The sequence below is a fragment of the Chryseobacterium sp. SG20098 genome (genome assembly GCF_031844745.1).
GTDB classification, from domain to species: Bacteria; Bacteroidota; Bacteroidia; order Flavobacteriales; family Weeksellaceae; genus Chryseobacterium; species Chryseobacterium cucumeris.
This window is the reverse complement of record NZ_CP134622.1, coordinates 4,015,343-4,476,715: the sequence shown is the minus strand read 5'-3', so window position 1 is coordinate 4,476,715 and position 461,373 is coordinate 4,015,343. Positions and strand designations below refer to the sequence as shown.

Annotated in this window: 412 protein-coding genes, 24 tRNA genes, 3 rRNA genes and 1 pseudogene (2 of these 440 only partly in view); 184 read left to right on the top strand and 256 right to left on the bottom strand. The window is 36.1% G+C overall.

Annotated elements, in window-relative coordinates; all coding sequences use genetic code 11:
• The 4 genes in view from RHP76_RS20640 to RHP76_RS20625 are tightly spaced (at most 44 nt apart) and all read left to right on the top strand, a layout consistent with a single transcriptional unit that may run on beyond the window.
• Window positions 1–79, top strand: partial view of an FEKKY domain-containing protein gene (locus RHP76_RS20640; RefSeq protein ID WP_288442628.1) — the final stretch only. The gene continues 533 nt to the left of window position 1, outside the view; only the last 79 of its 612 coding nucleotides appear in the window; the start codon falls outside the window, past its left edge; the stop codon is at window positions 77–79.
• 44 nt (window positions 80–123) lie between these two features.
• Window positions 124–858, top strand: a complete 735-nt coding sequence (locus RHP76_RS20635) for a protein phosphatase 2C domain-containing protein (RefSeq protein WP_120233570.1) — start codon at window positions 124–126, stop codon at window positions 856–858.
• 18 nt (window positions 859–876) lie between these two features.
• A complete protein-coding gene (locus RHP76_RS20630) occupies window positions 877–1,332 on the top strand; it encodes a hypothetical protein (protein ID WP_311228929.1) in 456 nt (151 codons plus the stop codon).
• Window positions 1,333–1,344: 12 nt separating this feature from the next.
• Window positions 1,345–2,055, top strand: coding sequence for a hypothetical protein (locus RHP76_RS20625; protein ID WP_311228928.1), 711 nt, complete (start codon window positions 1,345–1,347; stop codon window positions 2,053–2,055).
• A 78-nt stretch (window positions 2,056–2,133) separates the two neighbouring features.
• Here RHP76_RS20625 and polA read toward each other — a convergent pair whose 3' ends face one another.
• From polA to tssO, 22 genes are all read right to left on the bottom strand, one after another.
• Window positions 2,134–4,968 (bottom strand): DNA polymerase I, encoded by a 2,835-nt coding sequence (gene polA, locus RHP76_RS20620; protein WP_120233568.1) that lies wholly within the window; start codon window positions 4,966–4,968, stop codon window positions 2,134–2,136.
• 164 nt (window positions 4,969–5,132) lie between these two features.
• On the bottom strand, window positions 5,133–5,546 hold the full coding sequence (tssD, locus tag RHP76_RS20615) for a type VI secretion system tube protein TssD (protein ID WP_062675327.1): 414 nt from the start codon (window positions 5,544–5,546) through the stop codon (window positions 5,133–5,135).
• Between the two features lie 355 nt (window positions 5,547–5,901).
• A complete protein-coding gene (locus RHP76_RS20610; protein WP_062675328.1) occupies window positions 5,902–7,212 on the bottom strand; it encodes a hypothetical protein in 1,311 nt (436 codons plus the stop codon).
• Window positions 7,213–7,286: 74 nt separating this feature from the next.
• Entirely contained in the window at window positions 7,287–7,823 is a 537-nt protein-coding gene (locus RHP76_RS20605; RefSeq protein ID WP_062675329.1) for a hypothetical protein, read from the bottom strand.
• 15 nt (window positions 7,824–7,838) lie between these two features.
• Window positions 7,839–8,891, bottom strand: a complete 1,053-nt coding sequence (locus RHP76_RS20600) for a LysM peptidoglycan-binding domain-containing protein (RefSeq protein WP_062675330.1) — start codon at window positions 8,889–8,891, stop codon at window positions 7,839–7,841.
• Between the two features lie 4 nt (window positions 8,892–8,895).
• Window positions 8,896–11,064, bottom strand: coding sequence for a type VI secretion system Vgr family protein (locus RHP76_RS20595; RefSeq protein WP_311228927.1), 2,169 nt, complete (start codon window positions 11,062–11,064; stop codon window positions 8,896–8,898).
• Between the two features lie 206 nt (window positions 11,065–11,270).
• Entirely contained in the window at window positions 11,271–11,684 is a 414-nt protein-coding gene (tssD, locus tag RHP76_RS20590; RefSeq protein WP_062675331.1) for a type VI secretion system tube protein TssD, read from the bottom strand.
• Window positions 11,685–12,031: 347 nt separating this feature from the next.
• Window positions 12,032–12,895 carry a lytic transglycosylase domain-containing protein gene (locus tag RHP76_RS20585; RefSeq protein ID WP_062675332.1) on the bottom strand — a complete coding sequence of 288 codons (864 nt, stop codon included), beginning with the start codon at window positions 12,893–12,895 and terminating at the stop codon, window positions 12,032–12,034.
• 63 nt (window positions 12,896–12,958) lie between these two features.
• The gene (locus RHP76_RS20580; protein ID WP_311228926.1) at window positions 12,959–15,454 is read right to left on the bottom strand and encodes an ATP-dependent Clp protease ATP-binding subunit; all 2,496 of its coding nucleotides are present in this window, start codon (window positions 15,452–15,454) and stop codon (window positions 12,959–12,961) included.
• A gap of 271 nt (window positions 15,455–15,725) precedes the next feature.
• Entirely contained in the window at window positions 15,726–16,331 is a 606-nt protein-coding gene (locus tag RHP76_RS20575) for a hypothetical protein (RefSeq protein WP_311228925.1), read from the bottom strand.
• Between the two features lie 96 nt (window positions 16,332–16,427).
• Entirely contained in the window at window positions 16,428–17,063 is a 636-nt protein-coding gene (locus tag RHP76_RS20570; protein WP_311228924.1) for a PepSY domain-containing protein, read from the bottom strand.
• Between the two features lie 87 nt (window positions 17,064–17,150).
• Window positions 17,151–17,366 carry a hypothetical protein gene (locus RHP76_RS20565; protein WP_311228923.1) on the bottom strand — a complete coding sequence of 72 codons (216 nt, stop codon included), beginning with the start codon at window positions 17,364–17,366 and terminating at the stop codon, window positions 17,151–17,153.
• Between the two features lie 22 nt (window positions 17,367–17,388).
• Window positions 17,389–17,682 carry a hypothetical protein gene (locus tag RHP76_RS20560; RefSeq protein WP_311228922.1) on the bottom strand — a complete coding sequence of 98 codons (294 nt, stop codon included), beginning with the start codon at window positions 17,680–17,682 and terminating at the stop codon, window positions 17,389–17,391.
• A 266-nt stretch (window positions 17,683–17,948) separates the two neighbouring features.
• Window positions 17,949–18,650 (bottom strand): DKNYY domain-containing protein, encoded by a 702-nt coding sequence (locus RHP76_RS20555; protein WP_120233560.1) that lies wholly within the window; start codon window positions 18,648–18,650, stop codon window positions 17,949–17,951.
• Complete coding sequence (locus tag RHP76_RS20550; RefSeq protein ID WP_062675337.1) at window positions 18,629–19,561, bottom strand: hypothetical protein; 933 nt, start codon at window positions 19,559–19,561, stop codon at window positions 18,629–18,631. The genes RHP76_RS20555 and RHP76_RS20550 overlap by 22 nt, the downstream gene beginning before the upstream one ends.
• On the bottom strand, window positions 19,548–19,718 hold the full coding sequence (locus RHP76_RS20545) for a hypothetical protein (RefSeq protein ID WP_157885782.1): 171 nt from the start codon (window positions 19,716–19,718) through the stop codon (window positions 19,548–19,550). Before RHP76_RS20545 ends, RHP76_RS20550 begins: the two co-directional genes overlap by 14 nt.
• A gap of 12 nt (window positions 19,719–19,730) precedes the next feature.
• Entirely contained in the window at window positions 19,731–21,656 is a 1,926-nt protein-coding gene (locus RHP76_RS20540; RefSeq protein WP_311228921.1) for a type VI secretion system Vgr family protein, read from the bottom strand.
• Window positions 21,657–21,835: 179 nt separating this feature from the next.
• Window positions 21,836–22,243 carry a type VI secretion system tube protein TssD gene (gene tssD, locus RHP76_RS20535; RefSeq protein ID WP_062675339.1) on the bottom strand — a complete coding sequence of 136 codons (408 nt, stop codon included), beginning with the start codon at window positions 22,241–22,243 and terminating at the stop codon, window positions 21,836–21,838.
• Window positions 22,244–22,610: 367 nt separating this feature from the next.
• A complete protein-coding gene (tssR, locus tag RHP76_RS20530; protein ID WP_062675340.1) occupies window positions 22,611–25,016 on the bottom strand; it encodes a type VI secretion system protein TssR domain-containing protein in 2,406 nt (801 codons plus the stop codon).
• Window positions 25,017–25,063: 47 nt separating this feature from the next.
• Entirely contained in the window at window positions 25,064–25,975 is a 912-nt protein-coding gene (locus RHP76_RS20525) for a PKD domain-containing protein (RefSeq protein WP_062675341.1), read from the bottom strand.
• A gap of 48 nt (window positions 25,976–26,023) precedes the next feature.
• A complete protein-coding gene (locus RHP76_RS20520; RefSeq protein ID WP_034697149.1) occupies window positions 26,024–26,548 on the bottom strand; it encodes a type VI secretion system transmembrane protein TssO in 525 nt (174 codons plus the stop codon).
• 11 nt (window positions 26,549–26,559) lie between these two features.
• Window positions 26,560–27,093: a type VI secretion system TssO gene (gene tssO / locus RHP76_RS20515; RefSeq protein WP_311228920.1), complete on the bottom strand. Its 534-nt coding sequence runs from the start codon at window positions 27,091–27,093 to the stop codon at window positions 26,560–26,562.
• Between the two features lie 179 nt (window positions 27,094–27,272).
• Here tssO and RHP76_RS20510 point away from each other — a divergent pair, with 179 nt between their 5' ends.
• The 5 genes from RHP76_RS20510 (at window position 27,273) to RHP76_RS20490 (ending at window position 32,031) form a co-directional block, all read left to right on the top strand.
• A complete protein-coding gene (locus RHP76_RS20510; RefSeq protein WP_120233558.1) occupies window positions 27,273–27,944 on the top strand; it encodes a response regulator transcription factor in 672 nt (223 codons plus the stop codon).
• 317 nt (window positions 27,945–28,261) lie between these two features.
• A complete protein-coding gene (locus RHP76_RS20505; RefSeq protein WP_002984212.1) occupies window positions 28,262–28,552 on the top strand; it encodes an HU family DNA-binding protein in 291 nt (96 codons plus the stop codon).
• 368 nt (window positions 28,553–28,920) lie between these two features.
• Window positions 28,921–30,480, top strand: coding sequence for an Rne/Rng family ribonuclease (locus RHP76_RS20500; RefSeq protein WP_062675344.1), 1,560 nt, complete (start codon window positions 28,921–28,923; stop codon window positions 30,478–30,480).
• Between the two features lie 219 nt (window positions 30,481–30,699).
• Entirely contained in the window at window positions 30,700–31,167 is a 468-nt protein-coding gene (locus RHP76_RS20495) for an OsmC family protein (RefSeq protein ID WP_082798822.1), read from the top strand.
• 213 nt (window positions 31,168–31,380) lie between these two features.
• Complete coding sequence (locus tag RHP76_RS20490) at window positions 31,381–32,031, top strand: response regulator transcription factor (protein WP_228436889.1); 651 nt, start codon at window positions 31,381–31,383, stop codon at window positions 32,029–32,031.
• 260 nt (window positions 32,032–32,291) lie between these two features.
• Here RHP76_RS20490 and RHP76_RS20485 read toward each other — a convergent pair whose 3' ends face one another.
• The 6 genes from RHP76_RS20485 to RHP76_RS20460 all read right to left on the bottom strand — a co-directional run bounded on the left by RHP76_RS20485 (window position 32,292) and on the right by RHP76_RS20460 (window position 37,703).
• Complete coding sequence (locus RHP76_RS20485; protein WP_123278827.1) at window positions 32,292–33,803, bottom strand: carboxypeptidase-like regulatory domain-containing protein; 1,512 nt, start codon at window positions 33,801–33,803, stop codon at window positions 32,292–32,294.
• 11 nt (window positions 33,804–33,814) lie between these two features.
• Window positions 33,815–35,179, bottom strand: coding sequence for a CsgG/HfaB family protein (locus RHP76_RS20480; protein ID WP_311228919.1), 1,365 nt, complete (start codon window positions 35,177–35,179; stop codon window positions 33,815–33,817).
• A gap of 24 nt (window positions 35,180–35,203) precedes the next feature.
• A complete protein-coding gene (locus RHP76_RS20475) occupies window positions 35,204–35,614 on the bottom strand; it encodes a curli production assembly/transport component CsgF (protein ID WP_062675648.1) in 411 nt (136 codons plus the stop codon).
• A gap of 11 nt (window positions 35,615–35,625) precedes the next feature.
• Window positions 35,626–36,360 carry a curli-like amyloid fiber formation chaperone CsgH gene (locus tag RHP76_RS20470; RefSeq protein WP_228432378.1) on the bottom strand — a complete coding sequence of 245 codons (735 nt, stop codon included), beginning with the start codon at window positions 36,358–36,360 and terminating at the stop codon, window positions 35,626–35,628.
• A 7-nt stretch (window positions 36,361–36,367) separates the two neighbouring features.
• Window positions 36,368–36,766, bottom strand: a complete 399-nt coding sequence (locus tag RHP76_RS20465; protein WP_062675348.1) for a hypothetical protein — start codon at window positions 36,764–36,766, stop codon at window positions 36,368–36,370.
• Window positions 36,767–36,884: 118 nt separating this feature from the next.
• The gene (locus RHP76_RS20460; protein WP_311228918.1) at window positions 36,885–37,703 is read right to left on the bottom strand and encodes an RIP homotypic interaction motif-containing protein; all 819 of its coding nucleotides are present in this window, start codon (window positions 37,701–37,703) and stop codon (window positions 36,885–36,887) included.
• 480 nt (window positions 37,704–38,183) lie between these two features.
• Here RHP76_RS20460 and RHP76_RS20455 point away from each other — a divergent pair, with 480 nt between their 5' ends.
• Genes RHP76_RS20455 through murC form a run of 4 tightly spaced genes read left to right on the top strand, consistent with a single transcriptional unit; the run spans window position 38,184 to window position 41,444 of the window.
• Complete coding sequence (locus RHP76_RS20455; RefSeq protein WP_034697165.1) at window positions 38,184–38,813, top strand: NUDIX hydrolase; 630 nt, start codon at window positions 38,184–38,186, stop codon at window positions 38,811–38,813.
• Window positions 38,814–38,840: 27 nt separating this feature from the next.
• Window positions 38,841–39,647 (top strand): lysophospholipid acyltransferase family protein, encoded by an 807-nt coding sequence (locus RHP76_RS20450; protein WP_062675350.1) that lies wholly within the window; start codon window positions 38,841–38,843, stop codon window positions 39,645–39,647.
• A gap of 15 nt (window positions 39,648–39,662) precedes the next feature.
• The gene (locus tag RHP76_RS20445) at window positions 39,663–40,100 is read left to right on the top strand and encodes a hypothetical protein (protein WP_311228917.1); all 438 of its coding nucleotides are present in this window, start codon (window positions 39,663–39,665) and stop codon (window positions 40,098–40,100) included.
• Between the two features lie 6 nt (window positions 40,101–40,106).
• Entirely contained in the window at window positions 40,107–41,444 is a 1,338-nt protein-coding gene (murC, locus tag RHP76_RS20440) for a UDP-N-acetylmuramate--L-alanine ligase (protein ID WP_123278830.1), read from the top strand.
• A gap of 48 nt (window positions 41,445–41,492) precedes the next feature.
• Here murC and RHP76_RS20435 read toward each other — a convergent pair whose 3' ends face one another.
• The 4 genes from RHP76_RS20435 to RHP76_RS20420 all read right to left on the bottom strand — a co-directional run bounded on the left by RHP76_RS20435 (window position 41,493) and on the right by RHP76_RS20420 (window position 45,083).
• Window positions 41,493–42,104 carry a hypothetical protein gene (locus tag RHP76_RS20435; protein ID WP_311228916.1) on the bottom strand — a complete coding sequence of 204 codons (612 nt, stop codon included), beginning with the start codon at window positions 42,102–42,104 and terminating at the stop codon, window positions 41,493–41,495.
• Window positions 42,105–42,197: 93 nt separating this feature from the next.
• Window positions 42,198–43,256 (bottom strand): NAD(P)H-dependent flavin oxidoreductase, encoded by a 1,059-nt coding sequence (locus RHP76_RS20430; RefSeq protein ID WP_311228915.1) that lies wholly within the window; start codon window positions 43,254–43,256, stop codon window positions 42,198–42,200.
• Between the two features lie 145 nt (window positions 43,257–43,401).
• Window positions 43,402–44,106, bottom strand: a complete 705-nt coding sequence (locus tag RHP76_RS20425) for a DNA alkylation repair protein (protein ID WP_311228914.1) — start codon at window positions 44,104–44,106, stop codon at window positions 43,402–43,404.
• Between the two features lie 101 nt (window positions 44,107–44,207).
• The gene (locus RHP76_RS20420) at window positions 44,208–45,083 is read right to left on the bottom strand and encodes an aldo/keto reductase (RefSeq protein ID WP_216445200.1); all 876 of its coding nucleotides are present in this window, start codon (window positions 45,081–45,083) and stop codon (window positions 44,208–44,210) included.
• Window positions 45,084–45,375: 292 nt separating this feature from the next.
• Between RHP76_RS20420 and RHP76_RS20415 the strand changes: the two genes are divergently transcribed.
• The gene (locus tag RHP76_RS20415; RefSeq protein WP_311228913.1) at window positions 45,376–45,810 is read left to right on the top strand and encodes a GNAT family N-acetyltransferase; all 435 of its coding nucleotides are present in this window, start codon (window positions 45,376–45,378) and stop codon (window positions 45,808–45,810) included.
• The gene (locus RHP76_RS20410) at window positions 45,811–46,278 is read left to right on the top strand and encodes a GNAT family N-acetyltransferase (protein WP_311228912.1); all 468 of its coding nucleotides are present in this window, start codon (window positions 45,811–45,813) and stop codon (window positions 46,276–46,278) included. It begins immediately after the preceding gene.
• Here the strand turns inward: RHP76_RS20410 and RHP76_RS20405 are convergent.
• Together RHP76_RS20405 and RHP76_RS20400 are read right to left on the bottom strand one after the other, a co-directional pair.
• Window positions 46,255–47,151 carry a LysR family transcriptional regulator gene (locus RHP76_RS20405; protein ID WP_062675359.1) on the bottom strand — a complete coding sequence of 299 codons (897 nt, stop codon included), beginning with the start codon at window positions 47,149–47,151 and terminating at the stop codon, window positions 46,255–46,257. The two genes, RHP76_RS20410 and RHP76_RS20405, sit on opposite strands and share 24 nt — an antisense overlap.
• Before the next feature lie 40 nt (window positions 47,152–47,191).
• Complete coding sequence (locus RHP76_RS20400) at window positions 47,192–47,938, bottom strand: metallophosphoesterase family protein (RefSeq protein WP_311228911.1); 747 nt, start codon at window positions 47,936–47,938, stop codon at window positions 47,192–47,194.
• Window positions 47,939–48,386: 448 nt separating this feature from the next.
• On the opposite strand from RHP76_RS20400, the gene RHP76_RS20395 reads away from it, so the two are divergent.
• From RHP76_RS20395 to RHP76_RS20370, 6 genes are all read left to right on the top strand, one after another.
• Window positions 48,387–49,004: an NAD(P)H-dependent oxidoreductase gene (locus tag RHP76_RS20395; protein ID WP_311228910.1), complete on the top strand. Its 618-nt coding sequence runs from the start codon at window positions 48,387–48,389 to the stop codon at window positions 49,002–49,004.
• Window positions 49,001–49,885 carry an NAD-dependent epimerase/dehydratase family protein gene (locus RHP76_RS20390; RefSeq protein ID WP_311228909.1) on the top strand — a complete coding sequence of 295 codons (885 nt, stop codon included), beginning with the start codon at window positions 49,001–49,003 and terminating at the stop codon, window positions 49,883–49,885. Before RHP76_RS20395 ends, RHP76_RS20390 begins: the two co-directional genes overlap by 4 nt.
• Before the next feature lies 1 nt (window position 49,886).
• The gene (locus tag RHP76_RS20385; protein WP_120233545.1) at window positions 49,887–50,174 is read left to right on the top strand and encodes a putative quinol monooxygenase; all 288 of its coding nucleotides are present in this window, start codon (window positions 49,887–49,889) and stop codon (window positions 50,172–50,174) included.
• A gap of 2 nt (window positions 50,175–50,176) precedes the next feature.
• On the top strand, window positions 50,177–50,929 hold the full coding sequence (locus RHP76_RS20380) for a type 1 glutamine amidotransferase domain-containing protein (RefSeq protein ID WP_311228908.1): 753 nt from the start codon (window positions 50,177–50,179) through the stop codon (window positions 50,927–50,929).
• A 227-nt stretch (window positions 50,930–51,156) separates the two neighbouring features.
• The gene (locus RHP76_RS20375; RefSeq protein WP_311228907.1) at window positions 51,157–52,140 is read left to right on the top strand and encodes an aldo/keto reductase; all 984 of its coding nucleotides are present in this window, start codon (window positions 51,157–51,159) and stop codon (window positions 52,138–52,140) included.
• A 220-nt stretch (window positions 52,141–52,360) separates the two neighbouring features.
• Window positions 52,361–53,329: a cyclase family protein gene (locus RHP76_RS20370; RefSeq protein WP_123278839.1), complete on the top strand. Its 969-nt coding sequence runs from the start codon at window positions 52,361–52,363 to the stop codon at window positions 53,327–53,329.
• Between the two features lie 238 nt (window positions 53,330–53,567).
• Here RHP76_RS20370 and RHP76_RS20365 read toward each other — a convergent pair whose 3' ends face one another.
• The 3 genes from RHP76_RS20365 to RHP76_RS20355 form a co-directional block, all read right to left on the bottom strand.
• Window positions 53,568–54,011, bottom strand: coding sequence for a carboxymuconolactone decarboxylase family protein (locus RHP76_RS20365; RefSeq protein ID WP_120233542.1), 444 nt, complete (start codon window positions 54,009–54,011; stop codon window positions 53,568–53,570).
• A gap of 4 nt (window positions 54,012–54,015) precedes the next feature.
• Window positions 54,016–54,450 carry a DoxX family protein gene (locus RHP76_RS20360; RefSeq protein ID WP_311228906.1) on the bottom strand — a complete coding sequence of 145 codons (435 nt, stop codon included), beginning with the start codon at window positions 54,448–54,450 and terminating at the stop codon, window positions 54,016–54,018.
• A 63-nt stretch (window positions 54,451–54,513) separates the two neighbouring features.
• Window positions 54,514–55,086, bottom strand: coding sequence for a Crp/Fnr family transcriptional regulator (locus RHP76_RS20355; protein WP_311228905.1), 573 nt, complete (start codon window positions 55,084–55,086; stop codon window positions 54,514–54,516).
• 65 nt (window positions 55,087–55,151) lie between these two features.
• Here RHP76_RS20355 and RHP76_RS20350 point away from each other — a divergent pair, with 65 nt between their 5' ends.
• The 4 genes from RHP76_RS20350 (at window position 55,152) to RHP76_RS20335 (ending at window position 58,976) form a co-directional block, all read left to right on the top strand.
• Window positions 55,152–55,517 (top strand): DUF1304 domain-containing protein, encoded by a 366-nt coding sequence (locus RHP76_RS20350; protein WP_311228904.1) that lies wholly within the window; start codon window positions 55,152–55,154, stop codon window positions 55,515–55,517.
• 523 nt (window positions 55,518–56,040) lie between these two features.
• Window positions 56,041–57,291, top strand: coding sequence for a quaternary amine ABC transporter ATP-binding protein (locus RHP76_RS20345; RefSeq protein WP_062675368.1), 1,251 nt, complete (start codon window positions 56,041–56,043; stop codon window positions 57,289–57,291).
• Between the two features lies 1 nt (window position 57,292).
• A complete protein-coding gene (locus RHP76_RS20340) occupies window positions 57,293–58,120 on the top strand; it encodes an ABC transporter permease (RefSeq protein ID WP_110367868.1) in 828 nt (275 codons plus the stop codon).
• Between the two features lies 1 nt (window position 58,121).
• On the top strand, window positions 58,122–58,976 hold the full coding sequence (locus RHP76_RS20335; protein ID WP_311228903.1) for a glycine betaine ABC transporter substrate-binding protein: 855 nt from the start codon (window positions 58,122–58,124) through the stop codon (window positions 58,974–58,976).
• Between the two features lie 67 nt (window positions 58,977–59,043).
• On the opposite strand, the gene RHP76_RS20330 is transcribed toward RHP76_RS20335, so the two are convergent.
• Entirely contained in the window at window positions 59,044–59,433 is a 390-nt protein-coding gene (locus tag RHP76_RS20330; protein WP_311230271.1) for a winged helix-turn-helix transcriptional regulator, read from the bottom strand.
• 92 nt (window positions 59,434–59,525) lie between these two features.
• Here RHP76_RS20330 and RHP76_RS20325 point away from each other — a divergent pair, with 92 nt between their 5' ends.
• Both RHP76_RS20325 and RHP76_RS20320 read left to right on the top strand, forming a co-directional pair.
• Entirely contained in the window at window positions 59,526–60,515 is a 990-nt protein-coding gene (locus tag RHP76_RS20325) for a quinone oxidoreductase family protein (RefSeq protein ID WP_311228902.1), read from the top strand.
• Window positions 60,516–60,518: 3 nt separating this feature from the next.
• A complete protein-coding gene (locus RHP76_RS20320; protein WP_311228901.1) occupies window positions 60,519–60,989 on the top strand; it encodes a cupin domain-containing protein in 471 nt (156 codons plus the stop codon).
• A gap of 174 nt (window positions 60,990–61,163) precedes the next feature.
• Here the strand turns inward: RHP76_RS20320 and RHP76_RS20315 are convergent, their stop codons facing one another.
• Window positions 61,164–61,571: a thioredoxin fold domain-containing protein gene (locus tag RHP76_RS20315; protein ID WP_228432386.1), complete on the bottom strand. Its 408-nt coding sequence runs from the start codon at window positions 61,569–61,571 to the stop codon at window positions 61,164–61,166.
• A gap of 50 nt (window positions 61,572–61,621) precedes the next feature.
• A complete protein-coding gene (locus RHP76_RS20310; RefSeq protein WP_311228900.1) occupies window positions 61,622–63,691 on the bottom strand; it encodes a TonB-dependent receptor plug domain-containing protein in 2,070 nt (689 codons plus the stop codon).
• Between the two features lie 123 nt (window positions 63,692–63,814).
• Between RHP76_RS20310 and RHP76_RS20305 the strand changes: the two genes are divergently transcribed.
• The 9 genes from RHP76_RS20305 to RHP76_RS20265 all read left to right on the top strand — a co-directional run bounded on the left by RHP76_RS20305 (window position 63,815) and on the right by RHP76_RS20265 (window position 73,870).
• Window positions 63,815–64,966, top strand: a complete 1,152-nt coding sequence (locus tag RHP76_RS20305) for a homogentisate 1,2-dioxygenase (RefSeq protein ID WP_062675375.1) — start codon at window positions 63,815–63,817, stop codon at window positions 64,964–64,966.
• Window positions 64,967–65,137: 171 nt separating this feature from the next.
• Window positions 65,138–66,649, top strand: a complete 1,512-nt coding sequence (locus tag RHP76_RS20300) for a succinyl-CoA:acetate CoA-transferase ScpC (RefSeq protein WP_047424366.1) — start codon at window positions 65,138–65,140, stop codon at window positions 66,647–66,649.
• 219 nt (window positions 66,650–66,868) lie between these two features.
• Window positions 66,869–68,143, top strand: a complete 1,275-nt coding sequence (locus RHP76_RS20295; RefSeq protein ID WP_311228899.1) for an acetyl-CoA hydrolase/transferase family protein — start codon at window positions 66,869–66,871, stop codon at window positions 68,141–68,143.
• Window positions 68,144–68,280: 137 nt separating this feature from the next.
• On the top strand, window positions 68,281–69,072 hold the full coding sequence (locus tag RHP76_RS20290) for a hypothetical protein (RefSeq protein WP_120233534.1): 792 nt from the start codon (window positions 68,281–68,283) through the stop codon (window positions 69,070–69,072).
• Between the two features lie 238 nt (window positions 69,073–69,310).
• A complete protein-coding gene (gene hppD / locus RHP76_RS20285) occupies window positions 69,311–70,441 on the top strand; it encodes a 4-hydroxyphenylpyruvate dioxygenase (RefSeq protein ID WP_311228898.1) in 1,131 nt (376 codons plus the stop codon).
• A 71-nt stretch (window positions 70,442–70,512) separates the two neighbouring features.
• On the top strand, window positions 70,513–70,974 hold the full coding sequence (locus RHP76_RS20280) for a hypothetical protein (RefSeq protein ID WP_114820841.1): 462 nt from the start codon (window positions 70,513–70,515) through the stop codon (window positions 70,972–70,974).
• 52 nt (window positions 70,975–71,026) lie between these two features.
• A complete protein-coding gene (gene fahA, locus RHP76_RS20275; protein WP_120233533.1) occupies window positions 71,027–72,274 on the top strand; it encodes a fumarylacetoacetase in 1,248 nt (415 codons plus the stop codon).
• A gap of 162 nt (window positions 72,275–72,436) precedes the next feature.
• Window positions 72,437–73,258: a flavin reductase family protein gene (locus RHP76_RS20270; protein ID WP_034697429.1), complete on the top strand. Its 822-nt coding sequence runs from the start codon at window positions 72,437–72,439 to the stop codon at window positions 73,256–73,258.
• A 12-nt stretch (window positions 73,259–73,270) separates the two neighbouring features.
• Window positions 73,271–73,870 carry a hypothetical protein gene (locus RHP76_RS20265; RefSeq protein ID WP_120233531.1) on the top strand — a complete coding sequence of 200 codons (600 nt, stop codon included), beginning with the start codon at window positions 73,271–73,273 and terminating at the stop codon, window positions 73,868–73,870.
• 53 nt (window positions 73,871–73,923) lie between these two features.
• Here the strand turns inward: RHP76_RS20265 and RHP76_RS20260 are convergent, their stop codons facing one another.
• Window positions 73,924–74,433, bottom strand: coding sequence for an Ivy family c-type lysozyme inhibitor (locus RHP76_RS20260; protein WP_120233530.1), 510 nt, complete (start codon window positions 74,431–74,433; stop codon window positions 73,924–73,926).
• 48 nt (window positions 74,434–74,481) lie between these two features.
• Window positions 74,482–75,324, bottom strand: coding sequence for an alpha/beta hydrolase family protein (locus RHP76_RS20255; protein WP_311228897.1), 843 nt, complete (start codon window positions 75,322–75,324; stop codon window positions 74,482–74,484).
• Between the two features lie 61 nt (window positions 75,325–75,385).
• On the opposite strand from RHP76_RS20255, the gene RHP76_RS20250 reads away from it, so the two are divergent.
• The 5 genes from RHP76_RS20250 to RHP76_RS20230 all read left to right on the top strand — a co-directional run bounded on the left by RHP76_RS20250 (window position 75,386) and on the right by RHP76_RS20230 (window position 80,892).
• Window positions 75,386–76,642 carry a T9SS type A sorting domain-containing protein gene (locus RHP76_RS20250; RefSeq protein WP_311228896.1) on the top strand — a complete coding sequence of 419 codons (1,257 nt, stop codon included), beginning with the start codon at window positions 75,386–75,388 and terminating at the stop codon, window positions 76,640–76,642.
• A gap of 15 nt (window positions 76,643–76,657) precedes the next feature.
• On the top strand, window positions 76,658–77,431 hold the full coding sequence (locus RHP76_RS20245) for a HipA family kinase (protein WP_311228895.1): 774 nt from the start codon (window positions 76,658–76,660) through the stop codon (window positions 77,429–77,431).
• Entirely contained in the window at window positions 77,418–77,801 is a 384-nt protein-coding gene (locus RHP76_RS20240; RefSeq protein ID WP_062675386.1) for a DUF3037 domain-containing protein, read from the top strand. Before RHP76_RS20245 ends, RHP76_RS20240 begins: the two co-directional genes overlap by 14 nt.
• A gap of 21 nt (window positions 77,802–77,822) precedes the next feature.
• A complete protein-coding gene (locus tag RHP76_RS20235; RefSeq protein WP_311228894.1) occupies window positions 77,823–78,857 on the top strand; it encodes an alpha/beta hydrolase fold domain-containing protein in 1,035 nt (344 codons plus the stop codon).
• 193 nt (window positions 78,858–79,050) lie between these two features.
• Window positions 79,051–80,892 (top strand): carbon starvation CstA family protein, encoded by a 1,842-nt coding sequence (locus RHP76_RS20230; RefSeq protein WP_311228893.1) that lies wholly within the window; start codon window positions 79,051–79,053, stop codon window positions 80,890–80,892.
• A 219-nt stretch (window positions 80,893–81,111) separates the two neighbouring features.
• On the opposite strand, the gene RHP76_RS20225 is transcribed toward RHP76_RS20230, so the two are convergent.
• Both RHP76_RS20225 and RHP76_RS20220 read right to left on the bottom strand, forming a co-directional pair.
• Window positions 81,112–83,892: a TonB-dependent receptor plug domain-containing protein gene (locus RHP76_RS20225; RefSeq protein WP_311228892.1), complete on the bottom strand. Its 2,781-nt coding sequence runs from the start codon at window positions 83,890–83,892 to the stop codon at window positions 81,112–81,114.
• A 418-nt stretch (window positions 83,893–84,310) separates the two neighbouring features.
• Entirely contained in the window at window positions 84,311–86,641 is a 2,331-nt protein-coding gene (locus RHP76_RS20220) for an ATP-dependent helicase (RefSeq protein ID WP_120233524.1), read from the bottom strand.
• Between the two features lie 295 nt (window positions 86,642–86,936).
• On the opposite strand from RHP76_RS20220, the gene RHP76_RS20215 reads away from it, so the two are divergent.
• From RHP76_RS20215 to secG, 3 genes are all read left to right on the top strand, one after another.
• Window positions 86,937–88,250 (top strand): M16 family metallopeptidase, encoded by a 1,314-nt coding sequence (locus RHP76_RS20215; RefSeq protein WP_288442666.1) that lies wholly within the window; start codon window positions 86,937–86,939, stop codon window positions 88,248–88,250.
• A gap of 51 nt (window positions 88,251–88,301) precedes the next feature.
• Complete coding sequence (locus RHP76_RS20210; RefSeq protein WP_062675390.1) at window positions 88,302–90,347, top strand: M16 family metallopeptidase; 2,046 nt, start codon at window positions 88,302–88,304, stop codon at window positions 90,345–90,347.
• Between the two features lie 133 nt (window positions 90,348–90,480).
• Window positions 90,481–90,822 (top strand): preprotein translocase subunit SecG, encoded by a 342-nt coding sequence (gene secG, locus RHP76_RS20205; protein WP_062675391.1) that lies wholly within the window; start codon window positions 90,481–90,483, stop codon window positions 90,820–90,822.
• Window positions 90,823–90,873: 51 nt separating this feature from the next.
• Here secG and RHP76_RS20200 read toward each other — a convergent pair whose 3' ends face one another.
• On the bottom strand, window positions 90,874–91,713 hold the full coding sequence (locus RHP76_RS20200; RefSeq protein ID WP_311230270.1) for a glycosyltransferase family 2 protein: 840 nt from the start codon (window positions 91,711–91,713) through the stop codon (window positions 90,874–90,876).
• Window positions 91,709–92,320, bottom strand: a complete 612-nt coding sequence (gene recR / locus RHP76_RS20195; protein ID WP_034697032.1) for a recombination mediator RecR — start codon at window positions 92,318–92,320, stop codon at window positions 91,709–91,711. Before recR ends, RHP76_RS20200 begins: the two co-directional genes overlap by 5 nt.
• Before the next feature lie 237 nt (window positions 92,321–92,557).
• Here recR and RHP76_RS20190 point away from each other — a divergent pair, with 237 nt between their 5' ends.
• The 4 genes from RHP76_RS20190 (at window position 92,558) to RHP76_RS20175 (ending at window position 95,994) form a co-directional block, all read left to right on the top strand.
• A complete protein-coding gene (locus RHP76_RS20190; RefSeq protein ID WP_062675394.1) occupies window positions 92,558–93,163 on the top strand; it encodes an LURP-one-related/scramblase family protein in 606 nt (201 codons plus the stop codon).
• 23 nt (window positions 93,164–93,186) lie between these two features.
• Entirely contained in the window at window positions 93,187–93,678 is a 492-nt protein-coding gene (locus RHP76_RS20185) for a hypothetical protein (protein WP_277694153.1), read from the top strand.
• An 80-nt stretch (window positions 93,679–93,758) separates the two neighbouring features.
• Window positions 93,759–95,201 carry an aminoacyl-histidine dipeptidase gene (locus RHP76_RS20180; protein ID WP_311228891.1) on the top strand — a complete coding sequence of 481 codons (1,443 nt, stop codon included), beginning with the start codon at window positions 93,759–93,761 and terminating at the stop codon, window positions 95,199–95,201.
• A gap of 211 nt (window positions 95,202–95,412) precedes the next feature.
• Complete coding sequence (locus RHP76_RS20175) at window positions 95,413–95,994, top strand: LOG family protein (protein WP_062675656.1); 582 nt, start codon at window positions 95,413–95,415, stop codon at window positions 95,992–95,994.
• 58 nt (window positions 95,995–96,052) lie between these two features.
• On the opposite strand, the gene RHP76_RS20170 is transcribed toward RHP76_RS20175, so the two are convergent.
• Together RHP76_RS20170 and RHP76_RS20165 are read right to left on the bottom strand one after the other, a co-directional pair.
• Window positions 96,053–96,382 carry a 2Fe-2S iron-sulfur cluster-binding family protein gene (locus RHP76_RS20170; protein ID WP_311228890.1) on the bottom strand — a complete coding sequence of 110 codons (330 nt, stop codon included), beginning with the start codon at window positions 96,380–96,382 and terminating at the stop codon, window positions 96,053–96,055.
• 12 nt (window positions 96,383–96,394) lie between these two features.
• Window positions 96,395–97,450 (bottom strand): NAD(P)/FAD-dependent oxidoreductase, encoded by a 1,056-nt coding sequence (locus RHP76_RS20165; protein WP_062675398.1) that lies wholly within the window; start codon window positions 97,448–97,450, stop codon window positions 96,395–96,397.
• A 153-nt stretch (window positions 97,451–97,603) separates the two neighbouring features.
• Here RHP76_RS20165 and RHP76_RS20160 point away from each other — a divergent pair, with 153 nt between their 5' ends.
• Window positions 97,604–98,374, top strand: coding sequence for a DUF3108 domain-containing protein (locus RHP76_RS20160; protein ID WP_062675399.1), 771 nt, complete (start codon window positions 97,604–97,606; stop codon window positions 98,372–98,374).
• A gap of 279 nt (window positions 98,375–98,653) precedes the next feature.
• On the opposite strand, the gene pheS is transcribed toward RHP76_RS20160, so the two are convergent.
• The gene (pheS, locus tag RHP76_RS20155) at window positions 98,654–99,664 is read right to left on the bottom strand and encodes a phenylalanine--tRNA ligase subunit alpha (protein ID WP_062675400.1); all 1,011 of its coding nucleotides are present in this window, start codon (window positions 99,662–99,664) and stop codon (window positions 98,654–98,656) included.
• A 126-nt stretch (window positions 99,665–99,790) separates the two neighbouring features.
• The gene (locus tag RHP76_RS20150) at window positions 99,791–100,450 is read right to left on the bottom strand and encodes a YceI family protein (RefSeq protein WP_062675401.1); all 660 of its coding nucleotides are present in this window, start codon (window positions 100,448–100,450) and stop codon (window positions 99,791–99,793) included.
• 75 nt (window positions 100,451–100,525) lie between these two features.
• Here RHP76_RS20150 and RHP76_RS20145 point away from each other — a divergent pair, with 75 nt between their 5' ends.
• Window positions 100,526–101,461, top strand: coding sequence for a sulfate/molybdate ABC transporter ATP-binding protein (locus RHP76_RS20145; protein ID WP_120233511.1), 936 nt, complete (start codon window positions 100,526–100,528; stop codon window positions 101,459–101,461).
• A 301-nt stretch (window positions 101,462–101,762) separates the two neighbouring features.
• On the opposite strand, the gene RHP76_RS20140 is transcribed toward RHP76_RS20145, so the two are convergent.
• Window positions 101,763–102,107, bottom strand: coding sequence for a zinc ribbon domain-containing protein YjdM (locus RHP76_RS20140; protein WP_311228889.1), 345 nt, complete (start codon window positions 102,105–102,107; stop codon window positions 101,763–101,765).
• Between the two features lie 586 nt (window positions 102,108–102,693).
• On the opposite strand from RHP76_RS20140, the gene RHP76_RS20135 reads away from it, so the two are divergent.
• The 14 genes from RHP76_RS20135 (at window position 102,694) to RHP76_RS20070 (ending at window position 116,602) form a co-directional block, all read left to right on the top strand.
• Window positions 102,694–103,899, top strand: coding sequence for an RsmB/NOP family class I SAM-dependent RNA methyltransferase (locus tag RHP76_RS20135; RefSeq protein ID WP_062675404.1), 1,206 nt, complete (start codon window positions 102,694–102,696; stop codon window positions 103,897–103,899).
• A gap of 187 nt (window positions 103,900–104,086) precedes the next feature.
• Window positions 104,087–105,754 (top strand): GLPGLI family protein, encoded by a 1,668-nt coding sequence (locus tag RHP76_RS20130; protein WP_311228888.1) that lies wholly within the window; start codon window positions 104,087–104,089, stop codon window positions 105,752–105,754.
• A 320-nt stretch (window positions 105,755–106,074) separates the two neighbouring features.
• On the top strand, window positions 106,075–107,742 hold the full coding sequence (gene asnB / locus RHP76_RS20125; protein ID WP_288442671.1) for an asparagine synthase B: 1,668 nt from the start codon (window positions 106,075–106,077) through the stop codon (window positions 107,740–107,742).
• Between the two features lie 294 nt (window positions 107,743–108,036).
• A complete protein-coding gene (locus RHP76_RS20120; RefSeq protein WP_065119676.1) occupies window positions 108,037–108,879 on the top strand; it encodes a hypothetical protein in 843 nt (280 codons plus the stop codon).
• A gap of 137 nt (window positions 108,880–109,016) precedes the next feature.
• Window positions 109,017–110,420, top strand: a complete 1,404-nt coding sequence (locus tag RHP76_RS20115) for an MFS transporter (protein ID WP_062675408.1) — start codon at window positions 109,017–109,019, stop codon at window positions 110,418–110,420.
• Between the two features lie 101 nt (window positions 110,421–110,521).
• A complete protein-coding gene (locus tag RHP76_RS20110; RefSeq protein ID WP_123278866.1) occupies window positions 110,522–111,397 on the top strand; it encodes a pirin family protein in 876 nt (291 codons plus the stop codon).
• 154 nt (window positions 111,398–111,551) lie between these two features.
• Window positions 111,552–111,863 (top strand): GNAT family N-acetyltransferase, encoded by a 312-nt coding sequence (locus RHP76_RS20105; protein WP_062675410.1) that lies wholly within the window; start codon window positions 111,552–111,554, stop codon window positions 111,861–111,863.
• Between the two features lie 58 nt (window positions 111,864–111,921).
• Entirely contained in the window at window positions 111,922–112,821 is a 900-nt protein-coding gene (locus RHP76_RS20100; protein WP_120233507.1) for a pirin family protein, read from the top strand.
• 21 nt (window positions 112,822–112,842) lie between these two features.
• The gene (locus RHP76_RS20095) at window positions 112,843–113,373 is read left to right on the top strand and encodes an NADPH-dependent FMN reductase (RefSeq protein ID WP_120233506.1); all 531 of its coding nucleotides are present in this window, start codon (window positions 112,843–112,845) and stop codon (window positions 113,371–113,373) included.
• A complete protein-coding gene (locus tag RHP76_RS20090; protein ID WP_062675413.1) occupies window positions 113,374–113,952 on the top strand; it encodes a TMEM175 family protein in 579 nt (192 codons plus the stop codon). It begins immediately after the preceding gene.
• Window position 113,953: 1 nt separating this feature from the next.
• Window positions 113,954–114,172 carry a (4Fe-4S)-binding protein gene (locus tag RHP76_RS20085; protein WP_120233505.1) on the top strand — a complete coding sequence of 73 codons (219 nt, stop codon included), beginning with the start codon at window positions 113,954–113,956 and terminating at the stop codon, window positions 114,170–114,172.
• Window positions 114,172–114,567 (top strand): OsmC family protein, encoded by a 396-nt coding sequence (locus RHP76_RS20080; RefSeq protein WP_062675415.1) that lies wholly within the window; start codon window positions 114,172–114,174, stop codon window positions 114,565–114,567. The genes RHP76_RS20085 and RHP76_RS20080 overlap by 1 nt, the downstream gene beginning before the upstream one ends.
• Before the next feature lies 1 nt (window position 114,568).
• Window positions 114,569–114,856, top strand: a complete 288-nt coding sequence (locus RHP76_RS20075) for a GNAT family N-acetyltransferase (RefSeq protein WP_171006298.1) — start codon at window positions 114,569–114,571, stop codon at window positions 114,854–114,856.
• Window positions 114,857–115,042: 186 nt separating this feature from the next.
• Complete coding sequence (locus RHP76_RS20070) at window positions 115,043–116,602, top strand: sodium:solute symporter (protein ID WP_062675416.1); 1,560 nt, start codon at window positions 115,043–115,045, stop codon at window positions 116,600–116,602.
• Between the two features lie 73 nt (window positions 116,603–116,675).
• Here RHP76_RS20070 and RHP76_RS20065 read toward each other — a convergent pair whose 3' ends face one another.
• The gene (locus tag RHP76_RS20065) at window positions 116,676–118,913 is read right to left on the bottom strand and encodes a reprolysin-like metallopeptidase (protein WP_311228887.1); all 2,238 of its coding nucleotides are present in this window, start codon (window positions 118,911–118,913) and stop codon (window positions 116,676–116,678) included.
• A 338-nt stretch (window positions 118,914–119,251) separates the two neighbouring features.
• Here RHP76_RS20065 and RHP76_RS20060 point away from each other — a divergent pair, with 338 nt between their 5' ends.
• From RHP76_RS20060 to RHP76_RS20050, 3 genes are all read left to right on the top strand, one after another.
• On the top strand, window positions 119,252–119,770 hold the full coding sequence (locus RHP76_RS20060; protein WP_062675419.1) for a hypothetical protein: 519 nt from the start codon (window positions 119,252–119,254) through the stop codon (window positions 119,768–119,770).
• A gap of 108 nt (window positions 119,771–119,878) precedes the next feature.
• Window positions 119,879–120,730 (top strand): transketolase, encoded by an 852-nt coding sequence (locus tag RHP76_RS20055; RefSeq protein ID WP_062675420.1) that lies wholly within the window; start codon window positions 119,879–119,881, stop codon window positions 120,728–120,730.
• Window positions 120,731–120,760: 30 nt separating this feature from the next.
• Window positions 120,761–121,705, top strand: coding sequence for a transketolase family protein (locus RHP76_RS20050; RefSeq protein WP_120233503.1), 945 nt, complete (start codon window positions 120,761–120,763; stop codon window positions 121,703–121,705).
• Window positions 121,706–121,895: 190 nt separating this feature from the next.
• Here RHP76_RS20050 and RHP76_RS20045 read toward each other — a convergent pair whose 3' ends face one another.
• Together RHP76_RS20045 and RHP76_RS20040 are read right to left on the bottom strand one after the other, a co-directional pair.
• The gene (locus RHP76_RS20045) at window positions 121,896–122,414 is read right to left on the bottom strand and encodes a hypothetical protein (protein WP_228432388.1); all 519 of its coding nucleotides are present in this window, start codon (window positions 122,412–122,414) and stop codon (window positions 121,896–121,898) included.
• Complete coding sequence (locus tag RHP76_RS20040; RefSeq protein WP_062675422.1) at window positions 122,392–122,871, bottom strand: hypothetical protein; 480 nt, start codon at window positions 122,869–122,871, stop codon at window positions 122,392–122,394. The genes RHP76_RS20045 and RHP76_RS20040 overlap by 23 nt, the downstream gene beginning before the upstream one ends.
• A gap of 223 nt (window positions 122,872–123,094) precedes the next feature.
• On the opposite strand from RHP76_RS20040, the gene RHP76_RS20035 reads away from it, so the two are divergent.
• Window positions 123,095–124,297 (top strand): IS256 family transposase, encoded by a 1,203-nt coding sequence (locus tag RHP76_RS20035; protein ID WP_311228317.1) that lies wholly within the window; start codon window positions 123,095–123,097, stop codon window positions 124,295–124,297.
• A gap of 104 nt (window positions 124,298–124,401) precedes the next feature.
• Here the strand turns inward: RHP76_RS20035 and RHP76_RS20030 are convergent, their stop codons facing one another.
• The 3 genes from RHP76_RS20030 to RHP76_RS20020 form a co-directional block, all read right to left on the bottom strand.
• Window positions 124,402–124,935, bottom strand: coding sequence for a DUF4303 domain-containing protein (locus RHP76_RS20030; protein ID WP_311228886.1), 534 nt, complete (start codon window positions 124,933–124,935; stop codon window positions 124,402–124,404).
• Window positions 124,936–125,075: 140 nt separating this feature from the next.
• Complete coding sequence (locus RHP76_RS20025; RefSeq protein ID WP_311228885.1) at window positions 125,076–126,029, bottom strand: DUF3829 domain-containing protein; 954 nt, start codon at window positions 126,027–126,029, stop codon at window positions 125,076–125,078.
• A gap of 47 nt (window positions 126,030–126,076) precedes the next feature.
• Window positions 126,077–126,397, bottom strand: coding sequence for a magnetosome magnetite crystal formation protein family (locus RHP76_RS20020; protein WP_062675425.1), 321 nt, complete (start codon window positions 126,395–126,397; stop codon window positions 126,077–126,079).
• Between the two features lie 238 nt (window positions 126,398–126,635).
• On the opposite strand from RHP76_RS20020, the gene RHP76_RS20015 reads away from it, so the two are divergent.
• The 6 genes from RHP76_RS20015 to gwsS (RHP76_RS19990) all read left to right on the top strand — a co-directional run bounded on the left by RHP76_RS20015 (window position 126,636) and on the right by gwsS (RHP76_RS19990) (window position 132,393).
• Window positions 126,636–128,486 (top strand): helix-turn-helix transcriptional regulator, encoded by a 1,851-nt coding sequence (locus RHP76_RS20015; RefSeq protein ID WP_216445232.1) that lies wholly within the window; start codon window positions 126,636–126,638, stop codon window positions 128,484–128,486.
• A 616-nt stretch (window positions 128,487–129,102) separates the two neighbouring features.
• Window positions 129,103–129,285 (top strand): TIGR04139 family peptide modification target, encoded by a 183-nt coding sequence (locus RHP76_RS20010; protein ID WP_062675427.1) that lies wholly within the window; start codon window positions 129,103–129,105, stop codon window positions 129,283–129,285.
• Between the two features lie 96 nt (window positions 129,286–129,381).
• Window positions 129,382–130,248 carry a hypothetical protein gene (locus RHP76_RS20005; RefSeq protein WP_311228884.1) on the top strand — a complete coding sequence of 289 codons (867 nt, stop codon included), beginning with the start codon at window positions 129,382–129,384 and terminating at the stop codon, window positions 130,246–130,248.
• Window positions 130,245–131,150, top strand: coding sequence for a grasp-with-spasm system ATP-grasp peptide maturase (gwsG, locus tag RHP76_RS20000; protein WP_280213951.1), 906 nt, complete (start codon window positions 130,245–130,247; stop codon window positions 131,148–131,150). The genes RHP76_RS20005 and gwsG (RHP76_RS20000) overlap by 4 nt, the downstream gene beginning before the upstream one ends.
• A complete protein-coding gene (locus RHP76_RS19995) occupies window positions 131,147–131,326 on the top strand; it encodes a hypothetical protein (RefSeq protein ID WP_062675430.1) in 180 nt (59 codons plus the stop codon). The genes gwsG (RHP76_RS20000) and RHP76_RS19995 overlap by 4 nt, the downstream gene beginning before the upstream one ends.
• A complete protein-coding gene (gwsS, locus tag RHP76_RS19990; protein ID WP_311228883.1) occupies window positions 131,323–132,393 on the top strand; it encodes a grasp-with-spasm system SPASM domain peptide maturase in 1,071 nt (356 codons plus the stop codon). Before RHP76_RS19995 ends, gwsS (RHP76_RS19990) begins: the two co-directional genes overlap by 4 nt.
• Window positions 132,394–132,477: 84 nt before the next feature.
• On the opposite strand, the gene RHP76_RS19985 is transcribed toward gwsS (RHP76_RS19990), so the two are convergent.
• The 3 genes from RHP76_RS19985 to RHP76_RS19975 all read right to left on the bottom strand — a co-directional run bounded on the left by RHP76_RS19985 (window position 132,478) and on the right by RHP76_RS19975 (window position 138,320).
• Window positions 132,478–132,855: a hypothetical protein gene (locus RHP76_RS19985; protein WP_062675432.1), complete on the bottom strand. Its 378-nt coding sequence runs from the start codon at window positions 132,853–132,855 to the stop codon at window positions 132,478–132,480.
• A 69-nt stretch (window positions 132,856–132,924) separates the two neighbouring features.
• Window positions 132,925–133,395 (bottom strand): Lrp/AsnC family transcriptional regulator, encoded by a 471-nt coding sequence (locus RHP76_RS19980; protein ID WP_002984446.1) that lies wholly within the window; start codon window positions 133,393–133,395, stop codon window positions 132,925–132,927.
• A 134-nt stretch (window positions 133,396–133,529) separates the two neighbouring features.
• Window positions 133,530–138,320, bottom strand: coding sequence for a translocation/assembly module TamB domain-containing protein (locus RHP76_RS19975; RefSeq protein ID WP_311228882.1), 4,791 nt, complete (start codon window positions 138,318–138,320; stop codon window positions 133,530–133,532).
• Between the two features lie 4 nt (window positions 138,321–138,324).
• Between RHP76_RS19975 and tsaD the strand changes: the two genes are divergently transcribed.
• The 3 genes from tsaD to RHP76_RS19960 are packed head-to-tail and all read left to right on the top strand — an operon-like array spanning window position 138,325 to window position 140,425.
• Window positions 138,325–139,341 (top strand): tRNA (adenosine(37)-N6)-threonylcarbamoyltransferase complex transferase subunit TsaD, encoded by a 1,017-nt coding sequence (tsaD, locus tag RHP76_RS19970; RefSeq protein WP_062675434.1) that lies wholly within the window; start codon window positions 138,325–138,327, stop codon window positions 139,339–139,341.
• Window positions 139,338–139,733, top strand: coding sequence for a hypothetical protein (locus RHP76_RS19965; RefSeq protein ID WP_062675435.1), 396 nt, complete (start codon window positions 139,338–139,340; stop codon window positions 139,731–139,733). The genes tsaD and RHP76_RS19965 overlap by 4 nt, the downstream gene beginning before the upstream one ends.
• A complete protein-coding gene (locus RHP76_RS19960) occupies window positions 139,730–140,425 on the top strand; it encodes an RsmE family RNA methyltransferase (protein WP_311228881.1) in 696 nt (231 codons plus the stop codon). Before RHP76_RS19965 ends, RHP76_RS19960 begins: the two co-directional genes overlap by 4 nt.
• Before the next feature lie 48 nt (window positions 140,426–140,473).
• On the opposite strand, the gene RHP76_RS19955 is transcribed toward RHP76_RS19960, so the two are convergent.
• Window positions 140,474–141,154 (bottom strand): TrmH family RNA methyltransferase, encoded by a 681-nt coding sequence (locus tag RHP76_RS19955; protein WP_114820739.1) that lies wholly within the window; start codon window positions 141,152–141,154, stop codon window positions 140,474–140,476.
• A gap of 160 nt (window positions 141,155–141,314) precedes the next feature.
• On the opposite strand from RHP76_RS19955, the gene RHP76_RS19950 reads away from it, so the two are divergent.
• From RHP76_RS19950 to RHP76_RS19935, 4 genes are all read left to right on the top strand, one after another.
• Window positions 141,315–142,331, top strand: a complete 1,017-nt coding sequence (locus tag RHP76_RS19950) for an asparaginase (protein ID WP_062675438.1) — start codon at window positions 141,315–141,317, stop codon at window positions 142,329–142,331.
• Between the two features lie 55 nt (window positions 142,332–142,386).
• A tRNA-Ser gene (locus RHP76_RS19945) sits at window positions 142,387–142,473 on the top strand.
• A gap of 177 nt (window positions 142,474–142,650) precedes the next feature.
• The gene (locus RHP76_RS19940; RefSeq protein WP_047428034.1) at window positions 142,651–143,067 is read left to right on the top strand and encodes a hypothetical protein; all 417 of its coding nucleotides are present in this window, start codon (window positions 142,651–142,653) and stop codon (window positions 143,065–143,067) included.
• A gap of 416 nt (window positions 143,068–143,483) precedes the next feature.
• The gene (locus tag RHP76_RS19935) at window positions 143,484–144,287 is read left to right on the top strand and encodes a DUF2490 domain-containing protein (RefSeq protein ID WP_311228880.1); all 804 of its coding nucleotides are present in this window, start codon (window positions 143,484–143,486) and stop codon (window positions 144,285–144,287) included.
• Between the two features lie 111 nt (window positions 144,288–144,398).
• Here the strand turns inward: RHP76_RS19935 and RHP76_RS19930 are convergent, their stop codons facing one another.
• The 3 genes from RHP76_RS19930 to map form a co-directional block, all read right to left on the bottom strand.
• A complete protein-coding gene (locus RHP76_RS19930) occupies window positions 144,399–145,094 on the bottom strand; it encodes a hypothetical protein (protein ID WP_062675450.1) in 696 nt (231 codons plus the stop codon).
• An 859-nt stretch (window positions 145,095–145,953) separates the two neighbouring features.
• Window positions 145,954–147,486, bottom strand: a complete 1,533-nt coding sequence (locus tag RHP76_RS19925; RefSeq protein ID WP_311228879.1) for a M20/M25/M40 family metallo-hydrolase — start codon at window positions 147,484–147,486, stop codon at window positions 145,954–145,956.
• Between the two features lie 386 nt (window positions 147,487–147,872).
• The gene (gene map, locus RHP76_RS19920; RefSeq protein ID WP_311228878.1) at window positions 147,873–148,637 is read right to left on the bottom strand and encodes a type I methionyl aminopeptidase; all 765 of its coding nucleotides are present in this window, start codon (window positions 148,635–148,637) and stop codon (window positions 147,873–147,875) included.
• 211 nt (window positions 148,638–148,848) lie between these two features.
• On the opposite strand from map, the gene RHP76_RS19915 reads away from it, so the two are divergent.
• Complete coding sequence (locus RHP76_RS19915) at window positions 148,849–149,253, top strand: helix-turn-helix domain-containing protein (RefSeq protein ID WP_311228877.1); 405 nt, start codon at window positions 148,849–148,851, stop codon at window positions 149,251–149,253.
• A gap of 89 nt (window positions 149,254–149,342) precedes the next feature.
• Here RHP76_RS19915 and RHP76_RS19910 read toward each other — a convergent pair whose 3' ends face one another.
• From RHP76_RS19910 to RHP76_RS19870, 9 genes are all read right to left on the bottom strand, one after another.
• Window positions 149,343–149,900, bottom strand: a complete 558-nt coding sequence (locus RHP76_RS19910) for a hypothetical protein (RefSeq protein ID WP_311228876.1) — start codon at window positions 149,898–149,900, stop codon at window positions 149,343–149,345.
• A 2-nt stretch (window positions 149,901–149,902) separates the two neighbouring features.
• A complete protein-coding gene (locus tag RHP76_RS19905; protein WP_311228875.1) occupies window positions 149,903–153,541 on the bottom strand; it encodes a DUF6443 domain-containing protein in 3,639 nt (1,212 codons plus the stop codon).
• 5 nt (window positions 153,542–153,546) lie between these two features.
• The gene (locus RHP76_RS19900; RefSeq protein ID WP_311228874.1) at window positions 153,547–156,633 is read right to left on the bottom strand and encodes an RHS repeat domain-containing protein; all 3,087 of its coding nucleotides are present in this window, start codon (window positions 156,631–156,633) and stop codon (window positions 153,547–153,549) included.
• A gap of 9 nt (window positions 156,634–156,642) precedes the next feature.
• Complete coding sequence (locus tag RHP76_RS19895) at window positions 156,643–157,872, bottom strand: T9SS type A sorting domain-containing protein (protein WP_311228873.1); 1,230 nt, start codon at window positions 157,870–157,872, stop codon at window positions 156,643–156,645.
• Window positions 157,873–158,031: 159 nt separating this feature from the next.
• Window positions 158,032–158,274, bottom strand: coding sequence for a hypothetical protein (locus RHP76_RS19890; protein WP_311228872.1), 243 nt, complete (start codon window positions 158,272–158,274; stop codon window positions 158,032–158,034).
• A 275-nt stretch (window positions 158,275–158,549) separates the two neighbouring features.
• On the bottom strand, window positions 158,550–160,007 hold the full coding sequence (locus RHP76_RS19885) for a TolC family protein (RefSeq protein WP_202843429.1): 1,458 nt from the start codon (window positions 160,005–160,007) through the stop codon (window positions 158,550–158,552).
• A complete protein-coding gene (locus tag RHP76_RS19880; protein ID WP_311228871.1) occupies window positions 159,979–163,170 on the bottom strand; it encodes an efflux RND transporter permease subunit in 3,192 nt (1,063 codons plus the stop codon). Before RHP76_RS19880 ends, RHP76_RS19885 begins: the two co-directional genes overlap by 29 nt.
• Before the next feature lie 21 nt (window positions 163,171–163,191).
• A complete protein-coding gene (locus tag RHP76_RS19875; RefSeq protein ID WP_047428612.1) occupies window positions 163,192–164,274 on the bottom strand; it encodes an efflux RND transporter periplasmic adaptor subunit in 1,083 nt (360 codons plus the stop codon).
• Window positions 164,275–164,421: 147 nt separating this feature from the next.
• Entirely contained in the window at window positions 164,422–164,808 is a 387-nt protein-coding gene (locus RHP76_RS19870; RefSeq protein WP_216445319.1) for a hypothetical protein, read from the bottom strand.
• 636 nt (window positions 164,809–165,444) lie between these two features.
• On the opposite strand from RHP76_RS19870, the gene RHP76_RS19865 reads away from it, so the two are divergent.
• Together RHP76_RS19865 and RHP76_RS19860 are read left to right on the top strand one after the other, a co-directional pair.
• The gene (locus tag RHP76_RS19865) at window positions 165,445–165,837 is read left to right on the top strand and encodes a multicopper oxidase domain-containing protein (RefSeq protein ID WP_311228870.1); all 393 of its coding nucleotides are present in this window, start codon (window positions 165,445–165,447) and stop codon (window positions 165,835–165,837) included.
• Between the two features lie 38 nt (window positions 165,838–165,875).
• The gene (locus tag RHP76_RS19860; protein WP_062675466.1) at window positions 165,876–166,310 is read left to right on the top strand and encodes an META domain-containing protein; all 435 of its coding nucleotides are present in this window, start codon (window positions 165,876–165,878) and stop codon (window positions 166,308–166,310) included.
• Between the two features lie 69 nt (window positions 166,311–166,379).
• Here RHP76_RS19860 and RHP76_RS19855 read toward each other — a convergent pair whose 3' ends face one another.
• The 9 genes from RHP76_RS19855 to RHP76_RS19815 form a co-directional block, all read right to left on the bottom strand.
• Window positions 166,380–166,640, bottom strand: a complete 261-nt coding sequence (locus RHP76_RS19855) for an SWEET family sugar transporter (RefSeq protein WP_123278893.1) — start codon at window positions 166,638–166,640, stop codon at window positions 166,380–166,382.
• Between the two features lie 34 nt (window positions 166,641–166,674).
• The gene (locus RHP76_RS19850) at window positions 166,675–167,709 is read right to left on the bottom strand and encodes an NAD(P)/FAD-dependent oxidoreductase (RefSeq protein WP_311228869.1); all 1,035 of its coding nucleotides are present in this window, start codon (window positions 167,707–167,709) and stop codon (window positions 166,675–166,677) included.
• A gap of 54 nt (window positions 167,710–167,763) precedes the next feature.
• Window positions 167,764–168,702 (bottom strand): type IX secretion system ring subunit PorN/GldN, encoded by a 939-nt coding sequence (gene gldN, locus RHP76_RS19845; protein ID WP_062675469.1) that lies wholly within the window; start codon window positions 168,700–168,702, stop codon window positions 167,764–167,766.
• 20 nt (window positions 168,703–168,722) lie between these two features.
• The gene (locus tag RHP76_RS19840; protein ID WP_062675470.1) at window positions 168,723–170,315 is read right to left on the bottom strand and encodes a type IX secretion system motor protein PorM/GldM; all 1,593 of its coding nucleotides are present in this window, start codon (window positions 170,313–170,315) and stop codon (window positions 168,723–168,725) included.
• Between the two features lie 52 nt (window positions 170,316–170,367).
• On the bottom strand, window positions 170,368–171,060 hold the full coding sequence (gene gldL / locus RHP76_RS19835; RefSeq protein WP_062675471.1) for a type IX secretion system motor protein PorL/GldL: 693 nt from the start codon (window positions 171,058–171,060) through the stop codon (window positions 170,368–170,370).
• Between the two features lie 53 nt (window positions 171,061–171,113).
• Entirely contained in the window at window positions 171,114–172,538 is a 1,425-nt protein-coding gene (gene gldK, locus RHP76_RS19830) for a T9SS ring complex lipoprotein PorK/GldK (protein WP_311228868.1), read from the bottom strand.
• A 108-nt stretch (window positions 172,539–172,646) separates the two neighbouring features.
• Window positions 172,647–174,500, bottom strand: a complete 1,854-nt coding sequence (gene glmS, locus RHP76_RS19825; protein WP_311228867.1) for a glutamine--fructose-6-phosphate transaminase (isomerizing) — start codon at window positions 174,498–174,500, stop codon at window positions 172,647–172,649.
• Between the two features lie 35 nt (window positions 174,501–174,535).
• Complete coding sequence (locus RHP76_RS19820) at window positions 174,536–176,188, bottom strand: DUF4270 family protein (protein WP_311228866.1); 1,653 nt, start codon at window positions 176,186–176,188, stop codon at window positions 174,536–174,538.
• A 13-nt stretch (window positions 176,189–176,201) separates the two neighbouring features.
• Entirely contained in the window at window positions 176,202–176,972 is a 771-nt protein-coding gene (locus RHP76_RS19815) for a glycogen/starch synthase (RefSeq protein ID WP_311228865.1), read from the bottom strand.
• A 171-nt stretch (window positions 176,973–177,143) separates the two neighbouring features.
• On the opposite strand from RHP76_RS19815, the gene panC reads away from it, so the two are divergent.
• Complete coding sequence (panC, locus tag RHP76_RS19810; RefSeq protein WP_062675475.1) at window positions 177,144–177,992, top strand: pantoate--beta-alanine ligase; 849 nt, start codon at window positions 177,144–177,146, stop codon at window positions 177,990–177,992.
• A 188-nt stretch (window positions 177,993–178,180) separates the two neighbouring features.
• Here panC and RHP76_RS19805 read toward each other — a convergent pair.
• The 3 genes from RHP76_RS19805 to RHP76_RS19795 all read right to left on the bottom strand — a co-directional run bounded on the left by RHP76_RS19805 (window position 178,181) and on the right by RHP76_RS19795 (window position 178,499).
• Window positions 178,181–178,253: transfer RNA gene (locus RHP76_RS19805), tRNA-Lys, on the bottom strand.
• A gap of 55 nt (window positions 178,254–178,308) precedes the next feature.
• Window positions 178,309–178,391: transfer RNA gene (locus RHP76_RS19800), tRNA-Leu, on the bottom strand.
• A 35-nt stretch (window positions 178,392–178,426) separates the two neighbouring features.
• A tRNA-Lys gene (locus tag RHP76_RS19795) sits at window positions 178,427–178,499 on the bottom strand.
• A gap of 115 nt (window positions 178,500–178,614) precedes the next feature.
• Here RHP76_RS19795 and RHP76_RS19790 point away from each other — a divergent pair.
• Entirely contained in the window at window positions 178,615–179,124 is a 510-nt protein-coding gene (locus RHP76_RS19790) for a shikimate kinase (protein ID WP_311228864.1), read from the top strand.
• Window positions 179,125–179,148: 24 nt separating this feature from the next.
• Here RHP76_RS19790 and RHP76_RS19785 read toward each other — a convergent pair whose 3' ends face one another.
• Window positions 179,149–179,586 (bottom strand): Hsp15 family ribosome-associated heat shock protein, encoded by a 438-nt coding sequence (locus RHP76_RS19785; protein ID WP_062675476.1) that lies wholly within the window; start codon window positions 179,584–179,586, stop codon window positions 179,149–179,151.
• A 55-nt stretch (window positions 179,587–179,641) separates the two neighbouring features.
• On the opposite strand from RHP76_RS19785, the gene RHP76_RS19780 reads away from it, so the two are divergent.
• Window positions 179,642–180,412, top strand: a complete 771-nt coding sequence (locus tag RHP76_RS19780) for a hypothetical protein (protein ID WP_311228863.1) — start codon at window positions 179,642–179,644, stop codon at window positions 180,410–180,412.
• A 67-nt stretch (window positions 180,413–180,479) separates the two neighbouring features.
• Here the strand turns inward: RHP76_RS19780 and RHP76_RS19775 are convergent, their stop codons facing one another.
• The 5 genes from RHP76_RS19775 to RHP76_RS19755 form a co-directional block, all read right to left on the bottom strand.
• Window positions 180,480–181,997 (bottom strand): FMN-binding glutamate synthase family protein, encoded by a 1,518-nt coding sequence (locus tag RHP76_RS19775; protein ID WP_288443852.1) that lies wholly within the window; start codon window positions 181,995–181,997, stop codon window positions 180,480–180,482.
• 54 nt (window positions 181,998–182,051) lie between these two features.
• A complete protein-coding gene (gene mtaB / locus RHP76_RS19770; protein ID WP_120233447.1) occupies window positions 182,052–183,398 on the bottom strand; it encodes a tRNA (N(6)-L-threonylcarbamoyladenosine(37)-C(2))-methylthiotransferase MtaB in 1,347 nt (448 codons plus the stop codon).
• Window positions 183,399–183,464: 66 nt separating this feature from the next.
• Window positions 183,465–184,055, bottom strand: a complete 591-nt coding sequence (locus RHP76_RS19765) for a DUF1572 family protein (RefSeq protein WP_311228862.1) — start codon at window positions 184,053–184,055, stop codon at window positions 183,465–183,467.
• An 84-nt stretch (window positions 184,056–184,139) separates the two neighbouring features.
• Window positions 184,140–186,242, bottom strand: a complete 2,103-nt coding sequence (locus RHP76_RS19760) for an FIDD domain-containing protein (protein ID WP_120233463.1) — start codon at window positions 186,240–186,242, stop codon at window positions 184,140–184,142.
• 191 nt (window positions 186,243–186,433) lie between these two features.
• Window positions 186,434–187,231, bottom strand: coding sequence for a hypothetical protein (locus RHP76_RS19755; protein ID WP_062675481.1), 798 nt, complete (start codon window positions 187,229–187,231; stop codon window positions 186,434–186,436).
• Window positions 187,232–187,435: 204 nt separating this feature from the next.
• On the opposite strand from RHP76_RS19755, the gene glgP reads away from it, so the two are divergent.
• On the top strand, window positions 187,436–189,100 hold the full coding sequence (gene glgP / locus RHP76_RS19750; RefSeq protein ID WP_311228861.1) for an alpha-glucan family phosphorylase: 1,665 nt from the start codon (window positions 187,436–187,438) through the stop codon (window positions 189,098–189,100).
• A gap of 2 nt (window positions 189,101–189,102) precedes the next feature.
• Here the strand turns inward: glgP and RHP76_RS19745 are convergent, their stop codons facing one another.
• From RHP76_RS19745 to RHP76_RS19725, 5 genes are all read right to left on the bottom strand, one after another.
• Window positions 189,103–190,200 (bottom strand): formylglycine-generating enzyme family protein, encoded by a 1,098-nt coding sequence (locus RHP76_RS19745; RefSeq protein WP_288443848.1) that lies wholly within the window; start codon window positions 190,198–190,200, stop codon window positions 189,103–189,105.
• A gap of 42 nt (window positions 190,201–190,242) precedes the next feature.
• Window positions 190,243–191,853 carry a sulfatase gene (locus RHP76_RS19740; protein ID WP_277694045.1) on the bottom strand — a complete coding sequence of 537 codons (1,611 nt, stop codon included), beginning with the start codon at window positions 191,851–191,853 and terminating at the stop codon, window positions 190,243–190,245.
• A gap of 16 nt (window positions 191,854–191,869) precedes the next feature.
• Window positions 191,870–193,465, bottom strand: coding sequence for a sulfatase (locus tag RHP76_RS19735; RefSeq protein ID WP_184935583.1), 1,596 nt, complete (start codon window positions 193,463–193,465; stop codon window positions 191,870–191,872).
• 440 nt (window positions 193,466–193,905) lie between these two features.
• Window positions 193,906–194,094 (bottom strand): DUF6496 domain-containing protein, encoded by a 189-nt coding sequence (locus RHP76_RS19730; RefSeq protein ID WP_062675486.1) that lies wholly within the window; start codon window positions 194,092–194,094, stop codon window positions 193,906–193,908.
• Window positions 194,095–194,108: 14 nt separating this feature from the next.
• Window positions 194,109–194,582 carry a hypothetical protein gene (locus RHP76_RS19725; protein WP_062675487.1) on the bottom strand — a complete coding sequence of 158 codons (474 nt, stop codon included), beginning with the start codon at window positions 194,580–194,582 and terminating at the stop codon, window positions 194,109–194,111.
• A gap of 221 nt (window positions 194,583–194,803) precedes the next feature.
• On the opposite strand from RHP76_RS19725, the gene RHP76_RS19720 reads away from it, so the two are divergent.
• Entirely contained in the window at window positions 194,804–196,933 is a 2,130-nt protein-coding gene (locus RHP76_RS19720; protein WP_311228860.1) for a S9 family peptidase, read from the top strand.
• Window positions 196,934–196,989: 56 nt separating this feature from the next.
• Here RHP76_RS19720 and RHP76_RS19715 read toward each other — a convergent pair whose 3' ends face one another.
• The 3 genes from RHP76_RS19715 to RHP76_RS19705 all read right to left on the bottom strand — a co-directional run bounded on the left by RHP76_RS19715 (window position 196,990) and on the right by RHP76_RS19705 (window position 199,645).
• Window positions 196,990–197,817: a GLPGLI family protein gene (locus RHP76_RS19715; protein ID WP_120233442.1), complete on the bottom strand. Its 828-nt coding sequence runs from the start codon at window positions 197,815–197,817 to the stop codon at window positions 196,990–196,992.
• A 6-nt stretch (window positions 197,818–197,823) separates the two neighbouring features.
• The gene (locus RHP76_RS19710; RefSeq protein WP_311228859.1) at window positions 197,824–199,383 is read right to left on the bottom strand and encodes a vitamin K epoxide reductase family protein; all 1,560 of its coding nucleotides are present in this window, start codon (window positions 199,381–199,383) and stop codon (window positions 197,824–197,826) included.
• A gap of 73 nt (window positions 199,384–199,456) precedes the next feature.
• Window positions 199,457–199,645 carry a hypothetical protein gene (locus RHP76_RS19705; protein ID WP_120233440.1) on the bottom strand — a complete coding sequence of 63 codons (189 nt, stop codon included), beginning with the start codon at window positions 199,643–199,645 and terminating at the stop codon, window positions 199,457–199,459.
• 262 nt (window positions 199,646–199,907) lie between these two features.
• Here RHP76_RS19705 and RHP76_RS19700 point away from each other — a divergent pair, with 262 nt between their 5' ends.
• From RHP76_RS19700 to recG, 6 genes are all read left to right on the top strand, one after another.
• Window positions 199,908–201,563: a peptide MFS transporter gene (locus RHP76_RS19700; protein ID WP_123278995.1), complete on the top strand. Its 1,656-nt coding sequence runs from the start codon at window positions 199,908–199,910 to the stop codon at window positions 201,561–201,563.
• Between the two features lie 134 nt (window positions 201,564–201,697).
• Entirely contained in the window at window positions 201,698–203,452 is a 1,755-nt protein-coding gene (locus RHP76_RS19695) for a peptide MFS transporter (RefSeq protein ID WP_110009540.1), read from the top strand.
• A gap of 126 nt (window positions 203,453–203,578) precedes the next feature.
• Entirely contained in the window at window positions 203,579–204,502 is a 924-nt protein-coding gene (locus tag RHP76_RS19690; RefSeq protein ID WP_311228858.1) for a PDDEXK nuclease domain-containing protein, read from the top strand.
• 23 nt (window positions 204,503–204,525) lie between these two features.
• The gene (locus tag RHP76_RS19685; protein ID WP_062675494.1) at window positions 204,526–206,037 is read left to right on the top strand and encodes a peptide MFS transporter; all 1,512 of its coding nucleotides are present in this window, start codon (window positions 204,526–204,528) and stop codon (window positions 206,035–206,037) included.
• Between the two features lie 41 nt (window positions 206,038–206,078).
• Entirely contained in the window at window positions 206,079–206,612 is a 534-nt protein-coding gene (locus RHP76_RS19680; protein ID WP_120233436.1) for a thioredoxin family protein, read from the top strand.
• Window positions 206,613–206,777: 165 nt separating this feature from the next.
• On the top strand, window positions 206,778–208,865 hold the full coding sequence (gene recG, locus RHP76_RS19675; RefSeq protein ID WP_311228857.1) for an ATP-dependent DNA helicase RecG: 2,088 nt from the start codon (window positions 206,778–206,780) through the stop codon (window positions 208,863–208,865).
• A 613-nt stretch (window positions 208,866–209,478) separates the two neighbouring features.
• On the opposite strand, the gene RHP76_RS19670 is transcribed toward recG, so the two are convergent.
• The 4 genes from RHP76_RS19670 to dapA form a co-directional block, all read right to left on the bottom strand.
• Window positions 209,479–209,925, bottom strand: coding sequence for a response regulator (locus tag RHP76_RS19670; RefSeq protein ID WP_062675497.1), 447 nt, complete (start codon window positions 209,923–209,925; stop codon window positions 209,479–209,481).
• Window positions 209,918–210,499 carry a helix-turn-helix domain-containing protein gene (locus RHP76_RS19665; RefSeq protein WP_062675498.1) on the bottom strand — a complete coding sequence of 194 codons (582 nt, stop codon included), beginning with the start codon at window positions 210,497–210,499 and terminating at the stop codon, window positions 209,918–209,920. Before RHP76_RS19665 ends, RHP76_RS19670 begins: the two co-directional genes overlap by 8 nt.
• Window positions 210,500–210,793: 294 nt before the next feature.
• Window positions 210,794–211,297: a GNAT family N-acetyltransferase gene (locus RHP76_RS19660; RefSeq protein ID WP_062675499.1), complete on the bottom strand. Its 504-nt coding sequence runs from the start codon at window positions 211,295–211,297 to the stop codon at window positions 210,794–210,796.
• 118 nt (window positions 211,298–211,415) lie between these two features.
• The gene (gene dapA / locus RHP76_RS19655; RefSeq protein WP_120233434.1) at window positions 211,416–212,288 is read right to left on the bottom strand and encodes a 4-hydroxy-tetrahydrodipicolinate synthase; all 873 of its coding nucleotides are present in this window, start codon (window positions 212,286–212,288) and stop codon (window positions 211,416–211,418) included.
• A gap of 107 nt (window positions 212,289–212,395) precedes the next feature.
• Here dapA and RHP76_RS19650 point away from each other — a divergent pair, with 107 nt between their 5' ends.
• The 4 genes from RHP76_RS19650 to recO are packed head-to-tail and all read left to right on the top strand — an operon-like array spanning window position 212,396 to window position 217,044.
• On the top strand, window positions 212,396–213,151 hold the full coding sequence (locus tag RHP76_RS19650; RefSeq protein WP_062675501.1) for a 5'-nucleotidase C-terminal domain-containing protein: 756 nt from the start codon (window positions 212,396–212,398) through the stop codon (window positions 213,149–213,151).
• A gap of 2 nt (window positions 213,152–213,153) precedes the next feature.
• A complete protein-coding gene (locus tag RHP76_RS19645) occupies window positions 213,154–214,104 on the top strand; it encodes a bifunctional metallophosphatase/5'-nucleotidase (RefSeq protein WP_311228856.1) in 951 nt (316 codons plus the stop codon).
• Between the two features lies 1 nt (window position 214,105).
• Window positions 214,106–216,358, top strand: coding sequence for a type IX secretion system anionic LPS delivery protein PorZ (locus tag RHP76_RS19640; protein ID WP_120233433.1), 2,253 nt, complete (start codon window positions 214,106–214,108; stop codon window positions 216,356–216,358).
• Window positions 216,358–217,044: a DNA repair protein RecO gene (gene recO, locus RHP76_RS19635; protein ID WP_120233432.1), complete on the top strand. Its 687-nt coding sequence runs from the start codon at window positions 216,358–216,360 to the stop codon at window positions 217,042–217,044. Before RHP76_RS19640 ends, recO begins: the two co-directional genes overlap by 1 nt.
• 6 nt (window positions 217,045–217,050) lie before the next feature.
• On the opposite strand, the gene RHP76_RS19630 is transcribed toward recO, so the two are convergent.
• The 17 genes from RHP76_RS19630 to mqo form a co-directional block, all read right to left on the bottom strand.
• Window positions 217,051–219,723 (bottom strand): MGH1-like glycoside hydrolase domain-containing protein, encoded by a 2,673-nt coding sequence (locus RHP76_RS19630; RefSeq protein WP_311228855.1) that lies wholly within the window; start codon window positions 219,721–219,723, stop codon window positions 217,051–217,053.
• Between the two features lie 106 nt (window positions 219,724–219,829).
• Complete coding sequence (locus RHP76_RS19625; RefSeq protein WP_062675505.1) at window positions 219,830–220,639, bottom strand: glucose 1-dehydrogenase; 810 nt, start codon at window positions 220,637–220,639, stop codon at window positions 219,830–219,832.
• Between the two features lie 73 nt (window positions 220,640–220,712).
• Entirely contained in the window at window positions 220,713–221,054 is a 342-nt protein-coding gene (locus tag RHP76_RS19620; protein WP_311228854.1) for a GNAT family N-acetyltransferase, read from the bottom strand.
• Window positions 221,032–221,175: a hypothetical protein gene (locus RHP76_RS19615; RefSeq protein WP_311228853.1), complete on the bottom strand. Its 144-nt coding sequence runs from the start codon at window positions 221,173–221,175 to the stop codon at window positions 221,032–221,034. Before RHP76_RS19615 ends, RHP76_RS19620 begins: the two co-directional genes overlap by 23 nt.
• A gap of 4 nt (window positions 221,176–221,179) precedes the next feature.
• Window positions 221,180–221,737 carry a DUF1684 domain-containing protein gene (locus RHP76_RS19610; RefSeq protein WP_311228852.1) on the bottom strand — a complete coding sequence of 186 codons (558 nt, stop codon included), beginning with the start codon at window positions 221,735–221,737 and terminating at the stop codon, window positions 221,180–221,182.
• Between the two features lie 574 nt (window positions 221,738–222,311).
• On the bottom strand, window positions 222,312–223,373 hold the full coding sequence (gene gwsS / locus RHP76_RS19605) for a grasp-with-spasm system SPASM domain peptide maturase (protein ID WP_277115573.1): 1,062 nt from the start codon (window positions 223,371–223,373) through the stop codon (window positions 222,312–222,314).
• 175 nt (window positions 223,374–223,548) lie between these two features.
• Window positions 223,549–224,451: a grasp-with-spasm system ATP-grasp peptide maturase gene (gene gwsG, locus RHP76_RS19600; protein ID WP_311228851.1), complete on the bottom strand. Its 903-nt coding sequence runs from the start codon at window positions 224,449–224,451 to the stop codon at window positions 223,549–223,551.
• Window positions 224,448–225,359 (bottom strand): hypothetical protein, encoded by a 912-nt coding sequence (locus tag RHP76_RS19595; RefSeq protein WP_311228850.1) that lies wholly within the window; start codon window positions 225,357–225,359, stop codon window positions 224,448–224,450. The genes gwsG (RHP76_RS19600) and RHP76_RS19595 overlap by 4 nt, the downstream gene beginning before the upstream one ends.
• Before the next feature lie 89 nt (window positions 225,360–225,448).
• Window positions 225,449–225,637: a grasp-with-spasm system A modified peptide gene (locus RHP76_RS19590; protein ID WP_277115577.1), complete on the bottom strand. Its 189-nt coding sequence runs from the start codon at window positions 225,635–225,637 to the stop codon at window positions 225,449–225,451.
• A 562-nt stretch (window positions 225,638–226,199) separates the two neighbouring features.
• Window positions 226,200–227,000 (bottom strand): GLPGLI family protein, encoded by an 801-nt coding sequence (locus tag RHP76_RS19585; protein ID WP_311228849.1) that lies wholly within the window; start codon window positions 226,998–227,000, stop codon window positions 226,200–226,202.
• A 181-nt stretch (window positions 227,001–227,181) separates the two neighbouring features.
• Window positions 227,182–227,352 carry a hypothetical protein gene (locus RHP76_RS19580; RefSeq protein WP_311228848.1) on the bottom strand — a complete coding sequence of 57 codons (171 nt, stop codon included), beginning with the start codon at window positions 227,350–227,352 and terminating at the stop codon, window positions 227,182–227,184.
• Window positions 227,353–227,810: 458 nt separating this feature from the next.
• Entirely contained in the window at window positions 227,811–228,005 is a 195-nt protein-coding gene (locus RHP76_RS19575; protein ID WP_311228847.1) for a hypothetical protein, read from the bottom strand.
• A gap of 145 nt (window positions 228,006–228,150) precedes the next feature.
• Window positions 228,151–228,729, bottom strand: a complete 579-nt coding sequence (locus tag RHP76_RS19570; protein WP_311228846.1) for a hypothetical protein — start codon at window positions 228,727–228,729, stop codon at window positions 228,151–228,153.
• A gap of 176 nt (window positions 228,730–228,905) precedes the next feature.
• Window positions 228,906–229,439, bottom strand: a complete 534-nt coding sequence (locus tag RHP76_RS19565; RefSeq protein WP_311228845.1) for a hypothetical protein — start codon at window positions 229,437–229,439, stop codon at window positions 228,906–228,908.
• A gap of 382 nt (window positions 229,440–229,821) precedes the next feature.
• The gene (locus tag RHP76_RS19560) at window positions 229,822–230,100 is read right to left on the bottom strand and encodes an aminoglycoside 6-adenylyltransferase (RefSeq protein WP_409193502.1); all 279 of its coding nucleotides are present in this window, start codon (window positions 230,098–230,100) and stop codon (window positions 229,822–229,824) included.
• A 1-nt stretch (window position 230,101) separates the two neighbouring features.
• Complete coding sequence (locus RHP76_RS19555) at window positions 230,102–230,503, bottom strand: hypothetical protein (RefSeq protein WP_114820683.1); 402 nt, start codon at window positions 230,501–230,503, stop codon at window positions 230,102–230,104.
• Window positions 230,504–230,570: 67 nt separating this feature from the next.
• Window positions 230,571–232,076: a malate dehydrogenase (quinone) gene (gene mqo / locus RHP76_RS19550; RefSeq protein WP_311228844.1), complete on the bottom strand. Its 1,506-nt coding sequence runs from the start codon at window positions 232,074–232,076 to the stop codon at window positions 230,571–230,573.
• Between the two features lie 501 nt (window positions 232,077–232,577).
• Here mqo and RHP76_RS19545 point away from each other — a divergent pair.
• From RHP76_RS19545 to RHP76_RS19535, 3 genes are read left to right on the top strand one after another with little or no spacing between them, the layout of a single operon-like run.
• Window positions 232,578–233,681 carry a phage tail-like protein gene (locus tag RHP76_RS19545; protein ID WP_311228843.1) on the top strand — a complete coding sequence of 368 codons (1,104 nt, stop codon included), beginning with the start codon at window positions 232,578–232,580 and terminating at the stop codon, window positions 233,679–233,681.
• 15 nt (window positions 233,682–233,696) lie between these two features.
• On the top strand, window positions 233,697–234,518 hold the full coding sequence (locus RHP76_RS19540) for a phage tail-like protein (protein WP_062675512.1): 822 nt from the start codon (window positions 233,697–233,699) through the stop codon (window positions 234,516–234,518).
• A 38-nt stretch (window positions 234,519–234,556) separates the two neighbouring features.
• Window positions 234,557–235,300: a phage tail-like protein gene (locus RHP76_RS19535; protein ID WP_147367636.1), complete on the top strand. Its 744-nt coding sequence runs from the start codon at window positions 234,557–234,559 to the stop codon at window positions 235,298–235,300.
• 76 nt (window positions 235,301–235,376) lie between these two features.
• Here the strand turns inward: RHP76_RS19535 and RHP76_RS19530 are convergent, their stop codons facing one another.
• Complete coding sequence (locus tag RHP76_RS19530) at window positions 235,377–236,417, bottom strand: NAD(P)H-dependent glycerol-3-phosphate dehydrogenase (RefSeq protein WP_311228842.1); 1,041 nt, start codon at window positions 236,415–236,417, stop codon at window positions 235,377–235,379.
• A 224-nt stretch (window positions 236,418–236,641) separates the two neighbouring features.
• Here RHP76_RS19530 and RHP76_RS19525 point away from each other — a divergent pair, with 224 nt between their 5' ends.
• Complete coding sequence (locus RHP76_RS19525; RefSeq protein WP_082798828.1) at window positions 236,642–237,673, top strand: M23 family metallopeptidase; 1,032 nt, start codon at window positions 236,642–236,644, stop codon at window positions 237,671–237,673.
• Between the two features lie 313 nt (window positions 237,674–237,986).
• Here RHP76_RS19525 and RHP76_RS19520 read toward each other — a convergent pair whose 3' ends face one another.
• The 5 genes from RHP76_RS19520 to RHP76_RS19500 form a co-directional block, all read right to left on the bottom strand.
• The gene (locus tag RHP76_RS19520) at window positions 237,987–239,159 is read right to left on the bottom strand and encodes a MoaF-related domain-containing protein (protein WP_311228841.1); all 1,173 of its coding nucleotides are present in this window, start codon (window positions 239,157–239,159) and stop codon (window positions 237,987–237,989) included.
• A gap of 17 nt (window positions 239,160–239,176) precedes the next feature.
• Window positions 239,177–239,830, bottom strand: coding sequence for an NAD(P)-dependent oxidoreductase (locus RHP76_RS19515; protein ID WP_120233422.1), 654 nt, complete (start codon window positions 239,828–239,830; stop codon window positions 239,177–239,179).
• Between the two features lie 61 nt (window positions 239,831–239,891).
• Window positions 239,892–240,302, bottom strand: coding sequence for an Rrf2 family transcriptional regulator (locus RHP76_RS19510; protein ID WP_076596660.1), 411 nt, complete (start codon window positions 240,300–240,302; stop codon window positions 239,892–239,894).
• Between the two features lie 65 nt (window positions 240,303–240,367).
• Complete coding sequence (locus RHP76_RS19505) at window positions 240,368–241,318, bottom strand: hypothetical protein (protein WP_311228840.1); 951 nt, start codon at window positions 241,316–241,318, stop codon at window positions 240,368–240,370.
• Window positions 241,319–241,452: 134 nt separating this feature from the next.
• The gene (locus RHP76_RS19500) at window positions 241,453–241,887 is read right to left on the bottom strand and encodes a BamJ family beta-barrel-assembly machinery protein (protein WP_052198510.1); all 435 of its coding nucleotides are present in this window, start codon (window positions 241,885–241,887) and stop codon (window positions 241,453–241,455) included.
• Window positions 241,888–242,183: 296 nt separating this feature from the next.
• Here RHP76_RS19500 and RHP76_RS19495 point away from each other — a divergent pair, with 296 nt between their 5' ends.
• A complete protein-coding gene (locus tag RHP76_RS19495; protein WP_311228839.1) occupies window positions 242,184–243,191 on the top strand; it encodes a catalase family protein in 1,008 nt (335 codons plus the stop codon).
• A 99-nt stretch (window positions 243,192–243,290) separates the two neighbouring features.
• On the opposite strand, the gene RHP76_RS19490 is transcribed toward RHP76_RS19495, so the two are convergent.
• From RHP76_RS19490 to RHP76_RS19450, 9 genes are all read right to left on the bottom strand, one after another.
• Entirely contained in the window at window positions 243,291–243,704 is a 414-nt protein-coding gene (locus RHP76_RS19490; protein ID WP_062675521.1) for a nuclear transport factor 2 family protein, read from the bottom strand.
• A 3-nt stretch (window positions 243,705–243,707) separates the two neighbouring features.
• Window positions 243,708–244,235 (bottom strand): TetR/AcrR family transcriptional regulator, encoded by a 528-nt coding sequence (locus RHP76_RS19485; RefSeq protein ID WP_288443799.1) that lies wholly within the window; start codon window positions 244,233–244,235, stop codon window positions 243,708–243,710.
• Window positions 244,236–244,415: 180 nt separating this feature from the next.
• Complete coding sequence (locus RHP76_RS19480; protein ID WP_062675523.1) at window positions 244,416–245,459, bottom strand: TerC/Alx family metal homeostasis membrane protein; 1,044 nt, start codon at window positions 245,457–245,459, stop codon at window positions 244,416–244,418.
• 85 nt (window positions 245,460–245,544) lie between these two features.
• Entirely contained in the window at window positions 245,545–246,153 is a 609-nt protein-coding gene (locus RHP76_RS19475; protein ID WP_047428248.1) for a TerD family protein, read from the bottom strand.
• 69 nt (window positions 246,154–246,222) lie between these two features.
• Window positions 246,223–247,170, bottom strand: a complete 948-nt coding sequence (locus tag RHP76_RS19470) for a hypothetical protein (RefSeq protein WP_311228838.1) — start codon at window positions 247,168–247,170, stop codon at window positions 246,223–246,225.
• A 16-nt stretch (window positions 247,171–247,186) separates the two neighbouring features.
• Entirely contained in the window at window positions 247,187–248,362 is a 1,176-nt protein-coding gene (locus RHP76_RS19465; protein WP_171006279.1) for a toxic anion resistance protein, read from the bottom strand.
• A 2-nt stretch (window positions 248,363–248,364) separates the two neighbouring features.
• Window positions 248,365–248,922: a TerD family protein gene (locus RHP76_RS19460; RefSeq protein WP_062675525.1), complete on the bottom strand. Its 558-nt coding sequence runs from the start codon at window positions 248,920–248,922 to the stop codon at window positions 248,365–248,367.
• A complete protein-coding gene (locus RHP76_RS19455) occupies window positions 248,912–249,736 on the bottom strand; it encodes a phosphoribosyltransferase family protein (RefSeq protein WP_311228837.1) in 825 nt (274 codons plus the stop codon). The genes RHP76_RS19460 and RHP76_RS19455 overlap by 11 nt, the downstream gene beginning before the upstream one ends.
• A gap of 8 nt (window positions 249,737–249,744) precedes the next feature.
• Window positions 249,745–250,413: an HAD family hydrolase gene (locus tag RHP76_RS19450; protein ID WP_311228836.1), complete on the bottom strand. Its 669-nt coding sequence runs from the start codon at window positions 250,411–250,413 to the stop codon at window positions 249,745–249,747.
• Window positions 250,414–251,028: 615 nt separating this feature from the next.
• Between RHP76_RS19450 and fusA the strand changes: the two genes are divergently transcribed.
• Window positions 251,029–253,089, top strand: coding sequence for an elongation factor G (gene fusA / locus RHP76_RS19445; protein WP_311228835.1), 2,061 nt, complete (start codon window positions 251,029–251,031; stop codon window positions 253,087–253,089).
• Window positions 253,090–253,638: 549 nt separating this feature from the next.
• On the opposite strand, the gene RHP76_RS19440 is transcribed toward fusA, so the two are convergent.
• Window positions 253,639–255,177 carry a SulP family inorganic anion transporter gene (locus RHP76_RS19440; protein ID WP_311228834.1) on the bottom strand — a complete coding sequence of 513 codons (1,539 nt, stop codon included), beginning with the start codon at window positions 255,175–255,177 and terminating at the stop codon, window positions 253,639–253,641.
• A gap of 618 nt (window positions 255,178–255,795) precedes the next feature.
• Here RHP76_RS19440 and RHP76_RS19435 point away from each other — a divergent pair.
• Both RHP76_RS19435 and RHP76_RS19430 read left to right on the top strand, forming a co-directional pair.
• The gene (locus tag RHP76_RS19435; RefSeq protein WP_062675529.1) at window positions 255,796–256,224 is read left to right on the top strand and encodes a hypothetical protein; all 429 of its coding nucleotides are present in this window, start codon (window positions 255,796–255,798) and stop codon (window positions 256,222–256,224) included.
• Window positions 256,225–256,234: 10 nt separating this feature from the next.
• The gene (locus RHP76_RS19430; RefSeq protein ID WP_123278997.1) at window positions 256,235–256,573 is read left to right on the top strand and encodes a helix-turn-helix domain-containing protein; all 339 of its coding nucleotides are present in this window, start codon (window positions 256,235–256,237) and stop codon (window positions 256,571–256,573) included.
• A 1,308-nt stretch (window positions 256,574–257,881) separates the two neighbouring features.
• On the opposite strand, the gene RHP76_RS19425 is transcribed toward RHP76_RS19430, so the two are convergent.
• The 3 genes from RHP76_RS19425 to RHP76_RS19415 all read right to left on the bottom strand — a co-directional run bounded on the left by RHP76_RS19425 (window position 257,882) and on the right by RHP76_RS19415 (window position 260,748).
• A complete protein-coding gene (locus RHP76_RS19425) occupies window positions 257,882–258,103 on the bottom strand; it encodes a hypothetical protein (RefSeq protein ID WP_062675530.1) in 222 nt (73 codons plus the stop codon).
• A gap of 334 nt (window positions 258,104–258,437) precedes the next feature.
• Window positions 258,438–258,980, bottom strand: coding sequence for a DUF6584 family protein (locus RHP76_RS19420; protein WP_311228833.1), 543 nt, complete (start codon window positions 258,978–258,980; stop codon window positions 258,438–258,440).
• A 250-nt stretch (window positions 258,981–259,230) separates the two neighbouring features.
• On the bottom strand, window positions 259,231–260,748 hold the full coding sequence (locus tag RHP76_RS19415; protein WP_311228832.1) for a TROVE domain-containing protein: 1,518 nt from the start codon (window positions 260,746–260,748) through the stop codon (window positions 259,231–259,233).
• Window positions 260,749–261,144: 396 nt separating this feature from the next.
• On the opposite strand from RHP76_RS19415, the gene RHP76_RS19410 reads away from it, so the two are divergent.
• Window positions 261,145–261,597: a VOC family protein gene (locus tag RHP76_RS19410; protein WP_120233412.1), complete on the top strand. Its 453-nt coding sequence runs from the start codon at window positions 261,145–261,147 to the stop codon at window positions 261,595–261,597.
• 83 nt (window positions 261,598–261,680) lie between these two features.
• On the opposite strand, the gene RHP76_RS19405 is transcribed toward RHP76_RS19410, so the two are convergent.
• Genes RHP76_RS19405 through RHP76_RS19395 form a run of 3 tightly spaced genes read right to left on the bottom strand, consistent with a single transcriptional unit; the run spans window position 261,681 to window position 266,046 of the window.
• Entirely contained in the window at window positions 261,681–263,024 is a 1,344-nt protein-coding gene (locus RHP76_RS19405) for an SWIM zinc finger family protein (protein WP_311228831.1), read from the bottom strand.
• A 3-nt stretch (window positions 263,025–263,027) separates the two neighbouring features.
• Window positions 263,028–265,724, bottom strand: coding sequence for a DUF6493 family protein (locus RHP76_RS19400; protein ID WP_311228830.1), 2,697 nt, complete (start codon window positions 265,722–265,724; stop codon window positions 263,028–263,030).
• Window positions 265,725–265,758: 34 nt separating this feature from the next.
• The gene (locus tag RHP76_RS19395; RefSeq protein ID WP_131797541.1) at window positions 265,759–266,046 is read right to left on the bottom strand and encodes a hypothetical protein; all 288 of its coding nucleotides are present in this window, start codon (window positions 266,044–266,046) and stop codon (window positions 265,759–265,761) included.
• An 803-nt stretch (window positions 266,047–266,849) separates the two neighbouring features.
• Between RHP76_RS19395 and RHP76_RS19390 the strand changes: the two genes are divergently transcribed.
• Genes RHP76_RS19390 through RHP76_RS19375 form a run of 4 tightly spaced genes read left to right on the top strand, consistent with a single transcriptional unit; the run spans window position 266,850 to window position 268,963 of the window.
• Complete coding sequence (locus RHP76_RS19390) at window positions 266,850–267,275, top strand: MarR family winged helix-turn-helix transcriptional regulator (RefSeq protein WP_288443773.1); 426 nt, start codon at window positions 266,850–266,852, stop codon at window positions 267,273–267,275.
• Window positions 267,276–267,282: 7 nt separating this feature from the next.
• Window positions 267,283–267,621 (top strand): GIY-YIG nuclease family protein, encoded by a 339-nt coding sequence (locus RHP76_RS19385; RefSeq protein ID WP_311228829.1) that lies wholly within the window; start codon window positions 267,283–267,285, stop codon window positions 267,619–267,621.
• 4 nt (window positions 267,622–267,625) lie between these two features.
• Complete coding sequence (locus RHP76_RS19380) at window positions 267,626–268,063, top strand: DUF1330 domain-containing protein (protein WP_311228828.1); 438 nt, start codon at window positions 267,626–267,628, stop codon at window positions 268,061–268,063.
• Window positions 268,064–268,963 carry an alpha/beta fold hydrolase gene (locus RHP76_RS19375; protein WP_311228827.1) on the top strand — a complete coding sequence of 300 codons (900 nt, stop codon included), beginning with the start codon at window positions 268,064–268,066 and terminating at the stop codon, window positions 268,961–268,963. It begins immediately after the preceding gene.
• Between the two features lie 13 nt (window positions 268,964–268,976).
• On the opposite strand, the gene RHP76_RS19370 is transcribed toward RHP76_RS19375, so the two are convergent.
• The 30 genes from RHP76_RS19370 to RHP76_RS19225 all read right to left on the bottom strand — a co-directional run bounded on the left by RHP76_RS19370 (window position 268,977) and on the right by RHP76_RS19225 (window position 286,643).
• Window positions 268,977–270,011: a hypothetical protein gene (locus RHP76_RS19370; protein ID WP_311228826.1), complete on the bottom strand. Its 1,035-nt coding sequence runs from the start codon at window positions 270,009–270,011 to the stop codon at window positions 268,977–268,979.
• 43 nt (window positions 270,012–270,054) lie between these two features.
• The gene (locus RHP76_RS19365; RefSeq protein ID WP_120233405.1) at window positions 270,055–270,609 is read right to left on the bottom strand and encodes a 3'-5' exonuclease; all 555 of its coding nucleotides are present in this window, start codon (window positions 270,607–270,609) and stop codon (window positions 270,055–270,057) included.
• Window positions 270,610–270,726: 117 nt separating this feature from the next.
• Window positions 270,727–271,269, bottom strand: a complete 543-nt coding sequence (locus tag RHP76_RS19360) for a 3'-5' exonuclease (RefSeq protein WP_120233404.1) — start codon at window positions 271,267–271,269, stop codon at window positions 270,727–270,729.
• Window positions 271,270–271,350: 81 nt separating this feature from the next.
• Window positions 271,351–271,914: a metallophosphoesterase family protein gene (locus RHP76_RS19355; RefSeq protein WP_062675543.1), complete on the bottom strand. Its 564-nt coding sequence runs from the start codon at window positions 271,912–271,914 to the stop codon at window positions 271,351–271,353.
• A 194-nt stretch (window positions 271,915–272,108) separates the two neighbouring features.
• Window positions 272,109–273,125: an RNA ligase, Rnl2 family gene (locus RHP76_RS19350; RefSeq protein ID WP_311228825.1), complete on the bottom strand. Its 1,017-nt coding sequence runs from the start codon at window positions 273,123–273,125 to the stop codon at window positions 272,109–272,111.
• A gap of 5 nt (window positions 273,126–273,130) precedes the next feature.
• Window positions 273,131–273,694, bottom strand: a complete 564-nt coding sequence (locus RHP76_RS19345; RefSeq protein ID WP_123278938.1) for a DinB family protein — start codon at window positions 273,692–273,694, stop codon at window positions 273,131–273,133.
• Window positions 273,694–274,065 carry a cyclic-phosphate processing receiver domain-containing protein gene (locus RHP76_RS19340; protein WP_120233401.1) on the bottom strand — a complete coding sequence of 124 codons (372 nt, stop codon included), beginning with the start codon at window positions 274,063–274,065 and terminating at the stop codon, window positions 273,694–273,696. The genes RHP76_RS19345 and RHP76_RS19340 overlap by 1 nt, the downstream gene beginning before the upstream one ends.
• A gap of 36 nt (window positions 274,066–274,101) precedes the next feature.
• The gene (locus RHP76_RS19335) at window positions 274,102–274,587 is read right to left on the bottom strand and encodes a ribonuclease H-like YkuK family protein (protein ID WP_062675669.1); all 486 of its coding nucleotides are present in this window, start codon (window positions 274,585–274,587) and stop codon (window positions 274,102–274,104) included.
• Between the two features lie 108 nt (window positions 274,588–274,695).
• A tRNA-Trp gene (locus tag RHP76_RS19330) sits at window positions 274,696–274,766 on the bottom strand.
• Between the two features lie 7 nt (window positions 274,767–274,773).
• A tRNA-Gln gene (locus tag RHP76_RS19325) sits at window positions 274,774–274,845 on the bottom strand.
• Between the two features lie 85 nt (window positions 274,846–274,930).
• Window positions 274,931–275,003, bottom strand: a tRNA-Leu gene (locus RHP76_RS19320).
• 526 nt (window positions 275,004–275,529) lie between these two features.
• Window positions 275,530–275,601, bottom strand: a tRNA-Glu gene (locus RHP76_RS19315).
• A gap of 77 nt (window positions 275,602–275,678) precedes the next feature.
• Window positions 275,679–275,765 (bottom strand) — tRNA-Tyr (locus tag RHP76_RS19310).
• 206 nt (window positions 275,766–275,971) lie between these two features.
• Window positions 275,972–276,053, bottom strand: a tRNA-Cys gene (locus tag RHP76_RS19305).
• Between the two features lie 217 nt (window positions 276,054–276,270).
• Window positions 276,271–276,344: transfer RNA gene (locus RHP76_RS19300), tRNA-Ile, on the bottom strand.
• 5 nt (window positions 276,345–276,349) lie between these two features.
• A tRNA-Glu gene (locus RHP76_RS19295) sits at window positions 276,350–276,421 on the bottom strand.
• A 6-nt stretch (window positions 276,422–276,427) separates the two neighbouring features.
• Window positions 276,428–276,499: transfer RNA gene (locus RHP76_RS19290), tRNA-Pro, on the bottom strand.
• Window positions 276,500–276,563: 64 nt separating this feature from the next.
• Window positions 276,564–276,640: transfer RNA gene (locus RHP76_RS19285), tRNA-Arg, on the bottom strand.
• Window positions 276,641–276,647: 7 nt separating this feature from the next.
• Window positions 276,648–276,721, bottom strand: a tRNA-Lys gene (locus RHP76_RS19280).
• A 68-nt stretch (window positions 276,722–276,789) separates the two neighbouring features.
• Window positions 276,790–276,863: transfer RNA gene (locus RHP76_RS19275), tRNA-Arg, on the bottom strand.
• Between the two features lie 8 nt (window positions 276,864–276,871).
• Window positions 276,872–276,939, bottom strand: a tRNA-His gene (locus RHP76_RS19270).
• Between the two features lie 575 nt (window positions 276,940–277,514).
• Window positions 277,515–277,643, bottom strand: coding sequence for a penicillin-binding protein (locus RHP76_RS19265; protein WP_120233400.1), 129 nt, complete (start codon window positions 277,641–277,643; stop codon window positions 277,515–277,517).
• Window positions 277,644–277,803: 160 nt separating this feature from the next.
• A complete protein-coding gene (locus RHP76_RS19260) occupies window positions 277,804–278,832 on the bottom strand; it encodes a soluble NSF attachment family protein (RefSeq protein WP_311228824.1) in 1,029 nt (342 codons plus the stop codon).
• Window positions 278,819–280,516: a bpX3 domain-containing protein gene (locus tag RHP76_RS19255; protein ID WP_311228823.1), complete on the bottom strand. Its 1,698-nt coding sequence runs from the start codon at window positions 280,514–280,516 to the stop codon at window positions 278,819–278,821. Before RHP76_RS19255 ends, RHP76_RS19260 begins: the two co-directional genes overlap by 14 nt.
• Window positions 280,506–282,884 carry a hypothetical protein gene (locus tag RHP76_RS19250; RefSeq protein ID WP_311228822.1) on the bottom strand — a complete coding sequence of 793 codons (2,379 nt, stop codon included), beginning with the start codon at window positions 282,882–282,884 and terminating at the stop codon, window positions 280,506–280,508. Before RHP76_RS19250 ends, RHP76_RS19255 begins: the two co-directional genes overlap by 11 nt.
• Window positions 282,875–283,615 (bottom strand): hypothetical protein, encoded by a 741-nt coding sequence (locus tag RHP76_RS19245; protein ID WP_277694004.1) that lies wholly within the window; start codon window positions 283,613–283,615, stop codon window positions 282,875–282,877. Before RHP76_RS19245 ends, RHP76_RS19250 begins: the two co-directional genes overlap by 10 nt.
• The gene (locus RHP76_RS19240; RefSeq protein WP_120233396.1) at window positions 283,588–284,721 is read right to left on the bottom strand and encodes an AAA family ATPase; all 1,134 of its coding nucleotides are present in this window, start codon (window positions 284,719–284,721) and stop codon (window positions 283,588–283,590) included. The genes RHP76_RS19245 and RHP76_RS19240 overlap by 28 nt, the downstream gene beginning before the upstream one ends.
• Before the next feature lie 12 nt (window positions 284,722–284,733).
• Window positions 284,734–285,312, bottom strand: coding sequence for a DUF4919 domain-containing protein (locus RHP76_RS19235; protein ID WP_120233395.1), 579 nt, complete (start codon window positions 285,310–285,312; stop codon window positions 284,734–284,736).
• The gene (locus RHP76_RS19230; protein WP_311228821.1) at window positions 285,299–285,955 is read right to left on the bottom strand and encodes a conflict system bpX4 domain-containing protein; all 657 of its coding nucleotides are present in this window, start codon (window positions 285,953–285,955) and stop codon (window positions 285,299–285,301) included. Before RHP76_RS19230 ends, RHP76_RS19235 begins: the two co-directional genes overlap by 14 nt.
• A 295-nt stretch (window positions 285,956–286,250) precedes the next feature.
• Window positions 286,251–286,643 carry a VOC family protein gene (locus RHP76_RS19225; protein ID WP_311228820.1) on the bottom strand — a complete coding sequence of 131 codons (393 nt, stop codon included), beginning with the start codon at window positions 286,641–286,643 and terminating at the stop codon, window positions 286,251–286,253.
• Between the two features lie 262 nt (window positions 286,644–286,905).
• Between RHP76_RS19225 and deoD the strand changes: the two genes are divergently transcribed.
• Window positions 286,906–287,616: a purine-nucleoside phosphorylase gene (gene deoD, locus RHP76_RS19220; RefSeq protein WP_034693505.1), complete on the top strand. Its 711-nt coding sequence runs from the start codon at window positions 286,906–286,908 to the stop codon at window positions 287,614–287,616.
• A gap of 52 nt (window positions 287,617–287,668) precedes the next feature.
• Here deoD and RHP76_RS19215 read toward each other — a convergent pair whose 3' ends face one another.
• The 10 genes from RHP76_RS19215 to RHP76_RS19170 all read right to left on the bottom strand — a co-directional run bounded on the left by RHP76_RS19215 (window position 287,669) and on the right by RHP76_RS19170 (window position 294,354).
• Entirely contained in the window at window positions 287,669–288,454 is a 786-nt protein-coding gene (locus RHP76_RS19215) for a TatD family hydrolase (RefSeq protein ID WP_277694001.1), read from the bottom strand.
• A 115-nt stretch (window positions 288,455–288,569) separates the two neighbouring features.
• Complete coding sequence (locus RHP76_RS19210; protein WP_311228819.1) at window positions 288,570–290,501, bottom strand: hypothetical protein; 1,932 nt, start codon at window positions 290,499–290,501, stop codon at window positions 288,570–288,572.
• Window positions 290,488–290,997 carry a hypothetical protein gene (locus RHP76_RS19205; protein WP_311228818.1) on the bottom strand — a complete coding sequence of 170 codons (510 nt, stop codon included), beginning with the start codon at window positions 290,995–290,997 and terminating at the stop codon, window positions 290,488–290,490. The genes RHP76_RS19210 and RHP76_RS19205 overlap by 14 nt, the downstream gene beginning before the upstream one ends.
• Before the next feature lie 23 nt (window positions 290,998–291,020).
• Window positions 291,021–291,092: transfer RNA gene (locus RHP76_RS19200), tRNA-Pro, on the bottom strand.
• Window positions 291,093–291,102: 10 nt separating this feature from the next.
• A tRNA-OTHER gene (locus tag RHP76_RS19195) sits at window positions 291,103–291,175 on the bottom strand.
• 13 nt (window positions 291,176–291,188) lie between these two features.
• Window positions 291,189–291,264 (bottom strand) — tRNA-Ala (locus tag RHP76_RS19190).
• A 2-nt stretch (window positions 291,265–291,266) separates the two neighbouring features.
• A tRNA-Gly gene (locus RHP76_RS19185) sits at window positions 291,267–291,338 on the bottom strand.
• Window positions 291,339–291,426: 88 nt separating this feature from the next.
• Window positions 291,427–292,791, bottom strand: coding sequence for an SDR family NAD(P)-dependent oxidoreductase (locus RHP76_RS19180; protein WP_311228817.1), 1,365 nt, complete (start codon window positions 292,789–292,791; stop codon window positions 291,427–291,429).
• Between the two features lie 195 nt (window positions 292,792–292,986).
• A complete protein-coding gene (locus tag RHP76_RS19175) occupies window positions 292,987–293,637 on the bottom strand; it encodes a tRNase toxin domain-containing protein (RefSeq protein WP_120233390.1) in 651 nt (216 codons plus the stop codon).
• A gap of 3 nt (window positions 293,638–293,640) precedes the next feature.
• Window positions 293,641–294,354 (bottom strand): DUF434 domain-containing protein, encoded by a 714-nt coding sequence (locus tag RHP76_RS19170; RefSeq protein ID WP_311228816.1) that lies wholly within the window; start codon window positions 294,352–294,354, stop codon window positions 293,641–293,643.
• 268 nt (window positions 294,355–294,622) lie between these two features.
• Here RHP76_RS19170 and RHP76_RS19165 point away from each other — a divergent pair, with 268 nt between their 5' ends.
• Window positions 294,623–295,462 (top strand): DUF4822 domain-containing protein, encoded by an 840-nt coding sequence (locus tag RHP76_RS19165; RefSeq protein WP_311228815.1) that lies wholly within the window; start codon window positions 294,623–294,625, stop codon window positions 295,460–295,462.
• A gap of 52 nt (window positions 295,463–295,514) precedes the next feature.
• Here the strand turns inward: RHP76_RS19165 and RHP76_RS19160 are convergent, their stop codons facing one another.
• The 7 genes from RHP76_RS19160 to mce form a co-directional block, all read right to left on the bottom strand.
• Window positions 295,515–296,363, bottom strand: coding sequence for a GLPGLI family protein (locus tag RHP76_RS19160; RefSeq protein ID WP_311228814.1), 849 nt, complete (start codon window positions 296,361–296,363; stop codon window positions 295,515–295,517).
• Window positions 296,364–296,375: 12 nt separating this feature from the next.
• Entirely contained in the window at window positions 296,376–297,425 is a 1,050-nt protein-coding gene (locus RHP76_RS19155) for an MBL fold metallo-hydrolase (protein ID WP_311228813.1), read from the bottom strand.
• A 160-nt stretch (window positions 297,426–297,585) separates the two neighbouring features.
• Window positions 297,586–298,281 (bottom strand): hypothetical protein, encoded by a 696-nt coding sequence (locus RHP76_RS19150; protein ID WP_311228812.1) that lies wholly within the window; start codon window positions 298,279–298,281, stop codon window positions 297,586–297,588.
• A 161-nt stretch (window positions 298,282–298,442) separates the two neighbouring features.
• A complete protein-coding gene (locus RHP76_RS19145; protein WP_311228811.1) occupies window positions 298,443–300,194 on the bottom strand; it encodes an alkaline phosphatase D family protein in 1,752 nt (583 codons plus the stop codon).
• A gap of 134 nt (window positions 300,195–300,328) precedes the next feature.
• Window positions 300,329–301,348 (bottom strand): helix-turn-helix domain-containing protein, encoded by a 1,020-nt coding sequence (locus RHP76_RS19140; protein ID WP_311228810.1) that lies wholly within the window; start codon window positions 301,346–301,348, stop codon window positions 300,329–300,331.
• A 174-nt stretch (window positions 301,349–301,522) separates the two neighbouring features.
• A tRNA-Ile gene (locus RHP76_RS19135) sits at window positions 301,523–301,596 on the bottom strand.
• A 62-nt stretch (window positions 301,597–301,658) separates the two neighbouring features.
• Window positions 301,659–302,057: a methylmalonyl-CoA epimerase gene (gene mce, locus RHP76_RS19130; protein ID WP_311228809.1), complete on the bottom strand. Its 399-nt coding sequence runs from the start codon at window positions 302,055–302,057 to the stop codon at window positions 301,659–301,661.
• A gap of 93 nt (window positions 302,058–302,150) precedes the next feature.
• On the opposite strand from mce, the gene rbfA reads away from it, so the two are divergent.
• The 9 genes from rbfA (at window position 302,151) to RHP76_RS19085 (ending at window position 310,499) form a co-directional block, all read left to right on the top strand.
• Window positions 302,151–302,510 (top strand): 30S ribosome-binding factor RbfA, encoded by a 360-nt coding sequence (gene rbfA, locus RHP76_RS19125; protein ID WP_034693455.1) that lies wholly within the window; start codon window positions 302,151–302,153, stop codon window positions 302,508–302,510.
• Window positions 302,511–302,513: 3 nt separating this feature from the next.
• Entirely contained in the window at window positions 302,514–303,719 is a 1,206-nt protein-coding gene (locus tag RHP76_RS19120) for an ABC transporter permease (RefSeq protein ID WP_034693452.1), read from the top strand.
• A gap of 79 nt (window positions 303,720–303,798) precedes the next feature.
• Window positions 303,799–305,586, top strand: a complete 1,788-nt coding sequence (locus RHP76_RS19115; RefSeq protein ID WP_311228808.1) for an endonuclease — start codon at window positions 303,799–303,801, stop codon at window positions 305,584–305,586.
• Between the two features lie 61 nt (window positions 305,587–305,647).
• Window positions 305,648–306,385: a shikimate dehydrogenase family protein gene (locus tag RHP76_RS19110; RefSeq protein WP_062675579.1), complete on the top strand. Its 738-nt coding sequence runs from the start codon at window positions 305,648–305,650 to the stop codon at window positions 306,383–306,385.
• A gap of 74 nt (window positions 306,386–306,459) precedes the next feature.
• A complete protein-coding gene (locus RHP76_RS19105; protein ID WP_311228807.1) occupies window positions 306,460–308,259 on the top strand; it encodes a DUF349 domain-containing protein in 1,800 nt (599 codons plus the stop codon).
• Between the two features lie 63 nt (window positions 308,260–308,322).
• Window positions 308,323–309,348 (top strand): bifunctional diaminohydroxyphosphoribosylaminopyrimidine deaminase/5-amino-6-(5-phosphoribosylamino)uracil reductase RibD, encoded by a 1,026-nt coding sequence (gene ribD / locus RHP76_RS19100; protein WP_311228806.1) that lies wholly within the window; start codon window positions 308,323–308,325, stop codon window positions 309,346–309,348.
• A 63-nt stretch (window positions 309,349–309,411) separates the two neighbouring features.
• On the top strand, window positions 309,412–309,576 hold the full coding sequence (locus RHP76_RS19095; RefSeq protein WP_167348784.1) for a bacteriocin-like protein: 165 nt from the start codon (window positions 309,412–309,414) through the stop codon (window positions 309,574–309,576).
• 29 nt (window positions 309,577–309,605) lie between these two features.
• Window positions 309,606–309,779 (top strand): bacteriocin-like protein, encoded by a 174-nt coding sequence (locus RHP76_RS19090; RefSeq protein WP_157885786.1) that lies wholly within the window; start codon window positions 309,606–309,608, stop codon window positions 309,777–309,779.
• A gap of 114 nt (window positions 309,780–309,893) precedes the next feature.
• On the top strand, window positions 309,894–310,499 hold the full coding sequence (locus RHP76_RS19085) for an IMPACT family protein (RefSeq protein WP_062675582.1): 606 nt from the start codon (window positions 309,894–309,896) through the stop codon (window positions 310,497–310,499).
• Here RHP76_RS19085 and RHP76_RS19080 read toward each other — a convergent pair.
• On the bottom strand, window positions 310,496–311,206 hold the full coding sequence (locus tag RHP76_RS19080; protein WP_174525207.1) for a zinc metallopeptidase: 711 nt from the start codon (window positions 311,204–311,206) through the stop codon (window positions 310,496–310,498). The genes RHP76_RS19085 and RHP76_RS19080 overlap by 4 nt on opposite strands.
• 104 nt (window positions 311,207–311,310) lie before the next feature.
• Here RHP76_RS19080 and RHP76_RS19075 point away from each other — a divergent pair, with 104 nt between their 5' ends.
• The 22 genes from RHP76_RS19075 to RHP76_RS18970 all read left to right on the top strand — a co-directional run bounded on the left by RHP76_RS19075 (window position 311,311) and on the right by RHP76_RS18970 (window position 335,342).
• Window positions 311,311–312,438, top strand: coding sequence for a GNAT family N-acetyltransferase (locus tag RHP76_RS19075; protein ID WP_062675583.1), 1,128 nt, complete (start codon window positions 311,311–311,313; stop codon window positions 312,436–312,438).
• A gap of 51 nt (window positions 312,439–312,489) precedes the next feature.
• Complete coding sequence (locus RHP76_RS19070) at window positions 312,490–312,666, top strand: hypothetical protein (RefSeq protein ID WP_167348785.1); 177 nt, start codon at window positions 312,490–312,492, stop codon at window positions 312,664–312,666.
• Window positions 312,667–312,939: 273 nt separating this feature from the next.
• On the top strand, window positions 312,940–313,311 hold the full coding sequence (locus RHP76_RS19065) for an NADH-quinone oxidoreductase subunit A (protein WP_034693436.1): 372 nt from the start codon (window positions 312,940–312,942) through the stop codon (window positions 313,309–313,311).
• Window positions 313,312–313,405: 94 nt separating this feature from the next.
• Window positions 313,406–313,966 (top strand): NADH-quinone oxidoreductase subunit B, encoded by a 561-nt coding sequence (locus tag RHP76_RS19060; protein ID WP_002983540.1) that lies wholly within the window; start codon window positions 313,406–313,408, stop codon window positions 313,964–313,966.
• A gap of 6 nt (window positions 313,967–313,972) precedes the next feature.
• Complete coding sequence (locus tag RHP76_RS19055) at window positions 313,973–314,467, top strand: NADH-quinone oxidoreductase subunit C (protein ID WP_311228805.1); 495 nt, start codon at window positions 313,973–313,975, stop codon at window positions 314,465–314,467.
• A gap of 75 nt (window positions 314,468–314,542) precedes the next feature.
• Complete coding sequence (gene nuoD / locus RHP76_RS19050; protein ID WP_002983543.1) at window positions 314,543–315,766, top strand: NADH dehydrogenase (quinone) subunit D; 1,224 nt, start codon at window positions 314,543–314,545, stop codon at window positions 315,764–315,766.
• Between the two features lie 104 nt (window positions 315,767–315,870).
• The gene (gene nuoE / locus RHP76_RS19045) at window positions 315,871–316,380 is read left to right on the top strand and encodes an NADH-quinone oxidoreductase subunit NuoE family protein (RefSeq protein WP_062675585.1); all 510 of its coding nucleotides are present in this window, start codon (window positions 315,871–315,873) and stop codon (window positions 316,378–316,380) included.
• 107 nt (window positions 316,381–316,487) lie between these two features.
• Window positions 316,488–317,846 carry an NADH-quinone oxidoreductase subunit NuoF gene (nuoF, locus tag RHP76_RS19040; RefSeq protein ID WP_089697000.1) on the top strand — a complete coding sequence of 453 codons (1,359 nt, stop codon included), beginning with the start codon at window positions 316,488–316,490 and terminating at the stop codon, window positions 317,844–317,846.
• A gap of 7 nt (window positions 317,847–317,853) precedes the next feature.
• Complete coding sequence (locus RHP76_RS19035; RefSeq protein WP_117753116.1) at window positions 317,854–318,765, top strand: hypothetical protein; 912 nt, start codon at window positions 317,854–317,856, stop codon at window positions 318,763–318,765.
• Between the two features lie 41 nt (window positions 318,766–318,806).
• Window positions 318,807–319,805 (top strand): NADH-quinone oxidoreductase subunit G, encoded by a 999-nt coding sequence (locus RHP76_RS19030; protein WP_062675587.1) that lies wholly within the window; start codon window positions 318,807–318,809, stop codon window positions 319,803–319,805.
• 89 nt (window positions 319,806–319,894) lie between these two features.
• On the top strand, window positions 319,895–320,959 hold the full coding sequence (nuoH, locus tag RHP76_RS19025) for an NADH-quinone oxidoreductase subunit NuoH (RefSeq protein ID WP_311228804.1): 1,065 nt from the start codon (window positions 319,895–319,897) through the stop codon (window positions 320,957–320,959).
• Window positions 320,960–321,081: 122 nt separating this feature from the next.
• The gene (locus tag RHP76_RS19020; RefSeq protein WP_040996950.1) at window positions 321,082–321,639 is read left to right on the top strand and encodes a NuoI/complex I 23 kDa subunit family protein; all 558 of its coding nucleotides are present in this window, start codon (window positions 321,082–321,084) and stop codon (window positions 321,637–321,639) included.
• Window positions 321,639–322,136, top strand: a complete 498-nt coding sequence (locus RHP76_RS19015; protein WP_311228803.1) for an NADH-quinone oxidoreductase subunit J family protein — start codon at window positions 321,639–321,641, stop codon at window positions 322,134–322,136. Before RHP76_RS19020 ends, RHP76_RS19015 begins: the two co-directional genes overlap by 1 nt.
• 4 nt (window positions 322,137–322,140) lie before the next feature.
• Complete coding sequence (gene nuoK, locus RHP76_RS19010) at window positions 322,141–322,470, top strand: NADH-quinone oxidoreductase subunit NuoK (protein ID WP_002983557.1); 330 nt, start codon at window positions 322,141–322,143, stop codon at window positions 322,468–322,470.
• 2 nt (window positions 322,471–322,472) lie between these two features.
• Window positions 322,473–324,386, top strand: coding sequence for an NADH-quinone oxidoreductase subunit L (nuoL, locus tag RHP76_RS19005; RefSeq protein WP_120233372.1), 1,914 nt, complete (start codon window positions 322,473–322,475; stop codon window positions 324,384–324,386).
• A 2-nt stretch (window positions 324,387–324,388) separates the two neighbouring features.
• Window positions 324,389–325,882, top strand: coding sequence for a complex I subunit 4 family protein (locus tag RHP76_RS19000; RefSeq protein ID WP_062675590.1), 1,494 nt, complete (start codon window positions 324,389–324,391; stop codon window positions 325,880–325,882).
• A 16-nt stretch (window positions 325,883–325,898) separates the two neighbouring features.
• Window positions 325,899–327,278: an NADH-quinone oxidoreductase subunit N gene (locus RHP76_RS18995; RefSeq protein WP_120233371.1), complete on the top strand. Its 1,380-nt coding sequence runs from the start codon at window positions 325,899–325,901 to the stop codon at window positions 327,276–327,278.
• A 154-nt stretch (window positions 327,279–327,432) separates the two neighbouring features.
• Window positions 327,433–328,461, top strand: a complete 1,029-nt coding sequence (locus RHP76_RS18990) for a LysM peptidoglycan-binding domain-containing protein (RefSeq protein WP_288443681.1) — start codon at window positions 327,433–327,435, stop codon at window positions 328,459–328,461.
• The gene (locus RHP76_RS18985; protein WP_311228802.1) at window positions 328,458–329,309 is read left to right on the top strand and encodes a DUF4280 domain-containing protein; all 852 of its coding nucleotides are present in this window, start codon (window positions 328,458–328,460) and stop codon (window positions 329,307–329,309) included. Before RHP76_RS18990 ends, RHP76_RS18985 begins: the two co-directional genes overlap by 4 nt.
• Window positions 329,310–329,738: 429 nt before the next feature.
• Complete coding sequence (locus RHP76_RS18980; RefSeq protein ID WP_183037460.1) at window positions 329,739–331,574, top strand: hypothetical protein; 1,836 nt, start codon at window positions 329,739–329,741, stop codon at window positions 331,572–331,574.
• Window positions 331,575–331,661: 87 nt separating this feature from the next.
• Window positions 331,662–332,720 (top strand): SH3 domain-containing protein, encoded by a 1,059-nt coding sequence (locus tag RHP76_RS18975; RefSeq protein WP_183037459.1) that lies wholly within the window; start codon window positions 331,662–331,664, stop codon window positions 332,718–332,720.
• A 309-nt stretch (window positions 332,721–333,029) separates the two neighbouring features.
• Window positions 333,030–335,342 (top strand): GAF domain-containing protein, encoded by a 2,313-nt coding sequence (locus RHP76_RS18970; protein ID WP_062675592.1) that lies wholly within the window; start codon window positions 333,030–333,032, stop codon window positions 335,340–335,342.
• Between the two features lie 13 nt (window positions 335,343–335,355).
• Here the strand turns inward: RHP76_RS18970 and RHP76_RS18965 are convergent, their stop codons facing one another.
• Together RHP76_RS18965 and RHP76_RS18960 are read right to left on the bottom strand one after the other, a co-directional pair.
• A complete protein-coding gene (locus RHP76_RS18965; protein WP_311228801.1) occupies window positions 335,356–336,279 on the bottom strand; it encodes a bestrophin family protein in 924 nt (307 codons plus the stop codon).
• 17 nt (window positions 336,280–336,296) lie between these two features.
• On the bottom strand, window positions 336,297–337,472 hold the full coding sequence (locus tag RHP76_RS18960) for a Pycsar system effector family protein (protein WP_288443675.1): 1,176 nt from the start codon (window positions 337,470–337,472) through the stop codon (window positions 336,297–336,299).
• 26 nt (window positions 337,473–337,498) lie between these two features.
• Between RHP76_RS18960 and RHP76_RS18955 the strand changes: the two genes are divergently transcribed.
• Window positions 337,499–341,215 carry a metallophosphoesterase gene (locus RHP76_RS18955; protein WP_311228800.1) on the top strand — a complete coding sequence of 1,239 codons (3,717 nt, stop codon included), beginning with the start codon at window positions 337,499–337,501 and terminating at the stop codon, window positions 341,213–341,215.
• Window positions 341,216–341,529: 314 nt separating this feature from the next.
• Complete coding sequence (locus tag RHP76_RS18950) at window positions 341,530–342,252, top strand: hypothetical protein (protein WP_120233364.1); 723 nt, start codon at window positions 341,530–341,532, stop codon at window positions 342,250–342,252.
• Window positions 342,253–342,337: 85 nt separating this feature from the next.
• On the opposite strand, the gene RHP76_RS18945 is transcribed toward RHP76_RS18950, so the two are convergent.
• The 6 genes from RHP76_RS18945 to ruvX form a co-directional block, all read right to left on the bottom strand.
• Window positions 342,338–343,150, bottom strand: a complete 813-nt coding sequence (locus RHP76_RS18945) for a hypothetical protein (protein WP_311228799.1) — start codon at window positions 343,148–343,150, stop codon at window positions 342,338–342,340.
• Between the two features lie 38 nt (window positions 343,151–343,188).
• Window positions 343,189–344,064, bottom strand: coding sequence for an SdiA-regulated domain-containing protein (locus RHP76_RS18940; protein WP_311228798.1), 876 nt, complete (start codon window positions 344,062–344,064; stop codon window positions 343,189–343,191).
• Between the two features lie 57 nt (window positions 344,065–344,121).
• Window positions 344,122–344,889, bottom strand: coding sequence for a nucleoside triphosphate pyrophosphohydrolase (gene mazG / locus RHP76_RS18935; RefSeq protein WP_311228797.1), 768 nt, complete (start codon window positions 344,887–344,889; stop codon window positions 344,122–344,124).
• A 237-nt stretch (window positions 344,890–345,126) separates the two neighbouring features.
• Window positions 345,127–345,684 (bottom strand): DUF5606 family protein, encoded by a 558-nt coding sequence (locus RHP76_RS18930; protein WP_288443666.1) that lies wholly within the window; start codon window positions 345,682–345,684, stop codon window positions 345,127–345,129.
• Between the two features lie 74 nt (window positions 345,685–345,758).
• Entirely contained in the window at window positions 345,759–346,331 is a 573-nt protein-coding gene (gene def, locus RHP76_RS18925; protein ID WP_034693378.1) for a peptide deformylase, read from the bottom strand.
• Window positions 346,328–346,744 carry a Holliday junction resolvase RuvX gene (gene ruvX / locus RHP76_RS18920; protein WP_062675601.1) on the bottom strand — a complete coding sequence of 139 codons (417 nt, stop codon included), beginning with the start codon at window positions 346,742–346,744 and terminating at the stop codon, window positions 346,328–346,330. Before ruvX ends, def begins: the two co-directional genes overlap by 4 nt.
• Before the next feature lie 115 nt (window positions 346,745–346,859).
• Here ruvX and RHP76_RS18915 point away from each other — a divergent pair, with 115 nt between their 5' ends.
• Together RHP76_RS18915 and RHP76_RS18910 are read left to right on the top strand one after the other, a co-directional pair.
• Window positions 346,860–347,336, top strand: a complete 477-nt coding sequence (locus RHP76_RS18915) for a SixA phosphatase family protein (protein ID WP_062675602.1) — start codon at window positions 346,860–346,862, stop codon at window positions 347,334–347,336.
• The gene (locus RHP76_RS18910; protein WP_311228796.1) at window positions 347,317–348,210 is read left to right on the top strand and encodes an archaemetzincin; all 894 of its coding nucleotides are present in this window, start codon (window positions 347,317–347,319) and stop codon (window positions 348,208–348,210) included. Before RHP76_RS18915 ends, RHP76_RS18910 begins: the two co-directional genes overlap by 20 nt.
• Before the next feature lie 323 nt (window positions 348,211–348,533).
• Here the strand turns inward: RHP76_RS18910 and RHP76_RS18905 are convergent, their stop codons facing one another.
• Window positions 348,534–350,078: a serine hydrolase gene (locus tag RHP76_RS18905; protein WP_288443662.1), complete on the bottom strand. Its 1,545-nt coding sequence runs from the start codon at window positions 350,076–350,078 to the stop codon at window positions 348,534–348,536.
• An 89-nt stretch (window positions 350,079–350,167) separates the two neighbouring features.
• Here RHP76_RS18905 and RHP76_RS18900 point away from each other — a divergent pair, with 89 nt between their 5' ends.
• The 6 genes from RHP76_RS18900 to RHP76_RS18875 all read left to right on the top strand — a co-directional run bounded on the left by RHP76_RS18900 (window position 350,168) and on the right by RHP76_RS18875 (window position 353,649).
• Complete coding sequence (locus tag RHP76_RS18900; RefSeq protein ID WP_123278980.1) at window positions 350,168–350,635, top strand: hypothetical protein; 468 nt, start codon at window positions 350,168–350,170, stop codon at window positions 350,633–350,635.
• A gap of 56 nt (window positions 350,636–350,691) precedes the next feature.
• Window positions 350,692–351,141, top strand: a complete 450-nt coding sequence (locus RHP76_RS18895; protein WP_311228795.1) for a hypothetical protein — start codon at window positions 350,692–350,694, stop codon at window positions 351,139–351,141.
• Window positions 351,141–351,638 (top strand): metallophosphoesterase family protein, encoded by a 498-nt coding sequence (locus RHP76_RS18890; protein ID WP_311228794.1) that lies wholly within the window; start codon window positions 351,141–351,143, stop codon window positions 351,636–351,638. The genes RHP76_RS18895 and RHP76_RS18890 overlap by 1 nt, the downstream gene beginning before the upstream one ends.
• 125 nt (window positions 351,639–351,763) lie before the next feature.
• Entirely contained in the window at window positions 351,764–352,258 is a 495-nt protein-coding gene (locus RHP76_RS18885; protein WP_120233355.1) for a DUF8465 domain-containing protein, read from the top strand.
• Between the two features lie 18 nt (window positions 352,259–352,276).
• Complete coding sequence (locus RHP76_RS18880) at window positions 352,277–352,993, top strand: DUF3822 family protein (protein ID WP_120233354.1); 717 nt, start codon at window positions 352,277–352,279, stop codon at window positions 352,991–352,993.
• 83 nt (window positions 352,994–353,076) lie between these two features.
• On the top strand, window positions 353,077–353,649 hold the full coding sequence (locus tag RHP76_RS18875; protein WP_062675611.1) for an RsmD family RNA methyltransferase: 573 nt from the start codon (window positions 353,077–353,079) through the stop codon (window positions 353,647–353,649).
• On the opposite strand, the gene RHP76_RS18870 is transcribed toward RHP76_RS18875, so the two are convergent.
• Window positions 353,646–353,993, bottom strand: coding sequence for a winged helix-turn-helix transcriptional regulator (locus RHP76_RS18870; protein WP_034693356.1), 348 nt, complete (start codon window positions 353,991–353,993; stop codon window positions 353,646–353,648). The two genes, RHP76_RS18875 and RHP76_RS18870, sit on opposite strands and share 4 nt — an antisense overlap.
• 84 nt (window positions 353,994–354,077) lie before the next feature.
• Between RHP76_RS18870 and RHP76_RS18865 the strand changes: the two genes are divergently transcribed.
• Entirely contained in the window at window positions 354,078–354,677 is a 600-nt protein-coding gene (locus RHP76_RS18865; protein ID WP_120233353.1) for a nitroreductase family protein, read from the top strand.
• Between the two features lie 77 nt (window positions 354,678–354,754).
• Here RHP76_RS18865 and murI read toward each other — a convergent pair whose 3' ends face one another.
• The 5 genes from murI to RHP76_RS18840 form a co-directional block, all read right to left on the bottom strand.
• Window positions 354,755–355,585: a glutamate racemase gene (gene murI, locus RHP76_RS18860; RefSeq protein WP_062675613.1), complete on the bottom strand. Its 831-nt coding sequence runs from the start codon at window positions 355,583–355,585 to the stop codon at window positions 354,755–354,757.
• Window positions 355,586–355,645: 60 nt separating this feature from the next.
• Window positions 355,646–356,770 (bottom strand): radical SAM family heme chaperone HemW, encoded by a 1,125-nt coding sequence (gene hemW / locus RHP76_RS18855; protein ID WP_082798833.1) that lies wholly within the window; start codon window positions 356,768–356,770, stop codon window positions 355,646–355,648.
• A 51-nt stretch (window positions 356,771–356,821) separates the two neighbouring features.
• The gene (locus tag RHP76_RS18850) at window positions 356,822–357,772 is read right to left on the bottom strand and encodes a PorP/SprF family type IX secretion system membrane protein (RefSeq protein ID WP_047428474.1); all 951 of its coding nucleotides are present in this window, start codon (window positions 357,770–357,772) and stop codon (window positions 356,822–356,824) included.
• A gap of 51 nt (window positions 357,773–357,823) precedes the next feature.
• Window positions 357,824–358,897: an RluA family pseudouridine synthase gene (locus RHP76_RS18845; protein ID WP_174525208.1), complete on the bottom strand. Its 1,074-nt coding sequence runs from the start codon at window positions 358,895–358,897 to the stop codon at window positions 357,824–357,826.
• Window positions 358,898–358,970: 73 nt separating this feature from the next.
• A complete protein-coding gene (locus RHP76_RS18840; protein WP_311228793.1) occupies window positions 358,971–360,065 on the bottom strand; it encodes a PASTA domain-containing protein in 1,095 nt (364 codons plus the stop codon).
• 156 nt (window positions 360,066–360,221) lie between these two features.
• Between RHP76_RS18840 and RHP76_RS18835 the strand changes: the two genes are divergently transcribed.
• From RHP76_RS18835 to RHP76_RS18825, 3 genes are all read left to right on the top strand, one after another.
• Window positions 360,222–361,205 carry a D-alanine--D-alanine ligase gene (locus RHP76_RS18835; RefSeq protein ID WP_062675673.1) on the top strand — a complete coding sequence of 328 codons (984 nt, stop codon included), beginning with the start codon at window positions 360,222–360,224 and terminating at the stop codon, window positions 361,203–361,205.
• Between the two features lie 81 nt (window positions 361,206–361,286).
• Window positions 361,287–361,751, top strand: a complete 465-nt coding sequence (coaD, locus tag RHP76_RS18830; protein WP_034693345.1) for a pantetheine-phosphate adenylyltransferase — start codon at window positions 361,287–361,289, stop codon at window positions 361,749–361,751.
• A gap of 109 nt (window positions 361,752–361,860) precedes the next feature.
• Window positions 361,861–362,493, top strand: a complete 633-nt coding sequence (locus RHP76_RS18825) for a trimeric intracellular cation channel family protein (protein WP_062675615.1) — start codon at window positions 361,861–361,863, stop codon at window positions 362,491–362,493.
• A 62-nt stretch (window positions 362,494–362,555) separates the two neighbouring features.
• Here the strand turns inward: RHP76_RS18825 and RHP76_RS18820 are convergent, their stop codons facing one another.
• Both RHP76_RS18820 and RHP76_RS18815 read right to left on the bottom strand, forming a co-directional pair.
• On the bottom strand, window positions 362,556–363,125 hold the full coding sequence (locus RHP76_RS18820; protein WP_034693340.1) for a membrane protein: 570 nt from the start codon (window positions 363,123–363,125) through the stop codon (window positions 362,556–362,558).
• 147 nt (window positions 363,126–363,272) lie between these two features.
• On the bottom strand, window positions 363,273–363,770 hold the full coding sequence (locus tag RHP76_RS18815) for a dihydrofolate reductase (RefSeq protein ID WP_216445399.1): 498 nt from the start codon (window positions 363,768–363,770) through the stop codon (window positions 363,273–363,275).
• Between the two features lie 73 nt (window positions 363,771–363,843).
• Here RHP76_RS18815 and RHP76_RS18810 point away from each other — a divergent pair, with 73 nt between their 5' ends.
• The 5 genes from RHP76_RS18810 (at window position 363,844) to RHP76_RS18790 (ending at window position 368,279) form a co-directional block, all read left to right on the top strand.
• Window positions 363,844–364,449: a LemA family protein gene (locus tag RHP76_RS18810; RefSeq protein WP_034693337.1), complete on the top strand. Its 606-nt coding sequence runs from the start codon at window positions 363,844–363,846 to the stop codon at window positions 364,447–364,449.
• Window positions 364,450–364,451: 2 nt separating this feature from the next.
• Window positions 364,452–364,880 carry a TPM domain-containing protein gene (locus tag RHP76_RS18805; protein ID WP_227942397.1) on the top strand — a complete coding sequence of 143 codons (429 nt, stop codon included), beginning with the start codon at window positions 364,452–364,454 and terminating at the stop codon, window positions 364,878–364,880.
• The gene (locus RHP76_RS18800) at window positions 364,861–365,670 is read left to right on the top strand and encodes a TPM domain-containing protein (RefSeq protein ID WP_311228792.1); all 810 of its coding nucleotides are present in this window, start codon (window positions 364,861–364,863) and stop codon (window positions 365,668–365,670) included. Before RHP76_RS18805 ends, RHP76_RS18800 begins: the two co-directional genes overlap by 20 nt.
• 194 nt (window positions 365,671–365,864) lie before the next feature.
• The gene (locus RHP76_RS18795) at window positions 365,865–366,386 is read left to right on the top strand and encodes an NAD(P)H-dependent oxidoreductase (RefSeq protein WP_110011719.1); all 522 of its coding nucleotides are present in this window, start codon (window positions 365,865–365,867) and stop codon (window positions 366,384–366,386) included.
• Window positions 366,387–366,389: 3 nt separating this feature from the next.
• Window positions 366,390–368,279, top strand: coding sequence for a monovalent cation:proton antiporter-2 (CPA2) family protein (locus tag RHP76_RS18790; protein ID WP_120233348.1), 1,890 nt, complete (start codon window positions 366,390–366,392; stop codon window positions 368,277–368,279).
• 1 nt (window position 368,280) lies between these two features.
• Here RHP76_RS18790 and RHP76_RS18785 read toward each other — a convergent pair whose 3' ends face one another.
• On the bottom strand, window positions 368,281–369,108 hold the full coding sequence (locus RHP76_RS18785; RefSeq protein WP_062675621.1) for a GIN domain-containing protein: 828 nt from the start codon (window positions 369,106–369,108) through the stop codon (window positions 368,281–368,283).
• A 185-nt stretch (window positions 369,109–369,293) separates the two neighbouring features.
• On the opposite strand from RHP76_RS18785, the gene RHP76_RS18780 reads away from it, so the two are divergent.
• On the top strand, window positions 369,294–371,435 hold the full coding sequence (locus RHP76_RS18780; RefSeq protein ID WP_311228791.1) for a M3 family metallopeptidase: 2,142 nt from the start codon (window positions 369,294–369,296) through the stop codon (window positions 371,433–371,435).
• Between the two features lie 240 nt (window positions 371,436–371,675).
• A complete protein-coding gene (locus RHP76_RS18775; RefSeq protein WP_114820948.1) occupies window positions 371,676–372,053 on the top strand; it encodes a YchJ family protein in 378 nt (125 codons plus the stop codon).
• 209 nt (window positions 372,054–372,262) lie between these two features.
• On the opposite strand, the gene RHP76_RS18770 is transcribed toward RHP76_RS18775, so the two are convergent.
• Both RHP76_RS18770 and RHP76_RS18765 read right to left on the bottom strand, forming a co-directional pair.
• The gene (locus RHP76_RS18770) at window positions 372,263–372,763 is read right to left on the bottom strand and encodes an FKBP-type peptidyl-prolyl cis-trans isomerase (protein WP_062675624.1); all 501 of its coding nucleotides are present in this window, start codon (window positions 372,761–372,763) and stop codon (window positions 372,263–372,265) included.
• A gap of 171 nt (window positions 372,764–372,934) precedes the next feature.
• A complete protein-coding gene (locus tag RHP76_RS18765; protein ID WP_120233347.1) occupies window positions 372,935–373,180 on the bottom strand; it encodes a VF530 family protein in 246 nt (81 codons plus the stop codon).
• 120 nt (window positions 373,181–373,300) lie between these two features.
• Between RHP76_RS18765 and RHP76_RS18760 the strand changes: the two genes are divergently transcribed.
• The 3 genes from RHP76_RS18760 to RHP76_RS18750 all read left to right on the top strand — a co-directional run bounded on the left by RHP76_RS18760 (window position 373,301) and on the right by RHP76_RS18750 (window position 377,842).
• On the top strand, window positions 373,301–373,453 hold the full coding sequence (locus RHP76_RS18760) for a hypothetical protein (RefSeq protein ID WP_002983641.1): 153 nt from the start codon (window positions 373,301–373,303) through the stop codon (window positions 373,451–373,453).
• Window positions 373,454–373,597: 144 nt separating this feature from the next.
• Window positions 373,598–374,803 carry a metallophosphoesterase family protein gene (locus RHP76_RS18755; RefSeq protein ID WP_311228790.1) on the top strand — a complete coding sequence of 402 codons (1,206 nt, stop codon included), beginning with the start codon at window positions 373,598–373,600 and terminating at the stop codon, window positions 374,801–374,803.
• Between the two features lie 3 nt (window positions 374,804–374,806).
• A complete protein-coding gene (locus RHP76_RS18750) occupies window positions 374,807–377,842 on the top strand; it encodes an AAA family ATPase (RefSeq protein ID WP_311228789.1) in 3,036 nt (1,011 codons plus the stop codon).
• Between the two features lie 75 nt (window positions 377,843–377,917).
• On the opposite strand, the gene RHP76_RS18745 is transcribed toward RHP76_RS18750, so the two are convergent.
• Window positions 377,918–378,943, bottom strand: a complete 1,026-nt coding sequence (locus tag RHP76_RS18745) for an LLM class flavin-dependent oxidoreductase (RefSeq protein WP_311228788.1) — start codon at window positions 378,941–378,943, stop codon at window positions 377,918–377,920.
• A 292-nt stretch (window positions 378,944–379,235) separates the two neighbouring features.
• Between RHP76_RS18745 and RHP76_RS18740 the strand changes: the two genes are divergently transcribed.
• Window positions 379,236–379,610 carry a hypothetical protein gene (locus tag RHP76_RS18740; RefSeq protein WP_120233343.1) on the top strand — a complete coding sequence of 125 codons (375 nt, stop codon included), beginning with the start codon at window positions 379,236–379,238 and terminating at the stop codon, window positions 379,608–379,610.
• A 140-nt stretch (window positions 379,611–379,750) separates the two neighbouring features.
• Here the strand turns inward: RHP76_RS18740 and RHP76_RS18735 are convergent, their stop codons facing one another.
• Complete coding sequence (locus RHP76_RS18735) at window positions 379,751–381,889, bottom strand: S9 family peptidase (protein ID WP_288443636.1); 2,139 nt, start codon at window positions 381,887–381,889, stop codon at window positions 379,751–379,753.
• A gap of 430 nt (window positions 381,890–382,319) precedes the next feature.
• Here RHP76_RS18735 and RHP76_RS18730 point away from each other — a divergent pair, with 430 nt between their 5' ends.
• The 3 genes from RHP76_RS18730 to RHP76_RS18720 all read left to right on the top strand — a co-directional run bounded on the left by RHP76_RS18730 (window position 382,320) and on the right by RHP76_RS18720 (window position 384,950).
• Complete coding sequence (locus RHP76_RS18730) at window positions 382,320–382,832, top strand: YceI family protein (protein WP_311228787.1); 513 nt, start codon at window positions 382,320–382,322, stop codon at window positions 382,830–382,832.
• An 81-nt stretch (window positions 382,833–382,913) separates the two neighbouring features.
• Window positions 382,914–383,741, top strand: a complete 828-nt coding sequence (ygiD, locus tag RHP76_RS18725) for a 4,5-DOPA-extradiol-dioxygenase (protein ID WP_311228786.1) — start codon at window positions 382,914–382,916, stop codon at window positions 383,739–383,741.
• Between the two features lie 45 nt (window positions 383,742–383,786).
• Window positions 383,787–384,950, top strand: coding sequence for a carboxypeptidase-like regulatory domain-containing protein (locus RHP76_RS18720; RefSeq protein ID WP_311228785.1), 1,164 nt, complete (start codon window positions 383,787–383,789; stop codon window positions 384,948–384,950).
• 84 nt (window positions 384,951–385,034) lie between these two features.
• Here RHP76_RS18720 and RHP76_RS18715 read toward each other — a convergent pair whose 3' ends face one another.
• From RHP76_RS18715 to hutH, 4 genes are all read right to left on the bottom strand, one after another.
• Window positions 385,035–386,516, bottom strand: coding sequence for a S8 family peptidase (locus RHP76_RS18715; protein WP_311228784.1), 1,482 nt, complete (start codon window positions 386,514–386,516; stop codon window positions 385,035–385,037).
• A gap of 91 nt (window positions 386,517–386,607) precedes the next feature.
• Window positions 386,608–387,054: a GNAT family N-acetyltransferase gene (locus RHP76_RS18710; RefSeq protein ID WP_311228783.1), complete on the bottom strand. Its 447-nt coding sequence runs from the start codon at window positions 387,052–387,054 to the stop codon at window positions 386,608–386,610.
• Between the two features lie 125 nt (window positions 387,055–387,179).
• Window positions 387,180–387,629, bottom strand: coding sequence for a DUF2059 domain-containing protein (locus RHP76_RS18705; protein ID WP_277693954.1), 450 nt, complete (start codon window positions 387,627–387,629; stop codon window positions 387,180–387,182).
• 3 nt (window positions 387,630–387,632) lie between these two features.
• Entirely contained in the window at window positions 387,633–389,126 is a 1,494-nt protein-coding gene (hutH, locus tag RHP76_RS18700) for a histidine ammonia-lyase (protein ID WP_277693953.1), read from the bottom strand.
• A gap of 130 nt (window positions 389,127–389,256) precedes the next feature.
• On the opposite strand from hutH, the gene RHP76_RS18695 reads away from it, so the two are divergent.
• Both RHP76_RS18695 and uvrC read left to right on the top strand, forming a co-directional pair.
• Window positions 389,257–390,018 carry a hypothetical protein gene (locus RHP76_RS18695; protein WP_117753117.1) on the top strand — a complete coding sequence of 254 codons (762 nt, stop codon included), beginning with the start codon at window positions 389,257–389,259 and terminating at the stop codon, window positions 390,016–390,018.
• Window positions 390,019–390,104: 86 nt separating this feature from the next.
• A complete protein-coding gene (gene uvrC / locus RHP76_RS18690) occupies window positions 390,105–391,898 on the top strand; it encodes an excinuclease ABC subunit UvrC (RefSeq protein WP_120233337.1) in 1,794 nt (597 codons plus the stop codon).
• Between the two features lie 380 nt (window positions 391,899–392,278).
• On the opposite strand, the gene RHP76_RS18685 is transcribed toward uvrC, so the two are convergent.
• From RHP76_RS18685 to RHP76_RS18670, 4 genes are all read right to left on the bottom strand, one after another.
• Window positions 392,279–395,143, bottom strand: coding sequence for a T9SS type A sorting domain-containing protein (locus RHP76_RS18685; protein ID WP_311228782.1), 2,865 nt, complete (start codon window positions 395,141–395,143; stop codon window positions 392,279–392,281).
• Between the two features lie 77 nt (window positions 395,144–395,220).
• Window positions 395,221–395,970: a hypothetical protein gene (locus RHP76_RS18680; RefSeq protein WP_311228781.1), complete on the bottom strand. Its 750-nt coding sequence runs from the start codon at window positions 395,968–395,970 to the stop codon at window positions 395,221–395,223.
• Between the two features lie 10 nt (window positions 395,971–395,980).
• Window positions 395,981–397,063 (bottom strand): putative type IX sorting system protein PorV2, encoded by a 1,083-nt coding sequence (locus RHP76_RS18675; RefSeq protein WP_034693290.1) that lies wholly within the window; start codon window positions 397,061–397,063, stop codon window positions 395,981–395,983.
• 13 nt (window positions 397,064–397,076) lie between these two features.
• Window positions 397,077–397,955, bottom strand: coding sequence for a DMT family transporter (locus RHP76_RS18670; protein WP_062675639.1), 879 nt, complete (start codon window positions 397,953–397,955; stop codon window positions 397,077–397,079).
• A 383-nt stretch (window positions 397,956–398,338) separates the two neighbouring features.
• Here RHP76_RS18670 and RHP76_RS18665 point away from each other — a divergent pair, with 383 nt between their 5' ends.
• Window positions 398,339–399,967 carry an acyl-CoA carboxylase subunit beta gene (locus RHP76_RS18665; RefSeq protein WP_280214057.1) on the top strand — a complete coding sequence of 543 codons (1,629 nt, stop codon included), beginning with the start codon at window positions 398,339–398,341 and terminating at the stop codon, window positions 399,965–399,967.
• A 1,843-nt stretch (window positions 399,968–401,810) separates the two neighbouring features.
• On the opposite strand, the gene rrf is transcribed toward RHP76_RS18665, so the two are convergent.
• From rrf to RHP76_RS18560, 21 genes are all read right to left on the bottom strand, one after another.
• Window positions 401,811–401,918, bottom strand: a 5S ribosomal RNA gene (gene rrf, locus RHP76_RS18660).
• Between the two features lie 160 nt (window positions 401,919–402,078).
• A 23S ribosomal RNA gene (locus tag RHP76_RS18655) occupies window positions 402,079–404,833 on the bottom strand.
• A 153-nt stretch (window positions 404,834–404,986) separates the two neighbouring features.
• Window positions 404,987–405,060, bottom strand: a tRNA-Ala gene (locus RHP76_RS18650).
• Window positions 405,061–405,146: 86 nt separating this feature from the next.
• Window positions 405,147–405,220 (bottom strand) — tRNA-Ile (locus RHP76_RS18645).
• A 220-nt stretch (window positions 405,221–405,440) separates the two neighbouring features.
• Window positions 405,441–406,957 (bottom strand): 16S ribosomal RNA (locus RHP76_RS18640).
• The 16S, 23S and 5S rRNA genes sit together here with 2 tRNA genes alongside, the layout of an rRNA operon.
• A gap of 1,175 nt (window positions 406,958–408,132) precedes the next feature.
• Window positions 408,133–408,732, bottom strand: a complete 600-nt coding sequence (locus RHP76_RS18635) for a porin family protein (protein WP_311228780.1) — start codon at window positions 408,730–408,732, stop codon at window positions 408,133–408,135.
• A 244-nt stretch (window positions 408,733–408,976) separates the two neighbouring features.
• Window positions 408,977–409,630 (bottom strand): hypothetical protein, encoded by a 654-nt coding sequence (locus RHP76_RS18630; RefSeq protein ID WP_311228779.1) that lies wholly within the window; start codon window positions 409,628–409,630, stop codon window positions 408,977–408,979.
• 45 nt (window positions 409,631–409,675) lie between these two features.
• Window positions 409,676–410,263: a hypothetical protein gene (locus RHP76_RS18625; protein ID WP_311228778.1), complete on the bottom strand. Its 588-nt coding sequence runs from the start codon at window positions 410,261–410,263 to the stop codon at window positions 409,676–409,678.
• 75 nt (window positions 410,264–410,338) lie between these two features.
• Entirely contained in the window at window positions 410,339–411,031 is a 693-nt protein-coding gene (locus tag RHP76_RS18620) for a hypothetical protein (RefSeq protein ID WP_311228777.1), read from the bottom strand.
• Complete coding sequence (locus RHP76_RS18615) at window positions 411,031–411,888, bottom strand: hypothetical protein (protein WP_311228776.1); 858 nt, start codon at window positions 411,886–411,888, stop codon at window positions 411,031–411,033. Before RHP76_RS18615 ends, RHP76_RS18620 begins: the two co-directional genes overlap by 1 nt.
• A 123-nt stretch (window positions 411,889–412,011) precedes the next feature.
• Window positions 412,012–412,764, bottom strand: coding sequence for a hypothetical protein (locus RHP76_RS18610; RefSeq protein WP_311228775.1), 753 nt, complete (start codon window positions 412,762–412,764; stop codon window positions 412,012–412,014).
• A 253-nt stretch (window positions 412,765–413,017) separates the two neighbouring features.
• Window positions 413,018–417,322, bottom strand: coding sequence for an RHS repeat domain-containing protein (locus tag RHP76_RS18605; RefSeq protein WP_311228774.1), 4,305 nt, complete (start codon window positions 417,320–417,322; stop codon window positions 413,018–413,020).
• Between the two features lie 53 nt (window positions 417,323–417,375).
• Window positions 417,376–419,439 (bottom strand): FG-GAP repeat domain-containing protein, encoded by a 2,064-nt coding sequence (locus RHP76_RS18600; protein ID WP_311228773.1) that lies wholly within the window; start codon window positions 419,437–419,439, stop codon window positions 417,376–417,378.
• Window positions 419,440–419,616: 177 nt separating this feature from the next.
• Window positions 419,617–420,090, bottom strand: a complete 474-nt coding sequence (locus RHP76_RS18595; RefSeq protein ID WP_311228772.1) for a T9SS type A sorting domain-containing protein — start codon at window positions 420,088–420,090, stop codon at window positions 419,617–419,619.
• A 1,845-nt stretch (window positions 420,091–421,935) separates the two neighbouring features.
• On the bottom strand, window positions 421,936–422,634 hold the full coding sequence (locus tag RHP76_RS18590; protein WP_311228771.1) for a hypothetical protein: 699 nt from the start codon (window positions 422,632–422,634) through the stop codon (window positions 421,936–421,938).
• Window positions 422,635–422,782: 148 nt separating this feature from the next.
• Window positions 422,783–424,294, bottom strand: a complete 1,512-nt coding sequence (locus tag RHP76_RS18585) for a DUF6965 family protein (RefSeq protein ID WP_311228770.1) — start codon at window positions 424,292–424,294, stop codon at window positions 422,783–422,785.
• Between the two features lie 623 nt (window positions 424,295–424,917).
• A complete protein-coding gene (locus tag RHP76_RS18580) occupies window positions 424,918–426,462 on the bottom strand; it encodes a DNA primase family protein (RefSeq protein WP_311228769.1) in 1,545 nt (514 codons plus the stop codon).
• Between the two features lie 31 nt (window positions 426,463–426,493).
• Complete coding sequence (locus RHP76_RS18575) at window positions 426,494–426,778, bottom strand: helix-turn-helix domain-containing protein (RefSeq protein ID WP_311228768.1); 285 nt, start codon at window positions 426,776–426,778, stop codon at window positions 426,494–426,496.
• Between the two features lie 228 nt (window positions 426,779–427,006).
• On the bottom strand, window positions 427,007–428,290 hold the full coding sequence (locus tag RHP76_RS18570; RefSeq protein WP_311228767.1) for a hypothetical protein: 1,284 nt from the start codon (window positions 428,288–428,290) through the stop codon (window positions 427,007–427,009).
• 823 nt (window positions 428,291–429,113) lie between these two features.
• Window positions 429,114–429,680, bottom strand: coding sequence for a hypothetical protein (locus tag RHP76_RS18565; RefSeq protein ID WP_311228766.1), 567 nt, complete (start codon window positions 429,678–429,680; stop codon window positions 429,114–429,116).
• Window positions 429,681–429,980: 300 nt separating this feature from the next.
• Window positions 429,981–430,700 carry an AAA family ATPase gene (locus tag RHP76_RS18560; RefSeq protein WP_311228765.1) on the bottom strand — a complete coding sequence of 240 codons (720 nt, stop codon included), beginning with the start codon at window positions 430,698–430,700 and terminating at the stop codon, window positions 429,981–429,983.
• A 220-nt stretch (window positions 430,701–430,920) separates the two neighbouring features.
• Here RHP76_RS18560 and RHP76_RS18555 point away from each other — a divergent pair, with 220 nt between their 5' ends.
• Window positions 430,921–431,154, top strand: coding sequence for a hypothetical protein (locus RHP76_RS18555; RefSeq protein WP_311228764.1), 234 nt, complete (start codon window positions 430,921–430,923; stop codon window positions 431,152–431,154).
• Between the two features lie 170 nt (window positions 431,155–431,324).
• On the top strand, window positions 431,325–431,597 hold the full coding sequence (locus RHP76_RS18550; RefSeq protein WP_311228763.1) for a hypothetical protein: 273 nt from the start codon (window positions 431,325–431,327) through the stop codon (window positions 431,595–431,597).
• Between the two features lie 378 nt (window positions 431,598–431,975).
• Here RHP76_RS18550 and RHP76_RS18545 read toward each other — a convergent pair whose 3' ends face one another.
• The 3 genes from RHP76_RS18545 to RHP76_RS18535 all read right to left on the bottom strand — a co-directional run bounded on the left by RHP76_RS18545 (window position 431,976) and on the right by RHP76_RS18535 (window position 434,354).
• The gene (locus RHP76_RS18545; RefSeq protein ID WP_311228762.1) at window positions 431,976–432,362 is read right to left on the bottom strand and encodes a transposase; all 387 of its coding nucleotides are present in this window, start codon (window positions 432,360–432,362) and stop codon (window positions 431,976–431,978) included.
• 64 nt (window positions 432,363–432,426) lie between these two features.
• Window positions 432,427–432,849 carry a DUF4372 domain-containing protein gene (locus RHP76_RS18540; protein ID WP_311228761.1) on the bottom strand — a complete coding sequence of 141 codons (423 nt, stop codon included), beginning with the start codon at window positions 432,847–432,849 and terminating at the stop codon, window positions 432,427–432,429.
• A gap of 95 nt (window positions 432,850–432,944) precedes the next feature.
• A complete protein-coding gene (locus RHP76_RS18535) occupies window positions 432,945–434,354 on the bottom strand; it encodes a phage tail-like protein (protein ID WP_311228760.1) in 1,410 nt (469 codons plus the stop codon).
• Window positions 434,355–435,004: 650 nt separating this feature from the next.
• Here RHP76_RS18535 and RHP76_RS23470 point away from each other — a divergent pair.
• Window positions 435,005–435,376, top strand: coding sequence for a DoxX family protein (locus tag RHP76_RS23470; protein ID WP_409193501.1), 372 nt, complete (start codon window positions 435,005–435,007; stop codon window positions 435,374–435,376).
• Window positions 435,377–435,429: 53 nt separating this feature from the next.
• Here the strand turns inward: RHP76_RS23470 and RHP76_RS18530 are convergent, their stop codons facing one another.
• From RHP76_RS18530 to RHP76_RS18490, 10 genes and pseudogenes are all read right to left on the bottom strand, one after another.
• Window positions 435,430–435,789, bottom strand: a complete 360-nt coding sequence (locus tag RHP76_RS18530; RefSeq protein ID WP_311228759.1) for a winged helix-turn-helix transcriptional regulator — start codon at window positions 435,787–435,789, stop codon at window positions 435,430–435,432.
• 243 nt (window positions 435,790–436,032) lie between these two features.
• A pseudogene (locus RHP76_RS23465) lies at window positions 436,033–436,288 on the bottom strand (transposase).
• A 581-nt stretch (window positions 436,289–436,869) separates the two neighbouring features.
• Window positions 436,870–438,165, bottom strand: coding sequence for a phage integrase SAM-like domain-containing protein (locus RHP76_RS18525; RefSeq protein ID WP_311228758.1), 1,296 nt, complete (start codon window positions 438,163–438,165; stop codon window positions 436,870–436,872).
• Between the two features lie 620 nt (window positions 438,166–438,785).
• The gene (locus tag RHP76_RS18520) at window positions 438,786–439,112 is read right to left on the bottom strand and encodes a VanZ family protein (protein WP_311230269.1); all 327 of its coding nucleotides are present in this window, start codon (window positions 439,110–439,112) and stop codon (window positions 438,786–438,788) included.
• Window positions 439,113–439,137: 25 nt separating this feature from the next.
• A complete protein-coding gene (gcvH, locus tag RHP76_RS18515) occupies window positions 439,138–439,515 on the bottom strand; it encodes a glycine cleavage system protein GcvH (RefSeq protein ID WP_047098621.1) in 378 nt (125 codons plus the stop codon).
• 105 nt (window positions 439,516–439,620) lie between these two features.
• Window positions 439,621–446,652, bottom strand: coding sequence for a T9SS outer membrane translocon Sov/SprA (gene sprA / locus RHP76_RS18510; RefSeq protein WP_311230268.1), 7,032 nt, complete (start codon window positions 446,650–446,652; stop codon window positions 439,621–439,623).
• Window positions 446,653–446,709: 57 nt separating this feature from the next.
• On the bottom strand, window positions 446,710–447,294 hold the full coding sequence (ruvA, locus tag RHP76_RS18505) for a Holliday junction branch migration protein RuvA (RefSeq protein ID WP_120233586.1): 585 nt from the start codon (window positions 447,292–447,294) through the stop codon (window positions 446,710–446,712).
• Window positions 447,295–447,520: 226 nt separating this feature from the next.
• Window positions 447,521–449,809: an NADP-dependent malic enzyme gene (locus tag RHP76_RS18500; RefSeq protein WP_062672487.1), complete on the bottom strand. Its 2,289-nt coding sequence runs from the start codon at window positions 449,807–449,809 to the stop codon at window positions 447,521–447,523.
• Between the two features lie 16 nt (window positions 449,810–449,825).
• Window positions 449,826–450,677, bottom strand: coding sequence for an ATPase (locus RHP76_RS18495; RefSeq protein WP_062672485.1), 852 nt, complete (start codon window positions 450,675–450,677; stop codon window positions 449,826–449,828).
• A gap of 85 nt (window positions 450,678–450,762) precedes the next feature.
• The gene (locus RHP76_RS18490; protein WP_062672483.1) at window positions 450,763–451,026 is read right to left on the bottom strand and encodes a hypothetical protein; all 264 of its coding nucleotides are present in this window, start codon (window positions 451,024–451,026) and stop codon (window positions 450,763–450,765) included.
• A 365-nt stretch (window positions 451,027–451,391) separates the two neighbouring features.
• Here RHP76_RS18490 and RHP76_RS18485 point away from each other — a divergent pair, with 365 nt between their 5' ends.
• From RHP76_RS18485 to RHP76_RS18470, 4 genes are all read left to right on the top strand, one after another.
• Entirely contained in the window at window positions 451,392–451,850 is a 459-nt protein-coding gene (locus RHP76_RS18485; RefSeq protein ID WP_062672481.1) for a GtrA family protein, read from the top strand.
• 3 nt (window positions 451,851–451,853) lie between these two features.
• The gene (locus RHP76_RS18480; RefSeq protein ID WP_082798740.1) at window positions 451,854–452,591 is read left to right on the top strand and encodes a lysophospholipid acyltransferase family protein; all 738 of its coding nucleotides are present in this window, start codon (window positions 451,854–451,856) and stop codon (window positions 452,589–452,591) included.
• A 30-nt stretch (window positions 452,592–452,621) separates the two neighbouring features.
• Window positions 452,622–454,067: an MFS transporter gene (locus RHP76_RS18475; RefSeq protein WP_311228757.1), complete on the top strand. Its 1,446-nt coding sequence runs from the start codon at window positions 452,622–452,624 to the stop codon at window positions 454,065–454,067.
• Window positions 454,068–454,158: 91 nt separating this feature from the next.
• Window positions 454,159–455,118 (top strand): DUF3810 domain-containing protein, encoded by a 960-nt coding sequence (locus tag RHP76_RS18470; RefSeq protein WP_311228756.1) that lies wholly within the window; start codon window positions 454,159–454,161, stop codon window positions 455,116–455,118.
• A gap of 443 nt (window positions 455,119–455,561) precedes the next feature.
• Here the strand turns inward: RHP76_RS18470 and RHP76_RS18465 are convergent, their stop codons facing one another.
• Window positions 455,562–457,859 (bottom strand): CocE/NonD family hydrolase, encoded by a 2,298-nt coding sequence (locus RHP76_RS18465; protein ID WP_311228755.1) that lies wholly within the window; start codon window positions 457,857–457,859, stop codon window positions 455,562–455,564.
• Window positions 457,860–457,938: 79 nt separating this feature from the next.
• On the bottom strand, window positions 457,939–459,666 hold the full coding sequence (locus tag RHP76_RS18460) for a helix-turn-helix domain-containing protein (protein ID WP_311228754.1): 1,728 nt from the start codon (window positions 459,664–459,666) through the stop codon (window positions 457,939–457,941).
• 527 nt (window positions 459,667–460,193) lie between these two features.
• Here RHP76_RS18460 and RHP76_RS18455 point away from each other — a divergent pair.
• Window positions 460,194–461,373: the 5' portion of a vitamin K epoxide reductase family protein gene (locus RHP76_RS18455; RefSeq protein ID WP_280214229.1), read on the top strand. The gene runs 335 nt beyond the window's last position; the window shows 1,180 of its 1,515 coding nt (coding positions 1–1,180); the start codon lies at window positions 460,194–460,196; its stop codon lies beyond the right edge, outside the window.

Below are 461,373 nucleotides of genomic sequence, written 5' to 3'. Positions count from 1 at the left end.
AGTGAATCCCTATCTTGAAAAAAGAAATGGAAAAGGTTGGGAAGATAAGATGCAAAAGGAGATCGATGGTTTGAAGTAAGTTTACGATTATCCATCAAAAAAATAGAAGTATTTTTGCAGCTGATGAATTTATATTCTGCCCTACAAATCGGAGATTATCATGTTAACCATTGTGAAGATGATCTCCTCATCAAAAAAATCTGTTCTGATAAGATTTTGTGTGCTGTGATGGATGGATGCTCTACAGCTATGGACAGTCATTTTGCGTCAACACTTACTGGAAAGATTTTACGTAAAATCATTATTGAAAACGGTTACAAGGCATTATATGAAAAAGCCAGCCAGCAAAGTCCGGAAGAAGAGCTCAAAGAAATCATAAAAGGTTTATTCAACGAACTTAAATTTGTAAAAAATCATCTGATGCTGGACGAAAAAGAGTTGTTATCTACTCTTATAATCATGGTTTATGACATCACAAAGGACGAAGGATTCATCCTAACCATTGGTGACGGAGTTGTCTGTATCAATGGAAATATCACAGAATTTGACCGTAATAATAAACCGGATTATTTAGCTTATCATCTTTATGAAGACTTTGAAGAATGGTATTCTCATCAGTCTCAGAAATTATTTTTTGATTGTCTAGATGATGTTTCCATTGCTACTGATGGTATTTTGAGCTTTTCAAAAATTAAAAAAACGAATTCTGAACAAATGATCAATTTTGCTGAATATTTAATGATAGACCGTCAGAATATCGACACTGAAGAAATGCTTAACAGGAAACTAAAGCGGTTGGAACATCAGTACGGAGTAAAACCCACAGATGATTTAGCTATTGTAAGAATGATAAAATAATTCAGACATTTGAACATCATGAAAGAATTCAAACTTAATCAGTTCTACTCTTTTCTGAAGAGATGGTTCATTAGTACCACCTTTATTTCAGTGGTTACATTCTTACAATTTTACTGGTCAATGGGAACCTTTTCAGAACGTGTTTCAAGCGGCTGTATAGAATGTTCATTTTTTGAAGATGCGGTGTATATATCCCTTATAGCCGGTGGGTTCTTATCAATTGTCTTTTCTCTGCTTTTCTTTGTTAAAAAGATTTTCTTCAAGGCTTCAGTCGAGTTCCTATTCCTGATCTTTGTCTGGTTATTTTGGAACTACACCCTATTTGTAGACAGGGAATCTTCCTGGAGTACTTACGATTTCAATTCGGAAATCCAATATACAATTTCACTTTCCTTTCTACCTGTTATCGTACTGGGATGTTTGTGTGTTGTAATTTTACATTATCAGGAAATAAAAGCTAGATTTGTATCTTAAAAACAAAAACCATTGAAAAAAATCATTTCTACTTTACTTTTTGCTTCTTTAATTGCTTATTCATGTAACAAAACCAAAACCCAGGCTCCGAAAAATTCTTCGGGCATTATAAAAAAGGATACGGCACCAGTTGAGAAGGAACAGTCGACAGCAGGAAAACAAGTCTCAGATTTTGTATCCAGTCAATATGAAATTCAATACGAAACCGAAGGTGATCTCAACCATGACGGACTTCCTGATAAAGCTTTGGTTCTTAGAAAAAAAGACGACACTTTAGCACAGAGAACTATGATAGTCCTTCTAAAGAATCCTGACAAAACATACCGGTTATTTAAAAGTTCTGAAACCGTTTTTCCCGATGAATACAATGAATCTGGTTATAAAATGCACGATCCTGAAGACATCAGTATTGAAAAAGGAACATTGAATATCAATCTCTATGATATCGGACCTTATGGTAATCAGTTCAGTAAATTCAAATATGTGAATGACAACCTGATTCTTACCTATATTGAAACGTATAATATGGGTGCAGGTTCCCACTCTGCCCTCTATTATGAGCCTATGAAAGGTAAAGTAATACTGGAAACGGTAAATACCATGGAAGAAGAAATGCCATCAGAAACTAAAAAAGTACAGGTAAAAAAAGAAAGATTTTTATTTGAAAATGTTTCTCCTGATGATGTTGTCACCAATGTTTACAATTCTGTAGAACAGGAGTAAGCTGTCCAGTTCTAACAAAATAAAACTTCCGCCTAAAAGACGGAAGTTTTTTATTTAAAGTATGATTTACAGTATTGATTAATGTGCTTCTAACCAGTTATCTCCTACTCCAATTTCTACCAATAGCGGAACCTGTGTTTTTAAGGCACTTTCCATTTCAGTTTTGATTAGTTTTGAGGCTGTATCAATCTCATCTACCGGAGATTCGAACACCAATTCGTCATGTACCTGAAGCAGCATCTTTGTTTTAAGCTGTTGCTCTTCAAGTTCTCTGTCTATTTTAATCATGGCAAGTTTTACAACATCGGCTGCACTTCCCTGAACTGGTGCGTTTACAGCATTTCTTTCTGCATGACCTCTTACCACAAAATTATTAGAATTAATATCTTTCAAATGACGTTTTCTTCCTAAAATAGTTTCAACATATCCTACCTGGCGTGCTTTGTTCACCTGCTCAGCCATGTACTCCTTCAGTTTCGGATAGGTTTCGAAGTAAGCTTCGATCATCTGTTTGGCTTCTGTACGGGATAATCCGGTTTGTTCTGCCAAAGCAAAAGCTCCTTGTCCATAGATAATTCCAAAGTTTACGGTTTTAGCCTGACTTCTCTGGGTTTTGGATACCTCAGCCAAAGGAATTTTAAAGAGTTTTGCGGCGGTAGAAGCGTGGATATCTTCTCCATCCTGAAAAGCTTTGATCATATTATCCTCTCCGGAAATCTCAGCAATCAAACGAAGTTCAATCTGAGAGTAATCGGCAGAAATAATCTTCTTCCCTTCTCCGGAAACAAATGCTCCACGGATCTGCTGGCCCCTTACCGTTCGGATCGGAATATTCTGCAGGTTAGGGTTTACACTCGCCAAACGGCCTGTAGCAGCTGTAGTCTGTGAGAAGTTGGTATGTACTCTGTTATCTTTTTTCTCAATCTGTGAAGGCAATGCATCCACATAAGTTGATTTTAATTTCTGATAGGTTCTGTATTCCAGGATATGCTTGATGATTTCATGTTTTGAACTTAATTTTTGAAGAACATCTTCTGAGGTTGCATATTGTCCTGTCTTTGTTTTTTTGGCTTTGGGATCCAGCTGTAATTTTTCAAAAAGAATTTCTCCCAACTGTTTAGGGGAATTCATATTGAATTCTTCTTCTGAAAGTTCAAAAATCTTTGTTTCCAGCTGTTTCAGATCATTTTCAAGGTCAACACTTTCCTGTGCCAACCATTTTTCATCCAAAGAAATCCCTGAAAGTTCCATTTTTGCAAGTACTTCCATCAGAGGCATTTCAATATTAAAGAAAAGCTCTTCTAGGTTTTCTTTTTTCAGCTGTGGTGCGAAAAGTTCATACAGTTGGAAAGTGATGTCTGCATCTTCCGCCGCGTAGTCTGTCTGCGTTCTCAGATCAGCATCTCTGAAATTCCCCTGTTTTTTCCCTTTTTTTCCGATGATGGTTTCAATGGATACCGGTTTATAGTTCAGATATACTTCTGAAAGGTAATCCATCCCGTGTCTTCCATCCGGATTCAGCAGGTAGTGGGCAATCATGGTATCGAACATAGCCCCTTTAACGGTGATGTCGTATTGTTTTAAAACTTTATAATCGTATTTTAGATTGTGAGCAATTTTAAGCAGGTCTTCTTTTTCGAAAAACGGTCTGAAAATCTCTAGGGTCTGCAACACTTCTTCTCTGTTTTCAGAGAGAGGAATGTAGTAGGCAAGTCCTTTTTTATAAGAGAAGCTCATTCCTACCAGTTCTGCTTCCAGTTCGTTTAATGATGTCGTTTCCGTATCGAAACATACTACTTTCTGCTGCAGCAGGTTGTCTACCAGTTTTTTCTGAGCTTTCGGATTATTGATAAACTGATAAAGGTGATCATTATTCTCAATCGTTGACTTTGTAGAAGTAGCCTGTTCCAATTCTTCAAAATTGGCAAAAAGGTCAAGCTGCATCACCTGCCCTTTTACTTCGGTTCCGGCCGGAGTCTGCTTTACTTCTACTTCACTTACAACCACTGTTTCTACAGCTGCAGGAGCAAAAGCCCTGTATAAGTTTTCGTATAACCTTCTGAATTCTATTTCATCAAAGACTTCTTTTACTTTTTCAAAATCAGGAGTTTCAAGGTCATATTGTTCCTGATGAAATTCTACAGGAGCGTCACAAATAATGGTTGCCAGTTTTTTAGACATAATACCACGTTCTGCGGAAGCTTCTACTTTTTCTTTCAGTTTTCCTTTCAGTTTATCCGTATTGGCTAATAAATTTTCAATGCTGCCGAATTCTTTCAGGAATTTCATAGCCGTTTTTTCTCCTACCCCTTCCAATCCAGGGATATTATCTACTGCATCTCCCATCATAGCAAGGAAATCTATCACCTGCTTAGGATCATCAATCTCATATTTTGCCTTTACTTCTTCAACTCCGAGAATTTCGATATCGCCACCTTTTAAACCTGGCTTATAAATTTTAATTTTATCGGTAACCAGCTGTGCAAAATCTTTATCCGGCGTCACCATGAAAGTGGTATATCCTTCTTTTTCTGCTTTGCATGCGATAGTTCCAATGACATCATCGGCTTCATATCCTTCCACCCCAAGAATCGGGATGTGCATTGCTTCCAGAATTTTGTGAATATATGGAATCGCAATTTTGATTGCTTCGGGAGTTTCGCTTCTGTTGGCTTTATATTCTGAGAAATCATCAGTTCTTACACTGGCCTGTCCAACATCAAAAACTACTGCCAGGTGTGTTGGTTTTTCTCTTCTGATCAATTCGATCAAAGAATTGGTAAAACCGAAGATGGCAGAAGTATCCAGACCTTTGCTGGTAAGTCTCGGATTCCTGATTAATGCGTAATATCCTCTGAAAATCATCGCATAAGCATCGATGAGAAACAGCCTTTTATCTTGTGTTGCGTCCATATTTTGAATAATGAACAAATATAAGAAAATAGGAGTAAAAACTGGCAGCCCGTTGAAGGGTTTCGGGAATGGAAATTCGGGTTCGAGGGTTCGAGATGGGGTTAAAAAAACAAAACAGCATACCCGAAGGCATACTGTTTCTTTTTTTATTTAAGTTTATGGGATTATTTACCTGAAGAAGGCCATAGTCCTGCGTACTGAGAAGTACCGTAGTCAATGGTTTCAGCACTTACTACGAAGCTGATCAGCATACTGTTGCTGTCTACTGCATCGAAATCTACTTCGTGCTGGATTACGTATCCGTTCTCCCATTTCAAAGTGATCAGTGTTCCTTCTTCGTGAGATTTGTTGAAAGTGATCTCTCCTACTGTCGGCTTGTATTTACCGTTTAGTAAGCTTTCAAGGATGTCTGACTTTTCAGTAGCTTCTACTGTCACCTTAATTAATGCATTGGAAGGATCTGATGCTACACGTCCTGATACGTCTGTAGATCTTGATACACTGTAGTTCATTTTTAACAGTTTCTGCCCTTCACCGTTGTTGAATTTTAAGATTCCTCTTGAATTTCTTTCTGCCATGATTGTAAATTTTAATCGTTAGTAATAAATTGTAATTCAATAATTATATAACAAAGATAGCCTCCTTGGGTTTGATAAAAAAGCAATTGAAGGGAAATCTGAAAAAGTGTCGTAATTGTACGATTTGATGTAGTAGTTCTACGATTTCGTGTCGTAATTCTACGATATTAGATTTAAAACAAAGCACAATACACTGTAAATAAATATTTTAAAAAGGATTAAAAATCTTTAACAAATATCAACTTATTACACTATTAAGAGAAATAATATACATAAAATTCACTTATATACATAAAAAAAGACCTTATACAGGTCTGGTTATTTTATCTTTTAAAAATCAAAAATTGGATTGAGTCTAGGCATCATTTGCTATTACATGTATTCCGTTTCCGGCATCTTCCGCCATTGCATTGGCTAATATTCTTCTTGAGTCTTCAGAAAAATACGTAGCGATAAATGGGAAAAAGAAACCGATGAATCCACCACCTTTTACGCCAAGTTTACCAATATTTTTGATATTCTGCATTTTTATGCTGGGAAGTTCTTTGGCTAAATTCGGTAAGTTTCGGGGACGTACTCTTCCTAAGCCGTCTTTTGCTGTGGCAACCAGAGATTCTGAATATTTGCCGTTACGGATATTTTCTACAATAGCCTTTCCTTCAGATGTTTTCCATACTTCACGGGAATCTACACCTTCTAAAGCTGTCAAATCTTTAGATAAAGCTGTCCCTTGTTTTATTTCAATCAGGTTTTTTTGCCAATCCTGGACATACCATTTTCCGTTAAAGAAAATAGGGGTTTTACCGTCTCTGCTTGCCAATCCTCCTTTTTCATTAAGTTCCAGAATATCCGGGCTGGCAAGATCTGAAGGAGTTATGCCCGTCACATTTTTTGGAAAATCCTTTAGGTATCCGGGAACTCTGCTATTTTCATCTGCTTCTTTATTCATATCCTGATAATGGCTATTATCTTCCAATGAGTTGCTTCTGATGATTTCTCTTTCCCAGTAACTTCCTTCGTTCATTACTGCCATGGTTCCACCCATCCACAATAGCGTCTTACCGATTCCCATTTCTACTCCTGCAATAACGATCCCAGCTCCTCCGAAGAAAGAAGCAGCGGCATTGAGAACAATTTCCTTTCCATTATTACTCTCGATCTGCTGTGCGTATTTCTTGGCCACAGAATAGCTGAATATGGGGCTTAATAGTCCTCCGGTATCACAAACCAGTATAGAGTTCTGGGTGATGGCCATAAATTGATCAAATTTTACTTTTTCATGTTCAATTTTCCAGTTTCCTTTTCCTAAAGATTCAGTACATAAGTGGTTTATTTTTGTTGCATGATATGCTGCTGCTGCTCCACATGCCAGAACACCAACTCCCACGGCTAATGCAGCCCAGCCAATAGGTCCGGATAACACAAGCAGTGCACCAACAATAAGGCCTGCTCCAAAGCAAAGAAATCCCCACATGGCATTTTTAGGACTTTTACAGGGAAATTCTTTATTGATATTTCGATCTTCTTTTGTTAATAAGGGCCGGGTTTTATCAGATCCATAGAAAACAGTAATGGGTTCTCTTGTAGGAATTAATTGTCTTGGTTCTGAATCGGTTTGAAATGTACACACTGTGTAAACATCTTTGGGTATATAGGAAGCACTCATAATGTTACATTTTATTGATTAACACATCCTGTAAATAGTGAATTTGTCTTTTAAATTTTCAGAGTTTATATGTCTTAATTATATTGTGAATACCAATAAACATTCTGAAGACTTTTCTTTTCTGTTTTTGAAAAATGGAGTTCTTTCTGAGCTGATATCAGAAATTTTTTAAGTTCGTTTCCTTTCTCTTCTTCGTATTTGTTTTTGTATTCAACATCATTTAAGTAAATGTCTGTCTTATTTTTCAAGCGGAATCTGAAGTATATTTTTGAGCTTTGCAATGACGGTGCTTTGGTTTCATAATCATAAGCATAAAATCCTTCAATATCTGTCTTGGAATATTTTTCAGGAGTCTGGTTTCCTTTCTGTATATAAAAATAGTTTTCATCAAACCAGATTTTCAACTTCACAGAAATTGCTTTCAGGATCAGATAACAGCTTCCAAAATAAAAAAGGAAAAAAAACATAACGAAAGAAAGTCTGAATACTCCTTTGAAGAGAACATAATACAATGCTCCATAGAAAACCAGGCATGGGATAATAACCAGAAGTGTTCTGGCAATATGATAAGGCAAAACGTTATTGAATGTAAACACTTTATTTTCGGCCATACTTAAAAATTACTTTTAATATTCAATTTGTTTTAGATCAAACTGGGTAACAAACTGATAATTATTTTTTACTTCTTCTTTCATTAATGCTGATGCATTGATGATAGTTCCTGTTTTTTTATCGACCATTCTTCTGATTCTATAATCATAATTATATTCACTGAAACCATATTCAATAATAGGTTTGTAGAATTTGTTGTATTGTTCTTCCAGCACAGCATTATCTATTTTATCTTTTAAAAGTGTCCCCACAGTTCTGAATTCTATAAAGTAGTCATCTTCTTTTATAATGGTATGCTGCAATTCCAGTTCAATAGGAACATTGACAAATATCTGTGAAATAAACTTTAAAACATCATTTTGCTTTCTCTTTTTACGGGCATCAAAATCATTAAACAAGACATGATAAAGAAGAGACTTGTCATAGGTTTTTCTCAGATTGGCTTCGTTCTCAAATTCCAGTCCGCCACCTTTGATGATATCTTCAGCAGCTTTGGAGTTAATTTTCTCCACCTGTCTGTAAAATTCTGAAGCTTTTAATTTGGGCTTAAAAAGTTCCCATTTTTCTTTTATCTGGGGAAAATTTTCTACTCCTTTTATGGTATGGTCATCATTTAAATTGAAAATTACATCTTCTTTATCAAATTCCAGTTCTTTGACAGCTTCTATAGCAAGAGCCATATTTTCGGGATTTATTTTATATAAATATTCCTTAAGCTTCACTTTAGCTTTAGTATTGGCTGCATCTTTTTCAACAACATACTCTTTTTTGGTATTGCAATGAAATGTGATTCTATCTTCAACCTTTGTAGTATTGAACTGTTCGCATCTGTATCTTGCTTTTTGGGGAAATTTCCTGTCTTCTATTGCCTTATTGATTTCTTCACCTGTTTTCTTTTCTAAAAAAAGATATTGCAGATGAATAGGCAGTTTTTCTCCAATAATAAAATTTGTGGTTCCACAATAGAGGTTATGAAAATTGATCAATTCTTTAACGGATGTCCCTTGTTTCTCTGCAAGAGATTCCAGGGTATCTCCTTTTTTAATCTCGTATTTTATAAAATCCATTCTGTTAATTGATATCTACCTGTGATCCTGTTATTTTTGTCAAGCCTTTAAAATTAGCTGTTGCACCGCCTCCGTTGATGTCGATTTCATCACTTTTAATAGAAACCTTCGTTCCGGTAATGATAATCTCACTGTTACCTACTTTAATGGTAATTTTCTGGGCTCCGGTTAAATCAATCACTCCGGCATTATCCATTGTAAATACACTCTGGTCTTTACCTACTGAGACTTTATGGGTATTGCCTACGTCTGAAATATGATCGCAGCCTACTTCCAGTTTTTTATTGTTTCCAATCTTATCTGTTTTATCATTACCAACAGTTTTAGTGCTGTTGTTATTGGCATTATGTATAACATTTCCAGATCCGTCAAAAAACATATTTGCACCACCCTGATCTTTAAGATTCATCGATCCGGCTCCGTTATCATACTTTAATTCTGCACCACTTCTACCGCTAAAGCTCATTATATTATTTCCAGCTCCGCCACCGGCTCCTATACTACCATGAAACATTCCTCCCATTACGAAAGGACGGTCAGGATGCTGATGTACAAAATTGACAATTACCTGGTCTCCAACTTCAGGAACTGACATAAAGCCTCTATTTTTATTGACTTTATCACTGCTTCCTGCATCCGGAGACATTACACGGATAAATTCTGTACTGTCCGGCCCGTTTTGCCAGTCAAACTGTACCTGAACTCTTCCCTGATTCATAGGATCTGTATTGGAAATTACTTTTGCAAACTGAGCCTCAGCTCTCGGAGTTTCGAATTCAGGCCGTGGTATAAAACCTGTGTCTGCGGCAATTGCTTCAAATTTACCGTCGTAGTAACCTCTTGCATCTACTTCATGGGTTACTTCGATAATCATCAGCTTGGTAAAATAGGAAGTTTCATTTGTTGAAGATTTCCGCATTTCAATATCTGCTGTACATCCCGGATATAAAAACGGAACAGTAGTTGTCCCCGATGTAATAAATACTTCCGAGGCTTTACTTCCTGCTGTTCCTTTCTGTGAGGCATCAATGTCCATAAAAGAGGTTGCTTTTATTGGCGCTACTCTCAAAGAAGGTGTGGTGAAGATCTTTTCAGATATTTCGTAGGCTCTTCTTGCAATATCTGAAGTATGGCTGATTTTCGAACTTCCAGTGGTCAGTTTTTCATTTTTACTGCTGTTATAGCCATAAAATGTAGGGTTGACATGCTGTGCCTTCATTTTGACAGCAATATCACTTACGCTGCTTCCATAGGTAAGTTTAACAGGTTTTTCCTGAGGTGGAAGTTTTCCAAAATGTAATACTTCACCATCATAATAAAACTGCTCACCATAAGCCTCAGCTATTCTCGCCAGATAATTATAATGAGTTTCTTCGTATTGTGAACTGTAGGCTACATTTCCGTGCTGAGCATCTATTCTGAAGTCGAATTTATTTTGTCCCAGCCCTTCACGGATCACCTGGTCGGCAATACTATTCAGGCTGACAGGCTGTCCACCTCCAAAACTCTGAATATGGGGAGCCGCATCCAAAAGTACTGTCGGGCTAAAACCTTTAAGAACGATATTTCCAAGGCTTCCCTTTTCCTGGCTGAAACCTACTTCTGTAATGACTCCTACAAAATTACGTTCAGCGCCTTTTTCTACATCTTTATATTTAAATACAACAGTAATTCTTTTTCCTAAAAAGCTTTGGGCCTCTTCAAGATTGTGATTTTCTGCATTGCCAAGGGCATCATGAGCCAACATCAGGTTGAATTCATGATGTTTTGCAGCACTCTGGGTAAGTTTGAAATGCTTAAAATGTTTGATAATTTGTCCTTCAATAACCACATCCAGCTTTACCACACGATTGATTCCTGCAATAAAACTTTGAGCAATAGCTTCAGCATTGTGTATTTTTGAAGTTGGCTGTTTCGCCCACACTTTATTATCAACAATAGAAGGATTGTTCGGTACAAAAGTCTGGTTCATAAACATATCAGCACCTTGAGCAACATTTAAACTTTGCTGTCCTGCTTTTGCTACCTTTTTTACTTTTTCATCTGCCTTATTCAATTTTCCTTCTGCTTTTTTGGTAACATTCTCCTGCACTGTATTTTTCAACTGTTGTTTGCCCGCGTTTATCTCGTTTTTCTGGTTTGCTACTTTAATTTTTTTATCATCCTGAAACATAGCGTTTTGTATTTAAGTTAAATCGTAAATAAACTGCTGATACTTACAGCATAGAAAGTGTGAGATTGATAAATCATTTGTGCATCTATCATTTTCCTTTTGAAAAATGATTTTCGAAATTCTTTTAAACGGAAAAACAGAACAGTATACCCGAATGAGCGTACTGTTCTGTACCAATTTTATTTTTACTAAGATGATGAATAGGCTTATTTACCTGCTGAAGGCCATAATCCTGCGTACTGAGAAGTACCGTAGTCAATGGTTTCAGCGCTGATTACGAAGCTGATGAGCATACTGTTGCTGTCTATTGCGTCGAAATCTACTTCGTGCTGGATTACGTATCCGTTTTCCCATTTCAAAGTAATCAGTGTTCCCTCTTCGTGAGATTTGTTGAAAGTGATTTCCCCTACTGTTGGCTTGTATTTACCGTTTAACAAGCTTTCAAGGATGTCTGATTTTTCAGTAGCTTCTACTGTTACTTTGATCAATGCATTAGAAGGATCTGATGCTACACGTCCTGAAACGTCTGTAGATCTGGAAACACTGTAATTCATTTTTAACAGCTTCTGTCCTTCTCCGTTGTTGAATTTTAAGATTCCTCTTGAATTTCTTTCGGCCATGATTAGTAAATTTAATCGTTAGTAATATTTTGTGATTTGGTGATTGTGTTAGCAAATATAGAGGCTCTTTTTCGCTAAAAAAAACTTTTGAATATAAATCTGAAAATTTGTAGTAGTTCTACGATTTCTTGTAGTAATTCTACGACAATTGATTTAAGAACACCAACCAAAATCCTATCAATAAAAGGTTTTAATTGATTGAAAATTAACAACAAAAACAATAATTTTCCACATCAGTGAGAAATATTAAGATTTTCTTAATAAAATATTAGGATGTTTTTAACAGATTATCCAATAAAAAAGCAACCGTTTTATGGGTTGCTTTTTTATTGTTATCGGATATTATTTTACTGTTGAGTTTTTCCACCTTCTTTTATGGAACGAACCAATATTTTGTTTTTTCTCAGCAGAAAATCAGGCATCAGATCCACAGGAAGATAAAATGGACTTTCTCCTTTTTTCTGGAGTTCTTCTACGATTCCCGGATTCCAGGCAAGGATTTTGTCTACTTCTACGTTCAATTCTGCAGCAACAACGTTCAGATTGAATCCGGCATTGATCTCTGTTTCTGAAAGCGCTGCAGCAGTTTCTTTACGATCTCCCTCAAAGAAAATCTTGTTGAGCCTTGCAGAATTATAATTATTCAATACACTCTGAAGTTCTCCTGTTGCATAGCATGCATTAAGATATTTCTTCACATGATTAATGGTTTCTCCCGGAAGGTATTTATAAAACACATGATATTGAGTAGAGCCAGCAGCTTCCATTGCTTTGGCAATATTTCCTTCACCACAGTTATAGGCTGCAACCACGGTCACCCAATTATTGTACTTCTTATAAAGATTACTTAAGGAAATGGTAGCGGTTTTAGTACTTTTATAAATGTCAGTACGTCCTTGCTCTGTAAGCCCGTATTGGTTGGCATGTGCAGTCATAAACTGCCAGATTCCTACTGCTCCGGCACCTGAGGTAATATTTCTGTCAAAATGGGATTCAATCAGGGCCAGATTTCTCAAATGCTTGGGAAGGCCTTTCTGAAGGAGTAATTGTTCAATAAATTCTACAAGATCCTTATTGGCATTAATGATACCTTTATACTTTTTCACACTGCTTTCAGAGGTATCGGAAGCGGCAAGAAACTGTCCGTTGATCATGATAACGGATCCTAATAATAGAAAACCTGTAAAGATATTTCTGACAATTGTTTTCATTTTAATTTTATTTATAAGCTAAAAGGCAAAAGTGGGTAACAAATTGGCCTTTTTACTTTATACTTAATCTACTTTCCAGCTTAATTTTTCTTCGTCTTTATTCCAATCTACATGAATAGTCTGGCCGGATTTCACTTCTTCTCTCACAATCATTTTAGAGATTGGTCTTGCAAGCTGAGCACGGATGACCCCTGAGATCTGTCTTGCACCATACTTACTGCTAAACCCTCCTAATGCAAGGTTTTTCACAGCTTCATCGGTAATTTTCAAAGCAATTCCAAATCTTGTTAATGAAGTATGAAGTGATTTCAGCTGAATATTAAATATTCTTTCTGCAATAGATTCTGTGATCGGTGCAAAAGGAATAATTTCTGTAATTCTTGCCAGGAACTCAGGTCTGAATCGTCCGGAGTTTGACATAATCTGCATGAGTGAAGATGATTCCGGAATTTTTCCTTCTTCAAACTGTTTTACAATTTCTTCACTTCCGATATTGGAGGTAAACAGGATCAATGCATTGCTGAAATCTCCTTCTTTACCTAATTTATCATGAACTTTCCCTTCGTCCATAATCTGAAGGAATACATCAAAAACAGAATGGTGGGCTTTTTCAATCTCATCAAATAACACAACGGTATATGGCTGTTGTCTGATTTTATTAACAAGCATTCCTCCTTCTTCATATCCTACATATCCCGGAGGCGCTCCGTATAGCAACGCTGCGGAATGTTCTTCTTTAAATTCCGACATATCAAAGCGTACCATTGCCTTTTCATCGTTGAAAAGTAATTCTGCCATTGATTTTGCCAGCTCTGTCTTACCGGTTCCGGTAGGTCCAAGAAGGAAGAACGATCCGATAGGCTGTCCCGGTTTGTTCAATCCGCTTCGGTTTTCAACAATAGCATCGGAAAGTATTTTTAGTGCATGATCCTGCCCTACAACCCTGTTCAATAGAAGGGATTCCATATTCAGGAGTTTTTCTTTTTCCTGAGCCTGGATTTTCCCGATTGGAATATTGGTTTTAGCGGCCATTACAGCTGCCAGCTCCAATCTGTCTACTTTTTCTCTTTTCTTAGCTGCATGCTGTAAAAGTTCTGCGTAAGTATCTTCAATGATTTTCTGAATCTGATCTACCGGCATAGAGTTGTCGATGGAAGGCTGCTCGCTGAGTGATCCCCAGAGAATCGGGCTTATTTTATCTCTCAGCAGGTTATACGTCCAGATCAGTTCATCAGCTTTATCTTTACTGTCTGTATATTCTTCCGTTAAAATAGCATCGTAGCTTTCTTTCCAGCTGTCCAGTTCTTTTTCTGATAATTCATCAAGCATTTTGATGGCTGCCATTGTTCTGTCTAATAAGTCAATAGCGGCATCCGGTAATTTTTTACCTTTTGCATATCTTTTTGCCAGACGTACACATTCCGGAAGGGCTGTTTTTTCCACTTCAATACCGTGGTGCTTTTTGTATCCTTCAAGGAGTACATCGATCATTTTGACGCATGTTTTCTCATCCGGTTCATTTACCGTTAACACCTCAAAACGACGGTTGAAAGCCTGTTCCGGCTCTATAATTTTTCTGTATTCTTCCTGCGTAGTAGCTCCGATTACGGTAATTTCGCCTCTGGCAAGCTCAGGTTTCAAGAGATTGGCAACGTTTCCGATGCTTCCTTTCGGATCTAAAAGGGTGTGGATTTCATCAATGAAGAGAATGGCTTTTTCAATTTTCTTACATTCATTGATGACTTTTTTCAGGCGGTCTTCAATTTCCCCTTTATAAGAAGTTCCGGCTAATAATGCTCCGGTGTCCAGTTCTAAAAGGGTACCGTTTTTAAGCATTTCAGGAACATTTCCTTTAATAATTTCTGTAGCAAAGCCTTCTACCAAAGCTGTTTTTCCTACTCCTGGCTCCCCGATGATGATCACATTCGGTTTGCTTCTTCGGCAAAGGATTTCCACCAGCATTCTGAGTTCTTTGTCTCTGCCGATGATATTTTCTATTTCTCCTTTTCTTGCCTGCGCCGTTCTGTCTACACAATAGCTTTTAATGGAAGGAAAGGAAGAGTCTGAATAGTCTGAACCATTTGAAAATAATGATGAGAAGTTCCCATCTTCTGAAACGGTAAACGGAGTATCTTTTCTGTATAGATTAAAGATCTCATGTTCTCTCAACGGAAGTGACTTTAACTGCTGAAGAGAGAATACAACCTGTGGTTTTACAATGGCTGTCAGGATACAGATAGGAGTAATCTCATCCAATCCTAATTTTAAACGGATATCATCAGCTTCTTCAATAAGGGTATCCACTGCATCATCCTGTCCTACTTCATCGGGAAGATGGCTGGTTTTCGGATATTCTTCGATACGGACATCTGCCCATTCATAGAAATAGCCCGGATCTTTATCTATGCTTTTCAGGAATTCATTAAGTCCGATATCTTTATGCATTAAAGCCTGCAGGATGTGCGGGCCACCATAAGTTCCATTATAATTTTCCTTCGCTATCGACTGAGCAATGTGAAATAGTTGCTTTACTGTTTCGTTGGTTACTAGTACTCCCATTTATAATTTTCTTATATTAATATATTGGCGTTCTGTTGTGCTTACGATTTGATGATTTTAAAGTATATTTTTCATCTCTTTTTTCAAAGAATTAAAACTTATTCTTTTTGTGCAGCTAAAATTAGCTATTTTATTCTAAACGATATAAAGATAGTTAATTCTTCAATTAGAGAAGTAACAACGGTGCTTTTTGTTTTTAATCGTAGTTCTGATGGTGACATATTACTTTTCTGGATCTCTTTCCGGCCAAAATAGAAAAAAGATTAACCTATTAACGGCTCACAAACGGAACCACTTTTTTCTCAAGTTCTGTACCTGATTGACCATCTAAAACAACTTTTTGAATATCTCCATCCGGGATAAGGTATTCTATTACCCAAACTTTTTTACCATCAAGAACTTCCTTTCTAACCCGGGTATAAAACCCAGAATCATGATATCCTTTCGGAAGCGCGATTTTATTCTTTTCACAATACTTCACTACCTTTTCAGGAGTAAAACTATATCCTTCATCTGTATATTCTTCCTTAGTAAGCTTACCTGATTTATCAAAATGATATAATATTCCGACGGGTGAGCCCGTGTTAAATGCCAATGATTTATTTTTTATGTACCCATTTTTATAATAGAATTTATCTGATTTATAAAAAGAATTCTCATAGTAAATACTTAATTTATATCCACCTTCAGAAGTAGAAAAGATTTCATTTCGTCCTTCTGGAGTTTCAATACATCTGTCATCATCTTTTTTCTTAGAATTCTGTATAGTAATCTTTTCAAATTCATTAGTAATTTTTGGAATCATTGTCTTTTGTAATTCCTGCGATTGAAATTGAGTAAAGAAAACTAACCCAGCTAATATTATTATTTTATTCATAATATTCTTTTTGCACATTGATTTTTTTTCAATAATACAGTGTATATGTTAATGACATTCAAATGTAATTCCCACTGTTAGTTCATAACTAAAAAATCAATTGTTTATAAATTCTGACTCTCTTCTTGAAATTACTTTACCGGAAATACCATCCAAAATTATATTTTCAACACGATTCGACTTCTTTAACCATTCTATTTCCCAAATAGGTTTTTCATTTTCTATTCTTCTTGAAATTATAGTATGAAAACCTATACTTTGTAATACCGGACCTTTTGTAATGGGAATAGCTTCTTTTTCACAGAATTTTAAAATATCTTCAAATGTATATTTGTAAGGCTTATCATAATCAATCTCTTTAATCAGCTTTCCATTTTCATCAAAACCATACCAAATTCCTTTTTGAAAAGGAGCTCCCCAAGGAACATTAAACATGATACCTTTATCTTTTATATTTCCACTGATGTAATAAGATTTAGATATCATAAAATAGGAATCTTTATATGATTCGGTATAATATTTACCAGAGTTTGCCATACTCATTTCAATATAGTTTCCATTGGGCAGAAACTCTCTTACAACATCAGTTTCTTTTTTTGTTGATTTACTAAATTTATCTATATCAAACTTTTCAAATCTGTTACTAATTTTAGGGATCATTGTCTTTTGTAATTCCTGAGATTGAAATTGAGTAAAAAGACCCAACCCAACTAATATTATTATTTTATTCACAATATTTTTTATAGGTTATTGTTTTTTTACATTGGGAAAAATAAAAGTATAACAGTAAAAAAAACTTTTAATTTCATAATTTAAAAGCTACTTAACTTCATCAAAAAAAAGCTGGTTATACTTTTCTATCGTTTTATCATCTGAAATATTATTAGCTTTATAAAAATCGTTTTTTGGCATCAATGTTTTCATAAATCCATGATGCTTAACCACATCTGATTCTCTTCCGATATAAATAACGTTTATGCTATTATTTTCTTCATTCAAATAAATATGATTAATATGATCATTTGCATTTCTCATTACATTTTCAAATTTCAATATATTAACTATCTTTATAAGAAACATAAAGTTCATAGGTAGCACCTGCTTCCGTTTCTGCATTTATGTCATATTCTTTTCCTAAAAACAATAATGTATTTTCAGTTTTTGCTCCTCTATCATCTATCTTTATGATATTAATTTTAGTATTCTTCAATATATCTTCTTTTCCAAATACTTTAAATGTTTGTTCATTCATTTTTGTACAAGCTACAGTAGTTATTAATAATAATTGTAAGAAAACCTTAACGATGGTTGTTGAAAATCCCTTGATGTGTTGATTTAATAAGTTTTCCATTTTTATAGCAATTCATATTGTTAGCTTTTAAATACCTTACCATACCAGCTGTTCTTTTTTCATCAAGACTTATTACTAAACTAAATGCTCTAGTAATCTGTTCATAAAAGTATTAGTAAAATTCCAACTTGCTTGTTTCTAAGCCCTTATCCTAAGTAATTTCTTTGTGTGATTTTTTTTAAAATATCTAACCCTGAAGGATAGAATTAACAAACAGCTTACATGTATTAATATTTTAAGATTTCATTATTATATAATAACTCTTCTTACCTATCAGAAAAATATTCTTTTTGGAGAGAGTCTTTTATTTTTTCATGAATAGGCAAATTTTTTACATCATCAATAGATAATTTGACTTCATTATGGAAGATACTTTCACCATCGAGTCCCAAATAAATACTTTTACCATTAATTGAATTCATATATTTTTCGGTTTTAAATGAATTTATTTGGACACCCTCCAATTTCTGACAATTTATCCCTCCATAGCTATAAATATTCTTTTTATCTCTAATATAATTACCACTTAATAATTTGACTTCTGGAGACACTAAATCTAATATTATATATGGAGAATTATTATTTCTCGAAGTAGAGTTATAATAAATATTATTTACATCCTTGTATAAAATATTCTTTTCCACTTCCTGATAACTTGCTGTTTTTATAATAGCATCAGTACTCCATAAAGAATTTGTTTTTAAAGAAAAGATAGAATCCTGTAAAATTAATCCTTTATTTTTTGTCATTATCTTTTCATTAGTTCCCGCATATTGTATAGTATAATCTGATGAAATATTCACTTTACCATTATACATATATAGATTTAATTTTAGTTTTCTAATATTATTACTGTTATTAATTTCCTTTAATTGTGTATCATAATAATTGATCTGTTTTTGTCCATCACATGAAAGCATAATTAATAAAAACAAAATACTATATCCTATTTTTTTTGTATTTTCCATATTCCAAATTTTGTTGATGCTGTTTTATCTCTGGTTAAACTTGCTGCTCCAGACCAATTATTAACATTCATCTCTAACAACTTATCATCTATCAAAGAAAAATTTTGATAATCTCCTCTATCTCTTAATTGATCATATATTTTAAATTTCATATCACATGGATTTGAAGCATTTACAACAAGCAGCAATACATGATAACCATTTAAAATTGTAAAATAAAATACGTGATAACCAATTTTACTACCAATTGCATTTTTCAAATAATTTGATATTACATTTTGTTTTCCAGTATTATATTCCTTTGGTTGGTAATTACCTCCACCCTTAAAAGTACTTTGTTCAAAAATTTGAAAATTCTTAACAAAACCATAATCTTTAATTTGATCTATTCTTGTATAAGCATTATAAACATTTGCTTTATTATTTGAAGTTTCAGTTATAAAGTTTTTATTGTCCAATAATAACTTCCCTAATTGTTTGTCAGCAGCGATTATACATGCTGTATGTCGAGAAATAGAAATCTTATTTTCCTCAACTAATCTTTCCACATCTTTTTCAGAAAATACGTCTTTATAATCAACACATTTTATTTTAATCGTATTTAACGTCTTTCCTTCCACTTTTACCGTAATAAGAGTTTCACCAAGCTTTTTGCCCGTCACTTTTGTCTTTATTACCCATTCATTTTCAACACTCCAATAAGAAGTAGATAATGATATATTTGAATTATTAAGTTCAAATTTCAGATCACGCTTCTTATCATCATTTTTCCCACCTACCTTAAATCTAATTTCTCTTGTTTCATTCAAGCTAATGTTATACTCTACTATTCTTGTACATTCAAAATTTACAGAGGTAGGAAATATTTCTCTCGTGACTTTAAACCAAGTATTATAACTAACCCCTGCCATCTGCTTTTATTTTTTTTGCGCTATTGAACTCCAGATTATCTTCGATTGCATCGAATATCATTTTTTTACTGGTACTCATGTGAATTCTCCCAGCTAAAACAGCGTCCTTATTTTGAGTAATAATTTTAATATTCGAAGCTTTTCTTATAATTGCCATAGACGTTAATTTTTAATGATTAGTCCCTTTTTCACCACTATTCATATGTACAGTCTTAGCACTTTGTATAAGAATATCATCTTCTGAACTTATAGCAGTCATTTTTTTTGCAAAAATATCAGACGTTGAAGACTGTCTTGTATAATCATTATCCACCATTTCTGTCCGGTTATCAGACATTTCCATTCTATTGCCCGTAGCAGTTTCTATAATATCATTACCAGCAGATATTGTGATATTATTTCCAACGTTTGTACTTTGGTTATTTCCCACCGTTGTCGTCATATTCTCTCCTACATTGATGTTCATATTCTTACAGTTCAGGGTCATGGTTTCAGGTGCCGTGATATTAATATTACTTCCGGTTGTATCCAGATGGATTTCATTTCCGCTTTTATCTGTAATAATAATGCTTTCGTCTTCTGTAAAAACGATTCTGTGGCCGCTTCGCGTTTGTATAGATTTTACACGATTGTCTGCACCTCCACCAAGGCCTATTCCGCCATGGAACATTCCTCCCATCACAAATGGTCTGTCAGGATGACTGTGCACGAAATTAACCATCACCTGATCGCCTACCTCGGGAATAGCTACATAACCACGATTTTGAGTGATCTGATCGGTTCCTCCTGCATCAGGGCTCATTACTCTTACAAAGTGAGTGTTATCATTCATCTGCCAGTCGAATCTTACCTGAACTCTTCCCTGCCCTTCCGGATCGGTATTGGAAATTACCGTTGCAATTTGTGGCTGTGCAGCCGGTACCGTAAATTCCGGTTTGGGCAGAAAACCCGTGTCTGCGGCAATGGATTCGAAAGTTCCCGTATAATGTCCGATCGTATCAATTTCATGAACGGCTTCTGTCACCATAACCTTCGTAAAATAAGATGTTTCACTGCTGTCCGGTTTTCTCATATGAATATCAGCAATACATCCGGGATGCAAAAAAGGAACGGTTGTAGATCCGGAAACCGAAAATACATTAACCGCTTCACTTCCTGACGCGCTTCTTTGAGAATGCTCCACATCCAGATGCGTTGTTGCTTTGATAGGCGCAACCTGCAGTGCCGGAGTTTTATAGATTTTATCGTTATGAGTATATGCTGTGCGGGCCAAATCACCTAAATGATCAACCGGAGTTTCCCCTGAGGTCAGTTTTTCATGTTTACTGCTGTTATAGCCATAATACTGAGGTTTTGTATGAGCTGCTTTGAGCTCTACCCTGATATTATCAGCATTGCTTCCGTATAATAATTTTATAGGTTTATTCTGCGGAGGAAGTTTTCCAAAATGCAATACTTCACCATCATAATAAAATTGTTCTCCATAAGCTTCTGCCATTCTCGACAGATAATTATAATGGGTTTCGTTATACTGGCTGCTGTAAATGATCTGGGAATAATCATTGGTATCGACTCTTATATCAAACCGTTCTTTATCTATTCCCTGTTGTATTACTTCTTTGGCTATGATTCCCATATTAACAGGCTGGCTGCCGCCAAAGCTCTGGATATGCGGAGCACCGTCCAGCAGGATCGTTGGGCTGTATCCGGAAAGTACAATATTTCCCAGACTCATTTTTTCCTGACTGAATCCTACTTTGGTAATAACCCCGACAAAATTCCTTTCCGGACTCTCCTCAATATCTTTGTAGGAAATAACAGCCGTAAGACGTTTTCCCAGAAATTTGTTGGCTTCTTCAAGGGTATGGCTCTGCCTGTCTCCCAAAGCATCGTGAGCAAGAATAAGATTGAATTCGTGGTGGTGACCTGCTTTTTGTTTAAGAGTGAAATGTTTATAGTACTTAATAATTTTACCTTCTACAACCAGTGATAATTTAACCAGCCGGTTGATCCCTGCGTGATGATTCGCGGATATCCCGTCTGCATTCTGAGATGGGCGGAAAGAAGATCCTTTGGTCTTTGATTCGGTTTTCATATGCTTTGTGTTTGTGTTTGTGTTTGGTATTAAAGATAACAAAATTTATGTAACAGACACTATATAAATATGTTATAAAATAAAATTCTCAGGTATAGTTTTTTTATTCAGGCAAAAAAAGACCGTCTTAAATAGGGACAGTCTTTCTTCTTATGAATGTTGATAATGTGTGTCAGTATTTAGCTGGATGGCCATAGCCCAGCATATTGAGAAGTACCATAATCTATTGTTTCAGCACTGATTACGAAGCTGATCAGCATACTGTTGCTGTCGATAGCATCGAAATCTACCTGATGCTGGATTACATATCCATTCTGCCATTTCAGTGTAATCAATGTTCCTTCTTCGTGAGATTTGTTAAAAGTAATCTCTCCTACAGTCGGCTTATATTTACCGTTCAGCAAGCTTTCAAGGATATCTGATTTTTCAGTAGCTTCTACTGTAACCTTGATTAATGCGTTGGAAGGATCTGATGCTACACGTCCTGAAACATCTGTAGATCTGGAAACGCTGTAATTCATTTTTAACAGCTTCTGCCCTTCTCCATTATTGAATTTTAAGATTCCTCTTGAATTTCTTTCTGCCATGATTAGTAAATTTAATCGTTAGTAATATTTTGTGATGTGGTGATTGTGTTAGCAAATATAGAGGCTCTTTTCCGCTAAAAAAAACTTTTCCCTATAAATCTGAGATTTTGTAGTAGTTCTACGATTTAATGTCGTAATTCTACGACAATGGATTTACACACCACACGATAACATCCATTAATACAGTGTTTTAAATTATCTCTCCATTTTTAGATAAAAAGTATTTTTACACTTAAAAGAGAAATAAACAGAGTTTAGGGTTTAAAAATTTAAAGTTTAAAATTAATTAATATATACTCTCGCACTTTACAGGATAAAAAAAAGCAGAAGTATATACTCCTGCTTTTAATATCATAAAATGAATTTTTTAATGTTTTGTGTATTCCGGTTGTTCTGTTGGAATTCTTGATGGAGTAAAGTACTCATTAAGCCAGTAGAAAGTCTGTCCGTTCTGCTGAATTTTTACAGCCGGATTGTTTCTGTTGGCAAGCATTCTGTCCGCTAAGTTTTTATAATGCTGGAAATAATTCTTTACCGTTTCACTAGGAACAACTTTTGATTTTTTCCAACCTTTCAGCTTATATTTAGCCATCAGTTCTTCTTCAGAAAGATCAAATCCTGTACTCATTCCGATAGCGTAAGACATTGGCAGCTCATAAAGTGCTCCTTTATCTAAGAATTTTATTGTAGGATTATATTTCTTCAACAGCTTTACATATTCTTTCACCGCTCTTGCCTGATTAAAGTCTGCACGGTCCGCCTGAGTGTTTCTGTAAACTTCAGTGTAGAATGCTTTTAAGTTATCATATTCGGATTCAGAAATAAGGATTCCCTTTTCTATTGCCGGAGTATAATCTTTCAGATCTTTTGGAATATATCCTTTCACAAGGAATGGACTTCCGTAGTTGATCAGCTGTGCAGCAATTCCGGCAGAAACAGGATTGGTAAGCCCTGGATACAGATATTTATATTTCAGATCTACATCTGTTCTTCCTGCGCCTACCGATGAATGAAAATATTCATTCAGAGATTTATCAACAGTCTGATTGTCTAAAGTAACCTGCGCAATAAGGCTGTCAACAGATTTTTTCAGGAATCCCGGAGTGGTAATATCTCCTTTTTTAGGGAAAATAACGAATCCCTGAGACATACTCTGCTTAGGATAAGCTAAAGAGAAAAATCCTTCATCACCTTCCACAAGGTTGAAATTATTTTTGGTAAGCACATCATATTGGTTGATGATCTTCTGCTTTTTAAGTTCAGCAATATTTTTAGCTGTATTGGTTACCACATTTTCTGCCATCAATACAAAATCATTATAAGTATCAGATGATCTTGCACTGGTCTGGAACATGATTAACCTTGCCTGAGCCTGCGTCAATGAGCTGATTACACTGTACATATTTCCGCTCTGGTTAGCAGAAGTACCTACAGTCACTACAATATTGGTTTCATCAGGAACATTTGAAAGAAGATTTCCAGCTGCAGTAAGAGCTTCTCCTACCGGCTGATAACCATTGTTGCTTGCGCAGTTCATTTCATTTGTTTTCTGATCGATAAACGAAGAAATCTTGCTGTAATCTGTACTTAAATTGGATACAGAAATATTCTCCCCACAAGGATTATTTTTATATAAAACCACTCCATATTTAACATTACTAAAATAAGATGGTTTTTCAAATCTAAGCTGCAGGTCCTGTAATAATGATTTTACAATAGGTGCATAAGGTGCATTGGCTGCACTTACATCTAGCGCGAAAACAATATTGATATTTTTATCTCTTTCCGTGATTTCTCTGTAACGATCAAAATAGATGGGTTCTCCCAATACATTGGATACAAAGTTTTTGCTGTAATCTAAAATATTGGTGAAATATTTTGTCTTTGAATCAGGAGTTGGTGTTTCTTCTAAAGGGAGATTTACCGGGAAGATATTTTCAAGAGGAGTTCTCTTGTTTACATCAGTAAGAAGAACTGCGGTTTTGTTGTCAGCATCAGAAGCTGATCCACCTGGATGCCCTTCATGAATTCCCAGTGTTGTATCATTAATTCCTGTTGTATTTTTTAGTTTGATTGCAGAACGTTCTCCCCAGCTGGAAATTACATTTGAGCTTACCCATCCGTAAAGTCCTTTGTTGATACTGTCCATATCAACAGATGGTTTTTTACCTACCAGGAAACGTTTGTTATTTTCAGCCATCTTGTATACGTAAACAATTTGTCCGTTAGGAATTTTCACGTTGGCTGTTTCAATAAGGCTTGGTGAGTTGAACACCATAATAGAGTCGTTTTTGTAGTATCTTTCAGCATTTCTGATGACTTCGCTGTTATTAGGGACTACTGCGACTCTTACAGGATAACCTGTTTTTTCGCTTTTTAAGGCATTATTCCAAAGAAGGAGGTCAGATTCCTGAATCCAGCCGTATGTTTTGACTGATTTTGGGGAAACTTTTTTCATTAAAGCATCCGGAACATATTCCGCTACTTTTACCATTCCGTCTCTATGTTTTAAAACCATTAAAGGTTCAAGGAATTTCACTTCTTTGTAAGACTTCTCATCATCTTTATCCAAATAAGCTGTATTTCTGGATCTGTCTGAAATAACAATCCATGGCACTGACTTTTTTGGATATCCGTTAACGACAGGTGAAGCATCCACCTGCCCATATTGTGAAGGCTCCGGGGTTTTCTTTGACGGCAGTTTTACCTGGCAACTCGTCAATAATACTGATAACCCTATATAATATGCTGCTAGAGGAAATTTATTTTTCATCCTATTTAATCTTTTTATGATTGGCACATCCGTAAGACCGGACGAAATTATTTGCTTTGATTAATATCTACTTTAGTTACACAGTTCTGCGTATCATCCAGGTTTACTTTTACCGTCTGGATTACCGTATTTTTATCAAACTGAAGGCCTGCACAATACATGTAGAAGTTATTCACTTTGCTGTCATTTACTTTTACCACTGTATTTTCATTGTTACACAGATAAGTTTTCAGCAGGTAATTGTAATGCATATTGAAACTGTTTCCGTTGGCAATCTGCTGCAGGTGATATTTAAAATCATTGTCTACTTTGGCATAAGAGTCTTCTACTGAAACTTCATCTTCTGCAAGAGCATCATAAGCCGGAAGAATTTTGATACGGTGATAGATAGGATCCTGGCTTTGTTCTGTGTAAAGAGTCACCAGATACTCTCCAGGTTTTTTATAGGAATAGATGGTAAATTTATCCTTCGCATCTGTATTTCCAGACTCACCGAATTTCCATGCAAACTGTTTTGCATCAGAAACAGCGCGGAAAGTCACATTTTCATTTTGCATCGCCTGACTCACGGCTTCGATAGTCGTTTTTGTCGTTGCAGTATCTTTAGGTTTCTGAACGCTTCTTGCGCCTACCATTACAGGGAAAGATTTCGTGTACTTGTTGTCAACGATCAAGCTTACCTGATAGTACCCTGGTTTATTATAGAAGTGAATACCACTGTTTTTATCTGAAGTTGTTCCATCTCCGAAATTCCATCTTTTGGTTTTCGCAAACTGGGTTTTATCTTCGAATAAAAGTGTGTCTCCTACCGCCAATGAAGACGGATAAACCACCCCAACAATATCATCGGCTGAGTGTATTACCTTTTTCTGCAGCCACAGAGCAACCAATGCGGCGATCAGCAAAGTTGCAATAACACCGATAATAATGTTTTTCTTGTTCTTTTGAAAATAATTCATAGTTAGTAATTGTGATGTGTTTTATTTAAAGTTCCTAGTATTTATTGCTTACTGCATTCTTGCTTTCAGATCTTGCTCGCGCTGATAGAGCTTATTCTGCTTATCTTTAAATCCGATTCTGCATTCATCTACCTGTTTCTGGAAAATTTTAATGTCTTCAGAGGTGGTTGAAATGACTTTTTTGTCATCAAAATACATTTTATAAAATTTTGCGATCTGTGGATAAGCATCTTTGCGGATATCCACAACGTCAGTACTATTGAAATAGCTGTTAAGGTCGTTAACACCCAGCTGGATATTGTTTTCGATGAAAGGCTGTGGCCCGTCGTCCGTAAGTTTGGTAATCATGGTATACGTACTGTCCATGATAGGAAGAACAACTTTCTGGTGTTGTTCAAATTCGGCTTTCTGCTCAAGATTCTGAATTCCTCTTACATCTTCATCAGAAAAAGGAGATACAAATCCTTTTAAAAAGATCACTCCCAAAAATAACATTGCAGTTACCAGCATCAGTATTAAATAAAAAAACTGATAATGCCTTTCTTTCTTCGATAATGTGATTTGTCCTTGCATATCTTTTCTTTTTATCTTCTTCTACTTCCTGTGAAATTTCTCGTAGGGTCTTTCCGAAGTTCATTATTGGTCACTTTAATCTTACCCATGCATTCATCAAGATCCCGTAAAACGGTTTTTTTCTGATACTCTACTTCAATGATCTTGGCTTTTAAAGTCATCATCGGTACAATTTGCTTCATCAATAAAGCATAATGTTTAAAGCTCTGCACACTGTCTTTCCCCATAATGTTTTTAGCATCTCTCACATTATCCATAATACTGGTTCTGAGAAACACTTCATTCTCCACCTTATTAATGCTAAGCTGGTTCATTTTGTCGTAAATATCATCAATGTGATCCTTAAGCACGTCACTTCGAAGCATCAGTTCTTTATAAGCTTCAGCTTCACGGCTAATCCCTTCGCGCTGTATATCATAACTCTTAAAGAAGAGAAATAAGCACGTAAAAGATACAACCGACAAAACAACAAATGACAGAATAAACTTCCAAATGCCCGTTCTGACGTCAGATTTGTTTAATTTTTTTTCCCTGTTAGAAGACATAATTTGCGATTTGTTTGGCCTGTGAAAATATAAAAAAAAAATTTTATGCACAATACGTAATTTCCCCAACCCTGTTTCGTGAAAACCCTGATTAAATTAATATTAATTTTCACTTTGATAAGTTTTTCATAAATTAGACCTCTGAATTTTAAATATCATTCGCCAAATCGATATTAAGAATGAGTAAAATATTATCTAATACCGTACGTTTTTCCATTGCAGACAGTGATTTTTATTTTAAAAAAATAATGATCAAAACTCTTATGGAAAATCCTTTCTATATGCTTCTGAATGATTGTAACAATGGGCATGAACTGGTAAACAGAATCTACAGAAGACAGGAAGATGTGTTCATTATTGAACTCTTCATGCCGGTATTAAGTGGAATTGAAGCTATTAAGTATATCAGAAAAAACAATACTGAAACCCCTATTATTACGTATTCCGGCACTTATCAGGAAGATATGGCGGAAATCCTTTCGAAGATTCCCAATATCTATTACTGTCAGAAAAAAAGCACCATTATAAAGGATATTATTAAAGGAAGTATTGCGTCTGACGACTTCGACTATCAAGCTTATTCCAAAGAATGGGAACAGCAACCTCTTGCTGTACAGGAATACATGGACAGGCAGAAAAAAGGACAGGAAGAGCTGTCACCGGCGGAAATACAACTTATGAGATTCTGTTATGAAGGATTCAGTAATAAAGAAATTGCAGAAAAACTTAATCTGAGTACCAGGACTATAGACACTTATATCAACAGGCTAACAGAAAAGCTGGGCTTAAAGACCAAACTTCATCTGATACGCTTCTGTGTAGAAAACGGATATTATAATTCCAGTTTATAAAAAATTTTGATTTCACTAAAAAAATCAATTCCTCGTGATGTATGAGGACAGAGAAGAGGATTTCAAAATATTATAATCAATATTAAAAAGTACTGTAAAGCCTGCTATAACCAGCATTTATTAAATTTTGTTCACCAAATTTCTGTACCTTTATCCGGCTGTATTATTTTATTGTTAAATAATCTTCACCACACCTTAATATAGTGTATACACAAAAAGTCCAACTCTTTGAATAAAAATATTTTGCCACTAATTTGCTAGTATTCAATTTTTTTAACTAAATTTGCACACCTAAAATTTAAAATTAAAATAAGGAAATGACAAAGGCAGAATTGGTAAACACCATCTCAAATAAGTTGGGAACAGAAAAGAATGAAACACAGAAAGTTGTAGAAGCTTTTATGCAGGAGATCAGAACTTCTATGTATAATGGGGATAACGTTTATCTAAGAGGTTTTGGATCTTTTATCATTAAAACAAGAGCTGCTAAAACAGGAAGAAATATTTCTAAAAACACTGCAATTGAGATTCCTGCTCATAACATTCCTGCTTTCAAACCTTCAAAATCTTTTGTTGAGAAAGTAAAAACTAAAGTTGCAGTAAAATAAGAACATTAACTGAATATTAACTAGTTACTAAAAAATTAAAATTATGCCAAGCGGAAAGAAAAGAAAAAGACACAAGGTTGCGACTCACAAAAGAAAGAAAAGAAGAAGAGCAAACAGACATAAGAAAAAATAATCTCTTTTTCTCGAGATTTACAATATAATAATATAGTTGGTGGATTTAAATTTTTAAAGTTCACTAACTATATTTTTGTTTGCAACTATAAGATTCCGCGGAAAACGGAGGGTTTCAAATATTATTTTAATAAACATATAATGGTTTTCATTCAAAATCCTTATATTTAATAGATGAATTAATCGATAAAAAACATCCACTTCCTATAATCTTAACAATTTTATCTTATTAAAAAATGAAGAAAGAACTAATAGTTTCGCATGAAGATGATCTTACAAAGATTGCGCTGCTGGAAGACGGAAGACTATGTGAACTTCATGAGCAAGAAGACAAAAGCGATTTTATAGTTGGAGATCTGTTTATAGGAAAAGTAAAAAAACTGGCACCCAATCTGAATGCAGCATTCGTCAATATCGGATATGACAAAGATGCATTTCTGCATTATCAGGATCTGGGACCTCAGTATCTTACGTACAGAAAGTTTTTAAAAGATACTATTTCTAAAAAACAAAGCACTTCGAGCTTAAAAAATTTCGAGATACAACCCGAAATAGACAAAAACGGAACGGTAGACAAAGTAATTGCCAAGGACGATCTTGTTCTGTTACAAATTACCAAAGAACCTATTTCTACCAAAGGTCCAAGAATTTCTACCCAGATTTCATTAACAGGGCGTTTCCTGGTTTTAATTCCTTTTGACAATAAAGTTTCTATTTCCAAAAAGATCAGAAGTTCTGAGGAAAAAGAAAGACTGAGAACCCTTATCGACAGCATTAAACCTGAAGGATTCGGAGTAATCATCAGAACGGTAGCAGAAGGAAAAAAAGTAGCAGACCTGCATAATGACATGAACCAGCTGGTTCAGAAGTGGGAAAGCACTTTCAAAAACATCCAGAGAAATAAAGTTCCGTCTAAAGTTTTAAGCGAAGAAGACAAAGCTTCAGCTATTCTAAGAGACAATTTTAATCAGGATTTCGTGAATATCATCTGCGACGATGAGCAAATGGTCAACGAAATGAAAAATTACATTGAAGTAATTGCCCCTGAAAAGAAAAACATTGTCCAGTTTTATGATTCTCATATTCCACTTCTGGAATATTACAATGTTGAAAAACAGCTTAAACAGAGCTTCGGAAAACACGTCAACATTCCGAGTTCCAAAGGAGCTTATCTTGTTATTGAACACACAGAAGCACTTCACGTAGTAGACGTCAACTCCGGAAACAATATTACTACCGGAACTGCTGTCAACAAAGAGCATGCACTGAAAGTGAACAAAATGGCTGCTACAGAAATCGCAAGACAACTTCGCCTCCGCGATATGGGAGGTATCATCGTTATCGATTTCATAGATATGCCGAATTCTGATCACAGAAGAGATCTTTACGAGCATCTTAAAGAGGAAATGAAGCGCGACAAAGCACGCCACAAAATCCTTCCTCCAAGTAAATTTGGTCTGATCCAGATTACCAGACAGAGAAACCGTCCGGAAAAACAGATCGACACCAAAGAAGAAAACCCGAACAAAGACGGAGAAATTGTAGCTCCTATTGTTATCGTGGAAAGAATGGGTGAAACCTTAAGAAATATCCTGCAGAAAGAAAAAGGAAAAATCTACCTGCACGTACACCCATTTGTGGAAGCCTACCTTACAAAAGGCATTAAAAGTATCCAGATGAAATGGTTTATCAAATACAAAAAGTGGGTAACCATTGTTCCAAGGGATTCTTTTAAATATTTAGAATACAAAATCTACAATGCCAAAAAAGAAGAATTGATAGAATTCTCTAATTAAAAAATTTAAAACCTTCAGTTGTACTGGAGGTTTTTTCGTTTTTATAATGTATTGCAAATATAGAACATGATTAATAATTTAAGTTTTGCCTCAAGACAATGGACGATTAGATTATTACACTAGGCGGGCTAAAGCCCACCCTATTGATATCCAGATATATAATAGTTGTTTAACAACAATATCTTTTATCTTTTATCTTTTATCTTTTATCTTTTATCTATGAAAAACCATCATTACAAAATTACCGTCCAATGGACAGGAAATAAAGGAACAGGAACCAGCGGCTATAGAGACTACGAAAGAAATCACACCATTTCAGCAGAAAACAAAGTTGTGATTGAAGGTTCATCAGATCCTGCATTCCGTGGTGACAGAACAAAACATAATCCGGAAGACATGCTGTTATCTTCACTTTCCTCCTGTCATATGCTATGGTATCTTCATTTTTGTTCTGAAGCCGGCATTATCGTTACAAATTATACTGATGAAGCGACAGGTACCATGGTAGAAACAGCCAGTGGAAGCGGTCATTTTACAGAAGTAACTCTACACCCAACAGTAACAGTTGCTGAAGAATCTATGATTAAAAAAGCAGAACAACTTCATCATAAGGCCAGCGAATTCTGCTTCATTGCCAACTCCGTTAACTTTCCGGTAAAGCATATCCCTACCACGTTAGTTAAATAGTACCACATTTCAAAATAACGTTTAAAAACAACGATGAATAATAGATTTCAACAATAATAACTCCAAAAAACTCCACAAAAAGAGAATCATTTAGCGAAAAATCAATAAAAATAATATTTTACCATCAATAAAAACATAATAATTTGAAATTATTTGTCAATTTTGTTTAAAATATGAAGTTTTTTTCCTATTTTTATATAAACAAAATAAACCATGATGAAACCAAAATTGACTATTTTTGATGAACCGATGCTCTATACAGAAGGATTATCAAGACTACTTACTCAAAGCAAAATTTTCAGTACAATTGATATTTGCAATTCTCTAGAAAACCTCTCAAAACATTTAAAAGAAGAACCTCCGGAAATGCTTGTGATGAGTTCCAACATGCTTATGCTTTCAGAAATATGCAAGCTTGTGGAGACTATTATTGCAAAGCATAAAAATACCAAGATTACTATCATTGGAAGTTCATATGATGTGATTGACATCCGAAAACTCTTCAATAAAGGTATTAAAGCTTATCTGGATAAAAATTGTTCCTATGACGAATTTCTTAAATCCATCAATGTTTTACTTCTTAATGAGATCTATATCTGTGATCAGGCAAAGGAAAGAATGATCAATTTTATTAGTAATGAACAGGGAAAACCCAACCCTCACATCAAAGAACCTCTCACCCGCCGCGAAATGGAAATTCTCAAACTGATCTGTGACGGATGCAGCAGTAAAGATATATCAGAAAAATTATTTATCAGTATCAATACGGTAGAAACACACAGAAAAAGAATTCTTTTGAAACTCAATGCGAAAAACTCAGTCGGAATTGTAAAATATGCGATCGAGAATCATATCATCGACTGAAAGACTTCCATGAATCACTCAAAAATTCCAGGCTTTAGAAAGTCTGGAATTTTTTTTACTTCTGATTTTAATTAGTTCTTCAGTGAAATTTTTATTGTTACCTATACTCAAAGTCTGTAGAATAAAAAGTGAGGCAGAGAAACTAGAGACAAAACATGAAAAACTTATTTAATTAATTCTAAAAAATTGATCTCTAATGGTACAGATATGATCTCATACCTCACTTTAAAACTAAAACCTTGGACATTAAATATTGTATCTTATTCATAATCCGGCATTTCTCCATTACTAAACAGTGTTGCCCTTGTCATATCGGTCAGCGTACTACTAAGGTCAATGACCATTATATTCCTTTGAGAAATATTGTCGTTGGAGGTATTCATGAATATAATCTGAGCATTATTTGGTGAGAACCTAGGATCGAGGTCATTCGTTCCCAGTACTTTTTCGCTTTCTGCAGAAATATCACTCACAGCATCTGTAACAAGGTTATAGATAAAGATATGTGAATCCAGCTGACGGTAATTTCCACTTCCATCCAAATATCCGGACATATCACGGGTAAAGAGAAGAAGCTGTCCGTCTACAGAGAAGTTTAAGCCTCCGCTGGCACCTGCAGTACCTGACAATACCGTTTTAAGAACAGCACCATTTATATCTATTACATAAATTTTAGTATTGTATCCGTTATAATCATTGGTTTTCAATGCTATTTTACTACCATCATAGCTCCAGTCACATTCGGAGATCAGGCTTCCATCCGGAGTTGTATAGACTAAGCTCAAGCCACTTCCATCTTTATTAATTCTGTACAACTTATTAAAATTGGAGTAAATAAGCTCCTTACCGTTGGTACTCCATGCAAAGTCCATTTCATAGTTATTAAAGCCTGCAACAGCAACCGTTGTTACTTTAAAAGGATTGGAGCCATCCGGATTGGCAGTGTAAAGATGGGTACTTCCTCCTTCCGTACGAAGGAATGCAATGAGACCTGCATTATTGTTTTTACGCGGTCGCCAACTGTTGTAGGAAGAACTGGTAAACTGGAAGTTATTTCCCTGATCATCACTGGAAATAATCACAAAGTTTCCATTTTGTTTCTGAACGTAATGATACCTGTTGGCCGGAACTGTATTGGTAGTAAATTTACTGATAGAGCTTAAAACTGGCTGGTGAATGCCGTCCGAAACAGACACCTGCCAGAAGTAACTTACACCAAACTTCAGATTTGAAAGCGTATAGTGGTTTGCTGTCAAATCATTAACCTGAATCACATTAGTGTCAAGATTATTTTTAATGGTCAGACTGTATCTTAATACATCTGCTGTATCGGGATCTGTTGCGCTCCAGGTTAATTCGACGCTCAAAGGTTGATTTACTGCGTTATCTATCGGACTTAGCAACTGTGGTGTAGCGGGAGGAGAATTCAATGAAGTATCATCATCCATCTCAAAAACTACCGTTACCACCTGATTTTGATTTTGTATATTGACTGACTGAAAGCTTGTGATATATCCTGAAAGTTCTGCTTTTACAGAATAATTCCCTATCGGCATGGCAGCGATTTCAAATGAACCGTCTGTACCACTGAAAACCGTTTGTGTCGTAGGATTTGTAAATATCTTCACATTAGAAAGCGGCACATTGCTACCCCTTTTCACGACTTTTCCTTTTAACATTCCTGTTTGCGCCTGTTCTACAAGGTCTTCATTGCATGAAAACAGACAAAAAGCAAAGATGAATATGCTGAATATTTTAATTATAGTTTTCATAGTTCGTGTTTTTATTTGTTTCCGAAGTAAAAGTTGATTCCTATTCCAAAGCGCAAAGCCTGATCTTTTCTTTTCCCATTAACAAGGTCTTCCCAGTCGTCTTTGAAGCCAAGATCATATTGGGCTGAGGCTCTCAGCGAAAAATTCTTGCTGATCATATATTCCAGCCCGCCACCAAACTGTGCTTTATATTGAGGTTTATATTTTGAATACAACGCTCCTGCTCCACCATACACAAATGGACTGAATCTGTATTTCGGAAAAAGGATGTATTCCAGATTCACTTCAGGACCATAGTAGTTTCTTTTCACAATATTTGAATTTTCAAGCGTAAAGTAGCTTGCGTTCAGTTCCATATTCAGATAAGGAGTAAGGAAATATTTAAGCCCAATTTTTCCACCAACATTCATTTTAGGACCTACATAGTCATCTTTAACTTTCTGTCCTTCAACGTTGGCAAATATGGATACTTTCTGTCTGTAATCCTGCGGATATCTGCCTCCAACAACTCTGTCATTATTTTGCTCCTGCTCTCTGTTATATTCATTAATTAAGCTTTGATATCCTCCATTCTCATCTATTGCCTTCCCCCATATTTTATCTCTGATTCCTTCAACAATCAGGGCTTTTACTGCTTTTTCTATTGCTTCTGTTACAGCGAGCTGAACAGGTTCGTTTTGAGTCAGACCTACCTCAGCTTCCAGTAATCTTTCAGTATCAATATATCTGAAAAAACTTCCGTTAACACTGGTTGAAAGAATGGTTTTAGAAGTATAAACCGTTTTAAGAATTTCTCCGTTAAGTGTAGAGACAGCGCGGAGATAGATGGTAATTCTGTCCTGGCGGTACTGTGTGGAAGCTCCGATTCCGAAATACCTTGCTCCAAGTCCTCCGGTCAGAATATTGCTGTCGTATGAGATAACGCCGCCTTCAAGAAGAATTCCGGCGTATAAAAGAGGTGGAAGTGATTGATTGTTTTTGTCTGCATCCTTGATGTATTCCTGTCTGGTGGAACGGATGATCTGTCTTTCATTGAGAAGATTAGCGATGTTTTCCCTTTCAATAGGGACAAACCATCGGCTGTCTTCTAATGCTTTGATAAGAATGGTTGTAGTTCCCTGAGGGACTGCCGTACTCCAGTTGTTTCCATTTTCGGAAGGTTTATACTGGCCGGTCTGGTCTCTGAATTTGTAGACTCCTATTACAATTTTCTCTTTGGGAAGCGGAAGATTTTTTAATTCTGCGGTGGAAGATGTAACCTCTCCCATTGTTGGTTTTTCGGGATCCGAAGGTAAACCAAATATTGAACTACAGGCCTGCAGAATGCATAGCAGGAAGGTGCAGAAAAAGATTTTGGTATAAGTGTAGGTTGTCATGGTAAGTTTATTTTTAGTGATTACCTATTTTGGAATTACGATCTCGGACTGATCGCCATTGCTGGTATCCAAAATATTGATTAAAAGTCCCTGATTAGTATTGGTAATTTGTAGATAAAGGGAACCGAAAAGATAATTTCCGGGTTTTATGTTTCCATCACCAAACTGTTCTTCAAACAGTTTTCGTGAAAGCTCACTGAGGATCTGCCTGTTAAGACTCTCAGTAAAACTATCAAGAGAGTTCACCCGATCCAGCAAATTGCTGAAATCATTTTTTTCATCAAATGGGTTTTGGGCATTAGCAGAGCTTAAAAGCCACTGGTAATTAAATGTATCTCCTCCAAAGGCTGGATTTACCGGCTTATAGACGAGCTGCTGAGCTTTTCCGTAGAAAATACCCGCAATACATGTCAAAATAATGATAAATGTTTTCATGGCGGACATTTTTAATAGATGAATTCATTTTTAATAAGATTTTTCTTAGCATTAAATTCTTTGATATATTTTAAGCTATAGCTTAATTGTTCTTTTAAATAATCCTCTGCCGGATTGGTCATAAAACTGTAAATAATTTTATCTTCCATCTGAATATTAATCTGACCACTTGTTCCACGGAGAGGAAGTTCTGTAATAGTTATTACGCTACTGCTTTTATCAGGAAGCTGACTGTACTGCATGTAAAACATATCATAAAAGTCTTTTCCTACTTTGGTTTTTGTCTCATCAATAGTAAGTCCTCTGAGTTCGTAAGCAGCATCTTCTTCTATCTTAGCTGTTTTTTTTTTGAAAAGATCGCTGTTCAGTTCAACACTGTCTTTGGCAATCAGCTTCTGGGTTTCTTCATCCCTGATATAAAGGAAAGCTTTGAGAGCATCTTTTGATTCAAGATTCACACTGATTTCCGATAATACCTTTACTTCATTGGGATTGACGGAAAATTTACCGTTCTGCTGGTTGTTTGAAAGATTTCCACTATTGCCTTTTTTAATGGAAATCAAAAGGTAATTCAGTTCTTTATATACAGCAGTGTTATTGATTACGACTGCTTTCAATCTGACCTGGTTTTCAAGGACACTACTCTCTATCCTTGCGTTTACTTTCTTATCTTCCTGCCCATAAACCCATACAGACAGAAAGGTAAAAAATGTACCCAAGCTAAGGGAATATAAAAGTTTCATCATTTGTGTTTTAATAGTTTCTCATGAAAACTGTCTTATTATCTCCCTTTACATTAATCTGAATTCCATCCGAAATACTGTTGCTTCCTGTAACATCAATAATATTATTGTTTCCCTGTGCAGTAATGGCAGCTTTTGTTTCTTTATCTGTAAATGAATTGATAAAATATAGTGTATTGAAATCTCCCAGCTGTCTTACTATAATATTCGTTCGGGTATTTAGGGAAAGTTCGGCATTGTTATAGTCTCCTATCTGGATGATATCGGATCCATAAGAACTCTGATCTGTCTGTTGTCTGGCTATAAGATTAAAGATTGTATTGCTGTTGACCTTATCCCAGTCTATTTCCTGTGCATGTATTGGCAACATTATGAAAAGAGCCAAAACACTCCATTTTAAGTTAAACATAGCCTTAGTATTAAAATTACATGATAACAAAACGGAGAAAACCGAAGGGTTAAAAAAGGAGAAACACTGCAGTTTCTCCTTTACAATTTCTAAGATTTACAGTATGTTGTTATAGGGCTTAATTTGACTGATTTACAATCATTGAGTTTCCATTACCCATCTGAGTTCCTACATGAACATGGCCAAGACCGCTCTGAGCTACCCAGGTAAAGTTACCATTACCCATCTGAAGATCAAGAGCTGTGTTGGAATCTCCTATCTGGAACTGATAAAGCTGGTTAGCATTACCTATCTGTACTCCTGCAGAAGTGTTGTTATCTCCTACCTGTACTGAGGCCGCAATATTACCATTTCCTGCTTGAATATGAGTGGCACTGTTGTCATCACCATCCTGATACTGAACAAGAACATTATTAGCTCCTATCTGAAGTCCGCTGGCATCATTTCTTCTTCCCAGCTGAACCTGATAAGCGTCATTCCCAATACCCACCTGAATAGCAGAAGCATCATTTCTTCTTCCGTCCTGATATTGGAAAACATAGTTTCCTAATCCAATCTGTACTGAAGAAGCATCATTTCTTCTTCCGATCTGAGTTTGTTCTGTAGAGTTAAGTACTCCTAATTGCCAAGTTGAAGCAGAGTTTCTGTTACCCATCTGTAACACTTCATTTGAGTTTCCAATACCCATCTGATCTACATCTACAGAGTTTCTGTTTCCGATACTTTTTGCATTATTGACATTTAAAATTCCTACCTGGTCAATATCTGCAGTATTACGATTCCCTGTCTGTGTAAGAGAATTGATGTTCAAAAGACCTGTCTGGTCTACTGTAGCAACATTTAAGTTTCCTGTTTGAGTAGTCACATCAATATTGAATTGTGCGAATCCGAAACTCATTGCGAATAGTGTAAGTACACCTGTAAGTAAATTTTTCATCTTAGTAAAAATTAATTGGTTAATAGTAAGGCAAAGGTAGCTTCCCCGTCAAAATGAAAAACCACCATCAAAGTGTAAATTTTGAAAATCACTGTTTCCAGTTGGACAAGTCATTATTTACCGTTACGGAAAAACACCATCACAACATATTGATTTACAGTAAAATCCATCAATAGTGAATATTAATATTTATGCAAGGATGATTTCTTCTAAGCAAGCCCGATTTTTTATCTATTCAAAACATCACAATTCAGGGTTTTACGCTATTTCTTACCCAATCCTTTCAAATTTATTTTATCCACCGAAAATCAATTTTATATTAGAAATTCAAGACTGAAAGTGAAATAGATTGCATTTTATCATTCATGATATCTTATTAGGTTTAATAAGTAAATATTTCTGGCTACGATGCGGTCTTTCTCATAGGTTAATTAATGTTAAGGCACTTATTTCTTCAAGATATATTGCTAAATTTGAGCTATGGAAAATTTTGGAAAAGATTTATTAAGAAAAATAAAAAGCGTGGAACTTCCCGGTGAACACGCCCATGGAGTATTCTCGCCTCCCTACCGTCCCGTTTTTACTTATGATGAAGTATTGTCAAAGAATCCCAAATTTGCGGCAGTCAATATTGTTTTATATCTGAAAGACAACGAATGGTATTTTCCATTGATTCAAAGAACGATTAATGAGCACGACAGACACAGCGGGCAGATATCACTGCCTGGAGGAAAGCGTGAAGAAATGGACAGAGATTTTGCAGAAACCGCAGTTCGTGAAACCTCTGAAGAAATCGGAATAGATAAACATTATGTAAGGATCATCAGAGAAATGTCTCCTATCTATATCCCGCCAAGCAATTTTTATGTGTATCCCTATATCTCTTATACCAAAAAGAATCCTGCTTTTGTTCTTCAACAGACTGAAGCTGTGGAAACCATAGAATTTCCCATCACTTCCTTTTTAAACCTGTCGGATACCCCGGAGATTATGGCTCTGCCAAGCGCAGGCGGACATGATGTTCCTGTCATTAATTTCAACGGATATATCATTTGGGGTGCTACAGCCATGATATTAAGTGAATTCAGTCAGTTGCTGAAAAAAATGTAACTTTGCACTACCGTGTTTAATTTAGAGATGGCGAAGAAAAATATTTTCACCGATGCATTCGGAACTCCTTATTTTTTGAAAAGGTTTATTATTTTTATTTTAGGAATTGTTTCTTACAGAAGATTCAATGGCTTTAATAAGTTAAAAATAACCGGTACAGAACACCTTGTGGATCTTCCGGACTCTAACGTACTGTTTGTATCCAACCATCAGACCTATTTTGCAGATGTGGCGGCAATGTATCATGCCTTCTGTGCTGTGAACAACGGATATTTAAATACAATAAAAAACCCGATCTATCTGTTGAATCCGAAGATCGATTTTTACTATGTGGCAGCAGAAGAAACCATGAATAAAGGTATTCTTCCCAAAATTTTCAAAATTGCCGGAGCTGTAACGGTAAAAAGAACATGGAGATCTGAAGGGAAAAATGTCAACAGAATGGTAGACATGAGCGAGGTAGATAATATTATGAAAGCATTGGACAATGGCTGGGTAGCTACTTTCCCTCAAGGAACTACATCGGCTTTTGCACAGGGACGAAGAGGAACTGCCAAACTGGTAAAAAATCAGCGTCCTATTGTAATTCCAATCAAAATAAACGGATTCAGAAGAGCTTTTGATAAAAAAGGACTCCGCGTAAAGGTAACCGGTGTAAAACCTACGATGGAATTTAAAGCTCCTTTGGATATTGATTATGATAATGAAAAAGCACCGGAAATTTTATTGAAAATTATGACTGCTATTGAGCAGACAGAAGATTTCAATCTATTACACAGTTATGATGAAGAACTTAAAGCTAAAAAATTAGAACAAAAGGACTCAAATAATTAAAGTAAATTAAAAATTATGAACAAAATACTTGGAATCCTATTCGCAATCATAGTATTAGTTTCATGCAACAGCCAAAAGGTATATTCGGATTTTGACATCAGCTATTCGAAAAGCGGAGGTGTTGCTCCTATTTATGAAAATCTTCTTATCAAAGGAAATAATGTACACTACTCTTTTGAAGGACAGGGAAAGAAATACAAACAGGATTTTAAAATTTCTGATGAAGATTTAAAGAAACTGGATCAGGTTCTTTCTCAGAATAATTTCAGGAGAATACAGGAAGACCGTAAAAAATTGTACGACAATATTTCAACGTCCATCAACGTCAAGAAAGGTCCCAATGAAGGCAGTAAAACGGATGCCAGTATGATCATTCCGAATTACAAGACCAACTGGAACAATATTCTTGATGCTTTTCAGCAGATCATTAATACTAATGTTAAAAAACAGTAAATACAATTGAAAACCCACTTCATTGCCATTGGCGGAAGCGCCATGCATAATCTCGCCATCGCATTAAAAGACAAAGGATATCAGGTGACAGGTTCTGATGACGCTATTTTTGAGCCTTCAAAGTCCCGATTGGAAAAGAAAGGAATTCTGCCTCAGGAAATGGGCTGGTTCCCGGAAAAGATCACTTCGGATATTGATGCAGTCATTCTTGGGATGCATGCACACCAGGATAATCCTGAGCTGGCAAGAGCAAAAGAACTGGGCTTGAAAATATATTCTTATCCTGAATTCCTCTACGAACAGTCTAAAAATAAGACAAGAGTTGTCATTGCAGGATCACATGGTAAAACAACCATTACTTCAATGATTCTCCATGTTCTGAATTTCCATCAGAAAGATGTGGATTTCATGGTAGGCGCCCAGCTTGAAGGTTTCGACTGTATGGTAAAACTGACTCAGGATAATGATTTCATGGTGTTGGAAGGTGACGAATATCTTTCATCTCCTATTGATCTTCGTTCGAAATTTTTATTGTATCAACCCAATATCGCTTTAATGAGTGGTATTGCATGGGATCATATCAATGTATTCAAAACATTTGATGATTATATCGAGCAGTTCAGAAAGTTTGTGGCAAGCATTACAGCAGGCGGCGTTCTGGTGTACAACGAAGAAGATCCGGAAGTCGTAAAAGTAGTGGAAAATGCAGAAAACTATTTCAGAAAGATCCCTTACAAAACTCCTGAATACGAAATCAATAATGGTAAAGTATATTTAAAAACGGAAATGGGAGATGTTCCTCTTTCTGTTTTTGGAGCACACAACCTGCTGAACCTTGAAGGAGCAAGACATATCTGTCAGCAGTTGGGAATTATGGATGAAGATTTCTATGAGGCAATCATGAGTTTCAAAGGCGCATCCAAGCGTCTTGAAAAAGTGGAAAGAGAAGATAAAGGAATTCTTTACAAAGATTTTGCTCATGCACCAAGTAAGGTGAAAGCAGCTGTAAAAGCCTTCGCAGAGCAATTTAAAAAGGATAAGAAATATGGATTCCTGGAGCTTCATACCTACTCAAGCTTAAATCCTGCTTTCCTTGAACAGTATGACCATGCTATGGATGGTTTGGAGGAAGCCATTGTTTTCTATTCTGAAGACGCATTGAAGATCAAGAGAATGGAAGCTATTTCTCCTGAGTTTATCAAAGAAAAATTCAGGAATGAAAATCTAAGGGTTTTCACCAATGCTGAAGATCTTCATACCTACTGGAATACATTAGATAAAACGGATGGTGTTTATCTGATGATGAGTTCCGGAAATTTTGGCGGATTAGATTTAACAAAATAAATAAAAAGCTTCAGAGTATATCTGAAGCTTTTTTATGGTAGTTTATTTTTAATTGATCAACTTTTTATTATTGGTCAGTTCGATACTTTTTATAGAACCTACCGGTGCTATTTTTATCGTTTTATTTCCTTTGGCCAGATAAATATAATACATGCTGTTGGATCCTATGAGATGTACCTGGTCAAAGCTTTCATCACCATAGTTTAACTTATAGTCATATTTAAGTTTATTCTCCTTTATCTTCCTGGTGAGCCCAAGACCCTCTCCCCATCCTATCCCTACAAAAAAAGACAGTAACATCATGGCAAGAAATCTCACAAACATATTGGTAAAATGATTCTCAATAGCTTCTTTAGTCATAGTTTTATGTTCTTTAAGAGAAGCCATTTTTAAAGCCCATTTTTTATCTCTATTGGCCTGTTTTGACAAAAAAGAGGGAAAAGCAAATGAAAATACAACTATAATAATGAGGGCAATCAGTATTACCGGGTGAGCCGTTAGAGTAGCTATCGGGCTTATCAAAATATCCATTATCGTTGAATATTTCAGAATATTAATCCCTATCTGATAATAGAATACACTCTCTTTTAATATTCCCATTATGACGAGGAAAAGATATCCGAACGGAAGAGATCTCTGAATTCCTTCTGAGTATTTCATGGATGTTTTTATTGGTTTAGTTTTATATTAGTTCAGATCAATACTATTGATGTACGAAAATATAAAATTATCATCAAATTAAAACATACAGATTTATTTTTCACATTCTTTGATCAGATTTCTCAAAACTTCCTCTGTAGATTCTTCACTGTACCGATGAATGGACTGCCCTACCCATATTCCTACAAATTCAGGATTTTGTAGAGCTTTAGCTGCTTTTCTCAGGGCATTCGTAAGTTTGTTCTGATAAGGATAAGGTAAAATATATTCTGAGTTTTCAACTGTTTCTATAAACTGATTTTTCACTCCTCTGGCATACCTTCCGGAGAAACTTTTCGTTAAAACAATTTCGTCTTCTGTTACTTTTTTCAATCGTTCTTTTTCAAAAGGCAAAAGAGCACTTTCCTGAGAAGTTAATAGAAGATTTCCAACCTGAAAACCTTGCGCACCTAAGTCTTTCACAGCCTTTAATGTTCTTGCTCCGTAAATTCCTCCTGCATAGATTAAAGGAACATTTACCTGATCAAAGATCTGCGATAGTAAAGATAAACCTCCGATCTGCGGAATATTTTCTGCTTCAAAACTTCCTCTGTGTCCTCCAGCTTCAATTCCCTGCACACAAATAATATCAATACCGGAATTTTCAAGCAACAATGCTTCCTTTACAGAAGTACAGGTTCCTATAAGGATAATACCTTTTTCCTTTAATCTCCGAATACTCTGATCATCAAGATTTCCAAACGTAAAGCTTACAATTTTACAGTTTTCTTCAATAATCGCATCCACCTGTTCACGATAACCGTTGACACTGATTTCTTCAAGATCCGGAAGGTGCACTTCGATACTATTGTCTTTGGCCAGCTGCTCAATAAATTGCTTGGTTTTACTATACTTTTCTCTTAAAGCATCTGTCACTTCAGGAATGTGATGAACAAATATATTGGCAGCAAACGGTTTATCAGTCAGTTTTCTTGTTTCCCTGATTAATTCCACAGACTGGTCTGCAGAAAGGTCAGCCAGCGCCAAAGATCCGAGACAGCCTGCTTTTGTAGCTGCTAATGCCATCTGTACCGTGCTCACTCCAAACATTGGAGCCTGAATTACAGGATATTCTATACCTAGTTTTTTACTGATTGTATCCGGCCAAAACATAAGAATTATTTTTATTAAAATGTACGAAGAACAAAGCAATAGTTTTTGTTCCAAGATATGATATTGCTCACTATTTATTCAAGGTTCAATGTTTAGAGTTTAAGGTTGTTGATCAACTTCTATTCTATATTAAATGAATAAAGATTTACTTTTTCTTCCTGAGTTCTTTGTAGAACAATTTTAATTCCGGATCCAGTTTTTCTGTTGCGTAAGAAAATGTAACGGCAGACATTGTTTTTACATAAGCAGTGAGAAAACCGTGTAATTTCTTTTTGTCTTTTTTTCCGGCTTCCCGAATCCAGCTTCCTACAGCTTTATTCACAAACTCGTTTGGATCGTGAACAAGAATTTCCGCTATGGCAAAAGTGTCTGCTACCTCATTTTTCCGAATAAATGCATGAGTGCTTACGATGGCTGTTCTTCTTTCCCATGGACTGTCGGAATCAGCAAGTTTGTATAAAATGTCTCTCGGTTTATCAATAAGATATTCTCCAATAATACTTCTGGCAGCTCTGTCTACAAAATCCCAGTTATTCAAACGGTCATGGCGGTTGAGATAGAGATCAAAAAGGGCTTTCTTATGGTCTTCAGACGTTTTTTTACTTCTCGCCTGAAAATCCATGATGCTTACCGCTCCCATTCTTACCTCATAAAAATCACTGTCAAGAAGCTTATTGATTTCCTCCAGAGACATCTCCGAAAATTCTTTAGCCGTAGAAAAAACATCTCCGAATTTCGTCCCGAAACTCTTGGTAATACCATCATTTCCTTTGAAAAACTTCTCAGCTTTATTAAGCTCTTTTTCATTCTTAAATAATGCGAGTGTTTCTATGAATTCTTTTGCAGTCATGGTTATATTGATTTAAAAATCCCGCAGATCTCACAATAGCTCAGATTCGTAGATCTGTAAATTTGTGAAAGCTGCGGGATGTATTTTTTATAAATTCCAGATTAAATATCCGCTACGGAATTTAACATTTTTTGCTCCCATTCAGGATCTTTAGGATCAAAAAATAATCTTTTCCCAGTATCTAAAGAACGGACAACATTCATTTCATCTTCTGTCAGTTCAAAATCAAATACATTAAAGTTTTCTTCAATTCTTGAAGGGGTTACAGATTTTGGAATCACGACAAATCCTTCCTGTAAGTGCCATCTCAAAATTACCTGAGCTACTGTTTTTCCATATTTTTCTGCAATAGCTTTCAGATCAGGATTGCTTAAAAGATTTGCATTACCGTTTCCTAACGGGCTCCAAGGTTGAGTTACGATATTATTTTCTCTGTCATACACCTGCAGTTCTTTCTGCTGAAATACAGGATGCAGTTCAATCTGATTGATAACCGGTAAAACAGTTGAGTTAGCTTTCAATTCCTCCAGTTTTTCTACTGTAAAATTGCATACTCCAATCGCTTTGATTTTTCCTTCGTGGTATAATTCTTCCAAAGCTTTCCATGTAGCCAGAAAATCTCCGTATGGCCAGTGGATAAGATACATATCAAGATAATCCATCTGTAATCTGTCCAATGTTCTCTGAAAAGCACTTTTCGCCTTTTCGTATCCATGATCCTGAACCCATACTTTGGAGGTGATAAACAGTTCTTCCCTGTTTACACCACTATTTTTCACAGCAGCACCTACCGCGGTTTCATTCTGATAAATAGCAGCAGTATCAATCATTCTATATCCCGTCTGAATAGCTTTAATTACCGCATTTTCACACTCCTTCAGATCTTCCATCTGCCATACTCCGAATCCTAAAGCCGGGATATCCACTCCGTTATTTAATGTTACCACAGGTTGTCCTGTATAGGTTTTCTTTTGCATAAATCTTTATTTTAGTTATTAATATAAAGTGATAAACAAATTTGCAATAAAAAATTGAAAATATAGCCTACCAATTTTACTGTTCCTGTTAAAAAATTGTTATTCATAAGGTTCTTAAGATGATGTTTAAACTACCCCGTCTTTTTGCTTTGCAAAAATCCACCCCTTCAAAGAAGGGGAATGAGTGGTCGATAAAACGGCTATGTCTACTTCTAATTTCCAGCCTCAAAATCCACCCTTCTGCTAGCATCTCACCTCCATTTTCCCTATTTTTGTCTAAAATTTAGAAATCATGTCACAACATATCAGATTGGCTACAGCAGAGGATTATCCGGCAATTATGGAAATATGGGAATCAGCAGTAAAAGCAACTCACTATTTTCTTACTGAAGAGGATTTCAATTATTTCAAGGAAGCCATTCCAAGAGACTACCTTCCTCATCTGGAAGTGTATTTAATTACTGAAGATAATGAATCTAAAGGGTTTGCTTCTGTAGCAGACGGTAATCTGGAAATGCTTTTCATCCATAATGACACGCGTGGAAAAGGGTACGGTAAAAAACTTTATCAGTTTATGAAAGAGAAAACCGGACTGACGAAAGTAGATGTCAACGAACAAAATCCCCAAGCCATTGGGTTTTATGAAAAAATGGGATTCAAAAAGGCCGGAAGATCTGAGAAAGATGGTTCAGGAAAGGATTATCCACTTATTCATATGAGTCTGTAAATGGAAAATTTCACTTTCAATCTATTGCATTCTGATTCGGAGATTCCTTATCATCTCCTGTTGTTGGCTGATGAAACCCAGGAAGCAATTAATCAATACATTTTCAATTCTGATATCTATCTTCTGCATGACGGTACTGAAAGCATTGCGGTAATGGCATTGTGCAGAAAAAGCAATACTGAACTGGAAATTAAAAATGTTGCCGTCATTGAAAGCTACCGAAGCAAAGGCATCGGAAGTATTCTGATGAATAAAGCAAAAGAAATTGCGAAAGAAAATCATTATAAAACACTGACTGTTGGAACATCGGATACCGGTGTCCAACAGATCAGATTTTATGAGAAAAACGGTTTTATTAAAAGTGGAATCCTGAAAAATTTTTTTATTGAAAACTATCCGGCTCCTATTTATGAAAACGGTTTACAGATGAAAGATATGGTTTTATTAAGCCATCACCTTGCGGAATAAGCCTTTGATATGCTCTATTTCGGTTTGATAATTGGTTTTCTTACGACAACCGAAATACAGGGTATTTTCAAACTTTTTCTTTCCTTCCCAGATCAGCTGAATATTACCGCTTGCAATATCATTTCTGCATAGAAAGTCAGGAACAACGGCTAACCCAGTTCCTCCTTTGAGGCAACGGATGATTGAGTTCATGTTGGGAACGATATAATTAGGACGAAAATTCGGTTTATGACCAAAATTCAATATCCAGTACTGGAAAAGATGTTCCATATCACCAGTGGTTCCGTACCATTTTTCGTTTTTCAGCCACTCCTCTATCTGTTCTGCATCTTTTGTTTTCAATACTTTATTGAAAGCTGTTTTATCCACATCCTTCCCTCCAACCAGAATGATCTGCTCGGAAGAGAATGCTTCATGTTCGATATTGGGTGAAGATCCTTTTTTGGGAGTGATGATCAGATCGAGGATTCCCTTATCCAGTTGGTCCAGCATTTCTGGGTATTCTCCGAAACTGATAATCAGATTAAAAGGCAATGAAGAAACATATTGCTCCAAAGTGGTCTGAAAAGTCTCAAAGCACATCCCGACACTGATGGTTGGAGTATGCTTCTCTGTAGATTTTTGGAAATTTTTCTCTACATCTTCGAGTTTGGTAATAGGTTCGGCAACTGCATTAAACAATACTTTTCCTCTTTCTGTCGGAATCATTTTTCGACCCGTTCTGTCGAATAGTTTGTATCCAACATAAGCTTCCAATGAGCTTAAGTGAAGGCTCACTCCCGGCTGTGATATAAACAGAGCATCGGCAGCACCTGTCAATGTCCCGGTTTTATAGATCGCCTTAAAAGTACGATACCATTCTAAATTAACCATGACTTAATTATTAATATTATAATACAAAATTACAAAATAATTATAATATTGATACGTTTTCATTTTCCAGGAATGACGCATAATAATCGGGAATCCCGCTTTCCCTTATCTGGCGGGCAGTTTCATCAATCGGGTAAGACAGCTGAATAATTTCAGGAGTAATTTTTTCTTCATCTAATGTAAGAATAAGGTAAGAAGCCAGTCTGTTTTCTTCTTTAGAACGCCCCACGGAACCACAATTGACAGCCCAGGTATTATTTTCAAACTGTTTTTTAAATGATAAATGGGTGTGCCCCATCACAACAAGATCAACGTCCGCATTCTTCAACATAGATGTAAAAACCTCATCACTCTCAGATTCGTATAAATAGGTATCATTACTTTCAAGACTGGAATGCACTAACTGTATATTCCAGTGTTTTTTACCTTTTTTATAATTTAGTTTTAAATGAAAAGGGAGTTCGGAAAGAAATTTTTTGTTGGATTCTGTAATATGCTTTTTTGAATGATCTATCGCAACGAATCTGGCAGTGGTTTCTTCTTCTGAATGCTTAGACAAAGGAACTACAGGAATATCAAAGGCAATTCTTTCATCATGATTTCCCATCAGGCAGGGAATGTTCAGACTTCTTATTTTTTCTATCACTTCATTGCCCCAGGGTGCAAAATCAACCAGATCTCCCAAGCAGAATCTCTGACTGATTCCTCTTTGCTCTATATCCTTCAACACGACTTCCAATGCAGGAAGATTTCCATGCACATCACTAAAAACAGCTATCTGTATCATTGTCCTTCAATTTGTTAGACAAATTTACCTGTCAGAAAATAATTCCGGTTCAGAGATGATATGATATTTTACCATGAAATGGAAAATTGTCAATCGTCAATTTTTGCTTCGCAAAGTCAATAGTGAATGATTAACTGCTGATTAGAAATACCTATATATAAACAAATCAGCTGCACTCAATCCCGAACCTGTAAAAAATTCACAAGTGAAGCGGATTGATTCTTCGCCAGTCACGATCAACAAACCTCACATCTCGTACCCGGACCACGTACCCCAAAACGTGTAAAAAATTCACAAGCGAAGCGTATTGACCATTGACCATTCACATATATAACCTTAAATCTCTCAAACTATAATTTAAATAATACTTTCCTATAATTTATATTATTTTTATTATACAATCATCTGATCTAACTTTGCAGAGTAAAATTCAAACAATCATAAAAAAATGAAAAAAGTACTAATCATCAACGGAGGACAGAATTTCGGACATTCCGGGGGAAAATATAATCAGACTATCGCAGACAATACATTAGCCGTTCTTAAAGAATTTGATAATGTAGAAGTAAAGATAACCAATGTAAGTGAAAATTACGACAAAAATGAAGAAGTGGAGAAATTTGTCTGGGCAGACTACATTATTTATCACACTCCAATCTGGTGGTTCCAATTGCCTAACGGATTGAAAAAATATATTGACGAAGTGTTCACAGCAGGTCACGCTAAAGGAATTTATATGAGCGACGGAAGAAATGCTGAAAATCCGGAAATCAACTATGGTACAGGAGGAATGCTAGGAGGAAGAAAATATATGTTGACTACCAGCTGGAACGCTCCCGCAACTGCTTTCACTCTTCCCGGAGAATTTTTCAGTGAAAAAAATGTGGATGAAGGACCATTATTTGGTTTCCACAGAATGAATGCCTTTGTTTCACTGGAAAAAATGGAAAGCTTCCACTTCCACGATGTGGAGAAAAACGCCAATATAGAACGCGATATGAAGCTTTACAGAGAACATGTGAGAAATGTTTTTGAAAAAGAATTAAGATCTGAACTGGTATCATGAAAAAAATACTGATCACAGGTGTTACCGGCTATATAGGCGGAACTATCGCAAAAAAACTCCTCGACAGGAATTATGAAGTGACAGGACTGGTTCGTAATGAAACCCACGTACAGGAACTGGAATCATTAGGAATCAAAACCATTGTGGGAAATATTCATGATGAAGATCTTATCAGAACAGCAGTTTCCGATGCAGATGCAGTTATTCATAATGCAGATTCAGCAGATGATGCGTATGCAGCAGATAACTTTATCAAAGCTCTGGAAGGAAGTCAGAAAACCTTTATATTCACTTCAGGCTCTGCCATTTTTGGAGGAAAGGAGAATGGTAAAAAAAGTGACTTTATCTTCACAGAAGATTTCCCTTTGCAGCCAAGACTGGAAATGGCATCAAGAGTATTGATCAACAATTACGTCCTGCAATCTGCCAGCAAAGACATACGAAGTATTGTTATTGTTCCTACCATGGTTTACGGAGAAGGCCTTGGAATAAAAAAAGACAGCATTCAGATTCCGGCTCTTATCAACTTTTCTAAAGAGAAAGGGCATGGTGTTTATTTTGGTGAAGGTGAAAATATCTGGTCCAATTTACATATTGAAGATCTCGCAGATCTGTATGTACTCGCATTGGAAAAAGCAAAAGGAGGCTCTATCTATTATGCAGAAAACGGTTCATCTTCTCTGAAAAACATTGCAGAAAATATCAGTAAAAAATATAACTTACAATCAGCTAAATCATTAAGCATACAGGATGCAGTTGACAAATTTGGTCCTGCAGGAGGTTATTTCGGTTTTGCATCCAACAGCAGATGCAGTTCAGATAAAGCCAAAGCAGAACTGGATTGGAAACCTATCTATAACTCTATTGAAAATTTTATTTAATATGAAAATTCATCTTACAGCCATTATAAAATCCAAAGCAGAACATCAGGCAGAAGTACTGGAAGTTCTTCAGAATATGGTAAAAGAAACAAGAAAAGAAGAAGCATGTGAACTTTACAACCTTCATCAGGGAATTGAAAACAAAAATGAATTTGTTTTCTACGAAATCTGGAAAAGCAAGGAAGGGTTGGCACAACACAACCAACAGCCTTACATTCAGGCCTTCGGAGCTTTGGTCGAGGAGAAACTTCAGGAAAAACCACAGATTTATATCACCAATCTTATTTAACAATGAAAAAATTAGCGTTTTTAATGCTTGCGATCTTTACGATAGGATTCATACAGGCACAAACCAAAAAATCAAAGAATATGAAAAAGAAAATTTTATTCGTCGTTACCAGCCATGATAAAAAAGGCAGTACCGGTGAAGATACAGGATATTATCTGGGTGAAGTTTCTCACCCTTGGGAAGTTCTTCACAAAGCAGGATATGAAATCGACTTTGTAAGCCCGAAAGGCGGAACACCTCCGGTAGACGGCTTCGATTTAAAAGATCCTGTCAACAAAGAATTCTGGGAGAACAAGGAATATAAAAATAAGATTGACCATTCCATGACACCATCGCAGGTAAATCCAACAGAATATTCAACCATCTTTTATGCAGGTGGACACGGAGCAATGTGGGATTTTGCAGACAATAAGGAGCTGGCAGATATTGCTTCCAAAATTTATGAAAATGGAGGAATTGTTGCCGGAGTATGTCATGGTCCCGCAGGTTTGGTGAATATCAAGCTTAATAATGGGAAATATCTTGTAGATGGTAAGAAAATCAATGCTTTTACCAATGAAGAGGAATCTGAAGTAAAATTAACGAACGTTGTTCCATTCTTACTGGAAGATAAACTGAAAGAAAGAGGAGCAAAATTTGAAAAATCAGGGCTTTGGCAAAATCATGTGGTAACAGATCAGAGAGTAATCACAGGACAGAATCCACAGTCTGCAAAAAGCGTTGGAGAAGCTATCGTAAAAGAATTAAATAAGTAACAGACAATTTTTAACCACAAAAGTCACAACAGTTTTCAGTCACTTAAGTAAAAAAAGATGCTATTCAGAATACAGAGAAGAACACTTAAGTTCTTTTTAAATCCGAAAAGTTCTTAAAAGGGTCACTACTGAAACGGCGAGAATTCCCCTCCTCCGGAGGGGTGGCGAAAATTCAAAGAATTTTTGACGGGGTGGTATAACACAACAACAATTTTTAAACAAACAAAATGGAATACAGAAAATTAGGAAACACCGATTTAGAATTATCAGCAATCACACACGGAGCTTTTGCCATCGGTGGAAACATGTGGGGCGGTAATGAAAAACAGGATTCCATCAATTCTATTCACGCTTCATTGGATCATGGAGTAACTTCTATTGATACCGCACCATTCTACGGTTTCGGACTGAGTGAAGAAATGATCGGTGAAGCTATCAAAGGAAAAGACCGTTCAAAAATTCAGCTTTTAACAAAATTTGGATTGGTATGGGACGGAAGTAATAATGGCAAAGGAGAATTTTTCTTTGATGCAGAAGATGAAGGAAAGACTCTTCCCGTTTATAAATTGGCTTCTAAAGAAAACATCATCAAAGAAGTTGAAGAGAGCTTAAAAAGATTAGGAACAGATTATATCGATCTTTTACAGCTTCACTGGCCGGATAGCACAACACCAATTTCCGAAACTATGGAAGCTATGGAATTATTGATCCAGCAAGGAAAAATCCGTACTGCAGGAGTAAGCAACTACAGTGTAGCTCAAATGGAAGAAGCCAAGAGAACTTTGCTACTTGCCAGCAACCAGGTTTCTTACAGCATGCTGAACCGTGCTATTGAAAACGATCTTGTCCCTTATTCTTTAGAAAATAATACAGGAATTATTGTGTACAGCCCAATGGAAAGAGGTCTTTTAACAGGTAAATATTTCAAAGAAAACCAATTAAAAGAAAACGACCACAGAAACGGATATTTTTCACAGTTTGATCTGAATAAAGTGAAAATTTTCTTAGAAAAAATAGAACCTATTGCACAGGAAAAAGGAGCAACGCTTTCTCAACTGGTATTAAGATGGACAACGCTTCAGCCAGCAATCACAGTCGTATTGGCAGGAGCAAGAAATGCCCAGCAGGCCATCGAAAACGCAAAAGCAATATCTATTGACCTTTCACAGGAAGAATTGAACTTTATCAATTCTGCTTTGAGCGAAATATAATATAAAGCTGGAAGAAGGAGGCTGGAAGATGGAAGTTATTGATGTCGGATAACCAATAGATTGGTTTACGATTGAACTTCAACTGTCATTCCGACGAAGGAGGAATCTCTTTGTTACATGCAGAAAAGTGCATAGAAACCACCTAATTATCAATACACTAATAGAACTTCCCTCTCCCAGCTTTCTGCTTCCCTCTTTTAACCCCCAAATCTTTTTAAAAATGAAAAATAATCTGATCAAAATGTTCGGGTTAGCCACGCTATTGACTATCAACAACATTAATTTAAAGGCACAGACACTTGTCAACCCGGAGGATAAATCATGGTATCCGTCGGCTTATGGTGAGAAAGATGAAATAGGAGCAGCCAATCTATTAACGCCGGAAGTTGTAAAACAGGCACTAGGATTAGTAAAACAGGGCAAAACATTAGCGCTTGCGGTTCCTATTGATAAAAACCTTCCTGCTTTCAGACACAGAAGTTTCAATTTATACAATATTCAGCCCGGAGAACAGGGCGGAAAAAGCATAGGTCCTAATAAATTCACCTTCAATGACGAACTGGTCAACGGATGGACCGGAGTGGGAACACAGCTGAACGGTATCGGACACATTGGTATTGACAATACTTACTATAACGGAAACAAGGCAACAGATTTCGTAACCGTCGAAGGCGTAAAAAGATTGGGTGTTGAAAAAGTACCCCCTTTCGTTACCCGAGGTGTAGTGCTTGATATGACTGCTCATTATGGAAAATCAATCGTACCCGGAGGAACAGAATTTACAGTAGAAGATATTAAATCTGTTTTGAAGAAACAGGGACTTATTCTACGAAAAGGTGATATCGTTCTTTTTAATACCGGATGGCTTGAATTGATCGGTAAAAATAATCAGCAATTCCTGGAAACAGAACCCGGAATCGGTATGGATGCCGCAAAATGGCTTGCCGATCAGGGAATCGTAGCTTTTGGTGGCGACACCTGGGCTTCTGAAGTCTATCCTAACCCAAAAAGTAAGGAAGAATTTCCCATCAACCAGTTTATGCTGGCTAAAAAAGGAATTTATAACCTGGAACTGATAGACAGCCGTCCTTTGGTAAAACAAAAAGTCTGGGAATTTTTATTCGTGCTGGGACAGCCTTTGTATGTAGGTTCTACTCAGGTGAATGTAAATCCTGTAGCTATTTATTAATTTAATTATTAGAAATATAATCCGAGAAACGGAGAGACAATGTAATTCCGGTTTAAAAAATAAAATGAACCAAAAAATTTATTTTTAGAATTAATACCCGAACCCTGTTACACTGTCACTTTGCATCTTGCATCAAAACGGCCTTTCAAAAATTTGAAAGGCCGTTTTTTTTAATAAAATAAATATCCATAGATAATACAGTCTTCATCAACTTTTATCCTCCATCTTCCTGACTTCCCTATTTTGCAATCGGAAGATGAGTACTTACTGCAATTCTGTTCCAGGCATTGATGGTAATAATCGCCATAATAATCTGAGCGATCTGGTTTTCATCAAAGAAAGACTTTGCTTTCTGATACGTTTCTTCAGTTAAACCTTTATCGCTGATCAGTGTAATTTCTTCCGTCATAGCCAACAGCACCTGCTCTTCTTCAGTGAAAAATTCTTTTGCTTCTGTCCATCCGTTCAGAATAAAAATTCTTTGAGGATTTTCTCCGTATTTGATGGCATCTTTGGTATGCATATCAAGACAGAAAGCACATTTATTGATCTGTGAAGCTCTGATCTTAATCAGTTCCTTCTGAATGTGTGTTAAAGAAATCGTTTGTAAATACCCTTCCAATCCCAGCATAGCTTTATAGGCTGCTGAATCTACTGTTGCAATATTTAATCTTGCGCTCATAATATTATATTTTTTTGGTTAATTGATCTATACTTAAAGAATAATGCTGCTGTACCGCCAGTAAAAGCGCAGCTGCACTTCCCACCCATACGGAATAGTTCAGTGGAGCTTTTGGTCCCGATGCGATGGTCATGGATATCGCAAAAATTAACAGCAGGATACTGCTTCCGTAGGCCGCAATTCTTGTTTTAAATCCAAAAATCAGCATCAAAGGAAAAAGAATTTCTAAAAAGGTTGCGGCATACGCTGAAACCGTACTTAAAGCTTCCGTAAGAAAAAAGGTAAGCTGTCTTGTATATTCTTTAAAACGCTCCATGTTTCCCCATGAAGAATTTTCTTTACTCCACCATCCGAACCTGTCTGCCACCGCAGAAAGCATCGTAACGGCGAGAGCCAGTCTTAAAAAAAGTTGCGGAAATTGATATTTTTGATCTGTCATTGCATTTGCTTTTAATCACATGACAAATTTCCGTCTTCTGATCCGTAAAAAACTTAAACTGGTTTAAGATCGTAATTTTGCTCTGATTTCACTCAGATATTCCGGAGTAAGATTCAAAAATGAGGCAATCAGATATTGAGGAATCCTTTGAATAAACCACGGATACAATGTACTGAAATGCATATAAAGTTCTTCTCTGGACATCTCATACAAATAACGGATTCTGCGTTCCGCAGCAGCATATGCCCGCTGATAGATCATGCGAAAATACCTTTCCATAACAGGATGCTTTTGTAATAATTCTTCCTGTCGCTCCAGATCAATCACCAAAACGGAAGAAGGTTCTACCGCCTGTATAGAAAAGTTAGTTTGTATATGCCTTTCGTAAGCAAATGTATCTGTAATCCACCAGTTTTCAATGGCAAATTCCGTCGTCTGCTCTACTCCTTTTTCATTGATAAAAAACTTTCTCAGACATCCTTTCACTACAAAATACATGGTCCGGCATACTTCACCTTCCAGCACCAGATTTTGCTTCTTTTTAACATCCATTACCTCAAAAAATGATACAATAGAAGTATATTCTTCGTCAGTTACCGTAATAAATTTGTTTAAATGTGATTTGAATGAATCCATTGTAAGATTTAATACTCAAACTTAACTTTATTTTTTTAGTTTTACAATGAGAAAAATATTGAATCATGGAAATCGTTGCTAAAATTCTGATCGCTGTCGTTGCACTGGAACACCTTTATATTCTTTGGATGGAAATGTTCGCATGGGAAACCAAAGGAAAGGAAGTTTTTAAAGCAGCTCTCCCTCCGGAAATGTTTAAACCAACGAAAGGTTTGGCTGCGAATCAGGGACTTTATAATGGATTTCTTGCTGCCGGACTGATCTGGTCATTCCTGATTAAAGATCCGCAATGGCAGACCAATGTGGGATTATTCTTTTTAGGATGTGTAGCTGTGGCCGGAATCTATGGAGCCCTTTCTGCCACTAAAAAAATATTTTTCGTTCAGGCTTTACCAGCTATCCTTGCCATTATTGCTGTTTTATTGAAATAATCTTACAGCTTAACTTTTAAAATAATTACCTTATTTATCTTTTAACTTTAATGATAAGAGAAAATTCGTCATGAATCACCTCTTTTAAATAGTATTGAAAATCAAAAACTTACATACGTAAAAATCCATTTAATATAAAATTCGTAAATTTGCACCGTCATAAAAAATTGATATACAGTTTTTTGATGCTGGCAAGCATTTTGATGAAATGTAGCCATTCAAGTTGTTCAGTACACATATCTGTAATTACCTCATCAGTAATTTAATTGTAGAATCTATGTAAAAGATCAGTTTTTTTTACATAATACACTCTTTTTCTAGAGTATAATCTATTGAAATATTTAAAATAAACATAAGGCCAGCAGGTCTTTATGCTGTTATTTTTTTGTTTAAAGCTTTTATCACTAAAGGCTTAGCAAATTATTTTATCCTATCATCAACAGCAGAACAACAAAAGCTAAATGTATATAATGAATTGGTGTACAATTTTTTATATCAAATTATTAATTGAAAAATTCTGAATATGGAAAAAAATGAAAACACTAGAAAAGTAAAACTTAAAGTGGAAGACCTGACCATCATCTTTGGTAAAAACAAAGAAAAAGCACAGGAACTTCTGGATAAAGGTTTTTCCAAAAAGGAAATTCTTGAAAAAACAGGCTGCACCATAGGAATCAACAAAGCCAGTTTTGAAATTTATGAAGGAGAATTCTTTGTGATCATGGGACTTTCGGGAAGTGGAAAATCAACTTTACTGCGTTGCCTTAACAGACTGAATGAACCCACTTCAGGAAAAGTATTCATCAATGACGATGATATTACCAGTAAAAACAACAAGGAACTTTTACAAGTAAGAAGAACGGAAATGAGTATGGTATTTCAGAAATTTGGATTACTTCCCCATCATACAATTCTCGACAATGCTGGTTTCGGATTAGAAATCAGAGGAGAAGATAAAGCTTCACGCGATAAAAAAGCACAGAAAGCATTGGACATCGTCGGATTAACCGGCTTTGAAAACCAATATCCTTCCCAGCTTTCCGGAGGAATGCAGCAGAGAGTAGGATTGGCAAGAGCACTGGCAAACGACCCTGAAGTTCTGCTTATGGATGAAGCCTTTTCCGCACTGGACCCATTGATAAAATCTGAAATGCAGGATCAGCTGCTTGAACTGCAGAATACGTTGCAAAAAACCATAGTCTTTATTACCCATGATCTGGACGAAGCCATTAAAATCGGAGACCGCATCGTCATCATGAAAGATGGTGTCATAGAACAGATAGGAACTGCTGAAGACATTTTAACCAATCCGGCAAGCGACTATGTGAAAGCATTCGTAGAGAAAGTAGACCGTAAAACCATTATTACCGCAAGATCTTTAATGTTTGACAAAGCGACAGTGGTACGTTTCAGAAAAGACGGCCCTGAGGGAGCTTTAAGAAAAATGAGAGCCACGGGATTAGAAAACTTGCCGGTGGTAGATTTTCAAAATAAATTTCTGGGTTTTGTAACCCTTAATGATGTAGTCCGCATTGCCAGAAAGAAAGAACCTACGGTAGAATCTATTATCAACAGCAATGTTCCTTCAGTTTATCCTGAAGTGACTGTTGAAGAGATGTTACCACTGATCTCTGAAAATAAATCGTCCATTGCTGTTATTGATGAAGACAATAAATTTTTAGGTCTTGTCACTCAGTTATCACTGGTCATAGAAGCGACCAAATTTAACGAAGAAGAGATTATCGAATTAAAAGAAATCGCAAACAACCAATAAGATGAATAAAACTATAGATATAGGTCAATATGTAGAAACTGCAATCAATTGGCTCACAGAAAACGGAAAACCTGTATTTGATGTCATAAAGCATCTGGGAAATTCCTCTATTATGGGGATTGAATGGGTTTTAACAAACACTCCTTTTTATGTAATCATTCTCTTTTTTACCCTGCTGGCACTATGGAAAGCCGGAAAAGGCATTGCTGTAGTAACGGCTGCCGGATTAAGTTTAATATTTTTAATGGGATTATGGAAAGAAACCATGGAAACGCTGGCACTTATTTTTGTTTCCACCATTACAGCCCTTATTCTTTCTATTCCGCTTGGAATTTTAGCAGCGAAAAGCAAAATAGCTGACAAAATCATTCGTCCTTTACTGGATTTGATGCAGACCATGCCCGCATTTGTCTATCTGATCCCGGCTGTACTGTTTTTCAGTATCGGTAAAGTACCGGGTGCTTTTGCAACGATTATTTTCGCCATGCCGCCAGCAGTTCGATTAACGACACTGGGAATTGAAGCCGTTCCGAAAGATATTGTGGAGGCTGCCAGAGCTTTTGGTGCCACCAACCGTCAGATTCTGTTCAAAGTAGAGCTTCCTTTAGCGATGAAAACGATTTTAACAGGGATTAATCAAACCATATTGTTATCATTATCCATGGTCGTTATTGCAGGAATGATTGCTGCAGGCGGTTTAGGGGAGAAAGTACTGGAAGGAATTAATAATCTGGATATCGGATTAGGATTTGAAAGTGGTTTATCCGTAGTGATATTGGCCATTATCCTCGACCGTATTACTCAGGGATTTGTAAAGAAAAAGCAATAAGATGAAACAATTTAAATATCTGTTTTTGCCCGTTTTAATGTTACTATTTACAGCATTAAGTTCGTGTGAAAACATAAAAAATTCTAAATATATTACCATAGGAATGGTAGACGGCTGGGCGGAAGATGTTGCGATGACACACGTTGCTAAAGCTATTCTTGACCAGCAAGGTTATCATGTGATTATTCAAAAAGCCTCTACAGATATGATTCTGGCTTCGATGAATAATGAAGATACAGACCTTTTCATGGGAGTCTGGCTTCCTTACACTCATGCGAAAAAGCTTGCTAAATTTCCTGGGCTGACTCATCTTGGAACCAATTATGACAACGGTCGTATAGGATTAGTTGTACCTGAATACGTTCCTGTTAACTCCATTGAAGAGCTCAATCACAATAAAAACCAGTTCAATCAAAGAATCATTGGAATTGAAAAAGGAGCCGGATTAACCACCGGAACGGATAAAGCAATTATTGACTATAAACTGGATTATCATCAGATTAACTCTTCTACCATTGCCATGATCACCGAATTACAGAACGCTATCAAACGTAAAGAATGGATTGTGGTAACCGGATGGCAGCCCCACTGGATGTTTGGAAAAATGAAGCTTAAATTTCTTGATGATCCTCAAAAGATATATGGTGAAGCAGAACAGATTAAAACTTACTCCAGAAAAAGCTTTGCAAAAGATCATCCTGAGCTGGCCAAATTCTTTTCAAAACTCCATTTTGATGATGAAAACATGTCCGATCTTTTAATGAAAATGGAACAGAGTAAAAACAAAGAAGCCACCGCCAAAGAATGGGTGAAAGATCACGCTGAGCTTGTACAGTCGTGGTTAAATAAAAATTAACAAAAAGATACTTCTTGATAGTATGAAAAATCCTCAACCTTAATCCGGTCTGAGGATTTTTTTTGATCTATTGTTCCGAAGAATTCATTGATTCTTTGATCTTTTCCCGATGAATGATCCCCCAATTCACCAATGTTTCTGTCACCGGAAATACAGATTTTCCATATTCGGTCACCGCATAAGTTACCGTAATCGGCTTTGTATCCTGAATGGTTCTTATGATCAGGAGATTCGTTTCAAGTTCTTTTAATTCTTTACTCAACATTTTCGCAGAGATACCTTCTATACTGCGTTCCAGCTTTTTAAAATGGATCATCTGATCTGGTCTGTTGGTAAGATAACGCAGGATCATCAGTTTCCATTTTCCTCCTAAAACGTCCAGACTGTCCCGCATCGCGAACAATTCCTCTGTGCAGCTGGCTTCTCTTTCAATTCCGTTTTCAATGATTTTTGCCATAATAGTTTCATGAAGGTAACTAGTTACCATTGGTTAACTAGTAGCAAATATAAACTATTCCCGTTTTACATTTGTCTATCAAATTTTAAAGTATGAAAGCAGTTATTTTAAATAAAAACGGAAAGCTGGAAGACGGATTTGCAGAACAGCCAAAACCCAAAAGCAATGAAGTTTTAATTCAGATTAAAGCAAGTGGTTTCAACCCCATCGATTATCAGATGCTGGAAAATGAATTGGAACGGAAACTGATCAGTTCCCCTATATTAGGAAGAGAACTATCCGGAATTGTAGTGGATAAAGGTTCTGATGTTACAGAATTCAATACTGGAGATGAAGTCTATTGTGGCAGCGGCTCCATGGGAAGCAACGGCACTTATGCTGAATATATTGTCGTTCCTGAAGCCATTGTTTCCTTTAAACCAAAAAATATTTCATTTGAACAGGCGGCTGCCATTCCTTCGGCAGGGCTTACTTCTTTACAGATTTTTAACCGTTTGAAATTAAACCCCGAAAATACAGTTTTAGTAACAGGAGCAACAGGAGGAGTCGGTTCATTTCTGATTAAAATTTTATTAGCACATAATATCCAACAGATCACAGCCACGGTTGGCAGCGAGGAAAACAGACAGATTCTTCTCAATCTGGGATTGAAAAATCATCAGATCATCAACTATAAAGAAGAAAATCTAATCGGTAATATTCTAAAAGCCAATAATGATCAACCTTTCGAATATGGAATTGATCTGGTGGGAAACTATATGTCTGAAATCACCGCAGAAGTTTTAAAAATCAACGGAACGTATGTGGATGTGACAGCCTTGGTCACTAGAGATGCTCACGAATCCCTTTTCAACAAAGGAACTATGATTATGAATATCTCCAATTATATGTATGGAATGGTAAAAAAATACGAGTATTATAAAAACAGTTTGCTTACCATCAAAACACTTATTGAAAACGGAACGATTCTCCCTCCACAATATAGAACCGTTGGAAATCTTTCTTTGGATACCGTTCTACAGGCACATTCTATTCTAAAAAATAATCAGACTCAAGGTCATAAACTTATTATGAAACATTAATCTATGAACACAATACCAAGACGAATCGTAACAGGAATAAAAGATGGAAAATCCGTTATTATAGAAGATCAACAAGTAGAAAACGCTGTGGAACACTTCCCTGGGCTTATCATTTCAGATGTATGGAATACCCAGACAACGCCGGCCAGCCTGGATTTTGAAACCCAAATTCCCAATACCGGATTTCCACAAACTCCTAAAAATGGTACTTACTTCCGATATGTAGTAGTTCCTCCTGATAAAGATTTAGGTATAGAATGGAAAAAGAACGAACCTCATCCGATGATGCATCAAACGCCAACACTGGATTATATCATTATTCTTTCCGGCGAACTTTACCTCATCATGGAGGAAGGAGAAACGCTTTTGAAACCTGGCGACATCGTTATCCAGAGAGGAACAAATCATGCATGGAGCAACCGTTCTGATGAACCTTGCATTCAGCTGGCGGTTTTGATTGATGCAGCGATCTAAATTAAAACGACTGTATAAGATTTTACACGATTGTCATTCTTACGAAGGAAGAATCTCATGTAAAGCTTAGATTCTTCATTTCACTGCGTTACATTCAGAATGAGAGTGTCCTAATAATAAGATAGCAGGATTAATGTGGAATTGTGTATAATTGTCTATATTTAATCTTACACCTCACAAAGCAGAAATCTCCAACAGCTTCTGCTTCATTTTTTCAGGCGTCATCTGTCCTTCCTGATAATACACCAGATTCTGATGCTTATCCAGGAATATCCACAAAGGATAAACAGGTTGGTTTTTATTCTTAGACAAAGCCAGCGCCAACTCATGAATTCCGGAATTTCCATTCTGCAGATATTCAAACTCCTGATTCTGGAAATGAATTTTCTCCTTTGTCTTCTCTGACTCAAAGTTGATAAAATAAAAGTGATCATTGATCATACTCACCAGCTCCTTATCTTTATTCATACGGAAAGACTCAATCTTACACACCGCACACCAATCTGTATAAAGATGGATCACAACCGGTTTAGGATTTTCTTTCTGCTGAACCTCAAGATCAGAAAAAGTGCCTGTCTTCATCTGAGACAGATAAAAACAGGGCACTAACATTAAAAATAAAGCTATTTTTTTCACTTTAAAGTATATTTTACACCTAAGAAACCTCTGATTCCCTGCATCGGGGCATAACCGTATGCCGTATCAAAAGTATAATGATTAGGGTTGTTTATAGGATCATCAACATATTTATCAAACGGGTCAAATGGTCTCATCAAAGGATCTTTAGGTCTGAAATTGAATAAATTTTTCATCCCGCAATACACTTCAAATCCGGATTTGAAACTCTTGGACACCTGAATATTGGCCAGAGAATAAAAGGGTGAATATTCAGGGCGGAAATCATTTACTAAGACAGGTAATCGCATTGGACCGTAGAACTGTCCTGTAAAATCGATGGTCAGGTTATTCGCAAATTTATACGTCAGGTTATAAGTTCCACTCCATTTTGGTGCATGCAGCTGCTGTGTTTTTTGATTTTCATTATCAAATTTCTGATAGACATCCAGATAAGTAACACCAAGATTGACACTCAAAGGAAACTGAAAACTAAAATCCACACTCAGGGAAGCACCTCTTGAAATTCCGTATCCGTGGAGATTGTCATAAATAATTTTATCCGGATCAGAATCAAAATCTCCTACAATTTTATTACTGAAATAAGTGTAAAATGCAGATGCATCAAGATTCACCATTCTGTTTCCTACGGGAATTTTCCAGATATAATTCAGGTTTCCATTAATAGATCTTTCCGGTTTCAGGTCAGATTTTACCACAACTTCCCTTGAACCTGTCAAAGCTGCGTGATCTTCTGTAAATAAATTAACCACTCTAAAACCTGTTCCAAAATTGAAACGTAAAGTATGATATGGATTGGGATTAAATTTCCATGCAAACCTCGGTGAGTGAACGGAGTGATGTACTTTATCATAATCATATCTGTATCCAATCAGCAAAGTATTTTTATCGTTGATTTCCCACTGATCCTGAATGAAAGCTCCCCAGATAGGAGATTTCATCGGTGCATTGGTGATGCCATCTGCATCGAGTGTTCCCGGAGTATTATCATCGTAAAAAGTTCTTTTGAAGGTAAGTCCGGCCGTGATATCATGTTTCCCGAAGCTCCTGTCCCAATACGTTTGCACAAAGGCTACCTTTTGTGTTGCATTGAATGGGTTTGATCCATAAAACGAATTCTGATCATGATAATTATAAGAAAACTGTGTCACGATATGCTCTTTCATCGGCCATTCGTACAATCCGAAAACCTCTGCTCTGTTGGTATAGATACTTTCTCCATATACTTCGTCACTGCCGCGGAAAGATTTATTCCATTGCATTTCTCCCCCAAAGCGGTCTTCATACAGATACCTCAAAGCAAAACTTGCCTGTCTGTTTTCTTTTCTCTTAAAATTCCACTTGTTAAATACGGAAATTCTACTTTGTAAAGTGGTATCCGTGAAATTATCTTTATTCTGATCTATTCTTTCCTGAAAACTGAAATAATTTAAACTTAATAATGAAGCAGCATTCTTCCCTACGTTGAATTTAGTAGAAAGATCCAGATTATTTTCAAACCAGCTCGATGTCATCAGGTCAATACTTAATTTAGGAGCGGTCAGTGCATTTTTGGTGATAATATTGATAACCCCTCCCATGGCTTCAGAACCGTAGATGGAAGATGCAGGGCCTTTTACTACTTCAATTCGGTCAACCAAACTATTAGGAATTCCACTTAATCCATAGACGGTAGAAAGTGAACTGACAATGGGCATTCCGTCAATCAGAATCATGGTATAAGGCCCTTCCAGTCCGTTGATGTGAATATCTCCCGTATTGCACACAGAACAGTTCAGCTGAGGTTTTACTCCATTAACCATGGCAATGGCCTCAAAAATACTGGGAGTAGGATTTTTCTGGAAAAATTTCTGACTGTAGATCTCTACGGCAACAGGACTTTTGGACCTGCTCATCGGTTTTATGGTACCGGTAACCACTACATCTTCAATGGTACTGGTCTTAAATTCCCTCTTCATAACCCTGGCAGAATCCTGACTTTTAGTCTGCTGCAAGCTCAAACTGTCCGTCTCCTGCGCAAAGCAATAGGTAGATAAAAAAGTAATAGAAAATAATATTCGCTTCATGAAATTAAAATTGTTAGACAAATCTAACAATTATTTTTCAAATACAAAACTTAATCCAGAAAATATAGGTTGAGCCAATTCATGAAAAATGATTAAATTTGAGAAACTACATATGAAAGTAAAATGAGATATCATCAATTGGGAAATATCCCACAAAAAAGGCATACGATCTTTAAGTCTCCGGAAGATAAATTTTACTATGAACAGCTTTTCGGTACAGAAGGCTTCCATGGTATTTCTTCTCTGTTATATCATATCCACCGCCCTACACAAATCAAATCTATCGGTGAGCCGAAAGATGTTACTCCAAAAATCGCTGTGGAAAAAAATGTGGCTCCAAGAATGTTTAAAGGAATGAACGTCACTCCTGAAGATGATTTTATGGACAGCCGAAAGATCCTTTTGATGAACAATGACCTGAAAATGGGACTGGCCAAGCCAAGAAAATCGATGGATTATTTCTACAAAAATGCAGAATGTGATGAGCTTTTGTATGTTCATAACGGAGCCGGAATCTTAAAAACATTTGTGGGAGATCTTGAATTCGAAACCGGAGATTATCTTATTATTCCGAGAGGAACCATTTATCAGGTAGAACTGAAATCTGATGATACAGTCTTTTTTGTACTGGAAAGCCACTCTCCTATTTATACTCCGAAAAGATACAGAAATGAATTCGGACAGCTTTTGGAACATTCGCCATTCTGCGAAAGAGATATCATTGCTCCTACTTACAGAGAACCCATAGACGAAAAAGGAGAATTCCTTATTAAAGTAAAAAAAGAAAACCAGATTACCGACTTCATCTACGCTACTCACCCGTTCGATGTCGTGGGCTGGGATGGCTATTTTTATCCTTATAAATTCAATATTAAAAACTTCGAACCGATTACCGGAAGAATTCACCAACCGCCACCGGTTCACCAGAATTTTGAAGGACACAATTTCGTAGTGTGCTCATTTTGTGCAAGAATGTATGATTATCATCCACAGGCTATTCCTGCTCCGTACAACCACTCTAATATTGATTCTGATGAGGTATTATTCTATACAGAAGGTGATTTCATGAGCCGTAACCACATTGATTTAATGGACTTTACCCTTCATCCTGGCGGAATTGTACACGGACCTCACCCTGGTGCTATGGAAAGAAGTATCGGCAAAAAATTCACGGAAGAATATGCCGTAATGGTAGACCCTTTCCGTCCGTTAAAAATTACAGAGGAAGCTTTAAAAGTAGAAGATCCTTCTTATAAAACTTCATGGTTAGAATAAATCATTAAAAATTATCAAAAAGTATTACTGAATACATACAAAAGACGCTTTAAATCCTTTATTTAAAGCGTCTTTTTTTGTAAATTTGTGAGGTATGGTTAACATATTGACCATCATTATTTTTCATATCGCATCCTAAGTAATGGTGGTTTAAAACAAAATCAATATTACATGTTAGAAAGAATCAGATTAGAAAGTTTACACCAAAAGGTAACCACAGCCGAAAACGCTGTAAAAATCATTAAAGACGGTATGACCATCGGGTCCAGCGGCTTTACAAAGGCAGGTGACAGCAAAGCCATTTTACCGGCATTGGCTGAAAGAGGAAAAACAGAAGACCTTAAGGTCACTTTGATGACCGGAGCTTCACTGGGGCACGGTACCGATGGAAAACTGGCCGAAGCCAATGTTCTGAAAAAAAGAATGCCATTCCAGGTAGACCCTATCTTAAGAAACAAAATTAACAACGGGGAAATTCTCTTCATCGACCAGCATTTAAGTGAAAGTGCCGAGCTTCTTCACACCAAAAATCTCCAAAGCATTGATGTAGCTATTATCGAAGCTGCTTATATTGAAAGAGACGGAAGCATCGTTCCTACTACTTCTGTAGGAAATTCTGTGACTTTTGCGGCTTTGGCTAAAAAGGTTATTATTGAAATCAATACGGAAGTTCCTGAAGAAGTTTATGGAATCCATGATATCTACCAGGCCGAAGATTATCCTTACAGAAATGTTATTCCGATTGTTGCGCCATGGAACAAAATCGGGAGAAAAAGCATTCCTGTAGATCCTGAAAAAATTGAGGCTATCGTATTTACCAACCGTAAAGACAGTCCGGCTGATATTGCAGAACCGGACGAAAAAACTACAGCTATTGCCAAACATCTTCTTGCCTTTTTTGAAAATGAGGTCCTTCTAGGACGCCTTACAGACCGCTTACTTCCTCTGCAGGCAGGTATCGGTAAAGTAGCCAACGCTGTTCTGACAGGGTTCAAAGACAGTAATTTTTATGATCTGACGATGTTTTCCGAAGTGCTTCAGGACAGTACATTTGATCTGATCGATTCCGGTAAGCTAAGTTTTGCTTCGGCATCATCCATTACCGTTTCTCAGGAATGCTATGAAAGAGTATTAGGAAACCTTTCAAAATATAAAGACAAATTCGTTCTAAGACCTCAGAATATTTCAAATACTCCGGGATTGATCAGAAGGTTAGGAGTAATAGCTATCAATACAGCTATTGAATTCGATATTTATGGAAATGTAAACTCTACTCATATCGGAGGAACCAAAATCATGAACGGAATCGGAGGTTCCGGAGACTTCGCGAGAAATGCTTATTTAAGTATTTTCGTAACTCAGGCTGCTTCAAAAGGCAACAATATTTCTCACGTCCTTCCAATGGTTTCTCATACCGACCATACAGAACATGATGTAGATATTCTGGTAACAGATGTTGGTTTGGCTGACTTAAGAGGACTAGCGCCAAGAGAAAGAGCTCAGAAAATCATCGATAATTGTGTTCACCCGGATTATAAAGAAGAACTACAGTCTTACTTCGACAGAGCTTGTGAAAGAGGAGGTCATACCCCTCATTTATTGGAAGAATCTTTCAGCTGGCATTTACGATTTGCAGAAACCGGAAGTATGAAACAGAAAACTGCAGTAGAAACTGCTAATTAAGATTTTCACCAAAATAACAGATAAAACAAAAGGACTGAATGCCAACACATTCAGTCCTTTCTATTTTAAATCAAAGGTGGTTTATTGGTATGATAAAAGTCTGTTCAATATCCTCAAAATATTTATATGAATATAAAATTATAAAGATTATCTTTGAAAGAAGAGCGGTATTTTTTTGAATTATAAAATTATCTTAACACCCTTTTAAAAAGACAAAATATGAATAATTACATCAGTGCAGAAGAAGCAATATATACAATAAAAAGTGGAAACCGTGTCTTTTTTCACGGTAGTGCCTGTACTCCCAATTATCTTATTGATGAACTGGCAAGACAGTCTAATCGTTTGCAAAATGTGGAGATGGTTTCCATTACCCAGCAGGGAAATGTGGAAATCGCAAAACCACAATACAAAGACAGCTTTTTCATTAACTCTTTATTTGTTTCCACACCTGTGCGTGATGCTGTGAATTCTGACCGCGGAGACTTTGTTCCTGTTTTCTTAAGTGAAATTCCTATTTTATTCAGAAAAAATATCCTGCCTCTTGATGTAGTTATTGTTACGGTTTCTCCACCCGACAAACACGGTTTTTGTACGTTGGGAACTTCAGTGGATATTGCGAGAGCCGCTGTAGATACGGCAAAAATCATTGTGGCCATCGTTAATCCAAGAATGCCGAGAACCCATGGAGACGGGATGATCCACATCAGCAGAATCCACAAGCTGGTTTGGCATGAAGAGGAACTCCCAACAGTAGATTATGGTTCCAAAGTAGGTCCTGAAGAAATGCTCGTAGGAAAAAATGTAGCAGAGCTTATTGAAGACAGATCGACCCTTCAGATGGGAATTGGAACCATTCCTGATGCGGTTCTGAAATGCCTTACCAATCACAAGGATCTGGGAATCCACACAGAAATGCTTAGCGACGGTGTTATTGACCTGATTCAAAATGATGTAATCAACAATAAATACAAGGGTTACAACGATAATAAAACCATCACAAGTTTCTGTTTCGGAACCCGGAAACTCTATGATTATGTGGATGATAACACTGTTTTTGCTTTCAGGGATGTAAGCGAGGTTAATTTTCCTATCAATATCATGAGAAACAAAAAGATGGTAGCCATCAATTCTGCCATTGAAATAGACCTTACAGGCCAGGTGTGTGCCGATTCTATCGGAACACTCCAGTACAGCGGAATTGGAGGTCAAATGGATTTTATGCGCGGTGCAGCTTTAAGTGATGAGGGAAAACCTATCATAGCCATTACCGCAAGAACAAAAAAAGGAATTTCCAGAATCGTTCCCTTTCTTAAGCAAGGCGCTGGTGTAGTTACTACAAGAGGGCATATTCACTATGTTGTAACTGAATACGGAACAGCTTATCTGTACGGAAAAAACCTTCGCCAGAGAGCACAGGAACTTATCAGCATTGCCCATCCGGATGACAGAGAAATGCTGGAAAGAGCTGCTTTTGAAAGATTTAAACACTGATAATCAAACCATAAAGTTTTCAAAACTATTTTTGCTATAAAAATTAAAACAAATTTTGAATTTAACATCATAGAATCATATGAAAATATTAATTTTTTGGCAGTATATTTGATAAAATTCATTCAAAAACAAGGAAATTGAAAACTATATATAATTCGATACGAGACGAAGTGGTAAAACATTCCAAGGTGAGGAATTCTGTTTTGGGGAATGTGAATGAATGGAAAAGAAGCCATTATATTATTCTTTCCGAAATTATTAAAGACGAGCTTTCTGAAGCTGAAGAACTGAAAGGAGGAAAAAAATTTGAAATCGGAAATACCATTTCTCATGTTACTCTTCAGCGTTTTTTTGAAAATGATTATCAGGATAAAACCCATAGTGACCTCAGATTTCTTAAAACACTTGATAAAATCTGCATCTTCTTAGGATACAAAGATCTTAATGATTACATCCTTACGATAAGATATAAGAAAGTTGACGACAAAGAAATTGATGACCAGTCGTATCTAACCCAAATGGTTTATGATTATTGTGCATCGGCTTTTGAGTTTTATAAGCTATTCCCCGTTCACAATACCGAACTTTTAAAAGGTCTGGTATTTGAAGATTCTCCTTTTTTAGAAAGGGCTTCACAATTCAGTAAAGAACTGTGTGACAAGGATTTCCATCTGGTAACAAAAAATAACAGATCCAACTACGAGGTATTTGATATCCATGTGGTTACTGATGAACCTGACAAAAAAATTCTGGAATCACAGGAATTCTGGAATCTTCTGTTTAAAGTAGGAGAAACCGGAGAAGAACATTTTGTCAATCAACTGAGTACACAAATTTATTTTATCAAAAAAATAAATAATACCTGGAAAATCTGGGACAATTATAATCCTGATGCAGGAATGCTCAACAGAAAAATTGAAACAACCTAAAATAAGAAAGCCGTAGAGAGTATCTACGGCTTTCATGTTTCGAAATATTTTTTTTTCACTTGTCTTTTGTATAACAAATGTAGGCAGATGATTTTAGACTTATGAAACTTAAATATACTTAAGTAAACTCTTCTTTAACGTTATGTTAAATATATTCAATGAATCCTTGGGAATATTTTCGCCATATCTAAGAATTTTGTAATTTGCATACCAATAAAATAAAAGTAAAAGAGAAAATATGTCAACACTTACATTTGCCGAGAAAATAGCTCAAGCAGAAAATTTCTTACCGATTAACGGTACAGATTATATTGAGTTTTATGTAGGAAATGCAAAACAGGCTGCCCATTATTACAAAACCGCTTTCGGTTTTCAGTCTGTAGCTTATGCGGGTCCTGAAACAGGAGTAAGAGACCGTGCATCTTATGTGCTTCAACAGGGAAAAATCAGATTGGTATTAACAACAGGACTTAAATCTGACTCTCCTATCAGCGAGCACGTAAAAAAACATGGTGACGGAGTAAAAATTTTGGCACTTTGGGTAGATGACGCTTATGCAGCTTTCGAAGAAACAACTAAAAGAGGTGGAAAACCTTATTTAGAGCCTGTAACGTTAACTGATGAGCATGGTGAGGTAAGAATGTCCGGTATCTATACATACGGAGAAACCGTTCACATGTTTGTAGAAAGAAAAAATTATAACGGAGCTTTCATGCCTGGTTATGAAAAGTGGGAAAGTGATTATAAGCCTGAAGAAGCAGGTTTATTATACGTAGACCACTGTGTGGGAAATGTTGACTGGAACAGAATGATCCCAACTGTAGAATGGTATGAAAAAGTAATGGGATTTGTAAACATCCTTTCTTTTGATGACAAGCAGATCAACACAGAATATTCTGCATTGATGTCTAAAGTAATGTCAAACGGAAACGGATATGCTAAATTCCCGATCAACGAGCCTGCAGAAGGTAAAAAGAAATCTCAGGTAGAAGAATATATTGATTTCTATGAAGGTGAAGGAGTTCAGCACATCGCTGTGGCAACAAAGGATATTATCCACACCGTAACTGAATTGAAGAAACGTGGTGTAGAGTTCCTTTCTGCTCCACCGGAAGCTTATTACGACATGGTTCCTGAAAGAGTTGGTCATATTGATGAAGATCTTAAAAAACTTCAGGAGTTAGGTATACTTATTGATCATGATGAAGAAGGATACTTATTACAGATCTTTACGAAGCCTGTAGAAGACCGTCCTACTCTATTCTTCGAAATTATTGAAAGACACGGCGCACAGAGTTTTGGTGCCGGAAACTTCAAGGCATTGTTCGAAGCATTAGAAAGAGAGCAGGAAAGAAGAGGTAATCTTTAATTTTACATTAGAAAATATAAGTTTTGTCAGAATACAGTATTCTGGCAAAACTTTTTTATAAAACACAGTATATGAGAAAACTTTTAATCGGGATTTTTCTTCTGGGAACCTTAGGGCTTAAAGCCCAATATGGAACTTTGAATGAAATCCTTAACCGACTTGAACAAAGAAAAGGCATCAATCAGCATCTTGAAAATGTAAATATTGACAACAAAAAGTTTGTTTTTATTAAAGATGAAGCCGACCATACGGAGAGGGACTTTATTATTATCAAAGGGAATAATGCCACCTATGTAGAAGTTTTCGATGATAAAGCAACTGGAGAAAGCAGTTCCAATGTTTTCACCGGTGATATCATCAGGAAAAAAAATATTATTTCTTTAAGAGCAGACATGCTTGAAAACAAAAAAATCCCAATGCCTGTCACGAAGACTTTATTGCTGACACAACAGGACAATATTCTGTACCTTATTGATGTCAATACCAGAGACAGATGGATTGATGAAGCCTCTTACTCAAAAAAGACCAAATAAATGTTCCGGGGAATTCTCCGGATGATATTGAATCTAACTAAAATCTAAACTTATGAAATCATTTGTAGACTATTCCTCAAATTCGGATTTTTCTATACACAATATTCCTTTCGGAGTCGCAGTTTTTAACAAAGAATATATCGGATGCTGTACAAGAATCGGAGATCAGGTCATTGACCTTGCTACATTGTACGATCTTGGGTATTTTGAAGATATTGAAGGATTAGACGACAATGTTTTTGAAGCGTATACCATCAACGAATTTATCGAGCTGGGTAAACCTGTTACCAACGCTGTTCGTACTAAAATCCAAACCTTATTACAGGAAGGATCAATTTTATCAAAAGATCAGAAAACTATTGAAGAAGCTTTCTATGACCTGGATAAAGTAAAAATGATGATGCCTGTGCACATCCCGAACTACACGGACTTCTACAGCAGCATCGAACATGCTACCAACGTAGGAAAAATGTTCCGTGACCCTGCCAATGCTTTATTACCCAACTGGAAACATTTACCGGTAGGTTACCACGGAAGAGCATCTTCTATCGTAGTATCCGGAACGGAAATCAACCGTCCTAAAGGTCAGATGAAGCCTGCAGATGCAGACAAACCAGTTTTCGGACCATGTAAACAACTGGATTTCGAACTGGAAATGGCCTTTATCATCAATAAAAATACAGAGATGGGAGAAAGTATCTCTACCAAAGATGCAGAAGATGCCATCTTCGGAATGGTTGTTTTCAATGACTGGTCTGCAAGAGATATTCAATCCTGGGAATATGTTCCGCTAGGGCCATTCCTTGCGAAAAACTTCGGTTCATCCATTTCTCCATGGGTGGTTACACTTGAAGCTTTGGAACCATTCAGAACTGCTTCTCCAGTGCAGGATCCTGAGGTTTTAGACTATTTAAAATTTGAAGGTGATAAAAATTACGATATCAACCTTGAAGTATATATCCAGCCTGAAAACGGAGATCAGAATCTGATCTGTGAAAGCAACTACAAACACATGTACTGGAATATGACCCAGCAACTGGCACACCATACCGTAAACGGATGTAATGTGGAAGTAGGTGATCTATATGCCAGCGGTACTATTTCCGGAAGTGATCCAAAGTCTTTCGGTTCTATGCTTGAGCTGACATGGAGAGGACAAAATCCTTTATCATTAAGCAACGGAGAAGAAAGAAAATTCATTGAAGACAATGATACGGTTACCATGAAGGCCTGGGCTGAAAAAGACGGTGTGAGAGTAGGTTTCGGGGAAGTTTCCGGTAAAATCATTCCAGCACTTTAATTTTTATCTAAATTTTAGCTCTGCACAATACTACTATTAAACCTTATAGGTTTTGAAAACCTATAAGGTTTGGTGGATGACATCGCTAGAAATATACTGCTTAACAGTTAGTATTCGAAATGTCATGCTGAGCGGAGTCGAAGCATCTTTTAAAGTAAAAACATGAAAACAGTAATCCCCTCCGAGATAACCTCCGTACAACTACAGACCATTATGCAGACGGCCGTTTCACCACGACCGATTGCACTGGCATCTACTGTAGATAAAGACGGTAATAATAACTTATCTCCTTTCAGTTTTTTTAATATGTTCAGTACGGTTCCTCCGATTTTGATTTTTTCACCATCGAGAAGGGTTCGTGATAATACCACCAAACATACGCTGGAAAATGTTATTGAAGTACCTGAAGTAGTCATCGGAACAGTCAATTTTCCGATTGTACAGCAGATCTCTTTAGCTTCTACAGAATACGAAACCGGAGTGAATGAATTTATCAAATCCGGCCTTACCATGAAAGATGCAGACCTTGTTCAACCTAAGCTTATTGAAGAATGCCCTGTTAACTTTGAATGTAAGGTTTTAGAGGTAAAATCATTGGGTGATCAGGGCGGAGCAGGAAATCTGGTAATCTGTGAAGTTCAGAAAATCCATATCAGAGAAGAATATTTGAATGAAGCAGGAAATCTGGATCAGAAAAAACTGGATATGGTAGCCCGTTTAGGCAGCAACTGGTATTCCAGAAGCAATGAAAACAGTCTTTTTGAAGTACCCAAACCTTTGGTAACAAAAGGAATCGGTTTCGATCTGCTGCCAGATTCTATTAAATACAGTAAAGTCTTTACAGGAAATGACCTTGGAATGCTTGCCAATACGGAAGTATTACCAGCCGGAGACTTTCATGCCGATGAAAACATCCATCTAGATGCCCAGAAATTACTTCTGGAAAGTAAAATTGAAGAAGCCTGGAAGATTTTAATTAAGTAGTCTGAATTATAGATGAAAAAATATATATTCTTCCTTTTTCTCTTAATCACCTTACAGTCATGTTATTATCCTGTAAGAAAAGATTACGGGATTTACAGCAAATCATTGGTATTTTCGAAGGACAAAAAGTGGCTGATTAACAACATCAAAACGGATGTAGATTCGCACCACCGGGAAATGATGAACAAGGAAGCATTTCAACTATTCCAGGATTTAAGCAATGGCAAAGCCTTTGACTTAAAAACGGCAAAAGCAGAAAATATCATTCAGAATAGTATTCCTTTTGATCCGGAAACTGAAGATCTTGAGGTATTGAAAAGAGATTCTGATTTCAATTTCCTGGTAAACATCTACACCATGAAAGTGCGAAACGGTCTAGACAATTCAATGGGAACGCAATATGAATATAAAAAAAATGAAACTTTTGCAACGATGGATGTCTATGATATCAGCACTATGAAGAAAATATATTCTCTCAAAGCATATTCAGAAGTTTCGGTGGAAAAAGATCAAAAGGTGACTATCTTTGATCCTTCAACAGAAATGATGACTATGAAAAACTTTCGAAGTCTTTTAAAGGCAGTAAAAAAGAACGCTGTTAAAACGAACTAAAGATATCTATCGATCATCAATAAAAAAGGAGTGAAAGTTTCACTCCTTTTCTGTTATTTGGATTTAAGCGATTCTGAAACAGTAATTTTTCCTTTTTCAGCAAATTCTGTTGCTTTACCGTTTTTATCAATAGAAATATTCAGGTTGTCATTTTTAGCATCATAGTAAATGCTTGTGGCATATCCCGGACAGTCGTGTTGTTTGCATCCAGTCAGTTTGTAGATTCCATTTTCTGATGCAATAGGACTTTCCACGTTGAAATTCTTTACCATTTCATCATACTGAGCACCGGTAAGTTTTTTCAGTCTTTCTGAAATACCTTTATCTTCAAAGAATTTAATATCATGAGGATATTTACCCACGTTTTTGGTAATAACATTATCCGGAGCAGGAGCAGAAGGAGCTGCAGTTGCCGCTGAATCTGCTTTTGGAGTTGTTACGGAATCCTTAGGCATTACGGTTGCCAAAGTATCACTGCTTACAGAAGATTCGGTTTTTGTTTCTTTTTTACATGAAACAACACATAGTGAAAGCGCAAATGCGCCTGCAATAATTTTTTTCATAAATATATTTTATGGTGGTTACTATATAATAACGTAGTTTTAAATGTTTTATTTCAATTTTTCTTTGATAAAATCAATGCATTTTTCAGTTACAATATGGAGATCTTTTGGTAAATCATTTCCTTCCCATGGTTCTTTTCCCCCGAAAGTATGGTTGGCATTTTCAATCAGAAAAAGCTCAGAATTAGGGTGAAGAATATGAAGATGTTCTGCCTGCTTCACCTCTACCGCTTCATCTTCTGTTCCATGAATAATCAGCATATGAGCTTTAGCCATTTCTGTAGCTCGTTCTACATCAAAACGGTGAATATCCTTTTCATAGTCTTCATAAAACTGATAATAATGAGGCATTTCCTGTTGTGTACGCCCATTTAAAGCATAGTAAACACCATTATTTTTCCAGTTCTCCAAGGCTTCTCCTTTTGGAAAACGATTTAAAGTATCCACACTAGCCAACGTAATCAACCCTTTAATCCTTTCATCTTCAAAAGTTTTAACAATAGAAATTCCTCCTCCTCTGCTGTGCCCGATCAGCACAATCTTTTCATCATCCACATGGGGATCTTTACTAAAGTGATCAATCACTACGCCAAGATCTGAAAGTTCTTTAGAATAATTATTATTTCCAAAAGCTTCAAGATCGCCGAAGTTGAGCGGATCATCGGTTGTTGTCCCGTTATGCGAAAATTTAAACTTGACAAAGAAAAAGCCTGCTTCCACAAACTTTTCAGCCATCAGGTTCCAGGCTCCCCAATCTTTATACCCTTTATATCCGTGAACAAATATGATCAGGGGAAGTTTTTTTTGACTGTCTTTATAAAAAGCATCAGCAAGAAAACCTTTTGTTTCTTTATTTTCTAAGTATATATTCTTTTCTATAATCAAATTCATAAAACAAATGGGTTTTACTTAATATTATTTATATTTATAGGATGAATTCAAACTGAAATTTATGAAAAAAACTCTACTTTTTTTATCTTTAATTACATTTTCTTTCATCCTGAGCCAGACGACCAAAAGGGTATTCTTTATTGGAAACAGTTATACTTATGTTAACAATTTACCTGGTCTTATTCAAAGCATTGCTGCATCTAATGGTGATGTATTCGAACATCACAGCCAGACTCCGGGAGGTGCTACCCTGCAGGATCATGCCAACAATCCGAATGTCACTTCAGATATTAATCAGGGAAACTGGGATTACGTGGTATTACAGGAACAGAGCCAGCTTCCTTCGTTTCCCGATTCACAGGTACAAAATCAGGTGTATCCTTATGCTCTTCAGCTTTCCAATTTAATTAAAACAGCCAATCCTTGTGGAAATGTTATTTTCTATATGACCTGGGGCCGTAAAAATGGTGATGCAACCAACTGTCCAGGACTTCCCACAGTCTGCACATATCAGGGAATGGACACTCAAATTTATAACCGTTACATGGAAATGGCGATGAACAATGAAGGTATTGTCTCTCCTGTAGGTAAAGTCTGGAGAACGATCAGAGAACAAAACCCAGCAATTGAATTGTATGATCAGGATGAATCGCACCCGAGCTACATTGGTTCTATGGCAGCTGCGTATACATTTTATACGATTATATTCAAGAAAGATCCTACCCAGATTCCTTTTAATGGAAATCTTACTCCGGCACAGGCTCAACTGATCAAAGATATTGTGAAAACAGAAGTGTATAACCAGCCTGATAAATGGTATGTAACCAACAATGATATTCACAGCAGATTCACTTATCAGCTTACCGGAGCAGGCACCGTTCAGTTTACGAATGCAACCCAGAATGCAGCTAATTATTCATGGGATTTTGGCGATGGAACGACTTCTACGCTGGAAAATCCGACACACACCTATACTGTGGGAGGAAGTTATCATGTAAAACTTACTACAGATGCCTGCGGAGCAACTACGACCAAAACAAAACTGGTTGTTGTAAGCACATTACATACAGCAGAAACAACTATAGAAAATGGAATTCAAATCTATCCAAATCCTGTTCAAAACCTTATTTACATTGTTTCTAAAAAGAAATTTGAAGTAATTTCCCTTACAGAAGCTTCAGGAAAAATCATTCCTCATCATTTGAATAAAACAGAGACTGGCTACAGTATTTCACTTCAACATTTGACCAGCGGAGTTTATTTCCTGCAATATAAAACAGGAGAAAAGGAATTCACTAAAAAAATTATTAAAAAATAAGCTTATTTTTGCTGCATGCAGAATTTAAGAACTGTAACCGTGATGCGTTACATTCTGCCCCTTAGAGAAGGAGGATCTCTTCCGGCTCTGGCAGAAGCTGATGATGATTTCAAATATGTTTTAAAATTCCGTGGCGCAGGCCATGGGGTAAAAATGCTGATTTCCGAACTGTTGGGCGGGAAAATTACCGAAGCTTTGGGACTTAAAATTCCTGAACTGGTTTTCGTTAATCTTGATGCTGATTTCGGAAGAACGGAAGCCGATGAGGAAATACAGGATCTTCTGAAGTTTTCTGAAGGTCTGAATCTTGGGTTACATTATCTTTCCGGTTCTATTACATATGATCCGGGAGTAAGTGTGGATCCACTTCTGGCTTCAAAAATAGTATGGCTGGATGCATTTATTACCAACATCGACCGTACTTTTAAAAATACCAATATGCTGATGTGGCACAAAGAACTTTGGATCATCGATAATGGTGCTTCGTTCTACTTTCACCACTCATGGCAGAATTTTGATGCAGCGGCCAAAACGCCTTTCAAATATGTGAAAGATCATGTGCTTCTTCCTAAGGCCAAAATGCTTGGTGAAGCGGATAAATTTGCCCATGAAGTTTTGAATGATACTCTTTTCAGAAATATTGTCAATATGATTCCTGAAGACTGGTTACACTGGAATGATGCTGACGAAACGCCAGAAGAAATCCGTGAGATCTATTTTCAGTTTATGAAAACCAGATTAGAATATTCTCAAATCTTTGTAAACGAAGCGAAAAATGCAAGAGGATAAAATATATGAATATGCGGTAATACGCCTGGTACCTAAAGTTGAAAGAGAAGAATTTTTCAATATCGGACTGGTGATGTTTTCCAAGAAGGAAAAATTCATCAGAGTGGAATTCTATTTGTGTCCGGACAAATTTAAACTGATGCACAGCAAACTGGATTACGATGATATCATCCACAATCTTGAAAGCTTTCAAAAAATTGCTAACGGTGAGAAAGATGGCGGTCCTATTGCTTTTCTTGATATTCCGGAACGTTTCCGATGGCTGACAGCGGTAAGAAGTTCTGTAGTCCAGACCTCAAGACCTCATCCGGGAAAATCAAAGGATCTGAATGTTACTTTTGGTAAGCTTTTTGAGGAGTTAGTAAAGTAACACTTTTCTTAAAAATTTATTATGAATTTATCTACAAACAACATATCAATCTACAGGTTTTTCACAAACCTGTTTTTTGTTTTAATTATAGGATTTTCTAATTTATTTTTTTCACAAGAATTACCGTTAAGACCAAACAAAGCTTCTGCTATAAAAAGTACATTACTTCCTGAAATTGCATCAGTTTCCGAATATATCGTCTACAAAACAAACAAAAAGGGGAAACCTCTCGCTCTTGATCTCTATACTCCCAAGAATGCCACCACTGAAAAGCTTCCGGTATTGATCTACGTTCATGGAGGCGGATGGGTAGAAGGTGACAAAGTGGTAAATGCAGATAATTATCTTGAAACGACTGTAAAAAAACTGATAGACAAACAATATGCGGTGATCAGTATTAATTATACGCTTTTAAGTGACAGCATTCATTTTCCTTTGCCTCTGGAAGACACCAAAGATGCCATAAGGTGGGTAAGAAAAAATGCAGAGAAATATCATTTCGACCCCAATAATATCGGGTTATTCGGGGCTTCTGCCGGAGCTCATCTTTCTCTGATGGCAGCCTATACACCAGACAATACTTATCTGGGTAATCCGGAACTTTCCTCTTATTCGGCTAAGGTGAATTATGTGATTGATCACTATGGCCCTGCAGACCTCAACAAACTTTTCCACACCAAATTAGGCACAATCCCGGTAGCACTCATTGGATTAATGTCCAAAAAAATTGTCGGTTTACAGGAAAATCTTGTCAAAGGAATTTCCGGGTTTGATATCAGAAAAAATCAGGACAGTGCTATTGACTATCTTAAAACGATTTCCCCTGCCTATTTTGTTTCCGGAGGAGTTCCAACTTTGATTGTTCAGGGGAATAATGATAAAATTGTCCCTTTAAGCCAGTCTAAAAAGCTTCACAGAAAATTAAACAGAGCTAAAATACAGAACTCATTGATCGTCGTTGATGGCGGAGTCCATGGCTTTGGCACCACTGATAAAGCTTATCTGGATCAAATTACGGATCAGATGGTGGAATTCATTCTTTCACAGAAGAAGTAATATACATACTCTCATCAAAATACAATTCAAATAACTATAAATCAAAACATTAACACATACAAATATAATAAATTTGCTAGATTGATATACATATTGATATTTTTCATTGAGAATTAATTACCTTGGCTATTGTTTAAATTATTAACAACAAAAGCACCAATAATTTAATTTTTCATCAACAAAAATAAAGAATATGGAATCTTTAAACAATATCAACGCACTTACGCTCATCTTTGTATCTGTTCTTCTTTTTGCGATAGCTTACCGCTTTTATGGTATTTTCATTGCCAATAAAGTTCTCAGGCTCAATGACGGAAATACGACACCTGCTGTAGAATTTGCCGACGGTAAAGATTACGTGGCTACCAATAAAAATGTACTTTTCGGGCATCATTTTGCGGCTATTGCAGCTGCTGGTCCTTTGGTAGGACCTGTTCTTGCTGCGCAGTTCGGATATCTTCCGGGAGCTTTATGGATATTGATAGGATGCGTACTGGGAGGTGGTGTTCATGATATGATTGTGCTCTTTGCTTCAGTGAGACATAAAGGGCAAAGTCTAGCCACGATTGCTTCCAAAGAAATCGGGAAAGCAACGGGTACGGTGGCGGGTTTTGCAATCCTCTTCATTTTGATTCTTACGCTGGCAGGTTTATCTTTGGCTTGTATCAACGCGATGCACGAAGCTTCATGGTCTCTTTTTACAGTAATCATTACGATGCCTATTGCTATCATTATGGGATTGATTATGCGTTATAAAAAGAACAGTGTCCTGTTTGCAAGTATTCTGGGAGGAATTCTTCTGATTGCAGGGATTATTGGTGGACACACTCTGATGCAGAATCCTACAATGAATGGTTTATTTTCCTGGGATATTAAAACGATTTCTATAGCGATTCCTCTCTATGGTTTTATTGCTTCTGTATTGCCGGTATGGCTTCTTTTGGTTCCAAGAGATTATCTTTCAACTTATTTAAAAATCGGAACCATTATCATGCTGGCTATAGGAGTAATCGTTATCCATCCTACGATACAGATGCCTGCTATCACAGCTTTTGTTAATGGAGGTGGGCCTATTATTGGCGGGCCGGTCCTTCCTTTTATTTTCATTGTAATTGCGTGTGGAGCGATTTCCGGATTCCATGCGGTGATTGCTACGGGAACCACTCCAAAAATGTTGAATAAAGAAAGAGAAATCCTTTTTGTAGGATATGGTGCCATGCTGGTAGAAGGTTTTGTCGCATTAATGGCACTTATTGCTGCATGTACGCTGATGCCTGGTGATTATTTTGCGATCAATACTCCCAAAGAGGCTTATGATTCATTTCTGGCAGCGCATCCTTCTTTGCACGGAGTAGATATTGATTATTACTCACAGAAAATAGGTATTGATCTGTACGGCAGAACCGGAGGTGCTGTATCTCTGGCCGTGGGGATGGCCCATATCTTTAATAAAATCCCGTATATGGATCAGCTGACGGCTTATTGGTATAATTTTGCCATTATGTTTGAAGCGGTATTTATTCTTACTGCTATTGATGCAGGAACAAGAGTCGGACGTTTCTTTTTACAGGAAATGCTGGGATCTGTTGTACCAAAATTCAATGATAAAAACTGGATTCCGGGAATTATTATCAGCAGTCTTCTTTTCACCTTTGCCTGGGGATATCTGGTGTACACCGGAAATGTGAACAGTATCTGGCCGTTATTCGGAATCAGTAATCAGCTATTGGCTGCCTGCGGGCTTATTGTCTGTACAACGATGCTGATCAGAATGAACAGAGGAAAATATGCTTTATGCTCGGCTATTCCAGGGGTGTTTATGGCTGGAATTACCTTCTGGGCAGGTTATATTCAGGTAACTGCCATTTATATTCCTAAAGGACAATATTTACTGGCAGCCTTAGCAATAACAGCCATGGTTCTGATGCTTATTGTATTTGCAGGAGCTTTCAGAAAGTGGTATCAGCTTCTTCAAGTCAAAACAACTGAAATTGACCATTATGGTGAACCAGTGAAAGAACTGGTAGAAAGATAAGATTCAAATTTTTTAAAGAAAAACCATTAAGGAGGATTGAAGAAATAAAGTATAGTTAAGATGAATCTTTCTGATTCTTAAGCTTAAAGCGAATCTTATCTTAATACTCGTACACTCTTATTACATCTTAATGGTTCAAAAATAAAAGTTTAATTCATATTACATAAAGAAAAAACAGTTCAGGATTTCTGAACTGTTTTTTTTATGCATTTGTTTTATTTAAAAATTGAAATTCAATCTTGCAAAAACATACCTTCCATTCTGCCCAAACTGTGAAGTAGATCTTGAATAGATGAATTGGTCATTATTGGTAGAAGCAGTAAGGTTTTTCGTCGGATAGATATCAAACAAATTGTTTACTCCCAAAGTCAATCCTACATTTTTGGTAAACTGATAAGCAGCAGATAAATCCGTAATGATCTTATCTCCGATCTGCTGGTGTTCATTAAAATCAATAATTCCGTCTCCGTTTACATCAATAATATCGGCTCCTGTTACTTTTCCGAAATAGGTATTTCTCAGATATAAACTTGCATTCTTCCATGAAAGCGTATGAGAAAGACTGGCTTTCACTCTCGGTACTGCTTCTTCCAGATACACTCTTGATTTCTCAGAGAAATATACCTTCTCCAATTGTGGAGACTGCAGAAGTCCTGCAGAATGGATATCACCAACCTGTTTTGTTTTATTAAGGTTAATGGCAAAATTGTTATCCAACTTAAATCCAGAGAATCTGGCATTATGTGAAATTACAACGTCAACTCCTTTTGTTTCCGTATCAATGGCATTCGTAAAGAACTGCGCTGCATTGATTCCTAACTGATCATAAGCTTCCTGTGCTTTCTGAGGAACATTCGCTTTTAAGAACTGGTCTGTAAGAATAATACGGTTGTCAATTCTCGTGAAATATCCGTCTGCTGTAAAGGTAAGACTCGCTGAAGGAATTCTGTACGTAAATCCTACACTTGCTGATTTGGATGTTTCCTGCTTCAGTTTTGGCATATCCAAAAGCCCTGCAAGCTGAGAATCATTACTGAATGTTCCTACTTCCAAAAGCTGATTATTCGTAAATAATGTAGAGGTTACATTATAATAAATCTGGTGGATTGATGGCGCTCTGAATCCTGTAGATCCTGCAAATCTCACATTGAAATTAGGCGCCACTTTGATTCTTGAAGCTAGTTTGTAATTGAATGTAGACCCGAAATCCGAATAGTTTTCATATCTGGCTGCTGCATCCACTAACAACCAGTTGGTAAAGTTGAATTCCACATCTGCATAGGCTGCTACCGACTGTCTGTTTTTATCCACTGCATTTCCAGGTTTAAACCCGTTGAATACCTGTGATCCTCCCGGCAAGGGTTGTCCGAAAAAGTCTGTGGCTCTCTGACTTGGATCTCCGTTCCAGATATTTCCAAACTGGTCATATGTCTGATAGGAAGCTACTTCTCCCTGAGTAATTTTAAAATTCTCATAACGGTGTTCTCCTCCGAAGGCAACGTTAATCCCTTCCCATACATCATATTTTTTAGAGAAATCTAAATTGATGGTATTTTGAGAAAATCTTAGTCCTCCTGCATTAAACTCTCTTGGTGAAGCAAAACGCAAAGAAGTATTTCCTGTATTCTGAATATTATAGGTAAATGAATTCTGTCCGTATGTATTACTGAAATCAATATTCCAGCCTTCCCATTTTCCTTTAATTCCAGCTGCTAATGAGATATCCTGAATATCTGTTCCGATGTGTGGAAGATAACCATTTGGATATAATCCTGTAAACGTTCTGCTTTCTCTCGGTCTTCTGTAAAATCCTCCGGAAGTTCCATGTCTTAAACTGTATCCTCCAAAAGTATATACTTTCCAGTTGTCACTTACAGGGATTTCAGCATTCACAAAAAGCTGGTGATTGTTAAGTTTAGACTGTCCTACCTGCATATTAAAATCCTTTCTGACCTGCCCTCTGTAAGCCAGTTCCTGATCTGTCACATCAGCACTCAATAAAGACCAAAGTCCTTTCTGAATAACACTTCCTGAAGCATCCGTAATGTCTTTGAATGTATTTGCATTTTGTATATCAGAGAGTTGAGTTGCACTAAAATAGTTTACTCCCTGAGCATACTGATGTACATAATCAATAATCTGCTGTGAATTGGGAGTATTATTTATATTGGTAAAAAGAGAAGAAAGATTGACTCCGTCATTCAACGCACGTTGTTCTATCGCATTATAAGCGTTGTAGATTTTTCCACTTTCAGTACCGGCGCGGTAGGTAGGATTTCTGAATTGTGAAGACCAGGTAATATTAAAGAAACCTCCTTTGGTTCCGATTTTATTCCCATAGTTTAAATCCAGCTGAATATTCTGCCCGTCAAAATCTCCGGTATGATCATTAGCCGTTGGCGTAAGGTTTCCTCCATAACTGATCTGTCCTGCCAGTTTTCCTGTATCTCTTTTCAGATCAAGATTGATAACACCGGCAATGGCATCGGATCCGTATTGTGCGGCAGCTCCGTCTCTTAGTACTTCAATTCTGTTTAAAGCAAAAGAAGGAATGGCATTCAAATCAGTTCCTACCGTACCTCTTCCGGGTGTTCCGTTGACGTTCACCAATGCTGAAGTATGCCTTCTTTTTCCATTCACCAGAACCAAAACCTGATCGGGACCCAACCCTCTCAGCTGTGCAGGATCCAGGTGATCTGTTCCATCTGAATTCGTTTGAATGGTAGAAGTAAATGAAGGAGCAACCGCATTCAGAATTTGTCCGATATTGGTTTGTGGAAGGATAATTGAAGATTCTTTTACATTGAATACATCTACGGGAACCGGACTGTCTACTTTAGACCTGGCACCGGCTCTTGAACCCAGTACGACTACTTCTTCTACAGTATTGGTTTTTATGGTGTCTTTATTTGCTTTTATGCTGTCTTTTTCCTGTCCATAAGTAAATACACCGAGGAAAAATAAAACAGAGGCCGAAAGAATAGTTTTCTTATTATTCATAGTTTAGAATTTGATTAACATTTATGTTTTTACAAGGTGCAAATGTAAAATTTATTTATTAGTCTACAAAATAGATAGACTTTGTTTTTATAAAAAATAGTTATCGTTTCTTTCTATCCCTTATTTAAAGTTATGATAATTTAAGAACATTTCAATAAAAAAACATTGTTTTATAGAAGGTTAACAGTAAAATAAATTTTGAAAAAACGCTATGTGCGCTAAGAAATTCTTACTTAGTGATTATTTTTACGATCGCAACGGCACCTCCGTTCAGCAATAAAAATCATCTTTGCTAAGTGAAACGCCCTTGCGAAAAAAAAAAATAGCAGATCCAGATAATCACATTGCGAACTTTGTATTTAAAAATAAAAACGGATCCAAAAATTGAATCCGTTTCTTTTATATTTTTATTCTGAAATTAAATCTTAGTCAGTTTAGCATATTTCAGGATCAGATTTTTCTCTCCTTCATGCATGAAAACTACTTTTGCTTTGATGTTCTGAGGATCTGTTCCGTCTAAGAAAGTAACTTCTCCTATTCCAAAACGGTCGTGTCTCACTTTATCTCCTACTTCAATATCCTGAGAAGAAGCTCCGCTTGGATTGATAATTTTAGCAGTACTTACCGGTTTTAGTTTTCTGACTTCAGGAGCAGGTTTCGAAGTATCTCCTCTGTCGATGGTCTTTTTCTCAACCTTTTTGAAAGATCTCATTTCAGATGGATGCTCATCAAAGATATTGGATTTCACTCCTGAATTATTGATAAACCTTTTTTCCAAAGCCGGATTAAGGAATTCAATATATTCATCATCAATTTCGCTTAAGAATCTTGAAGGCTCGGCATCTGTAATTTTCCCCCATTGAAAACGGGAAACCGCATACGAGAAGAAAGCTTGCTTTTCTGCTCTTGTCAATGCCACATAAAATAATCTCCTTTCCTCTTCAAGATCTTCTCTGGTTGCTGAGCTCATAAAACTTGGGAACAGATTTTCTTCAAGCCCTACCAGATGAACCACCGGGAATTCCAGTCCTTTTGAAAGGTGGATCGTCATCAAAGAAACCATATCATCTTCCAGTTCTTTATCCTGAGTATCTGCAGAAAGGGCAATATTTTCAAGGAAGTTGGAAAGACTAGGATCTCCGTCTTCAAGCTGCATCTGTTCTTCAATGAATCCCTGCATGGAGTTCATCAATTCCTGTACGTTTTCTACTCTGGAAATTCCTTCCGGAGTCTGATCATCTTTTAAAAACTTGATTAATCCGCTTCGCTTTGCTACTTCCATAGCCACACTGTAAGCTGTTTCTGTTTTCAGCAATACCTGGAAAGCCTTGATCATAGACCAGAAATCGTTCAGTTTGTTTAAAACGCCGTTGTTCAAACCTAGCTGCGGTGCATACATCGGAAGATTCTCCAATACTTTTGAAACTGCAATATTGTGGGCATCAGCAAAAACAATCAGTTTATTCTGTGTCGTTTCTCCAATTCCTCTTGCAGGATAATTGATAATCCTCATCAATGCTTCAGAATCATTTTCATTGATCAGCAGACGAAGGTATCCAATAAGGTCTTTTACTTCTTTTCTTTGGTAGAAAGAAAGTCCTCCATACACTTTGTACGGAATATTTTTACGTCTCAGTGCATCTTCAAAAGCACGCGTCTGAGAGTTGGTTCTGTATAAAATGGCAAAATCGCTGTATTTTCTCTGGTCCCGGTTACGAAGTTCCCAGATATTTCCAGCTACGAAATTGGCTTCATCAGCATCGGAAAGAGATCGGTATATTTTGATCTTATCTCCCTCTTCATTATCACTGAAGACATTTTTCTTAAACTGCTGCAGGTTTTTAGCGATAACAACATTAGCCGCATTTACAATATTCTGTGTGGAACGGTAATTCTGTTCCAATGATACTGTTTTGGCATCCGTATAATCTTTTTTAAAGTTTAAAATGTTATAGATATTCGCTCCACGGAAAGAGTAAATAGACTGTGCATCGTCTCCTACCACACAGATATTTTCGAATTTTGAAGCCAAAGCTTTTACAATAAGATACTGAGAGTGGTTGGTATCCTGGTACTCATCAACCATGATGTATCGGAATCTGTCCTGATATTTTGCCAGTACTTCCGGGAAACGGGTTAATAGTTCATTGGTTTTCAATAGCAGGTCATCAAAATCCATAGATCCGTTTCTGAAGCACTGATCCACATATTTCTGGTAAATCTGCCCAATGAATTTCATATTCGCTTTTTCATCCGCTTCCATCAGTTCAGGATTGTTGAAATAAGCTTTTACCGTGATCAGGTTGTTCTTATAGGTTGAAATTCTTGCCTGAACTTTTTTTGGTTTATAAAGATCTGCATCAATATTCATATCCTTCAGAACTTTTTTAATCACATTCAGAGCATCCTGCTGATCATAGATGGTAAAGTTGGAAGGATATCCAAGGTAATGGGCTTCAATTCTCAGAATTCTTGCAAAAACGGAGTGAAATGTTCCCATCCAAAGGCTTCTTGCATTGCTGTCTCCAACTACTTTTGCAATACGGTCTTTCATCTCGCGTGCTGCTTTATTGGTAAAGGTAAGCGCCAGGATATTGAAAGGGTCTATTCCGTTGTGTATTAAATGGGCAATACGCATAGTCAATACACGCGTTTTCCCGGAACCTGCTCCGGCAAGTACCATCAGAGGTCCTTGTAAAGAGGTAACAGCTTCATATTGTGATTCGTTGAGTCCTTTCAAATAGTCCATACAGCAAAAAAATTTTGGGAACACAAAATTAAGGTATTCGGAGGAGAATTCAAACTTTCATAGAGAAGTTAGGAATTTGAAGTATTCAGATAGTATTTGTCAATGGTCAATTTTGCTCCGCAAGTGAATTGTGAATGATTAGTCTTGGTCTCAAATCCCGCAACCCGAATCCCGTAACAAATTGACAAGCGAAGCGAATTCACCATTCACTATTCACCGTCACCTATATATTTCTACACATTCTGTAACATTTAATTCACTTTTCATACTAATTGATAAACAATTTCTAAATTTTATGAAAAAGCGACTTCTTTCTGCTGCTGCCGTAGCTTTCTTCGGGCTAATGCTGAATGCACAGCAAATCAAATTCGAAGAGTATGACCTTCCCAATGGTCTTCACGTAATTCTTCATCAGGATAACTCGGCACCAGTTGTAACAACAGGTGTAATGTACCATGTAGGTGCAAAAGATGAAGTAAAAGGCAGAACAGGTTTTGCTCACTTCTTTGAACACCTTTTATTCGAAGGAACTCCTAACATCAAGAGAGGAGACTGGTTTAAAATCGTTTCTTCAAACGGAGGGCAGAACAACGCCAACACCACCAATGACAGAACTTATTATTACGAAACATTCCCTTCCAACAACGAACAGCTTGGACTTTGGATGGAAGCGGAAAGAATGCGTCACGCTGTTATCAACCAGATTGGTGTAGATACACAGAGAGAGGTTGTAAAAGAAGAGAAAAGATTAAGAATGGATAACCAGCCTTATGGAAATCTTTTCACGACCATTCAGAAAAATTTATTTACCAATCACCCATATAACTGGCCGACAATTGGTTCTATGGAAGATCTGAATTCTGCTAAATTAGAAGAGTTCCAGGCGTTCTACAAAAAGTATTACGTTCCTAATAATGCTACTTTAGTAGTTGCAGGAGATATCAAACCTGAGCAGACTAAGAAATGGATTGAAACGTACTACGGAGCAATTCCAAAAGGAACCCTTTATCCAAAAGATTTCCCGAAAGAAACGCCTATCACACAGGAAAAAGAAGTGACTGCTACAGATCCTAACATCCAGCTTCCGGCGTATGTATTCGCGTACAGAACTCCGGCTAACAAAGAAAAAGACGCGTATGTTTTAGATATGCTTTCTTCTTATTTAAGCAGCGGTAAGTCTTCAGTTTTATATAAAAAATTAGTAGACCAGGACAAAAAAGCACTTCAGGTAGCGGCTTTCAACCAGGGACTTGAAGACTACAGTATTTTTGCCTTCTTCGCAATTCCGATGGGACAGACTACAAAACAGGCTTTACAGACAGATATTGATGCTGAAATCAAAAAGCTTCAGACTACTTTAATTTCTGAAGAAGATTATCAAAAACTTCAAAACCAATACGAAAACCAGTTTGTAAATGCGAACTCTAGCATTCAGGGAATTGCTGCTTCATTGGCAACCAACCACGTATTGATGGGTGACACGAATTTGATCAACAAAGAAATTGACATTTACAGATCTATCACCAGACAGGATCTTCAAAATGCGGCTAAAAAGTATCTTAATTCCAACCAAAGAATAATCATCAATTACGTACCTGAGAAAAAGTAATCATTCAACTTTTAGGTGATAACATGATTATTAAAAATTAAATTTTTACAAATGAAAAAGCAATTAACATATATAGCTGCAGCATTTTTCTTTACAGGAATGGTTTCAGCACAAAAAATAGATCTTAATGCAATGCCGAAACCGGGACCTACTCCTGCGATTAACATTGCGAAGCCAAAAACTTTCCAGCTAAGCAACGGTCTTACAGTAATGGTGGTTGAAAACAACAAATTACCAAGAGTAAGTGCAAGCCTTTCTATGGACAGACCTCCATACAACGAAGGAGCAGTAACCGGAGTAAGCGAAATTATGGCTGAACAGTTCGAAAACGGAACTACCAATATCAGCAAAGATGATTTCAACAAAAAAGTAGACTACCTTGGAGCGAACCTTAATTTCTCTTCAGGAGGTGCTTCTGCCAATTCACTTTCAAAATATTTCCCTGAAGTTTTAGGTTTGATGGCTGATGCAATCATTAACCCTAAATTCTCTGCTGAAGAAATTCAGAGCTCTAAAGAAAGAGCTATCGAGGGATTAAAGTCTGAAGAAAAAAATGCATCTTCTATTGCTGAAAGAGTTTCTAACGCTTTGATGTATGGAAAGAATACGTCAAGAGGTGAGTTTGAAACCGTTGAGTCTATCAATAAAATTCAGTTAGCTGACGTACAAAATGTTTATAAAAAATACTACGCTCCGGATAATGCTTATTTAGTAATTGTTGGAGACGTAAAGTTTGACCAGGTAAAACCTTTGATTGAAAAAGCTTTCAATGGCTGGAAAAAAGCAAACACTCCTATTGCACAGTTAGAACCAGCTTCTAATGTTGCTAAAACAGAGATCAACGTAGTAGATGTTCCTTCTGCAGTACAGTCTGTTGTTTCTTTAAACAACCTGAACACTCTGAAAATGAAAGATGCCAACTACTTCCCTGCAACAATTGCCAACTATATTCTTGGTGGTGGTGGTGAAGCCAGACTTTTCATGAATCTTCGTGAGAAAAACGGATTTACCTATGGGGCGTATTCAAGTATGGTTGCCAGCAAGTATTCTCCACAATTCTCTGCAAGTGCAAGCGTAAGAAACGAAGTGACAGACAAAGCTGTTAAAGAATTCATGAATGAACTTAACGCTATTTCTACTGTAAAACCAGAAGAATTAGCCAATGCTAAAGCTAAACTGAAAGGATCTTTCATTATGTCTTTAGAGCAGCCGGCGACAATCGCAAGATTCGCTTTGAACCAAAAAGTTCAGGATCTTCCTGCTGATTTCTATACCAATTACTTAAAGTCTATCGATAAAGTAACTGCTGCAGATGTTTCCAATGCTGTAAAAGCTACTATTTTACCTAACCAAAGCAGAATTTTCATCGCTGGTAAGGCATCTGACATTTCTGAAGGATTGGAAAAATTAGGTTATCCTGTAAAATATTTTGATAAAGAAGCGAATCCTGTTGCAAAACCAACTGTACAAAAAGTGGATGCCAGTGTAACGGTAGCTTCTGTAGTTGACAAATACATCAATGCTATCGGAGGAAAAGCTAATCTGGCAAAAATCACTTCTTATACTACCAATGCCTCAATGTCTATGCAAGGACAAAACATCGATTTTAAAATCGTTAAGGCACAAGGCGGAAAGGAACTTACCACTGTAACAGCAATGGGACAGGTTGTTCAGAAGCAGGTTTTCGATGGAAAAACCGGTTATTCGATGCAAATGGGACAAAGAGTGGATATCACACCGGAAGAAATTGCTGAAAAACAAAAGAACCCTGAACTTTTCGAAGAATTAGGTTTTGCAAAATCTGCTGATTATAAATTAGGCGGAATTGAAAAAATCGGAGGGGAAGATTCTTATGCTATTAAAGGTGGAGATACCACCTATTACTATAGTGTTGCAACGGGATTAAAAACCGGAGAAACTAAAAAAGTAAAAGCTAAAGGCCAGGAAATGACCATCCCAACAACATTCTCTAATTACAAAGATGTAAACGGAGTTAAAATGCCTTACACCATCTCTGTAAGTCAGATGGGAATGGACATGACGATGACGGTAAAGTCTTATGAGATCAATAAGGCTACAGATGCGGATTTTAAATAAGAACACCTTATTTTTATACAAAAAACGGCAGCAATTGTTGCCGTTTTTATTTTTATCAACATTTGGCGACATCTTTTTTTGTCATTCAGTAAAAAAAGATTAAATTTGCCCATTCAAAAAGATATAAGAATTAATGGATACTATATTTACACTACTAATGGTTCTTGTTATGGTTGCCAGTGTTTTATTGGTAATTATCGTTATGGCACAAAACCCAAAAGGAGGAGGCCTTTCCAGTACATTCGGAGGTGCATCATCTGCACAGTTCGGTGTACAGAGAACCAATGATTTCATGGAAAAAGCAACATGGACTCTAGGCGGAACTATCATCGTTCTTATCCTTTTAAGCGTTGTTATCACAGGTAAGCCATCTCAGACACTTCCTGCACAACAACCTGCTAAGAAAGAAGCTCCGGCTAAACAGTCAGCTCCTGCTTCTTCTACTACAACTACTCCGGTAGCTCCGGCAAAATAAGAAGAATATGATCTTACATACAACAAAAGCAACTCAAATTGAGTTGCTTTTTTATTTTAATTTGATCTTTTCAATCTGATGCCGAAGCTTTAATCCTGCTTTCAAAAAAGAATACTGTACAGGCTTCGATTCTTTATAATACTTATCAATAAAGATCTGCATGGCTCCATAAAATCTGTTGAGATATACTTCATCCTTAATTGTACTTTCTCCTTTATGGTGAAGGATAGAAACCTTCCCATAATAGAAGTTTTGATATCCGTTTCTTAAAAATGTATAGCAGAGATCAATATCTTCTCCATACATAAAATAAGCCTCATCCAATCCTCCTATTTTTTCATAGCCCTCTTTTTTAGCCAATAAAAATGCTCCGGTGATCACATCTACCTCTGCAATGGCATTTTCCTCTATGTCGTTCCTGTAATAGGATTTCGAATTGTTCTTTTTAAAATTGGTAAACAGTTTTTCAAACGAGTTGAACATATCCGGAACTGAGCGTTTGCTTTCAGGAAGAAAATGACCTTCTGCATCATGCATTCTCACTCCCAGACATCCGAATGAAGGCTGGGCCTTTGCAAATTCCAGCAATTCTTTCATATAAAATCCTTCCAACTCCGTATCAGGGTTTAAAAGCAGAATATACTCTCCTTTTGCCATCTGAACAGCTTTGTTATTCGCCTTTGCAAAACCACCATTTGTTGTAGAAGATATAAAGTATACATTGGGAAACTCAGGGATAAGGTCACCCCATGAATTGTCTGTAGAAGCATTATCAATGACAATCACTTCATAATCTATTTCCTGTATATACTTTTGGAGCGACTGGAGACAGCTTCTGAGCAATTGGGTAACATTGTAATTAACAATAATAACGGACAGCTTCATATTAATCCTTTTCGTTGTAAGGCAGCCTGTTGATAATAGATCTTCCTAAAGAAATTTCATCAGCATATTCCAATTCATCTCCCACAGAAATTCCTCTTGCAATGCTTGAAAAATTCACATTGAAACTTTTAAATTTCTTATAAATATAATAAGCTGTGGTATCCCCTTCCATGGTGGCACTCAATGCGAAAATAAATTCCTTCACCTTTCCGTCATTCAGTTTCTTTTCAATGCTTGGAATATTCAGCTGGCCTGGCCCCACTCCTTCCATTGGAGAAATTTTCCCCCCGAGAATCAGATATTTTCCTGTATACTTTCCTGTATTTTCAATCGCAATCACATCACGTACATCTTCAACGATACAAATCAGTTCACCATTTCTCTTTTCGTTGCTGCATATTTCACAAATGTCAAAATCTGAAAAATTGTGACATTCTTTACAGTATTTTATTTCATTGACAAGATTAATCAGGGAGTTTCCAAGACTTACAGCTCTGGAATTGGGCTGCTTCAACAAATGGAGTGCTAATCTCAAAGCCGTTTTTCTTCCAATCCCAGGCAATCCCGAAATCTCATCTACTGCTTTTGCCAATACTTTACTAGGGTAATCCATAGGTACAAAAATAAGGATTAAAGTTGATAATTGATAGTGAATCGTGCATGGTCAATTCACTTCGTTTGTGAATTTGTATAAAGTGATTATTGACTATTGGCTTTGCGCAGCAAAAATTGACTATTGACCATGAGGTTAATGTCCCATTATGATATTTTATATTTCTCCCATACCTGAGAACACTAAAAAAACCTTTATATTTGCGGCTTAAATTAAATATGAAAAAAATAAACTGACATGGTACTTAACAATCTTAATTATCCTCTGGATTTCAAATTCAAAATCACTACTTTAGCAAGTGACTTCAACATTACTGACAAAAACGGAAATTATGTGGCATATGTTCGTCAGAAAATGTTCAAGTTGAAAGAAGATGTTATCATTTTTAATGATGAAAGCAAGTCTAAGGAACTTTTCAGAATCAGAGCGAATCAATGGATTGATTTTAATGCTTCTTATTCTTTGAATGATCTTATCGATAATAAAAACTTCGGTAGACTGGCAAGAAAAGGAATGCGTTCTATCTGGAAAGCAAGTTATGATATTCTGGATGCGCATGATCAGCCTAAGTTTAAAATTCAGGAAGACAGTGCATGGGTAAGATTCTGGGACAGCTTTGTAGGAGAACTTCCTATTATCGGAATGTTTACAGGGTATTTCCTTAATCCATCTTACACGGTAACAGGAATTGACGGAAAGGCTTATTTTAAACTGAAAAAGATGCCTTCATTCTTTGGAAGAAGATTCCAGCTGGACAGACTGATCGATATTGATGATGAGGAAGAAAGCCTGGTAATCCTTTCTTTATTGATGATGACACTTCTTGAAAGAGCAAGAGGATAAACAAATTATTAAACCACAAAGACATGAAATATGTAATCATTGTATTTTCCGCATTTCTATTGGTAGCCTGTAAAAAGGAAAAAGAAACTGTTTCAGGTTCTGCTCATGCCGATTCTTTACATATTGCTAAAGATACTGCTTCTATTGGGCCTTCTTCAGGAAATATTCTGGTGGGAACCATTCCGTTTCCAAAAGAAATCAAAGAATGTTCCTGCTATTTTGCAGCCAGCAAATCTGATTTTGAAAATGAAAGATATATCTACGCCGATGATGCCGGAAAAACAGCATACATGATGCTTGACGGTAAAAGACTGGCAATGAATCTCATTTCATCAAGTGATATGGAAGTAGATGAATTGCTGACCAAGGAAATAGAAAATGATGATTATAAAATTTCCGTAAAAGGTAAAAAAATAAAGGGCGAAGAAGCTTTACTGTTTGAAGGAACTCTAACTATAGAGAAACCAGACGGAACTACATTTACCACTCCGATCTATGGAGAGTGTGGATGTTAATAAAGCTAAATCCTACAAAAATGCTTCTGTATCTCACGGAAGCATTTTTTATTTCGTAAATTTGAGAAAAATAAATTTCAATGGAATTATCTAATATAGAACCGCAGATTATATGGAAAAATTTCTCCAGATTAAATGCTGTTCCAAGACCTTCAAAAAAGGAGGAAAAAGTAATAGCTTTTATCAAAGGATTTGGTGAAAATTTAGGACTGGAAACTACGGTAGATGAAGTAGGAAACGTTATTATTAAGAAACCGGCCACGGCAGGAATGGAAAACCGTAAATCCATCGTGCTTCAATCACACCTTGATATGGTTTGCCAGAAAAACAATGATGTGAATTTCGATTTTGAAACAGAAGGAATCAAAATGGAAATTGACGGTGACTGGGTAAAGGCAAAAGGAACTACTTTGGGAGCTGATAACGGTTTAGGAGTAGCTACCATCATGTCTATCCTTGAAAGTTCAGATATTCCACACCCTGCATTGGAAGCTCTTTTCACGATTGATGAAGAGACTGGAATGACAGGTGCTTTAGGATTAAAACCAGGACAATTGACAGGACAAATTCTATTGAATCTTGATACGGAAGAGGATGATGAAATCGATATCGGCTGTGCAGGAGGTGTAGACGTGACAATCACTCAAACCTATGCTGCAGAAACTTCAAAAGGACAAATTGTAAGACTTGAAGTAAAAGGTCTTCAGGGTGGACACTCCGGAATGGATATCCATAAAGGGTTTGGAAATGCCAATATTATTTTAGGAAGACTTCTTTATACCGGACTGGAAAATCAGAATATTGAATTGATCTCTATCGACAGCGGAGGATTGAGAAATGCTATCCCAAGAGAAGGAGTTGCTGTAATTTCAGTGAGAAATGCTCAGGAATTTATTGAAAATGTAACAGTTCTTAAAAAAGAGATCTTAGAAGAATTTGCTGCTGTAGAACCGGGAATCCAGATCAATATTGAAAACTCTACGTCTTCCGACAAAGCTATTTCAGAAGCAGATTCTAAAAAAGTGATCCTCACTTTAAAGGCTCTTCACAACGGAGTATACAGAATGAGCCCTGATGTGGCTGATCTTGTAGAAGCGTCCAACAACGTAGCAAGAGTAGAACTGAAAGGCGGAGAACTTAAGATTTTAAACCTTACAAGGTCTTCTGTAGATTCTTCGAAATATTCAGTGGCAGAGCAATTGAAATCGGTAGCAGAGCTGGCTGGAATGAATGTTGAATTCAGCGGTTCATATCCGGGATGGAAGCCAAAACCTGGTTCAGAGATTGTACAGCTGATGGAGAAACTTTATACTGAAAAGTTCAGCGAAAAGCCTCATGTAGTAGCTTGTCATGCTGGTCTTGAATGTGGAATCATCGGTTCCAACTATCCTGAAATGGAAATGGTAAGCTTTGGACCAACCATCAGAGGTGCTCACTCTCCTGATGAGAAGGCAAACATCCCTTCTACTCAGAAATTCTGGAGCTTCCTGAAAGATATTTTAGCCAATATCCCTCAGAAATAGAACATTAAAATAATTATATTAATATCCAAAGTCTTAGATTTTGGATATTTTTAGTTTTAGTCTGAATATATTTATTTAATTATAAAAGTGCTTCGACAGGCTCAGCATGGTATCTCTAATACTAACTGCTTTTTTAGAGATAATTTTTAGCAGCGTCATGCTGAGCTTGTCGAAGCATCTCAACAATAGTATAAAAAACAAATCTAATACAATGAAAAGTATAACCGTATTCTGTGGCTCAAGTTTCGGCACAGATAAAATTTATGAAGAACAGGCATTTCTGCTGGGACAAACTTTAGCAAAAGAAAATATACAACTGGTTTATGGTGGTTCGGAAACCGGTTTAATGGGAACAATTGCTAATGGTGCTTTAAGTGAAAAAGGTAAAGTAACAGGAGTCTTACCCCGGTTTTTACAGTCTAAAGAAATTGCCCATAAAAACCTGACAGAGCTTATTATAGTGGAGACCATGCACGAAAGAAAAACCAAAATGAACGAACTCTGTGACGGGGTTATCGTTCTTCCCGGTGGCTATGGTACGTTGGAAGAGTTTTTCGAGATGATCACATGGGCACAGCTGGGACTTCATCAAAAACCTATCGGAATTCTGAACATTGACGGATTTTATGATGACCTGATTCAACTTATTCAGACCATGGTGGACAAAGGATTTTTAAAACAAATCAACAGTGATATGGTACTCCTCAGTAATTCAATTGATGATCTGCTGGAAAAAATGAGAAATTATCAGGCTCCTACAATCTGGAAAGTGATCAGCAAAGATGAGGTATAAAGAAAAAACCCGTCCGGAAAATCCGAACGGGTTTTTTATTAAGATTAAAAAATATTTTCTAAGGATAAGGAGCAATTTCCACTTCGAGCCCTTCCATGGCATCGGCAATATGTAACTGACATCCTAATCTACTGTTGCCTTTCACGTGGAAAGCTTCAGCCAGCATGGCATCTTCTTCATCTCCCATTGGTTCCAGACCCGGATCATTGATTACATAAACCTGGCATGAAGCACACATCGCCATTCCTCCGCATACCCCAATAGTACCTTCTTCTGCCAATTCATAGGAACGGATAATTTCCATTAAATTCATGGACATATCCGTAGGCGCTACGACATCATGGGTTACCCCTTCTCTGTCGGTGATTTTAATATTAACGTCTGACATAATTCTGCAAAATTAGTCAATTTTTTTCACAACTGCCTTCTCTGCTTCTTTACGGCTTCCGTCAAATCCGTCAACACCACTTACCGTTGTATATTTTAAAACGAATTTTTTACCAGGATTTAGCCTGTTGTAAACACTCTGACACATTAAAGTAGCCTCGTGGAAACCACAAAGGATCAACTTCAGTTTTCCAGGGTATGTATTGATATCCCCGATAGCGTAGATACCATCAATGTTAGTTTGATAATCAAGAGCATTGTTTACAACGATTGCATTTTTCTCGATATTCAGTCCCCAGTTTCCAATCTCACCCAATTTTGGTGTCAATCCGAATAAAGGAATGAAATAATCTGTTTCAATATCATAAGCTTCCTGTCCTTCTACTTCTACAGTAATCGCTTCTACTTTTCCGTCACCTTTAATACCGGTAACTTCTGCAGGTGTAATTAATTTAATTTTCCCCTGATTTTTCAGATCCTGAACTTTCTCTACAGAATCCAAAGCTCCTCTGAATTCATTTCTTCTGTGAATCAAAGTTACTTCACTTGCAACGTTAGAAAGGAAAATACTCCAGTCTAATGCAGAGTCTCCTCCACCAGCAATCACCACTTTTTTATTTCTGAAGTGTTCAGGTTCTTTAACGAAATATTCAAGACCTTTTTCTTCATAATCAGCGATATTTTCAAACGTAGGTTTTCTTGGTTCAAAAGTTCCTAAACCTCCTGCGATGGCAATCGCTTTACATCTGTGAACGGTTCCTTTGTTGGTAATCACCTCAAACCATTCATCGTCTATTTTTGTATAAGAAACAGCTGTCTCCCCTAAAGTAAATCCAGGCTGGAACTGCTTGATCTGCTCCATCAGATTATCTACCAATTCTCCGGCATTCACAGAAGGATAACCAGGGATATCGAAAATAGGTTTTTTAGGATAAAGTTCAGCCAATTGCCCTCCCGGCTGTGGAAGTGCATCAATAATATGGCACTTCATTTTTAATAAACCAGCTTCAAAAACTGCAAAAAGTCCTGTAGGTCCCGCACCTATGATCAATATATCAGTGGTTATCATAATCTTTAAGATAATTTAATTATACATGTAACTGCAAATTTACTAATTTTAATGCGAAGCATATTTAATTGATTCTAAATAAAAACCTGAGATTTGTCAAATATCTATCATTTAAGATTTTAAATTTGGCAATGTTTTTGTAAATGTCTTGTTATGAAGAAAATTTCAATCCTTTTTGCATTATTAATATTCTTTTTTGGCTCAGCCCAGATTGATAATATCGCGGATGGCGAATCCATTACTCTTAGAATTCACTATGGTTTCCTTAATGCAGGAACTGCCAATCTTACTACCAAACAAACCACTTACAAAGGTATACCTCATCTCTATGTAAAAGGAACCGGTCAGACAACAGGTGCTGTAAAAGCATTCTTCAAAGTAGAAGATTTATATGAAAGTTTCATCAATACACAGACTGGATTACCAAGCTTTTATGTCAGAAATGTACGTGAAGGAAGCTACCGCCAGCATTTTGAAACCGTTTTTAATCACGATAATAATACTTTAATATTAACGGATAAAAAAACTCCGGCCAACGGTTCAAAGGTTTTAAAATCAGTGAAAGGTGTTCAGGATATGCTTTCCTGCTTTTATTATTTAAGAAGTAAAAGCCCGGATGAACTGAAAGTGGGAACTGTTATTAATATGAATGTATGGATTGATGATGAAATGTTTCCTTTTCAGCTGAAAGTAACAGGAACAGAAAATTTAAAGACAAAATTTGGTACGATCAATTGTTTGAAGATTATCCCATCCGTAAAAAGCGGAAGAGTATTTAAAGACAAAGAAGGAGTCACCATGTGGGTTAGCAATGATGCCAACCATCTTCCTATGCTATTGAAAGCAGAACTTGCCGTAGGAGCGCTGAAAGCAAGTATTGATGATTACAAGAATGTAAAATATCCTTTAAAATTCAGCAAATAATAATTGTCAGTTTCAAAGATACAGCCTGTAAATTTTACAGGCTTTTTTTAATTTCTTATGTAATATATTCTTAATACAAATTGTCTTTATAATAGAGGCAGGCAAAGAACTGCATCATGTCAATACTTCATTGAAGTACCTAGCGGATTCAAACAGAAGCATGGGCATAAGAAACAGACACGTGTAAATTTTTCAATAAGATCAGTTTTTAATTACGTTTTGTTTCTTAGGTCAGTAATTAAAAACAAAAAACCTCCGGAGCTCCGGAGGTTTGATTTTTTATAGTGTTTTGAACTGTTCAAGTGTTCTGATATCATTTTCGAAGAACATTCTGATGTCACTCATCTGGTAAAGAAGCATCGTGATTCTTTCAATACCCATTCCGAATGCATATCCTGAATATTTCTCAGCATCGATATTCACATTTTTCAGTACGGCAGGGTCTACCATTCCGCATCCCATAATTTCCAGCCATCCTGTACCTTTTGTGATCCTGTAATCTGTTTCTGAGTTTAATCCCCAATACACATCAATTTCAGCACTTGGCTCTGTGAAAGGGAAGAAAGATGGTCTCATTCTGATTTTAGATTTTCCGAAAAGCTCAGTCGTAAAGAACTGGATTGTTTGCTTCAGGTCTGCAAAGCTTACATTCTCATCAATATATAGTCCTTCAATCTGATGGAAAATACAGTGAGAACGTGAAGAAATTGCTTCATTTCTAAATACTCTTCCCGGAGATAAAATTCTGATAGGCGGCTGGTTTTCTTCCATATAACGTGTTTGTACGGAAGAAGTATGCGTTCTTAAAAGAATATCAGGATTCTGCTCAATGAAGAATGTATCCTGCATATCTCTTGCCGGGTGATATTCCGGAAGGTTAAGCGCGGTAAAGTTATGCCAGTCATCTTCAATCTCTGGTCCGTCTGCTACTGCAAAACCGATAGATTTGAAGATTTCAATAATTCTGTTTTTTACCAGGTTGATCGGATGTCTTGAACCCAATTCCAATGGAAAAGCAGGTCTTGTAAGATCTTCTTTTTCAACCACAACAGAAGATGCGGAAGCATTTTTCAAATCCTCCAGTTTTACAGCAACTGCCTGCTTCAAAGTGTTGATCTTCTGTCCGAATTCTTTCTTTTGATCGTTAGGAACTTCTTTAAATTTTTCAAAAAAATCATTCAGAACCCCTTTTTTACCATTGTACTTGATTCGGAAGTTTTCAATCTCTTCCTTAGAGGTAGCAGTGAAGCCGTTTACTTCGACCAGTAGTTCTTCTATCTTTTCTATCATTATTTTACCCTTTCAAAATGTTTTGCAAAAATACGATTTTAAGTTGAATAATAAGTCCGTCAAAAAAAAATCTGCCTCTTTTTCGGGAGGCAGACTTCAATCACTTATTTCACTTAAATAAAAAAATTATTTCTTTTCTAAAGCTTTAACGCTGATCTGAAGAGTTACCTCGTCTTTAATCACACCGTTTTCAGCCGGAGCCTGGAACTTCACTCCAAACTCTTCTCTCTTGATATCTTTTGGCTCAGTAGCTACACTCACCTCTCCTTCTTTCACCGAAACATTAGCTTTAAACTGAACAGGTTTTGTAATTCCTTTAATGGTTAAATTACCATCCAAAAGAGTATTATAATCACCTTCTGCAGCAGGAGTTACCTTTGTAATTTCATAAGAAGCTGTCGGGAATTTTTCAACTTCAAAGAAATCTCCGCTTTTCAGGTGGCCATTTAATTTTCCTAAATCTTCGGGGTTGTCTTTCAGATCCACAGAAGTTAAAGAGTTCATATCAGCAACGAATTTTCCGCTTTCCAGTTTTCCGTCTTTCACCGTCACATCTCCACTTTCAAACCTGATTGTTCCAAAATGGCTTGTATTCTCAGATTTAAATACTTTGTATCCCTTCCATTCAACCTTACTGTTTAGCGTGTCCAAAGTGAACTGGCTACCTTCTTTAGTAGTCGTCACCTCATTACTTTCACTGGTAAGTGGTTTGTCTTTTTTACAAGAAACCATTACAGCAGCAATAAATAATGCAGGAATAGCTAACGAAAACAGTTTTTTTCTCATTTTTGATTTATTTTTATTAGTTCCGCTAATATAATAAAAAAAATTATGTTTTCATAAAAACCTTACATTTGTAATATGCTATTAGAAATAAACAATTTATTTTTCTCTCACAACAAAGAAAATCCCCTGTTTCAGAACCTTAACCTAAGGTTTGAAGAAAACAGAATTATAGCGCTGGCCGGTGAAAGCGGATGTGGAAAATCTACTCTTCTCAACCTGATTTATGGTCTTTTGGATTGGGAAAGCGGCGAGATTATTTTTAACGGAACAAAGCTTTTGGGACCGAAAGGAAATCTTGTTCCGGGAGAACCGGAAATGAAATTCGTAGCGCAGAATTTTGATCTTATGCCCTACGCTACAGTGGCTGAAAACGTAGGAAAATTTATTTCTAATATCAATTTAAAACAAAAAAAAGAAACTGTAACGGAGCTTCTTGAGGTGGTAGGGCTTCAAGAATTTGCGAACGTACTTCCAAAATACTTAAGCGGCGGACAACAGCAAAGAGTGGCTATTGCCAGAGCATTGTCTGTACTTCCCAAGCTTCTTATTTTAGATGAACCCTTCAGTAATCTTGATTTTCCGAGAAAAATTGAACTGAGGGAAAGACTTTTCAGATATGTAAAACAGCATGGCGTTTCTATGATTATTTCCACTCATGAACTTCAGGATATCATGCCATGGCTGGACCAGATTGTTATTCTGCAGGATGGAAGACTGATTCAGAATGACAGTCCGGAAGAAACCTACAGAAATCCTTACAACTCTTATGTTGCTAAGCTATTTGGGGAAGTGAATATTTTCAGGGAAGCAGAAGCTGAAGATTTCCAGCTTACCAAATTCTCTTATTATCCCAAAGAAATCAGAATTACAGAAACTGGTCTCGAAGCCGAAGTTCTTGAAAGCAGATTTGCAGGAAATTATTATTGGAATAAATTAAAGGCAAAAGGAAAGGAACTCATTGTGTATACGGACGAGAAAATTTCAGGAACCATAAATGTTTCGTTTATTTAAGCGAAAAGACTTAACAGAAAAAGAGAAACAGTCCATTCTCTATGAGCCCGTTTTAACTTTCAATATTCGCTGCATAACTCATACATTTACTTACACTTATCAATAAAAAAATACAAACATAAGAATCTGTATATGAAACTTTTTCTTACATTTGTATTTCTAAAGTATAAGGAAATTTTTGGTTAATTCTCTTTCTGCCTTCCAGACGGACATTAGCAATATTGCAATTAAGTCTGTTGAAAGATTACACTGTCCAATTTTTTCCTTTTCTTTATTTTCAGGGCATAGAAAAACGAAGTTCTTATGCTTTCTTTACAAATTCTGACTTAAGAGCCATTGCTCCAAAACCATCAATTTTACAGTCAATATTGTGATCACTTCCCGGTCTCAGACGGATATTTTTCACTTTAGTTCCGGCTTTTACCGGTTTTGGCGCTCCCTTTACAGGTAAATCTTTTATTACCACTACAGAATCACCATCCTGAAGTTCATTTCCGTTGGAATCCAGGATTTTTCCTTCATTTGCGCCTTCAGCAGCGGCTTCAGCCGGATCCCATTCGTAGAAACACTGGGAACATACCATCATATTATCGCTCGGGTATGTAAACTCAGAGCTGCATTTTGGACAAATTACTGTGTCACTCATATTTTTATTTTTTGCAAAGGTAGAACTTTTTAAAGGTTGAAGTCAATAGATAAAGCTCAGTATAGTAGATCATAAGCGCTTATTAATTTTACACACACAAGTGAATTAATGCAAATTAAATAAACTTGCCGCAAAGAAAATAAAGTATAGTAATGAACAGTGTATATTTTATCAGCAAATATTTTTCATTAAGCAAAAAACACTGGTTTATACGTCTTATAGTAAAAGGCTATCGTCAACAAATAAAAAATATAAATAATCGGAAAACCTTTACAAATTGAGCATTAAAATTTATTTCTACCCTGTAAAAATTAATAAACACACAGACCATTCACTACTGAATCTCAGATTGTCAATAGTCAATTTTTTTGCTTTGCAAAGTGAATCGGGAATGCACACCCTTCCATTAGAAAACTGATCTGTACAATATATAATTACTCAAACCTCTCAACCAGAAATCCGAAATTCACAATCGAAGCGAATTGATCATTCACAATTCACACCCCTTCATCAACTCTCCCACTCCAAATTCCAAACTCTCAATTAAAAGTCGTATTTTTGCAGATTCAAACAGCGAAGCAAATTTATGGAACTTATTCACAGAAACTTGGCAATCGGAATTCACGATGCCTTACAGGAGACATTTTTTGAAAAAAACAAATATGCCGATAAAGTTATTGAAAGACTTTTGAAAGCAAACAGAAAATGGGGAAGCCAGGACAGAGCCGTTGTTTCTGAAATTTTTTACAATATTATCCGTTGGAAAAAACGCCTTGAATACTACATGGGTGAAGGCGTGAAACCCAACAATATCTACAAACTGATCATTGCGTATCTACTCTGGAGTAAAACCAATTATAAAAAATTCGAAGAATTTGACGGAATCAAAATCGCCGATATTCTTACCAAACTTAAAAAGAACACTGTTCCTACAAAAGCAATAGAACACTCTATTCCTGAATGGCTTGCTGAAACTCTTGAAAAAGAACTGGGTGCCAGCTGGGAAAGAGAAATGATTGCTTTAAACGAACAGGCTCCTACGGTTTTAAGAGCCAATTCTTTAAGAACAACCACTAAAGAACTTATCTCTGATCTTTCAGATGAGGGTGTTGTTTCTTATCCTGTTAAAGGTTATCCTGACGCTGTTCAGCTGGAAGAAAAGAAAAATGTTTTCCTTACTACCGCTTTCAAAGAAGGATTATTTGAAGTTCAGGATGCTTCTTCTCAGAAAATCGGGTATTTTCTTGATGTAAAAGAAGGACAAAGAGTAGTAGATGCATGTGCTGGTGCTGGTGGAAAAACACTTCACCTGGCAGCATTAATGAAAAATAAAGGTCAGATTGTAGCATTAGATATCTTCGAATGGAAGCTTGCCGAGCTGAAGCGTCGTGCCAAGAGAGCCGGAGCCCACAATATTGAAACCCGTATGATCTCTGACAATAAAGTAATCAAACGTCTTCATGAAAAAGCTGATAGACTTCTGATTGATGCACCATGTTCAGGTCTTGGTGTTTTGAAAAGAAACCCGGACAGCAAGTGGAAAATTGATCAGGACTTTATTGACAGAATTAAAAAGGAACAACAACAAATTCTTCAGGACTATTCTAAAATGCTTAAAAAAGGAGGAAAAATGGTATACGCTACCTGTTCTATTCTTCCATCTGAAAACAATCTTCAGGTAGATGAGTTCATCAAAAACAATCCTGGATTCAAGATGATTAAAGATGAAAAAGTAATGCCTAGCGAAGGGTATGACGGATTCTATATGGCTTTGATTGAGAGAATTTCTTAATTTAAATCCAACAACAATACACTAAACTACTCTATTTTCCGGAGTAGTTTTTTTGTTTTAAAACCTTTCTGAAAAAATGTAACAATTTTTGTAACATTTCAACCCCATTGCCTACTAACTGTATAGATCAAAACCGGTTTGATGCTGTAGAAAGTTTAGAATACCTTTGCAGCAAACTCATTTATTTATGCATACAAGAATTGTTTTCAATTTTCTGGCTGTTTTCGCGTACTGTCTGTTTTCTGCACAGACCTATGAAATTCAGTACACTGGTTCTTATAACGGAAAGGTATCAACGGATCAGCCCTCTACCATCATTTGGGTCAATGAGAAAGAAAATTTTATTCTCAATAGTACGATCAAAGAACAAAAAAGCAGCTATCCTTATGAGATCACTAAGGTAGAAAAGCCATCTAACTCTATTGTTTCTTATGCATTTTTAAAACCAGGATCCATTATTTCAGCATCAGATACAGAGTCTGTTGGAAAACAGAATTTTGAACTCACCAATGAAACAAAAAAGATCTTAGGATACAACTGTAAAAAAGCGGTTACAAAAATCAATTCAAATACCATTGAAATCTGGTACACCAATGACTTAAAACTGAAAGGTGGTCCTTCTGTTTTAGGACAGAATTTAGGATTAGTTCTGGAAATAGAGAGAAATAAAAATTCTTTAACGACAGCCAGCTCAATCAAAAAAATAAAGAACACAGGGATTGAAAACATATTGAAAGGAAACATACAGACAACCGATCAGCTGGGATATAAAGATCTCCTTTGGAAAAGCAGATTTACCACACTGAATGTTTTTGAAAATGAAACCATCAATTTCTCTGATGCCTCAAAATCTGATGACCAGATCAAGAGATACGCTAACGGAACCATCATTCTGAAAAAAATAAAATTCCCCACTATTACAGAAGGAGAAAATATTTTTGTTGAACTGAAGCAGCAATCCAATGGGGATGCCTATGACAGAACCGGAACTGTATTTTTCATTCCACAGGATAAAGAAAAGTCTTTTTTTGACGGTCTGGAAAAGGGAGCAAAAACACTTCCTCTTTACGAAAACGGAAATGGAAAACAATATTACGGAGTAACTGCTGCCGACAATTATAGCCCTGCCATTGAAATGATGAGATTCTTTACCGCTTTTGGTATCCAGAAATTCAATCATATTCAGCTTAAAGGAAAAGACTGGCAGACTATCAGCCCTTACCGACAGGATATCACAGAATTGAAACCTGCTTTATCAGGAAAAGAACTTTGGATAGGTACATTTATTGGCAATTATGATAAAGGAGGACATAAAGTAAGCCTTGATATTACGATTCATAAAAGTGATCAGACCGTAAATAAGAACAATACGGCTATTCCTTTGTTTAATACTTTAAATATTATGGAAATGGCAGGACAGGACTACTCTACCATGTTTAATCAGGACAAAGGTCTTCTTGTTGACTTCACGTTAGATAAAGACCTGAAAAATGCGCAACTTAGGTATACCACAACAGGACACGGCGGTTGGGAAAATGGTGATGAATTCGTTCCTAAAGCCAATTCTATATTGATGGATGGAAATCCTGTATTTTCATTTATCCCATGGAGAACAGATTGTGGCTCGTATCGTTTATACAATCCAGCCTCTGGAAATTTTCAGGACGGACTTTCATCCTCTGACCTCAGCAGATCAAACTGGTGCCCGGGAACCGTTACCAATCCTAATTTCATCCCTCTGGGATATTTGAAAGCAGGAAAACATACCATACAGATAAAAATTCCTCAAGGACCTACAGAAGGAACAAGTTTCAGTTCTTGGAATGTTTCAGGAACTTTACTGGGAGTACAATAAAAACAAAACCTTCTTGCATGAGAATTGCAAGAAGGTAAAAACACAAATGATGAAAAAAAATTATTTCGAGCCACAAAGTAAGGGGTAAAATTCATATAATTAATTACCATAGATTAATAAATATGTCATTTTTATTTCGTATGGAAACCACATCCATTTCGGCTCAACGAAAAAAATTAATCAAAAACATGTTAATTTCAAGAAATAGTTAAAAATTTTAACTTTAAAATATTAATTGATTAAAAATTTTCGTTTTTAAATATTTTTTATTGTTATTTATAAACATCCCTTCTACTTTTGTTCCATAAATAATAAAAATCATGTGTGGAATTGTATGTTTATTCGACGCCAAGCAAAAAACTGAAGTATTAAGACCTCAGGTATTGGAAATGTCAAAAAAAATCCGTCACAGAGGACCGGATTGGAGTGGAGTTTTTCAGGACGAGAAAGTAATTTTTTCTCATGAAAGACTTGCCATTGTAGATCCTACTTCTGGAAAACAGCCTCTATTTACTAAAGATGGAAAAGTAGTATTAGCGGTGAACGGTGAAATCTATAACCATAGAGAACTTAAAGAAGAATTTCCGGATTATGAGTTTCAGACTCAATCCGACTGCGAGGTGATCCTTGCTCTTTACAGAAAATACGGAAAAGATTTCGTAGAGAAACTTAACGGAATTTTTGCATTCGCTTTATACGATACCGAAAATGATACTTATCTTATCGCCCGCGATCATATGGGAATCTGTCCGCTTTATCAGGGTTGGGATAAAAGCGGAAACTACTATGTCGCTTCTGAATTAAAAGCTCTTGAAGGAATCTGCAAAAAAATAGAAACTTTCTTACCCGGCCATTTGATGTTCAGTCCGGACGGAACAGAACTTCAGCAATGGTATACAAGAGACTGGGACAGCTTTGATCATGTAAAAGAAAATGAAACCGATATCTCAAAACTGAGAAAAGGTCTTGAAGATGCCGTTCACAGACAACTGATGAGTGATGTTCCTTATGGTGTACTTCTTTCCGGAGGACTGGATTCGTCTGTTATTTCAGCCATCACTGCAAAATTTGCCCGCCAGAGAATTGAAAGTGGCGATACTCAGGAAGCCTGGTATCCAAGACTCCACAGTTTCGCGGTAGGATTGGTTGGTTCTCCGGATCTTGCAGCTGCACAAAAGGCAGCAGAGCACATTGGATCTGTTCACCATGAGGTTAACTTTACTGTTCAGGAAGGACTGGATGCTGTACGTGACGTCATTTATCATCTTGAAACTTATGATGTAACCACCATCAGAGCATCCACACCGATGTATCTTTTGGCAAGAGTCATCAAATCCATGGGAATTAAAATGGTTCTTTCAGGAGAAGGTTCGGATGAATTGTTCGGAGGTTATTTATACTTCCATAAAGCTCCTAATGCAAAAGAATTCCACGATGAAACTGTGAGAAAATTAGGCAAACTTCACCTCTATGACTGTTTAAGAGCCAACAAAGCGTTGATGAGCTGGGGAATTGAAGGAAGAGTTCCTTTCCTTGACAAAGAATTCATGGATATTGCAATGACGATTAACCCTCAGGATAAAATGATCAGTACTGCTGAAGGAAAAATTGAAAAATGGGTATTGAGAAAAGCTTTTGAAGACCTTCTTCCAGATTCTATTGTCTGGAGACAGAAAGAACAGTTCTCGGATGGTGTGGGATATTCATGGATAGATACCTTAAAAGAGGTAGCTGAAAGAGAAGTGACGGACGAAATGATGACTAACGCAAGATTCAGATTCCCGCTAAACACACCTCAGAACAAAGAAGAATACCGATACCGAACTATTTTTGAAGAACATTTCCCGAGTGAAACTGCAGCTGCTACCGTTCCATCAGTTCCTTCTGTTGCATGCTCCACTCCTATTGCTCTGGAATGGGATGAAGCGTTCAAAAAAATGAATGATCCAAGCGGAAGAGCGGTGAAGGTACATGAGACTTCGTATTAGGAAGGGATGATGAATAGTCAATCGTCAATTCGCTTCGCTTGTCAATTTGTTGCGGGATTCGGGTTACGGATTACAGCTTTATTATTCACTTGCAAAGCAAAAATTGACAGTTAATAATTCACTTGCAAAGCAAAATTCACTAATTACATGTATATTTTTCACATTCAAACCTATAACTCCTTCTGTTATAATTTATCAATCCTGTAGCAATACAGGATTTTTTCTTGAATTAACACTAACAATATGGCATAATTTAACTCACAATCCAAAATAATATCTAATAAATAATTATATTTGGAAAACGAAAATATCAATTATAAAAAAATGAGAAGAAACCTTACTGTTTTATTTGCCTTATTAGCCATAAGTTTTGCTTTTGGACAAGGAAAATATGGCAAATATCTGAATTCAAAGAAGCTTGCTTTGGCTTATAAGAGTGTGAAAGACCAGGATAAAGATGACTACTATCAACAATATTATTGGCTTGTAAAGGCAGAGCAACTGAAAACTTATCCTCACCTTAAAGACATTAAACCTGTTGTTTTATATGAATTTGTAAAATATGTAAACCCTCAGAATCCGACAAAAAAACTGGATGCAAGAGGTAAAGAGCTGAGAGCAACTGCAGAATTATCATTAAATCAATATTTTAAAAATAAAAAATTCGAGAACAATTCTGTTTTAATGTATAACCTTGAAACGTATGTAGACCCTTCAAAAGGTCAATATTATACTAAAGTAGATCCCGAAAAAATCAAGGAACTTGTGCCTAAGGAATTATTTGCTTTCAACTCATTCAATAGAAATATAGGAGAAGAAAAGACATATTATCTTTGGATTGACAAGAAAAAAGACGATCTGAATATTGTAGATATCATCCCTAGCGAAAAAGAAGACAAAGCTTTCTACACAAGATTGAAACAATATCTTCCAAGCTATAAATTCTCAAAATATGTTCCTTCTGTAAAAAAAGGAAACAAATCTGATAAAACTGACATTGAATATTATTATATCATGCCTTTTGAGCAGAATACCGATAACATCGAATATAAAACAAAGGATTTCAAAACTTTCACCTTAAGCCAGTACAGAAAAGCCGGTGATGAATGGAAAGGAGTAGAAAAACCTAGAAAATAAATCAAAAAGTCCTGTGAAATTTCACAGGACTTTTTTAATTTTATATGGATTTCTTTATCTAAGAATCAAAACGCTTAGAGTAAGCGGTTCTTCAAATAAATAAGTCTGGGAGTTTTTCACAACCCAGCCGATACAAAATGACAGAAGCAAATACACAACAGACCTCCGTAAAAAAAATACTTCCCTTAATTCTGGCCACTGCTATTTTCATGCAAATGCTGGATTCCACGATTCTGAATACTTCACTGCCTGCTATTGCAAAAGACCTGAATGAGTCTCCGCTCAATATGCAGAACGCTATCATCAGTTATGTTCTAACCCTTGCTGTTTTTATGCCCGCCAGCGGATTTCTTGCCGACCGGTTTGGAACAAAAAAAATATTTATATTTTCTCTGGTATTATTCAGTCTGGGTTCTTTGTTCTGTTCCATGTCTCAAAATCTCACTCATTTAGTAATTTCAAGAGTTATCCAGGGAGTTGGAGGAAGCTTGATGACGCCTGTTGGAAAGTTGGCACTCATTAAAACATTTGATAAAAACGAACTGCTCAAAGCCATGAACTTTGCCATCATTCCTGCTCTTATCGGACCTGTATTGGGACCATTGGTCGGAGGTTATATGGTAGATTATCTTTCATGGCACTGGATATTCCTGATCAATATTCCGATTGGAGTTCTGGGAATTCTTTTAGGATTAAGATTTATGCCCAATTACAAATCTGATGATGTTGATTTTGATTTAAAGGGCTTCTTGATTTTTGCAGCAGCCTCTCTCCTGCTTTCTGTTTCCCTGGAACTTTTCGGGGACATCCAGAATATCACCCCTGTTTTGCTTGTATTTATAATGGGCTTCCTGTTCCTGTATTATTATTATAAGCATGCTAAAAGAGGAGGAAATCCTATCTTCCCGTTAAACCTTTTTCAGGTGAGAACATTCCGGGTAGGCATTGTGGGAAATCTTGCCACCAGATTAGGAATCAGCTCTGTTCCGCTATTACTGCCACTGATGATCCAGATTGCCTATAAACAGTCTGCAGTCACTTCGGGCTGGATCATTGCTCCTATGGCTTTGACGGCTATCTTCGGAAAATCATATGTTATTAAAATTTTAGATAAATATGGCTACCGCCAGACTTTGATGATTAATACATTCATCATCGGAACGCTGATATGCCTGCTTGCCATACCTGATATACACACATCTTTGTACTGGTTTGTTCCGATCATCGCAATATTAGGTTTTTTCAACTCTATTCAGTTCACTTCCATGAATACTATTTCTATTGCCGATCTTCGTAACTTTCAGACCAGCAGCGGAAACTCTTTACTCTCAGTCAATCAACAGCTGGCGATAGGCTTCGGAATTGCCTTCGGACTGATTGTTTTAAAGTTATTTGAAAATACAGATCTTATTAATGGTGAAATCCATAATGCCTTCCGACTTACATTTCTTACGGTGGGAATACTAACGATTTTATCTGGATTCGTGTTCAGGAGGCTGCATATTTCGGATGGAAAGAATATGAAGTCCAAGGAAGATTAAACAGATCTGATCACAGCTTCATCCTTTTCCACGAACTTAACACAGATCAATGCTTTTCGCATATAACAATGGTAATTTTGTTTACATAAATCAACAATGTGATGGCAACTAAAAAAATAGAAATCGTAGTATCTCCAAAACCTGCGCACTTTGTAGGCGATGGGTTCAGGGTTCACAATTTCATTCCGGGAGTTCCTGGATTGGATATGAAAAGAATGGATCCGTTTATCATGCTGGATTACAATTCAAAATTTCATTTCAATGGTTCAGACAGACCAAGAGGTGTAGGAGTACATCCGCACAGAGGTTTTGAAACAGTAACGATAGCGTATAGCGGAAAAGTAGAACACCATGACAGCGCTGGCGGCGGCGGTGTGATCGGAGAAGGTGATGTTCAGTGGATGACTGCTGCCAAAGGAGTTCTTCACAAGGAATATCATGAAACAGAATGGGCAAAAGAAGGAGGAATTTTTCAGATGGTTCAGCTTTGGGTGAATCTTCCGGCAAAAGATAAAATGAGCTGCCCAAAATACCAGGCTATCGAAAACTCTAAAATGGAAAGAGTGGATCTGGGCGAAAATGGCTACATAGAAGTGATTGCCGGAGAATATGATGGTCATAAAGGACCTGCGAGTACTTTCACTCCGGTTCATATGATGAATGCCAAACTGAAAGCTGGAGGAAAAGCAGAGTTTAATTTCCCTGCTCATTTCAACACTGCAGCTTTGGTAATTGAAGGAAGTATTATTATTAACGAGGAAGAAGCTGTTAAAGCTGATCATTTTGCCCTGTTTAAAAATGAAGGGGAAACATTCACTATCGAAGCCAAACAAGATGCTGTTGTTTTAATCATCAGCGGAGAACCTATTAACGAACCTATTTATCCTCACGGACCTTTTGTGATGAATTCCAGAGAAGAAATCATGCAGGCTTTCGAGGATTTTAATACCGGAAAATTCGGATACCTGGAAGATTAAAGATTTAAATTTATCTTAATCTTCGATTATTCCTTTTTTTATTAACTTTATATAATGGCAAACCTTATAGGTTTTATGAACCTATAAGGTTTAATTGTCTTAACAAGCAATTTCCTGCATTTATAGGAAATGCAGCACCCTTAGTACAAATATTATGAAACCAGAATTTGAAAATATACCTCTTGTAAAAGCCGAAAAAAGATTTGAAATAGAATTCAACGGACATTATGCATTTATTGATTACCGTGAAACCATGCATCAGATTTCTTTAATCCATACTGAAGCAGAACCGGAATTAGCCGGAACTGGCGCGGCTGCTGCAGTAGTAGAGAAAACTTTGAATTTTATTGAAGAAAGCGAAAAAAAACTTCTACCCTTCTGTCCTTATGTTTTCGCTTTTATTAAGAAACACCCTGAATGGAAACGTATCGTGGATGAGAGATTTGAAGGCTACGACAAACTTTAAACCTTCATCAGGACTTATCAATTTATTTAAATAACATTTTAAAAAGTATCACATCATCATGTCAAATATTGGACTTATTATTGAAGAAAAAGCAGCAGATATCGGAAATTTTCTTGTAGGTAGGCTTCTTCCTTTCCGTGAGAAAAGAGCAGTTGGCCCTTTTGTTTTTATTGACCACATGGGACCTTCAGAATTAAAAGATTATCAGAATCTCGATGTTCCGCCACATCCGCATATCGGCTTATCTACATTGACTTATCTGCTGGAAGGCTCTATTTTCCACAGAGACAGTATTGGAAGTGCTATAGAAATAAAACCGGGTGCTGTTAACTGGATGACAGCCGGAAAAGGGGTTGTACATTCAGAAAGAACACCTGAATATTTAAGACACAGTGATAAAAGACTTCACGGATTCCAGATCTGGGTAGGTCTTCCGAAGCATCTTGAGCAGTCTGAGCCTACTTTTCATCATATTGAAGCAGATGAAATTCCGGTGTGGGAGGAAGATGGCATTCAGTATAAATTAATTGCCGGTGAAGCATTTGGAAGAACATCTGCAGTTCCGGTACACAGCAAATTATTTTTCCTTGAAATTAAAACAAAAGAAGCAAAAAAAATCAGCATTGGAAAAGATCTTTATGGAGAAGCAGCCATGTACGTTCTGGATGGAACAGTAACTACCGATGGAAATTCTTATGGTTCCAAACAGCTGATGATTGCTAAAGATACCAAGCTTTGCGAATTTGAGATGAGTGAAAACGGAACGGTTTATCTTTTCGGTGGCGAACCATTCGATGAAGAGCGTTTTATTTTCTGGAATTTCGTTAACTCTGACAAGGAATTAATTGATCAGGCAAAGGTAAACTGGAATGATCAGAATCACGATGCATTTCCTCTGGTTCCTGGTGACGAAAACGAATATGTGCCGCTTCCTAAGGCTATTCTAAACAGAAAATAACTTCAGTTCAGATTATTAACTATGAAAATATTAGCATTTGCCGGAAGTACATCTTCCACTTCTATCAACAGGGAACTGGTAAAATTTGTTCTGAAAGATTTTCAGGATGAGGAAATCAATCTGATTGACCTCAACGATTTTACGATGCCTGTATTCTCTGTAGACCTTGAAAAGAAAGGTTTTCCGGATGAAGCCCACCAGTTTTTAAAAGCGATTGAGGAATGTGATGTAATCATCTGCTCACTTGCTGAGCACAACCGTTCTTACAGTGCAGCTTTTAAAAATGTTTTTGACTGGGCTTCAAGAATTAACGTAAAAGTATTTCAGAATAAACCAATGCTTCTGATGAGTACCTCTCCCGGAGGTTATGGAGGTGGAAATGTGATGAATACAGCAAAAACATTTTTTCCACAGTTTGCAGCAGATATCAAGGACACTTTTTCACTGCCCAAATTTTATGAAAACTTTGATATGGAAAGCGGTGTCATCAATCCCGATATGCTGAATGATCTGAAAGGTAAAATAGAAAACTTTAAAAATCAGATAAAGTAAATGAACAAAGGAAGACTGGAAGCGTTCAGTGATGGTGTCCTTGCTATTATTATCACCATTATGGTACTTGAACTGAAAGTACCTGAAGGAAATAGCTGGGCCAGTGTCAAACCTCTTCTTCCTAAGTTTCTGGCTTATATTTTCAGTTTTATTTATGTAGGAATCTACTGGAACAACCATCATCATTTGTTTCAGACAGTAAAGAAAGTAAATGGCAGCATTCTCTGGGCCAACCTTCACCTTCTGTTCTGGCTTTCTCTGATGCCAATTGCTACAGAATGGATCGGGACGACAAATTTTGCAAAAAACCCCGTTGCAGTCTATGGTATAGGGCTCATTATGTCGGCCATTGCCTACACTATTCTGGAGCATGTGATTATCCGTTGTGAAGGAGAAGATTCAAAACTGAAAGAAGCCATCCATTCGAAATATAAAGAGTATATCTCAATTGTATTTTATGTCCTGGGAATCGCTACTTCATTTTTTTATCCTTATATTGCCATAGGTTTTTATTATATCGTGGCTCTTATATGGCTGATTCCGGACAGAAGAATCGAAAAAACATTAAAAGAAAATTGATATGGAAACACACGAATATCCTAACGGAAACATTACTGTCATCTGGCAGCCTAAAAAATGTATCCATTCTGCCATATGTGTAAAAACACTCCCCAAAGTCTACGATCCTAAAGAAAGACCTTGGATAAAAGCAGAAAACGCAAGTCCCGAAGAACTAAAAAATCAGATCGACCTATGCCCATCAGGTGCATTAAGTTATAAATTCAATACAGCAAAATAATGGCGGTAACAGTAAAGGCAAGTTTAGGAAAAACAAAATATTATACAGAAGTAACAGCCGGCGAGAATACAATTATTACGGACGAACCGATTGATAAAGGCGGACAGAACAAGGGTTTCAATCCGCTGGAAATCCTGGCTACATCACTGGCAAGCTGTACAGCGGCAACCTTGAGAATGTATATTGAAAGAAAGGAATGGGATATAGAAAACATCAATGTAGAAGTAGAGCTTGAAAACTTTCCATTAACAAAAAGAGCGGTCTTCAAAAGAGATATCAGTTTTGAAGGTATTCTGGATGATGAGCAGCGTAAAAGACTGCACACCATTGCGGATGCATGCCCTGTTCACAAAATATTAACCAACGACATAGAAATACTAACTAAATTCTCATAACATGATCGAAGTAAAACAAAACAACGACGAAAAACACGGAAGTTTTGAAGCTTTCATAGATGGAAGACGCGCAGGAATGATGACCTATACCTGGGCCGGAGAAGAAAGATTTATTATAGACCACACCGAGGTGGAAGAAGCTTACAACGGAAAAGGAGTAGGCAAGGAAATGCTTCTGGCAGCCGTAGATTTTGCCAGAAAAAATGATAAGAAGATTATTCCCCTCTGTCCTTTCGCTAAAGCAAGTTTCCAGAAAAGTGAGGAACTTCAGGATGTTTTAGTGAATTAGTCACTGTATTACACCCTTACCATACAAACCTTTCAGATCGATCTCTGGAAGGTTTTTGTTTTTAAAAGTAAATCACTGCTTACAAGTAAATTAACCATCACAATTTGTTTTGACACGAACAGGAATTCAAATTCATGATTCACGACTGATCTTTTTTATATATTTGCTAAAATTTAAAAATCAAGCATGAATCCAGGAACTATCCTTTTGCTATTTGTTTTCGTCTATTTTATCGGCCTTTTGGTGATTTCTTATTTCACCAGCCGGAATTCTGATAACCAGTCTTTTTTTATCGGTAACAAAAAGAGTAAATGGTGGCTCGTAGCATTCGGGATGATAGGAACCAGCTTAAGCGGAGTTACTTTTATTTCCGTTCCGGGAACTGTCGGAAAAATGACCGGTTCAGAATATATCTATGGAGGTTTTGAGTACTATATGATGGTAATCGGGTTCTTTATCGGATATTTCATTGTGGCAGCAATATTACTACCACTCTACTACAAGATGAATCTGACTTCTATTTATACGTATCTGGGAAAAAGATTCAATGTAGAAGCGCATAAAATAGGTTCTATCTTTTTTATTATTTCAAGAGCAATTGGAGCTACTGCAAGATTATACCTGGTAGTGAATGTTTTACAGATATTCTTACTTGAAGGATTGGGAGTTCCGTTCTGGGTGACTTCTCTTGTTCTTCTGCTAATGGTACTTCTGTATACTTTTGAAGGTGGTGTAAAAACTATTGTTATTACAGATACGCTGCAGACTTCTTTTATGATCATCAGTCTTGTAGCTTGTATTGTTTATATTTTATCCAACCTGAATTTATCGTTTGGAGAAGCATATACGATTCTGGAGCAGAAAAATTACACCCATTTCATCAATTTTGATCCGAATTCCAAAACCTTTTTCCTGAAAACCATTCTGGGCGGAATTTTCATTACCATTGCTATGACAGGGCTGGATCAGGAAATGATGCAGAAAAATATCTCTGTGGATAATCTTAAGAATTCAAAGAAAAACATGTTGACTTTTGCAGGAACACTTCTTATTGTGAACCTTGCCTTCTTATTCCTGGGAGGATTATTATACCTCTTTGCTCTACAGCATGGAGCAGAATATGGAACTATAAACGGTGAAACAGTAACGAATATTTTTGGATTTAAAGATCCAGCAGGAAACATTAAAAACGTAATGGGAGATGACCTTTTCCCCGCTTTATCACTTCAGGGATATTTTCCTATGGCTATTTCTGTTATTTTCATCATCGGATTAATTTCAGCCTTATTTCCTTCTGCAGATGGAGCTCTAACAGCTGTAACCAGCTCATATTGCGTAGATTTATTAAACCTTAATGAAGATAAAACAAAAACTGAAAAAGAGAAGAAACGCCTTCGTATGAAGGTGCATTTGATTTTCACCGTAGTGTTCTTCATCCTGATTATGGTTTTCAAAGCATTGAATGACAAATCTATCGTCTATCTGATCATGGAAATTGCAGGATATACTTACGGACCGCTTCTTGGACTTTTTGCTTTTGGAATTTTCACCAAGTTCCAGATTTCAAGAAAATATTCCATCCTTACGGTTACCCTTTTGGCACCTGTATTAACTTATTTAATCAATCTGGCTGTTACTACTTATACCGATTATAAAATCGGAGTAGAACTCATTGTTTTAAACGGATTACTAACCTTCATTGGTCTGTGGCTGGTAAAAAACAAACAACATTTAAGAGTTGTTTAAAATAACATACATTCCAAAAAAAGACTGTCCTCTATTGAAGACAGTCTTTTTTTATTTGAATCAAGGAAATAGATTATTCTTTAATCCATTTGATTGTTTTCTCAAGATTCTTAGATTTAACTTTAATCAGATAATCTCCCTGAACAAGATGTGACAAGTCAAAAGACCCTGTTTTATCATGATTCAATTTGTTATTTGCCTGAGTGAACACTAATTTTCCGCTTACATCATATACTGTAACATCATATACTTCATTTGAATTGGTAAATTTCACATTCAGAAGTCCTTTACTTGGATTAGGATATACCACAAATACATCTTTATTGGCAGAGGTTTCATTCACGCCTAATGTCTGGGTAATGGTAAAGTTGATTGGATTAATATTGTAGAAAACATTTGTTTCTGCAGCAACCATAATTCTTGCCTGTGTCGTATTTACGTTAGGAATAGTAACAGTTTCAGAACCATCGTTCGGAGTGGAAGCCAGGATCAGCGTAGGATAGGTAAGACCGCCGTCTGTTGAAAGATAAATATTGACAGTAGCAGCATTCACAGGAAATGAAGTTGTATTGGCTACGTCCCAGGTTACTGTCTGAGTAGAGTTACCTGCCCAGTTTACCGCTGTAGTAGGTGCAGTTACGTTAAAAGGTCCGGAATTTCCATCAACAGTAATAATAGCATCATCATTGGCTACTCCTGCACAACCCGCGTTATTATCTCTTACAGTCAATCTGAACTCCATTGTTCTTGCATAAGAAGGTCTAACTTCTCCTTTGGAAACAGTTCCATTGATTACATCTGTAAGTTTTGGGAAATATCTGTAAGGAACGGTTACAGGTACGTATGATCGGAACAGAGGTGCATTTAATGTTGGTGCATTCCAGTCACCCGCAGGTCCTACATCATTCTGTTCCCAGCTGTAAGTAAGAGGATTGTTATCTAAATCTGTAGCAGATCCTTCCAATCTAAATGGTGTACCTTTAGGAATGGTATAATCTCCTCCGGCATTGACTGTAGGAGCGAAATTGTTGCTTGGAAGTGTTACCTGACAAGTTGTTGACTGAACTTTTGTGGTGATAGACTGATATGATTTAGTATGGAAAGTCGGAATACTGTTAGGAGCGAGGTTATTGGTACTTCCACAAATTCCGGCGTAAGCCATTATGGTAATTCCGCTTCCAGGTTCTACAGCGTTGGTTGCACTGCGGTTTCCTCCTCCACAGCTTCCTGTTGTTGCATTAAAAGTATGTGGCCCCCCAAACTGATGTCCTACTTCATGGGCTACATAATCAATATCATAAGGATCACCAACCGGATTTGGTGAGCCGGTGATTCCTCTTCCTTTATTAGAGTTGTTACAGATTACTCCTAATCCGGCTAATCCGCCACCTCCTGTACTGAAGGTATGTCCGATATCATAATTGGCATTTCCTATCAGTAAGTCAATTTGGGTCTGGCTTTCGTTAATTAATGTTCCCGCACTATCATTTCCTGTGAAAGGGTCCGTAGCCGCACTGGTAAAGATCACATTGGTTTCAGTACCTACTAATACCAATCTTGAAGCAACTTCCTGTTCATATACTCCATTCACTCTGTTTACAGAGGTTACAATGGCTGAAAGAGTCTGTGCTACTGTAGGAGTTGCAGAACCCGTTGCTGCAATTGCATACTGATGGGTACAAGCCACTGCGAATCTGAAAACTCTAATTTGAGTTCCTACGCTTGGAGCTACGGTTTTTTGTTGGCTTTTTTTTTCTAGTGGAGCATCCTGATCATCTTTCAGCCCACATGTTCTTGGATTTTTATCAATTAAATCACTTTTCTTGTAAATGATATAATTACTGACATCCTGTTTTGCATAAGGATCTATATAAGAATCACCTGCGACTATAGATTTTATCTGCGCATGAAATCCTAACTCTGTAAAATCAAGTTTTAGGGTTGCATACCTGTCATCAATTCCCTGTCCGGTAAAAGTGACAATCTGAGGAAACTTGCTGGCTAATTCCGGAGCCATCACGGAAGATTTCCAGATTCTGAATTTGGCTTTCGTACCATCTGGCATTGGAAGAACAATAATCGGAGCATTTTCTTTGCGGTCACTGTCTTTCAGTTCCGGAACAGAATTGAAATAACTTTTCATTCCGGCCACATCCAAGGTATAGGTAAGTGACTTTTCCGGTTGTACAGTTCTGTTTTTCGGATCTGCTTTGATGGACCTCTCACTGATTACTGTAAAAAAGTCCTGTGCTTTCCCGGAGGAAACGGATATAATGAATATCCCCAGATAAAATAATTGTTTAATTTTCATATATAATGGTATGTAATTTTTATTAATCCAAACATTAAAACCAAAAACAAAAAAAAATAATTAGTTAAAGGTTCATAATTCATGATTATTTGAATTATAAAATTAGTTAAATTAATCTAAATACCACATATTAAAATTCAAAAAAAATCAATGTTTAGTAGCAAAAAACCAATGATCCTGCTACCACAAAGCATTACCGTTAATAAATATTTTTTATTTTTTCGTATTTGTTTAAGTAACTGATTTTATAGACTTTTGCATTTTAATTATCTTTAACACGAATGATATAAATTAATTTTAAAAAACATCGAAATAAAAAAAAACAAAAATTAAAAACTATGAAAAAAATTATCGCAATTTTCACATTTCTATTGACTTTTAGTTTTATGAATGCTCAGGACAACTTTGAAGTCTCAACATTACGAATTGGCCCCTTTAAAGTTTTCATGCCTAAGGTTGATGCTGAAAAAATAGCGGGAATAAAACTGTCCAACTCTGGCGGAGAGAAAAAAAACATCGTAAAATATAATGGAGAAACTATTCAGATTGATCTTTTTGATAATTACATCAATGAAGCCAACCCGAGTGTTCCTTCCATTACCTACATGACAACAACAAGTAAAAAATTCAAAACCAAAAGCGGAATCGGGGTGGGAAGCACCAGAGATGACCTGATCAACACGTATAGAAGTTACGCCAATTTCAGTGTACGCCCGGACTGGGACTCCAATGGTAAGCCGATTAAAGATGCCGGTTATTTTAATCTTGAAGACAGCCAGGCAGGAACTTTATTAAGCTTTAAATTCGTTAATAATATAGTAACTGAAATCTCTGTTTATCTTAACGAAGGCTGTTAAAAGCGGGAAAATATTCAAATCATACTAAATCCGGGTTTTATATCCGGATTTTGCATTTCCATAAGCCGGTAAAAAATTGTAAATTCGCATGCAAATAAATCAGATATAATGAGTAAAAGTATCGAAGAGTTAAAAACTCTTACTACGCAGATCAGAAGAGACATTTTAAGAATGGTTCACGCTGTAAATTCAGGACACCCTGGTGGTAGCTTAGGGTGCACAGAATTCTTTACAGCCCTTTACGGAAAGGTAATGAACTATAAACTTCCTTTTACAATGGAAGGTAAGAATGAGGATCATTTTTATCTATCAAACGGACACATTTCTCCGGTATTCTACTCTACTTTAGCAAGATTTGGTTTCTTCCCTGTAGAAGAACTAAGTACTTTCAGAAAATTAGATTCAAGATTACAGGGACACCCAACAACGCACGAAGGCCTTCCGGGAATCAGAATTGCCTCAGGTTCTCTTGGACAAGGACTTTCCGTAGCATTAGGGGTAGCTGATGGTAAAAAATTAGATGGTGATCAATCTCTTGTTTACTCTCTTCACGGAGACGGTGAGCTTCAGGAAGGTCAGATCTGGGAAGCATTGATGTATGCAGCTGCTAAAAAGGTAGATAATATCATTTCTACAATTGACTATAACGGTCGTCAGATCGATGGTGATACAGATGATGTATTAAGTTTAGGAAATCTTCATGCTAAATTGGAAGCATTCGGATGGATTGTTCTGGAAGAAAAAAATGGTAATGATCTTGAAGCTGTGATTGCAATTCTTGAGAAGGCAAAAACAGAAACCGGAAAAGGAAAGCCGGTAGCAATTCTTCTTCATACAGAAATGGGTTACGGAGTTGATTATATGATGGGATCTCATGCCTGGCATGGTAAAGCTCCTAATGATGAGCAATTAGACACAGCATTTAAGCAATTGTACCTAGAAGCTCCGGCTGATTACTAATATCTTAACATCTCGATTAATAAAATAAAAATGAAATATACATATACAGAAAAAAAGGACACGCGTTCAGGATTCGGAGCAGGATTAGCTGAACTGGCTGACAAAAATCCTAATGTAGTAGCACTTTGCGCAGACCTTATCGGTTCTTTGAAGATGGAGAAATTCATTGAGAAAGCTCCTGAAAGATTCTTTCAGATTGGTATTGCAGAAGCAAACATGATGGGGATTGCAGCTGGTCTTAGCATTACAGGAAAAATTCCTTTTACAGGAACTTTCGCTAACTTCTCTACTTCAAGAGTATATGACCAGATCCGTCAGTCTATCGCTTATTCTAACAAAAATGTAAAAATCTGTGCATCTCACGCAGGTCTTACTTTAGGAGAAGATGGAGCTACTCACCAGGTTCTTGAAGATATCGGTATGATGAAAATGCTTCCTGGAATGACCGTGATCAATACTTGTGACTACAACCAGACTAAAGCTGCTACTTTAGCGATTGCAGATTTTGAAGGTCCTGTATATTTAAGATTCGGAAGACCGGTAGTTCCTGTATTCATTCCGGAAGATATGCCTTTCGAAATCGGAAAAGGAATTATGCTTCAGGAAGGTACTGATGTAACGATTGTTGCAACAGGGCACCTTGTATGGGAATCTCTTGTAGCTGCTGATGAGCTTGAGAAAGAAGGTATTTCTTGTGAGGTTATCAACATTCACACGATTAAGCCTCTTGATGAAGAGATCATTTTAAAATCTGTTGAAAAAACAGGTAAGATTGTAACGGCTGAAGAGCACAACTACCTTGGTGGTTTAGGAGAATCTGTTGCAGGTATGTTGGCAAGAAAAAGACCTACAAAACAGGAATTTGTGGCGGTAAATGATACTTTCGGAGAGTCTGCAACACCAGCAGAATTGATGAAGAAGTATAAAATTGACTCTGCTGCAGTAAAAGAAGCTGTAAAGAGAATTTTAGCTTAATAGTTTAAAATAAGCTATTTTATATAGACAAAACCCGGCGGTTTCTTCGAAACCGCCGGGTTTTTTGTTATTGTGTATCAACCACCCCGTCAAAAATTCTTTGAATTTTTGCCACCCCTCCAAGGGAGGGGAATGGTTATACCTCCATTCTTCATCGTATTAGTTTTTACCCTGCTTTTCGGTACTTGTTTTATTGTTCTTCCTGATTCAGGGGAATTCCTACAGCAATGAGAACAGGACATAAAATTTCTTTTATATACTCCTCCTCTCTTCTGTTAGAAGCTTTAGATCCGGAAAAATAATTACTGATTCTGTAGTTTTTTACAAACTGATTTCTCTTTTTCCCGATGGAATAATAATATCCACCTCTTTCATCGTTCACAAAATAGGTCATTTCATCAAAATTCATGAGCTTTTTGGAAAGTAACAGTTTTCTGTAAATACACTTTTCCGATTTATCAAAAATATATTTCACAGGAATTCTGAAAAAGAGGTCAAACAGAAAGTAGATCATATAAACACTCCATAATCCCATGGCAATTTTGAACTGATCTCCGGATATTTTATCCATAAAATAATAGATGATCACAGGAAGTGCAATGACTCCCAATGCCAGCCATCCAACCAAAGTGCGCAGAAAACTGTAATTGGGCATAAAGCTTATTTCTCGTCCGTTTTCTTCAAACTTATAGCGGTCTCTGATGTCCATTTTCAGGATGATTAATGTTCAAAATATCCTCTGTTTCATTGACCATTTTCTGTATTCCTTTCTGGGTAAGCGCCTGGCCTATTGTAAGCTGTTTTTCTTTTCCATCTATTTCAAAATAAACAGACAGCATTACATTAGTGGTAATAAATCCCATATATTTTGTTGCCACCACATGAAAATTTCTGAAATTCTCAATCGGATATGTTCTTGCCGGAACAAAAATGGTATGTTTTCCCGTAATTGTTTTACGATCCATATCAATGATAAATTTTTTGGTAAAGAAGTTGACTACAATAAGTGCAACTACCGCCATAATAATATAGCTCCCGGTTCTTACACTATTAAAAATGAGTCCTGCAATGACCAGAAAAATAATACAGAGCACTGCAATAAACACCGGCTGGTTTCTAAAAATATATTGATTTCCTTCTTGCTTATAAAATTGATAGTTGTTCATAATGAATGTAATTGTTCTTAATATTTTGGTTGGGAGTTGAGTCTAATGTTATAAAAAGCATGTATAGAGATTGTAATGTATAAGAGGCTTCTGAGACAATTATTTTAGGTAGTGTCTCACTAACTGTGTAAGTTAAAAAGTTATTCTGAAAAATTTTTGAGCCCTCTAAAGCTCAAAAATAATTTTCGGAAATAACTTTTTATTAATTTTAACCTATATAGTTATGATCGACAAAGAAGAATTATTAAACAACAAGGATTTCTATAAGTCCTTTAAAAATGGAGAAGATTTAACCTTTTTCTTCAAACAGATGCACAAACGTGCCGTTGAACATATGCTGGAAGCAGAACTTGATGCTCATCTGGACAATGAAAAACATGAAAAAACCAAAGAAGGGAACTATCGCAATGGACATGGAACCAAGAAAATAAAATCCTCTTTTGGAGAGAGTGAAATCAAAGTTCCCAGAGACAGGGCAAGCAGTTTTGAACCTGCATTAGTTCCAAAAAGGCATAACATCATCGAAGGTTTGGAGAATATTATTATCTCCTTCTACGCCAAAGGGATGAGTGTGAGCGATATCGAAGAGCAGGTTAAAGAACTATACGATTTTGAAATATCTTCCTCTGCCATTTCCAGGATTACCAATGCCGTTGCCACCGAAGTGGTGAGCTGGCAAAACCGCCCCTTAGAAGATTTGTATTTAATTGTCTGGATGGATGGGATCGTATTCAAGGTTCGTGAAAACTCCAAGGTCATTAACAAAACCATCTATTTGGCAGTAGGATTAAATCGTGAAGGGAAAAAAGAAGTTCTTGGAATGTGGCTCGGTAAGAATGAAAGTTCGAGCTTCTGGATGGGTGTTTTAACGGATCTCAAAGCTCGCGGCGTGGAAGATATCCTCATTACGGCAACAGATAATCTGAACGGATTTACTGGGACTATTCGCTCAGTTTTCCCACAATCTCAAACCCAAATCTGTGTCGTTCATCAGATCAGAAATGCCTGCAAATATGTGGTTTGGAAGGATAGAAAAGAATTTTCTGCAGATATGAAACATATTTACACCGCCCCAACAAAACAAGCGGCTGAAGCAGCTCTCAATGATTTTGCAGGAAAATGGGAAAGCAAATATTCTTATGCTATCGCCTCCTGGCGGAATAATTGGGATGAGCTTACTGTATTTTTTGAATTTCCTTTAGAGATCCGTAAGATCATTTATACCACAAATTTAATTGAAAATCTCAACGGAAAAATAAGAAAATACACCAAAAATAAAATGTCTTTCCCTACTGATGAGGCCGTAATGAAATCAGTGTATCTGGCATTAAAAGAAGCCACTAAGAAATGGACAATGCCTATCCAAAATTGGGGCATTGTTCTCAACCAATTTATGCTTATTTTTGAAGAAAGGCTCAGATTATAAAATCCAAGCCATAACTTTTTAACTTACACACTTTATGGGAGAGTGTCTTATTTTATCGGCTTCATATGTATATATTTAAAGTGTTTTTTTAATTCTTCATACTTTTAATTGCCCCAGGTAGCCATCCAGTCCAGATATTCATGTTGGTATTCATTATCATTCAGTCTGATGATAAGGTTTTTCAAGTCTTCTTGCTCAAACTCATAATCTGAAACCGTGAAAATCAGGAAAATATCTTTGCTCGTGACATTTGTGAAAAAGTTCTCGTTTTTAAGTTTTTCCAATACTTCAATACAGATTGAATATAGTTTAAACTGAAAACTCTCAAACCATTGATCATCGTCATCGTGCTTACTAAGCTCTGCTCTCAACTGAGTGCAGATTATATCAAATTCTTTATCGGCACCTTCCATTTCGTAAGTCCATTCTGCCGGTTCATATTTATAATAAAGAGCATCTTCTTCATCTGCATTCTCCATTACTTTCAATGTATTGGCAGCAGGGCAAACTGTCATTGCTCCTTCATCGCTGTACAGTGCAAAGCTGTAAATTCCTTCTGCTCCATGCTTTTCATACACTTCTAAAAAAGCTTTCCTTGCAGCATCTTCAATCTGCTGTTTCAAAATTTCAAAATCCATACTTCTTTTCTTTTCTAAAATGGGCGGTAAAATTACCTTTATCCTGTTAAATCAGTATATTATATTCTTTAAAGGTATAGCCAGTTTCATGATTATAGCTAGCTGTTTTTAGTATATATAATCCAGCCGGGAATTAAAAATCAATCTACAAAAGTGTTATAACGGTCAAGAACATATCCTGCTTCTCTTTCTAGGTTATCAAGATCACGGTTTAGATCCTGACTATTTTCGTTTAGGCTTCGCTGTACGATTCTCATTTTACCCAGGAAATCATTGACAGAACTGTTGAATGCCTGATAACTGTTTTCCTTCTGCTTTTCTGAAGACGGAATTTTCTCATTGATATTCCTTTTATATAATTTTTCCATCTGCTCGTATTGGTGGGAAAATTTGTTTTTATAGGCATTCATATCCGCTACATCATAGGAATCATCAATAATTTTCTGAGCCAGCTCCATAACCTCCTTAGATTGAATGATCTGTGTTTTGAGCGGATGATCTTTAAGCATCTCAATTTCTGCTTTATTTGCCTTTGGGGAAAGCTTAGTGAATAAGTCATTGGCCGCTGTACGGTTTTCTTTAATAAGTTGTATTGCTTTTTCGTTGATTTCGGCGACTTTCTTTCCTTTATCATCTTTCCAGTCCTCTGCCTGTTTGTAAGTGTCCAGTTCTTTTTTTAAAGATTCCAATCGGACCATTGTGTCCTTCATCTTATCCACAAGTGTCTGAAAATTCTTTTCCAATACATCCGGAGCCTTTAATTCCTGACGGGTGTACAACATCACTGAAGGCGTAAATATGGGCATAATACCGGAAGCTTTTGGATTGGCACCGGCATTTTTCACATAGTCTTCCATCTGTATCAATATATTCTGAAAATCTTTGATAAAATCTGACTGCTCATCATCCATTTTTACAACTTTGTTATTAAAAGAAATAATATCTCTGTTTACATCCCCGGAATTAACACTAAAAGTGTTTACCTGCCCTGAATCATTCTGTGACAGCTTTTCTTTAACTTTTTCCAATTTATCGCATGATATAACAGAAAAGCTAAAAAAAAGCATGCCTGCGATGATTAATGGTGTTTTCATAATTTTATATTAAATGTTAAATTGGTGTTTCCAAAAATTTTTGAATCCTATCCGATAAAAGAAAATTTGTCCTCAAATATTTTCCCTATTAATGGCAAAGGCTTTTCAACATTGTTGGCTGCATTAATGATTCCGATAATCATCAACACCAAAGGAATCAAACCCAATATTCCCAGAATTCCGATTTTAGTAACCATCAATACAATATTGAGAATGATAGATAAAAAAATAGAAAAAAGAATTAATCCCAATGATTGTTTCAGATGGTATTTTAAAAGGCTGTTCGACTTTTCTTTTCCGATAAAGAAGGATATCAGCCATCCGAAAAGCGTAATGTAAGAAACAATTGATAAGGTTTTGTTGTCCATAGCTGTAAAATTTTAAATTAATATTCTTTGATTTTTTCTGGCCCTAAATTGCAGAAGAAAAAGATCCCAGTCTTGTTTTATGCGACTACAAAACATATTCAACCCCGATCACAGATGACTACAAAATGTCTACAAAAATATTTAATAAATTAATAATCAACAAGTTAAAAACAATGCATAGCTCTAGTTTTTCAGACAGGAAATTGACAGATGTCTACAAATTTTGTACTTTCACCTTATGAAATTAAAGTACTTACTCTTATACTGTATACTTTTTATCTGCACATTATATCCCGCACAGAATGCATTTATTGATGGCCTTAAAAACCAATTGAGAGGAGATCATATTTCTACTGCAGAAAAATTCAGAATTTACAATGAACTTACCGAATATTACAGAGTTAGCGATCAATATCCTACAGCTGAAAAATATGTTCAGCAGCAACTTGATCTTGCTAAAAAAGAAAATGATTATGCTGAAGAAGTAAAAGCTCTCAGTCAAAAAGGAGTCATTAAGCTTAATCAGTCTGAATATGATAAGATTCCTCCTATTCTGGATGCTGCGAATGCAATTGTTCAAAAGAGTCAAAATAAAACTGCGGAACTATATGCCACTTATCTGAATATCTACTACAGAAATGCACTTGGCGAACTTGAAAATACAATCAGGCTTGTTCAGAAAGTCCTTCCCATCGTTGAAAAACAACCTTCCGAAATCTTATTAAATGCTAAGCTCAATTATCTTCTCTACGGAATCTATACAGAATGGAACGATGCTGAAAATGCCACCAGATATGCCAAAAAATCCATAGAACTTGCCGAAAAGGCAGGAAACAAAAATTTACTCAGCTCTACCTATTCGGCGCTGGCTGTCTGCTACTCCTTTCAATATGAGAAAAGTGGAAACTCAAAAGATCTGAAACCCGTCATAGAGATGTGTAAGAAAGCTGTTGGCCTGTACCATCAATTTCCCGGTCATGTCTCAGCCCATGTACATGCAATGGCCTTACTGAATCTCACCAACTATTATCTGAGCTATCCGGTTATGACTCCTGAAATCCGTGAGGAAATTCACAATAACGCCCACGAAATCCTGACCCTTACGCAGCATACGACCCTTAATCAGAGTATGCAGGCAGGTGCACTTGGTGTTTTGAGCAATCTCGCATCACGGGATCATAATGATACTTTATCAGAGCATTATCTTTTGAAAGCGGAACAGATTCTGCTTACCCAGCAACCGGTTTATTACCATGTTATGATCAATGTGGTGAAAGATCTTGCCCAGCTGTATGCAAAACAAAAGAAATATCAGAAAGCTTATGAATATGAATCAAAGTTAACAGAATACAGCAATCTTCTCTTTGATGAAGGGCAAGCTGAAACCGCAAAAAGATTGGAAGCTCAATACCAGTCTCAGAAAAAAGAATCTGAACTCAGATCTCTCACTGAGAAAACAGCCATTCTGAAAAAAGAGAAACTCCTTTATATTATATTGGGAATCATAGGATTAACTGGAGCCTTTTTTATGTTCCGTTCTTATCATTTTAAACTGCGGTATTCTATAGAAAGAGAAAATAAACTTGATACAGAAAAGCATGAAGCAGAAATGCAGGTAAAACTTCAGGAGCAAGAGCAGGCAAGATTAAGGGCAGAACAGGAACTTCTTACGCTTCAGCAGCAAAAACTTCAAAGTGAGGTACTGGCCAGCCAGCTTCATATTCAGCATAAGAATGAGGTTCTGCAGCAGCTTCAGACCCAGCTTTCCGATACGGATATTAATATTCATCAGGTGGTAAAGGGAGAAAATCGGGTTGACAATGATTTTGAAAAAATCAGATTTACTATTCAGGAACTGCATCCGGATTTCTTTAAAAACATCAGTGAAAAAGCCCAGCAAAAACTTACTGCTCTGGATCTGAAATACTGCGCCTATATTTATCTGGGAATGGATACAAAACAGATTGCCAACCTCCTCAATGTAGAGCCCAAGAGTGTAAGAATGACCAAATACCGCCTGAAAAAGAAGTTCGGGCTGGATGAAAATACTGCTTTAGAATCTTTTTTCCAGGGAGTATTCTCTGAGTAAACGCCCCATATTTTATTTCTATTTCAAATTAAAAGCTTTTTAACCTCATGTTGAAAAGCTTTATTTTTATATCTCAGGTTCCTTTGCACGGATTCAAATTTTAAAAACCCAGGGTTTTCTGCAAAAATTGATAAGATGTTTACCTCGTTTTCGGATTAAAAAATGTGATTTTAAAACAAACAAATCACCAGAAGCATACAAATTGTGGTCAAAATAAGTGACTCAGCATCTTATTATCACGCTAAAATCATCTGTTTTCCGATATTGTACAATAGAAAATATTACCATACAACCTACTGTTAAAGCCTGTAATTTTCTTTTTATGGCTGGCATGCAATTTATACTTTTTCGAATTTCAAATATTTCACCAAAATACAACTACCATTCCGAGTAAAATTTGCATTTGTGTATCAAGTAAAATACAAATCATTTACACATTTTATCCCCATGAAGTGATCTAAATATTTATAGTTTTATCCCATCAACGTTGATGAAATATATTCTTCAAATTTAAAATGTAAGTGTACAGTGCATGATAAATAGGAAGAATTATTCACCCAGGTCAGGGTTTATTTGACACAAATGATTCATATAAAAACAATTAAAAATTACACACATGAAAAAATTAAATGGAATGAAGAGAGACTTCTCTTCTTTGGAAAACAAAAAAATGAAAAATCTACAGACTATTAAAGGTGGAGAAACTGCTATCAACTATGTTGCCACTAACAAAGGAGAATGTTATGACAAAGAAACGTGGATTGACCACACCCTTGATTCAACTTTAGAAATCTGCTAAGATCAATAAAAGTGTTAATATATTGTCTAGGGAGGAAAATAATTCCTCCCTTTTACCAATAAGAGTATCGTTAATCCAATAAATACTGATCACCTAATGAAACGAAATTCAATTTTAATATTCCTTCTCATTATTCTTTTCTTTATTCTTTCCTGCAAAAGCAAGGATTATATTGTTTATTATAACAGAGTGAATGAAATTGATAGTCTTTACCGGATTGCTAACCAACCCGAAAAAGCAATAAAGCAGTATAAGAAATTATTCAAAAAATACACTCCAAAAAATCAGGAGCGTATCAAAGAATATGAGACTTATATTAAACTGGCAGATCAACATCAAAAGAATTTCGGTGGGAAGAAAAGTCTATACAAACTTATCCCTCTGATTGCTCCTTACGAAGGGTCATATGGAAGTTATTTCGGATTATTTAAAAAGTATGGTATAGATAGCACCGAGGTAAAACAGAGAATTGCAGACTGGAAGAAAGGTTTGAATAAGCGACTGGTAGATTCTTTCAGCATTGCTTTTGTCCGTGATCAGGCGGAAGGCAGGAGAAATCCACAGCTCATAGAAAAAAATGACAGAATCAATGCACAACTGTTGAAATGGACCTTTGAAAACTACGGCTATCCTTCAGTACAAAAAATTGGTCTTATAGGAAATGGCGGTGTGTTTATGCCTATGCATCCCTTGTTCAGTCACATGATAGGTGAAAAAGAATATCCTTACTTCAAAGCAAAAATGCTGGAATATATAAAATCCGGAGACTGTATTCCAAAAGACTATGCCAATATGGTAGACCGTCACAATCTACAAATAAGTAAAGAAGGAATCATATATGGTGTTTATCTAAGCTATGATGTTATTATAGATACAATAAAAGCCAATCAGGAAAGAAAAAAAATAGGTATTCCTAGTATTAAGCATTCTTCTAAAATCACCAAAGATTACTTTAAAAAATGATTCTTATTATTTCCAACAACAATGAAAGAACCACTAATAAAATTATAGAATGGCTTCTTGAAATGGAAAAGGAATTCATCCGTATTCATGAAGATGAAATTTTTGAAATTGCAGTGGAGAACAAAAAAATACTGTTAAGGAGTAGCAGAAATTCTTTTTTTCTGGATGAGATCACAAGCGTGTGGTACAGGAGAGGCAGATTAAAAATCAAACGCTTAAGGTATGAAAACCCTTCTGTAAATGCTCATATGAATGAAGTACAGCATTGGCTGGAAGATTATGTAAGAACAATACTGGAGTCCAAAAAACATATCAACAAAGCAAGTAATAGTGATATTAATAAACTCCTGGTATTGGAAGAAGCAAAAAAAATAGGTTTAGAAATTCCTGAATATTATCTGGCAGATAATACGGATCAGGTTTCCCTGGATAAGACTATTGTAAAAACCATTGGTGGAAATCCTATTTTGGATGACATTGATAAAGATTTAAATGGTATTATGTATACCTCAACGGTACACAAAAGAGAGAAAGCAAAGTTCTTCATTACATTCTTTCAGGATAAGATTGATAAAGAATTTGAAATCAGAACATTTTATCTCAACGGAAAATGCTACTCGATGGCTATTTTTTCTCAAAATGATGAACGGACCAAAACTGATTTCAGAAAATATAATCTAGAAAAACCTAATAGAAATGTTCCCTACAATCTTTCCTCTTGCATTGAAGAAAAAATTAAACTTCTGATGCAGGCATTGGATCTTAATTGTGGATCACTTGATTTTTTAAAAGGAAAAGATGGCAAGTTTTACTTTTTAGAAGTTAATACAATTGGCCAGTTTCTGGGATTGTCTCATACCTGTAACTATTCGTTGGACAAAAAAATAGCAGATTACTTATGAAAATTAAAGTTAAAGAAAAAAACAAGCTTCCGCTTACCTTCAAACATATAGAATCCTTCAATGATCAGAAACCTAAAAAAACTAATGATGTCGTCTATGTTTTAGAATGCAAAAAATATCAGACCAATTATTATATAAGAGAAAGACCTATCAAATCATTGAACCGGTTACTATGAAATACTTCAATTTATTCTCAAACATCCTCGTCACCAAAGGATCCATCAGAATTCTCATTTCAGATCTACAGAGAAATGTATCTGAACTATATCCTCTAGAGTTGTTTGAAATTATACAAGAGCTGAAAAACAAATCTATCGAAGATACAATGATAAGTTATGATGAAGAATCCAAAGAAATAGTTGAGAACTATATCAATCTTCTATTGGAAAAAGAATACGGATTTGTTACTGAAAATGGCTGGGACAGAAATTTTCCTCCTCTCTCTTACGACTATCATGAACCCAACGCTATAACAGATCTTTTTATCGAAATGGAAGATCTCGGGATCTTAAAGAAAATATATCCATCCATAGAAAATCTTGGAGTTAAACATTTGGTTATTTACAGTTTGAAATCCTTAACCTTAAAAGAATGTATAGAAATTGATGAAATTTTTAAAACCTCAGTTTTATCAGGAATAGAGATTTTCTCCCCGTTTCATCAGAAAATGAACCTATCTTTTATGCAGGCTCTTCAAAAAAACACGGTCAGAATTTACAGTCTCATTCTTTACAATTGTTCAAAACCTCCTTTCAAAGCTAAAGATGAATACCGTTTCTCGCTGCATTTCCTGAAAGATGATCTGAAAATATCTGCGTGTGGAAAAGTGGAACTGAAGTACTTCAATACTAACATTACTAAAGTGACGGAAGCAGTTAACCACAATTCCTGCCTGCATAAAAAGATAGGCATTGATAGAAAAGGTAATATTAAAAACTGTCCACTGATGAATGAAAGCTTTGGAAACATCCAAAAACAAAGCCTTGAAGAAGCCCTCAATCAACCTGATTTCAGAAAATACTGGGATCTTACCAAAGACCAAATTGAGATATGTAAAGATTGTGAGTTCCGTTATGTCTGCACAGACTGCAGGGCATACACTGAAAACACTCTAAAAAGCAAAGAAGGTCTGAATATATCAAAACCTTTGAAATGTGGCTATAATCCTTATACGGGTGTGTGGGAGGACTGGTCCAAAAATCCTTTAAAACAAGAAATTTTTAATTCCCTGGAATTCAGATAATTTTTTTCATAAACCTTGTTATAATTGAAAACCGCTTCTAAATTAAATTTAAAAGCGGTTTGTTATTTTATTGTATTTGAAACTTTATTTAAAAAACTTCCATTTCGGGATAATGGCAAGCATTCCGAACCCCGTAAACAGGAAAAGATTGGTAACATCCGTATACAAAAATGTAGACAGATAATAATTATGCATAAAGAAATGCAGCACCAGTAACGCCGGAAACATAAAGATTCCTACTTTCCTGTAAAAGAACATCAGTACCAGCCCAATCATCATCAGTACATCAATAGAAAAAATCACATAGAAGTACCACCTCGGAATCTGAAGATATTCATGCTGCAGATATTCATCTACATCGATACCAAGCCCCATTATAGTAAACAACATCAAGGCAGCAAATGCCAGAATGAATCCCCATCCTTTCTTTGGGTCTTCGTCAAAATAGCTGTATTCTTCCATACCTACAAAAATAAAGAACTTATGAGAGATTTCATAAGTTCTTTTATAATTATTCGTTTAAAATTTGACTTACACAGAGATTGCGTTGATCAGTCTGTTTTTGTCACTTAAGAATTCCTCCATAGAGATCATACTTTCAGTTCTCATTACATCCTGAATGTCGTCAATCTGGTAAATAATTCTTTTAGCATCATCAGTATTCTTAGCTCTTACTTTACAGAAAATATTATATTTTCCTGAAATAACGCTAGCCTCGATTACGTTAGGGATTGTTGACAATTCTTTCAATACTTCCTGAGTACGGTTTGATTTTGTCAAAAGGATACCTATGAAAGCTGTAAAGTGATAATCAAGCTTACCATAATCGATGTTAAGAGATGATCCCAAAATAATACCTGCATCTTCCATCTTTTTCACTCTTACGTGAATTGTTCCAGCAGAAACATCCATCTGCTTTGCAATTTCAGTAAAAGGCATTCTTGTGTTTTCTACTAAGAAATCAAGAATCTTCTTGTCTATTTCGTCCAGTTGATAGTTCATATTAGTTAAATTACAATTTATTTAAAAAATCTATGTATTTTTTGCAAATTTACAAAAAATAATTTAACTAAAAAATATATATCAAATATTAACAATAATTAACACAGATGATAAAAATCATTAAAATATTCTAATTATTTACCTTGCGATTTTATAGAATCTGTTTTTATTTCACCTTTTGCATCTGGAGTTTTTTTGTCTTTTTTCTTCTTTTTAAACAAAGAATTGAAGCTTTTACTCCACACTACCCCTCCGCCATAGGCTTGATTAGCAGAACCGTTTGTACTCACCATTCCGATGTTTGTAGGCTTGGAATAAGCACGTATAACCAATGAACCGTCATTCTTCTTAGATAAATCGTACTCTACTGACCCTTCCGTAGAAAGGTAATTGTTTTGGGCTCCATCTGTTTTTGATAACGGAATACCCAAACCAGTCTTGATATTGACTCTCGGGGAAAGGGCTACACTTACTCCCGCATTGGCTCTGTCTCCATAATTCGAATTCTGATCTCCTTTCACATAATTAAGGTCAATCTGAAATTCGTTACTCATTGTATTAAGAACAGATCCCAACTGCTTCAGAAGTATATTATATCCTGAGGATTCCGCTACATTTCCTACATTTACATCGAATCCACCAGTGTTGGATACGTTAAAGGTACTCAATAACAATACAGATCCGAACTGAAGAACCTTCTCTCCTTCCTGGCTCATTTTCGCGGCAAGGGTTTCTCTTACCTGGCTGGATACGTCCATTGCAGTTACATTAAGATCAATCTGAGGGTCTACTAACGACTGGGTAATATGGGCTTGCAGCAAAATACTTATAGGCTGTAGTTTCCCCATACTAAGATATTCTCCTGCATTGGAAACCATTCTTATATAATTGGCATTAATATCCAACGCAGGTTTCATAGCATCCCCATCCCATCTGATACTACTGTTTCTTTCAATCTGGAATGTTTTATTAAGAATGGCTTTAGAGACAAATGTTCCGTTATCTACTTTATAGGTACCGCTCATGGCAATATTCCCCTGTCTGTTCATATGAAACCTCAATGGATCAGCAGATCCTTTTACGGTAATATTTCCCACATCGTCTCCTACGAGTACGTTTACAGTAGTTCCTTTATCTACAGCCAGGTTGAAATCAATATTCATGTTGGCTCCTGTTTTTTTCTTTTCTTCCAGTGTGATCAGACCGTCTTTTCCTTCTTTCAGGAATCTGAGCATTTTAAATTCCTCTACATTGGAAGTGGAGCTGGAATTAAAGGTAAAGGTACTTCCATTAAGTGCCTTCATATTAGGAGTTGTTATGCTTAATCCTGAAACCGGTCCGTCCACGTACAGATCTCCCTGTCCGTAAACTCTTCCCCAGAACAGGTCAAAATCTTTCTGTGTGGTATTCAGCATCAATAGATTATCTGCTCTCATTACGAGAGATACCCCCATTGAAGAAAGGGTTTCAAACTGAATCGCCCCGGAAATATTCCCTTTGGAATTGGTTCTTCCGTCGTGTACTTCAATATTATTGAGGATAGCAAGCCCTTTGGTAAGCTGAATTACGGTATCATCAAATGCATAATCTACTCCGGTAAACAGAAGCTTTAATCCAAAATCTTTTAAAGCAATATCTCCACTATAATCAAGGTTGTTAAGCTTTCCATTGATTTTAAGATCTCCTGTTGCTTTTCCACGAAGGTTTCCAAAAATAGTCTGCACAAACTGCTGCGTAAATGCCAAGTCAAAATCACGCATTTCTGCTGTAAGATCAATAATCGGCGAAGAAGTATTATTATTAACCGTTCCTGTAAGGTTAAGGCTGTTGTTTCCAAGTACTCCGGCAGAGTGAACTTTTACATCAATATCATACACATTCAGTGAGAATCCATTGGTGGCAGAAATAGAGATATCTCCCATATCATTGCCATTCATCTTAATATCATCAATGTTAAGATCAACCAGCGGCTGAAGAGTACTTTTATCCATTTTGATCTTAACACTTCCGTTGGCAAGACCTTTAATATCCATAGTATTCCCTCCGGACTGCATTTCCAGAAGTTTTTCTACTGCAAAGTCATTAATATCTGCATCTACATAAAAATCTTTCGCAGACTTAAACTGGGCTTCCTTAATAAACAAAGCACTTTTATCGGAATAAACTCTCAGATTTCTGATATCAAAATCTCCTGTTTTCTTTCTGTAGGTAATGGAGTGATCCAATTCGGGGCTTGTATCTATTGCCCATGTAACTTCATTGAATTTTACCTCGGTAGGTTCAAACCTGAATACATAATCTCCGGCTGCATCGGTAGACTGATCCACATTGATGGCGTATTCCTTAAGCTTTTCATTAATCTCATCATCAGGACTTCCATGCTTAAATACAGTGGCTAAATGAAGTGTATTTCCGTTTTCATTATTCCCTTTAAGCTCAAAATCTTTGATCACATTTTTATTATAAATGACTCTGTTGATCTTAGCGTACAATTGCTGGTTAAGGTCTCCCGTGTTAATTCTAACTTTAACACTATCCACCATCGCACTATCTCTGCTGAGATTCTTACGGTCATTAATTTTATAATCAGGATTTGAAGATGCCAGCGCCTGATCTGCGTCTGTAATCTCTTCCTCCTTAGTCATAATATATTTTAAAGAGGCTGCATCAAGATTCAGAATCAGATTGTTTGAGTTTCCATCATACTCCCCTTCTACAAGAGCTCCTTGTGGCAATCTCAATTCGGGTAAAAAATAATTGATCAATCCTTGCTGAACATCAAACTTCAGCGCAAAATTCTGTCCCCGGTATAATTTTCTTGGCGGCGGACCCACTAATATTTTTCCAACTCCATTTTCTACCATACCTGCAAGGTCTGCAAGACTGTATTTTCCTGAAATTTTTCCTGTGGCAGCTCCCGGAGCATCTACATCAATAACACGACCACCTGCTTCAATAAACGTTTTTAACTTGGCATTCGGAATATTATATTTTTGAGTAGCTGAAGCAAAGTGAAGGTTATTGGCATTCACATCTAAAGTAAGATCGTTGATAGAAGACATGGCCATTTTTCCGTCAACCTGACCACTTATCACCTGAGTCCCGGGCTTGTTGGTAAAGTAATTCATATTCAGATAAGTGACGTCCGCATTAACATCCATAGCAATCCTCGGAGTACTGAAATCGATCAATCCTTTGACTGTAGCTTTTGCCTGTTCATCATTAACAGTGATGAGTCCGTTATATTTTTTATGATCCAATAAACCATCCAGATACAGATTATTGATCGTTTTATCCATAATTTCAATACTTGCAATCTGAGATTTCGTGGTCAGACGCATGGTATTGACATCAAAACTTTGCCCGTTAAGATCAAATTTACCAGAAATTAAGCCTACCGATTTATTCTTAGTGATGACTGAGGTATTGAGATCTTTTACATCAAGATAACCGGAATATTTTGGCATTGCAGTGCTGTAGCCTGTCAGGGTAAGTTTCGAAATTTTCGCCTGCCCGATTCCTGTCATTAAATTACCATTATCCACATAAATCTGATCAGGATTCACTTTAGCCGTTCCATTGTATTTCAGTTTTCCGAAATCATCTGCAAAGTTCTTCATCTTTTTGGAGATGAATGAAGGCATCATTGCTTTTAAATCCTTATAGGTAAAATCTGTGGAAAGCTCTTTTGTTTCAATAGCAAAATGACCTTTCAGCAGATTGTCTACCTTCATCGTTTTGGTAGCAATATTGACGTCAGGATTTCTGATCAGAAAGTTTTCCAGATGAAATTTATTCAAAGGACCAGTCATAACCCCTGAAAGATTGAAAGGTTTGATATTATCCCAGTTGGTAACAAAATAACTGATGTCATATCCGCTTAGCTGGCTTCCCTGCTGAATATTCATATCCCAGCGTACCTTGTCTGCAAAATCTGCCCAGGATCCGTCGTGAAGATTAAATTTGATATCTCCCTGAAGTAAGGTATGATCTGTATTCAGGGTAAGGTCTTTTAATGACAAAAACTGCTTCGTTAGAGACAGTTCTGTTGAAAAAGTATCTACAAAATGAGATTTCCCCCATCTTGAAGTTACAAATGACATATTATTGATCAACGCCGAAACATTCGGACCGTTAACTTTTACGTTCGGAGCTTTTAAGTTGAATTTTGTTGCAGTAAGCCATTTTCCCTGTTCTCCGGGAGAGTTTTCATTAACAATGGAAACTTTAGAATCAATGATCTGAATTCTGGAATTAAGTTGAAAAGGAGGTTTCTTGGGATCTCTTTTCTTCCCGTTGTCAAAGAGTTCTACAAACCTGACAAAATTGGATATACTGTCGCCTTTATAAGTAATCACCTTTACATCGGCATTCACAAGAGCCAGAGAGTTAAAACTTAGAGAATTGCTGCTTCCTGAGATGGCATTTACTGCCAGAGATATCCAGTCTGAATCTGCGCGAAACTCACGGGCTGTAATAAAATTAAATCCTTTATAGTCTTTTACTTTTAACCCTTTTATGGTGACATCACCGAAGTAATTTACATCTACACTTTCTGTAGAAAAATCCGATTTAAAATCATTATTTACAAGCTTGAGCGCCTGATCAGCTGCCCATTTTTTAGTTACCGGAAGATTGATGGCAATAAGGACTCCGCCTACAAGGAAAATTCCCAGCCAAAAGAGAATCAAGAGAAGTTTTGCCCACCATGTATAGCTGGTAACATCCTTTACAGCTTGTTTCCCAAATTCTTCAGCTGTTTCCACAGGATGGTGTATCGCATCCGAAGCAAGCTCTGATGCTTCCTTCACTGTTTCCCGTACTTTTCCCTCTACATTTTCAACAGTTTTCTGTACCTGATCCCCTAGGTTTTCAGCTACTGATTTTTTATTCTCATTCTCGTTATTATTCTCTAACTTTGCCATTATTATGAGCGACTCTATAATTTTAGGTATTGAATCGTCCTGTGACGACACCTCAGCAGCTATCATCAAGGGAAATTCTATTCTTTCAAACATTGCCGCGAACCAGGCCATCCACAAAGAATATGGCGGCGTTGTCCCTGAATTGGCTTCACGAGCCCATCAGCAAAATATTATCCCCGTTGTTGAAAAATCTTTTTCTAAAGCAAATATACAACAAAATGCTATCTCTGCTATAGGATTTACTCGCGGACCGGGACTTTTAGGATCTCTTCTTGTAGGAACATCATTTGCTAAGTCTTTGGCTATGAGCCTGAATGTACCTTTAATTGAAGTAAATCACCTTCAAGCCCACATTCTGGCCCATTTCATCGAAGATGCAAATCCTGTGCCGCCTACTTTTCCGTTTTTATGCCTTACCGTAAGCGGCGGACATACTATGATTGTATTGGTAAAAGACTATTTTGACATGGAAATCATCGGGAAAACCATTGATGATGCAGCGGGAGAAGCTTTTGATAAAATCGGAAAGATTTTTGACCTTGATTACCCTGCAGGACCCATCATCGACAGATTGGCCAAAGAAGGAAATCCTGATGCTTTTACATTCAACAAACCGAAGCTTGAAAACTACGATTATTCTTTCAGCGGTATTAAAACTTCCGTGCTGTATTTCATTCAGAAAGAAGTCAGAAAAAATCCGGATTTCATTAAGGAAAATCTTAATGACCTTTGTGCTTCCGTACAAAAATCAATTATTGAAATTCTGATGAATAAGCTTGAAAAAGCAGCCAAAGATCTCAATGTAAATCAGGTGGCTATTGCAGGAGGTGTATCTGCTAATTCTGCACTTAGAAAAGCAATGGAAGACAATAAAGAAAGACTGGGATGGAGTATTTATATTCCAAAATTTGAATATACAACAGACAATGCAGCCATGATCGCTATGGTGGCAAAACTGAAGTTTGAGCGAGGAGAATTTACAGATTTAAGAACTTCCGCAACCGCAAAATACGATTTATGAAAATACTCTTAGAAGAAAAAGTACTGGGAACACATTCTAAAAAGAACTCAAAATATTACTGGGTATTGGAAACTATCACAGGAAGACATGAGGGCTCAGAAACTTTTTCAGAGTTTAACGGAGAAAGTTCTGAGACAGGTTATATTCAGGATATCAAAGAAGAAGTTTTAAAATTAATTAATTCTGAACATCTTTTTAGTTTTCCCTATACTCCAAAAGAAGGAGATTATTTATCCATCAAAAATAATTTGAGAAAACAGGAATATTTAAATCTGATTTTCATTAATAATGTATGGATAGAAGAAATATACATGTGTTCTTACCGGGAATGTGATACAGACATATATACAACCATCAAAACAGGAGTAGCATTTATAAATCAGGATATATGAAACTATTCTACGGAGACATCAACGGAAATAAAGTTTTAATCAACGACGAAGAACAGCAGCATATCGTAAAAGTTCTTCGCATGAGAGATGGAGAAGATATTCATGTGACGGATGGAAAAGGAAAACTTGCTTCCGGAAAACTGATTATAGAAGGCAAGAAAGCCGGAATTAAAGTTTCTGAGATCAAAGAAAATCTGCCGGAATTCAATCCAAAACTTCATATTGCGATTGCCCCTACCAAGAATATTGACAGAATCGAATTCTTTGTGGAAAAAGCAGTGGAAATGGGTATCTCAGAAATAAGCATTATTATCACTGAAAAAACAGAGCGTAAAAACATCAACATCGATAAAATCAGGAAACAAGCGATCGCAGCATCCAAGCAAAGCCTGAGATTTCATTTTCCGGTGATCAATGAAGCTCTAAAGCTAGGTGATTTTCTGAAAAATATTGATCCGGAACATACTTTTGTAGCACACTGCCATGAAAATCTGGAAAGAATTGATCTTAAAAACATTCCTCAACTGCAGCAGCTTACATTTTTAATAGGCCCTGAAGGCGATTTTTCCGAAAAGGAGATTGCATTTCTGGCAGAAAATAAGATAAAAGCAGTATCTCTCGGAAATCAGAGACTCAGAACAGAAACAGCTGGCGTTTTTGTTGCAGCCTGGAATTATTACAATATGATATAAATACAAAACGAGAAGGCACTAAACCTTCTCGTTTTTATTTTTGACTCCTTATTTCCAGTCAATATTATTCTCTTTCAGGTATTTTTCAAAAATCTGCTGCCCGCTTCTTATTGAATTCACTGCCCAAAGGATTTGCATCCTTAAAAGTTTTTCTTCATTCAGCTTATAATCAATCCCAGACTTTATCAGCTTTTGTTTCAGTTCGTACATACAAATGGAAGCCGCTACAGAAACATTGAAGCTTCTTGTAAAGCCATACATCGGGATGGCCAGTGTTTCATCGGCAAAATCTAAAATCTCTTGGGAAACTCCCTCCATTTCAGTTCCAAAAACCAAAGCAATGGGTTCTGTTATTTCATACTCAGGTAACATTTTAGCGTTCTTTTCCAGCGAAACAACCACTATTTTATATCCCCGGTCTTTAATATTCTGGAAAGATTCCATATTTCGGGGAAGTTTTTCTACCTCAACCCAGGTATCAGCTCCTTTTGTTACACGAAGATTGGGTTCAAAACTGTATTCTTCCTGCAAAGCCACTACTTTATGGAAACCACAGGCTTCCACAGAACGCACAATGGCTGCTGCATTTCTAAACTGATAGATATCTTCTACCACCGGAAGGACAAAGTCTGAACTTTCCTGAGAAAAATGTTCAATTTTCTCGAGTCTTTCTTCAGTTAAAAACTGTTTTAAATATTCAAAGGTTTGCGCTAAATCTTTCATCCGCATTTAGTTATTTTTTTCAATAGCCCTATGAAACATCAGTCATTTTCATTTTATTTTTATAAAATTTCATGATAAGCGTTTCATTCATTTTCAAATCTTTGCAAATTAACGTAATTTTGACCTATGAACCCTAATCTGGGGCCAATTCTTAATAAATTAGTACATGAAGCGAAAAGTCCTGCTCATCTATACCGGTGGAACCATCGGAATGGAAAAAGATTATGAAACCGGAAGTCTCCGTGCCTTTGATTTTGGAAATATATTCGAAAAGATGCCTGAAATGAGGCTTATGGAATGCGAAGTCTTTGTACATCCTTTCGCCAAACCATTGGATTCCTCGGATATGGGACCTGAAGAATGGAGGGTGATCGCTAATTATATTCAAAAAAATTATGATGAATACGACGGTTTTCTGATCCTTCACGGAACAGACACGATGTCTTATACCGCTTCAGCACTAAGTTTCATGCTAAAAGGATTAAGAAAGCCTGTCATCATGACAGGATCTCAGCTTCCGATTGGTGATCTGAGGACGGATGCCAAGGAAAATCTTCTGACCAGCCTTTATTACGCCAGCCTTTATGAAAATGATGAAGCAGTCATTCAGGAGGTTGCCATTTACTTTGAGTATAAATTATTAAGAGGAAACAGAACGCTGAAATATTCTGCTGAGTATTTTGATGCCTATTCAAGCCCGAATTACCCTATTTTGGGACAGTCTGGAGTTCATTTGAATATTATTAAAGATAACCTGTTCCGTTGTGATCCTGAGGTAGAGTTTCACGTGGATGAACATATTTCCGAAGATATTTTATTCTGGAGAATTTTTCCGGGCATGCATTTGAGCCACTTCAGGGAAATTCCTAAAATGAAGGTTCTTATTCTTCAGGTTTTTGGTTCGGGAACTATTTTCAGCAGTGCAAAAACTCAGGAAACGCTTCAGGAAATCCGGGATAACGGAACTGAAATTGTGGTGGTAAGCCAGTGTATTTCAGGAGGTATCTCATTCGGAAAGTATGAAAACAGTAATATTTTCTCCAGAATCGGAGCAATCAGCGGAAGAGATATGACAGCGGAAACAGCGATTACCAAAGCCATGCACTTAATTGATAATCCAAGTTACTCCGGAAGCTTTGCCGATAACTTCACCAGAAGTCTTTGTGGAGAAATTACAGATTAATTTGTAAGAATAATTTGGATATTCCAGAAAATACACTATTTTTGCAATCTCAAAAAGAGAGGTGTCCGAGTGGTTGAAGGAGCTACCCTGGAAAGGTAGTATACGGGTAACTGTATCGAGGGTTCGAATCCCTTCCTCTCTGCAAGAAACCAAAACCTGTGCTAATGATTAGCACAGGTTTTTTTATGCCTAAAATTTTGGTACCTTTTCTCATAGGTATTTATACTCACTCTAATAATTGGTCATTTATACTCTACTGCAGGTGCCTTGTTCTTCGTTACTTTGAAATACAATCTAATCACCTAAAAAACAAATCAATATGACATCAACAAGTGTAAATGCAAATTCCTCAGGTCAGTTAGTACTTGGAAACGGAGCACAATTCTGGGTGTATCTTTCCCCACAAAATGATACCTCTAAAATGATTTCTACATGGCGTGTAACTTTTTCACAGGGAGACTGGAGCGACTTCATCTCAAGTGAAAATCCTACCAAACAGATTCAGACTCCCAATCTTTCCGGGATCTTTGAAATCAGAGTAGAATTATTAAGCGGATCTACCGGTACCTGGCGCCAGATTCCGCCTCAGGCCGGAAGTCATAATGAAATAGGCTGTAACTCCAACTGTGCTTCAATGGTAGGAATTGTTGCAGACAGTACAAATCCTCCTATCGGAGCTATTAATGCCCATTTCTGGACCACATGGGATGCTATGTGCGGAGTAAGACAGAACTAACAGATAAGTCAACCAGTCCATAAACCAAATTGCCACAATATCTATATATTGTGGCAACTAATTTTTACAACTATACACTACAATATCAAATATTTACGTAATCATTTGATCAATGAGAGAGAGATTTCCTCAAATTACTAACAAGTTATACACATTTTATCCACAATTACAATACAGTTCTAAAAACTTAATCTTTCCTTTAGAAAGTTTTATTCCTAAATCTATCCTAAATCAGGCCTTTACTTTGTCTTGTTTTTAAACAGTATTAAAAGATTTTGAATAAACATTCTATGAACAAAGCCTCTAATTTTGGTATTATAAAGTATTCTCTCTGCGTATCAACAGCATTCTTATCCGTCTCATGGTTTCGCAGTTATTTAAAATTAACAGTAAAACAATTATTCACCCTATTGAGCATGAAGAAATTTTTTGCAGGATTATTTTTATTGGGATGTTTAGGAACATCGATCAAAGCGCAGATCAGTCCACCTGGACTGGGAGATGCCAACAATGCATTCTGGGGAGCCTTCGGAGTGAAGCGACAACTCGACTCTTTGGGTAAAAAACAGGCTTTGAGCTACATAGCCATCGGGAGAAAAAGCAGTCCGGATGATCATAATCTGTTTTCGAAGCAGGCGATCATTGTTTTAAATCATGAAGTTTATCATTCCTTTGCGCCACACCAGCAATATAGTTATGCATTAAGTTACCGACGTCAGCCACAGTATGAAAGTACAGCTCCTTATGATAAAGAAAGTACGGAACAGGAATTCAGAATTTACGGAAGATATGCCTATACTTTTGATCTCGGCAGGAAATGGAAACTTAAAAGTACCATACGCCAGGAATTCAGGAAATTTTTTGATGCAGACTTTTATCAAGTCGAAGAGGATTTTCAGTTGAGAACACGGATCAAGAATCAGCTCACCTATAATTTATCTCCAAAAAACAATCAGAAACTGGCCTTGAGTGCAGAAGCCCTGTTTTCTATAAGCCATCTCAATGAGCCGGATTCTGAATGGAGTTCGTTTGGATATCGTGAAATGCGTATTGCGGCGTACTATATGTTTACAATTCCGAACTCTCCTTTTACTGTAGACATAGGATATATGGACGATCTGATCGGAGACAGCAGAAGTATTCATCATGGAGGCGTTCATTATCTGGCAGCCGACCTGGTATGGAATATTCCTTATAAAAAAACAAGTAATACACATTAGCAAGTATTCATACAATTGCAATACAAAATCCCGATCATTACTGACCGGGATTTTTGGTTGAAAACATAAGTTTTCCGCAATATAATTAAGTATGAATGTTTGGTGTAAAATTTAGTTGCACAAAGTCAGAAACTGACGGCTCAACTGCACATTGAATTTGGCTTCCGCTCTTGAGCGTGCATAAATAGTCTGTTTAAAAGCATGCACAGTTTTTAATTTCTGGTCTATAAACTCTGCAATCTGAACAACAGAAAAAAGAAAATCCCTGTATACCGCCATATTAACGGTCTGTCCATAATAGGGAAGATAAGCTTTTAAAAATGGAATGGCTTTCTGATGGCGGTTGTAGCTGATACAATACCCTACTCCTTCCATTGAAGTAATAATACTGTAATTATTAATATAGTCCTGAATATTTTTACTTCCATCAAGAGCATGCGCATTTTTTGAACAAAACTTATTGATCTTATCCAGAATATGCTGGGCATACTCCATCATGGAGATATTTTTAAATTCAAATACCTGATTCATTCCGCTGGATGGGGAAATTCCGTTTTCACTATCAATACAGAAAGAGATTCCTATTTTTTCATGATAGGGGAAAAAACAGTCTTTCACTTCAATGGAAGCATCGGGCTTTAGCATGTCATCTGCAAAGTTATAATACACATAGGGGCGATAAAGCTCTGCAAGCGCTTTCAGATAATCTGTTTCGCTGGTATTATGATATTCTTCAAACCATTTTTCAAGGTTATCGTAATAATTACTTTCAAAGTCGTTAAAGTTTAAGTAAAATGGCAATTCCATAGCTCTGTAATTTTGATATGACAAAGCTATATGTGTAATGCGACAAAACTTGACGTAATATATTTTTTGTAAAAAGATTTTTGTCAATGGTCAATTTTTGCTTCGCAAAGTCAATCGTCAATCATAATTAACGCTAAAGTTCGCAAGGTTTATTGATAAACAGAATTTATCAGTTCGCAAAGGCACTCCGTTCAGCCAAAGACCTTAGTGTGTACATTGCTGAGTGAAACGCCTTCGAGATCGTTTTTTATAATAAAATATCGTAGTGGACTTTGTGTTAAAATCTATGTAAGTGTATCAAAAACTTGACGCAATATATTTTTTGTAAAAAGATTTTTGTCAATGGTCAATTTTTGCTTCGCAAAGTCAATCGTCAATCATAATTAACGCTAAAGTTCGCAAGGTTTATTGATATACAGAATTTATCAGTTCGCAAAGGCACTCCGTTCAACCAAAGACCTTAGTGTGTACATTGCTGAGTGAAACGCCTTCGAGATCGTTTTTTATAATAAAATATCGTAGTGGACTTTGTGTTAAAATCTATGTAAGTGTATCAAAAACTTGACGTAATATATTTTTTGTAAAAAGATTTTTTGTCAATGGTCAATTTTTGCTTCGCAAAGTCAATGGTCAATCATAATTAACGCTAAAGTTCGCAAGGTTTATTAGTATCCAGAATTTATCAGTTCGCAAAGACATTCCGTTCAGCCAAAGACCTTAGTGTGTACATTGCTGAGTGAAACGCCTCTGCGGTCGAAAAAAAAGTAAACATCATAAAAACTTTGCGAACACCACGTTTAATTATATACGAGCTTATAAAATTCACAAGCGCAGCGAATTGACCATTCACCATTGACACTTATTTATCATAATTCTTCATAATGTACTCAAAGTAGTGGATCATTTTCAGATAGTTTTCAATACTAAGATATTCATTGGTACTGTGAATACTCTGCTGCTCGGCACTGTTGATCTTAATCGGCATGAACCTGTAGACGTTTTTGCTTACAATTTCATATTTACCGGCATCGGTTCCAGCCATAGTAAGATAAGGGGTAACAATGGCTCCTGGATGAATTTCTTTCACTCCGGCTTCTATCATTTTAAAAGCTCTTGTATTGGTTGGGGAAATAGCAGAAGCTTCTCTTGTATTATCAATTTCTTCTACCTCAACATCAAAACCTTCAGTCGATTTAGCAATATGATCTCTTACATCTTTCACCGAATTTCCGGGAAGTAATCTGAAATTAACCACAAATTCCACTTCTGGAGAAAGGACGTTAGTTCCATCACTTCCTTTCATCATCGTTAAAGCTGTTGTGGTTCTAACCAAAGCATTGGTTGTATTATTTTTGGTAAGCTGAGAAATCAGTACCGGTTTTAAAAGCCATTGATTCGCCAGTGCCATTCTTGTGGCAAAAGGCATTTCACCTCCGATATTCGTAAAAAATTCTTTGATTAAAGGGGTAATAACAGGTTTCATCTGGTGATCTTCCAGACGCTGCATGATAACAGCAGCTTTTCCAATTGCGCTTTCCATAGGAGGCATAGAAGAATGTCCACCCAGCCCTTTTACTTTGATTTTTGCAGAAAGAAAACCTTTTTCAGCACATCCTACTACGGCAACGTCTGTATCAATTCCGGCTACATTTCCTTTTCTCATAATCAATCCCCCTTCGTCATAGACCGCATCGAACTTCAATCCCTTTTTCTTAAAATAATCGGCAATCTGAATCGCTCCTTTCTTTCCGCCTACTTCTTCATCAAAACCGAAAGCCAGATAAATATCACGCTGTGGAATCTGTTTGTTTTTAATCATAGAATTCATGGATTCCATCAAGGAAAAAAGCATTCCCTTCATATCTATAGCACCTCTTCCGTAGATTCTTCCGTTGGCAACAGCTCCTGAAAAGGGGGCAAATTCCCAATCTTCTGCTACTTTTGAAACGGGTTCTAAAGGTTTATCATCCGGACGGAATACGTTTGGATCATTATTCTTTATATCAGCATCTCCGGGAGGAACTACGTCCATATGGGAAAGGAATAAAATAGGCTCCAGCGAAGAATTGCTTCCTTTAAGTCTGAACACCAGTCCATATTGGTTGACCTCAACATTTTCTGTATTCTGATAGACTAACGGATAAGATGTTTTTAAATAGGTTTTGAACTGTTCAAACGGTGCATAATCAAATTCACCCAAACTTCCTGTAGAAACGGTGGGTACTTTTATTCCTCCTGAAAGTCTCATCACTGCAGAATCATTTTTTATGGGTTTCCAGCCCTCGCCTGCCCCGATATTATTTTTTTTAAACGGATAGGTGTAGGTTTTGATTAATACGACAGCAGCCAGAATGACAACGATTCCCAAAAGGATTAAAAGAAATTTTTTCATAGTGAATAGTTTGTGAAGTGATTTTATTCTATAAATATAACAAAGTATTTTATGCCCAACAATATAAAGTCTGGCTTTTTCATCAATGGAATATTACTGCAGATTTTTCGGAGTATAGATAACGAAGCGTTTTTTTATTGTAACGCACAGCTTTCTATTCTTACAACTAAATATAAGGGAACAGAGCTGCAATCAACAAGTTAATTGGAGGGAGCTTGGTGATTATAGTAACGCTGTTAGTTTGTTTTTAACGCAAAGGCACAAAGTTTTTACTGCTGATGTATATTTAAGGTGCAAGAAGATCAAAGATTTTCAGCAGGGAATTCCAATAACATTCTTTTCTCTTAAAAATGATGATGATGATTTTCGCACCGTTGCGGTTTCTTTTAATCCAGGATTTCGTTCATTTCGGTTAAAATGATAGGTTTTCCATCAGTAATTACAATGGTATGCTCATGCTGGGCCATGTAACCGCCTTTATTACCTACCATAGTCCATCCGTCTTTTAATTCTACAGCAATATTGGAATCGGTGGAGATAAATGTTTCAATAGCCACGACAGAGTTTTTCTTAAAACGTCTGAAATCATAACGGTTTCTGTAGTTCAGCAATTCGTCAGGCTGTTCGTGTAAGCTTCTCCCTACTCCGTGACCTGCAAGATTCTTAATGACTTTAAGACCTCTTTTCTTCGCTTCGGTTTCCATTAAATGACCTATGTCTGCTATTCTGACACCGCCTTTAATATTGCTGATCGCCTTTCTCAGAATGTCTTTGGATGCCTCCACCAGTTTCTGATGTCCGTGAATATCTTTTCCAATCACAAAGGAACCTCCGTTATCTGCCCAATATCCGTCCAGTTCTGCTGAAACATCAATATTAATCAGATCGCCTTCTTTCAAAATCCTTTGATCTGTTGGAATCCCATGGCAGAACTCGTTATCCACGCTGATGCACGTCCAGCCTGGAAATCCATACGTCAGATAAGGTGCTGATTTTGCTCCGAAACCTTCCAGTATTTGGGCTCCATATTCGTCCAGATCTTTTGTGGTCATGCCGGGTTCAGCATAATCCATCATTTTCTTCAATGTATAGGCAACAGCTTCACTTACTTTTTGCATTCCCAGCATCTGATCTTCGTTGGTGATTGACATAGTTTTGTTTTGATTGTTATTGAATATTACAAAGTTAGGAAATTAAAACGTTCTTAGATAGCCTGTTTCCATAAAGTAGCAGAGAGCGTTTATGGTGTGGCTCGTAATGCTTTAAGAAAAGAGTAACCGCAATGCGAATATTTACCGGACATTTTTTCACCTTTACTTTACAGAATGTATTATCTTTGAATCTTCACAAATTGATTAAAGAATGGACTACAAAATACATCAGGGAAGAAATGTAAAACGTTTCAGAGAAATGCTTGGCATCAAGCAGGAAGCATTGGCGCTGGATCTGGGCGACGACTGGAACCAAAAAAAGATCTCTTTACTTGAACAAAGAGAAACCATTGAAAACCAACTGCTGGAAAAAATATCTGAAGTACTGAAAATTCCTGTAGAAGCTTTTCAGAATTTTGATGAGGAACAGGCTGTGAACCTAATTTCCTGTACATTTTCAGATAATGCAATGTTTAATAATAGAATCGAAGTTCAAAATATTAATCCTATTGATAAAATTGTTCAGCTTCACGAAGAAAAAATTGCTTTATACGAGCGTATGCTGAAGGAAAAGGATGAAATGATGAGCAGACTGGAAAAGCTGCTTCATAAGTAAGGCTTTTTGAGATAAAACTTCCAATAAAATGATAAAAACCACTGCGGATTGCAGTGGTTTTTTCAACTCGGAGACTCTTAGAATAACTTTTATATTCCTAAAATCTGCTTGATTTTTTCTTTTCCTTTCTTTGAAAATCCTACTTTTGTTAATCCGCCTTGAGAATAGAACTCCATTTCTTTAATTTCAGGATTAGAAATTAATTTATTACAGTCGATACTTACATTAATATAACCAATAACTTCATCTTTTTTATTATAGAGTATCACTGAATAATCTGTATTAAAACACGCTACGTCTTCCGATCCGTATGTTTTAGGATTTTTAACAGTTGTAAGAAAATCTACCATCTCTTTTCCCTTAATAATTTTAATATAATCAAAACATACTGAAAGCTGTTTATTATATATTATTGAAACTGCCTTACTTTGTTCACAATCATTTTTCTCATCATACTTGTAAAGTTTCATATAATGTACATCTGCTGGAAAAATATCTTTACTGATATTCAAAATAATGCTATCATTGTTTTTTTTATCTTCTGAAGAATGTCTTTCTGTATTTTTTTCAGTATACATTTCTTTCTTCTGACATTGATATAAAACAACTGAAAACATGAATAATATTAAAATTTGTATGTTTTTCATAATTATCTCCTATAAATATTTGAAAGTTCTACTACATCTACTACCTGTTCTCTAGCTTTAACTGTTTGACCTGTAGGACTCCATCTAGGCCAATAGTTAATCATCAATGTACCACCACGTTCAGGATAAAATTTTGTATTGTAAGGATTATTTGGATTAACTGCATTCATGTGTTCATTTGCAGCACCCCATACAAAAGAACTTCTCGTGGCTTTGGCAAATTCTAAAGCAAATGATTGACCATTTGGAAAATTTGTAGATTTATATGCTGTAGATGCATTACAAGCACCCAAATAAACAGTAGAATAATTTGCAAATCTAATCTTACCTGAATCAACCGCATTTCCTAATTTAGATAAGTCAGAAGTATAAACATTATCTGCTTCTGGATTTGTTCTGGCGTTTGCAAATATCATACCTTCACCGTAAGTACTTCTTTTAGGATTTGTATCTCTATCTCCATGCGAAAATATTCCTAAAAACCCTATTCCATTAGGGCTTTGGTCAGATATACTCTTTAAAGCATTATAAAAATCATTATATCCCCCTTGTCCTTTTCCACCTGGAACATTTGCTAATATAGTTTCGGGAACAGCAAATTTCATTGCCTCTCCCCAAACTTTTTCCTTACCAAATGTAATTGCTCCTATACTTCCTTCTCTCTTTCCTGATTTAGAATCCATAGAAGCCTTTAGTAAGTTAAAAACATCTACAGCATCCTGTTCTGTATATTTATATCCTCCAGTAATTTCGATAACCTCCATTCCATTAGGGTCGATAAACCTAATTGGATTGTTCATCGTATAGTTATATGAAGACCAATTAACATACTTCTCCGCCAACGGATCAATTACGCTCCATCTTCCTACATCTGGCATATAAAATCTGGCACCAAAGTCGTACTGGCCAGTCTCTTGGAGTTCTTTGCCGTTGTACTTGTACTGATAAGCATTCTGCGTTGTAGCGGTATAATTATGCAGTAATCCAAAAGGATAATAGTTATTTACTTCTACAATTTCTCCTGGTTTCCAAATGCTGATACAGTTGGGTGGATTAAAAGGATCCCATGGAATATTTTCACATTGGCTCTGAAAGTATTGCCTTGGTTGTATTACCCCATCTTTATTTGTATCTGTATAGCTTAATCTTACATTTCCTAAATGATCTGTATAATTATAAATATATTGATTCAATAAGGCATCATAATATCCTTCCGAAGTAGGGATAATCCTTAACTTTATTTCGGCAACCTCGTTAGAATCACCAATAACACCTATGCCTGTTCCTCCATCTGATGATTCTGATGGTTTAGTGCTTTTATACTGGAAGCCATCCAGATAATGGGTCTCCAGATCTCCAAAAAGCTTCTTTACTTTTACTCCATCTGCTCTGTAAAGATAACTTGTCACCTTTGAGTTTTGGGTAATCTTATCTGGTAAATTTAGATAATTATATTCAATAGACGAAATACCTTTATCCAAATGTTTGGTCATGTTTCCATTCCCGCTGAGATTGCCATTATCATACTCAATAGGACCAGGTACTGCAAGGGAAGGATAACCCGATGGGTTTTGCTGCTCATCGGTTACTTTTATCAACTTGTTTCCGGAGTAATCATATTTTAGATTATCAATCATTAAAGTGGTGTTTGCTCCGGGAAGCAATCCCTCAGTTCTCACCAAATTCAAAATATTCCCATTGACATCATAGGCCAGGAGCTCATTGTATTCTTTTGCATAAGGATTTGTATCTTTCTGATAAAAACCACCTGTGAGCCTGTTTAAACCATCATATGCGTAGCCATATCTTTTTAACGGTTCATTATCTTCTGTAAGGGTTTTCCAGGATACTTCTGCAATATTTCCGTTGTATCTCGGTTTTACTTTTTGATTGGGATAATCCGCATTAGGAATTTCCAAACCTTCCACTTTATTATAATTGATCTTATACCCAAACAGGTCACTTCCTAAATTGGCTGGATCGTTAATCTGGGTCAGCCACCCACGGATATTGTATTTGTAGTCTATCTGCTGAAGCGGAGAAGAAGCCGTAACTCCTCCCACTTTTTTTGATTCCAACTGGGAAATTTCATTATAGGTATTCTGAGCCAGGATTTCTTCAGCATTATTATCAATCTTATGTTTATGGGTAACCAAGCGGTTCTGACTGTCATAATCAAAGGTTTCTGTGATGACCCTTTCGGTATCCGTACTCAGTCTCTTATGCCTTGTTACAGTCTGTTTCGTGATTCCTGCAAAATCCAGTTTGGATTCTGTGTGGGTATATCCTCCCAGATGATTAATGGAGTGACTTCCAATAGCTCTTCCCTTCGTATCATAATAGGTATAGTTCCTGGTCCAGTTGTCATCCTCAATGTTTTTTACAAAACTCATTACAGGTAGTCCTTTGGTACTTCTTCCGTCAGCTACAGGAGTTTCAGTCAATACAGGTTCTCCCTGAATTGTTGAAGGGAAGGCCGGATTAAAACTGTAAGCAGGATAAGAGTCGTAATAATTAACCGACAAAATACTTTCAGGGATAAAATAGACAGCCGTATAATAAATATTCATTCCATTTCTTACAATACCTGTAGAATGGCGCGCATCATAAATAACCAAATCCTTGATCTGATCCTGTATTGTCGCCCTACTGTCATTTGAACTGAATATTCCTGTATAGGCAACTCTTCCAAACTGGTCATACTTGGTCATCAGCCATTTTCCAGATCCTTTCATATTGGCATCCTGGGTAAGCATCAGCCTGTCGGCTTTATCATATACCATAAACTCCCAGCCTTTTCCGGGAAGCTTTTTTTCCACCAGTCTTCCCCTACCATCATAATGGTACTGATAGCATAAGGTATTGAGAAGATCATCCGTAATAGGCTTATGAACAGCCAGAGGAGGAATGACAAAAGCCAGCTGGTCATATTCATTGTAAACATAATAAGTATCCACATTTTCTGCGGGGCTCATGACTTTCCTTACCAAAACAACCTGACCTTTACCGTTTTTAAATTCTATGGTTTCATTACCATCCTCATCTTTGACAGAGTTTTTATAAAGCTGGTTTGGGGCATAAACCGTGGCAGAGGATAAGCTCAGTGCACTTTTAGTAGCTCCATTTATCCAGCTCGTGGTACTAATGTACTGATAGACTTCATTCAATCCGTTGGTGTCATAGCTGAACTTTACAGATTTTCCGTTCCAGTCATTACCTACCTGTTTCTGTTCCAGAACCCTGTCCAATGGTGAGTTTTCCAGCACTTTTTCAGAATAGATCTTTTCATTCCCGTAGGTGTTGGGATAAACACCCAATGGCCCTGAATAATAGTTTCCATTGTTGGTAGAAAGCTGGGGAACAGGAAGATAATCTTTGACCTGCCTTCCGAACGGGTCATATTCAATATGGGTCACAACGTCACGTCCCAGTGGTGATGCTGCTATGTTAACAATCTGTTTTGGTCTTCCCAGCCCGTCAAAATACTGTACAGATTCTGAGGATTTTGTAGCTGTAGTACCATTATAATCCAGATACGTTTTGGACTGAATATAGTTTTCATTGCTTGAAATCGTGGAAAGCTGCGCATAGGCTATATTGGATAAGAGCAACGCTCCTATTGGTATTATTATCTTTTTCATCAGTTTTAGTTTTTATAGTTGTATTTCATTTCCTTCAACACTTTACCATTCACATCGATCACTTTCTGAAGCCTGTTTGCGGAATCATACACATAGCTTTCTCTGATTCCGGATGGCGGCGTGATGCTTCTTACTCCAATTAATGGGTCATAAGTATAGGTGGTAATCTGATAGTTTGGCAAACTGTTTCTAAAGGTATTTAGTACAGATAAAAATGAAGTTTCATCATTATTAGCTGCAGCAGAAGCATCTGTATTAGAAGCATTAATAATGGAATCAATGAATGACTGCTGGATATCTGATAATTTAGCTCCCTCTATTTTGGCAATAGGCTGGGTTTGGTTATAGCCCCAAATAATTACCGTTGAAATACCATCTTTTGTGGTGTATTGCTGAATATTTCCTTTGTTGTCATATTTATCATAAGTTACTTCGGTTGAAGCAGTTCCCTGAAGTCCAGTAGAAATAACCGATGTCGGAAATAAAGTGGTCGGATCATCATAACGGGTTTCAATCTTAGATATTATTTTTCCAGTAGTGTCATTAACATTCTGTTTTTTAACCGATACGGTTTCTAATGGAATGCTAACCATATTGGCATTAATCAGCTTTTGATTGTTTTTTTCATGGGCATATTTATAAGTTGTTTCTTTTATACTGTTGTCGGGAAAAGTAGTAGTTTCAGAGGTTAGCTGAGCATTTGCCGGATTATCATATTTAAAATCAGTAGTGGTAGTAAGAATATTACCATCTATTGTTTCTTCAACAGTTTCTTTATCTTTAAAATACTGCGCTGAAATTAGTCTTGAAAAGCTAAAATCAAACTGTGCACTCATCGCATTTGCCTGGATTCCGCCCATCCATATTGGGGTAATATTTTGTACATCTGTTTGCAGTCTCCTTATATATATTTTATAAGATGTGTACTGAGATTCGTTTGGCTTAAGCAATGTAGGAAATCCACCTCCAGGACCAGGGTAAATAACATCGGCCAAATCAAAGGCAGTGTCTAAAAACGTATAATGGTTACTTATTTTTTTGTAAGGAGAGGTTTCATTAGCTCTGTAATATGAAACTTTTATTGGAAGATTTCTTTTCCAATCATAAGAAACATTGGTCATATAATAGGATGGAGTATATCCTGTATTTCCGATAATATCTTCATAATAACTATATTCGGTTACAGTTTTACCTAGATTTTGGTTTAACACATTAAGGTTTTCTTCTGTAATCTTTGAATAATAAACAGGATAACCATTAAATCCCAACAAATCATTAATGGAAGTTGAAGAATAAACATTAAAATTATATAAAAATAGATTAGGAAGAAATGGTGCCTGTACGGTATAAGAGTTTACAATCTCATAATTTGCATATTGAGGTTCTGTATACAGGTATCCATGATCATACGTTATCCTTTTTTTTATGATCCCGGTATTATCGTTTTTAATGATGGAAGCAATCCTTAATCCTCCCACATTTGCACTATTTACATTATTTAATTCATATTCATAAGATTCTTTTCCTCCGGTTGGATATATTACATCTTTTAAAACAGTAATTTTTGTTTTGTCCAAATCAGGGTATTTATAAGTATCGCTTATTTCTTCAAGTATTTGGCTTGATGCCATTGAATGGGTATAATGAGCTTGTTTTCCATTATAAAAACCCCAGTGATCTTTACTATCACCAATCGATTTATCTGGTAGTATATCATTATCTGCATTAAAATAATTAAACTGATACTTAGCATCATTATTTTCAAAAGAGTCAAGCTTTAATCTATAATATTTCGAGGTTTCCTGTATAGTACTTTGTGCAGAACTGTTCTGTCCAAAATAGGACTGGTGAAAATTAATAGTATTTACAGTATTACCTGCATCATCTAAGATTTGAATCTTAACAAGAGCTTTTGGTGAAAAATTTGTTTCATAAAAAAGATCTTTACGAGGTACATCTGAATATATAAATCGAGCAACAACTTTGTTATTTACAGAGATACTTTCTATTTTTTTTGTTTTAATTCTTTGATAGGTCATCTCTTTATTGTCAAAATATGCATCTGTTATTGGTTTAGAAGAGACATTTCCAAAACTGGGAAGTGAATTCACATTTTTTCTAAACTTCCATACTGTGGGACCATACTTTGTATATTCCACATCGGAATAGGTAAAATTAATAACGTCATTTGTTTTTGTAACTATTTTGCTTAATAAAAATGAATATGAATAATTCCAATTTTGCAACCCTGCTGGTGCATAATTATTAGCACTAAAATATTTAGTCATATTAGTTTTTGAAACATCAATCACATCTGCTTTATCATTAAAATAGAAAACATTTCCTTCGGTGTCTGTTATAGTATTTTCTGTAATCTTTTCTTTTGTAAATGGAATACTTTTAATTTGAAACTGGTCTCCGTAAAAAAATTTACCACTTCCTTTCGGATATCTATAATAGAAAATATCGGCCTCACTTTCTGCATCTTGAACTATTGTATTGGCATTCATAAACGGCCAGCCACCTTGTGGTGTTTGAGGAAGAGGGATACCCATTCCCATATAATTATAGTAATTACCATCAAACTGATAAGTAATCCTAGGGCTTCCAAAAATCCCGAACATATATTTATAATCTAAATTACAAGCTTCAAATGCATCTAGAAAGTCATAAGTAATATCCGGGCACTCCGGAAATAAAATCTTAGGATCTGACTGCCTCCATGCCCTAAAACCCGATTGATTGTCAACTTGTCCCCTAACTTGTCTGTATATGCGACCTCCTACGTCTAAATCCCAGCCCAAACCAATATTAGAACTTTCTTCATTAACCTGAAAACCAGGATTTTTATAAAATAGATTAATAGGTACATCCAAGCTTTTGGTTTTAATTGTATATAAGGGAATTTTTAAATCAAGACTACCACTTGTCTGGCCAACAGGGAAATCTACATGGGATATTAATTTAGCAACTTCAGGAGTAGGTTTAAAAAGATTCATATATTTATATGCAATGCCGTCCTGTGCCTTTAAAATATTGAAATTCCCTAAAAATGCTGCTAATAGAAAAGCACTTAAGTTTATTTTTTTCATAATCTGTGTTTATTTCTTAATCAATTTAGCATTCGCCATTTTGTTATTATCCGTTTTTATCGTCACCAGATAAGCTCCCTGAACCAAAGCCTGAGTATTAATCTTAGTCACTTTATTCTTAGTTTTAACACTCTGAAGCTGTCTTCCGCTCATATCATACAACAGAATATCTGCATCCTTAAAATCGAAGCCGATTTCTACGTAAGCATAATCAGAAACTGGATTTGGATAGATCTTGATATCGTATTTTTCAATCAGCTGATCAACCTGCTTGTCTCCCAGCTTTACGATCTTCCAGTTTTCTTTGCCCAACTCTTCTGCACTCGTTCCAGCTAAAACAATAGACCCATCTCTATTCAGCTTTAAATCGGAAAGTCTTTCTTCCTTCTTTCTGGATTCTCCTTTTACATGCTTTCTCCACTGCTCGTTTCCATTTGGATCAATATAAAGCATCCAGAAAGTTTCGTCATCCGTTTCTATTCTTCCTTCAGCCTGTGTATAGCCACCTAGCAAAATTCCTTTCGAAGATTTGTCATCTGCTGAATGAAGAACGCTCATACTCATCAGAATATCACGATTTTTGAAATTGTAAGATTTTTGCCATTGCTCTTCGCCTCTTTCATTCAAGGAAATCAGCCATAAGTCTGTTCCTTCTTCCAATCCAACGGTTTTATTTCCTGATCTTTCTGATCTGGGTTCCCCACCAATGATAAAGCCAGTTGAAGTCAATGCCAGCGTTCTCAAATGATCATCACCTTTCCCTCCGAAGTTCTTTTCCCATTCCACTTTTCCGTTTTTATCGAGTTTTACTATCCAATAGTCGCCTTCACCGAAATTATCTGTTGATTTTGCGATTCGGGATATGGGATTGGGGTTTTGAACGTTTGACATAGAACCCGCACCTCGCGTCCCGGAATCTTTTTCAGAACCCGAAACACGCACCTCGGAACTCCTTGAATAAATCCCAAGTAGCGCTCCTCCATCTCTGGTTGGAATCATCTTTTCTACTTCATCCAAACCTTTTCCGCCTAAAATTAACTGTGTAAGTTCTTTTCCGTCTTTGTCAACCCTGGTAATCCATACGTCTTTTGAACCGTATCCTTTTGATGAGTTTTGTACATTACCCGCAACAAAAAATCCCAAATCGGTAGTCTGGATAACAGCTCTGGCTTCTTCATCAGAAGAACTTCCTAAGGTTTTCTGCCACAATTCATCCCCAAATTCATTAATTCTGATCAACCAGATATCTGAACCTCCTTTGGAATCCTCTTTCTTATCCAGACCTTTTCCTGAATAAGAAGTTCCGGCTAGTAAAAAGCCTCCATCCTGCGTGGTAACAGTAGCAGAAAGGTAATCATGGCTTTGTCCTGAGAAATATTTTTTCCAAACTTCTTCGCCCTACTGGTTCAGTTTGATAAGGTGAAAATCGTAACCGTTGTTCTGCTTACTTCCAGCCTCCAGCTTCCCGCTTCCTGTCTGTATAGAGCTTCCTGTGATCAGATATTGTTGATCGATGGTGGTTGTTACCTGGCTTAGAAAATCCTGAGTAGAAGATTGGATGTCTTTTTGCCACATCACTTCCTGGGCAGATACGCCCAGGATTATGCATAAAGTGAATGCACTGAGATAAAGTTTTCTCATCCTTGTATTTTTGTTTTTTAGTTATTAATCAGTTCATTAAAACTGTACGAATGTAATACTTTTTAACACATGAAAATCAACATATTGCAGATTTCCGTAAATAGTACTATTAATAATCAAATTTCCTTTATATTGTATTACAATTAGTATTATTATGATGCAAAAATACCTACCCATAGCGTCAAAACATGTTGCTTAAAAATAAAAAAGGGCCAACTCAAAAGAATTGACCCTTCCAAAAAACATTAACTGTTTATTGATAGAATTATGATGTTTTATTTCCAGCCTCCACCTAAACTTTTATAGATGTCAACTACTGTGCTGAGCTGTTTCTGTTTTGCCTCAATAAGTTCCATTTTAGCATCCAAAGCATCTCTTTGGTTCAAAAGAACCTCAAGATAATCTGCTCTTGAATTTCGGAATAACTGATTGGCAATATCAATAGACTGATCCAGGGCTTTCGTTTCCTGAGATTTCAGTTGATAATACTGATCTATATTTTTAACCTTTGACATCAGATTGGCAACGTCCAGATAAGCATTCAAAATCGTTTTGTCATATTCGTACAATGCCTGAACCTGTTTTGCATCTGCTGTCTGAAAATTCGCTTTTATGGCACTTTTGTTAATTAATGGTCCTGCTAATTCACCCACAAGATTGTAAGCTATTGATTCCGGCATTTTAACAAGGTATGAAGGTTTGAAAGCCTCCAGGCCTAATGTTGCCGAGATTTCCAGGGAAGGATAAAACTCTTTTCTTGCCGCTTCCACATCCAGTTTTGAAGCTTTTAATTCCAGCTCGGCCTGTTTGATATCAGGACGGTTGGCTAATAACTGAGATGGTATTCCGGTATAAACCGTCGGAGGAATGGTAGACATAAAGTTTTCCTTCGTTCTCACAATCGGCTGTGGATATCTTCCCAGCAAAGCATTGATTTCATTTTCTTTCTCAGTAATCTGCTGGCGGATGGTATATTCTGCCGCTTTGGATTTTGCCAGTTCTGCTTCAAATTTCTTCACCGCCAATTCTGTTGCAGCAGCGGCTTCTTTCTGAATTTTAGAAATTTCCAGTGCTTTTTGCTGAAGCTTGATATACTGCTGTATAATATCCAATTGATTATCCAGCGCCAGCAATTCATAATAATTATCGGCAACTTCTTCAATAAGATTAGATAAAACAAAGTTTTTCCCTTCTACTGTAGAAAGATAATGGGCTACGGCAGATTCTTTTTCCGTTCTGAGCTTTTTCCAGATGTCAATCTCCCAGCTGGCATTTAATCCTGCTTCAAAATTTCCAAGCGGATCTGGCATTTCCTTTCCCGGTTCAATTTCTGTGGTAGCATCACCTGCTCCTTCGCTGGTATAGCGTCCGGATTTTTTCAGTCCTGCTCCTACTCCTGCAGACACCGTTGGGGTTAATCTTCCTTTTTTAGCTAAAACACCACTTTTAGCAATCTCAATCTCCTGAAGAGTAATCAGCAGCTCCTGATTATTTTTTAAAGCCGTTTCAATAAGAGTTACCAGGTTTGGATCCGTAAAGAACTGTCTCCAGGGTGTGGTTCCGCTGTTATTGTTGGCATCCTGCTGCTCTTCCTGATTAAAGTTCTGAGGAATATTTTCTTTTACCTCATCTTTTATAACAGTCGCCATCGGCGCCTTACAACTTGCAAGTACAAGTGATAAGGTAATGGCTGTGATTATATTTTTAGTCTTCGAATTTTCCATCATGTTCATAAGGTTCAGTTTGTTCTGTTAAAGGATTCTCTTCTTCATATCTTGCCAATCGTGACTTATCAGCAATGGTTCCGAAGATATAATACAATCCGGGGATAATCATCAATCCGAAAATAGTTCCGATTAGCATTCCTCCTGCTGCTGCTGTACCAATGGTTCTGTTACCAATTGCTCCCGGCCCCGTTGCAATCACCAATGGAATTAATCCGGCAATGAAGGCAAATGAGGTCATCAAAATCGGACGGAAACGGATAGCCGCTCCTTCAATAGCCGCTTTGGCTACGGGGATTCCTTCTTCTGCCTTTTTCTGAACGGCAAATTCTACAATCAACACGGCATTTTTACCCAGAAGTCCGATAAGCATGACCATGGCCACCTGTGCATAGATATTGTTTTCCAATCCTAATAATTTTAAGCATAAAAATGCTCCGAAAATACCTACCGGAAGGGATAAAATAACCGGTAACGGGAGGATGAAACTTTCATACTGTGCAGAAAGAATCAGGTAAACAAATCCTAAACATACCAGGAAGATAAATACGGCTTCATTACCACGGCTTACTTCATCTTTGGAAATACCCGCCCAGTCTATACCAAAACCTCTTGGAAGTGTTTTATCCGCAACTTCCTGAATGGCTTTGATCGCCTGTCCACTACTATATCCAGGTGCCGGAGTTCCGCTCACCTCTGCAGAGTTATACATATTATGTCTGGTAATCTCTGATAATCCGTATACTTTTTCCAATCTCATAAAGTCTGAGTAGGGAACCATCTGATCTTTATCATTTTTAACATACAGTTTCAGCAGGTCAGTTGGTAAGGCACGGTATTGAGGTCCCGCCTGAACAATTACCTTATAGGGTCTGTCAAAACGGATGAAACTCGTTTCATAGTTGGAACCAATCAATGTAGATAGGTTATCCATTGCTTTTTCAATGGTCACTCCTTTTTGTTCTGCAAGATCATTATCAATCTTAAGCATATATTGCGGGAAACTCGCAGAATAGAAAGTAAATGCTGATCCAAGTTCCGGACGTTTCTTAAGCTCCTTCACAAAGTCATTACTTACCTGCTCCATTTTATGATAATCTCCACTTCCCGCTTTATCCAGTAAACGAAGTTCGAAACCTCCTGCTGCTCCATATCCCGGAACGGATGGTGGCTGGAAGAATTCAATATTGGCACCTGGAATATTTTTCGCTTTTTCCTCAAGTTTTTCAATGATTTCAGCGGCGGATTCTTTACGTTCTTCCCAACTTTTAAGGTTGATCAGACAGGTTCCTGAGTTTGACCCGGTACCTTCCGTTAAAATCTCATAACCCGCGAGAGAAGAAACGGATTGTACTCCATCAATGTCTTCAGATTCTCTTAAAAGTTCTCTGGCAATCTGGTTTGTTCTTTCCAATGTAGATCCCGGAGGTGTCTGAATAATGGCATAGATCATCCCCTGATCTTCAGCCGGGATAAATCCTGATGGTAAAGAGTTACTCAGGAAGAATGTACAGGCACAGAATGCTAATAGTAACGGCAATGTTATTGTCTTTTTTGTCACTGTTTTATTCAGTAGCTTCTCATATCTGCCAGCTCCTTTCGTGAACAGGTTGTTGAATTTATCAAGGAAAATAGTAATGGGAGTTTTCTTCTTCGCTTTTCCATGATTATTTCTTAAGATCAGAGCACATAATGCTGGTGTCAGCGTAAGTGCCACTACCCCTGATAAAATAATGGATGAGGCCATTGTAATAGAGAACTGACGGTAGAATACCCCAACCGGTCCGGACATAAATGCAATCGGAATGAACACCGATGCCATTACCAGTGTAATTGCGATAATTGCCCCACTGATCTCATGCATTGCTTCCTCGGTAGCCTTCAATGGAGAAAGATGTTTCTCTTCCATCTTGGCGTGAACGGCTTCAATAACTACAATCGCGTCATCTACCACAACCCCGATCGCCATTACTAAGGCAAAGAGGGAAATCATATTCAGGGTAATTCCAAAGGCTGACATCACTGCAAATGTTCCTACCAATGAAACCGGAACGGCTAATGCCGGAATCAAGGTTGAACGCCAATCTCCAAGGAATAAGAATACCACGATAGCAACCAAAACGAAAGCTTCAAATAAAGTGTGAATTACTTTTTCCATGGATGCGTCCAGGAATCTTGAAACGTCATAACTGATGTCATAATGCATTCCCTTAGGGAAATTATTTTTTTCAAGATCTTTCATCAATGCTTTCACATTTTTGATAACGTCACTTGCATTGGATCCATAGGATTGTTTTACGGTGATCGCAGCTGAAGGTTTTCCGTTCAATGTGGAATAAATATCATACATGGAACTTCCAAACTCAATATCGGCAACATCTTTCAGTCTTACAGATTCTCCGTTCGGTTTTGCTTTTAAAATAATGTTTCCGTAATCTTTTTCATTATTGAAACGACCAGGATATTTTAATACGTACTCGAAAGACTGAGAGCGTTTTCCTGAACTTTCACCTGTTTTCCCAGGGGAAGCTTCCAAACTCTGCTCATTCAGAGATTCCATTACTTCATCTGCTGAAATATTATAAGCTGTTAACCTGTCCGGCTTAAGCCAGATACGCATTGCATATTCACGGGTTCCCAGGATATCGGCAAAACCTACACCACTTACCCTTCTCAATTCAGACATTACATTGATATCTGCATAATTGAAAAGGAATTTCTGATCAGCTTTAGGATCATCACTGTACAGGTTAATATACATCAACATGTTGGGTTCTTCACGTGTGATCTTTACCCCTTCACGCACTACCAAAGGCGGAAGCTTATTAACTACTGAAGATACACGGTTCTGAACGTTTACTGCAGCTACATTGGGATCCGTTCCCAGATCAAATACAATCTGAATGGAAGCTTCCCCGTCATTTCCGGCATCCGAAGTCATATATTTCATACCGGGAACTCCATTTAATCCTCTTTCTAAGGGGATTACTACGGATTTAATCAACAATTCGTTGTTAGCTCCGGGATATTCTGCGGTGATATTCACTTTAGGTGGAGAGATGGATGGGAACTGTGTCACCGGAAGTTTTACCAATGACAGTATTCCCATAAATACAATAATCAATGAGATTACTATAGACAGAACTGGTCTGCGAATGAATTTCTTAAACATACTGCTTCATTTTAAAGACCACTACTCTGCTTTTAATTTCAATGATTGAAGAACTTTCTTAGGATCCTGGAATTTTGTTTTCACCTTTTGATCATCCTTTACTTTCTGAACTCCTTCCAGAAGAATCTGATCTCCTTTTGAAATTCCTGATCCTACCACATACAAATCCTGAAGTTCATAGGCAACTTTAATATTTCTGGATTTTGCTACTCCATTTTTATCAATGACAAATACATATTTCTGATCCTGAATTTCATAGGTTGCTTTCTGTGGAATGATCAATGCATTGTGAACAGGCATTGACATCTGCACTTTTCCGGTTTCTCCGTTTCTCAGAAGTTTGTCCGGATTAGGGAATTTCGCACGGAAAGCAATATTTCCTGTTTCGTTATCGAATTCTCCTTCAATCGTCTGAATTTCTCCTTTTTGTGTATACATTTCTCCATTGGCTGTAATCAAAGAAACCTGATTGCTTCCTCTGTCTGCAGCATGAGTCTGATAGCTCAGATATTCAGGTTCTGAAACGTTGAAATAGGTGTAGATACTTGTGTTATCTGATAACGATGTCAACAAATCGCCTTCATCTACAAGGCTTCCCAATTTCAGTGGAATTCTGTTAATAATCCCTGAAAACGGAGCTTTGATATCAGTAAAAGACAAATGGATCTGAGCCAGTTTCATTTCTGCATTGGCAGCGTCCAATTTAGCTTTTGCCATCGCTCTTTCATTTTTAGAAACGATGTTGTTTCCTGCCAGTGTACTTGCGTTTTTAAGCTCAATAGAAGCTTGCTCTACTTCTGCTTTTGCTTTTAATAATTCTGCCTGATACAATTTAGGCATAATACGGAACAATGTTTGTCCTGCCTGTACGTACTGTCCTTCATCTACAAAGATTTTTTCCAGGAAACCTTTTTCCTGAGCTCTCACTTCAATGTTTTTTACAGATTGAATCTGGGCTACGTATTCTTTGTTGATTACGGTATCCATGACCACAGGGGACGTCACCGGATAAACGGTAACTTCTTCTTTTTCTTCTTTTTTCTTATTGCAGCCAACCGCCAACAAAAGGGCACTCAGTGCAATTCCCGAAGCAACTCTTTTTATCATAATTCTAGAGTTTATATAATCGTTAATGTTTTGATAGAAATAAAAAACGGTAATAAAAGGGGTACGGTGTGATGATTACCGGCATACACAACGCAAGGTATTTCCGCCCGTCATCAGGCAGAAAATAAACGGAACGGAGAAATTTTAGATTCTAATGGAGCGGATAAGAATAAATCTTTTGTTGGCTAAACCAAGAACAAAGCCATGAATATCCGGTTTTGATAGTTTATAGCTTTTTAGTCCAAAAATATAGACAAGACTGAAAACTCCTGCAAAAACAACAATAGCCTGCCATACATCAGACAGTTCGAAATCATTTTCGGTAAGTTCTATAGTGGAATTGTCTACATTATCTGCCATCTGCTGAACGGAGAGTTTTTCAAAAGTCTGATTCAGTCGGTTGGCTCTTTTGGGCATATGATGAGAAACATGACCGTTATAGTCGTTTCGGAGCGTTTTAACATCAAGTCTGCTTTCTACTACAAAGAGTAGAAAAAGACCGGTTAAAAAATATACTACGAAGTTTCTCATTTTGAAGTTGCAAATGTACACCCAGATTATGATATTATCATCATGGATTAACAAAATTTAACTCTTCTTTAAAATAACTGAATATAAAAAAATGATAAATATTAAATATTTCGTTTATTCAAGCGTAATTCGAGCAATCCTGACATCTCATCTGTGCAAGTTTCAATTCTCAAATATCAAGCCATTTTTTTGCATTTAAGGAAATTTTAATTTTAAAGTTGTTGCATTTTTGAACATTTTAGGTGGCATAGTACTCTACTTTGAAAATTTCATTAGTCAAACCTAAACTTTATCATGAATGAGAATTATTAACATTAACTTATTGTTACTCTTTTCTTTTTGAATTATTTTTGCCGAAAATTAACACAACAAATGAAAAATGAAAAAAATCAACATTATACTACTGAAAACAAATTCGTTAAAAAGCCTGAATTAACAACGGTTACCCTTACTTTCGACAATAATTATTAGTTTCCGTTTTGTGAATTTTGTTTCCAAAAACAGTGAGTTAAATCATGTAAAACTTTAACTTTCTGTTAGTTTATGAAAAATTAACATATATTTATTAAAAATATTTGTAAATTTATATAGCATTAACATCATAATTCATGAAACACTTTAAAATCACTTATCACTATGAAAAAATTATTATTACCAGTCCTTTTCGGATTGACCATTATTTCCCTAACAGCGTGTAAACATCCCGGAAAAGAAGCTGAAATCATTACTGCTGTTACTCCAGAAAATACAGATGACATTTCAAAAAATGTGTATGTTGACAGCTATGGAGAAAAAATAGAAGTTACCATCAATAACACCAAAAATACAGCAACAATACATTTAAACGGCAAAACTTTTGACCTTAAAAAAAGTGATGTTTTACCTGAATATACTGCCTCCAATGAAGAATATCAATATTCTGATATTAAAGGGAATATCACTTTCCTGAAAAAGAATGTTGATATGGTCCTGTTTCATCTTAAACAGGCAAAAAAAGAGTCTGGTCCTGCAAAAATGGCATCGTATTAGCATAGGGATTAGCAATTCAAATTAAAAAAATAAACATTATGAAAAGTTTATATTATTATGTATCGGCACTTGTTATCGCAACATTTTTAGTTGTTTCATGTAAAACACAAAATGCTCAAAAAGCAACTACTGATATTACAGGAAAAACATGGAAACTTACAGAACTTAACGGGAAGCCGATTGAACTGAAAAATCCTAAAAACAATCCTTATTTTAAACTTGAAATGGATGGTATGAGATATCAGGGACATGCCGGATGTAATGGTTTGGGAGGAACTTTTGAGATCAAACCTGAGATAATGAGAATTAAGTTCAATCAGGGAATGTCTACGATGATGGCTTGTGAGGATCTTGATATTGAAAATCAATTTACCAAAGCAATTCTTGCAGCAGACAATTACTCTGTAAATGGAAATACGCTTACTTTAAACAAAGCAAGGATGGCTCCTTTAGCTAAATTTGTTCTTCAGTAATTGAATCTCACTTAAATAAAAATAAAATACGCCTCATCATGATGAGGCGTATTTTTTATATTGACATTTCTATTTTTTGTTGTTGTACCTTATGTAGCAGATCAAAAGGCTGATATTCACCAGAACCGCAAATGCATTTGATATAATAATAGGGAGTTCGTCTTTTTCAAAGCCATACCATACCCATAAAGAGAGTCCTGAAATCAGAACCAGGAGCATGAGTAAAGAAATGTCTTCTACATTCTTTTCTCTGATTACCTTTATAAGTTGTGGAATCATTGAAACGGAAGTAAGAACTCCGGCCACTAAACCTAATATATTTTCATTCATAAATTTTCACTTTGAATACCAACTCTAAGATACACTATTGAAATCTCTTCCACGAAACTTCTTCATGCAATGGAATATCTTCTTCCATAAAACGGAACAGATCTCTTGAAAAATAGCACCCATTAAGAATCCCACGGGCTCCAAGTCCATTAAAAACATAAAGATTACTGAAGGTATCATGTCTTCCGATGATTGGTCTTCTGTCTTTCACGGTCGGGCGGAATCCAAAATGCACTTCTTCTACTTCAAAATCATAGGGATAAAATTCTGAAAGTCCTTTTACCAGTTGGGCAACTGCTGATTCGTCAATATGATGATGAAGCTGCTCTCTGTCATAAGTTCCTCCATAAAAATATAATTCGTTTCCGGTTGGAAATAAGAAGTGTTTCTTTTTAATGGTTATATTTTCCGGAATCGGTTGAGAAAGTTTCACTTTTATGTGGTGACCTTTGTTCGGGTTTACTGTAATCTCTGAAAAATACGGATTATCCTTCACCCCCATCCCTTCACAGAAGATCATATTTTTGAAAGTAAAATCTTTATATACCGATTCAAATGGATTCAAATTTGAATAATCGAATTTTTCTTTGACCAGATGATCATTTTTTTCAAAATAATTAAATAAACCACTGAAAAATCCATTAACGTTGAGTCTTGCAGACTGATTCACCTTTCCGGTAAGAAAGTCGTTTTTTACTACATTTAAACGATCAAAATTTTGATCAAGAAAATTTGATAATTCTTCATTTGCTGATTTTTTCAGCCATAAATTCTGTTCATTTTCATCATGAAAAATTCTGTGAATAGGAGCATTGATCAGATAGTTTTCCCCTGTATATGATTCTATTTCTTTAAGACTGTCTTTAAGAAAATCTATTTGCTCCTGTGCTTTCCAGAATGTGGTAAACTTCTTTAGAACAACAGGATTGATAATTCCTGCTGAAACCTGAGAAGCGCTTTTTCTTCCTTCCGTAAAGATCACAAAAGACTTGTTATTTTTGATCAGCTGATGAGCTAAGAAAAGCCCTGCATATCCGTCTCCTACAATAATATAATCTACATTTCTCATAATAAAAAAACCTGAGTAAAAATACTCAGGTTTTCTATAAATATCAAGTGAAATCTAGTAATTCCACATATCATTTTCCATTTCAAGAATCTGCGCTTTGATTCTATCGCTTTCTTCCAGTTGTTCATCGGCATTTTTAGGAATATAATCCTTAATAGTACCGTCTCCTAAACCAGCCGAAGATTTATAAATGATAGAAGAGAATCTTCTTGCATTGATAACATCATCGAAAGATAAGTCAGCAGATGAATTTTTTCTATTGAAAACAAAATTGTTTGCTAAGATATCACGAGCACTTGGGTAGTAGATCCAGAAAAGATCAATAAGCTCATCATTACTTGCAATAGGCTTACCATCCGGACCAATAACTCCCTGCACTGCAGGATCTGGTCCCATTGCAGCAATACCAAGAGGTCTGTATTTCATTTGTCCATCTCTCTTATCAATAAACCACATACCCATGATTTTAAGAACTTTTACTTTATCAGTAGTCGTCTTAAATACATCAGTATACTGTTTCTTTTCTGCTTCTGTAAGCTGTCTTCCAGAGTTTAAGATATCAATAGCAGCATCATTGATGATTACTTTTTCCAATCTCTTCTGAATTCCTTCCGGAGAAAGTTTTACAGTAAAGTTTTCATCGTCATATACCTGCTCAATCTTACCGCTCAAGGCAGCATCCAATAATAGTTGGTATAGAGATCTTGTAGGGGTAGCAAGAAGACCATCCGGATTATCGTAGTAGAATGGTTGGTTGATCTTATCATTCATATCAATGATCTCCCACACAAACATACTCTTAAGGATATCTTTGTCTTCAACAAAACCATATTCAAGAGGTTTTACTGTTTTATCTACAATAGTATCACCAACTTTCTGTTTGTTTTCTGCTCTCATCTGTCTGAACTCTTCCGGAGAAGATGCGTTCAGAATAGTCTGGGAAAAAGCAAATCCCGAAACTAATACTAAAAGGGTGCTAATATATTTTTTCATAATAAATTACAATTTTAGTCCTATTGAACATTAATGATTATAGGAGTAATGTTTTTAATAATCTGACCGTCAAGACCTTGAGCTGTTGCTTTAATATCAAAGATAGAAACCACATCTCCTGTTCTCAGATTCTTCACTAAACCTGCTGCTTCATCCAGAGAGTTACCATGAACAAGAAGCGCTGCTCTACCCGGTACTCTCACCATAAACTGAGTTACTGTAAATGAAACAGGGAAATCAAAGTCAGGAATTGCTGCCTGAACAGACTGGTTAGGAATAGAAGTTGCCGGCATAGACAATACATTCTGTCCTCTCATTTCTCCTCTTGGAGGCGGAACGTTCTTAATTCTGTATTCAAATACCTGAGATACTGATTTTCCATAAGGATCAATTCCTGATAATGTTAATTTAACAACATTACCTGAAGTTGGTTTCACACTCCATTTACCTGGACCTGTACTTCTTACAGATGCACCCGGAGCAGATAATGAAAGTTTAGAATTGTCAGCACCTAAGATTGATCCTGAAACAGGGTTCTCAAGCCCTCTGTACATTACATTCATTTTGTCTGCAGCAAGTAATAAACCTTTTTCAAGTTTTACTTCTCTTGGTCCTGCAATTACATTATAAGTATGAGTCCAAGGGAAAGATTGTGGTTTACCAGAAGCATCCGTTAACGTAATAGTACCTCCCAATTTATGTTCACCAATTCCAGAACCTGAAATTGCGATAGAACCTTTACCATTTTCTACTTTACTTACTCCAGAAATACTGATCTTATTGCTGTTAGAATAAGTACCTAGCATTACTTTTACTTCAGCCTGTTTTCCTGCCTGAATATCAATTGGACCTGAAACGATAGGCTCGTAGCTTGAGAACTTAATACTCGCATCTACTTTTTCCTGAAGTAATAATGCCAATGCATCAGACTGAACGTTTCTGGCATCATTTTGGATAATCTCCAGGTTAGATATTGCAGCAATTAGCGGCTGATGATAAAATTTATTCTGGAACCAAGTCTTTTCATTTGGAGACGTTCCTTTCGGATACTCTGCAATAAGAGACTTGTTAGCTCTTGCGACTAAATCCTGCAACTGAGCATTGTTTCCGAAGGTAGCATTGATGTAGTTTCTTACGTCATCAATTTTAGCTTTCAGGTCTAATGCATTCTTAGATGGAGTATTTTCATCTCCTTCTTTGAAGAAATATTCAGTAGTTGCTTCATTATTGTTCAATGCAGCGAAGTTTTCACTTACATCAATATCTTTTCCTGTTTGAGGATCTTTGTCGTGAAACTCAGATTGCTTTTTCAACAAATCTTTAATATCCTGAGCAGATTTCACCAATGCATCAATTTTGGTTTTCAATACTTTGTACTGAGCCCAAGGCTGTGCATAGGTATCCGGAACTTGCTGGGCTTTAGCTTCCAACGTTCTTTCGAAAATCTTCTCGTTCTTTTTTTCTGTTAAAGTTCTGGTTTCATTCAATGCTCTGGTAGAGTCATAGTATGATCTGATGATTTCTGCATCAATATTTAGGGCCATCATCGCGATGAACACCAAATACATTAGGTTGATCATCTTCTGACGAGGGGTCTGTTTTCCTTGTGCCATTCTCTTTTCTTTGTTTTTTGATTAAGTAGTTAAATTTAGAAATGGTTAGGAATTAAGACTTCATAGCAGTTAGCATACCACCATAAACTCTATTTAAGTTATTAAGATTAGATGTTAAACCTTGTAGCTCTTGGTTGAATTTCTCAGATTGCTCTGCAGATTTCTGCATATCTGCAACATACTTGTTAGCAAATTCAGATTGTCTCTTACCGCTTTCAAGCTGCATTGCATAAAGAGCATTCATGCTTTCCATGTGCTGAGCTGCTTTATTTAATTGGTCGTTATATTTATGAGTAGAAGCAGATACGTCTACAGTTTGATTGATCTGATCAACAGAGTTTGAGAATTTATCAATTCCTGTTCTTAATCTTTCAAATAATTGAACGTCTAATCTGGCATCTTCAAGCATTTTATCCAATTTGTTAGAAAGAGAATTTTCTAATTCAGCAAATTGAGCTCCTGTATTTTTAGTTGTTACATTAGAGTGTAAAGGATTTGGATTAGCATGTTTATCTAATAACTCAGGATAAACATTCTCCCAAGCATAAGACTCTTCAGTTTTTGGAGGGTCAAATGCAAAGATGATAAAGATAATCGCCTCAGTGATAAGTCCAACGGTAAGAGCAATGTTACCGTTAATAGGTCCCAAGGTAATGTGAGTAATTTTAAGCCAAGCTCCAAGAATTACAATTGCAGCACCGAATGAATAAAAGAAATTCATCCAAGCATCTTTAGTCTTAAACATATTGAGTTAGTTTTTTTAATGTTAAATAAAATTGTTATTGAAAAATTGTCTGATTAATTTCTGTTAACTCTTCTTGGTTTAACAGCTGCTTCAGGAATATCCTGTACAGTTCTGAATCCGATATAGCTTCTTGCGGAATCTTTTCTTTCCCAATCTCTAGCACCTGTCATTAGTGCATAACCTATATCTTTCCAAGATCCACCTCTTACAGATTTCTTTGTATCCTTTTTATCTTTAGTAGAAGGATTTAATGTAGAAGAAAATCCGTATGAAGAATTGTTATACGCAGATTCTGTCCACTCAGAAACGTTTCCAGCCATATCAAATAACCCAAACCCATTTTTCTTAAATTTCTTAACTGGAGCTGTATATGTATAAGTACCTTTTTTCTCGTCTTCCATGTAGTTACCTCTCTTCGGCTTAAAGTTAGCCAAGTAGCAACCTCTGTCATCCATTAAATATGGACCACCCCAAGGGTAAGTCGCATTCTGCATTCCACCTCTTGCAGCATATTCCCATTCGATTTCTGTAGGAAGACGGAACTGCAATGGTCTTTGTTTTTTTCTTTTTAAACTTTCGTTGTAATCTGTTTTCAATTTAGATCTGAAGTTACAATAAGCCCTTGCCTGATCCCAGGTAACCCCAACAACAGGATAGTCTTTGTAAGCCTTGTGCCAGAAATACTGTTCAAACAATGGCTCATTATAAGCAAAGTGGAAATCTTTTACCCAAACTGTAGTATCAGGATAGATCGCAATACTTTCGCTTTTCAGGTAGTTAGCTCCTCTTTCGTTATCAGCAAGCGCAGCATCCATATCTCCCCAACGGTAAGTATATTTCAGCTTGCTTACATCTAAAATTCTTTCGTTTCCAATTCTTGAAGAAGAAGGCAGATACATAGATTCTAAAACTTCTGCGTATTCTACATCCGGATATTTTGATGTACTCCAGTGTAAAGGGATTTTCCAATCTAATCTTTTGCTGGCATCATAACTTCCGTCTTCACGGCCGCCCTGGCCTTCCATATATTCTTGATAAGGTGTTAAATTTTCTTCTTTTTTAGCAAGGTACGCATAATCTCCTATGCTTGCTCCTTTACGTCCGCCTTCATCACCACCTTCTCCGGCAGCTTCGGCTAGTAAAGTTCTTGCGATAGAGTCTCTTACATAATTGATAAATACTCTGTACTCTGAGTTGGTAGTTTCTGCTTCATCCATGAAGAAAGAAGAAACAGTAACTGTCTTCAATGCTGCTTTTTCAGGAGTATTTGTCGGATCCTGGTCTGCTAAACCAGCAACAAACGAACCTGCAGGAATTGCAACCATTCCGTATGGTCTTTCCGCAACAAATGATTTAGTTTTTTCTCTTGGTATCAATTCTCCTTTTGTTCCTGGCTTCCCCACAGAAGAGCTGCCACCACCTGAACAAGATACCGATGCTACCGACGCAGACAATAATAAAAGAAATATCCTTTTCATGTTAATTTTTATAATTAAGCCGTAAATATATAATTTTTTTAAGAAACTTTTAAGATTTTTTTTGAAATAACGGAAGAAATCTAAATTTATTTTATTTACAACAACTTTTTATTCCACGGTAACAGATTTTGCAAGGTTTCTCGGTTGATCTACGTTGGCTCCTCTATATACTGCAATATAATAAGCAAGCAGTTGCAGAGGTACAGAAGCAACGATTGGAGAGAAACATTCTGAAGTTTCAGGGATTTCAATAACATAATCTGCCATTTCACTCACCTGACGGTCTCCTTTATTAACTACAGCGATAATTTTTCCTTTTCTCGCTTTAATTTCCTGAACATTACTTACAATTTTATCATAGTGGCCTTTTCTAGGTGCTATAATTACAATTGGCATATTTTCGTCGATCAGGGCAATTGGACCGTGCTTCATTTCTGCAGCCGGGTATCCTTCCGCATGGATATAAGAAATTTCTTTTAATTTTAATGCTCCTTCTAAGGCTGCAGGATAATTGTATCCTCTTCCCAGGTAAAGGAAATTGGTCGCTTTCACAAAATCTTTTGCAATATTCTGCGTAAGCTCATGGGTAGCATTCAACACTTCTTCAATTTTCTTAGGCATAGCATCAAGCTCAGCAATTAAGCTCATAAACTCAGCGTTTCCTAAGTTTCCGTTGTGTTTTCCTAATTTAAGTGCAATTAAACTAAGAATGGTAAGCTGCGCCGTAAATGCTTTAGTAGAAGCAACCCCGATTTCCGGACCAGCATGGGTATATGAACCGGCATCTGTAATTCTTGCAATTGAAGAATCTACAACATTACATATACCATATATAAATGCACCTTTTTCTTTAGCTAATTTTAAAGCAGCCATTGTATCGGCAGTTTCTCCAGACTGAGAAATAGCAATCACCACATCTTTATCTGTAATGATCGGGTTTCTGTATCTGAACTCTGATGCATATTCTACTTCCACAGGAATTCTTGCATACTCTTCTATCAGATATTCTCCGATAAGACCTGCATGCCATGAAGTACCACAAGCAATGATAATAATTCTGTTAGCATTTTTGAATCTCTCAACATGATCCCAGATTCCAGCCATTTTAATTACTCCCTCATCTACAAGAAGCCTACCTCTCATGGTATCATGTACAGATTTAGGCTGTTCAAAGATTTCTTTAAGCATGAAATGCTCGTATCCTCCTTTCTCAATTTGTTCAAGACTTAATTTAAGCTCCTGAATTTCCGGCTTAATCTTAGAGTTTTCATTGATAGTTCTGATATCTACTCCGTTTTCCAGAGAGATTGTTGCCATATGTCCTTCTTCAAGATATATAGCTTCTTTTGTAAATTCTACGAAAGGGGAAGCATCAGATGCAATAAAATATTCTTTATCTCCGATTCCGATTGCTAAAGGAGACCCTAATCTTCCTACTACCAATACTCCAGGATAATCTTCATGAAGTACCGTAATTGCATAGGCACCATATACCTCATTCAATGCATATCGCACTGCAGTGGGGAAGTCTATATCCGGATTAAGATCCATAAAATACTGGATAAGGTTTACCAGTACTTCTGTATCTGTTTCGGATTTGAAAGTAAATCCTTTTTCAGTAAGCATTGTTTTAATGGTATCATAGTTTTCAATAATACCATTATGTACAATTGCAATTTTTCCGTTGTTTGACAAGTGCGGGTGGGAATTTCTGTCACTAGGAACTCCGTGGGTAGCCCAACGGGTATGTCCCATTCCAATTTTAGACGTTCCTTTTAGTTCTTTTGAAATATTCACCAAATCCTCAACTTTACCTTTTGTTTTTTCTACTTCCAGCTTGTTATCTGGTCCTTCTAAAACAATTCCGGCACTGTCATATCCTCTATATTCCAATCTTCTAAGACCATTAATTACAATTTCATAAGCGTCTTGAAAACCCGTATATCCTACTATTCCGCACATATTTTATTTTGTCTAGTGTTGTTTGTTATCGTGTTCTATTTTTTCGTTCCGTAAGTCACCATTAGCTGGATTCTCTTCGGATTCGTATTTGTTTTATCTACTCCTGTAAGAATAATTCTGTTCATATCAAATGCTCTTGTTGTATTACGAACTCCTAAAAGAGTTCCTGTAGCATTGGCAGCAAATGTTCCTGCAGTAATCACTAACGGTTTATTAACAATTGGCTGTTCAGTTCCATCTACTGTTTCTTTCTTCCCTTCCACAAGATCTTTGACTGTTTTTGTTACTACAAAATCATAATAACCTGGTTCAGGTTTATCTTTAAAGTAATACAATCCGAGCCCGTTTGTCAGATCTGAAGTGAATGCCAGTTTTTTGTAATCAATTTTACCATTAGCATCTAATGTATTGGTTAAAAGCGTAAACCTGCGGTCTTCAGTAGAACCTGTATTTTTCCATGTTGAAGCATCAAGATAGATTCTGATTTTAGCACTTACAATACCTGCTTTATTTGTGATTAACTTTTCCTTAAGTTCATTAATAGTCTTATCCTCAACTTTTACTATCACAGAAGGACCACCCATTCCCTGAACAAAAAGTCTGGCATCCCCCTGATCAGAATTACTTTTGTCCACTGCGTCTTTAACAGCAGATCCGGTTCTGTTATATTCATACAGTCCGAGATGTGCATTAGCACCTCCTAAGTTGAAACTAAGTGTTGTCTGCGGTCTTGTTGTTGTTCCGTTATCCGTCTTATCATATTTATAATACATGATAAGCTGTAAATCATTAGGAGAGAACTGGTAAAGATATTTATCCGTTTCATCCACAGAAATTTTTATTCCTTTAAAATATCTGATAAAGTTAGCAGCATCCTGAAGCTCAGGTTTTCCTTTTTTATCAAGAATATGAGTCTGGAAAAAGTCTGTATTACTCAATTTCATTCTGAATCCTAAGTTTCCAGTAAATACAACTGAGTTGTCTGATTTTTTAGTGATAGATGTAGAACTGATGTTACCGTCAAATACCCCTGATCCAAGTAGTTCACCAGTACTTATGGGTTTATTAGAACGTTTGAAACTATCATCGTTTGTATCTAAGAACGTAGTTACTTCGTGTACATTGATTTTCATTGATTTTGAAGCCCCCCCTATTTTACCGTATTTACGAACAGGATAAGTTTTTTTCTCAATGGAAACTTCCGTAGCTACTCCGTCTACTGGGAAATCTGTTTTTGTATATGTATTTGTTCTTAATGAATCACCTTCAAAGAAGTAAGTATTCGAAGCTGTATTTGCAGGAGGTCTTACTACAAGGACTACTGAATCTACTTTTGGATTTGCGCCGTTGAAGTCAAAATTATCCGTTGGCATTCTCAGCTGGGTAACATAAGATGCTCTTTGCATTCCAAACTGGGGTTCAGTAAAGGCTCCAAGAACAGCAACATTTGTAGTAACACCTGATTCACTCAACCCACTGATTAGTCTTGAAGCATCACTTCTGATTGAATCGTTGTTATCATAATTGTATGCAATAACAGGGTAGGCAATTTCATTGCCCTGTGCTGCATCACCATTAAACAGCTGCTCACCAAGAGAATCCGGATCCGGTTCACAATTATAAAGGAATGCACTTCCAAATATCGCCAATACAAGCATGGCGAAGGTCTTTTTAAGATTATGAGTCATTAAAAATGTGTTTTTAATAAAGTTGATTTATAGAATCTACGTCCAGATATTCCGATTTCTGGGTTGCTGTTTCATTGAAAGCCTTATCCAGGTCTTCATCCAGAAACTCGTCACCTTTTACAACGGCATCTACATAGTTCATACTTTCGATAACAAAACTTTTAATAGTTGGGTTATCTAACGCTTTTAATCCCGAAATATTATCAAACTGTAACTTTTCATCGATCTTTTTGTCCAGGTCAGCATCTTTCTCATTGTAAAGAGAAAGTACAATTTTTGCGTCTTTGAAATAAGTATCGGATTCGTAGTAAGTTTTAAGATAAATTGGAACAAAAGAAGACATCCATCCATTTAAATGGATAACGTCCGGCACCCAGTTTAGTTTCTTAATGGTTTCAATAACTCCTCTGGCAAAGAAAATAGCTCTTTCATCATTATCTTCGAAAGGGGTTCCTTCATCGTCGAAATAATATTGTTTTCTTTTGAAGTATTCTTCATTGTCAATAAAGTAAACCTGAAGTCTTTCCCCCGGAAGAGACGCTACTTTAATGATTAGAGGCTGGTCCAGATCATTGATAATAATATTCATCCCTGAAAGACGGATTACTTCATGAAGCTGGAACTTTCTCTCACTTATTTGTCCAAATCTTGGCATAAAAACTCTTACATCATTGCCTTCTTGGTGCATCTTAAGTGCCATTTTGTTTACCACTGCAGCCATATTTGTATCTTCCTGATATGGATACATCTCTGTAGTAATGTACAGTATTTTTTGATTCGGCATAAACTTTCTATCTAATTTTTGTAAAAATGCTTTAATGTGCAAAATTACAAAAAAACATCCAACATTATTTTAATTAACATTTTTTTACGAAAATTCCCTTTTTCAAATTATTAAAAGTACATATTATTATGCGATATTTTTAGTATTTTTGAAATAGTATTAAAATAAACTATGGAAGTTCTAAAAAACAGAAAAGTCCTTCAGGATTTCATTGAAAGACAGAAAGAAATGGGAAAAAGAATTGGCTTTGCCCCTACTATGGGTGCCCTGCACAATGGCCATCTTTCTCTGTATGAAGAGGCAAGAAAAGAAAATGATCTTGTCATTTCTTCAATTTTTGTAAATCCAACTCAGTTCAACAATCCTGAGGATCTTGAAAAATACCCAAGAGATGTTAACAGAGATATCCTTATTCTTCAGAATTCAGGCCTTGTAGACGCTGTCTACATCCCAGAGGTAGCAGATATTTACCCTGAAAAAGCTGAAAGCCAGTCGTATGATTTTGACGGACTGGAAAATGAAATGGAAGGCAAATCCAGACCGGGACATTTCAACGGAGTAGGAACTGTTGTAGAAGAGCTTTTCAGACAGGTACAGCCTGATAATGCTTATTTTGGTGAAAAAGATTTTCAGCAGCTTGCTATTATTAAAAAAATGGTGGAGAAAAAACATCTTCCCGTTAAAATAACCGGAGTTCCTATTTACAGGGCAGAAAACGGACTGGCACTGAGCTCAAGAAACCAGAGACTTCATGAAGACCGAAAAGAAGCTTCTAAAGTAATTTATGAGACTTTAAAAAAAGTAAACGACTGGTTCAGAACTGTCAGTATCCCGGAAATCAAGGAAAGAGTAGCTGATATTTTTGATGATCAGAAGGGTATGAAGCTTGAATACTTTCTGATTGCTGATGAAAATACATTACAGGAGACAGATTTTTTCTATAAAGACAGGAATTTCAGAGCCTTCATCGTAGTTGTAGTAGATGGAGTAAGATTAATTGACAACATACATCTGGATTAATCTTTATCTATTAAAATATAGTATCCCTGGCTATTTCAGCTGGGGATTATTATTAAATACAAAAAAACAAAACGAGATGAAGTTTAGACTTGAGTTCATACAAAAATCAAAGGCCTCCTGAAGGAAGCCTTTGAAACACCAAATCACAAAATATTAATATGAAAAAAATTTACTTTTCAGTAAACTTGTGACCCGGCTGGGATTCGAACCCAGGACCCATACATTAAAAGTGTATTGCTCTACCAGCTGAGCTACCGAGTCGGCCACAATTAAAATGAAATAAATTTCAATATTAATTATAAAATTTTCTTTGCAGTGCCTGCGACTGGACTCGAACCAGCACATCCTTAGGAAACCACCCCCTCAAGATGGCGTGTCTACCAATTTCACCACGCAGGCAATAAAATTACAAATCCAGTAATTTTTATTGCTAGTGACCCGGCTGGGATTCGAACCCAGGACCCATACATTAAAAGTGTATTGCTCTACCAGCTGAGCTACCGAGTCGGCCACTTGTGCAACAAGTTTTTATTTAAGTAATGTCCCTTGTTTTAAGTGGTGCAAAGATATGACTTTTTTCTTTATCTCAAAACTTTTTCGCAAATTTGTTAAAAAAAATTTCATGGTAATTTCATTGATCGGATACATGGGAAGTGGCAAATCTCACATTTCCAAAATATTAAGCGAAAAAATAGATTTTAAATTAATTGATCTTGATAAAGAGATTTCCAGAAGAAATAAATTAACCATCCCTGAAATTTTCGAGAAAAAGGGAGAAATTTACTTTAGAAAACTGGAAAGAGAGGCGCTTGAAGAGATATTGGCTTCTGAAGAAAATGTTGTCTTAAGCCTTGGTGGAGGAACTCCTGTATATTATAATAATATGGAGATTATTAATCATAACTCCAAGAGTATTTTTTTAAGAACAGGAGTTGGGACATTGGTGGAAAGACTTTCAAAACAGAAAGAAAAAAGGCCATTAATTGCCAATATATCCGATGAAGACCTGCCGGAATTCATTGCCAAGCATTTATTTGAAAGAAATCAATTTTACAGCAAAGCACAATTCACTGTAGGGACAGATTCCAGAGAACCGGAAGACATTGTCAACGAAATAATAGAAAAGCTCTAGAGATAGAGCTTTTCTATTTTTATATTAATCTTCATCCTCATCTTCACCGCCGGTCTCTCCGAAGAAATCATCCCAGTCTGTAAAATCAGAGTCGATATCATTGCCTACATATTCATCCATTTCTCTTCTGTCTTTTTTGGTAGGTCTTCCCTCTCCTTTGTTTCTGTAATAGTCTTGTGACATTTTACGGAGCTTCAACAGTTCGTACTGCTCTTTATCTGTCACATCCTGAATATGAAGAGGAACCAGCTTGGCCCCAATTCTGCTTTTAGGAATCTGAATTACCTTTATTTTATAATCAATCTGATTCTTACGGATTTTGATCGTATCTCCTTCTTTTACTTCTTTAGACGACTTTACGGCAGACGTTCCTATAGAAACCCTGTTCTTTTTAATCTCCTCTGCTGCAATACTTCTCGTCTTATAAAAACGAATGCTCCATAAAAATTTATCTATTCTCATAATTTTTTATACTTTTGCCGTTATATTATTTGTAAAGTAATTAAAGTTTTTTGAAATGAAAAAAATATTTTTATATATCCTTGCAGGATCTTTGTGTTTTTCTGCTTGTAAGAAAGATGATGACACATCACCCTATGTAGAACCGGAAGATATTGCTACGCAAAACACCTATGATGATCAGGCAATTAAGAAATTCATGGATGAGAATTATCTGGATGCGCAGGGTAATATAAAAGCTTTCAGCTCTACGGACACGTCAGATGATAATGAAAAAAAATTATCTGAGCTTTCGCCTGTAACGCTTCCTTCAGGAACAATCTATATAATGAGGAGCGGTGCTCAGCCTGTTAATCCTACACCTAATCAAACCATCAAGGATGATGATATTATCAAAATTATGGGAAGAGGATACTCGTATCTGGCCGTTAATTCTGATGGAAACACTACGTTTCAAGCAAAAGCTGCCTTTTTAAATACCATTGACGGAACGGGTGTACCTGTTATTGACCCAATGTATTATTATGTAAAGAGATCAATATTGGAAGCTGGTACAACTGATGCTGCAAAAAAAGCAAAATATTATCAAATCCCTGGGTTCAGAGAAGCTTTACAGAAATTTAAAGCATTTAATAATCTTACCGGTGAAACACCTTATAACTTACAAGGAGTAATTATCGTTCCTTCCAGAGCTGCTTTTGCAAGAAATCCTCATTATCCGTATTTAAATACTTCTTATAGAAATAAATCTTTTGTATTCAACTTTCAGATTTATGGAAGAGAGGACAGACCAAATGATGACAAACAAACACAGGAACAACAGCAATAAAATAAAAAATAATTATATAAAAAAACACCGTTATTCAAACGGTGTTTTTTTATGATGTAAACTGTAATTACGGTCTTGCTTTCTGTTTTACATTTCCTAAGATATCAGGGAAATAAAGGTCTGCAAGGTGATCAAACTCATCTCCTCTCATAAACATGGTGGCGTCTACTTCTTCATAAGAACTTCTTCCTGCAGCGGCAATGAGTTCATTGCATGTGTGCAGTGTATTTTTATGGAAGTGATATACTCTTTCTGCTTTATCTGTCACATCCAATCCTTTGATAAGCATTTTATCCTGTGTAGCAACTCCTGTAGGACAATTGTTGGAGTTACATCTCAAGGCCTGGATGCATCCTAAAGAGAACATAAATCCTCTGGCATTGTTACACATGTCTGCACCCATTGCGACTGCTCTCAGAATATCAAGACTGGTAAGAACTTTACCACTGGCAATCACTCTTAATTTACTTCTCAGGTTATAGTTATTAAGCGTTCTGTTCACAAAAATCAAAGCAGGCTCCAATGGCATCCCTACTCCATCAGAGAATTCTGGTGGCGCAGCTCCTGTTCCTCCTTCTGCACCATCTATGGTAATGAAATCAGGATAAATTTTCAAAACATTCATCTGCACACAGATATCTTCAAATTCTTTGGTATCACCGATACAAAGTTTAAAACCAATTGGCTTTCCTCCTGAAAGTTCTCTTAACTGCTGTACAAACCTCAGCAATCCGGCGGCATCAGAAAAAGCACTGTGTGAGGGTGGTGAAATAACGGTCATTCCCGGTGTGACATGACGAATCGCTGCAATTTCCGGTGTATTTTTTACTCCCGGAAGCACTCCTCCGTGTCCTGGTTTTGCTCCCTGTGATAATTTGATTTCAATCATTTTCACATTAGGAAGAGTGGAATATTTTGTAAACAATTCAGGATTGAATTTTCCTTCCTCGTCGCGACATCCGAAATACCCTGTTCCTATCTGCCAGCAAAGATCTCCTCCTTCCAGGTGATAAGGTGAAATTCCTCCTTCTCCTGTATTATGGTAAAAGTTTCCTTTTTTGGCTCCTCTGTTCAGTGAAATCTGTGCTCTGTCACTCAAGGCCCCGAAACTCATTGCTGAGATGTTAAATAAAGAAGCATGATAAGGCTGTGTACATTGTTCTCCTCCAACCCATACTCTCGGAAGTTCTTCTGATGGTGATTTTGCATAAATAGAATGCTTGATCCCTTCATACTTTCTGTGATTTACTTCCAGCTGCGTACCAAAAGCTACCGTATCACTTAAATTTTTTGCACGTCTGTATACTGCAGAACGCTGGTTTCTTGGAAATGGCTTCCCATCTGTTTCCCTTTCAATAAAGTATTGCTGCATTTCGGGTGAAATACTTTCGAAAAAATACCTGAAGTATCCCAATACAGGAAAGTTCCTCAAAATAGCATGTTTCGATTGGTAAGCATTGTAAACACCCAATGCATAAATTGCGGATAACAGCGTAGGTATCCAATAATGCGCTCTGATCAGTATTGCTATAATCCATGTAGCAACTACTAATACAATTCCCCAAGATAAAAACTTATCTCTCATGAATGTAGTATTTAAAAGTTTAAAAATAAATTTAGTAGAATTTTTGCAAAGAGCCTATGCTTTTGCTAAAAAATTTTGGTAAGAAGATTGCACAGAAACCGTGCCATCTGACAGGATTTTTTCTAAATTTAGAAATTCAATTTGATTGATGGATGCAGGATCAAAGTCTTTCTGGACTCTCACATAGTTTTCTGTGAAGCCAAACATTTTCCCGTCTTTATTTTCGTGCTCCCAAAGAACAGGAAGCGTTTTTCCAAGTTGTGTCTGATAAAATGCCATTTTCTTCTTTTCAGAAAGAATTCTCAGCATTTTATTACGTTTTTTTCTTTCCGCAACAGGAACTACTCCTTCCATTGCTGCAGCTTCCGTATTTTCTCTTTCAGAATAGGTAAATACATGAAGGTAAGTGATAGGAAGCTCATTAAGGAAATTATAAGTTTCCATAAATCTTTCTTCTGTTTCTCCCGGGAATCCTACAATAACATCCACGCCGATAGCCGCATGAGGCATAACCTCGCGGATCTTGTTCACTCTGTCATGATAAAGCTTGGTCAGGTAACGACGTTTCATCTTTTTCAGAAGATCATCGCTTCCGGATTGTAACGGAATATGAAAATGCGGAACAAAGCTTTTGCTTTTAGAAACCAGTTCAATACTTTCATCTTTCAAAAGATTAGGTTCGATCGAAGAGATACGGATTCTTTCTATTCCTTCTACCTTATCCAGTTCTGAAATAAGATCAAGAAAGGTATGTTCGTGTTTTTTATTTCCAAATTCTCCTTTACCATAATCACCGATATTCACCCCTGTAAGAACAATTTCTTTGATATCTTTCGCAGCGATCTCCGTAGCATTTCTAAGAACATTTTCAATGGTATCAGAACGTGAAATTCCTCTGGCTAATGGAATGGTACAGTAAGTACATTTGTAATCACAGCCGTCCTGTACTTTCAGGAAAGCTCTGGTTCTGTCCCCAATAGAATAACTTCCGATAAAGAAATCGGTTTCTTCAATTTCACATGAATGCACTACGCCTTCACTCTCAGATTTCTCCAAATCATCCAGGTAGCTCAGAATATTGAATTTTTCTTTTGCTCCTAAAACCAGGTCCACTCCTTCAATCTGTGAAATTTCTTCAGGCTTTAGCTGTGCATAGCATCCAACAATTACCACCAGTCCTTCCGGATTGGCTTTCATTGCTCTTTTCACGTGAAGTTTACATTCACGGTCAGCATTTTCTGTCACGGAACATGTATTGATAACATACACATTCGCTTTTTCATCAAAGCTTACCTTATCATAACCTGCATCTGTTAATTGACGGGCAATAGTAGATGTTTCTGCAAAGTTTAATTTGCAGCCAAGTGTATGAAACGCGGCAGTTCTGTGAAAAGTAGACATTTGTTACTCCTGAATTTTATGGGTGCAAAGATAGTAATTTTAATAAGAATCCAAGATTGATTCAATCTATTGTTTATATTCGTCTCTTACCTCGGGGCTGTTTTGAAGGCAGACAGGCGATGAATTGGTATCCGGATCCTGATTTGAAAATTTGGTTTTCATTTCTGTATTAAACTGTTGAGATCGGTTTCTGGCAATTGAAAGCGTATTCCAATCTTCATTCTTTATCATTTTCGCAATATAAACAATCTGTCCAATGTGGTAAGGATAGTGAGCCAATTGACGAAGAACGGCATCAATAACCGGATGTGCTTCTCCTCTGATGTACGTCGTGGAATAGAGATTCTCCTCGTTTATTTTATCAAGAGCATCAAAAAAACATTTCCAGCCCTTTTCCCAAAAATCAAGAACCTGTTGTTTAGTGGTAAAAGTATTGACAAATTCTCCATCACGGTTACGCCAGGATTTCTCACCATCTTCAGTCAGGAAATTGGTCCATCTTGAAAGCATATTTCCTGCAAGATGTTTTACAATAATGGCAATAGAATTACTTTCTTCATTATACTGCCAGAACATCTGGTCATCTGTTAACTGTTCAAAGGTTTTATCACCAAGAGATTTATAGTATTCAAAGCGTTTTACAAGCAGGTCTTTCATTCTTTCTATTTTATTTCCTAATTTAATAACTTTTAAAACTAAAAACCACCTCAATTGAAGTGGTTTTTTCTATCTGTTTTATTATTATTCTCTGTTTTTCACCAGAACCCAGCCTGTATATTTAATGGCCGTATTCTTTTTATCATTTTCATTCCATGTGATAGAATACCAGTATGTACCTGTAGGGACTCTTCTTCCACCCTGGGTACCATCCCATTTATAGCCATTGGATTTGTCTGCCTGGAAGATTTTATTTCCATAGCGGTCAAAGACATTCATGATCAGGTTTTGTTTGTTCGCTAAGGCTGAATAATCAATCACATCATTTATTCCATCTGCATTCGGGGTAATCACATTGATCAGATTAGGGACAACAATTCCTATTTCTATCGGATCACAGTCATAGGCATCTTTTACATATACTTTATGATCTCCTCTGGAAAGGTTACTGAAAACATTGGAATCCTGCCAGATGATATTATCAATTGAATATTTATAGGCAGGAGTTCCACCTATTACGGATACTGTGATTGTGTTATTCGAAATATCAATCCCGGAAACAACCGGCTGCTCGGAAGGAAGTACTTTTACAGTTTGTGTGGTAACACATTCTCCTGTTTTAAGTTTTACCCAATATACTCCTATTCCTGCTTTAATGGTTTGTGTAGTAGCTCCTGTACTCCACTCGTAACTTTTAAATCCGGGTCCTGCATCCAGCGTAGTCTGGTCTTCTGCACAAATAGTCACATCTTTGAGCTTATCAGAATATACAGGCGGAATAACGATCAAAGTAACTTTAGCGACATTATAACAACCCTGAGCATTAGAAACCCTTATGTATACAAAACCATTGGGTGCAATGTAATTATTGGGATTCAGGATTTCATTGGTCTGATTAACAGCATCTGTCAATGAAGGATAATATTTTTTTGTCGGATTGGTCTGCCCGGTTACTGAAGCATTGACAAGATTGAAAGAAGCGGTGGCTGGGCTGGCTTCGATGAAACATGATCTCAGGGTTGTTTCATTCACAACCACTACCGGATAAAATTTCAAAGTAATCTGTGCGACTGCAGTACAACCAAATTCTGAGATTACCTTTACATAGATAATTCCTTCTGCAGAAACAAATGCCATTGGGGTGGTAATCTCATTGGTTCCGGCATTGAGATCCGCCATTGTAGGATAGTATTTCTTAGTAACATTTGGGTTTCCAATAACGTCCGCTGTGGTTAAGTCAAATAAAGCAGTCCCTGCATTATTATTGTTACATTGGGTCAAAATCGCATTTTTGGCTGTAATAGAACCATTTTTAAATTTAAATGTTCCAACCTGTTTACATTTATTAAGCGGATTAGATGCATTGGCCGGATCGGTATAATTGATACTGTAATAATAGACAGTTGTTGTATTGACTGTAATAGGAGCTGTAATAGGATTATTCCCTGTTAAGGCATCATTCTGACTCAGATGATAACTTACCCCAAAATTTTGATTTCCGTTGAGAATTCCGGAGGATAAGGTAGAAAAATCAAACAAAGCTGTAGCAGAGCATATTACAACCTCTCTTGGGTCTGCAGGATTTGCCGCCGGAATACCCGGAGGAATAAATGGCTGAGTCTGAATATTTGGATCGGTAAATGGTGAAGCCAGTGTGGCAGTTCCTCCCCACGTTAAAGAAAACGGTGCTGTAGTAGAACTGGTGCTGCTCACCCAGTTATCGATAAATAAATAATAAGTCTGTCCCGGCAAAACATCAAGATATCTGCAATAAGGAGTTAAAGAACCTCCTGCAGCACTTAAAAGCGTACTTGTCATATTTAATCCTGTTGCAGGACCAGGCCCAATAACGGTTGCCGCATTACAACGAATAGGTGATCCCAGACTTCCACAGTTTACATTGGGACCAAAAATTGCCCAGTCATAATCTGCATCCGGATTATTAGGAACCAGATCGAAGGTAAGCGTTCCTCCTGTAGCAATTGTAATTTTATACCAGATTGAATTGTGCTCCCCTGTAAAGTCTATGCAGCTTCCTGAGTTAACCAATTCTTTTATATTACCATACCCAGTAGGGCTATACGTGATATTTGAATTTCCGCAAACGGAAAGAGCGGTAGCACAATCGGCCTGAGCATAGAAAGTATGAGAGAGACATAGAAGTATAAAAAGTAAAAGTTTTCTCATAGATTGAATGTTTTTATGGTTATAGCAGTTATACATTGCATTGATAATCAATGCACATCAAATATAACTTTATTTTAATTAAAAACAATAAAATCTAAACAATTTTAAACTATTACAAATTAAAACATTAAATAATTCAAAATAATCTACATTATATAAAATTATACAACAAATAATCAAATACATGATATTTATTTTATACTTGTAATATTTCCACAGAGATTTTCCAGGTGAAATATTTTATGGAAAGGACTTTTTACTTCTCTTAAATGTTCTTTATCCTGAATGAAGGTATATCGTGAAGCAATAGAATTCATATCGGAAACAATGACCAGCCAGCATTCATCTACTGAGGTGTCATAATATGGGAATTTTTCGTTCTTTTTTTCGATGAGTTCCAGAATCTTTTCTGAGCATAGTTCATCAAACAGATTCATGCTGTATTCATGGGTTATGAATACATTTCTGCGATGGAAAGATTTTCTTACACTTTTTACACATCCCACTCCTTTATTTTTTTTGATGCTCTTATAAATGCTGATGATATTTTCCTGTTGTATTTCCAGATTATCAAATTTGGTTTCCGGGTGGAATTCTAAAAAATAAACACCACGATATTTCGTAGTGTCTTCCTGTTCTAATAATATTTCTGCCTGACGGAACATTTTATTCAAAGTACTTTCTACTTTTTTCATTTCCAGATGATTGATTACTTCAGTCAGTTCTATTCCGATTTTTTTGTCGTTTAATTTGGCGATAAAGTCTGGACTCTCGCAGGTAAGGTTTTCAAATTTCACTTCGGGAAAATGATGCATAAAAGAATTGAGAAGCAGAATCTCGGATTTCTTTCTGTATTTTTCACGGTCATGCAGCGGAGATTCATCTATGGTACGGTGATACTTTTCCATTGGCTTTTTTTTCAAATGCCGATTAAGGTAGTATAAGCTAAGATTCTTTATCAGATCTTCTTCAGAAAACGTCTTTTTCATGTGTGATTTTTTTATTTAATTAAAGAACACATGCAGCCAATGGCTTTCATCATTAAAAGTTTTTGATAATCAAAAATTTACCCTCTTAAAGGTAAGTAAAAAAACAATTCAATACTTAGTTTTTTTATTAATTTATCGATTAATTAATGTAAAGTTTATTTTCATAATTAATACCTTTGCCTTTTTAAACACAAACCCACATTTATGGATTTCAGGAATTTCAGAATACCTTACACGATTAATCCTCAATATTCAAAAAAAGCCGTTTATTTCTCAATGGAATTTGCTCTTGAGCAGGTACTGAAAATATATTCAGGTGGACTTGGCTTTCTGGCAGGATCTCACATGAGAAGTGCTTATAATCTTAAGCAGGATCTTATTGGAATCGGTATCCTATGGAAATTTGGTTATTATGACCAGGCAAGAAACCACGATCAGACTTTACAACCTGTATGGACGAGAAAGATATACAGTTTTCTTGAAGACACCGGAATAAAATTCCAAATTGAAATCCATAGTGCTCCGGTTTGGGTAAAAGTTTGGTACCTTGATCCTGAAATTTTCAATACGGCACCCATGTTTTTCCTTTCTACGGATGTTCCGGAAAATGATCATGTTTCCAAAACAATCTGTCACAAGCTGTATGATGCGAATGAATCTACAAAACTTGCTCAATATATTTTATTGGGGAAAGGAGGAGCCAAGCTACTGGATGAAATGAACATTGAGAGAGAGGTTTACCATCTTAATGAAGCTCATGGACTTCCGGCAGCCTTTTATCTTCTGAGAAAATATAACGGAGATCTTGATAAAGTTAAAGAAAAACTGGTTTTCACCACTCATACTCCTGAAGAAGCTGGTAATGAAAAGCACAGCTTCAGATTATGTTATGACATGTCCTATTTTTCGGGATACAGCATGGAAGAAGTGAAAAAGATTGAAGGATCTGATGATGACCGTTTCAATCACTCTCTCTGTGCATTAAGAATGGCAAGAATGGCCAATGGCGTTTCACAGCTTCATGGAGTCGTTTCCAGAGCCATGTGGAATAAATATCCGGGAATCTGTGAAATCACTTCTATTACTAATGCTCAGGAATTTAAATATTGGTCTGATAAACCTTTATACAATGCAAAAGATGAAAATGATGCCACTGCTTTCGATTTCCGTAAGAAATATTTAAAGAAAAAACTGTTCAGTATTGTTGCCGATCAAACAGGAAATTTATTTAATCCTAATATCTTTACGATTGTATGGGCAAGAAGATTTGCAGGCTACAAAAGAGCAGAGCTTCTTTTGCATGATAAGGAGAGATTCTACAGACTTCTGAACCATCCCAAATATCCGGTACAGATCATCTGGGCAGGAAAACCTTACCCAATGGACTACTCTGCTATTTCCACCTTCAATACACTGGTGGAAGAAAGTAAAAATCATAAAAATATAGCTGTTCTTACAGGCTACGAGCTTTCTTTAAGTAAGTCTCTAAAACAAGGTTCTGATGTATGGCTTAATAACCCAAGAGTTCCAAGGGAAGCTTCCGGAACTTCTGGTATGACGGCTGCTATGAACGGCTCTGTCAATTTATCCACAGACGACGGCTGGATTCCGGAATTTGCCAAACACGGAGAAAATTCTTTCGTTGTTCCTAAAGCAGATTATCAGAATATGAGCATTTATGAACAGGATAATTATGATTTAAATACATTATATGAAATCCTTGAAAACGAAATTCTTCCCACGTATTATGATCGCCCTGATGAATGGAGAAAAATTCAGCATAATGCCATGAATGATGTGAAAGATCATTTCAACAGCGACAGGATGGCGGATGAATACTACCGGATCCTCTATAATAATCAAAAATAGAATTAATGAGTAATGTCTTGAACACACCTGAATCCGGTATGTTCAAGACTTGTATCAGGGCTGCTTTTCATACGCCGGGCCACCCTGTATCCACTGCAATAGCTATCATTGCATAAAAAGCTTCCTCCACGAAGGCTGCGCTTTACACTATAAGGTTCCTGAGGGTCATAAGACTTGTCAGCACCCTTCGGATTTAGAGCCATTGTGCCTTCCAGTTTTTTATAGTAATCATAATTATATAAATCGCTGCACCATTCCCAAACATTTCCCGCCATATCATACAATCCATATCCATTGGCTTTAAATGATTGTACAGGTGCAAGGGTACTATAACCGTCTTTCTTTTCATTGAGGTACGGAAACTTTCCTTCCCAGCTGTTTGCTTTAGGAGTTCCTTCATTGACGGGTTCATTTCCCCATGGATATATATTATTTTTTAATCCGCCCCGTGCTGCAAATTCCCATTCTGCTTCTGTGGGCAAACGTTTACCGGACCATTTACAATAAGCCTGTGCATCATCCCAGCTTATATGTACTACAGGATAGTTGTCTTTTCCTTCAATATTGCTTCCCGGTCCCTCAGGATGTTTCCAGCTAGCACCTTTTACCCATTTCCACCATTGGTTGTAATCATTCAGATCCACAGGTCCGCTGGTAGGTTTAAATACTAATGAAGCAGCTACCAATATACTATCCGGAGGTTTCGGAGTACCCTTAGGAAGGTTTTTTTTTAATTCGTCCCAATCGGGTTTACGTTCTGCCGTTGTGATATAGCCTGTAGCATTTACAAATTTATTGAACTGTGCATTCGTCACTTCTGTTATATCCATATAAAACAGAGAAACCTTCACTCTATGTTTAGGGTATTCATCTGGATCAGCCTGACTATTATCGCCTCCCATATCAAACTCTCCTCCAGGGATTAGCACCATTGCTTCCAGAGAAGTTTTTCCATTAAAACTGATATGAGAAGAATCTGTTGTCCCTAATCTCTTCGGAATAGTCATGCAGGTATGCCCGGGTTTATTTCCCACAGGTTCTACGGCTTTATTTTTACTACAGGAACATACCAAACTTAATACTCCTGTACAAATTATCATCTTTATGGAAAACATCATCTTTATCTGAATATTTACAGTTTTTTATGATTTCGGTTTACTGTATCTCCATCCTTTTTTCAACTGAAGTGAAAGCTGATTGACTAATTTTTTAGAAGAAACTTCTTCAGCAATATTTATATTTTCATCAGGATCATTTTTATGATCATAAAGTTCTCTGGCCAGATAGTCTCCGGGCTTTTCCGTTTCTTTATTCCATTCGAACCATTCTACATATCGGTACCGGTCGGTACGGATCGCATATCCCATTCTTTCTACATTTTGCACACCTCTCGTTTTTACTCCGAATCTGCCTAATAAAAACTGGCTGTAGGCTGCTGCTTTCCAATTACGTTCAGGATCCGAAAGCAAAGGTTTCATACTGATTCCCTGAAGATAATCGGGAATTTTTATTCCGCTCATATCACATAAAGTAGGATAAATATCAACAAACTCTGTAAGTGCATTGCTTGATTTTCCTTTTGCCTTTACTCCTGCCCCGCTGATAATCAGCGGCACTCTGGTATCAATCTCGTAATTGCTCTGTTTACACCAACTGTTATGCTCTCCAAGTTTCCAGCCATGGTCTCCCCACAATACAATAATGGTATTTTCACTCAGTCCTAATTCATCCAAGGCTTTTAAAAGCCTGCCTATCTGAGCATCTGTATAAGAGACAGAGGCATAGTAAGCATGGAGAATTTCCTTTTGCTTTTCCAAATCATATGGCTTTTCCGATGGTAAAGGCAGGTCTGATCTGTCCGTATACCCTCTCAGTTCAGCATCACCATGTACGGCAAATTCCGGAGCATTTTCAGGTATGAATTGATTTTTCGCAAGAGGTATATCATTTCTGTTATACAGATCCCAGTATTTTTTAGGCGCATTAAATGGCAAATGCGGACGATAATAACCTACTGAAAAAAAGAAAGGCTTATCTTTTCTTTTTAATTCTTTCAGCTTTTGAATGGCCATAGTCGTTTGTGCTCCATCATAATAAGCATCATCATCAACATCTGCCATTTCAACGGAATTGGACTTTGTATAGATAAATCCATAAACATCCGGCTTGGCTTTTCCCATTTTCTGCAGAGCAAGCTCCTTTTCTTTCTGAATCATCTTGTTTTTCTCCAGCTGATATACTGCGTCCGGATCAAAAGGGTATCCATTTACATGAAGTTCTTCATTCCAGGATTTATCATCAGGTAAAGTGTTATGAAAGGTTTTTCCAATTCCTACTGTATAATAACCATTATTTTTAAAGATCTGCGGAAGGGTTACTATATCCGGCAGATTTTTCCTGAAATCTGTCTGAAGATCCCATACACGAACGGAATCTGGTCTTAGACCTGTCAGAAGGCTTGCCCGTGAGGGGTTGCATACAGCCTGCTGGCAATAGGCTCTATTAAAAACAACTCCTCTTGCTGCAAGTTTGTCCATATTAGGAGTTTTTATAACTGTATTTCCATAGCAGCCCATTTCAGGTCTTAAATCATCAATAGGAATAAACAGGATATTGGGTCTTGTTTGCTTGATAGCGGATCTTACACTTTTTTTAGGTTTGGGATTATCTTTATTAAAGCTTACACCTCTCACCGCCATGCAATTACAAATCAATATAATAAATACTATTTTTAAAAAGTTGAAATTCTTCATGAGGTATAATTTTCTTTTATTGATAAGACTTATTTGTTATCAGCTTATTTTTCACTTCTTTCCATCCTTTTTTACGTTGTTCAGAAAGCTTTTCCAGAATGTCTTTATTTTCGGGATAAACTGCTATATTGAAATTCTCCTTCGGATCTGAGGTAAGATTATAAAGTTCCCGTGCTACAAGTTCCCCCGGTTTTTGGGTTACTTTATCCCAATAGTACCATTCTATCAGATGATAGCTTTTGGTCACCATTGAATATCCCATGTAATTTTTTTTATTAACATCGATTCCTTCTCCGGCAGGGCGTAAGAATTGACTGAATACTGCTCCTTTCCATTCGACACTATTTTCATTCAGAAGCTTTTTAAAACTTATGCCTTGCAGATAAGCAGGTGTTTCTATTCCTGCGAGATCACAGAGGGTAGGATAAAGATCTACCATCTCTACCAGTTCATTGTTTTTACTTCCCGGATTTTTCATTCCAGGTGCATATACAATAAGAGGAACACGGGTATCATTTAAATAATTAGTCTGCTTGCCCCAGGCGTTATGCTCACCCAGTTTCCAGCCATGGTCGCCCCATAATACAATAATGGTATTGTCCATTAGTTTTTGTTTTTCCAGCTCATCTACAAGCCGCCCAATACAGGCATCAACATAGCTTACAGAAGCATAATACCCATGTTTGAGCATTCTGGCTTCCTTTTCAGGCATCCGGAAGTAGGCAGGATGTTTTACGTATTCCAGATCATAGCAAGCAGTCATCTCTCTTTGGTTATACATAGCCATACTTGGTGCGTTGAACGGAATAAAATTGTTATCCGCCATAGGTATTTGCATAGGATCATAAAGATCCCAGTACTTTTTGGGAGCTACAAAAGGTAAATGCGGCCTGAAATACCCCAATGCAAGGAAGAAGGGTTTCTTTTTATTTTTAATACGGTTGATGGTCTGAATAGCAAGTGATGTCTGAGCTCCGTCATACAGCGAATCATCAGGACAGTCTGCAACTTCTACAGAACGTCCGTATGCCCACCCATTCCCATATCTTTTAGGATCTTTGGCTAATCTTTCCAATCTTTTGGCAGCAAGCTCAGCTTTAAGTTCACCACTGAAATAAAAAGATTCCGGATCTCTGTCTATCATATTTTTAACAGCATATCCTTCAGGACGGAGATCCGGTTCACGAAAAGAGATAGAATCAGGCATATGATTATGAAAAATCTTTCCGATAGATACTGTATGATAATTGAATTTTTCAAATTGCTGGGGAATCGTTACCACATCAGGATGTATTTTACGAAATTCTTCTCCCAGCACCCATACCTTAGTGGAATCCGGCCGTAAACCCGTTAAGGCACTGGCTCTGGAAGGGGCACAAACTGCTACCTGACAATATGCATTTGTAAAAGTTGTACCTCTTCTTGCCAGCTTATCTATATTGGGTGTTTTAATGGTTGAATTACCGTAAACTCCCAGTTCCGGCCTCAGGTCATCAACGACAATAAAAATTACATTGGGCTTAGACTTTTTTTGTGATTGTCCTGCAATTATATTAAATGATAAAATCAATAGAAGAATATAAACTGATTTTAAAGTTGAAACTCTGAACATATCAATTAGTTTTAAAAACCAGCCTTGTAAGAATGTGAGTTGCACCGTAATAGTAAAGAAAAAATCCCCAAGGCTGTTATTGATTAAATATTGAAAAAAGAAAAACTTTAAACATCCACAAAACATTAAGAATTCTTTTTCATCATTTGTGTTTTGAATCGAAATAAGATAATGAGTTATGAATGTGATGCGAATTTGCAACAAAAAACTACAAACTCTAGCAAAGTGAACTACAGCATATATACATCAATAACACAAAACTCACATTTACAAGTATTTAAAACAAAATAAACAACATCAAAATACAGGAAAAATTGCATAAAAAAACAAAACCAGCTAATTTTCTCATTACTTCTTTTGCCTATTTATTGTTCGAAACAGATAAAATATAGGATATGAAATAAAAAAAATCCGGAAAGTTTTTCTTTCCGGATGATGAATTACTTATTTTTCTTTTTCGATGGTACTTTCATACCTTTTTCCCGCGCTTCAGAAATACCAATGGCTACGGCTTGTTTTCTGCTTGTTACTTTCTTTCCGGAAGAAGACTTTAATTTTCCTTCCTTGAATTCGTGCATTACCTTTCCTACTTTGTCCTGAGCTTTTTCTGAATATTTAGTCTTGCTCATGATCAGATTTTTTTTTAAGATTTTGGCAGGGATACCCCTAATTCATAGACACACGCATGTTTCAAATATTTTGAACGCTCTCTCGATGTTACCGATTCAAAATGATCATTTTTGATCACAATAATCGGGTCTTCCGCATTTTCAATCTCAAAATTGGCTAAATACCTTTCATCCGGTGGAGATTGTTGCAGTTTTGCCTTTATTTTCTGCAGCTCATCTGCATATTTTCTAAATCCCGGATCTGAGGAATGGATAAATTTATACTCATCGCCTGCATACACATAGTAATGAATTTTTTTCTCTATCAACCCCGCCTCATCAGTAATTTCGGGATTATCATTTCCGTCTCTAAAAACGACTTCCACCAATGTTCCTCCTTTTTTATGGGCACATTCTTCAGCGTCTTTAAAACTGGAAAAACCTGTATAAACAATCTGATCGTTCAATACATAACGGTTCAGTTTCTGGTTGTATGCATTCGTTTCCATAATTATTATTTCATTTGATTTATACTTGTTATATATTCAATTTTTTTGCCAAATTGCCTTTTTAAAGAAATTTCATTAATGAATATTTTCAATTACTTCAGATTCGAAAACTAAAAAACATTTTCCTGAAAGAGTAAGAAAAAATGATATCAGGTCGCGATTTTTATTTTATATGGTTATGTAAGTAAGAATTATTAAATTTGGAATCATTAAAATTGAAAATGAAAAAACTCCTTTTAACTCTTACTGTTGCTGCTGTATTTCAAAATGTCTCAGCACAGGAAATTACTTTAGATAAAATATATTCAGGATATTACCGTGGAAAAGGGATTGCAGGAATCTCTTCTATGAAAAACGGAGAAAACTATCTTGTAATTGAACCTTCGGGAATTGCAAAATATTCTTACAAAACTTCACAGAAGGAAGGAAATCTTGTGGATGGAAGGTTTGAAAGCTATATTTTTTCTGATGATGAATCTAAAATCCTTTTACAGACAGGAAGCCAGCCTATTTACAGACATTCTTTTCTGGGGAAATTTGATGTAAAAGATTTAAAATCCGGGAAAGTAATCAGCCTTAATGAAGGAAAACCGGTTCAGGAGCCTACATTTTCACCGGATGCTACAAAAGTGGCCTTTATTGCTGACAATAATATTTTCTATCAGGATCTTAGCTCCGGAAAAATCACACAGATTACTACGGATGGTAAAAAGAACTCTATCCTGAATGGTTTGGCAGACTGGGTATATGAAGAAGAATTCGGGCATGCAAGACAATATGAGTGGACAAAAAATTCTGATGCTATCGTATTTGTGAAGTCTGATGAAAGCCAGGTTCCGGAAATCTATATTCCCATTTATGGAAAAAACCTTTATCCGGCTGAAATGCGTTATAAATATCCAAAAGCAGGTGAGAAAAACTCTGTAGTTTCAGCACAGCTATACCGTCTTGATAACGGAAAAACAATGCAGCTGAACTTAGGTTCTTTCAAAAACTATTATATTCCGAATGTATTCCAGACTGCAAAACCGGACGAAATTGTTTTAATTACGTCTGAAAGGATACAAAACGCTTCGGATATCTTAAAGGTAAATACCAAAACAGGAGCAGTTCAGAAGTTATTTACTGAAACGGATGATAAATGGATTGATACAGACAGCCCTACTCTTGAATTCCTTGAAGATGATTCCTTCCTTTGGGCTTCTGAGAGAGACGGAAACCGTCACCTGTACTGGTATGACAAAGATGGTAAGTTGAAAAAACAGATCACAAAAGGAAACTGGGAGGTAACGGATTATTATGGTTTTAATCCAAAATCTAAAGAAATTTACGTTCAGACAACTGAAAAAGGAAGCATTAATAAGGTGATTTCCAAAGTAAATATTGACAACGGAAAAACTCAGCTGATCTCTAATGCAGAAGGAAACAACTCTGCAAACTTCAGTAAAAACTATAATTATTTCATTGAAACATCTTCTACAGCATCTAAACCTTATACCTATGTTTTAAAAGACGGTAACGGAAAAGCGGTAAAAGAACTTCAGAACAACAATGACCAGTTACAGAAACTAAAAGCTGATAATTTTGTTGAAAAAGAATTCATTACGATTCCAAACGCTGTAGGTGATCAGATGAATGCCTGGATCATGAAGCCTAAAAACTTTGATCCGAACAAGAAATATCCTTTATTTATGTTCCAGTATTCCGGACCTGGATCTCAGCAGGTTGCCAACTCATGGGACAACGGAAACGCCATGTGGTTCAATCACCTTGTACAAAAAGGATATATTGTTGCTTGTGTAGACGGCCGTGGAACAGGCTATAAAGGAGCAAAATATAAGAAAGTAACCTATATGAATTTAGGAAAATATGAGATCGAAGATCAGATCACAGCAGCCAAGTGGTTCGGGAATCAATCTTATATTGACAAGAGCCGAATCGGAATGTTCGGATGGAGCTTCGGCGGTTATATGACAAGTTTGGCAATGACTAAAGGAGCTGATGTCTTCAAAGTAGGAATTGCTGTAGCACCGGTAACCAACTGGAGATATTACGACTCTGTATACACAGAAAGATTTATGAGGACACCTCAGGAAAACCCGGATGGATATGATAAAAATTCTCCTACGGAATATGCTAATCTGTTGAAGGGGAAATTCCTTCTGATTCACGGAACGGCTGATGATAACGTTCACTTCCAGAATTCTATGGAGTTCTCTGAAGCTTTGATTCAAAACAAAAAACAGTTTGATTTCATGGCTTATCCTGATAAAAACCACGGAATTTACGGTGGACTGACAAGACCTCAGTTATACCAGAAAATGACGGATTTCATCCTGAATAATCTATAATATTAAATTTATAACTCATAAAAAATCCCTTTCAGAAATTCTGAAAGGGATTTTTATTATTTAGGGTATTTCACCGCTTTATCCAGTTCTATAGGATTATTAAAGGCTTTTAACTTTTTTCTTTCGTTGGCTTCTGCGGGTTTCAGCTGTTCTTTGGAGAGAATTGTACCATCATCAAGCTGTAATTTTTGTCCTTCGCGCATGGTCAGATTTCCATTCAAGACATATTTAAAGGGATTGGAATAGAGGTCCAGCCTTAGTTTATTTAAATCTTTCTGAGTAACGGGAATTGCTCTGGATATAGAGGCATTTAATGAATTACGTTGATATTCATCCGGAATCTTTTCACTCTTAATTACATTAAAATAATAATTCTTTTTTGTATCATACAATTCCATAATCAATCCCGGTAATCCGTTAAACTTATAAGGTCCGTAGGGCATTGGGATATCTTTAGTAAACCATGCGATCCAGTTTCTTCCTCCGAACTGTGTAGTAGCTTTTTGAAGTTGGAAATTACTGGAAATCTTTATACTGTCTGTAATATTCCAATGTTGCTTCGTTTCTTCAGACAGTCTATAAAAATTCACATCTCCAATATATTCATAGTTTTGGTATATATTATCATCCTTCTTTTTTATTAAAAAAGAAGTCAATCTATTACCTTTAAATCCATAGTGCCCGGTAGCGGTAAATACTGAATCATTAATATAATTCAGTCTGTTGTAATACGCTATATCCTCTTTTGTGATATCCAGATAATAATTTTCCCTGGTAATATCTTTTGAGGTTGAATCTTTCTTGTATTTCACCTCATAGATGAACCTGTTGTTCTGGGAAAAAAACATTACAGTTCCCAGCAATATAAATAATAAGCTTTTCATAACAATTTAATTTTCGGATAATAATTCCGGGATAAAGAATTCCAGATCTGCTCTTTCATACTGAACCGGGTATTCCGTGTCATTGATAAAGATATTGGGTGTAAAATGCACCCCATTGCTGCTTACCCATTCTTCATGTCCTTTTAATAATGCAAGTGCATTCTCTGAACTTCCAAAATATTTAGAATACTTATGATACCAGCCACTTTTGTCTTCATTATAGCCCTGAACATCATACCAGCTGCTCAACGCTTCCAGAAATTCTATTTTATTTTCACTATTGATATAAATATTGGTAAGGTTGACATGAAACGTTCTATTATCAAGATCATCCCTGCTAAGATCTATATCAAAGAAAATATTGATTCTCAACTCATTAGAATACTTTTTTACCAGCTTTAGAAAAACAGGATAAAATTCTTTGCAATGTTTACAAAAAGGATTGGTAATAAAGGTTAAAGTTTGATCTGCTTTTTCATTTCCAAACACAAAAGCGTTCGAAAAATCTTTATTCTCAACTTTTTTCTGTAAAGACAAATTATTTTTGAAAAACTGATAGTTTCTCCTGAATTTCAGATTTCTTTTTAGGGTATTTTCATCTTTCTGTCCCTTCTTATTTTTTATCCTAAAATTCATCAAAACAATGAGCGAACCTAAACTTCCTATTAGAAACAGAACAACAGTTATGTCCGGTTTTTTACTGGTAAATGAGATAAGATTGGCAGCCACCAGCTGAATACATACTGAGGTTATGATTACCATGCAGACAGGACAATACTTTTTAACAACAAATACCTGATAGAATAAGGATAAGAAAGCAACGGGTATGAATGCAAATAATCCATATTGATAGATCTCAAAAAAGAATTCAATATTTTTTATCAGACTCAATAAAATAAAACACACGATCTGACTGGTAAAAAACAGCAGTGAAATCTCAGATAAATCTATTTTATTAAAAATCTTCCATTTTTTCGAATTAAAAACCAGGTCACAATCCGTATTCAGATAATTGCTTTTACATACTCCAACCGGTATGAATGTTCCTTTCCCATGCGTTTTTTTGTAGGCTTCACGGGCAAATATGAATCCGATAAGTCCTGTAGCCGCAAAGATCAGTTTCAAAACCAGATTGGAATCATCATAAACGAAAAGGAACAGAAACAGCAGCGTTACAATTCCCCAGTTAATGTATGTATAATCTAGTTTTAATTTTGTATTGAACTGCTCCTCAGGCTTTTCTATAATAAGTATTATATTTTCCCATTCTGAAAAAAAATCTTCCGTTTGAGAACCATTGACTGTTATTTTATCACCTATATTATTCACCACTGCCAATTCTCCTTTTACTAAAGCCAGAAAATCCTCAGGTAAAATATCTTTTTCATCATTATCAATTCTGTAACTGTAATTTTCAATATTGAAAAAATGTAAAGCATCAGAAAATGCCAGAAGGCTTGGAAAATTGGGATGCCCTTCCAATTGAAGTTCAAACTCATCCTTATCAATATGTATTTTATTATCATCCAGGTAATTGATAACAGCAGTATAGCTTTTGCGTGTCATTTTACTATAACTTTTTGTATTTTAAAAAAAATAGCAACAGTTTCCTGTTGCCATTTTAAAAGATTTACTTTAATTACCCACAACAAAAAGTACCGTTGCAATACGAATCACCATTCCCATTATGAGTATTTGCACATGCTGCATTGGTACATGCACATCCTGCATCCGAAATAGGATCTTCCTCTCTTAATCCCCCTTTAATGGTTTTCAACTCATTTCGGGATAAACTTCCTTTCATCTTTTTTAAATTGATCTTTTTCATAATAAATGTTTTTTTAATTACGTGTCACTATTGACATAGGCGAAAATAGAAAACAAATATCACTCACAAAGGAAATACATATGCATATTTTATGTTTATTCAATGTATTTTAATTTGTGAAATATGTACAAGTTTTTAAATAAAGAAAACCTGTCTGCACATTCATTTTTCTTATTTATTTCATTAATCATTTACGCAGCTATTATTTATTTTATCAATTAAAATTAAAAAGCTATTTTTGGGAAATTTGAAAATTGATTATATGAAGACTAAACATCCTAAAGGGCTGCCCTATCTCTTCTTTACAGAAATGTGGGAGCGTTTCGGGTATTACCTGATTCTTGGAATCTTTGTTCTATATGTTATTGAGCCTACGGGCATGAAAGGCGGACTTGGACTTCCGGATAAAACTGCTGATGACATTTTCGGAACTTATATTGCTTTAACTTATCTGACTCCCTTTATTGGAGGATTCCTGGCAGACAGAGTGTTAGGGTATATTAAATCTATTTATCTTGGAGGTTTTTTAATGGCTGCAGGATATATAGGTATGGGAGTTTTTAAAGATTTACCCCTGTTTTATACCTCTCTGGCATTAATTATTATTGGAAATGGTTTCTTTAAACCTACTATTTCAACTCTCTTAGGAAATCTTTACTCTGAAGAACCTTATAAAGCGAATAAAGACTCCGGGTATAATATTTTCTATATGGGAATCAATATCGGGGCATTTATCTGTAATATTATTGCCGCTTTCATGCGTAATAAATTCGGTTGGGGTGAAGCTTTTATCACTGCGGGTGTAGGAATGCTTATCGGAATGGTTATTTTTACCATCGGAAGAAAGCATTACATTCATGCTGCACAGATGAAACCTGTACAGGAAGGTGATACAAAACTTTCAGAGATTCTGATCAAAGTATTTGTTCCTGCTATCGTTGCCGGAGCAATAGGTTGGTTTATTCCTGATAATATTTTCGGAAGTGACAGTACAGATGCCTTTATTTTTGCATGTGTACCGGTTATTTATTTCTATGCATCCCTTTACTTTAAGGCTAAACCTGATGAAAAAGCCTCTATCGGAGCATTACTTTCTGTATTCCTGATCAGTATGTTCTTCTGGGCGGTTTTCAAACAAAACGGTACAGCACTGACAAGATGGGCTAATTATTATACGGACAGAAGTGTTCCTGCTTCTCTTGAAAAGCCATTGGAGGGAATTTATATGGTGGAAGGGAAAAACTATGAAGATAAAGAAGTTCCGGTTTATGACAATCAGTTCCGTTCTCAAAAAGATGATAATGGTGAGACTAAAAAGGAAATGGGGAAAGATGTTTATTTTAAGAACATATCCCCTGAACAACGTGCAGCACTTGAGAAAAACCCAGAAAACAAAGTATATTTATACAATACAGAATTATTCCAATCTATTAATCCATTCTGGGTTATTGCTTTAACCCCGGTTATTGTAGGATTCTGGGCATTATTAAGAAGAAAAGGAAAAGAACCTTTAACTCCTACCAAGATTGTTTTAGGATTATTTATTTCCGGACTTTCTTGTCTTGTAATGGTTCTAGCAGTGATGGCCGGAGACAACGGATCAGTAAAAGTATCTCCGTTATGGCTTGTTGCCAGCTACGGAGTCATTACCATCGGGGAACTATGTTTGTCTCCAATGGGGCTTTCTTTTGTTTCCAAACTTTCTCCTGCAAGGATTACAGCATTGATGATGGGAGGATTTTTCCTGGCCAACTCTGTGGGAAATAAGCTTTCCGGAATCCTGGCAAGTACATGGTATAACTATGAAAACAAGACGAATTATTTCCTTGTAAACTTCGCTTTGTTAATATTTGCTACACTTTTAGGTCTTTCTATGTTAAAAAGGCTAAATAGAATTATGACAGAAAAAGGGCATTAAAATCCTTAATATTATAAAGAAAAGTAAGCTGCGGAAGAGTCCCGCAGCTTTTTTATTTAAAAATAAAATTAAAACCTTGCCAAAAACCCAAAATAAACTATATTTGTCAGTCTTAACAAAAATTAACAATAGAAATGGATAATATTGAAGCATTGAGTCCGAAACCGGATGAATTTGTAGAGAATAAGAATTCCAGGCATCCTAAAGGATTATGGGTTCTTTTCGGAACAGAAATGTGGGAGCGTTTCAACTTTTATGGAATGAGAGCTCTTTTGACGCTCTTCATGGTAAATTCCTTATTAATAAAAGAAGCTGATGCAGCGATCATCTATGGTGGATTTCTAGCTTTATGTTATTTAACACCTCTTTTGGGAGGATTTATTGCTGATAAATATATCGGAAACAGATACGCGATTATCATTGGTGGATCATTAATGGCTATTGGCCAGTTCTTGCTATTTATCAGTGCCTCTACCTTCTCAGCAGATATCGGAAGCGCCAAACTTATCATGTGGCTGGCATTATTCGTGATCATTTTTGGTAACGGATTCTTCAAACCAAATATTTCTTCAATGGTGGGAAGCCTTTATCCAAAGCAGGAAAAATCTAAACTGGATTCCGCTTTCACTATTTTCTACATGGGGATCAACATCGGAGCTTTCCTTGGTCAGTTTATCTGTCCATACGTAGGTGACGTAAAAGATGCTGCAACCGGAGTAAGAGATATCTTCGCATTTAAATGGGGATTCCTTGCAGCTTCTATTGCCATGGTAATCGGAACGGTAACATTCTTTATCCTTAAAAACAAATATGTAGTAACTCCGGAAGGAAGACCTATCGGAGGATTACCAAAAAATAATACAAGTGCTGACTTTGAAGAAGGAGAAACACAGACTGCCAAATTCTCTGGCCAGGCTTTAGGAATCACTGGTGGAATATTTGTAGTTTTATTCTTCCTTTTCAGATATCTTCTTGTAGGTGAGTTTGGATTCAATTCTGTAGAAATGGGGCAATTGATTAAAGGAATCATTTATCCATTCATCTATTCAGCTGGTATTTCTCTTGCCTTCTTAATTATGTCTTCTGCTGAAAATAAGGTTGAAAGACAGAGAATCTGGGTAATTTATATCGTATCATTCTTTATTATTTTCTTCTGGGCTGCGTTCGAACAGGCAGGATCTTCATTAACATTTATTGCAGATAACCAGACTGACAGAAATATTTTCGGATGGAATATGCCTCCTTCAATGGTTCAGATCTTTAATGGAATCTTCGTTGTTATTCTGGCAGTTCCTTTCAGTTTAATCTGGGACAAGTTAAGAGCTAAAGGCAAAGAACCGGTATCTCCGTTCAAACAGGCAATGGGATTAGCATTGATCGCTCTTTCTTATTTCATCATTGCACACAATGTAAAAGATCTTGGAAACTCAGGTTTATTGGCCATCAAATGGTTAATGTTACTCTATTTCATCCAGACATGTGGTGAGCTTTGTCTTTCTCCAATCGGTTTATCATTGGTTGGTAAACTGGCTCCGAAAAGATTTGCTTCATTACTATATGGTGTTTTCTTTATTTCTAACGCTGCTGGTTATGCATTAGCCGGTTCATTGGGAGCACTTATCCCTGCAACAGGTGATAAATTCAAGAAAGCTGAAGAAATGGGTATTAATCTGCAGGATGTTTTAGATAAAAAAGTGACCCTGACAGCGGATCAGGTAGCTGCTTTTGATAAAGCTCAGTTACCATTACACAACCCTACTTTTGTAGGATTCGAAATCCATAACTTATTTGAATTCTTCATGGTATTCGTAGTACTTTGTGGGATTGCTTCTGTAATTTTAGGATTAATTTCACCTATCTTAAAGAAAATGATGCATGGTGTAAACTAATGTATCAACAAAATATCATAAAACCTCTGCCAAGTCAGAGGTTTTTTTTATTTTCGTATGATGGAAATTTCCGAAGATTCTTTATTCCAATCCGTAAAGGAAATCATTAGGCAGTCGCGCGAAAAAGTGTTTCGTATAGCGAATTCTACTCTACTGCTCACTTACTGGCAGATTGGAAAATTGATTGTTGAAGATGAACAACAGGGAAAAGAACGCGCAGAATACGGAAAATATACGCTGAAAAAACTTTCTCAGAAACTTACCTTAGAATTTGGAAAAGGATTTGATGAAAGTAACTTAAGAAACATGCGCTCTTTTTATCATGCATTTCCAATATGTGACGCATTGCGTCACGAATTGAGCTGGACCCATTACAGATTACTGATAAGGCTTGACAATGCTGATAAAATGAATTACTATCTCAATGAATCCGTTCAAAATAACTGGAATTACAGAGATCTTAAAAGACAAATCAATTCGCTTGCTTACGAAAGGGTTTTGGAACATAAAAAATCTTCTCCGGAAACTATTCACAGTGTTTTAAAAGATCCTTATATTTTTGAGTTTCTTGGATTAAAAGCTGATGAACAATTTTCTGAAAAAGAAATTGAAACAGCCATTATTGATCATATTCAAAAGTTTTTACTAGAGTTCGGAAAAGGCTTTGCCTTTGTAGCCAGACAACAACATATTTCTACGGATACATCAGACTTCTATATTGATCTTGTCTTCTATAATTACATCTTAAAATGCTTTGTCATTATTGATTTAAAAACAGGAGAACTTTCTCATCAGGATATAGGACAGATTGATATGTATGTAAGAATGTATGATGATCTGAAACGCGGTGAAGGAGATAACCCAACCATCGGAATTTTATTATGTTCAGAAAAAGATGAGACCATTGTAAAATACTCCGTTTTGAATGATAAAAATAATTTATTTGCCAGCAAATACCTGCTGTACCTCCCAAAAGAAGAAGAATTAAAACAAATTATTGACCAGGACAGAATCCGTTTTGAACTGGATCAGAAAGATAAAAACCCTTAATTAGAACTTAATCATATATCATTATGAGCTTAACTTTAGATGAAATACAAAATTTCAAAGGAAAGTATCCCAGACAAATCTGGAGCCTGTTTTTCTCTGAAATGTGGGAACGTTTCTGTTTCTACGGAATGCGTGGAATGCTGGTTTTCTTTATGATCTCACAGCTTAATTTCCATGAAAAAGAAGCCAACCTTCAATATGGTGCCACCCAGGCTTTTGTTTATGCCTTTACCTTTGTGGGAGGTCTTTTTGCTGATAAAATTTTAGGATTCCGAAAATCTTTGTTCTGGGGCGGTTTGCTGATGATCGTAGGAAGTTTAATCCTGGCTACCGATCCCCACAAATTCTTTTTCTTAGGAATAGCATTCACCGTAGTAGGTACCGGTTTCTTCAAACCTAATATTTCATCTATGGTGGGACAGCTTTACAAGCCTAATGATTCAAGAGCAGATGCAGGTTTCTCACTTTTCTATGCAGGAATTAACCTTGGAGCATTGCTAGGCGGTTATTTATGTATTGCCATTGGTAAAGGAGAATTCTTAAGCAACATTATTGCAGAAGAAATGAGGTGGCATATTGCTTTTGGTCTTGCTTCAATAGTAATGGTAGTAAGCTTAATTAATTTTGTATTTACACAAAGAACATTAGGGACTATCGGTTTACAGCCGGGACATCCTTTAGCAGAAGTAAAAACAGCTCCAATACCCAAATGGAAAGAATACGGAGTATATGTTTTGTCATTGGTTTTTGTACCCATCATCATGACCATGGTAGCCAAGACAGAGTATACAGATTATTTTATGTGGACCATCGGGCCTTTAACTTTAATCTATCTGTTCTATGAAATGTCTAAAGTAACAGCTTCTGAGCGCAAAAAACTTTGGGCAGCTTTGGTTTTCATTATATTCTCCATTATCTTCTGGGGAATCTATGAGCAAAGCGGAGGTTCTTTAAGTATTTTCGCAGCTAAAAATCTGAATAAAGATCTTTTTGGATTAGACCCAAATGGAGTGAATAACTCAGGAGGAGCTTTCTTCATTATTTTCCTTGCCCCATTGATCGGACTTCTATGGATCTGGCTGAACAAAAGAAAAATTGAACCCAACACGATTATCAAATTCGGATTAGGATTTATTTTCTTAGGATTAGGATATTATGTTTTATTTGCAACGCGCCTGTTCGCAGACCTTCAGGGAATCACTTCACTGAACTTCTTCACACTGGCATTGCTTATCATTACCCTTGGGGAATTATGCCTTTCTCCTATCGGTTTATCCATCATGACCAAGCTTTCTACCAAGAATCTTCAGGGAATGATGATGGGAATGTGGTTTCTTGCATCAGCGTATGGGCAGTATGTTGCAGGAATTATTGGGGCCAGTCTTGCCACAGCCAAAGAAGGTTCTACCAACTATGATGAATTGATCACTTATACCGATGGATATAAACAATTAGGATTATATGCGGTAATTGCCGGAGTGGTATTAATTTTGATATCTCCGTACGTGAAAAAATTAATGCAAGATGTAAAATAAAAAATAAGTAATTATGCTTATTTTTATCCAAATATCACAATATGAAGAAAATTTTAAGCATAACACTCTTATTTTTATTAAATTTTAGTTTTGCCCAAGTAAAGTGGATGACCATTGAAGAAGCTTTAAAAGCCCAAAAGGAAAGTCCCAAAAAAATATTAATTGATTTCTACGCAGACTGGTGTGGTCCGTGTAAAATCATGGATAAAAAAACATACGGCCACCCTGTACTGGCTCAGGTTTTAAATGATAATTATTATCCTGTAAAGTTTAATGCGGAAGAAAAAAAGAGTATTGAAATTTTCGGAAGAACATTTTCCAATCCTAATTCTGAACATAAAAAGGGAAAAAATTCTCTTCATGAGTTTACCCAGTATATGAATGTAGGGGCTGTTCCAAGTACGGTATTTCTGGACGAGCATGGCGATCCCATCACCATTCTTCAGGGAGAATTGTCTGCCAAAGAACTGGAACCTTATCTGGAACTGATCTCCAAAGATTTGTTTAAAAAGATTAAAACCAGAGAACAATGGGAGGATTACCAGAAAAAATTCAAATCTAAAATAAAAGATTAATTCAGAACTTTGAAACAGGATTTTGTGTTTCAATGCTAAAAATTCACTATAGAGGCTTCCAATTTTTTGGAAGTCTTTTTTATTTTACCGAAATTCGAACCTTTATTTTTTATCATCCGAAATAAGGATCAAAAAATTCGAAAAACAGTATCCTGAAACCTGAAAATGAATCTCGAAACCTCCATAGAATATGTAAAAGGAATAGGTCCGGAAAGAGCTAAACTCATCAAAAGTGTGTTGGGCTTATCTACTGTAGAAGATATGTTGAATTTCTACCCTATCCGTTATCTGGACAAAAGTAAAATCTATACTGTTTCTCAGCTTAGAGACGAGACCAGTCAGGAAATACAGCTGAAGGGAAGAATTACTCAGGTACAGGAAATTCAGACCGGTAAAACCAAGCGATTATCTGCAAAGTTCAATGATGAAACAGGTAGTATAGATCTGGTTTGGTTTCAATATTCCAAATGGTTGAAAGAACAGCTTCCGATCAACAGGGAAGTTTATATCTTCGGAAAGATCAATGTTTTCAACCGCCAGTTTTCCATGCCGCATCCGGAAATTGAAGCAGAAGAAAAAAAAGAAGGAGATACCCGCCTTAAACCTATTTATCCAAGTTCTGAAAAACTAACCAAAAGAGGGTTAAATCAACGATTTTTCCAGAATGCTTTAAGAAATATCTGCAGAGAGATTCCGAGTCTTATTGAAGAAAATTTTCCGGAATATCTGATGAAAACCTTTAAATTCATGTCTAGGCAGCATGCTTTTCTGAATGTACATTTTCCAAAAGATCAGGAGCATTTTGATAAAGCAGATTACAGACTGAAATTTGAAGAATCGTTTTTCTTTCAGTTAGGATATGGCTTAAAGAAACTTCATCATAAAACACAATCCCAGGGTAATCCTTTCCCTATTATTGGAGATCACTTCAATGATTTTTATGAAAACCATCTTCCTTTTGAGCTTACCAATGCACAGAAAAGGGTTTTAAAGGAAATAAGAATGGACATGAAAAGGCCGATTCAGATGAACAGGCTTTTACAGGGAGATGTAGGATCAGGAAAAACAATGGTTGCCCTTCTTACCATGCTTATCGCAATGGACAATGGGTTTCAGAGCTGCCTGATGGCTCCTACTGAAATTCTGGCCCAACAGCATTACAATGGTATTAAAGAACTGTTGGAAAAAACAGGAATCAATATCCGCCTTCTCACTGGCTCTACCAAAGCAGCAGAAAGAAGAATTATCCATGAAGAACTGGAAAATGGGACTCTTTCTATTTTGGTAGGAACTCATGCCGTTTTAGAAGATAAGGTTAAATTTAAAAATCTGGGATTAGCCATTATTGATGAGCAGCATAGATTCGGGGTTGCTCAAAGGGCTAAACTCTGGGCTAAAAATAAGATTCCGCCACACATTCTGGTAATGACCGCCACACCAATTCCAAGAACTCTGGCCATGAGTTTTTATTCTGATCTGGATGTTTCCGTGATTGACGAGATGCCAGTGGGGAGAAAACCTATTATCACAGCGCACCGCCGGGAAAAAGACAGACTGTATGTCTATAACTTTTGTAAAGATGAAATAAAAAAAGGAAGACAGGTTTATTTCGTATATCCTCTCATCGAAGAATCAGAAACCCTGGATTATAAAAACCTTATGGAAGGTTTGGAGCATGTGATGGATTTTTTCTCCGAATACAATGTGACAATGCTTCATGGGAAAATGAAACCGGATGAAAAAGATGCTGCCATGGCTTATTTTGCTTCAGGAAAAGCTGAAATAATGGTTGCAACCACAGTAATTGAAGTTGGGGTAAACGTTCCGAATGCTTCGGTAATGGTGATTGAAAGTTCTGAAAGGTTCGGACTATCACAGCTTCACCAGCTCAGAGGACGTGTAGGAAGAGGTGCTGAACAAAGTTACTGTATCCTGATGACTTCCGATAAATTATCAAAAGAAAGCCGAACACGTATTAAAACAATGACTGAAACCAATGATGGTTTTAAAATTTCTGAGGTAGATATGCAGCTTCGCGGTCCCGGAGATATACTGGGAACCCAGCAAAGTGGTGTGGTAGATTTTAAGAGACTGGATCTCATTAATGATTCTGCGATCATCAAAACAACAAAAAATATGGTAGAAAGAATACTGGAAGCTGATCCTATGCTATTAAGACCCGACAATCTGATCATCAAAAATTATTATATCAGATACTACAAAGGAAAAAATAAGTGGAGTAAAATATCATAAAAAAACCGCAGAAAAAAACTTCCTGCGGCCCCCTTATAAAACTGTTATTTAGAAGAAATTACTTTTGGTATGTCCAAAAAAAATTTATTTTAATAGTTCAGGCTTAATATTTTGTGATGTGGTGTGAAAATATTTATATAACAATATAATAATGAGCTAAAACCATAACTATTAAAATAAATTATAAAAAACAAAATGAATTATTTTTTCCAACTTGCTTATTATAAAAACTAACTGTGTTTCGGTGGAGATGAGGGAATGAAACGAATAAAAATATCTCCAACTACTTATTGAGTTTTCATGATTGTACCGTTTTGTTTAAAGATCTTCTGTGCTTTATAATTGGAAAATTAGTATAATCCATTTTGTTTAACTAACATCGTGATTTATATAATTTTTTTATTTTTAGAAACAATTACTTCTCATTCATCTGTATCTTGTACTATATAATAAATTTGTGTCTGAGTTTACTTTTACAAATGTCCGTATATTAATTCAGATGCCTTTTATATTATTTTAATGATTAGTTATAAAATTTTCACCTATTTGTGAATAGTATGCAATAAATACGATTTTTAAATTATTAATATTAAATTAATAAATCCTTTATTCATCATACTTTCAGAATTAAATTATCTTTATTCAAACCCGAAGTGTGATACTGCCAGTTGATGGTAATAACTTCCGTAAGTACCTTTCTGAGCTTCTCAAAACAGTCAGGTTTTTTCATAAAAATATGCGCACCTTTCACAAAAATATCTTCTACTTCATTTTCCGGAATAGGGTCAGAAAAAATGGCCGTCACCATATTGTTGAATTTTGAATTCGAACCAATATCTTCCAGGCATTCCATACTCTCTTTTCCGGGAATCATATAATTTATAAAAACAAGTTCCGGAATTACAGCATCATCATTATTCAGGTATTCCATCAGGCTGTTCCCGTTACTGAAACATTGAACTTTTATAGAGATCTTCAACTCCTTCAGAATATTTTTAAAAAAAATCAAAGTGTTTTCATCGTTATCTGCTACTATTACGTTCAGAAATTCTTTATTCATACTGCATTTTATGGTTTATTACAGTGCTTTGTACTCTTCTTCGTTTGCCAATAATTTTTTGAAACTGGGATGGAGTGATTCCTGTTGTATTTTTGAACTGGGTGCTTAAATGCGCCACACTGGAATAGTTCAGCTTATGGGCAATTTCTGTAAGGCTTTGTTTGTTTCTTATGATCAGGGCTTTTGCATGCTCAATCTTTTGCAGAATAATAAAATTCTCAATAGAGGTAAAAGCAACTTCTGAAAAAAGATTGGAAAGATAACCATAGCTGTGATTCAGCTTCTCAGAAATATAGATGGAGGCTTTTACCGGTATAATTTCATCCGAAAATACAAGCTCTACAATAGCATCTTTTATTTTCTGTACCAGTGCACTTTTTTGGCTTTCTATGATCTCGATACCATAATCTTCAAGATTTTTCTTAAAAAGATTGTGCTGTTCTTGTGTAAGGGGCTCATAGAATTCCACTTCACCGAAGTTCAGTAATCTGTACTTCAGCCCGTGTTCTTTAAGTTTCTCGTCCAATACCTTTTTACAAAGAGCATTGAAATCAAATTTAACATACATTTTCATCCTAGTATATATAAGCCAATATTATTTAGTAAATATAATAATTTATTTCAAGTAAATGTGAAATAGGTGTATATTTTTAATATTTTACCATATATACGAAAAAACTCCTGTATTTTAGAATACAGGAATTTAAACACTAAGGATGAAAAAAATATACTGATAAAAAGCTTTTCAGCTCAAAACCAAGCATATGAATGTATTGTATAAGTGATTTGGTTCTGAAGCAAAGATGAATCAAAAAAAGAAATCACTTGTTATAGAATTACAGGATAAAGTTACAAAATTTTAAGTCATTTATCTGTGAATTAGATATTCCATAAGAAAATCATCCATCACAAAACCGTTACCAATATCAAAAACACCTTCGTCATACACTTTATATCCCTGGGATTCGTAGAAGTTTCTGGCTGAATTGTATTTATTGACATTCAGGATAATTCTGTTGTTTCCGTTTTCAGAAACTTTCTCATTCAGAAACTGAAGTGCTCCTTTCCCAAATCCTTTTCCTTTACTCTCAGGAACCAGATAAATTCTGTGCAGTTTGGTGGTTTTCTCTGCATAGTTGTGCTCATATCCGATAAAGCCTTCAAAAGTATTATTATTTTCATCCTGAATAAGATAATAATGATAATACGGATTTTGAAAATGGTGTAAAATTTCATTTTCAGAATACATTTCTGCGAGCATAAACTCCATTTGTTCTTTAGAAAGAATGTCTGCATAGGCATTTTCCCATGATCGTCTTGCAAGATCCTGAATCAACGGGATGTCTGCAGCTGTTGCCTGTTGTAATTTCATGATTGGTTGTATTATGATGATTAAAAAAAGTGAAAAGCCTAAGCTTTTCACCCTTTATATTGTTCAATGATGACTCATGAGTTTTAACATAATTAAAATTCATTTTGCCGGTTCATTATTAAATTGTAGCCATTTCAGCTTTAATTTTTGCATGAAGACCTTCTGAAGCCTTTACCAAAGGAAGTCTCAGATAATTTTTGATGATTCCTTTTTCGGTCAGGATTACTTTAATACCACAAGGATTACCTTCAGCAAAAATCAAACGGGTAATATCTACCAGTTTGTTATGAATTTCATAAGCTTCCTTTACTTTACCCTCAAAAGCCAGCTGTACCATTGTTGAAAACTCTTTAGGATACGCCTGTCCGATTACGGAAATTACACCATCTCCACCAGCTAATGTTACAGGTAATGTATATTCATCATCTCCAGAAACTAAAGAAAATCCTTCAGGTTTCTTTCTCAGAATATCAAAATACTGAAGAATGTTAGGAGAAGCCTCCTTAATCAGGAATAAGTTAGGAAATTCCTTTGCAAGACGAAGCGTAGTCTCTGCTTCTACATTTTGCCCTGTTCTTGACGGAACGTTATAAATAATAATATTTTTTCCTGTGGAAGCTAAAGCTTTATAATGTTGATAAAGACCTTCCTGGTTCGGTTTATTATAATATGGAGATACTGAAAGTACGGCTTCAAACGCAGAAAGATCTGCTTCTTCAATCTGTTTCTTGACCTCAAGAGTATCGTTGCCGCCAATTCCCAAAACTAAAGGAAGACGTTTATTATTCACCTTAATGATGTGCTCAATTACCTGTTTCTTCTCCTCTGCAGAAAGCGTTGCGGCTTCTGCCGTTGTTCCCAATACAACTAAATAATTGGTTCCGTTTTCGATATTGTACTCCACCAGTTTTGTTAAACTGTCGAAGTCAACGGATAAATCTTCATTAAAGGGCGTTACCAATGCAACACCTACTCCTTTTAAAATGCTCATCTGTTAGAATTATTTTTGCCAAATTTAATAATTTACAGTAAGAATTTGTAATAAATAATAATGTTTTATTATACATATAGTTATATTTGCATATACTAAAAGAGATTATGAAAAATAAATTCTTGTTATTAGGAATTGCTCTGGTGTCGCTTACTGCATGCAAAACGGCTTCTGTGCCGCAGCTTGTGAATGTAAAGACCCAGAAAAATATTTCTATTAATAATGAGCTAAAGAATGATGAGGAGTTTGTAAAATTTATCGAACCGTATAAGCAGAAACTGGATAAAGAAATGAACCAGAAGATCTCACACACCAATGTGGATCTTACCAAACAGGGCGATAACAGCAATCTGGGTAATCTTTTAGCTGACTATACGTTTGAAGGAGGTAATGAATGGATCAAAACTCATCTTAAGCAAAACGTAGACGCTGCATTGATCAATATCGGAGGAATCCGAACCACTATCGGAAAAGGAGATATTTTACTTAAAAATGTATTTGAAGTAATGCCTTTCGAAAATGAAGTAGTGATTGTGAAAATGAAGGGAGCAGATTTACAGGGGCTTTTTGAGTATTATGCAAAAACGCAGGTCAACAATCCTGTTTCTCATTTATACATTGAAACAAAAAACGGACAGGTAACCAAAGCCTTAATCAATGGTAATACAGTAGATCCTGCTAAAGATTATTATATTGCGACTTCAGACTATCTTGCATTGGGAGGAGACAATATGAAATTCTTTGCTAAAGGAGAATCCATTGCAACAGGAATTAAAATGAGAGATTTATTTATCGATTATTTTAAAAAATCACCTGAAGTGGTGGTCAATTCGGATGTTCGTTTAAATTTTATCGGGAAGTAATAATGGATAGAAAAAGTTTTTTAAAAGCAATAGGAGGCGGATCTTTAGCAATGGCTTTGGCTCCCAATATGATGATGGCGGAGGAATTAAAAATCCTTAATTTACAATCTGCAAACAAACTGACTATTCTTCATACCAATGACCAACATAGCAGAATAGAACCTTTTGACGCGAGCTATACCAAAAATCCTAATCAGGGAGGTTTTGCAAGAAGGGCAAGCTTAATCCAACAGATCAGAAGTCAGGAAAGTAATGTTCTTCTTCTTGATTCCGGAGATATTTTCCAGGGAACTCCTTATTTTAATTTCTTCGGAGGAGAACTGGAGTTCAAATTAATGTCTATGATGAAATATGACGCCTCTACCATGGGAAATCATGATTTCGATAATGGACTTGATGGATTTTTAAAAGTACTTCCTAATGCGAAGTTTCCTTTTATCTGTTCCAATTATGATTTTACAAACACTGTTCTTGACGGGAAAACTTCTCCCTACCAGATATTCAATAAGAATGGCATCAAAGTAGGAATTTTCGGAGTGGGAATCCAGCTGGATGGCCTTGTAGGCAAAAAACAGTACGGAGAAACCGTTTACTCCAACCCCATTGATGTAGCACAGCATTATTCAAATTTTCTGAAGAAAGAGAAGAAATGTGATCTTGTGATTTGTCTTTCGCACATCGGCTATGATTACAAAGATGAACCTGATAAAATAAGTGATAAAATTTTAGCGGCCAATACAGAAAATATTGATATTATTTTAGGAGGCCATACTCATACATTCTTACCGGAACCTCAGACCTTTACCAACAGACAGGGCAAAAATGTCCTTGTTAATCAGGTGGGATGGGCAGGTCTTCTTTTAGGTAGAATAGATTTTTATTTTGATACAAACAAAAACGTACAGCATATTTCCTGGAACAATCAGGTGATAGATAGCAGCATAACCGCATAATATGAAAAAACTCTCTATAATTTCTCTTGGTATTTTAGCATCCCTGCAGCTGACAAAAGCTCAGGTTATTTCATCCAAAAAGTGGGCAGATCTGTTTTCCTACAATAATGTCTTAGCCATGAAAGAAGACAATGGAAAAATCATTGCAGCCACTCAAAACGGAATATTCTATTATACAATATCAACAGGAGAAATTACGAAGTTATCCAAAGCCAATGGCCTGCACAACATCGGAATTACTGCTTTCGATTACAATCCGCAGACTAAAACAGGGCTTATCGGTTATGAAAACGGATCTATGGATGTTATTACACCACAGGAGATCAAATATATTGTTGATATTCCTATTGCTACAGGATATAATGGAGATAAAAAGATTAACCACATTTCGATAACCGGAAATCAGGCTGTCATTTCTGTTGGGTACGGTGTTTCCATATTCAACCTTCAGAATAAAGAGTTTGGTGACTCTGCATTTTTCCTTTCTGGTGGTGTTTATCAGGCAAGTAATGAAGCTACGATATTCGGGAATAAAGTATATTCTGTAACGGATACAGGATTGAAAAGCCATCAAATGAATACTACGTTTCCCGTATATTCTACATGGACAACGGAAGTTCCGGGAGCTTTCAAACATATAGATTCAGAATCAGAATTGGTTTACTCAACGGCTACAGCTGCTTATATTTATAATAATGGTAACCCGACACAGCTTCCTACAACTTTTGAAAAAATCAGGGATGTTGTCATGACTTCAAATAGTATTGTGGTTACAGATAACAGAGTATACACCTATGGAATCAATGGAGTATCGCAAAATGCGGTAAGTCTTGGTGAAGAATGTAATACTGCATTAACAGCTGGCGGAAAGATTTTAGGAGGAACGGTATTATCGGGAATTAAGGATGAAGGTAACAATACTTTTAAACCTTCCGGCCCTTACTTCAATTTTGCTTACAACATTAATCTTTTTGATAACAACCAGCTTCTGGTGTCTACCGGAGCAAGAGCTAATAATTATAACGAACCGGTTAGCAATCCTAAAAAACCAGGATTTTATTATTTCACCGGTACAGAATGGATTTATCCTTCTTTTTTTATTAATAACCCACAGTCCATCAATGTACTGGATGCTACATTAAGTCCTGTTAGTAATAATGAAGTATTTTTCACCAATTATACGATGTTTGATAATGGTGTATACAGAATGAAGTACAATGCTACCAGCAAAGATTTTGAACTGGTAAAATATTATAATCTTGGAGCACAGCCATATTTCAGACGTCCTGTAGGTTTTGCCACAGATTCTCAGAGTAATCTTTTTGTTTCTTTTGGTTTCAATGATGGGAATCCTTCTATGGGAATTTATGATAAAGCAGCAGATGATTTTGTTATCAAGAAAATAGTTCTGGCCAGTGATGGTACTCAAAAACCGGTTTTCCACGAAAATATGTTGTGGACTCCGCTGCCAAGATCTAACAATTTCTGGGTATATGACTATAAAAATGCCACTAATCTTTCTGATGACAATGATTATATTCTGGGAACGGCTAATGGATTTAACAGTTCAGGAGGTATTTTATCGGTAGCATTTGATAAGTCTGGAGATGCCTGGATCGGTACAGATGGAGGACTAAGAATTATGTCTAACGCAGCAACAGAAATAAAAAGCGCCCAGCCAAAAGTAGAGCCTATAGTTATAGAGCAGAATGGTTTGGGGGAAGAGCTTTTCAGAGAATCCGCAATTCTTCAGATTGCAGTAGATGCAGGTGACTATAAGTGGGTATCTGTTGATGGTGGTGGTGTTTATTACCTCTCCGCCGACGGTCAGAGAACTATAAAGCATTTTACAAAAGAAAATTCCCCTCTTCCTACGAATAGTGTTACCGATATAAAAGTTGATAAAAAAACAGGTAAGGTATATTTTGTAACATATAATGGTATTGTAACGTATCAGGGAGATGTTGCAGATGTAACTTCCAATTTCGGTGATGTGGTAGTATATCCAAACCCTGTTGTTTATTCTAATTTCAAAGGAAAAGTAACCATTAAAGGTCTTGCAGAAAAAACCAATATAAGAATTGTAGATGCCGCAGGTAATGTAGTTCACTCTGCAGTCGCAAGAGGTGGATATTATGAATGGGATCTCAATAATCAGAAAGGAACAAGAGTAGCTTCAGGGATTTATTTTGTCCTGATGACGAATGAAGACGGATCTGATAAAGCTACCGCTAAAATAGGAGTGGTTAATTAATGAATTCACAAAACGGTTTTTTACTTTCATTTATCAAATATGGAGAAAATGATGCTGTATTGCATTGTTTTACAGAAGAAGAAGGTTTTCAGAGCTATTTTCTAAAGGGAATTTATTCCAAAAAGAATAAAAAGAAAGCCTTGCTTCAACCGTTGAGCCAGCTCAATTTTTCTGTAAATCCATCACGTGGCAACGGTATTCCGTCTGTTTCAAAGTTTGAACTGGTAAAAAACAATGATATTTATACAGACATCAAGGTCAATACCGTTATTTTCTTTATCTCAGATTTTCTGAGCCATATTCTTAAACATGAGAATAAAAATATTCCTATCTATTCCTGTATTGATCATTTAATCTGCGAGCTGACTAATAAAAATTATCAGGCGCATCTTCTGTTTTTGCTGGCTTTTTTAAAAATTCAGGGTGTTGCACCCTTATTGAGCGAAGGCAGGTTTTTAGATCCGGAAACCGGAACTTTTTCACTGGGAATAAGTCACCAGCTCTTCAATGAAGAAATTTCAATGCTATGGAAAGAAGCTCTTTGTGCAGAAGATTTTTATGCCACAAAAATCCATTCCTCCTTGAGAAAAGATTTCCTTGACAGTCTTTTAGTATACTATCATTACCACATCACGGATTTCAAAACTCCAGCCTCTTTGGAAATCATACAGCAGATATTTGAATAAATAATATTATTCCTTCCCTGTTGTTTTTCCAATATCTTCCGGCATTTCTGTTTCGGATTCTGCCATTTCTTTTTTGGAAAATCTAGGTTGAAGGATCTTAGCAATAAGTCCTGTCCAGCCAGTCTGATGAGAAGCTCCTACTCCACGGCCGTTGTCTCCGTGAAAATATTCATAGAACAAAATATAATCTTTAAAATCAGGATCGGTCTGAAACCTTTCATACTGCCCATGAACTGGTCGTTTCCCATTTTCATCCATTAAAAATATCTTGGCAAGTCTCTTGTTTAAGGCATCTGCAATCTGATCCAGGCTAGAATAATTACCGCTTCCTGTAGGATATTCCACCAAAAAATCCGGGCTGTAATAGAAGAAAAAACGCTGAAGACTGTCAATAATAAGAAAATTGATAGGAAACCACACGGGGCCGCGCCAGTTGCTGTTTCCTCCAAAAAGGCCGCTATCACTTTCAGCAGGGGTATATTTTACGCTGTAATTCGTATCATTCAACGTTAACGTGTAAGGATTGCTTTCATATTCTTTGGATAAAGCTCTTACTCCGTAATCACTGAGAAATTCCTCAGGATTCAACATTCGGTTTAACAGTCTTTTCAAACGATGTCCCCGAAGCAGAGATAAAAGGTGTTTGGAATCCTGCCCTTTCACTTCCCATCTTGAAACCAGAGAAGCCAGTTCAGGTTTATTATCCAGTACCCATTTCATTCTTTTCTTGAAATTGGGAAGGTTTTCAATCATTTCATCATCGATAACCTCAACGGCAAACATTGGAATTAATCCAACAATAGTCCTTAGCTTCAGATACATATGAGTTCCGTCGCTGGAAGTAATTGCATCATAGAAAAATTCATCCTGTTCATCCCAAAGACTGAATTTCTCATCACCCATATTATCCAGTGAATGGGCAATCGACAGGAAATGTTCAAAGAATTTCATAGCCATCTCTTCATACACCTTATTGTAAAGAGCCAGTTCCAGCGCAATTCTCATCATATTGAGGGCAAACATAGCCATCCAGCTCGTTCCATCGGACTGCTCCAGCTGTTCTCCGTTGGGCAAAACAGAATTCCGGTCAAAAACCCCAATATTATCAAGTCCCAGAAATCCTCCTTCAAAGATATTATTGCCATTAAGGTCTTTTTTATTAACCCACCAGGTAAAATTCATCAATAACTTCTGGAAAGCGCTTTCCAGAAATTCCAGATCGGGTTTATCTTTTAAATATTCATCAATTTTAAATACTCTGAAAACCGCCCAGGCATGTACAGGTGGATTCACATCACTTAAGTTCCATTCGTATGCAGGCAGCTGTCCGTTGGGATGCATATACCATTCAAACAGGAAAAGTTTCAGCTGATGTTTTGCAAAATCCGGATCTATCAGGGAGAAGCTGATAGTATGAAATGCCAGATCCCATGTTGCATACCATGGATATTCCCATTTATCAGGCATTGAAATGATATGCTCATTGTTCAGATGCTTCCAGTCGTAGTTTCTTATCGTTTCGCGGGACTTTGGTGGAGGCATTTCGGAAGGATCACCTTTCAGCCATTTTTCTACATTGTAATGGTAAAACATTTTATTCCAAAGCATTCCTGCAAAAGCCTGTCTCTGAACCAGTTTTTCATCTTCCGAAGCAATTCCTTTCTGGATTTCTGCATAAAACTCGTCGGCTTCTTTTTCTCTTTGTTTAAAAAGAATATCGAAATCTTTAAAAGGTTCTCTTATATCTTTATCTGAAAGCCTGAATTCAAATATTTTTGATTCTCCCGCTTTAAAATCTTCATCAATAAAGAAAGAAGCTTTGGTTCCTGCATTTTTGGGATTCACAGACTGGGAATTTCCCGTCATCACAAAATTATTGATCCCGTCTTTACAGTATTTTGACTCATTAGAAGACTGGTAAAGCCTTTCATTATTGGTTTCGTTATTACAAAATAATGTTTTTAAAGATTGTTTTGCATATACATTTTTAACCTCGATATCCTGATGATTGACTTTAATATGGTCTGCATCTTCAGCAGACAATTGTGGTTTATAATCATCATATCCCCAGTTCCAGGTATTTCTGAACCAAATAGTCGGAAGAATTACGAGAGACGCTTCTTTTTCAGATTTATTGAATATTTTTAGTTTTACAAGAATATCATTCTGACTTTCTTTTGCATATTCAATAAAAATGTCAAAGTATTCATTGTGATCAAAAATCCCTGTATCAATCAACTCATATTCAGCTTCCTCCTTTCCCCTTTCCGCATTTATTTTTACAAGCTGTTCATAAGGAAAAGCATTTTGAGGATATTTATACAGCATTTTCATGTAAGAATGGGTAGGTGTGGAATCCAGATAGTAATAATATTCTTTCACATCTTCACCGTGATTTCCCTGACCATTGGTGAGACCAAAGAATCGTTCTTTGACCATTTTATCTTTCTTATTCCAGAATCCTAAAGAAAATACAAGCTTCTGGAGATCATCACAGATGCCACATATTCCTTCCTCACCCCAACGGTAAGTTTTGGCTTCTGCAGTTTCATGATTGGTATAATTCCATGCATCTCCGTTTTCACTGTAGTCCTCACGAACAAGTCCCCATTCACGGTTACTGACATAAGGCCCCCATTTTTTCCATGAAATATCTGAAATTCTCTGTTTTTCCGACATAAACGATAATTATGAGTAGTGAGTAATATTTAATTCCGTTTCAAGTTCTAAAAACAACCTCAAAAACTTTAAACCTTGAACATTAAACTTTGAACTTCGAATTCCTTTATCCTCCGGTAGAAAAACTCTCAAACGTAGTCATTCCACCATCCACGAAAATGCTTGTTCCTGTGATATAATCTGCAAGGTCACTGGCAAGGAACGCAGCTAAGTTTCCGATATCCTGCGGTTGTCCGATTCTGTTATAAGGAATAAGGTTCAGAAGAGAATTAAGGGCTTCCGGAGTATCCCACGCATTCTTATTAATAGGGGTCTGAATAGCCCCGGGACAAATGGAATTGACACGGATCTTGTTGGCACCATATTCTTGAGCAAGGGTTTGCATCAGCATTCTTACAGCCCCTTTACTGGAAGCATAATTAGCATGTCCTGCCCACGGAATAATCTCATGGACTGAACTGATATGAATAATTTTCCCACAGGCAACAGAGCGGGAAGTATCGATTCCTCTTCTTAGAAATTCTTTAATAGCTTCTCTGGCACAAAGAAATTGTCCGGTCAGGTTGACTCCTATGACCGCATTCCATTGATCCAAAGTCATTTCAGTGAATTTTGAATCCTTTTGAATGCCTGCATTATTGACCAGAATATCTACCGTTTGGAATTCAGAAACAACATCCTGAAACATCCTGATAACCTGATCCTCTTTGGAAACATCACACTGGTAGGTTATTCCTTTACCGCCGGCATCCGTTATTTCTTTTAAAACAGCTTTAGCTTCTTCTGTAGATCTTTCCGAAGAATGATTAACAATGACTGTTGCTCCTGCTGCCGCCAATGATTTTGCAATTCCTGAACCGATTCCACTGGAAGCTCCTGTGACTACAGCCACCTGATTTTGAAGTGATATTTCCATGTTTTGTAATTTGATGTTACTCAAAGTTATGGAAAGATATCAGCAGATAAAAAATTATGATTTTAAAATTTTATTAAAGTTTTTTGTACATCAGGTATTGAGGTCCGCTTCTTCCAATTCTGGTCTTACCGTCGTAAATATATCCTGCCTGAAGATAAATATGGTAAGCAGATTCATTTTTCTGGTTGACAGCCAGTACAATCTCATCGCAGGTCTTGAAATGATTTTGGACAAAAGTACCTACTTCCTGCATAGCAACTTTTCCAATTCCCTTTCCCTGCAGTTGAGGATTCACAGATAGTGAACGCAGTAAAACTGAATTCTCATTATCCGTAAGATCTAATTTATCTTTTCCAAAATCAAGGACAAAAAAACCTACAGGTACATCATTTTCAAATATTGTTATCCTCATCATCCCGTTCGCTGATGCTTTGTAAGGCCTGCTGAGCAGTCGCTGTAAACCTCATCTGATTTTCATCCAAAGTATAACTGACTCCGGAAAGGTCTTCATGTTTAAAGAATTCTAAATGTATCATGGCATTAGTGATGGTAGATATCTTCATACATTACCCCTGCACGGATTTCCACGGGAAGTTTATTTTCCTCAGGAACAATGGGACAATTGTAATCATAAGCGTTGTAAGCACAGAAAGGATGATAGGATTGATTAAAATCAAGTACAATGGTATTTCCTTTCGGAACTTTAAGATCCATATATTTCCCTCCTCCATAGGTTTCCTTTTCATTGGTGGTATCACGGAACGGAAAGAAAAGATAGTCTTTGTATTTTTCCTGTTTGATCAAATCCAGACTTTGGTATAACGTTACAGTATAAGGCTTACCATCCAGTGTAAAGGTTGCTTTTCCGTATTCCTGATACGTTTTTGTTTTTCCCGAAGATGTTGGAAGTTCAAAAGGCTGGGTATCTTTTGACTTAACAAATTCTGCAGTAACTCTGTATTTAGCGTCAAAAGGAAAGAAAGGATGTCCTTTAAAATTTTTAAAGTTATCGCCTCTTAACGGAGTCCTTTTTGGATTGAGATATTCAGCATTCAGTTCTTTCTGAAATTTCTGTACCTCTTGCTCTTCCTTTGACATCTTTTTTTGAGAAAAAAACCATAGTGGAAGCAGTAAAAAGAGTATTATATATTTTTTCATGAATTTAAAATTATAAGTAAAACTATGAATTTCCGAAACAATAAAAGTTAAAATTGTAATAAAAAATATAATCTGTAATAAATAAAATAAGCACCCGCCCATCTAGCATACTTTTTGAAAAACAAAGCTCATGGACAGAAAAAGCTTCATAAAGACCAGTGTTCTGGCAATATCAGGATTTTATTTTCTAAAAGTTAATATTTCATTCAATTTTCTGCTTTTTAAAATAAATTGATTCAATATTGAAGTTTGTTTTCTACCTGAAACTAAATTTAAAATAAACAGAATAAGAAAAACAACTAACAAAGCAAAAATTCCAACCCAAATTGCTAATGTTGCATAAATATTTTTTCCGTAATAGACTAAAACAAGTTTCGCAATATTTCCTATTGATAAAATTAATAGAAACCAGAACTAAAAACTTCTGATGTTAATTGTACTTATTATATTTTAAAGACCTCGAGATAACCAGGTTATTATTAATGTATACTTTATAGATTTTATTAAATAATTGTCATAATTTTGTATAGTGTTTTTGTTTAAGGGGGTTTTTACTCCAATCTTCCCAAATACCAGTATATGGATTGTACCCACATTTTAAAGGCTTTGACGTATCTAAACTATCTTTATTTATATGTGTTTTTTCAGTAAAAGCCCTGCAATCAGTACAGATATACCTGAATTCACAGTCTTTACATATTTCTATCTGATCTTTAGTAATGTTCCAGTATTTTTTAAACCCTGGATTTTTGATAACATTTTCTAAGCTGGTATCATGAATGTTTCCAAAACTTTCGAGCATTAAAGGACAGTTTTTTATATTACCATCACTGTCAATTCCAATTTTTTTATGTAAGCAAGAGTTATGATTGAAAGCTTCCAGAACTTTTGTAATATTGGTGTTAAAATATTGTATATCAATTTTTCCACAGGAAGATATGTCTATGTTGTCTTTTATAAAGTTTAAAATAAACCGAAACTCATCTTTCACCTTGAACGGACTTTTTTTACAATTGTAAAAGGTAAAATGATAAACTCTGATAGTTTTTACATTAAGCTCTTCTATGAAATTTCTGTCAATATTACTATGATAAGGAGAAAAAATTTCAATGCCTGATAAAACAGAATCTGTGAACGTTTGTTCAATTCGGATAATATCTTCAATTGTGAAATAATTTTTACTGTGTATCACTAAATATTTTATTCCTAAATTTTCTACAGATTGTTTCAATTTTTCCAAAATAGAAATATCACTGAGTTCAATAAATAAATCATTGATAAATGATGGATTGTTATACTCGTATGAAATAGGAGGAAAGCTTTTATCCCAATTATTTTCTGTAATAAAGCCGTATTCTTTATCTAATAGTAGATTCAAATATTGGCTAAAAATTTCTTTAGATTCATCATCATAAAGTGTTGAGATTTCTTCTATAGACTTTACTTTTAATTCTTCGATTATATCATAAAACTCCAAAGGATATACTTCAGATGTTTCCCTTTGCAGATCAGAAATTAGTATTCTTTGCGCCCCTCTTGTAATTAGAGTATTGCTGAATAAATTGAAATATCTCATAGTAATCTAGTAAGAGCTTTAAACGGCTTTTCCCGGAAATAAAAATTAGATCTATATTTATTAGATTCTAAAAAATATACAGTATTACTGTTACGTTTTACATTTGTTCTACTTCCAAATTTCGTTATATTTTTAAATGTTAAAGGGAGTTTATGCTTTTCCCCAAATGTGTTTATCATAGATATTCTGCTATTTCTTTTTCTAATGAATAATTACATATTTTAGATAAATACCCAAATTGCCCTATTGGGTTCACTTCCAAAAAATAGTATTTCTCTCCACTTTTCATAAAATCAAGAGAACCACAGTTAAGATCAAGAAGCTGCATCAACTGATGAACTTTTTCTTCAATCTCTTTTGGTAGGTTATATCTTACATTTTTATTACGCTTTTCATAATTATAATTTCTAAAATCGACTTTAGTCTGCTCATCATTTTGTGAAAAGATAGCTATTGACCAACATTTACCATTTAAATAAAATGTTCTTATTTCAAAATCCTTTTCAATTTTTTCCTGAAAAAAAGTGGGAAAGAAGTCTTCATTTTCAAATTCTTCAACTACAGAAGTGAACATCATTCCATTAGAATTTTTATAAAAAGATTCAAGCATTGCGTTTCCTGCAATAGTTTTTACAATCGTTTCTCCTAAAATAACATCATCAGTATTTTCAGCCAGATAATAGGACGGAAAATCTAAACCGACGTTTTCTGCTTCTTCTAATACTAATAGTTTATTTACTAAGCTATTACTCTCTTTATTGATATGTTTTATAGTTTCAAGTTTTTTCTTTACATAATCTTCCAGCCAGTGCTGGGTTTCATTCATGTTGATATTAATGGAATTATTTTTATATCGAATACGCTTAAAATTCAATCCTCCCCTTCTATACCAAACACTGCTTATATCATCTAAAAAAAATCGGTTAGAAGAACTTTCTAAAAAAAATCTTTTTTTGATGATTTTAATTTCAAATATTTCATCCTCATGTATACGTATAAACTTTTTCTCTAGTACTATCAGCCATTTTATTACATCCGTAGTAGAAATATCATTATTATCAGAAATTATTAATATCATTTTTTACTTGAATTATTCTTTAAAAATTCTTTTGTTATTTTTCTTCTAACTTTGAAGCTTTGTAGCCCAATAAGCCTTCTATTACGATTGATATTTGCTGAATCCTTTATGATTTCTTCATCAGTACTTTTCACGCCATATACGGGCCTTAAATGATTAATCTGAATATATCTTTCTACCATTTCTACATAATCTCTTGGTGGGAGATCTCCGGATCTTACATAGTCTACCAACTTCGTTTTGAAATATTCATAATCTTCTATTTGAGACATATGATTTAAATAAACTAACATTGGCATGAAAACACCATCATCTGTTTCAAGTCCAATTTTTTGCAAAGACGGATAACCATAATTATTAAGAGTCCATTTTAGTAGTTCAGCATTTTTCTTGAAATTTTTTAATGATTGTTGTCCTGTTATAGAATCTTTAGCCTGATCCCTGATAAAAGCTATTCTAAAAGAATCAATAAGCTGTTTGTTTAGAGACTTTTTCCATTCTGTAACTTTCTGCTCAACAGTTATACTATCAATACCATACTTTTTATATAGCTTAAAAAAATCTTTGTTCTCTCGTTTGAACTTCCAGTATGGAGCAACTAACGGGATAAGTTTATAAAGACTTTTTTTTCCTCCAAAATTTTTATTGTATTTATCAGAAAACTTAATATAATTTTCATATTCTTCCATTCGTTCATCATTTCTCGGCTGATATTTCCGGAATAGTTTTCTAAATTCTTTTATAGCCGCAAGAGTATCATTCTTTAATCTATAGGTACTATCAATAGAATTTACACTATTGTAATATGCAATATAATCATGTTGATTATTTCGACAGGATGTTAAAAAAGAAAAACTGATTAATAGAATAACTTCGCTTATCTTAATACATATTTTTTTATAATTCATTAAAAAAGATTTTAATTGACACCCTTATAAAACCAAAAAAAGCTAAAGAGAAATCCTCTCCTTAGCTTCTAAATGTTTAAATGTACTGCTTAGGCAGGTTCTGTAATAACAGCAACTAGCTTATTGTCTACATATACTCCTGTATCGCTTCCACTTCCTGTTTCATAAGTCCACTGCTTACTTGTTTCTGCCATTAACCCACCTGTGATTTTTGATAAATCATTTAATTTTTTGTTTTCTAATGAAGAGAAATTCTTCATTCCATTTAGTTTTTTCATAATTGATATTGTTTTAAGGATATAAATATATAAAACATTAATTAAATAACTCTACATAAAAGTGATTTTTTTATTATGTTAAGAACCTAAATTAAAGCCTGTTACAATTAAAATAAAAACCATATTTTTTCACTCATTTTAGACTAATAGAAAGTATAGAATATTTTTATATAAGTTTATAACGTTTTTTCTAAAAAAGTCCTTAATTATTTATCTTTACAGAATGGTAATAGGTACAAGACTTAAGCAAGCAAGAGAAAGTAAGAGAATGAGCTAGGAAGAATTGGCACTTATATCAAAAACAACACAGAAAACTATCTCAAATCGGGAGAATGACAAGAGCATTCCCCTTTTAGATTATTTTTGATTTAATCAGATGGAAGAGTTTTAACTTCAGGATATTTTTTTTACCTAAAGAAGCAGTTAATTGATAAGCTATATTCTTACTCGATAATTCGATATCTAAATCTTCAATTTCAGAATTGTTATGATCTAATAATCATTACAGATTAATGAAACCATTGACAGTTTCAAAATGGCTATACCATTCCGGCAGAAGCTTTTATTTATAATTGATTTTGTGATTCAACTCTAAAGGATTATTTTCTTCGAGAATAGATTTTTGCGCTTCTCTGATCATTTCATTCATATCTTTTTCATTTCCCTGAGGATCTGTAAATATAACTTTTTTGGCGGTTTTGGTATTCCAGGGGTCATTATAATATGATTTTCCTAGCTGCTCATATTGTGTCCAGTCGATTTTAATGGTTTTTGTCCTTACATCAAACCAATTGCTGCCTTTTTTTACCTGTATTAAATTGAATGAGTAATCATGTTCTGTATCTTCAATGGAAATGATTAAACCAGGTAATCCATTGAAAATATAGGGACCATCATTAAAAGGCAATTCCGTCGTAAACCAAGCAATCCAGTTTCTACCACCATAACTAACTTCTGCTTTTTGCGATTTATATTTTCCAATAGTTTTTTGTTCCGGTATGATTTTCCAATTTAGCTGTTCATCAATCGGTAGAACATAATTTGCCTTTAAGTAAGTAATAATTTTCTCTATTTTTTTATTAATGATATCTTTTTTAATATAAAATTGATTTTCAACCCCCATTATATAGCCTCCACTTTTATTAATAAGCTTCAGCGAATCAGCATTTCTGGACATGGAATCTCTAAAAATAGAAATATTATTCTCCAAATCCAAAATCATATTTTCAGTATTAACATTTTCAGGTTTTTCCTTACTTGTTCTATATTTAGCCTCATAAATAAAGCTAAACTTTTGTGAAAAAATAGATGTTGATAGTAGTAAAAAAAATAAAATAAATTTCAATTTGTGTGGTATTTTCATAGAATCTATCGTATTTTGAGATTATTTGGTATTATACTGTTTTTTGATATTATCAAATTGCGTTATGCGTTGATTAACTTCATCCTCATTTCAATTTTTCTTCAATAAAATCATCAAGTAGATTCGATAAAGGATTTATTTGGTGAATTTTTACTGGCTCTGTTAACTCTAAAGTTTTAAGTTATGGTGTATTTAGCTTTAGAGTAAACTTTATTATATTTAGAGTTGCTGAAATTTTAAGCTCAGTAGGTTCTTCCGGATTCTTTAATAAACTATTTACATAAAGTGTTGCACTTTCATTTGAAAATCCATTTTGAAATAAATAATCTATAAGTATTTGCTTTTCTTGCATTTGATCATTTTTTTAGATTTATCTTTTAGCTGTAGTATTAAATTAAAAAATAAAGCTATACTAGTAACCATAGTTGATAAGATAACCGCTGAGTAAATAATATCAATATATAAATTTGTCACTTTTATCTGTATTAAAATAAAACACAAAAGAAACACTATTAAGAATAGAAAAGATGTTATATGGAGTAGCTTTTTATTTTTCATCGAATCGTTTTTTGAGATTATAAATTAAATTTCAATAGGAATTTGTAAAAGAACTGGAGTGTAAATATCCACATTTATATCTGATGTCTCAATTGTTACGATTAAGCTATAGAGAATCTGATTAGTATAGCGAGCAAGTTGCTTTCTATTTTTCCACCATCCTCCTACGGGATAAATTGCAATTTATTTCGCGTCGAAAGATCTATAGCTGTCCCTTTCCAAATATCTTTATGGATAGATCGTTTTTTGAGATTAATGCTTTCTTCTATCATCAATATATTTTATACTCACAATTTTATCTCGAATAAATTCAGTTTTGTTCTTTTTATCAATAAAAACATCATCAGAAATTCTATGAAAAAATTCACTTTCAATTTTTTCTCCTGTAATTAAGGTGATTACTCCATCAAACGTACTTGTTTCAACCTGCCTAATATTTTCCTCCAAACGTTTTTGTAAATCTTTTAGACCTCTAAAGATTTTTTTCTCTCTCTTTTGTAATTGTAATAGCTAACTATTCTTTGAGTTAGAATTCCCATAAAATATGAAATTAAAATTAATCCTAATATTTTCATGTAATCGCTTTTTGAGATTAAATATCAAAATCATCATTATACCTCAGACCATCATATTGAACACCTCTTATCCGAAAATAAGTGGGTATACGGTTAAGATATAAGGAAGCACTATTTATTTGTTTATTCGGACAAAGCTTTTTCCAAATATAATAATGGTTTACTATTGAAAGAGCTGAAAGAGCATTTAGCAGATTCTCTAAATGTGCGAAATGATAGTTTTCGGATCTATTGTGCTTAAAACTGTTGTAATTGGACCACCAATTTGGAGAGTTATCACTTCTCCATCCTTGAAGAGGCAAATAATGTTTATCAAAAAATTGTACATCTACGACATGATCAATAATCATTGGGCAATCTCTAAGAACTACATCAGCTATATTCGATATGTTTGCTCTAGAATATCTATTTTTAAATCCCGGTTCTAGTATTTCACAAAGTTCCTTTGCTACTACTTCAAATTCTGAACACGAAGCTAAAAAGATGAGTGCAATTTCAGTAGAAAATGTATGATAATTCCGTTCGTCAATTTCAACAAATGCGGATATAGTTTGGAATTTGGCTTCAAGAGCAAATAAATAATTATAATAATTCATGGTTACTTTATCGTTTTTTGAGATTATTTTTGAACGTTAGATAACAGTTCGAGGCTATTTGATTGTAAAGCAATCAAGCATAAAATTTCAATCTTGTAAAAGTCGAACCGAAAAAACTGTTGAACTTTGCAGTGTGACCCCACTATTGCCAAACCCTTGTTGTATGCAGGCTTGTCTTAAGAAACTCTGGTTCTGTTACAGATAAGTGCCGTGAAATTGTCTGCAATAGAATTTAATTGTCTGTTAATAGTACTTTCGTCTTCTGTAGTAACATTTTCTATTACCAATCTTTCGTCCCATTCAAGAAGTGAAATTTGAGAATTTACAACTTGATTTGAGTCTATAGAATTACTGAAAAATATTCCCGTCACGTTATAGAAGCGTTGCTTACCATTTCGTATCATTTCAGCTATATGCCCAATATCAAGATGCGAAGAAATTATGCTAATGTCTGCAGGATTAAAATGATTTTGAAAGTATTCATCAACAGTTCCATAGTCGCCAATTTTCTCTTGATAACTTCTATTAGCAAATGAAATATTTAGATACTTACGTTTTATTTCAGGATGTGTTATGTTAAAACTAAGATTAGTCGGCAAACGGTCGTAATTCTGTCCACAAATTTTCTCAATAAGTAATTTCTGAAGAGTTGTTTTACCCGTCATATCGTCTCCGATTAAAATAAAAAGCTGCTTGGACTTTATTGTCATTTTCAAAATGGTTTGATTGTTATTAGTTGTTCTCCAAACTTGCAGACAACATCCAAATTTACACAATACGCGGATATGCACAATACAGAATTGCGCTAATGTTGTATTATTGCTATAGAATTTTACATCTATTCTTGTTTGTTTATTATATAAGTGCTAAAAGATATTAGAAAAGTTCAGGAATGATCGTTTTTTAAGATTTTTTAAAAAGAATCATTGTTAAGTTTGTTCCAATTTCCAATTCATCATTAATTTGTTTTCATGTACAACGAAAATGAACTTAGAAAAGAACAAAATAGCTTTACTAACGAGATATTAATAGATGTACGGGAAACCGACCTCTTAAGGATAAATAAAAATAAATATTCTATAAGTAATCAGTTTATGGAAAACCGTAGAAATGAAAAGAACTCCAATTAAGGAGTTCTTTATAATCGTCTTCTTCAATCATGGAAATAGGTTCACCAAAGAGTCTGATCCATTCATTTCCGGATTCATAAGATGCTCTGTTTTCAAAAACAAGTTCTATATCAAGATCACTGAAATCATCTACCGGAGCGTAAGGGTTTACCAATGAGCTGGTCAGGAGGACAGCCCGAATATCAGGATTGTTTTCAGCCCAGTGAATAATCTGTTCCAGCTTTCCTGCCCTTACTTTCATATTAGTAGGATTCTGATATTTTCACACGATATACGTCGGAAGAATTTCTCTTGATTGATTCTACGAAAAAGCCACCTTCCTCAGGAATAACTTCTTTCAGATCAAAACTTTTGCAGTCTTTTGGCAATCCGGAAAATATCAGGGTAAACCAAAAGTCTTTCATAAAGGGAACCGGTGTCCAGTATGGAGAAATTGAAATGTTTTCCGCATGAATCATTTTGCTTCTATGCTCAGACTGATTATCAAAAAGATAGGTTGAATGCCAGATTCTGATCAGGTTTCCTAAGAATGGAGATGCCGGAAAGCAACAGTGTACAATAACCTGCCTCTCCTCTTCTGTTTTCGCCTGAAGAGATTCAAGGAGTTCCTTGGCAATGACTGGTTTTACAATTACTTCTTCCACCTTTTTATGAGTAATAAGTAATGAGCAATGAGTAATAGCGATTATTACTTATTGCTCATTATTGATGTTAATATTCTAATTCTAATTTTTCTTTGGTGTAATTTCTTACTTCATGAGTCAGCTCAGGGTTTTCAGCTAGTTTTTGTCCGTAAGAAGGAACCATTTCAAGCAGCTTTCCTTTCCATTCTCCATGCAGTTTTTCAGGGAAGCATTTTTCCAGCACGTTCAGCATGGCATATACTGCTGTGGATGCACCTGGTGAAGCTCCCAGCAGAGAAGCAATCGTTCCGCTCTTGTTTACGACCACCTCAGTTCCGAATTCCAGCTTACCTCCTTCTTTTTCATCTTTTTTGATGATCTGAACTCTCTGTCCTGCTACTTTCAGTTCCCAGTCTTCTTCTTTGGCATCTTTTATAAATTCTCTCAAATGCTGCATTCTCTGAGACTTCGTCATGGCAACCTGCTGGATCAGATATTTCGTTAATGGAATGTTGTGCCACCATGCTCCGAAAAGTGATTTTAAGTTTTTGGTATTTACACTTTCAGGAAGGTCCAGATAGCTTCCTTCTCTTAAGAATTTAGTTGAAAATCCTGCAAAGGGTCCAAAAAGAAGGGCTTTTTTCCCATCGATGATTCTAAGATCAAGGTGTGGAACAGACATTGGCGGAGCATCTACCGTAGCCTGAGTATATACTTTAGCATGGTGTTTTTCTACCAGCTCCTGATTATGACTGACCAGCCATTGGCCGGAAACCGGGAAACCTCCGTATCCTTCACTTTCTTTAATATCTGAGCTGTCCAGTAACGGAAGCGCGTATCCTCCCGCACCAATAAATACAAAATCTGCTACCACTTCCTGTTTATGGCTATGGATTCTGTCTTTCACTTTCATTTCCCATGTCCCGTTTTCTCTAGGGCTGATATCTTTTACTTCGTGGTATAAGAAAACCTCAACATTGGAATCTTCCAGAAGATGTCTTCCCATTTTTCTTGTCAATGTTCCGAAGTTCACATCTGTTCCCATATCCATCTTCGTTGCAGCCATTACTTCAGACTGATTTCTTTTGCTCATCACCAAAGGAATCCATTCTTTCAGCTTTTCATGATCTGTAGAAAATTCCATTCCTGAAAAAAAGACAGATTCTGCCATTTTATCGTGGCGTTTTTTAAGGTATTCAGCATCTTTTTCTCCGAATACCAGACTCATGTGTGCACAGGAATTGATAAATTCTTTAGGCTCACGGATATATCCTTTGGTAATCAGATAAGACCAGAATTGTTTTGAAATTTCAAACTGCTCTGCAATGCTTTCTGCCTTGGAAATATCAATAGATCCGTCTGGTTTTTCAGGAGTATAATTTAGCTCACAAAAAGCGGAATGTCCTGTTCCGGCGTTGTTCCATGCAGCTGTACTTTCTTTGGCAAACCTTCCGAGTCTTTCGAAGATAGCGATTTCAAGATTTGGATCAAATTCATGAAGCAGCGTTGCTAAAGTGGCGCTCATGATTCCGCCGCCTATCAGTACAACGTCGTATTTAGGTTTCGGTGTTCTGCTTGTAAGCGATTGTGACATAATTTTAAAATTTTACTTCAAATTTCGGGAAAAGTTTTAAAAACCGGAACGATTTTAACACGTTATTTTTTTGTTCAAAACACTTATTGAGTACACAACAAAAAACCATGGAAAATTTCAATAAAGTACCATTGAAATGATTGATAATGTAAAATATTTCTTTATAAAAATATTAATTTTTTATTTTTTTATTTCACTGAATGGTAACTAATTAATGAATAATTCAAGAGTAAAAATTTTAAAAAATTTAAGTTTATTTAAGTTCATCATATTAAATACTGCAATCATAACTATTTACACTATTTTATTTTATCAACAACAAGTGACAAATAATTATACTAAAATTATAAAATATCACTTTTTATTGATAAATATATAATTTTATTGATACAACTCTATACATACCACATTGAATAACTGTTTTTTTTATGTACCTTTCAATTGATTTAATACCTATTCCAACAAGTATTTAATTAAAATTATTTCATAAACATACTAAAGATGAGAATTATTAACTTCGCGAGTACATTGTTCGCTACAATGGGATTTGCCCAGAGCGGAAGTGTAGGAATCAACACGTCCACACCGGACCCCAGTGCTATTCTGCACATTGAGAACTTCAGTGGAACCCCAGCTACAGCTACAGCCACCATTTCGGGAGGTGCTGTTATCGGGATTACCATCAACAACGGAGGAAGCGGCTATACTTCGGTACCAACAATTAATTTTTATGGAGGAGGATCTGTGGTGAATGGAGGTTCAAAAGCCCGTGCTACAGCAGTCATTTCCAACGGTCAGCTAACAGGTATAACGATTAACAACGGAGGTAGTGGCTATACTACAGCTCCTACAGTAACTGTTTCCGGAGGTAATAAAGGAGTATTATTCCCCAACCTGAATATTGCTAACCTAACCAGTACGACAAGTCCTGTTGTCTCGCCTGCCAATGGACTTATTGGATTCAATGGAGGAACTAACAGTAACAACAAAGCTCTTCATTTTTTTAATAGCACGACCAATTCATGGCAAAGCACAATTGATGCACAAAACACTCCCAAGGTTGCCTATCTTGATTTTACCGGATCACTATCGGCTCTTGACAACGCGATAGCAGGTGCCAGCACTCAGCTTATAGTTAATAATCCTGCCATTTCAGGGGTATCAAATATCAATGGATTTAAAGTTCTTCCAAACACTTCCGGAGGATATTCCCTGATTCTTCCACAGGGAAAATATCTGGTAGAGGTTAACCTGAATTTAAATTCACCTCAGGAAAGTCCATCCGGACAGGGAGGTACAGCACCTCTTTCCGGGAGTACTTATTATCTGATGGGATATTTTATAGATTTCATCAACGATACCTATAATAATACAACGAATACCTTTACCGGAGGAGGTGCTACAAGGAAAGAAGTTCCTATTGTTTCTAAAGTCAACACCAATCATCTTGCCACCTGGTCCTATTATTACACTGTTCCGGCTAATGTGAACGCCAATATTATAGGAGGATTAAGACTCAATCTTGGAAGAATGCAGAACAGTACATTCTACGATCTTGTGAATGTAATTCCTACTGGCTCTTATATTAAAATATCTCAGCTATAAAAAAACAATCAACATATGAAAAAAAGTTATATCCTGCTATTATTGATTATAGCTCATACCATATATGCACAGGTTGCTATTGGAAAAACCTCAGTAAACAGCTCAGCTGTGCTGGAAGTTTCACAGACCACCAATAAAGGAGTACTTCTCCCAAGAGTAGATATTATAGATGTTTTGAATAATACCTCTCCGGTAAATAATCCGGCAGAAGGACTGGTTGTTTATAATAAAGGGAACTCCATTAGCCCCGGTCTTTATATCTGGAAAAGCAATATGTGGACTCAGCTTTCTGATACGTATAACCTGGTAAGTTATATGATGCTTCAACGCACCTCTGATTATTCAATACTTGGAGGTCTTGCCAACGGTACATACAAAAATTTCAACGATGCCGCATTTACTGTTGTATCTAATGATATCGGAGCTTTATACAATACTTCTACAGGAATTATCACACTTCCCGGAAACAGCGGTTATCTGGTGAATGTATGTCTTAACATCAGAACAGCTCTTGAAAGTACGACTGCCGGAATAGGAGGAACTTCTGTTCATCTGCATCAGTATCTTGTAAAACTTATTGATCCGTCCACAGGAAATCAATATGGTAAAACAATTAGTATCAATGCACAATCAATTGCCAGTAATAAGACCCATACTCTGAATATGAGTTTCTCTTTTGTAACTACTTCAGCAGCTCCTATTCTTTTAGTTCCTGCCATTGCTCATGATGCGGGAGGAACTTACCAGAACGGATCCGGAGGAACAACGCCTAATAACGGAGAAATCATCATCACGAATGCTAAAGTTGATATTCAAAGATCAGCACTTAATCAATAATTTATAGCACAATGAAAACATCTATTTACATAATCGGTATGATACTGTTAAGCATTTTTTCAAATGCACAAGTTGGTATTAATACAAACACGCCTAATTCAAGCAGTGTTCTGGACATTAGTTCTTCTAATAAAGGAGTTCTTCTTCCACAATATGATCTGCTTGTTCTGAACAGTACCTCCACTCCCATTGTGAATCCTGCAGACGGGCTTATTATTTACAATAGCGGAGGAGCATCTACTTTTCCGAAAGGATATTATGTTTGGGTAAGAAATCAATGGCAACGTATTATAGTTTCCGGTTCAGAACCTCAGATCATGTCTTTGCTTATCAGTCCGGGAGTACTTATTCCTACCGGAAGCACGAATAATACATTAGGAAACTTTGCGGTTACTTCGAATAAAATTACAGGAGCTTCACTAGGCGCGGATAATTCCACGATTACCTTGCCTGCCGGAACATATATTGTACGGTATTCTGTGGATTCCAGCAATGCGAATAATAATAACGGAACGGCTAACACCCAGTATCTTTCTCAAAATTTTACCTGTACCCGTTCTTATCTGATTAATTCCGCTACCAGTGCAACCATTACGGAAACCAACAGAATGTGCCAGTTATCAAGCTCATTTACATTTTTCCAGGGAAGTTATTTTTTAACACTGGCTTCTCCAACAACGATCCGTCAGAAGTTCGAATTTGATACAGGAAACGGTTTTACCGCCAGTAATCTTAATGTAAGATCATCATTATCACTTGTCATTACCAAGATGAGTCTATAAAAAAACTTAAGCATGAAAAATGCTTAAGTTTCATTATTTATGTTTAACAGGACTTTAATTTTTAAAGTCCTGTTTTTTAATTCAATTTTGCGGTCAATTTTTTAAACTGCTTTTCAGCATTTTTACCTTCATACAAAATAGCATATACGGTATCAATAATCGGAAGTTTAAGATTTTTCTGTTTTGCCGTTTTATAAATGGAATCTGCAGCGTAATATCCTTCTGCTACCATGTTCATAGACTGAATGGCAGATTTTACGGTATATCCTTTCCCAATAAGGTTTCCAAGGTTTCTGTTTCTTGAGAAAAGTGAATATGCCGTTACCAAAAGGTCACCCAGATATGCACTTTCATTCACGTCTCTTGGTGCCTCATAAATCGCTTCCAGGAATGTTTCCATTTCACGGATAGCATTGGAAACAAAGACTGCTGTAAAGTTATCACCATAACCCAATCCACTTGCTATTCCCGCTCCGATGGCAAAAATATTTTTAAGAATGGCGCTGTATTCATTTCCTAAAATATCTTTGCTTGTATGAACTTTAATAAAATCTGAACTGAAGATTCCTTCAAGTTTTTCAGCAGTCTCATCTTCTACGGTGGCAATAGTAAGATAAGAAAGTCTTTCCATAGCCACCTCTTCAGCATGACATGGCCCTGCAATAACGGCCTGATTTCTGAAACCAATTTTAAATTCATCACGCAGATAGTGCGCTACCACGTCATTTACTTTAGGAATAATTCCTTTAATTGCTGAAATAAAGATCTTATCTGAATATTCACAGGTCATTTTATCCAACGTATCAGAGAGATAGATAGACGGTGTTGCCAGAACAATAACATCACAGGCAGTAACCAGTTCGTTAATATCTGTTGTCAGTTTTAAACTTTTAAGATTAAAATGGGCAGCCGTAAGATAAGTTGGGTTATGTCCACGAAGCTCAATCGCTCCTTTTACAAATTCATTTCTTACACACCAGTGTACTACTTTGCAGTTTTCAACAAGCATTTTTACAATAGCGGTTGCAAAACTTCCGCTTCCTACAACTCCTACAGAAATATCCTTTTTATTCTTTTTTGGATTCGAAGATTCTGAAATAATTTTCTTTTTAGCCATAATTGGAATGTGAACTGCAAAGATATTAAAACAAAGACGTAACGCAGGCTTTGAAACTATGATAAAAACCATTTTCTGAAAAAATTAACACTACAACACAATTAAATAGCTAATTAGCCGTTAAATACAGAAAAAACTGAATTTTAATTAAAAATAACTCACAAAGCTTATTTTTAATTAAATTTGCAGCTTCAAAACCGTTTTAACTTACTAAGAGAAGAAATATGAAAAAATTTCTAAACAGCAAGAAGAACGTAAACATTCTCCTGGGAGGACTTTTACTAGTAGTTTTTGCACAAGGTGTATTCATTGCCAAACTCTTTTCTGAAAGAGATGACAAAACCTACGAAGTAAACCTTGTAAAAATAAACACTGAAAAAGACAGTGTAGATTATTTAAAAATGAAAAGTGATCTTACTCTTGTAGATCAAACCGTTGCTCAGCTCAACTCCTTCCTGAAGTCCAAAGACATCACTAATGAAAAACTAATGATGCTCAACCAGGACAGTATTTCAAACTCTATTTATCTTTCCAAACAGGCTAACCGATACAGCCAATATCTGATGGATCTTCAGAAAAAACTGATGCAGGTTCCCTTAGGAATGCCTACTGATGGCTATATTTCCTCTAATTTCGGGATAAGAAAAAATCCTATTCCTTTCAAAACTGTTTTTGCTTCGGTAAGATCTAGTGCAGCAACAGAGGCAAAACCAACAGTAGTGGCAGCAGCTAAGCCTGAAGTAAAAGCTGAACCTGTTGAGAAAATTATAGAACTTACAGACAGCTATGGAAATAAGAGAGAAGTAAAAGTAATGGTAACCCCAAAAACGGCTCCTGTAGCTGCAACTTCTGCTCCTGCAACCACAACAAAAGCTGCTTCCGGAACGCCTGCAACTAAAACTGCTGTCGCTGAAAAAAACAATCCACCTGCTGAAGCTGATCAGATGCAGTTCCATAAAGGACTGGACATTGCTGTTGCCTATGGTTCTGATGTAAGAGCTGCTGCTGCCGGAACAATCATTTTTTCCGGACAAAAAGGAGGCTATGGAAACTGTGTAATTGTTTCTCACGGAAACGGGCTGGCTACTTTATATGGACATTTATCTCAGCTTATTGCAAAAGTAAATGATAAAGTAAAAGTTGGTCAGGTCATTGCAAAATCCGGAAATTCCGGGCGTTCTACAGGACCTCATCTTCATTATGAAGTACACAAAAACAATACTCCGATTAACCCGAAATTGTTTATGAATCTATAAAAGAAAACTGTCTCTCATGAGGCAGTTTTTTAGTTTTACAAAATAGAGTATTCATTTAAAGACCTTTTTTAAACATGAAGAACACGAATAGTTCCACGAATATAACGAATCACTAATATAATTCTCATGATCATAGATCTTCAAAATCTATAAAATCTGCGAGAGATTATTTTAATTCAAAGTTTTTAATTTGCTTTCTTTTGAGGCTAAGGAGGCAAAGTTAGAATCAGCAAGCTGATTTGATGAGTTTTGGTGATATTTTATTGTTAACTATTATGATACAAAAAAGACAGCTGCATTGGCAGCTGTCTTTTTATTTTAAAATTTTAAGCGTTCCTTTCGGGTGGGTAAATGTACCGTCGGGACCTGCAATATTCGAGTAGATGATATTTTTATTATAATCCTGAATATGGGTTACATTGAAACCAAGGTGCGGCTCATGCCAGTAGACCATAAAAACATTTTTTGCTACTTCTACGGCAGTATATTCTACAGTATCTGTACTGTTTTTTGAACTTCCGGCTGTTCCTGTGAATGTCATGGTTTTATTATCTTTAAAATCAAGAACGAATTTAACTTCTCCAAAGTCCACTTCCACTTTTTGTCCTATTGCCGGATAGGGTGATTTAAGATCCCAGTCCATTTCTTTAAGATAAACCTTTACTCCCATTTCCAGCTCTTCTTTTCCTGGCAGATCAGGGTATTTTTTTACCATGAAATCTACAATTGCGGATGTAGTTTTGTTTTCAGTAACTGCCTGTTTATAATTTTCCAGATAGTTTTTCACAAAATCAAGAGATTGTGGTGATGTGGAAAGCTCTGCAAAATGAGAAGGAATAACTTTTTCCGGTTTCAAACCTTTCATAGCATCAATCTGCCCTATCCATTGATCAATGGCTTTGACATTCTGTGTATCTGCCATCCAGAGATGTGAGCCAACAGAAACTGAAATCCCGCCTGCAATGGTTTTGATGGACGGAATCCAAAGAAAGCTATGTGCAGGATCTTCAGGATTTTGTCTGATTTCAATTTTGTTTCCTTCAAGATCAGGAATTGAAGTAACTGCTTCAGGAATTATAATTTCTGATGGGGCATCTGCCTTCAGCTGTGGTTTCCACACTCCCATTTTATCATCTTTTGAAGCTGATATAAGGTAAGCAGTCTGTGCCGTTGAGATAATTTTAGCATTAGGAAAAGCTTTTTTAATCACATCCAATCCAAAATAGAAATCAGGATCGCTGTGAGAAATAAAAACGGTTTTCAGGGTCTTTCCTGTTGCTTTTATTTCTTTTACCAGCTGTTCCGCATATTGTTTCTGAAACTGAGCATCTACCAGTATCGCATCTTTATCTCCGTAAATAATGGTAGAAGTAATGGGAAAAATAGCTTTGGTTCCCGGATTATAAACTTTCACTTTGAGATTCCCTGCAAATATGCTGATGAATCCCAACAATGCTAATAACGACCATAATTTTTTTTGTATCATTTCTGTTCTTTTATCGATTAGTAAGCTGCTGTGAAACGTTCACGGATGTGATTGTTCTGCTCTAATTCGTCTACTAAAACTACGGCTACATCTTCTACAGACAGACGGCTTCTTCCGTTTTCATCAAATACCGGAGTTTCCAGCGAAGTTCTGTATTTTCCTGTTCTTTCTCCTACATTCGCCTGGTTCATTTCTATAGCAGGGCTGAAGAATGTCCAATCCAACGTATTATTTTCCTTGATTTTGTTTAGATAATCTCTTGCTGCTGTTGCACCAGGTTTGTAAGCTTCAGGGAAATCAGGAGTATCTACAATTTGTACGTTATCGGGTGTGTAAAGGCTTCCTGCTCCACCTACTACAATCAGTCTTTTTACTCCCGACTGTTCTACAGCTTTTTCAATGTTCTCAGAACCGTTTAAAAAATCGTTGTAAAGGTTAGGGTTGGTCCATCCTGCATTGAATGTACTGATTACTGCATCACTTCCTTTCAATGCTTCAGCCAGTTCGCTTACATTGTTTACATCAACACTTTTTGCAGTTACATTTTCCTGTGTTTTCACTTTTGATGCATCTCTTACCAATGCTTCCACCGCATATCCTCTTTCTGCTAATTCTGATACTACGTGTGCTCCTACAAATCCTGTTGCACCGATTACTGCTACTTTTTTCATAATGTTTTATTTTTTTTAATTAAACTGTAATAAATTTTGTTACATTTAAGATGAAATTTTTTTATTCGAACTGGTCAGTGAATTCCTGTAATGACTTGTCTCCTAAAAAGTTTACCACCAATTGATCTGTTTCTTCAAATAATGTATTTAAATGATTGTTGATCTCCTTTCCAACACTGCATGCGGGATTGGGATTCTGATTTTTTTTGCCTAATACTTCTGTATTTTTTACTGCTTTATAGATCTCGGAAATTGTGATCATTTCAGCATTTTTTGCAAGCTGACTTCCTCCTTCTTTTCCTTGTCTGCTGATAATCAGACCTGCCTCTCTCAATACGCTGATCTCCTTTCGGATAATCACCGGATTCACATTGATACTACCGGCCATCCAGTCAGAAGTAAGCCACTCCTGAGGGCTTTTCGCCAATAGTGTCATTATATGTACTGCCGTAGCAAATCTTGTATTGTTCATTGTAATTACTTTGCAAAGATACACATTTTTTAAATGTAACAAAATTTATTACAGTTAATTTTTTCTTAAAGAATTAATTTATCCAGATCCAGCAACAAATAATTGATATTTTGATTAATGGTACGTGTGGCCGACTGCATCTGATTGAGCATGGCAGCGCGGTTATGAAGATCGTCTGCTCTGTAAAAACCTCCATCACTGAAGATTACAGACTTATCTGCTGTTTCTTTATTGTCATCAAACTGGTAATGAAGCCATCTTAATTTCATATTTCCGATAATGGAGTGTTCTTCTCTGTTGGAAAACTTTTTCTCTGTGTACATATACCAGATAAAAGGGGGAAAATTCGGAGACTCTAATTTTTCTTTCCAGATATCTCTCAAAAGGTTTCTCTGGTGAATAAACTCTACCTTTTTCCCTTTTGGATTAAGGGTTGCCAGTCCAAAACCTGCTCCCAGAACCCCTCCGCCTATATCAATGGCATTACTCCAGCCTTGATCATGTACAATTCCTCCTGCTATGGAAGCGGCTGCTCCTGCAACGATTGAATATAAAATAAGTTTGTTATTTCTTGATGAGTTGAGATTATCCACATAATTTCCAATCTGGGCTACTCTTTCCCCTTCACAGTCAAATTCTGCAGCTACTGCATCCAGTTCTGTAAGAGCAATCGTTATTTTGCTGTTTATTTTTGTCTTCAACTGTAAAACCTTAACCTGGGAAGCAAGGGATGAATCTTTTTTAAGATCAATAATCTCATGAACCTCATCTAAATTATCCAGTGCGTTTAAGATGAGGATACTCTGATCAGAAAATACTTCTTTTAATTCTTTATTGGCTGCCAGTATAGAATCTGAATTATAAGACGGAAGTTTGTTGCTGTAGTTATATTTGAACGGCGCTTTACAGTAGCTGTCCTTCAGGGTGAGAATATTCTGCTGAATAGCCTGATTCTTCCTGGAAACACAGGAAGTAAGAAGCCCGAAAACAATCAAAAGGTAAAAAAGTTTTTTCATACAGTGATTTTTTGTGTTATCAGGTATATTGCAAAATAAATTTCTCCATTTTCACAATTCTCCTATACGAATATAATACAAATAAAAAAATTTACCTGAAATCAGGTAAATTTTTAATCTATTTTTAAGAAGGATTATTTAATATCCAGTAATTCAACTTCAAAAACAAGAGTACTGTTTGGTCCTATTTCCTTGCTGATCTCCTGATCTCCGTATGCTAAGTGCGGAGGAATAATCAATCTCCACTTACTTCCGACAGGCATCAACTGAAGAGCTTCCGTCCATCCTGAAATCACTCTGTTCAAAGGGAAAGATGCAGGTGTACCTCTTTTTACAGAGCTGTCAAATACTTTCCCGGAAATAGTAGTTCCGTGATAGTGGCATTTTACAGTAGATTTGGGCCCTGGTTTCGGGCCGTCGCCTTCTGTAATGATTTCATACTGTAAGCCGCTTGGTAACTGCACAACGCTTTCTCTTTTACCATACTCTTCCATATATTCTTTACCGTCTTTCAGGTTTTTTTCTGCTAATTCTTTTTTACGTTTAAATAACATATCTGCTACTCCCATATTATAATTTTTTACAAAGATAAGGCTTTTTGGGTTTGGAAGATGGGAGCACGATAAGCGAAGTTTAAAAGCCTGAAGAATTTTCCTCTCAAACAAAGTGACTTTAATTCATTCTCATTAAAAATAAATAAACACTAATAATCAACAAGTTAAAAAGATTATTTTTCAATAATCATTAATCATATAGTCTTACATTTTTGATTTTCAAAGAGCTTTTCCACAAAATTCAAATAATTGTAATACTTATTTAACACAGATTTCGAAACTTGGCGTTATAATTGGATTTTAAAAACTAAATGCCAAATCCACTAAAATATAATAAGAAGTTAGATGAACTGAATGAAGAGGAAAAAAAGCTTCTGGAAATCAATAAAAAAACAATAGCAGATTTTGTTGAACAATCCTCTTCCATCAGCGATGTCAATTATGCTACCAGAAATGCCCATGCCAAAACGTATGCGGCAGCAAAAGGTACATTCAGGATAGAACCTGATATTCCTGAATCACTGCAGCCTTTTTTTGATAAGGAAAAATTTGATCTTATTATACGGTTTTCCAATGCTCAGCTGAAAATTAAGAATACAAGAAAGGATATTCCTGCCTACGGCTTTGCAGTGCAGATCAAGGATGAAAACGGTGGGCTTCTTGCCAATTATCCATTGGTGAATTTTCCCCTGTTTCCTATAAATTCTGTTTCAAATTTTTTGAAACTTTTTACTGCTGTCAATAAGTTTTATATGAAAAAATGGAGCAGTCTGCTGCCATTGCTTTTTCAGGCAGTCAAAATGCTTCCTTACATCAGTACCAGCGATATGATCCGTAATATGATAAAACTCTTCAGAAAAAGAAATGATTTTATTCTTTCCTTCGACTATCATTCTATAGGAGCTTACCGGCTTGGAGATCATATCATCAAAATAAAGCTATCTCCTCAATCTGTGGATAAGAACATTGGAAAAAAACAAAAGGTCAAGGATTCTTTAAAAAACTATATGCAAACCCATGACTTTACTGCAGATGTCCTGATACAGATATGTTATGACCTGAAAGACCAGCCTGTCAACAAACTGAATGTAGAATGGAAAAATGCTCCTTTTATTAAAATCGGCGAAGTAAAAATTGACAAAGATTCTTTGCTGGATTCCCGTAACTGCAACACTGAACTTCTTTCATTCAATCCTTTTGAGAGTAAAATATTTTTTCAGCCTGTAGGAAAAATACAAAAGCTGCGTGATGAAGCTTATAAAGTTTCTTTGCAGACCAGAAGGAAAATTAATAAGTTACTGCATGGGAAAAACAGTTAAAATAATGATGAGTTATGAATGATGAATTTTTGCATGTGATGTGAAAAAGATTGATCCAACTAAAAAATAAAAGACTGTTGTGACAACAGTCTTTACATCTTATTTAAACTTTCGTTCTTCTTCTTTGATCGCCAGATCATTGATACTGGCATATCTTTTTGCCATAAGCCCGTTTTCATCGAATTCCCAGTTTTCGTTTCCGTATGCCCTGAACCAGTTTCCCTCTTTGGTCTGATATTCATATTCAAAACGAACGGCAATACGATTGTCGGTATGCGCCCAGTATTCCTTTTTAAGTTTATAATGAAGTTCTCTTTCCCACTTATTCTGAAGAAATAGTACAATCTCTTCTCTCCCATTCACAAAGGTATCTCTGTTTCTCCATTCGCTATCGATGGTATATGCTTTGGAAACCTTTTCAGGATCCTGACTGTTCCAGGCATCTTCTGCCAATTGAATTTTTTCCAGTGCCGTTTCAAGAGTGAAAGGCGGAAGAGGATGTTTCTGTTCCATAACTCATTGTATTAAATTGCTGACTATCTTTTTTGATTTTTCAATTAATTCATTGGATTTGAAAAGCTGGCTTTCTATGATACTGCTTTCAAAAAGCATGTAGATATGATCGGAAAGTTCATCATCATTCAGCAATTCTAAAAAAAAGTTTCTAAGATCTGCTTTATGAGACTGAATAACGCTCAGTATTTTAGTATTATCCATGGGGATTTCCGACAGAATATTCAGAAAGCTGCAACCTCTGAAGTTTTCCTTTTCATTCATATACACCAGAAAATCAAAAGCACTGATGATTTTAGACTGTAAGCCATTTCCTTTTGCTATAAATTGATTGAGTTCATTGAACCAATACTCATGTCTCACCTTCAGAAATTCTACACACAGATCTTCTTTGGATTTAAAATATTGATAGAAGCTCGCCTTGGCAACTTCAGCTTCGGAAATAATCTGATTGATTCCGGTAGAATTATACCCTTGTTTTGCAAACAATTCAAAGGTCTTTTCTACAATTCTTTCTCTTGGAGATTTCATATGCTTTTCTTTTCTGGAACAAAGGTATGAAAAAAAACTATACACAGACCAGTCTGTCTGTTTTGTTTTTGAAAATATTTCTTTGAAGGTTGGCTTGAGATGTTTGATAAACAAAAGCTTGATAAACAAAAAAGCCTCCAGAAATACATTCCGGAGGCTTTTATATTATTTTAAGTGCGATTATTTTTCGTCCAATTCTTCCTTCTTCTCTTCTTCTTTTTCAGGGAAGATGATGGATAAAAGAACAGAGATTACCAATACTCCTCCAACGATTCCCAATGAAACCGGAGACGGAATATGAATCCATGGGGCAATAAGCATTTTAACTCCAATGAAGGACAGGATAATCGCCAATCCGTATGGAAGTTTGCTGAACATATGAATAAAGTTCGCTAACAGGAAGTATAATGATCTTAATCCTAAAATTGCAAAGATATTTGATGTATAAAGGATAAAAGGGTCATTTGAAATCGCAAAGATTGCCGGAATGGAATCTACTGCAAAAAGAACGTCCGTAAACTCGATAACACCCACTACTACTAAAAGAGGAGTTGCCATTTTGATTCCGTTCTGGATGGTGAAGAACTTATCTCCATCGTAATTGTCTGAAACTTTCCAGAAACTCTTGATCAGTTTTGCTCCTGCCGTATTGCTGTAATCTTCATCATCGTCATCATCACCGTCACCCCATGATTTGATCCCTGCATACACAAGGAATAATCCGAATAAGGTCATGACAACGTTGATTTTCACTGCTTCACCGAAGATATTCATTTCAGGAAGATACGTCAGATTGATTAATCCTACTCCTGCAAAGATGAATATAGCTCTGAAGATCAGCGCTCCGATAATTCCCCAGAAAAGAACTTTATGGTGAAGAAATTTCGGAACTTTAAAGAACCCGAAAACCAGAATAAATACAAATAAGTTATCTACAGACAAGGCTTTTTCAATCCAATAGGCAGCCTGATACTGTGTAAATTTCTCTACTGCCAAAGCATGGCTTTCAGGGCTTCCGTCGGTATTGAATACCCAATAGACCACTCCTGAAAAAACCATAGAAAGCGAGATCCATACAATAGACCAGATGGTAGCTTCTTTGGAAGAGACTTCATGACTTTTTTTATTAAATACCCCTAAGTCCAGGAGCAGCATGATAACGACTGTTACTGCAAATCCCCACACCAGACCAGGGTGCAGTTCTAAAATACTTTGATGTTCCACTTGAGTTATGTTATTATATGATAAAAGCAATAGATGCACAGAGTACAAATATTGCTATTTTATTTATCTTTTGATTGTCAATTGATTATAGATAATTCATCTGTACCGTCTGGATTGTCTGCTCCAACTTTTTATCCGCTGTAGGATCTCCGATCGCATTGAATTTCCATTCTCCGTTTCTCTTATAGAAAACACCCATTACCATGGCAACATGTCCGCTGAAAGATGCGTCATTCGCAATATCATATTTTGCAAAGACCTCTCTTACATTGGTAGGTGATCCTTCATAAATACGGATAGAAGCAAAAGGAATAGTGCCGAAATCCTGGCCTCTGTAGCTGTTCAAAACCATTGCCACATGCTCAACATTCGGTTCCAGCTGGCTGAAATCTACCGTGATTACTTCATTATCCAATCCGTCATCTCCGTTTACGTCACCGGTAAGGTCGTCTCCGCTGTGTCTTACAGATCCGTTTCTTGATTTAAGATTTCCAAAGTAGATTACTTCAGTAACGTTTTTGTTTGAATCATATAAAATACAGCTTCCGTCTAAGTCTACTGCTTCTTTCTTTGTTCCGAAAAATCCTTTCTTTTCGATTGCTCCCCAGTTGATTCCTACACAAGCCTGGGAAAGCTCAGCTCCATTTTCTTTTTTAAGGTTAATTCTCTGACCTTTTTGTAAGTTGATAGCCATCTTTCTATGTTTAGTTGTTATTTACTTTTTTGCAAAAAAGGAAATCTTCTTTGCTGTTCAAATTTCGTTCTAGTTATTATTCAAATTCAAATTAAGCATTGCCCGCAGAATATTCGTTTCTTCGTCGAAGTCAAAGATTTTACTCATAATATCCATATTTTCCAGATTTTTAATATAATCTTTCAGAACGCCTTCCACTTCAGCTGGCAAAGTACGCTTTCTTTCGTTCATATTATGTTCCAGCTGCTCATTTTTACTTCTCAGCTGATCAATAATGGAACTCTGATTAGACTGATTCTCGGAAATATCCAGCTTATCCAGTTCTTTGTCGAAAAGATACAATTTCTTTTCGTCTACACTGAAAATAAAATAATCATCAGACTGAAAGATTTTAAAAAGTTCATAATCGTGGGTTCCGATAAGGTAACCACATACGAAACGGACTTTAAACCCCTGTATATTAAGCCTTCCCAACAGTTTCCTTTGAATGGAATATTCTTTATACTGATAGGAAGGAAAAGAATCAGTTTTCAGCAGTGTTTCATCGGCCTCCGATCTGTAAAATTCCTGGGCATATTTTTTATGAAAGTACAGTACATTTTCCCAATTGGCTGTAAAACGATCTTCCGTCAGGTCTTTATACACTGTTTTCAAGTGCTGGGAAAAGACACCGCTGTACATTTTTCTGTCGGTCTCAAAACTATCTACCCTTCTTTCTTCAAAACCTGAAATATATTTACTGTTGATGTTAATTTCATTGATGACCGCCAGCATGTCATTTTCCTTCTGTTTTTTAATTTTAGTCAGAAGTTCTATGAGGCTGTCGGTGTACTGAAGGTGAAAAAGTTCCAGTTTATTGTAATCTAAAGCCGTATTTTCCTGGAACAGATTGTGAATAATATCCGTTTTGATGTAAATAGATATAATATCAATATGTTCAAAAAAATTAGCGAGAAGCTTAAGCTTTGTTAATCTTCTTTTGCTTTGCGACAATATGGTTGCTGCATCATCCCCCACCTTGGTATCCTATAAATTAACCTCTGACATTTGCTTTTAGTTCATGCTCCAATGTCTGAAGATCCTGATCCAGTTTTCTTCTGTTGTCAGCTCCCTGTTTCTGGATTTGTTTTACTTCATTCAATGTATTGATCAGCATTGATGTTGTTTCTCTCAATGTTTCCACCGATACGATAGTCTGCTCGTTGGCTCTGGCAACATTCACTGAATTCTGGCCAAGACGTTCCGCATTCTTTCTTAAAATCTCTTCTGTAGTAGAAGATACTTTTTGCTGGATTTCGATATTCTGCTGCTGTCTGTACATCGCTACCGCAAGGGAAAGCTGGTTTTTCCAAACCGGAAGTGTAGTGGTAAGAATCGTCTGTGCTTTTTCAGCAATAGAAACATTGTTGTTCTGTACCAATCTGATCTGAGGAAGTGACTGCATCATAATCACACGAACCACTTTAAGATCAGCCATTCTCCTGTCTAGCCTTGCAATGAAATCTCTTTTATCTGCAATCTGATAATCCTGATAAATCTGCGGATTCGCTTCCATCTGAGCAAGCTCGCCTGCAGCTCTTTCCATTCTGATATTACCTGCAATGACAAGCTCTTCAATCTGCTTGATAGAATTCACATTGCTTTCAAAAATAGTCTGAAGTACAGCGTTATCTTTTGTAGAGGTGATAATTCCCGCATTTACTTTATAAGAAATCTGCTCGATATTGTTGATGATCTTATCGTATTTTGCAAAAAGATTTTCCACCTGAGTCATTACCTTTTTCATGAATGGCAATTTGCTCAGGAAACTTTTCACTTTATTTCCGTTAAGTTCTTCAACATCTACATAGTTAAGCTCTACCAAAAGATCGTTGATAAGCCCACCAACTTCTCCTGAGTTTGATCTTCTTACATTTCCTAAGAAGCTGTCACTCTGGTTGGTTAATGTTTTCTGAAGCTCTGCCCCGAAATTCACGATGGAACCTGGGTTGGTCTCGTCAATAGAGTTCGCAAGAACTTCATATTTCTGACGTTCTTCTGACTGCAGCTGTGTCAGATTTACATTTCCCTCTCTGTCCACAAGAACTGCCGGCGCCGCATTCTGAGCGGGCTGAGCTGGAGTTGGGGGAACCATTGGAGTCGGTTCAAAGGTTTTAAGGGGTTCTATTGATCCTAGCGGATCTATGGGTTGATTTTCCTGATTGTCCATGATTACTTCTGATAAATTGATACAAATTTCTCAAGGCCGTCTCTCTGTCCTGCACCTACAGCCTCAAATTTCCATTCTCCGTTTCTGTTGTAAATTCTTCCGAATTCTACAGCGGTTTCGATTGAGAAATCTTCGTCTAATTCATATTTTAAGATCTCTTCATTCGTATCTGAATTAAAAATTCTGATGAAAGAATTTCTTACCTGTCCAAAGTTTTGTTTTCTTGAATCTGCTTCGTGAATTGTTACTACTACTGTAATTTCTTTGATAGCGCTGTCAATTTTAGTAAGATCAATTTTGATCTGCTCATCGTCACCCGATCCTTCTCCTGTAAGGTTATCACCCGTGTGGATTACAGATTTGTCCGGAGACTCAAGATTGTTATAGAAAATAAAGTGATTATCTGAAACTAATTTTTTGTCGTCCCCAAGCAAAAACAAGGACGCATCAAGGTCAAAAGCGGTTCCTGTAGAAGTATTATTGATATCCCATCCTAAACCTACAGTAAATTTAGGTGCGTTAATGTTTTCTCTTTGTCCTTTTTGTAAGTTAATAGCCATAATATAATTCCGTTTGTGTTAAAGTATTGATGTTATTTTCGTATTCTTTTATTAAATGATAATTGTTACTGATCGCCAGCTCCAAAAGCAGGTCCATCTGTTCCTTTTTTACTTGAGACGTAAGATAATCAAAATTACTTGAATCCAGGCCTAAAATATATTTGACAATCCTTGTATTGAACTGAAAACTTTCTTTATTCATCACTTCTGCAACATGATTTACATTTTTTACAGCATAGTAGTTGAAAAAGTTTTCAATTTTCGGGTCAAGGTCAAAATTCATCAGTTCTGCATAATACAGGAACATAAAGTCAGCCTCCACGTTATATTCATTCAGGATTCTGTTGACAGTATATTCATGACTTCCCGTGATTTTTATATCGTCTATAAAAATACAAAGTTTTCCTCTCAAAAAGTCCTTATCAATATAATAAGTGTCATTGGCGATTAGATTTTTGCGGTCTTCAAAATTGAGATTCCCGTAATCTGTGATGTATGTATGGTTTCTGTTGATTTTAGATAAAATACTTGACTTTTTTCCTTTTTGAAACAGATAAAAATCCAGGTGTTTTTTAAAGTAAAAACATAAAAAGTTGGATGCAGTAGGAATCGCCATATAGGGGCTTGGAAGCACTACAATCTCTTTATCTGTAATTAAAAGCTCTTCATTTTCGGAAATAAATCCGTCGAATAATTCTCTTGCGAATTTTTCAGCATACGACTTATCGCCATACTTGAAAAAGCTGTATTCTGCAGGTGAGAAAGTAAACTCATCCGCCGAATGAATGTGGTGTAAGCTGTATCTTTTGTTCATGTTTATTTTTAGTGTTTAAGTAAATGAGCACTGAAACCAAATTTCTTTGCTCCCTGATAATCTGCCACCGGATTATCTCCGATATGCAGAATCTGGTGCATGGGCAAATCCTGATCTTTGATCTTATTCTTCACTTCCTGAAAAATAAGCGGGTTAGGTTTGGAACAGTTGATTTCATCAGAATAGATATGGAAATCTATGTACTGATCCAGGTTTTCATGAATCAGGAATTTCCGCATTGTTTTCCCTTTGATAAATCCAGTGTTGCTTAGAATATTTATGGTCTTTCCCTGATTTTTAATATCCTCAAAAAAATCATGAATATTTTCAAAAATTACAACTGGTTTATATTCCAGAAACAATTCTTCACTTTTGTTATAAAACTCATTAAGTTTTTCCTTATTAATAAGTTTTACGTCTACATCCAAAGCCCCCAAAATCATCAGATAAATTTCAAAAGTATCAATATTCCCCCCTGTCACCTCATTGATGGTATTACAAAGATCATCGTAATATTTTACGGTTTTCGCAACCTCATCTATCGGCTTATCTACGTTAAAAAATAAGGAGAACAGCTCAACTCTTTTTGCTTTAAATTCAGGATGAGATTTGATTAAAGTGAGCCACAGATCAAAGGAAAAATGACAGTGGTTATGGATGTCGATATCTGTTTTCAATAGGTTTTAAGTTAAAAGTTTTTATTTAGCTTCTTGAAAAAGATTTAAAATTTTTTAATCATCAAAAAGTGTTTACAATACTATTCTTCCCAAAGATAAAATATTTATCATAAAAGCATTACGTTCAAGTTCTGTTTTAAGATATTTTTATGAAAATCCAAGGTTTTGAAAGGTTCACAGAAGATGACTGATGAAGCGTTTAAAAAAAATATTTTCAAAAATTCTTTGGAAATCAAAAAAAAATTATAATTTCGCAACCGATTAAAAATCAACAATGTCAACAAAAATGATAAATATTATAACGTTAAGCAATCCTGTCAGAGCTGTGTTCTTTGGCAGCACTGAATATTTATCTGAATAGTTCTATAGATCTTTTATACCCAAAAATATATTGAAGACCTGTCTATTCGGATAGGTCTTTTTTGCTGCCCTGATTTCAGACTTTAACAATTCAAACAACTTCTGCTGTTTGTTAAGATCTCTGAAAATTTTCCTTTGATACGAAATACGAAAATGTTTTACCGGCTTTATAAGACCGGAGTGTATTTTGTGCTTATTTTTTTCAGAACCTTTTCCGAACACAGATCTAAAAATCAACAATTTAAATTAAAAAAAATGAAATACAACACACGAAATATAGGGATTATAGCACACGTAGATGCAGGAAAAACTACTTTATCCGAAAGACTTCTGTATTACACAGGACTTATTCACAAAATCGGCAATGTAGATGACGGAAATACCACCATGGATAAAGACATACAGGAAAGAAACAGAGGAATTACCATTTCATCCGCTGCAGTTTCTACCCAATGGAAAAAAGACGATAAAGTTTATAACATCAACATTATTGATACGCCTGGACACATTGATTTCGCAGTGGAAGTGGAACGTTCTCTAAGAGTTCTTGACAGCGTTGTCGCAGTTTTCTGTGCTTCTTCAGGAGTTCAGCCACAGACTGAAAACGTTTGGTTCCAGGCTGAAAAACATGGAACATCCAAAATCTGTTTCATCAATAAAATGGACAGAATGGGTGCAGACTTCTTTGCTGTTCTTAATGAAATAAAAACCAAGCTGAATTCTGTTCCATTGGCCATTCAGATTCCGATTGGAGCTGAAAACGATTTTGAAGGCGTTATTGATCTTATTAAAATGAAAGCCTTATACTGGACAGATGAAAATGGAGAAACCATCATGGAAAAGGAAATTCCTGCTGCTTCTATGACAGAAGCCCATGAATACAGAATTAAATTAATGGAAACTCTTGCAGAGAATGATGAGATGTTCTTTGAAATTTTTATGGATACTGAACAAACAGTAACTGTTGAAATACTCTCAGAAGCTATACAAAGAGTCTGCAGATCCGGATCAGCTGTTCCTGTTTTATGTGGTTCAGCCTTTAAAAATAAGGGAATCCAGCCTCTTCTTGATGCTGTGGTTACTTATCTGCCTGCTCCAGATCAGCTTGCTGACCTGCAGGGAAGAGATCCACATACAGATGAAACGGTAACACTGGAAAGAAATGAGGAAGCTGCTTTTTCAGGACTTGTTTTCAAAGTGGTGATTGATAAACATATGGGAAGACTGGCTATGCTTCGTGTCTATTCCGGAAAAATCAAATCCGGAGATACGATAGTGAATGTAAGAACGGGTGAAAGCTTCAGGATTTCGAGAGTTTTACAGATGCAGTCTGATAAAACATTATCAATGAACGAAGCTAAAGCAGGAGATATTGTTGCTTTAACAGGAATAAAAGATGCCAAGACCGGTGATTCTCTATCTTCTCTAGAAAAGCCGATATTACTGGAAGCCATTACAATTCCGACTCCTGTGATCAGAATTGCTATCGAGCCGAAAACGAATGGTGATGAGAAATCTTTCGGTTTGGTATTGGCCAAAATACAGGAAGAAGATCCTTCTTTGGTGGTTGAAAGAGATCCGCAGACCGGAGAGACTTTATTGAGTGGATTGGGAGAACTTCATTTGGAGGTTACATTGGAAAAAATCCGTCTGAATCATGGTATTGAAATCAATCAGGGGAAACCTAAAGTTTCTTATCGTGAGATCTTAACGGAAACCAAAGTTCACCGAGAAAAGCTTTCCAAACAAAACGGAGGAAGCGGCCAGTTCGCTGATATCACGTTTGAGATTGGCCCGGGAAATGACAATAGATTGGAATTTATCAATATGATCAAAGGTGGAGTTATTCCGACTGAATTTATTCCTTCTATTGAAAAAGGTTTCAGAGAAGCTATGGAACATGGCCCATTAAAAGGATATCCTCTGGAAAACATGAAGGTGACTCTTCTGGATGGTTCTTTCCACGCTCAGGATTCTGCAGCATTTGATTTCGAAATTGCAGCAAGAGAAGGATTCAAAGCAGCGGCAAAAGGATGTCATCCTAAATTGATGGAACCTGTTATGCAGGTAGAAATCCAAAGTATTGAGGAGTACACGGGAGCTGTCACTGCGGATATCAACAGAAGAAGAGGGATTATCACTTCTATTGACGAAAAATCAGGAAGAAAGATTTTTGCAGCGGAAGTTCCGTTAGCTTCAACTTTCGGATATATTTCTGACCTGAGAACGCTGACAAGCGGAAGAGCTTCTATCAGCATGAAATTATCACACTATGCTTTAGTGCCTGATTTTATTGCAAACACATTAATAACCTAAACAAGCAAGGACTGTAGATTTTTTCTTACAGTCCTTGTCTTGTTTGTGAATGGTCAATCGTCAATTCACTGTGTTGTCAATTTTTCTATTCTGAAAAAATTCACCATCCACTTGCGAAGCAAAATTCACTCATTGACTATGAAATTGTGAATAGTCAATCGTCAATCCGCTGCGCTTGTCAATTTTTTTTTACTATAAAAATTCACCATTCACTTGCGAAGCAAAATTCACTCATTGACTATGAAATTGTGAATAGTCAATCGTCAATCCGCTGCGCTTGTCAATTTTTTTTACTATAAAAATTCACCATTCACTTGCGAAGCAAAATTCACTTATTGACTATGAAATTGTGAATGATCAATTGTCAATTCGATGTGCTTTCAATTTTTTTTTACTATAAAAATTCACCATTCACTTGCGAAGCAAAATTCACTCATTGACTATGAAATTGTGAATGATCAATTGTTAATTCGATGTGCTTTCAATTTTTCTATTCTGAAAAAATTCACTTTTCACTTGCGAAGCAAAATTCACTCATTGACTCCTCTCCTATTTTTCCGGTATCACCTTATATGTAGGATCATCCTGAATATTAACTTCCACTACAGCCTCTGCATTTTTAAGTATTTTTCTGCAGTCTTCGCTGAGATGGCGCAGATGCAAGGTTTTGTGATATTGTTTATAACGTTTGGATAATTTGTCCAGCGCATCAATAGCACTCATATCTACAATACGGCTTTCTTTAAAATCAATAACCACCTGATCCGGATCATTCACAGGATCAAATTTATCCGTAAACGCTATTACTGAACCAAAAAACAAAGGTCCATATATTTCATAGTACTTCACCCCATTTTCATCTACATATTTTCTTGCTCTGATTCGTTTAGCATTATCCCAGGCAAAAACCAATGCTGAAATGATCACTCCAATCAAAACCGCCAAAGCCAGATTGTGTAAAACCACAGTGATTAGAGCTACAGTTACTCCAACAAAAATATCGGATTTCGGCATTTTATTCACAATCCTGATGGATACCCACTGGAAGGTACTGATCGCAACCATCATCATCACTCCTACCAGAGCCGCCATGGGAATTTTCTCTATTACAGGTGCTCCACACAGAATAATAATTAAAATTAACAATGATGCAATAATCCCGGATAATCTGGCTCTGGAACCAGCGTTGAGATTCACCAGCGTTTGTGCTACCATTGCACAACCTCCCATTCCGCCAAAGAAGCCATTGGTAATATTAGCCAATCCCTGAGCTACGGATTCTTTATTGGCACTTCCTTTTGTATTTGTAATTTCATCCACCATAGATAATGTCAGAAGAGATTCTATAAGACCTACTCCAGCCATAATTAAGGCATAAGGAAAAATAATCTGTAACGTTTCCAGAGAAAAAGGAATCTGTGGGATATGGAAACTCGGAAGATTTCCACTGATATGGGCGATATCTGCTACCGTTTTTGTTGGAATATTAAATCCGAGAACCACAGCAAAGACAATGATAATAGCCACAAGAGAGGCAGGAACAACTTTTGTGATTTTTGGAAAAAAATAAACAATGGCAATTGTAAGAGCTGTTAAGCCAGCCATAATGTATAAAGGCATTCCCTGCAGCCAATTTACCGCACCACTACTATCTGTTATTTTAAACTGCTCTACCTGGGCCATGAATATAATAATAGCCAACCCGTTCAGGAATCCGTACATAACGGGTTGCGGAATCAGTCTTACAAATTTGCCCAGTTTAAAAATACCTACCATCATCTGAAGGATTCCGGCAAGTGCTACAGTGGCAAAAAGATATTCAATCCCATGGGATTGAATAAGAGCAATCAACACAACAATCGTTGCTCCTGCTCCACCAGAAACCATTCCCGGACGACCTCCCAAAACAGCTGTTACAAGTCCCATCATAAAAGCTGCATAAAGACCGATAAGCGGAGAAAGACCGGCCAGAATAGCAAATGAAAGAGATTCGGGAATCATTGTCATCGCTACCGTAAAGCCAGCCAGCAGTTCATTTTTATAATTGATTTTTTTCGAAAAATCGAATAATCTTATAGTATTTTTCATTCATTGACAAAGGTATGGACTGTCAGGATGGTATACAATTTTTTCTTTTTATCATTTTTTCATGAACCCATCTGTTAATTTGAATAATTCACACATCAGTTCTTATAATATGTTAATTTTAATTAAAATAAACACATAAGGTATAATTTTTATATTTATGATTGTTTTTACTTCTTATTTTTGTCTACATTTGAAAGCGAATAAGCAATTATTTGGTACTAATTAAAAATTCAACGAGTAAAAAGCTGTTTATCAATCTATCGCAGCTTTAACTCATAGAATTGTATAAAACCTTAATAGGTTATATATTATTTCACACAAATGGCAGGAAAAGAAGTTTGAAAGAGAAGAAGAGAAGACCATTGAAAATAAAGAATATAATCCAAGTACATTAAGGTGATCCCTACCCACCTGTTTTTAAGATATTTGGCAAAATTCAAATCTATTTTATAAGATTCATCGTCTTATGAAAGCTATTTTAATATTCTTAATCATAATTTCTATTCTTTATCAATTTCAAATTTTTGTGAATTATTCCCTGCCAAGTAAGATAATATATATCACCTATTCTCGTTTTTTTATATATAAGTTTAAACAAAAGAACAATATTTAGTAAAAATGTTATATAAAGAAATCCATATTGGGAAATTTATTAAGGAAAGAGTTGATGAAAATGAAATTACAGTAGAGAGGATATGTAAATTTTTAAGCAAAGATGAAGAGGCTGTCGAAATGATGTATGACAGCAGATCAATGGATACGGATCTTCTTTTAAGATGGAGCAAATTGCTGGAATATGATTTTTTCAGACTTTACAGCTCGCATTTGATTTTATACGCACCTCCGTCGGCAGTTAACAAAAACCAGCAGAAGTCCGAAAAAACACCTTATTTCAGGAAAAATATTTATACACAAGAAATTAAAGATTTTATAATGAAAAGAATTCTTTCCGGTGAAATGACGCAAAGTGAAGTCATTAAAGAATATTCTATTCCGAAAAGCACTCTCCACAGATGGCTTCAGAAGAGTGATAATGCAAACGGATAAACAGATAAAAATGCGCCCTAATTACAAAAAAATTTACCAGGATATGCTGAGGATGGAATATCCCGAAAAGCTTAAAGATCCAAAAGTTAAAGACCTTCTTGAAAAGCTTCATACGAGCGAAGATGTTCTTAAATTCAACGAAAAACTGTTCAAGCAATCCAGAGAAAATCAAAAACTCAAAACCTATGACAAACAGACTATGCTAAAACTGCTTCAGTATCAAAAAAAACATGGTCATTCTACAAGTTATATGTCACGAAAATATAAAATAAGCCGAACAACGCTTTCAAAATGGAAAGGAATGTTTGAAGAAGAGCTTGAAAATACAATGAAAAATGCCGGTAAGTAATCTACCGGCATTTTTTTAAGGTAATAATAAGGAAAAAACCGGGCTAAACGTTTGCCGGAGTCGAACCGGATAACCTTGCCGGAGTGATCGGCTTCGCTATTCCTCCCATAGTTGTGTTACGATGAATTTTTTCCTAACGACACTTCAAAATAGTAATATAAAGAAGCTGGAAGTGGGCAGAAGAAAGGGGTAAAGTCTGAAAAAATCATCTGACTTTATAGAAAATTATATACAAAGATATCTTTCAACGTCCCACTTCCGGCTTCTTATATATTTAAAAAACAAGGCAACAGGTGAATAATGCAGTCGTGCTCTAACCAGCTGAGCTACTCTTCCTATTTAGACTGTGTTTTTTATTGTGGAAGAGACGGGATTCGAACCCGTGACCCCGTCGTGATGAGCGAAGTAACATTTTTCTACGGCACTTGTTTGTTTTTAAAATAAAAAAGAGGCAAGATTCGAAAAGACTTGTACAAGATCACTTTCATGATCTTCTGGAGTCGAACCAAATTAAACCGAAGTAGGTCTTTTCTACGGCACTCTTTTACAAATCAAGGTAATATTTTTCAGAATCTTCCGTGCATTTGCTCTACCTGCTGAGCTACCTCTCCTTTTCGAGGGAGAAGGCAGGATTCGAACCTGCGACCCAATGTTTACTCAATCTCGAAGTATGATTCTAAGACGACACTTGATTTTAATTATTTATAGTTATTAGTTTTCTTTCTACAAAATTATATTCTTATTGCGCATTCTATTTACGTAGTATAATTTTTATTTACCTATTTGTTCGTTTTGCCTTGAAGCAAAAGAACCAAAAATTCAAGACCTGAAACTACGGCTAAAAATAACCTACACGCTCTAAAAATTCTAAAACTTGCGCGAATGTAATGTAACTTCTTCGTTTCAATTTCTGTGTCGCGCTTCAAACAATAGAATTTTCTTAACGTTCGCATAGCTTATTTTCTTAACGCCTCCGTTTCCTATGTCACATTTCCATAGTTATCATTGGTGGAAATTTCAACCTTTTATTATTATTTTTTCATTGATGTGATTTAAATAAAAGAGGCAAGATTCAAAAAGACTTTTACAAGATCATTTTCATGATCTGTTATGGAGTCGAACCAATATTATACCGAAGTAAGCCTTCTCTACGGCACTCTTTTATATCATCAGGGTAAAAGCGGCTGAATCTTTTCTATACCATCTACTCTGCCATTTGAGCTACATTCCGTTTACAACAGGAATGACAGGAATTGAACCTGCATCTGACGGGGGACTCGAAGTATGATTCCAAAACGACACCTGATTTTAATTTTTCCATTGGGTTTTTCTGTATTTCTTCCAGTTTCGCTGGAACTTTGTATACCTTGCATTCACCACTTCAAAACCATGTGGAAAACAATATGAACAACCCATATCATTTCCGTACATCAATCTTGAGATCTGTACGCCTGAAACTTTCTTTGGAAAGTCAATTAATCCATATTCATTAAATCCGAATTTCTGTCTTAACGTTTTAGCTTTTTTCATAAGTATTGAGTATTAACCTCAATACACCGCTTCTTTTAGATCTGGTTTATAATTATTCATAGTTATTAGTTTTCTTTCTACAAAATTATATTCTTACTGCGAATTCTACTTACGCAGTTTTTTTATTAAAAACCAAGCAATGAATGATAAGAGTAGTTGATGTTCAATTGGAAGTTGACGATGAAACTCTTATTAACGGCATTGGTTAGCTACCGGGCAATCTGATGAAAGACTCTGTCAGTTTGGAATCGAAGGAGGTCTTTCTAACGGCACCAGTATTATTAACACTGCAAAATTACATTGCAGGTACGCAATCTTTTTACGTAGTTGATTTTTATTGAGAAAATAATAATGAAATAATTTCAAAAAGTTTAAAAATCCCTAAAATCGGAAGTAAAATAATGAACCCGATCAATAAAAAGATTCCTATTTTACTTAAAAAATCTGTTTTGTTTTCTGAATAACTGCCTTTCTCTCTTGTTTTGATTTTGAAAACAGGAATCTGTTTTGTGATTTTAAGACTATGTTGTTCAAGTTCAGTGATTACTTTCAATGCATATTCATCAAGCAGTTTTTTATCTCCTCTGAAAACAATATCTTTTAAAATGGCATTTCCAGAATTGCTTAAAGACTTTCTGTAAATCTCTACTGCATTTTCCATTTTATTATTCTCTGGTTTAGAAAGAATCCAAAATTTACCTGCTTCATCAAGAAATCCTGCTTCAAAATAAATCTGTCCTAATCTTCTTCTTAGGGAAAGGTCATTAGGAAACTGATTAATCATATTTCTTAATCTGTCGCATGCTTTTTTCTTTCTGCCATCTTTAAGATCCTGCTTAATTCTATGCATTAAATTTCCCATACTTTTATTTTTCATGTAAATATTTGTTCGTTTTGCCTTGAAGCAAAAGAACCAAAAGTTCAATACCTGGAAACTTTGGCTAAAAATAACCAACACTCTCTAAAAATTCTAAAACTTGCGCGAATGTAATGTAACTTCTTCGTTTCAATTTCTGTGTCGCGCTTCAAACAATAGAATTTTCTTAACGTTCGCATAGCTTATTTTCTTAACGCCTCCGTTTCCTATGTCGCATTTCCATAGGTTTTATTTTTAAAAGCAGTGCCTGTTACAGCACTACTTTCTGAATCATTTTTACTGCAGACTTTTTGTCTTCCAACGCGTTCAGTACATCGAAAATTTTGTCTGACCAACCAGCAATAAGATGTACATCATCCTTCCTGATATCAAGCGGCTGTGTACCATAACCTGCAAGGTCAAAAATATACAGCTTTGCATGAGGCGCGATGGCTTTGTACTTTTTCCACACGTCTTCGAAAGAGTTTCTGTTTCCTGTGCTATCCCACATCTGGGTATCAGTGAAAAGCATTACTTTATCCACCTGCTCTTTTCTTTTGATAAGGTCTTCCATCACCAGATAACCGTTGGTGGAATATCCTACTTCACCTTCACGTTTGTAGAAGGCATCTACATTCCTTAAAATACCATTTTTCGGCATTGGAACTCTTAGCCAACGGTCACCGAAGATACCCGTTACCACGTTTTTACACTGTGACTGGAGGATCATAGACATCAGCAAACCGATATCATACAGCAAAATTTTACTTTTGCTGGAAACTGCTTTCTGCATAGAACCTGACACGTCGGCAGCGATCACCACTGATGTCTCAAAACCAAAACCTTTGATGTTTGTGGCACTTACCAAAACAGCATTTTCCAGAGCTTCCAGTACGGAGGACAGATAAGCAGAATCAAAGTTTTTTAATTCTCTGTAAGCCGCCAGGAATCGGAATGGGAGCTGTTTTGAATTGGTTACGGCTCTTTCATCGGAAAGATATCTGCACACTTTGTTCATCGCATCAGACGATACGTTAGCTTCCAGAATATTCCTCAGGTTTCTCATGGTTGCCATATAGCCCAGTTTGTTGCTGAAAATTAATTCTTCCCATTTATTTTTGAAAGCCAGTTTTCTTTCTGCATCATTTGCAAATTTTGTCTGACCCAAAACTGAAAGCTCCACTTCCCACGTATAAGGAGTTTGCAGTGTATTGTTAGCAATTTTATTGAAAACTGCCTGCTGATTTTCATCTTTAGCTTTCGGGTGAACCAGAAATAACGCATCTTTCAGGGTTACTTCTGCTTTTCTGTTATATTTTGCGAACTGGTATTCATCAAACTTATTGAATGATTTTACCAGACCTTTCTGAATCTGTTTGGACAGTTTATTCAGTTTCTTGGTATCTGTTCTTTTATTGGCAAACTGATAGTAAGCCAGCAATTCTGTAATTTCATCTGCTCTCTGAATGACTCCGTCTACTGTTTTGCTTACAAGGTCTGTACCTGAAGTCTGCTTTGCCAATTCAGTTGTCAAAACCAATGGGATAGATCTCAGATACATTTCTTTTCTTGCATATACGGCCAGCTTCGCCACAAATTCGGGATCATTTTTTTTGATCAGAGACTGGATTCTTCCTAATCTGTCATTTCCTTTTTCGTAGTTGGCATCTGACAGTCCTGTTGTAACAACAGCACTATACAGTTCTTCTGCAGGTGTCATGGCATATGCTTTTGTACCTTCGTAGTTCTGTACTACTTTATTTTCTTTTTTTAAAAAATTAAATTTCATGGTTACTGTTTTTATTGTTAAACATGGGAAGGATTGATACTTCCTTTCTGATTTCTGATGCAAAGTAAAAACAGTATTACGCAATCTTTTTGCGCAGAAAATTTTTCTTTGATTTTTTTATTTTTAATCTGATTCTCGCAGATTTTAAGTTTTGGTTAAAGCCGACTGAAAGGTGCTATATTTGAAAGGCGGGCTAAGACCAACTCTATTGTGTACTATATTGAAATTATTATAACACAGAATACACAGATGCTGTAGGAATAAAATTGAATTCTTCATTCATCATTTATAATTCATCATTATAAAATCCTTCTATTATTCATTTTAATTAAAGAAATCGTCTATGCGGAATTTTCAGATAAGAGTTTTCTAGCTTTGTTTTATTAAAATTAAGCTATGATTAAAGGAATATACGAGACTCATATTCAGGTGAGCAATCTGGAAAATGCAATACAGTTTTACACGGAAGTATTAGGATTAAAACTGGCTCACAAAGATGAAAACAGACCTATTGCTTTTCTATGGGCGGGAGAAGGAAAACAATTTATGCTGGGGCTTTGGGAGCAAAAGGAGAATCTTCAGACCAGACATTTTGCTTTTTCCAGCAGTAAAGAAGATATTTTGAATTATTCTGTAGAATTTCTTGAAAAAAAGGATTTAAAACCTTACAATTTTCTAAAAAACGGAACTGTAGAGCCTATGGTATTTGCATGGATGCCTGCATTGGCTATTTATTTTAATGATCCAGATGGAAATCAGCTTGAATTTATTTCTATTCTGGAGGGTGAAGGCAGACCGGAACTGGGAGTACTGAGCTATGAGGAATGGATGAAGCAGACTGGTAATTAATAAGACACTACTACAACACAGTGGCGCAAGATGTTGCGCCTTTGTGCTGCTCAACAAAATGATAAGATGAGCATCAGCAGTATTTAAACATTAACCAGTTTTTTCACTGCCAATACATGTTTACAGGGACCTCTTTCCCCCTGATATTTACTGAACCACTCACAGGTACAGCGTTCTTTTTCTTCCTGAATGATTACTGTATGATGTACACCGGTTCCTCTTACTCTGGCTTCTGTTCTTTCTTTATTATTATTCAAGATTTCTACTTTTCCGTCTTCAATCAATTTTTCCGCATTTTTTATGCGGGGATTAAGCCCGATAATCCGGCTTAATTTAAATGGAAGTCTACGATAGAAAAATTCTCTGTCATTAAGATCATAACCAAGCAATCCCATTGCAGCAAGCCTGCCTGTACTATTTTTAACATTGTCAAAACTGATGTTCTCTTCCAAGGTAAGTCTGCCAGGATTAAAAGACTGATTGGCATAGGCATATTTATCCAGCGCATCAATCCACTCATCAGGAACATCTGAAATCAGGCTATCCAACACCGCACCTTCACCTGAAAAACCTCTCCAGCATTCTCTCGATAAAGAAAAACTTAACCGGATATTTCCCATATTGAGTTGCCATGTTGTAGACTGCATATTAGCATGTGCAAAAACCTGCAAACCATCAATATAAGGAAGAAGAGGTTCTAATAGGCGTAGTCTGTGAAGTCCTCCTATACAAACAGAATCTGCAGATTTTACCGGAGAAAAAACAGGTTTATTTCCTCTCACAATTAAATAATAATCTGATTTCACCACTCCTTTGGGCATTCCTCTGAACAATTGCTGTGTCTGAATCTTATTGAATGTATGACGCTTTTCGGATTCTGATAAATACACCTGAACAGTTCCCAGTCCTTTGATCCATTTAGCAGGCAATGGTACTTTCTTTTCTATTATTTTGCTTTCCCCCTTGTATAGTCCTACTTCTTTTTGCCCTACAGAAAGCATAATTTCTTCATTCGGACGTATACTTCCCAGCTCTGTTATCATAGGTTGATTGAAATCCACATTTGTTGTTCCGTTTTCAAGAAACTCTCCATACAAGCCTTCAGGAAGTACATCTATTCTTGCATACACTCCTGCACAATGAGAAAAACCTTCAAACCTTAATCTTTCATTTCCTGCTGTCACTATAGGATCTTTAAGAAGTGCCATCTGAAAAGGTGACAGGTTAAAACTGGATTTCACGATGTTTGAAAGTGTGATCAGACATCGGGCCAAAATAAAAGGCTGCTTTACATTTCCCCAGAAAAAACAGGGAATATCAGTATTTTTATCAATCTCACTGTATTTGGCAAGAAATAACTCTTCAAGTGTACCTCTCCTGACTAAAGAGGATACTCCTGAATAGCTGTAAATAAGCGTATCTTCCATGTTCTATTTTTTCAGAAGAAGATTACATATTTTTTTAAGACTCGAGTTTTCCTTCCAACTGTTTAATTTTTCAACGACTTCCTGATGTACTGAGGAATGGTTCAAAGCCAATACTTCATGGTAGATCTCCAGAATTCTTTTCAGATTGGTAACCGGCTTCTCCATTTGAAGTAAAATACTGAAAATCAATTCTTCAAGAGCTATATTGTGATTTTTACTTATATTAAGCATGTGGTGCTGTATAAGATCGGTCAATCTTTTCACTGGTGCCCATTCTAATTTTTCGTGCAGACCAATCACTCTTCCAAGTCTTGCATTATCCATCATCTGACCAGAAACATGTTCAAGCCAGATCTCAGCAGCTGTTCCACGAATGGTTTTATCACTATCCAGGAAAATAGTCCCAAGAAACAGATATCCAATTTCATCCAGAGGTTTTTTGATCTGATACAGCGTATTGGCAGTATTCAGAACAAGGCTTCTTTCAAAAACTTCTGCAATTCCTGAATAGAAAAGACAGTACTTAATTACCTTCGCCAGGGCATTTGCAGGTGTATTGGGGAAGCAAAGCATCAGCGCAGGAATTTCATTAAGTTCTTTCTGCTCAGCAACAAAATATTCCATGAATAAAGGTTCTTTTCTTTTTTCAAGATGGTATTTTGGAATCGTAATATTCAGTTCTACCGGATAGTATGAGTTTTTCTTATTGTCAATGGTTTTCCATTGATAATCTCCCGAAAAGAATTCTGCAGGAATATTATCATATCCGAAATTTTTAAATTCCTCAAAAGCCGTTTCCGGTGAGCGGGTAATTCCAGCGGTCATCCACCATGAAGGGTGTATAAACTTACCTTCCGGCTTTGCATTTCCTCCAAAGAAGAAAAGTAGTAAGTCTTTATATTCACCTTTTAATCTTTTCTCTGTTTCTTCAATAGCTTTAGAAGTATCGTCTAAAGCACAACGTTGAAGGGCCAGCTGAATATCCAGATGATGAGGCTCTGCATTGTTATTCTGGTAATTCTCCAATCTCTCAACCAGCGTTACGGGAGAAATCCAGCATGGCGCATGGGTGATAGGAAACAACAAAGGAAGTTTATCACCGGATTTTATTTTTTCAACAGCATAGATAGCGATTTCCTTAAATGCCTGTCTTGCCGGGCAATCTGCCCCTACATCTTCTATAGGTCCCAATTTTTTCTGATAATTGGAGTAAGACTCTCTCGTAGCTTCGTCCTCTTTGGTTTTCTGGTATATTTTTTCCAGATTCTTTAACTGAATCGGATATTTTTCCATTAAAGCCAGCCCATAATTGATGATTGCATTGCATAATAAAACGTTCAGATAAGGAACTTCCCATTTTGCAATGGTTTTACAGGCTTTCAAAAACACAGGTTCCATCAGTTTTACAGATTCTTCATCTACATCTCCTGCAAATCTGATAAATCCAGTCAAAGCAATATCACAATGGTAGCTATAAGGATTGTCCATTGCTAAAGGCAAATAGAACATGAGATCTTCAAAGTTCTGAAGTACCTGCACTGCATTTTCATCTGAAGTCAGCAATAGTTTTTCTGATGCTATCGCCTCAAGTTCCGGCTGTTTTTCTTCAATGTACTTTACCAAAAGAGGACGTACATTGGTTAATATATTATCTGAATAATGAGAAAGCGCCACCATCATATTTTCTGAAGCCGGAATGTATTTAAGGATGATCTTCGCTGCTTTTGATTGTATTCCATCATCTTTACTGACAAATGCTGTACTTAAAGCCATCCCAAGCATATCCGGATCCATTTTCTTTCTCTGGAATATTTTTTCAGTAAGGCCCAGACTGGAAACCACTACTGTTTTTACCTCAGAGCTTAATAGATTCGGAAGATAATTTGAAAATTCTTCATTCTTAAATTCTGAAGTTCCCACAATTTTTTTCAAGTGAGATAATATTGTATTCACGGCTTTTGACTGTGAAGAAACAAGCCCTGCAAGTAGTTCATCCTGTAGATCAGATAATTCTTCTTCCGTTGGTTTTAATGAGGTAAACGCATCCATAAACCAACCCGTGACATTTTTATTAAAATTCCTGTTGGCAGCCAAAAGGCATTCTTTCAGAAATCTTTTTCTTTCAATTTTCTTATCTGCAATCAGTTTTTGAACAATAGGAAACCATTCTTTACGGAAAGGTAAAGATTTGGAAGGAAATTCACACAAATACCAAAAATGAGTATTGAGTGTTTCAGGGTGGCGGTCAAGATCTGCGGGATAATTGCTCAGATGATGTCCCAACAATTCTGGTTTGGGCTGTACATATCCTTTCTCCGTCCATCCTAAAATATCTTTATAATTAAATGCTGTAAATTCAGCTTCAACAGATTCATTGATAAAGTCTGAAAACCAATCCGGGCATCCCCATTCCAGTATCTGATCAGTCTGTTCTACATTACGGAAAAGACTCCAATAGTTTTTACCAAAATTCTTTTTGTCCATGCAGACAAATGAAGCAATATCTATGATGGAATGCTGATTCACAGATCCTGCCGTATGGTAGGAGTTTTTAGTCATTACAATTTTACTGATCTCACGGTCCATTTTCTTTATAGACGGTACCAGTGTTTTCCTTTCTTCAATACTAAGCTCTTTTAGAAAGGGAATAATCTCATGTATCTTTTCCTCATTAAGGATCTCATAAAGTCTTTCTTTCATGGTGCTTTAATTTGATGTATAAATTTGTTTCAGGTTATTCATTTTTTCCATTCTTTAGGTTGTCTGACAAGATTTTTTTCATCCCAGACTGATTTTGTTTTAACAGTTCATGATAAAGCCTAAGGAAATTTTCAGCATTCAAAACTGTCTTTTCAACTGTTGAAAGAATGGGCATCAGCAGTTTTCCGGAAGCAGCATTCCAACTGGTAATCACACGGATAAGTTTGGGAATTTTGTAGATAAATCCTTTTATCTGATTCCATTCAAAACTTAACTTTTTACCGATTATTATCCCCCACTTCATTTCTTTAAAATTATTCAAAAACACCCTGTTTATAGGGCTTCAAAAGCCGTACCACAGAGCGTTTCATAGTATTAAACAGTCCCAAAAGCATGAATAAACAAAGCCTCTTCAGGGAAGCGCATTCTGTTTCATCCAAACATTCGGAAACACAATATCTATTTACATAAAAACACTGATATACAACACTTAATAAGTTTTACTATTTTTTTCCTGTAAAAGCAGAGTCTGAAAAACAGGATACCAGATATAAAATTCTCATCAGATTATTATCATAAACACCTTGATAAAATTGAATGAAGTATTTAAAAAAGAAGTATTATCAGGAATATAACGATCAAAGAATTCACTGACAATATCAACAGGTATCTTGCCATATCCGGAATTCTGCTATTTGTAATCGTTTCCTGTTTTACAATACGTCAACAGTTTAAATTTTTCACCTGAAAACCTTTATCAATAAGCATAAACTCATTCTTATCGGCTAAAATAAAAAAAAATGACTGACAGACAGTAAATTATCCCATAAAAGTGATTTTTTTAACAAATATTAAGTTAATTAAAACAATGGCTATCAAAGCCGTTGATAACATAAAAACAATTCCCTGTTTAAAGATATATTAATAAAAAAGTGGTTAAAAGCGTTATATAATGATATTTACACAACATTTGGTGTCTTAATTCCAGAATTTAAGATACCTTATAACCAATTATGTTAGCTTACTAATACGTTAATTTTTTTTAAAATAATAAAAACAGGATTGTAATTCGCTAAATTTTATATATTTGCAAAATAAAATACTTGACAACTCAAATACTTTTCAATGATAAGCACAGAATTATTATTCTTAATAAACATCAATAAGCTACAGTCTGTAATTGCCAGAAAATTTGATTCTCTGAGCGTTCATGGCCTGGGATTCAATGACTTTGTTATTCTTTATGTGCTCTTTTCTTCCTCTGAGAACAAAATGAGAAGAATAGATCTTGCCGAAAAAATAGGTCTTACCGCATCAGGAGTTACCCGATTATTGAATCCATTGGAAAAAATCGGACTTGTATCCAGAGAAAGCAACGAAAGAGATGCCCGTGTAAGTTATGTGGTCATCACTCCTAACGGTAAAAAGGTATTTGAAGAAGCTAAACTAAGCGCAGAAAATATTACCAAAGAAATTCTTTCTTCCAAAAAAGGTAAATCTCTACGCATGGTCAATGAGCTTTTATTTGATTTAGGAGGAAATATACAATAGTGAAAAGATGAAAAATGCATTAAAAAAACAACTAAGAGAAAGGGCAAAAGACCATACAACAACAATGGGAGTACTTGCTGTTACCAACATTTCAAACGGGAAAAAATACGTTCAGGGTTCTTTAAACCTGGAAGCACTGGTGAACAAGATGAAATTTCTGCTAAACGGAGGCATGTTTACAAATCCTCAGTTACAGAAGGAATGGACAGAATCGGGAAGTGATTCTTTTACCTTTGAGTTTGCAGTTGTTGTTCCGGATGAGAACAATGAATTTATCAACTATCGTAAAGAGATTCAAAAGGCTGAACAGTCTTATATTTCCGGACTCATTACAGAATTATATTAAAGTGATGTCAAAAAAATATCTATCTCCAACTTTTGAGGCAGGTAAACATCTGTTTACTAAAAATATAAAAGGAGCCATCATTAATCTTAACCTCATCAAATTAAAGAAAGAAGCAGATTATTCTGAATATCCGGATCTGAAACCCAATGAGCAAACAAGTGGTTGGGATGCCTATCTTACTTATATCAGGGAAACGGAACCTTATTTAAAGGAAAGCGGTGGAGAAATTTTATTTATTGGAAAGGGAGACCAGTTTCTGATAGGTCCTGAAAGTGAATATTGGGATCTGTGTCTCTTAATCAAACAAAAAAGTGTTAATGATTTTTTCGGTTTCGAAAAAAATGAAGCTTATATGAAAATTATGGGACATAGAATGGCTGCGGTAGAAGATTCCAGACTTTTACCATTGGAAGAAGTATTATTAAATACACAAAGGGATTAAATGAAAACAGTCAAAATGAATGATGTGGAATTATGCTATGAGGTATTTGGCGAAAAAAATTCTGATGTCATTGTATTAATTCCCGGATTAGGAAGTCAGATGATCCGTTGGGATACCACATTCTGTGATCTGTTGGTTGAAAAAGGGTTCAGGGTGATTCGGTTTGATAACAGAGATTCGGGGAGTTCTGTTTTTAATTCAAAAAGGGAAATACCTTCTGATAAAAGGATTGAAGATATTTTTGCAATGCTCAGTAAAGAAGGGATTTCTTATTCTTTAATGGATATGGCGAATGATGTTATTGATCTTCTTAATCATTTAAATATTGAAAAAGCTCATATTGCAGGACGTTCCATGGGAGGAATCATTGCACAACTTTTAGGTTCCTATTATCCTGAAAGAGTTTTATCATTGACGATCATCATGTCTACTTCTATGAATCCTTCCCTTCCCAAACCTGATCCGGAAGTGATGGCTATGATGACACAGGTGACTGCTGATCCTGTTCTTCAGAAAGAAGAGTATCTAAGAGAAAAGATCCGTTTTGCAAAAAAAATATCGGGTTCGGGATATATTTTTGATTCGAATCAGGAAAAAGCTTTGCTTGAAGAGGAACTTATACGCTCCAGAACCAAAAACGGAATTATCCGGCAGCTTTTAGCAATGGCTTCCTTTCAGTATAATCCTGAAGTGCCAAAGAAAATAACTGCTCCAACTTTAATCATTCACGGAACAGACGATCTGATCTTTCATCCTGATTGCGGAAAAGATATTGCGGATTCTATTCCCAATGCCGAATGGCTTCTCATTGAAGGGATGGGACATTCTATTCCGGTGGAATTATTTGATACAATCAGTGAAAGTATGGTCAGTATTATCAACAAAAAGCTCCCATATTAAAGGGAGCCTTTTACTATTCATGCTGTAAAGTTTGTATAATATGAATTGTCTTATCTTCATTATTGGCAAAATAAAGTTTCAGTTCTTCATACATAAAGTTCTTAATTTCCGTCTGCACTTTCGGAGTTCCAAGCTTCCATCTGGTTGAACCCAAAAAAGTAAGTTCTCCTTGTACAGAAGCATAAAGCAACAGGTATTTTTTAAGTCTTGCTGTACTTATATTTAATTCTATATTTCTCTTTACGGCTTCCTCTTTCAAAAACATCTTGAATCCTTGTATAATTCCATCCAGTAAAGATCCTCCCAAAATAGTTTCTTTATAATTGGCGTACATCTTGATTTTAGGTATAAAGATCTGGTAATCTGCAAAGGCAAATGCTACCGAATATGAAAACTCTGTTTTTTTCCGAAAATTCAATGTAAAAAAATAGGAATTATATGGCAATCTCTTTTGCACTTCATCATCTATGATTTCAGCTAAACCAGCTGGGTAATGAAAAATATTAATCTGCTGTTCATCTCCAGATTCATCAATACTTTTTATTTTCATATTTGAATCCAAAAATGAAAACCTTCTGAACAAATTGTTCAAAACGCGGTAACTCAATATCAAGTCCTTAAAAATATCTTTATCAGGAATGAAATCAATTGTCCATCTGCAGGTTTCTTCATTATCAATATGCTGTATGTTGTCCAAAATCTTAAAGTTCCCTTTTTCGGATTGCAAAACAGGTAAGCTATTAATCTCAATCGTAGAATACTCTGTCAATGCAATAATACCTGCCAATGATAAATAAAACTGTCCCTGTTTGTACTGATCAATAGTTTTTATGATTTCTGTATTAAAAAGCGTTCTTTCAGGACTGATCCATTTCATAACCAATCTATTATCTTTTTTCAGGATGAAAGTGATATCATAGATTTCTGCTTGAATAAAATCTTCAATAAAATAGCTTATTAATTCATTGTAGCCTAAGTGGTTCAGAAAACCTATATACATTGCAGGCCGCATTCTGATATGCTCCAGCACATTATATTCTTTAATCATATATTAAGAATCAAGATATTTAAATATATGAATTTTAAAAGTTTTATCGGGACTTTTGGAGACACCAATGCAGAATCTTTGCAATGTTTTTAGCGTCATCTACTCCTCTGTGGTGGGTACCTTCTAAAGTCATACCCAGTTCACCCAAAGCTCTGTTCATTCCGACACTTTTCCTGATTGTAGGATGAATTTCACCAAATAATGTCTTCACATTGATATGGTCATCACTCATTGGATAATCTGTGTAGAATCTTCTTGCCTGATTCTGAAGCATATTCAGATCGTAGTTTCCGTAGCTCGCCCAAGTCAGTTCCTCCGAATCATACTCTGCCCTTAGAATATCGAAAGCATCATCCAGCATAATGCCTTCATGATCCAGCATATTTTGGGTAATAGTAGTCAATTCCGTACAGAACGGACTTACTTTTGAATACTGGGGTTTTACTAAAATTCCTTCATTTTTAGAGATCTTACCTGTTTTTGCATTCATGATGCATACCCCGATTTCAATGATCTCACTTTCCTGACCTCTTGGCGGGCGGTTATCCCAACACGTTGCTTCAAGGTCTACTATTAATATATTTTCTGTTGTTTTCACTTGTCTAAAATTTAATTGTTAAAGATTGGAAGAGGATGCAGAAAGAAGAAATTTTTACTATTGTCTCATTTACTTCCAGCCTCCAGCATCTGTCCTCCAGTATTTGAAATTGACTATTTACAGAATCTTACTTAAAATTCTGGCTGTATTATAAGCATCGTCTGCTCCGCTGTGGTGGGTGCCTTCAAAATCCATATTCAAATAATGTAAAGCTCTTTTAAGCCCTATTTGTTTATGCAATTTGAAATGTCTTTTAAATTCATGCATCACATTCATATAATTTTCTGAAAAAGGATTGGTTATCCCGAGCCAGTCACATTGTTCTATGATCTGCTCTCCGTCGAAGTTTCCATATCCTGCCCAGGTAAGTGGTGCGGAATGGTATTGATCTCTGATTAATTCACAGGCTTCTTCGAAATAGATTCCTTTTTCTTCTATCAGTTGCGGCGTAATTCCGGTCAATTGTGTACAGAATCTGTTGATTTCTGACCGTTCCGGAATAACATAGATGCTTTGTTTCTGGGAAATTGCTTTTGATGTTAAGTTTAATTTACAAATTCCTATTTCTATAATATCGACCTGCTGCCCAATGGGAATTCTGTCGTTTTCCCAACATGTAGCTTCCAGATCGATGATTATCATCTCATTGGTTGTTTTCATGATTTTATTAGAAATTAGAAGCTAGAAGTTAGTTAGGTTTATACTTCTCATATCCTCAAGCTTCATTTTCATTGTTAATTGTTAATTTCTGGGAGCAAATGGAGGCGTCCATTTTTTCCTCTTCATTATTTCCTTGACTTCCTCGTAGGAAACCGGATAAAAATTGTGGCAATCTACCCCAACGTCAAAACTGAGTGCCATCTCATCATCCGGTAGAGTTCCGTGTGAATGGCCGTATAATTGCCAGACCCCGCGGTGTGAACCATTCCAGGTACGCATGGCGTAATGGAAAAGAATGATTTTCTGTTTACCATTACTTTGATCTGCTTCATCAATTCTCAGTTCGTGGTAATCTCTGATGGAAGCAAATCGTTTGGGATAAGTGAGAGCCGCTCCTTCATGATTGCCCTTGATCAGATGAATATTGCCATGTAACCGGTCTAAAACCTCTTTTGTAAAATCCGGTTTGCCTAAACTCATGTCTCCTAAGTGGTAGACTGTATCACCGGGCTCAACTTTCTCGTTCCATCTTTTAATGAGTTCTTCATTCATATGGTCCAGTGATTCAAAAGGTCTTTCTGAAAACTTTATAATATTCTCGTGACCAAAATGATGGTCTGCTGTAAAAAATATATTGGGTTTCATTTTTTTAATTGTTTTTTTCTTTTTAAAACCACCCCGTCAAAAATTCTTTGAATTTTCGCCACCCCTCCAAAGGATGGGAATTGTCACACTTTCATGAGTCCTATTTCTCTTTAATACAATGAAGTGTTTTCGTTCTTCTGACTTTGATGGTTACTTGTTATACATAAAAAAGTTTCGGTAAAAAATTACCGAAACTATACTTTAAGAGTCATCAACTCTTCTTTTATAAAATCAATGACTAAAGAATTCAACTTTTTGTTGATCCTTTTCTGCTCTTCTTTTTCAATAGTGGCAAAAGCTGCCGGGAAGTCTTTCTGGAAATCCTCTAAAATATCCTGTGAAAAAAGACCAATTACCTTACCTATCATTTTAGGTTCGAATTCGCCAATTTTGCTTATCACATTATTCAATCTGTTGGCTGTAGCATATTTTTGGATTTCCTCCCAGATCTCCTGAGCTTTTTCGCTGAAGTGAATCTGTTTCTGAACAGTTTTACCCTCTTTTTTAACCATTTTTGATTTTTCTACCCATTTTTCATTCTTATTTTTAAGAATAATTCTGGCTCCGTTTCCAAAGTATCTGGTTTTCAAAGTTTTTACAATGGTTCCTTCACACCTATTGTCTTCCAATTCGGGTAATCCCAGCCAAGCAGGAATTTTTGAATTGAAAACATTAGGGAATTTCAAAGCTTCTTCAAGACTTCCCTGAAACAAAATTTTAGCATAGAAAAATCCTGTCTCTTCAAAAATCTGATTGACCACTTCTGTATCCAAATAGGTAATTCCATTCAGTTTAATATCGAAAGCGTAAAATTCGTTGTAAGGTGCATATTCAATACCTTTCTGTACTTTTACAGCATCTTTTACGGGTTCTACTTCTTTATGTTGGTAACCACCACCGAACAATTCACCGTAGATCACTACAGTTTCTACATTCGGGTAAATGGCTTTCACTTTTTGAAACACTTCTATTACATTTTTTCTGTAGCGTTCCAACATCTGATGGGCATTGAAAAATTTCTCATCTTTTTCGATGAAAGCAGTTCTCTTTGCGATTTTAATTTCCTTTCCGTCGGTAAAGAAAGAGAAATTAGCTCCGTGAACTTTTTCCTGTACGATGAAAACCTCATCTCTAAAACCCTGCATTCTGATCTGATCGATCACACGGGCCTGGTAAGCATTTTCTATAGCGTTATATGTTTTGAAAATCATTTTGTTTAGTTTTTAATCATTTCTGATTCGTTTTGCTGCATCTGGGTAATATGTCTTCGAGCATGGAGTGACAGAAAATAAATATATTCATATACATTAATTTTCCCCAGGTCATTCACTGTCATTGTCGTTTTATACAAGAGTCCTTCGCCATTTTTCATTACTTCAAGATAGTGTACGCATTGAAGATATTGTTGGTTTATTAAGCTTCTTATTTCATCTAAGCTTAATTCTCCTTTCGGCTCCATATGTTCTGGTCTTATCCATTCAAAGGCACCGTGCTCCCCTACTTTGTCAAAATTTTCTTTATTGAAACTGTAGTTTTTTATTTCAGATTCCAGATCAAGATCTAAAGAATTCTTCATTGCTTTTTTGGACCCTTTTTCGATAAGGATGAGCAGATAAAAATTCGTAAGATAAATGTGTTCTAAAATCTGCTGAATCGTCCAGCCTCCGTTTGAAGGCTGATGATTCAACGTTTTTTTATCTTTTTGAAACCATCCGTCTACATTATCAAATGTGAGCTTCAGATGTGCTTTTATATCTTCAATAAATCTTAAAATGTCCATTACAATTCTTTAAAGTTTTGCAGCAGGTTTAGGATATTTTCCTTTCCTACCGGATTCATGGAGTGGCAATAGAATTTCGGAAGGTCCAGATAATGATCCATACAATATTCTACCAGCCATTTGGCGCAGTCGTATCCTGTTTTCTCAACAAATTCCTGAGAATTCTGTTTCAAATAGTGTTCGTCTGCAAGATCATGGTCAAAAGATATCATTTCCGGGAGTCCTTTTTCCAAGATCCTGTTGACAAACTGTTCGTAATTCCGAACAATGTGCCAGTCACTTCTGAGGAAAATATCCTGTTGGGTATAATGATAAGCCTCGATCGGGTATCTTATATCATCCAGAAATAATAATCTTTTTGTTTTTTCCATGAGTTAATTTTTATAGTTTTTAAGCTTCCAGCTTTATTACACCATCATATCAGCACAGTTGGAACTTGCGAAAGCGTAAGGTTTTGCTTTAAACACATATCCCATTCCCAGAATATAACCCATGGCATCTTTTAATGCTACATTGGATTTAAAATCCGGGTCGGTATTAATGTCTGCGTGTACCTCCATTTCCACACCATAAGCATCCAGCACAGAACAGATCGCGTATGCAATTTCAACGGATTTGTTGACTTCATTCAGCATTCGCTCCTTGATACTGATACTCTGTATTTCTCTTTCTTTTCTAATAAAGGTAAACGCTCCTTTTCCCTCACGAATAAATACTACTGCCGTAGCATAGTTGATGGCATCTCCGTATACATGAGAGTCTGATCCCACACATACTTTCAGACGGTGTCCGTTGGCCTGTTCGCGAATGATGGCTTCTTCTACCAGCTGTGTGATAGAGTGCTGGAAAATTTTTCCACTCATATTCTGCCATGTTTGTTGTTGCGTTTCCATTTTTTCTACATGTTTTAAATTTTGTTTTAAATTAATTTCTGAATTGTGAATCGTCAATATTTTTAAATTCATTTGCAAAGCAAAATTCACTATTGACTATTCACTTTGCACTCCGAACCGGACTCGAACCGATACCATCAGTTTTGGAGACTGAGATGCTGCCATTACACTATCAGAGTAAAATTGTTGATTCATTAGGACTCGAACCTAAACTCCAAGAATCAAAATCTTGTGTGCTGCCAATTACACTATGAATCAATTTTATAATTGATAAATGTTGATTGATAATTGATGAAGTGCTCAGCAATCATTGATCATTAATCTCTTATCATTTATGTTTTTGTACGGGAAGAGGGATTCGAACCCTCAAAAGCTTGATCCTAAATCAAGAGTGTCTGCCATTCCACCATTCCCGCAGGTTTTTTATAAGTAATGAGTAATTGGTAATGAGTAATATTTTTATTTTCATTATTACTCACTGTTATTCAATCACTTATATCCTGTACCTCTCCCCAGATTCGAACTGGGACTTTACGGGGTTTAAAGCCGTTTTCTCTGCCAATTGGAATAGAGAGGTGTATCTTATTAGTAATGAGTAATCGGTAATTCTTAATGAAAATCCATGGGTATTTACTTATTGCTCATTACTTATTACTCATAGTATATCTAGGTTTGAGAAAGCTCTGTCTGATAATAAACTATGCCTGTTAGTGTTTGTAAAGATCTTCTGCGCTTGACAAACCTTTCTCATTTCCTAATGTATTTTGTTTAAAAAAGTAAAAGGCTGTCTGTTTTTATTGACTAAAGATCTTCTGCTCTCGACAGTCCTTTTTCTCTTTTCTTCATTTTTTTGCGTGAATGGTAACTGGCCAATTTTTTCAATAAAATCTGAACTTTCATGGTATTAAATCAATTCAATATTGACCAGCTATTCACATCCAGTACTCTATAAGGGAATCGAACCCTTGTTTTCTGCTCGAAAGGCAGGCGTCCTCACCGTTAGACGAATAGAACGTTAATCCACAAACCAGGAATCGAACCTGGACAACAAGAGTACATTTCCTGCATGCTGCCATTACATTATTTGTGGTTGGTGGAAGTAGTAGGATTCGAACCTACTCAGCAATGAAGCAACAGATTTACAGTCTGCCCCGACTCTCCAACTTCGGCGTACTTCCGGATTTTTTTGAGCAATTAATCATATTCATAAGTAATTCCTCATTTTACCATTAAAAAGAAAAGGTCTGTCTTTATATTGAATGTTTGGTTAAAGATCTTCTGCGCTCGACAGCCTTTTTCTTTTATTAATAAAGGATATTCTTTGCTATAGATGATAAAAGATCAATGATAAAAGATTCTTATATTTCCTATAGTTTTTACTTTGAGATGGCTATGGGATTCAAACCCACTCAGTTTACACAACGGTTTTGCAGACCGTCCCGACTCTTCCACTTCGGCGAACCATCAGATTAAAAATAAAGTCTGTCTAAAATTGTTTGATATAAGAACTTCTGCGCCTGACAAACTTTATTTTACCTAAAAATTTATAAATGATATTCTTTAACTTTTAATTAATCTGGAGAGAAGAAAAGCCTGTCTCTATTTTTCGTGTTTGGCGTAAAGATCTTCTGCTCTCGACAAACTTTTACTTTTTCTCCTGAAACAATTAACAATTAGTTACTGTAATTCCGGAAGGACTCGAACCTTCAACCTTCGGTGTATCAGACCGACACTCTAACCACTTGAGCTACGAAATCATTTGTATTCCATAAGGGGATCGAACCCTTGTCGTCCGGTAGAAAGCCGGATGCACTTGCCACTATGCTAATGGAACAAATTGTCTGGAAAGCAAGATTCGAACTTGCGACCTCCCGCGTCCAAGACGGGTAAACAACCACCGTTATCTTTCCAGCTTTGGGGTTCACTTCTGTTTCTTTTCCGGGAGACAGCCGGATGGGAAATCTTCCATGAACCTTTGGTGATTCCGAGAGGACTCGAACCTCTAACCCTGGGTTTAGAAAACCCATGCTCTGTCCAGTTGAGCTACGGAACCGTTTTTGTAATCCCAGAAAGATTTGAACTTTCAACCCCCGGTTTAAAAGACCGGTGCTCTAACCATTTGAGCTATGGGATTATTTTAAAGTCGTGAATAGTCAATAATCAATTCGCTTCGCTTGTCAATTTTAAAATTCACATTCTTTGTAATCTCAGAAGGACTCGAACCTTCAACCTTCGGTGCCGTAAACCGACGCTCTATCCAATTGAGCCATGAGATTTTCTCCTTTGGGTATCTCCGGGGATCGAACCCTGTTCTCCGGTTCCACAGACCGGCGCTTTACCAAATAAGCTAAAGAAACCATAAAAAAAGCGCCTCTTTTCGGGAGGCGCTTCATATATTTAAACGTAAGAGATCATTAGCTGACCCACGTATATAAGCACCTTTTATCCACAATTTCACTTTCAAGAATACATGCAACACCTGTCGGCTTCTGTCCGAATAGTCTTGAATATTGATTGAATATGTTGTGTAACTGTTTCATTTTATTTTTGTTTGTTTCTAAATTATTTTTAACTGAATCCTGAAAACCTGTTGCTTTCAATTTTCGGTTGCAAAGTAAATATGAATTTTTGGAATCCGCAAATAAATTTTCAAATTAAAATACTGATAATCAATTTATTATGCGTTATTTTTAGCATAGAGAATTTCTGTCCGCAATATTTTGCAGATATCTTAATTACCTAAATGACTGTCTCTCACCGGGTTGCTTATCACTCTATTTTATCGTATTAAAATTTCATTGTTTATTAAAAATTTTTCATGTTTATGGTTATTTTTTTTCATTCTAAATAATTTCTGACCTAAAAAACAAAAAACGCCTCGGTTTTCCGAGGCGTTTCTGTTGTATTTTGATTAATTTTTTACAAGTTTACAGTAAATAATTTCCAAAGTCAGCACATTTCGCCTCATTCCATATCACCTCATCATACCCGAATAATCCTTTATTAGAAGGACTTTCGCATAGTTCTGCATTGATATGTGCTCTTTGTATTGTCATAATTTTCTGGCGCAAAGATAAATCTTTTTTGATATTATTTTATAATATTCACAATTTTGGGAAAGTTTTAGATAAGCAAAGGGACATAAAGGAATCAATTAAATTTTGATTTGATAAAGCTGAATTTTCTTTAATTTTTAAATTCTTGAATCTTTAAAATTTAATTCCTGAACATTTTATTTCTTGCTGTTTTGAACCTTGAAATATCTTTCAGAATCACTTCATCATTGGGATTAAAAAATTTCAGTTCATTGACAATTTCAGAACGGGTATTTACTTTTTCAGCAATGATTTCGTAAGCTATATTTCTTGTTACGGCATGCAGTTCCTGAGATTTTTTAAATTCATATTTCATAGCATCAAGATAAGTAATCTTTTTATTGTCTGGAGTTTTTTCGTATAAATTCATAATTTCTGATTCCAGCTTTTTAATATCAAAGATATTGGCGAAGTAGTTATTCAAACAATTGAAAGCATCTTTATCTTCTTCCCATCCTTTCAACAGCACTTTCTGTGCTTCTTCTGTTTTTTCCATTTTTTTACGGTAGACTAAAGAGGCTTTCACCATCTGATTATTTCCTGTATAATCATCTGCTACCAGCTGGTAATAGTGATGGGCATTCTTAAGATCATTGATTTCTTTATAAAGATCTCCCACTTTTTCTTTCTGCTCCATTTCTTTATAAAGCTCAATAGCTTTTTTATGCTGTTTTGCCTTTTCATAGCAAACCGCAGCATCGGATTTATTATTCAGTTTTTTAAGATATACTACCGCTGCTTCATTATAAAGCCCTCCATTTTCAAGTGTTTTTGCACCTCTGTAATTATCCTGCAGCAGGTTCATATAGACTCTTGCTGCTTTTTTATAATCTTTTTCGGCTATGTATTTTTCGGCAAGTTCTTCATATTTGCTCCTGATCTTGTCAAAGAGTGAATTTTCCAGATAGAAATTACTGCTTCCGCTGCTTTTTCTTCCAACTGAGTTTCTGTTATTTTGCTCCTTATCTTTTAAAAAAGTGATCACAATAAGGATAATAAAGGCTACAATTAAGAAAATACCCAATGTTCCCACTACGCTCCAGAAACTTTCATGGAACAGCTGGGCTACAATTCCGATAATCTTAAACATGGCCAGCAGCACAAATGCCGCCATAAATTTGTCTATAAATTTCTGTCTATTCATCATCATCGGAATTTAAAATGGTTTTATCTTCTCTGAAAAGACGGTAAAGAAGTAACAGCACACCAATTACAAGAATCCACACAAACCAGTTGTACCCAAACATTTTAACCAGCGGATAAAATAAATATACAAGCATGGCTACAAGAATGGCAATTAAAACAAACTTTACCCAGCCTGGTACATTGTCTCCGCCAAGGTTTAACGATTTATTTTTAAACAGGAATGAGTATAATCCCACTCCAGCAATCATCAGGATTACCATATACAGAATATCTGAAACGGGAGTTTCTTTTTTTAAAGGAGTTCCTTCTGAACCCACTCCTTTTACTTTAGACTTGTCAATTGACACAGAAGAAGGATCTACGATATCCAGTGTACCGTAAAGTTTCCCTAGTGAATCAGCCATCAATGCCTTCCTTTTTTTGAGAAGGTATTTTACAACATCATCATTCACCGGTTTTCCTTTAGTATATTGCTTTAGAGAATCTGAAATTTTACGTTTCAGATTTTCAGTTTTTTGTTCAAGATGTTTTGTGATTTTTTGGGTGTAAATGGTTTTGAGTGAATCTCTGCTCTGTTTTTCTTTATTAACAAGCTTTTCGATATCTCTTCCTATTTCGCTTACATCTCTTCCGCCACCTTTTTTATAGTTTTCTTTGTCTTCTTTTGTTTTGGATTCAATGATTCCTGCATGAATAAGCTCTTTGGATAATCCTTTTCTCTGCTGGTGATACATTGAATCTATTTTAAGATCAATTTCCGACGTCCCGGACTGGAAAGCAATTATATCAGAAGGTGCTTTTGCTGCATTATTTGCTATCTTTCCTGAAGAAGGAGTATTTTCATCCTGTTCCGAACTATTTTTATCTGAAGGTAATGCAATCTTTAAAACGATAGCGGCAATAATGACTGCCCAGAATACTCTGCGAAAATTTCTGGTTCCTGCACTTTCCTTTTTGCCTCCTGCACCGCCACCAAATAATCCTTCCAGCCAGGTAAACTTACCAAATCCATCACCTCTGGAAGTTCCCATTACGTCCAGGGAAACACCTAAATCTACTGCTCTTTCAGGGTATTTTTCAATATATTTTAAGTATTTTTCTATTTCTTTTTTATTTCCGGCCATTACTTTTTTAAGATCAAACGGCAGGTTGTTCATCCATTCTTCTTCGGTTTGTTTTGGTTGTAATGCTTCCATTACTTTTTCATCATCCATTTCCACCGTGTAGCTTTCTATTTTCTGAGGGATTGAAACTCCGTTCAGAGGCTTTCTGATGGTTTCATTTATGGTTTCAGGCTGTTGAATTAATGAAATCCAGTCGATTTCTTCAGACAGCTTCACCAATCCGAATTCGGGATGCATAATCAGAAAACGTGAATCAAGCTGTGCCCAGTCTTCAGGATTTATTTTGGGATAAAAGGTTGTATTTTCAGGGATAAAAAGCCTGTCATCCACACTTTGAAAATAAGCATTCCTGCCTATTTCATGCGGAGCATAATCATTAAAAATGAGAAAACAACCGTACAGCACATTGGGACTGTCTGCCGGAATGGCAAAAGATTTTACCTGACTTAAATTAATCCCAAGGATTTCCATTTCCTGAAGCCATACCACAGGTGAAGAACCTTTGATTAAAAGTCCTTTTTTGGGATAATTATTTTTCGGGAAAGGTTTTATTCTAAGCTCCATAATCCAAAATCTGTTCTATAAACGGTTTTAAAAACCTGTCACACATATCATCCATTGTTTTTACTTTCAACAGGGCATGTTCCGGAAGATAATATTCTGATCCTCCGAATTCCGTATAGGTAGCTAACGAGAGAAAACCACCCAATGTAGATGGAATAAAGAATTCTTCGATACTCTTATTACTGCTTCGGAACGTCAGCATTCCCCGAGAGTCGGTGATGATTTCACTTCCGTCAGGAAATGTAAATTTATTTTTATTCTGCTCTGCGAAAATTTTGATATCAAATTTATTTTTGGAAAAATCAAGTGTATTTTCCGAAGCACTGTATAGTTCATTTCCAGAAACAACGAGGTTATTATACTTGTTGATTCCTATTTTATTGAAATTATTGATGACCTTCAGTCCACTTCCTTTCAACCTGGCAACTTCTGCTTCTGCTTTTATATTATTTTTTTCAAATTCTTTATCCTTTCCGGTAATAGGCTCTACAGCAATGTTCCCATCAATATTGATTTTGTAATGGGTAGGGTTGTCCGGATGATGAAGATAAAAATTCCGTCCAAAATAAATCAACCTGTAAAATTCCGGAATGTTCATCCCTGTAAGATTCTGGTCAGAATATTCTCCGTTATTAAGATTAAGTTTTAAAATAAGTTTCTGTTCAGGATGATACTGACACAGAATAAAGTGTTGCTGTCTGTTTTTTGCCAAGGCAAACTGTCCTTTGGGTTTTATGGAAATTTTATCAAACAAAACTTCACATCCATGAAATGTTTTATAATAATCGTAAGAATGTCTGTCGTAATAATTATCAGAAAGGTAAGTTTTCAGTAATTGCTTTTTTGAACTCAAAATGAAAAATTCTCCTTCATATAAGAACTTAGCAATCTTATTAACCGGCGTTGGAAATAAAATCGGATAGTTTTGCGGAAGATCTGTTTTCTTTCCATTGAAGTTCTGAACAGATTGTTTTTGTTGCGGCGGATTGGCCCACAGCTCCTGCAATGAAAGTTTTATTTTCTGGATATGCTTTCTTGCTCCTTTATGATGTTTGTAAAAATTGATTTCACCATCTGAAGCCGTTGTTACCAAAAACTTCAATTTATCCCTATTCTGATGTACAACCCGCTGAATTTCCTCATCAGCCATATTATCCTGATGGGTAATGAAGAACACTTCAATATCTTTTTGTGAATGATGTTCGTTAAAAAACTTCTCCAGTGCTTCCGAAACTTCCAGAACCGGACTTACCTGGTTAAGATTTTCCACCACTTCTTCCACTTTGTTCAGTGAAATCGGAATTGCTGCCTGCCCTAAAGCAAGAACTTTACATTCAGAATGAGCTTTGGGATGTTTAATAATGGCTATTGCAGAGGCATAAGCCAATACTTTTGGTGTTCCCCAGTTTCTAAGGGAAGTATCAATCAGGATAATTCTTTCAAAAATATTTTCTTCAGGCGGAATCTCTCTTTGAATATAAAGTGCTTCGTTATTGGCAACACGATTTATAAAGACATCATCTTCATTGGCAAATTCGGAAAGAAGCATTCTGTGAAAATCTCCTTTATTGGTCATATCGGAAATTCCTCCAATGGGTTGCTCTCCGGGAGAAAGATGACGCATTGGAATTTTAAGGCCGCTCCAGATTCTTTTGATCAGGCTTCCTATCTGAAAAGTCTTGGGTTCATCAATTAATTCTTTGATAAAATCTTTATGGCTATCTGCAGTTGTCTCTTCTTCTACCACCTCATCCTCCAATTCCGGCTCATGAACCAATCCTTTCATGGCATCAATGACAGACTGCACTGAAGGAAATTTTTCATTGAGATTCAAAGCGCTCAGATCTTTGTTTAAAGCTATTGAACCTTCGTCTTGTTTTTCTGCACTGATCGCTAGTTCCTGCGGTCGTTTATAATAGATCTTTAAATAAATATCCGCATGAAGAGAGGCCACCCTGTTATGACTATTGCTGAACAAAGTCTGGAGCAATACAATTCTGTTCTGTTTCTCCTTATAAACTTTGGGTAGTGATTTTATTTTTTCAAGGAATTCAATTTGCTTTTCCGCGTTGAACTCAAAATCTTCACCGCTATAAAACTCAGCTGTACGTCTTAGCGGGCCTGCAAAGTCCGTATATCCATCCTGCATCGCATACAAAACCATAAGCAATGCCCCGAACGGAGGCCATCCCTGCGGCTGAAGCTCTTTCAGTATCTCCATTAGATAAGGCCTGTAAGCTATGGCTCCTACTCCGGGAATAGAGAGGAGATTGTTTTCATGATAACCGGAATCACCGGGAACATCTTCATCAGTTTTCCATTCCCAAAAATAATTTTCATAGGACTGGAAATAAGCCTTTAATTCCATTCTCTTGATTTTTCTGTCAGGCGGAATGAGCTTACGGATAATGGACGGAAGTCTGTTTCTTTTATTGAAAGATAATTCCCATTTCCATCCCACAGCAGCCATCCTTCCTCTTGATTATATTTTTGCTGCAACAGTGTGCTTAGGTTTTTAAATTCAAAATCCAGACCTGCAGGCAATAAATGTCTGTCCTTTGTCCAGTAGGTCTTTCCGGGAAAGCTCAATAATGGAGTTCCCATAAACAGGGCTTTATCGCCCAGAACTGTCCATTTTATTTTTTCAAGCTTAAACTTCGGTAGTGCAGCGATACTTTCTTTAATATCGGCAATGTTGCTCAGCAAAGCGATAACCGGATGTTCTTCATTGCTTTCTTTTAGTTCTATCCGAACCTGTTCATGAATCCCAAAATAGTTTTGGTTTGAAGGGGGAAGACTAAGCTGCAATGCTTTGTCTATAGGAATCCAGAGCAAAGCTGTCCGCATTTTTTTACTCGGAACCAAAGCCTCTTTTCTGAATAAAAGTCCATCACGAAGTTCATACAGAATAAAGTCCGGCAATTGTTGTATTTCCGGAGCTGCCGCCTGTTCCTCGATAAAGCCTTTCAGCCAGATCGTTTCATCCTCTACAGCAATCTGAATATTCTTCCAGTCTCTGATGGAACCCAGAAAATCTTCATCAGCACGGGGAATTTCCGCCCAGAATTCTTTTAAACGCTTTGAAGAATCTTCTGCCATAAGCTTTCAATTTCTTGCTGGATATATTGTTTTTGCTCCGGATTTCTGATCCAGTCGCAACGGGTCTGCAGGTATCTCAATTTATCTTTTATTACATTCTGCTCTTCAAAACTTAATATTCCTTCATTCCATTTTTCTACAAGAATTTTTACGTCTTTCATAACTTCTTCAGGATTGGGAGTTTTGTTCTGCATGGCCTGTGGATGGGAATCCGGATGATCATCCTTCTCAATCGTCCTGTTGATAATTCCTTCCAGAATCTCAATCTGTTCTTCGGTATCCCAGATATGTTTCAACACCCACAAATCAGAAATTACGGCTTCTTTTCTTCCGCAGATCAGGGCGCTTGCTGCAATCAGATTCTGAAGTTTCACCGCTCTACGGTCTGAAATAGCAATCCCTGTATTTCTGAGGCTCATAATTGTGTTCAGATAGACTTCATAAATGGGTTTAAGATCTATGGTTCTACACAAACTCTGAAGCTGTCTGATTTCGTCAGCATGGATTTCCGGAATTTCCGTTTTTTCTTCGTTTTCCAGTTTTCTTCCGGCCAAAAGTACCTGTTGTAAGAGTTCGGGATTGACATAGTCTACATTAATTCTTACCAGAAAACGGTCAAATAATGCATTGAGTGCTTCATCTTCCGGAAGAACGTTACTTGCTCCTACAAACATCAGTGCAGGAAGATGCTTGGTTTCTTTTCCTCTTTTAAATATTTTTTCGTTGAGTGCTGTCAGAAGGGAATTCAAAATAGCCGAGTTCGCATTGAAGATCTCATCAAGAAAAACCAAGGAAGCTTCGGGCATCATTCCTTCCGTATTGGTCAAAAGTTCACCTTCTTTCAGTTTTCTGATATCAAAAGGTCCGAAAATCTCGTTCGGTTCTGTAAAACGGGTTAACAAATATTCGAAATTCTTTCCGTCTTTCACTGTTTTGGCAAGTGTTCTGACAATCGCAGATTTTGCCGTACCCGGAGGTCCGTATAAAAATGCATTTTCTCTTGCCAACAGGCATATTCCTAAAAGGTCTACGACATCATTTTTACCTACAAAAGTATCTTTTACGTAGTTAAGGACTGTATTAAGCTGATTTATATTCTGGTTCATTGATTTTAAAAATTAAAATTTCCACCACTTTTTCTTCGGTTTTTTCTCTTCTTTATTTTCTGCCTGTTCATTTCTTTTATTGAATGAAAAAGCCAGTCTCTGATAAGGCACTTTGATATCGAAATACAGCTGTGTTCCGTCATCCAGTGTAAGTACATCCATTATTTTATCTCCATCTTTGACCAGAATTTGTGAAACATCCTGTTTATTGAAGTGATGTCTGATCAGATCTCTTTCGTCGGAAATTCTTGTGATCATATAAGGAGAATCTTTGGTTCCGTCTCCGGTTTTTTCAAGGCAATCAAAGATAAGCTGTGCTATGGTCATTTCAATATTCCGTCCTTTTTCGTCCCCCAGTTCTTTGTAAGCAAAATATTTACAGATATGCGCTCTGGGACTCAGTAAAATATTGACATTGACATATTGTATAACCTCTTCAAATTTCCCTTCATTCAGTAAATCCTGTAAGTTTTCAATATCTTCGGAATAGGGATCATATTCCGTATTACTGATCACCAGTTCACGGCATTTCAGGAATGTTTCTTTTGTAGGGTCGGTTAAAAATTCAAATACTTTCTCATACGTTTTCATTATGGTGTTCGGTTATAGTTTTTAGTTCTCGCCAGAATGCATCTTTGTACATTCCGAATTCGGCTATTAGTAGTTTATTAATGAACGGAATTTCCGCAAGTTTATAATCTCTTTTTTCAACAATTCTTTCCAGATAAAGTTTCCTGTAGGTATTGTCTTGCAGTTCTTCTGTCCAGTTCACGTTCTTCAGATCAAGATCATACCCTACTCCGGAATAGTGAAACTGTGTCAGAATATTTTCCAGCATGACAATCAGTGGATCTTCAGGATCAACTGTATGTAAAGCAACCATAACCTGTGGTAAAAATCTCAGTGATAAGTCTGCAGATAAGATAGAAGGAATATCCCGTGTTCCTTTGAACTGAGGAATAAGATTGTCAATATTTTTTTCTGTATTTTCTCTGATCAGATAAAGCTGTGCGCTATGGTAGAGCACCTTGGCAGCCCAAACAGCGGTTTCTTTGCTGTAGGTCAATTGATCAGATAAAAATTCAAGTCTTTCTTTTTCGAATTCAGTTTCAAAATAATCTCCTGCTTCCGCCTCTTCCTGAGGGGAAATTTGCTGTAAGTTTGAAAAAAGAGTAATACATTCTTCCTTACGAAGCAAAAATATCGTGTCTAAAAACGGTGACTTGGTTTCCATGATCTAACAAAAATAAAATTATTTCGTTGAGAATAAAATTTTTGTGGAGAAGATTCTTTTTAAATATGGATTCTTTGAAGTTATCCTAAGGTTGGAAAGCGCAAAGGCGCTAGTGAGTAAGCATTGTAATACTTTTTAAGGCGTGAGAACATTTCGACTTCACTAAATGTGAGGTTTTCAGCAAGGTAAGTCTTACAATCTAAACCTTATAGGTTGTAAAAACCTACAAGGTTTGAAATTACAGATTTATTACTATACTAAAGATTGCTTCGACGCTAAAGCTCCTCGTAATGACTTACTGTGATACAATTTCAATAATATTATTTTCCGGATCAAGGATGACGCTTTCGTAATATCCGTCTCCTGTGGTACGCGGTTCTCCAGCCACTTTATATCCATCTTTTCTCAGTATTTCTGTAAGTTCGTCTACTTTTTGTTTATTGTCTACAGAAAATGCAAGATGAATAATTCCGTACTGCTGGGATTCATAAGAGTTTTCGCTTTCTTTGATATCCGGTCTGGTCATGATTTCAAGACGGCAGCCATTTTCAAAACTTAAAAAATAGGATTGAAAGTTTTTAACCGGATTATGGTATTTTTCATTGGAAACTGCTCCAAAATATTTCTGATAAAATGCTCTGGATTGTTCAAGATCTTTCACCCAAATGGCAATATGCTCTATTTTCACTTTTAAAATGTTAAATGTTTTACTTCTGCAAAAGTAGCCGGTCTGCTTTCACGATACCTGCTCTTCGTTATTCTTTTATTGTTCTCTGTTTACAAGGTTAGGTTTTGGATTATACAAAGGACTTTATTTAAAATATTATTTAAAGCATTTATTAATAATATCTTATATATTCTATTAATAAGAAGAGGTTTCATTGTTTCCATTTTCGTAATTATATAAACAAACTAAAAGTTATTATCTTTGTCCCATTCAAAAAAACATTATGAGTATTCACATCAGTGCAAAAAAAGGAGAAATTGCTAAAGTAGTATTGCAGCCGGGGGATCCGCTTCGTGCACAGTATATTGCTGAAAATTATTTAGAAAATGCTAAACTGGTAAGCAAAACCAGAGGTATTTTTTATTATACAGGGCTTTATAAAGGTAAAGAAATCACTGTAGGAGCGAGTGGAATGGGTTTCCCAAGTATAGGAATCTATTCTTTTGAGTTATTTACAGAATATGAAGTAGATACGATCATCAGAATCGGAACTTGTGGTGCTTACAATACAGATCTTCAACTTTTTGATATCTTAAATATTGACAAAGCTGCCAGTGAAAGTACGTATGCCAAATATGCATGGGGAATTGAAGACGAAATCCTTTCTCACCAGGGGAATATCTTTAATACCATCAACGAAACGGCTAAAGATTTATCTTTAAATGCTAAAGCCATCAATATCCATAGTAGCGATATTTTCTACAGAAAAGATCCTAACACTCCTGAAATTGCTACCAAATACAACTGTCCTGCAGTAGAAATGGAAGCTTTTGGTTTATTTGCCAATGCTCAGCATTTAGGAAAAAATGCAGCGACTATTCTTACGGTAACGGATATTATTCCTACCCACGAAAAAATCTCTGCAGATGAAAGAGAAACAGCTTTGAATCCAATGATGGAACTAGCTTTGGAATCAGCTATAAAGAGTTTGTAAGAACTAAATTCATTATAAAAAAAGAGCTTTACTTCATCAGTAGAGCTCTTTTTTATAGTCTGAAAAAATTTCTGGCAGTTTCTGTAGTATCATCTGCCACTTCGGAAATGCTGATCTTCTTCAGATGGGCAATGGTTTGTGCTACATAAGGTAAAAATGAAGGTTCATTTCTTCTGTTCTGCATTCTCGGCATATTCTTCGGAAGCATAAATGGGGCATCTGTTTCAATCATCATCCTGTCAAGAGGGACATATTTTATAACGTCTTCAAGGTGTTTAAATCTTTTCTCATCACTGATGGCTCCTGTAAATCCTAAATAAAATCCTTTATCCAGATAAGTTTTTGCTTCATTCAATGTTCCGGTAAAGCAGTGTACAACGGCTTCAGGTAACTTTGAAAGATAGTCATCTGTGATTTCATTAAATCTTTTAAATGCGGATCTTTCATGAAGAAAAAGGGGTTTGTTTACTTCAATGGCGAGTTCAAGCTGTGCCTGATAACATTTTTCCTGCAAAGGTCTGGGAGAGAAATCACGGTCAAAATCCAATCCGCACTCTCCTACTGAAATCACATGATCCTGCTTTAATAGTTTTCTGAGCTCATCAATACTTTGTCCATTAAAAGATTTGGCATCGTGGGGATGAATTCCGGCTGTTGAAAATAAAATTTCGGGATATTCTTGTGCAATTTCCGCAGATTCTTTGCTTCCACGTATGCTGGTTCCGGTGAGAATCATATGTTCAACCCCCTCGTCCAAAGCACGGTTAATAATTTCTTCGTGTTCATTATAGAATTGTTTATTGGTCAGATTAATGCCAATATCAATATAAGTATTCATTCTTTTACTTTTTATTATTGGTTACTTTTAGTTAAAAAAATAGAAACAGACCGGATTCGAACCGATGACCTTCCTTTGAATGGAATATTTTTCCAGTTAAACTACTGTTTCTTGTTTATGTTTCTGCTCTCAGAAGATTAAAGTATTCTGAAGCTGTAAGAGGTCGTATTTCTCCGGTAGGAGTTACTTTTTCTTTCAATTCGCAGATGAGCAGATCTCCCTGTCTCTTCAAGCATTTTATATAAGGAATCAGATTACTGTGTATTCTGAAGGTAGATGCAATGGCCGCTAAAGCATCGGATTTATAATCGGATTCTATCCACAGCCAGTGTTCTTTTTCCGTAGATGGGCACCAACATTTCACTGCATAAGAATATTCTGCTCTGCTCCCCCAGATGAACACTCCCAATTTACGGTTTTCAATTTCATGTACTTCATAACGGTTAACTTTTTGGGTTAGTTTTTCGTTTCCGTTTTCATCATACTCCTCGTAGGCAATTTCAATTTCTTTTTCATTGATCTTTCTGGATTCAAGTTTTTTCATCAGATTTCCTACGCCATAATAACTGAAACAAAACAGTTTAAAGTTCCGGTCTTCTGCTTTAAAGAATTCCTCATATTTCATCGGCTCCACTTCTGTCCAGAGACTTTCAATTTTTCCTAAAACCTTCGTAAAAAATGGAGTATTAAAAGACTCCCATTGTCTTTCATACTCACGGGTTTTGAAATTCTGAAAGCTGCTGTGTCTTAATTTTAAGATCGCAACCAGTTTTCTCATAGGATAGCGCTTTTCCTGGAAAATATAAGGGAAAGATGTCCGTGAAATAATGAAATAATCTTTCGTAAGATGCAGATTATTATTTATTTTAAAATAAATATTCTTTGCGATATGTTCAAAGCCATCATAGGTACCGTACAAATAATTGTTGATACATTCCAGCGCAGGAAACTTCAGGTCTTTCATTCTGGAATCTCCCCATTCCCCAAGATACTCCAACGATTTAAAATCTGTTGCAGGGTTCACATTATACAAAAACTGAATTTTCCCGTTCACTTTTTGAAGGTGTTCAAAACGATAGGTTTCATGGATAATCAGATCTCCCACTTCAGCAATGTTAGGAGCGAACGTATTATAGGTATTGAAAAAGCCTTTCACGTATCGAAGAGCATTCAGCTCGCACTTTTCAGAACCATTATACATGAAATTTCCAATAATATCAGTCAAAACCGGAAATGCCCCTCTACTTCCTCCATTGAGCATTATATTACCGGATTTTTCAAGTGCCGGAAAAGTGACATAAGAACCGTTTTCCATATGAATACTTCCGCTGGTTTCCTGAAGTACCGGAAATGAGACACCGGTATTTTCAAATTTCAGGTTACCAATCAACTTCTTCAGCATGGGAAAATGATGGGTAAATTTATGCCCGATATGATATTCACTCCTTATTCTAAGCGTACCATGAACAAATTCCAGATTCGGGAATGAAACATTTTTCCCTACAATGGTAATTTTACCACGTATTTCCCGGTGAGGAATTATAATATTATCTCCAAGAATATTGATATCAAAAATACCATCTTTCAGAAGCTCATCTGCCTGAAACTGGTACTGAACAGGAATAACATCTCTTGTTTTCAATAACTTTCCATTTCGGGTATGTACTGCGACATTCTTTACAGCAATACATCCTCCGATCGTTTCCAGGTTTTTAAAAGTGGCATCCACAATACACTTAAAATTACCTCTGACTTTTCTAAGCTCATTCATCATGGTATGGCAATGCATGGTAAAATGACGTTCTACTGTTTCAAGTACCGGAAGTTCACAATATTTTGCATCAATAGAAAGATTTCCAGCGATATATTTCAACTCCGGAAAGCGGCAGCCTTCACCACGCAAATACAAGCTTCCTTCTATTTCTGTACAATGAAAGGTGATGTTTTTAGCATAAACTTCTATCAAAGCATATTTATCAAAAACAATATCCGCCCAGTCTTCTTCGGAGAATATTTTATATTTTCTTATGGTATCAGTCGTATGCATTTTCTATGATTTGAGTTATCGGGTTATATTCCTGCTGGATATACTTTACAAAGTAATCGCTTTCTATCCGGAGCATCTTATGTTCATTATGGGTGATAAAGGAATCTTCAGAAATCTGAAATGCTTCTGTAGTTCCGCTTTTAGCATAAATATGATATTGTTCTGTTTTCAACATATGCTGGTTGCTTGTTTTCTCAAGACAATATTCTTTATAATCCTTTGTATATTCTGCCAGATTATTAATTCTGTTCAGATAGTTTCTGTTGGTTTTCCTTTCTCTTACGGGCAGAATAGATTCTGTCACTTTCTTTCCTTTCACTAAACTTTCTGAGGCTTCTCTTTTTTGTTCCTGCACAATCCTGCTTCTTTCTTTCAGCATTTCAGTTCTCGAACGCTCCAACGCTTTTTCCATTGGAGTTCTATCCCTCCTCTGTATAGGTACCGGAACCTGAATTTCATCAATAATGTTCAGATAAATCAATAGTTTTTTAAGCATGGTTTTATATTTTAAAATGAAAGCCAAAGAGACCGGGATCGAACCGGCAACCTATCCTCCATGGATATGCTTTTCCAGATTAAGCTACTGCTCTGACTTTCTGATTGGGGAGATAAGCACGATTCGAACGTGCATCAATTCCGGGCAGGGAATCATTTTTCCGTTAAACTATTATCTCCATTGTTTGCATTGGAAGTACCGCAGGATTTGAACCTGCAGCTCGTCCCTGCTGAGGACGTATTCTTCTCCTTTTGAACTATGTACTCCTGTGAAACGGACGGGAATCGAACCCGCAGCCGTTGACGTGGATGGTCAAAGCTCTTCCGTTGAACTACCGTTTCAATAGTTGGGAGATAAGCAGGAATCGAACCTGCAACTCATTTTAGCAAAATGTATTTTTCCATTATTACTATTATCTCCGTATGGATTTTACCAGGTATGAACTTTATAGTTTTTCAATAAAACTCCACTGAAGTAATTTCCTTGTATTCCTTCTATCACAGGGTGCAGAATTCTGGCCGCCCCATCCACAGAATCCAGCGGGGGAATATATCCCATCTCAAACTGTTTCTTTCTAAGACTTTCTTTGGCTCCTGTAGAAATCCACCCCACATCTACGGCACTCATATAAATCTGATCATTTTCAAATTCTTTTGCAGAAGTGAGGGTCATCATATTCAGAGCTGCTTTTGTCATATTGGTGTGCGGATGAAAAATCGTCTTATTTTCGTAGCTGAAAATTCCTTCTGATGAAGTGACATTGATGATAAATTTTTCTTTAAAAGCAGAGTTTTTCATCAATGGTTTCAACTCTTTGATCAGAAAATAAGGGGCAATATGATTGATGAGGTTCACCTCTACCAATTCAAACATAGAAACTTCTTCCAGCGTAGAATTCCAACTTGTTTTTTCTCTGTTATCTACCGGCTGTCCAAAACGGGTAAGTGCAACCTGCGTTTCTTCATTTTGAGCATATTCCAGTTTTGCTGTTTCATTTGAAATTTCCGTGTGGTTTGGAATCAGGGTATGAATATCTTTAAATGCTATCCGTTTTTCTTTTTCGCGTTTTATAATTGGCAGATAGTATTCGTCGGGATATTTAATAGTCTGGGCTGCATTATTAATGAGAATATCCAGCGTATCAAAATTCAACTTATAAAAATCAATAAAATCCTGGATTGCCTTCAGATTTCTAAGATCCAAGCCATAGATCCAAAGTCTGTTTTTCCAGTTTTCATAATCTGCCTCCTGCTGCATAAGCTCCATTGCCAATGCCGGAAAACGGGTTGTCAAAACCAAATTGGCCCCGCTTCTCAACACCTTCAATGCAGTAGCAAAACCCACCTTCACTCTTCCTCCTGTCAGGATTAAATTTCTTCCCGTAAGATCAGCTGTTTCAAAACGTTTCTCATAGTTTTCTCCGGCGCATACGGGACACAATCTGGAATAGAAAGAATGGGCATACTGATAACTTTGGTTACAGCAGTAGCAGTTTTTGGGAATCTGAAGCTTTGTAAGTTTCACTTCTTCCTTTTCATCATCATAAAAAGCAGAAATACCAGCCAATGCTTTCTGCATCAGTACCGCATTGGAATTTATCGCCAGATCATGAGACCTCATCTCAGAATAGTTTTCATGACGGCTTTGTCTTTTGGCATTTTTATGAATTTTGGTAATCAGTCCTGAAAATGTTTTATTATCAGGATTCAGGAAAGGGGTTTCTTTCAAGGAATTAAGCACCTTGAGACATATTTCCCATTCTTCGGCTGAAAATTTTTGTTCTGATTGATTCATAGCTTCTGTTTTATGTCTGCAAAACTAGAAGCATGGTACGCAATGTTTTTACGCAGTTAAAAATTAAGATAAAAAAGACGAAAAACGAAAAGAGAAAATAGTTTTAAGGTTAAAAAAATCTGATTAATCTGTCTTATTTGTAAGCTTATCTATTTTCCCACAGATTTCACAAATGACACAGATGTTTGTATTTATTTATTCGTTGATAAATTTTTCGAGAAAACCGATCAGCTTTGTTCCTCCGTGACTCCAACGAATTCCATGGCCTTCTTTTTCCCGGACTTCAAAAACCAGCTCATGCTTGTAATGGAAGAAAACATTCCACCAGGTTTTATGATCAAGGATGTCATTGATTTTTGCCATTACTTTTTCCTGCTTCTGTTGGTTATTTCCTTTTATCTCTCCCCAGAAATCATCATCCATTCTTCCAATATGCTTTTCCCAGGCTCTTTGTGCAATGGTAATTTCATTGTTGAATGGTTCTTTGCAGGCATTGATCAACGTTCCTTTCAAAGGAGGAATAGCATTTTCATCACGGATGCTGGCAGAGGTAAGCCTTTGTCCTAAAACATTCAGCCAATGTTCAAAAGGAATTTCTTCCAGAAGTTGAGCTTTTACATCATCTGAATCATTATTATCAAGAATCTTCATCAATTTTTCAAAGCTTTCTTTCCTGTCAATAATTATTTCTTCATTAAAATAAGGAAGGTGCAATTCTAAAGTATTGTCCTTAAACTTCTGGATATTTTTTTCCAGATATTTCAGATGTTCTTGTGCTAAAATGGCTTTGTATTGGCTTTTCCATGTTTCGGATAACAGGGCAATATAAGGTTCGAACGGATTCATATTTTACTTCATTTTGATCAGATTAACAGGAATACTTTCTTCTGTAATCAAATATCCGATCAGATTAAACCATTCTTTACAGTGGTCCAGAATCCAGGCATCTGAGGAAATAACGATGGCTGAACTTTCTGCCAGGAATTTATCGGGATTGTATTGCAGATCTGCATCCCAATTGAGCTGATCCTCTTCGGCAAATTCCAGAATAATCTGTTTGATTCTTCCACTGTTGGAAACCGGCTTATCAAAGATCCATACCAATTGATCAATCTGACTTTTCCGGTAAAAAGAAGCTACCAATTCTACTGCTCTTAAGGTTTGATTCACTCTTTTATAAGTTCCATGCACACCTGAAAGATCACGGATACAGCCATCCAATCCTTCAAAAACATAAGCTTCGGAAAGCAGACTTTCCAGTAAAATAAGAACATTGAACCCATCAAGATATACCGTTTTATCTTTCAAATCTGAAGTACCAACATGCTTCAACTGTCTGTTATCAAGCTGTTGAATGGATGCTGACGCTCCCCTCAATGCTTGTATCTGACTGGTTTTCAGTCGATACCTGTTACCCACAAGATCAGAAGCCGCTTTTTCCGGATACTCTCTGCTCAACAGATACTGCATGTCTTCAACAGCCAGTCTCAGTTTGGAGATCTGTTTTTCTGAGCCAAATAAGGTATCATCACCAGTATTTTTTCCGCGGTTTCTGTTATTCATATTCAAAAATAGAGTTTTTGGTGAATTTTTATGGTAAGAAATTGATTTTAATAAATAATGCTAAAAACCACCCCGTCAAAAATTCTTTGAATTTTCGCCACCCCTCCAAAGGATGGGAATTGGGTACTTTTGATGCAAATTTTGGACATAATACCATTTTTCTCATTCTGAACTGGGATCTGTTATGTTTTTTACAACAAAAGAGATATTTTATACAACATATTAACATTGATTAGGGATAAGTTTGCAAAGACTTAAAAATACCCTTATGAATACACTGAAAAAATTATGTTATCTGTCTGCTGCTATACTGTTATCAGCATCTTTTGTTTCATGCTCAAGTGATGACAATGAAATAAGTATTGAACAACAGACTCCCTCACAGGTATTGTCTTCCACTCCATGGGAAACTACAGCAGCCAAAGATAAAAATGGAAATAATGTAGCCCTTACCGATGCCAGCGTAGCCGGATATGTAGGTTTTGCTTACTTCAAAGCAGATGGAAAGTTTGCAATTTATAATCTGACTGACATATTAAGATCTATGGGAACATGGTCTGTAGATGCTCAGGGTAAAACAAGAACTATTGCAGCATTAAACCCGGATGGGACTACTATTTTCACCCGTGATGTTGAAATTCTTGTTTTGAACAGAAATGAGTTCACCTACAGAATTCGTCCTAACTCCAGCGATCAGTCAGTTTACTATGATATCATCCATACAAGAACCTCTCATGCGGAGCCAACGAACGGGCAGCTTACCCTGGCTTCTACTCCATGGGAAACTACTGGAGCTAAGGATAAAAGCGGAAATAATGTTGCATTAAATGATGCCAGTGTAGCCGGATTTGTGGGATATTCTTACTTCAAGGCCAACGGAACTTTTAAAATTTTTGGGTTAAATGATGTGTTAAGATCCGAAGGAACATGGTCTATCTCTCCGGATGGAAAGAAAAGAACACTTATCACTCCTACTTTTACCCGTGTTGTAGATATTCTGGTACTGAACGAAACAACATTTACTTACAGAATTACACCTGATGCTGCAAATCCATCTGTATTTTACGATATTATTCATTCCAAGGTCAATCATAAAGAACCTTTGTAGTGATTATTTTTTTGATAAGAAGGAAGAAACCGGGCCAATAATGGACCGGTTTTTATTTTTCCAGTTCTATCGGATTATCATATGCAAGGTTTTGTTGTTGCTCTCTTTGCTTTTGTCGTATAATTTCCTGCCCTTTTAAAATTGTCGTTCCATAGCTTGCCAGTACAGCAGTGGCATTTTCTCTGGCAGTCTTTAATGCCTGTTCCAGTTTTGGCTGTGTAGTTTCTATGGCTTCTGTATATCTTCTTTTATTAATCTTAACAGGCTTACCTTTTAGTTCAGCAGTGGGTACGGATTTTACAAGTTCAAAATCAAAATCTCCTGTTTCATCGGCTATTTTGATGATCAGTCCCGGCAATCCACCAAATTTATAGGGACCATAGGGAAATGGAATTTCAGTGGAATACCATGCCACCCAGATTCTTCCTCTATAGCTGAGTTCGGCTTTTTTGCAGTGTAGTGTATTAATTATTTTTGATTCATTAATAAGTTTCCAGCCGTTCATAACGGGTTGCTTATACGTAAGCAATGACATTCCGGCTAACTGGAAATATTGTATATTTTCATTGGTCTGTAATATGGTGGAGAGAAATCTTGTTTTGGGTACTGATACTCCTGCAAGGCTAAGACTAATGCTTCCATCCGGATTCTTTGTTGTCTGCAGAGAGTTTTCTATCACCGAATCTCTTTTAAGAGATTGAACACTTGTAAAAAATGCCCGGTTATTACTTACCTGTAATGAGAACAGCTCCTCATGAATGTAATCTGTTTGTGTATTTAACCTGCCTTTTAAGCGGTATGTAAAATCTCCCTGCAAAGTATCTTTTTCATAGGATTGAGCGTATGACAAAATACTGTAAAGCAGAATTAACAATGTTATTAGTTTTTTATAGTAGTACATCAAAGGTTTTAATTATATATAGTCTTCCCACCATTTTTTCCAGACTGCAGATCCCAACTGATCCAGATCTACTTTTTCTCCAATCATCGGAAGGGTTATAGGTATATTATTTTCTTCTGCATGTTTCGAAGCGAGCTCCAAAGGTTCATACCAGATGTGCTGGGCAAGTTTGAATTTAGAATTGTGTACCGGGATAAAATTTTTGGCTTTCAGTTCTTTTATTTCTGTGATCAACTGATCTGGCAGCGTATGAATATAGGGCCATTTTTCATTATACTGCCCATTTTCCATTACGGCTAAATCAAATGGTCCATATTTTTCCCCTATTTCTGTAAAATGATTTCCATAACCGCTATCACCGCCTAAAAACAGATTTTTCGCAGGTGTTTTTAAAACAAAGGAAGTCCAGAGTGAGATATTACGGTTCAGTAATCTGCCGGAAAAATGTCTTGCCGGAGTGAGTGTAATTCTGAAGCCTTCTGCAATGTCTATACTTTCCCACCAGTTTTTTTCGATAATTCTATCAAAGCTCCAGCCCCAATATTCGAAATGCTGTCCGGTTCCCAAACCACAAATAACTTTACCTACTTTATCTTTTAATTCATGAACGGTTTTATAATCAAGATGATCCCAATGGTCGTGGGAAATAAGCAGAAAGTCTATCTCCGGCATATGTTCCGGTTTGTAATAATCTGCCCCATGAAAAGCTTTTATAGAACCGGGCATTGGAGAAGCATTTCCACTGAAAACAGGATCTATAAGAAATTTCTTTCCATCCAGCTGTATAAAATAGGAGCTGTGCCCAAACCATACCAACACATTTTCATCCGGACGAAGATTCTTAAGGTCAGTCACTATAAACGGGAGAGCGGTTTTTGGTGATGTATTTTCTACTTTGCACAAGCTTTGAAGGAGCAATTTAGTCATGCTTTCTCCTTCTAACAGCGCCGGGGTTGTTAATATATTCTGAAATCGCCCGTTGAGATAATTCGGTAGTGTACTGAAATATTCTTTCCTTTTTTCATCCGGAAACTGTCCGAGCTGCTTTTTTAAACTTTTCATTCATTTAATTTTAAATCCAGTCATACTTTCCAGAGAATACACCCTGTTTTATTAACCGGAAAACCTTAATATAAAATAAATATAAGCATAAGATTTTGAGATATAAAAATAAAATTAAAGGATATGAAATTTAAATTCTTCGTTAATCAATGAAAGATTCTTAAAAAAGCCATTTAACCAATCCGAGCATGATAATTCCTAATATTAAACAGAATAGGATCATTACCGCAAAAATCTCCCCAAATTCTGTCCAAAACTTTTTATGATCGAAAGTAAAATCCGCAGGATTAATATAATAGACCTCATAAACCAAAGGGTTTATGCGCAAATCTGGTCGAAAATACACAATTCCCTGGATGTATCTTCTTCGTAAAGCTCTCAAATTTCCAATATAAGTAGTGTAGCCTGCATCCATTCCATTAAAATCAACGTCTGCTACCGAGCCATTGTTATTTACTGTCAATATATAAGTTTTATGCCTTGGACTGATACTCACATCATATTCATCAGAAAAGGAATATTTTTTCAGGCTATTGTACAAAATTTTATCTATTGTTCCATCGGCTCTCTCATAGTGAACTCCTTTATCATCAACCTCTATCTTTCTGACAATTCTTTTTCTGATTCTCCTTTGGTAAAGAAAAAAACGATATAAACCGAAAGCAAGTGCCGGATAGTATAGTATGGCTACAATAACAAATATAACCGGTTTTTCACTCATCACAACAGGCAATCCTATTATGATCAGAAACGCTGCCAACAATAAAAGCCCCCCAAAAGTCCTGGTCAGCCAGGTCATGAACCACCATGTTTTAGAAACTAATGGCAAAAAATCTTTTCTTACATCCTCTTGCATCTGTTCAAGATACAAAAAAAGTAAATAACCTTCAGTAAGCAGTTATGATCTTAATAGCTTCCCTCCTCCTGCTTCCAGCTTCCAAACTATAATACAAAAGAGCCACCGCAGTACACCGTGACTCTTTTTACTTAATTGAAAATAAGATATGATTATCGAAACTATAATATCGTATAGGTCTTTTCTGTACTTACATTATAAGTATCAGAGATGACATTGTCTACAAACCTCCATTCTGCAGTAGAACTTCCAGTGGTAAATTTCACATGCAGATATCCTCTTTTATAAAGATTGGCATAATCCAGATCATCAATCAGTAATGAAAATGCCTGAGCCAGTTCTATCGCTTTTGCAGGATCTGAAGTTATTCCCAGATATCCTTCCAAGCCAGGAGAAGAAACGGAGCTGCAAGCCAATTCTGTTCCGATAAACTTTCCTTGTGCATCGTTCAGTTTTCCTAACCATGCATTGTGGGTATCTCCCGCTAATACCACTACATTTTTCCCTGCAAGAACAGAATAAAGTTGTTCCCTCTCCATAAAATATCCATCCCATGCATCCAGATTGTAGGGTAAAGTAGTTGTGATTCTTGCAATTTCCTGAGGTGTCAAAGTAGGATCCTGCTGTTGGTATCTTGTTTTAAGAATAATCAACTGAGTGATGGTATTCTGAAGGGCCTGCATGGTAGCCGGCTGTGCACTTCCGTGTTGTTTAATTTCTGCAAGAATCTGATTCAGCATCATCAATAACTCTGCTGGAACCATCATTTTAGTCATTAAAATCTGCTGGCCCAGCACTTTCCATTTCGCAGTATCGCTATTGATCTGAGAGCCCAGCCATGCCATCTGCTCATTTCCGATTAGTTTTCTGTTTGTGCTTAAAAAATCTGTTTTAAACTGTATTTGATTAAAATTCCCAGTGCTATCAAGATAATCGGAATATTCCATTTGCTTATCTCTTGCAATCACCCTGGTATCCATCATGTATAGTGAAAGGATATTCCCGAAATTGAAACTTCTGTAAATTCTCATATCTTTTCCCGTTTTAAGAGGAATATATTCGCTATATGCCTGGAAAGCCGCCATTTTTCTTGCCTGGAAATCGCCTTCGTTGGGCTGATGATTTTCTGCTCCGGATTTATAGGTATCATTAGCAAATTCATGATCATCCCAAACACAGATGAACGGTTTTTTCTGATGAAGAAGCTGAAGATTTTTATCTCCTCTGTACTGCCTGTATCTTTCTCTGTAATCAATGAGGTTAAGAATTTCCTTCGCCGGCTGATGAGCTCTTCCTAACTGATTGGTGTAAGGATTTGTTCCGTATTGTCCCGGAGCATATTCATAAATATAGTCTCCAAGGTGTACTACAACATCAGCTTCAGATTTTGCAATCGCACCGTATACATTAAAAAGTCCTGCAGGAAAGTTGGAACAAGACACCACTGCCATTTTCACTTCACTTACAGCATCCGATTTTGAAGGTAAAGTAAGGGTTTCTCCTGTCACACTCACTTCTTTGGTCTTACTGTTATAGAATCTATAATAATATTTTGTGTTAGAAGAGATATTCTGTACATCTACAGCTATAGTAAAATCATTTACTGCCATAGCATTGGCCTGCCCTCTTCTTACCACCTCCGAAAAAGTATTGTTTTTGCTAATTTCCCATGTAATTTCTGCATCCGTTCCCTTTGAATATCGGGTCCAGATAATAATTCCTGTTGCACTCGGATCAAAACTTGCGACCCCGGATTCAAAACCTCCGTTTTGGAGATTATCGGGAGCATTTCCATTTTCAGTAAAATCGTCACTGCAACTTTCGATAAGAGGAGCAAGAAAAATTCCTCCGGCTGCCAATAGTGAATTTTTAAGAAATCTTCTTCTGTTGAATTGGTGGTTGTTTTCCATCATTACTTTTTTTGCAAAGCAACGGTATATGAAGAAGAAAATTGTTAACTAAATTTTAAATGTATTTTATGGTTTTTTAAACAAATGTTTAATGTTATGCATAGTAAGTTTTATGCTAAAATCCTATTTGTTTTATTTTAATTCGAAATTGATTTTTCAATCTCTTTAATATAAATAGACGGAGTAGTTCCTGTCTTTTTCTTAAAAGCAATCGAAAATGCCTGAACGTTATTATAACCTATTTCTTCTGCAATAGCAGGTAATTTATAAGAACGAAATTTCTTATCTTTTACAAGCTGATCTAAAGCATAATCAATACGTAAATCATTAAGATAAGTTGTGAAATTTTTACCTTTATGATTATTAATAATCTCCGATAAGTAAGCAGTATTGGTTTTAATATTTTTTGCAAGACTTGTTAATGTAATCCCGTTTTTCAAAAAATGAAGTTTGTTTTCGAAATTGTCCAGATCCCTTAAGATAGATTGAGCAACATCTTCGGGAACCGTTTTAATTGTTTTGGTTTCACTTTCAACCTTTACCGGTTCGTATATTTCTACTGGTTTATCATTTTTATTTTGAGCTGCTTCAAGATTTCTTTTTTCAATCAAATGAATTAAGTCCTGAGCAATTTTTCGATGTTCTTTCTCAGCTTTCTTAGTTTTATAATAAAAATAGGTAAGTAAAAGTAATATTAAAGTTAAAATACTAACAGAAACATACAAAAATGTTTTTTTATTTTTTAATTCATTTATTATAACTTCTTTTTCCTGTAAAAGATTGGGCGTATCATATTTTTGGTGCAACTCCGTTGATAAGTATCGAAATTGTTCATCAAGCTTTTTATCAACTTTTAGAAAACGGTCAATATAATAGAGTTGCTTTTCTTTATCGCCGTTAACCTGTAGAAATAAAAAAGCCTGATTAATTTCATTCTTAATCAGACTTAGTGAAGTATTAATAAATGTATTTTCTTTATTAGGGGGCTTAATTAGCTGTTGTTTACTATCCCATTGTTTAGAAATAATAAATAATCCTGTAGAAAAAACCTTTCTTTTTCCTGAATAGGTTAATCTACACCTTAATGGAGCTTTACCTTTTGTATTCACATTGGTTTTATCTATCACAAATAGTATATGTAATTTACTGTGATTCATTTGATTAATAAATTTTAAAGGGTGTGCCTTTTTAATGATTAAGATGTGCCTTTTTATATGCCTTTTCTCCATCAGAAGGAACTATAGAAACTAGAATTATTGATAAAATGCAAGTATAAAAGACTGAACTACAGTATAGAAATAGAAAAAGCACTCAAATAGAGTGCTTTTCTGTGGTCCCACCTGGGCTCGAACCAGGGACCACCTGATTATGAGTCAGGTGCTCTAACCAACTGAGCTATAGGACCTCAAAACTTGGTTAAATTTTGTGTTTGCAAAAATAGTAAAATTTCTTTCACTACAAAATTTTTTATTGCTTTTCTTGGCAAAGTTCTACCAGCACTCCGTTTGTAGACTTGGGATGAAGGAATACAACTAATTTGTTATCAGCACCTTCTTTCGGTTCTTCGGAGATAAACTGAAACCCCTCTTTTTTCAGTCTTTTCACTTCTTCCAGTATATTTTCAACGCCAAATGCCAGATGATGGATGCCTTCTCCCTTTTTATCTATAAATTTTGAGATCGGGCTCTCAGAATTGCTGGCTTCCAAAAGCTCAATTTTACTTTCTCCCGTTTCATAGAAAGAAGTTACTACCCCTTCCCTTTCCACTGTTTCTTTTTTATAGGATTCTTTTCCTAATAATTTGGCAAAAAGTTCATCAGAAACTCCTAAAGATTTTACGGCAATGCCAATATGTTCTAGTTTCATAAATACTAATCAATATAATTAAATCGTAAATTTGATACTGTAGTTGAATTTCAAAGTATCAATTCAAACAAAAGTACTAAATTTGCAGAAATTATGGAAAGTAACAGACAAAGAAAAGTAGCACAGATCATTCAGGAAGACTTCGCAGAGCTTTTCCGCAAACAGGCTTCAGAAAGCAAACAGAGCATATTGGTATCTGTTTCAGATGTAAAAGTAACTGCTGACTTAGGAATTGCTAAGATTTATTTAAGCATTTTCCCACAGGAATTCCGTACCGCTGTGATGAAGGAGATTGAAGAAAACAAACCTCAATACAGAAACTTCATTGGCCAGAAAATGGCAAAACAGGTGCGTATTATTCCACAACTTAACTTTTACCTGGATACCGCTCTTGATGATGTTGAAAGACTGGAAAGAGAATTAAGAGGTGAAGGCGACAATCCTGTTTTATAGATCTTGAAGAATATTGCATTTTACATAGCATCCAGATACCTTTTGGCTAAAAAGGGAAGTACTGCCGTTACGTTCATTACGTGGCTGGCTGTAGGTGCCATGACGGTTGCTGTGGCTGCAATGTTCGTCATTATTTCTGTTTTTTCAGGACTTGAAGACCTGAACAAAGACCTTATTTCCAATCTTCACGCTGATCTTACGTTAAAAAGCACCTCCGGAAAAACCATCAAAAATCTGGATAACGTCAGTAAAGTTTTGAGCAACAATAAGGAAATCAGCAGTTTTTCCCGCGTTATAGAAGAAAAAGTATATATCAGTTTCAACGGAAAGGGTGATATTGCTTACCTAAGAGGGGTAGATTCTGCCTATGTTAAGGTAAATCCTATTAATAAAGAAGTGTTTTACGGAACTTATCCAAGTTTCAAATACTCGAATGAGGTGTTGATGGAAAACAGTCTGGATAACAGACTTTCAATTCCTGTGGATTCTTCCAATCATTATGCAACCGTCTTTATGCCCAAACCGGGAACAGGGATTATCAGTAAGGAAGAAGACATTTATAATAAAAGAGATATTTTGGTAACAGGTGTTTTCCCGGGAAAAGACCAGCTGGACAATTATATCGTTTCTCCTATTGAGCTTACAGAAGAATTACTCACTCTTCCTAAAAAGTCTGCTTACCAGATTGTTATTAAACTGAAAAATCCGGAAAATGCCGATGCTGTAAAACAAAGCCTGCTTTCTTCTCTCGGAAAAAATATTGAGATCAAAACCAAAGAAGAGGAAAATGCTGCTTTCTGGAAAATGATTAATACAGAAAAGCTATTCATTTACCTGATCTTTGCCTTGGTGATCTTTATTACGACTTTTAACCTTGCCGGAGCCATTATTATCCTTCAGCTTGACAAAAAAGAACAGGCAAAATCATTGATATCTTTAGGCTTTCCTTTAAGCCATTTAAGAATGACCTATTTCTACACTGGCCTCCTGATTGTGATTTCAGGTGTGATTACCGGATTAATTCTTGGAACAGCACTTTGCTACTTCCAGCTTTATACAGAGTTCTTCAGAGCTAATGAGGTTTTGCCATTCCCGGTAAAAATTGTCGGAAAAAATTATCTTATTGTAGCCCTTACAGCTTCCTTGTTTGGAATCACTATTTCATGGTTCTTTTCAAAAATCAGTAAAGAATATATTACTAAAGGCTAACATTTCAACTTTATATATTACATACAATTAATATACTTCGGTTTCATTTTTTCGTACCTTTACACCCCAATTTTAAAAAATGAAACAAATTTTATCTTTTTTTCTTTTAAGCGTTACATTTATAAGCACTTTGGCACAGGCTCCGGCTGGATATTATAACCAATCGCCGACCTTAACAGGTGCAGCTCTTAAAACAGCTCTTAAAACCATTATTAGTAATGGACATATAGACAATGGTTACGGTGGCCTGTGGACAGGTTATGCTACCACAGACCGCGATTATTTCTATGAAAATGACGGAACTATTCTGGATATTTATTCTGAAAACCCCAATGGACCGGATCAATACAGCTACACACTAGGAACCAACCAATGTGGTACATACTCTACAGAAGGACAATGCTACAACAGAGAGCATGTTATTCCTCAAAGTTTGTTTAATAGTGCATCTCCAATGGTAGCCGATATCCAATTTATTCGTCCTACAGATGGAAAGGTAAATGGAATGAGATCCAACTATCCTTATGGACTCGTAGGAAATGCTTCTTTTACTTCTAAAAACGGGTCAAAATTAGGAAATTCTGTATCAGCAGGATATGCAGGTACTGTATTTGAACCCATTGATGCTTTCAAAGGAGACATTGCCAGAATGATCCTTTATTTCGTAACAAGATATGAAGACAAACTTCCTAATTTTACTACTGGTGACATGCTTGGTAACACAGCATTCCCGGGACTACAGCCTTGGGCACTTAATCAATATTTAGCATGGAATGCAATGGATCCCGTATCTCCAGAAGAAATTGCAAGAAACAATGCTTCTTATACTTACCAGGGAAACAGAAACCCTTTCATTGATCACCCCGAATATGTTACTCAGATCTGGGGAGCTCCGGTTGTTGATAACCAAGCCCCTACAGCTGCAACCAACCTTGTTGCCAGCAACCCAACTTCAAACTCTATTGCTTTAAGCTGGACAGCTGCTACAGATAATGTGGGAGTAACTTCGTATGATATTTATGCCAACGGAACCTTAAAAGCTACTGTTTCAGGTACAACAACATCTACTATTGTTTCTGGATTATCACCATTGACTCAATACACATTCTACATTATTGCTAAAGATGCTTTCGCAAACTCTTCCCCACAAAGTACAACAGCTACAGAAACAACTCTTGATGTACCTGCCGGAGGAGGAAACTGTGGAACTGAAAATTTCGAAATGATCACCGGTCCTGTAAATACATACATGACAGTAAACTGGACCAACAACGGAATTTCATGGACTGCTACAGACGCAAGAGTTGACCAGACCATCAATAATAAAGCCATTACCATAAAAAATGGAACTTTAACAAGTTCAACTTTCTCAGGTGGAGTTCAAAGCTTAACTTTAACAACTCAATTGAAATTCTCCGGAAGCGCAGGATACTTCAATGTTCTTGTAAACGACGTCAATGTAGGAACCATTCCTTACAGTAATGTTGTTACTACAACTACCATCAGCAATATAAATGTAAGCGGAAATGCGGTGATTAAACTGACAAATTCTTCTACCTCCAACAGAGTTGCTCTGGATGACCTAAGCTGGACATGTTTCGGTACTACGTTAGCTACCGCTGAAAACCAAAAGGACAAATCAGACTTCACTATCTACCCTAACCCGGTAAGAAATAATGAATTATTTGTAAAAGGAGAAAACCTTAGCAAAATTTCAAAAGCTGAGATCTATGATCTTTCAGGAAAACGAATTGAAACAATTGCAAATCCTTTCAAACATTCAAACAAAATTAATCTTAAAGGTATAGTAAAAGGAACTTATCTCCTTAAAACAGATAATTTCTCTACTAAATTTATCGTAGATTAATTATTAAAAAATATTTCAAACCAAGGCCGGATTTATCCGGTCTTTTTTTTATTTTTGATGTATGGATTCCAATAAAAAATTAGGATTGATAGGACGAAATATTTCTTATTCTTTTTCTAAAAAATTCTTCGAAAACAAGTTCCAAAAGCTCATGCTGAAGAATTTCTCCTACGATATTTTTGATCTGAACGAAATCAATGAAGTAGAAAACCTTTTTGCTTCTCCGGACTTGTTAGGATTCAATGTGACCATCCCTTATAAGGAAAAAATAATCGATTATCTCGATGAACTAAGTGATGAAGCCGAGAAAATAGGTGCTGTCAATTGCGTTCTTATTCAGGATGGCAAAAAAACAGGGTATAATACAGATGCGTTCGGTTTTGAAAAGACGCTTCTTTTGCACAAAAAACCTTCTCAGGATAAAGCATTGATCTTAGGAAACGGAGGGGCAGCAAAAGCCGTCAAATATGCATTGGACAAGAACAATATTCCCTCTGTAACTATTTCAAGGAGTACAGAAATCAATTATGAAAATCTTGATCAGGAAACTGTTGCAGAGCATAAAATTATTATCCAATGTACACCGGTAGGCACTTTCCCGAATGTGAAAGACTGTCTGAACTTTCCTTTTGACGGGCTTTCTTCAGATCATCTCGTTATTGATCTGATTTACAATCCAAACTATACCCAATTCATCATCAATGCCTCAGAAAAAGGAGCAAAAACAGTGAATGGGTACTATATGCTTGAACAGCAAGCAGAAAAAGCTTGGGAAATTTGGAATTTTCAAAAAAAATAACATAAATTAGTACTTTAATTGGCCTTAAAGCTATATTTAAAGGATATTAACGCCACTCACATAAAAGATTTGCTATGACTACAGAAAACAATCTTTCTGAAAACGAAGAAAAGAAAAATCCTAACGAAGTATCTCAGGACCCATCAGAAAACACAGTTTCTCATGATGCAAACCAACATGACGATGATGCAGAGCACCTGGATGAACATGAGGAAGAAATTTCCCTTGCCGATGCTTTAAAGGAAATGGAAAAAATCATCAACACTCCCAATGCCGGTGAGAACTTCAAAAGATTCAACCATCTGAAAGAGAAAGCAAGTCATTATATCCATGATGAAGTGGAAGATAAAAAGCATGAATATGTAGAAGCGGGAAATCCAGCTGAAAATTTCAGCTACGAACACCCTTCTCAGGCTAAGTATTCTGCGTTGGTTAATATTTTCAAGGAAAAACATGACGACTTCCAGAAAGGACAGGAAGAAGAGCAAAAGAAAAACCTTGACCACCGTCAAAGCATAATCGAAAGACTTAAAAATCTATACACCAGCTCAGAACCAGGAATCAATCTTTTCAGATCTATTCGTGAGATTAAAGAAGACTGGTCAAAAGCAGGACAGGTTGCAAAGTCTGAATTCAAAATTCTTAACAATAATTATTTCCACCACCTGAATCAGTTTTATCAGATGCTGGATCTTAATAAAGAATTTCTGGAGCAGGAATACAGCCACAATCTGGAAAAGAGAGAACATATTATTGCCCGCGCTAAAGAGCTGGAAAATGAACCCGTTATCCAGAAAGCTCTAAACGAACTTCAGTATCTTCATAAACTTTGGAAAGAAGAAGCAGAACCTGTTGCTGAAGAGTTCCGTGAGAAAACATGGGAAGAGTTTAAAGAAATTTCGAATAAAATTCACGAAAGAAAATCTGAACTTTCAGCTTCTATTGAAAAAGAACAGAGTGAAAATCTTGAAAAGAAAAATCAGATTATTGCAGAAATCAAGAAACTGTCTGAACCTTCGGAAACGCCAAACCACAACTACTGGCAGAATGCCATTAAAAGAGTGGAAGATCTGCGTTCTGAATTCTTAAAAACAGGAAGTGTTCCAAGAAAACTTTCCAATCAAAACTGGAATGATTTCAAAACGACACTTAGAGGCTTTAATACAACGAAAAATAATTACTACAAATCGTTGAAAGGTTCTCAACAGGCAAATCTTGAAGAAAAACTTAAACTGATCCAGACTGCACAGGACAATATGAATAACGAGGAATGGGATATTGCTGTTCCGTTATTCAAAAAACTCCAGGAAGACTGGAAAAAAATCGGCCACGTTCCAAAGAGCATGACCAATAAAATCTGGGATGAATTCCGTGACGCATGTAATGCATTCTTCAACAATTACAGAGAGAAGAGCAATACTTCTACCGACAACTGGAAAGAAAATTATAAGAACAAAAAAGCTCTTCTTGATGAACTGAAAGAAGTTTCCAATGAAGAAGGAAGCATTGAAAGAATCGAGCAGATCAAAACTTCATGGAATAATATCGGAAAAGTTCCGAGAGATAAAATTTCAATCAACTCTGAATTCAACAAAACATTGAGAGAGAAATTGAAAATAAATAAGATCAACGAACTTGAACTGAAAGAAGAAGGTCTATCTGAAAACCAGCTTACCGACAAAGCAAGAAAGATCAAAAATCAAATCTCTGATCTTGAGGCAGAAATTGTTAAACTGGAAAACAACCTTTCTTTCTTCAACAAACCGTCCAGAGAAAACCCTCTTTTAAAAGATACCTATAACACGATTGATGAGAAAAAAGCTCATCTTGAAACGTTAAAACAAAATCTTCACAGCATTATCAGCGGAGATTAATACATAACAAAATAAATAAAGGCGGAGCAAAGCAATTTGTCTTCGCTTTTTCTTTTTATACATATGAACAACGACGAATTTTATATCAAAAGATGTATCGAGCTGGCTCAAAAAGCTCTTGGCAACACCTACCCTAACCCTCTTGTTGGAAGTGTGATCGTACACAACGGAAAAATCATTGGTGAGGGGTATCATCACAAAGCAGGAGAACCTCATGCAGAAATCAATGCCATCAATTCCGTTAAAAATAAAGATCTGATTCCGGAATCTACAATCTATGTATCTCTGGAGCCCTGCGCACATTATGGAAAAACTCCGCCATGCGCTTTGAAGATTAAAGAATTAGGATTTAAAAAAGTAGTGATTGGCGCAATGGACTCCCATGATAAAGTGAATGGAAAAGGAAAGAAAATCATTCAGGATGCTGGAATTGAAGCCGTATCAGGAATACTTGAAAAAGAATGCATTGAACTGAACAAAAGATTTTTCACCTATCACGAAAAGAAAAGACCATATATCATTTTAAAATGGGCAGAATCCGGTGATGGCTTTTTGGATAAGGATTTTACACCGACAGCCGTTTCCAATACATTAGTAAACCAGTTTGTTCATCAGTTAAGAGCTGACGAGCATGCCATTTTAGTAGGAACTCAAACTGCATTAAATGACAATCCAAGCCTTACCGTAAGAAATGCAGAAGGAGTAAACCCTGTCCGGATTTTAATTGATTTTGATCTAAAAGTTCCTGCCAGCTTCAATATTTATAACAATGAAGCAAGAACGTTGGTTTTAAATTCTGTGAAAGAAGGTACTGAAGGACATATTCAATTCATTCAAATCAACAAGGCTCATTTTCTGATTGAGCTCATGGAGGCATTGTATAAAGAACAAATACAATCTGTGATTATCGAAGGGGGCCGCTTTACTCTGCAGGAATTTATTAATGCTAATCTTTGGGACGAAGCCATTGTAATTAAAAACGAGAATTTGACATTAGAAAATGGGACAAAAGCCCCGGAATTCAGTCAAGTTCCTGATACGATTGAAAATTTCAGAGATAATACCATTTCATTTTTTAAAGCAAAATAATACTTTTGTATCACCATCAAATGAAATAATTTCTTTACATTAGTCTTACAAATTAAAATTACTATGAAAAATTTAAAGAAAGTTTCGAGACAGAGTTTAAAAAAAGTAAACGGAGGAATTGCTCCTGAATGTTGCTCATTCTATCCTCCTTCATTACAACATTGCTGCGCAACACCTTCCAGTATGAGTTGCCCACCACCTTGGGCAGATGGAACATTCCCTTGTTAAATTTTGATATAAAAACAAAAACTAATATCATGAAAAATTTGAAAAAAGTATCAAGAATCGGTTTAAAATCTATTCAAGGCGGAGCTTTTGTAAACTGTACTTTGCCTAATGGAGACCTTACAAGATGTAGAGATTTCTGTCCTACAGACTTTTGTGGTCCTACAAACTATATTTGTTTACTTCCGCTGGATTATTGCGGATAGAAATAACAAAAGTTGTAATACATAAAAATTGGGAAGCTGTCAGAAATCTGGCGGCTTCTTTCATTAAGTACTAGGATTTATTTAATATTTTTGCATAACAAAGCAGCAATTCCGATGACGTTCGAATACAAAACCATAGAAAGCCCCATAGAAAATACTCTTTTAAAAGAAAAAGGAAGCAAGTTTATCGGATTTGCTTATCCTGTGACTAATGAAAAAGAATTAAAGAGTGCACTGGAGAAAATAAGAGAAGAACATCCGAAAGCAACTCACCACTGTTATGCTTTCAGAATGGGATTGAATGGGGAAAACTATCGCGCCAATGATGATGGCGAACCTTCCGGAAGTGCAGGATTGCCTATTTACAATCAATTATTAGCGAATGAAATCACCAATGTCCTTGTCATTGTTGTCCGTTATTACGGAGGAACCAAACTGGGAGTTTCCGGCCTTGTAAAAACTTATAAAGAATCTGCGAAGATTACATTAGAGGCAGCCAGTATTATCACCAGAGAATTAGAAACAGAAGTAGAGATTCAATTTAACTTCAATCAGCAGAATACAATTTTTACCTTGCTTTCTAAATTTGATGCTAAAGTTTTGAACTTCGATGCGAATGAAAACTGTATTCTCACCGCGTCATTGAAACTGGCACAAAAAGAAAGCATCTCAGAAAAGCTTTCTGAGATGCAATATGTTTCATTTGAATTTAATAATTAATCCCTTCTCCCACCAAGAAGCAAAGATCCCCAGTAAAGAAGTTGTGCCAGAGAACCTAATGCGGCTACCACATAAGTTCTTGCCGCCCATTTCAAGCTATCCTGTACTCCAACAAATTCTTCTGCAGTTACAGTTCCAGTATCTTTAAGCCACTTCATCGCTCTGTTACTTGCATCGTATTCCACAGGAAGTGTTACAAAAGCAAAAAGTGTTGTCATGGCAAACATCGCAACGCCGATTGCCAGCACAGTAGTGTTCCCATTAGGGTTTTCAATTGTTCTGGACGCAGCCATTACTGCGATACCTGCAATAAGGACAAATTGCATCAGATTGGAACTTATATTCACAATAGGAACCAGTTTTGAACGTAAATTCAGCATAGAATACCCTACTGCATGCTGCACTGCATGCCCACACTCGTGAGCTGCCACTGCTGCGGCCGCTGCGTTTCTCTGCATATAAACACCCTCAGAAAGGTTCACTGTTTTATCTGCCGGATTATAGTGGTCCGTCAACTGCCCGGGTACTGATATGACCTGAACATCATTTATCCCGTTATCTCTCAACATCTTTTCCGCTACTTCTTTCCCCGAAAGGCCATTTCGAAGGTGCACATTGGAATAATATTCAAATTTCGATTTCAATCTGGACGAAACCCACCAGCTCACCAACATTGAAATACCAATAATGATATAATAACCCACCATTTTATATAAATTTTGTGTTTAATTTTACCCATAATCATATAAAAACTGTGCCAAAGTATACGATATTATTATTTATATTTGTCCTTTAATTCCTCTCAAAAAACATGTCTACAGTTTCAATTATTGAAGTAAAAACAGCGGGTCAGCTCAAGCAATTCGTAAGGTTTCCAATGGATTTGTATAAAAACAATCCCTACTATGTTCCGTCCTTTATCAATGACGAAATCAACATTTGGAATGCAAATGAAAATCCTGCGCTTCAATATTCAGAAGCCAAACAGTTTCTGGCTTATAAGAATGATAAGATTGTAGGAAGAATTGCTGTTTTGATCAATCACAAAGAAGAGAGAGAGTTAGGCATTAAAAAAGTACGCTTTGGATGGATCGACTTTATTGATGATGCTGAAGTTTCAAAAGCATTGATTCAAAAAGCGGTTGATTATGCCAAAGAAAAAAATATTGACAAAATTGAAGGCCCAATGGGCTTCACCAATCTTGATAAAGCAGGAATGCTGATCAAAGGTTTTGACCAGCTGGCGACGATGATCGGAATTTATAATAACGAGTACTATCCAAGGCATCTTGAGAACCTGGGATTGACTAAAGAAAAGGAATGGGTAGAGTTTGAAATAATCTTCCCCGAAACATTACCGGACAAAATTCATAAATTCAATCAGCTTATTTCTGAAAAATACAAGCTAAAAGTTTTAAAATTCAAAACAAAAGAAGAGATTATTCAGTATGTAGATCCTATGTTTGATCTTCTGGATGAGACTTACAAACATCTTTCTACATACACTCCGATTTCTGATGAACAGCGTAAAACCTATAAAGAGAAATATTTCAAACTTATTGATAAAGATTTCATTGTTTGTATTGCTGATGAACACAATAATCTGATCTCCTTTGCTATTACAATGCCTTCTTATTCCAAAGCTCTGCAGAAGTCCGGTGGAAAACTACTTCCTTTTGGCTGGTGGCATTTCTTACAAGCAGGAAAGAAAAATGACAGAGCGAACTTCTACCTGATCGGAATTCATCCGGATTATCAGAGAAGAGGAGTAACTTCTATTATTTTTAAAGAAATCTGGGATATTTTCAGAAAAAAAGGAGTAAAGTACCTTGAAACCAACCCGGAACTCGAAGAAAACAAAAGTATTCAGCTGTTGTGGCAGGATTACAATCCGGTGAATCACAAAAGAAGGAGAACATATTCAATGGAACTCAACTAATTGATACTGCATTTTGTAAAACGTAAACTCACTACCCAAACTTTGAACTTTATGAAACCACAGCTTATCATATTTGCTATTTTAATTGCCGGATTTATTGGTTATAACATTTTTTTTCAGTCGCCCGATGACAAAACCAATACGGTAATCAATATTCTTTTTGCCAGTATTCTTTTTGGATATATTTCCTTTATGGCCTATACTCTTTTGAAAAAAATGAAAAAATAAGCCATAACCATAGCCCAATAGGTAATTTAATCACTTGTTTTTATTCCTCAATAAATAAATTCAAAATATCCACGATATACATGATGGGATGCAATTTTTCCAGAGTTACTACAAAAAAAGGGGAAAAACACCACAAAAAAATAATCACAAAAAGCTAATTTTTATTGATTCTAAATTACCGGTTTAGCTCATTTTAATCCGACTTTTAAGCTGATAAATTTCATGCTTTCTTGTTTATTCGCTAAATTTGCAAATTGAGATAATAATGCAAAAATGAATTTACCTGAAAGTTATATTCCAATCCTTATCCAGGCTGGTGTAGCAGTAGGATTTGTAGCGGTTTCTTTGCTTGGAGCACATTTCTTAGGTCCACAGCAGAAAAAAGGAAACTCTGTAAAAAACCAAAGCTGGGAATGTGGAGTTCCTGTAGAAGGAAATGCAAGAACACCGTTTTCTATCAAGTACTTCCTGACTGCGGTATTGTTCGTACTATTCGATATTGAAATCGTATTCTTTTATCCTTACGCTGTAAACTTCAGAGAATTCGGTATGGAAGGTTTCCTTGCCGTGCTTACATTCGTTGCGATCTTCTTCGTAGCGTTTTTCTATGTCTGGAAACGAGGCGCACTGGATTGGGATAAATAAATTTTAACATTAAAAGATTGAATAATTTAATCGTTTAAAAACAGAGATGATTAAATTTATAAACGTTTTAATCTTTAAATATCAACAAAAGAAAATGTCAGATAAAAAACCAGTAATAAGAACAGATGCACCTGCTCCCGAAGGCTATGAAGGAGAAGGGTTTTTCGCAACAAAACTGAGCAGTGTAATCGGGATGGCAAGAAAGTTTTCACTTTGGCCGTTACCCTTTGCAACCTCTTGTTGTGGTATCGAGTTTATGGCTACCCTGAACCCGACATATGATGCTTCAAGATTTGGTATGGAAAGAAACTCTTTCTCTCCAAGACAGGCAGATATGCTGATGGTTTGCGGAACTATATCAAAGAAATTAGGACCTGTCCTGAAAGAAGTGTACACTCAGATGGCTGAGCCGAAATGGGTGGTAGCAGTTGGAGCTTGTGCTTCCAGCGGTGGTATTTTTGATACGTATTCTGTACTTCAGGGAATTGACAAGATTATTCCGGTAGACGTTTACGTTCCCGGATGTCCTCCAAGACCTGAACAGATCATTGAAGGTGTAATGCAGGTACAGGCTCTTGCAGAAAGCGAAAGCATCAGAAGAAGAGACATGCCTGAATATCAGAAATTATTAGATTCTTACAACATAAGCAACTAAACGGAAATGACAAACGAATTTGTATTAGAAGCAATCACAAGAGAATTTCCGGAATCTGTCATTTCAAGCTCAGAACCTTATGGAATGTTGACTATTGAAGTGAAGAAAGAAGATATTAAGAAAATCATTCACTATCTGAAAGATTCATCACTGGAATTTAATTTCCTTACGGATATCTGTGGTATTCATTATCCTGAATTCCCTGAAAAGGAAATTGGTGTTATATACCATTTGCACAATATGATGGCCAATTTCAGATTACGTCTGAAAATCTTTATGTCCAGAGAAAATATTGAAGTAGACTCTCTTGTAGAGCTATTTGCAGGAGCTAACTGGATGGAAAGAGAAACGTATGATTTCTATGGGATTAAATTTAAAGGACACCCGGATCTCAGACCTATTTTAAATATGGAAGATCTTGGATACCACCCAATGTTGAAGGAATATCGCCTTGAAGACCGTACAAGAACCGACAAGAACGATAGCATGTTCGGAAGATAAAAAATAATGCAATAAGCAGTAAGCAGCAAGCAATAAGCTTAAAGCCTAGAGCCTATAGCCTAAAGCATTTAAATTATGAAAGATAACTCATTATCTAATATACTAAACCAGTACGAAAGTAAGGAACAGATTGACGGACAATTATATACCCTGAATCTGGGACCTACCCACCCTGCTACGCACGGGATTTTCCAGAATATCTTAACGATGGACGGAGAAAGAATCCTTCACGCAGAGCAAACCGTAGGATATATCCACAGAGCATTTGAGAAAATTTCTGAAAGAAGAAACTATTCTCAGATCACTACCCTTACGGACCGTATGAATTACTGTTCTGCACCCATCAATAACTTAGGCTGGCACATGACAGTAGAAAAACTGATTGGCGTAGAAGTTCCAAAACGCGTAGACTATATGCGCGTTATCCTGATGGAGCTTGCCAGAATCGGTGACCACCTGATCTGTAACGGGGTAACCGGAATGGACTCAGGAGCTATTACAGGTCTTACTTATATGTTCATCGAAAGAGAACGTATTTATGATATGTATGAGCAAATCTGCGGAGCCAGAATGACAACCAATATGGGAAGAATCGGAGGTTTTGAAAGAGATTTCACTCCTAAATTCCATGAGCTGATCAAGGATTTCTTAAAAACTTTCCCACCAAGATTCAAAGAATTCTGTACTTTATTAGAAAGAAACAGAATCTTTATGGACAGAACCATCGGTACAGGAGCTATTTCTGCCGAAAGAGCTTTAAGCTACGGTTTCACAGGTCCTAACTTACGTGCAGCAGGGGTAGATTACGATGTACGAGTTGCGCAGCCTTATTCTTCATATCAGGATTTCGACTTCATTATCCCGGTAGGAACTTCAGGAGACACTTACGACCGTTTCATGGTTCGTCAACAGGAAGTCTGGGAATCAATCAAAATTATCAAACAAGCATACGAAAATCTTCCGGAAGGGCCATTCCATGCGGATGTCCCTGATTTCTATCTTCCTGAAAAGGCAGATGTATACCAGAAAATGGAAGCATTGATCTACCATTTCAAAATCGTAATGGGAGAAACCGATGTACCGAAAGGAGAAGTTTATCATGCTGTAGAAGGTGGAAACGGAGAATTAGGTTTCTATCTTGTGAGTGACGGAGGAAGAAGCCCTTACAGACTTCACTTCAGAAGACCATGCTTCATCTACTATCAGGCATACCCTGAAATGATTACAGGTTCTGTAATTTCAGATGCCATTGTAACGATGTGTAGTATGAATATTATTGCGGGAGAATTAGACGCATAAAAAGAAGATGTCAGACATCAGATTTCAGATGTTAGACTCTTCGCTTTATATATAAATTTAAAATCTGATGTCTGAAATCTGGCATCTGAAATCTTAGATAAAAAATGAGCGAAACAATAGCTTTTAAACCGGAAAGTTTAGCACAGGTACACAAAATTATCGCAAGATATCCTGAAGGAAGACAAAAATCTGCTCTTCTTCCTGTACTTCACTTGGCACAGAAAGAATTCGGAGGATGGTTAGATGTTCCTGTGATGGATTATGTTGCCGGACTATTAAGTATCCAACCGATCGAAGTATATGAAGTGGCTACTTTCTATACCATGTTTAATATGAAGCCGGTAGGTAAATATGTATTGGAAGTTTGCAGAACAGGGCCTTGTATGGTTTGTGGAAGCGAAAAAATTCTGGATCATATCAGAACCAAACTGAACATTAAGGATGGAGAAACTACTGAAGATGGTATGTTTACTTTAAAACCAGCTGAATGTCTTGGAGCATGCGGATACGCACCCATGATGCAGCTAGGGAAATTCTTTCATGAAAATTTAACGATAGAAAAAGTAGATGAAATCCTTGATCTTTGCAGACAGGGACAAGTTGCTTTAGACTAATAGAAATTTTAAATTCTACATTTTAGATTTTAAATTATTCAGTTATTTTCTTTAATAATTATAAAAAGCTAGAAGCCAATGGCCAATAGCGAAAAGCATAATAAACAATGAGTAAAAAACTTTTACTTAAAGACGCACATATAGAAGGTATCCGCTACTTTGAGACTTACCGTAAACAGGGAGGTTATACAGCAGCTGAAAAAGCCTTGAAGATGACTCCGGACGAAATTCTTGAAGAAGTAAAAGCTTCAGGACTGAGAGGTCGTGGTGGAGCTGGATTCCCAACAGGAATGAAATGGAGCTTTCTGGCCAAGCCTGAAGGTGTTCCAAGACACCTTGTTGTGAATGCGGATGAATCTGAACCTGGAACATTCAAGGACAGATATCTGATGGAGTTCCTTCCTCATTTATTGATTGAGGGAATGCTAATTTCTTCTTACTGTTTAGGATCCAATACTTCTTATATCTACATCCGTGGAGAATATTCGTGGATTCCCGATATCCTTGAAGAAGCTATTGAAGAAGCTAAAGCAGCAGGATTTTTAGGTAAAAATATTTTAGGAACCGGTTTCGATCTTGAAATCTATGTACAGAGAGGTGGTGGAGCATACATCTGCGGTGAAGAAACGGCATTGCTTGAGTCCCTTGAAGGAAAAAGAGGTAACCCGAGATTAAAACCACCATTCCCGGCTGTAAAAGGTCTTTGGGAAAGACCAACAGTGGTAAACAACGTTGAATCCATTGCGGCAGTAGTTCCGATCATTGATATTACAGGTGCTGAGTATGCTAAAATCGGAGTGGGAAGATCTACAGGTACGAAACTGATTTCTGCTTGTGGAAACATCAACAAACCGGGTGTATACGAAATCGATATGACGATCACAGTAGAGGAATTCATCTATTCTGATGAATATTGCGGTGGTATTAAAGATGGTAAAAAATTAAAGGCTTGTATTCCTGGAGGAAGTTCTGTTCCGATTGTTCCTGCAAACCTATTGCTGAGAACCGTGAATGGAGAGCCAAGATATATGAACTATGAATCATTGGCAGATGGTGGTTTCGCTACCGGAACCATGATGGGTTCAGGAGGTTTCATCGTTTTGGATGAAGACCAGTGTATTGTAGAACACACCATGACATTGGCGAGATTCTACAATCACGAAAGCTGTGGACAATGTACGCCTTGCCGTGAAGGAACGGGATGGATGTACAAGATTTTAAAGAAAATCGAGAAAGGAGAAGGAAAAATGGAAGATATCGATCTGCTTTGGGATATCCAGAGAAAAATCGAAGGAAATACGATTTGTCCGTTGGGTGATGCCGCAGCTTGGCCGGTTGCAGCAGCGATCCGTCACTTCAGAGATGAATTTGAGTGGCACGTAAAAAACCCAGAGTTGTCTCAGACACAAAATTATGGATTGGCACATTATGCTGACCCTATCCCGGCTGTTGAAAAGAACGCATAAGTAAAAGATGAAAAAATTATTGGTGGTCGGCTTAATGATGTCGAATTTTGTATTTGCACAAAATAAGAAAACTGATACTGCAAATTATAACAGATCTGTTGAAGAGGATTTGTCATATTTAGTGAGTGAGAAAGAGCAGATTAAAGCTGAGAGAAAGGAAAAACCTTTACCATTGAGCAAAAAAGGTCAGGTTTTCGTATTTTATGGTTGGAACAGAGCAGCTTACAGCAATTCTGACATCCACTTTACCGGAAACGGATACGATTTTCAACTGAATAATGTAAAAGCACAGGACAGACCTACAAAATTTGGAATTGTCTATTTTGATCCGAGCTGGTTTACTGTAACACAGTATAATTTCAGAATAGGATACTTTATTAAAGATAATTTAGCATTGGTATTAGGGATAGACCATATGAAATATGTAATGGATCAGAACCAGACTGTAGGTTTCAAAGGTCATATTTCAGATCCTGAATATGCAGCAATGGTTCAGAACGGGCAGGTTAATCTTGCAGATGAGAAGTTCCTTACTTTCGAACATACAGACGGGCTTAACTATGAAAACTTAGGTCTAGAGAAATACAAAAATCTTGTTCATAAGAAAAATATAGATTTAGTATGGTCTTATGGAGCCGGAATCGGATTTATGTTTCCGAAAAGTAATGTAAAACTTTTTGGTAACGAAAGAAGTGACCGTTTCCACGTTGCAGGGATGGGAACCGATATCAGATCCAGTCTTAACCTTGTATTCTGGAAAAACTGGATGCTGAGATTAGAAGGAAAAGCCGGTTATATCAACATGTGGGATATTAAAACTACATTAAATAACAAACCGGACAAAGCACGCCAGGATTTTGTTTTCGGACAGGTCCTTGGAGGAATTGGATATACATTTAATACAAAGAAATATAAATAACAAAGCCTATTGCTTAACGCATAAAGCTTAAAGCATATCATATGAGCGAAGAAGTTAAAAAATTCAAAATAACTATAGACGGACAGACTACCGAAGTTTTGCCTGGTACTTCTATTCTGGAAGCTGCAAGACAAATTGGTGGTAAATCTGTACCTCCTGCAATGTGCTACTACAGCAAGTTGGAAACCAGTGGAGGGAGATGTAGAACTTGTCTCGTAGAAGTTTCTAAAGGATCTGAAGCAGACCCACGTCCTATGCCAAAATTAGTAGCAAGCTGCAGAACTAATGTAATGGACGGTATGGAAGTAAAAAATCTTACTTCTGAGAAAGCTCAGGAAGGAAGAAAAGCGGTTACCGAATTCCTATTGGTAAACCACCCGCTGGACTGCCCTATCTGCGATCAGGCAGGAGAATGTCATCTTCAGGACTTAGGATATGAGCATGGTGTGGAAAACACAAGAACAGAATTCGAAAGAAATACTTACGAAGCTGATGATCTTGGACCAAACATCAAACTAAATATGAACCGTTGTATTCTTTGCGCAAGATGTGTACTGACTGCTAACCAGCTTACAGAAACAAGAGAACACGGTATCCTTTTCAGAGGAGATCACGCTGAGATTTCAACGTATTTAAATAAAGCTTTAGACAATGACTTCATCGGAAACGTTATCGATGTTTGTCCTGTAGGGGCATTAACAGACAGAACAGCCCGTTTTGCCAGCAGAGTTTGGTTTACAAAACCAATGAACGCTTCCTGCAAATGTGATAAGTGTTCAGGAAAAGCTGTAGTATGGATGAAAGGTGACGAAATTGTAAGAGTTACTGCCAGAAAAGACCAGTGGGGAGAAGTGGAAGAATTCATCTGCGATACATGCCGTTTCGAAAGAAAATCTTTATCAGACTGGAATATCGAAGGTCCTAGACACATCGACAGACATTCTGTAATTTCATTGAACCACTACGAAAAGCCAAAAGACGAACTAAGAGTTTTAGACAATCCGATGGCTAAAGAAATCAGTGAAAAAGACGAAAAATAATTAATAAGACATCAGATTTCAGATACCAGACTTCAGACAGCAAATTAAATCTGACATCTAGCATCTGACATCTTAATATCTAAATAAAAATGGATTTACTTACATTTAAACTTATACTTGTACTAGCACTTTTCCTGCTATCGCTGACGATTGCAGCCTACTCTACCTGGGCAGAAAGAAAAGTAGCCTCTATCATGCAGGATAGAATTGGTCCTAACAGAGCCGGACCATTTGGATTGCTGCAGCCTCTTGCTGACGGTGGAAAGTTTTTCTTCAAAGAAGACTTTACGCCTGCCAATGCAGAAAAATTCCTTTTCGTATTAGGACCAGCGCTGGTAATGTTTATTTCATTGATTACAGGAGCTGTGATTCCTTGGGGTAAAAGTTTAAATATTGCAGGTACTTCTTTTGATCTTCAGGTAGCAAACATCGATGTTGGTGTACTTTTCATCATCGGTATGGCTTCCATCGGGGTTTACGGAATTATGATCGGAGGTTGGGCTTCGAACAACAAATATTCATTACTAGGTGCTATCCGTGCTTCTTCTCAGATGATTTCTTATGAATTGGCGATGGGATTAGCACTTCTTTCTATCATTATGATGTCTGGAAGTTTGGATTTAAAAGAAATCACTGAAAGTCAGACAACCGGAAAATTATGGGGCGTTATTCCTTGGGTTTCTGGATTGAACTGGAACATTTTCTACCAGCCGATTGCATTCCTTGTTTTCTTTGTAGCTGCTCTGGCAGAAACCAACAGACACCCGTTCGATTTACCTGAGTGTGAATCTGAATTGGTAACAGGATACTCTACAGAGTACTCTTCCATGAAGTTAGGTTTATATATGTTCGGAGAATATGTGAACATGTTTATCTCTAATGCTTTTATGGTTGTCCTTTTCTTCGGAGGTTATAACTATCCTGGTATTGAATGGGTAACTCAGAACTGGGGTGAAAACACTGCAGGGATTTTAAGTATCGTAGCATTCCTTACGAAAACAGTAATTGGAATTCTGATCTTCATGTGGATCAGATGGACACTTCCAAGATTCAGACATGACCAGCTAATGCACTTAGGATGGAAAACACTAATCCCTATGGCATTGGTAAACCTATTAATTACAGGAGCTGTAATTTTAGCGTTTGGAAATTAAATTATCTAAACCTAACAGGTTTTTGAAACTTGTTAAGTGTGTGAATATTGAATATTAAAAATTAAGATAACAGACAAGATTAGTCTAAAATCTGGTGTCTAACATCTAATATCTATAATTAAATGAAACTTACAAACAGATCAAAAGTTGTTTCCAATAAAGAAATGACCCTTGCTGAAAAAATCTACCTTCCTGCGATCTTTACAGGGATGGGGATTACATTTAAGCATGCTGTAAGAACCGTGATAAAGGGTGCTCCCGCAGTATATTCATATCCGGAAGTACAGAAACCAAGAACGACTATCTGGAGAGGTCAGCACGTTTTGAAAAGAGACGAAGAAGGCAGAGAAAGATGTACAGCTTGCGGACTTTGTGCGGTAGCTTGTCCTGCAGAAGCCATTACGATGACTGCTGCTGAAAGAACTAAAGAGGAAAAAGGTCTTTACAGAGAAGAGAAATACGCTTCAGTATATGAAATCAATATGCTAAGATGTATTTTCTGCGGTATGTGTGAAGAAGCTTGTCCTAAATCTGCCATCTATCTTACTGACAGATTGGTAGACGTGGAAACAAACAGAGGTTCTTTCATTTACGGAAAAGATAAATTAGTTGAAAAAATAAATGAAAGGATTGATATCACGACAAGACAATCCGAGAAACAAAAAAATGCGGTAAAATAATGGATCAGTTTTTATTTTTCTTGGTGGCGTTTTTAGCAGTGGCAAGTGCTGTTTACTTTGTATTTGCAAGAAATCCTCTTTATGCTATTTTGTCATTAATTGTTACGATGTTTTCAATTGCCGGAATGTACATTCTTCTCAATGCACAGTTCCTGGCAATCGTCCAGATTATTGTTTACGCAGGTGCCATCATGGTACTTTTCCTTTACATCTTAATGATGCTTAACCTTAATAAACAAGACGAAAGTAAGAAGAACAATACTTTAAAATTTGTTGGAGTTTTTACGGCAGGTCTTCTTTTGGTAGGTGTATTAGGAGTTTTCAGAGGAGTAAAAGACAATCACATTGTTGTTGAAAATGTAGACAGAGGGGTAGGTCTTACGAAAAATCTGGGTAGACTTTTGTTTAATGAATATGTTTTACCGTTTGAGCTTGCTTCCATCCTAATTCTGGCAGGTATTGTAGGCGCGGTATTAATCGGTAAAAAAGATTTATAAAATTATGGGAGAAGTAAATACATTTATACAAAGCATCCCTTTGGACTACTTCATCATTCTTTCATCAGTATTGTTCTGTCTGGGAGTAATGGGAGTATTGCTTAGAAAAAATGCTATTGTGATTCTGGGCTGTGTAGAGCTTATGCTGAATTCTGTAAACCTTTTATTGGCAGCTTTTTCAGCGTATAAAGGCAACGGCGACGGACAACTTTTAGTTTTCTTCATTATGGTGGTAGCAGCGGCTGAAGTAGCAGTAGGTCTGGCAATTATTGCGATGCTATATAGAAACACCCGTTCTGTAGATGTGAGTATATTTAATAAATTAAGAGGATAAGAATGGAGAATCTAGTATATGCAATAGTACTTTTACCACTTTTAGGGTTTCTTATTAACGGGCTGTTCGGGAAAAATCTTCCAAAAATATTGGTAGGATCTCTGGCTACTGCTGTAGTTTTTGGATCTTTCTGTATTGCAGTAAGCCTTTTCATGAATTTCAATTCTGAAAGCCAGCCTGTTATTGTAAAAGCTTTTGAATGGTTTAGAGTCAATGGAGTTCAGATTAATTTTGGATTCCAGATTGATCAGCTTTCTTTAATGATGGTTATGATCATTACGGGTATCGGTTCACTGATCCACTTATACTCTATCGGATATATGAGTCATGATAAAGGATTCTACAAGTTTTTTACTTACCTGAATCTTTTCATCTTCTCGATGTTACTTTTAGTAATGGGAAGCAACTACCTTATCTTATTCATCGGATGGGAAGGTGTAGGTCTTTGTTCTTACCTGTTGATCGGATTCTGGTATACCAACGAAGAATATGGTAAAGCAGCAAGAAAAGCTTTCATCATGAACAGAATTGGTGACCTTGCGTTATTGATCGGTATCTTCATGATCGCTTCTCAAACCAATGCTGTAGATTATCTTTCTGTAGCAGAAAACGCTTCAAAATTTGAATTAGACGGAACAGTGATTATCTTTATCACAGCGAGTTTATTCATCGGTGCTACCGGTAAATCTGCTCAGGTTCCATTATATACATGGTTACCGGATGCGATGGCGGGACCAACTCCTGTATCAGCGTTGATCCACGCGGCAACGATGGTAACAGCAGGTATCTATTTGGTAGTAAGATCCAATTTCTTATTTACTTTAGCACCAACTGTACAGGGAGGAATTTTATTCATCGGGTTCTTAACTGCTGCTTTGGCAGGGTTCTATGCACTACGTCAAAACGATATCAAAAAAGTGTTGGCTTATTCTACAGTTTCACAGCTTGGATTTATGTTCATCGCTTTAGGTCTTGGAGCCTATACAACAGCAATGTTCCACGTAATGACGCATGCATTCTTTAAAGCATTATTATTCTTAGGTGCTGGTTCTGTAATCCACGCAATGAGCAACGAACAGGATATGCGTTTCATGGGAGGTCTTAAAAAATATATTCCTCTTACGCACGCTACATTCCTTATCGGAACATTAGCCATCTCAGGTTTCCCTTTATTATCAGGGATGATCTCCAAAGACGAAATTTTAGTAGCAGCTTTCGCTAAAAACCCTGTTTACTGGGTAATCTTATTTGTTTTAGCGGCAATGACTGCAACGTATATGTTCAGACTATACTACCTGACATTCCACGGAGAATTCAGAGGTACTGAAGAACAGAAACACCACTTACATGAAAGCCCGTCAAATATGACATTACCATTGATCGTATTGGCTATTCTTTCTGTAATCGGAGGTTTTATCAACCTGCCACACTTTATCGGTCATGGGCATTATGCCAAACTGATGGAATGGTTAAAGCCGGTTCTTACGGAACAAAGCTACAGCCAGATGGAAGCTACTCTTTCAGGAGTACCTTTCAATACTGAAATGATCTTATTAGCAGCTACAGTCTTGATGTTTTTCACTGTATGGTTCATCGTTAGAAATACTTATGTAAGTAAGAAAAAGATGGCTGTTGCAGAGGAAAACTATACTGGATGGGAAAAGCTTTCTGCTAAGAAATTATACGTTGACGAACTTTACAACGCATTGATTGTAAAAACTGTTGAAGGATTAGGACGCGGAGGAAAAATGTTTGATAAGGGTATCTTAGACCGTTTTGTAAACTTTGTAGGTGATGGTGCTGAAGACAGCGGAAAAGCTATGAAGCGTGTACAGAACGGAAATGTAGAGACATATATCCTTATCATGTCTTTAGCGGTGGGAATTATATTAATTGTTAACTTTTTATTACAATAATAATGTCTTGTTTGTTATTAACATTATTACTATTACCTCTAGTAGGTTCGGGATTAGTTTTTGCCTGGAAGAATAATTCCAGCAAATATTTGGCGCTTGGAATTGCATTGGTACAAATGCTCCTTACGTTCTACGTACTTTCGGATTTTGATTTTACTCCGACAGTAGACAGCGTATTGCAGCATGAGATCAATTATCCATGGTCACAATTTATGAAGAGCTCTCTTCACTTCGGTATCGATGGAATGAGCATGCTTCTTTTATTACTGACCAATATTCTGGCTCCAATCATTATTTTATCATCTTTCAACGAAAATGTAAACTATAGAAATACATTCTACGGACTGATTCTATTGATGCAGTTTGGTCTAGTAGGGGTATTCACTTCTTTAGACGGATTGTTATTCTACATTTTCTGGGAAGTAACTTTGATTCCAATTTGGTTCATTGCCGGACTTTGGGGACAAGAGAATAAAAGGTTTGAATTCACTACGAAATTCTTCGTATATACTTTCGTGGGATCATTATTTATGTTAGCCGGATTGATCTATGTGTACAACCACTCTGCATCATTCGCTTTAACAGATTTATATAATGCTCAGCTGAATGAAGTACAGCAGACTGTGGTATTCTGGTTTATTTTCTTTGCTTTTGCAGTGAAATTACCGGTATTCCCTTTCCATACATGGCAGCCTGACACGTATACCTACTCTCCTACTCAGGGATCTATGTTATTATCAGGGATCATGCTGAAGATGGCAGTATATGGTGTAATGCGATACTTACTTCCAATCACTCCGCTTCCGATTGCCGGAATTTCCGGACAGATCGTAATTATTCTTGCTATTGTGGGAATTGTTCATGGTGCATTGATTGCGATCATCCAAACGGATATGAAGAGAATCATTGCGTATTCATCTTTCTCTCACGTAGGATTAATGGTAGCAGGGATCTTCGCTTCAGCAGTAGTTACTTTAAGAGGAACTTTCAATGTAGAAGGAGCTGAAGGAGCTTTGGTACAGACATTTGCTCACGGTATCAACGTAGTAGGTTTATTCTACTGTTGTGATATTTTATACAAGAGATTTAAATCAAGAGACATCAGACAAATGGGAGGTTTAGCTAAAGTAGCACCTAAGTTTGCTGTATTGTTCCTGATCATTATATTAGGTTCAATGGGAGTTCCATTAACCAATGGATTCATCGGGGAATTTATTTTGTTGAAATCGGTTTATGATTTTAACGGAACAGCAGCAGTAATTGCTGGTCTTACGGTAATTCTTTGTGCGGTGTATTTATTAAGATTCTACGGAAAAGCAATGTTTGGAGAAGGCGATGAAGCCGTTTTAAGTACAGCAAAAGATTTATCAGGCGTAGAATTTTCTGTATTGGCAAGTTTAGCGGTTTTTGTGATTTTACTAGGTATTTTCCCACAACCGGTAATCGACATGGTGAGTAGTTCGGTGAAGTTTATCTACCAATCAATGGTAAGTTAATTTGATATTTTAAGAAATGAGTGTTTTAATTATTGTTTTCCTAACGGCAGTTATTGCGTTATTTTCAGGAGTTTTTGAACAAGGAAAATTCGCAAGATACATTGGGATTTTGGGATTAATCATCGCATTGTACGTAAGTTTTATGCCGGAATGTTCGTTTTTCGACCATTACAAGCATATGTATGAGTACAGTGACAATACCGCATTATTCACTAAAATATCAATCGTAACAACATTATTGTTATTCTTCCTGGGCGGTTTTGCTTTCAGCAACCACAGAAGCCACCAGTCAGAATTATATGCATTGATGCTATTCGCATTATGTGGAGGGATCATCCTTTTCGGATACCAGAACCTGGTGACGATGTTCTTAGGAGTTGAGATCCTTTCTATTCCATTATATGTAATGGCTGGAGCTAACAAAACGGATTTAAGATCCAACGAAGCTTCTATTAAATATTTCCTTATGGGTGCATTCGCAACAGGTTTCTTACTGTTCGGGATTGCGTTTATCTATGGAAGTGCAGGAAGTTTTGATCTGTACAAAATCCACGACTTTGGAGTAGCAAATGCTGGAAATGTAATGTTCATCTTAGGAGTATTACTAATTCTTTGCGCATTGGCATTCAAGGTAGCTTTAGCACCTTTCCATATGTGGAGCCCTGATGTATATGCAGGTTCTCCTTCATTAATCACAGCTTTCATGGCGAGTGTGGTAAAAATCTCAGGATTCTTTGCCCTGTTCAGATTGATGACGCTTGGTTTCGCTGGGGTTACTCACGAATGGATTAATGTTTTAGGGGTATTCTTAATCATTACATTACTTTTGGCAAACGTTATGGGTCTTGCTCAGACGAATGCAAAAAGAATGCTGGCATACTCTTCAGTATCTCACGCAGGATATATCGGATTGGTATTCTTCGGAATGACAAGTCTTTCTACTTATAACCTTGCCTTCTATCTGTTTGCTTACTCTTTATCTACAGTAGGAGTTTTCATGTGTCTGATCTGGGTAGAGAAATTAAAGAGAGAAACGTCTTTCGGAGCTTTCAAAGGATTGGCAAAAACAGAACCTTTATTAGCAACAGCAGCAACGATCTCAATGCTTTCAATGGCAGGAGTTCCGTTAACAGCTGGTTTCATGGGGAAATTTGCTTTATTCTCCCAGGCGATGAACGGTGCTGCATTCTTAGTACTGGTAGCTGTGTTAGGTTCTGCCCTATCCATTGCCTACTATCTAAGACTGATCATTGCGATGTTCTTCTTTAAAGAATCAACATTCAAATCATCAGAAAAAGTAACCCTTACTTACAACATTATTGCAGTAGTGGTTATTGCCCTGATTATCATCCTAGGAGTTTTCCCGGATATGTTTGCAAGAATTTTCGGGTTGTAAAACGACCTTATTATAAATGATATTAAAACCTTCCATTTAATGGGAGGTTTTTTTGTTGATATAATTACTTTAAAATTTATTTATCACTTATCGTAGAATTACTACAGTTTATCTTTTTGAAATTTTATAGATTTACATTATTTGAAAAAAATTGATGATGAAAAAAGATTTTATCAAATATAAAGTGAAGCCAGATGATAGCCTCAACTCTATTGCATTTCGTATGAATATGAACAAACACGACCTAAAAGAGTTTCATAATCAAAACTGCGGGAAGATGGATAAGTTGTGGTTTGAAAGCCTGAGGGGAGTCGATTTTATTTTGATACCTATAGCCTATGTTTCTAAAGAAGAATATGAAGACCTATTACAAAAAAGACTTCCTTCAGCCCAGGATTTAGCTTCGCTTCACGCTGATGAATATAATATCACAGAAAATATACAGCAATTCAATAAAAATGAATTAACATTTAATTATAAAGTTAATATTGAAATAGATCAGAAGGCAACCCAGATTATTGCAAAAAAGAGACAAAAAAATTTCAAAAAAAACAACTGCACACCAGATGACAAAGTAAGTTCCCTTGCGCTAGCTTGTATGGAAACAGTCTCTCCCATTCCATTTATTATATCACCTGATGGAAAAATTTCTTCATTTGCCAATCATAAAACTTTAGTACAAAAATTTAAAGATAATCAAACAGCTATCAGAGATTTTTTTACAGGTGCGCCTTCAAAAGCCTATATTGATTTATTCTATGAAAATATCTCAAATGAAAAATATTTTCTAAAAAAGATAAGCTCTACCTTATTAAATAAAGTATTATTTCCTGATATAAATTGGTTTAGCAGAAAATCAAGCTGGGTAGAACGTTTCAAAATATACCCCAATTCTTTTCCCTTGAAATTTGATTTTAATGCCGAATATTTCCATGAAAATATAGAATATGTTGAAACAGTTATTAAAGGAATAATTGCAGAGAATTGCAGTCTTCAGGAATTAATAAAAGGATCTCGTTTTGAAAACGAAAAACAGGAAGATAGTATAAACGCCAGCATAGAAATACATTATTTCACAAATAAATTTACTAAACAATTAGCGGAAGCAAGTGCCACAATATGTATTTGTCATAGGAATGAACTATTTTATAAACACCACTTAAATCTAAAAACACAAAAATGAAAATTTATATCACAAAGAACAATGATACTTTTGCCGATATTGTCCAAAAGTTCAATATAAAAGATGAGAACTACTTAAAAACTTTTCATAATCTTTCATGCCCCCAAAATGATATTATACATGGAGAGTTAAAGGCAGGGAAACAAATTTGTATTCCTGAAGACCAAGAGTTTTTAGCTAATGATAAAAGCATCAGACCGAACGAAGATAAAAATTCTGATATGCAGAAAAGCAATACTAAAACTCATCCTGATAATAATGAAAGTTCAAACGAAGATTCATCTGCGGGAGAGTTAGGCAATACTTCTTCAAAAAATCAAAAAGAGACTAAGAAGACTGAAGAGGAAAATAAGGACTCCAACGAACATGATGGAAAATATTTCGTTATTCAAAAAGGTATATGCCAATGTAATCAGGGGTTCAAATTTCCAAGATTTAAAGTGACAAGTCATCAAAAACATTACTGGAATAATGCAGAAGGTCAAGATGATTATTTGGCTGTAACAGAAGATGATTTACAATTTGATCCATCTGTGCAACCTTTCGGTCAATGTAAACTAAAGCCGAGTTCTGGAGGATATCTACCTTGTACCTATGCTCCCGCAGGAAAATGGCAGAAAACCTATGAAAAAGTGAAGGTAATGGGGAAAAGTTGTCTAACAGAAATTTCTGAATTGATGTGCACTACCGGCGGAAAAATTACGGTCCTGAAGCATGGGCAACAAAACGGAATCAGCAAAACACAGATTGCCAATGCTGATTCTCAGGAACAGAATATTTATAATCCCATAGTGAACATTGATGAGCTGAAAGAAGAGATTGATAATGAAAATAGTTATGCACATTAAAATTATAAGGCAATGTCAAAAAAAGGTGTAGCAAAAATAACAGGTCCCACAAATCCACAAATTGGTGCTTCGGCATCCTATTCAGTTACAGAATGGTATAAGGAAACTCCTGCCAGCCAAAGAAATGGGAATAATGTCACTTGGGAACTCTTCAGAAAAAGAAATAATGGAAGTTATACTTCTACCAATATTAAAAAGAAAGGGGCAACGGGGACATTTACTTTTGAAGAAAAAGCTCTTGGACAGGAATTCTTTGTAGAGGGGTATCTGAATTCTCCTGAAAAAAAAGGCAATACCATTATTTACATAAGACCCACGAAAGGAGCACCTAAAATTATATCATTAACGCTCCTTGACAGCAATAAAAAAAAGATTACAATAAAACCTAAATATGGTCAGACCATAGTTGCGGAAATAAAAACGCAGAATATGTTTAAAGAAAAGCTGATTTTACAGGTTTGGGAACGAGACACAACAGCAGACACCGGACACAACAAAGACGAAAATACACTACTTTATGAAAAAGAAATTGCAGTTAATGCTAATGGAGTAAATGATGAAAATATAGTCCTTACTGAATTGATGATGAAAAAAGCTCAGGGAAGTGGAATATCTTTTATGATAGATGGAGGAGAACATGAATACTATTTGGTAGTTAAACATAATAATATTTCCACCTTCAGCCCACAAACAGTTCAGGTTCTGAATCAGATCATTGCGGTAAAAGGAAATGGCATCAATCCTCCACCGGAAAACCCCGAGACCGCCAGCAATGTGGGACAGGATCCTAATCAGCAAGGTTCTGAAGGGAAATGCCCGAGGTGTGAAAAAGATTTCACTTGGGATGAGATAAAAGAAATATTTGGGGAAAGTGACAAAACTTTCAGAATGGATTGTGTCAATTGGATTAATAAATATAAATTAGATTTTGGAATAAATACATGTGCAAAAAAAGCTCATTTTCTAGCTCAAATTGCAGCAGAAACCCATTTTAGAGAAAAAGAAATGGCAGAAGGAAATGTAAAATATATTCCAAGAAATATTCGCAGTGGTACTTTTGGGGATCGCGGTAAACTATTGGATAAAAGAGGACAGATTGAAGAATTCTGTAATGAAAGACCCGATCAAAAAAAGTTATTCAGTTTTTTATATGCGGCTGAAAACGGGTTTGGTAACGGCAATGGAAATGAAGCCAGCGGAGATGGCTTTAACTTCCGGGGAAAAGGCTTGATTCAATTAACGGGCAAAGGTAATTACAAATCTGCAATGGGTTTGATTAAAGAATATGTTCCCGCAAAAATCTACAGCGAATTAATATCTTCGGAAAAAAGGATAAAGCATTTTGATAAATTTGAATTTGAAGAAAACAGAAAACAAAAAACTATAAAAGATGTAGATCTATTTGATTTTATTACTTACTATGACATGCCCACAGAGCCAAAATATGCTGTTCTCAGTGCATTGGCAGACTGGAAAGGTAAAGGGCTGAGTAATTCTACATTAATGGTTAATGATGTAAAAAATGTAAGACCTGTTAGAAAAAAAATAAATGTAGGCTTAAAAAATCTGGATGTAGCAACTGATTTCTTTAAAAAAAGTGTGTCTCATTTAAAAGTAAATGAATGTACATTAGGAAAGAACAAATCAACTTCCACTGAAAAAGGGACAGTAATTTTAGTGTCTGGAACCGATAAGAGAAGTGAAAAAGATCCAGCGCAAAATATATATTGGATCATGTACCAGACAACAGTCTACAAAGATATTACGTTGGCAACATTCAAAAAACTTAAAGGAGAAAATAAACTACCTAACCCTGACTATACAACATACTTAAGTAGAGATACACATCAAACTTATTCCAAATCTTCTAATGAAACCTTTAAACATTCTGATAAAAGATTTGGAAAATATAATGAAATTCCCCCTGGTGAATACTTCCTAGTCCCAGGTTTAGATAGTCAAAAATATTTAGTTTATGTAATTGATTCTGAATCAAAATCTGCAGGTGATGAAAATGGAATAAATGGACCTGATGGGGCAAGAGGAGGGGTTGCACTGCATCATTATTGCCCACGCTTTTCAGTAGGTTGTTTCACATTCAATTCTGGAAAAGACACAACACCTGTTAAAAACTTTGTTAAAGAAATACCTGATTTAAGTTTAGGAGATAATAGACCTGTACATTTTATTGTTGAGCCGCGTCAAGTAAAAGAATCACAATGGGATAACCCAGCATATGGAACTACAAAATGGACAGGAATTTAAAATAAATTAGTAATGAATAAGAATCTGCCACAAATAGTATTATTAATATTCACATTATCATGTGGACAAAATAAAACGAACAAACAAATGAATTCACAAAATAAAGCTCCCTATAACCTGATTGAAGAAGGTGATAACACTAAGTTCAATTATGATAATCTTTCACCAGATATTATCAATTACGGAGCTAAATCTTTAGAAAACTTCAATTATAAATTTCCTGATTCTGAATTGTTTTCCAAAAGAATATCAGAAGTTTACGGGGTAAATATTGATGAATATACCAATAGGATTGTCTCCCTGAGAATATCAGATTTTCCGGAAGTTGCTATAAAAAGTAAAGCATATATATTAGTACAGGATAGCGATTCTGATGCTAAATATTCTATCACGCCAGATATTTTATATCAGTATAATAAATTTATTATTTATAAAGATAAAACGGCGTTAAAAATCCTGAAAATGAGAGATCCTTATCTTACAAAAGATCTGGTTTTATATTATGGATATAATGAAGATAAAGATCTTGTAAGTTTTGCTTTCAAAGATTTCGATTTTTCAAACACAACATCTTTTCATGAATTAATCTTCGGAAGAAAAAATAAAAATCAACAATTTGTGCTTAGAAGCGGTATAGTGAATGACATTGAACAGATTGTTTATAAAGGCAAAACAAAAGAGATACTTTCTGAAGCAAAGGAAGGAAACGGATATGATTCATTGGGAGAAATTCTCAATATGATGTATAAAAATCAACTCGACTATGCAGAATGTGATAAAAGTATTGCTTTTTTATGTGAAAAGTCATTAAATGTAGGTGATATTGGAGATGTTCAGAGTTTTATCAATAAAAACAAAGGCTTTATTAAAAAGTTAGAACACAACAGTTATTATGGTAATGAAAGATTAAAAGTCTTTTGTGAAAACTTAGAAATATTCAATGGTCCGGACGACAATAAAATAATTAATGACCCTGACGGGTATACCAATTTAAGAAAAGATAAAAATACCACTTCAGAAGTTTTACAAAAAATAAAATCTGGTGAACAGGTAAAAGTTTTAGATGACAGTGGAGATTGGTGGCTTGTGGAAACAAAAGATGGCAAAAAAGGTTATATTCATAAAAGTAGAATAAAGAATGAGTAATACGTAATAAAATATATTTCGGTTAGTAACATTTAGACGATTTTCCCTTCTTTTTCGCCATTGTCAACATTTTAACTATAAAGCTTTTCTATAGTCAATGGAAGCTTTTATTTTATTAAAAATGTATTACCATATAAAAAAGCTCAGATATTTTTATAAAAAGAAACAGAGATTCACTAAATTTAATATTCTTGTTAATAATTTCACTATAAAACAAAAATAAAGTGATAGAAAAGGCTATTTTCAACAATTAATAACAAATTTATAAATAGTGATTTTTTCATAACTTTACTCTAAATTTTTCAGCTCTTGGCTAATCTCTATAAAAAAGACTCTCCCTTTCAGGTTTATATATCATTCAAAAAATATTTGGATGTTCTGGAACATATCCGCTATAATGACAGACTGGAATACAGAGTGAACTACGCAGAGTCTTTGATTGAAAGCACAAGAAACTTTAAAGAGCTCAGAGAAGGCTTCCAGGATACTGCCCTTCTTGAAAAATACGAAGACCTGATCAGACTGCTTCTTGCGGATCTTTTCCCAACAGGCCTTACCAAGAACGAAATAAAGGCGGCAAGCATTCCGCTTTCCAATATCACCTTCAACTATACCGAAAGGTTTAAGGATATTCTGAAAGATGCCGGAAAAGACTTTGAAATAGAACTCAGAAATATTTCAGATAATGAATTTTATGTGTTCTGCTGTTGTCTGATTCTTCAAAGCTACTTTAAAAAAGATATTAAAAGTACGCTTCCGTTTTATTATGATATTCCCAATAAGCAGGGAATCATGAAACATTATAAAATTACGGTCAATTCTGACTTTACGGAAATTACTCCTACAGAAGATGCCAAAATTCCATCTGATGATATTCTGGATATGCTTTTGGAAAATCTGGATGATTTTAAACTCTGGAAAAAGTATTTCCCTTCTCAATCGTGGATATTAAAAGGATTTACGATTATTTCACTGGTAGACTGTACCTCTGAAGTCGCCCTTTCCGATCTGAAATCAAGCATGATTGAAATTGATCCGGAAAATATGAATCCCAACGAAAATCTTACGGAAATTTTCAAATCTTACTTTGATGTTCCGGAATTGAGCTTCGGACTGATGACTTTCAATAAAAAGGAACAGAAGCTGGATAAACTCCCGATTTATGAGAGTCTTCTTACGAATCATATCCTGGATTTCTGGATCAATGCATTTGATGAAGAAACCCGTAAGAGTACCTTCAATAATTTAAATCATAATTCAAAACCTGTAGTTGTCTCCAATGTAAACAACCTGGACGAAAATGTCAAGCTGCTTCCTTCCTTCAGTATTTTAAAGGATAATAATGTGAACAGCTTCATGGTAATTCCTATCATGAAAGATGGTGAGCTTCTTGCAATCATGGAATTCACCTCTCCTATTGCCGGAAGTTTCAATGGCTTAAAGCTTAAAAAACTGGAGTTTTTCACTGATATGGTTCTCTTCTCTCTGAACAGATTTTATTTTGAGAAAAATTACCAGATTGAAGCCATTATCCAGCGTGAATATACAACCATCCATGACAGTGTGGTATGGAAGTTCAGAAATGAAGCTGAGAAATATTTTACAGCATCGCTTGGAAAGAAAATTTATACTTTAAAACAGATTGCATTCAAAAATCTGACACCTTTGTTTGGGGTTTCAGATATCCGTTCTTCTTCTGAAAAACGTTTTAATCTGATGCTGCAGGATCTTAATCAACAAATTGAATGGCTGAATGAAGTTTTGACACTCACCAATTCCGATTCGGAAAAATTTGTACTGGCACTGGATGTTTTTGAGAATGAGATCAACAATGAGATCAAAGCTGATACGGAACAACGTTTTCAGAGATTATTAAGGGAAGAAATTCATCCTTTTTTACAGGGAAAACTGGAAGTAAGAACCTCCAGAGAAATAAAAACAAAAATCAAAGACTATTTTTCACACATCTTTACTTCTACGGATCTGTTTTATCACCACAGGAAAAACCTTGATGACTCTATCACGCTGGTCAACCGAAAACTGGCAGATATGCTGGACGAAAGCCAGGTAAAAGCACAGGAAATTTTCCCGCATTATTATGAAAGATTTAAGTCTGATGGCGTAGAGCATAATCTATATATTGGTTCTACCATCGCTCCTGAGCTGCACTATACTTCGAAAGTAGTTCACAAACTGAGATACTGGCAGCTGAAAACCATCTGTAAAATGGAGCTTGAATTTCAGTCGTTCAAAAAGTATCTTCCGGTACCACTTGATATTGCTTCACTGATTTTCGTCTATAATGAAAAAATAGACATCCGTTTCAGAATGGATGAAAAACGCTTTGATGTAGATGGAGCTTACAACTCCTATTATGAGATTATCAAAAAACGTCTGGACAAAGCCCATGTGAAAGATTCTTCAGAACGCATCACTGCTCCCGGAAAGATCACCATCGTTTATTTCGGCATGGAAAACCAGAAAGAATACCTTGACTACATTTCCAAACTGCAGAAAAAAGGAGTTTTACAAAATGATATAGAATTTTTAAGAGTAGAAGACCTTCAGGGAATTACAGGATTGCTGGCATTGAGAGTATCATTTACACTTCCGCAGGAATAAAAATAATGCTTATTTAATCCACAAAATAAGTATCCGGCTTCTTCAATTCCCCTTGAGGAATTCCTGCCTGCTCAAAAATAGAAAACTCAATCGTACGGCAGATGCTGTTTAAAGCAAGATCATTTTCCTCTTCACCAAAAGGTTCTCCAATCTCCTGAATAATAGCATCAAGAGCAATAAAGGTGTAGCTGATCAATAAAACGATTAAAGGCATCATCCATCCCAAAGTATCTACCAGCCCAAAAGGAAGCCAGAAACAATATAGATAAACGGTACGATGCAGCAAAACACTGTAAGCAAAAGGTAATGGTGTATTGTAAATCCTCTCACATCCGCCGGAAATATTAGAAAACTGGTTCAGCTGATGATCCATGGAAGTCATGACAATGGTATCAATATTTCCTTTTTTATTCTGTTCGCTAAGCCAATCTGCAATAAAGCCTAAAATAATATTGGGAATGAATTTTTTATTCTTCACCAGTTCCAGTTGTTCGGGCGAAAGCAGTCTCTCAAGATGTTCTGTACCAGATTTATCTCTCAGCTGAAAGTTCAGTGACCATGCAAATGCAGAGATCAGCTTGATGATTTTCTCTTTTTCCTCTTTAGCTTCAGGCGAAGAATCGTTTACCAGCGATAGGATCTGTCTTGTAAGGGATCTGGTTTCAATGACCAGTAATCCCCAGAGTTTCCGGACTTCCCAGAAACGGTCATAGCTTGCAGAATTACAGAATCCCATAAAAATGGCAAGAGCAAGTCCTATTAATGTAAAAATAGTAGGATTGAGATGTACTTTATAATCAAAAATTTTTCCTTTGAAAAAATAGATAGCCAATGAAAACAGCGTGATAATGGTAAGCTGAATAACAATTTTCTTCAATACGGAGCCTCTCCATATAAATAACATTTTCAGCCAGTTCGTACGCTGTCGGACTATCATTTGTATATGTTTATTAATTAAAGACTAAGAAAAGCCGCCCCGAAAGATAAAACGGAAATAATAATTCCTGCCATAAAGATCTTATAGGTAATGGATAAAAGCTTGTATTTCCTGTTAAGAACTTTCCCCAGGTAATACAGATCTTTCACCATAGAATCATAGATATAATCCCTATCCTTAATGAGGTCTTTCATGGCATTGTTATAATCGTCAAACAACATCTGCTGAAAGTTCCCAAAGAACAGCAGGTTTACTTTTCTGTTGGCGATATCCTCAGACGTAAAAGTTGATTTTGTGACATTCGGTTTTGTGGACAGAATCGCAAATATGATCGTCAATACGCTTGATAACAATAATATGAAACTTGGAAGAATCAGATGTGAATTTTTAGGAGCATCCAGCTTCGGTACTAATACAGAAAGACAAACTGAAATAATAATGGCATTTACCGATAAAAGAATATTGGCTTTACTGTCTGCAATATCACTTAATCTTGTATGATTGTTCAGTGTAACTCTGAATAGGGTATCTACACTTCTGTCTGATTTTTCCTTTTCTTTTTTACCTTCCGAAACCTCCTTTTTATTTTCTTTTTTCTCCTCTTCTTTTTCCAGCTTCTTCTCGATTTTTTTAATATTTTTCTTTTTCAGCGGTTCCCAGTTTTCTTTAGCATAATCCGTATAAAAAGTATGCTTATTTTTCAGCATGTCCAGATTTCCGGCATTCCATTCTTCATTGGAAAAACATCTTACATTGGTAAGTTCCCATTCTTTTCTCAAAGCATCAGAAATATCACTGTAATCATGGCCTGCAAAATGACTGAAATCGGCATCCTTTACGATTTTTTCCAGTAAGTTCTGAGGTTCATAATGAATTTTGGTAGCTAGAATCAGTTTTTCAACATCTGTAATATAGTTTTCAGGATAGTTTTGCTCGTGTAAAAAGGCTTTCATGACCTCTACACTTCTTTCCTCGTGGTTCAGCGCACATTCTATATACCCTGTATCATGAAACCATAATGCAACGAGTACCTTCTCCTGATCCTCTTCAGAAACAGGAGTGTTTTTCATGATTTCCTCAGCCTTATTAACTGTATAGGCAGTATGGATAAAATTATGATAAAAATATACTGAAGATAACTTATCTTTGAATAAGATTTCAACATAATTTTTAGCTTTTTGTAAAATGCTCATCCCTGAAATTTTGTTAATGTAAATTTATGAATTTATCCTTTAAAACTCATCTAAAAAATACTTCTATTGTTCTTCGAACGGTAATGTCCGCAGGAGCCCTTTATTCCTGTGCTACCTATAACGTGCAAAAGGGCAAAAACTTATTTGAAGTAAAAGATTCCGAAATAAAATCTGAAAATGATTTTAAACTCTTTCTGATTGGAGATGCAGGAAACTCAGATGAACCTCAGGCACAAAAAACACTTAATTTACTGAAAAGTAAGCTGGATTCTGCCAACAGTAACTCTATGCTGATCTTTCTGGGCGATAATATCTACCCCAATGGGATGCCTAAAGAAACAGATAAAGATTACGCCACAGCGAAACAAAAACTGGAAAACCAACTCTCCATTACCAAAGATTTTAAAGGGAAAACCCTTGTGATTCCGGGAAATCATGACTGGTACAGTGGATTGGAAGGATTGAATACCCAGGAAGGGCTGGTTAAAAAATATCTTGATGATAAAAAAGCATTCCTTCCTAAAAATGGCTGTCCTATTGATGACATCAACATTTCTAAAGATATCAAACTTATTGCTATTGATTCGGAATGGGTGATCGCCAACTGGGACAATTATCCTGGAATCAACAAAAACTGTAATATCAAAACCCGTGAAGATTTTTTCACAGAGTTTAAAGATCTGATCATTAAAAATCAGGGGAAAAAAATCATTGTTGCCCTACACCATCCCATTATCAGCAGCGGAACACATGCAGGATTTAACTCTGCAAAATCTCATCTCTTTCCTTTAAAGAGTAAAGTTCCTGTTCCTGTAGTGGCAAGTGTCATCAATATATTAAGGAGTTCCTCAGGCGCAAGTCCTGAAGACATTAATAATCAACATTATGCAGATCTGGCCAACCGATTGAAAAGTATTGTTCAGGATAAGGAAAACATTATTTTCGTATCCGGTCATGACCATAATCTGCAATATCACGAAGATGGAAATTTAAGACAGATCATTAGTGGAGCAGGTTCTAAAACAGATCCTTCTACCATTGTAGAAAAAACAGACTTTTCCTACGGGGGCAGTGGCTTTGCGGTTTTAAATTTCAGAAAAGATGAAAGCACAGATGTGGAGTATTTTTCTACTAAAGATGCTCAGCTTCAAAAATTGACTCATATTTCCGTGATTTCCAAACCGGATGTGTTTGTCAATAATTTCCCAAATTCTTTTCCTGCAACATTCTCTTCAACTATTTACCCGGTACCGCTTACCGAAAAAAGAAAGTTTTACCGTTGGCTTTGGGGGGATCATTACAGAAGATATTACGGAATTCCCATTGAAGCTCCGACGGCTAATCTTTCAGAATTGAACGGAGGATACATTCCTTTTAGAGAAGGTGGAGGAAACCAGTCCAACAGTTTGCGATTGAAGTCTGCAGACGGACAGGAATTCGTGATGCGCGGCGTGAAAAAAAGTGCGATCCGTTTCTTAAATAATATGGCTTTCCAGAAAAGTACACTGGGAGAAGAACTTGCAGATACGTATCCTGAAAAATTCTTACTTGACTTTTATACCACCAATCATCCATTTACACCGTTTACCATTGGGAATATGTCTGAAAAACTGGGCATTTTCCACAGTAATCCAAAACTGTACTACATTCCTAAACAACGCGCTTTGGATAGATATAACGAAAATTACGGGGATGAAATGTATATGATTGAAGAACGTTTTTCTTCAGATCCTAAAACATTGGCTTATCTTGATAATGCAAAAGATATTGTTTCTACCGATGATGTATTAAAAAACCTCAGCAAGAGTAATAAATATTCTGTTGACAGAGAATCTTATATCAGAGCAAGGTTATTTGATATGCTTATCGGAGACTGGGACAGACATTCAGACCAATGGAAATGGGCGCAATATGAAGAGGGTGATAAAGTGATTTATAAACCCATTCCAAAAGACAGAGATCAGGCATTCAGTAAATATGATGGAGCAGCCTTTAAAATCATTATGAATGTTCCTGCTATCCGTCATATGAAAACCTTTACAGAAGACATCAGCAGTGTAAAGTGGCTTGCTATGGAACCTTATCCGATGGATCTTGTATTCTTAAAAGGTTCAGATCAGAATGAGTGGGAAACCCAGGCAAAATATATTCAGGAACATCTTACGGATGCGGATATCGATGATGCTTTCCATAACCTCCCGAAAGAAGTGCAGGATGACACCATTGCTGAAATCCAGAGAAAACTGAAAATAAGAAAAACAAAGCTACAAAGCTATGCAGCTCAATACTATGATGTATTGCTGAAAAAAGTTCCTTTGGCAGGAACGGTAAACCCTGATAAGTTTGTCATCACCAAAAACGGACATTCTGTGATGGTACAGCAATACAAGCTTGGTAAAAATAAAGACCAGAATGAACTTGTTTTTGAAAAGACGTATCATGATTCGAAAACAAAAGAATTATGGATCTACGGACTTGAAGATGATGATACTTATGTAGTAACAGGAAGCGGAAGTCCTAAAATGAATATCAGACTGATTGGCGGATATAACCATGATACCTATAACGTTGCGGATGGAAGAAAAGTGAAAATCTATGATTTCAAATCTCAGAAAAACACTTACAATTCCGGAAATGCAACCAAAAACATTACGGATGATTATGACATCAACAGCTATAATTATAAGCACCCCAAATATAATTCCGTTGCAGGATATCCAAACCTGGATTACAACCCGGATGATGGTGTCATTGTAGGAGTTTTAGCTAATTATACGGTGAATAATTTTATCCGTGATCCATTTACTCAAAGACACAGTTTAAAAGCTAATTTTTATACAGCAACTGCAGGATTTAGCCTGACTTACAAAGGGGTATTTAAAAAGGCAATCTCAGGTTGGGATATCAATCTTGATGCATTTTATACAACTCCGAGGTTCTCTCAAAACTTCTTTGGACTTTCCAATGAAAGCGAGTATGATAAGGAGGATACAGAACGAGAATACAACAGAGCCAGAATATCTAAGTTTAACTTCGCTCCCTCTATTTCTCAAAAGAGCTGGATGAACCTCAGCCATCAGTTTCAACTGACTTTTGAAGATAATAAAGTACAGAGAAAAGCTGACCGTTTCATCAATCAGTCACCGGATGTCAGACCTGGTGTATTTAACAGCCAGCAGTTTGTGGGAGCCAATTATACCTTTGGCTATAAAAATGCAGATAATGCAGCCTTCCCTACTCTTGGACTGGAATTTATGCTGAATGCAGACTGGAAAGCAACACTTTCTGATTTTAATAAGAATTTCGTAACCGTAAAAGGAAAGCTTGCCATTGACCACAGGATTGATAAAAAGGGAACATTTGTGTTCGCTAATTCCAGCAATGTGATGTGGATTAATAATAATAATTTTGAATTTTATCAGGCTGCAGCTATCGGAGGTAATAATGGAATGAGAGCCTTCAGAAATGAAAGATTCTCAGGAAGATCCTATTTTACCAATAACTCAGAAATCCGATGGGATTTTGGACGGGTAAGAAATAATATTGTTCCTGCAAACATGGGAATTCTTATCGGATATGATATCGGCCGTGTATGGAATGACAATGAAAACTCTAGAAAATGGCATCAGTCTGCCGGTGCCGGAGTATGGCTGAGTATTGTGGAAATGATGTCTGCAAGGTTGAATTATTTCTATGGCTCAGATGGTGGAAGAATTTCTGCCGGAGTGGGAATGAAATTTTAATCTGATAAATTAAAAAAAAACAATTCTCATTTTCGAACAGGTAGTGCAATCCAACACTCAACATAAAACACTGTTTAACAACATATTAAACTATTTAAAATAAAAAATTTGAAAAAATTTCAATTTTAATAAAATTTAATAATTCAAATTTTCAACTCACATTTTTTACTGATAAAATAAATATGGCCTTTAATTAAAGGCCATATTTTCAGCTATATAAGTCAAAACCAGACATAGTTCAATATGATTATCAATTCCTTAAAAAATAGACATTTTAAAAACATTTTATATTTGTGGCAACAAAAAATCAACAAATGATGAAAAAAAAACTATTGTATATGGCTTTATTTGTCATGTTCATTCAGTTAAATGCACAGATAGGGATTAAGACACCGACTCCCCAACATACATTGCATGTCAACGGTTCACTGCAGGTGGTTAAAGATCTTAATGTGGGTGGAGATGACAGAACAAAGGGAAATTCCGGAAACAAAGGTGAAGTTTTAATGTCAAATGGAGCAGGTAATGCACCTGTTTGGAAAACAATTGAGTCAGAAAACTTTCTAAAGGTGGTTTATGTTGGAAACAAAACAGACATCAGCCCAGCCAGTGGAAGTTATACAGGTACGCATTCTACACCAGTCAATACCCATGAAAGTTATTCACAGACCTATGTTTTTAATGTGAGTAATAAGATCGATACGGCTTATTTAACTTATAATTCTACAACAGGGCTTTTCACAGTAGTAAAACCTGGATTTTACAATATTGTTCCTTATGCTACTTATGATCTTAATTTAAACCCATCAGGACAAACTGCAGGAACAGCTAACTCATACATACAAAAAGTTTCTCCTGCACTCACAACGTTAGCAGGCATATCTACGGGCCATGGAGAGCGTACAACGGGATTGAATCATAATCTTTCCTCCATTAACTTTTTCAATGCAGGAGAAACATTCAGAATACGCTGCCGTTATACTCAGAACTTCAGATTATCCAGCGGAAATATTCATATCTCTTACCTTACTCCCTAAGCACTACAAACGTCAATCACTTCATTAACATTTCATATATTTAAAAACCCCACATAATTTCTCTTGTGGGGTTTTATTTTATCTTTTATGGAAATGGAAAGTATAATAATACCTGGCCACTCTGATCATAATTATAAGTCCATTTTGATTTGGATATTCCTGGCTGCGGAGGTATTCCTGTATTAGGGTATTCAGCATATTCAATCACTGATTCTTTAGCCCTGAAATTATTTTTTGATAAACTCTTTTCATAAAAATCATCATTAATCAGAAACAATTTCCTAAATGGATTTTTAGCATTGTCAAAATCTGAATACACAGTAGTTGTAAGCTGCTTATTCTTACCTCCCGCCTTTTCTAATGTTTCACTTTTAGAAAGATTACTATTTCCATCGAAATAATACGTTGTAAAAAGTTCCTGATAACCACGTTTAGTATATACACTTATTGTATTGGATCCATAGGTATAAGTCCTTGACATTTCCAGTTCGGCAATAGTTCCATTCTTATAATACTGTTCAGCCTTAACAGGTCTGTTATTTTCCATAAGATAAGACGTTGTTCTATACCCGGAAGTCGTTTCTGATTCAAGATAATCTACCTGTACCTTATTGTTTGTATAAGTTAACTGGGTAATTACATCAGGATCAAAAAACTGGAAATTTGCTGTTACAAAATAGTTCCTTCCAAGCATTTTCTGTAAACGTCCGTTTTCATAGAAAAACTGATAGTATTTTTCCGGACTGCGTAGTGTTGTGCGCTGATCCATCTCGAAAATATATCCTTTATCAGGTTGTAAATCTTCAGTTTGATTTTCATTTACAGTTATAGATTCATCATTAGTACTGCTACAAGAGGAAAAACTTAATACCAAAAAGATATAAAATATTTTTTTCATAGTTATTTAATCGCCTGTAAAGGTAAAGAATATAAAATTTAGTTTAATGAAAAACTGTATACATTTCCTCCTTCATCCTTCCCTTTCTCATCTGCAATCATTACTGTTTTATCATTAAAGAAAACAACAGCTTCTTTCTGGGAATTATGGTTCAAAGGAATTTTCTGAATTTTAGCAGAATTAAAATCGTTAGCAGTAAATCCGGTAAGAACATGTACATTTTTATGCGTCAGCAATACAATTTTATCTTTCGTACTGTTGATGGTGGCCGATGTAATAGCTGCATCATTATACCCTCCATCAAGTTTTAATGTTCCTATTAACTTCGCTTCAAAATCACCTTCTTTATTGGGTACCTGAAATACAAGGAAAGTTCCATCAAAACCTTTGCTTCTGTTTTTGGTGAATAAGTAAAAATTTCCGTCCATTTCCACAAAACCTTCACAATCGTACAAAAGATTTGATTTTTTGGGAGGAAACTCCGTCTGTCCCTGATAATGGAATTTTGTAGTCTGAACAACCTTGGCCGCAATTTGTTTGGTATCTTTCAAATCTGTTTTTAAGATGGCCAGATCCTGTCGGTTATTGTCATTATTCCCAAAATCTCCTATATAAATATTTCCCTGGGGATCAGATATGATATCTTCCCAGTCTGTATTTTCAGCATTTTCTACCGGTATTTTTGCCAGCATATCGCCTTTATCACTTAGCCCGTATATTGCATTTTTATTTCCTCTGTCTTCTATCGCCCAGATTGTTTTCTTGTCCTTTGACAAAGTAATTCCGGAAACTTCCTTCAACTTCTTGGGTAAGGAAAACTGTACTTTCAATTCGTCTTCCTTAGCAGGAGAATTCTGGGCTTTTGGATTGCAGCTAAACAAAAGCAAGGCGGGTAAAATAAGAAAGCGTAACATATTTATATTTTATTTTTTTAACTGAATATAAGAAGCATTAATTGTTCCAATCGGCAACTATGAAAGTTTTTTTGCCTTTTCCCAAAGAACATCCATTTCTTCCAGAGACATATCTGCCAGTTTTAAATCCTGTTCCCCGGCAAGGTCTTCCATCTTTTGAAATCTTGAAATAAACTTCAGATTGGTTCTTTCCAATGCAGAATCGGGATTGATTCCTGAAATTCTTGCATAATTGATAAGTGAGAAGAAAACATCCCCCAACTCTTGTTCTTTTTTATCCAAATCCCTTTCAGCATGGAACTCCTGAATTTCTTCATCTACCTTTTTCCAGGCATCTTCTGCATCATGAAATTCAAAACCGATTCCTTTTACCTTATCCTGAATCCTGTAGGCTTTTACCAAACTTGGCAGACTTTTCGGAACTCCACCTAAAATAGATTTGTTTCCTTCTTTCAATTTTAATTTTTCCCAGTTCTGTTTCACTTCTTCCTCATCTTTCACTTCAGTATCTCCATAGATATGAGGATGACGGAAAATCAGCTTTTCATTAAGGGAATTAATAACATCTGCAATGTCAAAACTTCCTTTTTCAGAACCGATTTTAGCATAAAAAACCAAATGAAGCAAAACATCACCCAATTCTTTTTTTATTTCCTGTAAATCTTCCTGTAAAATAGCATCTGAAAGTTCGTAGGTTTCTTCAAGGGTAAGATGGCGAAGTGATTGGAATGTCTGTTTCTGATCCCATGGACATTTTTCACGCAAATCATCCATAATATCCAGTAATCTTCCGAAGGCCTCCAGTTTCTCTTGTTTCGTATTCATAAATAATGGGAAATTCAATCTTATACAAATGTAAGGGATATTCGGACATCATTACAAACGTTGGAAGTAAAAGTTGCGAAGTGCAGAATCCGGATAGATTCAATATGTAAACCTAACAGGTTCTCAAAACCTGCTAGGTTTGGAATATTAGCATCAATTATTTTTTGTCTTGAAAAAAACAAAAAACCTTGTCCGGAAATTCCAGACAAGGTTTTGTATTTTTAATTCAAAAATGAATTATCCTTGTTTTCTGTGTGTACTTTTCGGAGCTGATTTTGCAGCTGAAGTAGCTTTTACTTTTGGAGCAGCAGGCTTTTCTGCTTTTGGAGCCGCTTTTTTAGCATCTTTTTCAATGCTTACTTCTTCAGCAGCTTCACCTTCTAAAGTTTCAGGCTCTGCCTTTACAAAGCTTTCAGGAGTGATATATCCTGCCTTTTGAAGAATATTGTACCATTGAGCCAATTTCTTGATATCAGAAGAATATACTCTTTCTGTATCATAGTTGGGAAGAGATGCCAACATGAAATCTTTCAATTCCGCATCAGAAGATTTGTGAGAAATCGTTTCCTTATAATCGTTGTTTTTAGCAATATTTTCAAATACTTCAAACAAAGGAACTTCTTTCTCAAATGTAAACATGGCGATATTGTCCAATAAACTTACCTGGCTTGAGTTTCCAATGCTTACTTTTTTCTTGTTGGTAACATCTTCAATGATGAATCCGTTTCTTAATTGAGAAACTAATTTGAAAAGTCCTGGTTTTCCAGAAATTGAAATTATTTTTTCTAACAGCATAATTTTATTTTTTGTAAATTCTGCAATCAGCACTAGCTTTTTGCTTTTTATTATTCGTTTTAATCCTTATTTAATTATTTTGGAAATCTCATTTTGTAACCGATGTTCACGTCACCCTGAGAGATTTTGGTCAGCTTACCTTTTACGAGTTTCTTCTTCAGAGCGCTCAGGTGGTCGGTAAACAGAACTCCTTCAATGTGGTCATATTCATGCTGAATTACGCGGGCTCTAATATCGGAAAAAGTTTCTGTATGTTTCACAAAATTTTCGTCATAATATTCAATAACGATTGTTCCTTTTCTTTTCACATCTTCTCTTACATCCGGAATAGAAAGACAGCCCTCATTAAACTTCCATTCTTCCCCTGACTCTTCAAGAATCTGTGCATTAATAAATACTTTTTTGAACTCCGCCAACTCATCTTTAATATCTTCATAATCCTCATCTTCTGCAAGAGGCGTCACATCTATTACAAACAGACGGATATCCAAACCAATCTGTGGCGCTGCAAGACCTATGCCATTTGCACTGTACATGGTTTCGAACATGTTATCTATCAGTTCCTGTAATTCGGGATAATCTTTGTCTATATCTTTTCCCACTTTTCTCAAAACAGGATCCCCAAAAGCTCTTATCGGTAATATCATCTTAATCTTTGTTCTAAAAAATTCTGCAATATAATTGTTGCACTTACTTTATCTATTAATCCTTTTTCCTGCCTCTTTTTCTTGTTTTTTCCACTTTGGGAAATAAAAAACGAAGCCATTTTGGAGGTAAATCTTTCATCAAAACGGTGAACTGCAATATCCGAAAATTCTTTTTTAAATTCTTCTATGAATTTTAAAATATCGGTTTCAACTTCTGAAACATTTCCTTTCAAATCTATGGGAAGCCCAACTACTACTTCATCCACCTTATTTTCATTGAAATATTTTTTCAAAAATTCCATTAAAAAACGGTTCTCCACAGTCTCCAGCCCACTGGCTATAATCTGCATATCATCAGTTGCAGCGATACCACAACGAGCCTTTCCGTAGTCTATTGCAAGGATTTGTCCCATAAGTTTGCAAATTTAGTAAAATTTACTGATTTTATTCATAACGCAGTTTTTTTATATAAATCATGTTTTATTCCATTATTTTTTTTATAATTTTAATCTTCCAAAAAACAATTATATGAAGAAACTCATCCTCGTTAGACATGCAAAAAGCGATTGGCCGGAGGAAACGGAGGACTTTGACAGACCTTTGGCAGACAAAGGTTTGGAGGATGCTATGCACATGTCCAGATTCCTGAAAAACAATAATATTTCCATTGATCATTTTGTGTCCAGCCCCGCGGTTCGTGCACTGAATACCTGTAAAATCTTTAATCAGGCCTATCAGCTGAACTGTTCAACTGATGAAAAACTATATAACCCTTCGGAAAGAAGCTTTGAATCTGTAATTTATGATCTGGATGACAACCTGAATTCAGTTGCGTTCTTCTCTCACAATAATGGAATTTCCAATTTTGCCAATTCCATTTCTGAAGATATTTTCCATTTCCCCACTTGCGGAGTTGCAGGTTTTGAAGTAGACTGTGAATCCTGGTCAGAATTCGATGGTGCTAAAAAGAAACTTCTTTTCTTTTATGAACCAGGGAAAATATAATTTCACTTTTCTATTTTTTTATGTCACAATAATTACCCTTCTTTTCTCTTGTCAGAAACAGAAGAAAAATTACTATGAATCTATTGCATTCAATGACATCAAACTTTCCTCTTCTCCCAAACCCGGAAGCTGGCGGTATAATCATGATGAACATTTCCAGACATTTGAAGATTTTCAAAAATTAAAAAAGATAAAACCACAGCCCGGAAAAAATATCATTTATCTTCAGCCTATAGGAACATTCGATGAACTTCAGAAAAAAGAAATAATCCTCACAAAGGAATATTTAAAAACATATTACCAACTGGAGACCAAAATACTACCAGCACTGCCTAACACGATATTTCCTGAAAATGTAAGAAGAATTTCGAAGGAAGGAAATGAACAGATTCTTGCAGAATATGTACTGGATAGCATTCTGATCAAAAGAAAACCTAAAGATGCTGTAGTACTGATGGGAATTACAGAAAAAGATCTTTTTCCAAAACCGGAATGGAACTATGTTTTCGGACTGGCATCTTATGAAAAAGGTGTAGGGGTAACGTCAATGTATAGATTTGCAAACGGTCATTTAAGCGATTCCAACTTTAATGAGAGTTTTCTGAGATTAATAAAGATCAGTTCTCATGAAATCGGGCATATGTTTGGAATAAGCCATTGTCTGAATGCCAACTGCGTGATGAATGGAACCAATACGCTTACTGAAACAGATTATCACCTCGCAAGAGCATGTTCACTCTGCCAGAGAAAACTCAATTCAAGTATCCATTATGATCCTAAGAAAAGACTTCGTGAATTGAAAAATTTCTTTGAAAAGCAACATCTTAACACAGAACTTTCCCTATCACAGCAAGACCTGAATCTTGTACAATAAACCAACATCCTTTTACCGACTGCCTATTCCCCTCCTCCAGAGGTGGCAAAAAATTTATTTTTTGAAGGGGTGATTAGCTTCGCCTAAAGCCATTATCGTTGTAAACATGAAAAAACGGTGTTCATTCTTGAACTGGTATTCGTAACCTTTCAGCTTATGCTCAGGATGATAGCCCGTTTCTATTGAATTATTTCAGTTCTCATTTTCAATGATCATTAAAATGAGTGTTATCTGTGAATAAATTTGTGGCATTCGTGGTTAACAAACAAAAAAAGAACGGATCAAAGCCCGTTCTCTATAAAATATCTTATGTAATTTCGATTTTATTTCTTCTTCAAATCCAGATCATCAAAATCAAAACTAAAATCCGTCACATCAGAGATCGCTTTCAATTTTGCAGATTCTGCTTTTCCGTTTTCGTCATAGCTGAAGATAATATAGGCATCTGCATCATAGCTTCTGTCGTCCCATTTAATAATAAAAGAATTATTAGAGTATGGAAGTAATTCTCCTTTTAATCTTGGAGAGTTTTTGCACGAAATTCTGTAGCTATTTCCCTGCTGAGCAATGTCTACATCACCAAACCAAATATCATTATATGTCCCTGTGAACTGTTCTGCTTTTGGCTGCAGCGCTTTTTCTTTTTTGAAGGCTTCGGATTTTGCAAAAGCATCTTTCTTTTGTTTGCTGAATTCTGCTTCCATTTTAGCCATTCTTTCGCCATAGGTTTTCAGCCAGTTTCTGTCGGCTACCCCAAGATAAGAATCTTTCACGGTATTCGTAATAGTATTGAAAGCGGCTCCTGACTGTTGGTTCGTCAAGACTACAATTCCCAGTTTCATATCCGGAATTAATGTAAACTGTGTTACCGTTCCGATCAATCCACCGGTATGCTGTACCTGCTTGTGTCCTTTAACATCACTTAAAAACCATCCTAAACCGTATCCATAGAAACTTGTATCATAAGGATTTTTTGCAGCCACTCTATCCGGAATCTGCAGACTCCAAAGTTGTTGAACATTCTTATCCGAAACCAGTTTTTTACCATCTTTTGTGGTGAAATTATTCAACAGACATTCCGCCCACGTGGTCATGTCTTTAATGTTACTCATAATTCCTCCTGCTGCATTGCCCGTCTCATTCCAGTCGTGAGGAACAGCAATTGCTTTTCCGTCTACAGGAGCGTGTGCATCAATTTTATTAGCTATAGCTTTTGCTCTGTTATAGCTTCCGAAACTTGAAGTCATGCCTACAGGCTTCATAATTCTTTGCTCAATAAATTCTGCCCAGCTTAATCCCGAAACTCTGTGAATGACCTCTCCGGCTACAATAAACATGATATTGTTATAATCCAATTTTGTTCTGAAAGGATTTTCCGGTTTCAGGTATCTCACATTATGAACAATATCATTAACAGTCAAATTTCCTCCTTCAGGAAAGAACATAAGATCTCCCTGGCCAAGTCCTAATCCCGCTCTGTGAGTAATAAGATCTTTGATTGTTACATTTTGAGAAACGTAGGGATCGTACATTTGAAACTCTGGAATATATTTTGAAACTTTATCATCCCAGTTCAGTTTTCCTTCATCTGCTAAGATGGCTAATGCTGTACAGGTAAAGCCTTTTGAGTTGGAAGCAATCCCTACCAGCGTATTGTCATCCATTGGCTGCTTTGTGGTAAGAGAACGCATCCCAAACCCTTTGGAGTAAATCATTTTGCCATCTTTCACAATTCCTACCGACATTCCCGGTACATCAAAGGTTTTCAGGGTATTTTGGATCAGTTCGTCCAGCTTTTTTTCTTCAACCTGTGCATTGGCCAATCCTACGGTCAAAAGAAAAATGAAAAAAGAAAGTTTCTGTTTCATTGTTTATTTTAATTTTCCCAAATTTACTAAATATTAAACGATGCTCATTTTAGCCCATGCTAAAACTTTACGATAAATCAGTTGTATTCATGAAAAAGCCTATTTGTATCTGTATTTTCTCTCTTTTCGCAGTCAGCGGTATCAAAGCCCAGGACAGAACTTCAAACCCTTTACTTTTGCAGACCTGGAATCTAAGTAAAATGGACACTTATATCTATACTTACGAAAAACAGGATGGTTTTGAGGCAAGAAGAGAAGGAATCAGATTTCAGAAAAATGGAAAAATCACAGGAAATCTAATTAAATCTACCTTAAGATATGATACCCTGGAAGAACCTGTAAATAAAAAAAACGAAAAGCCAGACCGTTATATCGGGAGCTGGAAAAAAGCTTCAGATTCTACAGTAACGTTGGTTTTCCCTTCTAATACCAATATGACCGGTACTTTTGTCATTTCAAAGCTTACAGAGAATCAACTGAAACTTAAAAAGGTCTTCAGTGCAGATATTGAAAAGAAACTTGATTCTATAAGGAAAACAAAAAATATTACTGATTAGCTTCTCCTGTGAATTGATAAAAGCTTCTTTATATTTGCAGTCTTAAAAAAATTAAAATGGCAGTAAACAAAATATTGGCTTTCCTCTTATTGATGATAAGCTGTAATTTATATTTTTGTCAGGATGTAACCATCAAAGACAATAAAGTTTTACTGGATGGGAAACAGATCCTGAAGGCTGAAAAAATTAATGTGGCACAATATTCTTTTTTCTCTATGAAAAACGATGAGGAAGTTCTTCATTACCGATATATGGATAATGAAACGCCAAGCTATGTAAGTGATGATTATTTTATCCTGAATTTTCTGACAGAAAAGGTAAAGATAGAATCTACTGATATCGGTAAAATTGCCAATTTTATGAACTCTAAAAAAGGAATGGAAAAGTTGGTAAAATGGTTATTGAAAGAAAGAGTGATCAATCATGACGGAGAGCTTAATGCGGATCGCGTAGCCATTTTCAAAGATAAATACAACGAAAATATTACTGAAATAATCCTTAGATAATGACACAAGTTCTTCTCCTCTCCGACTCTCATTCTTATATTGATGACAGAATTCTGGAATATGCTTCTCAGGCTGATGAAGTATGGCACTGCGGGGATTTCGGAAGTATGGATGTGATTGAACAACTGGAAAAAATAAAACCATTGAGGGGTGTTTACGGAAATATTGATAATGCTAAAATTCAGGCAGAATTTCCGGAAGTGAACCGTTTCTTTTGTGAAAAACTGGAAGTTCTCATGATCCATATCGGAGGTTATCCAGGAAAATATACTCCACTTACAAAAAAAGAAATTGCAGAAAAAACTCCGAAATTATTTATTTCAGGTCATTCCCATATTTTAAAAGCAATGTATGACCAGAAAAACAGTCTTCTTCATCTCAACCCGGGAGCTTGCGGAAAACAGGGTTGGCATAAAGTGAGAACAATGATGCGCTTTGTGGTGGATGGTGAGGAAATCAAAGATCTGGAGGTCATAGAACTGGGACCAAGAGTGTGATGAGGAAGAATGTGTGAAAGTTGGAGGGTTTGAGTGTTGAAGAGTTCGAATGTAGAGGAGTTTGTGTTCATCCGTTTTACTTTTTACCTTTGCACAAATAATGGCTCACAGAAGTCTTGAAAAATATGAAAATTGGCGATAAGGTTTCGGTAGTAGATGAAGATTTAAGCGGAGTAGTTACTTCCGTGAAGGGTAATATTGTCGTTTTTAAAGACGAATATGGTTTTACTCATCAGTATCCCAAAGAAAAACTGGTTCCTAAAGATGCTGATCTTTATGAAAATATCAGAGTCGTAAGAAAAGCGGAGCCTAGAAAAATCATTTCTAAAAAACATCAGAAAAATCATTTGGTTTTAGACCTGCATTTTCATAATTTGGTAAAGAATCCCAATGATTATGACAGTTTTGAAAGATTGTTTATTCAAAAGGAAAAACTGATTGAAGTGATTGAGTTTTGCAGAAAAAACAATCTGAAGAGACTTGAAATTGTTCACGGCATTGGCGACGGGACTTTACAGAGGATGGTTCGGGATGTATTGGAAAGCCAGGTTAATATTGATTTTTATAATAAGGAAATACTTCACCATCAATCGGGTGCGGTAATGGTAGAATTTCACTAAATTTGCAGGAATTGAAATATGAACGTACTTAATTTACTTTTTACCAAAGACGGATTAATCTATCAGATTGTTAAAAACAAAAACATTCTGGAAGAAAAGTCTTATTTCGTTACTGAAGAGACACCAGCCAGTCTTATTGACCAAAAGCTGGATGAAGTTCTTATAAAGCAGCGCTATGACGAAATCCATGTGATTTCAGCATTGAACCACTTTACCCTGATGCCGGAAGGTTTTTCTGAGCATGATGCAGGATTTGATTTAATTGCCTTCAATGCTCCTACCGACAGAGAGAAAGAAGAGCTGATGCTTTCTATCAACAAAAAATTCAATATTCAGTTTTATTATACGTTCCCGAAAAACTACTATAAGAAAATAAAAGAACTGGCAATACCGGTTCATTTTAATTTCTCCGGGGAAAAGTTTTTAAGTTCAATCAATAATAAAACGAATAAGGAAATTCATATCAATCTGTATCACAATCAATGTGAGTTTTTTGCGATTGATAATAAGAAAATCATTCTTTATAATAATCTGGATGTCAATTCTGAAGTAGATTTCCTTTACTTCATTATGTTTACATTGAGCAAGATCGGTTTTGGAATCAATGAAACCAGCTTTTATGCTTATGGAGAAACGACGGAAAATGAAACGTTTATTTCCGAACTTCAGAAATTTGTTAAAAATCTGAAAATTGTCTTTGACAATATTCCCAATAAGAATTTTATACTTAACTAGGTTTCAGGCCGCAGGTAATAGGGATAAAAATCCAAACATATTACCCAATACCTAAAATCTATTACCCAAACCCTAACAAAAATATGTTCAGAATAATATCAGGCAAATGGAAAGCCAAAAAAATTGCAGCTCCTAAAAACTTTGAAGTAAGACCTACCACCGATTTTGCGAAAGAGGCTTTATTCAGCATTCTGGAAAATAAATACGATATGCAGTCGATTTCCGTGCTTGATCTTTTTGCAGGAATTGGCTCTATCACCTTTGAATTTGCTTCCAGAGGATGTCAAAATGTAACGTCTGTAGAATTGAATCCGAAGCATACCGCCTTTATAAATACCACTGCATCTGAGCTTGACATGGCACTTCAGATCAATGTACAGCGAGGAGATGTTTTCGACTGGCTAAAAAAATTCAGAAATAAAAAATCTTTTGAGATTGTTTTTTCTGATGCTCCTTTTGAAATGGAAGAGAAAAAATACCACGAGCTGATTTCTCTTGTTTTAAACAATAAATACCTGAAGGAAAACGGAGTTCTTATTGTAGAGCACCAAAGTCGTATGAAACTTGACCATCCCAATTTAATAGATACCCGAAAATACGGAAACGTAAGTTTCAGTTTTTTTGAACCCAATAAAGAAGATAATCAGGAACTTTAATTCCTGATTATTTTTTTTGAGATGACCGGAGATTCTTCGCCCCATTTTGTTATAGCTTCTAAAACAGGTAAAAGCGTCTTTCCAAAGTCCGTTAATTCATATTCTACCACTAAAGGAGGTTTTTCTGTAAAAACTTTTCTGTCAACAATTCCATCTTCCTCCAATTGCTTTAGCTGCAAACTCAATGTTCTTTCCGTAATAGTAGGAATGGATTTTCTTATTTCATTATAACGCTTCGCTCCTCCAATAAGGTGGTGTAAAATTACTGCTTTCCATTTCCCACCGATAAATTTCATCGTAACGCTGGTACAGCAGGGATAGGATTTATTATCTATTGTATACATTTTTATACTATCATTTTTTACCGTTATTGCAAAGTTAGGAAACTTAAATTAATTTTTTAACTATAAAAATGATAGTATAAAATTATGAACTTTTTAGACCAAATGAAAAACAGGTATACTGTAAAAAAGTATAATCCACAGGGAAAAATCAGTGAAGAACAAATTGCAACGCTTCAGGAGATTTTAAACTTAAGTCCTTCCTCCATTAACAGCCAGCCATGGAATTTTATTTTCGTTAATGATCCGGAACTGAAAAAGCAATTGGGTGACAAGTCTTATTTTAATAAAGAAAAAGTACTGGATAGTAGTCATGTAATTGTTTTTCAAGTGATCAGAAACATAGAAAACTTTGAAAAGCAAATTGAAGAAAACCTTCCTGAAGGTTCTGTTAATTATTACCGAACGATGGTAAAACCTAAGGGAGAAGAAGCAATAAAATCATGGCTTGGTCATCAGGTATATTTATCATTAGGAGTTCTTTTGTCTGCATGCGCAGCAATGGGAATAGATTCTACTCCAATGGAAGGAATTGAACCGGAGGGTTATGATGCTGTTCTGAATAATGAAAAATATGAAACCTTATTTGCCGTAGCCATCGGACAGAGAGATGAAGCAGATGCTAATCAGCCGAAATTCAATCCGAAGAAAAGGCTGAATGCTGAAAAAGTAATTATAGAGGCGTAACATAAACACAAATTTCACAATCTCTTTCACAAAGGCCTAATAAAAAAGTCTGCTTCAATATGAGGCAGACTTTTTATTTATAATACTTTCAATTCTAAATCGATGGTTTTTCCAAAGAACTTCTTGGAGATCTTTTCAAAATTCTTGGTAAGATCGGAAAGGTAGAAGTGATAATTCGGCTGGTGATTGTTATCATTTAAAAGACTATACTTATCCAGAATAATCTTCAAATGGTTAGCCACAATATTCGGAGAATCTATTACACGGACTCTGTTTCCATAATACTGCTTGATTTCATCTATTAAAAGAGGATAATGGGTACAGCCCAGAATCAAGGTCTCAATATTCTTCAGTTTACTGTTACTCAAGTAATTGTAGATTATAGCATGGGTGATCGGATGGTTTTTAAATCCTTCTTCAATGGCAGGAACCAGTAATGGTGTTGCCAGTTCATCCACTTTGATCCATTTATTATGTTTTCTGATGCTCTTTTTATATAATCCTGAATTCACGGTTGCTTTGGTAGCAATGACGCCTACATTATTATGGATTTCGTATGATACTTTTTCAGCAACAGGGTTAATAACGTCTATTACAGGTACTTTTCCCGCAACAGACTGCATCACTTCATTTAAAGCATTAGCCGTTGCCGTATTACAGGCAATGACAATGGCTTTACAGTTCTGCTCCAGCAGAAAATTGGTGATCTTTGTAGAATATTCAATAATCGCTTCCTTGGATTTTTCTCCGTAAGGAAGGTGCTTTGTATCTCCAAAGTAAATAAGGTCTTCGTGAGGCAGAAGTCTTTTAATTTCTTTGGCAACGGTAAGACCTCCTACTCCACTATCAAAAATTCCGATAGGCTGGTTGGGTGAAAGATGTGAATAATCTTGTTTTTTCGTTTTCAAATGAGTTGAAATTTTATACAAAAATAGTGAATTTTATGGCATGCTGTATACATACAAACATTATACAATAAACAAATCCGACGCAATTCCGTCTGCCATAAACCAATGTTTTTCAGGAATTTTTAAATGTTCATTCTCAATGATTAAAATACCTTCCTCAATTTTGAACTTGCTCTCTCTCTGAAAATGTTCCAGCATTCTGTCTGAAAATTTATTTTTTAAACTTTCCAGATCTACACCCCAAATGGTACGTAAACCAATCATAATCATTTCGTTAAACTGATCTTCATGGGAAAGAATTTCTTCTTCTTTAGCCAGAAGTTTATCATTCAGTTTTTTGATGTATTGCTGATTATTGGCTACATTCCAGCTTCTTACATCAAATCCGTTATAGGAATGTGCTGAGGGGCCTATTCCAAGATATTCATTGTATTTCCAGTAAGCAGAATTGTGTCGTGAGTAAAAACCAGGTTTTGCAAAATTAGACACTTCATAATGTTCAAAACCATTGTCTTTTAAAAAGTCTGATAGATAATAGAATTCACTGTTTTGCTCTTCTTCTTTGGGACTTTTTATTTTCCCTTTTGAAATCCAGCTTTCTAAAGCTGTTTTGGGCTCAACAGTTAATGCATAAGATGAAATATGAGGAACTTCTAAAGCAATTGTCTTATTCAGATTTTCTTTCCAGATTTCAAGATTGGATGTGGGTGAACCATAGATCAGGTCAATACTCAGGTTTTCAAAGCCGAAATCCTGTGCCCGTTTGATGGAACTTTCTGCTTCGGAAGCATTGTGAGCTCTGTTCATCAGTTTAAGATCTTCTTCAAAAAAACTTTGAGTACCAATAGACAGTCTGTTCACCGGTGTTCCCGCCAGCTGTTTTAAAAAGTCTTTGTCCAGATCATCGGGATTGGCTTCCAGAGTGACTTCTATATCGTTTTCAAAACTGAAGTACTTCAGAACATCATCTATTAAAGAACTGATCTCATCCACAGAAAGAATAGAAGGAGTTCCCCCACCAAAATACAGGGATTTCAGATTTTTATTCTGTAGCTCATCTTTTCTCAATAGTATTTCAGTTTTCATAGCACGAAGCATATCATCCTTGAAATTCAGGGATGTTGAAAAATGAAAGTTACAGTAACTGCATTTTTGTTTACAGAACGGAATGTGAATATAAATCATAAAAAAAGCTCTGAAAAATTTCAGAGCTCAAATTTATTTAAATTAAATTAATTAATATCTAAATCCTCTAGCATTAATGAAGTTGTCGAAGTTATACCCCAGACCAATCATGAAGCTGTTTCCTCCATAACTCTGGATGTCAGACAATCCAAGGTTATAAGTAGCTCCGATCATGAATTTGTTGAATCTTACTTTTACAATTGGAGAGATACTTAGGTTCTGATTATCAAATCTGTTCTGAACCGTTCTGTAACTTACCCCGAAAGAGAATGCGTTAATATCATTAGAGAATGTAGCCATTAGGTTCCAGTCTATCATTCTCGTTGAATTTGTATTAAGATTGATTAACGCTGAAGGTGCTAATGTAATATTATCAGCAATATTCCAGTTGTATCCTAAGTTTAAGAAGAATTTAATTGGAGAAGGCTCGTAGTTGTTTACAATAGAAGCATCATTACTTAATGCGATATCATTTACGGAAACACCCCCGAATAAACCTCTGTAGGTAGCTGCCAAACCGAAGTTTGCATATACCATAAAGATGTTACTTTCTTCACCTCTCAATAGTGGGTCACCACCTTCTTCAGTATTGATTTTTGAATAATCAAAATTCATGTTATAGAAGTTAACACTTGTACCGAAAGAGAATTGGTCTTTTCTGTCTCCTTCACTACTTAGCGGAATAAAATATGAAGCACCAGCCGTGATACCACCAGCAGAGATCGGTCCGTTACTGTCTCTAAACACGGAAATACCAGCACCCACTCTATCAAATATATTCGCATTAATCCCGATTGACTGAACATTCGGAGAATTACTGAATTTTGAAAATTGTTGTTGATAATTGGCGTTGAGCTGTACGTAATCTGTTTTTCCGTATTGAGCTGGGTTGAACAGGAACTCACCATCCAAAAGATATTGCTGATAGTATGGTAGTGATTCTTGTGCTTTGTATGCATTTGACAAAAGAGCTAAACATACGATAGCATATAGTTTTCTCATAACAAATCTTGATTTCAATTCAACAAATATAAAAAAATTCTCAATATATTTTTAGTTTTCTAAATAATTTCTCCATTTTTTTACGGCATCCGCCATATCTTTGGGCATTGGGCTCTCAAAATATAATTCCTTTTTTGTTGTTGGGTGTATAAATCCTAGGGTATGGGCATGAAGGGCATGTCTTGGCAAAATTTCAAAAACATTTTTAATAAATTGCTTGTATTTTGGAAGATTTACCCCTCTTAAAGGTGTATGTCCTTCATATCTTTCATCATTAAATAAAGTATGCCCGATATGTCTGAAATGTGCCCTGATCTGATGCGTTCTTCCGGTCTCCAGTTTACATTCCACCCAGGTCATATATTTGAATCTTTCCAGCACTTTATAATGGGTCACCGCGTGTTTTCCCTGGCTGCCATCTTCATAAACAGACATCTGCATTCTGTTTTTAGGATGCCTTCCGATATGACCTCTGATGGTACCTTCTTCATCCTGCATATTTCCCCATACAAAAGCCCAATACAGCCTTTTGGTGGTTCGGTTAAAGAATTGTTTTGCCAGGAAACTTAATGCATATTCATTCTTGGCAATCACCAATAGTCCTGAGGTATCTTTATCAATTCTGTGAACAAGCCCTACCCTGTCAAGATCTGATTTTTCACCATTCTTTTCAAAGTGGAAGGCCAATGCGTTCACCAATGTTCCGTCCCAGTTTCCAAATCCTGGGTGTACCACCATTCCCGCTTCCTTATCCACAACAACCAAGTCATCATCTTCATAAACGATGTTCACAGGAATATCCTGGGGAATAATGACATTTTCTCTTGGAGGATGGGTAAGCAAAACTGAGATCTGATCTCCCGGTTTTACACGGTAATTCTGTTTCACCGCTGTTCCGTTCACTATAACATTTCCGGCTCTGCAGGTCTGTGAAATTTTATTCCTTGAAGAATTCTGTCTGTATATTAAAAGGAACTTATCTATTCTTAATGGTTCCTGTTTGCTGTCGACAGTGATATTAAGATGTTCATACAATCCTTTATTTTCCTCATCAATATCGATGTTTTCGATACTGTTGGAATCTAATAATTCTTCATCTAAAAAATCGTCGTTATCTTCTGACATTGTTTTATATTTTTTACACAAAAGGCTTCAACATTTTATAGTTGAAGCCTGTATTTTTGATATTAATCTGATCTTATTCTACGACAACCTTCTTAGCTTTTGGCTTTTGAGCAGGCTGTTGTGTTGTTGTTGCTGCAGGTTTTGTTGTACCTCCAGCAGTGTGAGTACTGTTCCCTGCAGGTGTTTTAGGTTTTTCAACAGTTGCAGCAGCTGGTTTAGCTGCTGTAGTCTGATTTTTAGAGGCCTCTGTCTTCGGAGCTTCCGGCTTTGGAGTTTCTCTTTTTGGAGCAGGAGCGGGTACAACCGGAGCATCATAACTTGGCTCACTATGCACTTCTTCATATCGTACCGGAGGAAGTGAAGTATCCACTTTCATACGATAGATAGAATTCAACTGCTCTACTTTCGCTCTTAATTCTGCCGGAGTCTTTTTACTTGCCCAAAGATCGATCTGCATTCCCTGATCACGAACATCTCCGGAGGCAGGATCCTGATAATAAATAATATCAGATTCATCTTTACTTCCATCTTCATGCTCTACCAGCCCTACTTCAAACATACTCTTGGTAATAACAGCTCTTGCTTCTTTTACCGTAAGTCCTACAACATTAGGAATAGAAATATTTCTCATTGGCCCCGATCCTACCACAACATCAATCGTAGAGAATCTTGGTAAACGCGTACCTGGGTTTACAGCATTTCCTTTATATAATATTCTTAGAAGGGCATCTTTCTGAATACTAGGCTCATAAATCGTATCACCGATTTTAAGACCTACCTGATCCAATCTCTGAAAGGCCAGTCCGGAATATTTATTAATAACATTCGGCACCGCAATAGGAGCCCATGTTCTCGGATTTACTTTAAGCGTTACAGTTCTTCCGTCTTTTACACGGGAACCTGGTGCAGGATATACCTGCAATACCTGGAATGGTCTGTATTTCGGGTCGTAATTGGCACTGTCTACTTCATATTCCAGCCCTGTATCATCTAATATTTTTACGGCATCATGTACCGATTTATTTACAATATTGGGAACAGGAATTTCCTGACCGTGGTTAGTATGGTACTCCAACCAGCGAAATGTGAGCCATACCAGCCCAACGAAAACACCGATGGCTACTACTAAATTCAGTAAAACTTTCCAATTGAAAAGTGATTTAAGCATACTTAAAAATACTTTAATTATAACCGCAAATATAGCTAATAATTTTAGAATGGACTTTTTATTTAACACAATTCATTTTTGATTTTAAAATTTGCCGATTTCCCATATTGCATTGCATAAAATGATTAAATTTGCCTTAATTGATACTATATGGTTATGAATAAAAAAAGTGTTGCCGTAGTAATGGGAGGCTATTCCGATGAATATGTTGTTTCCTTAAAAAGCGGACAATTGATTTATGATTCTTTAGACAGAAATCTCTATGACGTATATAAAGTAGTAGTCCTTAAAGATGAATGGTATTTTTTAGGTGAAAATGATAAAAAATATGCCATCAACAGAGGAGATTTTTCTGTGACTTTAGATAATGGGGAAACTTTAAAATTTGATGTTTGTTTCAATATCATCCACGGGACTCCGGGAGAAAACGGAATTCTTCAGGCCTACTGGGATGCCATCGGTCAAAAATATACAGGTTGTGATTTTTACCAGAGTGCCCTTACTTTCAATAAAAAAGACACTCTTGCCGTGTTATCAAAATACGGAATTCCTTCTGCAAAAAGTATTTATTTAAGAAAAGGGGAAGACATCAATGTGGATGAAATTGTATCAGAACTTAACCTTCCTTTATTTGTAAAACCTAACCAATCAGGATCTTCTTTGGGAATTTCTAAGGTAAAAGAAAAATCGGAACTGATTGCCGCTACTGAAATTGCTTTCAAGGAAGATGACGAAATCCTGATTGAAAGTTTCCTGGATGGAATGGAAGTTTCCGTAGGAGTTATTGATTTTAAAGGAGAAACTATTGTTTTAGGAATTACAGAAATTGTTCCTACCAATGAGTTCTTTGATTATGAAGCAAAATATGAAGGTGCTTCTGAAGAAATTACCCCTGCAAGAATTGACGAAGAGACCACTAAAAGAGTGGAAGAAATCGCCAAAAGAGCTTACGATTCATTAGGCATGAGTGGTTTTTCAAGAAGTGAATACATTCTGATGAACGGAATTCCTTATATGCTTGAAATGAATACCAACCCAGGATTCTCTCCTGCAAGTATTCTCCCTCAGCAGGCAAGACATTATGGAATTTCCATTATGGATCTTTGTGGAAATGAAGTAGAAAAAGCACTTAATAAGTAAATATAGAAATTAGAGGTTAGAAATAATAAATACATAGCTTTTAACTGATAATTTACCATTCAACGTCATAACTCATACAACATGAAAATTGCTGTTTTTCCAGGGTCTTTTGACCCTATTACACTAGGACATTACGACATTATAGAAAGAGCGGCACCGCTATTTGATAAATTAATCATCGCTATCGGACAGAACTCTCAGAAAAAATATATGTTCCCTCTTGAAAAAAGAATGGAATTTATTCAAAACTCTGTAGCAGAATTTCCCAATGTGGAAGTAGATTCATTTGAAGGTCTAACAGTAGATTACTGTTTTGAAAAAAATGCTCAGTACATCATCAGAGGATTAAGAAACCCGGCAGATTTTGAATTTGAAAAAGCGATTGCTCATACCAACAGAACATTAGCTCATAAAAAACTGGAAACCGTATTCTTACTGACTTCCTCAGGAAAATCATTCATCAGTAGCAGCATTGTAAGGGAAGTTATTAACCACGGCGGCGAATATGAACTGATGGTTCCGGACTCTGTGAGAGTGGAGAGATAAAAAATATAATTGATGAGCGATAAATGATAATTGATATAATGGCCAAGAATTTGCTTAAGCAGAAATCATTCATCAATTATCATTTATCAACAATCATTTATAATTATATATGCACGAACAGTTCAATTTTGCAATAGAAGTCCTGGGGACCATTGCCTTTTCCATGTCCGGAAGTTTTGCAGCGATGCAGAAACGGCTTGATCCGTTCGGAGTGCTTATTATTGCATTTGTAACTTCTGTAGGAGGAGGAACTGTAAGAGACCTGTTACTGGATATTCCTGTATTCTGGATGCATGATATTCTGATGTGTACCCTGATTCTGGTGACCAGTATTTTTTCAATGATTTTCAAATCTCTTGAGAAAAACTTTAAAGTAACTTTATTTATCTTCGACAGCTTCGGACTTGGATTATTTACCATAATCGGTGTACAAAAAGGTTTAAATGCAGGTATTCATCCTATGATTTGTATTGCATTAGGAACTATTACAGGTTGTTTTGGAGGGATTATCCGGGATATATTACTCAATAGAATTCCATTAATTTTCAGAAAGGAAATTTATGCCACAGCATGTATAGTGGGCGGAGCAGCATTTCTATTGATGACCAGGTATACAGTGCTTTCCTATACTTTTATACAAATCTTCACTATTTTACTGATCGTTGCGATTCGAACATTTGCTGTAAAATACCATTGGCAGATGCCTAAATTTTATGGCTATGATCAAAACTCAGAAATGTAAATTTGATATTTAACACATAAAAAAGCACCTCAAAAAGGTGCTTTTTATTTTTATTTTTTTGATTAGAAGAATTTCCCTCTGTTTCTCATATTCGGGTTATGCATATGCTTCTGCATGGTTGGCATTTTCAACTGATCTTTCATCATTTTGATCTGATCGGTCATCATTCCGGCACTGTCCAGTCTTTTTGCTTCTTCCAGCAACTTCTGACCTTCCTGCTTTCTTCCTTTAGAAATAGCTGCTGCAGCAAGATTTAAAGTAGCCATTGCTCTGTCGTGTTTCATATTCAAACCGTACTCCAACGCTTTCTTCATGAAAGGCTCTACTTTCGCAGGATGATCCTGAGCTTGCGTCAGTCCTGATAAATAGTGAAAATATCCGTATTGAGTCTTATGAAGCTGTCCTTTATAATCTGTTATTTTGGATAGCCATTCTCCGGCTTTCTCCATATTTTGTTTTCTCAATTGCCAGAATGCCAATAGGATATATTCGTTTTTAAAGAATAGCAAGATGGGAAATGCAGCCAAAAGAAAAACAACAATACCCCAACCAAGATTTCTTGTGAAAATCATCATATAAAGTCCTAACAGGATAAGAACTGCTGCTACTGCAATTTTTATGTATTTATTCATTATTAAATTTTAGAAGTGCAAAGATAATAAATTTAGAGCTTAAAGTTCAAAAAGTCAATGGTGAATGGTCAATTCGCTGCGTTTGTTAATTTTTTAACTGCGGAAAATTCACGATTCACTTTGCGAAGCAAAATTAACTATTGATATCTAATCTTCTTTTTTGATTTTTTCAAATGTCTGGAAACAGAAATCATAGCCGTTCTTTTCATCTTTCTCATGGCAGATTTCGTTAGTCATTTTCCAGATTTTAGGATCTATTTCCGGAAAGTATGTATCAGCCTGAAGATCTGCTTTCACCAAAGTAACTTCAAGTTTGTCAACTACATCCATAGTCTGCTCATAGATATTTCCGCCACCGATAACGAAAACTTCCTCATCAATCTTCTTAGCAAATTTCAATGCTTCCTTGATGCTTCCTACAATAAGAATTCCTTCCTCAAACCAGTCTTTTTTTCTTGACACAACAATATTGGTACGGTTAGGAAGAGCTTTTCCAATACTTTCATAGGTCTTTCTCCCCATAATAACCGGATGTCCGGAAGTAATATCTTTAAAATGTTTCAAATCTTTAGGAAGATGCCAAAGCAACTGGTTTTCAAAACCAATTTCATTTTTCTCTCCCATTGCCACCACTATTGTTGTCATTCAAATAATTTTTTACAAAATTAGCACATAATTTGTATATTTGGTTAGCACAAAAAATTTAAAAAAATAAACTATGAAAAATAAAGGATGTCTGGGTGCAGGAACCATTGGTATTGCCCTTCTTATTATTGTTGCAATTCTATTCTTCTGGGGGAAAAGCGGATATAACAGCTTTGTCAACAAAGAACAGACTGTGAACGCAAAATGGTCTAATGTCGAGACTGTGTATCAGAAAAGAGCGAACCTTATTCCTAACCTGGAAAGAACCGTAAAATCGTATTCAAAATTTGAGCAGGAAACTTTAACACAAGTTGTGGAAGCCCGTTCCAAAGCTACTTCCATCAATATTGATCCTACGAATATGACCGAAGCTGATCTGGCTAAATTCCAGGCAGCACAAGGAGAATTATCGGGTGCATTAAGCAGATTGATGGCCGTGGTGGAATCTTATCCTAACCTAAAAGCAGACCAGCAGTATATCAACTTCCAGAGAGAATACACTGCTATTGAAAATAGTATCAGAACTGAAACGGTTTACTATAATGATGCTGCAAAGGATTATAATACTTCCATCAAGACTTTCCCGAATAATATTCTGGCGAATTTCACCAACTTCAAAGAAAAACCTTATTTCAAAGCTGACGCAGGCGCTCAAAAAGCTCCTGAAGTATTCAAATAATAATGGGTAATTTCCTAACAAATCAACAGATCGCTTCCCTTGTGGAAGCGATTCAATCTGCGGAAGATCATTCTACGGGAGAGATCAGAGTGCATATTGATTCCAATACGGAAAACCGGGATGCCAAGACTGCATTTGAAGTTTTCAAAAAACTAGCTATGGATAAAACAGCAGACAGAAATGCGGTACTCTTCCATGTCAATTTTGAACAGAAATATCTTACCATCATCGGAGATACCGGCATTCATGAAAAAGTAAAACAATCTTACTGGGATCATCTTCACGATTATATCACCGCTGAATTTGCCAAAGGAAATTATTATCAGGCCCTAAAAAGTGCCATCCTGGAAACAGGACTTGAACTCAAAAAACATTTTCCTGTAGAAGGAGAAAACCCAAACCAACTTCCAAATGAAATTACGTTCTCTTAAAATAGTATTTTCATTTTTACTACTCTGCTTTTACACTTTTGTATCAGCACAATATACCATTCCTGAAAAACCTGCGGTGCTGTATCCTGTTTTTGATGAAGCCGGATTGCTTTCCCAGCAGGAAAAAGATGCACTTAATCATAAACTGATCAAGTTTGCAGATTCTACCTCAACGGAAATTGAAGTAGTCATCATCCGCTCTACCAAAGGAGAAGATGTAAATTTTCTGGCCACCATGTTTGGTGAAAAATGGAAAATCGGAAAAAAGGGAGTAGATAATGGAGTTGTCTTTCTTATTGCTACAGAAGACAGAACGATGTCTATCCAACAGGGGCGTGCCGTAGAGCAATACCTTACCGCTTCTGTAGCTGGACAGATCTTAGATTACATCGTTACCCCAAATTTCAAGAAAGGACTTTGGTATGAAGGGATCAATGGTGGAACCTCAGCGATTATGGAGGCTGTTGAGGGAAAATTCAAACCTGTAGCCACAACAGCTCCTTCCGGCAATGGAAGTGCATTTAAAGTTCTTATTATTGCTTTTATTATTTTCATCATCATTGCTATCCTTTTTGGAAACAGAGGTGGCGGACGTGGCGGAAATAATGACGACGATGATGATGTGATTATCACCAGAAGAGGACGCAGAAATTATCCCGGTGGATTCTTCCCGTTCCCGGGCAGCTTCGGAGGCGGCGGCTTTGGCGGAGGAAGTTCTGGTGGCGGAGGCTTTGGAGGTTTCGGTGGCGGTGGAAGCTTTGGAGGAGGCGGTGCATCCGGAGGATGGTAATCAAGCAATATTCAAAAATGATATAGAATCAGATCATCACGATCTGATTTTTTTTATCTAAAAACCAAAATAATACTGATTTATTAACTTTTATTAATGTTAAATTGACATTTAGCTATTAAAAAGTTAATAAAACATCATAAAAACCACCTTTTATTCAATATTTTTTCACTATATTTACGGAAAACAGGATTATGAAGAAGACGCTGGTAGTATTTGCACACCCTTATCTGGAGCACTCCAATTCGAATGTAGAGCTCATCAATTTCTACGTTCGCCACCAGCATTATACCCTGAGAGATCTTTACGAAGAATATCCTGACTTTCATATCGCAGCTTTCCGGGAAAGAAAACGCCTTAAAAACTATGAGCGTTTTATCTTTCAGTTTCCCCTGATATGGTTCGGAATGCCTCCTCTTCTCAGATTATGGATTGATGAAGTTTTCGACAGAGACTGGCTGAAAGAAGGTGAACATAATCCCCTGGAAGGAAAAGAAGTCTATATTCTGGTAACCACCGGCGGAAAAGAAAGGTCTTTCAGCAAAACCGGCACTTACCAATATACCATAGATGAACTCATCAGCGGGCTTATTGTTTCATTAAAAGTTTTTAAAGCAGATATCAAACATATCAAAATCGTATACGAAGCCAACAAGCTCTCTAAAAAAGAAATTATTTTACATAAAAAAGAATTTACAGAACTACTCAATCAATAGCATATGGAATCCAGCTTAGCGATGAACACATTAATTTTCCTGGGTGTAGCCATTATTATGGTTCCATTGGCAAGGAAATTAGGGTTAAGTTCTGTCATCGGTTATATTTTAGGAGGAATTATCATAGGCCCTTATGTCCTTAAACTTACAGGAAACAATGTCAATGACATTATGCATGCCAGCGAGTTTGGAGTGATCATGCTTTTGTTTTTGGTAGGTCTGGAACTAGAGCCCCGGAAGTTCTGGGAAATGCGAAAGAAAATAATGGGTCTTGGACTATCTCAGATGGCTCTTACCATTCTTCTGCTTTTTCTTGTATTCACAAGCGTAGGCTGGAGAGTAGACAAAGCGATTGCTATTGCCATGTGCTTTGCCCTATCTTCTACAGCTATTGTTCTGCAGACTTTACAGGAAAAAAACAACCTCAAGACTACCGCCGGAGAAGCTTCATTTTCTACTCTGCTGTTTCAGGATATTTCGGTAATTCCTATTCTGGCCATATTGCCTATTCTGGCCAATTATAAAGCCAAGCATCATGACAATGAAATTCAGATTCTGATTCAAAAACTACCCGAATGGCTTCAGGCCGGAACCGTAATTTTCGGGGTAGCATTATTGATTTTACTCGGCAGATATGTATTTGTTCCTTTTCTGCGCTATGTTTCAAAATCGGGAATGTCAGAGCTACTGACCGCGTCTTCGTTATTTCTGGTTATTGGAGTTTCGGAGCTGATGGTGGTGATCGGCCTTTCACCTGCTTTAGGTGCTTTCCTGGCAGGAGTAATGCTTGCCAACAGTGAATTCCGTCATGAGCTGGAAGCACAGATCGATCCTTTCAAAGGGCTGCTTTTAGCTGTTTTCTTCGTGAGTGTAGGATCAACCATTAATTTTAATATCATTCAGAAAGATCCCTTATTTATCTTCAGTACTGTTTTTGCGGTACTGGGTGTAAAGTTTGTGGTTTTATATACTATTGGAAAATTTTTCAGGATAGATACTCCCCAAAGTCTTTTTTATGCCTTTGCCCTTTCTCAGGTAGGAGAGTTTGCATTTGTACTGCTGAATTACGCATCAGATCTTTATCTTTTAGGTCCCGAAATGAATGCACAGATGATGGCTGTTACGGCAATTACCATGTGTATCACTCCTATTCTTCTCATCATCAATGACAAATTTATTACTCCGAAATTTATCAAAGAAATTCCTGAAGAGGAACATGACTATAATATTCTTGACAGCAATGTTACTCAAAAGAAAATCATCATTGTAGGTTTCGGGCATTTTGGAAGTACGGTGGGACGTCTTTTAAAAGCCAATAAAATACCAGCTACCGTTCTGGATCGTGATTCTGACCGTGTGAAACTGCTTAGAAGCTATGGTTTTAAAGTGTATTATGGTGACGCAACGAGGATTCCTATTTTAAGAGCGGCAGGAATTGAAGATGCTGAAATTCTGGTTTTATGTCTGGATGATCCTGACGATAACAAGTTCATTGCAGAACTTGTCCGTGAACATTATCCTAACGTCAAAATTTTTGTAAGAGCCAAAAACAGGATTGATGCTTATGATTATCTGAACAATGGCGTCAATCATATTTACCGTGAAACACTGGGAACAGCCGTGGATATGGCTGTAGATGTACTTCATGAAACGGGAATGAGAAAATATGCTGCAAGACGTCTTGGCCAAAGGTTTATGGCCATTGATAAAGCATCAGTCAGAAAGCTGGCAAAAATGAAGGAAAATGATGAAGATATTACTCTGTTTACCACAAAAGAAATCCTCCAGCGTGAGGAGGATTTATTGGCTTATGATAATCTTAATTTCGATAATAAAAACTGGGAAGGATCCTCATCAGCTGATGAAGAAGATGAGGAAGAGTCTCCAGATTAATTTACTGGATGTTTACGCTTCCACCGCTGCTTTCGTCTTTTATCACACTCTTAAGCTCTCCCTTTTTCGAGATATCCACACTTCCACCGGATGAAGCACCTGCTTTCACACTGGAAACAGCACTTATGTGTACACTTGCGCCACTGGAAGCATCTGCTTCTACATCATCAGCAATAACTCCTTTTGCAGAAACGCTGCTCCCTGAAGAAGCACTCACGTCTACCTTTTTTGCTTTACCGGAGAGGTCCAGAGTTGATCCTGATGAAGATTCAATATCAAGGTTTACTGCCCATATTTTACCATCGAAACTACTGCTGCTGCTTATATTGATATCCATGTCATTCGCTTCAAGATCTCCGGAAATACTTCCTGCGCTTGATGCTTCGATGTCTGTTTTTTCCTGAGTAAATTTATCTTTTACAATAATTCTCGCAGCCGAATCCGCAATAAGCTTACTAAAATCTTTTGTATAAATTTTAGCTGTCACTTTGCTGATGTTCATCACTCTGATCCCCGGCTTATAATGAATATGCAGTTTTCCGCCATCATTTTCCACCAGAATTTCATCAATGATACTTTGTGGCGCTGAGATTTCAACTTTCTCAGTTTCAGATTTTATAACTTCTGCTTCAATGGCTTGTGAAACCTGAATTTCGTCAAAATCTCCATTAAATTCCTTATGCTGTATCGGACCGCTTTCTTTGCTCACTACCTTCTCTACCCAATTACTTCGGTCTCCGTCTCTGTCTCTATTTCGGTTCTCATGTTTATCGTTACATGAGGCTAAAGCCACAAAGGCTGAAAAAATAAATAAAGTACTTGTTTTCATGCTTATTCCTTTTGTTAATTTTTTTATTGATTTCTTTATTTAAATAACAACTAATTTATAAAAAATATTACATTACATTTGAAAATACTGTAAATACAACAAAGGGCTTAAAGAAATACATTCGCCGAAATATGTTCTATGATACAAGTTTTTAATATCTTTATGCTTTAATAACAACTATATTTATGAAGAATATTTCATCGGTATTATTAATTTCTGCCTTGGCGTTCAATCAATCTTGTACTACAATGAAACAGACCGATATTCAACAGGAGCTTCCTGCACCTGATCCCTCTTTATCTTCAAATCCTTTTATGAAGAAGAGCAAGCTTCAATACGAAGCACCGGAGTTTGACAAAATCAAAAACGAACACTTCAAACCTGCTTTTAACTACGGTTTAAAGCAACATGAAGCTGAAATTATAAAAATTGCCAACAATCCGGCTGCCCCTACTTTTGAAAATACCATCGTTGCCTTGGAAAAAAGTGGTGAAGTGCTAAGAAGAGCACAAATTGTATTTTCAAATCTTACCAGTGCTAATACGAATCCTACATTACAGGCTTTAGATGAAGAATATGCTCCTATTTTTGCAGCACATTCTGACAAACTGTACCTGAATGAAAATCTTTATAAAAGAATACAATCCATCAAAGAAGATGGTCTGGATTCTGAAAGTAAAAGACTGGTACAATATTATAAGCAGAATTTTGAAATTGCAGGTGCTAACCTTTCTGCTGCTGATAAAGAAAAACTAAAGCAGCTCAATCAGGAGCTGGCTTCTCTTTCTACCCAATATGCCAACAAATTATTGGAAGCTAGAAAACAAGGAGGTGTATTTTTCTCCGATGCGAAAGAACTGGACGGACTTTCTGCCGATGAAATTGCAGCTGCAGCCTCTGATGCTAAAACGGCAGGACAACCTGGAAAATATCTTCTGGCGTTACAAAACACTACACAACAACCTCTTCTTCAAAATTTAAAAAACAGAACGACCAGAGAAAAGCTATTTAAAGCTTCTTGGACCAGAGCTGAGAAAGGAGATGCCAACGATACGAGATCAACCATCGAACAGCTTGCTAAATTAAGATTAAAGAAAGCACAGATTTTAGGTAAGAAAAACTTTGCTGAATGGAAACTTCAGGATCAGATGGCAAAAACCCCTGAAGCAGCTACTAAGCTGATGAACCAGATTGCTACTCCGGCAGTGGAAACAGCAAGACTTGAAGCAAAAGATATCCAGGATCTTATTGATCAGCAAAAAGGAGGCTTTAAAGTAGAACCCTGGGACTGGAATTTCTATGCTGAACAGGTAAGAAAAGCCAAATTTGATCTTGATGAAAGTGAAATTAAACCTTATTTTGAAATTACAACCGTTCTTGAAAAAGGAGTTTTCTTTGCTGCTGAAAAATTCTACGGACTGACTTTCAAAAAGAGAACAGATCTTCCAGTTTATCACCCGGATGTAGTAACGTATGAAGTCTTCGATCATGATGGAAAATCTATTGCCATTTACTATCTGGATTTCTATACAAGGGATTCTAAAAACGGTGGTGCATGGATGAGTAATTTTGTTGAGCAGTCTTATTTATTAGGAACAAAACCTGTCATTGTTAATTGCTATAATTATCAGAAACCAGCTCCGGGAAAACCTTCATTAATCAGTTATGATGATGTTTCTACTATCTTCCATGAATTTGGTCACTCTATTCACGGAATGTTTGCCAGCCAGAAATATCCTTCACTTTCAGGAACGAATGTACCGAGAGACTTCGTAGAATTCCCATCTCAGATCAATGAGCACTGGGCTTTAGATCCTGTTGTTCTGAAGAATTACGCTGTACATTATGAAACAAAACAACCTATTCCACAGGCTTTGGTAGATAAGATCAAAAAGGCATCTACTTTCAACCAAGGGTATATGACTACTGAGTTGGTTTCTGCTGCTGAACTCGATATGGATTGGCATACGGTAAGCAATGAAAATCAGTTTATTCCTGTTTTAGACTTTGAAAAGCAGTCTTTAGCCAGCCATGGATTCAATTTGGCAACCGTTCCGCCTAGATATCACACGCCTTATTTTGCCCACATCTGGGGAGGCGGATATTCTGCAGGATACTATGCTTATTTATGGTCTGAAACATTGGACAATGATGCATGGGAGTGGATCAGTAAGAATGGTGGTTTAACCAGAGAAAATGGTGACCGTTTCAGAAAATATATTCTTTCTGTAGGAAATTCTGTAGATCTTAACCAGGCATTCAGAGACTTCACAGGACACGATCCGGATATCAAACCTTTATTGAGAAACAGAGGGTTTATTAAATAAATCAATGGAAGCATTCTTTAATTAGAGTGCTTCTTTTTTATACCTATCTGTGATAAATAAATTTTCTATGTTTCGGCTAAAGCCGGTGGATTTTTGTTTATTTATTTTGAACGGGCTAAAGCCCGTTTCTATTGAATATATAACAATTCAACATATTAATTCCATTATAAAATTCAAATAGGCAGAACTCCTTTCTAACGAGATTCATTACTTTTGCATTCAAAATTTAAAATACAATATATGAACTGTCCATGCTGTTCAGGAAAATCATACGAAGAATGCTGCAAGCCTTATCATACCGGAGAAAAACATGCTCCTACCGCTGAAGCTCTGATGCGCTCAAGATTTTCTGCTTTTGCCATTCCGAATGGTGAATACCTGATGGAAACTACTCTTCCGGGAAAAAGAAAATACCACAATAAAAAAGATCTGCAGGAATGGGGAGAGATCAACCAATGGACAAAATTGGAAATCATCAGAACTCCGGCTTTAAACCATGTAGAATTTAAGGCTTATTATACCGATCAGGACGGGCATCCGCAAGTTCATCATGAGTTTTCTGTTTTTCAGAAGATGCACGAACGCTGGTATTATGTTTCCGGGGAATTTTTGGATTAGAGAACGGATTGAGAAAATATAATGTAGTGATGCTTTGCGTATAAAACCACCCCGTTAAAAATTCTTTGAATTTTCGCCGCCCCTCCGGTGGAGTGTAATGCTAAGCAACCAATAACTATTATAATCTTATCAATAAAAATGAGCCACAGGATTATCTGTGGCTCATTTTCTTATCTAAACATGTCCGAAAAAATCGGGCATTTATATTTTTAGTGAGCTTCGTTTCCGTCAATTCCGTGAGCATGACCATGCGCCAGCTCTTCTTCAGTTGCCGGACGAGTGCTTAAAACTTCCACGTCGAAATCTAATACTTTTCCAGCCATCGGGTGGTTAAGGTCTGCTACCACAACTTCCGGAGTAATTTCTACTACAAAAGCCTGGAAGTTATTCCCCTGATTGTCTGATAAAGGAAGAATAGCTCCTACAGGCGGAAGTCCTGATTCTTTAAACATTTCCACTGGTAACTGTGCAATAGCATCCGGCTGTCTTTCACCGTAAGCTTCTTCAGGCTGAATCACAAAAGCCGCTTTGTCGCCAGCTTTTAAACCTAAGATATTCTGTTCAAATTTTGGAATCATCATTCCCACACCATACAAAAATGTAAGTGGATTTTCTGTTGTTGTTTCTTCTACAAGAATCTTACTTCCATCTGGTTCGATCGTGTGAAGTATATACTTTACAGCTACAACGTGATTGTTTTCGATTGTCATATTTTTTCTTTTTTTCGTGATTTTGCCTCACGATTAATCATACAAATATACTCTTTTTGAAATGATTCAATGAGCTTGAAAGATAGGAGATGGAAGATGAAGCTATGAAATGCATAAGGAAATATAATTTTCCTTTTTACTTTACATTACTTACATAATAACTCCCCTGCTTTATTTTTTTCTGTTCTCCTCCCTCTTTTTCTGTCTCAGGACAAAAAGATACAGGCTCTCTACTTTTGTTCTGGCCCACGGTGTTTTCCGCAGAAATTTAAGGGAAGAACTTATGCTTGGGTTATCTGTAAAACATTTAATATTGATCTGCTCGCCCAGCCTTTCAAAACCTTGATAATATTCTACAAGTTCTTCCAGGATAGCATCAAGTCTTTTTCCGTGTAAAGGATCTTTGGACTGTTCCATCTTTTTTTTACAAAATTAATTGATTATAAGTTTATATGGAAATCCACACCACTCTTCCTTTTTTGTTTCTTATTTTTGAAGAAGTTATTCCTTACCAATAAAAATTATCCGTTACAAAACATGAGCAAAAACAACGAAGCGAACAGGAAGAAAAATAAAAAGAAAATTGATCAGAAAAAACGTAAAATACAAAATGCAGAAGCTGAAAGAAAAGCAAGGTTAAAACAAATCCGGGAAGATTTCAAAGCAAGAGAAGCTGACAATAAGCCATAATTATCTTGATCCGAAGTAAGGAAACCTTAATTTTTTAAATGAAGTATTCTCTATCTTTACATTGTAATAGCTGCAAAATAATTCTTTGCGAAACAACTTGAAAATTACGCTGCATATAGTCTTTTTAATTCTCAAATTTAAATTATGAAAATCCTCCACACTGCCGACTGGCATTTGGGTAAGCGCCTCGACCGTTTTTCAAGACTTGAAGAACAGGTTTTGGTTATGAATGAAATTGTTCAGATTGCTGATGAACAAAACGTTGATATGGTTTTAATTGCCGGTGATCTTTTCGATAATTTCAATCCAGGTGTAGAGGCTGCTGAACTTTTTTATAAAACATTAAAACGTTTATCCCTGAACGGAAAACGTCCTGTAATTGCTATTTCCGGTAATCATGATTCTCCCAGCTTAATCAATGCTCCTGATCCTTTGGCAAGAGAATGCGGAATTATTTTAATCGGCCATCCCAAAGCGGAGATTGTGCCTTTCGGTACAGAATATTTCAACATTACCAACTCGAAAGAAGGTTTTATAGAGCTGAAAATTGATAGCATACCGTTTCCGATAAGAATTCTTCATACTCCTTTTGCGAATGAGGTTCGTTTAAAGGAATATTTTGGTGAAAATAAAGAAGAAGAAATCAACAGAGTACTTGCACAGGAATGGAAAAATCTTGCAGATCAGTTCTGCGATGATACCGGAGTGAATCTTCTGACTGCTCATTTATACATGAATAAAAGAGGGGCAGAAATTCTGGAAGAACCGGAAGGAGAAAAGCCGATTAAGATAGGAAACGCAGATTTGATTTTTTCGGACAGTATTCCCGAGCAGATTCAATATACGGCATTAGGCCACCTTCATGGTTTTCAGAATATCGGAAAGAAGGAAAAACCTGTGATTTATTCATCCTCTCCTCTGTGCTACAGTTTCAGTGAAGCCGGACAGACGAAGTTTGTTTCCATCATTGACGCAGAGCCGGGAAAAATAGTTTCCTATGAAAAGAAAATCTTGAAAAGCGGCAGAGCTTTAGTCCGAAAAACATTTAGTTCCATCGAAGATACTGTTCAATGGCTAAGTGAAAATCCCAATACATTTATTGAGCTTACGCTGGAAAGCGAGAGTTTTTTAACAGCTGATGAAAGAAGATTAATTTATCAGTCCCATAACGGAATTGTTCACCTTATTCCAAAAGTCAGAAATCTGGAATTGGGAGAAAGTCAAACCCATGAAATCAATTTGAGTCAGGATATTGATATTTTATTCAAAGATTATTTTAAATCTAAAAACGGCGGGCAGGAAGCCAATGAAGAACTGATGAATTTGTTTAACGAAATTTTAAATGCATAAGCCATGATCCCTGTTCAATTAACTATCGAAGGACTTTACTCGTATCAGGAACGCCAGACCATTGATTTCAGAAATCTTACTGAGGCGGGGCTGTTTGGGATTTTCGGGGCTGTGGGTTCAGGAAAATCATCCGTTCTTGAGGCTATTTCGTTTGCTTTATACGGTGAAACGGAACGTCTGAATATGCGCGATAAAAGGGCTTATAATATGATGAATTTAAAATCAAACAGTTCTTATATAGAATTTGATTTTGTAAATTATGAGAATAAATTGTTCCGTGCCACCCGTGATTTTAAACGAAATTCCAAAAAATTTGAAGAAGTAAAACCTAATGCTGTTACTTTTTATGAGAACATCAATGGAAAATGGATTCCTTTAAATCATTCCAATGCGGAAGCTATTATCGGATTAAGCTATTCCAACTTCAAAAGGACCATCATTATTCCGCAGGGACAGTTCAATGAATTCCTTGAATTAGGTGCTGCAGAGAGAACGAATATGATGAAGGAGATCTTTAATCTTCAAAAATTTGACCTTCAGAACAATGTTTCAGCACTTAATGTAAAAAACAGATCTGAACTGGATCAGCTGGAAGGGCAATTGAAAGGTTTTGAAGAAATCAACGAAGAGAAAATCAACATTCAGAAGGAGCAGCTGACAGAACAACAGAAGCTGCTTTCTGAATCCAATGAAAAACTGGAAAAGATTTCCCAGACCTATCAACAGCTGAAAAACTTAAAAAGTGACTTTGACAGTTTACAACAGAATAAAGAAAAATTCAATAAACTCTCAGAAGAAAAACCCCAGATGGATGCTCTGGAAGCACAGGCAGAATTATACGACCGTATTTTCAGGCTTTTCAATCCGTTGATTATTGAAAAAAATAAGCTTTCAAAAGAGATTTCGGACAAGCGAAATGAGAAAGAACAGCAGATCAAAAGCCAGCAGGAAACAGAAAAGGCTTTTATTATCATCAAAGAACAACTTTCTGCTCTTGAACCACAATTTAAAGCTTTGGAGCAATCCAGAATTAAGGAAAATGATTTGAATCTTATCATTCAGATTCTTACGTTTTCTGAGGAAATCAAAGTTCTTAATGAAAGAACTCAAAAAGGCTCTGAAAAAGTAAAAGAAGTAGATCTTAATAAAGAGAAAATTCAAAAGACCATTGATGAGCTTTCCGCACAGATTAAAACTTTAAAAGAACAGAAACTGGATTCTTCCCTGCTTTCTGAAGTGGGCAGCTGGTTTATTCAGCAAAAGAATTTTAAAAAATCGCTTCAGGAACAAGCTGAAAAGATCGGGAAACATCAAAAGCAGATTGGAGAAATTAAAGAAGAATTAAAGCCTTTTGCTTATACCGAAAATTATAAAGAAGATTTCACAATCAGAAAAGAAACCTTAGAGACTCAAAAAAAGGAACTTTCCCAGAAACTGGATCATCTCAAAATACAAAAAGAGCTTTCCCGTTTTGCCAGTGAGCTTCATGAGGGAGAAAACTGCCCGCTCTGTGGTTCTAAAGAGCATCCGCATATTGTGGAATTTCATGATGTGAATGCTGAGCTGAAGGAAATTCAGGAGAAAATAACTTCCGTGGAACAGGAAACTATTGGTCTTCAAAAACAGGAGGCTGAAATTGACAAGATTCTGGACCGTAAAAAGATCTTTGAGGAACAGCTTCTTTCGGAACAAAAAATACTGCAGCAGATTCAGAAGGATACTGAAAATCATCTGCTGAATTTTACCTGGAAACAATTTGCTTCCAACCAGGAAGAGGAATTTGAGAAAAAACGCTCAGACTCGTTTACGCTGGAGAAAAAGATTGAAGAAACGGAACGGAATATCGCTTTAGCAAGGGAAAATTTTGACAGAGAATCCAAAACACTGGAAAAATATAAGAGTGCTCTGGAAGCTTTCCGTCTGGAAGAAGTTTCGAAGCAGGAGCAAATTAATATCAGCCGTTCCGGTCTTAAAATTCTCGAATGGGATCTGTATGCTCAAAAGGAAATAAAAGAAATTGAAGAATCGTATCAGAAGCTTGCTTATTCTAATAAAGAGATTGAAGAAAATTACCTGAAAACTGTAGAACAGGAAAAAATTCTTTCTCCGAAACTGGCAGAGCAAAAGGCTATTGTAAGCCAATCTGAAAAGCAGATTACAGAGCTGGAGAAGGAAATTTCAGGGAATGAAGAGGCAGTTGTCAAAGCATTGGCTGATCAAAATTTCACAGAATTTAAAGAAGTTGAGAATATTTTACTTCAGGAAATTGATGTTCAGCTGGTGAGGACTAAAGTTCAGCTTTTCAAAGTTGAATTTGAAGCTTTGAAGAAATTCATCGGAGAGCTTGAATTAAAGCTGAAGGGACTTTCATTCGATAATGAACAGTTTTCTCTGACTGAAAAGCAATTTAATGAAGCGCAAACCGAACAAAAACAGATCAATGATTCTGTAGTTACAAAAACCGCTGAAATAGACCGTCTGGAAAAGGAATTTGTGAAAAAGGAGGAACTTCTGAAAGAACTGGCAAAGCTTCAGAAACGTTCGGAAAATCTGAAGATCATGATGAATTTGTTTAAAGGAGCAGGCTTTGTACAATATGTTTCGTCTATTTATCTGAGACAGCTTTGTGATCATGCCAATGTACGTTTTCACCGGATGACGAGAAACCAGCTGAGTCTTCAGCTAAATGAAAATAACGATTTTGAAATCATCGATTACCTCAACGAAGGAAAAAGCAGAAGTGTAAAAACGCTTTCCGGAGGACAGGCCTTTCAAGTATCATTGAGTCTTGCTCTGGCACTGGCAGAAAGTGTTCAGGCCAATGCACAGGCAGATAAGAATTTCTTCTTTATTGATGAAGGTTTCGGAACTCAGGATACAGAATCAGTGAATATTGTTTTTGAAACGCTCACCAATCTGATGAAAGAAAACAGGGTTGTAGGAATTATTTCGCACGTTGAAGAGCTGAAAGAGAAAATTCCAACGGCGCTCAACATTATTAAAGATGAAGAAAGAGGAAGTATCATTGAAATTATTTAGTTCAATATATTGTAAATAACAAAAGCCACAAAAGATTTGTTCTTTTGTGGCTTTTGCACCTCAAAAACTTCCCTGTTACAGTCCTTTTATAACAGGTTTCACTTCATTTCCAAACAATTCTATAGACTTCATCATCACATCATGAGCAGGATCTCCCACATCCATGTGCCCGATAAACCTTGTAATTCCGAAAATCTCTTTCATATAAGCAATCTTATCTGCTACTTCTGCCGGACTGCCGATGAATAACGCACCGTCTTTGCTTCTTCCTCCATCATACTGTGCTTTTGTGTAAGGTGCCCATCCTCTGGAAGCTCCAATCCTATCCATCTGAGATTTATAATTATGGAAATACCCATCCACCACTTTTTGGTCATCACTCACAAAAGTATGGGAGTGGATTGCGATCTGCATTTTCGAAACATCATGTCCTGCTTTTTGGTACTCCTGTTTATAGAATTCGATCAGATTTCTAAACTGGATCGGCATACCTCCAATGATGGCTACCACTAAAGGCATTCCAAGCCGGGCTGCACTTAAAACAGACTGAGGAGTTCCACCAACGGCTCTCCAGATGGAAAGTTTTCCGTCATTTTTTGCTCTTGGGTATACCGTCTGATTCTGCATCGGTGCACGAAGTTTTCCTGACCAGCTTACATTTTCTTCAGAATTGATTTTCAATAATAATTCTAATTTTTCGTCAAATAACTGTTCATAATCATTCAGTGAATAGCCATACAAAGGAAATGATTCGATGAAACTTCCACGTCCGACAAAGATCTCTGCTCTTCCGTCTGAAATTAAATCCAGTGTTGAAAAATCTTCATATACTTTTACCGGCTCTGAAGAACTTAAAACAGTTACTCCACTCGCCAGTTTTATATTTTTTGTAATGCTTGCTGCTGCAGCCAAAACAATCTCCGGGGAGGAAACAGCATAATCCGGACGGTGATGTTCTCCCATCGCGAAAACATCAATTCCCACCTCATCCATGAATTTTACCTGATCCAGTATCTCACGGATCTTAATTCCTGCATCTCTATATTTCCCGGTTGACTGGTCAAAAGCCAGATCACCGAACATTCCTATTCCTAATTCCATATTGTTGATTTTAGTAACACAAAGTTACCATTATGGAAAATCAAAAACATTGATGTTTGTTAAGATCCATCCATGAGATTCTATAAAGTGAGGTATAAGAAACTCTGGACAACAATATAATTAATCAACAAAATATAATGTTTTAAAAAAAATAATTTCATCTTTTTTAAAACATTTAAAATTAATTCACATAAATCAATTTTAATAATTTAAATTATTCATTATCAAGTATTTAGTGATAAAATCTATGAGATTTATTTGTATATTTGTCATGTAATTAAAAATTCAAATAATGAAAAAGTACATTGTAATGGTATGCCTTTCTTTAGCAGGCATATTTAAAGCTCAAACAGCAAAAGAATTAGTAGGAAAATGGCAACTTGTAGAAACTGTTATTAATGACCAGCCACAAGACATAAAATCTATTTTTGGCAGTGACAAGGTATTTCAAACCTTCAGCCAAGATTTCGGTTTTGAAGCTACAATTGGAAAAAGTACCAACAAAGGTAAATGGGAATTAGCGAAGGACGATAATGAACAGATTCTTAACATAACCGTTGGAAAAAATACAACTCGTTTTAAAGTTGATTATTTTGATAAAACTAAAAGAACAATCTCATTTGTTAACAACGGAGCCAACATGTCTCTGACATATAAGAAAATCTAAGAAAAATTAATAACAAAAGAGGCCGTCTCACAACTCGTGAGAACGGCCTTTTTTATGGAATTTTATATACCTTAACATGAAAGGTTTTCATATATACGATTCTCAACCACATCATTTAATTGAGGTACATCTTCTTTTTTTTATTTTTTAAGGTTTTGATCAAAATAATCTGTGATCTTCTGCATCAGGTGAACTCTGTCTTTCCCGATCACATTATGCGGATGTCCTGGATAGGTAAAGTAATCCAGTTGAACTCCGTTATCAACAGCAGATTTGATGAATTTAATAGAATGCTGCCATACGACTACATCATCCTGAGCGCCATGGATCATCAGTAATTTTCCTTTCAGGTTCTGCACTTTATCAAGAAGATTAGCTGTTGCATAACCTTGTGGATTTTCCTGCGGAGTATCCATATATCTTTCTCCGTACATGATCTCGTACATGCTCCAGTCGATTACAGGTCCTCCTGCTACACCAACTTTGAATACATCCGGCTTACGAAGCATGAAACTTGTCGTCATAAATCCTCCGAAGCTCCATCCATGAATTCCCATTTTATCTCCATCTACATAAGGAAGAGATTTTAAGTAGTCTACTCCTTTCATCTGATCGTTCATTTCTGTAGTTCCCAGGTTTCTGAATACAGCCTGCTCAAACTTCATTCCACGGTTAGAAGAACCTCTTCCGTCCATTGTGAAGATGATGTATCCGTTCTGAGCCATATATTCATACCAAAGATTTCCTGAAGCCGGGAAGCTGTTGGTGATCAGCTGTAAGTGTGGTCCGTTATACAGATAAACAATGGTTGGATATTTTTTGTTCGGATCAAAGTTGGTTGGAAGGATAATCTTTCCATACAAAGGAGTTCCGTCATCTGCTTTTAAAGTTACGTTTTTAATTTCCGGTCTCTGATAATTTTTTAATGGATTTTCAGAAGTAAGGATATTCGTAGTTTTTAAATTAGCTGTATTGATAATGTTGGCAACTCTCGGTGAATTCGCATTGCTGTAAGCATCATACAGATAATTCCCATCGCCGCTCAAAGTTCCGATGTGCATTCCTTCTGCATTATCAAGCTTTTGCATTTTGAAGTTGGTCCAGTTGATTCTGTATAAATGTCTTTCCAAAGGAGTCTCTTTTGTTGATGTAAAGTAGATCTCCTTTTTCTTTTCATTGAATCCTAAAATATCAGTTACCAGCCAATCTCCTTTTGTAATCTGAGCTACCAGTCCTTTTTCAAGACTATAATGGAACAAATGATTATATCCTGTTCTCTGGCTCTGCCAGATAAAGTCTGTATTAGAGTTCGGGAAGAAAGTAAGTGGATGCTGTGGCTCAACGTATTTACTATCTGTTTCTTCAAATAAAGTTTTCACCAATTCTCCTGTCGCAGCATCATATTGATTCATTTTCATATGATTCTGACCTCTGTTCAGAACCCCTACAAAGATGTATTTTGAATCAGGACTCCAGGTAACAGCTGTTAGATATTGGTCTTTTTCACCCTCTACTTTTAAGAAAGTAGTAGATTGTGTTTTAATATTGAAAACACCTAATGTTACCTGATGAGAAGTCTGGCCAGCCATTGGGTATTTAATATTATGATTTACAGCCGGAGTTACAGACCAGTCAATGATCGGATAATCTGCTACCATGCTCTGATCCATTTTATAGAAAGCTACACTCTCAGAGTTTGGAGCCGGGAAAATTCCTGTATCAATTCCAAATTCATTTCTGTGAACCGCCTGTCCGCTAATGATATTTTCATTCGTTTCATTGGTTACAGCAATGGTTTTTCCGTTTCTGTTGACAAATAAATTATTCTTTGTTGTGAAGGCAAAAGTCTGGTTATCACCAAACATTTTTACGTTGGCGGCATCCTGATCAATAGCAGCTGTGCTTTTTATTTTCCAATCGTTTCCGGATTTTTCAATCCAAGACATTTTGCCCTCTGTCGTAAAATATCCATTGGAATTCCCTGTAAATTTGATAGGGGGAACAGTTTTAAACCTATCATTGGAAAGATTTCTGTTCAGTTGACTCAATGAAATCAGAGTGTCCTGTTTGTTAGTCTTCAAATCTGTAATCAGATAGCCGCCTTTTACGGCCTGAATATAAGATTTTCCATCTGCAGCCCATGAAAACTGGGAGATATTTTTCACAGCAAGGTTTGTTCTCATTCCATTTACAGCCTCCGCCATGGTAAACTTCTGGGTCTGGGCAAATGCTGAACTGCCTAAAACCAGCATCAATAAAGAAAATTTATGTAATTTCATTGTATAAAATTGAATCCTCCAAAAATAAGAAATAAAAACCATTCGTTAAGAAATGTTAAATTAAAACATTCATAAAATGGAACTCATGCATTCAAAGGAATTATTTCTTAACTTAATAGTAGAATTTTTAAAAGGAACTTGGATAATGAATTGTGAACTGTCAATCCGCTGCGCTTGTCAATTGATGTTGAAATAAATTCACCATTCACGTGCGAAGCGAAATTCACCATTGATTATTAAATGAGTCAATCGTGAACTATCAATCCGCTATGCTTGTCAATTGGATGTTGAAATACATTCACCATTCACTTGCGAAGCAAAAATTGACCATTGACAAAAAAATCTCATTTCTTATCCTATATCAATGACTTGTATAGGTACGCTGTCCTAAATTTGCATCATTAATAACAAACAAAAAATACAAAATACAATGGCAACAAAATGGATTTTAGACCCTACGCATAGTGAAATTACTTTCAAAGTAAAACACATGATGATCTCTAACGTAAAAGGAAGCTTCAGAACTTTCACTGCTGAAATTGAATCTGAAGACGAATTCTTTGCAAATGCAAAAACTACTGCTACTATCCAGACAGATTCTGTATTCACTAACAATACAGACAGAGATAACCACTTAAAGTCTGCAGAGTTCTTCAATGCTGAACTACACCCTACCATCACTTTTGAATCTCAGGCGTTAAATAACTCTATCGTTGGAAATCTTACCATCAATGGAATTACAAAACCTGTAAATCTTGATGTAGATTTTGGAGGAATCAATGTAGACCCATGGGGAAATACAAAAGCAGGTTTCTCTTTTGAAGGAAAAATCAGCAGAAAAGATTTTGGATTAAACTGGAATGCCGCTCTTGAAGCAGGAGGTGTAATGGTAAGCGATGATGTAAAAGTAGCTGGTGAATTACAGTTTGTAAAACAGGCATAGTAAATTAATATATAGCATAAAAGGTTCGGGGATTTTTCTAAAAGCCTTGAACCTTTTATTTTTTTATAATCTTCAATATTTATGAACCTCAACGATCTCCAAAACATAAGTGACGGTTTTAAAAGTACACAAAGAATGCCTGTTTTATTTCTCGGACATGGTTCACCAATGAATGCCATTGAAGAGAATCAATTTGTACAAGGTTTCCGGAAAGCAGCCTCAGAAATTCCAAAACCTAATGCAATTCTTTGTATTTCTGCCCACTGGTATACAGACGGAACTTTTGTAACCGCAATGGATATGCCGAAAACCATTCATGATTTTTACGGTTTTCCCGAAGCCCTTTTTGATGTGCAGTATCCTGCTCCGGGAAATCCGGAACTGGCAAGAGAAACGGCAGAACTTCTTCTACCTGTAGATGCGGAAGAAGATCATAGCTGGGGACTAGATCATGGAGCATGGTCAGTTATCAAACATATGTATCCCGATGCTGATATTCCGGTGATACAGCTGAGTATTGATCATACAAAACCTCCGCAGTATCATTACGATCTTGCCAAAAGGCTGAACAAACTTCGTGAAAAAGGTATTCTTATTATCGGAAGTGGAAATATTGTTCATAACCTCCGCCTCATCGACTGGAAAAATATAAATACAGTGGGAGCCGGCTGGGACTGGGCAATAGAAGCCCGTGAAAAAACCAACAACTGGCTACTTGACGGTAACTTTCAGAATATTATTGATTATCAGAAACAAGGAACTTTCTTACAATACGCCGTTCCTACGCCTGATCATTATCTCCCTTTATTATATACTTTAGGTCTGAAAAATCAGTCTGAAGAGCTTAATTTATTCAATGATGAACTTATTGGTGGGTCATTGAGTATGACAAGTGTAAGAATCGGGTAAATTCTTCTTTTGTTTATCACTAAAAGTTTAGTAATATTGTTTACCATGAAAACAGTATTACTATTTTTTTTACTCACCACTTCCCTTTTTTCCGCACAAATGGTAAAAGGAACTGTGGTGGATGATACCGGCCACAGGATCTCTGGGGTTAACATTTATCTTGACGGGACGAAAACAGGAGCCGTTTCAGAAGAAGACGGAAGTTTCACATTACATGTTTCTGCTCAGAAATATGGAAATCTTGTTTTTCAAAAAGAAGATTATGAAACCTTTACCATCGGATTACCGGATATCATCAACAAGACTTTAAAAGTGGTATTGACCAAAACCAATGCTATTGAAGAAATAAGACTGGTTCCCTACACTTCCGAAGCTTATCAGAACTATATCAATTATTTTCTGGACACTTTTATAGGTAATAATCGTGATGATGTGAAAATCAAAAATCAAAGATCTTTAAAGTTCTCCTACGACAAAAAGAATAAGATTCTGAAAGTAAAAGCCCCCAATACACTCATTATTGAAAATAAAAATCTTGGCTATGAAATCAATTATAATCTGATCGCTTTTTCTTCGGATTTCAATACTAAAATGATTAATTATTCCGGGACCAGTTTTTTTAAAGAGACAAAAAATACGGATAAGGTGAAATTAAACCGTATGAATGCTTACGAAGGCAGTCAGCTTCATTTTTTCAGAAGTATCTATGAGAATAAAATTACTGAGGCAGGTTTTACAGTGAATCAGGTGGTAAGAGTTCCTAATCCAAAGTATCCCTCAGAAGAAGAATTAAATATTTTAAAAAATTATCTGGACCTCGTAACCCAACCTGATTTACATACGATTCCTGAAAATATCAGAGAAATTGCCCGTAGAAAAAATACTCAGAGCCCGTACATGCTGGCTATTGTAAAAACTAAAATCCCTGATTCAGATTATGTTAAAAGACAAGAAGGACATGTTTTTCTTGAATTTAAAGATATCCTGCAGGTCAACTATCCTAAGTTTTATTATGAACTTAAAGGAAAAGAATTTGTTAAAAGAACAGACAAAAGTATATTATCATCATTTCTGCATTCTGATGGAGAATCATTCGAAGTTTCAAAGGAAGGTAATATTACAATGCCTGATCAACTTATTAATGAAGGTGATTTCTCAAAAAATAAAATTGAAAATATGCTTCCTCTTGATTATCAATTAGGAGATTAGCATCAGGAACCGATTATTATATTAAAAATAAAAAGGAAATACCTCAGGTGAGATATTTTCCTTTTCTTTTGATAAGGATATTATTTACTGTACAGCCTTCAGAACATTAATGTTTCCATAGCCATAGCTTGAATTTACATTAGGATAATAGGTAGCTGCCTGTCTCATTTTATTGAGTACCTGATCTCTCGTCCATGATGGATTTTTAGCCCAAACCAATGCTGCAATTCCCGCTGTAGCTGCTGTAGCCACTGAAGAACCACCCACATAATCTGCCTGACCATTGTAATAGCTCAATACAGGAACAGTATTTCCTGAAGGTCTCTCCATCTGAAAGGTAAAATCAATCTGACTTCCCGAGTGGCACACATCACATTTCTGATTGGAAGTATTTTCTTTCACTCCCGTTATAGCCTGAGTTTCCGGCATGGATGCAGGGAAAATTACTCCGACAAAACTAGTGAAACTGGTAGAAGTACCTCCAGCACAGAAGATCAGTTTTCCTTTAGAATAAGCATATTTCACACCGTCTTCAATTTTCCCGACAGAGAAAACATGTCCCATTGACATAGAAATGATCTTCACATTCGTATTGTTACCCAATTCTGTGAAAGCGGTCTTTACAGCAGTCTGTTCACTGGAAGTTTCAAGAACAACATTTTCTGCAGCTCTGTAAGCGATCAGATTGGCATTATAAGCTACTCCTACAGGTAATCCTGCATTATTTCTCGGAGCGGCCATTACGGAAGCCATTTTCGTTCCGTGTCCGCATTGATCTCCTGATCCGTCAGAATTATATACTCCATATTTACTGATTGTTCTGCCTGAAGAAGCACCATTATTAAAACTTCCTCCCAACAGAGTCTGTTCAGGCGAAACACCTGTATCAATAAGTCCAATGGTTACGCCTGCTCCAGTACTATAGCCCCAGGCTTCAGGAATGCTGTGTTTAGTGAAAGCCCACGGTATTTTTGCACTTGGTGTCGTTGAAGTATAGTCTGCTGTACTTAGTGTAGATGATGAAAATCCGCATCCTGATGAACCACTTCCTGAAGATTTTGCAGCTGCATTATATTGAGCTTCAAATTCAAAATAATGATAATCTGCAGGTTCTACATATCGGATGTTTTTCATTTGGCGAAGTGCGGAAACAGTTTCCTCATTTTCAATCACAACGTCCATCTGATTAAGATACTGATCTGAAAGAAGAAGGAAATTTCTTTCGTCTTTTCCTTCATATTTTTTGATCACAGAAAGAATTTCTTTTTCGATATCATTGCTGTTTGGAGATTTACTTCTGTCGAAATCATCTTTAGAAGTTCCAAAACCGATAGAAACCATTTTATTTCCGCGGAAAATAGCACTCCATACGAAATGATCGGATTCATTCTTCCAATTGAAAGTACCGTCCGTTTTAATCGCCTGATTGATCCTTTCGTTGATTTGTTTTGCAGTCAACGGATCTTTCTGGGACATTTCGGTTTTGACATTTTCGTTCTGAAGATCTTCCCTGGTGCACGAGTTTAAGGCAAAAAATATTGCCAGTAGGAATACAGTTTTTTTCATATGTTATAATTTTGGTTGAGACCACAATATAACACTTTAACGGGAATTAAAAACTTTAAAAAAGTAAATTTACCATTACAGGAATATTAAATTATAATGCTTTTTCATAACACACACTCTGCTCAACTCCAATGTATTGCCCATAATTAGGTATTTTGTAAAAACCACTTTTTTCATACACCGAGATGGCACTCTTAAGATCCCTTGAAGTTTCCAATACAGCTTTTGTAAAGTTCAATTCTGTTGCCCAGCTTTGAAGTTCTTTCACAATAGCGGAACCTAATCCTTTTTTTCTGAAATCAGGATGGGTAAACATTCTTTTTATTTCTACGGTATCTTCTGAAAATGGTTTGAATGCTCCGCAGGCTGCGGGAATATCATCTATATAGGCTACGATACAGTTTTTGATAGTATCTATTGTATTGAACTGAGCAAAGAAGTCATCATTTTCTCCATTATGTTCGGCTAAAGCGGCATCCAGGGATTTTACCAGATTTTGAAAATCTTTATGGCTGGAATCTGTTCTGTATATGTGCATTTTTTATTTGATTAAAAGATGAATGTGCATAAAATCAAACCTTATAGGTTTTTGAAACCTATAAGGTTTAAACCCGGCATTATTGATTAGAAAAACGAAAAGCTCCCTTTCGGAAGCCTTTGTTTTTATGGAGCCGGTGGAGGTGGATTTTGAAAATTATAATGTTTATTCAATTTATCTTTAACCCTTTTATCTAAAGCTTCTGCATAACTAGTTCCAAGTTCTATTGAATCTTTCATTAAGTTTGGCATATTTTCAATCATTTTCTGACCTGCTGGAGTTTTATAAAACTTAATGAGTTCATCAACATCTGCATCAGTAAAATACTTTTTATAGACAGGAATATACAACGCGAAAATTTTATCAGTAGACATGTCTTTTTTAAACTCATCCCAAAAATTATCCGGTAAATCTTTATACATATTATTATAATGGTCCATAAACTGTTGAAAACCTGCCGACAACATCCGATCTGATCTTGTTAAAGTGATCAGTTCTCTCAATTTTGCTTCATTTGACTGAGAAAAAGTATTTATCCCAATCAGAAAGAAGCACAAAATAATACCTTTCTTCATCTTCTATTTTACATCAACAATAAACTTTCTCTCATTGATCAATTCTGCAATGGCCAGCATATCTTTACCGATAAGTCTGTCATCTTCCAGCTTGGCAACTTTAGAACGAAGAATCGCAAAGTTTTCTTCAATTACTTTAGAGCATTTCGCAGGTCTTCTAAATTCAAGTCCCTGAGCGGCAAACATAAGCTCAACAGACAGAATATTAACAAGATTTCCCAGAACCTGATTGAATTTTCTTCCTGAAATACTTCCCATAGAAACATGATCTTCCTGTCCTAAACTTGTAGGAATAGAGTCTGCCGACGCCGGGAAACATAATGTTTTATTTTCTGTAACCAAGGCAGCTGAAGTGTACTGAGGGATCATAAATCCGGAATTCAATCCTGAGCTTTCCGTTAATAATCTTGGAAGTCCATATTTTCCTTCTAATAATAAGTAGCTTCTTCTGTCTGAAATATTCCCTAGCTCTGCAGCTGCTAATGTAGCATAATCTAAAGGCAATGCCATTAGCTGTCCGTGGAAGTTTCCACCTGAAATAGATTCTTCAGCGCTTAGGACAATCGGGTTATCTGTTACAGAGTTCAATTCTGTTTCAGCCATTCCTTTAAGGTGCTCAAAAGCATTCCTGCTGGCTCCATGAACCTGCGGTACACATCTCATGGAATAAGGATCCTGAACTCTCTCACAATCTTCATGAGCTTTCATATTTTCTGATCCCTTTAAGAACTTAAGCATTCTTGCCGCAACTTTTTTACTGCCTTCAAAAGGTCTGATCTCGTGAAGTTCTTTTTTAAATGGGCTTGCTGAACCTCTGTACGCTTCAAGACTCATTGCAGCTGTCATATCAGCAAGATCTAATAAGTATTCAAATTTTTCAAGTCCTTTGATCGCATGAGCAAGGATAAACTGCGTACCATTGATTAATCCTAATCCTTCTTTTGGACCTAAAGCTAATGGTTCAAGGTCATGTTTTTTTAAAACCTCAATGGTATCAGAAACCTGATTTCCTTCCCAAACCTGTCCTAAACCAAGTAAAGGCAGTACAAGATGTGCTAATGGAGCAAGGTCTCCTGAAGCTCCTACAGATCCTTGTTCAGGAACTACCGGAATGATATCTTTCTCAAGCATCAGAATCATTCTTTCAATAACTTCCAGGGAAACTCCTGAAAATCCTTTCGAAAGAGCATGTACTTTGGCAATCATCATAATCTTGGAAAGCTCTTTATCAATTGGCTTCCCTACGCCCACCGCATGAGAAATGATAAGGTTATATTGTAACTGAGCGGTTTCATCCGCTGAAATTTTAGTATCACACAATGGTCCGAATCCTGTATTGATTCCATATACGCATCTGTCTGACTCTACTATTTTCTGTACGTTTTTCTGAGATTTTAAAATTTGTTCTTTTGCCGCTTTGTTTAGCTTGGCTTTATTAGGTTTTTTACATATTTCCAGAACATCATGGAAAGTAAAAACATCTACTCCGTATATCATTTCTAAAAAATTTCCTTAAAATTACGCATTTAACAATAATTGGAAAAGCTAAATTTCAATCTTCTATATTTTTATAAAACAAGCGAAATAATTTACTACTTTTAGCCCCGAAAATTAAAAACAATAATACATGAGACTGAAAACTCTACTCCTTGCTGTATGTGTAGCAAGCACGACAGCTTTCGCGCAGAAAGTAAAATATTCTAAAGAGGATATCAAAAAAATGGAAACTTACCTTTTTAATGAAGGTTTTAATACGCCATCACCTAAGAAAACATCTACCATTATCTTAAAAGACGGAACTACCTACAAAGGTTTCTGTAATAAGATTGAAACAAAAAAAGGACAGATCTATGAAGTTGCTATCAAAGACAGTATCACCAAAAAGAATACTACTTTCAATGCTGATCAGATCAATGAGATGTATGTGTATCCGAGTAATGCAGAGAAGATTGCAAAAGTGGCAAAATACATGGGGAATATCAGAAACTTCGGAACTAAGAAGTTGACGAAAAACACCAATAATGACAGAATTTATTTTATAAATCAGACTGTGTCCCTAAAGAACAAAAAAGATGATAAGGAATTTCTGATGCAGGTTATCAATCCAGGTTTTGATGATATTATTTCAGTATACCACGATCCCAGGGCTAAAGAAACAACAGGTTTTTCTGTAATGGGATCTCCACAGCTTGGAGGCGGTGTTATCAAATCTTACTATGTAAAAAAGGGCAACAAGGTAATGTGGCTGCATAAAGATGATTTTGAAGACAATTATGATTTTCTTTTTGGAGATAATCAGGATTTCATGAAAAAATATCCTAAGAACTCTGTGGAGTGGGATTATTTCAGCTTTCTTGTAAGTGAATATACTGCAATGACCAACGGATAAAATATTTTGAGCCCTAAAATAAAACCTGTAGACCCATCTGCAGGTTTTTCTTTTTTAGATAGCGAAAGTTTCCTTAATTTTGTTATATGAATCCTTCTTTAGAACTACAGCTCAAAACCTTACCATCCGAACCCGGCGTTTATCGTTATTATGATAAAAACGAACAGCTTTTGTATGTAGGAAAAGCTAAAAATCTGAAAAAAAGGGTACTCTCCTATTTCAACAAAAACCTCTCAGGATACAGGATCAAAATAATGGTCAGTAAAATCCAGCGACTGGAAACGACGATTGTAAACAGTGAGTATGATGCTCTTTTATTGGAAAATAATCTGATTAAAGAGTACCAGCCGTTTTATAATGTTATGCTGAAGGATGATAAGACTTATCCCTGGATCTGCATCAAAAACGAAGATTTTCCAAGAATTTTTCTGACCAGAAATATGATTAAAGACGGATCTGAATATTACGGTCCGTATGCCAAAGTACGTCCTGCAAAGATATTGTTGGATACTATAAAACACATTTATAAGCTTAGAACCTGTAATCTTAATCTTTCTCCCTCCAAAATTGCGGAAGGCAAATATAAAGTCTGCCTGGAATACCATATCAAAAACTGTGAAGGGCCCTGTGAAGATCTTGAAAGCAAGGAAGATTATGACGAAAAAATAGATGCTATCCGCGGAATTATCAAAGGAGATTTCCGTAAAGCAAAAGATTATCTGGTGAATCAGATGATGAAGCTTGCTTCCAACCTGAAGTTTGAAGAAGCTCAGATCATTAAGGAAAGACTGGATATTCTTGAAGATTATCAGGCTAAAAACACAGTCGTAAATCCTAATATTGATGATGTAGATGTTTTCGGAATGACCAGTGATGAGACCGCTGCTTATGTCAATTTCTTTAAGATAAGAAACGGAAATATTATCCAGAGTTTTACTACTGAGATTAAAAAGATTCTTGAAGAAACTGATGAAGATATTATGGAAGAAGCTTTGATAGAGATCCGTCAAAAGTTTTCTTCAGATTCTAAGGAAGTTCTTTTACCGTTTCATTTGTCTGTAGAAATCCCAAATGTAAAACTGATTGTTCCCAAGGTAGGAGATAAAAAAAGAATTGTAGAGCTTTCTGAAAAGAATGCTAAAGAATACCGTCTGGAAAAGCTGAAGCAGGTTCAGATTGTAGATCCTGAAAGGCATACCAACAGAATTATGGCCGAAATGCAGAAACTGCTGAGAATGCCTGTAGAACCAAGACATATTGAAGGTTTTGATAACTCCAACATTCAGGGAACGAATCCTGTGTCTGCATGTGTTGTTTTCAAAGATGGAAAACCGAGTAAAGCAGATTACCGAATTTTTCATCCTAAAACGGTAGAAGGGCCAAACGACTTTGCAACGATGGAAGAGGTCATCTACCGCCGTTACAAAAGAATGCTTGATGAAGGAGAAAGCCTTCCTCAATTAATTCTGATTGATGGTGGAAAAGGACAACTTTCTTCTGCTGTTAAAAGCCTGAGGTTATTAGGACTTTATGGAAAAATTACCATTGTAGGGATCGCCAAGAGACTGGAAGAAATATTTTTCCCGGAAGATCCTATTCCTTTATATCTTGATAAAAAATCTGAAACGTTGAAAATCCTTCAGCGTGTCCGTGATGAGGCCCACCGATTTGGGGTAAAACATCACAGAACAAGAAGAAAAAATTCTACTATAAAATCCGAACTGGAAGAAATTTCTGGAGTTGGAGAAAAAACAATCGAATTGCTTTTGTCTAAACTGAAGTCTGTAAAACGAATCAAAGAAGCCAATTTTGAAACTCTTGAAGAAATTCTGGGGAAAAGCAAAGCGAAAGTGATTTGGGAATTTTTTAATGCTAATTGATAAACTAATGCAGTACAGCAGCTAATTTGTCACAAACAAAATGAAGTTTTAATGCTAAAACTCATATACTTTTTTCATTTACTCAATAAGAGACAAAAACCAACAATCCCCAGTACAAAAAGGAAATTTATCAATAAAAAACACAAACAAATAAATATTTTATTAAATATTAGTATTATTTATATTTTTTCCATAAATTAGTAATATCAACTAATGACAATAATGCTATAAAAATTCTTCTCTTTTTATAAATCTAATCACATTTCATTTGACATCCAATTGCTTTTATATCTATAAGACTCTTGTAAAATGCTAAAAGAATGAAAAACACATCAACATATATATTATAAAAGGCTCTTTTTAAGAGCCTTTTACATGTATTATTTTTTTATAATCTTACCCATATATTCCCCTTTATTTGCTTTTAACTTAATAAAATATATTCCTGATGGAAGTTCTGCTACATCAATATTTTTATTATTGTAGATAATATTCTTCACAAGTTTTCCGGAGGCATCAAAAATTTTCACGATTTCTACTTTAGAATTTTCGTTCAGTCTTATTGAAAAATATTCTGAAACAGGATTAGGATAAATCTGCAGATCTGAATTTCCTTTTTTACTTTCTGCGCCTGATATTTCATGGGTTGCCAGATAAACAGGCAGTGGATCAGTCACTACATACAATTCACTTCCATGTTCTTTGGTATTAATGGTCAGAAATAATTTCTCACCATCTGTTCCCATTTTCTGAATATTTTCATTAACCAGCAGCTGATTATCATCGTTTGTCACAAAAATATCCATCGGAGAGGTTGAAACACCGTCACTTTTCCATACCTTTTGGGAATCCCCATTAAGAAAGTAAAGATAATTGTTGGCACACGTCATATCTTTCACTGAAGAAAAATTTTGGGATAAATCAGATGTGCCATTCGCTGTTCCATCTGTTTTCCACAACTGTGTACTATTGTTATTGGTAAAAAATAACTGATTTCCACATTTTTTAAATTTTACATCACCAAAAAAGTTTCCCGCTAGTATCTGTTCTGTCCCTGCCACTGTTCCATCTGTAGAATGCAGCGCTGGAGAAGGATAACCTGAAGTGACATAAAAAAGCTTATTATTAAATATTATTGTTTCTCTCGCAATACTTGAAGAGCCATAAGGAGCAGCGTAAGATTTCAGTAATGTAGCAGATGCCTGATCGCCGTTTGAAATCCAAAGCTCGTTTTGCCCGGAGCTGTAATTCGCAGGAGTATTTTCCTGTTGTTTTGTAAAGAATAATTTATTATTAAAAGCATTCAGTACCTTAATATCTCCATTTGTCCCATCCTGATAGGAAAACTGTATTACCTTTTGGGTATTGGCTTCAGTAGCATCTGTTTTCCAGATCCCAAGTTTTCCATTATCTTTTGCCACAAAATAAGCAAAACCATTCAGTATTGCAGTTTTTGAATCTACGGAATAAAGACTTCCCATATTATCCTGGGAAATATCTTTGACCATACTAACAGTATTGGATGTATTATCAATCTTCCAAAGTTCAGTTCCTACCACATTATTGTATCCGGCAAAAAGTAATGTATTATCGTTCAAGCTGGTATACGGTACCCTGCTGGTAATATTCGGGGATGATATTGACAAAGTATTGGCTTCTGTACCATCTGTTCTGTAAGCTGCTTCTGGAGTGTAAAGATAGTTTCCTACTTTAATGAAATTGTCATTAAAGTCACTGCCCATACCTATAAACGAATTTCCTCCAAAGCTGGATATTCTCTCAATCTGCTGTGTATTTTTATTTCTCTTATAAATCTGGCTGTTATACTGTCTGTCCGTCGCAATGAAAATAAGATCATCATTCAGCACCTGAAATGCATGAGGCAAAGAACTTTCAAATCTACTGATGTCCGAAGCTATTGTAGTCTGATGGGTCACCGGATTTAGTGAAAATAGTTCAGTGCCATATTTGGGGGTATTTCCGGTAAGATAAATTTTAGAATTCAGGTCTACAAAACTATTATTATTTGGCATTCCAAGGCCTGTAATCTCAAAACTCTGTGAAGAATTTCCATTCACTATCCAATATCTGTTTCCATAATTAGCCATCGTAAGAATCAAATGATTATTATCTGAGCTGTTCCCATAAATCAAAGCTCCTGCGTGCGTATTGAAGAGAACAGTTCCGGCTTCTGTACCATCTGTTTCCCAGATATAATTACCATACACAGAGTTAACACCGTTGGCACTACTTTCAAAGAATATTTTGTTATTATATTTTACAAATTTTTTCATTGCCATAGAACTTGTAGCTCCAGGCATTAGATTTTTCAACAGATAAGTTCCTGCCGTTGTCCCATCAGAAACCCATGGTTCATAGCCATTTGCTGCATCAAAGCCTGTAAAAACAAAATAATTAGCAGCGGCAGCTCCTTCCAGCTGCGGATAACCTACAGATTTTATGGATACTGTTCCCGCTTCTGTTCCATCTGTTGAATATAATTCATATCCCGCTGTTCCTGGTCCAAGATTAACCACGAAGTATAGTTTATTTTTAAAAATCAGTGCTTTAAAATCGCCATTAATACTTCCACCCGCATTGGGAACGATATCCTTTAATAAAGATGTTCCGGCAACGGTTCCATCTGATTTCCATATCTCTTTTCCATGTGTGCCATCATCTGCTGCCAGGAACAAAGTATTGTTCATGGTATACATTTTTACATCACCGGAATATTGAAATGTTTTTAATAGCTGCAGACTATCTGCAACGGTATTGTAAGACCAAAGTTCATTGTGGTGGTAGAAAAAGATATTATTTCCGACCGCAGCAGTTGCAGCCACCGAAAACTCAAAATTCAGATCTTTTACCTTGGATGTTCCTACCGTGGTTCCGTCTGTGACCCAAAGCTGATTATTGGACGAACTATTGCTTTGTACAGCAATAAAGTAAATTTTATTATTGAGCCTCATAAAAGACGGATCTCCAGTCATCCCAATGCTGTACCCCGGAAAAACATTCTTCAGCAGAATTGATTTTTGAGTACCCGGATCAAAACTCCACAGTTCCCTTCCTTCCTCTGTAGACTTGGTGGCTGTGAAAAGAATATGATTATTGAATTTTATAAAATTATCAGGATCACTGGAAGCCCCAAAATTAATTTCGTTTAACTGGGTATTAAATACACTTTGTGCACTCGAAAATACTGACAGTATTGCCAATATAGAAATGTAAACTTTTTTCATATCTATGTAGTTAAAATAATCCTTAATTCTAAAAAGTTATGAATTAAGGATGATATTTTTCTTATTATTGATGTAAATTATTTTGCTGTAAAGACTTCTTTGGAGAATCTTCCGTCAGTCTGTGGAATATCTATTACAATATTCCCGTTTTCAAAATATCCGATGGTAGTATTTCCATCAGCCATTTTTACAAGGAAAACAGCGCTCTTAGAAGTCGTTTTGAAAACAGCAAATGGTACGGAACTTCCGGATTTTGCCAAGATAAACTGATTAGAATCAATCTGTATTTTCTGAAGATCAAGTTTCCCGTTCGAGTAATTATTTGCTTCCGGAGTTCCTGCAGATACAACGGTTTCAGAAACTGTATTCTGTACGTTTTCAGCAGCATCTGATATTTTAGCAGGCTTCATTTCTACCGGGCTGGAAAGTGGAACATGTGTCAGAGCCTGCTTTAAAGCATCAGGAAACCCTTCTTCAAATTCCTTTATATCTGAGCGCCCTTTGGATTCTAAAATGACCTTTTTACTGCAGTCTTTGAACTGCAAAATCACTTTATTTGTAAATAAGCTCTTATCATTCAGCACTTCAGCATTAATTACATTACAGGAATTATTTCTAGCCTCAGATGGCCATTTGTCCATTGCCTCAGTTAAAATTTCATACTTTTTTCCCTGTAGCCCTTTAGCCAGATAAGCTTCCAATCCAAAACTGCTGTTTTTAAAGGTTTTAAATTTTTCCGGAATTACTACATATTTATAATCTGAAACCTTCTGCGTAAAAGCCATTGTTGAGCTTATTACCAACATCAGCATTAATAACTTTTTCATTTTTATAATTTTAATCGTTTCTAAATGCTCCCATATCCAGTTTTAATGAGAAGAAATTGGAATAGAAATTAGATCCGCCAATCCCTGAATTCGTAATTGCATAATCCAGTGTAAGGCCTCTATATCTGATCCCAAGACCTGCACTCGGCTGGAAAGAAACTTTTCTCTTAAGGTCTTCTATATCTGTAATAGACTGGAATCTGTTGATCCCCAATCTCACAAAAATCATTTTCTGATATCCCAGTTCAGCTCCCGCATACGGACTGATACTGGCAAAATCTGTTGAAATTAATGATGCTGTTTTAGCAAAATCAACATTAATACCTGCTTCCGGTAATACATACACACTGCTATTGATTTCGAATAATTTGCTGGCACCTACATTTAGCTTAGGCATTGTAAGTTCAAGTTTATCCTTAGGAGCTGGGTTAAATTCTTCCCCGTTTACAACAGTAGAAAGTTCTTTCTGATTAATCGTCCAGAAGTTTACGGTAGTCGTAATATCTCTCACCATTCCTCCGAATTTCCATCCGTTATCTGCCTTATAAATTGCTCCCACATCGAAACCAAAACCATAACCATTTGCAAATTTACCTACATTTCTATAAACAATTTTAGCATTCACCCCCACATCTAATTTTGGATTTCCTCCAGGTCTGAAAGCATAAGAAAGAATAGCAGCATAGTCGGATTGGGAAAACTTGGTAATTTTATCATAATCGATATTCCCTTCAGAATCGATCATTTGGGTAGTATTTAAAATATTGTCTACTCCAAGCCTTACTACCGAAACGCCAAAAACACCTTCTTCAAGTACTTTTGCATAGGCCAGATAGTCATATTTCGCGATGGATTCAAAGTATTCTGCGTGCATTGCTGCCCCTTGCCAATCTCTTTCAACAGACATTAGACCTGCAGGGTTCCACATTGGGGAATATACGTCATCCTGGTTGGTAATTACTGCTCCTCCCATAGCAAGTCCTCTTGCTCCGGCACCGATATTTAAGAATTCATTGGAATATTTCCTGATAATCTGAGATTGAGAAAGCCCAAACAGCAGTGAAAATGCAAGTAAAAAATATTTTTTCATCATATAAATTTGATGCTTAGTTTAAGTTTTTAGTTTTTCTGGCTTTTATTAATCCATTTGCAATGATTGCCAGTATCATAACACCCGAAGCGACATAAAATATAGGGCTCATATGTTCTGATTCCCCAAAGATAAAAAAAGCTAGTATAATTCCGTAAACAGGTTCTAAATTAACTGTTAAAATTAAAGTAAAAGGTGATATATATTTCATTAAATTCACCGATTCCAGCATTGGAAAAGCAGTGAAAACACTGGCTAACAAGCATATTAACGCCAGATCCCTGTAGTTTATTTCATTCATTTGAAAAATTTGCCCTGAAAACAAATAAATTAACATTAAAATAAACCAACCACAGAAGATTTCATAAAAAATAATGTTCCCCGAACTTGTTTTCCCAAACATTTTACCATTAAAAACAGAAAAAACAGTTCCGAATATGGCACACAGAATTCCATAAATAATACCTTCTTTAAAATGAAATTCTGTTTTAAAGATCAATAGTATACAGGCCACAATAACAGTTCCCATGATCACTTCGGATACATCAATTTTCCTTTTGAAAATAATAGGCTCCAGAATTGAGGCAAAAAGAGTAGATAAAGAAAGACAACTTAGCGCAATAGAAACATTGGAAACTTTAATAGAATAAAAAAAGCAATACCAATGGAGTGCCATGGCAAAACCTATTGCTGCCAGCTGAAAAAATATTTTTCTGGAAACCTTTATGCTCTCCTTTTTAAAAATCCTGATAAATACATACAAAAAAATAGAGGCAAACAACATTCTGTAAAAAACCAGAATCTGTGCATTGGCCTGAATCAATTTTCCCAGAATTGCAGTGAACCCCCATAAAAAAACTATTAAATGCAATCTGAAAAGTGCCAATTTATGCATAACCTATCCTCTTTTTATTTTAACCCTGCAAATTTACAAATCACAAACCCAAATATTGATAAAAAGACAGCTTTAATCTAAAAAAAGTTAACAAAATTTAAAATAAATGTTAAACCATAAAAAAACCCTGAAAATTTATTAAACTTTCAGGGCCTTCAAATAATAAACTATTAAAAAAATAAACTAGGAACAGAGTAATTTTCAGAGGTTATCACCCTCCATTACTCTTATGTAAAGTTAGAAAAAATATAAATTATTTGAAAATATTTTTTAGTTAAAAATTTCACAAATTACTAAAAACCAAATAATTAAACATCTGTTTTACTTCCAATTCGTATTCCTCATAAAAATAGTATCTTTAAGCGTAAAAAATTGAAAATTTTATGGACATCGAATTCAATAAACGAGAAGATCAGAACAGATTAAAATTATCTGAAATTAATCGCTTACTCACTGAAATTAAAAAAGGCGGTGGTGAGAAGAGGCTTCAAAAGCTTCGTGATGAAGGAAAAATGACAGCAAGAGAAAGAATAGATTATCTTCTCGATAAAAATTCAGATTCCATAGAAGTAGGAGCATTTGCAGGATACGAGATGTATCAGGAGCATGGAGGATGTCCTAGTGGAGGTGTTGTAGTAGTTATTGGCTACGTTTCCGGAAGACAGTGTATTATAGTTGCTAATGATGCCTCTGTAAAAGCTGGTGCATGGTTTCCTATCACAGGAAAGAAAAACCTGAGAGCTCAGGAAATTGCTATGGAAAACAAACTTCCTATTATTTATCTGGTAGACTCTGCAGGTGTTTACCTTCCTATGCAGGATGAAATCTTCCCCGATAAAGAACATTTTGGACGAATTTTCAGAAATAATGCTAAAATGAGTTCTATGGGAATCATCCAGATCTCTGCCGTTATGGGGAGTTGTGTAGCTGGAGGAGCTTATCTTCCCATTATGAGTGACGAGGCGATGATTGTGGATAAAACAGGTTCTATTTTCCTTGCCGGAAGCTATCTTGTAAAAGCAGCCATCGGAGAAAGTATTGATAACGAAACATTAGGTGGAGCTACCACTCATTGCTCTATTTCAGGAGTAACAGATTATAAAGCGAAAGATGATAAAGATGCTTTGAATAGAATCAAAAATATCATGAAATCTATTGGAAGTAGTGAAAAAGCAGGCTTTGACAGAATAGAAAGCTTTCCACCAAAAGAAAACCCGGAAAATATTTTCGGAATTATGCCGGTTTCAAGAGCTGAACAATATGATACTTATGAAATTATCAAGTGTATTGTGGATAACTCCGAATATGAAGAATATAAACCAGACTACGGTAAAAGTATTATCTGTGCAACGGCAAGAGTTGATGGCTGGTCTGTAGGAATTGTAGCCAATCAGCGAAAGCTCGTTAAAAGTGGGAAAGGAGAAATGCAGTTTGGAGGAGTAATCTACTCTGATTCTGCTGATAAAGCGACCCGATTTATTGCCAATTGTAATCAAAGAAAGATACCTTTAATTTTCTTACAGGATGTTACAGGATTTATGGTAGGCTCCAAATCAGAACATGGAGGAATTATCAAAGACGGAGCTAAAATGGTAAATGCAGTTTCCAATTCTGTTGTTCCTAAGTTCACGATTATTACGGGTAACTCTTATGGGGCGGGTAATTATGCAATGTGTGGAAAAGCTTATGATCCAAGATTAATTGTTGCATGGCCTTGGGCTGACTTAGCGGTAATGGGAGGAGCACAAGCTGCAAAAGTACTGGCTCAGATTCAGGAATCAACATTGAAAAAACAAGGAAAAGAAATTTCGGAAGAAGAACACAATGAAATTCTGGATACCATTTCTAAGAAATATCAGAAACAAACAGAATCTACTTACGCAGCTGCAAGATTATGGACAGATGCCATTATCAATCCTGCAGATACCAGAAAATGGATTTCTATGGGAATTGAAGCAGCTAATCATGCCCCTATCACTGAGAAATTCAACTTAGGTGTAATACAAGTTTGATAACAATTTATAATAAAAAAGGGCTATCTCAGGATTTTGAGATAGCCCTTCTTTATTTATACTTTTAAAATGGGAAGTATTTTACTTACCATATTCTTCTTTACAAAATTCAATGGGCCCACCAAGTTTCATACAGCATTGATACTTAGTCATACAGATTCCATTTGGCCAGCCTGGAGGATAGCACATTCCAAATGCAGGATCATCAGGACATGTGGGTCCTCCACTTCCTTGTAATTATTTTAAACTCTCTCTTGAAATCTTCATTAGTTTTTCATAGTTATTCTAGTTTAATTGTGTCCTACTCTATTTAAGCTTTTCGGATAACGCTTCTCTAAAATACTATTTATTCTACACATGGTGAAATTTAAATAATAATTTTAATAATTAATCATTACTTAGTAGCTATTGCTGATTACTTAATGGTGATGTTATAGATTATGCTTGTTTAAGTATCAAGAAAAAAATTGTCACATAGGAAGTGATTTGTTATGGATAATATAAATTGTTAATAAAGAGACGTTACAACCATAGATTTACCAGATAAAAAAGCATATTTCAAATAAAAAATAGTAAAAAAATAAAATTCATGAACGACAACCTATAATCAATATTTTATCTTTTCAATATTACCATTAACAGAATATTATACGCTAAAATTCGGATTAAACAACAAAATAAACCTATTAACAATTTTAAATCAATACTTTACATGTATTATTTATCATAAAGTATCATATTTTTTTTTAATATTGCAGAAGTAAGCAAATGATGAACAAAATGAAACAATTAAGTAAAGGGTTACCCGTGGCTACCAGTGTTTTTTGTTTTCTACTCAGTACAAATCAAATAAACGCTCAAAAATACAGAAAGATTCAGCAAAGAATAAGGAAATCGATGAAGTTGTATCAACTGTTCTTAAGCTAGAAAATCCATTCAGTGAAGCTGGAGTTTTTTTTGATAATGCTAAGAAGAATAGCTCTCCCTACCCCTTCAAAAGATAATCTGAATTATCAAAATCAGAAGAATGCACTTGACCAGATGAAGCAAGATCCTGAATTTGGGACCAGTGAAAGTGATATACAAGGTCGTATTTGGCGGGATAAGAAATAAATTCCCCCTTCACTAGAGGTTCTTGTCGTAATTAAGGGTCTAAGTCGCCATATCTCACAATCTTCATACTTTTAGGCTCTTGGATCCTTATACGACGATAATGTCTTAGTTCAGTGATGAATGGACTAAAATGTGATTAGTGAATGAACAATGATAATGGATAAGTAATCAGTGTCAAGAAATTAGGGTTACGAGTTATTGAAATTAACTTAACAGTTGCAAGTGTAAGGATGCACGTTTATTCCAATTATTTCATTCCTCAGGAATCCAGACTTATTTATTAGAGGTTTAAAGGATGCAAGATGACAGGATAATGTCTACGTTTTTTTAGCAGTTAGTATTAGCATAGTCATGCTGAGCAGAGTCGAAGCATTTTAATAAAGAAAACCTTATTTAGATTTCTTTGGAGTGACAGCCTGGGAAGAATAAATAGTATTGAAGGTAAAGCCCCATCGTTGGATAAAGAATAAAAAACAGAGGGCTGGAAGCAGGAAGCCTGAAGCTGGAGGAAGAAGAATAGCGGATAGATGAGATGGACTACTTACTACGAACATCTATTATCTTTATCTATTATCCACTGCTCATTACCTATTACTCATTACTTCTGTTTCTGTTTGGATTTTGTGTTAGTTAGTTTGGGGAGTATGTTGAGTGGGTTTGGTGTTGGTGTAGGTATATAACAAAAAAACCTTTATCGTAAAGATAAAGGTTTTTTAAAAAATAAAATAAAAACTGGCGGCGGCCTACTCTCCCGCGTTAGCAGTACCATTGGCGCTGGTGGGCTTAACTTCTGTGTTCGGAATGGGAACAGGTGAGCCCCACCGCTAAAACCACCCTAAAGAAGGTATATAAGATATCAGAGGATAGATTTCAGATTTCAGACTTCAAGGTCTGGTATCTGATGTCTTATATCTGACATCTGTTTTAAGCGATAAAAACTTTCACAAAGACAAAACCTTCACTGCGCATAAAGCACCTGGTTTATATTAGTAACCATAGACTATAAATCTACGGGTAATTAGTACTACTTGGCTATGACATTACTGTCTTTACACCTATAGCCTATCAACGTCGTCATCTACAACGACCCTTAAAAGATGTCTCATCTTGAGGCGAGTTTCGCACTTATATGCTTTCAGTGCTTATCTCTTCCAAACGTAGCTACTCAGCGGTGCACCTGGCGGTACAACTGATACACCAGAGGTTTGTTCAATTCGGTCCTCTCGTACTAGAATCAAGCCCTCTCAAACATCTAACGCCCGCAATAGATAGAGACCGAACTGTCTCACGACGTTCTGAACCCAGCTCGCGTGCCACTTTAATGGGCGAACAGCCCAACCCTTGGGACCTTCTCCAGCCCCAGGATGTGACGAGCCGACATCGAGGTGCCGAACCTCCCCGTCGATGTGAGCTCTTGGGGGAGACTAGCCTGTTATCCCCGGAGTACCTTTTATCCTATGAGCGATGGCCCTTCCATACGGAACCACCGGATCACTATGTCCTGCTTTCGCACCTGATCGACTTGTAGGTCTCACAGTCAAGCACCCTTATGCCATTACACTCTACGCACGGTTACCAAGCGTGCTGAGGGTACCTTTGAAAGCCTCCGTTACTCTTTTGGAGGCGACCACCCCAGTCAAACTACCCACCACGCAATGTCCTTCTGAAAGAAGTTAGGCTCCAAGTAAGTAAAGGGTGGTATTTCAACGTCGGCTCCACAAACACTAGCGTGCCTGCTTCAAAGCCTCCCACCTATCCTACACATTACTTACTCAAAGTCAATACGAAGTTATAGTAAAGGTTCACAGGGTCTTTTCGTCCCATTGCGGGTAATCGGCATCTTCACCGATACTACAATTTCACCGAGCTCGTGGCTGAGACAGTGCCCAGATCGTTACACCATTCGTGCAGGTCGGAACTTACCCGACAAGGAATTTCGCTACCTTAGGACCGTTATAGTTACGGCCGCCGTTTACTGGGGCTTCAGTTAATGCCTTCGCTTACGCTAAGCACCTTCCTTAACCTTCCAGCACCGGGCAGGTGTCAGACCCTATACAGCATCTTTCGATTTAGCAGAGTCCTGTGTTTTTGATAAACAGTCGCCTGGGCCTCTTCACTGCGGCCAACATTGCTGTTGGCGTCTCTTCTTCCGAAGTTACGAGACTATTTTGCCTAGTTCCTTAGCCACGACTCACTCGAGCACCTTAGGATTCTCTCCTCGACCACCTGTGTCGGTTTTGGTACGGGTTGCTTCACTTCGGCTTTTCTTGGATCAGATTACACTACAGCAGCTTCGCCCGAAGGCTAGGCCTTGACTATTCCGTCAGTCTCCAGCAGCTACATCCAACCGTCCCCTTTTATTGTGAGCAAGTATGGGAATATTAACCCATTGTCCATCCACTACCCCTTTCGGGTTCGCGTTAGGTCCCGACTAACCCTCAGCTGATTAGCATGGCTGAGGAAGCCTTGGTCTTTCGGTGAGCAGGTTTCTCGCCTGCTTTATCGTTACTTATGCCTACATTTTCTTTTCTATCCGCTCCACAATACCTCACAGTACTGCTTCGGCGCAAATAGAATGCTCTCCTACCAGATATATCTAAAATATAAATCCATAGCTTCGGTAATATGTTTATGCCCGATTATTATCCATGCCGGACCGCTCGACTAGTGAGCTGTTACGCACTCTTTAAATGAATGGCTGCTTCCAAGCCAACATCCTAGCTGTCAATGCAGTCCAACCGCGTTGCTTCAACTTAACATATATTTGGGGACCTTAGCTGTTGGTCTGGGTTCTTTCCCTCTCGGACATGGACCTTAGCACCCATGCCCTCACTGCCGTAGAACATTTATTAGCATTCGGAGTTTGTCAGGAATTGGTAGGCGATGAAACCCCCGCATCCAATCAGTAGCTCTACCTCTAATAAACTTATATACGACGCTGCACCTAAATGCATTTCGGAGAGTACGAGCTATCTCCCAGTTTGATTGGCCTTTCACCCCTACCCACAGGTCATCCGAAGACTTTTCAACGTCAACCGGTTCGGTCCTCCACTCTGTGTTACCAGAGCTTCAACCTGCCCATGGGTAGATCACAAGGTTTCGCGTCTAATCCTACTAACTATGCGCCCTATTCAGACTCGCTTTCGCTCCGGCTCCGGTACTTAATACCTTAACCTCGCTAGTAAAATTAACTCGTAGGCTCATTATGCAAAAGGCACGCCGTCACAGCATTACGCTGCTCCGACCGCTTGTAGGCGTACGGTTTCAGGTTCTATTTCACCCTTCTATTCGAAGTGCTTTTCACCTTTCCTTCACAGTACTTGTTCACTATCGGTCTTTCAGGAGTATTTAGCCTTGGAGGATGGTCCCCCCATATTCAGACAGGATTTCACGTGTCCCGCCCTACTCATTTATCATCTCTATATGCCTTTCGAGTACAGGATTATCACCTTCTATGATTGTTCTTTCCAGAACATTCCTCTAAACATAAAAAGACTTTTGGGCTAATCCGCTTTCGCTCGCCACTACTTACGGAATCTCTTCGATTTCTTTTCCTCCGGGTACTTAGATGTTTCAGTTCTCCGGGTTTGCTCCTCTTGCGAGGTGACATGTCTTCAACATGCCGGGTTGCCCCATTCGGATATCTGCGGATCAATTCGTGTGTGCCAATCCCCGCAGCTTTTCGCAGCTTACCACGTCCTTCGTCGCCTCTGAAAGCCTAGGCATCCGCCATACGCCCTTAACGATTTCTTTCCTATTGGTTACTCAAGCGCTTTATGCGCTCGGTTTTCTCTTTGTGATGTCTTTACCGTTAATGTCAATGATCTTAATTTCTTTCTTTCAAACTGATGAACAAATGTTGTTTTTGGCTCCATTCGTAACTTTTAAATCAGTCCTCCAAAACTGTGGAGAATAAGGGAGTCGAACCCTTGACCTCCTGCGTGCAAGGCAGGCGCTCTAGCCAGCTGAGCTAATTCCCCTCTAGTAGACTTTAGATATCAGATTCCAGATCTCAAACCTAAATGTCTGATGTCTAATAGCTGATCTCTTCCTGTCTTTCAATTAGTAGTCTCGGGCAGGCTCGAACTGCCGACCTCTACATTATCAGTGTAGCGCTCTAACCAGCTGAGCTACGAGACTGTCTTTTAGACGTAAAAGATGATAGACTGATAGATAATAGACTAATTTCTTCGTCTTTCTCTCTCTGCTTTTATCTTCTTTGCCTCTCTCAATCCCTTTACTAATTTCTAGTGGGTTTTGTATTTTTATATATCAACCAAACAAAAAACTAAAGCTATGCTTTAAGTAAGTATTTTGTATCTTACGATACTGATTTTGTTTAACGTCCTAAGACGCTCTAAAATGAGATGTTCCAGCCGCACCTTCCGGTACGGCTACCTTGTTACGACTTAGCCCTAGTTACCTGTTTTACCCTAGGCAGCTCCTGTTACGGTCACCGACTTCAGGTACCCCAGACTTCCATGGCTTGACGGGCGGTGTGTACAAGGCCCGGGAACGTATTCACCGCGCCATGGCTGATGCGCGATTACTAGCGATTCCAGCTTCATAGAGTCGAGTTGCAGACTCCAATCCGAACTGAGACCGGCTTTCGAGATTTGCATCACTTCGCAGTGTAGCTGCCCTCTGTACCGGCCATTGTATTACGTGTGTGGCCCAAGGCGTAAGGGCCGTGATGATTTGACGTCATCCCCACCTTCCTCTCTACTTGCGTAGGCAGTCTCACTAGAGTCCCCAACTTAATGATGGCAACTAGTGACAGGGGTTGCGCTCGTTGCAGGACTTAACCTAACACCTCACGGCACGAGCTGACGACAACCATGCAGCACCTTGAAAAATGTCCGAAGAAAAGTCTATTTCTAAACCTGTCATTTCCCATTTAAGCCTTGGTAAGGTTCCTCGCGTATCATCGAATTAAACCACATAATCCACCGCTTGTGCGGGCCCCCGTCAATTCCTTTGAGTTTCAAACTTGCGTTCGTACTCCCCAGGTGGCTAACTTATCACTTTCGCTTAGTCTCTGAAACTTACATTCCAAAAACGAGTTAGCATCGTTTACGGCGTGGACTACCAGGGTATCTAATCCTGTTCGCTCCCCACGCTTTCGTCCATCAGCGTCAGTTGTTGCTTAGTAACCTGCCTTCGCAATTGGTGTTCTAAGTAATATCTATGCATTTCACCGCTACACTACTTATTCCAGCTACTTCAACAACACTCAAGACCTGCAGTATCAATGGCAGTTTCACAGTTAAGCTGTGAGATTTCACCACTGACTTACAGATCCGCCTACGGACCCTTTAAACCCAATAAATCCGGATAACGCTTGCACCCTCCGTATTACCGCGGCTGCTGGCACGGAGTTAGCCGGTGCTTATTCGTATAGTACCTTCAGCTACCCTCACGAGGGTAGGTTTATCCCTATACAAAAGAAGTTTACAACCCATAGGGCCGTCGTCCTTCACGCGGGATGGCTGGATCAGGCTCTCACCCATTGTCCAATATTCCTCACTGCTGCCTCCCGTAGGAGTCTGGTCCGTGTCTCAGTACCAGTGTGGGGGATCACCCTCTCAGGCCCCCTAAAGATCGTAGACTTGGTGAGCCGTTACCTCACCAACTATCTAATCTTGCGCGTGCCCATCTCTATCCACCGGAGTTTTCAATACCGAATGATGCCATCCAGTATATTATGGGGTATTAATCTTCCTTTCGAAAGGCTATCCCCCAGATAAAGGCAGGTTGCACACGTGTTCCGCACCCGTACGCCGCTCTCAAGATCCCGAAAGATCTCTACCGCTCGGCTTGCATGTGTTAGGCCTCCCGCTAGCGTTCATCCTGAGCCAGGATCAAACTCTCCATTGTATGTTTGTCTGACTCACTCAAAGTTTTTAACGCTTTAGTTTTTCCTTACTTGGTTGTTATATTGTATGTCAATGATCTTTATATCTTTCGCTTTTCAACGAAGCAATCTCTCTGTCAGTGTCGCTCCGTATTTGCGAGTGCAAAAGTAAAACTTTATTTTTTAATGACCAAATGTTTTTGAAGAAAATTTTAAAGTTTTTTAAGTAACCTTAATTCTTCTCAAAACCTCAATCTCTATACTCCTGCGCTCCCTCTAATTGGGACTGCAAAGATACAAACTCTTTTTAAACTGGCAACTTTTTTTTCAAAAAGTTTTAAAGTTTTTTTCGTCCGTTTCTTTTTTAAAGTAATATCGTTTCTGCCTATCTAAAGGCTCTTCTGCGCTACTGAATGTCTTTCGTTTTTCAGTGGGGCAAAGATAGTAACTTCATACAACGCAAAACAAGTTTATTTAACATAAATTTCATATTCGGATAGGTTTTTATCCTAATCAGCTAGAAGGCAGAGAGAAAAATTTTAAACATTTGTTTGGAAGATCGGGGTGAGAGCGTGGGAGTGTGGGAGAGTTTGAGCGTTTGAGCGTTTGAGGGGGAGAGAGGAGGATTCGGGGTGCGGGATGCGGGGTTTGGGGTGGCTATGATCAAATAAAGTATATATTATATAATAGAGAGACTAGACTAGAGAGCTGACTTTCTTCAACGAGACTAAAGAGTATATTTATATATAATATAGAACAATAAGATTTAACTCCTGTACCCGTAATTAATTATAATGCTTCGACTCAGCTCAGCATGACATGGCTAATACTAACTGCTAAAAGACCTCAGATATTATCCTGCCAACTTACAAGCGCTCTTGTAAAGAATTTGGATTCCTGCGGTACTAAATGCAACAAAACCAAATAATTGATTATCAGTTAATTGTATTTATTTAAAAACAAAATGTGTCAATATTTGTGTCAACTACAAAGAAAACTGTATATTAATTTTATACGATTGAAAATAAGTTTTGAAATATCAGTTGTTTTACCATCCAAAAATTAGAATATCATAAACAAAGGGAATAATAATGGTTCAATATAAAATCCCTCTTGATAATCAGGAGGGATTTTTCTAAAAGACCAGTATCAAACAAACCCGATATAGGTGTATTTGCGTCAATTGATTTTTCAGTTCTTAAAAATAATAATTCAGACCTAATTGGAAATTGGTGTTTTTTGAGGAATCTCCAAATTCATTTTTGACAATTTTTGTTAATCCGGCGATATAGCGAACATTTACCCCTAAGTTTCCGGTAAATTTATACCCTAGCCCAATTCCTGCTCCGAGATTAAAGGTTTTTAGCATGTCTTTGGTACTGGCCTTGAAGGTGCTGCCATTAATATCCCCTTTGGCCTGAGCACTTACAAGGAATCCAAACTCAGGGCCTGCTTCCACATAAAATGTAGGTGTGGCATTGTATTGAACCATTACAGGAACATTAATATAGCTAAGGTTTTGCTTCATATTCTTTACGGTATAAGTTGCCATTTCGTAATCACCTTTTATTTTTGCACCCTGCTGGCTATATACCACTTCCGGCTGAATATTAAAGGCATCAGTAATAGGAATATTTACAAATGCTCCTGCATAAAATCCGACTTTTGATTTTGTATCGCTTGCTGTTATACTTGAAAGGTTTCCCCCGGCTTTAACGCCAAATTTTGGCTCGTCTGTAGATTGGGAAAATGCCATAGTTCCTAAAGCTATGCAAATGCATAATAATTGTTTTTTCATATATGTTTTTAAAAAATTGTTTATTATTAAAGTATACTAGAGTTCAACCCATTTCTGTTTTATCTAATGCCTTTATTTCTAAAATTTATCTGCTGGCTTTATTATAAGTTTATTGTTTTTTGAGAATAAACAATATTCAAAACCACACAGCCTGTGCAAATATAAAAGAAATTACTCTTTCAATCTGTTGTATCTAATGAAAATAAAACAAAAGCAGGAATGCTCCGGCTTTTGTATCATATTATTAAGGCTTTGTATTATTATCCATCATTTCCTTTGTAGAAATGATTCCAAATGCCCATTTTATTGAAAAATAGTTTTTTGCCGAGGGTTTTAGAAATGAATAATATGAACTTCCAATTCCCATACGATCTACATACTCAGGAACATAGAAAGGATTGAAGGTCAATATCTTTTGAAAAGTCCAATTAAAATTGAACTTTCTCTTGGTAGCCTCCATCAAATAAAAATTCAATAGAAAAACATTTTCTTTATTCCAAACGGTCTTCCTGATTCGTTCATCAATAAAATCCATTTCTTTCTCATCAGGAGTATAGGTGACATTAAATTTAAAATTTTTGTTGAAACGTTCTAAAAACTCTACTGATTTTTGATCTATGTTTTCAGGAGTTACTTTTTCAACCTCTTCCTGAGAAGCCGTTTCAAGTATACCATTTAAATCAACTGGTTCCTGCGAATTCAAAATACGCATAGCTTCCTCTTTATTGTAAACATAGAGAGCATAAGTTCCGACCATAGTTCTTATGAAATAAATTTCTTTTGTTTTATGCTTGGTACATGTTCTCGAAGTTTCTTCATTATACGCAAAAAAAGCAAATTCACTAGGATCATGCTCGTCACTATTGCATTTGATTATTTTAAATTTTTGCTGTGCCATATTATATAGTCAATTTAATTCAAAATAGGCAGAGAATCTTTTTAGCTAGGCTTTGCGCAAATCACCCAAAAGTTGATTCATTCTATCTTCTCTTTCTTTTCTCTCCTTCGTTTCCTCTTTTTCATCACCCCAAAAATCAAGGTATACAGTTTCTCTACTGAATGCTGCCTCTGCCCATAACTTCACTTCAGGATCAATCATACCTTCCAAAAACAATTGAGAAAATGCCAATGAAATAATCATATTATCAATCATGTTTAAATCAATATATTCATTACGCATGGTGCGAACGATTCTAGTTAACCTTTCTGAATCTTTACCATCCATGGAAATATCAAAACCCAGGTATCCCAAATCTGAAAGTTGAGAGTCAATAAATTTTTTTATATCTTTTTTTGGATGCTCCTTTTTCCAGTCACAATACAAATAGTATGTATCACTACCTATATCATTTCCAAAAGGCGACCATGCATCTAAAGGATCATAATAAAACTCACTAGTCATTATTTTCTTTGCAGCTTCAGTTCCGTTTTTCCATTCAATTTCTAAATACTTTGGAGAAGCTTGGCCTTTATAGATTCCAAAAATTATAAAACAGAAAACAAAAGATAAAATCTTTACAGTTTTTTCCATAAGTGTATATTTCTTATTTATTAAGTAAATTAAAAAAACAAAGTAGGAAGAATCCTACTTTGTCTCATAGTGTAATTAGTTAATTATTTCTTTCAAATTGAAAATTTCAGGTGCTGTAAAAAGAGTGTTAAAAACACTACTATAGCTAAATGCCAAAATATCACCATCCAGTTTGAAATTTTTGAAGTTAGCATCTGTCATTATCTTCCAAGTCTCAAAATCCTTTAGTTTAATCCACTTTTGGTCAGAATTCCTAACTAAAGCTAATTGTGCCCGTTCTGTTGAAAGATCCATTACAATAGTATAAACATCTTTGTTATATTTCAATTTCTTCTTAATTGGAGAAGTGGTAACTTTCCATTCTTTATTTTTTAGCTCATCTAAAGACTTTATTACTTCAGATTTATCAACTAAAAAGTAATCATCGGAAAGATTGCTGAAAAGGACTTTCCATTTTTCAATTAAAAAATCTTTTCTTTCATCCTCCGAAAGATGATTCCAACTTATCGTTTTGGTAGAAATTGAGATATTGATAATGCCATCATAAGGTTTTTTCTCATAGAAAAGTTCTTTAAAATATTCTATTTTGTCGTTTTCTAAATCAGGGAATAAGTCAAGCATTATCTTTTGTACCTTTTTTTCTCTATTGATTTTATCCTGAATAGCGGGAATGAGCAATATTTCAAGTAAGGTTCTATAGTTATTCAATCCTATATATTTGTCATCATCTTTAGTTGACGAATAAATTGTAAACCAAATATTTTTCATTATTTTAAATTAAGGTATTTATATAAAAATCTTGTTACAGCATCTTCTTTAGGATACTTTTGCGCATATGGCATTCTATTATGAGCTTGCCAATATTGCCATACATAATATTTCTCATAAAGAAAAGCTTCATTTTCAGATACACCCTGATGTAAATACATCCAAGAATGAGGACCTCTATCTGCTCTTATTCTATTTAATCCTGAAATTTGTCTTTCCGGTCTACTATCAGGATCAATCGCTCTGGTAATTCCAAATTTAGCAATATCTTCTTTACCCATAATAGTGTAAACATAAGCCTTTGGAGGTCCTGAACTGTCACCTCTCACTGATAATAATAGCCCTAAAGCAAATGTCCTTGCAAGTATAGTGGTTCCGGTACTTGCTATCGAAGACCAGGTAAGTCCTCCACCAGCACCAATTACACCAGCTCCAGCTACTTCTGCTCCAATAGCTCCCATCAATATCCTTGCAGTAACGGCTGATATTATACCTGCTGAAGCTAATTGACCTATTTCAGCTTTATCAAATGGCGGCTTTATACCTCCGTTAGCACCATACTGACCAAAATCAGCCATCTGGAAATAATGTTCTGTCTCACCAGCCTCATTATAATCCGGAGAAATAATATACTTATATGATGCACTAATACCATCTGTAGAAGTAACTTTATTGGTAAATAAGTTCCCAGTATATGATAACCCACCAACAGCGCCTCCCAGGAAATTACCTCCTGTAAACGCTGAGTTCAGTCCTCCTGAGATAATACCCGGTAAAGCAAACTTAATAGCTCCGGGGTTGCTTGTGATCGTTCCCAGTGTTCCTGAGATTGCCATACCACCAATAACACCTCCCAATAATGCACTCCATGCTTTTTCCCAGTCTCATTTGCTAGGATTCTATTTCCAGTTACCCTACAACCTGCTATTAAGAAAACAAAAGCAGGAATTCCTGCTTTTGCTTTTTTAAATGATTGAAAATTACTCCGCAGGATTAAAAGATTCTTCTATAAACTTAATGTATTCCTTTGTTGTTTGATACAACATGTCATAATAGAAATAGGCATGACGCTTATATTCATCTTCAAACTCGTTAGAATTATACAACCTTACAGTGCCATCATCTAGAAATTCCTTCTTTGTTCCATTATCCATGACAATTTCTAGCTCACTGACATTGTAAATTGTTCTAGTGCCAAAAAAAGCGGCAAAACTAAACGTGGGTGGGTCAAAATGAGGATGAACAAACTTATCAAAACTGATAATTTTGTTTATCTTTTTACTACCGCTCTTCTCAAAGACAATGAGTTTGTATTCTGGCTCCTCCCACCAGCCTTTTCTAAAGTTAATTTTACATGACTGATAATCTGTTTCAATTCCAATAAAATATTCTCCTTTAAAAGGTCTGTATTTCATAATATTTTTCCCAGAAATAATTTTCTCAGAGAATTCTGAAAATTTCAAATCCAATAGTCTTTGATAGTATAATATCCAACTTTTTACATTGAAAAAAGGACTATTTATTAAAACGTTATAAAGCTTCTCACGTTTTACAGCTTTATCTTCAAAGCAATTAAATTGACTTATTTTTTGGTACGATTCTTCCTCCTCTGGGTTTGACCAAAATATTTCCTTTGAAAAATTTTCTTTCTCTAAAATTAGTGGGGACAATATTCTGGAATTATCAAAAGTATGCCCTAAATTATCTATTCCTAAAACCTGATAATTATTCATCTTATTTTAAATTGAACTTTATCATAGTCTACAAAAAATTCAAGATGAGATAATCGCTCTTTTAGAAATTCAATGTGACTACTCAAATCACCGTATGTAATTCTGGGATCTAAAATCCGCAAAAACATACTACTCCCCAGAGCCGTATTTTGGTTTTTTAGAATATATTGCAGAGTTTGGTCTGCAAATCTTTTTTCGTCAAGTTCTATATGAGCAAATTTATTCATAAACAAAAGTTAAATTAATAAAAATACTAAGGTAAAGCCCAGGCTCCACATCCTGCGCATTCCCATGTTGCAACTCCCATAACAACTTTGTACAAAATGTATCCTGCTGCAGTAATAATAGCCGCATTACGAACATCCTTAGCATCAACAACGGGTTGTCGTTGTCTTTCAGGAGATTTACAATTCAAACAATTGTAGTAAATCATTCCATCTGTTCCAACAGGAATAGTATAACTAAATTGATATCTGGAAATAGCATCAGTTATAATAGTTCCATTTGCAAATGGTCTTGGAGCTCCCTGTGATGATCCAACATAAAATGGCTCATGTTTAAGCATTGTAAGGGCATCAGCATATACTTGGTTTTGATATTTACCTTTCATTGAAAGTGATGATTCAACAAAATGTCCAATAGGCTTTAGTTCCCATACAGCATTAACCCCATTTTTCATATAATACAAATCCGGTCGCATCTTAAGATCCCATTTCCAGATAGATTGGGTTCTTTCAGCAAACCAATTATCTCTCAGATCACCACTATTAAAATAATTAGCCATTGCCCTGTGCGCGTACACTCCCATCAATTGAGGTGTAAGGTCATATATTCCCTCACCTGCAAGATTATAATCCGGCGAGACAATATATTTATAGGCATTAGTAACTCCGTTTGTGGACGTGATATTATTGGTAAACAAATTACCTGAGTAAGATATTCCCCCAATAGCACCTCCCAGGAAATTTCCTCCTGTAAATGCAGAGTTGAGTCCTCCTGAAATGATACCTGGTAAAGCGAACTTAATAGCTCCGGGGTTGCTTGTGATCGTTCCCAATGCCCCTGATATAGCTGCTCCACCAATGGCTCCTCCCAATACGGCACTCCATGTTCTCTGCCAGTCCCATTTTACAGGGTTCCAGTTTCCACCATTGGCAGCTACACCGTTTAAGTATCCTCCTACTATAGACCCAAAAAGCCATGCTAAAAATTCCCCGCTTGGGTCATTATACATCAGAGGGTTATTCATCACATACCCGTACTTATTATAGTTCTGAGTATTTGTAGGATCCTGGATATTTTCATCCGCATTTAAGAACCTTCTTAATAAGGGATCATACAGCCTGCCATTCATGTGAATAATGCCTACTCCCATAAAGTGCTCATGTCCTGTATAGCCACGATCAATAATAAGCGAAGCTTCAGCAATGACTCCCTTGTCTGTTATTACAGGTGCATTTCCTATCTTCAGGTGAGTAATATTACCCCATGCATCATAGTGTCTCTGTTCCAACCTGTTTCCAGTCTGGTCAGTTACCGCCAGAATACTTCCTAGATAATCTTTATGCAAAAATTTATAAGAACCGCTGCTCTGTTCAAAGTTTTTCAAATATACAATATCAGATTCATATGGACTGCCTTCAATGTATAAAATATGCTTTTCCTGAGCCGACATAAGATCTTTTACCACTTCAAAACTACCATCCTCACTGTAAAATTTGGTATAGGTATCTTCCCATATTGGATTCTTTGCATTCTGTGTTAAAGAAGAGATATCAATCCTTTGTCTCATGTTTCCCAACCCGTATTCAAAACTGATACGCGATTTTTCTCCATTGATCTGGACTGGATCATTATTCTCATTATACACAACGGTCTGGATGAGGTCTCCAGTATAGTTCTGTACTCCCACAGTATTAAGAGTCATTCCTGTAGGGCGGTAAATTTTGGCTGAGTTATCAAACTTGATTTCCCCTACCTGATCATTTTGTTTGATTCTCCCTTTTTCATCATAGATATTTTTAGAGAGCTGACCTGTTACAGGATTGGTCCAGTTCAAAAGCCTGTTATTATCGTCATAATTAAAGGATTCAATGATATTAAAGTCTCCTAAAGTCTTTCTGGATTTCAGCTCATTTCTGATAGCATCAAAGCCATACTGTATGTTCAGTACTGTCTGTTGGGGAGAAATATGCTTTATTTCAGTAAGCATTCCCGTGGCATCATTGTAGGTATTGGTAATCACAGAAGCTCCTAGTGTTGCCTGTTTTACCTGTCCCTTTGCATTGGTTTCCTGAAGCTGCCAAAGTACCTTGTCATTTTGCTGGTCCTTAATTTGGTAAAGCTCTCCGTTCCAGTCATTGTAAATATTCTCTATATGAGCCTCGGTAACCATACCTGAAGAAGAGAGCTGTTTTACATAGGAAATTTCCCTTCCTTTATCATCATAGGTAATTCCTTTATTGACGTAGGTTCTTCCATTGTTATTCTCAATAGCAGAAACAACTCTTCCATAAGGATCATACTCATATTCCGTACTGTATGGAATCCCGTTTGCCGTACCCGATTTTTTGGTAAGCAAACCTTTCGGGTTATAAGCGAATGTAATGAGCTTATTTGTGGCTGTACCCCCATCAGCTGTAGAAAATTCCTTCTGAGAAACCAACTGCCCCAGATTATTGTAAGAAAATTCCTTGGTTCCTTTCGGACTGGTTGTCTTTTTCGCCTGTCCTAATCCGTCATATTCATATTTGTACAATCCGTTGGAAGGATCATTAAATTCTGATTTCCTACCCCAAGAGTCATAGAGTGTACTTACTATATTTTCTGCATACTGGGCTTTTACCTGTTCTCCGGCTGCGTTATATGAAAACTTTACTGTTCCTCCCTTATCGGTGGAAGTGATCGTGTTTCCTAAAGCATCTAATGTTTTGGAGGTGGTTCTTCCATAATCAGCAGTAGCAGTCTCCTTTACTGTTGTTGTGAACCCTGACACGCTGGTTTCTGTCTGTTTTCCGGTAAATGCTGTAGCTGTTACTTTAGCAGGGTATACAGAATCATCATAGGCAATGGTATTCCATTTACTTGCGCTTTGTCCTTCGAAATACGGTTCAGACTCTTTTGTCTTTCTTCCCAGAATATCATACTGAGTTTCTTTAGAAATGTATTGTCCCTGGGCAAAAGCCTTGGTGGTTACCTTGTATACCTGTCCCAGCTTGTTGGTCAGTGTTTTAGAGATATTTCCGTCCGCTTCGATTGTCGTAACAGTAACATTATCGTTTGCATCCCTGTCATAGGTATACACTGTTTTTCCCAAAAGACTGTTTTCTGTAAGAAGCAGTTTTCCCCAATTATCATAGCTGCTCTTAACCGTATTTCCCAGCGGATCTGTCTGGGTAAGCACCTGCCCAATTGCGGTATAAGTGATTTGGGTAGAGAGTCCCAGGTGATCTGTTCTCTTAATGACAAACCTTCCTGTAGGATCATACTGTGAGCTGGTGGTACGCACCTGAGAATCAATATTGTTGGAAAGTGTTTTTCCGGTGATGTTTCCAAATCCGTCATAGGTGTAGATTTCAAGAAGGTAGCCCGTATTATCCCTGTTCCATTTCTTAAAGGTCTTTATATGGTTATTTTCATACGTATATTCCTGTTTCCCGGACTGGCTGTCTCCATAAGCCTGCCGGGTTTCTGTTTTAGATTTAAGACGGCCTATATAATACCCACTGCCATTGCCTGAAGGGTTATGATCATAAGCAAATACAGAAGTAGTAACTCCATAGGTGTCATTAACCTTGGAATCTATTTTCAGCGGAAGGTAATACTGTTCATAGATGATATTGTCTTCTTTAACTGTTCCGGTTAAGAAATCTTTCACTCTGGTTCTTGCTGGTAAAATGGCGGTAACCACTTTGGCTTTATCAGCATCAGACACAGAGCTTACCTGTTGTCCGTTTAAGAGTTTAATAGTTTGATATATTGTAGATTTTAAACTCAGAAGCTGGGTATTGTTTTCAGAAATATCCGCCGGGAAAATACTTGTGTCATTATTGGTTCTGATTGACCATTCTTTTACCGGAACCCCTTCATTGAGCGGATCTATTTCTACCCCCGTCCAGATCTTTGTATTTTCAAATCCCTCTGCATACCAGGAGGAGCGTGCCATTTTTCTAAAGCCTGTAAGCCCTCTTCCAAGGATGTTGGAGGCTAAACCTCGGTACCTGAAATCCTGCTTTAATTTTTTGTCTGTGGTAGTACTTTGCGTCAGCTGGGAGACCACATACATTCCTGTAGACTGGTTAATCTCCACATAAGGATAGATGAGCGGGGAAACAGTGTCATATAATCCCGGATTGATACTTTTGTCCAGCTGTTTATATACAATATCCGTCGTGATTCCTCCCTGGGATATGCTTTTGATACGAGCTTCTTTAGAAATATCATAGAAATTGTGAAATGATACAAATTGCTCGAAGTTAGTGCTATACCCAACAGTAGGAACCATTGAAACCAGCATAAATCTTCTCAGCATAGAGCCTGTCCATTGGTCTACAGACAAACCAACTTTATCATAGGCATTCAGTGCCAGCTCGTTATTGATATTACCATCATTTAGATAGAGATAGGTAAGGTCAGGATAAGCCTCCTGATCGCTGTTAGGGGCATTCCACCACCTCCCGTTGTTGAATAAGCAGTAACCGATGAGCCTATCGACCTCTGATACTTCATACCAACGTTACTATCTTGTGGATAATATTTCAAATAATACCTGTCTGAAGAAATACGAATCAGTTCTGCTTTCCCGTCATTATTAATATCATAGGCAGCAAAAGTTTTAGGATTCAGTATGGTGATATTCAGATCGGGATCTTTATACACGATCCTGTTTTTTTGAATTTTTTCAAAACTGATAACACTTTCTGCAAAACCATTCCCCTTAGAGGTATAAAAATACCAATTCACAGAATCATTGGACTGGGGAATCATAATATCACTCAGCCCATCCCCGTTATAGTCTCCCACAACACCATCATCCCAGAGCCCGTTGACAATTTCACTTGTAATCTCGCTAAATGGGGCTATCGCAGATACATATTTACCCTGGGCATTTTTTGAAAAAGTAATAAGAAGGGGCTTCTTATATGGATCCGTTTTCATGAAATCAAAAGCGCCATCGCCGTTGAAATCTCCCGCTTTATAAATAGTAAACAGATCTTTACCCATTTTATCACTATCCGAATACAGTTCCAAGGGATAAAACCATTGGGAACCCTGAATAGCTTCGTCAGGATCTACAATAAGATATCTTTTTATATCTTCACAAGTGTGAGGTAATTTGGCAACCGGATCAAGCTGGCATGTTCTATCATTAAATACTATGACAATTTCACTTAATCCGTCCCCATTGAAATCTACACTTTTTAATCCGGTAATGGTTGTTCTGATTCCTTCCTGAGTTGTCCCTATAGAATAATCATAATTAGCATTTGGAATAACCTTTTGATAATCCAGTACCAATTGATTATTATCTGTGATATCATAAAAAGAAAGCTCGATATCATTTTTAGATGTTGAAGAATTGGGAACGAATCTTTTGGCTACAAACCCCTGGCGGTTACGGATAAGATTATTCTTTTTTAAATTAACAACCGTAGCTCCTGCAAAATTTAATTGAGTAATGGCATTTCCTATATACGTTGGATTCACTGTATCATCATGATATTTAATCCTGTAGAAATTGCTGTACAGATATAAACCTATTTGAGGAGTTTTAGTTGTTGTCGACGAATGATACCTTAACAAATCAAGATTACCGTCGCCGTCAAAATCGCCCACCAGATCTTCTCCCTCTTTGGGTTTTAAGGAAGCGGTAAGTTCCCATGTTTTAATATTAGGGTTTGGAAGATCCATTGATTTTTCATAGGTGAAAATCACGGGATTGGCTTCTTCATTATTTCCATTTAAAGTGGTGATCTTCTCTAAGTATCTGTATGCTGTTTGCTGCAGATCTTTTTTATAGGAAATTGTATATTTTTTATACTGTTTGTTTCCAGTAGACACTACTACAGATTCTAGGAGCTTTGAAGGTTTAAACAGAACTCCTTTTATGTAGGCTGTTCCATCTGAGGGCCTTGCCATAAAATTAAAATCTATAGTATTAACATGTTGTGTGCCTTGCACTTCATTACCACCCCAGCTTATCTTTGTGATCACCGAGACATTATCAGCCAACGTATAGCTGTAATTGATATAATTTCCGTCAGTATCTCTTGTTTTCACAATATGATAGTCAATCGGTGTCCTGGCCTGGCTATTTCCCGAAGTTGTAGCTCCATACCAGGTTTGTGAACCGTCAGGAGAGGTCACCTCCCAATATTCTGGTCCCTGCCAGTTTTGTCCGGTAATGCTTCCTATAGATTTTATTCTTAGGTTAGAATACTTTTCGGTTACATACTCTGCACCATCTTTGCCATATTCCCCGGATTTGAGGATTAACCGTTGACCATTGAAACTGTAGTAATCACTATAGTTCAGCTGTACGCCTTTGGTGATCCCGTCTTTTTCAAGGTTTTTTCCAACCCTTGATATCGAGCTAAGCCCTGTAATATTCCAACCATAACCTGCCAGACCGTTTCCACCACCACTTACATAGACAAGATTGATCCCGGGAGCCATATTTTTAACTCCAGGAGGAAGGTCAATTGGAAGGGTATACTGAAGCTGCCCTGCTCCCGTAACATCTATATTTCCTTTAGTGTCATGAAGTCTGAGATAAGCAGAATACGGATATAAAAGATAATACGAGCGATGAAAATATTTGTATTTTCTTGTGATTGTACTTTTTCATAGCGATTATCTTTTAGTGATGTTTTTACTAAAAATTCTACCGTCTTTAAGGGTAAAGCGCAGAACATATATCCCCCAATCAAAACCAGTCATATTGATTTTTAACTGCCTGTTAAGTCCGGGAATATTTTGCTGTTGGAATTTCCAATGGACTGTACTGTGTTGATAGAGTGATACTGATTCTATCAGATTGTCAGTTTCCTCAGTCCAGTCGATAGTCAAAAAATCATTTACCGGAACCGGGTAAAGACGGATCTGTTTCCAGAAGGTCTTTTCATCCATTATCTGGGAACGTGCTAAAGAGGATGTTTTAGATTCAGTTTTTGACAAGTTTTCAGAAGCCTGTTTAGCTGCGGAATCAGGTCCCCGGTATTTTTGATTGCCCGATTCGTCATACTTGAAGTAGACTTCGGTTTGCTGAGCACTGAGTGTACTGAGCATAGTGCATACAAGAAATGCACTTAAATAAAGTTTTTTCATTTGTTTTTTTTTAAAATTGAAATTAGATGTAGTGATCCCAATAAATGAGATTAATACCGTATTTAACGGCTTTTCATGCGACAGGAAAAGTTTATCCTGACAGATAGAATGTTTTCATACATTTTGTTTTTGGGTGTAACGGTATAGCCTGAGTAAAAATCAGGGTATCAAAATAGGTAGTCTTGGGAGACCTAAAGGCTTTTGGGCCCTACACAAAAGAAATAAAGGAATTCCTTATAGTGTGCATACAAGAAATTAAGTGTAAAAACTGAATTTCTTTTCTCTCATTTGTTATTGTTTTTATACAGGCGAACTTACACAATGTATAAGAAATCTGTAATCCGTGAAATCACGGTATTTCATTTCAGGGTTTTTACGGAGATTCCGATTTTAGTCCGATAACTCATGTGTTTTCATAGTCTGTTGGTTTTAAATATTTTATTGCTAATACAAAGCTATCACAACACAGCGACTAAACTTGACGTGTTTTTATATCATCTTACGTTTTTATGTTTTTATTCCTATATAAGCAGAAAGCGCAAGGCTGAGGTCAATCAGTAACAGAGGCACTCGGATGGCCCTACAACCAGATATGACTTACAACCCGCGCCCTTATAGATACACGGGCGTAAGTCTATCATTTTTCAGGTTGTATAGAAGATTCCGAGTTTTCTGTTACCTTAATGATAGAAACTTACGCTTGTTTCGTTAAAATTATTATTGCTAAGATATAAATATTTTTTCAACTATCTGTGATGAAAACCATAAAACAATATTGACATTATTAAATCTCTCACGTACATACAGACGTAAAGAAACTCCGTAAGAAATTACCTGGAAACAAGCAAAAACCCCAGAATGGAGCGGAATATAGTGCGCAGAATATAAAATACTTTTTATTGATTCCATGCGTGTGTTGAGATAGGGGAATATAGATTTATGATGTTTCTTTTGCGTACGTGACAGATAGGGACAAATTCGGATGAGAGCTTTATTTTAGGCTGTTTTCAAATTTATAATAGCCTAAATTATTAAGGAACTTTGGAACAAAAAAATTACCGAAGACCACTTAAGTCTCCGGTAATAATGAAATATTAAAGTTAGTTAGAAATAAATAATGTTCTTCAAAGATAAATAAAACTTTCATTTTTGATAGAAAATAATCATTCCATGGTAATTAAAATACTTATTTAAGTAATTTATCATCCTTTAAATGGTATTTAAATGGCAGTTAATGGTAATTTCCCGGTAATTATTTTAAATACTATTTTAACCACTTTCTTTCAATAAACAAGGGGTTTGGGTGATTTTTATATTTTAAACCCATAATAATGCCCCATTTGCAAAATTTAGAGATGTTTTGAACTTTTCTTAAGTTATCGAGTAGGCTTAAAGCATTTTTGGATTGTCTATCAATATGATTTTTGATTGTGCTATTATTTTTCTGGGTAAGAAAACCCGTAAGCCTTGAAACTTTCATACACTGAAATTTATTTCAAATGCGTGTTATAATGGAGTAAAAATCTTTGCTTAGTCGAGATAAATAGAATTATGAAAACCCTTTTTTTATTGAGTAAGAAAACTCGGATCCATTCCTACAGGAATTTTATACTGTTAATTTGGTTATTTTTCCAGCCATTGTATTTACTGCATTTTGAAAAAATAAACAGCTCCTTATAGCGCGTTCGATTCGTCCGATTTTATGTCAAAGAATTTAGAAAATTCACTGTGTTAATAAAGGTTTGCACTGGCTTTTAAATTTTATTTTTTTTCCTAGTTTTTTGGGTTCCTATGTTTTAAGTGTTTGAATGTTAAGATTCCCCGTTTTAATCCGTCTCTTTTATCTCAATCGTTTTTAAAAATACCTTCAATAGTATTAAGCTGTTCAGGACTCATCTGTTTTATGAGTTCCTGATTCAAAACAGTACCTCCAATCTGGATATAATTATTCTGATTTTGGATCAGCGTATTATTATTTACGTTACTTCCAGTACCTACTAATGAAGGAGTTTTTAAAGCCCCAATACTTTCCAGATATAGTTTAGCGGCTTTCATATCTCCGTTAACGGCATACTGAAAAACTGTAGTCATAACTTTAGACTGCATAATGGAAAACTGCTGCCTGAATTCTGCATAATAGGTACTGCTTTGATACTCTTTCAGGTGTTTGTGTACCGTCTGCCTGCTAAGCTCTGTTTTAGATGCAATCTCTGTTTTTGTTGGCATTCTGCTATTCTCCCTGATAAAGGAAGAAATTGCCCACATAATATTGATATGGTTATGTTCCCAGATTTCATTTTTAGTCTGAGGATCCATAATCTCTACCACTTGATTGTAAAGCTTTTCTTTTTCTTCACCTTTCAATGTATTGAGCTGATGGGTAAGAAGCCGGGAAAGTTCCGCTCTTTCTTCTTGGTTTAAAAGATCTGTATCTGCTTTGGTAATCTTTTTTAAGGATAAAAGAGAGTTCATCTTTATTTCTAATTCTGTCAACTTTTGTAAACCTTTACTATTTTTGGTAGTAGATTTTCTATTGGTGTTCATAATTGATTATTTTTTTTAATTTATTGATTTTTAATTATTTAAATAAAACCTGTGACGCAAGTGACGGATGTGAAGCAGGAAACAAACAAATATTTTTGCAATGATGAAGTTCATAACGGCTTTTGGTTTATCACTTTTCTTATTCCTATTAATTGGGTGACCCTAGTCTGTCTCTGAGCTGCTGTAATCTGCTCAGGTAAGGTAAAAATGTAGGATTTCCATTATTCGCCTTTATTACTGAAAGATGACTTTTAATAAATTTCCGAACATTTGAGATATTGCCATATACATTAAATTGGATGGGGTTATCTGGAATTTCTTTCTCAATAAAGAAATTTTCAAGTGCCTGAATCTCTTTATCCCATGTTTCAGAATATTTCCAAAATTTCTTCTCATCAGGTTTTTTATGACTCTCTAACAGTAACCTAGCTTTTACAGGTGGGTTGGAAGCTTCATCCGTTTTTATAGTTTGTGTTTCATCGTTTTGATTTTTTGTTATGGTTATGATCTTTTCAGATTGACCTTCAGATTTACTTTCACACCTTGACTCTGGATGAGATTCTGTTTTGATTCGTAAGGTCTGTTTTTTAAACAACCGCCAATTCTTTTGTATTAAATAATCTGCAAGATCATAGCCTTTATTTTTATCTTCCTCTGTGGCGAGTTTTTCCAACAAGTCTGAAAATATAAAAGAGGTGTCTGGCGATTCTCTTTCTATCTTTCCGGCTTTAGTTTCCCATTCACTGAAAGTACTCCCATCTTTTGACACGTCAGGGAATACATATACCTCTCTTCCCTGTAATACCTTCAGTTTATCAAATGAAAAACTGCTTTTATTATACACTGCCAGCCAGATGAGGTTCTGGGAATTCTCTTCCGGGAATCCAAAGTACAGTGATCCATATACTGCCGTCTTGGGAGCTTCTACGAGTGCAACCGGATTAAACGGATATTTCTTTAAAAGATGTTCTCCAAATAAACAAGATACTTTCTTATCATTATGGGCATAGGCTTTTAACCATTCTGGTACTGGAATTTTATTTCGGATATAACTCTTCTCTAATATAGAATGCAGAAAATCTGTACCCTTGGTATGGTTATCATTATCAAACTCTTTGACCTGTACTGTCCTGATATTTCCTTCCGAATCAATAAAAGGAAAGGTAACGGCTCCCGCTCTGTATCCTTCCGTAATGGTTCCCAGTCTGTACAGCTCTATAACCTTTGTAACCTCATCTGCTTCAAAGGGGAATTTTATCTGAGATAAAAGGTTTTGAATAAAAGTGTTTTTCTCATAGCCTTCAGGCTTTAATGTCGCTTTAAACGTTTCCAAATCAAAGTAAACAGTCTTTGTCCCTGGATGAGCTTTGAAGGAATTCAAATGTCTTTGCCTTGAGTAAATATATTTCTGTTTTGCAGAATTTACTGTAGTAACTCCGGCAGCTCGTTGCTTCTCTTCCTGTATCATTGCTGCATATCCGTCCAGATAAGGGTTAAGATGGTAAGCGCATTTACTCTCACGGTCACAGCGTCCATAATCTTTATGCAAATATTCTCTGGTCTCTGTATTTATATACCTCACAAAGCTTCTTTTCTCACACTCAGGACAAGGAAATTTTTTACTTCCTATCTCAAGTATATACAAATACTCTGTTTTCATTTTCGCAAAAATATTTTTTGTTTTTTCTGCTACATTTTCTACATGATTTTTTTTAAAAGCAAGCTGAAAATCAATGTATTATATTCCCACTATGTAGGTAATGTAGCAAATGTAGGTTCAAAAGAATCTTTTTTTATGCACTGAATTCTTATCAGAATGTTTAATTTTCACTAAAAATATTTTTGTTTTTCTTGCTTCACCTGCTTCATCCTGAAAACATAATACACTAAATAACAATCAATTACAAATAAAAGATGTAGCAGGTGAAGATGGTGTAGATCAAAAACAATCTTTTTTTATGCACTTAATTCTTTATCTGAATGGTTAATTTTCACTAAAAATATTTTTGTTTTTCTTGCTTCACCTGCTACACCTGCTTCACCTTGAAAATATAACAAGTTAAATAACAGTCAATTACAAAATAAAGGTGTAGCAGGTGAAGATGGTGTAGATCATAAACAATCTTTTTTTATGCACTTAATTCTTTATCTGAATGGTTAATTTTCACTAAAAATATTTTTGTTTTTCTTGCTTCACCTGCTACACTTGCTTCACCCTGAAAATATAACAAATTAAATAACAGTCAATTACAAATTAAAGGTGTAGGGTGAAGATGGTGTAGATCAAAAACAATCTTTTTTTTCTGCGTTTATAATGGTTCCATACTTTCTGCGTGCTGTCTGGTATCCTGAGTTTCTTAATCGATCAGCAAAGGTTCTAAGTGAACAGGCTTTAAATCCGTTATCCTCGCAGAAATACTTGTATTCTTTGTACATCTCCTGTAATGGAATTTCCTTTATCACAGAAATGCTGTAATTATATTCACTTAAATACATCTGTACGCTGTCACTTTCCATTCTGTACCGCTCAACCGCTTTTTGAGCTGCCTGACAATCTGAAAATCTTTTCTGTTCCAATAATCTGTTCAATCCTTCCAGTACCCAGTTAAAGACTCCTGAGAGTTCGTTCTCAATAATTTTGGTATGCAGGTTTTTATCCTGCTGTTCCGGTGGGACCGTTACATCAAAGGGAATGATCAGAAACCTTCTGAAATAAGCATTGGTATGCTCGACATCTTTAGGAAGCTCATTACAGTTAAAGATAAGCTTAGCGTACTGTTTTAGGGTAAAAGGTTGTCCGTAAGGAAGGCGGGCTTCTACAGGTTCACCGGATACCAATTGCTTGAAGATGGAAGCCTCCAGCGTTCCGTTAATTTCACTGGCATAGTTCACCAGCTTATTAGCAATCTTTGCCCTGAAATACCCATTATCATTGGTAAGGCTCTGTAGTGAATAGCTGCTCACATTCTGTTCTCCTAATAAGGAGTTTACAATCTCGAAAAAGACGCTCTTTCCATTGGCTCCTGTTCCATAGAGTATCAATGCTTTTTCTTCCTTTAAGACATTGCTTCCATGCTTAATGAATACAAAACCCAGATACTCTGCTAAAACGTGTTGTCTTTCCGTATCCGGCAGCACTTTATTTAAGTATGCCTCAAATAAAGGGGCTTCTGCATGAGGATCGTAGCTGAAAGGCAGCTGATAGGTCATAAAATCCGATCGGTTAAAGGGTCTTAAGTTTGTACCATTGGGACTTATTTCAAATGTTCCGTTTTGTAAATTAATCAGTACTTTATCTTTACCCATCTCAGGAGTAGGTAAATAAGCAGTAGAAAGGAACTGCTTAAAAAGCTGTTCCCGGAATTGGTAAAACCGGGCTGAGTATTTCGGAACTCCCATCTGTTCTGAAGATTCACCCAAAAACTTTTGAAAATGTTCCTTGTCAATTTCATCCCAGAATGCACCATTGTAGAGATAAATAAAGTCATTATTTTTACATAAGCCCCAGCGGTTCTTTTCTGCAAGCCGTATCACGTGCTCAATGGAGAGTACCAGGTAATGCTTTTGGTTCAGTTTTAACTGTGAGAGTGCTTTACGGATGAGGTTAGCCTTCTCACTTTCCCTGGGAAGCTTTTCCAATTCTCCCCGGAGCTTCTCTACCTGTGGAAATACCAGAAGCATAAAGTCCAGCTCTTCAAACTCTTCTTTCAGCTTTTCCAGAATTTCAGCGTGGAGGACTTTCTCCCGGCTTTTCTCTACCAGCCCCCGAACATGATTAATGATCGTAGCAGGATCATTCAGGTCATCAAATACAGGATTTAATTTCATTATGAAAGATTTTTAAAGATGAATAACGCGCTTACTTCAGTCTGTTTTTTTCAATAAGCGTCTCTATCTCATTTCTTTTGAAATAAATCCGGTTCCCAAGACCGTAAGCAATAAGAACTCCATCCTTACGCCAGCGGTGAAGGGTACTCATATCAATAGAAAGAAGATCACAGACCTCTTGACGGGTTAAATACACGGTGGGTTCTTTAGGCTGAAATTCCTCTTTAAGTTCTCTTTTAATATCAGGAATAAGCTCTCTTCTCATTTCCTGGATTAAATCATAGGGCTGCATACCAATAAACTGTAACTGTTTCATAAATAATTGTCTTAAATTTTATGAAACAAAGGTGAGTGAGGAAAAAATGCGGAAAAAATTTAATTTTCCGCACCCTTGTTTTTAGACCTATAAATAATTTTCAATTCACTTATTTACAATAACTTATGAAGATATTGAATTTTTATTTTTCACTTCTCAGAATACGCTTTTTAATTCCACTTTTTATTTTTCCGCACTTTTCCCTTACTTTTTCCGCACTCAATTTCTTTACAAAATTCGTCTCTCTTTCATTCCAAACGAAACCAGCAGCCTGTCCAGATCTTCTATATCTTTTTTATTTTTGATAGGATATTTAACAGATTTTTTATCACGTGTAAACTGACTGCTCTGATTTCTTACTGTGATAGGCTCCTTAGTCAGAAACTCAAAAAAGCCTGCCAGCTGACGATCTGATAAGGTGGGATATTGGGTTCTTAAAAAGTCCAGGATTCCGGTATGATGCAGTAAGGCTATACTTTGGGTTTTACTGGTCTTCAGTTCTGAAATATCTATATCGGCCTGAGGTTCTTTTTCCTGTGGAGAGAGTTCTTTAATCTTTCTTATGATGCTGCGCTGGAATTCATACAAAGAGAAAAATTCAAACGGAAATAGTAAGCTTTCCAAATCAATACAAACCGTTTCTTTTTCGCCGTTCTCTTTTGTATGGGTTTCCCTGATTTCTTTCTGCCGATCTGTAAAAAGATGCTCAGGTCTTATATCTAAGCGGGGAACAGGAAGGTCTTTAGCTTCACGTTCTTTAATAGCCTGAGCGATCTCATCCGAATCATATTCAGCCTCTTTCTGATCCTTTTCAATGAAAAGATAAAATTCAAGGTCTTTTAAAAGGGATTTCAAAAGGTCAGGGTGGTAGTTCTCTGTAATATCTTTTAAATATCGGCTTCTTTCCAGATAGCCTACATCATTATATCTGATATGATTAAAAAGTTCCCAGCTGTTTAAATCAATATTCTTATCCGCATTTGATTTTTTAGTTAGATCCTCAAACCTCAGCAGTAGAGTTTTTTCAAGTTCTATCTGCTCATCTATGAAGGCTATAATCTGATAAAAGTTTTCCATTCTTTCTGAAAAAAGGGTCTGTTTATAGGAAATTGTTTTTTTTAGCATAAACAAATCACGAATCTTCTTATAGAGTTCTTCCCACTCATCCTCCCGGATATTTCCAAAATCAACACATTCTCCCAGAAGCTTTGGATTTATGATAAAGTCATCATAAGTATATCCTCTGGGATTAAACTTTTCCAGAAGATCATTTTTAAGGATGAATGAACTTTGATAAGGTAGAAGGGATTCCAGCTCTCCTATCATATCAAATAAGGTGAAAAGGTTGGAATCTCCCTTCTCGTGCAGACTCTTACATTTTTCAATATACGTATTGTACCTCTTTTTTAACATAGAGAGGTACTTCAAAATACTTACTTCCGCCTGAAAGGAGAAATCTGCCAGATAATTGTCTTTGAAATCTTCCAGACTTTCATACAATGGAACTTCCATAATTTATAATTTGGGAAAACCAAGGTAAAAAGCTAACACGACAAAGTATGTCGCAAAATAATTTTATTTCAAAAGTGTGAGTTTTCGGAGTCCAAAAAAGAAAAAGAATTGAAAGAGTAATTTTAGTGGGCAGTAAGCAGTATAGATGATAAAAATGTTTTTTAGAGAATAACTTGAGTAACTCCAATAATTTTTTTCCGAGAAAAATATTTTTTGTTTTCTTGCTTCACCTGCTACACCTACTTCACCTTTAAAGACATAATGTGCTAAATAACAATCAATTACAAATCAGAGGTGTAGATGTGTAGATCAAAAACAATCTTTTTTTACACTTAATTTCTTTCTGACTGTACAACTTTCAATGAAAAATATTTTTGTTTTTTCAGCGTCACTTCCGTCACTTCCGTCACATCCGTCACGCAAAAGGCCTGTAACAAATCCAAAATACTGATTATTAAAAAATTATATACTAAGCAATAAATATCTCTCTAATAATCTTTTTTATTCCTTGTAGATGGATTTTTCAAAAAATCAGTATTGGCATTACTTTTCTGTTTTCCATAAATACCTGTATCTTTAATGGAAACCTAATGACCACCAAAAAACAACTCATATTCTCATAAAACCCTATGAGTGCTACGTTTTTATATTGCAGTAATGGCAACTGACCACCTTAAAAAAAATCTGTGGCTAGCGTTTTTCTGGGGTTCGCAGCACCGTAAAAGAAGATTCCTGTAAAGTAACTATTGAAATTTTGGGATGTATACCAGAATCTCTATATCTTAAGAAGCGCCTTATCTCTATTGGGATAAGTACTTTTCTTTCAGTTGCTCCTGCTTTTTCTTAAAAGATACTCTTCAAAAGTTTCTGCTTCCCATTCTCTTTTTTCAGTTGAAAATCTTACATACAACGGCAGCTCATATTTTTCATTGGAAGACTGATCAGATAAAAAAGTTAAGATTCTATCCAGTGACACATCGAAAAGCTTTTCACTACATATTTTGCTTAATTCAAAATTATAGCTTGTATTGTTATCCATAACCACGTGAAGACCAAAGGTAATAGGTTTTAATATGGGAATGTCCTTCTTTTGCTGAGAATAGATTTCATACTTTATCTTATTGCGGGTATAGGATAAAACGGTTTTGAAGGACTTCCAAATCTCAAGGCTTTTTTCATGATAGATCAGTGCAGCCAAAAAGGGAGATGAAAAACTATAAAATACCTGAAGGGAGAAGTCTTCAAAATTGGCATTATATTCTTTGTCAGATCTAGTCTCTTTAAGGACAATGGGTAAATCCGTAAACTGTTCTTCTATATATTGTAAATCAACTTCACCGATACTGCCTAAATGATTAAGCAAAACAATAATATTTGTGTTTTTATGCATCGTATTTTTTTTCAGTACCAAAAATACATAATCTCACCAAATACTTACGATAAGGGACTACTCATTTTTATGATATTTTTTGTTGTGATATTTCACGAAATGTTTTTGCTGTTTGTAAAGCATGGTCTGAAGATGTCTTACCAATATAGGATAAAAACGTTCTTTCTGTTTTGTGTCCTTTAATAGCCATTACTGTGGGTTGGTAAATCTTTTATCTCCTAGAAATTAGTAGCAAAATTTCTTCTGCAAATATGGGAGCTTACAAGATTGAATTTTTCTGCCTCTCGCGAAAATTGCCATCTAAATATGATCAAATAAATGACGGAAATAAATTTCAGGTGATTCTAAAAAACTTTTTGTTATTTGATAATGTTCAGTATCTTTATGGTTTACAAGTTGAATATTTTCATCCAATAAGAAAATATCAGCTTTAGGATAACTCATCAGAATAGGGGAATGTGTAGAAATAATAAACTGAGCTTTACCTGTTTTCTCAAGTTTATGTATGATTGATAGTAATGAAAGTTGTCTTTGTGGAGACAAAGCTGCTTCTGGTTCGTCAAGAATATAAATTCCCTTTTGAAAATGATTATGAAACAAAGCTAAAAATGCTTCACCATGAGACCTGTGATGTAGTGATTTCCCTCCATATGCGTCTAAAATCTGCTTGTCTTCTTCAGCAATCTTGTCAATATATGTTGAAAAATTAAAAAAGCTTTCTGCTCTCATAAAAAAGCCTTGTCCAGTTTTAATTTTCCAAGACAGTGTAAGATATTCTGATAATTGGGATTCAGTTTTGTGGAAATTGTAATTATGATTTCGACTACCTCCAGACAGGTTAAAATTACATTTATCAGCAATAGCTTCTAATAAAGTAGATTTTCCTATTCCGTTTTCACCAACAAAAAATGTGACACTCTTGTTTAGTTTAATATTTAATCCGTCTTTCAAAAAAGTAAGATTGAAAGGAAAGGCTTTAGGACATTCTTCTTTTAGATAAATTCTTGATAAATAAAGCATAGTGTAATTCTTAACATTAGTTTTTAATTTAACTACAAAAATTATGCAAATATCTTAAATCATTTTCCTTGGCACTATAAAATTTTATAAATCGTCTTGAATTTTAATAAAATTTTGTTCACAAGTTTGAAATAAAAATCTCACTTATTTTACAAAGTACTGAGCAAATATACAATAGAATTAGAGATCTTACCTTATATTTCTGTTGAAAAAAGAGGGTTTGAATTCAAAGTACATCTCTGTGGTATTATTAATAGTATTTTATATAAGCTTAAAAACAGGTATTGAATGGTATCTTTTACCTATACTTCAGTTATTAAGCAAAGAAGTTCTTCATTATAAAAAGTCTTTGGATATTATCGTAAATGGTGTAAAGCAAGAAGATGAAAAGCCTGTTGGAGTAGTACTTTACAAAAGAACAAATCAAAAATTGATTTATCCAGTGGAGATGTAGATGGTAGCCACACAACAGCCTTGCTTGGTGATGAAGCAGTTGGTTATCAGGGTAGGAAAAAACGGAAACAACCAATGCTATATATCTGACTGATAGAAACAGTTTGCACTTAGCTATGTCAATACCTATTTGTAGAAATAATAACAATCTTTTTACTATTGAAAAACATTTTGAGCAGATCACAGATTTTTTACATCAATCAGCTATTCCCATTGAATGGGATTTCCCTGAATTTTGATGCAGGATTTGATGCTGAAAATTTACGTAAAAAAGCTTTCAATTTTGGAATAATAGCCAATATTCCTAATAATAAAAAAACTCATAAATATATAATGATTATTATTTTGATCATCAATTATACAAAGAACGATATGCTATCCAAAGAACAAATGCCTTACTGGATATCTTCAGATCAATACTTAAAAGGTTTGACACTTCAATAACAAGCCGAATAGAGTTTAATTATCTAGCTTTCATTGTGATTGCTATGAAAAAGTTTCAAAAAATAAAGTCCAGATAAGCTCTGTGTCAGAAAAAATTAGAATATAAAATTATTAATAAAAACAGCTATATATATCCAAATTAAGGAACACTACCTAACACGCAATATTTAACTTTTCTTGCCAGCTTCTTAAATGTTTATTGTTTCTCTCAAAAAAACTCAACTCACAAAAATAAATAACAGACATTTATTTTTAAACTTTATTTATACCGAAGCACTATTGTCCGATAAAATTTAAATTTTCATTTTTTTAATTTTACAAAACATTGATTATCAATTTGTTGTATTTTTACATTTTACAATTTCTAAAAACAAGCTATCAAAAAAGTGTAAGCTGTTCAGATTCTAGCCGCTCTATTTGCAAGTCTTTTTCTGGGTTTTCCAGAAATTTCATCAAATTGATATAGTTGAAAAGGTGGATTTTGCAAAAACTTACCAAATTTGAAAATGAGCAATTGCGTTTGACTCTCTTTTTAATTACCACAAGCAAAACATTAACAGTCAATACGCAGTAAATCTGTATTTTAATGGCGTTTTCATTATCTCCCAGAAAGTATTTTAAGGGAAAGTTTTGTTTGAGCTGTTGGAACAAAAGCTCTATTTGCCATCTTGTTTTGTAGAGAGCGGCAATCAAATTAGCCCGCATATCAACCAAATTGGTTAAAAATTCAAATTCTCTTTTGTTTTGGCGTTCATAAAACGTCACTTTTCTCAATGTTAATTTAATATTGCTTTGCCTTTTTTCACCTCAATTTCTATGACTTCATCTTTTAACCCCCTGAATGAATATGACTTTCAATATCTAATTTTTCTATTTTCAGATACGAGGCATTATCCTTTATTCGGGTTACAAGTCCTGTGTTTTGTGATGTGAAATGCTTGAAAGCCTTGTAGTCATTGTATCCTTTATCAAAAACATAATCATACAAAGTACTTCTTTTGGGAATATGATTGAGCCGAAATCCCGCCATTTTAACTGATAAACCTAACATTGCTCCTGATATTTCACGTAGGGAAGTACATTTTGAAAAAGAACAAAAAAGCATACTTATCAGATGATCTTTCGTCTTAAAGCGTTTGGTATAGCGGTCGGAATCACATTTTTTAACCTCTTTGCCAATCAATCCTTCATCAATTAAAGAAATCAGCTGTCCGAAAACCGATTGGGTAGAAAAATGATTACTTTTACTCATCGTATTTTATTTCTTTCAAAACTAAATTAAGACAATTTCAAGAAGCCTTTAATTAGGCTTCTTTTTTATCGGACAACAGTGATACCGAAGCTAGTTTATTGTAATTTCTCAATGAAAAAAGAAAGATTACTTAAAACAGCAGGACTGGTCATATTATCATTACACAGTATTGTAATACGATATATTTCTCCGGTAGTGTGCAATGAAACTAGTATTCTACCTTGGTCTCTAACAAGAGGATTAAATGATAAATTCCATCCAATCCAGTTATTAGAATTTACTGTAGCTTGTGTTTGCTTGAGTAAAGCTGAAGTAGAACTGCTACCAATCAATTCTCCCCATATTGTCATTTGGGTTGTAATGCTTGGACTTAATTGAATTGAATTCGCACTATTTTTTACATTATTAACAAGTCCTCCATATCTAATTGATAGATTTCCGAAAGTTGTTTTAGTAGCTTCTTGAACTGCAGCATCTGTTGTTGTAGGGATTGGACTGACTATCTTCTTTAAGTATTGAACTGGATTAAGACTTACATTTTCTCCCACTGTAGCGTTACAATTTTTCCCCAAAAAGCTTATTGGAAATGATACCGTATTTGGTGAGGTAAAGTTGGGCGTTCCCGATATTGAATAGGATATGGAGCCATTACCATAATTAAGTGTTCCAGGATTTAAAGTAAATGTAAGTCCATTCTGGGAGAATGAAGTTCCTGAAAAATAGGTTCCTCCATTACCTTTGATATAAGGAACAGTAAGTGTCCCATTATAAACAGCTCCAGCAGTAAATGTTGTCGGAAAAGTAGAAGAATCTGTACAATTAAGTGATAAAATATCAGGAAGTACAGTAGGATTGTTATTCAACGATCTCCATTCTGTACCATTCCAAAATACGAATCCCTTAAATGTAAATCCACTAGTTCCCATATTGTAAACCATCAAACCATCGGTAGGAGAAGATATCGTCTCTTGGTCTGTAGAACCTTTTAAGGCAACTCTTGGAATAAGAATTCCTTTGTTAGTAGAAGCCACTTCCAAAGCTGCGCTGACATCAGGAGAAGTAATCCCAATCCCCACATTACCGGAGTGATAAATATTTTCTGTAACCGTAGCTTCACCGGTGCCTGTAGTAGTGGAATGCCACGGTTGTAAAGTGGTAGTAACCATCTTTTGCCAAGCAGAACCATCAAAGTAATAATAGCCAACAGAAGTAATATTAGATCTCTGACCTGTTACATTTCCTCCAGAAACATCCGTAATGTAAACCATAGCTCCTTTCTGGTCTGGGCCATAAAGCGTATCACCTTTACTCGTAAGCTCAGCTATTGTAAGACGCGGAGCCTGAAGTCCTGCAATATCTGTGGAAACTGCTAATCCTGAAGAATCTTTTTTACCATTTATGTCAAAGGTACTTTTGGGAGTGGTTGTATTAATGCCCACTCCGGAAGATTGTGAATAAACTATCTGAGAAAATAGAACAATCACTGTAATAAAATTTTTTTTCATTATCATTCAGTTTAATTTTAGAATCATTTAGCTAATAATTCAATTTTGACAAAGGATCACTGCACAGTATTTGAAAATTAACTAACAGATAATCATAATAGTTATTTTAAAGAATAATAATCCATATAACTGTTTTATTATAAAAAGTTTTCACAAGCATTTACATTTTCAACTCAACCATCATTATTAAAATTGAAGTGTTATATAAATAATCTCGTTAAATAAAAAAGCAAACTTACTAAAAAAAACATATCCTATGATTATTCATATAAAAATAATTACAAAACAAATAAAAACTAAAGCAAAACAAATACCATTACTATTATAATCAGAATGTAAACTCACTAACTTCAGCTATATTCAAAATTATAGTTTTGGCTAATAAATTCATTGTTATCGTTGGGGAAATTTTGCTAAAGTGTAGGAAAATTATTTGACATTAGAAGCTTAAAACTACCCACTCACTTAGATCAATATATTAGAAGTAAGTATATAATACGAAATTCATTTGAGTTGTAATTAGGATTTCAATATTTTAAATGTTTCAGTTATGTATATACGAACAGTTACAAAATTCTTATACATACAATTTTGTCCGTTATTCTCTAGATTTTTTTTAGTAATTAAATTTGGAAAATAAATTTTAATAAATGGAATTAGTAAGTAAAATAATTTATTGGGTATGTTATGTCTATTATTTGTACGTATTCGGATATGCGTCATTATTCAAAATCTTTCAGAAAGAATCTATGATGAAAAGTATGCAATTGCTGGGTTTCAATAGAACATGGACAATAATGATTGGTGCATTAGAGTTTATTGGCTTTATATTGATTGTTGTGGGATTAATTAAACCACAATTCAGAAATTTGGGAATTCTTTTTCTATTTCCTTTTGCAATCGCTGCATTCACTACTCATATGGCTCATGGAGAGTATAATCATTACTATAATTCCTTAATAATGTGTGTATGTTCGGTAATTCTGCTAATGTTGGATAAGAATTTTAAAATAATAATTTAATAACTGTTATGTTATTGAATAGTAAATCACCGCAATTTATATTAGCGGAGATTTTATGTTTTGTCATACCTCGACTCACCCCACTCATCCATGCACTTGATGATTTCTTTAAGAGATTGGCCAAGTATTGTTAATTCGTACTCAACTTTTCGAGGGTATTGGGGGTAAATGATTTTGCTTATTAATCCGTCATTTTCTAATTCTTTCAGCCTTTTGATGAGCATTCTTTCGGAAATTCCTTCAAGTTTATTTTTAAACTCTCCAAATCTCAGTTTCTTTTCTTTTAAAAGATAGGCTAAAATATTTATCTTCCATCTACCACCAATCATTACCAGCGTATACGAAATGCCACAATAATTATTCAGATAATTTAGATTGACATTGTTTGTAGAGTTTTCCTTTTTTGTTTCCATATCTAACTTCTAAAATGTTTTATACATTACTATTAATTAATTGTAAAAGAATAAATTGTGTATTTAGGGCTGAAGTAATACAAAAATACGTATTTAAGTTTCAGATAACAAAAGAAATAGGAATACGAACAAAATTAAATTACCGTTTGCATTTAATTTTTTAGTAACAGATATAATTCAGAATACATAAGATTGGCAGCGATACTTTCAAATGACCTCCCCCAAAAAAATACATGGAACAGTCTAAAATAGAGAAATTTGTATTTTATGACTGTTATTGATGAATTCATTTGGCGTTAAATTCCCTGGCGAGCTATGAGGTTTGTATTTATTGTAATCATCACTCCAAAAATCCAATTTTTGCTGTGCATCTCGTAAGGAGAACATTAAGACACTCATCCCGTAATGAACCGTTAAAACTCTCAATAAATGCATTTTCAGTAGGTTTTCCCAGTCTTGAAAATTCTAATTCTATTTTTTCATAAGCCCCTCTATCCAATTCTTTGCTGATAAATTCAGGACCATTATCTATTTTTATACGCTCGGAAAAGCATTCTTTTCAAAGGTAATATTTTTTAATATTTCTGTGACGTTTCTACCTTGATGGAAATTCCCGCCTCAATAGCCAAAAATTTTCGACCATAATTATCAACTAAAGTCTAAATCTCTTTCGATCAAACAAGGCATTGCTCATGAAATGTATGCTCCAGCATTTGTGTAAAATGGAAGATGTACGATCCGTAGGCTTTCTGTTTCTTGCAGATTTTATTCTCTTATTCTTCTTCCTACGCAGATTAAAGCCTTCCTCACAATAAATCCGATACACCCGTTTATGATTATCTTTCCAACCCTCACGCCTGAGAAGAAAGCGTTGAATGCCATAAAGGACACAAATTTGTGAAAGCTACCAAATCACAGCTCCTTCTTAATGATATTTGTAATTATAACATATTTCAGAATTACAAACGATTAAGAAAAACAATAATATTTGTGTTTTTATGCATCGTATTTTTTTTTAGTACCAAAAATACATAATCTCAGCACATATTTACTATATTACGATAAAGGACTGATCATTTTTTATGATATTTTCTCTCCCTTCTCTTTTATCTCTCTAAAAGTTTTTGCTGTATTTAAGGCATGGTCTGATGAGGTTTTGCCTATATACTGTAAAAAGGTGGTTTCTGTTTTATGCCCTGTTATAGCCATGACCTGTGGCGTGGTGAACCTCTTGTCTCCATAGAAATTAGTAGCAAAGGAGCGGCGGCAGATATGGGTGCTGACCAGATTGAATTTTTCTGTCTCTACAATGTCATTGCGTTTTAGATTGTCATCATAGATCCTGCCTTTTAAAATCTGATTAATGCCGGAAAACTCACAGACTTTCTTAATAAGGCTGTTGAAACGGGTTGCATTACTATTTAAAGTTGCACCCCTGAATAATGGAGGAAAATGATCCCCATACTTTTTAAGAATCTGTTCAACCTCATCATGGATGGGGATGCTAACATCTTTACCTGTCTTACGCTGGACAAGGTCTATAAATCGGTAACTTTCACCTTCAGAATCTGTTTTAGTGAAAATTTTTGTTGGGTTCATCTCCAATAGATCACTCACACGCTGTCCCGTATAACAGCCGATTAAAAGCCAGTCACGGGCATGAAGCAAGTCTTCCCCTATAATATTGGCATTTTTAATTTTTGAAAGTTCCTCAAAGTTTAAAAATACTTTTATAGAGGTTACACTCTCAATGGTAAACTTATCAACCTGAGGATGAAGCAGCTTACCGTTTGCTCTGGCATCAAGCAATACTGTTTTCAGGTTTTTTAAGGTTCTGTTAGCAGTTGATTCCATTAGCTTGTCTTTGGATATAAGCCAGTTCTTAAATTCAAGCATTACCCGTTTGTCTACCTCGGCAAATACATAGTTCTTCTTCTGAATATTCTGAAATCTTAAAAATTTATCTTCCAGCATGAGGTATTGATGATCGGTAGTCTTTTTCGTCTTAGCCAATGCCCGAAGCTCGTTAAAGTTTTTCATGTAGTTGACCACAATATCATCGCTGGTTTTTACATCTACTCTCTCAAAAAAAAGACTGATCTTATTTTTAAGCCAATGCGAATCAAATAGAACACCACTGGTAAAATCCTTATTATATTCTTCCAATACAAATTTCTTTAAATCAACAAGCTCTGCACTCAGATTTTTATTGTGGGGATTGTTTTGTTTGGGAAGAGAGGTTTTATCGCTCCAATCAGAATAATCAATCTGCAAGCCTGTAGAATTTCGCATTTTAAGATCTTTCGATATTGATAACTGAATCTGGATTGCACTGCCTTTTGTTTTGCTACGCAGATAGTATTTTACTGTTGCCATATAGAATATTTTAAAACAAAGATATTTAATTGATATGATGTGTCAAAATTTGTGTCAATATTTTCGCCTATTTATAAGATGAGATAAAATACATTGCAATGACAAATAAGTTTAAAAATAATCTATAGCTATTGTATGTAAATATTTTACTGCATTTTTAGAGAGAAATAGAAAAGTATCATATTGCAAACTTGTAGTACCTGCGGAATGATACAATGGGAATAGGGATTTATACTCAATAATATGTTTACATAGAATTCTGCAATATGAAAATTCAAACCAATATTCCTTTTATACCTGGAAACTCGAACCTCGAAACTCAATAACCAGAACCTCATCATTCATCATTAACCACTTATCATTAACGACTCCTACCCTAGCCCTGATAGAAATGGTTACCCCGCAGCTTGCGTCGGAGGGTGGGTTTTTGGTGTGGGACCTTCGGCTTCGCTCAGGGTGACAGCGTTGGAGTGCACGGGCGCGAGGAGTAGGAATGGATAGCAGGAATTAGCTCCTGAAAAAATTGGAGAGTTGGAGGGTTTGAGAGTGAAAAAGTTTAAATGTACTGGTGAAGAGGGAATAAAAAATAGATATAAAATCGTGATGATTTGAAAGGCGTGCTAAAAGAAACGCTTGATTAATAACTTATAGGTATAATATCCTAACAGACATCCGATCGTATCTGCTACGATATCTAAAGTTTCCATCGATCTTCCCAATCCCATTTCTTCCTGCAGGATTTCGGTGAGGAAAGCATAAATAAGGATGAGCTGGACAAAGTATGAGAATTTTATTTTGGGAAAAGCAGCAATGAAAGAGAAACCCAGTGCTGCGAATATGCTTACATGCAAAACCTTGTCGATACCGCTGAACATGAACCAATATTCATGGTTTTCTTCTCCCGGCTTGAGAAGCATATAAGTAAGAAATGCCCAATAAATGGGCAGTATCTTACTAAATATTTTTGAAATCTTATCCAATGATCGCTTTGTAATCATCTGCAGAAAGTAACTCTGACTGATCTGCTCCATCAGCAATTTCCAATTTGATGATCCATCCGTCTCCATAAGGATCTGTATTTAACAGTTCAGGCTGATCTTCTAATTCTGAATTAAACTCGATAACTTTTCCTGAAATAGGTAAGAATAGATCTGAAACAGTTTTTACTGCTTCTACACTTCCGAAAACATCTCCTCCATTAAGATCATCATCTACAGTATCTACATCAACGTAAACGATGTCTCCAAGTTCTCCCTGTGCGAAGTCTGTAATACCGATTGTAGCAACGTTACCTTCGATCTTGATCCATTCGTGATCTTTCGTGTACTTTAATTCTGATGGTGTGTTCATTTTTAAATTTTTATTTTGTACAAATGTATTCAAAAATATAGTAGCTTCAAATATTGGATATAAAAAAAGTCCTTCAAATGAAGGACTTTTATGTTTGTATTATTTTTAGAATCCACCTCCGGATTCACCGAATGTAAATGTGGCTGAAATACCTGCTCTGATCGTAGACAGCGGGAATGCTGTGGAGATCTTGTATTTTGAGGTCATCTGTTCGTAGAATACTCTCAGATTCAGATTCTCGGAAACATTGTAATCTGCGGAAAGTTTAATGTTCATGAGTCTCTGTCCTCCTGTAACCTGGGCATCATTTAACAGAATATTCATAATAGATGTTTTACTGTCTCTTAATGAAATATCTCCTCTGATGTTAAGGTCACTTCCTTTTCCTCTTGTTCCTCGACCTCTGATATTAGCTGTTCCCAATCTGAAGTTTCGTACAATATAACCAAGTCTTACTACATATTCTGTATTGGCATCTTCGGTAAGCGTCTGGTTGACTAATCCCAGTACCATCATTCTGGTTCTGTTGTACTGTATTCCGAACTGCATATTATTTCTCATGGTAACATCTACTCCGATAAGTGGTGAGAAAGATTCTACATATCCCACCTGTGCGAATGTATATGGGTTAATTTTATCACCACCATTTTTGTCTATATTACCTGCGTTATCTACAACCTGATAGTATCCATTCGGGTTGCCATGATAATCTACATTGCTTTGAATACCTGTCGCTGTATAAGTGGCGGTATAGGCATGTAAGATATCAAACTTCGAGAACTGTCCGCTGATCATCGGGATATTCTTTAACCCGGAATAGGTAATTCTCCAGTTTGGTAACGGGAATCCTGATTTTTTAGGATTGCCCATAGGCGTCACTGATTTTCCTTCCATCGCTGCTCTAAAGGCAGGAATCAATACATAGGCATTTCCAATGCTGTAATGCTTAGCAAATCCGTTGTTATCCAATACGGCTCCCGGATCTCCCAGCTGTTGAGAAAGAGCTCTCGCATTTTCTCTGATCGCCTGATAAACTGCCTGCCCATCTTTAAATGATGTACCAAGAAGCGTTGTTGTATTGGAATAGGTTATCATTTCGCTGGCAAATGTAAAATCTGTATCAGGAACTCCACCATTGGTATAGTTGAATCCTGTATGGGAGAAGTTACTGTTAAAGGTATGCAACACATTAAGATCTACTCTTAAATCGTTCATTGGTATCACCTGTAGGTCGGCTCTCAATTCTTTGGTCGACATTCTTACATAAGGATCTGTCATGTATTTAGAATCACTAACCCATCCGTTTTCCATTACTGTTCTTCTGATATCTGCCTGTGATCCTAAAAGGAATCCCAGTGTCGGACCTCCCAATGTCTGTCCGTATCCATACCAGTTTGGAGCTGATATTAATCCCGGAAGTACTGTTCCATTCGTTTCGTTATAACTTACGTTTAGCTGTTTGAAAGAAGTTAAGAAGAATGCAGCGCTTTGAAGTGGAGTAAGCTTATTCTTAAATTTATATTTCTTATATCGGTATCTGTTTTTCTCCCATTGTTTCGAATATACATTATTCAGAGAGTCCATCTCCTGTCTGCGTTTCTGAAGTTTGGCATTAATATTTTTGAAATAATTAAACTGGCCAAAGAACTTCGGAAGATCCGCAGAAGCTGTTGCCTGAATCACATTGGTATTTTGCCCAATGGATCCTAAACTCGTTGTTTTATTATTGTTAGGATCTACAAATCCAAGCAATGAGGTAGATCTTGCAGCCCAGTTATAAGTAAATCCATATCCTACTTCCGCATCAATGAAATCCAGATAAGGCAAATATTGGAATGGTAGTTTATAGTTTAACTGTGCTCTGTGATTATACAATACCGGCCTTCCTGCTCTGAATATATTTCCGAAAATCGATTTGCTGTCCATCGAATTTACATCCAGATTGTCATTTAATGTTCTGGTTGCGGAATTGATTTCCAGTTTTAATGATTTTGTAAAATTGAATCCTAATCCATACTGCCATCCAAAGAAGAAGTTTCTGTTTCTGATGGCATCGAAATTACTGTTCATATCGCCATTAAGGATTGCTTCCACATTTCTGAACTCAAGCTCGTTGTAGTTTCTGTCGATTTCAGTTCTGAAAGAGATTCTTGTAGGAATTGGATTGATATTGAATTCTTTTACCCATCTCAGATACTTTGTCGATTTTGCCGTATCACTGATCATCTTGTTGAAAGGTTTCAGCACCCACGGTTTAAAGGTGTAGTTATAATCAATATACCCTCTCAGATACTGTCTGTAATTTCTCTTGGTATAGATATCTCTGAAATAGTCATCGTTATAAACAGCAGTTACTGATACGTTTTCAATATCATAAAACTTAGGCTTTTTATTTGGATTTACTCTTTCTTTATGCATGTTAACGACTCCTATACTTCTCTGTTGAGTATAGGTTCTCGCTACTTTTTTCAACTGATCTTTATTTGGTGCCTTATTAAATTCTACATCGGTATCCAGAGGATTGTACTTTGGATCTTCAATAGTCTGCGAGTAAGAATAGTTTAAAGGAATTTTCACCCCTGTTTTTTCCGGAAGGAATTTATCTACATTGATCGCCGTATTGATGCTGAATGCAGATTGAGTAGACTGTGTTCTTTCAGCAGGTTTTGAATCGATATTTCCGAAACCAACTGAGGTATAAGAGGCATTGGCATTCACTGTTGCCAGGTCTCCCATATTGAAGTTTAAGCTGGCATTTCCTGCATATCCACCATCATTCTCAATTTCAGAAAGACGGATTTCGTTTACCCAAAGAACTCTTGTTATGGTAGAGTTTGTTCTTGGATCTGCATTTCTTACCCCAATCATAATGGTGGTAATATTTCCTAAACTTGGTCTACCTTTGATATAAATATTTTTATAAGGCTCCTGATATCCTGTGTCAACGGTTCTATTTGTAATAGCAACACCAGATTTATCTCTTCTGATCTTTGCATCTACAAAGTTCTGAACATCAAAATCAACTTCGTTTTCCATTGGCCAGATCTCCATAGGAGCTGTTGCTGTTGTAGGAGTCATTCTTAAAGATGATTCATACTCGTAATAGTTATCAGTAGCATCGCTTCCGAAACGGATAAAGAATTTGGTATTCTCATCCAATCCAATCACTCTGTTCAATGGATCGTGAGCATGTACAAACAGCTTCAGCTTTTTGTATCTTCTCATATCCAATGTTGTATTTTTGAATACTCCTCTTGCCTCAGTTTTAAGGTCTTTCACTTTCATGTAAAGTGATGCTTCATTCTGTCTCTGCGCTCCTGCATTTCCACTCAATACCTGCCTGTCAATTCCCGGAGGCAATACATATGGAGGTTGGTTCAATGCATTTTCTTCAATATTTACACTTCCTATTTCAAAATTAGGATCTGTTACAGTTCCCGTTCCTTCGTCGGAATTAGGAACATTTACACTGGCAATTTTACTGGTATATTTTCTCCAGTCTGATCTTACAAGATCCATTGTTCCGAATCTTAAAGTAGAGGTCTGATCAAATCCTGCAAGCATTAATCTTGCAAATCTTACATTATTTAGTACTGCATCTTCGTGTGTTCCTTCTGCCGGATCATAATTCGCTACAGGAATTCTGAACAGGTACCATTTAACATCTGAACTCTGTCCGTTCTGGAATGTTGCTTTTACTGTTTTTACATCTACAATATTATTCGTTCCAAGTGACAAACTTGGCTGGTCAAGCTTTATAACATATTGGTTATAATTTTCAGTCTGATCCAGGTTGTAATCTTTGTTGATATCTTCAGCATCCGGAGTTTGCGAAGCTACATTCAGAGAGTTTGCTTCTGAGTTTCCTTCAGGGTTTCTGAAATATTTATATCGTTCCACTACTGAAGCTGCCTGACTTCCTGTAAATTTATCAGAAAGATAGAATACGAAGTCATCCACTGCAGGGTCAGCAATATTGGTTACGGGGTTTACAAAAGTATTTCCGAATCTCATCGCTTCCTGATCAGAAGTAAGACCATCATATCCGGCATCCTGTGTTTTTCTTTCATCTCCTTCTGTAGAGAATGCATATAAAATTGGTGGCTGTTTTGGTTGTGTTCCCCAGTTTGAATTCGTTGTAGAAGAAGGATTACCTGGAGTTGGAAGTCCGTTTTCATACTGCATTTTTCCATCTTTCAATACATCTTCTGAAACGTTTCCTAAGTGAAGTAAAAGTTTTGGATCAGTACCCAGCGTTTTACCATCTGCATAAGGATCCATCATCCAGAATTCAACATATTCAATGTTTGAAGTAACAAAGTTGGGAACACTGATCGATCTCATGATCCCTGCCCATCTGCTTTGTGGCTGTTCTGTTAACTGATTTACGTTGTATGGTCCTTTTTCTTTAGGAAAATATGAAATATCGAAAGTATTCGTGAAGGTTTGTTCTCCTGCTACGAAATCTCTGTTATTATAAATCTCCGAATATTGTACTCTTCTGGAAGCGTGATTGGATACAGACTGTGGAGTAATTCCTGCCGGAGCTTTTCCTCCCACTCCCCAGAATCTAGGGTCAATATTATACCATGTTAATAATCCTCTTCCATATCCGCTTGTTAGATCATCATTGGCCGGTACAGTGTTAAATGGCGGCAATGTATTTTTTTCCGGTTTTGAAGCAAGGCTCCATGCTGCCGGCTCTTTTAATGATATTTTAGAAGTTGTTTGTTCAAAATCGTCAATGTAAGATTGATTATTTGTTCCTTTATTCAAGCCAGGTAACAAGTAGGCCGCTTCCATCTTGAAGTTTAAGTTGGATGGAGCTTCGGTTTTCACCATCGGAAGTTTGTTGGTAAGTCTTGTAAGATAAGGAGCCTGATTGTTATACATCAGGTTGATCCCTGCCATGGTATTGTTTACCGCTTCCTGGCCAAAGTTTACTTTCTGAGTCAATGGAGATTCAGAGTAATTGATTACTGTTCCTCCCAAGATAAAGTTTTCACTGAATCTTCTTTCTAAGTTTAATCCTAAGAATCTTTTCCTTTGGGTATTAAATGTCAACTGGTTTTCCAGTGAAATATTGATCGCCTGTCCGGACTGTTTTACATTTTCATTGATGATGGTAACCGTACCAAGCATATAATCTACGGTATAATCAACTCCTTCTGTAAGCTGTACCCCATTTGCGGCCACTTTTACTGATCCCTGAGGAACGTTTACAGCACCCAGAGAAATACCTTGTCCCTGAACACCTTTGTAGCGTCCTTCCATGGTATACCTCTGCGCAAGGTTACTGGAGATCGCCTGTTGTTTTTGTTTGGTATAAAGATCCTGAAAAACATATTGAGGATCACTTGTACCTAATTTTGATTCCAGATATTTACCGAAAGGCTGCACTTTGGTAAAGATGACTCTTCCTGTTTCCGGTCTGATGGTAATTCCATTCACAAAGTCGAAAATACCATCTCCCTTACTTCCGTCTTTATTGTTTTGAATATCGCCGTTCATATTGAGACGGTCCCAGTTAAATAACTTCAATAAGTTCTGATCTTTTACAGGAGTGTCCGGAAGATAATTTACCTTACCTCCAGTTTTTGGATCTCGGTAATAGACGTTAAGGATAAATCCATCCGGAGATACCTGTCCTGCATCTATAGAATAGATATTCTTCATCATCAGATCCCACATCGGAGACTGCGTATTCACCTTATTGTTTACTCTCAATACTTTGGTAATCAACACCGGGCTTTCTTCAGAAAATTCCCCTACTTTGTATACTTTATTGCTTCCATTAACGGTGTATGAGTAAGAAACGGCTAAAAGCTGCTGGTCATTAAGCTTCTGATTTAATGAAATATATCCCAACTGTGGCTGGAAAGTAAATTCATTACTGTTCAGCTTTCTGGCTTTTGTATTGTAAATGAATTGTTCTCCGTTATCGTAAGGAGCGGGATCTCCAGGAAGCACCTGCCCCTGGAAAATAGTTCCATAGTTCTTACCTGCTTCTCTGGTTCCTGCTACCGATGAAACAGCATCATAAAGACCGTTCAGCGAGTTATCCGGCAGCGTAACTCCTCCGGGTCCTTCTCCAAGGTCTCTGATCCCGATAATACTTTTCTGATATGCCAGATTACTGTTCCCCTGATCCAATACCCAGACTTCCATTCTGGTAATGTTGATGGTTGAGTTGATCTGCGGATAATTAAGTAAGGCATCATCATACTTATTCAGGAAATAATGTCCTATAAAGAAGTGTTGGTTTTCTTCGTAGTCAATGGCGTTGACTTTAAAATTGTTCATCACACCACCACCCTGTACTACAATATTACGGGCTTCACCCTGCTGCTGGGAAAGAACTACGGTTCCAAATGTTTTTCCTAACTGGAATTCTGTTTTCACCCCGAACAGTGATTGTGAACCACGGATAAGGCTGGTTGAAAGCGGCATGTTTACATTACCAAATTCAACTCTTTTGATGATTTTATCTTCTCCTCCTTCATTAGGTTTATCTACATTTCCAAGCCCTTTGCTCTGAAGATCTTTCCAGCTTCCTTTTGCCTGCCATACAAGATTCATTCTGTTTTCAAAAGCAAAACCACTCTGGGTATCATAATTGGCCTTTAACTGAAGGTTTTCCCCTACTTTTCCCAATAATCCCAACTGAATTCTCTGATCAATATCAAAGGTAAAACTGGTCCTGTTCTGAGGCAGGATCATTGGGTTATCTATTTTCTGGTAAAGTCCTGCAAAATCCAGGGATGCATACCCTGAAGGGATGATTTCAATTTTATTACCTCCGAAAATGGTTTCGAAAAGCTTGTTATTGATCATTACAGAAGGAATAAGTCCTTTTCTCCTTGCATCTGATTTATCTTTTCTGAAAAGAAGATTGTACTTATCTGATTTTTCCTTATAGTAAGCTCTGGTCTGACTGGCAAGCATATATTCTTTATATTCTTCCGGAGACATGGCTGTAGGAGGACCTGTAATGGTATTTCCGATTTTTGGATATACATAGTACATCCCTGTTTTTATGTCGTAATAGGCTTCATACCTCGTAGGGTCGGCCACTTCATATTGTTTTCTTATGATCGCTGTATCTTTCTGTGCCTGCCCAAAAGCACTCACAGACATACACAGGAACGACAGGAACAAAAATATGTTAAGATACTTAATATTCGCCACCAAATGTTAAATGTTTTTTAAGATTTGTTTAACCAATTCTTCTACCGAGATGGTTGGATTTTGTTTGATAATTTTATCCGCAATCTTCTCGCTTGTTCGTTTAGGAATGCCTAAAACTTCTAATGCAGATAACGATTCTTCCTTAATTTTATTATCCACCATCACAGAAATATTCGCGTTTGGATCGCTGTATTTCTGTACTTTATCTTTAAGATCCACAATAATTCTTTCGGCAGTTTTTGCACCAATTCCTTTTGCTTTTTGGATCAATGCACTGTTTCCGGAAAGTATAGCAGAAGCAATCTCATCAAGACTCAATGTTGACAACAGAATAAGGGCTGAAACAGCTCCTACTCCATTAACGCTTATTAACAGATTGAACATTTCTTTTTCTGAACGTGTGTTAAATCCAAAGAGAAGATGAGCATCTTCACGAATGATCTGCTGAATAAATAAAAAGGTCTGCTGATTCAAAACCAGCGTCTGTGAGGTCATCAAACTGATTCCCACATAGTAACCAACTCCCTGAACATTGATGACAGCGTAGGTAGGCGTAAGTTCTTGAACAGTGCCTTGTAAAGAAAATATCATTATTAATTTTTAAAACTCCCAAATATAGCAATTTAAACTAATTAATGTTTTCATTTGATGTACGAATGATTTTTAACTTAAATTTCAAATAAGAATTCAAGGAATTAACAGAAAAACAAAAGACTCCAAAATATGGAGTCTTTTTACTATCTGAACACGGTTTACAGTGTCATTTTTTAAATAAGAGAGATGGATTACTGTTTCCAGTTATACCGCTCATTCTATATTACGATTTCTTTTCTCTTCTTTGAGCATCAAGAACAGCAATGGTAGCAAGGTTTACGATCTCATCAACGCTCGAACGCATCTGAAGTACGTGTACCGGCTGCTTTAATCCCATTAAGATAGGTCCGATAACCTGTGCTACTTTCATTCCTCTCAGGATTTTGTAAGAAAGGTTTGCACTTTCCAGATTCGGGAAGATGAATGTATTGGCCGGAGTTGTTCCTAATTTTGAGAATGGATAATCACTCAGGTGGTCTGCATTCATTGCAAAATCAGGCTGAATTTCACCATCCACAACCATTTTCGGATATTTTTCATGAAGGATTCCTACTGCTTTCGCTACTTTCTTGGAAGTTTCAGAAATCGCAGCAAAGTTTTCAAATCCAAGCATTGCAATTCTTGGTTCAATGGCAAAAGATTTTACTGTAAATTCTGCCATTTTAGCAATATTCACAAGATCTTCTGCTGTAGGGTTTTGATTGATAGAAGTATCTGCGAAGAAAATAGGTTTCTTTTCAGACAGGATCATCATCATTGCCGCTACTTTATCTACTCCTTTATCTTTTTCAATAACTTCTAAAACAGGACGTAAAACGGAAGTATAGTTTTTAGAGAATCCTACAATAAGTCCATCCGTATCACCATGCTTCAGCATCAAAGGCCCGAAATAGTCTCTCTGGCGTACATATCTTTTCGCTTTGTACTCGTTCATTCCTTTTCTCTGACGAAGTTTCCAAAGGGTTTCTCTGTATTTTTTTCTGTTTTCTTTCTGATCGTCATCACTTGGATCAATGATAGGAACATCCAGAGTAATTCCGTAACGCTCCATTTGCTCCTTGATGTATTTTTTATCTCCTAAAAGGCTTGGGTAAGCAATTCCTTCTTCATAAAGAATCTGGGCAGCTTTCAATACATTGTATTCTTCTGCATTTCCAAGGGTAATTCTTTTCGGATTGGATTTCGCACGGCTCTGCATCATTCTTACCAATCTTTCATCTCTGCCCATTCTGTCTAAAAGCTGGTGCTCGTATTCGTCAAAATCCGTAATGGTTTTTCTGGCAACACCACTTTCAATAGCTGCTTTTGCCACAGCACTTGATACTTTTGTGATCAGTCTGTTATCAAATGGTTTTGGAATGAAATACTCTCTTCCAAACTGAAGATTCTGAACGTTGTATGCTAAAATTACAGCTTCCGGCACCGGTTCTTTTGCAAGATCAGCAATAGCGTGTACCGCAGCCAGTTTCATGGCTTCATTAATTCCTGTAGCCTGTACATCCAAGGCTCCACGGAAGATATAAGGGAATCCCAATACGTTGTTGACCTGGTTAGGATAATCACTTCTTCCCGTTGCCATGATCACATCTTTACGGGTTTCCAGTGCAAGGTCATAAGCAATTTCCGGATCCGGGTTGGCAAGAGCAAATACAATAGGATTTTCATTCATGCTCTGCAACATCTCAGGAGTCATTACGTTTCCTTTTGACAATCCAACAAAAACATCAGATCCTTTTACAGCATCTTCTAATGTTTCGATATCTGTCTGAGCGATGAAATCTAATTTTTCAGGAGTAAGGTTTTCTCTTTTATGATTGATTACTCCTTTACTGTCACACATCAGGACGTTTTCTTTTTTCAATCCTAATGAAATATAAAGTTTGGTACATGCAATAGCTGCAGCTCCAGCTCCGTTCACCACCATTTTTACTTTATCAATATCTTTATTGGCAATCTGCAGAGAGTTGATCAATGCAGCCGCCGAGATAATGGCTGTTCCATGCTGGTCATCGTGCATCAAAGGAATATTCAATTCCTCTTTCAGTCTTTGTTCTATATAAAAAGCTTCAGGTGCCTTAATATCTTCAAGATTGATACCTCCAAAAGTAGGAGCAATCCCTTTTACAATTTCAATAAATTTATCCGGATCTTTCTCATCGATCTCAATATCAAAAACGTTGATATCTGCAAAGATCTTGAATAAAAGCCCTTTCCCTTCCATTACCGGTTTTGAAGCCTCAGCACCGATATCTCCCAGTCCAAGTACGGCAGTACCGTTAGAAATTACTGCTACCAGGTTTCCTTTTCCTGTATAATCATATACAGTTTCCGGCTTATCATGAATTTCCATACAAGGAACTGCTACTCCCGGAGAGTAAGCCAATGACAAATCTCTTTGAGAAGAGTGTGGCTTTGACGGGATCACTTCAATTTTTCCTTTGGGTTCTGCTTTATGATAATCTAGCGCTGCCTGGCTAAAGTTCTTTTCGTCACGATTGTTGTTACTTGACATAAAATTTTGTTTTTTGTTAAAGTATATATTTAATGTGGTAATCTACTAAGCTTTCAATTGGTTTCTGCACAACATGTCCCACATTTAAATTAAGTTCTGTAGCTACAGAACGTAATGTATTTTCATAATAATAAGCGATGGAACCGATAAAATTGATCTCGGCATCATGCGCTTCCTCATAAGGAAGAACCTGATATTCGAAGAAACTTTTCATTTCCTCAAAAACCATGTCTTTGAAATAAGGATGATCTTTTCTTTCGATTACAAATTTGGTAAAATTCGCCAGATAGGCGTTTGGCCTCGGAGTATGATACATATTTTTCAATGCATCTTCCACGGTAAGCTGATAATCTGCTTCAAATTCTTTATGAAGATCTGCAGGCAGTTTTTTCATAAAATATCTGCGCACCAATTGCTTTCCGATAGCACTTCCACTTCCTTCATCCCCAATCAGGAATCCTAGTGAAGGCAGTTCTATCTTTACATTTTCACCGTCAAAAAAACAGGAATTTGATCCTGTGCCAAGAATGCACACAATAGCAGGTTTCCCACTGTATGCCGCATAAGCTGCAGCCATCAGGTCTTCCTTCACAATAATCTCCGCTTTTCCAAAAACCTTTTTCAGCTCTTCCTCTATGGTCTCGCAGTTTTTCTTCACACCGCATCCGGAACCATAAAAAAAGACTTTGGTAATTGAATTTTTAACCGATATCAGATTGCTATTCTTCTGTATTTCAGGAGCGATAAGTTCTCTGTTGATAAAATTCGGATTGAAACCGATTGTTTCTGTTTTCAGAAAAACTTTCTTAAAGTCATCAAGTATTACCCAATCCGATTTAGTAGAACCACTATCTACAATAGCAACCATATTTTAGATTTTAATTTAAGGGTGCTAAATTATGAATTTATCTTCAATTAGCGTTTAAAAACAACCTGGAAGCTGTCTAAAATCATTAATGCTTGATTTGTGTTTTTTTTTCGTTGAATTGTATAAGCCAATCTTCTATTTCATCTTCCAGATAGGAAGTCTGTAATACCATTGCATTGATAAAATCATCAGGTACCGGTTCTCCGCTGGAGTTTTCAAGATTCCACAATTCGTCTGACATATTTTCATATTCTGAATACACTCTTTTGAAGCGGGAATTTTCTTTCTCAAGAGCCTCAATATTTTTCTGTTGAAGCTGGAATTTTCTGTATTTGTTTTGACGTTTCATACAAATATTATTAAAAATTGGGTCATAAAATGTTTGGAGTATATACGCTTAACCGCGCACTACAAGATAGAAAAAACCATCAACACAAGGAGTTGAAAATGAATTTATTATCAGGTCTTAATTACATCATTCTGAATATTAAAATTAGAAATAATTTTTATTAAAAAAAATATTTTAACAACTTTTTTCAGTGTTTAACATATAGTTATAAATTTGCATATTCATATTGTAAAGCCATGGGATTATTGAGATTTCAAAACCATTAGTATCAGAGGGAATTCGCTAAGGTGTTTATCTGCTGAGATATAAACCCGCCCGGTATGCTATCCAATATGTACAAACATTTTTAGTTTTATAATCATTAAATGAAAGAAATACTCTTACGCCAGAAACAGGTTTTGTTCTTCATCATTGCAGGAGGACTGAGTGCCATTGTAGAAATAGGAAGCTTTAAGATTTTCAGCACCTATCTTCCGCACTTCTTTGTAAAGGAAACCAACTTTTATGGGGTACATTATCCTTTAAGTAACATTTTTTCCACAAGCTGCGGTATTATTACCAATTACTTTCTGAGCATCTGGTTTGTATTTGAAAGAGGAAAACATTCAAAGAGAAAAGAGTTTGCTTATTTTATGGTGGTCTCCTTTTTTTCAACATTACTTAGCTTAGGCTTTTTCCAAATATTCTATAGTTTCATATTTAAAGATAATATCAATTTATTTTTTTATACCTTGAGCCCGGAAATGATCAGCAAAATTGCAGCAATATTGCTGGTTTCTATTCTGAATTATTCGATAAAAAAGAAAGTAATTTTTAACGGTTAAGCTGTGACAAAAATTTTAAATTATCTCTGGAGATTCTGGTTGCTTCTGTTGGCATTTTTTCTGACAGTCAGCATTGGAATCCCCGTTTACATTTTATCCTTTAATAAAAAGCATTATAAATACGGTTACAAACTTGTCAGACTCTGGTGTTTTGGTATGTTTTACGGAATGGGCTTCAGGTATGATTTAATTAAACTTTCAGAACAGAAAAAAGACAAGAATATACCTTACGTCTTTATCTCCAATCATACGTCCATTATGGATATTATGCTTGTATGCATTCTCTTCCCTGATCATCCGATTTGCTTTGTAGGAAAAAAAGAACTGGTAAAAATTCCGATTTTCGGAACCATATATAAAAGGATATGTGTAATGGTAGACAGAGCCAGTGCAAAAAGTCGTGCAGATGTATACCGCAGGTGTGCTGAGAAAATGGAAGAAGGCAACAGTATCGCGATTTTTCCTGAAGGCGGTGTGCCAGATGATACTTCAATTATCCTGGATGATTTTAAGGACGGTGCATTTATGCTGTCTTCAAAACATCATTCTCCTATAGCTGTTTATACCTTTGTGGGACTCAAGGAAATGTTCCCTTTTGAAAACTCAAAAGGCTTTCCCGGAAGAGTAAAGGTATATTTTAATGGAATCATTGAGCCTACAGATTCGCCAAAAGACTTAAAGGCAGAGGCTTATGAGAAAATAAAAAAAACCTTAATCAGGTATTCCGTTGAAAGGAAATAGTTATATTTGTTTGTGAAATCTATAATAAATATGTCAAATTATTCTAAACAAACCAATTGGGCCCAATTCATTCCGTTGGTTACTGTATTCTTCTTTTGGGGATTTGTAGCAGCCAGTAATGATATTCTGATCCCTGTTTTTCAAAAAGCCTTCAATCTATCCCAAACTGAAAGTATGCTTGTACAGATATGCTTTTATGTAGCGTATACTGTAGGCTCTTTAATTTATATGCTTGTATCAAAGAGCCTTAAACAGGATTTGATCAATAAAATCGGATATAAGAATGGTCTTATTGTGGGGCTTCTGATTTCCGCATTGGGAACCTTATTGTTCTACCCGGCTGCCAATATGCATTCTTTCCCTTTAATGATCTCAGGGTTATTTATTGTAGGTTTAGGATTCTCTCTTCAGCAGATTGTTGCTAATCCGCTTGCTATTGAAGTAGGTCCTACGGAAACGGGATCTCAGAGGCTAACAATGGCAGGAGGGATTAATAACTTAGGAACTACTATTGGACCTCTTATCGTTGCATTTGCTATTTTTGGTTCTGCAAGCGCAGCCAATACTGAAGCGAGTATAGAAAGTGTAAAAACACCTTATCTTATTTTAGGAGCAGCTTTTGCTCTGGTAGTTTTAATGCTTAAATTCTCTTCCCTTCCTGCCGTAACTCCAACAAACACTGAGGACACCGATGATACAACTCCAGGAGAACATAGAAAGTCAGCATTCCAGTATCCTCAGCTGGTGATGGGAATGATCGCTATTTTTGTCTATGTAGGCGTAGAAGTTTCCACAGCCAGTAACCTTCCGGCGTATATGGAAAAAAGCTTGGGATTTGAAACGAAAGAGGTAGCCCCTTACATCTCTTTATACTGGGCATCATTAATGATTGGCCGTTGGACAGGTGCTGTAGAAGCATTTGACGTCAATGCTGGATTCAAAAAGATCTTAAGATTCTTAGCTCCTTATCTTGCATTCGGTGTATTTTTATTGGTAAACGCTATTGCCGATCATGATCTTTCTCCGTTCTATGTATATGGGTTTATCATTATCGCAATGATTATCTGTGATATTTTAAGCAAAGGAAACCCGGCAAGAATGCTTCTGATCTTCTCTCTGGCAGGGATCACCGCTCTACTTATAGGGATGTTCACTACAGGAATGGTATCTGTATATGCATTTACCAGTGTAGGTCTTTTCTGCTCTACTTTATGGCCTTGTATTTTCGCATTGGCTATCAACGGACTTGGAAAGCATACCAATCAGGGTTCAGGATACCTTATTATGATGATTATGGGTGGAGGTATTGTAAGCTTTATACAGGGTTATATTGCAGATATTACCAATATTCATTTCAGTTATATCGTAGGGGTCATTTGTTTTGCTTATCTTGCATTCTATGCGATCCGTGTAAGTGGGATTCTGAAAGCCCAGGGCATTGATCTTGATAAAATATCCAAAGGCAGTGGTCATTAATATAATAACAAATATATATAAGAAAAAGAGATTTTGGGCAGGTGTATTACTTGCCCAATTTCTTTTGTTTTATGGATTCTCAAAATCCAAAGTGATGATTTCTTTTTTTGAAAGTTTTTTTGAACTTCAGAAAGAGTTTCATCAGATGCTGTTCAGCTGGGTTCCGTTTTCTGTTGGAGATTTGATTTATATTCTATTGGGAATATTTCTTTTATACTATTTGATTACTTCATTCAGTAAACAGCGAAGAAATGATTCACTGATAAGGATTCTTATTATTATAAATGTTTTTTATTTTATTTATCAAATCTTCTGGGGAATGCTGTATTTCCAGACTCCAATTATTAAAAAACTTTCCAGTCAGGAGGAGCCCAATATGAATAAGGCAAAAAAATTAGCCCTTATCTATCTTGAAAAATGTAAGCAAACCAGACAGTATGTTCATGAGGATAAAAATGGTGTTTTTATCATCACCAACCTTACGGATATACAAAAGGAAATCCTGTACCAACAGACCAAACTGCCTTCTTATATTTCAGATAAAAAAGCTCCTCAACTTCTGGATATCAAGCCCAGTTTATTCAAAAAAGTAATGAACTTTACAGGAATTCTGGGATACTATAATCCTTTTACTGCTGAAGCTCAGTTTAACAGTGAATTACCTCACACATTCATTCCCTTTACAACAGCTCACGAAAGTTCTCATCAACTGGGTTTTGCCAGAGAGCAGGAAGCTAATTTCGTAGGGTATTTAATAGGCATTCATTCCGATAATCAGGAGTTGAGATACAGTACTGAATTTTTCACTTTAAAAAGTCTTTTAAGGTTCATTGTGGAGGAAGACCCACACTTTGTAAAGAATATTCTTCATCAGTACTCTCCAGCTATGAAAAGAGACCGTGCTTATGAAAAAAGTTTTGTTTTTCAGCATCAGGGATGGTTGGATGACTTCTTTGGATTTACCAATAACCTGTTTCTGAAAAGTAATCAACAAGAAGGCTCAGTTACCTATTCTTACTTTATTGATCTGCTCTTAAATTATGAATCATAAATAAAAAAAGAATCGTATCAGGCGATACGATTCTAAAAACACAAATGATGAAAAAAAATTTATTACCTTGACTTGTTCCCTCATTCAAGGCGATGTAAAAGTACTACATATTTTATAAATACAAAAACATTTCCCTCCTTTTTTAAAACTTTATGAAAACTTTATGATTTTTTAAGTTTTTTTGAGTTCATTTCTGTTTGTTACAAATTACATAGAATAGCGAAATTTAATAAACAAAACAAGGGCAAAACCCATTACAAGCTATAAAATAATAACAAAATAAAACATTTGTTTAAATAAAAAATATTATTTCTCAGCTTTATTTTCTATGTTTTAAAGTTGGAGTTATCCTCAGTATTTTATATGATATTTCTAAAAATCTGAACTTCAAAATCAACGGATATTCTGATATAAAAATCCATTCATTTTTAAATCTATTCCGTTTATTGTCTCAAAATAGGAATTTCCACATAACTGTCATTATACCATTTGATCTCCAAAGGCTCTTTAGCATCAGCCATTGTTTCGAGGCTAACATCTTTTTCGGTTCCGTAATTCATCTGTTCGAAGGGAGATGTATTGACCCCCAAAACAATAATCAGCTTACTGCCCTTTTCTATTTTTTTACTGACGAAATAGGTATTATTAACAGGAATCTCAGATATTTTGCCCGGAACAAGCAACTGTCTTTTCTCCTTATTTTTTGCATAACTTGCCCGCCCTAAGTAGCTAGAAAGCTGAATATATTCCCCTTTAGAAGTTAGCTCATAGAGGATTATTCTAACATCAATATCTTTTTTATTGATGGTAACTTTCAGATTTCCGGTGAAACTGCCATTGATCTCCACAGGATCCTGCAATGCATCACTTTCAAAAACAAGTTTATCTTTTAAAACAGCGGGATCAATTGCCATATCCATTATTTTATACCTGTCGAAATTTTGCAACGTATCTTTCCTATTTGTGAAACTGATCGTCTGTAAGGTATTATCTAAAGCCGGTTTTACTTCCTGCAGTTTTGATCTGCTGAGAAACAGTTTTAATTTTTTATTACTTATTTCATCAATATTTGCAGCGCTTTTCCATTGATTGGTTCCCATCACCTGGTAATTTACTTTTCCTTTTAAGAACCCCGGCTTTTTCTTTCCTTTCAAAATATAATCAAACCATTCATAGGATAAGGTATTGTGATTAATATTGGCAGCCGGATCTATGGTATATCCTCTCAGGTTATTTTTAATAGAACCCTGCGCTCCGTAATGATCGTAAGGACCAATAACTAAATAATGATCAGCATTTTTGTTATACTTATAATGTTCATTGTAGTAATAAAAGGCACCCCTCTGGTCATCATCATAATATCCGGTAAATGTCAAAACCGGAATATTGACTTTTGCAAAGTCTCTTTTATAAGGTATTTTAGAAGTCCAGAATGTATCAAACGATGGATGCTGCACCCATTTCTGAAAAAAAACATTCTTATTTCCATTAAGACTATCCAGATCTTTAAATGCCGTACCATTTGTATACATCTTGTTAACAAGGCTCTGCCATTTTAATGTATCAGAATCATCATAATCTACATAACGGCTTCTGGAAACATACTCCAGCCATCTGACCATATAAGTATTAAAGACATTATTTTCCATCGGAAAATCTATTCCAAAACCTACGGATGCTGACGGAACAATTGTTTTCAAGGCTGGATGCATGTTTTTAACAGCAGCCCATTGACTGAATCCGTTATAGCTTCCTCCGGCCATTCCTACTTTTCCGTCACTCCATGATTGTTTAATAATCCAGTCTATGACTTCATTAACATCTTCCGTTTCAAATTCAAATGGTGCAAGATTGTCTTTACTTAAGTACACTCCCCTGCTGGTAGCATATACAATAACGTAGCCTTTCATGGCATTTAACTTTTCAGCGTAATCAATTTTTCTTCCTCTGTAAATACCAAAATTCAATATGGTAGGAACCTTGGCCTCAGATCCTTTATACCTGATCATCTGTAAAGAAATCTCATTCCCTTTATTGCTTTTAATGACAATACTATCTTTAATTTCAAACTGCTGCTGTTCTGTTTTTTTGATGAAAGGAAGCACAACAGGATTTGTTTCTTTTACGACAAGGTACGAAGTATACAGCCTGCACAGTTTTACGGCATCAGCCAGAGAAATGCTGTCATTCTTTATGCTTTTTTTCAGGGCATTTATTACTTTGTCTTTTAGATCCTTTTCTGTAGACCTGAAGAAACTGCTAACATACATTTTCGTTTTCTCTGGCAGGGCATTAATTTTTTGTTCAAAAACTTTTCTGTATTTTTCATTATAAGGAGTTGGCCCCGGGACTGATTTTGACAATGCATACAGTTCAAATGAAAGTCCGATAATTTCTCTGTAGTCAAGATTGGCATAATCCGGATTATTTTTAATTTCATTTAAATAATAAATCCCTTTCTGATAATCTCCATCAAGGATATGCAGCCGGAATATGTTGTCGTTAAATATAGCTTTGTCTTTGTCCTTATAATCTCTTAAAACTTCTTTATTAAGTTTTTTGATCTCGTTATAAAAAAAACTTCCCTCTATATTTGGATTAGATTTAAAATAATACTGCTGAGAATGAAAACTCATTGAAAACAATACCAGACTCAATAACACTATCTTTGTTAAAAAAAGCTCTTTAGCCATACAACTTCCCATACTGTGTACTTTATTATTATATATTTTAGTAGGCAAAACAAATGCTTTTAGACGATTTAAAGAAAACAGGTCTACCAAAATTGATCAATATCGTACACATTTTTCTGTAGACTACTTAATTTACTCTCTGTTTCTGTAATAGTTTTATATAATAGGAAGGCAGTGTTCCTGTAATTTTTCTAAATGCATTGGAAAACGATTCCGAATTATTATAACCTATACTATCAGCTATAGCTGCAATGGTATATTTTCGTATTTTCTCGTTATGACTGAGCTCTTCTACAATATAATTAATTCTCAATTCATTCAGATATTGTGAAAAGTTCTTTGCCTTAAGCTCATTCACTGACTTTGACAGATAATCTCTGTTTGAATTAAAATCTTTAGCCAGACTGTCTACCGTTATATTCTTACGTAAAAAATCTTTATTTAGTTCAAATACCTCCAGTTTCACTTTTATATCCTGCAGCTGTTTGTCCGGGAGAATATTTTTAGCCTTTTGCTCTTTTGTTTTCTCTGCGAGCTGATCAATCTTTACAGCAGAAACTTCCATTAATCTTGATTTTTCTAAAAGGTGGTCCGCCTGCTTTTTATAGTGTTCTGCATTTCGTCTGTTCCGGATAAGTAAAAAGAATAAAGCACCTAATACTAAAACACCACCACACAAAACAAAATAAAGGGTAGAGTTTTTATTGTTCAATTCATCAATAAGTCTTTCTTTTTCTTCCAGCAGAGCCGGTGTGTCATATTTTTTATAAATCTCTTTGGACAAATACTGCTTACTACTAGTAAGAAAGCTATCCGTCGCCACCAGTTTATTAATGAATTTCAGCTGATTTTCCTTATCTCCTTTTTTCTTGTAATAATCAATTAAAAACTCATATCCGTTTCTCATAAACGGATCAAACTTTTTAGACACTGAAAAGATAGAATCTGATTTTGTGAAATAACGCACTGCTTCAGTTTCCTTGTGAAGATCACCATTGATTTTACCTAGAAAATAATAAGTAATCCCAAGGTTCCAGTCATCATTGTTTTTTTTGAATTTTTGCTCAGCCAACAAATGATTATTATAAGATTCCTTATAGTTTTTCAAGTAATAATTAGCTATTCCTAAGGAAGAGATCAGATAAGGATGATGGGTATAGTCATTAAATTTTTTACATTCTTCAATTCCCAAATGGATGTAAGGCAAGGCATTATTATATTGCTTGTTTTTGTTATAGCTGTTTGCTACAGAAAAAATAGATCCGATATAGCTTTTTACATCTCTCTTATCAGTATGCATTTTTTCCTTCTCATACTGGTAATATTCCAAAAACAGAGGAAGAGCTTCTTGATCTTCACCCGTTGCCGATTTTAAAATACCAACCAGTTTTTTCACATAAAAAAACTGATCCGGGTTCTTTTTACCAGCTAATTTTTTTGCCTGAACATATTGATCTAAGGCCTCCCCGTATCTGGATTCATAATTGAACAGGATACCTTTAATAATATGAGCCTTCGCAGGGTAATCCCTGGTATTCACATACTGGGTAATCCTGATAAGTGTATCCGCGTAAGGATGTCCGTTTTCCGATTTTAAACCTTTACTGTGAGCCAGTTTGTAATAGCCGTCATAGATCAGATCATTATTTTTCTGCTTTTTACCTTTACTTAAAATAACATTGGCATAGAATTCTGCTTTATTATTATCGATACGAAAGGTCCTATCATAAGCCTTCTGTAATTGGTCAGCATTTTTATTTTGTAATGAATCCGGTATATGAAATCCACTAATGCTTTGAGAAAAGCAGAAATTCTCAGCAAACATCAACAGAAACATAAAAAAAGCCTTGCGCATATATTCTTTTAAAGGCACAATATTACACTTTTTTAGTTTTTAATACATTTTCATGACAGAAAATATAAAGTATTAAAAATCAAAACATTAATTTAATACTTTATTAAAAACCCGCTAATAAACATCCCAAAATTTATCAATTCCGACATCCCTTTCTTGCATTCCCAGCGTTATGAATGCATCTTTGCCTCAGGTAAAAACACGAAATACTTTGTTTTAAAAAGATCCTTTACTTCCCACAGGCAACATTTAATGTACACTTAACCATGAAAACTTTAGAATACCTGCGTGTGGGAAATGGATCTTACCTTCGTAAAATGTTACCGTTTAAAATACTAAAAACATCAACTACACAAAGAAATAATACAAAAGCCATATTACAAAATCTGCTTTCCATTTCCGGATTCAAGAAAATAAAATACTGAAGATCAAATAAAATCTACCAACATCCGTTTATATCTCACTAATAAAGGAGATTTTTTTTTGTATATTTAAAACATCTGTGTATTTTAGATAAAAATATTAATATGATTTTTGACAAACTAATTAACCATCTAAAACTCGATAAACAGGAATTTATTTTCCAGTTCAATTCCCATCCCAATTATCCATCTGCACTGGCATTTAGTGATACACTCAACTTTATGGGAGTAAAAAATGACGCTTACGAACTTGACAAAGAATATTGGGATGAACTTCCGGAAGAATTTATTGCGATTGTTGAGAATTCATTTTCCCTGGTAAAAAAGGCAGGAAGCAATTATTCTGTATATTCAGAAAAAGCAAAAACCTTCGGTAAAGAAGAACTTTATAATAAATCAACAGATTTTGTACTGTTGTTTGAGAAAACAGAAAATGCAGAAAGTAAACTGGCTTTCAATTTCAAACCGGTTCTTTATATTATTTTTGCAACTGTTCTTGCCTATTCTTTTATTAGCCAAACCATTTACGAAGCTCTATTTAATGTACTTTCCTTAGCAGGAGTTTATATTTCCCTGGAAATTTTCAATCAGAAATTCGGGAATACCTCTACTGTCATTGGAAGTATATGTGGAGGCGGAGGTGCTGCAGCAAGTCAGACAGCCAACTCGTGTGATAAGATCATCAAACAGGATAAAACCAGTATTCTGGGCTTAAAATTTGCAGATTTTTCTCTGATTTATTTTGCAGGACTTGCCGTACTAGGTCTGTTCTTACCGGCAACAGCGTATATCGTAAAAGGTTTCACATTCGTTTCTGTAATTGCCATTGGATATTCTTTATACATCCAGGCATTTGTAGAAAAAACATTTTGTAGAGTATGTCTTTTGATTATTTCAATTCTGGTTGGACAAATTGTAATCAGCAGTTTATTTTTTGAGAATCTGTCTTTCAGTGTGGGAGCTCTTTTATTGACTGTTATTCTTTGGGCTCTTGTATTTTCTGCAGTTATCTATTTCAACACTCTTCTTGAACAAAAAGAAGCTCTTCAAAAATCGAATGCAAAAAATCTCAGATTCAAGAGAAACTATGAACTTTTCAAAAACCAGATGGAGCAAAATCCAAAAATAGAATTCCAGGATACTGAAACTTTTGCAGTTGGAAAAAAAGATGCCAAGCTTCGTATTTCTATCGTTTCCAACCCATATTGTGGTTTCTGTAAAGATGCACATAAGCTTGTGGAAGGACTTTTGGAAAAATATCCGGAGAATATTTCACTACAGATGA

What these genes read in the sequence shown, in the direction of transcription:
- RHP76_RS20635 (WP_120233570.1), top strand. Translation starts at nt 124, where the DNA reads ATGAATTTATATTCTGCCCTACAAATCGGAGATTATCATGTTAACCAT.
- RHP76_RS20630 (WP_311228929.1), top strand. Translation starts at nt 877, where the DNA reads ATGAAAGAATTCAAACTTAATCAGTTCTACTCTTTTCTGAAGAGATGG.
- polA (WP_120233568.1), bottom strand. Translation starts at nt 4,968, where the DNA reads ATGGACGCAACACAAGATAAAAGGCTGTTTCTCATCGATGCTTATGCG.
- tssD (WP_062675327.1), bottom strand. Translation starts at nt 5,546, where the DNA reads ATGGCAGAAAGAAATTCAAGAGGAATCTTAAAATTCAACAACGGTGAA.
- RHP76_RS20610 (WP_062675328.1), bottom strand. Translation starts at nt 7,212, where the DNA reads ATGAGTGCTTCCTATATACCCAAAGATGTTTACACAGTGTGTACATTT.
- RHP76_RS20605 (WP_062675329.1), bottom strand. Translation starts at nt 7,823, where the DNA reads ATGGCCGAAAATAAAGTGTTTACATTCAATAACGTTTTGCCTTATCAT.
- RHP76_RS20600 (WP_062675330.1), bottom strand. Translation starts at nt 8,891, where the DNA reads ATGGATTTTATAAAATACGAGATTAAAAAAGGAGATACCCTGGAATCT.
- RHP76_RS20595 (WP_311228927.1), bottom strand. Translation starts at nt 11,064, where the DNA reads ATGTTTCAGGATGATAAAAAAATTAAAGTAGCAAACCAGAAAAACGAG.
- tssD (WP_062675331.1), bottom strand. Translation starts at nt 11,684, where the DNA reads ATGGCCGAAAGAAATTCAAGAGGAATCTTAAAATTCAACAACGGAGAA.
- RHP76_RS20585 (WP_062675332.1), bottom strand. Translation starts at nt 12,895, where the DNA reads ATGAAAACAATTGTCAGAAATATCTTTACAGGTTTTCTATTATTAGGA.
- RHP76_RS20580 (WP_311228926.1), bottom strand. Translation starts at nt 15,454, where the DNA reads ATGGGAGTACTAGTAACCAACGAAACAGTAAAGCAACTATTTCACATT.
- RHP76_RS20575 (WP_311228925.1), bottom strand. Translation starts at nt 16,331, where the DNA reads ATGAATAAAATAATAATATTAGCTGGGTTAGTTTTCTTTACTCAATTT.
- RHP76_RS20565 (WP_311228923.1), bottom strand. Translation starts at nt 17,366, where the DNA reads ATGAGAAATGCAAATGATCATATTAATCATATTTATTTGAATGAAGAA.
- RHP76_RS20560 (WP_311228922.1), bottom strand. Translation starts at nt 17,682, where the DNA reads ATGGAAAACTTATTAAATCAACACATCAAGGGATTTTCAACAACCATC.
- RHP76_RS20555 (WP_120233560.1), bottom strand. Translation starts at nt 18,650, where the DNA reads ATGGAAAATACAAAAAAAATAGGATATAGTATTTTGTTTTTATTAATT.
- RHP76_RS20550 (WP_062675337.1), bottom strand. Translation starts at nt 19,561, where the DNA reads ATGGCAGGGGTTAGTTATAATACTTGGTTTAAAGTCACGAGAGAAATA.
- RHP76_RS20545 (WP_157885782.1), bottom strand. Translation starts at nt 19,718, where the DNA reads ATGGCAATTATAAGAAAAGCTTCGAATATTAAAATTATTACTCAAAAT.
- RHP76_RS20540 (WP_311228921.1), bottom strand. Translation starts at nt 21,656, where the DNA reads ATGAAAACCGAATCAAAGACCAAAGGATCTTCTTTCCGCCCATCTCAG.
- tssD (WP_062675339.1), bottom strand. Translation starts at nt 22,243, where the DNA reads ATGGCAGAAAGAAATTCAAGAGGAATCTTAAAATTCAATAATGGAGAA.
- tssR (WP_062675340.1), bottom strand. Translation starts at nt 25,016, where the DNA reads ATGAAAAATAAATTTCCTCTAGCAGCATATTATATAGGGTTATCAGTA.
- RHP76_RS20525 (WP_062675341.1), bottom strand. Translation starts at nt 25,975, where the DNA reads ATGAATTATTTTCAAAAGAACAAGAAAAACATTATTATCGGTGTTATT.
- RHP76_RS20520 (WP_034697149.1), bottom strand. Translation starts at nt 26,548, where the DNA reads ATGCAAGGACAAATCACATTATCGAAGAAAGAAAGGCATTATCAGTTT.
- tssO (WP_311228920.1), bottom strand. Translation starts at nt 27,093, where the DNA reads ATGTCTTCTAACAGGGAAAAAAAATTAAACAAATCTGACGTCAGAACG.
- RHP76_RS20510 (WP_120233558.1), top strand. Translation starts at nt 27,273, where the DNA reads ATGAGTAAAATATTATCTAATACCGTACGTTTTTCCATTGCAGACAGT.
- RHP76_RS20505 (WP_002984212.1), top strand. Translation starts at nt 28,262, where the DNA reads ATGACAAAGGCAGAATTGGTAAACACCATCTCAAATAAGTTGGGAACA.
- RHP76_RS20500 (WP_062675344.1), top strand. Translation starts at nt 28,921, where the DNA reads ATGAAGAAAGAACTAATAGTTTCGCATGAAGATGATCTTACAAAGATT.
- RHP76_RS20495 (WP_082798822.1), top strand. Translation starts at nt 30,700, where the DNA reads ATGAAAAACCATCATTACAAAATTACCGTCCAATGGACAGGAAATAAA.
- RHP76_RS20490 (WP_228436889.1), top strand. Translation starts at nt 31,381, where the DNA reads ATGATGAAACCAAAATTGACTATTTTTGATGAACCGATGCTCTATACA.
- RHP76_RS20485 (WP_123278827.1), bottom strand. Translation starts at nt 33,803, where the DNA reads ATGAAAACTATAATTAAAATATTCAGCATATTCATCTTTGCTTTTTGT.
- RHP76_RS20480 (WP_311228919.1), bottom strand. Translation starts at nt 35,179, where the DNA reads ATGACAACCTACACTTATACCAAAATCTTTTTCTGCACCTTCCTGCTA.
- RHP76_RS20475 (WP_062675648.1), bottom strand. Translation starts at nt 35,614, where the DNA reads ATGAAAACATTTATCATTATTTTGACATGTATTGCGGGTATTTTCTAC.
- RHP76_RS20470 (WP_228432378.1), bottom strand. Translation starts at nt 36,360, where the DNA reads ATGATGAAACTTTTATATTCCCTTAGCTTGGGTACATTTTTTACCTTT.
- RHP76_RS20465 (WP_062675348.1), bottom strand. Translation starts at nt 36,766, where the DNA reads ATGTTTAACTTAAAATGGAGTGTTTTGGCTCTTTTCATAATGTTGCCA.
- RHP76_RS20460 (WP_311228918.1), bottom strand. Translation starts at nt 37,703, where the DNA reads ATGAAAAATTTACTTACAGGTGTACTTACACTATTCGCAATGAGTTTC.
- RHP76_RS20455 (WP_034697165.1), top strand. Translation starts at nt 38,184, where the DNA reads ATGGAAAATTTTGGAAAAGATTTATTAAGAAAAATAAAAAGCGTGGAA.
- RHP76_RS20450 (WP_062675350.1), top strand. Translation starts at nt 38,841, where the DNA reads ATGGCGAAGAAAAATATTTTCACCGATGCATTCGGAACTCCTTATTTT.
- RHP76_RS20445 (WP_311228917.1), top strand. Translation starts at nt 39,663, where the DNA reads ATGAACAAAATACTTGGAATCCTATTCGCAATCATAGTATTAGTTTCA.
- RHP76_RS20435 (WP_311228916.1), bottom strand. Translation starts at nt 42,104, where the DNA reads ATGAAATACTCAGAAGGAATTCAGAGATCTCTTCCGTTCGGATATCTT.
- RHP76_RS20430 (WP_311228915.1), bottom strand. Translation starts at nt 43,256, where the DNA reads ATGTTTTGGCCGGATACAATCAGTAAAAAACTAGGTATAGAATATCCT.
- RHP76_RS20425 (WP_311228914.1), bottom strand. Translation starts at nt 44,106, where the DNA reads ATGACTGCAAAAGAATTCATAGAAACACTCGCATTATTTAAGAATGAA.
- RHP76_RS20420 (WP_216445200.1), bottom strand. Translation starts at nt 45,083, where the DNA reads ATGCAAAAGAAAACCTATACAGGACAACCTGTGGTAACATTAAATAAC.
- RHP76_RS20415 (WP_311228913.1), top strand. Translation starts at nt 45,376, where the DNA reads ATGTCACAACATATCAGATTGGCTACAGCAGAGGATTATCCGGCAATT.
- RHP76_RS20410 (WP_311228912.1), top strand. Translation starts at nt 45,811, where the DNA reads ATGGAAAATTTCACTTTCAATCTATTGCATTCTGATTCGGAGATTCCT.
- RHP76_RS20405 (WP_062675359.1), bottom strand. Translation starts at nt 47,151, where the DNA reads ATGGTTAATTTAGAATGGTATCGTACTTTTAAGGCGATCTATAAAACC.
- RHP76_RS20400 (WP_311228911.1), bottom strand. Translation starts at nt 47,938, where the DNA reads ATGATACAGATAGCTGTTTTTAGTGATGTGCATGGAAATCTTCCTGCA.
- RHP76_RS20395 (WP_311228910.1), top strand. Translation starts at nt 48,387, where the DNA reads ATGAAAAAAGTACTAATCATCAACGGAGGACAGAATTTCGGACATTCC.
- RHP76_RS20390 (WP_311228909.1), top strand. Translation starts at nt 49,001, where the DNA reads ATGAAAAAAATACTGATCACAGGTGTTACCGGCTATATAGGCGGAACT.
- RHP76_RS20385 (WP_120233545.1), top strand. Translation starts at nt 49,887, where the DNA reads ATGAAAATTCATCTTACAGCCATTATAAAATCCAAAGCAGAACATCAG.
- RHP76_RS20380 (WP_311228908.1), top strand. Translation starts at nt 50,177, where the DNA reads ATGAAAAAATTAGCGTTTTTAATGCTTGCGATCTTTACGATAGGATTC.
- RHP76_RS20375 (WP_311228907.1), top strand. Translation starts at nt 51,157, where the DNA reads ATGGAATACAGAAAATTAGGAAACACCGATTTAGAATTATCAGCAATC.
- RHP76_RS20370 (WP_123278839.1), top strand. Translation starts at nt 52,361, where the DNA reads ATGAAAAATAATCTGATCAAAATGTTCGGGTTAGCCACGCTATTGACT.
- RHP76_RS20365 (WP_120233542.1), bottom strand. Translation starts at nt 54,011, where the DNA reads ATGAGCGCAAGATTAAATATTGCAACAGTAGATTCAGCAGCCTATAAA.
- RHP76_RS20360 (WP_311228906.1), bottom strand. Translation starts at nt 54,450, where the DNA reads ATGACAGATCAAAAATATCAATTTCCGCAACTTTTTTTAAGACTGGCT.
- RHP76_RS20355 (WP_311228905.1), bottom strand. Translation starts at nt 55,086, where the DNA reads ATGGATTCATTCAAATCACATTTAAACAAATTTATTACGGTAACTGAC.
- RHP76_RS20350 (WP_311228904.1), top strand. Translation starts at nt 55,152, where the DNA reads ATGGAAATCGTTGCTAAAATTCTGATCGCTGTCGTTGCACTGGAACAC.
- RHP76_RS20345 (WP_062675368.1), top strand. Translation starts at nt 56,041, where the DNA reads ATGGAAAAAAATGAAAACACTAGAAAAGTAAAACTTAAAGTGGAAGAC.
- RHP76_RS20340 (WP_110367868.1), top strand. Translation starts at nt 57,293, where the DNA reads ATGAATAAAACTATAGATATAGGTCAATATGTAGAAACTGCAATCAAT.
- RHP76_RS20335 (WP_311228903.1), top strand. Translation starts at nt 58,122, where the DNA reads ATGAAACAATTTAAATATCTGTTTTTGCCCGTTTTAATGTTACTATTT.
- RHP76_RS20330 (WP_311230271.1), bottom strand. Translation starts at nt 59,433, where the DNA reads ATGGCAAAAATCATTGAAAACGGAATTGAAAGAGAAGCCAGCTGCACA.
- RHP76_RS20325 (WP_311228902.1), top strand. Translation starts at nt 59,526, where the DNA reads ATGAAAGCAGTTATTTTAAATAAAAACGGAAAGCTGGAAGACGGATTT.
- RHP76_RS20320 (WP_311228901.1), top strand. Translation starts at nt 60,519, where the DNA reads ATGAACACAATACCAAGACGAATCGTAACAGGAATAAAAGATGGAAAA.
- RHP76_RS20315 (WP_228432386.1), bottom strand. Translation starts at nt 61,571, where the DNA reads ATGAAGACAGGCACTTTTTCTGATCTTGAGGTTCAGCAGAAAGAAAAT.
- RHP76_RS20310 (WP_311228900.1), bottom strand. Translation starts at nt 63,691, where the DNA reads ATGAAGCGAATATTATTTTCTATTACTTTTTTATCTACCTATTGCTTT.
- RHP76_RS20305 (WP_062675375.1), top strand. Translation starts at nt 63,815, where the DNA reads ATGAGATATCATCAATTGGGAAATATCCCACAAAAAAGGCATACGATC.
- RHP76_RS20300 (WP_047424366.1), top strand. Translation starts at nt 65,138, where the DNA reads ATGTTAGAAAGAATCAGATTAGAAAGTTTACACCAAAAGGTAACCACA.
- RHP76_RS20295 (WP_311228899.1), top strand. Translation starts at nt 66,869, where the DNA reads ATGAATAATTACATCAGTGCAGAAGAAGCAATATATACAATAAAAAGT.
- hppD (WP_311228898.1), top strand. Translation starts at nt 69,311, where the DNA reads ATGTCAACACTTACATTTGCCGAGAAAATAGCTCAAGCAGAAAATTTC.
- RHP76_RS20280 (WP_114820841.1), top strand. Translation starts at nt 70,513, where the DNA reads ATGAGAAAACTTTTAATCGGGATTTTTCTTCTGGGAACCTTAGGGCTT.
- fahA (WP_120233533.1), top strand. Translation starts at nt 71,027, where the DNA reads ATGAAATCATTTGTAGACTATTCCTCAAATTCGGATTTTTCTATACAC.
- RHP76_RS20270 (WP_034697429.1), top strand. Translation starts at nt 72,437, where the DNA reads ATGAAAACAGTAATCCCCTCCGAGATAACCTCCGTACAACTACAGACC.
- RHP76_RS20265 (WP_120233531.1), top strand. Translation starts at nt 73,271, where the DNA reads ATGAAAAAATATATATTCTTCCTTTTTCTCTTAATCACCTTACAGTCA.
- RHP76_RS20260 (WP_120233530.1), bottom strand. Translation starts at nt 74,433, where the DNA reads ATGAAAAAAATTATTGCAGGCGCATTTGCGCTTTCACTATGTGTTGTT.
- RHP76_RS20255 (WP_311228897.1), bottom strand. Translation starts at nt 75,324, where the DNA reads ATGAATTTGATTATAGAAAAGAATATATACTTAGAAAATAAAGAAACA.
- RHP76_RS20250 (WP_311228896.1), top strand. Translation starts at nt 75,386, where the DNA reads ATGAAAAAAACTCTACTTTTTTTATCTTTAATTACATTTTCTTTCATC.
- RHP76_RS20245 (WP_311228895.1), top strand. Translation starts at nt 76,658, where the DNA reads ATGCAGAATTTAAGAACTGTAACCGTGATGCGTTACATTCTGCCCCTT.
- RHP76_RS20240 (WP_062675386.1), top strand. Translation starts at nt 77,418, where the DNA reads ATGCAAGAGGATAAAATATATGAATATGCGGTAATACGCCTGGTACCT.
- RHP76_RS20235 (WP_311228894.1), top strand. Translation starts at nt 77,823, where the DNA reads ATGAATTTATCTACAAACAACATATCAATCTACAGGTTTTTCACAAAC.
- RHP76_RS20230 (WP_311228893.1), top strand. Translation starts at nt 79,051, where the DNA reads ATGGAATCTTTAAACAATATCAACGCACTTACGCTCATCTTTGTATCT.
- RHP76_RS20225 (WP_311228892.1), bottom strand. Translation starts at nt 83,892, where the DNA reads ATGAATAATAAGAAAACTATTCTTTCGGCCTCTGTTTTATTTTTCCTC.
- RHP76_RS20220 (WP_120233524.1), bottom strand. Translation starts at nt 86,641, where the DNA reads ATGGACTATTTGAAAGGACTCAACGAATCACAATATGAAGCTGTTACC.
- RHP76_RS20215 (WP_288442666.1), top strand. Translation starts at nt 86,937, where the DNA reads ATGAAAAAGCGACTTCTTTCTGCTGCTGCCGTAGCTTTCTTCGGGCTA.
- RHP76_RS20210 (WP_062675390.1), top strand. Translation starts at nt 88,302, where the DNA reads ATGAAAAAGCAATTAACATATATAGCTGCAGCATTTTTCTTTACAGGA.
- secG (WP_062675391.1), top strand. Translation starts at nt 90,481, where the DNA reads ATGGATACTATATTTACACTACTAATGGTTCTTGTTATGGTTGCCAGT.
- recR (WP_034697032.1), bottom strand. Translation starts at nt 92,320, where the DNA reads ATGGATTACCCTAGTAAAGTATTGGCAAAAGCAGTAGATGAGATTTCG.
- RHP76_RS20190 (WP_062675394.1), top strand. Translation starts at nt 92,558, where the DNA reads ATGGTACTTAACAATCTTAATTATCCTCTGGATTTCAAATTCAAAATC.
- RHP76_RS20185 (WP_277694153.1), top strand. Translation starts at nt 93,187, where the DNA reads ATGAAATATGTAATCATTGTATTTTCCGCATTTCTATTGGTAGCCTGT.
- RHP76_RS20180 (WP_311228891.1), top strand. Translation starts at nt 93,759, where the DNA reads ATGGAATTATCTAATATAGAACCGCAGATTATATGGAAAAATTTCTCC.
- RHP76_RS20175 (WP_062675656.1), top strand. Translation starts at nt 95,413, where the DNA reads ATGAAAAGTATAACCGTATTCTGTGGCTCAAGTTTCGGCACAGATAAA.
- RHP76_RS20170 (WP_311228890.1), bottom strand. Translation starts at nt 96,382, where the DNA reads ATGTCAGACGTTAATATTAAAATCACCGACAGAGAAGGGGTAACCCAT.
- RHP76_RS20165 (WP_062675398.1), bottom strand. Translation starts at nt 97,450, where the DNA reads ATGATAACCACTGATATATTGATCATAGGTGCGGGACCTACAGGACTT.
- RHP76_RS20160 (WP_062675399.1), top strand. Translation starts at nt 97,604, where the DNA reads ATGAAGAAAATTTCAATCCTTTTTGCATTATTAATATTCTTTTTTGGC.
- pheS (WP_062675400.1), bottom strand. Translation starts at nt 99,664, where the DNA reads ATGATAGAAAAGATAGAAGAACTACTGGTCGAAGTAAACGGCTTCACT.
- RHP76_RS20150 (WP_062675401.1), bottom strand. Translation starts at nt 100,450, where the DNA reads ATGAGAAAAAAACTGTTTTCGTTAGCTATTCCTGCATTATTTATTGCT.
- RHP76_RS20145 (WP_120233511.1), top strand. Translation starts at nt 100,526, where the DNA reads ATGCTATTAGAAATAAACAATTTATTTTTCTCTCACAACAAAGAAAAT.
- RHP76_RS20140 (WP_311228889.1), bottom strand. Translation starts at nt 102,107, where the DNA reads ATGAGTGACACAGTAATTTGTCCAAAATGCAGCTCTGAGTTTACATAC.
- RHP76_RS20135 (WP_062675404.1), top strand. Translation starts at nt 102,694, where the DNA reads ATGGAACTTATTCACAGAAACTTGGCAATCGGAATTCACGATGCCTTA.
- RHP76_RS20130 (WP_311228888.1), top strand. Translation starts at nt 104,087, where the DNA reads ATGCATACAAGAATTGTTTTCAATTTTCTGGCTGTTTTCGCGTACTGT.
- asnB (WP_288442671.1), top strand. Translation starts at nt 106,075, where the DNA reads ATGTGTGGAATTGTATGTTTATTCGACGCCAAGCAAAAAACTGAAGTA.
- RHP76_RS20115 (WP_062675408.1), top strand. Translation starts at nt 109,017, where the DNA reads ATGACAGAAGCAAATACACAACAGACCTCCGTAAAAAAAATACTTCCC.
- RHP76_RS20110 (WP_123278866.1), top strand. Translation starts at nt 110,522, where the DNA reads ATGGCAACTAAAAAAATAGAAATCGTAGTATCTCCAAAACCTGCGCAC.
- RHP76_RS20105 (WP_062675410.1), top strand. Translation starts at nt 111,552, where the DNA reads ATGAAACCAGAATTTGAAAATATACCTCTTGTAAAAGCCGAAAAAAGA.
- RHP76_RS20100 (WP_120233507.1), top strand. Translation starts at nt 111,922, where the DNA reads ATGTCAAATATTGGACTTATTATTGAAGAAAAAGCAGCAGATATCGGA.
- RHP76_RS20095 (WP_120233506.1), top strand. Translation starts at nt 112,843, where the DNA reads ATGAAAATATTAGCATTTGCCGGAAGTACATCTTCCACTTCTATCAAC.
- RHP76_RS20090 (WP_062675413.1), top strand. Translation starts at nt 113,374, where the DNA reads ATGAACAAAGGAAGACTGGAAGCGTTCAGTGATGGTGTCCTTGCTATT.
- RHP76_RS20085 (WP_120233505.1), top strand. Translation starts at nt 113,954, where the DNA reads ATGGAAACACACGAATATCCTAACGGAAACATTACTGTCATCTGGCAG.
- RHP76_RS20080 (WP_062675415.1), top strand. Translation starts at nt 114,172, where the DNA reads ATGGCGGTAACAGTAAAGGCAAGTTTAGGAAAAACAAAATATTATACA.
- RHP76_RS20075 (WP_171006298.1), top strand. Translation starts at nt 114,569, where the DNA reads ATGATCGAAGTAAAACAAAACAACGACGAAAAACACGGAAGTTTTGAA.
- RHP76_RS20070 (WP_062675416.1), top strand. Translation starts at nt 115,043, where the DNA reads ATGAATCCAGGAACTATCCTTTTGCTATTTGTTTTCGTCTATTTTATC.
- RHP76_RS20065 (WP_311228887.1), bottom strand. Translation starts at nt 118,913, where the DNA reads ATGAAAATTAAACAATTATTTTATCTGGGGATATTCATTATATCCGTT.
- RHP76_RS20060 (WP_062675419.1), top strand. Translation starts at nt 119,252, where the DNA reads ATGAAAAAAATTATCGCAATTTTCACATTTCTATTGACTTTTAGTTTT.
- RHP76_RS20055 (WP_062675420.1), top strand. Translation starts at nt 119,879, where the DNA reads ATGAGTAAAAGTATCGAAGAGTTAAAAACTCTTACTACGCAGATCAGA.
- RHP76_RS20050 (WP_120233503.1), top strand. Translation starts at nt 120,761, where the DNA reads ATGAAATATACATATACAGAAAAAAAGGACACGCGTTCAGGATTCGGA.
- RHP76_RS20045 (WP_228432388.1), bottom strand. Translation starts at nt 122,414, where the DNA reads ATGGACATCAGAGACCGCTATAAGTTTGAAGAAAACGGACGAGAAATA.
- RHP76_RS20040 (WP_062675422.1), bottom strand. Translation starts at nt 122,871, where the DNA reads ATGAACAACTATCAATTTTATAAGCAAGAAGGAAATCAATATATTTTT.
- RHP76_RS20035 (WP_311228317.1), top strand. Translation starts at nt 123,095, where the DNA reads ATGATCGACAAAGAAGAATTATTAAACAACAAGGATTTCTATAAGTCC.
- RHP76_RS20030 (WP_311228886.1), bottom strand. Translation starts at nt 124,935, where the DNA reads ATGGATTTTGAAATTTTGAAACAGCAGATTGAAGATGCTGCAAGGAAA.
- RHP76_RS20025 (WP_311228885.1), bottom strand. Translation starts at nt 126,029, where the DNA reads ATGAAAACACCATTAATCATCGCAGGCATGCTTTTTTTTAGCTTTTCT.
- RHP76_RS20020 (WP_062675425.1), bottom strand. Translation starts at nt 126,397, where the DNA reads ATGGACAACAAAACCTTATCAATTGTTTCTTACATTACGCTTTTCGGA.
- RHP76_RS20015 (WP_216445232.1), top strand. Translation starts at nt 126,636, where the DNA reads ATGAAATTAAAGTACTTACTCTTATACTGTATACTTTTTATCTGCACA.
- RHP76_RS20010 (WP_062675427.1), top strand. Translation starts at nt 129,103, where the DNA reads ATGAAAAAATTAAATGGAATGAAGAGAGACTTCTCTTCTTTGGAAAAC.
- RHP76_RS20005 (WP_311228884.1), top strand. Translation starts at nt 129,382, where the DNA reads ATGAAACGAAATTCAATTTTAATATTCCTTCTCATTATTCTTTTCTTT.
- gwsG (WP_280213951.1), top strand. Translation starts at nt 130,245, where the DNA reads ATGATTCTTATTATTTCCAACAACAATGAAAGAACCACTAATAAAATT.
- RHP76_RS19995 (WP_062675430.1), top strand. Translation starts at nt 131,147, where the DNA reads ATGAAAATTAAAGTTAAAGAAAAAAACAAGCTTCCGCTTACCTTCAAA.
- gwsS (WP_311228883.1), top strand. Translation starts at nt 131,323, where the DNA reads ATGAAATACTTCAATTTATTCTCAAACATCCTCGTCACCAAAGGATCC.
- RHP76_RS19985 (WP_062675432.1), bottom strand. Translation starts at nt 132,855, where the DNA reads ATGGAAGAATACAGCTATTTTGACGAAGACCCAAAGAAAGGATGGGGA.
- RHP76_RS19980 (WP_002984446.1), bottom strand. Translation starts at nt 133,395, where the DNA reads ATGAACTATCAACTGGACGAAATAGACAAGAAGATTCTTGATTTCTTA.
- RHP76_RS19975 (WP_311228882.1), bottom strand. Translation starts at nt 138,320, where the DNA reads ATGGCAAAGTTAGAGAATAATAACGAGAATGAGAATAAAAAATCAGTA.
- tsaD (WP_062675434.1), top strand. Translation starts at nt 138,325, where the DNA reads ATGAGCGACTCTATAATTTTAGGTATTGAATCGTCCTGTGACGACACC.
- RHP76_RS19965 (WP_062675435.1), top strand. Translation starts at nt 139,338, where the DNA reads ATGAAAATACTCTTAGAAGAAAAAGTACTGGGAACACATTCTAAAAAG.
- RHP76_RS19960 (WP_311228881.1), top strand. Translation starts at nt 139,730, where the DNA reads ATGAAACTATTCTACGGAGACATCAACGGAAATAAAGTTTTAATCAAC.
- RHP76_RS19955 (WP_114820739.1), bottom strand. Translation starts at nt 141,154, where the DNA reads ATGCGGATGAAAGATTTAGCGCAAACCTTTGAATATTTAAAACAGTTT.
- RHP76_RS19950 (WP_062675438.1), top strand. Translation starts at nt 141,315, where the DNA reads ATGAAGCGAAAAGTCCTGCTCATCTATACCGGTGGAACCATCGGAATG.
- RHP76_RS19940 (WP_047428034.1), top strand. Translation starts at nt 142,651, where the DNA reads ATGACATCAACAAGTGTAAATGCAAATTCCTCAGGTCAGTTAGTACTT.
- RHP76_RS19935 (WP_311228880.1), top strand. Translation starts at nt 143,484, where the DNA reads ATGAAGAAATTTTTTGCAGGATTATTTTTATTGGGATGTTTAGGAACA.
- RHP76_RS19930 (WP_062675450.1), bottom strand. Translation starts at nt 145,094, where the DNA reads ATGGAATTGCCATTTTACTTAAACTTTAACGACTTTGAAAGTAATTAT.
- RHP76_RS19925 (WP_311228879.1), bottom strand. Translation starts at nt 147,486, where the DNA reads ATGAAAAAATTTCTTTTAATCCTTTTGGGAATCGTTGTCATTCTGGCT.
- map (WP_311228878.1), bottom strand. Translation starts at nt 148,637, where the DNA reads ATGTCAATCACCAACGAAGATCAGATGCTGGGAATGCAAAAAGTAAGT.
- RHP76_RS19915 (WP_311228877.1), top strand. Translation starts at nt 148,849, where the DNA reads ATGGACTACAAAATACATCAGGGAAGAAATGTAAAACGTTTCAGAGAA.
- RHP76_RS19910 (WP_311228876.1), bottom strand. Translation starts at nt 149,900, where the DNA reads ATGAAAAACATACAAATTTTAATATTATTCATGTTTTCAGTTGTTTTA.
- RHP76_RS19905 (WP_311228875.1), bottom strand. Translation starts at nt 153,541, where the DNA reads ATGAAAAAGATAATAATACCAATAGGAGCGTTGCTCTTATCCAATATA.
- RHP76_RS19900 (WP_311228874.1), bottom strand. Translation starts at nt 156,633, where the DNA reads ATGAAAAAAATAAACTTAAGTGCTTTTCTATTAGCAGCATTTTTAGGG.
- RHP76_RS19890 (WP_311228872.1), bottom strand. Translation starts at nt 158,274, where the DNA reads ATGAGAAAACTTTATCTCAGTGCATTCACTTTATGCATAATCCTGGGC.
- RHP76_RS19885 (WP_202843429.1), bottom strand. Translation starts at nt 160,007, where the DNA reads ATGAACATGATGGAAAATTCGAAGACTAAAAATATAATCACAGCCATT.
- RHP76_RS19880 (WP_311228871.1), bottom strand. Translation starts at nt 163,170, where the DNA reads ATGTTTAAGAAATTCATTCGCAGACCAGTTCTGTCTATAGTAATCTCA.
- RHP76_RS19870 (WP_216445319.1), bottom strand. Translation starts at nt 164,808, where the DNA reads ATGAGAAACTTCGTAGTATATTTTTTAACCGGTCTTTTTCTACTCTTT.
- RHP76_RS19865 (WP_311228870.1), top strand. Translation starts at nt 165,445, where the DNA reads ATGAAAAAATTATTATTACCAGTCCTTTTCGGATTGACCATTATTTCC.
- RHP76_RS19860 (WP_062675466.1), top strand. Translation starts at nt 165,876, where the DNA reads ATGAAAAGTTTATATTATTATGTATCGGCACTTGTTATCGCAACATTT.
- RHP76_RS19855 (WP_123278893.1), bottom strand. Translation starts at nt 166,640, where the DNA reads ATGAATGAAAATATATTAGGTTTAGTGGCCGGAGTTCTTACTTCCGTT.
- RHP76_RS19850 (WP_311228869.1), bottom strand. Translation starts at nt 167,709, where the DNA reads ATGAGAAATGTAGATTATATTATTGTAGGAGACGGATATGCAGGGCTT.
- gldN (WP_062675469.1), bottom strand. Translation starts at nt 168,702, where the DNA reads ATGAAAAAATATATTAGCACCCTTTTAGTATTAGTTTCGGGATTTGCT.
- RHP76_RS19840 (WP_062675470.1), bottom strand. Translation starts at nt 170,315, where the DNA reads ATGGCACAAGGAAAACAGACCCCTCGTCAGAAGATGATCAACCTAATG.
- gldL (WP_062675471.1), bottom strand. Translation starts at nt 171,060, where the DNA reads ATGTTTAAGACTAAAGATGCTTGGATGAATTTCTTTTATTCATTCGGT.
- gldK (WP_311228868.1), bottom strand. Translation starts at nt 172,538, where the DNA reads ATGAAAAGGATATTTCTTTTATTATTGTCTGCGTCGGTAGCATCGGTA.
- glmS (WP_311228867.1), bottom strand. Translation starts at nt 174,500, where the DNA reads ATGTGCGGAATAGTAGGATATACGGGTTTTCAAGACGCTTATGAAATT.
- RHP76_RS19820 (WP_311228866.1), bottom strand. Translation starts at nt 176,188, where the DNA reads ATGACTCATAATCTTAAAAAGACCTTCGCCATGCTTGTATTGGCGATA.
- RHP76_RS19815 (WP_311228865.1), bottom strand. Translation starts at nt 176,972, where the DNA reads ATGCCGAATCAAAAAATACTGTACATTACTACAGAGATGTATCCATAT.
- panC (WP_062675475.1), top strand. Translation starts at nt 177,144, where the DNA reads ATGGAAGTTCTAAAAAACAGAAAAGTCCTTCAGGATTTCATTGAAAGA.
- RHP76_RS19790 (WP_311228864.1), top strand. Translation starts at nt 178,615, where the DNA reads ATGGTAATTTCATTGATCGGATACATGGGAAGTGGCAAATCTCACATT.
- RHP76_RS19785 (WP_062675476.1), bottom strand. Translation starts at nt 179,586, where the DNA reads ATGAGAATAGATAAATTTTTATGGAGCATTCGTTTTTATAAGACGAGA.
- RHP76_RS19780 (WP_311228863.1), top strand. Translation starts at nt 179,642, where the DNA reads ATGAAAAAAATATTTTTATATATCCTTGCAGGATCTTTGTGTTTTTCT.
- RHP76_RS19775 (WP_288443852.1), bottom strand. Translation starts at nt 181,997, where the DNA reads ATGAGAGATAAGTTTTTATCTTGGGGAATTGTATTAGTAGTTGCTACA.
- mtaB (WP_120233447.1), bottom strand. Translation starts at nt 183,398, where the DNA reads ATGTCTACTTTTCACAGAACTGCCGCGTTTCATACACTTGGCTGCAAA.
- RHP76_RS19765 (WP_311228862.1), bottom strand. Translation starts at nt 184,055, where the DNA reads ATGAAAGACCTGCTTGTAAAACGCTTTGAATACTATAAATCTCTTGGT.
- RHP76_RS19760 (WP_120233463.1), bottom strand. Translation starts at nt 186,242, where the DNA reads ATGAGAAAACTTTTACTTTTTATACTTCTATGTCTCTCTCATACTTTC.
- RHP76_RS19755 (WP_062675481.1), bottom strand. Translation starts at nt 187,231, where the DNA reads ATGAAAAAGACGTTTTCTGAAGAAGATCTGATAAAGAATCTTAGCTTA.
- glgP (WP_311228861.1), top strand. Translation starts at nt 187,436, where the DNA reads ATGGATTTCAGGAATTTCAGAATACCTTACACGATTAATCCTCAATAT.
- RHP76_RS19745 (WP_288443848.1), bottom strand. Translation starts at nt 190,200, where the DNA reads ATGATAATTTGTACAGGAGTATTAAGTTTGGTATGTTCCTGTAGTAAA.
- RHP76_RS19740 (WP_277694045.1), bottom strand. Translation starts at nt 191,853, where the DNA reads ATGAAGAATTTCAACTTTTTAAAAATAGTATTTATTATATTGATTTGT.
- RHP76_RS19735 (WP_184935583.1), bottom strand. Translation starts at nt 193,465, where the DNA reads ATGTTCAGAGTTTCAACTTTAAAATCAGTTTATATTCTTCTATTGATT.
- RHP76_RS19730 (WP_062675486.1), bottom strand. Translation starts at nt 194,094, where the DNA reads ATGAGCAAGACTAAATATTCAGAAAAAGCTCAGGACAAAGTAGGAAAG.
- RHP76_RS19725 (WP_062675487.1), bottom strand. Translation starts at nt 194,582, where the DNA reads ATGGAAACGAATGCATACAACCAGAAACTGAACCGTTATGTATTGAAC.
- RHP76_RS19720 (WP_311228860.1), top strand. Translation starts at nt 194,804, where the DNA reads ATGAAAAAACTCCTTTTAACTCTTACTGTTGCTGCTGTATTTCAAAAT.
- RHP76_RS19715 (WP_120233442.1), bottom strand. Translation starts at nt 197,817, where the DNA reads ATGAAAAGCTTATTATTTATATTGCTGGGAACTGTAATGTTTTTTTCC.
- RHP76_RS19710 (WP_311228859.1), bottom strand. Translation starts at nt 199,383, where the DNA reads ATGACACGCAAAAGCTATACTGCTGTTATCAATTACCTGGATGATAAT.
- RHP76_RS19705 (WP_120233440.1), bottom strand. Translation starts at nt 199,645, where the DNA reads ATGAAAAAGATCAATTTAAAAAAGATGAAAGGAAGTTTATCCCGAAAT.
- RHP76_RS19700 (WP_123278995.1), top strand. Translation starts at nt 199,908, where the DNA reads ATGAAGACTAAACATCCTAAAGGGCTGCCCTATCTCTTCTTTACAGAA.
- RHP76_RS19695 (WP_110009540.1), top strand. Translation starts at nt 201,698, where the DNA reads ATGGATAATATTGAAGCATTGAGTCCGAAACCGGATGAATTTGTAGAG.
- RHP76_RS19685 (WP_062675494.1), top strand. Translation starts at nt 204,526, where the DNA reads ATGAGCTTAACTTTAGATGAAATACAAAATTTCAAAGGAAAGTATCCC.
- RHP76_RS19680 (WP_120233436.1), top strand. Translation starts at nt 206,079, where the DNA reads ATGAAGAAAATTTTAAGCATAACACTCTTATTTTTATTAAATTTTAGT.
- recG (WP_311228857.1), top strand. Translation starts at nt 206,778, where the DNA reads ATGAATCTCGAAACCTCCATAGAATATGTAAAAGGAATAGGTCCGGAA.
- RHP76_RS19670 (WP_062675497.1), bottom strand. Translation starts at nt 209,925, where the DNA reads ATGAATAAAGAATTTCTGAACGTAATAGTAGCAGATAACGATGAAAAC.
- RHP76_RS19665 (WP_062675498.1), bottom strand. Translation starts at nt 210,499, where the DNA reads ATGAAAATGTATGTTAAATTTGATTTCAATGCTCTTTGTAAAAAGGTA.
- RHP76_RS19660 (WP_062675499.1), bottom strand. Translation starts at nt 211,297, where the DNA reads ATGAAATTACAACAGGCAACAGCTGCAGACATCCCGTTGATTCAGGAT.
- dapA (WP_120233434.1), bottom strand. Translation starts at nt 212,288, where the DNA reads ATGAGCATTTTAAAAGGAGTAGGTGTTGCATTGGTAACGCCCTTTAAT.
- RHP76_RS19650 (WP_062675501.1), top strand. Translation starts at nt 212,396, where the DNA reads ATGAAAAATAAATTCTTGTTATTAGGAATTGCTCTGGTGTCGCTTACT.
- RHP76_RS19645 (WP_311228856.1), top strand. Translation starts at nt 213,154, where the DNA reads ATGGATAGAAAAAGTTTTTTAAAAGCAATAGGAGGCGGATCTTTAGCA.
- RHP76_RS19640 (WP_120233433.1), top strand. Translation starts at nt 214,106, where the DNA reads ATGAAAAAACTCTCTATAATTTCTCTTGGTATTTTAGCATCCCTGCAG.
- recO (WP_120233432.1), top strand. Translation starts at nt 216,358, where the DNA reads ATGAATTCACAAAACGGTTTTTTACTTTCATTTATCAAATATGGAGAA.
- RHP76_RS19630 (WP_311228855.1), bottom strand. Translation starts at nt 219,723, where the DNA reads ATGTCGGAAAAACAGAGAATTTCAGATATTTCATGGAAAAAATGGGGG.
- RHP76_RS19625 (WP_062675505.1), bottom strand. Translation starts at nt 220,639, where the DNA reads ATGGAAATATCACTTCAAAATCAGGTGGCTGTAGTCACAGGAGCTTCC.
- RHP76_RS19620 (WP_311228854.1), bottom strand. Translation starts at nt 221,054, where the DNA reads ATGATGAGGATAACAATATTTGAAAATGATGTACCTGTAGGTTTTTTT.
- RHP76_RS19615 (WP_311228853.1), bottom strand. Translation starts at nt 221,175, where the DNA reads ATGATACATTTAGAATTCTTTAAACATGAAGACCTTTCCGGAGTCAGT.
- RHP76_RS19610 (WP_311228852.1), bottom strand. Translation starts at nt 221,737, where the DNA reads ATGTCAAAGGAAGAGCAAGAGGTACAGAAATTTCAGAAAGAACTGAAT.
- gwsS (WP_277115573.1), bottom strand. Translation starts at nt 223,373, where the DNA reads ATGAGATATTTCAATTTATTCAGCAATACTCTAATTACAAGAGGGGCG.
- gwsG (WP_311228851.1), bottom strand. Translation starts at nt 224,451, where the DNA reads ATGATATTAATAATTTCTGATAATAATGATATTTCTACTACGGATGTA.
- RHP76_RS19595 (WP_311228850.1), bottom strand. Translation starts at nt 225,359, where the DNA reads ATGAATTATAAAAAAATATGTATTAAGATAAGCGAAGTTATTCTATTA.
- RHP76_RS19590 (WP_277115577.1), bottom strand. Translation starts at nt 225,637, where the DNA reads ATGAAAAAACTAAATGGAATGAAGAATTTCTCTTCATTAGAAAACAAA.
- RHP76_RS19585 (WP_311228849.1), bottom strand. Translation starts at nt 227,000, where the DNA reads ATGAAAATACCACACAAATTGAAATTTATTTTATTTTTTTTACTACTA.
- RHP76_RS19580 (WP_311228848.1), bottom strand. Translation starts at nt 227,352, where the DNA reads ATGCAAGAAAAGCAAATACTTATAGATTATTTATTTCAAAATGGATTT.
- RHP76_RS19570 (WP_311228846.1), bottom strand. Translation starts at nt 228,729, where the DNA reads ATGAATTATTATAATTATTTATTTGCTCTTGAAGCCAAATTCCAAACT.
- RHP76_RS19565 (WP_311228845.1), bottom strand. Translation starts at nt 229,439, where the DNA reads ATGACAATAAAGTCCAAGCAGCTTTTTATTTTAATCGGAGACGATATG.
- RHP76_RS19560 (WP_409193502.1), bottom strand. Translation starts at nt 230,100, where the DNA reads ATGAAAGTAAGGGCAGGAAAGCTGGAACAGATTATTCACTGGGCTGAA.
- mqo (WP_311228844.1), bottom strand. Translation starts at nt 232,076, where the DNA reads ATGTCACAATCGCTTACAAGCAGAACACCGAAACCTAAATACGACGTT.
- RHP76_RS19545 (WP_311228843.1), top strand. Translation starts at nt 232,578, where the DNA reads ATGAGAATTATTAACTTCGCGAGTACATTGTTCGCTACAATGGGATTT.
- RHP76_RS19540 (WP_062675512.1), top strand. Translation starts at nt 233,697, where the DNA reads ATGAAAAAAAGTTATATCCTGCTATTATTGATTATAGCTCATACCATA.
- RHP76_RS19535 (WP_147367636.1), top strand. Translation starts at nt 234,557, where the DNA reads ATGATACTGTTAAGCATTTTTTCAAATGCACAAGTTGGTATTAATACA.
- RHP76_RS19530 (WP_311228842.1), bottom strand. Translation starts at nt 236,417, where the DNA reads ATGGCTAAAAAGAAAATTATTTCAGAATCTTCGAATCCAAAAAAGAAT.
- RHP76_RS19525 (WP_082798828.1), top strand. Translation starts at nt 236,642, where the DNA reads ATGAAAAAATTTCTAAACAGCAAGAAGAACGTAAACATTCTCCTGGGA.
- RHP76_RS19520 (WP_311228841.1), bottom strand. Translation starts at nt 239,159, where the DNA reads ATGATACAAAAAAAATTATGGTCGTTATTAGCATTGTTGGGATTCATC.
- RHP76_RS19515 (WP_120233422.1), bottom strand. Translation starts at nt 239,830, where the DNA reads ATGAAAAAAGTAGCAGTAATCGGTGCAACAGGATTTGTAGGAGCACAC.
- RHP76_RS19510 (WP_076596660.1), bottom strand. Translation starts at nt 240,302, where the DNA reads ATGAACAATACAAGATTTGCTACGGCAGTACATATAATGACACTATTG.
- RHP76_RS19505 (WP_311228840.1), bottom strand. Translation starts at nt 241,318, where the DNA reads ATGAAAAAACTTTTTTACCTTTTGATTGTTTTCGGGCTTCTTACTTCC.
- RHP76_RS19500 (WP_052198510.1), bottom strand. Translation starts at nt 241,887, where the DNA reads ATGGGAGTAGCAGATATGTTATTTAAACGTAAAAAAGAATTAGCAGAA.
- RHP76_RS19495 (WP_311228839.1), top strand. Translation starts at nt 242,184, where the DNA reads ATGCCAAATCCACTAAAATATAATAAGAAGTTAGATGAACTGAATGAA.
- RHP76_RS19490 (WP_062675521.1), bottom strand. Translation starts at nt 243,704, where the DNA reads ATGGAACAGAAACATCCTCTTCCGCCTTTCACTCTTGAAACGGCACTG.
- RHP76_RS19485 (WP_288443799.1), bottom strand. Translation starts at nt 244,235, where the DNA reads ATGAAATCTCCAAGAGAAAGAATTGTAGAAAAGACCTTTGAATTGTTT.
- RHP76_RS19475 (WP_047428248.1), bottom strand. Translation starts at nt 246,153, where the DNA reads ATGGCTATCAACTTACAAAAAGGTCAGAGAATTAACCTTAAAAAAGAA.
- RHP76_RS19465 (WP_171006279.1), bottom strand. Translation starts at nt 248,362, where the DNA reads ATGGACAATCAGGAAAATCAACCCATAGATCCGCTAGGATCAATAGAA.
- RHP76_RS19460 (WP_062675525.1), bottom strand. Translation starts at nt 248,922, where the DNA reads ATGGCTATTAACTTACAAAAAGGACAAAGAGAAAACATTAACGCACCT.
- RHP76_RS19455 (WP_311228837.1), bottom strand. Translation starts at nt 249,736, where the DNA reads ATGAACAAAAGATACAGCTTACACCACATTCATTCGGCGGATGAGTTT.
- fusA (WP_311228835.1), top strand. Translation starts at nt 251,029, where the DNA reads ATGAAATACAACACACGAAATATAGGGATTATAGCACACGTAGATGCA.
- RHP76_RS19440 (WP_311228834.1), bottom strand. Translation starts at nt 255,177, where the DNA reads ATGAAAAATACTATAAGATTATTCGATTTTTCGAAAAAAATCAATTAT.
- RHP76_RS19435 (WP_062675529.1), top strand. Translation starts at nt 255,796, where the DNA reads ATGTTATATAAAGAAATCCATATTGGGAAATTTATTAAGGAAAGAGTT.
- RHP76_RS19430 (WP_123278997.1), top strand. Translation starts at nt 256,235, where the DNA reads ATGCGCCCTAATTACAAAAAAATTTACCAGGATATGCTGAGGATGGAA.
- RHP76_RS19425 (WP_062675530.1), bottom strand. Translation starts at nt 258,103, where the DNA reads ATGAAAAAAGCTAAAACGTTAAGACAGAAATTCGGATTTAATGAATAT.
- RHP76_RS19420 (WP_311228833.1), bottom strand. Translation starts at nt 258,980, where the DNA reads ATGAAAAATAAAAGTATGGGAAATTTAATGCATAGAATTAAGCAGGAT.
- RHP76_RS19415 (WP_311228832.1), bottom strand. Translation starts at nt 260,748, where the DNA reads ATGAAATTTAATTTTTTAAAAAAAGAAAATAAAGTAGTACAGAACTAC.
- RHP76_RS19410 (WP_120233412.1), top strand. Translation starts at nt 261,145, where the DNA reads ATGATTAAAGGAATATACGAGACTCATATTCAGGTGAGCAATCTGGAA.
- RHP76_RS19405 (WP_311228831.1), bottom strand. Translation starts at nt 263,024, where the DNA reads ATGGAAGATACGCTTATTTACAGCTATTCAGGAGTATCCTCTTTAGTC.
- RHP76_RS19400 (WP_311228830.1), bottom strand. Translation starts at nt 265,724, where the DNA reads ATGAAAGAAAGACTTTATGAGATCCTTAATGAGGAAAAGATACATGAG.
- RHP76_RS19390 (WP_288443773.1), top strand. Translation starts at nt 266,850, where the DNA reads ATGATAAGCACAGAATTATTATTCTTAATAAACATCAATAAGCTACAG.
- RHP76_RS19385 (WP_311228829.1), top strand. Translation starts at nt 267,283, where the DNA reads ATGAAAAATGCATTAAAAAAACAACTAAGAGAAAGGGCAAAAGACCAT.
- RHP76_RS19380 (WP_311228828.1), top strand. Translation starts at nt 267,626, where the DNA reads ATGTCAAAAAAATATCTATCTCCAACTTTTGAGGCAGGTAAACATCTG.
- RHP76_RS19375 (WP_311228827.1), top strand. Translation starts at nt 268,064, where the DNA reads ATGAAAACAGTCAAAATGAATGATGTGGAATTATGCTATGAGGTATTT.
- RHP76_RS19370 (WP_311228826.1), bottom strand. Translation starts at nt 270,011, where the DNA reads ATGATTAAAGAATATAATGTGCTGGAGCATATCAGAATGCGGCCTGCA.
- RHP76_RS19360 (WP_120233404.1), bottom strand. Translation starts at nt 271,269, where the DNA reads ATGAAAACAACCAATGAGATGATAATCATCGATCTGGAAGCTACATGT.
- RHP76_RS19355 (WP_062675543.1), bottom strand. Translation starts at nt 271,914, where the DNA reads ATGAAACCCAATATATTTTTTACAGCAGACCATCATTTTGGTCACGAG.
- RHP76_RS19350 (WP_311228825.1), bottom strand. Translation starts at nt 273,125, where the DNA reads ATGATTTTCAAAACATATAACGCTATAGAAAATGCTTACCAGGCCCGT.
- RHP76_RS19345 (WP_123278938.1), bottom strand. Translation starts at nt 273,694, where the DNA reads ATGGACATTTTAAGATTTATTGAAGATATAAAAGCACATCTGAAGCTC.
- RHP76_RS19340 (WP_120233401.1), bottom strand. Translation starts at nt 274,065, where the DNA reads ATGGAAAAAACAAAAAGATTATTATTTCTGGATGATATAAGATACCCG.
- RHP76_RS19335 (WP_062675669.1), bottom strand. Translation starts at nt 274,587, where the DNA reads ATGGAAACGCAACAACAAACATGGCAGAATATGAGTGGAAAAATTTTC.
- RHP76_RS19265 (WP_120233400.1), bottom strand. Translation starts at nt 277,643, where the DNA reads ATGACAATACAAAGAGCACATATCAATGCAGAACTATGCGAAAGTCCT.
- RHP76_RS19260 (WP_311228824.1), bottom strand. Translation starts at nt 278,832, where the DNA reads ATGATGATGAATAGACAGAAATTTATAGACAAATTTATGGCGGCATTT.
- RHP76_RS19255 (WP_311228823.1), bottom strand. Translation starts at nt 280,516, where the DNA reads ATGGAGCTTAGAATAAAACCTTTCCCGAAAAATAATTATCCCAAAAAA.
- RHP76_RS19250 (WP_311228822.1), bottom strand. Translation starts at nt 282,884, where the DNA reads ATGGAATTAAAGGCTTATTTCCAGTCCTATGAAAATTATTTTTGGGAA.
- RHP76_RS19245 (WP_277694004.1), bottom strand. Translation starts at nt 283,615, where the DNA reads ATGGCAGAAGATTCTTCAAAGCGTTTAAAAGAATTCTGGGCGGAAATT.
- RHP76_RS19240 (WP_120233396.1), bottom strand. Translation starts at nt 284,721, where the DNA reads ATGAACCAGAATATAAATCAGCTTAATACAGTCCTTAACTACGTAAAA.
- RHP76_RS19235 (WP_120233395.1), bottom strand. Translation starts at nt 285,312, where the DNA reads ATGAAAACGTATGAGAAAGTATTTGAATTTTTAACCGACCCTACAAAA.
- RHP76_RS19230 (WP_311228821.1), bottom strand. Translation starts at nt 285,955, where the DNA reads ATGGAAACCAAGTCACCGTTTTTAGACACGATATTTTTGCTTCGTAAG.
- deoD (WP_034693505.1), top strand. Translation starts at nt 286,906, where the DNA reads ATGAGTATTCACATCAGTGCAAAAAAAGGAGAAATTGCTAAAGTAGTA.
- RHP76_RS19215 (WP_277694001.1), bottom strand. Translation starts at nt 288,454, where the DNA reads ATGAATACTTATATTGATATTGGCATTAATCTGACCAATAAACAATTC.
- RHP76_RS19210 (WP_311228819.1), bottom strand. Translation starts at nt 290,501, where the DNA reads ATGCATACGACTGATACCATAAGAAAATATAAAATATTCTCCGAAGAA.
- RHP76_RS19205 (WP_311228818.1), bottom strand. Translation starts at nt 290,997, where the DNA reads ATGCTTAAAAAACTATTGATTTATCTGAACATTATTGATGAAATTCAG.
- RHP76_RS19180 (WP_311228817.1), bottom strand. Translation starts at nt 292,791, where the DNA reads ATGAATCAATCAGAACAAAAATTTTCAGCCGAAGAATGGGAAATATGT.
- RHP76_RS19175 (WP_120233390.1), bottom strand. Translation starts at nt 293,637, where the DNA reads ATGAATCCGTTCGAACCTTATATTGCCCTGTTATCCGAAACATGGAAA.
- RHP76_RS19170 (WP_311228816.1), bottom strand. Translation starts at nt 294,354, where the DNA reads ATGAATAACAGAAACCGCGGAAAAAATACTGGTGATGATACCTTATTT.
- RHP76_RS19165 (WP_311228815.1), top strand. Translation starts at nt 294,623, where the DNA reads ATGAATACACTGAAAAAATTATGTTATCTGTCTGCTGCTATACTGTTA.
- RHP76_RS19160 (WP_311228814.1), bottom strand. Translation starts at nt 296,363, where the DNA reads ATGTACTACTATAAAAAACTAATAACATTGTTAATTCTGCTTTACAGT.
- RHP76_RS19155 (WP_311228813.1), bottom strand. Translation starts at nt 297,425, where the DNA reads ATGAAAAGTTTAAAAAAGCAGCTCGGACAGTTTCCGGATGAAAAAAGG.
- RHP76_RS19150 (WP_311228812.1), bottom strand. Translation starts at nt 298,281, where the DNA reads ATGCAAGAGGATGTAAGAAAAGATTTTTTGCCATTAGTTTCTAAAACA.
- RHP76_RS19145 (WP_311228811.1), bottom strand. Translation starts at nt 300,194, where the DNA reads ATGATGGAAAACAACCACCAATTCAACAGAAGAAGATTTCTTAAAAAT.
- RHP76_RS19140 (WP_311228810.1), bottom strand. Translation starts at nt 301,348, where the DNA reads ATGAATCACAGTAAATTACATATACTATTTGTGATAGATAAAACCAAT.
- mce (WP_311228809.1), bottom strand. Translation starts at nt 302,057, where the DNA reads ATGAAACTAGAACATATTGGCATTGCCGTAAAATCTTTAGGAGTTTCT.
- rbfA (WP_034693455.1), top strand. Translation starts at nt 302,151, where the DNA reads ATGGAAAGTAACAGACAAAGAAAAGTAGCACAGATCATTCAGGAAGAC.
- RHP76_RS19115 (WP_311228808.1), top strand. Translation starts at nt 303,799, where the DNA reads ATGAAACAAATTTTATCTTTTTTTCTTTTAAGCGTTACATTTATAAGC.
- RHP76_RS19110 (WP_062675579.1), top strand. Translation starts at nt 305,648, where the DNA reads ATGGATTCCAATAAAAAATTAGGATTGATAGGACGAAATATTTCTTAT.
- RHP76_RS19105 (WP_311228807.1), top strand. Translation starts at nt 306,460, where the DNA reads ATGACTACAGAAAACAATCTTTCTGAAAACGAAGAAAAGAAAAATCCT.
- ribD (WP_311228806.1), top strand. Translation starts at nt 308,323, where the DNA reads ATGAACAACGACGAATTTTATATCAAAAGATGTATCGAGCTGGCTCAA.
- RHP76_RS19095 (WP_167348784.1), top strand. Translation starts at nt 309,412, where the DNA reads ATGAAAAATTTAAAGAAAGTTTCGAGACAGAGTTTAAAAAAAGTAAAC.
- RHP76_RS19090 (WP_157885786.1), top strand. Translation starts at nt 309,606, where the DNA reads ATGAAAAATTTGAAAAAAGTATCAAGAATCGGTTTAAAATCTATTCAA.
- RHP76_RS19085 (WP_062675582.1), top strand. Translation starts at nt 309,894, where the DNA reads ATGACGTTCGAATACAAAACCATAGAAAGCCCCATAGAAAATACTCTT.
- RHP76_RS19080 (WP_174525207.1), bottom strand. Translation starts at nt 311,206, where the DNA reads ATGGTGGGTTATTATATCATTATTGGTATTTCAATGTTGGTGAGCTGG.
- RHP76_RS19075 (WP_062675583.1), top strand. Translation starts at nt 311,311, where the DNA reads ATGTCTACAGTTTCAATTATTGAAGTAAAAACAGCGGGTCAGCTCAAG.
- RHP76_RS19070 (WP_167348785.1), top strand. Translation starts at nt 312,490, where the DNA reads ATGAAACCACAGCTTATCATATTTGCTATTTTAATTGCCGGATTTATT.
- RHP76_RS19065 (WP_034693436.1), top strand. Translation starts at nt 312,940, where the DNA reads ATGAATTTACCTGAAAGTTATATTCCAATCCTTATCCAGGCTGGTGTA.
- RHP76_RS19060 (WP_002983540.1), top strand. Translation starts at nt 313,406, where the DNA reads ATGTCAGATAAAAAACCAGTAATAAGAACAGATGCACCTGCTCCCGAA.
- RHP76_RS19055 (WP_311228805.1), top strand. Translation starts at nt 313,973, where the DNA reads ATGACAAACGAATTTGTATTAGAAGCAATCACAAGAGAATTTCCGGAA.
- nuoD (WP_002983543.1), top strand. Translation starts at nt 314,543, where the DNA reads ATGAAAGATAACTCATTATCTAATATACTAAACCAGTACGAAAGTAAG.
- nuoE (WP_062675585.1), top strand. Translation starts at nt 315,871, where the DNA reads ATGAGCGAAACAATAGCTTTTAAACCGGAAAGTTTAGCACAGGTACAC.
- nuoF (WP_089697000.1), top strand. Translation starts at nt 316,488, where the DNA reads ATGAGTAAAAAACTTTTACTTAAAGACGCACATATAGAAGGTATCCGC.
- RHP76_RS19035 (WP_117753116.1), top strand. Translation starts at nt 317,854, where the DNA reads ATGAAAAAATTATTGGTGGTCGGCTTAATGATGTCGAATTTTGTATTT.
- RHP76_RS19030 (WP_062675587.1), top strand. Translation starts at nt 318,807, where the DNA reads ATGAGCGAAGAAGTTAAAAAATTCAAAATAACTATAGACGGACAGACT.
- nuoH (WP_311228804.1), top strand. Translation starts at nt 319,895, where the DNA reads ATGGATTTACTTACATTTAAACTTATACTTGTACTAGCACTTTTCCTG.
- RHP76_RS19020 (WP_040996950.1), top strand. Translation starts at nt 321,082, where the DNA reads ATGAAACTTACAAACAGATCAAAAGTTGTTTCCAATAAAGAAATGACC.
- RHP76_RS19015 (WP_311228803.1), top strand. Translation starts at nt 321,639, where the DNA reads ATGGATCAGTTTTTATTTTTCTTGGTGGCGTTTTTAGCAGTGGCAAGT.
- nuoK (WP_002983557.1), top strand. Translation starts at nt 322,141, where the DNA reads ATGGGAGAAGTAAATACATTTATACAAAGCATCCCTTTGGACTACTTC.
- nuoL (WP_120233372.1), top strand. Translation starts at nt 322,473, where the DNA reads ATGGAGAATCTAGTATATGCAATAGTACTTTTACCACTTTTAGGGTTT.
- RHP76_RS19000 (WP_062675590.1), top strand. Translation starts at nt 324,389, where the DNA reads ATGTCTTGTTTGTTATTAACATTATTACTATTACCTCTAGTAGGTTCG.
- RHP76_RS18995 (WP_120233371.1), top strand. Translation starts at nt 325,899, where the DNA reads ATGAGTGTTTTAATTATTGTTTTCCTAACGGCAGTTATTGCGTTATTT.
- RHP76_RS18990 (WP_288443681.1), top strand. Translation starts at nt 327,433, where the DNA reads ATGATGAAAAAAGATTTTATCAAATATAAAGTGAAGCCAGATGATAGC.
- RHP76_RS18985 (WP_311228802.1), top strand. Translation starts at nt 328,458, where the DNA reads ATGAAAATTTATATCACAAAGAACAATGATACTTTTGCCGATATTGTC.
- RHP76_RS18980 (WP_183037460.1), top strand. Translation starts at nt 329,739, where the DNA reads ATGTTTAAAGAAAAGCTGATTTTACAGGTTTGGGAACGAGACACAACA.
- RHP76_RS18975 (WP_183037459.1), top strand. Translation starts at nt 331,662, where the DNA reads ATGAATTCACAAAATAAAGCTCCCTATAACCTGATTGAAGAAGGTGAT.
- RHP76_RS18965 (WP_311228801.1), bottom strand. Translation starts at nt 336,279, where the DNA reads ATGATAGTCCGACAGCGTACGAACTGGCTGAAAATGTTATTTATATGG.
- RHP76_RS18960 (WP_288443675.1), bottom strand. Translation starts at nt 337,472, where the DNA reads ATGAGCATTTTACAAAAAGCTAAAAATTATGTTGAAATCTTATTCAAA.
- RHP76_RS18955 (WP_311228800.1), top strand. Translation starts at nt 337,499, where the DNA reads ATGAATTTATCCTTTAAAACTCATCTAAAAAATACTTCTATTGTTCTT.
- RHP76_RS18950 (WP_120233364.1), top strand. Translation starts at nt 341,530, where the DNA reads ATGATGAAAAAAAAACTATTGTATATGGCTTTATTTGTCATGTTCATT.
- RHP76_RS18945 (WP_311228799.1), bottom strand. Translation starts at nt 343,150, where the DNA reads ATGAAAAAAATATTTTATATCTTTTTGGTATTAAGTTTTTCCTCTTGT.
- RHP76_RS18940 (WP_311228798.1), bottom strand. Translation starts at nt 344,064, where the DNA reads ATGTTACGCTTTCTTATTTTACCCGCCTTGCTTTTGTTTAGCTGCAAT.
- mazG (WP_311228797.1), bottom strand. Translation starts at nt 344,889, where the DNA reads ATGAATACGAAACAAGAGAAACTGGAGGCCTTCGGAAGATTACTGGAT.
- RHP76_RS18930 (WP_288443666.1), bottom strand. Translation starts at nt 345,684, where the DNA reads ATGCTGTTAGAAAAAATAATTTCAATTTCTGGAAAACCAGGACTTTTC.
- def (WP_034693378.1), bottom strand. Translation starts at nt 346,331, where the DNA reads ATGATATTACCGATAAGAGCTTTTGGGGATCCTGTTTTGAGAAAAGTG.
- ruvX (WP_062675601.1), bottom strand. Translation starts at nt 346,744, where the DNA reads ATGGGACAAATCCTTGCAATAGACTACGGAAAGGCTCGTTGTGGTATC.
- RHP76_RS18915 (WP_062675602.1), top strand. Translation starts at nt 346,860, where the DNA reads ATGAAGAAACTCATCCTCGTTAGACATGCAAAAAGCGATTGGCCGGAG.
- RHP76_RS18910 (WP_311228796.1), top strand. Translation starts at nt 347,317, where the DNA reads ATGAACCAGGGAAAATATAATTTCACTTTTCTATTTTTTTATGTCACA.
- RHP76_RS18905 (WP_288443662.1), bottom strand. Translation starts at nt 350,078, where the DNA reads ATGAAACAGAAACTTTCTTTTTTCATTTTTCTTTTGACCGTAGGATTG.
- RHP76_RS18900 (WP_123278980.1), top strand. Translation starts at nt 350,168, where the DNA reads ATGAAAAAGCCTATTTGTATCTGTATTTTCTCTCTTTTCGCAGTCAGC.
- RHP76_RS18895 (WP_311228795.1), top strand. Translation starts at nt 350,692, where the DNA reads ATGGCAGTAAACAAAATATTGGCTTTCCTCTTATTGATGATAAGCTGT.
- RHP76_RS18890 (WP_311228794.1), top strand. Translation starts at nt 351,141, where the DNA reads ATGACACAAGTTCTTCTCCTCTCCGACTCTCATTCTTATATTGATGAC.
- RHP76_RS18885 (WP_120233355.1), top strand. Translation starts at nt 351,764, where the DNA reads ATGAAAATTGGCGATAAGGTTTCGGTAGTAGATGAAGATTTAAGCGGA.
- RHP76_RS18880 (WP_120233354.1), top strand. Translation starts at nt 352,277, where the DNA reads ATGAACGTACTTAATTTACTTTTTACCAAAGACGGATTAATCTATCAG.
- RHP76_RS18875 (WP_062675611.1), top strand. Translation starts at nt 353,077, where the DNA reads ATGTTCAGAATAATATCAGGCAAATGGAAAGCCAAAAAAATTGCAGCT.
- RHP76_RS18870 (WP_034693356.1), bottom strand. Translation starts at nt 353,993, where the DNA reads ATGTATACAATAGATAATAAATCCTATCCCTGCTGTACCAGCGTTACG.
- RHP76_RS18865 (WP_120233353.1), top strand. Translation starts at nt 354,078, where the DNA reads ATGAACTTTTTAGACCAAATGAAAAACAGGTATACTGTAAAAAAGTAT.
- hemW (WP_082798833.1), bottom strand. Translation starts at nt 356,770, where the DNA reads ATGATTTATATTCACATTCCGTTCTGTAAACAAAAATGCAGTTACTGT.
- RHP76_RS18850 (WP_047428474.1), bottom strand. Translation starts at nt 357,772, where the DNA reads ATGAGAAAACTATATGCTATCGTATGTTTAGCTCTTTTGTCAAATGCA.
- RHP76_RS18845 (WP_174525208.1), bottom strand. Translation starts at nt 358,897, where the DNA reads ATGTCAGAAGATAACGACGATTTTTTAGATGAAGAATTATTAGATTCC.
- RHP76_RS18840 (WP_311228793.1), bottom strand. Translation starts at nt 360,065, where the DNA reads ATGCTTAAATCACTTTTCAATTGGAAAGTTTTACTGAATTTAGTAGTA.
- RHP76_RS18835 (WP_062675673.1), top strand. Translation starts at nt 360,222, where the DNA reads ATGAATAAAAAAAGTGTTGCCGTAGTAATGGGAGGCTATTCCGATGAA.
- coaD (WP_034693345.1), top strand. Translation starts at nt 361,287, where the DNA reads ATGAAAATTGCTGTTTTTCCAGGGTCTTTTGACCCTATTACACTAGGA.
- RHP76_RS18825 (WP_062675615.1), top strand. Translation starts at nt 361,861, where the DNA reads ATGCACGAACAGTTCAATTTTGCAATAGAAGTCCTGGGGACCATTGCC.
- RHP76_RS18820 (WP_034693340.1), bottom strand. Translation starts at nt 363,125, where the DNA reads ATGAATAAATACATAAAAATTGCAGTAGCAGCAGTTCTTATCCTGTTA.
- RHP76_RS18815 (WP_216445399.1), bottom strand. Translation starts at nt 363,770, where the DNA reads ATGACAACAATAGTGGTGGCAATGGGAGAGAAAAATGAAATTGGTTTT.
- RHP76_RS18810 (WP_034693337.1), top strand. Translation starts at nt 363,844, where the DNA reads ATGAAAAATAAAGGATGTCTGGGTGCAGGAACCATTGGTATTGCCCTT.
- RHP76_RS18805 (WP_227942397.1), top strand. Translation starts at nt 364,452, where the DNA reads ATGGGTAATTTCCTAACAAATCAACAGATCGCTTCCCTTGTGGAAGCG.
- RHP76_RS18800 (WP_311228792.1), top strand. Translation starts at nt 364,861, where the DNA reads ATGAAATTACGTTCTCTTAAAATAGTATTTTCATTTTTACTACTCTGC.
- RHP76_RS18795 (WP_110011719.1), top strand. Translation starts at nt 365,865, where the DNA reads ATGAAGAAGACGCTGGTAGTATTTGCACACCCTTATCTGGAGCACTCC.
- RHP76_RS18790 (WP_120233348.1), top strand. Translation starts at nt 366,390, where the DNA reads ATGGAATCCAGCTTAGCGATGAACACATTAATTTTCCTGGGTGTAGCC.
- RHP76_RS18785 (WP_062675621.1), bottom strand. Translation starts at nt 369,108, where the DNA reads ATGAAAACAAGTACTTTATTTATTTTTTCAGCCTTTGTGGCTTTAGCC.
- RHP76_RS18780 (WP_311228791.1), top strand. Translation starts at nt 369,294, where the DNA reads ATGAAGAATATTTCATCGGTATTATTAATTTCTGCCTTGGCGTTCAAT.
- RHP76_RS18775 (WP_114820948.1), top strand. Translation starts at nt 371,676, where the DNA reads ATGAACTGTCCATGCTGTTCAGGAAAATCATACGAAGAATGCTGCAAG.
- RHP76_RS18770 (WP_062675624.1), bottom strand. Translation starts at nt 372,763, where the DNA reads ATGACAATCGAAAACAATCACGTTGTAGCTGTAAAGTATATACTTCAC.
- RHP76_RS18765 (WP_120233347.1), bottom strand. Translation starts at nt 373,180, where the DNA reads ATGGAACAGTCCAAAGATCCTTTACACGGAAAAAGACTTGATGCTATC.
- RHP76_RS18760 (WP_002983641.1), top strand. Translation starts at nt 373,301, where the DNA reads ATGAGCAAAAACAACGAAGCGAACAGGAAGAAAAATAAAAAGAAAATT.
- RHP76_RS18755 (WP_311228790.1), top strand. Translation starts at nt 373,598, where the DNA reads ATGAAAATCCTCCACACTGCCGACTGGCATTTGGGTAAGCGCCTCGAC.
- RHP76_RS18750 (WP_311228789.1), top strand. Translation starts at nt 374,807, where the DNA reads ATGATCCCTGTTCAATTAACTATCGAAGGACTTTACTCGTATCAGGAA.
- RHP76_RS18745 (WP_311228788.1), bottom strand. Translation starts at nt 378,943, where the DNA reads ATGGAATTAGGAATAGGAATGTTCGGTGATCTGGCTTTTGACCAGTCA.
- RHP76_RS18740 (WP_120233343.1), top strand. Translation starts at nt 379,236, where the DNA reads ATGAAAAAGTACATTGTAATGGTATGCCTTTCTTTAGCAGGCATATTT.
- RHP76_RS18735 (WP_288443636.1), bottom strand. Translation starts at nt 381,889, where the DNA reads ATGAAATTACATAAATTTTCTTTATTGATGCTGGTTTTAGGCAGTTCA.
- RHP76_RS18730 (WP_311228787.1), top strand. Translation starts at nt 382,320, where the DNA reads ATGGCAACAAAATGGATTTTAGACCCTACGCATAGTGAAATTACTTTC.
- ygiD (WP_311228786.1), top strand. Translation starts at nt 382,914, where the DNA reads ATGAACCTCAACGATCTCCAAAACATAAGTGACGGTTTTAAAAGTACA.
- RHP76_RS18720 (WP_311228785.1), top strand. Translation starts at nt 383,787, where the DNA reads ATGAAAACAGTATTACTATTTTTTTTACTCACCACTTCCCTTTTTTCC.
- RHP76_RS18715 (WP_311228784.1), bottom strand. Translation starts at nt 386,516, where the DNA reads ATGAAAAAAACTGTATTCCTACTGGCAATATTTTTTGCCTTAAACTCG.
- RHP76_RS18710 (WP_311228783.1), bottom strand. Translation starts at nt 387,054, where the DNA reads ATGCACATATACAGAACAGATTCCAGCCATAAAGATTTTCAAAATCTG.
- RHP76_RS18705 (WP_277693954.1), bottom strand. Translation starts at nt 387,629, where the DNA reads ATGAAGAAAGGTATTATTTTGTGCTTCTTTCTGATTGGGATAAATACT.
- hutH (WP_277693953.1), bottom strand. Translation starts at nt 389,126, where the DNA reads ATGATATACGGAGTAGATGTTTTTACTTTCCATGATGTTCTGGAAATA.
- RHP76_RS18695 (WP_117753117.1), top strand. Translation starts at nt 389,257, where the DNA reads ATGAGACTGAAAACTCTACTCCTTGCTGTATGTGTAGCAAGCACGACA.
- uvrC (WP_120233337.1), top strand. Translation starts at nt 390,105, where the DNA reads ATGAATCCTTCTTTAGAACTACAGCTCAAAACCTTACCATCCGAACCC.
- RHP76_RS18685 (WP_311228782.1), bottom strand. Translation starts at nt 395,143, where the DNA reads ATGAAAAAAGTTTACATTTCTATATTGGCAATACTGTCAGTATTTTCG.
- RHP76_RS18680 (WP_311228781.1), bottom strand. Translation starts at nt 395,970, where the DNA reads ATGAAAAAGTTATTAATGCTGATGTTGGTAATAAGCTCAACAATGGCT.
- RHP76_RS18675 (WP_034693290.1), bottom strand. Translation starts at nt 397,063, where the DNA reads ATGATGAAAAAATATTTTTTACTTGCATTTTCACTGCTGTTTGGGCTT.
- RHP76_RS18670 (WP_062675639.1), bottom strand. Translation starts at nt 397,955, where the DNA reads ATGCATAAATTGGCACTTTTCAGATTGCATTTAATAGTTTTTTTATGG.
- RHP76_RS18665 (WP_280214057.1), top strand. Translation starts at nt 398,339, where the DNA reads ATGGACATCGAATTCAATAAACGAGAAGATCAGAACAGATTAAAATTA.
- RHP76_RS18635 (WP_311228780.1), bottom strand. Translation starts at nt 408,732, where the DNA reads ATGAAAAAACAATTATTATGCATTTGCATAGCTTTAGGAACTATGGCA.
- RHP76_RS18630 (WP_311228779.1), bottom strand. Translation starts at nt 409,630, where the DNA reads ATGGCACAGCAAAAATTTAAAATAATCAAATGCAATAGTGACGAGCAT.
- RHP76_RS18625 (WP_311228778.1), bottom strand. Translation starts at nt 410,263, where the DNA reads ATGGAAAAAACTGTAAAGATTTTATCTTTTGTTTTCTGTTTTATAATT.
- RHP76_RS18620 (WP_311228777.1), bottom strand. Translation starts at nt 411,031, where the DNA reads ATGAAAAATATTTGGTTTACAATTTATTCGTCAACTAAAGATGATGAC.
- RHP76_RS18610 (WP_311228775.1), bottom strand. Translation starts at nt 412,764, where the DNA reads ATGAATAATTATCAGGTTTTAGGAATAGATAATTTAGGGCATACTTTT.
- RHP76_RS18600 (WP_311228773.1), bottom strand. Translation starts at nt 419,439, where the DNA reads ATGGCTCCCGGGATCAATCTTGTCTATGTAAGTGGTGGTGGAAACGGT.
- RHP76_RS18595 (WP_311228772.1), bottom strand. Translation starts at nt 420,090, where the DNA reads ATGAAAAAACTTTATTTAAGTGCATTTCTTGTATGCACTATGCTCAGT.
- RHP76_RS18590 (WP_311228771.1), bottom strand. Translation starts at nt 422,634, where the DNA reads ATGAACACCAATAGAAAATCTACTACCAAAAATAGTAAAGGTTTACAA.
- RHP76_RS18585 (WP_311228770.1), bottom strand. Translation starts at nt 424,294, where the DNA reads ATGAAAACAGAGTATTTGTATATACTTGAGATAGGAAGTAAAAAATTT.
- RHP76_RS18580 (WP_311228769.1), bottom strand. Translation starts at nt 426,462, where the DNA reads ATGAAATTAAATCCTGTATTTGATGACCTGAATGATCCTGCTACGATC.
- RHP76_RS18575 (WP_311228768.1), bottom strand. Translation starts at nt 426,778, where the DNA reads ATGAAACAGTTACAGTTTATTGGTATGCAGCCCTATGATTTAATCCAG.
- RHP76_RS18570 (WP_311228767.1), bottom strand. Translation starts at nt 428,290, where the DNA reads ATGGAAGTTCCATTGTATGAAAGTCTGGAAGATTTCAAAGACAATTAT.
- RHP76_RS18565 (WP_311228766.1), bottom strand. Translation starts at nt 429,680, where the DNA reads ATGCATAAAAACACAAATATTATTGTTTTGCTTAATCATTTAGGCAGT.
- RHP76_RS18560 (WP_311228765.1), bottom strand. Translation starts at nt 430,700, where the DNA reads ATGCTTTATTTATCAAGAATTTATCTAAAAGAAGAATGTCCTAAAGCC.
- RHP76_RS18540 (WP_311228761.1), bottom strand. Translation starts at nt 432,849, where the DNA reads ATGAGTAAAAGTAATCATTTTTCTACCCAATCGGTTTTCGGACAGCTG.
- RHP76_RS18535 (WP_311228760.1), bottom strand. Translation starts at nt 434,354, where the DNA reads ATGAAAAAAAATTTTATTACAGTGATTGTTCTATTTTCTCAGATAGTT.
- RHP76_RS23470 (WP_409193501.1), top strand. Translation starts at nt 435,005, where the DNA reads ATGGAATTAGTAAGTAAAATAATTTATTGGGTATGTTATGTCTATTAT.
- RHP76_RS18530 (WP_311228759.1), bottom strand. Translation starts at nt 435,789, where the DNA reads ATGGAAACAAAAAAGGAAAACTCTACAAACAATGTCAATCTAAATTAT.
- RHP76_RS18525 (WP_311228758.1), bottom strand. Translation starts at nt 438,165, where the DNA reads ATGGCAACAGTAAAATACTATCTGCGTAGCAAAACAAAAGGCAGTGCA.
- gcvH (WP_047098621.1), bottom strand. Translation starts at nt 439,515, where the DNA reads ATGAACACACCATCAGAATTAAAGTACACGAAAGATCACGAATGGATC.
- sprA (WP_311230268.1), bottom strand. Translation starts at nt 446,652, where the DNA reads ATGTCTGTGAGTGCTTTTGGGCAGGCACAGAAAGATACAGCGATCATA.
- ruvA (WP_120233586.1), bottom strand. Translation starts at nt 447,294, where the DNA reads ATGATATTTTCTTTACAAGGCACTGTTCAAGAACTTACGCCTACCTAC.
- RHP76_RS18500 (WP_062672487.1), bottom strand. Translation starts at nt 449,809, where the DNA reads ATGTCAAGTAACAACAATCGTGACGAAAAGAACTTTAGCCAGGCAGCG.
- RHP76_RS18495 (WP_062672485.1), bottom strand. Translation starts at nt 450,677, where the DNA reads ATGGTTGCTATTGTAGATAGTGGTTCTACTAAATCGGATTGGGTAATA.
- RHP76_RS18490 (WP_062672483.1), bottom strand. Translation starts at nt 451,026, where the DNA reads ATGAAACGTCAAAACAAATACAGAAAATTCCAGCTTCAACAGAAAAAT.
- RHP76_RS18485 (WP_062672481.1), top strand. Translation starts at nt 451,392, where the DNA reads ATGAAAGAAATACTCTTACGCCAGAAACAGGTTTTGTTCTTCATCATT.
- RHP76_RS18475 (WP_311228757.1), top strand. Translation starts at nt 452,622, where the DNA reads ATGTCAAATTATTCTAAACAAACCAATTGGGCCCAATTCATTCCGTTG.
- RHP76_RS18460 (WP_311228754.1), bottom strand. Translation starts at nt 459,666, where the DNA reads ATGCGCAAGGCTTTTTTTATGTTTCTGTTGATGTTTGCTGAGAATTTC.